We start from the raw sequence: 455,241 nt of genomic DNA on the forward strand, positions 1-455,241 counted from the left end.
TGCCGGAGATTGCCGAGATCACCCGGGAATCGGCCTGCGAGACCGAAGTCTTCGTGTTCGGCGGCCTCTGCGTGATGGCCGAGGGGCGCTGTTCGCTGTCGTCCTATGCGACCGGCAAGTCACCGAACATGCAGGGCGTCTGCTCGCCGCCGAGCCATGTGACCTACGAACAGACTGCGGATGGGACGAAGTCCAGTCTGGGCGGCTTCACCATCAACCGGTTCGGGTCGAGCGAGCCTGCGGGCTATCCGACGCTGTGCAAGGGGCGCTTCTCGACCGCGCAGGGCGCCGGCTATATTTTCGAGGACCCCGTCAGCCTGGATGCCACGACGCTGCTCAAAGGCTTGCGCGATGCCGGCGTGACCGCGCTCAAGATCGAGGGCCGCCAGCGCGGCCGTGCCTATGTCGAGAGCGTGGTGCGCCATTTCCGCCATGCGCTCGCGGCGCTCGCGAGCGGCAGTGAGGCAGACATCGCAAGCCTGAAGCCGTTCACCGAAGGGCAGGCCTCCACGGTCGGCGCCTATCGCAAGACCTGGCGCTAATCTTTTCGAATAGGTGAGGTCCGGAAGATGCAACTCAGCCTCGGTCCCGTTCTGTACAATTGGGCGCCGGAACGCTGGCGCGACTTCTATTTCCGGATCGCCGACGAAGCGCCGGTCGACGTCGTATCCATCGGCGAGGTCGTCTGCTCGAAGCGCTCGCCGTTCTTCGCAGACTTCATTCCGGGCGTGGTCGAACGGCTGCAGAGCGCGGGCAAGCAGGTGTTGCTGGGTTCGCTGATCCTGGTTTCGCTGCGGCGTGAGCGCCGTCAGACCGAGGAGCTTGCGGCGGCCGAAGGCGGGCTGGTCGAGGTCAATGACCTGACCTGTCTCAGGGCGCTCGCAGGCCGGCCGCACGCGATCGGGCCGTTCGTCAACATCTACAACGAGGCGAGCGCGGCCTTTCACGCCGCGCGCGGGGCGAGGCGCATCTGCCTGCCGCCGGAGCTGCCGCTGGCCTCGGTGGCGACCATCGCAAGGGCTGTTCCCGATGCCACGATCGAAGTGTTCGCGTTCGGCAGGGTGCCGCTGGCCATCTCGGCCCGTTGCTATCATGCGCGCCTGCACAAGCTCGCCAAGGACAATTGCCGCTTCGTCTGTGAGAAGGACCCGGATGGTCTCCTTCTGAACACGCTGGAGCAGCAGGACTTCCTGACCATCAACGGGGTGCAGACCCTGTCGCACACCTGCGCCAATCTGCTGGGCGAGGCCGGCATCTTGCGTGAGAGCAACGTCGGCTCACTTCGCCTGTCGCCGCAGGATTGCGACATGGTCGTCGTCGCCAGGACCTTTCGCGACGTGCTGAACGGCCGTGACGATGTCGAGGGCGGCAACCGCCGGCTTGCGGCGGCCTATCCTGGTGTGCCGTTCTCGAATGGGTTTCTGTGGGCAGAGCCAGGGCACGTCTATCGTCAGGCCCGATCAGGCGACGCGCAAGGCTCGGCGCAAATCGGGCCTCTCTGAACGGGTTCGGCGTTGGCGGGCGCTCAGAAATTCGTGGCCATTGCGGCCAGACGTCGATGGGCCCTTTCCCGCGCAGCCTCAATCGGCTGCTGCGGTCCCGTGGTTGGCCCGATCGGCACGAAACGGACATTGTCGATACCGATGAAGCGCAGGATGTCTCGCAGGTAAGGCGTTGCCATGTCGATGCGGCCGCGGTTCATGCCGGTGGCAAAGTCGCTGCCGCTGGCGAGAATCACCAGCGTCGGCCGGTCCTTGAGCAGTGGCAGATAGCCCTGTGACGGGTCGAACCGGAACGTCAGCCCGGGCTGAACGATGATGTCGAACCACTGCTTGAGCTTGTAGGGAATGCTGAAGTTCCACATCGGCGTCGAGATCAGCACCCGATCGGCCAACGAAAACCGCAGCGCCATGCGCTCGGCCTCGGCAAAGCTGTCGCGTTGCGTGTCGTTGAAGGCTTGCCCGTTCATCCGTGCATATTTGGCCTCGGCGATGGGGCCCGAGAATTCCGGCATCCGCTCCCGCCAGAGGTCCACGACATCGAGGTCCCAGTCCGGCCGGACTTGGCGAAAGCCGTCAAGAAAGACGCGCGCGCCGGCACTTGACTCGGAGTCAGGACGTGGCGAGCAGGAGAGGTGCAAAATCTTTGCCACCGCTCATCCCAACGCCCTGATGACGGCATCTGCCCTCGTGACGATCGCGACGTTCTGCATGGCGAAATTGATCGACGCGTGGTGCCAGTCGGCGTTCATGGTCGAGCAGCAATCTTCGGGGACGATCATGAAGTAGCCCTTGTCCGCCCCGGTGCGGGCGGTGTGCTCGACCGACATGTTGGTCCAGGCGCCGGTGTTGATGATCATGTCGCGCCCGGTCGCCTTGAGGATCGTCTCCAGCCGAGTGCCCTCCCACGCGCTCATCCGCATCTTCTCGACGACGAAATCGCCGGGCCGGGGTTCGAGGCCGGAGACGGGCGCCGCGCCCCAGCTTCCGCGCACCATCGCCTTGCTGTCGACGAGGCCTTCGAACAGCGGTGCGTTCAGCGTGACGCCGGGCGCGCCCGGCTCGACGACGAACCAGACATGAATGATCGCAACGCCCCGTGCCCGCGCGGTCTCCGCGAGACGGCGGACATTCTCGACGACATGCTGCTGCTTCGCATGTCCCGGCGCACCGGAGTCGGCGAACGCGCCGCCGTCCATGACGACGTCGTTCTGGAGGTCCTGGATGATCATGGCACAGCGCTGCGGATCGAGCCGCATGTCGCCGTCAGCAAGGATAGGCGCCGCCGGCGAGGCGCTTGGCGCCGCGCCGCCGCTACTTCGCCGGCCGCTCATATAAGGCTCATGCCGCGGACCGACCTTGGTCGGGATCGCGTAGACCGAATGCGTCGAGGTCAGATAAAGCGTACGGAAATCCGGCCCGCCCCAGGCGAGGTTGGCGACCATCTCGGGCACCCGGACCTTGCCGAGCAGCTCGCCGCGCGGCGAATAGACCCAGACGCCGCCGGGCGCGGTGACCCAGACATTGCCGTGCTGGTCGCACTTCATGCCGTCGGGCAGGCCGGCCTCGAGCTCGGAGCGGATGCCGCTTGCGAACACCCGCGCATTCGACAGCGAGCCGTCGGCGTTGACGTCGAAGACGCGGATCAGCGCCTGCACGGTGTCGTTGACATAGAGCAGCTTCTCGTCCGGCGAGAAGCACAGCCCATTCGGCTGGTCGAACAGATTGCGCTCGACCACGAGCTTCGGTTCGCCGCCGGGCACGAGGCGATAGACGCCCTGGAAGCCGAGCTGACGCGGCCGCTCGACGCCATAGACCGGCATGCGGCCGTACCAGGGGTCGGAGAAATAGATCGCGCCGGAGGAGTGCACGCAGACGTCGTTCGGGCTGTTCAGCTCCTGGCCCTGGAAGTGCGAAGCCAGCACCTCGCGCCGCCCGTCCGGCCGCTCGCGGATCAGCGACGATGTCGCGTGCTCGCAGACGATCAGATTGAGCTCGGCATCATAGGTCATGCCGTTGCACTTGTTCGAGGGACGCTTGACCTCGACCACGCCGCGCCGCGCATCCCAGCGCCGGCGCACGTCACCCGGCATGTCCGAGAACAGCAGATAGTGATCGACCGGATGCCAGATCGGCCCCTCCGTGAAGTCAAAGCCGGTGCCGACCTGCGCGACCGGCGCATAGGGGTCGATCAGGGTTTCGAATTCGCTTCGCAAGGTGACGTGCGTCATCGGTCGATCCCCAAGATCATCTCAAGCCGGGAACCAGTTGCGTGCGGGCAGGGACTGCACGATCGGTCCGGGGACCTGATCGTGCAGGCGCCCGACGACGTTGCCGCCTTCGATCTTGGCGGGACGGTCGTGCACCGGCAGCAGATAGCGCGAATTGCTCAGCAGCTTCTTGATCGAGGCCTTCTCGGCGCGCTTGCTGGTGCCGTGGTTGCCCGTCGTGCGCGGCTCCCAATCGTGGATCTCGTTGAAGGGCGTCACGATCTGGTCGTTGAAATCGTAGATCACGTCGCCGCAGATGGTCGCAATCCCGTCGGCCGTCTCGACGATGACGTTCATCGAGCCCTCGGTATGCGCATTGGCGGCGTCGCAATAGACGCCGGGCATCAGCTCGATCGGGCCGGTGATCTCGAGGTCGAGGAAGCGCAGCGCGCTCTTGGTGTGAAGCCGGTCGATCAGGTGCTTGATGTCGGGCGCCGGATACTGCGGATGCATCAGGCCGGAGACGGAATATTCGAGCTCCTTGCGGTTGAGCACGACGGTCGTGTTCATCGGGAACAGATCGTCCTTGCCGGCGTGGTCGATGTGCAGATGGGTGTGGCAGACGAAGCGGACGTCGCCCATGCGCACGCCGTGGCGCGCGAGCTGGTTCTCGATCATGTTCTCGTGGTACTGCAGGCCGCGCATGCCCAGCGTCTCCATGATCTGGTTGGAGCGGTAGCCGGTGTCGACCACGACCGGATATTTCCCCCCGAGGATCAGGAAGCCGAGGGTGAGGACGCGGCGGATCCGACCGCAGTCGCGGCCGAGAACCAGAAAGCTCGATTCCAGTTCGATATCGCCATAGTCCAGGATCTTGATCTCCAGCGCCATTCGTTGCCCTCCCTCATCTGTCTCTTGTCTGTCAAAGCCGGTAGACGCGCGTCGCCGTCGTCCTGAAGATGGCGTCCTGCTGCTCCGCGCTGAACGGCGCCGCGGCCGTGCGAAAGGCGCCGACGAGCTCGCGATAGCTGGTCCACAATTTCTCGATCGGGAAATTGGAGCCGAACAGGCAGCGCTCGGCGCCGAAGATCGCGACGGTATCCGCGAGTACGGCAGCGATGTGTGCGGGATCGTTGCGATGGATGAAAGTGCCGAGCCCGGAGAGCTTTGAGACCACGTTCGGGCAGGCCGCGAGCCGGGCCATGCCGCCGCGCCAGGCGGCGCGGCCTGCCGGCGAGAGATCCTCCAGCATGCCGGCATGCTGAAGGATGAAGGTCACGTCGGGGCAGGCCTCGGCCAGCGCTGCGGCGTCCGGCATCTGCGGGGTGAACACCTGCAGGTCGAAGCTCCAGCCATAGCCGGCAAGACGCGCGACGTTGCGGCGGATCATCGGATCGGCGCAGAGGTCCGGGCGGGCCGCAAAGCGGTACAGCGGGTTCTCGTGCCAGTGCAGCTGCATGCGCACGCCGCGCACCAGCCTGTAGCGCTTCAGGCGATCGAGCTGCGGCCGGACGTCGTCGACGGCGAAATTGGCATAGGCGACGATCGCGTGCGGCCAGCCGTGTTCGTCCGCAGTCTGCTGCACCCACGCGGCCTCGTCCTCGAAGCGGTCGTTGGCCCAGTTGGTCTGCACATAGACCGAGCGCGTGACGCCGGTGCCCTTGAGGTCGTCGAGATATTCCTGGATCGGGTAGTCGCGCCGGATCGGCTCATACGGGCCGAAGATGCGCGGCTGCATGGGGCCGGTCAGCCAGGGCAGGTCGGCCTGCCGCCAGATGTGATGATGGCCGTCGACAATATCGGTCACGCCGCTCTCCTTCGTCCCAGCGCCAGAATATGCGCGACGATCGACGCGCTCGAACCGCCATCCACGAGGTCATCGACGAAGCGCTCGATGGCGACGAGCGCTTCGGTCTGCGGGCGGAAGGCGGGGCTTGTCGCCAGCGGCGTCAGCCAGCTCAAGCGCCAGGCCCGCCGCGACAATTTCGCGACGGCGTCGCGAAGTGCATCGGTCTCGCCGCGCTCGAGTCCATCGGAGACGATCACCACCGCGGCGCCGCGCGCATAGCCGCCGAAGCGGGGCACGGCGAGGAAGGCCTGGAGCGCGTCGCCGATGCGGGTGCCACCGTCCCAGTCGCTGACCAGGTGCGCGGCGGCGTTCATGGCCTGCTCGCGGCGCTTCAGCCGCAGCGGGCGGGTGATGCGGGTCAGCCGCGTGCCGAAGGTGAAGACCTCGACACCAGGCGCGGCCTGCAGCAGCGCATGCGCGAGCTTCATGTTCTCCTCGGTGCGGCTCTTCATCGAGCCGGAGACGTCGATCAGCAGCAGCATCTTGCGCGGACGCTGGCGCCGCTTCATGTGACGGAGCCGCAGGATCTCGCCGTCGCTGCGGACAGAGTCGCGTAGAGTGCGGCGGAGATCGGCAAACGATCCGCGACGTGCGCGCATGCGGCGATGGCCGCGCCGTCGCGGCAGGCGGCGCGGTGCCTCGCGCGCCAGGCGGCGTAGGGCGTCGGCGGTTGAGGTCATCCGAAAGTGGCGCTCGACCAGCGCCTCGCTTCGGCTCGCGGCGAGGCCTGACTCGTTGGCCTCGTCGGAGAGCAGGGGCGCCTCGTCGCCGCGGCCCTCCTCCTGGAGGCGGACTGTCTCGTCATCCTCGCCCTCGTCGTCTCGTGCGATGGCCTCGCTGCCGCGGAAGTGGAGATCGAACAGCCGGTCGAAGGTCGCGCGGCGTTCGGGCGGCGGAGCCAGCGTCGCCAGGGCGGCCTGCTTGACCTGCTCGATGTCGCGCGGGCCGAGCAGCTCGATCGCGGCGAGGAATGTCGTGGTCTGCTCCGGCGCCACCGCAAAGCCGTTCGCGCGCAGCAGCGGGACGAACGCGACGAAGATGCGCGCGGCGCGCGGAAGCTGCGGCTCGGGGTTCATGCGGTCGCCTCCGCGAGCATGGCATCGAGCCGCGGCGAGATGAAATGCAGGTCCTCTTCGTCCTTCAGCGCCACGCCGATCGAGCGCTTGAACGCGTCCGGCCAGCGCGCGCCGCCCTTGTGCAGGAGCGTTGCGGCCTCGGCCCAGTCGACGGCCTCGGCAATGCCGGGCGCCTTGCTCAGGGGCTCGCGCCGCAACTTCTCGACGGCTGCGACGACGGCACGTGCCGTGGCTTCGGCGACACTGGAGGCGCGCATCATGATAATCCGCGCCTCGCGCTCGGCGGTCGGATAGTCGATCCAGTGATAGACGCAGCGCCGGCGGAGGGCCTCATGCAGATCGCGCGTCCGGTTCGAGGTCAGCACGACCACAGGGCGTTCGGCCGCGCGCACCGTGCCGCGCTCGGGGATCGAGATCTGGAAGTCGGACAGGAACTCGAGCAGGAAGGCCTCGAACTCCTGGTCGGCGCGGTCGATTTCGTCGATCAGCAGCACGGTGGAATCGGGCGCGCGGAGCGCGGCCAGCATTGGCCGCTCGATCAGGAAGGTCTCGCCATAGATGTCGATGCTCTCGTCGCCGGCCTGGCGGATCGCCAGCATCTGGCGCGGATAATTCCACTCATAGAGTGCGGCGGAGGCATCGATGCCCTCGTAGCATTGCAGGCGGATCAGTCGCCGGCCGAGCACGGCCGCGATCGCCTTGGCGGCTTCCGTCTTGCCGACGCCCGGCGCGCCTTCGAGCAGCAGGGGCTTGCCGAGCGCGAGGCCGAGATAGGCTGATGTCGCAAGGCCTTCGTCGGCAAGGTAATAGGCCGCCCGAAGCGCTCTCTCCAGCGCCTCCGGACTGTCGATGCCGACGATTTTGCTGCGAACCGCCACGACCGATCCTCTAGCGCCGCGCCTGCGGCCGCGCGCCGCCCTGGGCCTTGATTGCGCGCAACACCTTTTCAGGCGTGATCGGCAGGTCGTCGATGCGTACGCCGACGGCGTTGAAGATCGCATTCGCGACGGCCGGCAGCACCGGATTGGCGCACATCTCGCCGGGGCCTTTGGCGCCGAACGGACCGTCGGGAGCGGGCCGTTCCAGCACGGCGATATCGTGCGGGCAGATGTCGCCGGGGCCCGGCATCAGATATTCGACGAAGTCGCGCGGGCCGTGAACGGGATCGGGATAATAGGGCTCCGGGGTTTCGTAGAGCGCGTGGCTGACGCCCATCCAGGCGCCGCCGACCAGCTGCTGCTCGACCAGACGGGGGTTCAGCGCCCGACCGAGCTCATAGGCGGAGTCCATGCGCACCATCGCGACATCGCCGGTCTCGTCGTCGACCTCGACTTCCGCGACGAGACAGGCATGGGCGTAGCATGTGGCCGGCGACATCTCGCCGGTCTCCGGATCGACGTTGGAGAGCGGGACGAGAAAGATGCCGCGGCCCGAAATGGTCTTGCCCTGCTTGAACTGCGCGGCGATCGCGACATCCTTGGTCGAGATCGAGCGATGCGGCGCGCCCTTGACGTGGATATTGCCGCGGCCGTCGGTTTCGAGATCGGCGGCATTGACCTCGAGCTCCTCGGCTGCCGCCTCCATCATCACCCCGCGGGCCTCTCGCGCCGCGGCCATCACGGCGTTGCCGACCCGGTGGGTGCCGCGCGAGGCGAACGAGCCCATGCAATGCGGGCCGGTGTCGGAATCCGCCGTGTCGACATAGACGTCCTCGACCGGCACGCCCAGCGTCTCGGCGCAGATCTGCCGCGTCACCGACTTCATGCCCTGGCCGAGGTCGATCGACGACAGTGCCACCGTGAACTTGCCGCTGGGATTGGAGTGAACCAGGGCCTGGCTTGGATCGCCGCCGAGATTCATGCCGATGGGATAGTTGATCGACGCCATGCCGCGTCCGCGATGCCTGGTCATGTCAGCGTCTCCTGGTGCCGAACACCGACGAGAACCGTGTTGCCCCATGCGATGGCGCGGCCGGGCGCGGTGGGGGAGGCGGCGGTGCCGGCGGGGGCGGATCGCGCGGCGGCTCCCGTGTCGCGGTCACCGGCGCGCGGTCATAGCTCGTGCGCTGCTGTGCAGGCGCAGCCGGACGCACACGCGACTCCGTTGGCGTCGGCGGGATCGCGGCGCGGCTGCCGCCGCCGTCCTTGCGCGAGGAGGCACGCCTGAAATCGTCGCGGATCGGCCATTTGGCCTTTTCGGCAGCGACCTGAACGCATTCGATCAGCGCGGTGTTCTTGGCCTCGCGCCGGTGCGCCTTCATGTCGCCGTCGCGATAGGCATTGAGAATGCGAAACTCCATCGGGTCCATGCCGACGAGGTTTGCGAGCTTGTCCATCTGGCATTCGATCGCAAAGTCCATCGCGGTGACGCCGAAGCCGCGCATCGCGGTCGCGGGCGTGCGATTGGTGAAGACGCAATAGACGTCGCCATAGACGTTCGGAATGGTGTAGGGGCCCGGCAGATGCGCGGCGCATTTCACGGCGGCATAGCTCGACAGCCGCGTATAGGCGCCGCTGTCGAAAAACGCGCGGATCTTGCGCGCGACGATGCGGCCGTCGCGCATGACGCCGTCCTTGATGTAAATGCGTTCAGCCCCGCGCGGCGGGCCGTACTGCATCTCCTCCTCACGGCCGAACACGTAGCGGACCGGCCGTCCCGTCAGCATGGCGCCGAGGATGGCGAGCGGCTCGGTCAAGGTATCGACCTTGCCGCCGAAGCCTCCGCCGACCGTGCCGCCGATGAAGTGGAACGTGTTGGAGGGCACGTCCAGAATCTTGGCGCAGGTGTCGACCGAGAAGAACAGCGCCTGGGTCGAGGTGTAGACGACGTAACGGCCATTGGTGTCGGGTGCCGCAATGGCGCCGTTGGTCTCGGTGGGCGCGTGCTCGATCGGAGACATCTGGTAGCGCTGCTCCAGCACGTGGTCGGCGCTCGCGAGCGCCGCGTCGGCATCGCCGAAGCGCAGGCGCTGGTGGTCGTAGACGTCGTGATAGATGAAGGCATTCTTCGGATAGGTCTCGTTGACCACGGGTGCGCCGGGCTTCAGCGCATCCTCGACGTCGAACACAGCCGGGAGTGGCTCGTAGTCGACCTTGACCTTTGCGATGGCCTCGAACGCCTCGCGCTCGCTGTCGGCGACGATGGCGAGGATCGGCTCGCCCTTGTAGCGGACCTTGTCGACCGCCAGCGACGGCTCGTCATCCTTGCCGAAGTTGATCAGGCTGAGAAGCGTGTTGAGATTGACCGGCACGTCGGTGCCGCGAATGATCCGGCGAACGCCGGCCGAACGTTCGGCCTCGGTGGTATCGATGCGACGAATCCTTGCATGGGCCTGCGTCGAGCGTACGACCTTCAGGTGCAGCATGCCCTGCAGCTTGTGATCGTTGAAGTAGCTCGACGTGCCCGTGACATGGCCGAGCATGTCCTGACGCTGGGTGCCCTTGCCGATTTCTTTTAAGTTATCGTCGCGCTCGTCAGCGAAGATATCTTTGCGCAGTTCCAGCATGGTCGCGTTCCCTTACGCGCTGACCCGGCCGCCGGCGGCGGCGAGGATGGCATTGATGATCGGCTCATAGCCGGTGCAGCGGCAGATGTTGCCGGAGATCGCCTCAATGACCTCGTCGCGGCTCGGCGAGGGATTGCGGTCGAGCAGCGCCTTGGCGGCCATCAGCATGCCTGGGGTGCAATAGCCGCACTGGGCCGCGAAATGGTCCGCGAAGGCGCGCTGCAGCGGGTGCAGGTTCGGGCCCTGCTTCATGCCGTCGAGCGTCTCGATCGAGCGGCCGGCCACCGTCTCCGCCAGCGTCAGGCAGGAGAGATGAAGCTCGCCGTCGATCAACACACTGCAGGTACCACAGCCGCCCTGGCCGCAGCCGAATTTCGGCGTCATGTCGCCGATCTGCTCGCGCAGCGCGACCAGAAGATTGGTGCCGCCGTCGACGAAGATCGCGACGTCGCGACCGTTGTGACGAAATTGCAGGGGGATCTTGGACATGGCTCTATTCCTGTCCCGACAGCAGACGGCGCAGATGGACGCCGACGATCTCGCGGCGATACCAGGCGCTGCCGAGCGCGTTGTCGAATGGCGATGTTCCCTCGGTCGCCGCGGATGCGGCGGCCGCGATGGTTGCGGCGTCCAGCGAGCGGCCCTCCAGCGCGCGCTCGGCGGCGCGGGCGCGGATCTGGGTCGGCGCCATCGATCCCAGCGCGATCCGGGCGCCCGCAATCCGTCCGCCGCTGATCGGCAGATGCGCCGCGAGTGTGACGACCGAGCCGCCCTTCGGCTTGATGCGCGCGATCTTGCGGTAGCGGAACGCGTCGCTGCTCGCCGGCCGGGTGCAGGAGACCGACAGCACCAGGGTTCCGGCCTGCCGTTCGCGCGCCTGCAGGAACTCTTCGATCGGGATATCGCGCGCGCCAAAGCCGCCCGCGACGGCGACGGTCGCGTCGAGCGCCAGCAGCGCCACGGTGAAATCGCCGTAAGGACTCGGCGCGAAAAGATTGCCGCCGACCGTGCCCATGTTGCGCACGGCGGGACCGCCGATCGAACGGGCGGGCGCGTGCAGGGAGGCAAGGCCCCGTTCGGCAAGGATGCGCGCGAAGGTGACGCCGGCGCCGAGCGTGATGCGCGGCCCCGAGGCGTCGATCCGGGTCAGCGCCTGGTCCTGGGCGCGGACCACGGTCGAGATCGCGACATCGCCTTCGTTCAGCGCGCGCATCACCAGCGTGCCGCCGCCGAGATACCGCGCGGTGCGGTCCGAGGACAGCGCCCCCGCCGCCTCGCTAGCGCTTGCAAACGTCTTCACTGTCACGGCCATGACTATGCGGCCTCCCTCAGATGCCGGCGGATTGCCTCGAACCCGGCCTGGTAAATGTCTTCCGCGACCATGTGGGTGATGCGGTCGCGATCTTCCGGCTTGGTGGTGAAGCGGGACTCCCAGTGCCAGAAGGTGCGGTCGCCGTCGGTGACCGGCAGCAGCCGGACATGGGCGACGTAGTTGAACATCGGCACCGGCGTATCGAGCAGGCAATAGCTGAAGGACTGTTCCAGGTCCGACAGCGCCAGCAATTGCTCGCGCAGCTCGGAACCGTCGTTGAGCTTGAACCGCCTGATGCAACCGATCTTGTCGGAAGACTGCGCGCGCTCGATCGAGGACGTCGCGACAACCGGATGCCAGCGATCATGGCCGTTGAAATCGCGCAGCACGGTCCACACCGCATCGGTCGGTGCGTCCAGGATCGTGCTCTTGACGATATGCGGCACGGTCAGCCTCCGAACACGCGCTTGAGCGCATCAAATCCGCCCTGGAACACGCCGCCGCCGATATTGCTGACGAGCTCGGTCTCGCGCTCCGGCGCGCAATCGAATTCGGCGGTCCATTCCATGAAGGTCTGGTCGCCGTCGGTGACGGGGGTCAGCCGCAGGGTTGCGACATAGTTCTCGACGCCCATCGGAGATTCCAGGATCGAATAGGTGCAGAACATGTCGTAGTCGGAGAGGCCGAGCAGCTTCTCGCGGATGCGGTCGCCGTTGCGCAGGCGGAAATCCCTGACGCAGCCGATCTTGTCGGCGGGCTCGCCGCCCTCGATGCGGCTTTCGGCGATGGCCGGATGCCAGTTCGGCAGGCCGTTGAAATCGCGCACCCGCGCCCAGACGCGGTCGTTGCGGGCATTGACGACAGTGGAGACGTAGACGCGGGCCATGGCGCGACCTCAGCTCTTCTTCCGCGGCCCGCGCTCGGCCGGCGGCTCGCCGCCCTCGGCCGAGGGGGCCGGCGACGCCGCCGGCTTGTCGCCGCCACCTCCGCCACCACCGCTCTTGCGGGCGGAGTCCTTGATGCCCTGCATGTCGCGGGCTTCGCGGATCAGGCCCGGCATCTTGGCGAGGCTGCCGCCTTCGACGCCGATGTCGGAAAGGATGGAATCGATCAGCGGTGCCTGGACGCGGTAGCGCAGCGCGGAATCGATCACCTCGTCGGTGGCGCTGCGGCCGCCATTGCCACCATGGCCGTTGCCGTTGAGGCCGTCGACCTGGAGGATGCGGATGCCCTCGATCTTCTCCATCGGCTTGACGCTCTCGCGGACGATGCCCTCGATCCGGTCGAGCAGCTTGCGGCGGAACAGCGAGTAGCGCGCCTGATCGGTCAGCACGTTCTCGGCCTCGTTCAGCATCCGCTGCGCTTCCGCCTCGACGGCCGCGCGCACGCGCTCGGCTTCCGCGGCGATCCGGGTCTCCTCGGCCTGTTTCTCGGCGAGCAGCACCTCGACCGTCTTGCGCCGTTTGGCGATCTCGCTCTCGCGCGCGGTGATGACGCGCTCGGTGGCTTCGGTCGCGCGCATCCGCGCTTCCTCGGCGGCAGCGCGGGCCGCGGACTCTTCCAGCGATTTCTGATGGATGGCGATGGCCTTTTCCATCAGCACAGTCTCGACGTCCTTTTCGCGGTTGACCTCGAGCTTGCGCAGCTCGCGCTCACGGCCGACGCGGGCCTCGTCGAGGCCGCGATCGGACGCGATGCGGGCGCGCTCGACTTCCTCGCGGGAGGCGATCTCGGCTTCCTGCAGCGACTGCACGCGGGCGACCTCGAGCTGCTCGATGGCGCGGCGGCGCTCGATGCGGGCGGCCTCCAGCGCCTGCTCGCGCGAGACGTCGGTGGTCTCGACCTCCTTGCGCGCGACGATCTCGGCCTGCCGGACCTGGCGGTCGGCGTCGATCCGCTCGGACTTCTTGGTCGACAGCGCGATAACGCGGTCCTCGTCGGCGATCTCGATCGCCTTCTTCTGCTCGATGTTGAGCACTTCGCGCTTCTTGGAGGAGTTGATGCGCTCGGCCTCGAGCGCCAGGTCGACCGTGATGCGCTGGCGCTCGATGGCGTCGCGCCGCTTGAGCTCGGCCGCCTCCAGCACGCCGGCGCGCTCGATTTCGAGCGAACGGGTGTCGCGCTCGGCCTGGATCCGCTCGGCCGCGACCGCCTTCTCCTGGGCGATGCGGGCCGCCTCGATCGCCTCGCGCGAGGCGATGTCGGCCTCCTCGACGGCGCGGTTGCGGGCGATCTCCAGCGAGCGCACGCGCTCCTCCTGGGCGATCCGGCTGGCCTCCGTGGTCTCGCGCGCCGCAATGCCGGCGACGTCGAGCGCCTGGTTGCGCTCGATCTCCAGCTGCCGCGTGTTCTGCTCGGCGGCGATGCGTTCGGCGGCGAGCGTCCGCTCCCGGGCGATGCGGGCGGCCTCGACCGCGCGCTGGGCCTCGATCTCGGCCTCCTGGATGGTGCGCACCTGCTGGATCTCCAGCGCGCGGGTGCGTTCGTCCGAGGAGATGCGCTCGACATTGACGATCAGCGTCTGGGCGATGCGGGCCTTCTCGGTCGCCTCGCGGGCAGCGATCTCGGCCTCGTCGACGGCACGCGTGCGCTCGATCTCGCGGCGCCTGGTTTCCTCCTCGTTGGCGATGCGGGCGTCGGTGACGACGCGGTCCTGCTGGATCCGCGCCTTCTCGATGGCTTCGCGGGCAGCGATCTCGGCTTCCTCGACGGTCCGCATCCGCTCGATCTCGCGCTGACGCACGTCGCGCTCGGATGCGATGCGGGTGGTGTCGATCGAGCGCTGGTTGGCGATCCTGGTCTTCTCGATCTCCTCGCGCGCCAGCAGCTCCTTTTCCTCGATGGTTCGGGTCCGTTCGATCTCCTTCTGGCGGGTCTCGCGCTCGGAGGCGATGCGGGCCTCCGCGATCGCTTGGTCGTTGGCGATGCGGGCGCGCTCGATGGCTTCGCGCGCGGAGATCTGCGCCTGCTCGGCCTCGGTCTCGCGCAGCGCCCGTTCGCGGGCCACTTCCGTGCGCTGAAGCGCACGGCGCATCTCGATGTCGCGTTCCTGCTCCAGGCGTGCTGTCTCGCTCTCGCGCTCGATCTCCAGCGCCTGCCGCTCGGCCTCCAGATTGCGCGCGCGGATCTTGATCATCGAATCCTGCTCGATGTCGTTGCGCAGCTTCCGCTTGGCCTCGATGTCCTGCATCAGCTGGGTCAGGCCTTCGGCGTCGAACCGGTTCGAGGGGTTGAAGAATTCGAGATCGGTCTGGTCGAGATCGGTGATGGCGACCGATTCCAGCTCGAGGCCGTTCTGGGCGAGGGCTTCGGCCGCGTTGGTCTTGACTCGCACGACATAGTCGCCGCGCCGCTCGTGCATCTCCTCCATGGTCATCTCGGAGGCGACCGAACGGATCGCGGAGATGAACTTGCCGGCCAGCAGCGCATGGAGCTGCCCGGGCTCCATGGTGCGGCGGCCGAGCGTGGCAGCCGCGATCGAGACGGCCTCGCGGGTCGGCTGCACCCGGACATAGAAATCGGCTTCGATGTCGACGCGCATGCGGTCGCGGGTGATCACGGCGTCCTGCCTGGAGCGGACGATGCCCATCGGCAGCACGTTCATGTTGACGGGCGTGTAATCGTGGATGAACGGCAGCACGAACGCGCCGCCATTGATCACCACGCGCTCGCCGAGGAAGCCGGTCCGGACGAACGAGGTCTCCTTGGAGGAGCGATGGTAGAGCCAGTTCACGATATAGACGCCGACCACGATCACGACGACCGCGACGATCAGCCAGAGGATCAATTCACCGACCAACATCCCCGACATCTTTTCCTCCCTCGAACCTTCAGGCGTTACCGCGCGCCGATCGCCTTGAATTGACGTACCTGCTCCGTCAGCGCCCGCTCCACGGGAAGCCGCTCCATCGAGGAGGCCCCGTAGAAGCCGTGGCAATGGCGGGTGTTCTTCATGATGAAATCGGCATCGGCGGGATCAGCGATCGGGCCGCCATGCGCCAGCACCAGGATATCCGGGTTGACGCTGAGCGCGGCGGAGGCCCAGGTGTCGATCTGCGCCGGACAATCCTTCAGCCTCAACGCGGTCTGCGCGCCGATCGACCCGCCGGTCGTCAGCCCCATGTGGCAGACAACGATGTCGGCGCCGGCGATCGCCATCGCGGCCGCTTCCTTCTCGCTGAACACATAGGGCGTCGTCAGCATGTCCTTGTCGTGCGCCTTGGCGATCATGTCGATCTCGAGCGCGTAGGACATCCCGGTCTCTTCGAGATTGGCGCGGAAGGTGCCGTCGATCAGGCCGACGGTCGGAAAGTTCTGCACGCCTGCGAAACCAAGCGCCTTCAGCTGGTCGAGAAACGCGTCCATGTCGCGGAACGGATCGGTGCCGTTGACGCCCGCGAGCACCGGCGTCCGGGTGACCACGGGCAGCACTTCGCCGGCCATCTCCAGCACGATGGCGTTGGCGTCGCCGTAAGCCATCAGGCCCGCGAGCGAGCCGCGCCCGGCCATGCGGTAGCGTCCGGAATTGTAGATCACGATGAGATCGACGCCGCCGGCCTCCTCGCATTTGGCTGACAGCCCGGTGCCGGCGCCGCCGCCGACGATCGGCTCGCCGCGCTTCGCCATCTCGCGGAACCGCCTCAGGAGTGCTGCGCGTTCAAACCTTGGCATCGCTCACCTCGCTAGTCTCCGCCGCGCGCCGGCGCGGCCGAACAGGGTTCGGAACGCACCGACGATGGCGGCGGCGAAGTCGGGATCGTTGATGTTCTTGGGCGTGCGGATGAGCTGCCGATTGCCGGTCTGCCGCACGGTGCGCTCCAGCGTGCGGAACAGCGCGGCATCGGCGTCCGGATCCCAGAACGGCTGGCCCCGCGCATCGAGTGCGGAGACGCCGCCCTCGGGCAGGAAGAAGCGCACCGGGCCGTCCATCTGGTTGAGGCGCTCGCCGATCCACCGGCCGATGCGCTCGTTCTCTTCCACGCTCGTCCGCATCAGCGTCACCTGCGGATTGTGGACGTGGAATTTGCGGCCGCGATAGCGCTCGGGAATGGTGTCGGGCGCACCGAAATTGACCATGTCGAGTGCGCCGACCGAGCCGACATAGGGGACGCGCGTGCGGATGATCGCACCGAAGCGATCCTCGGTTGCGGGAAACACGCCGCCCATCAGGAGATCGCAGACCTCCGTCGTGGTGAGGTCGATGACGCCGGCGAGCTGGCCGGACTCGACGAGTTTCTCCATGGAACGGCCGCCGACGCCGGTGGCATGGAAGACCAGGCACTCGAAATCGTCGCGCAGCTCGGCAGCGATCTTCTGCACCGCCGGCGTCGTCACGCCGAACATGGTGATGCCGACCGCAGGCAGGCCGCCGGCCTCCCGCGCCGTCGCGGCCCGCACATCCAGCCGCGCCTTGACCATGCCGGCGAGCGCATTGGCACCGTTGGCGAGCACCGCGCGCGAGATCGAGTTCAGTCCCTGCACGTCGGTGACCGAGTGCATCATCGTGATGTCGGCCGGACCGACATAGGGCCCGACATCGCCGGAGGCGACGGAGGAGATGATCAGCTTCGGCACGCCGACGGGAAGCGCGCGCATGCCCGGGGCAACCAGCGACGCCGCGCCCGAGCCGCCGGCCGAGATCACGCCGGCGACATTGCCCTGGCGCCGCAGCCAGTTGGCGAACGCGTCGGCCATCGCGGTCACAGCAGCGCCGCGGTCGGGGCCGAACACCGCGGCACCGCCGCGGCCGTGGTTGAGCGCGATCTCCTGCGCGGAGACATCGCAGCTGGAATGCTTGCCACTGGTCGAGACGTCGACCAGCCGCGTGCGCAGGCCGGTTTCGGCGATGATGTCGCGGATGAAGCGCAGCTCGAGGCCCTTGGTGTCGAGCGTGCCGACGACCAGCACGACGGGCGGGCCGGCGGTCTGCGCCGCCAGCGGCTCGCGCTTGCGCCGCGCGGTCTCGTCGAGCCGCGCGACCTGGGTCGAGAGTGTGCGCGCCGCCGCCTCGATGCGGGCGATCGGCACCGGCTGCGACCATCGCGTCGGCAGCGTTGGGTTGGAGACGTAGATGCGGATCGGCCCGTCGCGGCGCGGCGCCGGCACCGGTTTTGTGTCCGGGCCGGACACTGAGATCTCGAGATCCGGCTCGAGCTCGGCGTGGAGCCCGACGCCGAGCAGGCGTTGCTGGAGCTCGCGGTCGGCGGCGAGCCGCGCGGAATCGATGATGCGATTGATGCGGCCATTGACCATGATCGCGACGTTGCGCGAGACCGCGGTGGCCACGCCGATGTTCTGCTCGATCACCAGCACGGACATGTCGCCGTCTTCGCCGAGCCGCAGCAGCATCTCCTCGACCTGCGCCACGATGACGGGCGCAAGCCCCTCGGTCGGCTCGTCCATGATCAACAGATGCGGATTGGTGAGCAGCGCGCGCGAGATCGCCAGCATCTGCTGCTCGCCGCCGGAGAGCTGGCCACCGCCGTGATCTTTGCGCTCGGCGAGGCGCGGGAAGGTGTCGTAGATGCGCTCGACCGTCCATGCGCCGGAGCGCATGCCGCCGGCCAGCCGCAGATGCTCGTCGACGCTGAGCGAGCGCCACAGGCGGCGGCCCTGCGGCACGTAGCCGACGCCGAGCCGCGCAATCTGGGCGGAAGGCCGCCGCGTGATGTCCTCGCCGCGAACACGGATCGATCCGCCGCTGACGCCGACCAGTCCCATGATCGCCTTGCACAGCGTGGTCTTGCCCATGCCGTTGCGGCCGACGACGGAGAACACGCCGCTCTCCAGCGTCAGGTCGACGCCCTGCAGGGCGTGCGAGTGACCGTAATAGACGTCGAGCCCGCGGACCTCGAGCGCGGCGGCGGAGCGGCGGGCCTCATTCATGGCCGCCTCCGAGATAAAGCTCCTGCACCTCGGGGTCGGACTGGATCTCTTCCGGCAGGCCCTCCTTGAAGATGCGGCCGTTGTGCATCATCGTGACGCTCTCGACGACGCGCAAGGCGACGTCCATGTCGTGCTCGATGATGATGTAGCCGATATGCGCCGGCAGCGAGGTCAGGATCTCGATCAGCTCGGCCCGCTCGGTCGGGGACAGGCCCGCGGCCGGCTCGTCGAACAGCACGAAGCGCGGGGCGCCGGCGAGCGCGAGCGCGATCTCGAGCTGGCGCTGCTGGCCGTGCGCGAGCTCGGCCACGCGCTGGTCCTTTACGGCGGCCAGATGCACGGCCTGGACGAGGTTGTCGGCCGCATGCATCAGGGCATCGTTCTGTCCCGGCCGCAGAAACGAGAACCGTCCGCGCGAGACGCCGCGGCAGGCGAGATAGACATTGTCCTGCACGGTGAGGCCGGGGAACAACGCTGAGATCTGGTAGGTCCGGCGCAGCCCGCGGCGGATGCGTTCATAGGGCGGGAAGTGGGTGACGTCCTCGCCGAAGAAGCGGATGGTGCCGGAGGAGGGCGCAAAGTCGCCGGTGATGCAGTTGAACAGCGTGGTCTTGCCGGCGCCGTTGGAGCCGAGCACGGCGCGGCGTTCGCCGGGGCGCACGGTGATGGTGACGTCGGTCAGCGCCGCGAGCGCGCCAAACAGCCTTGTCACGCCGCGCAGCTCCAGCGCGGCACCGGCGCCGACGGCCGAGAGGCGCTGCGCGACGCTATCCATGACCGCGTCCTCCGCTTTGGCGGTTGGTGCGGGGGCGTTGGCTCTGGCGCCAGCGCTGCCATAGGCCGATGACGCCGTCCGAGGACCAGAACACGATGGCGAGGAACCCGAGCCCGATCAGTAGCCGGAAGCGGTTGCCGTCGAGGCCGAGCCTGACCAGGAAGTCGAGCGCGAAGGTGCGCAGCAGCACGAAGATCAGCGCGCCGATGAAGGGGCCGATCGGACGCGTGATGCCGCCGACGACGGCGATGATCAGCACGTCGATGCAGGCCCCGACGCTGACCGAGCCCGGCGAGATCTGGCGGTAGTTCCAGACCTGGAGCACGCCGGCAAGTGCGGCCACGAAGGAGGCGAAGGCATAGGCGGCGACACGGTGCGCATTGACGTTGAAGCCGAGCGCCGCCATGCGGCGCGGATTGTCGCGTACGCCCTGCAGCGCAAGGCCGAAGGGGGCACGCGAGATATATTCGACGGCGAAGTAGCAGAGCGCGGCAACCGCGAGCACGACATAATAGAAGGGAATGTCGGCGCGCCAGTTCACGCCCCAGAAGTGCGGCGTGGCCACGGTGTTGATGCCGGTATGGCCGTTGAAGATCGCCCAGTTCTGGTTGGTGAAATAGTAGAAGGCAGCTCCGATCGCGAGCGTGATCATGATGGTGTAGATGCCTTCGGTGCGCACCGCGAGCGCACCGCCGAGCGTGCCGAAGGCGGTCGCCAGCGCCAGCGCCATGGGCACCGCGAGCCACCACGGCCAGCCCAGGCTGATATTGGCGTTGCCGCTGACGCCGAACACGGCGACCATGTAGGCCGAGAAACCCGCGATCGTGAGCTGCATCAGGCTGACCATGCCGCCATAGCCGGCGAGGAACATCAGGCTGAGCGCCATGATGCCGAGGATCAGCGTGGTCGCGAAGATCTCGATCAGGAAAAAGCCGCTCGCGATCAGCGGCATGATCAGGAGAATGATCGCGACGATCCAGGCGGCGGGATTGTTGATCTCCGGCCATGTCCGCGCCGGGCGCTGCGCGACATCGGCGGGGCGAACGGCAATGCGGGCATCGTGGGTGAGCGACATGTCAGCGCCTCGCCAACAGGCCTTGCGGCCGGATCGCCAGCACCAGCACCATGATCAGGAAGGTCACGACGATGGCATAGGTCGGGATGTAGACCGAGCCGAGCTGCTCGGCGAGGCCGATGATCAGCGCGCCCAGCGCCGCGCCGGGGATCGAGCCCATGCCGCCCACGATCACGACGACGAGGGAGGCGAGCAGGAAGCGGATGTCCTCGCCCGGGGATAATGACTGGAAGGTGCCGCCGACGACGCCGGCAATGCCCGCAAGTCCCGCACCGAACGCGAACACCGCGACGAAGACGAGCTGGATGCGCACCCCGGTCGCGGCGAGGATATCGCGGTCGTCGACGCCGGCGCGGATGATCATGCCGGCGCGGGTGCGATTGAGCGCGAGCCACATCGCCACGCCGATCACGACGGAGGCGGCGAAGATCACCAGCCGCACCAGGGGGTACCGGAGATAGACCGGCTCGCCCGATGATTTGATCGCCGTGACCAGCGGCAGCTCGATGGGGCCGATCAGCCAGTTCGGCGTCTGGATCTGGTAGAAGTCGCCGCCACAGGCCCACAGCATGAGATCGGCGAACACGATCGAAAGCCCGATCGTCACCATGGTCTGCCTGAGGTCCTGGCCTTCCATCCGGCGGAACACGATCAGCTGGAGCAGGACGCCGACCAGGGCGGTGAGGATGAAGGCGACGATGAAGCTGAGCAGCCAGGAGCCGGTCGCCGTGCTGATGGCGTAGCCGACATAGCCGCCGAACAGATAGAGCGAGCCGTGCGCGAGGTTGACGTTGCGCATCAGGCCGAAGATCAGCGTGAATCCGCTGGCGACGAGGAAGTAGAGTCCCCCGAGCGTGATGCCGTTGAAGACCGCGTTGAGGAAGACGCGCTTGCGGCCGATGGCCTCTTCGAGGCCGGGCGGCCAGACCGCGAAGACCAGCCAGAGCGCGACGGCAATGGCAATGATCGAGATCAGCGCCCAGGCCGGGTGGCGTTCGACAAAACGGCTCATGTGCGCCACCCGCTTGGCCAGGGCGCATCCCGAAGGTCCATCAAATACAGGTCAGGCAGCCTTGCGCCGGCCGCTAGCCTCGCCATGAACGTGCGCTCCCGTCGGTCGCGACCCTCTTTCGGGATCGCGTTGCCCGCATCCTAGCGGGGCTGCGAGGACGACGTTTGATTGTGAGTATCTTTTCGTGGCCCACTCAGGCGCGCAGAATCTTGGCCGCGCGACGATAATCGGTCGGGGCCATTCCCACATTGGCGGCGAAGAAGCGGGTGAAGCCGCTCTGCGACGAGAAGCCGAGATCGAAGCCGATATCGGCGATTGGCGTCTCGCTGGCCACGAGCGCTTCGAGCGCATGTTCCATGATCAGCGTGTTGAGATAGAGGTTCGGCGTCACGCCGGTCTGGACGCGGAACAGCCGGTAGAAGTGCGGTCGCGACAGTCCTGATTCCCGCGCGATCGTATCGAGCTCGATCTCGGCGCCGGGGCTCTCCGACATCATCTTGATGCATTTGCGGACGCGGAAATCGGTGACGGAGCCGTTTGCGCGTGGATCGCGCGCGATCTCCGCCTGCTGCCAGCTTTCGTCGTAACAGATGTCGATCAGCCGCCGCAGCTCGGAATCCAGGCTGGAGAGTGATGGTGCGCCGCACACGAGCGCGGCCGTCCGCCTGATGTGCTTGTCCAGCGCCGGCGTGCGCCGGAACTGGGTGCGGCCGAAACGCATCCGGTGGGTGCCGGAGGCATCAGGCGCAAACCATTCGGCGTTGACATAGAGCACGAAGAAGATCGCGCCGCCGTCGAGATCGGCGGGCAGGAAATTGTGCGGCTCCCAGGGATTGACCGCGACGACGGACGTCTCGTTGAGATCGTGGTGTCCCTCGGAGACGTCGATGCATGCGGGCATGCCGCCAACATGGAAGATCAGGTGACCTTCACGATGGGCGTGAATATTGAAAGGGCGGTTCAACTGATAAACCGTCGCCCGGCCGAACCGGCCGTGGAAGACGGCGAGCGCACGGCTCATGCCTTCCCCTCCCGAATGTTCTTGTCTTTTCGCTCAGCGTTCAACAACGCCGACGAGATTGCAAGAGCGGAGAGCGACCGCGTCAGCAAGTCGCTCCCCGCGTTGCGCATCGCAGGGGTGATGCGTCAGTATTTCTTACATTCCGGCACGGTGCGGCTCGGCAGCCCGATCTTGGAGAATACGGCCGGGTCGTAGCCGAGGGTCTGGTTCACGTTCGGGATCACCTTCACGACCTTGCTGAACAGCGCGCCCTTGCCGTCATCGACAACCTCGGTGACGAAGTTGGTGCCGATCGCCTGGCGGTTGGAGTCGAGCTTGATCTTGCCGTTCGGCGCGTCGATCTCGATCTTGGCGAGGGCTTCCTTGTACTTGGCCTGGTTGTTGGAGAGATCGCCATTGACCTGACGCAGCGCCAGGATCAGCGCCATGGTCGAGTCATAATAGTTGGTGGCGAGCAGCGACGGGCTCGGGAAGCGTTTGTTGGGCGGGAAAGCGTCCTGATAGGCCTTCACGAATTTCTGCCAGCCCGGATCCTCCCAGGTATCGGCCTGGCCGCTCGCCGCGATGGTGCCGACCAGGGCGTTCTTGGCGTTGCCCTTCGACGACAGGATGGTCTGGTCGATCATGATTGAACCGCCCATCAGATGCGCCTTGCCGCCGGCCTGCTGGTACTGGTTGAGGAAGTTGACGGCATCGGCGCCGCCAAGCCCGAGATAGATCGCGTCGACATCGTCGGGCAGTGCGGCGATCACCGAGGCGAAATCCTTGGTGCCGAGCGGCACCCATTGCCGGTTGGTGACCTGTCCGCCGGCGCCGCAGAACTCGAGCACGAGGCCGAACACCTGCGTGTAGATGAACGAATAGTCCTCGCCCACGGTTGCGATCTTGCGATACTTCTTTTCCTCATAGGCATATTTGCCGAGGCCGACCTGCCACTGCGCGCCGTCCATGTTGTAGCGGAAGAAGTTCGGGGCGGGATCGACATAGGTCGTTTCCTGCGCGCCGGAGGCCGCGTTGATGAAGGTCAGCTCGGGATGGGTTTTTGCGAAGTTCTTCACCGCGATGCCCTCGTCGCCGGAGAGCGGCGAGAGCAGGATCTGCACCTTGTCCTGCTCGATCAGCTTGCGCACGGCGCGTACCGCGCTGTCCGGCGTTGCGTCGGTCGAGGCGACGATGAATTCGAGTTCCTTGTCGCCGACCTTCTTGCCCAGGACGTTGAGGGCCGTCTGGTGGCCGCGCATGCCGTCCTCGCCGAGCACCGTGTACGTGCCTTCGAGGGTTGCGGTTACGCCCACCTTGATCTTTTCCTGGGCGATCGCTGCGCTTGAAAGAAACAAGCTGCTCAGCGCGAGCAGTCCCACACTGCATTTCGACATTGTGCTCCTCCCTGTGTGTCGTCTTTTGTCGCCGCGTGGCTCTCGGCCCGCGGCTTTGATGGGAAAGCTAACCGAAGTCGGATGCGGTGCATGCGTTGGCGCCCCCTTTGGTTTGACGGGCAGTCTCATTTTTGAATGGTGCGGCGCAAATGGTTTCGCGGTGCAACAGACGGTCACAGGAACGCTTCCGGCGGGGCTCCGTTAGCGGAGCAAATTGCTGGAGTTGTCCATGATCGAATACCCCAAGCCGCCTTATCCTTCGCAACAGCAGCCGATGCCCGGTTCGACGCGTGCGATGAATCCACGTCCCGATCATGGCGAGGAGAGTTACAAGGGCGCCGGACGCCTGGCCGGGAAAAAGGCGCTGATCACCGGAGGCGACAGCGGAATCGGCCGCGCGGTTGCGATCGCCTATGCCCGAGAGGGCGCCGACATCGTCATCTCCTATTTGAACGAGGACGAGGATGCAGCCGAGGTCAAGGCGCTGGTGGAGCAGGCCGGACGCAAGGTCGTCCTGATTCCCGGCGACATCAGCAATCCCGAGCACTGCCGCGGCATCGTGCGTCGCACCGTCGACGAGCTCGGCGGCATCGATATCCTCGTCAACAATGCGGCCCATCAGGCCACGTTCAAGGACATCGCCGACATCAGCGACGAGGAGTGGCAGCGTACGTTCGAGACCAACATCCACGCCATGTTCTATCTGACCAAGGCTGCGGTCCCTCATATGAAGCCGGGAGCTGCGATCATCAACACGGCGTCGGTGAACTCGGACATGCCCAACCCGACCTTGCTGGCCTATGCCACGACCAAGGGCGCCATTCAGAATTTCACGGGTGGGCTGGCCCAGATGCTCGCCGAGAAGGGCATTCGGGTCAACGCCGTCGCTCCAGGTCCGATCTGGACGCCGCTGATCCCGTCGACGATGTCGGAGGAAAGGGTCAAGAATTTCGGCAAGCAGGTCCCGATGCAGCGCGCCGGCCAGCCGGCCGAGCTCGCAACCGCCTACGTCATGCTGGCCGATCCGCTCTCGAGCTACACGTCGGGGGCCACGTTGGCCGTCACCGGCGGGAAGCCGTTCATCTGATTGGATGCGCCTCGTCAGCGTCTGCGACGTTGAGAGCAGCGCAAGAACCGTGGCGGCGCCGGAGGCCGGGCCGCCGCCACGTCCTGGCCAGCAGATCGATCAGGCGGCGTTGGACGCCTTGGCGTTGACTCCCTTGCGGAGCGCCACCGTGTTCAGCTTGGTGTTGGCCGCCTTCTCTTCGTTCAAATTGGTCGTAAGGAAGCGCACGATGTCGTCGTGGCCGAGCTCTTCCGCCCAGGCGATCAACGTGCCGTAGCGGCAAATCTCGTAGTGCTCCACGGCCTGCGCGTTGGCCACGATCGCGGCATCGAGCACGGCCTTGTCCTCGATCTCGCCGGCGGTCGCGTCGGCTTCCTCGATCAGGCCGTCGATGGCCGGACACTGCGTGCCGCTGGGCTCCTTGCCGAGCTTGGCGAACACCTTGTCGAGCCGTTCGACCTGCTTGTTGGTCTCGTCCAGATGAGCCTTCAGGCCGGCGGCGAGATCCCTGTTGGTCGCCTTGTCGATCATCTTCGGCAGCGCCTTCAGGATCTGCTGCTCCGCGTAATAGATGTCCTGCAGCCCGTGCAGCAGCAGGTCTTCCATCGATTTGATGTCCTTGGTGAAGAATCCCATAAAAGACGCCTCCTTTTCACAATGATGACACTGGAACGCTGCGCGGCCGCAGCTGTTCCATTCCGGTGTGCAGATCGGGAGAGCCGAATGAGCGATGGAATTGATCATCTTGCAGGCCTGCTCGGACGCGCGGCGATGGACGTGTGGGGCGACATGCCTCGCGACATCCAGGAAGCGCTGTTCGAGTCCGCCATGAAGGGACGCGAGAGCGAGCGCGAGGAGCTCGCACGGCTGCTGCACGAGCGCCATCCGCGCACGCTTCATCCGGCCCGGCCGGGATGATGCAGCGGGTGGAACGATCGTACGCGCCGCTGATTGGTAAACTGAGTGACGCGTCGCCGAATGGTTCGCATGGGGCCGCGGGAGGCGCATCGCTCGACCGTTGGAAAATTTGTGAGTCGATCGCCGTGACTGAGGTAAACATCGGAAAATGGTACGACCCGATCTCGGAACGGTGGATCGTGCCGCGTGAAGCGCGCGCCACCGCCGGCTATGGTCAGTCCGGCGCCGAGAAGGTGCCGGAGAGCCACGAGAGACGCGAGGCGCAGCGGATCTGGGAGCTGTTGGTGGATTGCTGCGCAGGTGAGTGATGCCGAGCCTCAGGCGGATTTGGGCCGAAGCCAAACTGTCGTGGTCCCCCCTTTAAGCGCCCGTCGAATAGTTGTGGTCAGATAGATCCCGGGCGCTCCGCGGCACCTTTGAAACCGCTTTCGTTCCTCGCGGTGCGGCCGACAGCTCCGGGCTTGGGCGAACGCCTCCTGCAACGACTTCTGGCATTGCGGGGCAGCCCAGCGTTTCCGTCAACGCTGATCTCGACGACCGCACGATCGGATCGGTATATTACCACCCCGATTAGCAGGCCGGACGCCGGAACAAGGATCACGCGATGGACGATACGATTGGCTTCCCCGATCCCGGTCTAGACCTGTCGGATGGCTTCAAGCCGCACACCTCGCATTGGGGCGTGTTTTCCGCGCGTCAGGGCGCGGCCGGGCTTGAGGTCAGGGCCTATGCGGGCGACCCCGATCCGAACGGCATCATCGACAATTTCCCTGGTGCGCTCCGCCATCAGGCGCGCATATCCCAGCCGGCGATCCGCCGCGGCTGGCTCGAGCGCGGGCCGGGTCCCGACGATCGCCGCGGCCGCGACGAATTCGTCTCCGTGAGCTGGGAGAAGGCGCTTGACCTGCTCGGCGACGAGCTGTCGCGCATCCGCGATACAAGCGGGCCTGGCGCTGTGTTCGGCGGTTCCTATGGCTGGTCGAGCGCCGGCCGCTTTCATCACGCCCAGAGCCAGGTGCATCGCTTCCTCAACATCGCGATGGGCGGCTATGTGCGCTCGGTGAACTCCTATTCCTCCGGCGCGTCCTCGGTGCTGCTGCCGCAGATCCTCGCCGGCTACGAGGACATTACCAAGCGCAACGTCACCTGGGAGCAGATCGCCGATCACACCGACATCGTGCTGGCCTTCGGCGGCATGGCGCTGAAGAACTCCATGGTGGCCGGCGGCTCGATCAGCAAGCATGTCGAGCGCGGCGCCATGGCGGCGGCCCGCAGGCGCGGTTGCGAGTTCATCCTGGTCAGCCCGCTTCGCGAAGACCTGCCCGTCGAGGCCGGTGCGGAGTGGATGACCTGCATGCCGAGCACCGACACCGCCTTGATGCTCGGCCTCGTCCACACGCTGGTCAGCGAAGGCCTGCACGACCAGGCCTTCCTCGATCGCTACACCGAGGGATGGCCGGCCTTCCTGCGCTATCTCACCGGCGAGAGCGACGGGCAGGCAAAGCATGCCGAATGGGCCGCCGCGATCTCAGGCGTCGAGGCGGAGACGATCCGCAAAGTCGCGCGCCGGCTCGCCGGAAAGCGCGCACTGATCACCGTCTCTCATTCGCTGCAGCGCGCCGAGCATGGCGAGCAGCCGGTATGGATGGGCATGGTGCTGGCGGCGGCGCTCGGCCAGATCGGCCTTCCCGGCGGCGGCTACGCCTATTCGCTCGGAGCGATCGGCTATTACGGCCGCCGCGTCAACGACGTGCCGGGGCCGACGCTGGGGCAGGGCCGCAACGGCGTCGCCGATTTCATTCCGGTGGCGCGCATCGCCGACATGCTGCTCAAGCCGGGCAGCACCTATCGCTACAATGGCGAGACGCGGACCTATCCGGACATCCGCATGGTCTACTGGGCTGGCGGCAATCCCTTCCATCATCACCAGGACATCAATCGCCTGCGCAAGGCGTTTGCGAAACTCGATACGTTCGTCGTGCATGAGCTTGCCTGGACCGCCACCGCCCGTCATGCCGACATCGTGCTGCCGTCGACGATGACGCTCGAGCGCGAGGACATCGGCTATTCCAGCAACGACCCCCTCATGGTGGCCATGCACCGGATCGCCGAGCCGTTCGGGCTTTCACGCGACGACTACGACATCTTTGCCGATCTCGCCGATCGTTTGGGGGCCCGCGAACCCTTCACCGAGGGACGCACGTCGCGGCAATGGCTCGAGCATCTCTACGAGCCGACCCGCGCCTCGCTCGCCAAGCGTGGCCTGGAAGCCCCTCACTTCGACGAGTTCTGGGCGCGCGGCAGCCTGGTCGTGCCGCAGCAGCCCGATGACGGCGGCCGGCTGCGCCGCTTCCGCGAAGATCCGGTCAATCACGCGCTGCCGACGCCGAGCGGGCGCATCGAGATTTTCTCGCAGAAGATCGCCGGCCATGGTGATGCGGATTGTCCGGGGCATCCGGTCTGGCTCGACAAGACCGACATGCCCAGGCCCGGGGCGCCGTGCTTCCTCGTCGCCAACCAGCCGGTGACGCGGCTGCACAGCCAGCTCGACTTCGGCGGGCATTCGCTTGGCTCGAAACATCGCGGCCGCGAGGTCGCGCGGATGAACCCGCGCGATGCGGACGCGCGCGGCATCAAGGACGGCGACATCATCCGCCTGTTCAACGATCGCGGTGCGTGCCTTGCCGCGGTCCACGTCACCGACGGCATCGCGCCCGGCGTGGTGCAGCTTCCGACCGGCGCCTGGTACGATCCGATGGATCCGGAAGACGAGGCGCCGCTCTGCGTTCACGGCAATCCGAACGTGCTCACCCGCGACATCGGGACCTCGTCGTTCGCGCAAGGCTGCACCGGGCAGCTGACGGTGGTCGAGGTGGAGAAGTTCACCGGTAATCTGCCGCCGATCCGCGCGTTCGATCCGGTGTAGGGTGTCGTAGCTCCGATGGAGCGCAGCGTTGCGCCAAGAAAATGGGGCCGTCCTGTGTGGGAGCAGGGACGGCCCCGAGAGGCTCGCCGGCCCCGGGAGGAAGAGGGCGCGAGCCGCCGGATGCCTAGGCCGCGGCGCTGGCGGTCCAACCAATCTGCGGGGAAGGACGACGCCGTAGCGGCGCTTCGACCTCGAGCCGCTCACCCCTGCTGGCGAGGCGCCAGCGTGCCGGTGATTGACCGCTGATGCGTTTGAACACGGTCGAGAAATGCGCCTGCGTGCTGAAGCCCACGGCAAGCGCGATCTCCGCCAATGGCCGCTCGGTGGTTGCAAGCAGCGTCTTCGCCTGCTCGGTGCGGTGATTGAGCAGATATTCGCGGGGACGGTAACCGGTCGCGGCGCGGAATTGTGCCGCGAAGTGCATCCGGGACAGGCCGGCGACATTGGCAAGCTCGGACAGGCTGATGCCGCGGTGGAAATGATCGGCGATATATTGCTCGACACGCCGCAGCCGCCATTTCGGCAAGGCATTGACCCTGGCGCGCGGCAACTCGATCCGGGTGAGATGCATCGCCAGGGTCTGGCCGATGCACTGTGTGAAATGCCGGTCTGCGGCATCACTTTGCTCGATCAGCGCCTTGGCAAGCTCGGCGGCGAGCGGATCGCGCAGCAGCACGAGGTCATTGAGCCCGTCGGCCGCCACGACATGGGCCGGAAGATGATCCGTGGAGATGTGGACGTGCAGGAAGGCGCATGGCGACTGGAATTGCACGCCGAGAGATTTCGATGGAGCCGTGACATAGAGCGTCCCCGCCGGCATGGTGCCGTCGAAAATGATCTGGCGGTCCCGTGTCAGCTTCGCGCGCGTGGTCTTCAGGGCGATGCCGATGAAATAGCGATCGTCCGGCGTCGTCGTTTCGTGCGACGAGCTGCTCCGCGAGTCCTCCCATCGCGAGATCGTGATGTCCTGGATCGCGCCGTCCACAGTGCGATCGATCTGACGCCAGTGGCTCTCCCGGGCGATCACCTGCGTCGGGCGAAGAACCTCGTGATCCCGCGAGCCGGCCGGAAAATCGATCCAGGCATGGGCCGCGTGCAAATTGTTCGACATCGCTCGTCCTCTCCTGGCTCTGCCGCGGTTTGCAACGACCGGCAAACGCGCAAAGCCAATGCTGTCCATGCTCGGAGGATAGGCGTGAGCTGGCCAGGACGCCCGTTAGTGGTGATTAGGATCTGTTAGATTTTGTGCGCGTGCACCAGGTGCGACAGCCCGCCGCAGACGTTTGATTAAGTCCAATTTGTCAGAGATTTGCCCGGCTGCCCCTGTTTGAGGGGACGTCAACGAGCATCGCGTGGCGCGCAGGCCCTTCGCTGGACCTCGCATCGGTGCCGGGTATAGTCCCTGCGCGTTTCGAGGAAGCAGTCGTCAAGATGAGCAAGATGTGACCGACCTCTCGGCAGGACATGGCTCCCGCAGCGGCGGCGCCGGAACAATCCTTGATCTCGATGCCGTCTCGTTCGGGCCGTTCTCGCTGCGGTCGCGGCTGCTGGAGAAGGACGGCGTGCCAGTCAAGCTCGGCAGCCGTGCGATGGATATTTTGCGCCTGCTCGTCAGCCGTGCCGGCGAGGTGGTGCCAAAGAACGAGATCCTCAGCTACGCGTGGTCCGGCCTCTCCGTCGAGGAGATCAGCCTGCGGGTTCATGTCGCGGAGCTGCGCAAGGTGCTCGGCGACGGCAAGGACGGCGTCCGCTACATCGCCAACATTCCGAGCCGGGGTTATTGCTTCGTCGCGCCGGTGCAGCGTGGTCCACGCGCGGAGCCGCCGTCGCTCACGTCGCGGCCAGCCGAAAAGGCGACGTCGTCACCGTCTCTGCCGCATCGTCTGGACCGGATGGTCGGGCGGGACGAAATCGTGGCCGAGCTGGCGCCGCGCTTGCTCCGCGATCGTTTCGTCACGCTGCGAGGGCCTGGCGGCATCGGCAAGACCACCATTGCCGTCGCGCTCGCGCATGACCTGTGCGACAGGTTCGAGGGCAACGTCCATTTCCTCGAATTCGGACCGCTCAAGGACGCCGCGCTGGTGGCGAGCACGGTTGCCGCCGCGCTGGGTCTCGTCGTGCATCACAATGATCCGAGTGGCAGCATCGTCAGTTTCCTGCGCGGGCGGCGGCTGCTCCTCGTTCTCGACAGCTGTGAGCACGTCATCGACACGGTCGCGCGTCTCGCGGAAGACATCTATCGCGAGGCGCCCGGCGTTGCCATCCTCGCCACCAGCCGCGAGTCGCTGCTGGTGGCCGGCGAGCAGATTTTCGAGCTTGCTCCGCTGCCCGGCCCGCCGCAAGGCACGCGCCTCAGCGCCGGCGAGGTGCTGAATTATCCGGCGGCGCGCCTGTTCGTCGACCGCGCCAGTGCGGCGGGGCACCGCGACGATCTCACCGACGAGGATGCGGAAGTCCTGGTGCAGATCTGCGGCAAGCTCGACGGCATCGCGCTCGCGATCGAACTTGCCGCCGCGCGCGTCGGGCTCTACGGGCTGCGCGAGATGGCGGCGCTGCTCGACAGCCGCCTGCAGCTCGAATGGCGCGGGCGGCGAACGGCGCCGCCGCGGCAGCAGACGCTCGGTGCCACGCTCGACTGGAGTTTCGGCTTGATCGGCGAGAACGAGCGCAACGTGTTCCAGCGGCTCGCGGTCTTCGCAGGTCACTTCACCCTGAAAGGCGCAATAGCGGTGGCGGCCGAGCAGGAAACGCCGGAGGAACGCGTCATCGACGCGCTGGAGCAGCTCGTGGCCAAGTCGCTGGTGTCCTCGCAGCCGGACGGCGCATCGCGGCGCTATCGCCTGCTGGACGCAACGCGTGCCTATGCCATGCAGAAGCTGGCGGATGGCGTTGAGGCAAGCGTCATCGCGCGCCGTCACGCTTGCTATGTTCAACGCACGCTCGAAGCCGGCCTGACGGCGCAGGGTGGAAGCGGCCAGATGTCCCGCTCGCAGGAGCGCGCGGGCCTGCTCGCCGATGCCCGCGCGGCGCTGGCATGGAGCTACGCCAACGATGACGGCGCCGACTTGCGCGTGCCGCTTGCCGGCAGTTGCACGAGCCTGTTCGTCGAGCTGAATTTGCTGAACGAGGCGCGCATCTGGTCCGATCGCGCGCTCGCGATGCTCGACGACGCCGATCGTGGCGGCCGATGGGAGCTCGAGCTTCAGTCAACGCTCGGTCACGCCTTCATGTTCACCGAGCGCAACAGCGAGCAGGCGGAAGCGGCGCTCAGGCGCGGGCTGGAGATCGCGCAAGCGCTCGGCGACCACGCCAACACATTCAGGCTGCTATCGCGACTGAACATGTTCTATCGCCGGACCGGCGGCTACCGGCATCTGGTGCCGACTGCGCGTCACGCCGAGCGGATTGCGCGCCTGATCGGCGATACCGCGGGCATTGCCGGCAGCAAAGCGCTTCTCGGCGTGTCCTATCACCTCGCCGGCGACCAGGCCGAGGCGCAAGCTCATCTCGACGAGGGCATGCGCGACGACGCGGCGCTGCGGGGCACGCAACCCGGACATTTCGCCTATTCGCGCACGCCGCAGATTCCGCTGGCACGCGTGTTGTGGCTGCGCGGCTATCCCGATCGCGCGCTCGAATGCGTCCTCCCGCTCGTCGGCGCTTCAGCGCCGCGCGACGTGGTCATGCATTGTATCGCGCTGTGCTGGTCCGCCTCGGTGTTCGGTTGGGTCGGCGACTGGTCCGCCGTCGAGACCATGAGCGCTCGCCTGGCGACGCATGCGAGTATGCACGGGCTCGTCCCCTATGAGGCCGTTGCGACCGGCTTTCGGGCGCAGACCATGATCGCCCATGGCGAGGCCATTGGCGGCATCGACTTGTTGCGGAGCGTGCTTCCGCGTCTGCACGCGGATCGCTACGAGCTCTATATGTCGGCATTCGCCGCGGATCTGTCTTCCGGGCTGGTCTCATTGGGGCGCTTGGCGGAAGGCGCTCAGGTCCTGCACGAAACCATCGGCCGCGTCGAGCAGGAAGGCGGCGCCTTCGACATGCCGGAGCTGCTGCGTCTGCGCGGAGAGCTCGAGGTACAGAGCGGAAACCTCGACGCGGCCGAGGCAAGCCTTGTCGCATCGGCGGAGCTCGCCGAGCAGCAGGACGCACTATCCTGGCGGCTGCGCACCGAGATGTCGCTGGCGCGGCTGCGCGAGCGACAGGGTGTGCGAGATCCGCGCCAACAGCTCGCCAAGACCTATGCGCGGTTCACCGAGGGGTTCGACACCGCCAATCTCAGGGCCGCACGGCTCATGCTGAATCCGCCTTCCGCCTGATCAAGCCGAACAGCGGCGGCGCCTCCGCAGCGATCCGCCACCCGGTTGCTGTCAGCCCTTGTGTCCCTACAGTCGCGCAAGGAAGCCGCGAACGAGCGCAGCGATTTCGTCGGTGGCTTCATCCAGCGCGAAGTGCCCCGCTTCCAGGATGTGAACCTCCGCATCCGGAACGTCGTCGCGATAGGCCGAAGCGCCGGCGACCGCGAACGACGGATCGTATTTGCCCCAGACCACCAGCGTCGGCGGCCGGGTCTTGCGCAACCATTCCTGCCATTTCGGATAGGAGGCGACGTTGGTCCGGTAGTCCAGGAATAGCGTGGTCTGGATCTCGGCCTGTCCCGGACGCGTCAGGAAGGCGTATTCGTCGGTCCAGGTATCGGGGTCGTAACGTTCGGGGTGCGGGCTGGAGCCGAGATGCCGCTGGCGCGTCGCCGCCAGCGAGGTGAAATTGGCCTTGAGCGCCTCGAGCTCGTGGGCCGGATCGGCCCAATATCTGCGACGCGCCTCCCAGAGCGAGCTCAAGCCCTGCTCGTGCGACACGGCATTCTGGATGATGATCCCGCGGACACGTTCAGGATGCGCCAGCGCCATGCGGAAGCCGACCGGGCCGCCATAGTCCTGCATGAACAGGACGTAGTTGCTGAGACCGAGCTTCACCGTAAGCTCGCCGATCACGCCGGCGATGTTGTCGAACGTATAGTTGAAATCGGACGGCGGCGGCGCGCTGCTGTTGCCGAAGCCGGGATAGTCCGGCGCGATCACGTGATATTTGTCGGCGAGCAGCGGCAGCAAGGGCTCCCACATCCGCGACGAGGCCGGAAAGCCGTGCAGCAGCAGCACGGTCGGGGCGTCGGCGGAGCCGGCCTCGCGATAGAAGGTCTTGAGACCGCCGATATCGATGGTGTGATAGCTGATCGAGCGCCGGCTCGATCGCAATTCCTGTGCCGATGCCTGTACGACGGCGCAGGCCATTGCGGCGGAGAGGGCGAGTGCGGCTGGAATGCTCATGTCGTTGCTCTTGCATGTAGCGTGAGGATTTGTAGGAAGTGCTGCCGCGGCGTCGGGAGCCGCCAACTCAGGCATCTCCCGAGACATGGCCGCAGCCAGGATTTACGAAGCCTTCGCCATCGGCTTGCCCGCGAGAGCAGCCAGCAGGGCCTGCGCGGCCGGACCCGACGAGTGCGGGTTCTGGCCCGTGATCAGCAGGCCGTCGCTGACGACATGAGGCGCCCAATTGGCCTTCTTCGAGAAGGTGGCGCCGAGGCGGAGCATCTCGTCCTCGACCAGGAACGGCACCACCTTGGTGAGGCCGACTGCTTCCTCCTCACCATTGGTGAAGCCGGTCACCTCCTTGCCCTGCACCAGCGGCTTGCCGTCCGGCGTCTTGACGTGGCGCAGCGCGGCGGGGGAATGACAGACGATCCCAACATGCTTGCCGGCGGCAAAGAAGGACTCGATGAGCTTGATGGAGTTCGGGTCTTCGGCGAGATCCCACATCGGGCCGTGGCCCCCGGGATAGAACAGCGTGTCGAAGTCCTGCTGCCTGACGCTGTCGAGGCGAAGGGTCCTGTCGAGCTGCGCCTCCGCGGCAGCGTCCTGCTCGAAACGCACCGTCAGGTCGGTGCGGAATTCGGGCTCGTTGCTCTTGGGATCGAGCGGCGGGCGGCCGCCCTTGGGCGAGACCAGCGTGACCTCCGCACCGGAATCCCTGAAGATGTAGTAGGGGGCTGCAAGCTCTTCGAGCCAGAAGCCCGTCTTGCGTCCGGTGTTGCCGAGCTGATCGTGGGACGTGAGAACCATCAGTACCTTCATGACTGTCTCCCTGAGGGCGTTCGTATGTTGACGCATTCCACGCGCGTGGTTGCGTCGCCTGGGTTTCGTTCGAGCACGTCATTCGTTGCTCGCAAACCCAATCTGCGCTCAAGGCGGGCTGTTGGCTCGTTATGTATTGTTAGGCGTTGAGAGCGGCCATGTCAGCCGTACCGCCGCTATTCGAAGACGGCGTCGAAGATCTCGACGTCCATCAGCACCGGCTTGGCAATCACGGTCCCATCGGGCCGCAATGTCTGCGCGCGCCGAAGGGTCGGCACCACGATGCCGCCGAAGCTGTCATGTGCCCAGGAGGAGTGTGCGACCTTCATCCCGAAGAGATCGTGATCTGTCCGCCGCTGCAGGGCGCTCTCGTCGAAATAGAAGATCTGCTCGGGCGCGAGCGTCATCAGGTGAGCCGGGAAGCGTGCCCGCAGCCGTCGCCAGGTTTCGGCATTCTCCTGCCAGGGCGACAGCTCCTCGATCACGACATCGGGGTGGGCAAGCAGGAATGGAATCGTCAGATAACTCCAGATCGCGACGCCGCAGAAGAAGACGAGATGCAGTTCATCGGCCAGCGCGGGTGGATCGACCTCGGAAAATGCAAGGCCGGGATTAGCCCAGGACCGCAGGACCTCACCATCCAGGCTCTCGATCGTGATCGCATCCGGTTGAAAGGAGCCGGAGTGCTCACCCCCGGTGATGCCGGTGAAGCGCACCGATTGCGTCCGGGTCGAGCCTTCCGCGGTCACATCCTTGAATTCCCGGGCGTGGCCGGCACTGGAGAACAGCGTCCCGCCAACGGAAAGGTGGAGCGTGAACCGGTTCAAGCTGTTCCAGCGGGCCATTCCGCCGCTGGCATCGATTACATCGTCAAGAAGCGCCATGTCCCGCCACATCCACCGTGCAGTATCTCCACCATGGCGGGGCGCATGCGGCTTGGCGTGTTAGAAGTTGTTAGGAGTTGCGAGCGAGTAGCATGGCAGTATCTCGTTGAAGATACTCTCAATTCGGGGTGTCCAGCAGCTCCCTGGCAGCGATCAGATCGCGGGTCTGCAGGCCCTCCTGGTAGCGCGCAACGAGGGGGGTGAGCAAAGCGCTAGCGTCAGCGGCCTTGCCGGCCCGCTCCCAGATGCGGCCGAGGCTGATCGCCCCGCGAAGCTCCCAGCCGACCGCGGATTGACGCCGGGACAGATCGAGCGATTTGCGCAAGGTGCTCTCCGCCTCTACAGCGTTGCCAGACCCGGCGAGGATGTCACCCTTGATCCTGAGCATCTCCGGCATGTCGAAGGATTCGCCGTGATCGGGAATCTGGGCGATCGCCTCGTTGATCGTCTGCAAGGCCTCGTCGGGCTGGTTCTGGGAAGCGAGCCCCTCCGCGAGCGCCGTCGCAAACACCGTCGTCATGATGCGGTGCCGTGTCGCGTACAACGTGGCCTGACTGCGCCGGAGGTGCTCGATCCCGGCCGCGACGTCGCCGCGGCGCAGCAGCAACTCGCCCTTCTGGCCGATGCCGACCGCGTGATAGGGGCCGAGGAAGTGCCGCGCGGAATGATCGATCAGCCGCTCGATCAGGATTTCGGCACTGGCCCAGTCGCCGACCCAGAGGAACACGTAGATCGTCCAGATCAGGGAGATGCCGAGGGTGAGCGGCTGCTCGAGCAGCTCGGCCTCGCGCACCGTGTATCTGGCTACCTCGACCGCTCGCTCGGGCCGGCCCGTGAGCCAGAGCCCGCGCGCCAGCGCAACCAGCGCGACGATGCGGTCGTCATAGCCGAGATGCCCGATATTCAGCCGTTGCGAGCCGGGATTGTGCACCATCGCGCTTTCGCAGAACCGAACCGCCTTGTCCTGGTTGCCGATCAGATGATGCGCGACGCCGCGCATCCAATCCACGTTCAGCGTGGCGGCGGAATCATTCAGTTTGCGCGCAACGCCCTCGCCCTGTTCGCTGGTCTCGAGTGCGCCGTGAAAATCTCCGACCCTAGTGAGGTAGATGTGCAATCCGCGCAGCAGCCAGAGCTGCCAATGCAGGTCCTCGAGCTGGCGGGCAAGCTCGAGACTGCGCGTGAAGGCCGACCGGACCGCATCCGTATTACCTTGCGTGAACATCACGGAGACGCCGAGCGCGGCCTGCAGGGTCATCTCCTGCCGGCTGTCCACGGCGCCCGTGTCGAGGGACGCCAGCGCCTGCTGGGTCCATCGGTAGCATTCCGTCAGCAATGTCAGTTCGAGGAAGAACTGCGCGGCCGAGGCCGCCAGATCCACGCCGATCGTCCGGTCGCCGCCGTCCGAAAAGCTGTAGGTCAGCGCAGCCCTGACATTGGGCAAATGGTCGGCATAGGGAAGGAAGCCGCCCGCGCTCTGCATGCCCGTGGATTTCAGCGCAATGTCGCGCAGGAAATCACGGAAATATTCGGCGTGGGCGTGCGCGACGCGGTCCGCTTCGCCGTTCTCGACGAGCTTGTCCGCCATGAAGGCGCGGGTGGTGTCGAGCAGGCGATAGCGCAGCCGCCGCTCCGCCGGCGAGGTCGCGATCAGGGATTTGGAGAGCAGGTTCGAAATGGCTTCCACACCTTCGCCCTCGCTGAGGCCCTGGCAGGATGCGATCGCAAGCGCGGCTTCCAGCGTGAACGGCCCGACGAACACCGACAATCCGCGCAGGGTCGCGCTCTCGGTCGGCGGCAGCAAATCGTAGCTCCAGGCGAGCGCCGCGCTCAGGGTCTGGTGCCGCGGAATCGCGGTGCGCCGTCCCCGCCACAGCAGCGAGAAGCGGCTGTCCAGCAGTGATGCGGTCCCGGCAATGCCATAAGCGTTGACACGTCCGGCCGCGAGCTCGATCGCCAGGGCGATGCCGTCCAGCCGTCGGCAGATCTCGGCGACGAGCGGCGCATCCTCCTCGGTGAGCTCGAATTCGCTCAGGCTCTCGGCAATGCGTTCCACGAAGAGCTGGCTTGCGGGATAGGCAAGGATGTCGGCAATGCCGAGGCCTTCGCGCTGCGGCGGGCAATCCAGCGGAAACAGCCGGTGGACGCGCTCACCTTCGGTGCGAAAGGATTCGCGGCTGGTGGCCAGAATATGCAGCTTCGGCGCCTCGCGGACCATGCGTTCGGCCAGAGGGGCGAGTTCGTCGAGGATATGCTCGCAACTGTCGAACACCAGCAGCATGCGCCGGCTGCGCAAGACCGTCAGCAGGCTCGGCACGGGATCGTCGGCATTGACGGTCAGGCCCAGCGCGGCCGCAATGGTGCCGGGAACGAGCCGGACATCCGTCAGCGCGCCGAAATCGACGAAACATACCTGGTCATCGAAGCCGGCGAGCTCGCGATGCGCGACGGCAAGCGCGACCGACGTCTTGCCGATCCCGCCCGGGCCGACGATTGTGACGAAGCGATGCTGGGCAAGCTCGGCCGAGATCTTCTCGACCGCATCGTTCCGCCCGATCATCTTGGCGAGCGGCGCGGGCAGCGAGCGGGGCGAAGCGTCGGGCAGGCTGGTCCGGCTCTCCGAAGCCGCAGCCCGGAGCAGCGGGGCCGCGAAGCAATAGCCGCGTCCGGGGACGTTGATCACGTAGCGGGAGCCTTCGCCGGCATCGCTCAAGGCCCTATCGTTCAAAGCCTTATCGTTCAAAGCCTTGCGCAACGTCGTGATGTGGAAACGCAGGCTGCCTTCGTCGACATTCACGTCGGCCCAGATGCTCTTGATCAGCTCCCGCTTGTCAACGACCTCACCCGCACGCTCGGCGAGAAAAATGAGGATGTCGAGCGCACGGCCGCCGAGGTGAAGCGGGACGCCGTCCTTCTCGAGCAGCCGCGACTTCGTGAACAAGCGAAATGGCCCGAAGGCAATGACCGAATCTTGCTCGTTAGTGTCCGGCACGGGCCAACAATTCCAGTGAAAAGGCTGAAGTCTGCAGTTTTGGTCTAACAGAACGAGACGTCCAGTAAACTGGCCGAAAGTGGCGAAATCGCGTGGCGATCATCGCAATCGCCTGATCACGCGAGGAGCGTCGCAAATCTAACTTAAACGCGAGTGGTCCAGCGAGCGATCGGGACAATCCGGCAATGCGCTGGACCGCGATGGCGGATCCGGATCTCGGTCGTCGCGACGGTGATCATAACAGAATCTTGCAACGTCTAACGAGCAAAGCACGCGAACAGCATCCAGTATGGCATTCGCGTTAGATGCAATTTTCAACGGGAGGCTATGATGTCCGCGATCGGCGCTCGGCCGAACGACCATGTCGTTCGATCTCAATTTGTACCCGGCCTCGATGATCAGTCGCGTGACTGGGAGCTCGTGCTGCGGGAATCCCACCATCGCATGAAGAACACGCTGACGCTGCTGGGTGCGTCAGTCCGTCGCGATTTCACGCGCGCGGGCACGGGCGATGTGTCGCTGGCGGTGGACCGGTTCGAGCGGCGCATCGTCGCCTTCGGCAGGCTCTATCAACTTCTGTCCGATCATGACGATCTGCCGTTGGTCTCCGCAGCGGCCTTCTTCGAAAGCCTGTGCGAAGCGATCTCCGAGGCTGTGCTGGAGCCGGCAGGCATCCGCTGCGAGGCTGCAATCGAAAACGGCTCGTTGCCGGCGGCGCAGTGTCATCGGCTCGCGCTGATGCTGACGGAGCTGGTCACGAACGCGGCAAAGCATGCCTTCCCGAGCAAGAAGGGTGCGCTGATCCGCATCGGCCTGGCCCGGCGCGGCGGCGCCTGGCTCTGCACGGTGGCCGACAACGGCATCGGTGCGACCGGTCCGCTCCAGGGCACCGGCAGCCGGATTCTCGAAGGGCTCGCACGCAGCATCCAGGCGCGGCTGCGGGGCGAGGCGGGCATTGGCGGCACCCGGGTCACCATCGTGATGCCGATCGCTGCGGCGTGAGCCCTCCCTCACAACGGCTAGCGGACTCTAACACCCCATAACGGGTAAAAATCTCTCGTTTGCGCGACAGTCCTGACGTTCGGAGCGGGTGTCGATCCCGGACCCGCGGCTTGAAACAAGGAGTTGGACATGGCTGTGATCGAGCTGAATCGCCAAGCTGAAACCAAGCCCTCGAAATCTCATGGAGTTGATTTGAAGCTCGAGGTCCTCGTGATCCCGGTGTCCGATGTCGACCGCGCCAAGGCGTTCTACACGCGCCTCGGCTGGCGACTGGATGCCGATTTCACGTCAGGCGACGACTGGCGCGTGATCCAGTTCACGCCGCCGGGCTCGGCCTGTTCGGTGATCTTCGGCACGAACGTCACGGCGGCAGCGCCCGGCTCGGCGCGAGGCCTGTATCTGGTCGTCTCCGATATCGAGGCGGCACGTCAGGATCTGCTCGCCCGCGGCGTCGAGGTCAGCGAGCCGTTCCACGGTGCCGGCGACGTTCATGCCGGGCCTGACGAGCCATATCTGTTCGGCAGCGTCCGAGCCAGTGGTGCTGACCCGAAGCGCGGCAGCTATGCTTCATTCGCCGCGTTCAGCGATCCCGACGGTAATGGCTGGCTGTTCCAGGAAGTCACGACACGATTGCCCGGACGCATCGCAGGCGACGGCACGGCATTCGCCTCAGCGACCGATCTGGCCGCAACGCTGCGTCGCGCGGCGCTGGCGCATGGCGAGCATGAGGCGCGGACTGGCGGACACGACGAGAACTGGCCGGCCTGGTACGCCGACTACATCGTCCGCGAGCAGGCCGGCCAGCCGCTGCCGACTTGAGCTGCAGCGAAAGGCATCTTCCGATCCTGGCCGACACGGCGCGCGATGACCTGGTCGTCGCGCGCCGTGTCGTATTGCGCGGATGTCATCGCACTCTTGCGCCGACTCGCAACGGCTAACGCAGGCTAACAATGCATAACGAGCAAACTGCCGGGGCCTGCGCCAATCTCTCTGCACGCCAACCGACGCGTCGATTTCGAACTCGGTCAGCGTCACCGACCAAAGCAAGGGAGATCCAACATGACCGCGCAAGCCCGAACCGAGAGCCTCAATCCCGACCGCCGTCAATTGCTGAGCCAGGCCGCGATGACCGCGGTTGCCGCCAGCGTGTCGAGCCTGTTGCCGCTGCATCCTGCCAAGGCTACCGCAGGCGGCGCCATCCGGCCCTTCCAGGTCAGCGTGCCCGAGCAGGATCTGCTCGACCTGCGCCGGCGCCTGGCTGCCACACGCTGGCCGGATCGCGAGATCGTCACCGATCAGTCGCAGGGCGTGCAGCTGACGACGGTGCAACAGCTCGTGCGTTACTGGCAGAGCGATTACGACTGGCGCAAGTTGGAGGGCCGGTTGAACGCCTTGCCGCAATTCGTCACCGAAATCGACGGCGTCGACATTCACTTCATCCACGTCCGCTCGCGGCACGAGAACGCACTGCCGATGATCGTCACGCATGGCTGGCCCGGCTCGATCATCGAGCAGATGAAGATCGTCGGTCCCCTCACCGATCCGACCGCGCACGGCGCCAGGGCCGCGGACGCGTTCGACCTTGTGATTCCCTCGCTTCCCGGCCACGGCTTCTCGGGCAAGCCGACGGTGCTCGGCTGGGACCCCCAGCGCATCGCGCGGGCCTGGATCGTGCTGATGAAGCGGCTCGGCTACAGCCGCTATGTCGCGCAAGGCGGCGATTGGGGCAATGCCGTGACGGAGCAGATGGCGCTGATCGCGCCGCCGGAATTGCTCGGCATCCACACCAACATGCCCGCGACCGTCCCCGACGACATCGCCAGGGCGCTTCAACCCGGCGGAACGCGCCCGGCGAACCTCTCGACTGAGGAGCGCCTTGCCTACGACCAGCTCGATGATTTCTACAAGCATGGCCTCGGCTACGCGATCGAGATGTCGAACCGGCCGCAGACGCTCAATGGCCTCGTGGATTCGCCCGCGGGCCTCGCGTCCTGGATGCTCGATCACGATGCGCGCAGCGCCGCGATGATCGCGCGCGTGTTCGATGGCCGGACGGAAGGGCTGTCGCGCGACGATGTGATCGACAACATCACGCTCTATTGGCTCACCAACACCGCGGTCTCCTCGGCGCGGCTGTACTGGGAGAACAAGCTGGTGTTCTTCGCGCCCAAGCACGTCAAGATCCCGGTCGCCGTCAGCGTCTTTCCGGACGAGATCTACGCCGCGCCGCGGAGCTGGGCCGAGAAGGCCTACCCCAAGCTGATCCACTACAACCGCCTCGACAAGGGCGGACACTTCGCGGCCTGGGAGCAGCCGGCGCTGTTCTCTGAGGAAGTGCGGACCGCGTTCCGTCCGCTGCGGCAATCGATCTGAGATGCGAACCCATACATCAGGAGTGCAAGCAATGAACCGTCCCGAACGCACCTTCACGACCCAAGACATCCACCTCGATCGCCGCCTGCCGTCCTACTGGCGTGTCACCTTCGACATGCCGCCGGTGAATATTTTCGGTCCGAAGCAGCTGCCGCTGCTGGGCGACATCGTCACCAGGATCGAGACCGATCCGGACGTGAAGGTCGTGGTGTTCGACAGTGCCGTCGAAGGCTTCTTCATCACCCATTACGATTTCCTGGCGCCGTTGGAGGATTCGCTTCGTATCCCGCCCGGGCCGACCGGCCTCGAAGCATTGCCCGACATGCTGGTGCGCCTCAGCCGCGCGCCGGTCGTCTCCATCGCCGCGATCCGGGGCCGCGCGACCGGTGTCGGCAGCGAGCTCGCGCTCGCGAGCGACATGCGTTTTGCCAGCCGCGAGAAGGCGATCCTGTCGCAATGGGAGGTCGGCGCGGGCCTCGTGCCCGGTGGCGGGCCGATGGCGCGGCTGCCGCGCCTGATGGGCCGCGGCCGTGCGCTCGAAGTCCTGCTCGGCGCCGACGACATCCATGGCGATCTCGCCGAACGCTACGGCTACGTCAACCGGTCGTTGCCGGATGCCGAGCTCGACGGTTTCGTCGAGGCACTCGCAATGCGCATCGCCTCGTTCGACAAGGAGGCGATCGCCGAGACCAAGCGTCTTGTCGATGTCGCAAGCCTGCCGCCGGACGCCGAAATCAAGCCGGAGTGGGACGCGTTCCTGGCCTCGCTCGGCCGCCCCGCGAGCCAGACCAGGATCAAGGCGCTGATGGCGCGGGGCTTCCACCGCGCCGGGGACGTCGAGAACCGGCTCGGCTTCCACGTTGGTCAAATCGGCAGCTAACGGAACCGTTGCGACACGCGGCCGGTTGGAGCGGCGGCAGGCGGTCACGCCGATGCCGCCTTCCACCGGTACAGAGCGCCGGTGCGCAAAACAAACGAGGAGAGTTGAGATGATCCGCAAAGCGAAAGCAGTATGGAAGGGCACCGGCCGCGACGGCACCGGCCATCTGACGAGCGAGTCCGGCGTGCTGGCCGAGACGCCCTATTCGTTCAAGACCCGCTTCGAGAACGAGAAGGGCACCAATCCCGAGGAATTGATCGCTGCGGCCCATGCCGGCTGTTTTACGATGGCGCTGGCCTTCGGTCTTCAGATGGCAGGTTTCACGCCGGACGAGCTCTCGACCGAAGCCGCGGTGACCCTGGAGCCCGAAGGCAAGGGCTTCAAGATCAGCAAGTCCGCGCTGACCTTGCGTGCCAAGGTGCCGAACCTCGACGAGGCAGGTTTTGCCAAGTTCGCCGGCGAGGCCGAGAAGAACTGCCCGGTGTCGAAGGTGCTCAACGCGGCGATCACGCTCGACGCCAAGCTGGGCTAGCGGCGAGGGACAGTTCGTGCCATCCGGGTCGACGACCCGGATGGTCGTACAGGGTATGCCCGGCTTTCGGCAGGGCTGCGGAAGGCATCGGATGTGGCAGATGCAGGACCGACAGAGCGGTCAATTGGGAGCGGACAAATGACGACGGAACGCGCAGTTTTGGCCGGAGGCTGCTTCTGGGGCATGCAGGATCTGATCCGCAAGCAACCAGGCGTGATTTCCACACGCGTCGGCTACACCGGCGGCAAGGTGAAGAACGCGACCTACCGCAACCACGAAGGCCACGCCGAGGCGATCGAGATCATGTTCGATCCCGCCAGGACCAGCTACCGGACCATGCTGGAGTTCTTCTTCCAGATCCACGATCCCACCACGCTCGATCGCCAGGGCAATGACCGAGGCACCAGCTATCGCTCCGCAATCTTCTATGCGAGCGATGAGCAGAAGAAGATCGCCGAAGACACCATTGCAGACGTCGAGGCGTCCGGCCTGTGGCCCGGCAAGGTGGTGACCGAGGTCGCGCCCGCAGGCGAATTCTGGGAAGCCGAGCCCGAGCATCAGGACTATCTCGAACGCTATCCTGACGGCTACACCTGCCACTTCATCCGGCCCGGCTGGAAGCTGCCGCGCCGCGCTGCTGCGGTGGGAGGCTAGATCAAGACGACACGCGCCATCAGGCCCGCGATCGCGCGATCAGGTCGCGGGCCATGCGCATGTCGGCGATGCCGGAGCCTTCGGCAAACGTCCCGCAGACATTGTCGAGAGCCACCCGGGCTTCCGCGCCCCGGCCGGCTCCGATCATGGCCCGCGCGAGGCTGGTCGCGCAGCGGAGCTCCCAAAAGCGCGCGCCCTGCTCAACGGCAATGTCGATGGCCTCGCGAAAGTGCGCCTCGGCGTCTGCTGAATGCCGCGCGCTCCTGAGCATCAATTCCCCCTTGATGCGGAGCAGCTCCGGCAGATACCAGCGCTCCTGCCGGTCGTTGCAGCGGGTCAGGACGTCCTCGATCGTGTCGAGGCCACGGTCGACCTGGTCGGCTTCGAGGAAGCACGCGGCGAGCTCGCCGAGCAGCGGCAGAAAGCGCGGCAGGAAGCGCGCATCGCCGGCGCGGTTGAGCTCTTCGCGCAAAAGCGGCAGGCCGGTGGCGATGTCGCCGCGCCTGGCCACGACCGCGGCGTTGAAGGCGCGTGCCCATAGGCCCCACAGCCGGATTCCGTGGCGTTCGGTGTGTTCGAGCAGCTCGGCGCCGTGGCGCTCGGCGGCCTCGAAATCGCCGGACCAGAACGCGATCGGGCAGGCGGCCTGTCCCAGCACGCTGCAGAAGGTCAGCGCATGGCCGTTGGCGCGGCCTTCCTCGATGTTCTCAGCGGCGAGCGCCTGGGCCTGATCGGCGAGGCCCTGAAGCCAAAGGATGCGGGCCCGGAAATATTGCGTCGATATCCTGAGATCGAGCGGGAAGATTTTCGGCTTCGCCACCAGCACATGCAGCGAGGCGTTCACCCGGTCGATGCGCTGCCGCGCGTCGTTCTGGTCCCCGAGATAATGCAGCGCGACGGCCATCAGGCGGTCGCCCAGCATGAGATCGGTGCTGTCGGGCGAATTCGCTGCCACCTTCGCAAAGCGCTCGGCGAGCCCGCGGGCCTTGCCGAACTGCCCGTTGTTGAACTGGTCGATGCACAGGCCCCAGAGTGCGCGCAGCCGGAAGTCCTTGTCGTCGAGGCTCTCAGCCAGCTCGAGCGTCGTCTCGAGGATCGGGCGCGCCTCGCGCGCGCGACCCTCGCCGTACATCAGCGACCAGCCGAGTGCCGACAGGAGCTGCATGCGGATGCGGTCGTTGTCGCCGTCGTCTCCGAGCGCCGCCAGTGCCGTTCTGCTGCGCTCGCGGCATTCGGCGAACAGCGACAGACGCACCCACAGGGTGACGGCGGCGGCCGTCAGCGCAATGCCGAGCCTGGTGTCGCCGTCGGGCGCGAAGGCCCAATCCAGCGCCGCGCGCACATTGTCGAGCTCGCCGCCATAGGTGCTGAGCCATTCGGGCAGCGGCGTCGACGTGTCGGCCCCCGCGCGCTCGAAGAAATCGCGAAAATGCTCCGCATGACGCCGCGCGAACTGCCTGGTTTCACCGAGCTCGTTCAGTTTCCCGAGTGCGTAAGTGCGCGTGGTGTCGAGCAGGCGATAGCGCAGCGCCCGCGAGCCGGATGGCGAGATCAACGATTTGGTGACCAGGCTGTCGATCGCCTCCAGCGTCTCCGAGGTGCTGAGGCCGTCGCCCGACGCGACCGCGGCGGCCGCCTCCGGCGCGAACGGCCCTGCGAACACCGACAATCGTCGCAAGGTGGCGCTTTCCGCCGGAGACAGGAGGTCGTAGCTCCAGTCGAGGGCGGCGGCGAGCGTCTGGTGCCGCGGGACGGCCGTGCGCCGTCCGCGCCATTGCAGCGAGAAGCGGCTGTCGAGCAGGGAGGCGGTGCCGGCGATGCCATACGCATTGACACGGCCCGCCGCGAGCTCGATCGCCAGCGCAATGCCGTCGAGCCGCCGGCAGATGCTGGCGACAAGCGGCGCCTCTTCCGCGCTGAGCTGGAACGGCCCGGAGCTCTGCGCGATGCGCTCGACGAAGAGCTGGGCGGCGGGATAGGCAAGAACTTCCGCGACGTCGAGGCCCTCGCGCTCGGGCGGACAATCCAGCGGAAACAGCCGGAATATCCGCTCGCCTTCGCTCCGGAACGACTCGCGGCTGGTGGCGAGAACACGAAGCTGAGGCGCTTCGCGAACGATGCGCTCAACGAGAGGCGCCAGCGTATCAAGCACATGCTCGCAGCTGTCGAAGATCAGCAGGGCCGGCCCGGTCTTCAAAAATGTCAGCACGGCCGGCGTCGGATCCTCCGCGCTGACGGTCAGTCCGAGAACGGAGGCGATGGTGGTCGGGACATGGCTCGCATCCCGCAGCGGACCGAAATCGACGAAGAAGACGCGGCCGTCGAAATCCGCCGAGCGCCGATGCCCGACCGTGACGGCGACCGCCGTTTTGCCGATGCCGCCCGGGCCGACCAGGGTCATGAAGCGATAGAGCGTCAGGCCGTTTGAAATCTTCTCGATGACCTCCTCGCGTCCGACCATCTTCGCAAGCTGAGTGGGCAGCGAGCGAGGAGGAATGATCTCGGCGGCGGCTGGCGCGACCTGCGAGGCGATTTGGGCGAACGGGGCGACAAAACAATAGCCGCGGCCGGGCACATTGAGGACATAACGGGCCGATTTACCGGTATCGCCGAGCACCTTGCGCAACGCTGCGACATGGAAGCGCAGGCTGCCCTCGTCGACATTCACGTCGGCCCAGATGCGCTTGACCAGCTCTCTCTTGTCGATGACTTCTCCGGGGCGCTCGGCAAGCAGGATGAGAATATCGAGCGCGCGGCCGCCGACATGAAGCGGCTCCCCTTCCTTCTCCAGGAGCCGGGACTTGGGAAACAGCCGAAATGGCCCGAATGAAATGGCCGAGTCTTGGTTGTTATTGTGAGCTGGCACGTGCCATTGCCCCCCGCAACGGGAGTCAAAAGGTATTGTTGTGGTCTAGCAGAACGAGGCGTCCAGTAAACTGGCCGAAAGCAGCATGGCTGGCAGACCTGCGCAGATGGCGTGGGTCGGCTTCGGCCCCGCCTGAATCATGCCGGAAATGGAAGGGGTTAGGTCGCCGTGGTCTTACCCGGGTCCTTCGTGACGATGTACGCCGACAGCGTGACCAGACCCATCAGCGCAGCCAGCAGCCAGAACGCCAGGGGCAATCCGCCAAAACGTGCGACGAAGCCGACGCCGGCGGGCCCGATGAGAATCCCTGCGTAGCCCGCGGTCGTGATCGCCGCGACCGCAAGGCCGGTGGGCATCACCGTTTGCCGCGCCGCCCGGCGGAACAGCACCGGCACCAGATTCGACGCGCCGAGCCCGATCAGCAGGAATCCGCCGATGGCGACCGCCGCAATGGGCGCCGTCAACAGGACCACGAAACCGGCGATCGCGATGAGGCTGCCCCAGAGCAATGTCGCGCGATCGCCGATGCGCGCAACGACGGCGTCGCCGCCGAGCCGGCCCGCAGTCATCGCGATCGAGAACACGATGTAGCCGGCGCCGCCTTGCGCCTCGGTGACCAGACCTGCGCCGATGACGAGCAGCGCGCCCCAATCCAGCATCGCACCTTCGACCAGGAAGGTGATGGCGCCGAGCAGCGCGAGCAGCAGCACCGATCCGTGCGGCAGCACGAACAGCGGGCCCTCCTGCGCCTGCACGGAGCGAAGCAGGCGCGGCGAGGTCGCGACCATCGCGATCAGCATCAGGACGGAGCAGATCAGCGTGCAGGCGAGCGTTCCGAATTGCAGCGAGAGCAACGCCGTCATCAGCGCGGATCCGGCAAAGCCCCCGATGCTGAACAGGGCGTGGAAGCCAGACATCAGCGGGCGGTGCGCGGCGCGCTCCACCTCCACGGCGTGGATGTTCATGGCGACGTCGATCGAGCCGAGCGCGGCGCCGAATGCGAAAAGCGCCAGCGCCAGCGTTGCGGGCGTAGCCGCAATCGCGAGCAGGGGCAGAACCAGTGCCAGACCGAACCCGCCCGCGATGATGATCGGCCTGCTGCCGTAGCGCGCGCTCACGATCCCAGTCACCAGCATCGCGATGACCGAGCCGATGCCGAGGCTGAGCAGGAGCAGTCCGAGGACGCCATCATCGACGCCGAGCCGCGTCTTCGCGAACGGCACCAGCGGCGCCCAGCACGAGATGCCGAAACCCGCGACGAGGAAGGCAAGCCGGGTCGCAAGGCGGGTCGAAGGCCGGTCGGCGGAAGACATGGAAACTCCGGGAAAGCGGGGGCAGGGCGATCGACAAGCCCGACGATTGTCGCGACTTTATGTCTGTGGCGCGCATGAGGTGCCGCGCTTCGATCGTTGCGTTCGATCGTTGGAACCGGTGCAGACTGTCTGCGTGTAGCCCGGATGGAGCGAAGCGCAATCCGGGGCCGCTCGCCCGGCACTTCGCACCGTCCCGGATTACGCTGGCGCTCCATCCGGGCTACGGGACGGTACCTGTGTCGCCCTCTGTCAATCCACGTCGCTAAAAATATTCCACTTTACCGAAATTCGGTTTCGGCGTATGTGTCGCGCATCCCGGCTCACCCAAGAGGGGCGACTATGTGGTCGTCACTGTCGCGAGCCGGGTCTGCGGTGGACGCGGCAGCGTCGGCACGAGAGGTGCGGGCAGGGCGGGTAGTCCCTGTGAGCCCGAAACCGCGTGCGGATGAGCGGCGCTGTTCAGTTCGTCTCGCCACATTCTTTCGGCAACGTCGACAAGGCCGGGAGATAATGTGGTGACCAGCGAACGCGCGTACGGCAAAACCGTGTGGTCCTGGCCGTCGTTGCTACGGTCAAGCCTTGCGAAGGTGCGAGCGAGCCCAACCGGGCAGACTGCATCATCCAATTCGCGGGGCGAGGGAGGCCAGAAGGAATGGTCGGCTCCCGGGAGATCACGGCATAAGCCGTCCAGCCACTGCGCAGGGAAGGCCGAGTGATCGGCACCACCTGTATGCTGCTGTGCGGTTCTTCTGCGTGTGCCTAATGCGCAGCAGACCGCGGGTGCGAGCCAGCACCCGGCCTTCCCTGCGCCCTCTTGGATGAGAGGGTCGCGAGACCAAGCAAAGCTCGGGCAAATTGCGCCGCGAGATCGGGAAGGCGTGTCTGCGATTTGAGATGCATGCCACAAACCAGATCTCGTAGGGTGGGCAAAGCGCAGCGTGCCCACGCCTTGTCGCTCATGGACGGAGATCGTGGGCACGGCGCTATGCGCCTTTGCCCACCCTACGGCACTGCACGTTGGGATGTGCATTGGAGCCTCGCAATGTACCCCGACGCAGCGCTTCCCTGGTTCGTTCTAACCCGCAAGAATCCGCCGACAGGCGTTCACGTACACCTGCGCGCCGGTGACGATATCGGCATCGGCGGTGTTCTCGGTCCAGTGATGGCTGATGCCGCCGATCGACGGAACGAACAGCATGGCGGCGGGCATGACGGTTGCCAGCATCTGCGCGTCGTGGCCGGCGCCACTGGGCATGCGAATGGATCGTCCGCCGGCCAGCGCCTTGCTCGCGGCTTCGATTGCGTCCTGAAAGCCGGAATTCATCACGGCGGGCGCGCCGGTGCGGATTTTCTCTACGGTGACGGTGCAGGGGCCGTTCGCGCTGGCTTCGTCAGCCATGGTCCGCAGCAGCTGCTCCAGCCGGGCAATGACGGCCGGATCGTCGTCGCGGATCTGGAACAGCATCTCCGCTCCACCCGGAATGATGCTCGGCGCGCCGGGATCGAGCGTGATGCGGCCGGTGGTCCAGACCGTTCGCGGGCCGCAGGAATCAGGAAAACGCTGGTCGATCGCGACGCAGAATTTGGCCAGCGCCAGCCCCGCATCCTTGCGCACGGCCATGCGCGTGGTGCCGGCGTGATTCTGCTCACCGGCGAAATTGATACGGTACTGCCAGATGCCGACGATGGAGGTGACGACGCCAATCGCAAGCTTGCCGCTTTCGAGCGTGTCGCCCTGTTCGATATGCGCCTCGAGATATCCGACGTGCCGGCCCGGCTCGACGCCGACGCGCGGGCGTCCTGCGAGCCCCATCTCGGCGAGCGCATCGCGCATGGTGCGGCCGCCAGTGCGGTCGCGCGCGGCGTCGATCTCGGCTTCAGTCACCTGACCGACATAAGAGCGCGAGCCGAGGAAGCTGCCGAAATGACCTTCCTCATCGCACCAGGCGGCCACTTCGACCGCGCCTTTCACGGACGGGTCGGCATTGAGCACGCGCGCCGCCTCGAGCGCATAGACGACGCCGAGCGGGCCATCGAGCCAGCCGGCGTAGTTCTGGCTCTCCAGATGCGAGCCGGCCAGCAGTTTCGGCCCGGACTTGGCGCTGGTCCCAAACACGTTACCGATGCCGTCGATCGAAGCAGAGAGACCTGCATCGGGCAGCTTGCGCACCAGCCAGTCCAGCGAGAGCTTGTGCGGCTCGGAGAAGGTCGGCTTGTGCACGCCGGTCTTGTAGGCGCCGATGGCGCGGAGTGCGTTGAGGTCGGCGAGGACGCGCTGGCCATCGGCGCGCGGCTTGGTGTCAGGCATGCTCAGTAACCTTCAGCGCCTCGGTGCGGATCTCCTCGACCAGCCGTTCCTTGAGCTGGACGAATTCCGGCGTGGTCTTGATCTTGTAGGAGCGCGGATGCGGCAGGTCCACTGTGATCTCGGCCTTGATACGGCCGGGACGCGCGCTCATGACGATGACGCGGCTGCCAAGGAAGATCGCTTCCTCGATGTCGTGGGTCACGAACAGCACGGTCTTCTGGTCGCGCTCCCAGATCCCGAGCAGCATCTCCTGCATCAGGGCGCGGGTCTGGTTGTCCAGCGCGCCGAACGGCTCGTCCAGCAGCAGGATCTTCGGGTCGTTGGCGAGCGCGCGCGCGATCGCCGTGCGCTGCTGCATGCCGCCCGAGAGCTGCTTCGGCCAATGATTCTCGAAGCCGGACAACCCGACCTGGCGGATGAAGGCGTCGGCGATCTTGTGCCGCTCCGCCTCGGACACGCCGCGCTCGCGCAGGCCGAAGGCGATGTTCTCGCGCACGGTGAGCCAGGGAAACAGCGTGTAGGACTGGAACACCATGCCGCGATCGGCGCCGGGACCAGCCACCTCGCGCCCGTCGAGCGTGACGCGCCCGCTGGTCGGACGGTCGAGGCCCGCAACGATGCGCAGCAGGGTGGACTTGCCGCAGCCCGAGGGGCCGAGGATGGTGACGAAGTCGTTGTTGCCGATGACGAGATCGGTCGGCTCCAGCGCCTTGGTCGGCGCGTTGCCGTGGCGTGCGGGGAAGGTGCGCGAGACCTGTTCGACCTTGAGGATCGTCATGCGAGCCTCCACGGAAACAGCCAGGCGTTGAATGCCTTGAACATGAAGTCGGAGAGGAGGCCGATCAGCCCGATTACGATGATGCCGAAGATGATCTGGCCGGTGTTGAGCAGCGCCTGGCTGTCGGTGATCATGTGACCGATGCCCGAGGACGAGCCGATCAGCTCGGCGACGATGACATAGGTCCAGGCCCAGCCCAGCACCAGCCGCAGGATTTCCGCGATCTCGGGTGCGGAGGAGGGCAGCAGCACGCGGCGGATGATGCCGCGGTCCTTGGCGCCGAGTGTATAGGCCGCCTCGACCAGATCGCGTCGCGTGGCGCCGACGGTCACGGCGACCATCAGGATGACCTGGAACACCGAGCCGATGAAGATGACGAGGAGCTTCTGCAGCTCGCCGATGCCGGCCCACAGAATCAACAGCGGAATGAAGGCGGAGGCGGGCAGATAGCGCGCGAAGGAGACGAACGGCTCGAGGAACGCCTCGACCGGCTTGTAGGCGCCCATGAGAACGCCGAGCGGCACTGCGATGATCGCTGCGAGCGCAAAGCCGCCGACGACGCGCCAGATCGTCATGCCGATGTCGAACACAAAACCCTGCTTGGCCAGCAGGTCATAACCTTCCTGCACCATGGTGAGAGGGTTGGCGAGAAAGGTCTTCGACACATAGCCGCCAAAGGTCGCCCACGACCAGAGGGCAACGAACACTACGAAGAACGCAAGGCCGTAGGCCACGCGTTGCTTCGATGTAACAGGGTCCAGGGGACGCATCGACGATATATCCGGGCGGTGAACAGACTTGCCGGCCCCGCCGCGAGACGGGGCCAGCAGCGCGTGAGTGACTTACTTGATGAAGCTGGCGTCGAAGAGATCCTCGACCTTCGGCGCAGCCTTGATGATGCCGATCTCGAGCAGCAGCTCGGCGGCCTCCTTGTTGAAGGTCAGGAAGTCGCCGGCGAAGAACTTCTGGTTCGCGGCCTTGTCCTGCCAGCGCAGATACTTCGCCGAGTTGCCGAACTGCTCGCCGCTCTGCTTCACGTCCGCACCCATGATCTCGTAGGCCTTGGCCTGGTCCTTGGCGATCATGTCGAGCGCCTCGAAATAGCTGTCGGCAAGCGCCTTGGCGGCCTTGGGATTGTCGGTCAGGAATTTCGGCGTGCAGCCGAAGGTGTCCATGACCATCGGATAGTCCAGCGTGGTCGCGATGATCTTGCCCTTGTCGGGCGCAGCGCGCACCGTCGACAGATACGGCTCATAGGTCATCGCCGCATCGTTCTGGCCGGAGACGAAGGCCTGCGCGGCCGCGGCCGGCTCGAGGTTGACGACGGTGACGTCCTTCACCGTGAGGCCGTTTTTCTTGAGCATCCAGGCCAGCGCGAAATAAGGCGAGGTGCCGGGCGCGGAGGCGGCGACGGTCTTGCCCTTCAGGTCCTTGATCGCGGCGACATCGTTGCGCACAGCCATGCCGTCGGCGCCAAAGCTCTTGTCGAGCTGGAAGATCTGCTTGGTCGCAACGCCGTTCGCGTTCCAGGAGATCCAGGTCTCGACCGTGGTCGCCGCGCACTGGATGTCGCCGGACGCGATCGCAAGGTGCCGGTCCTTCTGCGGAATCTTCTTGATCGTGACGTCGAGGCCGTTCTTCTTGAAGATGCCAGCCTCCTTCGCCAGTGTCAGCGGCGCGAAGCCGGTCCAGCCGGAGATGCCCACGCCGACCTTGACGTCGTCGGCGAGCACGGGAGTGGCGGCCGAAAGAGCAATGATTGTCGCAAATATCGTCGAACTACGCATGGTTGTCGTCCTCTTGCCGATCGATGGATAGACGTCCTGTTGATCATTGTCGGTCCAGATGGACCGTTGCCCGAAGCGTTGCACGATTTGTGCCGACATGTCCTCTCAGCCTCCCTTGAATCGCGCGACAAGGCGGTGAGAGTCACCGGGATAGAGCAGGCGCACGGCGGTGATGGTGCGTGCGCTGCGCCAGGTGTAGCGGTCAATCACGAGACAGGGCGCGCCGACGGCGATCGCGAGCGCGTCCGCCGTGCGATCGTCTGCAACGATGGCGCTGATCGTGTGCTCGGCCTCGGTCCATGGGACATGGTGCAGCAGCCACGAGCCGGGCGGCTCGCGCGAGAAATCGGCGGTCGCAGCGTCAGGCACGGATGCAAGGTCGATCAGCCGGTCCTCGATGGCGAACGGCACCTTGTCGGCGCTGTGGCGGCAGGTGATCGCGACCACCTTGCCGACCTTCCTCACGCCGAGACGGTCACGGTCGGCAGTGGTCGCGGTGCGCAGCTTGCGGCCGATCAACTCATAGCCGTAGGCGCGCCCCAGTGCGGTGATCTCGGCGCGGATGTCGGCGATCTTGAGCACCGCCGACATGTGCTGCGGCCGCCGGACGAAGGAACCGGCGCGCCGCCGCCGCTCGATCAAATCGGCCTGCGCCAGCTCCGACAACGCCTTGTTCACCGTCATGCGCGAGCAGCCGTAGCGCGCCACCAGTTCATGCTCGAACGGGATGCGATGCCCCGGCGGCCATTCGCCGGTCAGGATGCGCTTCTCGATGTCGGCGCGAATCCGCTTGTACAGCGTCGGCTTGTCGGCCGCGTCGGTGGCAAGGCTCATGCGACAAGCCTCCGAACCGCCGCGTTGAAGCGCTCGCGTGCAGCTTGTCGCAACGCATGACGTCCGCCTTCGACCACCTTGTGACCGCCGGCCCAGACGCAGTCGATCGCGCCGCTGCCCGCGGCAAAGATCCAGCCGTCGATCGTGGCATCGCCGTGACGCCCTGCCAGCGAGGGATGTGCGCCGTCGAGCGTGACGATATCGGCGCGCGCGCCGGGCGCGAGGCCGACGGTCGGTTGCGCCAGCGCCTGTGCGCCGCCTGCGAGCGCATGATCGAACAGCGTCCGTCCGGTCGAGCGGCCTGCGCCGGCGGTGAGCACGTTGCGCTCGCGGTGCTTGAGGCGCTGCCCGTATTCGAGCTGGCGCAATTCGTCGGCGACGCCGACCAGCACGTTGGAATCCGTGCCGACGCCAAAGGCGCCACCGGCAGCGACAAATTCACGGGCGGGAAAGATGCCGTCGCCAAGGCTTGCTTCGGTGATGGGGCAGAGGCCAGCGACCGCGCCAGCTCTCGCGAATGCCGTGATTTCCGCATCCGTCATGTGCGTCGCGTGAATGAGGCACCAGCGCCGGTCGACGGGCGCGTGCTCCAGCAACCATTGCACCGGGCGCCGGCGGGACCATGCCAGGCAATCGTCGACTTCCTTCACCTGCTCGGCGGCGTGGATATGCACCGGGCCGCCCTCGGCGAGGGGAATGATCGCTGCAAGCTCGTCCGGCGTCACCGCGCGCAGGCTGTGCGGCGCGATGCCGATGTTGGCGCCGGGCAATGCGCCGATGGCCCTGCGCGAGGCGGCCATCAATGCCGCGAACTGATCGACCGAGCAGATGAAGCGGCGTTGGCCGTCATGAGGCGCTGCGCCACCGAAGGAACCGTGCGCATAGAAACTCGGCAGCAAGGTCAGGGCAATGCCGGAGGCTTCGGCAGCCTGCGCGATGCGCGCGGCCATCTCGGCGGGATCGGCATAGGGCGAACCGTCGCGATCATGATGCAGATATTGGAATTCGCCGACGCGGGTAAATCCCTGCTCGAGCATCTCGACATAGAGAAGTGTTGCGACGGCGGCGACGTCGTCCGGCGTCATTGCCAGGGCGAAGCGATACATCGTCTCGCGCCAGGTCCAGAACGTGTCGGTGGAATTGCCGCGCAGCTCGGCGAGGCCCGCCATGCCGCGCTGGAAGGCGTGGCTGTGCAGGCTCGCCAATCCCGGAAGCGCAATTCCGTGGCGCTCGTCGCCGGCGGCCGGCGTCACGCCCGCGGTCACCGCTGCGATCGCGCCGGCGGCGATCACCACCTGCACGTCATTGGCCCAGCCCGAGGGCAGGAGCGCGGAGGCGAAATGCAGTCGGGTCATGATTACACGCCGGCTGGACAGAACGGTCCCACGATTATATGTCTAGACATATAAGTCAAGCATCCCACGCGAAGGGACCGTTGCATGGCAGAGCGCTTCGACCGGATCTGGCACAATGCCCGGCTTGCCACGATGCGGGCCGACCGGCCCGATCTCAGCGAGATCGAGCCTGGCCTGATCGCCGCGCGCGGCGGCCGTATCGTCTATGCCGGTGCGCAGTCCGATCTTCCGGCGGATGCCGACGCGGCCGAACGGATCGACTGCGAAGGTCGCTGGATCACGCCCGGCCTCGTCGACTGCCACACCCATCTCGTCTATGGCGGCAACCGCGCGCACGAGTTCGAGCTCCGCCTGAAGGGCGCGAGCTACGAGGAGATCGCGCGCGCCGGCGGCGGCATCGTCTCGACGGTGGCGGCGACGCGCAAGGCGAGCGAAGCTGATCTCGTCGCGAGCGCGCTGCCGCGGCTCGATGCGCTGATCGGTGAGGGCGCGACCACGGTCGAGATCAAGTCGGGCTACGGCCTCGACACCGAAACCGAGATGCGCCAGCTCGCGGCCGCGCGCAGCATCAGCCGCCAGCGGCCGGTTGCCATCCGCACCTCCTTCCTCGGGGCGCACGCTCTGCCGGTGGAAGCGGACGGGGACAAGGATCGCTATATCGATCTGGTCTGCAACGAGATGCTGCCCGCTGTTGCAAAGGCGGGCCTCGCCGACGCTGTCGACGCCTTCATGGAAGGCATCGCCTTTTCGGCGGAGCAGACCGCGCAGGTGTTCGAGACGGCGAGAGGGCTTGGACTGCCGGTCAAGCTCCATGCCGATCAGTTGTCGAACCTCGGCGGTGCGGCGCTCGCTGCAAGATTCTCGGCGCTGTCGGCCGATCATCTCGAGCATACCGACGAAGCCGGCGTCGCCGCGATGGCGAAGGCCGGTACGGTGGCCGTGCTGCTGCCTGGCGCATTCTACTTCATTCGCGAGACGCAGAAGCCGCCGGTCGAGGCGTTCCGCGCCCACGGCGTTTCCATGGCGCTCGCGACCGATTGCAATCCCGGCAGTTCGCCGCTGACCTCGCTTCTGCTCACGATGAACATGGGCGCGACCCTGTTCCGGATGACGGTCGCCGAATGCCTCGCCGGTGTCACCCGCGAGGGCGCGCGGGCGCTGGGGGTGCTCAGCGAGACCGGCACGCTGGAAGCCGGGAGATGGTGCGACCTCGCGATCTGGGACATCGAGCGGCCCGCCGAGCTTGTTTATCGCATCGGCTTCAATCCGCTGCATCGCCGGGTGTGGAGGGGACAGTGACGGAGCAGGGCACAGCGATCGTCGTCAAGCCGGGAGCGGTCAGTCTCGACGATCTCGCGCGCGTGCTTGAAGGTGTCCCTGTCGTCCTCGATCCGTCGTTCTGGCCACGCGTGGAGGCGGCTGCGGAAATCGTCGCGAAGGCCGCGCACGCCGACGCGCCCGTCTATGGCATCAACACCGGCTTCGGAAAGCTGGCCTCGAAGCGCATTCCGTCCGACCAGACCGCGTTGCTCCAGCGCAACCTCATCGTCTCGCATTGCTGCGGCGTCGGCCCAGCCACGCCCGAGCCGATCGTTCGGCTGATGATGGCGCTGAAGATCGTCTCGCTCGGGCGCGGCGCTTCCGGCGTGCGCCGCGCGGTGATCGAGCAGTTGCAGGCCATGCTGGCACGGAGTGTCACTCCGCTGGTGCCGCAGCAGGGCTCGGTCGGCGCCTCCGGCGATCTTGCGCCGCTCGCGCATATGACGGCGGTGATGATCGGTGAGGGGCAGGCGATCGTCGACGGGAAAACGGTGTCCGGCGGTGAAGCGCTCGCCGCGGCCGGCCTCGCGCCATTGACGCTCGGCCCCAAGGAGGGGCTCGCGCTGATCAACGGCACGCAGTTCTCGACCGCTTACGCTGTTGCCGGCGTGCTGCGCGCGTTTCGCCTGGCTCGTGCGGCGCTCGTGACCGGTGCGCTGTCGGTCGACGCCGCGATGGCCTCGACGGCGCCGTTCCGTCCCGAAATCCAGGCACTGCGCGGTCACGCCGGGCAGATCGCCGCAGCCGCGACGCTTATCGCGCTGCTGGATGGCAGCGACATCCGCCTGTCCCATCTCGAAGGCGATGAGCGCGTGCAGGATCCCTATTGCCTGCGCTGCCAGCCGCAGGTCGCGGGCGCAGCGCTCGACCTGATCACGCAGGCCGCGCGCACATTGATCGTCGAAGCCAACGCGGTCACCGACAATCCACTGGTGCTGGTCGAGACCGGCGAGATCGTCTCCGGCGGCAATTTCCACGCCGAGCCGGTGGCATTTGCCGCCGACGCGCTCGCGCTGGCCCTGTCGGAGATCGGCGCGATCAGCGAGCGGCGCATTGCGACGCTGGTCGATCCGGCGCTGAATTTCGGCCTGCCGCCGTTCCTGACCCCCGATCCCGGCCTCAACTCCGGCTTCATGATCGCCGAGGTGACGGCGGCCGCGCTCTATGCCGAGAACAAGCAGCGCGCGGCGGCCTGCTCGATCGACTCGACGCCGACCAGCGCGAATCAGGAAGACCACGTCTCGATGGCCGCGCATGCCGCGCGGCGACTGTCCGACATGGCCGACAATCTCGCCGCCATCCTCGGCATCGAGCTGCTGGTCGCCGCCCAGGGCATCACGCTGCGCGCGCCGCATGCGACCAGTGCTCCGCTCGTTGCGGTCATCGCCGCGTTGCGCGAGCAGGTGCCGGCGCTCAGTGCGGACCGCTACATGGCCGGCGATCTGGCCAAGGCCGCTGCACTGATCGATGCGGATGCGTTGCCGGCCATCGCGATCACTGCGCTTCCATCCGATCCGTTTCCGAGACTTGATTAAGAGGTCCGCATGAACCGCCGACTGGACAACGACCGCACCATCCGCGCCCCCCGCGGCAGCGACATCAGCGCCAAGAGCTGGCTGACCGAAGCGCCGCTGCGCATGCTGATGAACAACCTCGATCCTGATGTCGCGGAGCGCCCGAGCGAGCTCGTGGTCTATGGCGGTATCGGCCGCGCCGCGCGCGACTGGGACAGCTTTGACCGGATCGTTGCGGCCTTGCGCAAGCTCGAAGGCGACCAGACGCTGCTGGTCCAGTCCGGCAAGCCGGTCGGCGTGTTCCGCACCCATGCGGATGCACCGCGCGTGCTGATCGCGAACTCCAACATCGTGCCGCACTGGGCGACGCTCGATCATTTCAACGAGCTCGATCGCCAGGGCCTGATGATGTACGGCCAGATGACGGCCGGCTCCTGGATCTACATCGGTAGCCAGGGCATCGTGCAGGGCACCTACGAGACCTTCGTCGAGGTCGGTCGTCGCCATTATGGCGGCAGCCTTGCCGGCAAATGGATTCTCACCGCCGGCTTGGGGGGCATGGGCGGTGCGCAGCCGCTGGCCGCGACCATGGCCGGCGCTTCCATGCTCGCGGTCGAATGCCAGCCGAGCCGCATCGAGATGCGCTTGCGTACCGGCTATCTCGATCGCCAGGCGGCAACGCTCGACGAAGCGCTGGCGATCATGGAAGATGCCGCCAAGACGAAGAAGGCGGTCTCGGTCGGCCTACTCGGCAATGCCGCCGAGATTTTCCCGGAGCTCGTGCGCCGTGGCGTCAAGCCGGATGTCGTCACCGACCAGACCAGCGCGCACGATCCGGTCAATGGCTATTTGCCGAAGGGCTGGACGCTAGCCGACTGGGAAGCCAAGCGCGCCTCAGATCCGAAGGGGGTGGAGCGCGCGTCGAAGACGTCGATGGTCGAGCACGTCCAGGCCATGCTGGATTTCCATGCGCAGGGCATTCCGACGCTCGACTACGGCAACAACATTCGCCAGATGGCGCAGGACATGGGCCTGAAGAACGCCTTCGATTTCCCGGGCTTCGTCCCCGCCTATATCCGTCCCCTGTTCTGCCGCGGCGTGGGACCGTTCCGTTGGGCCGCGCTGTCGGGCGATCCCGAGGACATCTTCAAGACCGACGCCAAGGTCAAGGAGCTGATGCCTGATGACAAGCATCTGCACAACTGGCTCGACATGGCCAAGGAGCGCATCAAATTCCAGGGCCTGCCGGCGCGGATCTGCTGGGTTGGCCTCGGCGATCGCCACCGACTCGGCCTCGCCTTCAACGAGATGGTGGCGCGCGGCGAGCTCAAGGCGCCGATCGTGATCGGCCGCGATCATCTCGACAGCGGCTCGGTGGCGAGCCCGAACCGCGAGACTGAAGCGATGAAGGACGGCTCGGACGCGGTGTCCGACTGGCCACTGCTGAACGCGCTGCTCAATTGCGCCAGCGGCGCAACCTGGGTGTCGCTGCATCATGGCGGCGGTGTCGGCATCGGCTATTCCCAGCACGCCGGCATGGTGATCGTCGCCGACGGTACGCCGGAAGCGGCCAAGCGGATCGAGCGCGTGCTCTGGAACGATCCCGCCAGCGGCGTCATGCGCCATGCCGATGCCGGCTATGAGACCGCGATCGACTGCGCCCGCGACAAGGGCCTCGATCTGCCCAGCCTTTCGAAGTAGCTAGCCGCGGGCTCGATCAACCTCTCCCCGCTTGCGGGGGAGGTCGGCGCGGAGCGCCGGGTGGGGCTCTCTCCAATCAGGAAGTCTCTCTGCGGAGGCACCCCCACCCCAGCCCTCCCCCGCAAGCGGGAGAGGGAGCGCACCTGCTTCGGGGCAGCGTCGCCGATTCAGCCGCTGACCAAGAGCCTCGGCATCGTCGTCTTCGCACCGTCCATGAAGGTCTGGACGGCGTCGCGGACGATGGCGTCGAGATCGGGCGGGATCGGCGTCTCGTAGATGAACTTGCGGATGGCGAGATAGAAGATGCGGCCGTGCAGGCCCCAGAACAGCTCGGTCTCGCGCTCGCTCAATGAGTGAGCTTTTGCGTCGGGCAGTTTGAGCTCGTGGCGCAGCTCGGCCGCGGCCGGCTCGATGATCTCGCGGCGGACGATGTCGAGATAGCGGCTGGTGATGCCGAACGACTTCATGCCGGAGAACACGAAGATCCGCACCCAATTATATTCGAACACCCGTTCGACATAGTCGAGATAGAAGCGCGTGAGCCTCGCTTCCAGCGACAGCGAACGATCGCGGATCATCGGACCCCAGTCGGGCGACCAGCGGCTGAGATAGACCTCCTGGTAGACCCGCTCGATCAGCGCTTCCTTGCTCGGGAAGTGGCGATAGATTGCCGAATGCGTGATGCCCATGCGCTTGGCGAGCTCGCGGGTCTGGCCCTCGAAGCCGCGCTCGGCGAAGAAACGGATGGCCTCGTCCACGATTGCGCGCTCGCGGTCGGCCGCACGCATGTTGCGACGCTTTGGCGCGGACTTGCCGCCTGTCTCGGTCCTTTTGCGGACCGGTCGCCTCAAAGTTTTCTGCGCTTTTCGGGCCATCTCGTCGCTGAATCAACGTGCCGCTACCTTCATAGCCGAAGGCGCTTTTGTGACCAAATGGTCATTTCCTGTTGACCGGCCTTGGGAGGCGTGTCAGGATTTTGAGACCAGATGGTTACAAATCTGGCATCCCGGCTGATGGGCCGATGGATCTCGAGGAAACGGCAGTGAAGGCGAGGGCTTTCAGCTATTTTCGGGCTGCGACGATCGACCAGGCGCTGAATGCTCACGCACGCGCCGGGGACGATGCGCGTTTCATTGCCGGCGGTCAGAGCCTCGTGCCGGCGCTGTCGCTGCGGCTGCAGGCGCCACGGCTCTTGATCGACATCACGCACATTGACGAGCTGCGCGGCGTCAGGCGCGAAGGCGATAGCTTGCGCATCGGTGCGCTGACGCGCCATTGCGAAATGCTGAGCGAGCCGTTGATTGCCGAGTTCGCGCCGCTGCTGCATGCGGCGGCGCCATTCGTCGCCCATCCCGCGATCCGCAACCGCGGCACTTTTGGCGGCAGCGTCGCACTGGCCGACCCCGCATCCGAATTTCCGGCGATGACCTTGGCGCTCGATGCCGAGATCGAGATCGCCGGCCCTTCCGGCCCGCGGCGCGTCAAGGCCGACGACTTCTTCATCGACTTGTTCGAGACGGCCTTGCAGCCCGGCGAGCTGATCACGGCAATCTACGTTCCGCTGTTTAGGGCGGATCAGCGCTTTGCGTTCGACGAATTGGCGCGGCGGCGCGGAGATTATGCGCTGGTCGGCTGCGGCATGCTCGCGACCTGCACCGGGGAGCGCATTGATGACATCCGCATCTCCTTCTTCTCCGTCGGCAACACGCCGACACGGGTGAAGGGAGTCGAGGCCATTTTGATCGGTGCGAGGCTGGATGCGGCACGCATCGCTGCCGCGCAAGGGGCGCTCGAAGGCGATCTCGCGCCGCCCGAGAGCGACGAAGTGCCGCCCGCGATGCGACTGCACCTCGCCCGCGTATTGCTTGGCCGTCTGCTCGGGCGTCTTGGTGAGGGCACATGAGCGGCTTGGACGATAACCTGCTGGACGAGGCCGACGAGACCGTGCGGGTCCGCTTCGTCGTCAACGGCCGCAAGGTCGCTTGCGAGGTCGCGCCGCGCGACACGTTGGTCGATTGTCTGCGCAACGCCCTGGAGCTGACGGGCACGCATGCCGGCTGCGAGATGGGCGCCTGCGGAGCCTGCCTGGTGCAGCTCGACGGCCGCGCGGTGCATTCCTGTCTGATGTTTGCGGTGCAGGCCGACGGCGCGACCATCAACACCATCGAAGGCCTCACCGAGAGCGGGCTGATTGCGGACCTCCAGGCCGAATTCCATCGCCGCAATGCATTGCAGTGCGGCTTTTGCACGCCGGGCATGTTGATCAACGCCCACGAGCTGCTCTCGCAAACGGCGCAGCCGAGCCGCGAGGATATCCGCGACGCGCTGTCGGGCAATTACTGCCGCTGCACCGGCTACGAGGCGATCGTCGACGCCATCGACGCCGTGGCCAAAGCGCACAGTGAGAATGGAGGCGCGACATGAGCGCGCCGCTGACCTCGCTCGATCGCCCGAACTCCTATATCGGCCGTGCGCTGCCGCGGCCCAACGCCAAGCGGCTGCTTGCCGGGCGGGGACGTTATGTCGGCGATCTCAAGCTGCCGCGCATGCTCTATGCCGCGTTCCTGCGCAGCCCGCATGCGCATGCGAAGATCGTCGCAATCAATGCCGACGAGGCCCGCGCGCTCGAAGGTGTGCATCTCGTCGCGATGGGCGCGGATCTCGCAGAGATCTGCACGCCCTGGACCGGTACGCTCAATCATTTCAAGGGCATGACCTCAGCGCCGCAATTGCCGCTGCCGCTCGATCGCGTGGTCTGGGCCGGACAGGCGGTGGTCGCCGTCGTTGCCGAGAGCCGGGCGATTGCTGAAGATGCGCTGGAGCTGATCGAGGTGGACTACGAGGACCTTCCCGTCGTCGTTGACATCGACTGCGCACGTAAGGCGGACGGTCCGCTGGTCAATCCGGGCAGTGCCAACAACACCTGCTTCCGCAGCCAGCTCGACAGCGGCGTCGTTGATGACGCCTTTGCGCATGCGGCCCATGTGGTGGAGGAGGAGTTCTCCTTCGGCCGCCACACGGCGGTGACGCTGGAGCCGCGCGCCATCGTCGCCGACTACGATCCATCCGCGGGCATGCTCACCGTGCATCACGGCACGCAGACCCCGTATCAGTTTCAGGACCTCTATTCGCGGCACTACAACATTCCGGAAGCCCGCGTCCGCGTCATCGCGACCGACATCGGCGGCTCCTTCGGCATGAAGCTGCATGTCTATCACGAGGACATGGCGGTGGTCGGTCTCTCGATCCTGCTTGGCCGGCCGGTGAAATACGTCGCCGACCGGATGGAGTCCTTCGTCTCCGACATCCACGCCCGCGACCATCGCGTCCGCGCCCGGATGGCGCTGGATGCCAAGGGCGAGATCGTGGCGATGGATGTTCTGGACCTGACCGCGATCGGGGCGTTCTCGACCTATCCGCGCACCAGCGTCGTCGAGGGCAACCAAGTCATCCGCCTGATCGGCGCGCCCTATCGCTTCAAAAATTACCGAGCCACGCTGGAGGTGATCTTCCAGAACAAGGTGCAGACCAGCCAGTACCGCGCCGTTGGCCATCCCATCGCCTGCGCGGTGACCGAGCGTCTCGTCGACATGGCAGCAAGCAAGCTCGGTCTCGATCCCTTCGCCATCCGGGCGCAGAACGTCATCCCCGACGATGCCTATCCGCAGACCTCGCCGACCGGCTACCGCTTCGAGGCGCTGTCGCATCAGGCCTGCCTGAAGCGCCTGCACGAAATGATGGGCTATGACGCACTTCGTGCCGAGCAGGCCGACTTGCGCAAGCGCGGCATCTATCGCGGCATCGGCATCGCGGCCTTCGTCGAGATCACCAATCCCAGCCCGGCGTTCTACGGCGTCGGCGGTGCGCGCATTTCCTCGCAGGACGGCGCGATCCTCAGCCTGACGCCCTCGGGGGAGGTGCGCTGCCTGATCTCGGTCACCGAGCAGGGGCAGGGCACCGAGGCGATCATCAGCCAGATCGTGGCCGACCAGCTCGGCCTGGCGCAGGAGCGCGTCAAGGTCATCACCGGGGATACCGAGGTGACGCCGCATGGCGGTGCGACCTGGGCTTGCCGCGGCGCCGGCATCGGCGGCGAGACCGCGCTGCAGGCCACGCGCGCGCTCAAGCGCAACATCCTGGAGATTGCCGCGCTCATTCTGCAGGAGCAACCGTCGGCCCTCGACATCGTCGATGGCGAAATCGTAGACGCCGTGACGCGCAAGCCGCGCCTGCCGATTGCCGAGATCGCACGCATCGCCTATTTCCGCTCCGACACGCTGCCGCCGGGCACGCAGGCGCAGCTCACCGTGAGCCATCACTTCGCGCCGCAGGGCTATCCCTTCGCCTTCACCAACGGCATCCAGGGCTCCTCGCTGGAGGTCGATGTGGAGACCGGTTTCATCAGGCTCCTGAAGCATTTCATCGTCGAGGATTGCGGCCGCGTCATCAATCCGATGCTGGTGGACGAACAGCTTCGCGGCGGTATCGTGCAGGGGCTGGGCGCGGCGCTGTTCGAGGAATGCCGTTACAGCGAGACCGGCCAGCTCATGAACGGCTCGCTGGCCGATTACCTCGTCCCGATGCCGATGGAGATGCCCGACATCGTCATCGGCCATGTCGAGACGCCGACCGCGGACACAGAGCTCGGCGCCAAGGGCGTCGGCGAAGCCGGCACGGCGGCCGCATCCGCCTGCGTGCTCAACGCCGTGAACGACGCGCTCGCGCCGTTCGGCGCCACGATCAATTCGATCCCGATCACGCCGACAAAAGTCCTGAAAGCCCTGAAGCGTTTCTAGAAAAAAGACGATTGGAGGAAATCATGCCCAAATCCGGTTCGACCCCGAAAATATCCCGCCGCACCGCGCTCGCCGGCCTTTCGGCAAGCGCGGCGCTGCTCGCCATGCCCCGGATCGGCCGCGCGGCCGATGAGACGATCCGCATCGGCTTTCCGACGCCGCTGACCGGCCCCTTCGCGGCGGAAGCGCGCGATCAGGTCAAATGCGCCGAGCTTGCGGTCAAGCTCGTCAACGACAAGGGCGGCATTGGCGGCCGCAAGGTCGAGCTGCTGGTGCGCGACGACAAGCTCAATGCCGGCGAGGCTGCGACGCGTACGCTCGAGCTGATCGAGAAGGACAAGGTTCATGCCGTGGTCGGCGCCCTCTCCAGCGCCGTGCAGCTCGCGGTCAACGAGGTCACGCGTGCCCGCGGCGTGATCTACGTCTCGATCAGCCAGTCCGACACGATCAACGAAGCCAAGGATTTCAGCAAATACACCTTCCACGAAGCGCTCAATCCGCACATGACGACCGCAGCGGTGGCGCGGCAGACCCTGAAGAAGGGCATGAAGGTCGCCCATCTCGTCGCCGACTATGCCTACGGCCACGAGATGCTGCGCGGCTTCAAGCGCGCGCAGGCCGCGATCGGCGCGGACAATGTCGGGGAGATCCTGCATCCGTTCGGTGCCGCCGACTATTCCACCTTCATGCCGCGCCTGATGTCGATGCGGCCGGACGTGCTCTGCATCTCCAATTTCGGGCGCGACCAGGCCAATGCGATCAAGCAGGCGGTGGATTTCGGCGTGAAGCAGCAGATGAAGATCGTCGTCCCCGTCATCCTGCACAACCAGCGCCTCGCGGTCGGCCCCGACGTGTTCGAGGGCGTGGTCGGCGGCGCCAATTATTATTGGGGCCTGGAAGCGCAGAGCAAATCGGCAGCCGCGTTCAACACGGCGTTCAAGGCCGCCAATGGCGGTGCGATCCCGACCGATTACGGCGCCTACGGCTATTCCGGCGTCGGATCCTTGCTGGCCGCCATGCAGGCCGCCGGCGGCACCGACACCGACAAGGTGGTCGATGCGCTGGAGAAGCTGCAATATGATCTGACCAAGGGACCGCAGCACTACCGCAAATGCGACCATCAGTCGGTGCAGTCGGTGCTGGTGCTGGAGTCCAAGAAGAAGTCCGCCATGGCGGGCGACAACGATCTGTTCGCCATTCTCGCCAACGACACCGGCTCGGACGACATGCTGCGCAGCTGCAGCGAGCTCGGCCACGCGACCTAAGACTTGTGACGATGGACCTGTCGCTGATCATCATGCAGCTTCTCTCCGGGATCGCCCTTGGGGCGGTCCTGGTGATTACTGCACTTGGACTGACGATCGTGTTCGGCATGCTCGGGGTGGTCAATTTCGCCCATGGTGCGCTGTTCATGATCGGGGCCTATGCGGGGCTGTATCTGGCCTCGCTCACCGGAAGCTTCTGGTGGGGGCTGCTGCTTGCGCCCATCTTGATCGGCGCGTTCGGCATGCTGATCGAGTTCGTGCTGATCCGCAGGCTGTATGGGCGCTCGATCGACGATCCGCTGCTGCTCACCTTCGGCCTAAGCTATGTCCTGGTCGAGGGGGTGCGCATCGTGTTCGGCAGCGACGGCATTCCATTCCCGACCCCGCCGCAGCTGATCGGCGTGCTCGATCTCGGCATCGGCTTCTTCCCGCGCTACCGCCTGTTCGTCATCGTGCTGGTGGCCGTGGTGCTGCTGGCACTCTGGCTGACGCTGGAGATGACACGAGTCGGCCTGATCGTCCGTGCCGGCGCGCGCGATCCCACCATCATGCAGGTGCTCGGCGTCGACATCGGCAGGGTGTGGCTCGCGATCTTCGGGCTCGGCGTCGGGCTTGCCGCCCTCGGCGGCGTGCTCGCCGGGCCCATGCGCAGCGTCAATCCGGAGATGGGCTCGCTGGTGCTCGCGGAAGCGTTCGTCGTCACCGTGATCGGCGGCCTCGGCTCGATCGTCGGCGCGGTCGTGGCCGGCCTCATGGTCGGCATTTCCATCAGCTTGGTGGCGCTGTTCGCGCCTGAAATGGCGACCATCGTGATGTTCGCGCTGATGGCGGTGGTGCTGCTGATCCGCCCGCAAGGCCTGTTCGGTGTGAGAGGGAGGACGGCGTGACGCACCCTTCGAGCGGCGAGGCTCTCGCCAAGCCTGCGCCGGGCGGGCTCGGCCGGCTTCTCGACCACCGCGTGCTGCTCTCTATCGCCGTGCTGGCCATATTGCCCTGGCTGCTGCCGTCCAAGGCGCTGGCCGTCAACGTTCTGATCTACGGCGTCGTGGTGATGGGTTACAACCTGCTGTTCGGCTACACCGGGCTGCTGTCATTCGGCCAGGCCGCGTTCTTCGGCGCGGGGGCTTACTTCACCGGCATCGCGATCGGACGCTACGGCGTGCCGTGGTTTGCCGCGGTCGCGCTCGCCGTGTGTCTCAGCACCTGCCTGGCGGCCCTGATCGGCATCGTCTCGACGCGCACCCGCGGCATCTATTTCTCCATGGTGACGCTCGCGCTGGCGCAGCTCGTCTACTACGTCGCGCTCCAGGCCTCATCCTTCACCGGCGGCGAGAATGGCCTGCGCGGCTTTACCGTCGACCGCATCAGCCTGTTCGGCCTCCAGGTCAATTTTCTCGACCCCGTCAACAAATACTACGTGCTGATGGCGTTCGCGGCGCTGGCGATGTGGTTCCAGTCGCGCATCCTGAACTCGCCGTTCGGGGCCGTCATCGAGGCGATCCGCGAGAACGAGCAGCGGGCACGGGCTTGCGGCTATGATGTCGAGCGCAGCAAGCTGGTCGTGTTCATGCTGTCGGGCGCGATCTCCTCGCTCGGCGGCTGCATGCTGGCGCTGCATTTGTCGATCGTGCCGCTCGACATCCTGCACTACCAGACCTCGGGCATGATCGTGATGATGGTGCTGCTCGGCGGCGCCCGCAGCTTCTTCGGACCCTTCGTCGGCGCGGCGAGCTTCCTGATCCTGGAGGATGTCATCTCGCTGTGGACGCCGCACTGGCAGATCTTCGTCGGCGCGATCTTCGTGCTGTTCGTCCTGTTCCTGCCCAAGGGCATCTGGGGAACGCTACTGGACGTCCTCGGCCTCGGAAAGGCGCGGCGATGAGCGGCGAACTGCTTCGCGCCGAGGGAATCGGCAGGCGCTTCGGGGGCTTCGTCGCGCTCGAGGATATTACCTTGTCCTTTGCGGCGGGGCAGCTGACCTCAATTATCGGGCCGAACGGGGCCGGCAAGAGCACGTTCTTCAACATCCTCTCCGGTGTATTGACGCCGACGTCCGGCAAGCTGCACTTCCGCGGACGCGAGCTGAACGGCTTGCCGCAGCACCGCTTCGTGCACCAGGGCATTTCGCGCTCCTACCAGATCACCAACATCTTTCCGGACCTGTCAGTGCATGAGAACGTCCGCGTCGCGGCCCAGGCGCTGGCCGTGAGCTACGACATCTGGCGCAACCGCGCCCGGCTGACCGAATTGCATGCGCGTGCTGATGCGGCACTCGACGCGGTGGGGCTGCTCGGCAAGCGAAGCGAATTTGCAAAATTCCTCTCGCATGGCCAGCAGCGCGCGCTGGAGATCGCGATCGCGCTGGTCTCCGAGCCCGAGCTGCTGTTGCTCGACGAGCCGACCGCCGGCATGGGGCCGGAAGAGACCAAGGATATGGTCGCGCTGCTGGAGCGCCTTGCCGACAAGCGCACCGTTCTCCTGGTGGAGCACAAGATGAAGATGGTGCTGGGCCTGTCCAAGCGCGTCGTGGTGCTGCATCATGGCCGCCTGCTCGCCGACGGCGCGCCCGACGAGATCAGGAGCAATCCGGAGGTCCGCCGGGTCTATCTCGGACAGAGTGAAGGTTATGGCTGAAACCGCGCTGCTCGAAATCGAAGATCTCCACGCCTGGTATGGGGCGAGCCACATCCTCCACGGCATCTCCCTGCACGTGAAGGAGGGCGAGGTGGTTGCCCTCGTCGGCCGCAACGGCGCCGGCAAGACCACGACCTTGCGAACCATGATGGGCCTGATGCCGAAGGCGACCGGCCGCGTGCGCTTTGCGGGCAGGGAGCTCCTGCCGTTGCGCGCCCATCAGCGCTTCCACCTTGGCCTGGCCTACGTGCCCGAGGAGCGGCGCATCGTTCCCGGGCTGTCGGTTCGCGAGAATCTCCGGCTCGGCCTGGTCGCGGCCGGCAGCGACATCGAGGAGCGGACGGCGATCGACGAGATCGCCGAAACCTTTCCGCGCCTGAAGGAGCGCCTCGACCAGGAGGGCGTGACGCTCTCCGGCGGCGAGCAGCAGATGCTGGCGATCGCGCGCGCGCTGATCGGCAAGCCCAAGATGATCCTGCTGGATGAACCCTCGGAGGGCATCATGCCCGTCCTCGTCGAGGAGATGGGCGTGCTGTTCCGCCGCCTGCGCGACGAGGGCAAGACACTGCTGCTGGTCGAGCAGAACGTCGAATGGGCTCTTCGATTGGCCGACCGCGCCGTGATCATCGACCAGGGCGAGGTCGTGCATCAAAGCAGCGCGGCGGCGCTGCTCGCGGACAAGGACATCCAGGAACGCTACTGCGCGGTGTGAGCGGTCTCAGGCCACGACCTTGGCGCCGTCGAGGCGCTGGCGTTCGTTCGCCAGATAGTCGCGGATCGCATCGCCCGACATGGGTTTTGCGAAATAATAGCCCTGGATGAAGTCGCAGCCGAGCCGGCGCAAGGTATCGAGCTGGGCGCGGGTCTCGACACCTTCGACGACGCAGGCGATCTCCATGTCGTCGCAGAGGCCCGTCAGCGACTTGATGATCTTGTGACTGACCGGATTTTCGTTGATGTCGGCGACGAAGCTGCGGTCGACCTTGATCTTGTCGAGCGGCAGCCGGTGCACGTGGCTCAGCGACGAATAGCCCGTGCCGAAATCGTCCAGCGAAATGCCGCAGCCCATCGCCTTCAGCGTCGCGATCGACTGCTGCGCGCGCACGAAATCGAAGGTGACGGCGGTCTCGGTGATCTCGAAATCGATCCGTCGTGGCGACAGGCCGCTTTTCTCGATGATGGAGATCAGCGGCAGGATGCCTTCGGCGGCACAGACGTCGTGAGCCGACAGGTTGAACGACAGGCGGATGTCGTCGGGCCAGGTCTTGGCGGTCGCGAGCGCGCGGGCCAGCAGCGTCTGCGTCAGTGGCCGGATCAGGCCGATGCGCTCGGCGGCAGGAATGAAGTCGGCGGGGGACACCCAGCCGAGACGGGGGCTGTGCCAGCGCGCCAGCGTCTCGAAACCGGCAGTGTGCTCGCTCATGGCGTCGACGATCGGCTGGAACACCAGCTCCATCTCGGCGCCAAAATCGGAGGTGCGCAACAAATTCTCGATCACGCCGCGGCTGCGGATCTCGGCCTCGAGCTCGCCCGAGAAGATCACGGTGCGTCCGCGCAGATGGCGCTTGGCGTGATAGAGCGAATAGTCGGCACATTCATAGAGAGCTTCCGACGTCGTCGCGGAGTCCGGAAACAGCGCAAACCCGATCGAGCAGGACAGGCCGGTGTGGGCGGTGTCGAGCTGGTAAGGCAGCTTGACCTGCCCGCCGATGCGTTCGCCGAGCCGTGCCAGATCGGCATCGTCGGGGTCACCACGGACGACGAGGCCAAACTCGTCGCCGCCGAGCCGGGCGAATTCCACGCGTTGCGGGCCGAAGCCCTCGCAGACCTCGCGGATGCGGCGGCCCGCCTCGATCAGCACGCGGTCGCCGACGCTGTGGCCGTAATTGTCGTTGATCGGCTTGAAGCCGTCGAGGTCGATGATGCCGACCGCGACGCGAACGTTCCTGCGCTCGGCGTCGGCAAAGGCGCTCGACAGCTCGGCGAAGAAGCGGCGGCGGTTCGGCAGCTCGGTGAGGGAATCGAGATTGGCGAGGCGGAAGTTCTCGTCCGAGAGCGCCTGGGTCGCCGCCTGCTGTGCCAGCAGTGACTTGCGGCTGGCGACGAGATCGGCGAAGTCCCGGTAGTAGATGGTCAGCACCGTCACCATCGCGCCGGTGACCAGCAGATTGTTGACGGCCATCGCCTCCAGCGTCGGCTCGCCGGTGGCGAAGTAGAACACGACGTAGGGCACGTCGACGACGAGAGTCACGATCAGTGCGGCCGAACGCAGATGCATCAGCGAGAAGATGCAGCCGATCACGGTCACCGCCATGTAGAAAGCGACCTGGCTCTTGGCAAAGGGATCGCCGTAGGGATAGAGGGCGAACGACCAGATGGTGAAGCCCGCCGCGATCGGGGCCGCGATCCAGTTGGTGAGACGCAGATTGCGCAGGATGTCGGCGTCGCTGCGGACGAGGTGGCGCTGCCGCAGCCACCAGAAGGTCCGATAGCCCGCCACCGCGACCAACGCGCCCGGCACGATCATGCTGAGCGAGGCCGGCGCCAGCGGCACATAGGTATATGCGACCGCGATCGTGTTGGTGATCAGGATGAAGTAGAGCAGCGGGATCTGCTTGGAGAAGGCGTCGAACTGCGCGCGCGTCAGCTCGGGATTGTCGGCGGGCACGCGAAACAGCCGCATTGCAGCGGCGAAGTGAGACTTCAAATCGGCAACAGGCATTGAAATACGAGCCCCGGATCCCTGAAATTGCCGGCGATCTTGCATAGCGTGGGTAAAGGGCGCGTTAGATCGGGTCCTGCGCGAAAGACCAGCACAGGGTTGCACGCTACCGCAGAATTTCCGGACGCGTGCAATGGTGAGGCCGTGTTAACGATACGGGGCCGCGTCGGCAGGCATATCGGCGGCGAAGTCCTGCAAAAGCCGCCGCTACGTTCTGCTAACCATGCGCTTCGGCGCAACGATGCTTTGCATCGCCCGGAACTCGCCGACCTCTCCCGCAAGCGGGAGCGGTGAACGAGCCGCCGCGGGAAACGATTCAGCCTAATGCCATTCCGCTCTAGCGTCCGACCGTGACGCCGGCGGTCGAGCGCATGGCATCGCGGAGGCTCCTCGCGTTCATGTCGTCGAGGATTTCTCGCGTCAGCACGGTGGTCTGGCCGGGCGTGTTGAGGATGGTCTCGCCGCGCGAGGAGGAGAGCCGGTCCGCCTTGGAGGGCGCGGCTGGATCGGTGGCGGGCGTGTGGTGAGGCCGCTTGCTGGACGCCGCGAAGGCTCCTTGCGAGACGCAGACGGCGGCGATCACGATCAGTCGCAACAGCTTTGCAGGCATGCGATCCCCCATGTTCGGGAAACCTCAGCGTAGCACAAACGTGACGGCGCTTGCAGTGGAAAGGATCAGGCCAGAGCGGCCTGGCGTTCCCGCACCGGTTCGCGAACCCGATCGAGCTTCGCTGGCTCGGCGAGCCGGGTGAAGCTGCGATGGCTCGCCAGTGCGGGGGCTTCGACGATGACGCCCTCGCAGACGATCTGTCCGCCGAGCATCTTGAACTCCAGCTTGTCGTAGCGCGGCATCGTCTCGCCGGGCGCAGGCGGCAGCAGCCCGACGCTGCCCTGGATGTTCAGCGTGGCTTCGCCGGTGCCGTGAAGCCGGGGATTCCACATCCTGATTCCGCTTTCCGCCCAGCGCTGCCGGATCAGCGCGGTGCGATCGGCAGGTTCCGTTGCTTTCGCGCGGAGTTTCGGCGCACTGCGAATCTCCTCAGCAAGAGCTGCGAGAGCCGGAGCCGGCTCATCATGCGTGACCACGATGGCGTCGGTGGAAGAGTCCTCCGCGGCGACGGGCGCAGGGTCGCTTGCAGCGATCGGTTCGATCGCCCCCGCGCTGTCGCAGGTGGGATCGCTGTCGATGCTGTCTTCAGCGACAGGCTCCGCCGAGACGTCGGGATCGGCAAGCGTGACCTGGGTGTCGTCTACAACAGGCTCGACATCCACGGCGGCAACAATGGAGGGTTCGTCGGCAACGACAAGAGCGGGAGCGTCAACCGAAGCGACCTCGACCGAAGCGACCTCAACTGAAACGACCTCGAGATTGGACGAGGTCTTCTCCACGACATCGGGCTCAACGTCGGCCGCGCGCTCGGGAGACGGATCGCTGCTGATGACGGGCTCAGCGGCTTTGGTCGGCTCGTCCTCGATGTCGATGGCCGCGACCGCTTCCGTGGCGACGGGCTCGAGCTTCGTCGAGACCTCTACAGGCGGATCATTGTCGATGACGGGTTCAGGAACATCGACTGGTTTGGAACCATCGACCGTTTCGCTGATGACCTCGTCCGAGGCCAAGACCTCTGCCACGACGACCAGCTCGACCTCTGTCGGCGACTGCTGCAGGGACTCGTCGCTGCCGGCGATATCGGCTGCTGCTTCCGCGATGACAGGGTGGGCGGTGCCGCCCTCGGCAAACGTAGCGTCCCTGCGCAGCGGATCAGTGCTGATGCCGGTGTCGAGAGCTGGAAGAGCGTCAGCACTGTCAGTAACGATGACGGGCTGTTCCGCGACGACCGCCGCACCGTCGATGCTGCCGCCCTGCGGCAAGGGCCGAAGCCGGGTGAACGCCCATTTCACCGCGGGAATGCGGCGCAGCAACGATATCAGTCTCGAAAGCACTGGGAGTTGTCCAAGAGGTACTCGGCGTGAGGCAATCGCTGATTCGCCAGCAATGTGAAAAACTGCCCCGGCCGTCACACCCCTGTCAATGTAGGCGGGACCAATTGCAGAACATCCAAGCATCGGGCGCGCCGGCCGCTGCATGATGTGTCAGGCATCATCGAGAAACTGCGGTTGTCACCAGGCCGCCGCGCACCGACTGCCAATGTGACCGCTCCCACAGAGCTGCGGCACCGATCATGGATACGCTTCCTTCGAAAGCGAAGGAGAAAAGACGTGATCCGCAAGATATATCCGGCTGCGGTCCTCGCCGCATTGATCTGCGCACCTGCCTCGGCAGATGATCTCACTCCAAAGATCGCCGCTCATTTGATCCCGCCGAATGCGGAAATCCACATTTCCTGGACCAGTCCCGCATCCGACCCGCAGGGCCGTTCGATCGAGGTGGCCTGCGGCGAGGTCACTGTCCGCAATCCGAGAGGCTTCGACACCATGACGTTCGCCTATGTCATCGGCGACGACAAGCTTTGGCTGGCCAGGGACATCGGATGGATGAAGGAGCCAGAGCCGCAGGGGATCCGCAGCGTGATGAGATATTGCCCCGGCCGTTGATCGACCGCCTATCGGCCTGAGGGAGGGGACGATGATCCCCTCCGGGATTTTCGCTCTTCCGACTACTTGCCGGCGCCGCCGCTGCCGCCGCCTGCGCCGCCGCCGCCGGCCTGGCTGCCCATGTTATTCGTGTTGGTGCCGCCGGCCGACGGCGATTGCGCGCCCTTGCTGTCACTCGCCTCGTTCTGCATGTTCGACGACTTGCCGGTCGTCATTCCCTTGGTCGCGGGGCCGCGCGAGGAGGGGCCGACGTCGCCTTGACCGGAGGCGCCGGGAGCCGGTTGTGTCTGCGCGAGGGCGCTACCGGTCGCCAGCGCCATGATGCATGCGGATGCCAGAATGATCTTTTTCATGGGATTCTCCTTGACATGACATCTCCGGACAATCCGCCTGCGGCATCGGCGTTCCTGCCGATTTGACGCCATCGCTTCAACTCTCTGCGGCCGAATGTCGGGGTTCCCGTCGCCATCGCCATCGGCTATTCAGGACCGTCATTGTTTGTGGGGGACGACGCATGAGGAAGATTGTCGCCATCGGAGCGGTGCTGCTCTGGTCCACCATCGCGTTCGCGCAGGATCGCACCATCACGGTGGCCTCGACCACGTCGACGGAACAGTCGGGCCTGTTCGGCCATCTGCTGCCGCTGTTCTCGAAGGACGAGGGCATCAGCGTGAAGGTCGTTGCCGTCGGTACCGGACAGGCACTGGATATCGGGCGGCGCGGCGATGCCGACGTGGTGTTCGTCCACGACCGGGCCGCCGAAGACAAGTTCATGTCCGAAGGGCAAGGCGTGAAGCGCTTCGACGTCATGTACAACGACTTCGTCGTCGTCGGGCCCAAGAGCGATCCGGCGAAGATCGCCGGCGGCAAGGACGTCACGGATGCGCTGCGCAAGATAGCCGCGGCGAAGGCACCGTTCATCTCGCGCGGCGACAAATCCGGCACGCACGCGGCCGAGCTCCGGCTGTGGAAGGAGGCGGGCGTCGACATCAGTGCCGGCAAGGACAGCTGGTATCGTGAGATCGGCCAGGGCATGGGCCCGGCGCTGAACATGGCGTCGTCGTCGAACGCTTATGTTCTGTCGGACCGCGGCACCTGGCTGTCGTTCAAGAATCGCGGCGAGCTCGCCATCCTGACGGAGGGCGACAAGCGGCTGTTCAACCAGTACGGCGTCATGCTGGTGAGTCCCGAGAAGCACCCGAATGTGAAGGCGAAGGATGGGCAGGCCTTCATCGACTGGCTCGTGTCATCGAAGGGGCAGGAGGCGATCGCCGGATACAAGGTTGGCGGCGAGCAGCTATTTTTCCCCAACGCGTCCCACTAGCAGGAAGGCGATGGTCGATACCGCGACGCTGAGCGCGAGCAGGATCAGGCCGAGCCCGAGTGCCAGCGGCAGATCGCCCTTGCTGGTCTCCAGCGCGATCGCGGTCGTCATCGTGCGCGTGAAGCCGCGGATGTTGCCGCCGACGATGATGATGGCACCGACCTCGGCGATGGCGCGCCCGAAGGCAGCGAGAAAGGCCGTCAGCAGCGAGGTCCGGCCCAGCGCGTACAGCAGCGCCATGCAGCGGAAGAACGACAGCCCGTCGATCCGTGCCAGATCGCCATATTCCGCCCACAGCAGGCTCGCCGGCCGGTGCACCAGCGCGACCACGATCGGCGTGGCCAGCAGCGTCTGCGCGATCACCATGGCGGCCGGCGTGAACAACAATCCGGCCGCGCCAAGCGGGCCGGACCGCGACAGCAGAAGATAGAGCGCGAGCCCGACCACGACCGGCGGAAGGCCGAGCAGCGCGTTGGTCAGCACGATGATCACCTGCCGCCCGCGGAAACGCGTGATCGCCAGCAAGGCCCCGATCGGTGCACCGATCAGCAGGGCAAGGACGCTCGCGGTCAGGCTGACGCGCACCGACAATGCGACGATGCCGAGCAGCTCGGCGTCGGCTTCGCCGATCAGCGAGAGCGCCGCGCCAACGGATCGTGCGAAGTCGTTCATGCGGCCTGACGCTTCGGTGCCGGGCGGAATGCCTCCTGATCGTCGATATCGGGTGTTCGTAGCGGCTTCACGGACCGGTTCCTGCGAGTCTTGCTGACATCCACAGAATACCCGGGAGGAACGGTTTGGAAACGCGATTCAATTCAAAAAATGCGGCTGGCGCCGCGTTATGCAGGCTCTTCTGACACGATCTGACGGGAGCTTTGCCTTTCGGGGGCCCAAAGCCAGCGCGCGAGCAGAACGGCGAGAACTGCGCCGATGAACTGCGCGGCAATGAAAGCCGGCATGCCTTGCGGGGCAATACCCGCGAACGTATCGGACAGCGAGCGGGCGATGGTGACCGCGGGGTTGGCGAACGAGGTGGACGAGGTGAACCAATACGCCGACGTGACATAGAGGCCGATAGCGTAAGGCACGGCGGTGTTGGTCCGGTGCCCGACGCCAAAGATCGTCGAGAGCAGACCGAAGGTGGCTACAGCCTCGGCCAGCCATTGTCCGGCTCCGGTGCGGGCCGTGAGGGAAAGCTGGAGGACAGGAAGCTCGAACATCAGGTGCGCGATCCCGACACCCGCGACCGCGCCGGCGATCTGGGCGATGGCGTAGGTCGCCGCGTCCGTCCACGTCGTTTCGCCGCGCAAGGCGAATGCGAGCGTGACCGCCGGATTGAAATGAGCCCCCGATATCGGAGCGAAGATCAGGATCAGCACCACCAGGATTGCGCCCGTGGCGATCGTATTGCACAGCAGCGCCAGCGCGACGTTTCCGCCCGAGAGCTTCTGCGCCATGATCCCGGAGCCGACCACCGCAGCAAGCAGGAACGCCGTCCCGAGCCACTCGGCGAAGGCGCGCTGTGCAAGGCTCGGCATCAGGCGTCGCGATCCAGCCTGACGCGCTCGCCGTCTTCCTTGACGAATTCGCCCCGCTGCGGCGGCAGCAGATCCAGCACGAGCTCGGAGGGGCGGCAGAGCCTGACGCCTTTCGGCGTCACCACGATCGGCCGGTTGATCAGGATCGGATGCGCCATCATCGCGTCGAGCAGCTGATCGTCCGTCAGCGCCGGATTGGCGAGCCCGAGCTCCGCATAGGGCGCCGCTTTTTCGCGAACCGCCTCACGCACCGAAATCCCCATGCGCGCGACGAGCTGCTGCAGCAGGGTGCGCGACGGCGGCGTCTTCAGATATTCGATCACGTGCGGCTCGATACCGGCATGCCGGATCATGGCAAGCGTGTTGCGCGACGTGCCGCAATCGGGATTGTGGTAGATGATCGCGTCCATTGCAGGTGCCCTCGTGCTCAGCAGCAGGCCTTTGAGGCCGCCGGCGCCGCCTGCGGCGCGCAGCAGGCCGATTGCTGCTCCGGTTTCTCATGCGCGACCCGCGCCTGGTTCTCGCCGCTGCCGTCGCCGTAATCGGTGCTCTCGCCCGTGGTGTGGAAGGTTTCCCAGGCGATGCCGGCGGGATCGTCGATCCAGGACTTTTCCGACTTGGCATAGCAGCAGGTGGTCTGCCCCTGCTCGACGACGTTGCCGCCGGCCTTGCGCAGCCGGGCATAGACCTCCTGGAGTTCCTCGCCGGTCTCGACTTGGATGCCGAGATGATCGAGCCCAGCCGCGCGTCCGCGCGTCGAGATCGCAAAATTCACGCGGGGGTCGTCCAGCATCCATTTGGCATAGTCGGACTTCACGACCGAGGGCTCGCTGGCAAACAGGGCGGAGTAGAATCCGATGGAATGGGAGAGATCCTCGACGGACACGTGAACGTGCAGGCGCTTCATGGTCTGTCCTTTCAGGCTGGCACTTTGCTGCGCTTCCGCGCCGGTTTCGAAGGCTTTGCCGGAGCGCATGACACCCCGCCGCAGCAGTTTTCGGTCAGGAATCCGACCAGCGAATTCATGGTCTCGAACCGCGCCGCATAGATCATCGAACGCCCCTCGCGACGGACGGTCGCGAGCCCAGCCATCCGTAGCCGGTCGAAATGGAAGGTCAGCGTGTTGGGGGCGAGATCCAGCGCCTCGGCCACCGCGCCGGCGGTCAGGCCTTCGGGGCCGGCTTGCACCAGCAGGCGGAAAACATCGAGGCGATTGTCCTGAGCAAGCGCGGCAAGCGCCGCGACGGCGTCCGTCTTTTCCATATTTCAACGATTATTGAAATAACGGCGGCCTGTCAATCGAGATTGGCATGCGGAGAGCCAATCTCGATTGACAGGCCGCAGTCGCTGTTCAGCGCTTCACGCTGGCCGATGCCGAGACCGTGGGGGCTGCCCCGATGCTCTGCTGCCAATAGCGTTCGATCTGGTCGATCAAGGCAGGCGGGAGCGGGACGTAGTTGAGCGTCTGGGCCTCGGATTTTCCGTTTTCCAGCGACCAGCGGACGAAGTCGATGGCGGCTGTCGATCGTTCCGGTGATTTCGGCGCCTTCGGCATCAGCACGAAGGTCGTCGCCGTGATCGGGTAGGCGTCTTCGCCGGGCGCGTCGGTGAGCACGAGATGGAAATCCTTCTCCGCCTTCCAGTCCGCGCTTGATGCCGCCGCCTGGAACGATGCGGCGTCGGGCACGACGTAATTGCCGGCGCTGTTCTGCACGATTCCAAAGGAAATCCGGTCGAGCCGTTGCAGCGCATAAGTATATTCGAGATAGCCGATCGCGCCGGGTATGAGACCGACGAGCGAGGCGACACCATCATTGCCGCGGCCGCCGAGGCCAAGCGGCCACTCGACGGAGGTGCCTTCGCCCACGCTGGCTTTCCACTGCGGGCTGACCTTCGACAGGTAGTTCGACCAGTTGAATGTCGTGCCGGAGCCGTCGATGCGATGGACCACCGTGATCGCAGCGTTCGGCAATCTGACGTCGGGGTTGATCGCGGCGATCGCCGGATCGCTCCAGGATCTGAGCTTGCCGAGATAGATATCGGCGAGCACCTGCCCGGTGAAGCGGATCTGGCCGGGCTTGACGCCGTCGATATTGACCACTGGCACGACGCCTCCGATGACGATCGGGAATTGCATCAGGCCGAGCCTGTCCAACTCCCTGGGGTCGAGCGGCATATCGCTGGCACCGAAATCGACGGCTTCCTTTTTGATCAGGCCGAGGCCGATGCCGGAGCCGACCGCTTGATAGCGGACGACGTTGCCGGTCTTGGCCTTATATGCGTCGGTCCATTTCGCCATCACGGGCGAAACGAAGGTTGAGCCGGCTCCTCTGGTCTCGGCTGCCAAGCCTGGCGTTGCGACGAGCAGAGCGGCGAGGATGATGGGAAGTGCAATATGTGTCTTCATTTGCGCGAGGCTAACAGGTGGGGCACGAAGCCGATGTGGTCGATCTCACAATTGCGTCGCGAGGCATTCGCGCTGGCCATTGCGCGCCGACTACACCACGCCGTCAGCTCCGCCGCGTCGTCCGATTGAGGGAGGCCGCTGTCCCGGCCGGGCAGGGACGCAATTTTGGGACAAATTACGCGCCATGCGGCCAAATGGGGCCGTTTCGCGCCCGTCGGCGGCTTTATTCCCGCCGTGGATGCTTTAAGGAGAGGCAGGATCAGGTCGCAGGCGCCCCTCGGCGGTGCTAGAGCCTGATGCAGGGAATAATGGGCCGTGCCGTGTCGGCGGGGCCGCAAGGATGAAGGATATGGAGCAATGATCCAGACCGTTGGCATCATCGGGGCAGGGACCATGGGGAATGGTATCGCGCAGGTCTGCGCGGCGGCCGGGCTCTCGGTCGTGATGGTCGACATTTCCGATGCGGCGGTGAACCGCGGGCTGTCGACCGTCGGCGGCAGTCTCGAGCGTCTGGTCAAGAAGGAGAAGATGTCGGCGGCCGATCGCGAGGCGGCGCTCAAGCGCATCACCGGCACCACCGACCGGGCGAAGCTTGCCGATTGCGATCTCGTCATCGAGGCCGCAACCGAGAACGAGGAGCTCAAGGTCAAGATCCTGAAGGATCTCTGTGCGACCTTGTCGCCGCGAACGCTGCTTGCGACCAACACCTCGTCGATCTCGATCACGAAGCTCGCTGCGGCGACCGATCGTCCTGACCGCTTCATCGGCATGCACTTCTTCAACCCGGTGCCGGTGATGGCGCTGCTGGAGTTGATCCGCGGCCTGCAGACCTCCGACGACACCCACGCCAAGGCCCTCGATTTCGCCAAGCGCGTCGGCAAGGTGGCGATCACCGCCAAGAACAGCCCGGGCTTTGCCGTCAACCGCATCCTGTGCCCGATGATCAACGAGGCGATCTTCGCGCTCCAGGAGGGGATTGCGACCGCGGAAGAGATCGATGCTGGCATGAAGCTTGGTTGCAACCATCCGATCGGGCCGCTGGCTCTGGCCGATCTCGTCGGGCTCGACACCATGCTTTCGGTGATGGAGGTCTTTTACAAGGGCTTCAACGATCCTAAATACAGGCCAGCGCCGCTGCTCAAGGAGATGGTCGATGCAGGCCATCTCGGCCGCAAGACCGGGCAGGGCTTCTACAGCTACGGTACGTGATCTGTCATCGCGACAAAGACGGTTCCGTAGGGTGGGCAAAGCGAAGCGTGCCCACGTTCCGTGGCCGTATCGGACTGATGGTGGGCACGGCGCAAGTGCGCCTTTGCCCACTCTACGATACTGATCAAGGAGCAGGTGCCGGGCTCGAAACGCCGCGGCCCAATCCCGCAATTTGTGCCAGGACAAAGATGTCGGGCGCATTTGGCCTGACAATGTCGAACGGGCGGCTCGCAGGAACGCGGGAACAACGAACGGAAAACGAAGGATATGTCGGATCGACTGAAGGCCGAGCGCGAGGCGGCGGCCGCGCGGCGGAACCTGTTGACCCAGGATGCGATCGAGCGCACCGGGATTACCGAAGAGATGATCGGGGAACTCGTCACCCGCTTCTATGGCCGCGTGCGCGAAGATGCACGGCTGGGCCCGGTGTTCGGGATCGTGCAGAACTGGGGCGAGCATCTCGCCAAGCTCAGAGATTTCTGGTCCTCGGTCGTGCTGATGAGCGGCCGCTATCACGGCTCGCCAATGCGGGCGCATTTACCGCTGAGCCTGGTCGGCGATCATTTCGACCGCTGGCTCGATCTGTTCGAGCAGACCGCGCGCGAGGTCTGCCCGCCGCCAGCAGCTAGCCTGTTCATCGACAAAGCGCGCCGCATCGCCGACAGTTTTGAGATGGCATCGGCCACCGTCTCCGGTTCTATCGCCGCGCCGCGCCACGTGCTCAGGTCCTGACGACGACCGGCTGCCTCCAAAACATGCAGGGTCGTCGCGCTGCGTTTGCGCAGCGCGACGAATAGCGCGTTGCACCAATTCCAACATCATCGGTCTGATCTGCAAAATCATCATGCCGCTCGCGCGGCGCGACGTTGAATTGTGAAAAGGCGCTTGAACACGTTCATCGTTGTTCAATCAACGCGAGCAAAGCCACATTGATGCACTGCGGTGCCAACTCTTCGCCTTGTTTTCGGCAGAGTTCCAGTGCCTGCTTGTGAACATGTCCCGCGCATCGTTCACAACCAATTCATCACCGTCCGAGAGTCCTGGGAAACCCGAAGCCGACGCCTGTGCCGAGCAGACGCGGCGAACAATCCTGCTTGGCGCGCTCGCCACCACCGCCTGCCTCGGTTGCTCCGCGTCTGCGCACGCGGGCGAGGATCCGCCCGGGTCCGACGAACGGCCGCAGAAAGGCGATGTGCTCGTCTTTTCCGAAGGCGACAAGGAGGGAAAGCTCATCACCGCAGCTGACCTGCCGGCCGGCGGACCGCCGGTGCATGCCTGGCCGAAGGATCCCAAGACATCGGTGGTGCGCAGCGCCTCCCGGCTCAACGAGATCCTGATCATCAAGCTCGATCCCGCCGAGCTTGACGAGAAGACGGCCGCGCGCGCCGTCGACGGCATCATCGCCTATTCGGCGATCTGCTCGCATGCCGGCTGTCCCGTCACCGCCTGGGTGAAGAGCGATGTCGGCGACAAGGAGGTGTTCAAGTGCATGTGTCACAACTCCGAATACGATCCTCGTGCGGGCGCACAGGTCGTGTTCGGCCCGGCGCCGCGACGGCTCGCGGCGCTGCCGGTGGCGCTCGCTGACGGCTCGCTCAGCGTCGCCGGCAATTTCATCGGAAAGGTAGGTGGCGCGCAGCCAGGATGACGGACGGTGCGGGCCCACGCCCGCGTCACGAGAGGTCGTATCCGCCGTTGGGCGGACGACGGGACGAACGACAAGAATTCAACACAAGAATTCAAACGGATGAAAAGGGGAACGTCCATGACCAGGAAGCAATGGTACCTGTCCGGCTTCGTCGCCTTCACCTGCCTCGCCTCGACCGCCGCCGTGTCAGGTCCGATCGAGAATTACGCACCGGTCACCGCGCAGCGGCTGGAGAATCCGGAGCCAAACAACTGGATGCTCTATCGGCGCACCTATGACGGGCACGGCTACAGCCCGCTCGATCAGATCAACACCTCCAACGTGAAGAATCTCACGCCGGTCTGGACCTTTGCCACCGGCGTCGTCGAAGGCCACGAGGCGCCGCCGATCGTCAACAACGGCGTGATGTTCGTGGCGACCCCGATGGGACAGGTGATCGCGCTCAACGCCAAGACCGGCGACGAATACTGGCGCTACAAGCGGCAGCTCCCCGACGATCTGTTCCAGTTGCACCCGACCAGCCGCGGCGTTGGCCTCTGGGAGGACAAGCTCTACCTTGCCACCACGGACGACCACGTCGTCGCGCTCGATGCCAAGACCGGCAAGGTGGTGTGGGACACCAAGGTGCAGGACTACAAGAAGGGCCAGTACATGACCCTGATGCCGCTGATCGTCGACGGCAAGGTCATTGTCGGCGGCTCCGGCGGCGAGTTCGGCGTGCGCGGCTATATCGCGGCCTATGATGCCAAGGACGGCAAGGAGCTCTGGCGAACCTTCACCATTCCAGGCGAAGGCGAGCCGGGCCATGACACTTGGCAGGGCGACGATTGGAAGAACGGCGGCGGCTCGGCCTGGATGACCGGCAATTACGACAAGGAGACCAAGACGATCTATTGGGGCGTCGGCAATGCCGCGCCATGGCCCGGCGAGACCCATCCCGGCGACAATCTTTACACCTCCTCGGTGCTTGCGCTCGATCCGAGCACCGGCAAGATCAAGACCTATCACCAGTACCACCAGAACGATTCCTGGGACTGGGACGAGGTCGATGCGCCGATGCTGATCGACCTGCAACGCGATGGCCGCAACATCAAGAGCCTGGTCCATCCGGGCCGCGACGCGATCTTCTGGGTGCTCGAGCGCACGCCGACCAAGATCAACTACGTCGCCGGCTGGCCGTTCGTCTCGACCGACGTCTGGAAGGGCATCGAGCCCGAGAGCGGCAAGCCGATCGTCGACCCCGCGCACAAGCCGGTGATCGGCAAGCGTGTCGAGTTCTGTCCGTCGCTGTGGGGCGGCAAGGACTGGCCGTCGGCGGCCTACAGCCAGAAGACCGGCCTCGTCTACGTGCCCGCCAACGAGAATTTCTGCGGCGGGTTCACCGGCGAGAAAGTCGCCCTCAAGCCGGGTGAGCTCTGGCTCGGCACCAAGCCGGAAGACATCGGCCTGAAGACGAAGCCGGGCGCGGATCATTTCGGCGAGCTGCAGGCCTGGGATCCCACTACGGGCAAGAAGGTGTGGCAACACAACTTCCCGAAGTCGCAGCTGTTCGGTTCGGTGACGGCGACCGCGGGCGATCTCATCTTCGTCGGCGGCACCAATGACCGCAACTTCCGCGCCTTCAACGCCAAGACCGGCGAGCTCCTGTGGGAGCAGAAGACCAACTCCGGCATCATGGGCATGCCGGTGTCCTATGAGATCGACGGCACCCAATACATCGCGATCCAGTCGGGATGGGGCGTCGACGCGCAACGCATCCAGGACGCGCTGGTGACCAACAACATCGGCATCGAAGCCAATGTGCCGCAAGGCGGCGTCATCTGGGTGTTTGCGCTGAAGAAGTAGCTCCGCGGCGGATCGAAAGAAGCGGAGCAGCAGGGGGGTGGCGAATGCGGCGGACGGCAACGTCCGCCGCATTTTTGCGATGGAAGGCGTCGAACGCGCTTACTTCCCTTCTCCCCTAGCGGGAGAAGGTGGCGCGAAGCGCCGGATGAGGGATTCTATCCGCGCTCTCATCGCGAGGCCGAGACAACCCCTCACCCAAGTGAGCTCGTGTCAGCCAGCGTCGCTGCCCTCTCCCGCAGGGGGAGAGGGCGCATCAATGCGCAGACGCGAAGGCTATTTCCCCTGACGCTCCACCTTGTCCTTTTCCTTCTGATTCATCTCGCGAACCTTGGGATCCGGATTGTGCTGTCCGGTGGTCTGGGTGGTGGAGGCAGGCGGGGCGGCGTTGGGCAGCGAGTTCTGGTCCGGCGCGGTGGGGCGTGTCGCGGTGGCCGGCGGCGTCGTGTTGCTCTGGGCGAATGCGCCGGAGGCCGTCACAAGAAAGGCGCCCGACAGCAACGAGACTGCGAGCGCCTTTGAGATATTTGTCATCGATCTGCTCCTGTCAGATCGATGGAAACGGCGCGAGACCGCTTGTGTTCCGTCTCGCGCCTCTGTTCCGTCTCAGGCTTCCAATTGTTTGCCGATCGGAAGCGAGCGGATGCGTTTTCCGGTCGCCGCGAAGATCGCATTGATCAGCGCCGGTGCGAATGGCGGAACACCGGGCTCGCCGACGCCGCTCGGCGGCGTGTCGGGTCCGGGCGGCACGATGTAGACGTTGGTCACCACAGGAGATTCATCCATCCTGACGACCTGGAAGTCGTCAAAGTTCTTCTGCTGCACCTTGCCGTCCTTGAAGGTGATCTCGCCGTATTTGGCGAGGCTCAGCCCCATGATCGCCGCGCCTTCGATCTGCGAGGCGATGCGCTCGGGGTTGACATAGGTGCCGCAATCGATCGCCGTGTCGACCCGTGGCACCGTCAGCTTGCCCTTGTCGTCGACGGCGACCTCGACGATGGTCGCGATGTAGCTGACGAAGCTGCGGTGCACCGCGATGCCAAGGCCGTGGCCCTTCGGTACCTTGCGTCCCCACTCACCCTTCTCGGCGACCAGTTCGACCACCTTGCGCAGGCGCGCGGTGTCGATCGGGTAGCTCTCCTGGGGCTCGCCGTAGTTCCAGAGGTCTTTCACCTCCGGTTTGACGATGCGCGGGCTTCCGATCAGCGCGAGCAGCGTCTCCTTCTGGTCGCGGCCGGTCGCTTGCGCGATCTCGCCGACCATTGATTGCACCGCGAAGGCGCGCGGGATGTTCGAGACCGAGCGGAACCAACCGATGCGGGTGAACGCCGCGGCTTCCGGATTCTCGCACGAGATGTTGGCGATCTCGAACGGCATGTCGACGAGGCCCATGCCGATCTCGAACGGGGCCTGGTGCACGGTCCCGGCAGCGAACGTCGAGGCGATGCTGGGGGCCACGCTGCGATGGCGCCAGGCGACCACCTTGCCGCTCTTGTCGAGGCCGGCCTCGATCCGCTCGACCGAGACGGTATGCAGGAAGCCGTTGTGGATGTCGTCCTCGCGCGTCCACTGCACCTTCACCGGTGCGCCGAGCTCTTTCGAGAGCAGCGCGGCCTCGAGCGCAAAGTCGCATTTCGACTTGCGTCCGAAACCGCCGCCGAGAAGCGTGACGTTGACGGTGACGTTGCCCTCGGGAATGCCGAGCGTCTTGGCGACGTCCTCGCGGGTGCCGCCGGGGCTCTGCACCGGCGCCCAGATCTCCGCCTTGTCGCCCTTGACGTCGGCGACCGCCACCGGCGTCTCCATGCTGACATGAGCAAGATGCGGGACGTAGTACTCGCCGACGATCACCTTGTCGGCGCCCTTCAGGGCAGCGTCCGCGTCGCCCTCCTTGCGCAAGACGAGGCCCGGCTTGCGCGAGGCTTCCTCGAGCTCCTTACGGTAGGCGACGGAGTCGTATTTGCCGTTGGGACCATCGTCCCAGACCAGCTTCAACGCATCCCGGCCCTTGATCGCCGCGCCGGTGTTGCGCGCGATCACGGCGACGCCGCCGAGCGGCTGGAACTTTGATGGCCACGGCCAGCCTTGAACCTTCAGCACCTTCTCGACGCCGGGGATCTTCAGCGCCGCATCGGGATCGAACGAGACCAGCTTGCCGCCGGTTACCGGCGGGCGCGCGATCACGGCATATTTCATGCCCGGCAGCCGCACATCGGCGCCGTAATGCGCCTTGCCGGTGGTGATGTCGTGGAGATCGACGATGCCGACCTGGCCCTTGCCGAGATACCGGAAATTCTTGGGGTCCTTCAGCTTGAGGCCTTCGATGCTGGGCACCGATTCCTTGGCGGCGTCGGCAGCGAGCTCGCCGAAGCCGAGCTTGCGGCCACTGGCGCTGTGGACGACCTCATGATTGACCGCCTTGACCTCGGTCGCCGGCACGCCCCAGCGCTTCGCCGCGGCCTGCTCCAGCATGGTGCGGGCCGAGGCGCCAATCTGGCGCATCGGGATCAGATAATGCCGCGTGCTGCGCGAGCCGTCGGTGTCCTGGTTGCCGAACTTGACCTCGTCGCCATGGGCTTGCTGCACCTTGACCCTGGACCAGTCGGCTTCCATCTCCTCGGCCACGATCAGCGGCAGGCTGGTGCGGACGCCGGTGCCCATTTCCGAACGGTGACCCACGATGGTCACGATGCCGTCGGGCCCGACCGAAACGAACACGCGCGGATCCACCACGACACCGTGCGGCATCTTGCCGGCGCCGGTCTCGTAGGCCAATGCCTGGCGCGACATCACGGGTGCGGCGAGCACGAAGCCGCCGGTGATGCCGAGCCCCTTCAGGATGCTACGGCGCGAGACCTTCTCGACCTTGATGTTCTTTTCGAAGCCACGTTTTTCGAAGCTATGGAGCTTGCCGGGATTGTCGATGAAATTCATGTCACACCCCCGTCGATGCGAGATGGACCGCGTTCTCGATGCGCTGGTAGCAGCCGCAGCGGCAGATGTTGCCTGACATCGACTCGCGGATCTGGTCGTGCGAGGGTTTCGGGTTGTCCATCAGCAGGGCCGCAGCCTGCATGATCTGACCGGCCTGGCAGAAGCCGCATTGCGGCACGTTGACCTGGCGCCACGCCTTCTGCACCGGATGATCGCCAGTCGGATGCAGCCCTTCGATCGTAGTGACCTCGCGTCCGGCGACGTCGTTGACCGACGTGATGCAGGCGCGCACGGCCTGCTTGTCGACGATGACGGTGCAGGCGCCGCACAGGGCCTGGCCGCAGCCGTACTTGGTGCCGGTCAGTCCGGCCTCGTCACGCAGGAACCAGAGTAGTGGGAGATCCGGGTCGCCGTCCCAGCTCTGTTCCTGGCCGTTGATCTTCACCTTGATCATGATCGTCCTCGCTCTTCATAAGCATGCCAAATTCAAAACTTGCCGACGCCGGTCGGCGACGGTTCGTGCCTGGTCGCGCCACATTCCGCCCTCGTCCCGCGCGGGCAGATCCCGGAGGGAGGCAGGAACGCCGATGGCGATGTCTGGATGTGCTCGATACCTCCCCCGTTTTTGTTCTTAATTGATTGAACGTCGTGCGGCATCGTGACGGCGCGATCGTAGCAGAGATCGCCACCGCCCGGCGTTCACAGCCGGGTGTTCTCACCGGGAAAAGATTGCATCGATGGTTTGTCAAAAGCAGGGCGCATCAGCGCGCCGCGTGGGTCGCGTGTTCGCAAACAGGGGGTGCGATGAAAAAAGCTTCGTCCGCCAGAAAGACTGCACGGACGAAGCAAGGTGCCTCAGTCGAGGGAGGGAGAAACGCAGGGGCCGGGAACTTCAAGACGGAAGTTGGCGGCGCTGCGCAGTCATTCAGAGACCAGGACTGAGGGAGCCAATCACGCTCGCATACGCGTAGCTTGCAGGGGCGGCGGCATCGCCGCGACTGTCTCGGGGCCGGGCCCGGGCTCGCTGGCACTGATCGAGGCCAGCGAGCGGATAGGGCATGGCGAACGTCCAACCGCCTTGCTCAGGCGGCCTTGTTAGGCGGCCTTGTTAGGCAGCCTTGGCTTTGGCGACGTGGGTCGCGATCGCGTCCATCAGCGCCGGTGACAGGCAATCATAGGGCTCGAGCCCGATTTCCTTCAGCCGCGAACGGATGCCCGCCATCTGCTCCGGCTTCACGCCCGCTTCGATCACCGAGGAGACGAAGGCGGCGAATTGCGGCGCCTGCGAGCCCTGCTCCTGGAACAGCTCGGGATGAATGAAGTCGAGACCGTAGAACGGGTGGCCCTTGTTCTCGATGCGGCCGTACATGTGGGTGCCGCACGCCTTGCAGGCGTAGCGCTGGATCACCGCGGACGGATCGACGATCTGGAGCTTGTCGCCGTTCTCGAGCACGGTGACGTTCTGGCGCGGCACCACGGCGACGACGGAGAACGTCGCGCCCTGCGGCTTCCAGCACTTGGTGCAGCCGCAGGCGTGATTGTGGGCGACGTCGCCCTTGATGCCGACCTTGACCTGGTGGTCCTTGCATTTGCAGGCCAGCGTGCCGCCGGCGAAGCTGCCGCTGCCCTGTTTGAGGCCGTTGTCGATCGATGGATGGAGTGCAACAGTCATGGGTCGATCCTCCTTGGGGTGACGCTTTCGAGCTAGTAGACGACGACTGAACGGATGGATTTGCCCTCGTGCATGAGGTCAAAGCCCTTGTTGATCTCTTCGAGCTTGAGCACGTGGGTGATCATCGGATCGATCTGGATCTTTCCGTTCATGTACCAGTCGACGATCTTCGGCACGTCGGTGCGGCCGCGGGCGCCGCCGAAGGCCGTGCCGCGCCAGTTGCGCCCGGTGACGAGCTGGAACGGGCGGGTGGCGATCTCCTTGCCGGATTCGGCAACGCCAATGATGATCGAGGTGCCCCAGCCGCGATGGCAGGCTTCCAGCGCCTGGCGCATCACCGTGGTGTTGCCGGTGCAATCGAAAGTGTAGTCGGCGCCGCCATCGGTGAGGCCGACGAGGTGCTGGACGATGTCGCCGGTGATCTTCTTGGGGTTGACGAACTCGGTCATGCCGAACCTGCGGCCCCAATCCTCCTTGGAGTCGTTGATGTCGACGCCGATGATCTTGTCGGCGCCGGCCATCTTGGCGCCCTGGATCACGTTGAGGCCGATCCCGCCGAGGCCGAACACGACCACGTTGGAGCCGGGCGTGACCTTCGCGGTGTTGACGACGGCGCCGACGCCGGTAGTGACGCCGCAGCCGATGTAGCAGCTCTTGTCGAAGGGGGCGTCTTCGCGGATCTTGGCGACCGCGATCTCCGGCAGCACGGTGAAGTTCGAGAAGGTCGAGCAGCCCATGTAGTGATAGACCGGCTTGCCCTTGTAGGAAAAGCGGCTGGTGCCGTCGGGCATCACGCCCTTGCCTTGCGTCGCGCGGATCGCGGTGCAGAGATTGGTCTTCTGGCTGAGGCAGCTTTTGCACTGCCGGCATTCCGGCGTGTAGAGCGGGATGACGTGGTCACCCGGTTTCACCGAGGTCACGCCAGGGCCGATCTCGCGGATGATGCCCGCACCCTCATGTCCCAGGACCGACGGGAAAATTCCCTCGCTGTCGAAGCCGTCGAGCGTATAGGCGTCGGTATGGCAGATGCCCGTCGCCTTGATCTCGACCAGGACTTCGCCGGCCTTCGGTCCTTCCAGATCGAGCTCGACGATCTCGAGCGGCTTCTTGGCTTCGAAAGCGACGGCGGCACGTGTCTTCATTGGTAGCTCCTCAAATTCTCGCAAGGTGCCAAGAGGTAGTCTCGGCAGCCTCAGCAACGTTCATTTATGGCCCATGCAGGCGTCTTCCGCCTTGGTGTAGGCCTCCGTTTTCTCCTCCTTCTTGGAGGGACGCTGCCGACCCCATGCTTCGGTGGAGCGGGCGCGCAGATAGACGTACAGATCGTCCATGTAGCAGGCGACGTTCGGATTATCGCCGAAGGCGGGCATGACGTTCTCCTGCGCGGTCGAGATGTTCTTGCGACCGGAGGCGACAACGCCGAGGAAGTCGCCATAGCTCATGGACTTGACGGAATCCTTGAGCGCCGGCGCGTAGGTCGAGCCCATGCCGTCGGGTCCATGGCAGACGTGGCAGTCGGAGTGATAGCGGCGGTATCCGGAATAGGTGAACCAGTCCACGGTGCCGTCGGAAATCTTGTAGGTCGGAGTGCCTTCCTTATCGAGCCACTTTCCGTCGTCTTCCTTCTTCACGGCGGTCGGATCGCCCGGACCGTCCGCGACCGCAATTCCTCCGGACGCAACCAAGATCATCGCAGCAATGACAGAGCAGATTTTACGCAAGAGATTCATCCTCGAAGGAGCCCGGGGGAGACGAGCCGGCGCGTGGAGTTTATTCCACGCGCCGGAGCGATGCTGATGGGCCTAGTTCGGCAGCGCGAACACGGTCAGCGTACCGCCGAGTGCCGTGTAGTTGCTGAGAGCCGCGTAGCCACCGACCGCGCCGAGACCTGCGGTCGGATCGGTCAGGCCTGCCGCCAGACCGATGCCGGCCCAGCCGCCGACGCCGGAGAGCACTGCGACATACTGCTTGCCGCCGTTCTCATAGGTGGTGACGTTGCCGATGATGCCGGAGGGAGTCTTGAACTTGTAGAGCTCCTTGCCGGACTTGGCGTCGACCGCCTTCAGGTAGCCTTCGAGCGTGCCGTAGAACACCACGCCGCCGGCGGTTGCGAGCGCACCCGACCAGACCGAGAACTGCTCCTTGTTCGACCAGACGATCTTGCCGGTCTTGCCGTCCCAGGCGATGAAGTTGCCCATGTGGGTTTCACCCGCCGGCGGATACATCGAGAGCGTCGCACCCACATAGGGCTGGCCCGCGGTGTAGCTCACCTTGAACGGCTCGTAGTCCATGCAGACGTGGTTGGTCGGAACGTAGAACAGCTGCGTGTCCGGCGAGTAGGCTGCCGGCTGCTCGTCCTTGGTGCCGAGCGCGGCCGGGCAGATGCCCTTCACGTTGACGTCCTCGCCCGCCTTGTCGGTCGAAGCTGCGTCCAGCACCTTCGGACGGCCGTAGGTCGGCGAGTTCTTGTCCATGTCGACGCCGGAGGTCCAGTTCACCTTCGGATCGTACTTTTCGGCGACCAGGAGTTCGCCGTTGGTGCGGTCCATGGTGTAGGCTAGGCCGTTACGGTCGAAATGCGTCAGCAGCTTGCGCGGCTGACCGTTGATCGACTGGTCCGAGAGGATCATCTCGTTGACGCCGTCATAGTCCCATTCGTCATGGGGCGTCATTTGATAGACCCACTTGGCGACGCCGGTATCCGGGTTGCGCGCCCAGATCGTCATCGACCATTTGTTGTCGCCGGGACGCTGCTTCGGATTCCAGGTCGAGGGGTTGCCCGATCCGTAGTAGACGAGGTTCAGCTCGGGATCGTAGGAGATCCAGCCCCAGGTGGCACCGCCGCCGATCTTCCACTGATCGCCTTGCCAGGTCTTCAGACTGGAATCCTTGCCGATCGGCTTGCCGAGCGCGGTGGTCTTGTCGTCGACCAGGAGCTGGTTGTCCGGTCCTTCCGAATATCCGCGCCATGCCAGCTTGCCGGTCTTGATATCGTAAGCCGACATATGGGCCTGGACGCCGAACTCGCCGCCGGAGATGCCGATCAGCACCTTGTCCTTGACGACCATGGGGGCCGACGTGCCGGTCTCGCCCTTGCTCGGATCGCCATTCTTGGCGGTCCACGCAACTTGACCGGTCTTGACATCGAGCGCGACGAGGGTGGTGTCGGCTTGATGCAGGAAGATCTTGCCGTCGCCGTAGGCCAGGCCGCGGTTGACGGTGTCGCAGCACATCACCGGGATGACGTTCGGATCCTGCTTCGGCTCGTACTTCCAGACGATCTTGTTCTCCTGCGAAAGGTCAATGGCATAGACCTTGTTCGGGAACGGCGTGTGGACGTACATCATGTTGCCGATGATCAGCGGGCCGCCTTCATGGCCGCGCAGCACGCCGGTCGAGAAGGTCCAGGCCACCTGGAGCTTGCCTACGTTCTGTGCGTTGATCTGGTTGAGCTTGGAATAGCGGGTATTGGCGTAGTCGCCGGTCGGCATCACCCAGTCTTTCGGGTTCTGCGACATCTTGACCAGCTCGTCATTGGCTGAGGCGCCCCCGACGGCGAGCGCCGCCGCGGAGCCAAGAAAGGTCGCCAGTAGCACCTTGCGCATAGTTATTCCTCCGTTGGTCTCGTTTATTGTTTCCGAAGCAATACTGATTCACCGGGCTTCTCGTCCGGCGTCTGCTCGTGCAGGGCGGTCACGATTGGGACCAGAAACGATGCTGTGCTGTTTCCTCCTCCTGATGAGAGCCACGGGTCCACGTGCAGGAGCGGCCCGTTCTTGTTGTTCCTGCCGCAATCCCTAACGACTTCGTCATCGGGAAACTTGCCCAAGAGAGAAGGCGGTTTGCTTGATAGCGCACGGACGCGAAGATTTTGATTTTGCAGTAGCGAATTCAGCGGCTTCCGCATCGCTTTGACAGTGCCTTCAACGCTCAGGTTCCCCTTGACGGCGCTGCAACTAAGGCGGAGGATTAAGTTTCAAGGGTGGCAATGGAACGATGGCGCTCGTGCCAAAAGACCGCTCAAATTCGAGGTAAACGTCACGCAATCACGGCTGAGGGCTCCGGCAGCGCTGGTTGCGATTCGCGTCTCTCCGGATCAAACCAGTGGCTGGATTAATGTCCGACACCATTCACACGCTCTCGACGACCGGCATGACGCCGAAGCGCCAGATCCAAAGCTGGATCGACGGGCTGACGAGTCTGTGTGGGCATTTCGACGTCGATCCGCTGGAGGCGTCCTCGCTCGAGGGCCGCATCGACTACACCAGCGTCTCGCGCCTGAAGCTCTGCCAGATCGAAGTGAGTCAGCATCGCATCGCCCATACGCTGGCGCGCGCCAAGGCCAACGAGCATCCGTACATCAAGATTCACTTCCAGACTTACGGCGTGTCTTATTTCGAACAAGAAGGCCGCCACATCGAAATCAACCCGGGCGACATCATCGCCTATGACGTCTCCTGCCCGCATTCGATCATCAGCCCGGCCTTCACCCGTCACGACGTCGTGATCGTGCCGAAGGCGCTGCTGCGCGATCGCGGATTCCCGTCGCAGCGGATGCCCGCCTGCAAGCTGTCGTCGAAGACAGGGACGGGGCGGATCGCGCACGATTTCGTTCATGCGACCTTCGACGAGGCGGCAAAGCTGTCGGCAAACAGCGCGGTCGGCGTCGCCGATTCGCTGATCGACCTGTTGCTGCTGCCGCTGCGCGAAGCCGACACGATGTTCGACCGTGTCGGGCCCGAAGCGATGTATGTGCGCGCGCAGTTCTTTATCCGCGAGCACCTGCGCGATCCGGATCTGTGCATCGACCAGATCTCGACCGAGCTCGGCTGCTCCAAGCGCTATCTACACATGCTGTTCTCGGAGCGCGGCACCACGGTGAGCGACTACATCTGGCAGGCGCGCCTGCAGAACTGCCGCCAGGAGCTCGAGGCCCACGCCGGCAAGACCATCACCGACGTCGCGTTCTCCTGGGGCTTCTCCAGCTCATCGCATTTCAGCCGGGTGTTCCGGAAATATTTCGGCGTGGTGCCGTCCTCGATCCACAAGGCGCAGCAGGCCACCGCGAGTTCGGGCGAGCACTAGGCCGGACGCAAGAGGCTGCCAGCGATTGCTATCCCGCTTACGCCGACGTCGCAATATAGGGAATGCTGCCCACGAGAGCGACGAGCAGCGCCGCGTTGCCCAGCATTCCGCTCCAATGTAGCCTGCGCAACCGACGCGGGGCTTCGGCATCGCCGGCGTCCCTTGCGCTGAGCTGGTCGTCCATCCGCCGCATGAACCAGCTGCGTCCCCAGATTGCCAGGGCAGCGATCATGCCGACTCCCATCGCAGCCGCCAGGCGGCCGTCGAGGAGGAGGGCCACCGTTCCAATCACGGCGGCGATGCGCATCACCAGAAAATGGGCGTTGAACATTCCGCGCAGCAGCTGGGCGACGGGCTGGATATCGAGCTTCACCAGCAGGAAGGCGGGCGATGCCAGCGTGAAATAGCCCATCGGAAAGAGCAGGATGACCATGACGGCGACAGCGACTCCATCCGGTGTCATGCAATCGGCCTTTCCCGTTCCGCCCCGATGAAGGCTCTCGGCGGTGGCGCACAATCATAGCGTGAAATTGCGCTTCCGACACTAGGCTTTGGTCGGAAGCCGGCCCGGGAAGGACGGCGGGCGCGTTGCGTCGCCCCTGGATACTCAAGCCGGCTCGAGGCCGAGAGACTTCGCGCTCTCGATCCAGATCGGCAGTTCGCGCTGATACAGGGCGTTGCTCTCCTTGAAGCCGATTGCGGGTTCGAGCACGAAGGTCGTGAGAACTTCCTTCACTTTCGGATCGTTGTTGGCGGCAACGCACAGCTCAGCCAGGCGGTCGACGACCGCTTGCGGCGTCGCCTTCGGCACGGCCCAGCCCGAGAAGCCGCTCACGGTGAAGAATTTCGAGGTCGCGCCCTGCTCCGGCAGGGTCTTGATAGCAGGGATCGCATCGACCTTCTTCGAATGCACCGCGAACACGGTGCCGCGGTCGCTTTGCAGGACCGATTGGGCCGCCGTGTAGCTGCCCATCGCGGCATCCAGTGTGCCTTCGAGCATCCCCGTCCACATCGGGGCCTCGCCGCGGTAATGGACCGGCTCGATGGAAAGGCGATACTGCTTGTTGAGCTCGTTGATCGTCATGTGCGGGGCCGAGCCGGCGCTATAGGTGCCGAAGTTCACCTTGCCGCTCTTGCGTGCGAACGCGACGAAATCCTCCAGCGTCTTGACCCCGGTCTTGGGGTTCGCGACCAGCAACAGGCCGGCACCCGGAATGACGCTGACGAGCGCCAAATCCTTGTCCATGTCGTAGCCGGGATTCTTCATCACCACCCGGTTCATGATGTAGGTGGTCGAGATCGAGCACAGCATGGTGTGGCCGTCGGGCTCGGCGCGGGCGACTTCGGCGGTGCCGATCGCGCCGGAGGCGCCGGGCTTGTTCTCGACGACGACAGTCTTGCCGACCTGCTTGGAGATGAACTCACCATAGGCGCGCGCGAGCAGGTCGGTCTGCCCGCCGGCGGGATAGCTGCAAATCATGCGAATCTGCCGCGACGGCCACGCGGCTTGCGCCGAGGCGTTGCGCATGAGGAAGGGCATCGCAAGTGCGGTGGTACCGGCGGCGACGAAGTGGCGGCGATCGAATTTGGCGGACATGATTCCCTCCTGATTTTGGCCGAACCTACTGCATCAGGCTGGCGCCGCCATGGCCGGCGAGCGAGACAGATTGGCGCATTCGACACAGCGGCGAGGTGCCCATTCGCGCCTCACCCGGGGGGCGACCGCGCCTTACGCATGATGCGCAGCCACACGATCTCGGTCAGGGCCACGGCAATCAGGCCAAAGCTGCCGCCGATCAGCACGTTGACGATGCGCTCCTCCGCGATGCCGCTGGCGCCGCCGGCAAAGGAGGCCGCCAGCGCGATGAAGAAGCAGCGCAGGCCGAAGCCGAGGATGTAGCGGGAAAACGAGATCAGCGTGAGGGTCGCCGCCAGCACCGCGAGCGCGTAGCCGACTCGGCTCTGCGGCAATACGATGCCGGCGAGGAAGCCCAGCGGCACGCCGACGAAGGCGCCGATCGTACGCTGCTTCAGCTTGTCGGTGGACGTCGAGAGATCGCCGACCACGACGCTCGCGGCCGACCACATCACCCATTGCCCCTGCGCAAGGTTCAGGATCTCGACCAGCGCCGCCGCCGCGAACACCGCCATGGCGGTTGCCAGCGCGGGCAGGAACCACTCGGCCGCGGGCGGCCCGAACGAGGTTGCGGCATCGCCTTGCCGCCGCTGGTCGTAAATCCGGATGGCGCAGACCAGTGCCCGCGCGATCGGCGAGGAGGCGACGATCACGCCGGCATGGCGCAGCGCTTCGGCGGTGCTCACGCCCTCCCGCACCTCGCAGGCGAGATAGACGGCGGGGATGAATACCCAGTTGCCCAGCGTGCGGAAATGCGCGCCATAGCGGGTCCCTGCCACCGCCAGAAAACCGGCAAGCGCCGTCAGCACCGCGAATAGCGGCTTGATCGGGGCTGCCAGGAAGAGTGCGGCAAAGGTCACGAGGATGGCGAGGTAGTGCCAGACGATGACTTTCGGCGGAAAGTGCTGCCTGAGCGCGGGAATGAGCAACGAGACCGCGACCAGCCCGAGATTGAGCAGCGCCATTTCGCGCGCGATGAAATAGGCGGCCACCATCGGTCCGACGACAATCAGCGCGCGCAGCAGCTCGGCGGTTTTGATTTCGCGGGAGAGCAGGTCGCGCAGGTTGGTGGCGGACGGGCTGATGGGCGAATTCACGGAGCACCAAAGGGGCGAATGAAAAGCCAAGCATAGCACGGAATGATGCAGAACTTTGCGTAGGGCCCGACGGCCTCGCCACACCCTCGTTGTCATGCCCGCCTTGTGCGCAATTGCGCACTGGGGCGGGCGATCCAGTACTCCGTGACGGTTGTGATTGACCCGTTGGGCCGCGGCGTACTGGATGCCCGCCTTCGCGGGCATGACAGCGGAGCGCGCGGAGGTGCTGCCGCTCGCCGCGACCAGCTCTACCGCTGAATGATCTTCATCCAGACATCGCCCAGAATCGCAGGCTCGCGCGGTGGCAGATAGGTGAGCCCTGCCTGCTTGCCGAGTTCTGCGATCTTGCCTTCGGCCGCGAGCCCCGTCAGCGCCTTGTTGACGGCGTCGATCAGCGCGCCATCGCTGCCCAGTCCGACATAGCCGCGATTGGCGCCGATCGGATAATAGTAGCCCGACGCGGTGATCGTCGTGTCCGGATGCGCGGCGCGATGGGCGTCGAAGCGGCCGAGGTCGATCAGCGTCGCGTCATGGTCGCCGCGCTGGAGTGCGCCCAGCAGATCGTCGCGGCCGGGGACGAGATGGGTGATGTTGTCGATCAGCCGTCCCTTGTCGAAGGTCATCAGGATGGCGTCGCCGAGCGAGCCGCTTTCGATGACGAGACGAAGGCCTGCGAGATCGCCGATGTCGCCGATCTTGCGGCCGCTTGCCTTCGGCCCGAGCACGACCGTCATCGGCGAATAGACGTAAGGCTGGCTCGGCGCGAGCACGCCGAGTGCGACGCGGCGCCGCCGATCGTCGCGCGTGGCCCCGGCGAAGTCAGGCAAGCGCGCCGTCTTCATCCCGGGGGCGACGAGCGAATCCTTCGTCAGCGCGTAGCCGCCGACGAGCGAGCAGCGGCCATCCGAGAGCAACGCATTGGCCTCGAGCTGGGGACTCGAATCCTCGTCCAGCTTGCTCTCGAACCACTGGATCGTCAGCTTCCGTCCGAGCCGCTCCGCCATTGCCTGCGCCAGCAGCACGTCGAAGCCGGCATCCGGCTTGCCGCGTTGGTGCATCGAGAACGGCGGCCGGTCCTCGTCGAGACAGATCTTCAGGGGATCGTCGGCCGCAAGGGCGACCGACGCCATCGTCGAAAGGAGGGCCGCAATGCTCCATGCAGCACGCCGGCCCCTCATGGCTTCCTCCGGCTGGAGATGAAGGCCCAGAGGGAGCCGATCTCCTCGTCGTTGAGGATATCGCCCCACGGCGGCATCTTGTTGTTCTTGCCGTTCTTCACTGTGGTGACGAAGCGCGTCTTGTCGTCGGGGATGGCACGCAGGTCCGGCGTGATCGTGCCGGAGTTCATCAGATTGGGGCCGTGGCAGTGCGAGCATTTCGAAGCATAAGTCGACTTGCCGTGGTCGATCTGTGCCTGCATGGGATTGCCGGTTGCGTCGTCCGCGGCGCGAGCGGTCGCCGCAAGCGCGACCGTCAGCCCCGCGACGGCGGCGAGGACCGCCGCCGTCTTGTGAGATGGTTTTCTCAGCATCATGCCGTGGATTACTGCTTGACCGCAAAGACCCACAGCGAGCCGCCGGGCGGCACGTTGGCAAGCCGCTCGTCGCCCGAGAACAGCGAGTAGACGCCGCCATAGCCGCTGGTCACCGCGACATACTGCACGCCATCCTGCTGCCAGGTTACCGGCTGGCCCTCGATGCCGGACCCGGTCTGGAACTGCCAGAGCTTCTTGCCGGTGTCGGCATCGAAGGCCTCGAACTCGCCGGTCAGGGCACCCGAGAACACGACGCCGCCCGCGGTCGACAGCACGCCCGAGAAGCGTGGAATGTCGCTCGGCGCTTCCCATTTCGACTTGCCGGTCATGGGATCGATCGCCTTGAGATGACCGCGCGGCCCGTCGCCGTACTCCCAGAGATCGGTCAGGTCCATCCCGAGATACCATTCACCCTGCTTGAAGGTGACGGGCTCAGTCTTGTACCTGCCGCCGAAGGCGAGTGTGTTGGCATAGGCAAGGCCGGTCTGCGGGTTGAAGGACATCGGCTCCCAGTTCTTGCCGCCAAGGATCGACGGATAGACCGTGACCTTCTTGCCCTCGCGCGCGTCCTTCGACACGTCGGTCTCGATCGGACGTCCCGTCTTCATGTCGATGCCGGTTGCCCAGTTGACCTTCACGTAAGGGTTGGCCGCGAGCAGCTTGCCGTTGGTGCGGTCGAGCACGTAGAAGAAGCCGTTGCGGTTGGCGTCCATCAGCACCTTGGTCGGCTTGCCCTCGACATTCATGTCGGCGAGGACCATCTCGGCCACGCTGTCATAGTCGAACGGATTGTTCGGCGAGAACTGGTAGTGCCACTTGATCTTGCCGGTCTTGGGATCCATCGCCAGCACCGAGCAGGTGTAGAGATTATCGCCGGGACGCACCGCCGAGTTGAACGGTCCGGGATTGCCGATGCCCCAATAGATCGTGTTCAGCTCGGGGTCATAAGACCCGGTGATCCAGGTCGAGCCGCCGCCGAGCTTCCAGGTATCGCCCTTCCAGGTATCGCCGCCGGGCTCTTCCGGCGAGGGGATCGAATGGGTGCGCCACAGATGCTTGCCCGTCGCAGGATCCCAGCCGTCGATGAATCCCCTGGTGCCGAACTCGGCGCCGGAAATGCCGGTGATGACGACGCCGTCGGCGACCAGCGGGGCCACCGTCATGGAGTAGCCTTCCTTGATGTCGGCCGCCTTCTGCCGCCACAGCTCCTTGCCGTTCTTGGCGTCGAGCGCGATCACGTTGGCGTCGAGCGTGGTGCGAAACACCTTACCGTCATAGAGCGCCGCACCGCGGTTGATGATGCCGCAACAGACGATGCGCGGCGTCTCGGCGGGATATTCGACCTTGGTCTTCCAGATCTGCTTGCCGGTCTTGGCGTCGACCGCCATGGTCGCGTTGTGCGAGGTTACGTAGATCACGCCCTGGTACACCAGCGGCTGCGATTCCTCGCTGCGATCGTCGTTGAACGAGTAATTCCAGACCGGGACGAGGTTCTTGACGCTGTCCTTGTTGATCTGGTTCAGCGTCGAGAAGCGCTGCAGATTGTAGCCCATCCCGTAATTGAGAACGTTCGATGTATCGGTCGCGCCCTTGACCAGTTGCTCGGTGGTCTGTGCGCTTGCACAAGTCGATGCAAGCATGACGAGGCTCGCGGCCATCGCAAAGCGTTTCATCCGTTCCTCCCAATATGCGCGCCTTTTGACGCTGCGGGAGCAACACTCCGTCGGAAACCAAAACGCGTCAATACGAAAGTCATAAGTGTCGCGTCGATATCGTTGAACAGGCGCCGGTCACCTTACGGAAACCTGACGGCAACCGAGTCCCACTTGTGCGGAGACGCTGAAAAATCCCGCGACGCGACGCAGCTCCGGGCGTCGGTCGTTCGGGGGGCGTAAGCCGGGTTCCCCGGGGTTGTCGCGCGCGCAAGTTGCAGTTACGGACTTGAACCTGGGACTGCTTGTGGATTTATTTCGTTGTGTCCCGCCCGAACCGGGGCTCTTCATCTGGGAGGTCTTGATGATTTCGCGTCGCTCAGTTGCGCTTGCACTCACCATTGCATTGTTGTCCGGTCCGGCGTGGTCGGCCTCCGGCAGCGCGGTCAAGTTGTTCGACACCGACAATGACGGCACGCTCGATCTTGCCGAGGTGAAGAAGGCGGCCGCCGCAACGTTCGCAAAGCTCGATCCCGATCATGACGGCACGCTCGACGCGCGCGAATTGCGCGGGCGATTGACGGCGAAAGAGCTTGCCGCGGCCGATCCCGATCGCGACGGGACCCTGACGCTCGACGAATATCTCGCCGTGGTCGAGCAGCGCTTCAACGCGGCCAATCCCGACAAGGACGGAACGCTCGATGCGAAGGAGCTGAATTCGCGCGCTGGCCGGTCGCTGCTGCGATTGTTGCGGTGAACGGTGAATCGGAACAGACGAGGGGGCGTTTGCGGGCATTTCCGCTCCGACACTCGGAACATCAGGCTGTTCGGCCTGTTCTCTTCGCGAGTCCTGCTCGGCGCCGGGGCAGCGCGGCGGGAGAAGAGGAGATGCAGATGAACACGAAACGTTCCATTCTTGCTGCCTGCGCGATCCTGGCGTTGAGCGCCGGCGTCGCCGTCGCCGGCCCGTGCAACACGGGCAGCGCCAGCACTGACAAGGATGCCGGTTCTGGTCCAGTGACGGTGGGCGCAGCGCAGTCGCACTCGTCCAGTTCAGCGGGCGACACCAGCCAGCATCCGCCGACCAGCACGATGAATCGTGCAAGTGGCGAAACGCCGGCTTCATCCGAAGATGCGCAGCGGCAGATGCAGAGCCAGCCGACGGCGGCTCAGCGCGCCGAAGGTGCCAAGCCGGACGCCGCAATGGCCGATAAGGGCTGCTGACGGCGACGGTGCCATTCGTGTCGATTCGACGTGCGGTGCGTCGCACAAGACGCTGTCTCGCAGGTCGTGTTTGACCAAGAGGGAACTGGCTTTGTCCGAGAGAGAAATGCAGCCGCGAAGAATCGACACGGACGCGCTCGGCAGGCGAATCGAGGCTTGAACTGCACCTGACGCAGCCCTAGGTTTTGCGCCGCGCGATGTCGCGCTCAATACCTTGGGGAGACCCCGAATGGCTTGGAAAGCTCCGAAGATCGTGGAAGTGCCGGTCGGCATGGAAATCAACATGTACGCCTGCGCTGCGCGCAAGTAAGACTGACGACCTGCCGCGGCTTCGACGGTGAACGCCGTCGAAGCCGTGGCAGTGTCGGATCTCAGGCCTGGCATCGTTGTGCTCTGCGTCTTGCCATCGACGCGATGACACGCCTGCGCAGGCTTCAATCATCTTCCATCAAAATCTCGACCACGCTCTTGCTGCAGTGTGTTACGCTGATGGCCGGTCAGCGCTGCTGCCGCATCAAAGCGGCGCGCGCCTTCGGGGCATGGGGATGCGCGGCGGAGCTCGCAGATTTCTGATGGTGCTTGCCTGCGCGGTCGCGCTGACACCGACGCATGGGCACGCCGAGGAGGGCTTCGATACCGAGCACATCTTCGGCTTCATGATCGGCACCGATGTCGGCAATCCCGGCGAGCGCGAATTCCAGAGCCAGACGACGGGGCGCTTCGGCAAGGGCGGCGGGACCTATCGCGCTCTTGAGAAAGAGGTCGAGATCGAGATCGTGCCGCTGCCGAACTTCCGCATCGAGGTCGGCGCCGCCGCCAGCTTGCACGACATCACCGGCGTCCCCGATATCGACGACCGCCGCCAGATCAACTTCCAGGGCGCCTCGCTCGACCTGCGTTATCGCCTGCTCAACCGCGAGCACGCCCCGTTCGGCCTCACCATCGCCGCGGAGCTGCATGGCGACCGCATCGACGAGACCAGCGGCGCGAAGGGGCGGATGTACGGCACCGAATTCACCCTCGCTTTCGACCGCGAGCTCATCCCCAACTTCGCCATCGGTGCCCTCAATCTGATCTATCAACCGGAATGGGCGCGCTTCGAGGTGGCAGGGCAGTCGGAGAAGAGTTCGACGATCGGTGCGGCGTTCGCCGGCCTGGTGCGTGTGCGGCCCAACATGCTGCTCGGCGGCGAGCTGCGCTACTTCCGGCAATACGAAGGCATCGGCCTCGGCGAGTTTTCAGGCCAGGCCCTGTTCGTCGGCCCGACCGCTTATTTCCAGCTCTCCGAGCGCTCGCGGCTGACCTTGAGCTGGAGCATGCAGGCCTGGGGGCGCCCGGCCGGATCGGGCAGCAATCTCGACCTCGTCAATTTCGAACGCCACCAGGCCCGGATGGTGTTCGGGGTTAATTTTTAGCAGAGAGCGTCGTCATGCCCAGGCTTTGCTTTGCCCGGGAGCACGGGAAGAGCCCAGTTCCGGCCCCATTTCTCGCCCGGATCTGAAACTTCCGCTTCCGTGGAACGTAACCTTTCGTGCTAATCTTGACCGCCCCTTGCGAGAGGATCCCGGCATGAACCCGATTGACCTGGTGGTGACTGTGTGTGCGGTGCTCTCGCCTGCGACCTGCGAGGAACAGCATCTGATGTTCAACTATGGCGGGTCGCCGCGGCAATGCGCGATGGCCGCGCCCCCCTATATCGCGCAATGGGTCGGCGACCATCCGAAGTGGCAGGCGGTGCGGTGGCGCTGCGAATATCCGCACCCGAACGACAAGGCGTGAGGCGTCTCGCTACTTGCTGCAGTCTTTCAGATCCTTGTCGGCGATCGAGAACACCGCGTCTGCCCTGATCTCGATGTCGCGAACGACGCATTGCCGCGCATTGGGATAGCTGACCTTGGCGTCGTAGCGGCCCGGCTCGACGCCGGTGATGCGCAGCCGCTCGTCGTGGTCGACCTCCTTGTCCTTGTCGTTCAAGCACTGGTTCGGTCCCCAATCGGTCTTGCCGGCGGGTGAGAGCTGGAATCCGGAGATCGTCTCCGTCGTCAGGTTCCAGAGCCTTATGCCCTTGCCCTTGGCCTGCGCGGCGGCTTCGCCGGCAAGCGTCAACGACGCGATCAAAGCTAGAACCCAACGCATCAGCCAGTCCTCCCAAAGGCGGGCCATCATTCCCTGATCAGGCGCTCGCGGTTCTTTGCCTTGTCGAAATTTTTGGCGCGGTCAAGGCCGTTCAGTGCGATCAGCTTCGCCGAGACGAGATCGGCGCCGTCGAAATCGGCGTCGATGACGATGGCGCCCGTCAGATCGGCTCCGCCGAGTTGGGCGTTTTTCAGTGATGCGCCGCTCAGATCGGCGCCCCTGAGGACTGCGAATTCGAGGTCGACGCGCGACAAATCGGCGTTGCGCGCGTTCAGCCGTTCCAGATTGGCGGATCTCAGCACCGCGCGCATCAGCCCCATCGACTGGTTGCGCATATCGGCGCCCAGATGCGCGTCCGCGATCGAAGCGCCGATCAGGCTTGCGCCGGTGAGATCGGCAGTGATGCGCGCTCCTGACAGGTTCGCGCCGTCGAGACGCGCGCGGGCCATTTGCGAGGCGAACAGATTGGCGCCCTTCAGGCTTGCGCCGGTAAGATCCGCATCCAGCAGCCACGCCTGATCGAGGATTGCACGGTCAAGCCTGGCGTCTCGGAGTATTGTCTTGTTGAGCCGCGCGGCGCGGAAGACCGCGTTGGACAGGTCCAGCCCCGAGAGATCGAGGCCCGACAGGCGTTTGCCGGTGAAATCGGCAGGCTGCGCGGCGCTCGCTTTGGCCAGCACGGCCTCGACCTCTGGCCTGGTCATTTCGGACGAGACCATCGCGGGGGAGGTGAGGTCGACGTCGCGCATCATGTCCTGCGCGCCCGCCGTCATCGTGACGAGTGCAAGACCAAGCGTTGCCAGCGTTGAGAGGGCGACCGTCCGCGTCATCATCGACTCCGCCGCCGGCCCAGTCTAGCACGTCCGCCAGGCGACCGGCTATGAGACATCTCGCTCAGTGCGGTCGCCTTGAGTTCGTTGGGCGAGGCCGGCCTTGATCGCCGCAATCTCGGCTTCGCCGCGTCTGTCGCGCGGGATGCCGATAGGCACCTCGGCCACGATCCGCGCTGGCCGCGGCGACAGGAAGAACAGCCGGTCGCCGAGGCGCACTGCATCGTCCAGGCTGTGTGTCACCAAAAGCGTCATCACCGGACGGCTGGCCACCAGCGTCGCGATCTCGTCGCGCAGGCGGCCGGCGAGCGCATCGTCGAGCGAGGCGAGGGGCTCGTCGAGCACCAACAGATCGGGCTCGACTGCGAAAGCGCGCGCGAGCGCGACGCGCCGGGCAAGACCGAGCGACAACTCGCCGGGAAAGTGGCTTCGATGCGCTTCCAGCTCCAGAATCCTGAACAGCTCCGACAGCTTCGCCTCGGTCACGTCGGGCGCCGCCAGCCGCACATTCTGCTCGACCGAACGCCACGGCAACAGCCGCGGCTCCTGGAACACCATCCCGATCCGCGCCTGCGGCGGACGCGCAACGTGGCCCCTGAAATCGCTATCGAGCCCGAGGATGATGCGCAGCATCGTGCTCTTGCCGCAGCCGGACGGGCCGATCAGCACGCCGACCTCGCCGGGGCAAAGCGCGAATTTGAGCGGCGCCAGTACCTCGTGCGTTCCGCCCGCGGCACTCCTGAACGTCTTGCCTGTGATCTCGACCTCAAGCCGCACGGGGCCGCCACCTGTTTGCACGAGCTTCGAACGGCTGCACCAGCAAGGTTTCGATCACGAGCACGACCGCGGCGAATGTCAGCGAATAGGCCAGCAGCCGCGGCGTGTCGAACAGCTGGAAGGCGACGCCGATCTCGAAGCCGACGCCGTTCGGACGGCCCAAGAGTTCGGCGACCAGCACGATCTTCCACACCAGCGACAGTCCGGAGCGGGCAGCCGCGGCGATATAGGGCGCAAGCTGCGGCAGCACGACATGGCGGAACGCGCGCCAGCGCGGCATCGCGAACACGCTCGCCATCTCGTCGAGCGAGCGGTCGAGCGCGCGGGTGCCCTCGCGCAAGGTGACCACCGCGGTCGGCAGCTTGTTGATGGCGATCGCCGCGATCGCGGCAGCTTCGGTGAGACCGGCCCAGATATAAGCCAGCACGATCACGACCAGCGCCGGCAAATTGAGCAGCAGGATCAGCCAGGGATCGCCGAGCTTATCCGCAAGCCTGACCCGTCCCATCAGGTAGCCGATGGCGCTGCCGAGCGACATCGCCAGCACGAAGGCGAGGGTGACGCGCGCCAGCGTGGCGCCGAGATGCAGGAACAGCGCGCCGGATGAGGCTTCCGCGATCATCACCTCGAGCACGGCCGGCGGGGAGGGCAGCTTCGCGCCGCCGACGAACAGCGCGGCAATCCACCAGATCGCGAGAAACAGGGCGAACGACAGAAGACGCAGCACCTCAATCTCCGGGGACCGCGTGATAGAACGTGCCCGGATCGAGCTCGGCCGCCGGGCCGACGAGGTCGCGGCCGCCGATCTCGGCGAGCACGCGGTAGAGCACGCGCGCGTCTTTCTCCTCGTCGTCGATGCTCCGGCGCGGAATACCGTCGCGATAGCGGTCGCGATAGGTCTTGAGCATGGCTGCGTCGGACGTGCCGGTCAGCGGCGCGATCTTGTCCCAGGCCGCATCCGATGTCACCAGCAGCTCCTTGGCCTTGCGCGTCATCGTGATGAAGCGCGCCACGGCGTCGCGATGGCTCGCCGCCCAATTCTCGTCGAAGACATAGCCGACCGCGGAGACCGCGCCTTTGGCACCGAGCTTCGGCAGAATGTCCTCGATGCCGGCGAGGCGGCGAAATCCCTTGGCCTCGAGCTGGGCACAGAAATTCCAGAAATTGAGGCTCGCCTCCATCTCGCCGTCGAGCGCCTTGGCGGCGATCAGGGGCGGGGCGCCGTAGGCGATGGTCGCCTCCGACTTCAGGTCGATGCCGTCCTGCTTCATGCTCGCCTGGAGCAGCAGCCAGCTCTTGTCGATCGCCCCGCCGGCGACCGCGAGCTTGCGCCCCTTCAGGTCGGCGAGCGTCTTGATCGGAGAGGATGCGGGTACCATCACCGCGCCGAGCGCGCTGGAATAGGGATAGAAGGTGAGCTTGGCACCGAGCGCGCGCTCGCGCGACACCCACAGCCAGTCCGACAGGATGATGTCGGCGCTGCCTGCGCGCATCGCGATCTTGCCGGCCTCGGTGCTCGCGAGCTCGGTGACCTCGAGCGAAAGGCCCGCCTCCTTGTCGAGGCCGCTCGCGCGGATCGCGGCCAGCTCCCAGGAGAATGTTCCGGTTTTCTGCACCGCAAGGCGGATCGAATCCGCGGCGCGGCCGGGCGCGGCCAAGGTCAGCGTCAGCGTCGTCGCCAGCGCCAATGTGCGACCAAGTGCCCTTATCACGCCAAATGCTCTCATCACCTTGTGAGCCGTTTCCTCTGACAGAGTGCTTTTCAGGACAATACGCATAGCATAGCTTTGCTCGCAACCCGCGGGAGGATGCGCATGAAACTGGCCGGACAGCTACGACCGATTGTCGCCGCATTGACGGTGTTGGCGGCGACCGCGTGCGTGGCGCGGGCCGAGGAGGCCAATGATTATCCGACGTCGGCGCGCGCGGAGTACGTCTATGGCTGCATGAAGGCCAATGGCGAGAGTCGGCAATCGATCGAGCAATGTTCCTGCTCGATCGATGTGGTCGCCTCGATCGTCACCTATGAGCGCTACGTGACTGCCGAGACCGCGCTCAGCATGTCCCAGGTCCGCGGCAATCTCGGCGTCCAGTTCCGCACCTCCGAGCAGGCGAACACGGCAGTGAACGATTTGCGGCGCGCGCAGGCGGAAGCCGAGGTGAGGTGTTTTTGATGATAGCGGCGATGTCTTACCCTCCCCTGGAGGGGAAGGGTCGATCGCGCGCAGCGCGAGCGGGGTGGGGTGATCTCTCCACTCGGCAGTGTCGGATGTGGAGAGACCGTCACCCCACCCCGTCTCACATTTCGCTGCGCTCCATGTGAGCCGACCCTCCCCCTCCAGGGGCGGGTGATCCGCCTCTCACGTCCCCGGCTTCTCTACATCCCACTCATTCCGGAACACGTGCCCATCCGTGTCCTTTGCTTCCGCGCGGAAACGCTTGGCGCCGTTGGAGACGTAGGTGAAGCGCAGATTGGGATCTTCCGAGATCGAGATGCCGCCTTCCATCGATAGCACCGGGCTGTCGTCCTGCGTCAGCTTCAGCTGGTTGACGAAGAAGGCGGGAATGTAGAGCTGCGTGACCTGGTCCATCTGCAGGCCGGAATTGTTGGGATGGCCGATCATGATCTGTGCTTCGCGGATGCGGCTCGCGGGCGCTTCCTCGCGCGCGAACTGCCGGTAGCGCATCTGGCCGAGCCGGTTTTGCGCCTCCTCGGCGTTCTTTCCTGCCGGCGCCGAGCAGCCGCCCGAGGCCTTCACATAGACTTTCGAGACATAGAGCTGGCCGTCGCTGAGCTCGGCCACCGCGTGCACATCGGTGTAATTGTTGACACGCACGCGCGTCGAGATCTCCGTGACATTGGCATCGGAGCCGAGCTCGAACTTCGCTGCCATCGGCGCCGGGTTACGGTCGATCACGAGCGTGATCGAACGGATACGGCGACTGTCTGCGGGTGACAGCTTGCTGCGCAGGGTCACCGGCACGATCGCCGCGTCCTCTGCGCGATACGGCATCTCGATGCCGATGACGGCGCTGCCGTCATTCATCGCACGGCTGTTGAAGATGTCCTGCACCAGGCCCGGCCAGGGATCGTCGGCTTCTTCAGCCTGCACTGGTGCGGCGAAGGCGATGCCGAACAGGGCGGCGATCAAGGGCAGGTGGCGTATCCATCGGGTCATGGTCATGGTCCCCGGAGTCAGCGAGGCTGATCTCCTGCACCTATCGTAGCGCGCCTGCTACTCCCATTCAATTTCCGAAAATGCTGCAGTTGCGTTTCGGGCATTGTAATCGCCGAACAACTCCCAGCGCGGCCGCTCCTGTGCAGCCGCCTTGTCGGCGGCGGCTCGGATCGGCTCGCCATTCTTGTTCAGCGTGCGCACGTCGGACAACAGCGTTGACAGGTAACGCCGCTCATCGGCCAGCGCGGCAGGCCAGTCGCTCACGGGGCCGTGACCGGGAACGACGCGTTGCGCCGGGATTGTCTCCAATTCCTTCAACGTGTCGAGCCAGCCGCGGATACTGCCGTCCATGACCGGAATGTGGCGAAGAAAGACGAGGTCGCCTGCGAACAGGGTTTTCGTCGTCTCGTCGTACACGGTCAAATCGCTGTCGCTGTGCCCGGTCCGCCAGGCGCGCAAGGTCAGGCGACGCGACCCGAGATCGAGCGTCATCGTGTCCGAAACCAAGAGGGTCGGGGCAACGATCTTCACGGGATCGATCAATTCGCTGCCCATGATGCGGCGAAAATTGTCGAGATAGTAGGGTCCGCGCGTCGCGAGCGCCTGCGGCAGCTTACTGTGACCGACGAAGCTGGTGTCTCCGGCGGCGAAGGCCGCGTTGCCGAAGACGTGGTCGGGATGGCCGTGGGTGTTGATGACATAGCGAATCGGCTTGGGCGTGCGGGCCCGCACCGCGGCCAGCAGGGCCTTGCCTTCGCGGAGGCTGCCGCCGGTGTCGATGACGGCTACGGCATCATCGCCCACGATGAAGCCGACATTGGCAATGTCGCCCTCGTTCTCGCGGGTCATCAGGGCAATGGCCCCGGAGTGTACGAAGATTCCCGGTGCGACTTCGCTCACAGGCAATTCGGCCGCCCCGGCCCGTGCTAGCGTTACGATCCCCAGCAGGGACAAGGCTGCGATCACTCGAGCGATGCGAGACACTTTTCCGCCTCAGTTCAAAGGGTTGCTGCATTGCACTGCAACAAAGCAAAGCCAGCGAAGTCTGGCAAAACATGGCGCGTCATGCGTTGCATGGATAGCATTCAAACAAAACGAGGAGGAAGCGCGATGACGGAGGCCGGACGACATCGTCGCTGGTTGTTTTCACTGGGGGTCCTGGTTGCGTCCTGTGCGTTCGGCGATGTCGCCATCGCACAGACCAGCGACAGCGGCGACCTCTCGTTCGAGCTGGTCGACCCGAACGTGCTGCGCGTCTGCGCCGATCCGCGCAATCTGCCGTTCTCGAACGAGAAGGGCGAGGGGTTCGAGAACAAGCTGGCCGAGCTGTTTGCCGACAAGCTCAAGAAGAAGCTCGACTACGTCTTCTTCCCGCAGGCCACCGGCTTCGTTCGGATGACGCTGGGCGCGCATCGCTGCGACGTCATCATGGGCTTTCCGCAAGGTGATGACGTCGTGCAGGGCACCAATCCCTATTACCGCACGTCGTACGCCCTGGTCGCCAAGGCCGGCAGCGGGCTCGAGGACGTCGATACGCTCGAGGATCCGAAGCTGAAGGGCAAGCACGTCGGCATCGTCGCCGGAACGCCGCCGGCGACCAACATGGCCATTGCCGGCCTGATGAGCGATGCAAAACCCTATCCGCTGATGATCGACACGCGCTACGACAATTCGGCGCAAGCGATGGTCGACGACCTCGCCGCCGGCAAGATCGACGCCGGGGTGCTGTGGGGACCCATGGCCGGCTACTACGCGAAGAAGGTCGGCTCGCTTCACGTCACGCCGCTGGTGAAGGAAACCACGGGGCCGAAGCTGGTCTATCGCATCGGCATGGGCGTGCGTCCCGCCGACCAGAACTGGAAGCGACAGCTCAACAAGCTGATCCAGGAGAACCAGGGCGAGATCAACAAGATCCTGGTCGACTTCGGTATACCGCTGCTCGACGAGAGCGATCGGCCGCTCAGCGCGGAGGCGGCCAAGAAGTCGCCATGAGGCGGCGTCTTGCCGCTGCGCTCGTCGTTGCCGCGTTGGCGGTGCCGGCATCCGCGCAGCAGCAGGAGCCGTTCGAGCCCGAGGGTTATCGCGCCGACAATTATCGCGCACCGGTGCCGGCGACGCTCGTCGGCGCGCGCGTGCTTAACACGGTGCAAGCCGAAGCGATCTGGCGCGCCAGGAGCGGTGCGTTCGTCGACGTGCTGCCGCGCCCGCCGAAGCCGAAGAACCTTCCAGCAAGCACGGTGTGGCGCGATGCGCCGCGCAAGAACATTCCAGGCAGCATCTGGCTGCCGGATACCGGCTACGGCAGTTTGCCGCCGGCGATGGACGATTATCTCCAGCGCGGCCTCGCACAGGCCTCGCGTGGCGACAAGGCCGCGCTGCTGGTGATCTATTGCCTCGCCGACTGCTGGATGTCCTGGAACGCCGCCAAGCGCGCGCAGGCGTATGGCTACACCAACATCGCCTGGTACCCTGACGGCACCGACGGCTGGGAGCGCGCCAAGCTGCCGACGGAAGATGCGCAGCCGGAGCCGCGGCCGGAGCAGTAGACGAGTGAACGCAGGTCTGCTCCCGCGCCCCGCTTGCGGGGAGAGAGTTGGGGTGAGGGGGACTCTCCTCGGGGACGGTGAGAGTTGGACTCGCGGAGACTCCCCCTCCGCAAGCGGGGAGAGGCGAAGCGCCTACTGCTTCTGCAGCTTCGTCAGCGTGCCCGTGCCGTTGTTCTCGGTCGCAGAATAGTTCACCCTGTCGCCGGCATGAACGGCCTCCAGCATCGCGGCGTCCTTGGTTTTGTACTCCTGGAGCGCGCCGGCGCCGCCAGCGCTGCCACCGACGGTGCCCTTCTGCGTCTGCTGGATCGAGATCGTGCCGTTGAGCCGGTCGATCCGCATGACCATTCCGGTCATGTCGTCAGCAAGAGCGCTGGTTGCGAGCATGCTGAGGGCCGCAGCGCCCGCACAGATGAATCTTGTGGTTCCCATCGAGGCCTCCCGACGTCTTGGAGTTCACTTCGACAAGCCATCCTAGATCGATTTGGTTCCGGCAGATAGCAGGGCAAAGGTTAACCGGGCCGATCCGGGAACCCGTGGTGGGCGCCAGCGAGGCGGGCGCTATTCCATTTCCTGCTGGATCACGCGGCCAAGTGCGAACAGGCGCTGGTCGATCGTGGTGGGAACCTCGCAGACGAATCGCACGACCTTGTGACGGTCCTCGAAAATGCGGGTCTTCCAGATCAGTTCGTTGCCGAGCGCCTCGACCTTGGCCTCGTCGCGCGGCGTCGCGCCCTGCAGCGCATGAAGGGCGATCGTCTCCTCGCGAATCTTGTCGGCGGCTTCGCGCTGCTTGCGGCTGACGCGTTCGAGCCCGGCCATCACCTGGGAGCGCTGGGCATTGAGCGTGTCGAACAGGCCGGCGAACAGGAGCTTTGCCTTCGCGGTCTTGTCGGTGGCGGAGGCGGCCAGAAATTCCTTCACGGACTTTTCGGCCTCATCGAGCGGCGTTTTGCGCGCCGATAGTTTTGCGACCAGCGCGCTGACCTTGGCGTCGTCTTTCCATGTGTTCTGGACGTCGTCGAGCGCCGGGCCGGCCCAGACGGCGGCAAGTGAAATCTCCGGCACCTTGGCTTGCGTGCAGGGCCAGTCGGGATAGCGCGGATCGGCCGCGCGCGCGGCCGTGCCCGACAGCGCCAGCGCCACAACAGCCATTGCCAGAACCTTCATCCTTCGCCTCCTGCGGGCCCCCGTCGCGCCAGCCCACGCGAGGGATCATAGGCCAGAATTGCGCCGATCATGAAGACGATTGTGCAAGCCGCGACCACTGCCAGCGAGGCCCAGTTGATTTGCCCGTAGAGTGCAAAGCGTATCAGCTCCACCGCATGGGTGAACGGATTGGCCTCGCACAGATAGTACAGATAAGGGCTGCCCTCCTGCACCCGCCACAGCGGATAGAGCGCGGACGAGGCGAAGAACATCGGGAAAATGACAAAATTCATCACCCCGGCGAAGTTCTCGAGTTGCTTGATGCCGGAGGAGATCAGCATGCCGAGCGAGCCCAGCATCAACCCGGACAGGATCAGCGCCGGCAGCACGGTGAGATAGCCTGACGACGGCGGAGTGATGTCCCAGAACCAGGCGATCAGAAGGAACGCATAGACCTGCAGCAGCGACACCGCGGTGCCCGCCAACAGCTTGCAGAACAGCAGGAACCCGCGCGGCAGCGGGCTCACCAGCAGCGTGCGCATGTTGCCCATCTCGCGGTCGTAGACCATCGAGAGCGAGGACTGCATGCCGTTGAAGAGCTGGATCATCGCCATCAGCCCGGGCGCGATATAGACCTCGTAGAGGATGTAGGTCTCGTAGGGCGGGATGATGGAGATGCCGAGCACCTGACGGAAGCCGGCGGCGAAGATGAACAGCCACACCAGCGGCCGGACCAGCGCCGAGACGAAGCGTTCGCGCTGATGCAGGAAGCGCAACCCCTCGCGCCAGACGATTCCGGTGAGGCAGGTCAGGTACTGCTGGACCGAGAAGCCGCGCGGCACCTCGCGCGTGGTGATGCTGCTCATGCGCCGCCTCCCGGCATGGTTTGCGCGCCGGTCAGGCGCATGAAGGCGGTATTGACGTCCTGCGCGCCTGCCTCGGTGACGACGCGGTTCATCGGCCCCTGCGCCAGCACCTTGCCCTGGTGCAGCACCACGAGGTCGTCACTCGGCATGATCTCGTCGAACAGATGCGTGGCCCAGAGCACGCCGATGCCTTGCTCCGTCACGAGCTGGCGGACCTGGCTGATGATGTCGGCGCGCGCCTTGACGTCGAGGCCGACGGTCGGCTCGTCCAGCAACAGCAGCCGCGGCCGGTGCAGCAGCGCCCTGGCGATTTCCAGCCGCCGCATCTGTCCGCCGGAGAGATCGCGCACCTTGCTGCCGGCGCGGTCAGCGAGCCCGATGCGGCCGAGCAGCTCGGTGCTGCGTGCGGCGGCTTCGCTCCGGCTGATGCCGTGGAGCGCGGCGTGATAGAGCAGGTTCTGCGTCAGCGACAGGTCGAGATCGAGCGTGCGTGGCTGGAACACGACGCCGAGTAGCCGCAGCGCTTCGCCGGGGCTTTTGCTGATGTCGTGGCCGAAAATGCCGACCCGGCCGCTCTGGATGCCGAACAGGCGCGTGATCAGCGAGAACAGCGTGCTCTTTCCGGCGCCGTTGAGGCCGAGCAGGGCGGTGAAGCTCGCCGGCTGCACGTTGAAGGAGACGTCGATCAACGCACGCCGCTGCCCGTAGGCATGACTGACGCCGTCGATCGACAGCGCCGGCACCGCCGCCGCTTCCAGCTTCGGCGCCTCCTGTGGCTCGGGAATCGGAGCTGGGCTGGTCATGGCGCGATCGTGATGCCCCAGGGCAGTTCGCCCACCTGAATCGTCTTGATCACCTTTTGCGCGGCGACGTCGATAACGGAGACGTCGTTCGACACGCCGTTGGTGGTGAGCAGGTATTTTTCATCGGGCGTGAACGCCATATGCCAGACCCGCTGACCGACCAGCAGATATTTCGTCACCTTGCGCGAGGCGACGTCGACGACGGCGATGCGATTGGCGGGGCCGAGCGCGACGAAGGCGGTCTTGTCGTCCTTGGTCATGCCGATGCCGACCGGCTGGATCGCCTCTTTCCGCAGGCCCGGGATCTCGAAATTGACCTTGCCGATCACCTCGTGCTTTTTCGGGTCGATCACCGAGACGGTGCCGCCGATCTCGGAGGAGACCCACACTTCGGAAGCGTCGTGCTTGAACTCGGCAAAGCGCGGCCGCGCATCGACCAGCACGTTGGCGACGATCTGGCGCGACGCCGTGTCGATGAAGTGCGCCATGTTGGTCGTTTCCGACGTGTTGATCAGCGTCTTGCCGTCGGGGCTGATGGTCATGCCCTCGGGCTCGACGCCGACCTGGATGTCGCCGAGCCGGGCGCGCTTCTCGAGGTCGATCACGGTCACCGTGTTGTCGTTCTCGTTGGCGACATAGAGGATCTTGCCGGCCGCATCCTGGGCGAACAATTCCGGGTCGGGGCCGGAGGGTAGGCTGTCTACCACGGCTTGCGTCTTGGCGTCGATCACCTGGATGGTGTCGTCGTCGCCGACGGCGACCATCACGAACTTGCCGTCGCGCGTGAAGTCGATGCCGCGCGGGCGCTGGCCGACCTTGATGGTCTTGGTCACGGTCCAGCTCTCGGTGTCGATCACCGTGACCGTATTGCTCTTCTCGTTCGAGACATAGGCGATGAATGCATGGGCGGGCGCTGCCGCGAGCGCCAATCCGGACAGGAGCCCCACACGCCACATGCGCAACATCTGCGTTCTCACTTCAGCTTGCATTTGCTCTCCGGACGATCGTAGCCGAGCGTGTCGAGCTCGGAGACCTGGTGCAGGAAACCCTCCTGCGGCGAGACCGACACCACCATGCGGCCATCGACCAGCAGGATCGGCTGGCGCAATTGCCAATTCCAGTCGCGCAGGGTCAGCCGCGTGCCCTTGAAGGCAGCGACCGAAAAATCCGGGCCCTTGATGAAGTCGGTGACTTTCTTGACGTCGCCGGAATTGGTGCGCGAGGTCGCTTCGCCGATCATGCGGGCTGCGGTCCAGGCCTGCATGTCCAGCGCGGTCATGCGCCGCGAGTTAAGCTTGACGAAGCGGTTCTGCATCTGGATCGCGCCCCACTGGTCTTGCGCGGCGTCCCAGCTTCGCGGCACCAGGCCGGCCGAGCCTGCAACAGGGCGGGGATCCCAGGTGCGATAGGGCAGATAGGCGCCGAACACCTCGCTCTCGTCGGCGGCGACCAGCACGTCATAGGCAGGCGCGCCTTGCGTGAACACGGGCATCTGGCGCTGGATCAGCGTCACGCCGCTATCGGTGCGGCGCGCGCCGCCTTTGTCCTCGAAGGTTTTTTCCTGGACGATCTTGGCGCCGAACCGCGCGGCGGTGCGCCGGAGCGCATCGGCAAACAGCTTGTCCTCGTCATGCGAGCCGACCACGAGCAGCCAGCGCGACCACTTTTTCCAGACCAGATATTGTCCGAGCGCATCCGCCAGCATCGCCCGTGTCGGCGCGGTGTGGATGACGTTGGCACGGCAATCGGCCTCGCGCAGCCGCTCGTCGATCGCGCCTGCGTTGAACAGAAGTGTGCCGCGGTCGCGCAAGGCGTCCGAGACTTTCAGCAGCGCGTCGGCCGGCAGGTCGGTGATGATGAAGCTGTTCTTCTCGGCAAGGGCAGCCGCAGCCTGGACGACGTCCTCGCCTTCCTTGATGCGGCGCTCCTCCAGCGCGAACCGCTGGCCCAGGAATTTACCGGTGGTGTTGTTGTCCTCGATGGCGAGGCGCGCGCCGGCGACGCCGTCATTCTCCGCGGGCTGCTCGACCAGCGACAGTGTGGATCTGGTGCCGGCGAGGCCGAGATAGCCGACGCCGATCAGGGCAGGCTCCGCCGCGAGCGCGCTCGTCGCGGCAAGACCTAAGCCAATCAGGCCGACCAACCATCGGATCATGTTTCCTCCGAACGATCTCCCCGGCTTGACCGCAGGTGGAGAATTGTCTCTGCTTCGAGCATGACCGATTTGGCAGGGCATGCAACCCCGCATTTCGTCCCTGCGCGCGCGAGGCCTGGAATCACGATCATGCGAGCATTGATGATGATCGCCGCTTTGCTGTTGACGCCTTCGCTCGCGCGCGCCGATCCACCGAAACTGGCCGTGTTCGATTTCGAGCTGATCGACACCAGCCTGCCAGGGGAGTTCTACGGCTCCAGGCCCGAAGAGGCACGGCTCGTGCTCATCAGCGAGCAGCTGCGCAAGGAATTGACGGAGTCCGGCAGGTTCCAGGTGCTCGACATCGCGCCGGTCAGGGATGCCGCCCGTCACGCCAACTTACAGGCCTGCGGCGGCTGCGATCTCAAGCTCGCCGGCGAATTGGGCGCTGACCTCGAGATCACCGGCATGGTGCAGAAGGTCTCGAACCTGATCATCAATCTCAACATCTATTTGCGCGACGTTAAGACCGGCAACATGATCGCCGCCGCCAGCGCCGACATGCGCGGCAACACGGATGAAGCCTGGACCCGCACGATGAGCTATTTGATCCGCAACCGGCTATTGGCGCCGAATTACGGCAAGCGGGAGTAGGATATTCTCTCAGCGAATTGGGAATCGTAGGGTGGGCAAAGGCGCACTTGCGCCGTGCCCACGATCAATCAATGATTCGAGAGAAATCGTGGGCACGCTTCGCTTTGCCCACCCTACGATACTGCGCGCGCGGAGAGATACCCCTCATCACGAGGGGAGAAGAAAGCCGATCACCCCTTCAGCTTCTCCGCATGCCAGTGCAGATGGTCGCCCATGAAGGTCGAGATGAAATAATAGCTGTGGTCATAGCCTGCCTGACGGCGCAGCGTCAGCGGGATGCCCGCCTTGGTGCAGGCGGCTTCGAGCAGCTCCGGCTTGAGCTGTTCTTTCAGGAAATTGTCGGCCTCGCCGACATCGACCAGGAAGCCGGGAAACTTCGCGCCGTCCTCGATCAGCGCCACCGTGTCGTGGCCACGCCAGGCGTCCTTGTTCGGTCCGAGATAGCCGGTCAGCGCCTTGGTGCCCCAGGGCACCAGCGAGGGCGCCACGATCGGCGCGAACGCGCTCGCGGCGCGATAACGGTGCGGGTTGCGCAGCGCCACCGTCAGCGCGCCATGGCCGCCCATCGAATGGCCCATGATCGATTGCCGCTTGGCGTCGACGGGAAAATTTCCCGCTATGAGCTTCGGCAACTCGTCGGTGACATAGCTCCACATCCGATAGTTGCGCGCGAAGGGCTCCTGCGTCGCGTCGACATAGAAGCCGGCCCCTAAGCCGAAATCATAGGCGTTGTTGGCGTCGCCCGGCACGTCGGCGCCGCGCGGTGAGGTGTCCGGCGCGACGAAGATCAGGCCGAGCTCGGCGCAGGCTTTGCGGAATTCGCCCTTCTCGGTGACGTTGGCATGGGTGCAGGTGAGCCCGGACAGATACCAGACCACCGGCAGCTTGGCGCCGTCGGCATGCGGGGGAACATAGACCGAGAACACCATGTCGGTTCCGGTCGCCTGGCTCGCATGGCGATACACGCCCTGCACGCCGCCGTAGGATTTGTTGGTCGAGACAGTCTGAATCGTCATGCCTTCACTCCGTGGCATCTCACCACATCAATATTGCAACGCTTGTGTGACCGAATTTGTGGCAGCTGCCTGCGTCAGGCAACACCGCTGTCGATCGCCAGCCGCACCAGCTCGACCGAGGTCTTCACCCCGAGCTTCTGGCGCATGATGGACGAGGTGTTGGCGACCGTCTTATAGGACGATTGCACCAGCCAGGCGATCTCGGACAGACTTTTGCCGGCGCTGAGCAGCCGCAGGATCTCCATCTCGCGCGCATTCAGCTTCGACAGCGGGCTTTGCGCCAGCGTCGGTCCTGCGAAGGCGATGCTGCGCGCGATCGCGCTCGGCAAATACGTGCCGCCGCCGCCGACGGCGCGGATCGCCTCGACGAGGTCGTCGGGGTCGCCGGTCTTGGAGACGTAGCCCTTGGCACCGCACTCGATCGCGCGTGCGGCAAAGGCCGGGTCGTCGTTCATGCTGAACATGATGATGCGGGCCTCCGGCGCGCGCTCGAGGATGCGGCGCGCGAGCTCGAAGCCGGAGACGGTCGGCAAATTGATGTCGATGATGCAGAGGTCGGGGCGTTCGACGATGAAGACGCACTCGCCGTCTTCGGCGTCGGCGGCCTCCAGAATCTCGATCTCGCCCTCGTCGGCCAGCACGGCACGGCAGCCGGAGGCGACAATGGGATGATCGTCGACGATCAGAATGCGCATAGGCGTTTCCTTGTGACAGCGTCGGCCTGTTTCGCGCCCGGCCGGGATTGCTGTACGCTTCCGATTAGATATCGGGCGCTTCGCCGCTGTCAACGTCATCGGACAGCGGCAGGCGAGGCTTCGCGAGGCACGGGCGACACCAATGTGGCAGAATCTATCCTTGCGCGGGCGCATCAACCTCTTGCTGGCGCTGCTGCTGGCGCTGGGGCTCGCCGTCAATATCGGCCGCCAGGTCGCGGAAGCAGGTCCCCGCGTGCAGGCCGAGGATCAGAGCGTGATCCGGCTCGCCCGCGAATTCATCGAGATGATCGTTGCCGATCTCAACGAGGCGCCAGATCCGGATGCCAGGCTGAACCAGATCGCGCGCGATCTCAGCCGCCTGCGCCATGTCAGCATCACGCTTCGGGACACCGGAGGCAATGCGCAGACGCCGCCCCGGCTTGACACTGACGCCGACACGCGCGGGCCGCCGGCCTGGTTCGTCAGCCTGGTCCATCCCGAGCAGACCGCGGTGAGCGTGCCGGTCTCGATCCGTGGTAAGCCCGGCTCGCTCCTGATCACCTCGCATCCCGATGACGAGATCGCGGAAATCTGGGACGGCATCGTGACCCAGCTCGAGGTCGGCACGGCGATCGCGCTGGCGCTGTTTTTCCTGATGATGAAAGTGGTCGGCCGGGCGCTGGCCCCGCTGCAGTCTCTGGCCGAGGCAATGGGGAAGCTCGAAGGCGGACATTACGAGGCCCGCGTCGCACCGGGCGGCGCGCCGGAGCTCGCTGCAATCTGCACCAAGCTCAACCACCTTGCCGCAACCCTCGGTGAGGCGGTCGAGGACAAGCGGCGCCTCGCCGAGCGGGCGGTGTCGCTCCAGGACATCGAGCGCAAGGAAATCGCGCGCGAGCTCCACGACGAGTTTGGGCCGTATCTGTTCTCGCTGCGGGCGCATGCCGGCGCGCTGGCGAAGCAGGCGGATGGACGCGTCCCGAGTGCGGAGGCGGTGCGAAAACACGGCAGCGCCATGCTGGAGCAGATCAACGCGCTGCAGCAGTTCAACCGCCGCGTGCTGGAACGGCTCCGGCCGGTCGGCCTTGCCGAGTTCGGGCTGCGCCAGGCGCTCGAATCGCTGTCGCGGCTGTGGCGGGAATCGCATCCCGATGTCACCATCGAGACCACGATCTCGCCGTCGCTGGGGGTCACCGGCGAGACCGCCGACCTCACCATCTATCGCATCGTGCAGGAGGCGCTCACCAACGTGTTCCGCCACGCCGGCGCGACCTCGGTCAATGTCGTCATCGAGCCGGCGCAGCAGACGGCGCAGGACGGCCGCTTTTGCGCGCGGGTGCGGGTCAGCGACAATGGCCGCGGCATGGAGCCGGGCCAGAAGCTCGGCTTCGGCCTCGTCGGCATGCGTGAGCGGATTCTGGCGCTGGGCGGCACGCTCAGCGTCGTCTCCGGCGACGGCGGATTGACCGTGGAAGCGCTGGTTCCGACCGCGGCCGCCTGACCGCTCCCGAAGCGATCGGGAATAATTCCCGATTTCGTCGGGAAAACGGGAGCCGATATTGCCCGACCTTTTGTGGCTGGCGCGCGATCGGCCGCCGAATACACTCGTTCCGACCAATCGGCGAAAATCAAAACAGCCGGTGGTCACGGATGGGAAGGCGGGGATGGGCAAGGTTCTTTCGTTCAGGCGTCGTTTGTTGATGGCCTCAGTGTCGACCGGTCTGGTGTCCGGGGTGGTCTTGGCGGGCCCCGCCGGCGCCGCGCAGGACGAGGAGACCAACGTCCAGAATCTGCCGCCGGTCGAAGTGGCGGCGCCGCCGCCGTCGGTGGCGAGGCGTACTGCGCCGGTGCGGCCGGTCGCGCATATCGGAGCGGCCTCGTCTGCCAGTCCCCGGACCCGCATCTACGTCTATCCGACCGCGCCGGGCACCGGCAGGGGTCTCGATGTCGACAAGGTCCCGTCGGCGATCAACGCCGTCGATGCCAGCCAGATCAAGCGCACCGGCTCGCTGAACGTCACCGACGCGCTGCGCGACAACATCGCCGGCGTCAACATCACCGAGGTCACCGGCAATCCGTTCCAGCCGGATGTCGAATTCCGCGGCTTCGTGGCTTCGCCCGTGACGGGCACGCCGCAGGGCCTCGCGGTGTACCAGAACGGCGTCCGCATCAACGAAGCCTTCTCGGACGCGGTCAATTGGGACCTGATCCCGACCGCCGCCATCAGGTCGGTGACGCTGGTGACCAACAATCCCGCCTTCGGCCTCAACGCGCTGGGCGGCGCCATCAATTTGCAGATGAAGGACGGCTTCACCTATCAGGGCGCCGAGATCGACGTGATGGGCGGCTCGTTCGGCCGCGTCCAGGGCTCGGCGCAATGGGGCAAGCAGGTCGACAAGAACTACGGCGTCTATGCCGCGCTCGAAGGCCTGCGCGACAACGGCTTCCGCAATTTCTCGCAATCAACCGTGCGGCGCTTCTACGGCGACGTCGGCTACAAGGCCGGCGACAGCGAATTCCACGCCAATATGGGCGTGGCCAAGAACGATTTCGGCGCCAGCGCCACCGTTCCAGCCGAGCTGCTCGACAAATATTGGGGCGCGACCTACACCACGCCGCAGACCACCTCCAACCGTGTCGGCTATCTCAACCTGACCGGAAAGGTCGATCCGACGCCGGCCTGGACGCTCGAAGGCACCGCGCATGTGCGCAGGTACGAGCAGAAGCTCGTCGACGGCAATCCGACCGACGTGCAGGAATGCGCCGCCTTGGGGCTGTTGTGCTTCGGCGATGATACGACGCCGGCGAATGGCACCAACGGCGCGCAGCTCGTCAATCCGTATCCGTTGGGGACCATCCTTGGCGAGATCGACCGGAGCACGATCCGTTCGACCAGTTTCGGCGTGTCAGGGCAGGCCACCAACACCGATCAACTGTTCGGGCATGACAATCGCTTCGTGATGGGCGCGACTTACGATGCCAGCGTGACGCGCTACAACGCCACCGCCGAGATCGGCTCGATCGGTGAAAACTACGTCGTCAGCGGCAGCGGCCTCTTCCTGGGGCCGACCGGTCAGCCGGAAACAGTTGCCGGTCCGGTCTCGCTGCGGACCGTCAACCAATATAACGGCCTGTATGCGATGGACACGTTCAACGTCACGGACGCCTTCGCCATCACCGGCGGCGGCCGTTTCAATGTCGCGCGCATCAAGCTGGAGGATCAGCTCGGAACCGATCTCAACGGCGATCACACCTTCACCCGCTTCAATCCGGTGATCGGGGGCACGTACAGGATCACGCCGGGGCTGACCGCCTATGCCGGCTATTCCGAGGCCAACCGCGTGCCGACGCCACTCGAGCTCGGTTGCTCCGATCCAGCTCGGCCCTGCCTCATTGCGGCGTTTCTGGTCTCCGATCCGCCATTGAAGCAGGTCATATCCAGGACCGTCGAAGCCGGCCTGCGCGGCACCAAGGAGCTGAACATCGGCACGCTCGGCTGGAAGATCGGCGGCTTCCGCGCCACCAATAACGACGACATCGTCGCGATACCCGCGGTCGGACGCACCGGCTTCGGCTATTTCTCCAATGTCGGCCGTACCAGGCGGCAGGGCCTCGAGGCCGAGGTCAACATCAAGTCGCCCACGCTCCAGTTCCAGGCGAGCTATGCGTTTGTCGACGCGCGCTTCCTCGATCCGCTCGAGCTGGGCTCCGAAAGCCCGTTTGCCGATCCGGCCACCGAGACCATCCGGGTCTCACCCGGCAACCAGATTCCCGCGATCCCGCGCCACCGCATCAAGGTCGGCATCGACTATGCCGTGACCGACGTCTGGAAGGTCGGCGGCAACGCGCTGTTCGTCTCCAGCCAATACCTGGTCGGCGACGAATCGAACCAGTTCGCGAAGCTGCCGTCCTATACCGTGTTCAATCTCCACACCTCCTACCAGGTGACGAAGAACATCCAGCTCTATGGCAAGATCGACAACATCTTCGACAAGCGCTACGCGACCTACGGACAGTTCTTCGACCGCGAGGCCCTGCCCAACTTCACCAACGGCGGCGCCGAGTTCACCGACCCGCGCTCGCTGAGCCCGGCGAGGCCCCGTGCGTTCTACGCGGGGATGCGGGTGACCTTCTAGGCGCGGGTGCCGTATCCAAGGCCAGCGGCGAAGCATCGGCTCCGAGTGCCGCGGCCGGAGCCAGCGCCTCTTGTTCCGCTCGCTGAGCTTGCAGAATATCCCGCCTCCGGCATGATGGGCTCGGAGGCTCGCTTTGCTGTGGCGTTGAAGAATCCGGATGCCGTCGCTGCTATCGTTTCAGCACTTCGGCACGTCTACGGTGACGAGGTCGCGCGACTTATGCTCGTCGAGGGCATGAGCCTCGCCGACCTGATCGATGCGATGTTTTCTGCGCCTTTGACGCATCGCGAGGCCGTTCGCGATATCACCGACGGATTGGACGATTTTGTCATTTCACCGGACCTGGGTCCCATGTGGCACCTCAGGTACATCTATGGAGACGAGCCCGGCTCTCTGCACGTCGTGGACATGGAGATCGCCACGCCGAATGGCACGCTGGCAAGCAGAGACGTCTGGCTTCGTCTGGTCTCCTAGAGAGGTCGCCCTTGGACGGTTTGGCCCGGCGGCTGCGTCGTCTTTACCAACCGGAAACCATGTCAAATGATCTGAAAATTTTAATGCAACTGCCTGGCTGTCTCCGCGTCAGTTCGTCGGAGGGCCCGTGTGATGACAGAGCGCCAATTGAGAGAGCAGGAGTGCCAGATCGCGCGTTATCGGCGCTTGGAGCGGGAGGTGACGGATCCGCTTGCCGCGTGTCTGCTTCACGGCATCGTCGAGGAGCTCGAAGCCGAGCTGCGCAAGGACAGGCCGGATTGGCACGGGCCGCGCGATTAACGGTTCCTTAGCGCTAATCATGCGGATTATCGTGCGGGAATGGCCAAGGGAGACTGCTCCCATGCTGAAGGACGGCACATATGCGGCGTGGTACAAGACGCCGATCGACCAGGGCACCGGGATCGTCCATGTCGCAGACGGGCAGATCTGGGGCCGTGACAGCCTGATGACGTATCACGGCTCGTGCCGGGTCGATGGAGATCGCTTCACCGCCACCGTATCAACGAAGCGTCATACCGACGGGCGTGCGACGGTCTTCGGCGGGGAAGACGAGCTCACCCTGGACATCGAGGGAAACTGCCCCGGCAAGATCGCGACTTACACCGCGACGGCCCAACAGGTGCCCGGAATGATCCTCCAGGGCACGCTCATTCTGACCGAACAGCAGCCGCCGGCAGATGAACGAACCGAGCAGTTCCCGGCATTCAATCCCGACAAGCTGCCAAAGCTGCCGAAGCGCTCGCGCTGAAAATTCTCTATCGCGACGCGTGACGTCACGAGCCAGCTGGCAGGCCGCTCCAGCGAGGTGAGGGATCATTTTTCCTCCGGCCAGCCCCGGGCGAGTATCGCGGCTTGTTGCAAGGTGATGCTTCGGACCAGCGGATCGGCATGACGGTGCACGAGTTGCCAATCCGTGCCATCCTTGCGGTAGACCTCGGTCACGCGCAGCGACCAGTCTTGAGCCGGCAATCCGCCCACTTCGGCCCGCTGGTGTTCGATCATGACGAGAACGACGATCGCGTCCGATGCATAGGTTTGCAAGACATCGAGCTCGGTTTCGCCTTCCCTGAAGTATCGCGACAGGTCGGCCAGGCGTCTGGGGCTTGCGTCGAATCCGCGACTGGCAGGCCCGCCGAAGGGCTGCATCAACGTGAAATCCGGCGCGATGCGGACGAGCTGGAGCCAGCGATCCATGTCGCCGCGCATGAAGGCGGCATTTTTCGCGCGGGCACGTTCGATGAGGCTCGCTATCGCGTCTTTTGCGACGGCCTCATCGGCTGAAAGCTGAACGGACAGCGGAATTGCAGCCGTGGCGGCCATCATCGAGCGCCGCGACATCTTCTCCAGCCGGTCCGGCCAATTGTTCACGCCGGGCGGTCTCTGGGTCATTTCACGTCTCCTGGTCGAACGACGAACGACCCATCCATGAGACCTTGAACTTGATGAATCCAGCGATATGATTTCAGCATCATGCTGAACCAAATTGATCTATCCAGGATCGATCTGAATCTCCTCGTGCTCTTCCGCGTTGTTCTGGAAGAACGTCATGTCGCGCGTGCTGCAGGCCGGCTGAACCTGACGCCGTCGGCTGTCAGCCATGCTCTTGGCCGGCTCCGTCTCCTGCTGAACGACCCGCTGTTTCTGCGGACACCAAAGGGCGTCGTTCCAACGGCGCGGGCCTTGGAGCTCGAGGAGCCCGTGACCGAGATCATCGCGCGGATCGAACAGCTGATCGGCTCGGCTGCACCGTTCGACCCCGCGAAGAGCCGCCGCCGGTTCACGATTGGCGCCCCCGATGCCGTACTGGTCTCGACATCCGTTCAGCTCCTGCGATCGATCGCGACTGCGGCCCCCCATATCGACCTCGCCCTGATCCACCTGATGCCTGCGCCACGCGGCGGCGCGATCGGGGAGCCCTGGCACCAAAGCCTCGATATGCTCGAAAGACGCGAGCTCGATGTCGCATTGCTGCCGCTGCCGACGGTATCGCCGCGATTCGAGGCGCGCAGGCTCTACGACGAGGATTTTGTCCTGGCCATGCGCAAGGGGCATCCTCTCGCAAAAGCGCCAACCCGTGGTGCATTCTCGCAATCACAGCATCTGCTGGTGTCTCTCAGTGGTGAAGCGCGCGGTTTCGTCGATCAGATGTTGGCCAAGCGCGGCCTCGAGCGCCGCATCGCCTTGACTGTCCCGAATTTCATGATGGCGCTCGTCCAGCTTTCAGGATCTGATCTGATCGCAGCATTGCCGCGAAGATTGGTGGAGCACCACGCGGGCCGTTTCGGCTTGGTGTTCGTCGAGCTGCCTTTTGCGCGTAAACCGGATGCGATCCGCGCGATCGCAACCAAGGCAGCAATGAGAGATGCCGGCATCGCGTGGCTCATGCGGGTCGTGGTCGGCGCAATCGGAGCAGGTCGGCCCTAAAGCCGCCCCTCTGACGCCGAAAGGTCTTCATTCGACGCCGAAAAGTGACGTTATTGCGTCTGCCGATCCGCGCCTTACCGAAGAGCAGGGTTGGAGGTTTACCTAACGAAGAGAGCAACCAGCAATATGGCGACCGGCAAGAGCCCGAAACAGGTCACAATAATCGCAAAGACCGTCTCGTTCGCGAAAGTCTGTCCGAGATGCCGACGCATGAGCGATGTGCTCCAGCTTAACACAGCTTCATTTGCGGCCGAAGCATGCGCCAGCTAAACACAATCGCGAGCGAAGACAATGGTGGCGAAAATGGCCGGAGAAATCTCAAACAATTCAGATGCAGCAGTGACGAAGCGCGAGAAGCAATCGGCTATTGTCGGCAGGTTGTTGGTGACGTGCTTCGTGGCGATGCGCAGCGGCTATCCTCGCAAGCACCTCGGCGCGGTGTTTGAAGAACTTCTGGTTGCGATGATGATTCGCGTGAGCGACGAGCTCGGCGCTCCGCCGCGTACGGCCTCCGACGTTTCCAAATATCTCGGGCTCCCGCGCTCGAACGTCCGGCGCTGCCTCAACGCGCTGATCAGCGAAGGCGTGGTCCGCAAGGTGAATGAGCACGGCCATACGGGCGAGCTGGACTGGCTCGCGTCGCGGATCGATGCGGAATATTTCGTCAAGATTCGGAGCGCGATCATCGCTGCGGCTGACGAGTTGAAGGCGCTGGACGCTGCATGACGCGGAACGCGCCGGCCTGTAGATCGGGGTGGGCCTTTCCGTGCTTCTTCAATCATATCGATACTGGATGTGGCCACGCGCTTTTGGCTGCGAAGCCCAATTGCAGGTGTCCGGTCGTTCGACGGGTTTGACACCGCAATTCCGCATTCTGCTACTGAAACCTCGCTTCTCAAACCGCTCGCCGCCCGTCATTGTGCGGCCGCAGCAATCATCTCGGGAGCAGCATCAATGTCGGACAAGCTCTCGCGTCTGCGACAAATCGCGCGACCTAATTCGTGCCAATAAAGAAGAATTACGCTCCAGTGATTGATAGCTCCGTATATTCGTACCGGCTGAGCACTGGCCAGAACCGATGATCCTGCTTCGATCCGAATGTCCTCCGATCCTGGTTCCCAGGGTCGGATCAATCGTTCTCTGCGCCCACGACACGTTGTTGGGTTGCTGCCGCCGGAAGGTCAGCGCTCGCTCGGCGCCTTCGCTGAGCTGCCGACCGATCGATCATCAGGGCGCTGAGGGCTGGGCAGGCGATGGCGGGTCCGGAAATCACGTTTGGACCGTTTCGTTTCAGCTTGGCCAGACGCTTGCTGTTGCACGGTGAGACTCACGTCAGGCTCGGCTCGCGCGCGGCCGCGATTCTGGGCGCCTTGCTGGAAGCTCCGGGTGAGCTCGTTTCAAGGGCCGTGCTCTACGATCGCGCATGGCCCGGGCGAACCGTGACCGAGGACAACCTGAAGGTTCAGATCTCCGGCCTGAGAAAGGCTCTGCTTGAATACGGAGACCTGATCCGCGCAGAGGCGTCCTTCGGCTACCGCTTCGTCGGAGACGTCGGCGTCTATCACCCATCGAAGCGCCGATCGCGCGCGCCCGGCGCGATGCATGCGCCGATCGGCCGCGCCGCGGTGATCGGCGACATCAGCGAGCTTCTGCAGAACGACCGGCTCGTCACCATCCTTGGGCCCGGCGGCATCGGCAAGACGACCGTCGCGCTTGCCGTGGCGAGCGAGCTTGAGAAATCCTATTGCGACGGAGTCTGCCTTGTCGAGCTCGACCGTATCACTGACGGAAGTCAGATCTATGCGGCCGTCACCGGCGCGCTTGATCTGCCGGTTCAGATGGCTGCAAGTCTCGATCAGGTCCTGCTTGCCCTTCATGGCCGGCGTCTGTTGCTTGTCCTGGATTCCTGCGAGCATGTCACCGAGAGCGTCGCGCTCCTCGTTGAAAGCGTGCTCAGCGGCACCCGCGACGTCCATATTCTGGTGACGACCCGCGAAACCCTGCGGATCGAAGGCGAACTTGTCTGGCGTCTCGATCCGCTCGAAACCCCGCCGTCGTCTGTTCCGGTGACAGCCGGAAACGTTCAGGATTATTCATCGGCAGAATTGTTCACGCGAACCGTCTGCCGGAGAACGCCAAACTTCGCGATCGATGATACCGTCGCGGCCGCGATCGCGGATGTTTGCCGGCGCCTCGACGGGATGCCCCTGGCGATCGAACTCGCGGCGTCGATGGTCGACGTCCTCGGCATCGAAGAGGTTCGTCGCCGGCTCGACGAACGATTCTCCCTGCTCTGGGTGGATCGTCGGACCGCAATTCCGCGTCATCGCTCGCTCGCCGCAACGATCGACTGGAGCTACAATCTTCTTCCCAAAAGGGAGCGGGTGGTGCTCGGGCGCCTCTCCATTTTTGCCGGGCCTTTCACCCTCGGTGCTGCAATTGCGGTTGCAGGCGATGACGATCTGGACATGGGAGGTGTCCGCGAAGCGGTTGCCGCATTAGCGAGCAAGTCGTTTCTGAGCCTCGATCATCGGGCCGCGCCGCTGGAATATCGCTTGCTGGAGACCACCCGGGCCTACGCCACTCGGGCATCGGACGCGGCAGACGATCGGGAACGGGTGCACGAGCGCCATGCGCGCTATTTCCTCGACATGCTGGAGCGGAGGGATTGGGATGCCTGCGATTCCGTCGCGGACAGTGCACAGCTGCGTGGTTACATCGACGAGGTTCGCGTCGCTCTCGATTGGGCGTTTTCCGTCAAGCCCGGCCTCGGAATAGCGCTGGTTCTTGCAGCCGAACGTCTATGGCTCGAGTTCACCTCACTCGCGCAAGGCGTTCCTCATCTGGAGCTGGCGTTGCGCTTTGCCGACAGCAGTCCCGATGTCGGACCCGCCGTGAGATCTCGCGTGCTGGTCGCGCTCGCGGCGGCGCAGGTCTATGTACCGGGTCTTGAGGGTGCGAGCCTCTACGAGCACGCCTGGCGCGCAGCACAAATCGCGCGCGACGATCTCCTGGAGATGCGGGCGCTCTACGGCATCATCCAGAACATGCTCCTGACCAGGCGTCCCGCCTCGCCCTACATCGATGCGTTCGCGGCGGTATGCAGGAGATCGAACGATGCCGTGATGTCGAGGCTTCTCCTGCGCTGGTCCGCCTTCCAGGCCTTTGAGGCCTCCGATATGACGCTGGCGCACCAGAAATTCGAGGCGTTCTTGAATGACCGATCGGCGATCCCCCGGAGAGTTTCGCTCTATTTCGGCGGCATCGACTCGATCATCTCCTGCAAGGTCGGGCTCGGGCTTACGAAGTTCTATTTGGGTTATCCCGATCAGGCGCGGTCTCTGCTGGCATCTACCGTCAGCCAAGCGGAAAGCCAGGGCCACGTGACGACCCTGTACTTCGTGCTCGCGCAGGGAGCTATCTGGGCTCATCTTGCATCTGGCGATTTTCAACGTGTCAGACTCTATCTGCGGAAGCTCGAAGCTGTGTCCAGCCTCTATCGTCCATGGCGCGTTCTGGTCGATGTCTTTCAGGCTCTTCTGATCCGCGAGGAAGCCCGTGACCTGGAAGCGGCAGAACGCAGCCTGACCCACAATCTGCAGGACAGATTCATCCTGAAGACAGGGACGCTTCATCCGACCCTTTGGGTTGAGCTCGCGGATACGCGACGCAGGCTGGGCGATCTGGATGGGGCGGAGGCTGCGGCAAAGCAGGCAATGACACAATGTCTCGGTGATCGGGACGGCCGACTCATTGGACGGCATCACCCCGTCCTCGCAAGGATCCTGATGGCGCGGAATCGGCCGGGCGATCTGAGCGCCGCAAGGAGCCTGTTCAGGGGCGCGATCGAGTTGACGCGCGCTCAAGGTATCTATTTCCATGAATGCGATGCCAGTGTCGGTCTCGCCGAACTGGAGTTGATGGCCGGACGGGCGGAAGTCGCGCACGCCGTGCTCAAGGAGCTGTTGGGGCGTCTCGGCGATCGAGAGTGTGTGCCCGGACTTGACCGGGCACGCGAGATTCTTGACGAGCCCACAGCGGGGTCGATCGCCCGGCGGCAGATTGCCCGCTTGTCCTGAAGGTAAATTCAGCAATCAGGTTCAAGCGCTCGCCGCGGGCTCGCTGCGACGGCGAGGCGCGACTTCAACCTCCGTTGTGGCCGAGTATCTCCAGCCGCCTGACCACGACGCCCCCCTCGGCGAGCTCGGGGAGCCGGCCGAACCACTGCTGGACGTAGGGCATGGCATTGTGGGCCTCGAAGTCGTCGCGGCTTGCGAAGATCTCATAGAAGATGAAGCGTCCTGGCGTCTCGCGGTCCTCCTGGAAGAAGTAGACCAGGTTCTTGGGATCGCTTCGGACAAGCGCGACAAGCGGCAGCGTTGCCTCTCGAAGCGCGCGTTCCTTGCCCGGTTTGGCGCGGACTTCGGCGACGACCGAATAGGCGCCATCGGGAATGGTACGATAGCGAACGCCGTCGCGTTCCTGAGCGGTGGCTGATGCTGCGCCGGCCAGTGAAGCTGTGGCGACGAGGGCCAGAATCATTCGTTTCCGTGACATCATGGAGATCGTCCTTCTCTGCGATAATTGCTCTAGCCCCGCTGCTGGCGGGCGGCGAGCGCGTCGCTGAAGCGCTTCTTCACTGGACCCAGAGCCTTGACGAACTCGAGCTGCTCTCCCTCTGGGCCCTTGCAATAAATCAGCTCCCAGCCTTCCGAGAGGCCCTGCGTGATGCGATTGGTGTTCGACTCCATCGGGGCGGCGCGGCGCTGCTGCTCTGATGTCACGGTGATCACACGATTGGCCCGCACCTGGGTCATGCCGCGGCGCGCCGATTCTGCCTCCAGGTCGTGGATGAACTTGTTGAAGTCGACGTCATCCCTCACATAGAAGCAGATGTGCATGGAGCGCGGAAACGCCGGGCTCATGTGGTCGCGCGCTTCTGCGAAGCTGTCGCCGCTGCCCGATGGCTGGCCAGCGTCGCGATACTGCAGAAGCTCGATCACGACGTTGTCGAACTGGACGAAGCGTACGTCCAAGCGTTGTGTGCCTCCCCTGAGATCGGGAACCCCGATCGTGCGCGGGTTGACATGGCGTTCGCGCGCTTCGATTTCCTGATCGGTCAAAAGCGTGTTGTGGATCGGTTCACCCTGGAAATCTCCGTCGCGGAAAATCTCGGTGCCGCCGAGCACTTCGGTGTAGAACTCGAAGGCGCGATTCATGTTTTGCACGGTCACGCCGAAATGCTGAACGCCTTGCAGCCGCGCGCCGAGTGGCGCGGAATCGCGAGCAACCGAAGCGGGGCGCGGAGCGCCTTGGGCATTTGCAGCCGCCGGGTTGGTTGCCGCCATTCCTGCCAGCATGGCCCCTGCCGTAAGGAGGACATCCCGGCGTCCAATGCCGGTCGTCTCAAAGTCTGTCTCTTCGCTCATCTTCCGTCTCCATCGCTTGACCGACATGGCGCGACGTAGAACTTGCTGGAGAACGGAGGGTTTTGCAGGTTAATTGAAGTAAATTCTGTCGTGGGTCGGTGTGCCACAATTCTGCATCCGCAAATCCCGACCCCACGGCTTCTCAAACCGCCTGCGACGCGCCATTGTGCCGCAGCATCAGCATCACCCTTGGAGCAGCATTACCATGTCGGACAAGGTCTCGCGTCGCCAGTTTGCCAAGCTGGCGGGATTGTCCGCGGCCGGAATGGCAAATCCTCTGGAGGCAGCCGACGCCAGGCCGGCATCGCCGCCGCGCAGCGGCAGCGGTTTCCCGGCGGGCTTCGTCTGGGGCACGGCGACCTCGTCCTATCAGGTCGAGGGCGCGGTCGACGAGGACGGGCGAGGGGCCTCGATCTGGGACAAGTTCGTGCGCATCCCCGGCAAGATCGAGGACGGCACCAATGGTGACCGCGCCAATGAGCACTATCACCGCTACAAGGAGGATATCGCGCTCATCAAGGCGCTCGGCTGCAAGGCCTACCGCTTCTCGGTGGCCTGGCCGCGGCTGTTTCCGGACGGCGACGGCAAGCCCAACCCGAAGGGGCTCGACTTCTACAATCGGCTCATTGACGAGCTCCTGAAGAACGGCATCGAGCCGTGGCTGACGCTCTATCATTGGGACCTGCCGCAATCACTGCAGGATCGCTTCGGCGGCTGGCGCTCGACGGAAACCTGCAAGATCTTCGGCGACTACGCCGCCTATGTTGCCGAGCATCTGACCGACCGCGTCAAAAACGTGTTCACGCTGAACGAGAGCGGCCGCTTCGTCTATTTCGGTTACGGCATCGGCATCGACGCGCCGGGCGTGACGCTGCCGCAAGCCGAGGTCAACCAGATCAGGCACAACAGCGCGCTCGCGCACGGGATCGCGGTGCAGGCGGTGCGCGCCCATGGCCGCCGCGGCACCAGAGTGGGGCCGGCCGAGAACATCGATGCCTGCGCGCCCGCGATCGACACGCCGGAGAACGTCCGTGCCGCGGAGATCGCGCTGCGCGAGATGAATGCCGGCTATCTCAACGTCATCATGACGGGCCGCTACACCGACGCCTTCCTGCAATTCGCCGGCCCCAATGCGCCGAAATACACCGATGCGGAGCTGAAGATCATCTCCTCGCCGGTCGATTTCCTCGGCCTCAACATCTACGCGCCGCAGAACTATGTGGTGGCCTCCGACCAGGGCGCGGGCTTCATGCCGCTGCCGATCCCGAAATCGTTCCCGCACATGAACTCGGACTGGCTGCGCGTCGGGCCGGAGACGCTCTATTGGGTGCCGAAGCTGGCGGCAAAGATCTGGAAGACGGATGCGATCTACATCAGCGAGAACGGCGCCTCCGGCGACGACGTCGTCACGCCGGACGGCAAGATCTACGACACCGACCGCATCATGTATCTGCGCAACTATCTCGCCCAGCTCCAGCGCGCCACCGCCGAGGGCGTGCCCGTGCGCGGCTATTTCCTCTGGAGCCTGATGGACAATTTCGAGTGGGTGTACGGCCTCAACAAGCGTTTCGGGCTGTACCACGTCAATTTCGACACCCAGGTCCGCACGCCGAAACTCAGCGCCAGCTTCTATCGCAACGTGATCGCGAAGAACGCGGCGGGGGCGTGATGTCTTCGCCTCTCCCCGCGCGCGGGGAGAGGCTGGAATTTGCGACAGCAAATTCGGGGTGAGGGGAACTCTCCGCGAGTCCATCTGCCTCCGTCCCTGCCCCTCACCCGGATTTTCCGCTGCGCGTAAAATCCGACCTCTCCCCCGCAAGCGGGGAGAGGTGAAGTGGGCGCCGCGCATTGACTCTCTTCTCCCCCTTATTCAGAACCGTCCTCAACAACCCACAACAAGAGGACAACGCCAATGGCTGACGCGCTGATCATCGATGCCTGCCGGACCCCGCGCGGCGTCGGCAAGGCCGGCAAGGGAGCACTTTCGGGAATTCATCCGCAGCAGCTCGGCGCCACCGTGCTGCGCGCGCTCGCAGACCGGACCGGCATCAACACCGCGGATGTCGACGACATCGTCTGGGGCTGCAGCGCGCAGGTCGCAACGCAAAGCGGCGATCTCGGCCGTATGTCGGCGCTCGATGCCGGCTATGACGTGCGCGCCAGCGCCGTGACACTCGATCGCTTCTGCGGAAGCGGCATCACCAGCGTCAACATGGCCGCATCCTCGATCATGGCGGGCGCGGAAGACCTCGTCATCGCCGGCGGCTGCGAGATGATGTCGATGGAAGGACGCCGCGGCGGCGGCCCGATGATGATGGACTCCGGCAATCTGCGCTTGCGCGCGCGGCATCCGCAGTCGCATCAGGGCGTCTGTGCGGACGCGATCGCGACCATGGAAGGCATCACGCGACAGGACGTCGACGCGCTCGGGCTCGAAAGCCAGAAGCGCGCCGCGCATGCGATGGCGAACGGCCACTTCAAGAAGAGCCTCGTGCCGGTCCATCGCGAAGACGGCAGCCTCGCGCTCGACCACGAGGAATATCCGCGGCCGCAGACCACGATGGAGGGCCTCAGCAGCCTGAAGCCGGCATTCCCGGCGATCGCCGACTACGCGCTCGATGACAAGGGCACGACCTATCGCGGCCTGATCCTGCAGCAATATCCGGACCTGAAGATCGACTTCGTGCACCACGCCGGCAACTCGTCCGGTGTCGTCGACGGCGCCGCCGCGATCCTGTTGGCCTCGCCCGCTTACGCCAAAGCGCATGGCCTTAAAGCCCGCGCCCGTGTCGTCGCGATGGCCAATATGGGGGACTCGCCGACCCTGATGCTGAATGCGCCGGTGCCGGCCACGCGCAAGGTGCTGGCGAAGGCGGGGTTGACCGTCGACGACATCGACCTGTTCGAGATCAACGAGGCGTTTGCGGTGGTTGCGGAAAAATATATCCGCGACCTCAAGCTCGATCGCGCCAGGGTCAACGTCAATGGCGGCTCGATCGCGCTCGGCCATCCCATCGGCGCCACCGGCTCGATCCTGATCGGCACCGTGCTCGACGAGCTCGAACGGCGCGACCTCAAGCGTGGTCTCGTCACCATGTGCGCCGCTGGCGGCATGGCGCCGGCCATCATCATCGAGCGCATCTAGCGCGAGCGAAGCTCGCCGCGCCCCTGTGGGAATAGGGTGAGGGAGCGGGTGAGACGTCCCAACGCGACGATCTAGCCTTATTTTCTAGGGCGAAACGCGCTCCTCCGCGCACAAAGAGGCACCTCGTCGCTTGTCGAAAGCGGCGAATCAGCTTTAGCAAGGTTGCGTGCGGGCCTTTGAAACAAGGTAAAATCCGCTGCCCGAGGCTTCTCCCGCTCCGGAAGTAGCTTAAAAGCAGGGTTTTTTGCCGCTGAGGGCCAAAAAAGCCCGTAAAACCGCGACAAAACTGTGCAGAAGGCTATAGGCCTTCGCCGGTTGGTCTAATATGCAACCGGCAACGAATCAGAGGAGACACGATGCCAACCCAAATGTCCAAATCGCAGTTGATCGAAAAGATTGCGACCGCCACCGAGCTTTCCAAGCGCGACGTCAAGAACGTCATGGAGACGCTGACCGACGTCGGTCACAAGGAGCTCAAGAAGAACGGCCTGTTCCTGGTGCCGGGCTTCGCCAAGTTCGTGGTCATCAAGAAGCCCGCGACCAAGGCGCGCAAGGGCACCAACCCGTTCACGGGTGAAGAGATGATGTTCAAGGCCAAGCCGGCCCGCAAGATCGTCCGCGCCCGCCCGGTCAAGGCGGCCAAGGACGCCGTGGGCTAACAACGCAAAGGCCCCCTCGGGTCGGAGGGGGCCTTTTGATTGGGGCAGCCGCGAGGGCCTGAGACGGAGGGCTCAACCCTTGCGGCGCTTCACCCGGACCGGAATGGGTTGAAGCTGCCGCCCGGCCGGCGCCAGCCCATCGCGAACCCGGTCGATCGCGCGATCGAGCAACTGGCGCAGCCGCTGTGTCGTCCGCGATCTCTTCGCTTTCTCCAGCAGTTTCTTCATCGCAGTCACTCCGCCGCTTCGACCTTGACCTCGGCCGGCTCGAGCGCCGCGGCGATGGCTTCGTCGACGCGCTCCAGCCAGATGAATTCGAGGTTGTCCCGCGCGCTCTTCGGGATGTCGTCATAGTCCCGCTTGTTGCGCGCCGGCAGCATCACCCGCTTCAGGCCCGCCGCCGCGGCCGCCACCACCTTCTCCTTGATCCCGCCGACCGGCAGCACCAGGCCGCGTAGCGAGATCTCGCCGGTCATCGCGGTGTCGCTGCGCACCGTGCGGTTGGTGAGCAGGGAGGTCAGCGCCGTGAACATCGCAACGCCCGCACTCGGTCCGTCCTTCGGGGTTGCGCCCGCCGGAACGTGAACGTGGATGTCGCTCTTCTCGAACACCGACTGATCGATGCCGAGCTGCGTGGCCTTGCTCTTCACCAGCGTCAGCGCAGCCTGCACGCTCTCGCGCATGACCTCACCGAGCTGGCCGGTCAGGATCATGCCGCCCCGGCCGGGCACTCGCGAAGCCTCGATGAACAGGATGTCGCCGCCAACAGGCGTCCAGGCAAGGCCGGTGGCCACGCCCGGAATGCTGGTGCGCTGCGCGATCTCGCCTTCGAAGCGCGGCTGGCCGAGCACGGTGGCGATGTCCTTCGCTCCCACCACGACCTTCACGGCGGTGCCCTCGGCGACCTGCACCGCGGCATGCCGGAACAGCTTGCCGATCTCGCGCTCGAGGTTACGCACGCCGGCCTCGCGGGTGTAGCCCTTGACCACCAGCTTCAGCGCCTCCGGCTCGATCTCGGCCTGCTCGGCGGTCAAGCCGTTGGCCTCGAGCTGACGCCGTACCAGATAGCGCTTCGCGATCTCCAGCTTCTCCTCTTCGGTGTAGCCGGCGAGGCTGATCAGCTCCATGCGATCCAGCAGCGGACCCGGGATCTGGTCCAGCATGTTGGCGGTCGCGATGAACACCACGCGCGACAGGTCGAAGGGCACGCTCAGGTAATTGTCCCGGAACGTCCCGTTCTGCTCGGGGTCGAGCACCTCCAGCATGGCGGCTGACGGATCGCCCTGCACGCCACGGCCCATCTTGTCGATCTCGTCCAGCATCATGACGCAGTTGCGGCTGCCAGCCTTCTTGATGCCCTGGATGATGTTGCCGGGCAGCGCGCCGATATAGGTGCGCCGGTGACCGCGGATCTCGGCCTCGTCATGCACGCCGCCTAGGCTGACGCGCACGAAGGGGCGATCCATCGCACGCGCGATGGACTGGCCGAGCGAGGTCTTGCCGACGCCGGGCGGACCGACGAAGCACAGGATCGGCGCCTTGCCCTGCGGGGCGAGCTTGCGCACCGCCAGATATTCGATGATCCGGCCTTTGATCTTCTCCAGGCCGAAGTGATCAGCGTCGAGGATGGCTCGCGCCTCCTTGATGTCGATCGGCTTCTCCGCGGGCAGCGCCCAGGGCAGCTCGATCAGCCAGTCGAGATAGGTGCGGACCATGCCGGCTTCGCCGGCGGCCTCCGGCATGCGCTCGTAGCGGCGCAGCTCCTTCCTGGCGTGCGCGTCCGCCTCCGGCGGCATGTTGGCCTTGGCGATGGCAGACGTCAGCTCGGCGACCTCGGCCGCCTTGCCATCGCCTTCGCCGAGCTGGCGCTGGATGGTCGCCATCTGCTCGCGCAGGATCGCCTCGCGCTGCCGCTCGTCGAAGCTGGCGCGGGTCTTCTGGCCGATTTCGTTCGAGATGCGCAGCACCTCCAGCCGCTCGGCCAGATGCTTGGACACCTTCTCGACGCGCAAGGCGAGGTCGATGGTCTCCAGCACCTCCTGCTTGTCCTGCGGCTTGATGTCCATGAACGAGGTCGCCAGATCCGCCAGCGCGCCGGGCGCGGTGGTACCCTGGAACATCGCGGCGAGCTCGGGCGGCGCCTGCGGCAGCAGCTCGATCGCCTCGATCGCCTGGCGCTGCAGGTTCAGCGCGCGCGCCTCGATCTCCGGCGAAGTCGTGGTCGGCTCCGGAATCTGCTGGATGCGCGCGGCCGGGAACGGCGTCCCCGGCAGGAAGTCGAGGATGCGCGCACGCTGCACGCCCTGGCAGACGATGTGATGGGTGCCGTCGGGCGCGGTGATGTAGCGCACGATGTTGGCGATGGTCGCGACCCGGTAGAGGTCGTCCGGCGTCGGATCGTCGACTTCGGGATTGCGCTGCAGGACGATGCCGATCGGCCGCTGCTCGCGCAGCGCTTGTTGCGCCGCCGCGATCGATTTCGGTCGCGCGATCGCGATCGGCCCGATCGCGCCGGGAAACAGCACCATGTCGCGTACGGCGACGATGATCAGCGCGTCTTCGGGGATCTTCACGTCGTTATTGGTCTGTTCGTTGTTCATCTGTTCGGTGGCCATGATCGACCTCAGGATTTGGCGAGGCGTAGCGCGACGCAGCCGTCCATCACGAAGCGGCTGATGGCGTAGCGGCCGAGGGGCAATGCAATGCGGCGCTCAAAACGCCCCTGCGGCAGCTCGAGCCGGTGGATGCGGGCGTTGCGAAGCTCCGGCGGAAGCGTGCGCTGGCCGGAGACGACGAGCACGCCGTCGTGAATCACCGTCTCGACATTGTCCGGATTGACGCCGGGAAGCGCGACCAGGATCAGCAGCTCATGCTCGGTTTCGAGCACGTCGATCGGCGGCTCCCAGCAGGCTTCCTGGCGGCCGAACTGCTGGCGCAGCCGGTCGGCGCGCGTCAGCTGGTCCAGGGCTTCGGACAGCATCCAGTCGAGGGGATTTTTGGGTTGCATGATGCGGGCTCAGGGGTGGGAAAGCCTGCATATGGGGCTGGTTCCCGGGAAATCCAGTGCAGTGGCGCTGACGTGCCATGCGCCGTCGTGCGATCGCAAAAGCAAACGCTGCGGCTTTGGCCCAAATGCAAACGCCGCGGCTTTGGCCGCGGCGTTCCGTCATCGGCAGGGGCGCGGGTCAGGCCGCGGCGCGGTAATCTTCTTCCGCCTCGAGGTTGATCACGGACGTCGCCAGCTCGGTCAGCGTATGGTCGGTCGCCTCTTCTTCCTCCAGCGTCGCCTGAAGCAGCCTTGCTGCGTCCTGCATGCCGAGCTCCTCGGCCCAGGTGCGCAACGTGCCATAGCGGGAGATCTCGTAGTGCTCGACCGACTGGGCGGCCGCGAGCAGCCCCGCATCGAGCGCAGGTGCGCCCTTGAACTCCTTCATGATCTCGGCGCCCTCGTCGGTAATGCCGTTGATGGCCTCGCAGGGCTTGCCGCGTGCCGGCTTGCCCAGCATCTTGAAGATCTGGTCCAGACGCTTGACCTGGCCCTGGGTCTCACGCAGGTGCTTGTTGAAAGCGGCCGCCAGATCCTTCGATTGCGCGGCCTTGGCCATCTTCGGCAGCGTCTTGATGATCTTGTTCTCGGCGAAATAGATGTCCTTCAGCGTTTCCAGAAACAGGTCGCTGAGCATTTTCGGCGCCTGACGCGGTCGGCGCGCGGCGGTCTTCTTGGGTGCGCGTTTCTTCGCTCGTTTAGCCATATGTCCTCCTCTTGAGGTGACACGGGAAGGCATCTCCTTCCCCAATCCTCAGGCGTTCAAAGCCGGTTGGAGAACGAAAGTTCCAAACTGCAACCGGCGCGCGCGGCAACCGTTCAGGTCGGGCGCTTGTAGGGATCTTCCTGGCGCTGCCGTGCCTCGGTATTGCGATCGAGCTGCGCCCGCTCGCTGCGCCTGAGGTGGCCGGCCTTCATCACGCCATAGACGAGGACCCCGCCGAGCACGAAGGCTCCGATGAACCAGAGCCAGAGCAGGTTGGCCGAGAGCTGGCCGAGAAGCATTCCGATTCCACTGTCGCTCATTGTCGCCTCCAGTGATTTCCAAAGCGGCTTTGCTGGGCTAAGTCAGCCCGGCAGCCATCGTTCCAGCGTCCAAGGATCCCACCTACACATGCTCGACTTCGCCCTGTCCGCCTTCGTGACGCTGCTGCTGGTGGTCGACCCGGTCGGCCTTGCGCCGGCCTTCCTGGCCGCGACGGGTGGCATGCCCGACAAGGTCAAACGAACCATCGCGCTGCGCGCGCCGCTGATCGCGGCCTCGATCCTGGTGGTGATCGCGCTGGTCGGAAACTGGCTGCTGCGCCAGCTCGGGATCGGGATCCCCGCCTTCCAGATCGCCGGCGGGCTGCTGCTGTTCGGCGTGTCCTACCAGATGATCTTCGGCGATCGTCCGCATCGCGAGGCCCGCGAGGCCGACAAGGCGACGTCCGAGCACGCCTCCGATGTCGCGGTGTTTCCCCTGGCCATCCCCATGATGGCCGGCCCCGGCGCGATTGCGACCACGCTGCTGCTTTCGGGCGATGCCGGCTATGGGGCGAGACTCGCGGTGATCATCGCGGTCGTCCTCTCGGTCTGCCTGCTCTGCATGCTGTGCTTCGTCTCGGCACATTTGATCGCGACGACCCTCGGACGCACCGGAAATGCGGTGCTGTCGCGCGTCCTCGGCATGCTGCTCGCCGCCTATTCCGTGCAGTTCGTGATCAACGGGATTGCGGCCGTCCGGATCAGCCTGTCATAGGGCTGCGACAATCTGTGAATTCGTTGATTTTGCCGTCGATTTCGTGGTCTGGCAGGAGGGGCGACATGGTGGCACCGGATCCGGGCCGCTTTCGCTTGCACTGCCATGTTGCTTTGACGTACTCCCGGTCTAACAAGCCCATCGTCAGGAAATCGGGATGTCGACGACAGAGGAAGAGCTCGCCAAGAGACAGGCCATCATCGACGCCTGCCGGCGCATGAACGCGCTCGGCATCAACCAGGGCACCTCGGGCAACATCTCTGTCCGGCATGTGGACGGTCTCCTGGTCACGCCGACCAGCGTGCCCTATGAGGCGATGACGCCGGACCAGATCGTCTTCATGGCCATGGACGGCACACATGCGCCCGATCAGAAGCCGTCGAGCGAATGGCGCTTTCATCGCGACATCCTGAAGTCACGGGGGGACGTCAACGCCGTCGTGCACGCCCATCCGACCTATTGCACCATCCTGGCGATCATGGGCATGGAGATTCCGCCGGTGCACTACATGATCGCGGCGGCCGGCGGCGACAGCATCCGCTGCGCGCCCTATGCGACGTTCGGAACCGTGGAGCTGTCCGAACATGCGGTGCAGGCGCTGGAGGGGCGGCTTGCCTGCCTGCTGGACCATCACGGCATGATCGCGATCGGCAAGACGCTGGACAAGGCGATGTGGCTCGCCGTCGAGGTGGAAACGCTGGCGCGGCAATATCACGGTTGCCTCCAGATCGGACAGCCGCCGCTGCTCCCCAGCGCCGAGATCGAGCGGGTCCGCCAGCGCATGGCCGGCTACGGCCTGTCGGAAGGGTAGGGCAGGCAGAAGGTGTTCGTGCGGATCAAGCATCTCGTGGATCGCAAGGGGACGAACCGCACCATGGTTCGGCTGCGCGCCCTCTTGCGCAGCAACGAGTTCTACCTGATCCCGCTGGCGCTGGTGATCGGCACGCTGGCCGGCGCGGTGGTGACGCTGATGGCGCATATCGCGCAGATCGCGCACGTGGTGATCTATGGAATTCCCGTCGATGTCCACTTGTCGGCCCACGCGAGCGTCAGCCCGTGGGCGGCACTGATCGCGCCGGCGCTGGGTGGGCTTTCGCTTGGCATCATGGAGTGGTCGCGGCGTCGGATGAAGATTTCGAATGCGGTCGATCCGATCGAGGCGAACGCGCTGCGCGGCGGCAATCTGTCGATGCGGGACAGCGTCATCGTGTCGAGCCAGACGCTGATCTCCAACGGCTGCGGCGCCTCGGTCGGCCTCGAGGCGGGCTATACCCAGATCGGCTCGGGGATCGCCTCGCTGTTCGGCAAGTTCTTCAATCTGCGCCGCAACGATCTGCGCCTGATGGTCGGCTGCGGCGCGGCGGCTGCGATCGCGGCGGCGTTCGGCGCGCCGATCACCGGGGCCTTCTATGCCTGTGAGTTGATCGTCGGCGTCTATTCGGTCGGCAGCGCCGCCCCGATCCTGGCAGCTTCGCTCGCCGGCGCGCTGACCGCGCAATGGCTCGGCGGCGCGCCATACTCGCTGGAGATACCCAAGGTCAGCGCCGTCGGCGTCGAGCAATATCTGGCCCTGATCGGGCTTGCGCTCATCACCAGCGGGGTCGGCATCGCCGTGATGCGCTCCTCGCCGATGTTCGAGCGCCTGTTCGCCTGGCTGCCGATCTGGCTCCGGCCGGTGATCGGCGGCCTCATCGTCGGCGGCTTTGCCATCGTGACGCCGCAGGTGCTGGCGGCCGGCCATGGCGCCATGGTGCTCGATCTCTTTCACGACATGACGATCGGCCTGATCGCGCTGATCATCGCCCTGAAGGTGACGGCCTGCCTGGTCTCGCTCGCCTCCGGCTTCCGCGGCGGTCTGTTCTTCGCCTCGCTGTTCGTCGGCAGCCTGATCGGAAAGTTCTTTGCCGCGGTGCTGCTCTTGATCAGCCCGAACTTCGCCATCGATCCGCTGGTAGCGATGCTGACGGGCATGGCGACGCTCGGTGTCGCCATCGTCGGCGGCCCCCTGACCATGTCGTTCCTGGTGCTCGAGATGACCCGCAATGTCGACGTCACCGCCGTGGTGCTCGCCGGCTGCATCGTCACCTCGATCTGCGTCCGCTTCATGTTCGGCCACTCCTTCTCGACCTGGCGCCTGCATCTGCGCGGCGAGACCATCCGCAGCGCCAACGACGTCGGCTGGCTGCGCAATCTCACCGTCGAGCGGCTGATGCGCTCCGACGTCGGCAAGGTGCCCTCGACCACGACGATCGCCGCGGTCCGCCGCGAGTTCGCGCTGGGATCGCGGCCCGGTATCGTCATCGTCAACAATTCCGACGAATATGTAGGCCTGGTCCTGCTGCCGGACCTGTTCTCCAGCGACCTCGACACCATCGCCGACGACATCCAGGTGATCGAGCTCGCCCGCCTGATCGACATCGTGCTGATCCCGGAAATGAACGTGAAGTCGGCGATGGCGGTGTTCGACGAGGCCGAAGCCGAGATGCTGGCGGTGGTGGATTCCACCGACAGCCGCAAGGTGGTCGGCTTCCTCACCGAAAACTTCGCCCGCCGCCGCTATGTCGAGGAGATCGACAAGGCGACGCGCGGCGTGCTTGGGGCGCTGTCGTAGGCGCCTTCTATCGGCCTGGTTGAGGCGGGGCTGCGACGAGGAGCGTCACGATCCGCCGCACCATCGGCAGCACCACCAGCAGCGTCGGAAAGGCGACCAGCCAGGACAGCGCCCAGGCGCCCGGCCAGGTCGCGAGGAACGCCGGTGTCGCCCCTAAGCTCCGGAGCGTCGAAATGACCGACACCACGGCCGTCATGAGGATGGACAGCACGAACGGCATCACGATCGGCGCATAGCGCGCCGGCAGTTTGCGAACCACAATCATCTGATTTCTCTTGGAAAAGGACGCGTCGATCACGTTGAACCCTGCAAATGGCATCGATCCCGACGGCGTCGGTTGATGCGTTGGTTCACGTGAAACGCTTACGGCGACCGAAAAACGGCGCGGCTGTTCATTATCCGCTCAGGTTCGGTGGTTCAAGCTGCGAGTTGTCGTTCGGTTTACAATCGTTCGAAACGTGGCAGATTGCCGCGAACATGCAACCATCTCAACGGTTTGCGCATTGAATCCGGTTTGCACATCCCTACGTTTTGGCAAGAGCATCGGCAAGATTATAGGAAGGTCAAAATGACTGTGAGACCCATGATTTCCGCAGCCGGCCGCAACATGGTGCTGGCCGCGTTCGCAAGCCTGGCATTGGTCGCAACCTCCGCATCGCCCTCGGCTGCGGCGTCCCCCGGGGCGGTGTCAGCAAAGCCCGTCACGGCAGGGCAGGGCTCCTCCGACGTCACCGATTTCAGCGCCCGGCGGCGCCACTATTATCGGCGCGGGTCGAACGCCGCAGGCCTCGCCTTCATGGGCGCCGCGGCGGGGATCATCGGCGGGGTGATCGCCGAGCAGCGCCGCCGCGACTACTACGAGAACCGCTATTATTATGGTTCGCGTCCCTACTACGGCGGTCCGGGCTATTATGGCGGTCAAGGCTATTACGGCGGCGGCAGTCCGTTCTATTACGATCCGGGCTACTGAGCGGCTGTTTTCAACGCGGCCCGGATTGGGTTGCGCGAAAAGGGCGGTACTTTGTGCCGCCCTTTTTTGATGCGTCGGTACCCTCGTAGCCCGGATGAAGCGACTTGTCCGCCATAGCTCGAAGAGCGATGGCGGAAGCGCAATCCGGGTCCGCCCGCCCGGCATCTCGCACCGTCCCGGATTACGCTGGCGCTCCATCCGGGCTACGCGATCGTGCCTGTGCCGCCCTCTGTCAATCCACGTCGTTAAAAATATTCCACTTTACCGAAATTCGGTTTCGGCGTATGTGTCGTCCATCCCGGCTCACCCAAGAGGGGCGATCATGTGTCGTCACGCATCGCGAGCCGGGTCTGCGGTGGACGCGGCAGCGTCGGCACGAGCGGCGCGGGCAGGGCGGGTAGTCCCTGTGAGCCCGAGGCTTCGTGCGGATGAGCGGCGCTGTTCAGTTCGTCTCGCCACATTCTTCCGGCAACGTCGACAAAGCCGGGAGATAATGTGGTGACCAGCGAATGCGCGTACGGCAAAACCGTGTGGCCCTGGCCGTCGTTGCTACGGTCAAGCTGTTCGAAGATGCGCGCGAGCCCAACCGGGTGGACGGCATCATCCAATTCGAACGGCGAGGGAGGCCAGAAGGAATGGTCGGCTCCCGGGAGATCACGGCATAAGCCGTCCAACCACCGCGCAGGGAAGGCCGAGTGATCGGCACCACCTGTATGCTGCTGTGCGGTTCTTCCTGCGTGTGCATTTCGCGCAGCGGACCGCGGGTGCGAGCCGGCACCCGGCCTTCCCTGCGCCCTCTTGGCTTTATGAGGGTGGAGTGACCAAGCAAAGCTCGGGCGAATTGCGCCGCGAGGACGCGAAGGCATGTCCGCGACTTGAGCTGCGTGCCACAATCTGGATCTTGTAGGGTGGGCAAAGCGCAGCGTGCCCACGCCTTGTCGCTCATGGAGAGAGATCGTGGGCACGGCGCAAGTGCGCCTTTGCCCACCCTACGGCACCGCCGCTGGGATGTGCACTGGAGCATCGCAATGACATGTGGAGACAGCGTGCGCCCGCTCCGCTCTCGTGCCCCGGACGCAGCGCAGCGTGCCCACGCCTTGTCGCTCATGGAGAGAGATCGTGGGCACGGCGCAAGTGCGCCTTTGCCCACCCTACGGCACTGCACGCTGGGATGTGCACTGGAGCATCGCAATGACATGTGGAGACAGCGTGCGCCCGCTCCGCTCTCGTGCCCCGGACGCAGCGCGGCGTCCCCGGCGATGCGAAGCATCGTCCGGTGCGGTGCGCTGCAGAGCCGGGGCCCATCCATCCGCGTCGTACCGTGTCGCCATCTGGATCCGAGCTATGCGCAGCAGCGGCAAGACGCGCTGCGGCTTGTCCGGGACACGGCTAAATATTCGGCAATCGCGCCCTCCGGCGCCGATGGACTTGCCCGCCTCAATCCGGTTCAATGGCCAATCGAGCTTTCAGGCGACAATGATGTCGAGATATCTGCTGGTCCTGCTGCTGCTGGCGTCACCGGCGGCCGCGCAAGTCAAGTTGGCGCCGAAGACCGCGGCCGGACATCCCGATCCCTGTGCCCCGATCGGGCGTACCGCGGACGGCAAGCTGGTCTACTCCATGAAATGCGAGACCCTGCCGGCACCGCCTCCGACGCCGCGGGCGGAACTGAAGGAAGCCCCTCCGCCGGCCGCCGAGCCGGAACCGGAGACGCGGCGGAGCGGCATTTTCGGCTGGTCCTACGACCGCAGGTGATGCGTCCGCGCCCCTTGCGCGAAACTGTCGGGAGTGCTCTTTGCTTGAAAATTATCCGTGGGGCCACCGGCCCCGATCCAGAGAGATGAGATGAGCAAACTCGTTATCCGTGCCGGCGACTTCACCTTCGATGCCCGTTTCGAGGAGCAACTGGCACCCAAGACCGTCGCCGCCTTCCGCAAGGCACTGCCGTTCGAAAGCCACATCATCCATGTGCGCTGGAGCGGCGAAGGCGTGTGGATGCCGCTCGGCGATCTCGATTTCGGCGTCGGCTACGAGAACCACACCAGCTACCCCGCGCCGGGCCAGATCATCCTCTATCCCGGCGGCATCAGCGAGACCGAGATCCTGCTGGCCTATGGCGGTGTTCACTTCGCCAGCAAGATGGGCCAGCTCGCCGGCAACCACTTCATCACGCTGACCTCGGGCCTGGAGAATCTGGCGACGCTGGGCAAGAGCGTGCTGTGGAAGGGCGCGCTGCCGATCCGCTTCGAGGAAGTCTGAGTGGCTGACACACGCTACCCGCGCGATCTCCGCGGTTACGGCCGCAACCCGCCGCACCCCGAGTGGCCCGGCAACGCGCGAGTCGCGGTGCAGTTCGTCGTCAATTTCGAGGAAGGCGGCGAGAACAACATCCTGCACGGCGACCGCGCCTCGGAAGCGTTCCTGTCCGACGTGCTCGGCGCGCAGCCCTGGCCGGGCCAGCGCCACGCCAATATCGAATCGATGTTCGAATATGGCTCGCGCGCCGGCTTCTGGCGGCTGTGGCGGATGTTCACCGCACGCAACTGGCCGACCACCGTGTTCGGTGTCGCCACCGCGCTGAAGCGCAACCCCGAAATCGTCGCCGCCATGAAGGAGGCGGGCTGGGATATCGCCAGCCACAGCCTGAAATGGATCGAGCACAAGGACATGACCGAGACGCAGGAGCGCGCCGAGATCGCGGAAGCGATCCGCGTCCACACTGAGGCCACCGGCTCGCGGCCGCTCGGCTGGTACACCGGGCGGTCCTCGATCAACACCAACCGTTTGCTGATGGAGGAGGGCGGCTTCCTCTATCTCTGCGACTCCTATGCCGACGATCTGCCCTATTGGGTCAAGAGCGCGGGCGGCAAGCAGCTCATCATTCCCTATACGCTAGACGCCAACGACATGCGCTTCATCAACCCGCAAGGCTTTGCCGAGGGCGAGCAGTTCTTCACCTATCTGAAGGACGCCTTCGACGTGCTCTATGCGGAGGGCGAAACCGCGCCGAAGATGATGTCGGTAGGTCTGCACTGCCGTCTCGCCGGCCGGCCCGGCCGCGCTGCGGGCCTGATGCGCTTCCTCGATTATATCGGCAAGCACGAACGCGTCTGGGTGCCGACGCGTTTGCAGATCGCCCAGCACTGGCACGACAAGCATGCTCATCTTGCGGCCGACGCATTCGAGATCGGTTGAAGGACGATGTCGCAGATTTCGCTCGCCGATCTCAATGCCGCAAGCAAGGCCGACTTCGTCGCGGCGCTCGCCAATGTCGTCGAATATTCGCCGTGGATCGCCGAGCAGCTCGCCGACAAGCGGCCGTTCGCCGGCGTCAACCAGTTGCACGCAGCGCTGATGGCGGCGATCCAGAGTGCCGAACCCGACGCGCAACTGGCGCTGATCCGGGCGCATCCCGATCTCGCCAGTAAGACCCAGCGCGCGGCGGGGCTGACGGCGGAATCGACCGACGAGCAGAACAGCGCCGGCCTCGACCGGTTGTCGGATGCGGAATACGCGGCGTTCGAGCGCGTCAACAGCGCCTATCGGGACAAGTTCGGTTTCCCCTATATCGTCTGCGTGCGTCGTCACACCCGGGATTCCGTGCTGCGCGACTTCGAGACGCGATTACGCAATATCGCCAAGACCGAGACGCGGCGCGCGATCGAGGAGATCGGCCGCATCTCCGCGCTGCGGCTGGATCAGCTCGTCATGGCCGACGACAGGCTGAAGGTGCACGGCCGGCTCTCGACTCATGTGCTGGACAACCACGTCGGCAAGCCGGCGTCCGGTATCCCGGTCGAGCTCGTCGAGCTCGCGAGTCTCGGCGAGAGCCGTGTAATCGCGCGCGCGGTCACCAATGCGGACGGCCGCACCGATCAGCCGCTGATCGGCGGCCGTCCGCTGCCGATCGGCCGCTATGAGCTCAAATTCAGCATTGCCAGATACTACGCCGAGCGCAACGTGCCGCTGTCGGATCCGCCGTTCCTCGACGAGATCCCGCTGCGCTTTGCCGTCAGCGAGCCAGAGGGGCACTATCACGTGCCGCTGCTGGTCACGCCATGGAGCTATTCGACCTATCGCGGCAGCTAAATGCGAGGCGCGCTCTTCACCTCTCCCCGCAAGCGGGGCGAGGGAGAACAGCGTCGCCGTGGTCGAGCTATCGTGTCCCGGTGGAGTCGCCAAACTTGTCGAGCAGCGCCGGAAACAGCCGGTCCGGCTTGAACGGTGGCGCGGTGAAGCGGATGCCGGTGGCATTCGCGATCGCGTTGCCGAGCGCGGCTGCGACCGGATTGTACGGGCTCTCGCTCATCGACTTCGCACCCAACGGACCGATCGTGTCGGACGTCTCGGCGAAGAACACTTCGGTGCGCGGGACGTCGGCGAACGAAGGCAGGTGGTAGTCGCGGAATTTCGGGTTGGTGACCCGGCCGGTCGCGTCGATCACCATCTCCTCGTAGAGCGCGGCGCCGAGCGCCTGCGCGACGCCGCCTTCGACCTGACCGCGGCACTGCATCGGATTGGCAACGATGCCGGCGTCCGCGGCGTGCACGCTCCGGAGTATCCTGAGCTCGCCGGTGGCCTTGTTCACGGCGATGCGAAAACCCTGGACGTTGAAGCCGACCGAGCGCGGCGTGCCGGTGGAATTGCCGCTGCCTGCGAACGGCTGTCCGTGCTCGCGCGCGAGCTTCGCCAGCTCCGTAAACGGCATGCGCCGGACGCCGCTGACGACGGCATTGTCCTCGAGCACGCAGCTCCCGATGTCACAGAGCCACGCGCCGGCGGCGGCCGCATTCAGCTCGGTCGCGAGCTGAATGGAAGCCGCATGCGTCGCCTTGCCGGCGACGAACATGCCCGCGCTGCCATAGGCGCCGGTGTCGTGGCCGCCATGGGCGGTGTCGGACTGGCGCAAGCGGATACGGTCGACGGTGGTCGCCAGCGTGGTCGCGGCGATCTGCCGGTGCACGGTGCTGGTGCCGTTGCCGAATTCGGCGGTGCCGACGGTGAGATCGAAGCCGCCGTCGTCGTTGAGCGTAATCGTCGCGTCGGCGAGGTGGCCCGCCGGCGGCACGGTGTCGATCATGGTCAGCGCGACGCCGTCGCCGATCAGCCAGTCCGGCGACAGGTCCGGCTGCGGGCCGTCAGTCTGCATCGCGCGCTCGACGAGGTCGAGGCACTGGTCGAGACCGTAGGAGCCGTAAAGCACGTCGTGAAATTCGGACGGCGGCGGCGACAGCATGGGATCGCCCTCCCTCACGATGTTGCGCCGGCGCATCTCGTAGGGGTTGATGTCGAGCTGCTTGCCCAGCTCGTCGATCGCGGCCTCGATCGCGATCAACGTCTGCGGCAGGCCATAGCCGCGAAACGCACCCGCCGGCACCGTGTTGGTGTAGACGGCGTAGCCGTCGACCCGCTTGTTCGGGCAATTGTAGACTGCGATGGACTCCGACAGCGAGTGGAACATCACCGGGCCGGCGTGATTGCCGTAGGCGCCGGTGTTGGAGAGCACGTCGAGCTGGAGCGCGGTGAGCTTGCCGTCGGCATCCGCTCCGGCCTTGATGTGGACCCGCATCGGGTGCCGCGTCGAGGTCGCGATGAACTGCTCCTCACGGGTGAGCTCCAGCTTCACCGGACGTCCCGTCTTGAGCGCAGCGAGCGCCAGAATGTCCTCGACGAACATCTCCTGCTTGCCGCCAAAGCCGCCGCCGACGCGCTCGCAGAACACGCGGACCTTGTCGGGCGGAAGCTTGAAGATGTCCGACAGCGCGCGCCGGGTCAGGAACGGCACCTGCGTCGAGGTGCGGACATTGAGCACGCCGGAAGTATCGAGCCAGGCGAGGCCGCCATGGGTCTCCAGCGCCGCATGCTGGACGCGATGACTGTGGAAGGTGGCCTCGTAGGTGACGGCAGATGTCGCGAGCGCCGCCGCGACGTCGCCGAACTCGCCATGTGTCTCCGCAGCGAGGTTACGCTGGGCGTCGGCGATGCGGTTCGCGGTGGTGCGATCGGGATGAATGATGGGCGCACCGGGCGCCATCGCCTGCTCCGGATCGATCAGCGCAGGCAAAATCTCATAATCGAGCTTCAGCCAGCGGCAGGCCTCCTCGGCGGCGGCCTCGCTCTCGGCGACGATGGCGGCAACCCTCTGGCCGATGAAGCGGACGACGTCGTCGAGAACGCGGGTGTCCTCGGGGTCCATCCAGTCCATCTCGTGCCGCGCGGTCGAGATCAGCATGGAAGGTGCGTCTTCATGCGTGAGCACCGCGTGCACGCCGGGAACCTTCAGCGCTTCCGACTTATCGATCGCGACGATCCTGGCGTGGGCATGCGGCGACCGCACCAGCTTGACGTGAAGCAGTCCGTCGATGGCAGTGTCGAAGGTGTAGCGCGCCTCGCCGCGCACGATGTCGGGGCCTGCGGGCGCCGGCAGGCTGCGGCCAAACGCGGCGCCGGCCTCGACGCTCGCCTCGACATTGGTGTTGCCGAGCAATGCGTCCTCGATCGAACGATAGCCGGTGCAGCGGCAGATATTGCCCTTCAGCGCCGCGCCGAGATCGGTCCGCTGCGCCTGGTTCAGCGAGGCGCAGGTCAGGATCATGCCGGCGGTGCAGAAGCCACATTGAAAGCCCTGCGCGTCGAGGAAGGCCTGCTGCATCGGATGCGTGCCGTGGTCTCCGCCCAGACCTTCGATCGTGGTGATGGCGCGTCCCTCGGCCCGGAACGCCGGGATCAGGCAGCTGTGCACCGGCTCGCCGTCGAGCAGCACGGTGCAAGCGCCGCAGTCACCGGCGTCGCAGCCCTTTTTCACGCCGAAATGGCCGAGCTCGCGCAGGAACGTGCGCAGGCACTGGCCGGCGCGCGGCTCCTGCGCAAATGGCTTGCCGTTGATCTCGAAGCTCATGACGGCATCGCCCCCAGCAGCTCGCGGCGAACCTCTTCGGCGAGCCGCAATGTCATGTGCTTGCGCCAGAGCGGCTGGCCGTGGATGTCGGTGTGGTACAGGTCGTCCGTGATCTGCTGGACGATCGCATCGTGCAGCACGCTCGCCTCCGGGGCCCGGCGAAAGGACAGCTGGATCGGCCGCGCCGTCGATGCGGTGACCGTCAGCGTCAGCGTGCCATCGGCATCGAGGCTGCCGATCAGGAGCGCCGCCGAGCGGCCGACCGGCGCCAGCGAGATCTGGCGATATGCCGTGCGGCGCTTCAGCGCGGCAATCGGAATATCGATCTGGCGAAGCAGGTCGCCCGGCGTCAGGCGATTGCGCTGGTTGCCGGTGACGAAGTCGACAACAGGAATCTTCTGCTCGCCGCCGCCGGCCTTCCAGATGGTGCAGACGCCGCCCAACGCTGCGGTGAGCGAGATCATCGGTCCCGCCGGCAGCGACATGCAGAGATTGCCGCCGACGGTCGCGGTCTTCCAGATCTTGAACGAGGCAAGGAAGGCGCGGCAGCACTGGTTGACCAGCGGCGCGGCGAGCCAATCGGACGGGCAGGCAAGCCCGTCGAGCTGCGCGACCGTGCAAGTGGCGGCGATGGAGAGATGGCTGTCTGTGATCGTCAGCGCCGGCCATTTCAAATCGGTCAGATCGATCAGCCGCTTCAGATGGACCTGCGGCTCCGAGAACAACCACGTGCCGCCCGCGAGCCAGGCGTCGCCTGCGGTCCAGGCCGGCAATTGTGTCCGTGTTTGCGGACGGGCCACTGTCGTGATGGTATTCAAATCCATGGCTGCGCCAAAGCTTCCGCCGGTGAATCGTGTCGATGATTCTTGCAAGACCGGAGCCAAGTCGCAACAAGCAAGTCGTGGCGCGAAGGTGATCGAGCCAGCGTTTACCTGGCTGGCCTGTCAGCGGGTATGAGGAGAATCGGGATCATGAGCGACACAAAGCCGATCTGGATCAGGGATCCCCTGGCCGCCCTCGCCGACGGTGCCGAGCGCGGAATCGTCGTGACGGACGGCCGCATCGTCGAGCTGGTGCCGGCCGGCGCCACGCCTGCGACCGCTGATGTCGCGGTGTTCGATGCGAGCGCACATGTCATGCTGCCGGGCCTGATCAACACCCACCACCATTTTTACCAGACGCTGACCCGGGCACTGCCGGCGGCGATGGATCGGGAGCTGTTCCCTTGGCTCAAGGCGCTCTATCCGGTGTGGGCGAGGCTGACGCCTGAGGCGCTTGAGCTCGGCGTCACCGTGGCGATGTCCGAGCTGTTGCTCTCGGGCTGCACCACCACGACGGATCATCACTACGTCTTCCCCGCGGGTCTCGAGGACGCCGTCGATATCGAGGTCGGCGTCGCAAGTCGTCTCGGCGTGCGGGTGCTGCTGACGCGCGGCTCGATGAACCTGTCGCAGCGGGACGGTGGCCTGCCGCCTGACAGCGTCGTGCAGGACGAGGACACGATCCTCGCCGACAGTGCGCGTGTGGTGGCGAGGCACCACCAGCGCGGCGCCGATGCGATGGTACAGATCGCGCTGGCGCCGTGCTCGCCGTTCTCGGTGACGACGTCGCTGATGCGAGCCACCGCCGATCTCGCTGACAAGCTCGACGTGCGCCTGCACACCCATCTCGCCGAGACCGAGGACGAGAACAAATTCTGCCAGCAGATGTATGGCTGCCGTCCACTCGACTATCTCGAGCAGTGCGGCTGGCTCAATGCGCGGACCTGGCTCGCCCACGGCATATTTTTCAATGCCGACGAGATGAAGCGGCTGGGCAAGGCCAAGACGACCATCAGCCATTGCGCGTGCAGCAACCAGCTGCTGGCGTCCGGCTGCTGCCCGGTCTGCGAGATGGAGGAGGCCGGCGTCGGGATCGGGATCGGTGTCGACGGCTCGGCCTCGAACGACGGATCGAATCTGATGCAGGAGGTGCGGGCCGCGTTCCTGCTGCAACGGGCGCGTTATGGCGTGGCCAAGGTCAGCCACAAGGACGCGCTGCGCTGGGCCACCAAGGGGTCGGCAGCCTGCGTCGGCCGGCCGGAACTCGGCGAGATTGCGGTCGGCAAGGCTGCGGACCTCGCGCTGTTCAGGCTCGACGAATTGCGCTTCTCCGGCCATGGCGACCCCTTGGCCGCATTGGTGCTGTGCGGGGCGCATCGGGCCGACCGGGTGATGGTGGGGGGACGATGGGCCGTGATCGACGGCGCGATCCCCGGCCTCGATGTGGCAGACCTCATCCGCCGTCACAGCTCGGCGGCGCGGCTCATGCGGATGGGATGAAAGAGGGGGCGACCACAAGTGCCGGGTGCTTCTGGCCACCCCCTCCGAACCTCCTCCGGGAGGAGCAGGCGATCTAGCCTAAGCAAGAAGCGTGCTACTTGCCCGGCAGCTTGTCGTCGATGCCTTTGACGTAGAAATTCATGCCGAGGATCTGGCCGTCGTCGAGGTGATCGCCGCCTTTGCACTCGACCGGCTTGCCGTCCTGCCCAACGATCGGGCACTTGAACGGATGCAGCTTGCCTGCAGTGATCGCGGCCTGGGCATCCTCGGCGAGCTTTTTTACCTCGTCGGGCATGTTGGTGTAGGGCGCCATCGCGAACATGTGACTGTCGAGGCCGCCCCAGCTGTCCTGGGACTTCCAGGTGCCGGCAAGCTCGGCCTTGACCCGCTCGATGTAATAGGAGCCCCAGGTGTCGAGGATCGAGGTCAGCTGGGTCTTGGGCCCGAACTTGATCATCTCGGAGTCCTGGCCGAAGGCGAGCTTGCCACGTTCGCTGGCGATCTGCATCGCGGCGGGCGAATCCGTGTGCTGCATGATGACGTCGGCGCCCTGGTCGATCAGCGCCTTGGCGGCGTCGGCCTCCTTGCCAGGGTCGAACCAGGTGTTGGCCCAGATGATCTTGACCTTGATGTCAGGCTTGATGGTCTGCGCGGCCAGGATCGTCGCATTGATGCCGGAGACGACCTCCGGAATCGGGAACGAGCCGATATAGCCGAGCACGCCGGACTTCGACATCTTGGCCGCGATCAGCCCCTGGATGTAGCGGCCCTGATACCATCTGGCCGAGTAGGTCGACATGTTCGGATTGCGCTTGTAGCCGGTGGCGTGCTCGAAATGCACGTTCGGATACTTCTTCGCGACCTTCAGCGTCGGATCCATGTAACCGAACGAGGTCGTGAAAATCAGCTTGTTGCCGGCGCGGACGAGCTGCTCGATGGAGCGCTCGGCGTCCGGACCTTCTGGCACGTTCTCCAGATAGGTGGTCTCGATCTGGTCGCCCAATTCCTTCAACAGCGCCTGCCGCGCCAGATCGTGCTGATAGGTCCAGCCCAAATCTCCGATCGGACCCAGATAGATGAAGCCGACCTTCAGCTTGTCGGCGGCGGAGACTGCACTGACGCTGCCGGCGAGCAGGAGTCCGGCGGCCAGCGCAAGAAGTGATTTCCTCATCATCGATCTCCAAACATCAGGGGAAAGCCACGATCCGCAACGTGCGCGCCCCATCGCGCGCGCCGCGGAAATGAAATTCAGCGGTCGGGCACGAACACGGTGCCGAGCGCGGCCGGTGCGGTCGAGCCGCCGCTGCGCGCGCGGGAGAGCAGGACCAGCACGATGATCGTCGCAAGATAAGGCAGCGCCGACATGAATTGCGAGGGAATGCCGATGCCCCAGCCCTGCGCATGCAATTGCAGGATCGTCACGGCCCCGAAGAGATAGGCGCCGATCACGAGCCGGCCCGGCCGCCAGGATGAGAACACCACCAGCGCCAGTGCGATCCAGCCGCGGCCCGCGGTCATGCCGGGAATGAAGAACGGCGTATAGGCGAGCGGCAGATAAGCGCCGGCAAGGCCGGCGCAGGCGCCGCCGAACATCACCGCGAAGGTGCGGATGCGCAGCACGGGATAGCCGAGCGCGTGCGCGGAGACGTGATTGTCGCCGCAGGCGCGCAGGATCAATCCCGCCCGCGTGCGGTACAGGAACCACCAGACGCCGACGACGAGTGCAATCGAGAAGTAGACGAAGCCATCCTCGCCGAACAGCACGCGCCCGACCAGCGGGATGTCGGTGAGGCCCGGAATGGCGAGATGGACCGCCGGCGTGATGCGCTCGCCGACGAAGCCGGCGCCGATCAGTCCGGACAGCCCGACGCCGAGGATGGTCAGTGCGAGTCCCGTCGCCACCTGGTTGACGGCGAGCCCGAGGGCCATCAATGCGAAGATCAGCGACATCATCGTGCCCGCGATGATGCCGAACAGCGCGCCGACGAAGACCGATCCGGTGAGCCAGGCGCCGGCAAAGCCGCAGGCCGCGCCAACGATCATCATGCCCTCGACGCCGAGATTGAGCACGCCGGACCGCTCGGTCACGAGCTCTCCGGTCGCGGCGATCAGGAGCGGCGTGGACGCGGCGAGCACGGCCAGGATGATGGCTTCAATGAGTTCCACGGGCCACCTGACGGTTCGTGAAGCTCAGCTTGAAGCGGTAGAGGATGAGGGAATCGCAGGCGAGCACGTAGAACAGCAGAATGCCCTGAAAGACCTTGGTGACATCCAATGGAATCTTCATCGCGATCTGCGCCTGCTCGCCGCCGATAAAGGTCAGCGCAAGGAAGAGGCCTGCAATTAATATTCCAAGCGGATTCAGCCGGCCGAGGAAGGCGACGATGATCGCAGTAAAACCGTAGCCCGGGGAGATGCCAGGCTGGAGATGTCCGACTGGACCTGCCACCTCGATGATGCCGGCGAGCCCTGCGAGCGCGCCTGATATCGCGAAGGTCAGGATGATCAGTTGATTGGCGTTGAAGCCGCCGAACCGGGCCGCGCGGGGCGCCGCGCCGACGACACGAATCTCGAACCCCTTGATGGTTCGCCCGAGCAGGATTGCAGCCGCGGCGACGACTAGAAGCGCAATGATCGAGCCGAGATGCAGCCGGCCGCCCTCGATCAGCAACGGCACCGTCGCCACCGGATCGAACTCGGCCGTGGTCGGGAAGTTGAAGCCGTTGGGGTCGCGCCAGGGGCCGCGCACGAGATAATCGAGGAAGAGGTCGGCGACATAGACCAGCATCAGGCTGGTCAGGATCTCGCTGGCGCCGAACTTCACCTTGCAGATCGCAGGGATCAGTGCATAGAGCGCGCCCGCAGCGGCAGCGAGGACGAGCATGACCGGCAGCACCCAGGCGCCGGCGTCGGTGCCTTGTGTCTTCACCGCGATCCAGCTTCCCGCAACCGCGCCGATCAGGAATTGACCTTCGGCGCCGATGTTCCAGGCATTGGCGAGATAGCACAGTGACAGGCCGATGGCGATCATCACCAGCGGCGTTGCCTTCACCACGATCTCCTGCAACGAATAGCCGTCGGTCAGTGGCGCGATGAAGTAGGCGTGCAGGGCGAGCAGGGGATTCTTGCCGAGTATCGCGAACAGGATGACCATGGTCACGACGGTGAGGCCGATCGCGATCAGCGGCGAGACCAGCGCGATCGTGCCCGAGCGCTCGGCGCGCTTCTCAAGCACCAATTGCATGCGCGACCTCCTTTGGCTCGAGGCTGCTGCCGCCCATGAGAAGGCCCAGCTTTTCGCGCGTTGCCTCGCGGGTCGCGAGCGGTGCCGACAGCTTGCCGTGGAACATCACGGCGATGCGGTCGGCGATCTCGGCGAGTTCGTCGAGATCCTGGCTTGTCACGAGCACGGCGGCGCCCGCGGTTGCCAGATCAAGCAGCGCCTGGCGAATGACGGCGGCGGCGCCGGCATCGACACCCCAGGTCGGCTGGCTCACCACCAGCACAGCGGGGTTGCGCAGGATCTCGCGTCCCACAATGAACTTCTGCAGATTGCCGCCGGAGAGGGATGCGGCTTCCGGATCGCGCTTGGCCTTGCGGACGTCGAATGTCTCGGTCGCGCGGTCGACGGTCTTCAGCGTGGCCGCGGTATTGATGAAGCCGCGATGGACCATGCCGCTCGCGGCATGTCCGGTGAGCAGCGCGTTCTCCGAGAGCTTCATGCGCGGCGCGGTGCCATGGCCGAGCCGCTCTTCGGGAACGAAAGCTGCTCCGAGCCTGCGTCGCTGCGTGATGGAGAGATGGCCGGCGGCAATGCCTTCGATCACCACGGTACCGGGGTCCTTCGACAACCGCTCGCCGGACAGCGCGGCGAACAACTCCTCCTGGCCGTTGCCGGCGACGCCGGCGATGCCCAGGATCTCGCCGCCCTTCAGCTCGAACGAGATGTGCTCGAGCCGGACGCCATGCGGCTCGCTCGGCGCGAGCGAAAGATCGTTGACGACGAGCCGCGGCACGGTGGTTGTCCGGCCGGATGCCGCCTTCACTTCCTTGATCTCACCGCCGACCATCATGCGCGCCAGCGAAGCGGCGGTCTCGTGCCGGGGATTGCAGGTCTCGACCTTCCTGCCGCCACGCAGGATCGTGGCGGTGTCGCAGAGCCGCTTCACCTCCTCGAGCTTGTGGCTGATGTAGAGGATGGCGCGGCCTTCGGCCTTGAGCCGCTCCAGCACGACGAACAACTGATCGGCTTCCTGCGGCGTCAGGACGGCGGTGGGCTCGTCCAGGATCAGGAATTTCGGATCCTGCATCAGCGCCCGGACGATCTCGATGCGCTGGCGCTCGCCGACCGACAATTGCCAGACCTCGCGTTTGGGATCGAGCGGAAGGCCGTAAGCCTTCGATACCTGCTCCAGTCGCGCCGACATGTCCTTGAAGGATTCCCGTCCGTCAAGGCCGAGCGCGACGTTCTCGGCGACGGTGAGATTGTCGAACAGCGAGAAGTGTTGGAACACCATGCCGATGCCGAGGCTGCGTGCTTCCGAAGGTCCGGACAGCAGGATTCGTCGGCCCTGCCAGCGAATCTCGCCAGCGCTCGGCTGGATCAGCCCGTAGATCGCCTTGACCAGCGTCGACTTGCCGGCGCCGTTCTCGCCGAGCAGCGCGTGGATTTCGCCTGGCCAAATATCGATGTCGATGGAATCGTTGGCGAGGAAATCGCCATAGCGTTTGGTGAGTCCGATCGTCCGCAGCAGCGGGGACTCGCCGGAATTCAGGCCGTCAGGTGTCGAATCCAACATTCGCTGATGCGCTTGCATGGTGAAATGCCCCGATAGTGGGCCAGTTTGAACCCCGGCGTAAGGTGGGAAAATGCGTCATCCCTTGCTCAACGCTTTGGCAGGCAGCTTGTGGCAGCGCGCCGGCTCTCGCCGGGACGAAGCCCCGTGTTCAGGCGCCCGCACATTGCCTTACGGGCGCGGCTTCCGCGGGCGCCTGTTGCAGATTTGTGACGGTTCAAGGCAAATCGGAACCCGCTATGCAGCCTTGACGTCGCAGTGAGCAAAGTTGCGCCATCGCGCTTATGCATTGCGGATCGACGCAACATTGGCCCCTGACCCTCCGACCCCCAACATGCGCTCGACATGAAAGAAGAGCGAAATCAAACGGGAATGTCCGGCAATAGCCGGCCTTGCGGGCCGCATGCCCGCTGCAAGAAAACCTCCTAAATCCCACGAAGAAACGCCGCCCCTTGCCAAAACAAGCGGCACGCCTTGAAAAAAGTTGAGGCTTCTCCCTCCGGGAGATCGGCGCAAGTCTCGCACCCAAGGGCGTTCATTGACGTGTCCAAACTTGGGGGTATTCAGGATGTCGTTTCGTTTCAGGGCAATTGCAGCAACGGCGCTGTCACTTGCCACGCTGGCCACCGGTGGCCGGGCTTTCGCGGCGGATCTGCCGGTCAAGGCTGCCAAGAAGGCGGCGGATCTCCCGTTCTTCCTGGTGATCGATAACCGCGTCACCTTCTCCTACATCTTCAACGCCTCGCAGCCCGGTGCATGGTCGTTCCGGCCGGATGGATCGATCGACAGCAAGACCACCAAGCAGGTTTACTCGTTCACGCATTTCGATCTCTGGGCATACGGCACGAACTTCTTCACCATCTCGATGTTCAAGTCCGACCACAATGACCCGTCTGCGCCCTGCACCAACGCGGGCACGATCTTCGGCGCGCCGGCAACGTGCGCCGGTGCAACGGAGATCTACGGACTGTTCCGCTCGACGTTCGGCTGGAATGAGCTCTTCGACACCAAGGCCTTCACCGCGGGGCCGCTTCACAACATCTCGTTCGAGGTTGGCATGGATGCCAACACGGAAAACCGGTATTTCGGCGCGGCCAAGCGCGACGTCGTCGGCGGTCTGCAGTTTGCGTTCGATCTGCCCTACAAGGGTTACATCAACGTCGCGCCGCTGGTGTACTGGGAGTTCGCCAATCACAACTCATTCAGTCAATGCGGACTGTTCGGTGCAGGCGTTCCCGGTGTGACCTGTCTTGCAGACGGCAACACCTCGTTCAAGCCAACCTGGGCGGTCGAGATCAATTACTACATGGATCTCGGCTTCCTCCCGCCGAACATGCAATATTTCTCGATCAGCGGCCGCGCCGGCTGGTACGGCAAAAAGGGCACCGACACCGAACCGCTTCCCTACAGCCCCGCGAACGGCGTTTACAACACGGCGGTCGAGTTGAATTCGGAGCCGATCCGGCTGACCTTCGATGCCTCGAAGGCCGCCTGGGGTGACAAATATTCGCACTTCGTGGACGTCTGGGTGGCTTACCGCTATTGGCAGAACAAGTTCGGTCTCGATCACAACCTTGCCGTCGGATGTACCACGGCGGTCGGTGGCCGGACGGTGAGCACGGGGTCGTGCACCGAATCCTCGCTCTACTCCGGTATCACCGTGAAGTTCTGACTGATTGACACGTGGCAGCCGTAGGGTGGGCAAAGCGAAGCGTGCCCACGACTTCTGCTGCCGTAGCAATCCGATGGTGGGCACGGCGCAAGGGCGCCTTTGCCCACCCTACAGATCCGAACTTGTGGTAACGCCTACTTCGTCCACACGCCGTCGTGCAGCGCTGCGGCTTCGTCCTCGAGCAGCGGACCAACGACCTCGGTCGGCCGCTGGCCGCTGGCAAAGACCTCGCGGCACGGCAGGTCGAGGGTCGGGTTGTCAGGATGGTTGCCGGTGACGCCGCGCAGGCGATGCTCGCTGAGCCCATAGACGACGCGGCCGATGCCAGCCCAGTAGATCGCGCCGGCGCACATCGCGCAGGGCTCTGCCGAGGAATAGAGCGTCGCTGTCGCCAGCACCTCGCGGCTGAGTGTGCGGCAGGCCTGGGTGGCCGCGAGACGTTCGGCATGCGCGGTGCCGTCATGATCCGGCATGTAGCCGTTCTCGGTCTCGATCAGCACCCTGCCGTCCGCATCGACGACGATGCAGCCGAACGGATGGTTGCCATGGGTGAGGGAGCGGCGGGCGACCGCGAAGGACAAACGCAGCAACTGCTCGTCACGCTTCGATGTGCCGGCCATCAATCCTCCGCGGTCAGTGCCCCGCCATGCGCCGACCGATCGCGGCGAGACCGGCTTCGCCGGTTCGTCCTTCATACACGAATTCGCCGTGGAACATTCTCCACCAGCCGCCCCCGGCTTATTGACGGTATATTCCGGATAAGCGATTGAAAATATTGATTATGCGGGCGGTTCGGGGCCTGATATTGGGTGAACGGTTGCCGCGCCTGTGCATGACCGGCGCGACGCAGCCTGCCGCGCACGCGCATTCATGCTAACCACGCGGCGGTTGGGACGGGCCGGTGCGTGATTTGCCGCCGACCGTGTACCGATTGTCGCCAGGACAGCCGCTGCCGCCGCGGTCCAGAGAAGAGAAAGCTCGTCGAGATGGGTGCCGCCAACGCCGTTCAAAATGCATCGCTCGGCGAAGAGATCGTGCGTCGGATTAACGATCTGGCTGCGATCTCGGAAGGCGGCGACAACCTCACCCGCATCTATCTCACCAAGGAGTTGCGCAAGGCAGCGGACCTCCTGCTGAGCTGGATGCGCGAGGCCGGTATGAGCGCGCGCCTTGACGCGATCGGCAATGTCTGCGGCCGCTACGAAGGCGAGCGGCCCGGCGCGCCCTGCCTGATGCTCGGGTCGCACTACGACACCGTACGCGATGCCGGCAAATGGGACGGGCCGTTGGGGGTGATCACGGCCATCGCCTGCGTTGCCGATCTCAATCGCCGTGGCAAGCGCCTGCCGTTCGCGATCGAGATCGTCGGCTTTGCGGATGAGGAGGGCGTGCGCTTCGCTTCGACCTTGCTCGGCAGCCGTGCGGTGGCCGGCACCTTCGACGAGAGTGTGTTGAATGTGCGCGACCGCGACGGTGTGTCGATGCGCGATGCACTCGTACAGTTCGGCCTCGATCCCGATCATATCGGAGCAGCCGCGCGGACACGGCGCGAGCTGCTTGCCTATCTCGAATTGCACATCGAGCAGGGGCCGGTGCTGGAAGCGCAGGATCTGCCTGTCGGTGTCGTCACCGCGATTGCCGGTGCGACGCGGCTTGCCGCGCGGCTGACCGGCATGGCGGGGCACGCCGGTACCGTGCCGATGGTGCTTCGGCGTGATGCGCTCACGGGCGCGGCCGAATGCATCGGCGCGATCGAGCAGTTTTGCCGCACCGACGAAAGCGGCCTTGTCGGCACCGTCGGCTACATCCAGGCGAGGCCCGGCGCCACCAATGTCATTCCGGGCGAGGTGTCGTTCACCATCGACATGCGCGCGCCGACCGATATGCACCGCAAGCGCGCGGTCGCCGATATCGTCCGCCAGATCGAGGCGATCGCCAAGCGCCGGCACCTGGCCCTCCAGCTCGACGTCACCCACGAGAACCGCACCGCGCCTTGCGCGCCGTGGCTCAAGGAGCAGATCGCGCAGGCGATCGGAGCGGAGGGGTTCTCCGTGCTCGAGCTGCCGAGCGGAGCGGGGCATGACGGCATGGCCATGATCGACATCGCCGATGTCGGCATGATCTTCGTCCGCTGCCGCGGCGGCATCAGCCACCACCCGGACGAGCATGTGGAACTCGCCGACGCCGACGCCGGTGCGCGGGTGCTGCTGCGGGTGATCGAGAATTTCAGGCCGCGGGAAGGCTAGGCTGAAGAAGCCCCGCCGGAAGCCGACACGTCATCTGGAGGAAATACGAATCAGCCATGCTTTGGGTGGTGGCCGCACCATCGGAGTGACCTCGCCACATATGAATAGTGATATCTCGTTGCCCTCAGATCGCGGAAACCGATTTTACCAAGGCGTGGCCGCGAGCTTTTTCGCCAACGCCCTCCAGGCGGTCAATTTTCTCGGTGATCGATTCCTGAGGAAGTCACACCATTCGTTGTCGGCCATCGAGGACCTTTACCGGCACTCGATGGACAGCGCGTTTTCGGTCACCGAGGCCTTCCTCGTCACCGGCGCGCCGCACGCATCCGCCTATTATCCCCGTGACTTCGCCTGGTTCTATCCTGATGTTCTCGACCCCGAGACCATCATGGATGCGCAGGACGCAGTGCGGCGGGCCCGGCTGCTCGACAAGAGCATCCGTCTGTTGCTGGAGGCGGTTCGCGCCGACGTCGTCACGACGACCATCGTCCCGGCGGGGCGCGGCCGGTACCTCGGCGTAAACTATTTCTCGCAGCCCTCGGATACGCTGCTCGGCATTCTGGCCGGCCTGCAGCAGATGATCTCGGCCGACCAGAGGGCGTCGTCCTATCTGGCGATGTCGCAATGCGCGCATGCCGGCCGGCTGCTGCTGGCAGAATATGGCGGCGACCTGAAGCGTGCGATCCTCCGGCTCGCAAGCGAGCTCAAGCCGTTCGACGATGACGGCACCAGGTATTTGCTGTGTGATGCCCGTGGCCCTCGCTCCGCTGCAACGGATACCCGTGCGGAACGCAGGCGCTTTGTCACCAATGCCTGCGTCTACACGACCTTCGTGTGGAGCGTGCAGCTCGGCATCGTCGACGAGAGCGAGCTGAAGCGGCTGCTCGGACGCGGCCTCGCGCAGTACAAGAAGGACCTGCTCCGTCTGTTCGGCAAAGACGGCTACATCAGGCATTCCCTGGATGGCCCGATGGGATCGCCGGTCTCCTCGGTCGCGCTGGATTTCGTCGGCGTGCATCGCGGCTTTTGGGACATGACCGATGCCGGCGAGCGTGCGCTGTTCGCGGCCACGGCGGATCTGATCATTGCAGAGCCGCGCTTCCGCATACCCTCGACGTTCCACTTCCTGGTGTCCGCGGATAATCCGCGGAACAAGATGATCCACAAGATTGCGGCGCCCGCCTATCAGGGGCGCTCATCCTGGCCGACGTTCAACGTCGAATTCGCGGACCGAATGCTCGACTACGACGGGGTCTCCGGCGGTGATCGCTACCGGGCCTGCGCGCAAGGCATATTGAAGGACATTCGCACCGCGACCGAAGTGCACGGCGGATATCAGGAGCTGATCTCGGAACAGGGGCTGAAGTATCGCACCTGGGCCTACAAGGGCGCCGTGGCCCATTCCTGGTTTCCGCGCTTCCTGTCGGTCTGGAGGAGGGCGTATGGAACGCCGCTCCTCCAATGGAATAACTGACCGCGGGGACGCTATCCCGCCGTCACGTCCACCAGCTCGCCGCCCTCCAGCACCTTGGCCGCCTTGGTGCGATCGAGATCGCCTTCCCAGGCCGCGACCACGACGGTCGCGACGCAATTGCCGACGAGGTTGCCGAGTGCGCGGGCCATGCCGATGAACCAGTCGACCGACAACACCAGCACGAGGCCGATTGCAGGAATGCTCGGCACCGCATTGAGCGTCGCGGCCAGGATCACGATGGCCGAACCCGGCACGCCATGCGCGCCCTTCGAGGTGATCAGGGAGACGCCGAGAACCAGCAGGAGATCGCCGAAGGACAGCGGCGTGTTGGTCGCCTGCGCGATGAAGACGACGGCCAGCGTCAGATAGATCGAGAAGGCGTCGAGGTTGAAGGAATAACCGGTCGGGATCACGAGACCGACCACGGAATCCTTCACGCCCATCCGCTCCAGCTTCTTCATGATCTGCGGCAGCACGGCATCGGAGGAGGCGGTCGCGAGCACGATGGTCAGCTCTTCGCGCAGGTAGGCGAGGAATTTGAGGATGTTGAGTCCGGCGAGGGCCATCACGCCGCCGAGCACGCCCAGCACGAAGATGCCGACCGAGACGTAGAACAGCATCACCAGCGACACGAGCTGCTTCAGCGAGCCGACGCCGTATTTGCCGACGGTGTAGGCGACAGCGCCGAGCACGCCGAGCGGGGCAACGCGGACGATCAGCCCCATGACGCGGAACAGCACGGTGGAAGCCGCATCGATCATGCTGGTGACGAGCTTACCCTTCTCGCCGCCGACGAGCGCGAGGCCGACGCCGAACAGCACCGCGAAGAACAGCACCTGGAGCACGTCGTTGCGCGATAGGGCATCGAAGGAGGTGGTCGGGATCACGTTCATCAGGAAGGCGCCGATACCGCCGCCGGAAAGCTTGTGGGCGTTGTCGGCGTAGGTGTTGAGCGCTTTGGCATCCAGCGTCGAGGGATCGATGTTCATGCCGTGGCCGGGGCCGAAGAGGTAGGCGAGCAACAGGCCGACGACGAGCGCGACGGTCGTCATGATCTCGAAATAGACCAGTGCCTTGACGCCGACCCGGCCGACCTTCTTGAGGTCGCCGGCGCCGGCAATGCCGTGCACGACGACGCAGAACACGATCGGCGCCACGATCATCGAGATCAGCTTCAGGAAGGCGTCGCTGAGGATCTTGAGCCCGATCGCGAAATCCGGGACGGCCATGCCCAGGATGACGCCAAGCACCAGCGCGGCCAGGACCTGAACGAACAGCGAGGTGTAGAGCGGCTTCGGCTCGGCGGCGGGTGCCGCGGTGATGGTCGACATGGTGGATTCCCCCGGTTTGACGCGACGTGGACGTCAAACAGGAGCAACAACCGTGCCAGATTGTCGCGGGGGATCCGGAAAGCGACGCTGGACATCGCTCTGATATTGCGGGAGCGACGCAACGCTTCTTGCGTCGTCTGCTGCGTCGGGAGCGCGGGACCCGCGGTCAGTCGCTATGCCTTCGCCGAAACGAAAGGCATCGTCATGCCGCAAGATCCAGCAGCCGGCATGATCCGCGCACGAGCGCCTTGCGTCCGGTGGGCGTCATCACGGGTACGCCGTCATTGACGACAACGAGGCCGAACTTGACCAGACTTTCGATAAGATAGGCCTTGGAGAGGCGACCGCCCGACACGGGGTTGCGAAGTGTGCGCAGAGCTTCCCACTGGTCCGGCGAAAGATCGAAGTCGACGTCGTTGCTCATGTTGCCTCAAGCGATAGTACCATTCGCGCGCCTCTGTTAGCGGCGCTGCATGAAGACCATGCGACGACAATGAGTCGGGAATTCGGTGCGCTGTTTAGAACCTCTCTTCACGAATTGCCGCACTTCATTGCACCACAAGAGTAAAGATCGTTCGACCGCGAATATCGTCCCGAGCTTCGATCACATATTGATGATTTCGGTTTGATGTTGCACTGCAAGTTGCCGCGATGCACGGGAAACGCTGCTGTCCCATTCTGCGTCGCAATATGCACAGAAATCGTGAGACGAAAGGTTGAGGACTCTGTTACGGTGATTCCCGGGGAATGACTTCACGCTGCAGGAGTGGAGTGCATGAACAGGCTTGTCGAAATTCGCAGTCAGGAATCCCTGTGCCGGGAGCGTGCCGCGCTCGATTTCAATCGCCGGGTTTTTTGGCTCGCGCAAGCCGAGGAATGGGAGCAGCGCGCGCTCGACGAAATTGCCTATCACTTCCGGGAGTGTAACGTCGGCCAAGTGGAGCTTGCGCGGAGCTGACGTTGGCCGCGGGCAAAACCTACTGATAAGTGGCCACGATATCTGACACCGCGCGCTCGAGCTGCTGCGCGGTGGCGCATTGGCGCACGACCGTACAGAAGGTCGCGTAGCGCGGCATCTCGGAATCACCAAAGCCCCAGGCGAGCCGCCCTTCGGGATTGAGCCAGACCAGCCGCTTCGAGCGTTCGGAGATGCGGCGCAGGATGTCGGCACGCGGATCGAGATTATTGCTGCGGGCATCGCCGAGCACGATCACCGTGGTCTGCGGCGTCAGCGTGCTCATGAAGTCCTTTTCGAAATCGACCAGCGAAGAGCCGTAATCGGACGAGCCGAAGCCGACCTTGGACATGATCTCGGCCATCGCCTCTTCCGGCGATTTCTTTTCCAGGATCTCGCTGACCTCGATCATGTGCGAGGAGAAGGCGAAGGAGCGGACGTCGTCGACTACCTCGTGCAGCGAGTGGATCAGCAGCAGGAAGAAATCGGAGACTTGCGCGACCGAGCCGGAGACGTCGCATAGTGCCACGATCTTCGGCCGGTCGCGATGCTTGCGCTTCCATGCGGTGAGGAACGGCACGCCGCCCCATGCCGCATTGCGGCGCAGTGTGCGGCGGACGTCGAGATGACCGCGGCGCTGGCGCTTGCGCGGTTTCGAATAGCGCTCGCGCAGGCGGCGCGCGATCTGGCGGATGAGGGCGCGCATCTCCGCGATCTGGCGCCGCTCGATGCGGGCGAGCGGCGCGTTGCGCAGGATCTCGTTGCGGAGATTCTCGGCCTCCTCGCGGGCATAGAGCGCAAGTCCCTGCGAGACGGTGTCGCGCACGGCTTCGCGCAAGGCGTCGAGCGCGGCGCGCAGACGTTCGGCCAGTGCCGGGTTGCTCGCAGTCAGCGCGTCGAGATCATCGCGCAGGCGCTGGAGGCCCATGGCGTCGAGGATGCGGCTGGAAAAGATCCCGCGCTGGGTGGAATAGCGGATGTCCGACAGGGAGGCGGCGCCGGACGCGCTGGCGATGGCGGCTGCGATCGCATTGCGGTCCTGCGACAGCAGCATTTGCGCCAGCGGACCCAGACTCTCAGGAGGCTGACCTTCACCCGCCTCGCTGGCCGAGCTGGAGGAGGGCGACTGATCTACGTCCTGCGAGGCGCTCTCCTCGCTGTTGGCTTCGGTCTGATCCTGTCGCGGCTCCGGCTGGCTGAAGAACAGATCAAAGCAGTCGCCGAGCGCGAGCTTCTCTTCCTGCGACTTGGCGAGCGTCAGCAGCAGCGCATCGCGCAGGACGGCGCGGTCGGAGATGCCGACCTGTGCGACCGCGCGCATCGCATCGATGCTTTCGGCAGGCGAGACGTGAACGCCGACGCCGCGTGCTGCCCGAAAGAAACGATGGAGGTTCTCGCGCATCGGCGTCAACCGAAGACGTTGGACCGGGCCGCCTTGGCAATGAAGGTCGTCACCTGCGGCGATGCGGCCTCGATGTCGGCTTCGTATTTCAGGAGCACGTTGAGCGTGTCCTTGACGATCTCGGTGTCGAGTTCCGTGGCCTGGAGCAGCACCAGCACGCGCGCCCAGTCGATGGTCTCGCTGACCGAGGGCAGCTTCTTCAGATCGAGCGAGCGGATTTCGTGGATAAAGCCGACCATTTGCCGGCGCAGCGCCTGCGCGATGCCGGGCACCCGGCTTTCGACGATACGCTCCTCGAGCCGCTGCTCGGGGAAGCCGATATGCAGATGCAGGCAGCGCCGCTTGAGGGCATCGCCGAGGTCACGCTCGCTGTTGGAGGTGAGGATCACCGTCGGCGGTGTGATCGCCGAGACGGTGCCGAGCTCGGGGATCGTGACCTGGAAATCGGAGAGGATCTCCAGCAGCAGCGATTCGAATTCCGCGTCCGACTTGTCGATCTCGTCGATCAGGAGCACGCAGCCGCCCGGCTGCTCCAGCGCCTGCAGCAGGGGGCGCGGCTCGACGAATTCCTTGGAGAAGAACACGTCGCCGAAATCGTGCAGCTGGTCGAGCGCGGCATGCAGCGTCTGGGCGCCGCCGAGGACTTCGCCGAGCTTGTCCTTGAGGATCTGCGTGTAGAGAAGCTGTTTGGCGTATTTCCACTCGTAGAGCGCCTTGGCCTCGTCGAGACCCTCGTAGCATTGCAGGCGGATCATCTTCATGCCGCGCCAGGCGGCGATCGCCTTGGCAAGCTCGGTCTTGCCGACGCCCGCAGGGCCCTCGACCAGGATCGGCTTCTCGATCTGCTGCGACAAATAGACGGCGGTCGCGATCTGCCGGCTCGCGATGTAGCCCTGCGCGGCGAGGCCGCTCTCCACTGCCTCGATCGAGGTCGAGGCCTTCTGATCAGCCACGAAAGGGCGCTCCCAAAGGTCTTGCTTGAGGCTTGTTCTGCCTGCGTTCCCGGCAAAGAACAAGTCTCGTTTGGGAGGCATCAGACCCGCACGGACGGCGCTTTTTCCGCTCGACGCAAATACGTGTCGGCGCGGATATTTGCGCGGCTCGCCGTTCGCGCGATCAGTGCCGCAGCAGCTCCGGCTTGCGGATCGTTTGTCTGACCTCGGCGCCGCAATCGGCGCATTCATAGACAAAGTCGATCTTGGCAAGGCTCCAATGCGGTTCGACCTCGCGCACATACATCGGCAGGAACCCCATGCACGTCGGGCAATTCACAGGCGCGATCTCGATGTCCTGATGATGCTGTACATAAGCTGGCATCTCGGCTCTCCTTCGCAGGCGACAACCAAACCCCGCGCAGAAGCTACTGCCGGCCGCTCCAGGCGCATCATCAACTCTTTCGAACGGAGATGGAACGGCGGACGTTTCTCGCGCGCTGTGACATTCTTGTTACGTGTCTGTACTGTAACGGGCGGACCGAATGCCTATTTCTGCGGCCAATCCGGTTTTTTCGGCCCTCAACCAACGATAAGGGAGCAACGCCCATGACGCATGCCATTCGTTTTCACAAGACCGGCGGTCCGGAAGTCCTGGTCTGGGAGGAGGTCAGCGTCGGAAAGCCCGGGCCGGGGGAAGCGCGCATCCGCCACACCGCCGTCGGCCTCAATTTCGTCGACATCTACAACCGCTCCGGCTTGTATCCGGCGCAACTGCCGAGCGGGCTTGGCAGCGAGGCGGCCGGAATCGTCGAGGAGGTCGGGCCCGGTGTCACCGATCTGAAGCCGGGCGATCGTGTCGCTTATGGCGCCTCGCCGCTCGGCGCCTATTCCGAGGCGCGGCTGATCCCCGCGGACCGCTTGCTGAAGCTGCCCGACGGGGTCGACGACAAGACCGCGGCGGCGATGATGCTGAAGGGCCTCACCACGCAATATCTGATCCGGCAGACCTATCGGGTGAAGGCCGGCGATACCATCCTGCTGCATGCCGCGGCCGGCGGCGTCGGTCTGATCCTGGGCCAGTGGGCCAAGCACCTCGGCGCGACCGTGATCGGCACCGTCAGCAACGACGAGAAGGCCAAGCTTGCCAAGGCGCATGGTTGCGACCACGTCATCATCTACACCCGCGAGGATTTCGTGAAGCGCTTGGACGAGATCACGGGCGGCAAGAAGGTCCCCGTGGTTTATGACTCCGTCGGCAAGGACACGTTCCTGAAATCGCTGGATTGCCTCGCCCCGCTTGGCGTCGCCGCGCTGTTCGGCCAATCCTCCGGTGCGGTCGAGCCGCTCAATCTCGGCCTCCTGGCCCAGAAAGGCTCGCTCTACGTCACCCGGCCGACTCTGTTCACCTACGCCGCCAAGCGCGAGAACCTCGTGGCGATGGCCGGCGAGTTGTTCGACGTCGTCAAGTCCGGTGCGGTCAAGATCGAGGTGCACCAGACCTATCCGTTGAAGGACGCCGCCAAGGCGCATGCCGATCTCGCCGCACGCAAGACCACGGGATCGACCGTTCTTCTGGTGTAAGGTCCGGGCCCGCGTCACGTCCGTTCATGCTTGCGCAGATCGTGGGCGTGATCGAGGCGAATTGCCTGGAGGTCGACGTCTTCGGGCGGGATCCGGGGCAGGGTGGCCTCGGTCAGGATCGCCTCGGTGACGTCTTCGACCGAACTCCCGGCGATCTCGTGGATGAACGAGACATTCCGGTATTCGCCCGAGGCGATGCGGGAGATGACCTCGCGCCTTGTGATTTCGGGGTCGACGACCGCCTCGCGGCCCCGCCGTCCGTAGTCGATCATCACGACGAAATATTGCATCAAATACGACTCTGCCGCGCCCCATTGCGGGCGCGCGGCAGATTATTTCCGAAAAACAGAATCAAGTCAAGGGCGATTTCGAAAAAGCGAAATCGTCGGCCGTGCAGGCCTTACTTGCCCTTCTTGCGGGGGCGCGCCGACTTGGCGCGCAGCCGCTCGAGCTGGCCCTTGGGCATGGAAAGGCAGATCTCACCCACCCAATCGAGCTTCACGCCGACGATCGGCTTGGCGTTGAAGCTGGTGAGATTGACGAGGGACGGGCTTTTCCCCCGCTCGATCGTTTTCAGATAGCGTTCGCCGGTCTTGAGCCGGACGACGGCCTCTTCGCCGTAGAAGCTCGACAGCGGATGCCGCTGGTCCTTGTAGACCACGATCACGTCGCCGCTCTCGTATTTGGGCAGCATCGAATCACCCACGATCTCGAAGGCGACAGTCTCTTCCATGATCGGGAAGGGCAGCGCGATGTCGCCGAGACCCTCCGGGGGGACCTGCTCGTAATCCGGCTCGATCACGGCGCCGGCACCGACGCGGCCCATGATCGGCGCGAGATTGAGCTCGAGATATTCCATGATCGGAATGATCTCCGAGGCCTTCACCAGGCGTTCGCCGCCGAGGATCTCCGAGACCGCGCCGGGTCGCACGCCCATGGCCGCCGCGAGGCCGCCCTTGCTCTTGCCCGTCTTCTCCAGGCCCCGCTCGATCATTGCAACGTCCAACATGGTGATTCCCTCGATTACCCATCGTCTCGCTCTTGTAATCCGAAATTCGGAATTATTGCAATTATGAATATCAGAATTATCGCTTGACTTTGGCTTCGGAATACCGGAATGTCCGTTTCGCCCCCGGTCGTGCGATCGGAGGAGGCGCATCACAGGATAGCAGCATGGAACCGGGCCATTGGCCGTCGGAGCACTCCGACGCGCTTCGCGACTATTTTCTCAAAGGCATGTCTTATGCGGAGATCGGAAGACAGATTAACGCAAGGTTTGGAACGGCTTACACGCGCAATGCGGTGATCGGCCGCGCCAAGCGGCTCGGGCTCGTCATACCGGAATGGATCGTGAGCCCATCGGTCGCGCCATATTTGCCCGGTGAAGCTCCGGTTTCGCCGCGCCGCGCGGTGCTACCGAATCTGAGCGTGCCGCCGAAGTCCGCAGTGAAGCCTGCGGTGCAGGTGAAGCTGCGCTGCGTCGGCGTTCAGCCGCGCCTGATCCAACTGGTGGACCTCGATCCGGCCGACTGCCGCTATCCCTATGGCGGCGACAAGGACGGGGAGGAGATCGGCTTCTGCGGCCATCCGCGCCAGCCGGGCTCCAGCTATTGCGCGCCGCATGCGGGCCTGACGCGTCGCTCCAGGGCGGCGTCCGCCCGTGTCCCCGGTCCCGTCGTGCTGAAGCTGGTCTTCGCGGCCTGAACTCTCACCCGTTCCATCGTCAATTTCGCAAGGAGTATCCAAGTGGCTCGTGCACGACGCAACAAGTCCTACAAATTGGCGCAGATCTACGACCGGCGGTCCCGCGACGTGCCGTTCAATGCCGAAGTGGCGGAGGTCGAGGTCGACAATCCGCTGGCGCTCGATGCCGGTGAGAAGATCGTGGCGATCCGGTCGATCCGCGGCGATCCGCTGGGACGGCTGCACGCACACCACCAGATCGACGAGGCGCAATATCTCGGCGGGCGCGCCTTCCAGAACGATTGGGAGAAAGCGGAGCGGGGCCCTCAGGCGATGGACCCGACCCGCGAATATGTCGATGGCGCGCGCACGCGCGAGCCGGTGACCGAGAGCCAGCGCCAGGCGGTGCTGCGGCTGAACCAGGTCGAGCGCGAACTCGGGACCGACGGCGCTGCGCTGGTGCACGACGTGCTGGTGCTGGGCCTGACCATGGACCAGATCGGGCAGCGTCGCGCCGTCCGTACGCAGCGCTGGAACGACTATTTCGCGCGACGCTTTCGCGAGTGCCTGGACCGGCTGGCACTGATTTACGGCTTTGCGACGGAAACGGGGACACGGCAGGCAGGGCGGCGCAGATAACCACGGTACGCCCGCGGTTTGGGCCGCGGGCGTGCCGGTCTGCCGCTCACGGATGCGGTACGATCTGGTAGGGCGTCGTATAGGGCTCGACGCGGAGCGAGGCGTTGGCCAAAAGCCCGATCCTGGCGGTCGGTGCCTGCTGCAATTCGCCGTTCGGGCCGCGATGCACGTTATATTGCCAGACCGTGAGATCGCCCTTCTGCGCCAGCGCGTGCGCAACCGCGCTCGCATCATTGCCGCCGAGCGCCTGAAGCTCCTCCGCCGACAACCCGACCACGATTTCGTCCTTGACGGTGACGATCTTGAACAGGTTCATCTTGGTCTCCTGCGCCCATGCGCCTTGTATCGAGAGGGTGAAAAGCGCGACCGCGGCGCCCTTGATGAGATCGCAGCGAGAAAGCATGCCGTCGTCCTTTGGTGCTGAGGCGCGCCCGAATCGAAGAGTTTTCAGCCATGGCGCCCGTTGTCTGCGTGGCCGTGTCGCAACGGCTTGGTCGTTCGTTCATGGACAACGGTTCACGCGGAGACATATCCGGCTTGCGAGATCGATCGTTATTTCGCCGTTAATGCAACCGCCGAGGCCGCACTCAACAATTACGTGTGTAGGCGCTGAGAAGCTCATTCGCAGCCGAATGTCGGTCATGTCGGAAACAAGCGGAAACGTTGTGCCGATTGATGGCGATCAAGGCTGTGTGTGTGATTAATGACGCTTCTTGACGCAGGTGGGTGACTGCGGTCGATATACCTGTTATCCCGAATTGCCGTGGTGCGATGCAGACGAAGCATCGCTATAGCTACTGTTGGGCTTGCCGGATGGGTTGTTCCTTGACATAATTGCAACCAAACGGTTGAGCTGGTCGTTTGGACATGTCGTTCGGCGTGCCAACCTGCCGGGGCCACCCGGCCGAGAGTTCGTCGCCATAGGTCCTGTTATGGCGTCTTGTTATGGCGTTCGGTTCTTGAGCGGGTCACGAAGCCGATGCTTGTCATAGGTGCGAGATGAAAAACTTCAATTTCGCGGCTGAACTGCACCTCAAGCTCGGCGCGCCCGCGAGCGGTACGGTCGAAAGCCTGCGCCTGCTCCGCGCGTTCCTGAAGCTCGCGCCACGACAGCGTTTCGAGGTCATCAAGCTGGTCGAAGACCTCGCCACCGAAGAGGTTCTGCCCGAGCACCCCTTGTCCTGAGCCCGGCCGCGCGCCGGCTTTACGCCGTCTCTTTCATTTTCCCGTTCGTTTTCCCGCCGGAGCCGGACTGCCGGCGACGTTTCCACGCGGCTGGCCGCTGGAAGGCGATCCGGCAAGTGTGGTATTCAATTGGGAAAACGGGAGGAGTGCGACCATGATCGAACCGAAGCTCGAAGTTCCGGCCGAACTGCGCGACCTGGCCGAGAAGACAATTGATCAGGCGGAGAAAGCATTCGGCATGTTTTTCGACGCCGCCACCAAATCGATGTCGTCCGTTCCAGGACCGGGGACGGAGGTGTCGAAGCAGGCGCTGGTTTTCACTGAGCAGAACATGAAGTCGGCCTTCGAGCATGCGCGCAAGCTGGTTCATGCCACCGACCTTCAGGAAGCGATGCGAATCCAGTCCGATTTCCTGCGCAGCCAGTTCACCAGCGCCGGAGATCACATGCGCCAGATGACCGGCAGTCTCATGCAATCGGGCAAGGGGAAGTCCTGATTCTCTGAGTGCGCACCATAGGTCGATGACAGGCCACCGAACGACCACATTCGTCGTCCGTCATCCCTTCTGCTGATCCCTGCCGGTCCTCCGGCAGGGATTTGCATTTGCGGCAGCGTCGTGCCCGGCGCGCGACCAAAGCGCGATGCGATCAGCATGTATCGCCATCGCGCTGTTCAAGCATGATCTTTTCGGAAAACCGCTGCGCACTTTTCCGGATGACGCTTTAGCGCAGCGATGCGATGTAGGCCGCGATGTCGCCGGCTTCGGTCCGGCTCAGGGGAAAATTCGGCATCTTCGGGTGCGGATCAAGCAGGAAGAAGGCGAGCCTCTCCGGACTGAAGTCCGGCCTGCGCGCGACGGAGATAAAGGAGGGGACGTCGGCGCTCGCCTGGGTCTGGCCGTTCGCGACGACATGGCAGCTTGCGCACCAGCGATTGGCGAGGTCGGCACCATGACCGGCGTCGGCCGCGAAAGCGGACGACGCGCTGAAGCTCGAGGTCACGGCAAGCAGCAGGCAAATTCGTCTTAAATGCTGGTGCATAGGGCAACCTTCATACATTGATTAGCGGCCACCATGCTTATCCGCAGCACGATCCCGGAAATTGCGAGAGATCAATGCGGGCGATGATCGACCGCAGCAGCTTGCGGACCGAACGATAGAAATGCCGTACGAAAGCCGGCACCCTCGCCGCGGGCAGGCCAAGATCTTTCGTAACGAGACTTCTCGTATCGAGACCTTTCGTATCAAGACTTTCGATATAGTGCGACACGTGTCTCTCCGAGGCCATATCGCCCTTTTATCCCGGCGCCTCGGAGCCGCCTTGATCTGTCGCAAAGCGTTCCCGGCTAATAGTCGCCCGGGTTCATGATCATCGGGGTTTTCGTATCAGCCGGCGCGAGCGCGCTGCTGGCGCTGTCACGCAGGAAGCGGTCGAGCGTTTCCTGGATCTTCTCCTTGACCGCGTTGGGACCGCGATCGCTCATTTCCGTGTGCTGCGCGCCGGTGTGAACGATGTCGATACCGCGCGCCTTGGCTTCTTCCGGCGTCGGCAGCACGCCTGGATCGGTCACGAAATGCGGGTCCTTCGACCGGAACGACAGGATCTTCATGCCGTCGCTGAGCACGAAAGGCACCCGCAGATTGTCGAGCGTGATCACCTTCGACACCAGCTCCGGATGCTGATGGGCCACATACATGGAGACATCGCCGCCGTTGGAATGGCCGACGAGGGTGACGTGGTCGTAATCGACGTTCTCCTGCTGCTTTTTCAGCTTGTCCAGCACGAAAAGAATGTTGGCTTCGCAGCGGATATAGACCTCGCGCCGGCCGACATATTGCTCACCGACATGGGTCATCAACGGCGGATCGCTCGGCAGATCCTGCTGGATGCTGGCAACCAGATAGCCGCGCGCGGCGAGCACGTTGGCGAGGAAGGAAGATTCGGTGGCCTTGACGGTGTTGCCGTTGCTGATGATGGCGGGCGGGAGTTTCCAGAGGCCGAGATTGGCCTTGGTCTCGTAATCGCGCCGCACCGCCAACTCGACCGAGATCGGCCGCTGCCGCGGGGCGTCGTACAGGGTCAAAGTCTCATGGCGGATCGCGAACCGGCTGACGACAAAATATTCCCCGACGCCGAGGACACAGAGAAACGCCAGGATTGCAAACACCCTCGTCATGGTCTCGTCTCAAATCACGTTTGGCTGAACATGGTCATTGGGAACTCCCGGATCGAGCGACCGTGAGCAGGTTACGGGATTAAATTTAGGCAAGTCTGTGAACAAGGCCGCAAAAAGGGCTGCACGCCGGCTTACCGCGCGAACGACCGGGCGGCTAGAGACAGCCGGACTTGCCGCGTTCGGGGCAGAGCCGGAACGCGCTCGATAGGGTCAACAGGAAGCGCGGGCTGCGGCGCTCGTTGTCCGGCGCCCGGTAGCTCAGGGGCACGGCCACGCCGAGATCGGCTTGCAGATCATCCGGCAGGAAGAAGCGCACACCGGCGCCGGCCGAGGTGAGCGACAGGCCGTCGCTCAGGCGGTAACCGTCGTTCCAGACTGCGCCAGCGTCGCCAAAGGCATAGAGCTGATAGCCGGTCCAGTAGCGGAAGTTGAGCTTCTGGTCGAAGCGCAGTTCGAGTGAGCCGGCAAGGCCGTTGTCGCCGCTGATCTCGGCTGCGCCATAGCCCCGGCCGAAGGCCGCGCCGCCGAGATAGAATTGCTGCGAGGTGAACAGCGGCCGCGATGCCGTCTGGCTCGCTGCCGAGAGCTTGAGCGACCAGGCATCATTGAGCGTCTGGTAGCGCGTGAACCAGAGGTTCAGCACCGAAAAGTTCGAGGATGCGCCGTCGCGCGACAACAGGTCGTCGTCGAAATGCGAGGCGCCGAAGATGTCGAGGCCCTGGCGGTAGGTCAGCGTCGCAAGATTGGTGCCGCCGAAGCGATCCTGCAGCCGGTAGTCGGCGGTCAGGCTCGCGGTCCTGATATGGTCATTGTACCAGGGGCCGTAGAGGTCGTGCTCGGACACGTTGCTGAACGTCGTCGCCGCGGTCAGCGTGAGCGTGGAGGATTGCGACTGGAGCGGGACGATGCTGGCCCGCACCTCGAACGCCTCGGTCGTGGTGATGTCGCTGTCGAGGCGGCGGGCATCGCCCGGCCGAACCGCGCTGTACAGGACGGAAGCGCCGAGGCGCACGCCGTCGACGCCGACGGGCGCGTCATAGGACAGCCGCGCAAAGCCGAGCTGGCGTGGGTCGTTGGCAATGGTCGACAGGTTGACCGCCAGCGTGTCGCCGGGCGTGAGGTAGGAGTTGAACGCGCCGGTCGCGTAGGTCTGCCACGGGCCGACCGAGGATGATCCGAGATTGTCCAGGCCGAACGAGGAGAAGACGTGCCAGGTCTTCAAATAGACTGTGAGACGGAAGTGGCCGGTCGCGCCACCGATCTCCTCCAGCGCAGTATCGGTGATCCGGACGCCCGGCCTGCCGTTGATCAGGAAGAGCTGGCGTTCGAGCGTTGCAAGGCGCGACGGCCGCTCGGCCAGAACCGGTCCGAGCATCGGCCTTACGCCGAATTGCTCGGCGCCGTCGCCTTTCAGCTCCGCCTGCACGATGGCGCCTTCGATCACCTGGATCCGGACGCGGCCGCCGGCAATGTCCTGCGGCGGGACGATGGCCCGGCTCAGATGGAAGCCGTCGGCGCGGTAGAGATCGCTGATCGCGCCGGCGATCGCGGCGAGATCCGCCTGCGAAACCTGCTTGCCGAGATAAGGCTGATAGACCGCGGCGATGCGATCTTGGGAGACGGCCTGGGCGCCGCTGACATTGACGCCGCGCAGCATGAATTGCGGCTTCGTATCCCCGCCGGTGTTCGGCTGTCCGACGGTCGGAAGCTGGACCGGAGGCCGGCTCAGCGATTCCCGCTCGCTTTGGTTATCGAAATATTTCTCGGGCTGGCGCGGATCGAAGCCGGGCTGGTTCGCCTGTTGTGCGAACCCCTGGGAAATTCCCGCAAAGATCGGTACCAGCACTGCCAATGCGGTAATGAGATGCCGCAGCTCGACGCACGTCGCGAATCTGCCTCCGTAGTTTGACGGAGACTTTGCGATGGGGCGGTAAGGGTTCGTTATCCGCATGATTTTTCATAGTTTTTTATGGTCAATGATTGGTTAATGCTGCCACTGCACTGGCCGCTTCCCGCTAAGCCTCTCTTGAGTGATTTCGGATTACCCCTCAGGGCCCGCGCGTAATGCGGACTGAGGATCGTCATGCTTGGCAGAATTGGAATGCGGTGTGCCTTCGTGGCGGCGCTGACCCTTGGAACGGCTTCCGGTGCGTTCGCCGCGGAGGATGGCGTCTGGTCGGTCAGCAAGGCCACCGGTGAGGTGTGGATCGCGACCGAGGGCGCGCAACCGGTGTCGCTGAACCGGGAAGAGACGCTCAAGCCTGGCAATACCATCCGCACCGGACGCAACGGCCGGGTGCTGCTCGTCCGCGGCGAGGAAACCATTCTGATCTCTCCCAACTCCGTGGTCGGCTTGCCGTCGGAGAAGAAGGAAGGGCTCACGACCACCATCATCCAGCGGGCGGGATCGATCCTGCTCGAGGTCGAGAAGCGCAACGTCAAGCATTTCGAGGTCGAGACGCCCTATCTCGCCGCCGTGGTCAAGGGAACGCAGTTCAGCGTCACCGTGGGAGCTGATAGCACCAAGGTCGGCGTGCTTCGCGGCCAGGTCGAAGTCTCCGACTTCAAGACGGGACAGATTGCCCAGGTCATGCCGGGACAAGCGGCCACCGTGTTTGAGCACGGCAAGCCCGGTCTCAGCTTGAGCGGCGCGGGGACGTTCAATCCTATCGAGCATGGCAAGCCGCGCGCCTCGACGATCGAGCGTGTCCCCGTCCCGAAATCGGGCCTGTCGGCGCCGCGCAATGCCGCGAGCGGCCATGCGATCCATGCGCTCGGTCCGATCGACAAGGGGACCAAGGCGGCTGGCGCGCCAAAGGCATCGCATCAGGCGGCTGGAGGTCATGTCTCCAAGGCCGGTGTCGTGCGCATCTCGAGCTCGCTCGGCGAGGTCAAGCTCAATGTCCACAAGGTCACGAATGGGCTCGCCCACGGCGCAATGGCACCCGGACAGGTGCGCAACGCCAACGCCAGCACGGGTGCCGAGACGGTCTGGAGCGACAGCAAGACCAGCACGGCAGCGTCCAACAGCGCCGTCCAGACTGCGGCGACGACAAGCGGTGCCGCAACGGCTGGCAGCAGCTCGTCGAACCCAGGCGCCGCGATAGCGGCAGCTGCCGCCAACAACGGAAACGCCGACAGCAACGGCAATTCCGGCAATGGCAACAACGGCAATGGCGCCGGCAACGGCAACAGCGGCGCCACCGGCAATGGCTGGGGCAACAACGGTAACGGCAATGGGAATGGCGGCTTCAACGGCAGCAATGGCCGTGGCCACAACAGACATTAAAGCGATTTCCTAGGGGATGAGGGGCGTACCTGCAGAAGCGGGTGCGCGGGAGGGTGGAGTGAAACGCTATCGGCCGCATATTCTCGTCGTGATCGCGCTTGCGATCGTGCTGTCCACGGGATGGTATGGTGCGCTTCGCAACGCGCTCACCGATCTGCGGTTCAGCTGGCAATCGCGTGCGGCCAGCGGCAATGTCGTCGTGGTGGCCATCGACGCGCCGTCCATCGATCAGATCGGGGTGTGGCCCTGGCCGCGCCGGCTCCACGCCGAGCTGTTGCGCAGGCTCGAGGCGGCGGGCGCGGGGGACATCGCGTTCGACGTCGATTTCAGCGCACCCTCGGATCCGGCTTCCGACGAGGCCTTCGTCCACGCCCTTCGCGAGGCCGGCGGCTCGACGATCCTGCCATCCTTCAAGCAGCCGACGCCGAATGGTGGCGCGGCCCACGTCAATCGTCCCCTGAAGCCGTTCAGCAACCAGTCGTGGCCGGCCGTCGTCAACGTCGCTGTCGAATCCGACGGACTCGTTCGCCGCTATCCGTTCGGCGAGAAGCTCGGCGATGCCTTGATGCCGTCGATGGCCGTGGTGCTGGCCGGGCAGGACGCCAACCGGCGGCCGCCCTTCCTGATCGACTTCAGCATTCGTGCGGCCTCGATTCCGAGCATCTCCTATGCCGACGTGCTGCGCGGCGATACTGCGGCTCTCGACAAGGTGAGAGGCAAGAAGATCATCGTCGGCGCCACCGCGCTCGAGCTCGGCGACCGGTTCAGCGTTCCCAACGGCAAGCTCGTCTCGGGGCCGGTCCTGCAGGCGCTTGCGGCAGAATCGATCCTCCAGAGCCGGATGCTGCACTGGACATCCGATATCGGCATGATCCTGGGCCTGGGTCTGATCTGCCTGCTGATGATGTATTCGTGGCGCCGCTTCTCACCAGGAATTCGCGTCGCAGTCCTGATCGCCTCCGGGGCTGCTATCGAGCTGGTCGCGGCCCTCGTGCAGGCAAGATGGCCCTTCGTCATCGACACATCGCTATTTCACATCGCGATCGTCGCCTATCTGGCTGCGATTGCGTTGGACGAAATCGATTTCCGTAGTCTCTTGGGGCGCATCGCCGAGAGCCGCTTTCACCGCATCGCGATGTCGCTCGGTGACGGTCTCGTCTGCACCGACGAGGATCACCGGATCACCGTCTGGAATCCCGGCGCCAGCGCGATCTTCGGCTACGCGCCGGCGGAGATGATCGGCCGTCCGTTCGAAACGCTGTGCGCCGTGCCGGCGGACGGTCACGCGAGGCCGTCCATGCACGACGCTGCGCGCCAGGCGCTGCTGGTTCCGGGCGGGGCGGTCGTCGTCGAGTTCGAGGGCCGGCGCAAGAATGGTGAAACCTTCGCTGTCGAGGCGAGCTTCTCGGGCTGGCAGGGAACGGAGGGTTTTCAGTACGGCGCGATCCTGCGCGACATCTCGGTCCGCAAGCGCGAAGCCGAACGCGTCAAATATCTCGCCGAACATGATGCACTGACCGGCCTTGCCAATCGCAACACGCTGCATGCCGGCCTGGCCGGCATGGTAGCGGATGCGGAGCGACGGCCTCGCGAAGTCGCGTTGCTCGTCATCGGGCTCGACGGCTTCCAGGGCATCAACGACACGCTGGGGCATTCGGCGGGAGATCTGGTGCTGCAGGCGGTCGCCATTCGTCTGGAGGGCCGGGCCGGAGATGGGGCGATCGTCGCCCGGCTCGGCGGAGATGAATTCGCCATTGCGCGCGAAGCCGCGGATGGCGGTGAGCCGGTCGCGAAGTTCGCCGAGCGGATCGCGCGTGCATTCGAAACGCCGCTCGCGACGGGTACGCGCCAGCATCGTGTCAGGATCAGCATCGGCGTCGCCGTCTATGGCGAAGGCGGACAGGGTGCCGACGAACTTCTCAGCAATGCTCATCTGGCGTTGAGCAAGGCAAAGATGACGCGGCGCGGCAGCCATGTGATCTTTGAGGCTGCGATCAGGCAGGAGCTGGAGAACCGGCTGACGCTGGAGAGCGCGTTGGCGCTTGCGGCGGATCGCGGCGAGTTCGAGCTGTTCTACCAGCCCCAGGTCCGTCTGATCGACGGCAGCCTTGTCGGGGCCGAAGCGCTTATCCGTTGGCGGCATCCCGTGCGCGGCTACGTCTCGCCCGGAGAGTTCATGCCGGTGGTCAACACTTCCGCACTGTCAGAGCGGATCGCGAACTGGGTGATGGAGACCGCCTGCCGTCAGGCGCGCGCCTGGGAGCTGTCCGGCAACGGCGTGCGCGTCGCCATCAACCTGTCGCCCTCGCAGCTTCACTCCGGCGATCTCGCGCATTCGGTCGCGGCGTTGCTCGAAGTGACGGGGCTTACCCCGTCACTGCTCGAAATCGAGGTGACCGAAGACATCCTGATCCATGACGAACGCCGCGTGCTCGACATGTTCAAGCGAATTCAGGAGCTCGGGGTGCGCGTCCTGTTCGACGATTTCGGCACCGGTTATGCGAGCCTCAGCTATCTGAAGAAGTTTCCGCTCGACGGACTCAAGATCGACCGGTCGTTCGTGCTCGATCTGCTCGCCGATTCCGACGATGCCGCGATCGTCGGCTCGACCATCGGCCTAAGCAAACAGCTCGGCCTCACGGTCGTGGCTGAAGGCATCGAGAACCGCGCGACGGCCGACTTCCTGGTCAGCATGGGATGCGCGGAAGGGCAGGGCTATTTCTTCGGCCGCCCGATGCCGGCCGAGGCGTTTGAAAAGCAATTCCTGGCGGCCGAGCTCGACGCGGTCAGCGCTGCCTGAGCAGGGCGGCTTCGTTCTATCGCCGCCGCGCGACCGCGACCCCGAAGAGGAAAGCGACGAACAGGCTCGCAAGCGGCGCCTCGCGCGTGATCGCTGCGACCGTCGCGAGCGCCCCGCCGGGCTTTCGTGCTTGCTCGATTGCAGAGGTGAGACGATCGACCGCTGCGTGCAGGCCTCCGGCGACTTCACCCACCGTGCGGGATACGTCCGCCGCGGTATCGATGGCACGTTCGGCCATGCCGGGTTGCGAGGTGGATTGCGGTATCTCCGTGCTCAAGTGCGCGACCTCCAGACCTGACGATGGGCCGGCACCTTTGGCTATCCGCGCGAGCGCTCGTTCTGAACAGCGGGTCTTGATGACCTTTGGCTATCCGCGACAGGCGCCGTGGTTTACGGCGGGTGCCGGCCTTGGATGGGCAATTCAGCGCGCGGGATTTTGTTCCGGACGATAGGACGACCACGGCGGATCTTCCCCGGGAAACGACGGGTGCGAATCTCTGTTAGGCTGGCGGTGGCTTGCTGATGTCAGGAGACAGCCGTGACCGATCGGACCATGACGGATCGAGGCCGGCACATCGCCTTGCTCGGCGCTCCCATCGACATGGGGGCTTCGCAGCGCGGCACCTTGATGGGCCCCGCGGCGCTGCGCACCGCAGGCCTTGCGACAGTGCTCGAAAGCCTGGATTTCGAGGTCGTCGACTACGGAGATCTTTCCGTGGCCGAAGTCGGGGATCTCACCGACAGGCCGCCGGAAAGCGCCAATCACTACCGCGAGATCCAGCGCTGGACGCGCGTTCTGAGCCGCAAAGGCTATGAGATTGCGAAGACCGGCGCGCTGCCGATCTTTCTCGGCGGCGATCACACGCTGTCCATGGGATCGGTCAATGCCATGGCGCGTCATTGGCAGGAGCGGGGACGCGAGCTGTTCGTGCTCTGGCTCGATGCCCATGCCGACTACAACACGCCGCAGACGACGATCACTGCGAACATGCACGGCATGTCGGCCGCGTTCCTGTGTGGTGAGCCCGGCCTTGACGGCCTGCTCGGCGACGATCCGCGCGCTTCGATTACCCCCGACAGGCTCGATTTGTTCGGTGCGCGCTCGATCGACAAGCTCGAGAACGAATTGATGCGCGCGCGCCGGATCAGGGTCGTCGACATGCGTCAGATCGACGAGTTCGGCGTCGCCGTCTTGATCCGGCGCGTCATCGAGCGGGTCAAGGCGAACAACGGCGTGCTGCATGTCAGCTTCGATGTCGATTTCCTCGATCCGTGCGTGGCGCCGGGCGTCGGCACCACTGTGCCGGGTGGAGCGACCTATCGCGAGGCACACCTGATCATGGAGCTGTTGCACGATTCCGGCGTGGTCGGATCGGCCGACATCGTCGAGCTCAATCCGTTCCTGGATGAACGTGGCCGGACGGCGCGCACGGCCGTCGAGCTGATCGGCAGCCTGTTCGGCCAGCAGATCACCGACCGGCCGACGCCGAGCAACGCGATCGCTCCAGGCGAGTGATCGAGCTTCTTGCCGCGGACCTCGCGCCTTCAAAATTGGGCCGGAACATTCCCTCGATTGCCAAGTTTTCCCGGTGCCCTTCCCCAAGGGCGACCCCGTATGGCCTCAGCTCGAACGCCCCCGATATCCCCGCGAGCTGAGGCCTTTTTCTGCTCCGGCAGATTGGATATCGATGGTGCACGCAGTTCTCTCTCCTTCGGGGCGCATCGGTATGTTTTGTCAGAGAGATCGGCTGGTGACCCGGCCGGAACTTTGCCGACATAACACCGTTCCCGATGCGCGGGCGCGAACGTAGGCGGACACCATGAAATGGATGCTTGTGGTCCTCGTGGGTGGCGTCGCCCCCGTCAATACCGATCTCGTATTCGACAAGTTCAGTGACTGCCTGTCCGCCGAGGCGCAAATGCGACAGCACTACGCCGATGCGTTCGATGCCTGGGACCGTGTGGCCGCAGCAAGAATCGACCGGCGTAGCGACTACAGGAAAGCCCGCGATCTTGAGGCGAAAAGACTGCTGAGCAACGTAGGCACCTGTGTGCCACACGGCGGAGGAGATTCTGTTGCGCCGGCGGAGCAGCCCAAGCCGCCCGCCGCACCTTCGCAGCAACCCGCTGCGCCGCCGCCGCCGGCGGTGCGACCTTAGCGAACGCGGCGCGAGCCCGATTGCGTTCGGCCAAATTCGGTCCTGCGAGGTCGCATCGGGAAAAAGTGGCAAAATCTTGGAACCTTGTCACCAATTCGCGGGTTTTCGCAGCGCCGCATCCTGCGGTGAGGAGATACCCATGAAGAAGCTGATGTTGACGTGCGCGGCTGCTGCGCTGATCTCGACCGGCGCGCTGGCGCAGTCGACGGTCGTCACCACCACCGGCACCGGCCATGCGGCCGCTGTGCAGATCGAGCCGGAATACCGGACGAAGATCCGTACCTATGTCACCGAACACAAGGTACGTCCGGTGCAGACCCGAGAGAAAATCGTGGTCGGCCAGCCGGTGCCGCGCGAGGTCGAGCTCGAGGCCGTGCCCGCCGATTGGGGGCCCTCGCTCACCAGGTACCGTTACGTCTACTCGGGCGAACGCGTGATGCTGGTCGATCCGTCGACGCGCACGGTCGTCCAAGAGATCGACTAAGTCCCGGGTGGCGGGTCGCTGAGCCGGCGGCCCGCCCCCTTCCTGTCCGGCCCCCCCGAATACCTCACCCTTGTTTGCGAGCGGCCGTCATGCCGATCATTCGATACTTCGTCTTCGTCGGCGGGCTCCTGGTGACCTTGCTGTTCGCTGCCGACCGGTATTTGCCGGCTCCCGGCGAGCCTGCAGCGACGGCAGATCCTGACAGAACCATTATCCGAATCACGTCGGCAAGAAGACTACCGGAGAAGATCGTATTCGATACGCGTCTGCGCGCCGATGTGCCTGAGATCGCGCAGGCCGATCCGATTCCTGAAGAACCGCGGCAGCACGTGCGTGAAGCCATGGCCGCCATGCCTGCAGCACCGTCCGGCCAGATCAAGAAAGAACCGGCCCTCCGCGTCTCCGCAGAGGCCCGTACGCATCCGAAGCGCTCGGCCAAATCATCGAAAAGGGCACCCGAGCGACGGCTTGCCTTCGAGCGGCACGACCCGTTTTCCGGCGAATGGTGGTGAGCGGAAAAGATCGCAAGTGTTATAAAGGAAAAGGCCGCGCTCGTTCGGAGCGCGGTCTTTTTTTGCAGATGGACGAGCGCGAAAGCGATGCCGAAGAACTCCAGCTTCGGGATAGCCTACCTGCACCGGCTTCCCAAGGAACGAATGTTGACGGACATGAAGATGCTCGTTGCCCGCGTGGCCCGCGGAAGCACAAGGCCGAGTTGGACGCTGCTGGCGATTTCCTTTCTCGTCTCGGCAGTCATCGTGATCGCCTTGCGCATCATATTCGGGAGCTAGATCGGATCGCCGGGCTTGCGGCTCCGCTCCCTGAGTGCCCAACCGGGAACAAGTGGAATATCCAGGCGTTGGCGGCCAGGCATCCATCTGGATGCTGACTCACTGGAGGAGACGATGATGAAAATTACTTTCGCCGCAGCTCTGATCAGCAGCGCTCTGATCGGCGGCGCTGCGTTCGCGCAATCCACTCCGCCGGCTGATCGAGCGGCTCCGGCTGCTACCGCACAGCCGGCCGATAAGATGATGCTCAAGGACAATTGGCGCGCCTCGAAGCTCATGGGCCTGAACGTCTATAACGAAGCCAACGAGAAGCTCGGCGACATCAACGAATTGCTCGTCGACAAGAGCGGCAAGATCAACGCAGTGGTGATCGGCATCGGCGGCTTCCTGGGAATGGGCGAGCACGATATCGCCGTTTCGATGGACAAACTGAAGTTCGTGGAAGAGCCGGTCCGGACCAGCTCGACCAGCACTTCGACCACCCCGCGCGAGACGACGACCGGCGCGGCTTCGACCAGCGCCACGACCCGCAACACCAATGATTGGGTCCCCGATCACGCCGTCATGAGCGGAAACAAGGAGCAGCTGAAGGCACTCCCGCAGTTCAAATATTCGGACTACAACTGACAGGACAAAACGTTATCGAGATCGAGGGCCTCCATTTGGAGGCCCTTTTCATGCCGACCCACATCGGAGCCGCTTGCAGCCGCGCTTCACACTCAGCCGCGTGAAGCTATTCACTCGGTTCGGCAATGCGGTGCCGGGCCGGGTCGATTTCCCGACCGCAGGATCGTGGCCTCTGCAGGGTGGAACCGCCCGTCCCCAAGGAGGCGGGGGAACCGGGAGGGGCGCCATTGAATTAACCCTGCATGAGGACAACAGCGGATCTTTCGATGACAAATACTCGTTTCGCGAGCTCCATCTCTGCCGCCCTCCGCCATCCCGGTGTGATCGCGATGATCGTGGCTGGCGTGACGATTGCGGCAATGCTGATTGTCGATCACGGCCCCTGGAGCCGCGCCAAGACCCAGCCGGCCCATATTGCGATGTATGCGACCACGGGAGAAGCGGCCCGGGCGGCTGGTGCTGCGGTACTCCCGACCAAACCGAAATCGCCGATCGAGCCGTCGCGGCCGGGGCCCAAGACCTCGCCGACCGTCAACCCCGTGACGCCGTAATTTCGCTCACGATGAGTGGAGCCGCCTCGCAGATCTCGGTGGCGTTGTCGCCGCTCTAGCCTCGACCGATCACCGACGAGCCGAGCAGAGCGAGCACGGCCAGCGCCATCAGCGCGGTGCCGAGCCAGCCCAGCGCGATCAGCCATGACCGGGCCCTGAAGCGGCCCATGATCGCGCGGCTCGAGACGATCAGCATCATCATCGCCATGATTGGCACGGCGACGATGCCGTTGAGCACCGCGCTCCACACCAGCATGTGGATGGAGTCGATGCCGGTGAAGCCGAGGCCGAAGCCGATGAGCGTTGCCGCGGCGATGATGGTGTAGAAGCCGACCGCCTCATCGGGCTTGGCCTCCAGCGTGGCGCGCCAGCCGAAGATCTCTGCGACGCCGTAAGCGGCCGAGCCCGCCAGCACGGGGATGGCGAGCAGGCCGGTGCCGATGATGCCGAGCGCGAACAGCGCGAAGGTGAAGTCGCCGGCGAGCGGCCGCAGCGCTTCGGCCGCCTCCGTCGCCGAACCGATGCTGGTAACGCCGTTGGCGTGCAGGACCGATGCGGTGGTGAGGATGATGAAGAAGGCGATGCCGTTGGACAGCAGCATGCCGGAGATGGTGTCGGCCCTGATGCGCGCGAGCTCCGGGCCGGCGCCACGCTTGACGTCGCGAAGCGGCTTGTCGCGCTTGCCCTGGTTCATCTCCTCGACCTCCTGCGAGGCCTGCCAGAAGAACAGATAGGGGCTGATGGTGGTGCCGAGCACGGCGACGACCATCAGAAAATAGTCGGCGCTGACATTGGCCTTCGGCCACACCGCGGCGAGCAGCGCCGTGCTCCACGGGATCTCGACGGTGAAGGCGGTGGCGACATAAGCGAACAGCGCCAAGGTGAGGAATTTCAGCACCGGGGAATAGCGGCGATAAGGCAGGAAGACCTGGAGCAGGGTCGAGCCCGCCGCGAAGATCAGCGCGTGCTCGTGGTTGAGGCCGCCGATGACCAGCGAAAGCGCCTCGGCCATCGCGGCGATGTCGGCGGCGATGTTGAACGTGTTGGCGGCGACGAGCATGGCGACCAGCGCCAGCACCGCCCAGCGCGGCGCGATCTGCATGACGTTGGCGGCGAGCCCCTTGCCGGTGACGCGGCCGATCTGCGCGCTGACGAGCTGGATGGCGATCATGAACGGCGTGGTCAGAAACACCGTCCACAGCAGCCCGTAGCCGAATTGCGCGCCGGCTTGCGAATAAGTGGCGATGCCTGAAGGATCGTCGTCGGCAGCTCCGGTGATGAGGCCCGGCCCCAGCCTTTGCAGCAGCGACGGCGCGGATTTCGTCGGCGTGAGAGCGCTGTCGCTCATGAACGGGACCTCGTCGGGCGGGTGCTTTTATGCAAATGCTAATCGGGAAACGAAAGTTCCTCGCCGCGCCGGCGTCCTATCGATTTCTGATAATGCTAAGTCGACTTGACTGTCGGGCAAAACAGGTGTAGATTGCCATCATCGCAAAAATTCCCGCAGCCCAGATTCTCGCAAGTAGTCCGCGAGGCTACTGGTGTCGGCGGCGGGACTTTGGGGATGAAGGACGTCGGCCGCGCTACTTGACGCTGACGAACATGCCCCAGGCGGCGGCCAGCGCCGCGCCGGAAAAGACGATCAGCGGGTTATCGCAGAACGCGCCGCCATAGCTGCACATGGTGACGCCGAACGAGCCGATCTCGTGATGGCTCGCGGAGTAGAACAGTCCCGACAGCACCAGCAATGCAGCGGCGACGTAGTACATGGCAATCTCTCCGACGCTTTCCCGATTGCATTCGCGCAAGTACATGTCCCAGCATGGCGCGAAGAGATTGCATCCTGCCGAATTCGGTAGGTTGCATTTGAGTCAAATGTCGGAAAACGCACGGATCGCCTTGTTCCGGAGCAGGAACAGGCATTCGTTAGTGCGGTGCACCTTGCTGAATGTAAGTGCGGGCCCCCGCCGGAATTGCCAGAATTTCCCGGTCCAGCGCTGGGCCAAATCTTGAAATACCGAAAACGTGGGGACCGACAATGCATCCCTTTGTCTGCGCACACGATGTCGCACTTCTTCATGAACGAGTTGAAGTGCTCATTCTACAACTCGCTGAGCTGGAAGAATTGCGCATGCGAGTGCTTATAGCCGAGCGGGTGATGAAGAGAACTGGGGCGGGCCCACACGGTGAAGCGCCTGAACAACCGCCGACTGAAGCGGTTGAATGGCAGGAAATGTCTCGCGATTGCTACTGCCCGACTTGATGCGTAGCATCGATATGAGGATCGGCTCTCGACAGGAAAAAAGGCCCCGCACCGCGGGGCCTTTGTCGTGCCGGGTCTGGGCTGCTCTATCGCCGCGTGCCCACGCCGTAGAGCTCGCGCTCGCGGCCGATGTCCTCGGGAGACAGGGGCGGGCTTGCGGCATCGAAGTCGGTCCAGCCGGCTTTCTGCCAGGCCGCGCTGCGGTCCTGAAGGTTCACGGACTTATCGTGGAGAAGCGCATCGAGGCGTGAGCGGTCCTGGTCGGGCACCCTTGCGGACACCAGCGTGCCGCCGCGGCGAATGCCCTCGGCATAGCGCGAGGCATCTTCCCTGGAGACGCCGGCCTGCGTCAGGGCGCCGACGATGCCGCCCGTGGCCGCGCCGGCAGCCGCGCCGACAGCGGTCGAGGCGAGCCAGCCTGCCGCGACGACCGGCCCGAGGCCGGGGATTGCCAGCAGGCCGAGCCCGGCGAGCAGGCCGGCTGCGCCGCCGAGGCCGGCGCCGATGCCGGCTCCGGTCCCGGCGCCTTCAGCGCGATCGTCGACGCCGTCGCGATCGCGGTCGACCTTGCCGGACCGCGAACCGTACCAATTGTCCGAATTGTTGGCGACGATGCTGATATCGGAATGCGGCACGCCGGCGCCTTCGAGCCGGGTCACGGCACGTTCGGCATCGGAGTAATTGTCGTAAAGACGTGAGATGGTGACTGTCATTGTTCGGTCTCCTCGTGATTGCTTGTTACTTGGTGGGGTTCACGTTGCCCTGGAAGTCGACGCTGACGTCGCTCTTGCTGCCGGCCTTGTCGGCCTTGCCGCGCCAGACGCCTTCGTTGTCCTTGTGCAGGCCGGAGACGTTGGAATAACCGGCATCCTCGATCCGCGATTTGGCCTGCCCCTCGGTGAAGCTGTTGCGGCCGGCGACCGGCTTGTTCGAGTTGTTCTGGTCCGAGCTGTTGACGGCGTTGTTGCCCGGCCCACTCTGGGCAGGCTGCGATTGCGCGCTGGCGGGCACCGCTCCGAGCAGCAGCATGGTCGTGGCAAGTAGAGTAAGACGTCGCATTTTTTTGTCCTCCAGCAGGTGAAAGTGCCCGCGACAACAAGTGAGATTCGAATTGGTTGCTTCCGTTTGCAGATGCCGAGTGCCGCAGCCTGTCTCGCGCGAAATGTGCGTGTGCATCGAACCAGATTAGGAACGTCTGCCAGTTTGCCCCGTTTATGCGCGCCGTGCGGATGCCGTTGGCAGATTTATTTCAGCCGCCGCATCAATTGATACGGCACGAAGGCGTGAGGGGCGGATGATGGCCGGAGCGCGCGCGTTGAGTTGGCGCGCTGGCGGCCCCGGCATTTTCGCTCCCCACGTCCAACCCCGAGGTGCCTGGGGTCGCTCCCATGCCGCTTAACTGGTTTTTCGCCTTCGGAACTTCAACTGCTCCGGCCCATTGTCGCCGGGAAATCGAGACGGCTCCCATCATGCAATCTGGCTACCCGCTGCTGAAGAAATGGACGGCGCAAGACCACGAGCGATTGAAGGCATTGGCCGAAGCAGGCCGGCGGCCGGACGAGATTGCAAGCGAGCTCAATCGAAGCGAAGCGGCGGTGAGAGTGCGTGCCTGGCAGCACGGCATCGCCTTGCGGCTTGTGATTCAGAGGCGCAAGCCCGTGAAAACGGCTGGTTCGAAGGCCCGCATGTGATTGAACGGCGGCCGCCTCACTTCGACGATTGTGCGTCGGCTTGCGTCCTGGCGGGCTCCCAAGGTGCGGGAAGGATGACGCGGATCGGACGAGCCTCGGCGGAGCCTTGACCAGCTGGCCGGGCTTGATCCCTGGCAGGTTCGGCCAGAGCCACGGACAAGAGTGCAATCAGCATCGCCAGCGAGGTCGTGACAAGTCTCATATCCAGCATCGAGGCCTCCAGTTTTCGCACCAACGCTGGCGGCGGCTGTCGGTTCAGGCTCGATCGGGAACAAGTGGTAATTTTGTATGTTTGAAGAAGACAGGTCCGGATGACCGGACTGCTGGAGGAGGACACGATGAACATCAAGACCATCATTGCCGCTGCCGTGTTGACGTCATTTGCGGCTCCCGCATTCGCGCAGTCGTTCTACGTGGTGCAGGACGTCAAGACCAAGAAGTGCACGATCACGGAGGCGAAGCCGACGACCACGGAAACGACCGTCGTCAGCGGTGACACCGTGTACAAGACCAGGACTGAAGCCGAGGCCGGCATGAAGACCGTCAAGGTCTGCACGTCGAACTGAGAAGGACAGATGCCTGTACTTTTGCTTTGGCCGTCCCGGCCGTGATCGTGCTCGGTGGCGGCGTTTATCTGATTGGCCACATGCACTGAGAATGGATGCCGAGGGTGCCTGGCGCGTCCACGGCCCCCTTGCGAGTGAGGTTGCGCAAGCGTCAAGCAAAAGCCCGCGTGGAGCGATCCGCGCGGGCTTGTTGTATGTGACGCTTCGTCCGCTTGCCGCGCAGACGACCTCGCGGTGACCAGGTTCAATTCTGTACACAAGCAGGCAGCACCCCGAGCCCCCCGTCCGACGAAACACGGCTGAAACATTGCTGAAACCAGATCGTCCTGAACTCCGCGCCCGCTCGTCCCGACCAACGGAGCGAAGAGGAGAGACAATCATGATCCAGATCGGTTCGAAGGAAGAAGTCGCGTTCCTGCTGGCGCTGTTCGGCACCCACACCCAGCCGGTGCAGCGGCCGAAGCCGAAATCGCAGCAAAGGTGAGAGGCTGAACCCATGCCAGGTTTGGCCGAATGCCAGAGCCTGCTCAGGCTCCTGATCGCCAGGGGCGATCCCAAGGCCATCCCGCTCGCCAAAGGTGCCATCGATCAGTATCTGAACACGGCGCCGCTCAGCGCCCGCGGGCGCGGCCTGCGCGTGCTCCAGCGCGACGCACTGGACCAGCACGATGTGGCGGTCGGCGTGCAGCGCTCGTTCGCCGAGACGGTGGATGCCTATATCGAGCACAAGCTTGCGGAGGAATAGGGGGCCGCGCAGCCAGGCAAAGTCCCCGTCCTGCCGGATCGACCTCGGCGGCGTTCCCGGAACCCGTTGATCCCTAGCGAATTTTTCGTCGCATTTGGAAACCTTTGCCCGTCCCGGGCCTATTAGGGCAAAGGATGCAACGATGCCGCGTTATTACTTCGACCTTCGCGATCAGCAGGGAATTGCGCTCGACGAGGAAGGGCTGGAATTGGCCAGCCCGCGCGCCGTTCGGGCCGAGGCCGCCAAGTCGCTTGCCGACATGGCACGCGATGCCGTTCTTTCCGCGCCGCCCACGGGCGGCCGGCAGACGATGGCGATCGACGTTCGCGACGCCAGCGGTCCCGTCATGCAGCTGACATTCTGGTTCGAGATCGAGACTCCGACCTCGCGATCGCCATCACGCGATCATTGACGCGTCAACGCGTCCGGCGGCGACGGCTCGGGATCCAGCACGGCGATCTTCCGGCCGAGCTGCCACACCTCGACCTTGCCATGACGGGTGTACTGTCGTGCGAAGCTGAGAGCGGAGGAATCCGACGGAGCCTCGAACGCTTCGGCGGAGCGGAAGACCCCGTTCTCGCCGACGAGATAAGCGCGATATTGCTGCATCATGTCGGTGCCCTCAGGCCGGGGGAGCGCAGCCAGGCCTCGATCTGCATGGCCGTTTCGTCCTGCCGCGCCCGGCGCAGCAGCATCTCCCGGCGGCGCCCCGGCGCGAGCGCGCGCGCTTCCTCGCGACAGCGCGTGGCTTCGTCGGCGAGTCTTTCGCTGAGAGTCCTGGTCTGTTTGAAACGACGCCGCGTCAGCATGGCGCATCTCCCTGTTCGCGGAGGCGGGAGCGCAAACTGGCGTTCTCATCACCGATAAATGCCACGAGCCTTGCGGTGATGTATTAACGCTACGCCGCCGGCGGCGCCGAGTCTGTATCATTTGGTATGTCCGCAAATTAAATTTTCGGGTGCAAGTTCAGTCATTTGAGCCACTTACTCATCTTGAGTGCGACACGAGAGCTAAGTTCACTTTTGAACCAAAGCGACCTCTGGTCGTTTGCAAGACATCACCGGCCAAGGATTTGTCCGTAGGCGTCGGTGGCTGAGAGACCCAGCGTGCTCCCGCCTGCAAAGCGAAGGAGCATACCGATGCGGGTTTATCGGCCGTTGCCTGCCGATCATGAGCAGGCAGAATACATGCGACAGCTTTTGCGCGAGGCCCGCGAGCTGCTGAACCAGTCGCCGCCCGATACGTTTCTGGGACGCAAGACAACAGAGGCGCCTCCGAAAAAGCAGGAGCCGGACGCGGATACCGGCTGACGCGTGGGTGCTTGTCGAATCCAGCCACTGATGCCCGCTCTGAATTTACTTCCGCTTCCGGCGGCACAATGGACATCGCCGGACTTGCTGTCGGTCTGGTCCCGTCGCCAATGACCCGACTGAGACATTGGCGCTGAGCTTCTGTCCCGCGTTTTGCGTTCAGGACCACGGCGGCTCTTCGCTCGCCCCGGCTGCCTCGTGGCGGATCGTGACATCCGCCGAACGCAACCCGGTCAGCAATACGGTTCTGACAGAGGCAGCATCAAATCCAATATCCTTGGCATTTGGTGGATGTGCCTCGCTGTTCTTCAATCGGAGCGCAAGGTGCAATTGCTCGCAAAGGTGCTGAACGACGAGATTGACCTGATCGTCAGTCATGATCGGCTTCTCCTGCGGCCATTCTGCTACAAAACCAGGTAGCGCACTTGATCGGACGGTATGCGGTTGGACCGCCCATGGGATCACCCTGTGCGATGACCATGTGCGGATGAATGAGACGCATTCCGTTCGCTACAACGCACGAGTCCGAAATTCGACGACATCAGAAAGAGGGCGGCGCTCCCACGCAACTGGCGGCGCTTGCGGCTACTTTATGCCCGAGGACCCATTGGGCTCCATGTGCACCAAAACCTCGCCGGTCGTGATTTCGGGCACTCCAAGATCGAGGTCAGGCAGACTTGCCTGAACAAACGCGAGTATCTTGGCATTCGCTGCATTGGCGCTTTCGCAGTCGTCAAATATCATCACAGCGATACCAACACCGTCGCCCGCATCAAGCACATAGTAAGATTTGAATCCGTGCGATTGCCTTAGGATCTCGCCGACGCCGCTCCTGGCGCGGCGAGCAGCGTCCGCGACCGAACGAACCTTGGCGTACTTGCGAATGACCATGTACATGGGGCCACCACGCGCTACACGCCCCCACGCATCAAAGCACATCGGCCCTGGTTGGACTAGGGCCTCCTCTGGATGGGTCACACCGACCGTTGGGCCCGCGCAACGCGCCTTTCCAATCAGCCATCCTCGCCCCGCAAGTGGGGGCCGAGGTGCCGAGGCTAGGAGCCCTCGAACTTGAACGACACGTTGAGCTTGGCGCGATAGGCCTCAACTTTTCCGTTTTCATCCAGTTGCATGTCGAGCTTGATGACCTCTGCAACGCGAAGATCCCGGAGAGATTTCGCTGCTTGCTCGACCGCATTGGCGGCCGCCTTCTCCCACGAGTCGCTGCTGGTACCGACCAGTTCTATGACCTTGTAGACGCTATCAGCCATGTCGTCCTCCTGTTCGGTATGACCCAGGAAATCTAGCATCAGGATCTCGACGCTGATACCGTTTCGGACGGAGCCGAGAAGGGACAAACTGCTGGCGGAGGGGCGGCTCTTGGCTCCGAATGAACTGCCGGACCGACGCCATCGTGTCCGCTCATGGCGGATCGACGGAAATGCGTCTGATTGGCTGTCTCTTTTCAGTCTGCCCCGGACCGGAAGGCAGCACGATCCCGTTGGCGCGCAAGCTCACGCCCAAACAAAACGGCTATGGCTCGTGCCGAGCGCGAGAAAGATGGCCCCAAGGAAGCTCTGGAAGGAAGCTCTGGCTCGCACGCGAACCATCTCGGTCACCTGCCTCGCCGAAAAAGGGGTAAAGTGCCCAGGGCTCACATCCGAGGAGCAACAACATGACCCTACGCCCCGAACTGGTTCCTGCCAGGATCGACTGGCATGTCTTCGCGGTTATGAGCAACACGATCCCGCCTCGAGATCCTGACGACGAAGAAGATGACGACGAAGAAGAGGATGAGGACGAAGAGCAAGACGAGGAGGAGAACCAAACCGACGAATCGCCGGTCGTGCGCGAGCCGGACGAAGACTAAGCGGGATGCTTGGAGATAGCCTTGAGCTTCGGTGAGTGCGATCCCCAGCCTGCGCGCGGCGCGCTGGTGCGTCCGGCGGCTTTCAAGGTCGGTCTGATTCCGAGAGCCACCGATAGACGCTGAATGGACCAGGTTTCCGGCGCAGCACTATCGGCGTTCACGGGTAGAGGAGGTGAGCATGACCCTCATATGGCTTGGTGTGCTGCTTGTTTTCGGCGGCATACTCCAGATGGCGTTTCAGCCCATCTGGCGAGGCCGATTCAGCGGTGGAAGGTGGCTTCGCTCCGGGCGTGACACGCTGGAGCCTGAAAGGCCGGGTGGCGGCTTCGGCATCAAATCGAACTGGCCTGGACTTGTGATGGTCGCACTTGGCGGCACTTTCTTGCTGGCCGGAGCTGCCATCTGAGTTGAAATGTCTCGGGCGTCGCCCGCTATCTGGCCGCGCCAATCTGCTGGAGCCGAGTCTCGTCGTGGCGTCCGCGCGCCGGATCAGGCGCGAAGCGCAAGGTGCAGGAATTGGTTGAAGGCGCTCGCCTGGTAATCGGCGAACGCCTCGCCGTTGACGAAGCCGCGCTTGTGGTACAGCGCCAGCGCCGGCTCGAACGCCGGGCCGCTTCCGGTCTCCAGGCTCAGCCGGGTCAGCCCGCGCGCCTTCGCCTCGCGCACGATGTGGTCCAGCAGCAGCGCCGCGACGCCGCGACGCAGATGATCCGGGTGGGTCCGCATCGACTTCACCTCGGCGCCGCCGTCACCCAGCTCCTTCAGCGCGCCGATGCCGACGACGTCGTCGCCCTCGCGCACCGACCACACGGTGACCCCGGGCACCTGCAGCCCCGACAGGTCGAGCGCGAAAACGTGGCCCGGCGGCGAGCTCGCATGCATGCCGGCGAGATGCAGCGCGAGCAAGCGGCGGGTCGGTTCGGAGGTGAGATCGTCGGGGTGGATTGAGAACATGGGGGGACCGTTTGGGAGCTGTGCCGACACTCGGATTGCGCCCGCGCAATATGACGCAAACAAAGGCTGGTTGACAATGTTCCCGTTTTGTTCTAGGTAGTCGAAATACTTCAACTGTTGGGCGAGCGGCGCAGCGGATCGCGTCTCGTCCCCAAATTTCCGCGGGTCGTCGATGAGTAGCTCCCTTCTCGCTTTGGTCTTATTGGATAATCCGGTGACGCCGGACATGTCAGCGGTTGCAGAGGTCCTTCACGCCCGGCATCCGGAGTTGGCAACGGAGACGATGGACGACGGGCGTGCACCGCAGGCTCGAGCAAACTCGCCGCTCATTCGTTGCGGCAACGAGCTTGTCGCCGTGATGTCGATGCCGGCACCCATCCCGGACGATCAGGGACTGTGGGCACGCGCTGCGACGACGTGGCCGGAGAGCAAGGCGGTGGCCGCCCGGCATCGAGGTCATATGATCGTATCGATGCTCGGTAAGAGCGAACAGCCGCTGGTCGCCGCGCGCATCACGACCGCAGTCATCGGTGCGTTGATTGCGACGATGCCTGAGTGCTGCGGCGTGGTCTGGGCGGGCCGGGTCGCGCGGCCTGCCGATCTCTGGCGCGAGATGTCCCGCGATTCGTTCGCACCGTATCCTGATTACCCCTTTAGGCTATGGGTCGACATTCTTCCGTTCCGGACAGGCGCGAAGATCGCCGCGGTCACGATGGGACTGTCCGCCTTCGTCGGTCGTGAGATCGAGTTCGTGACCGGCAAGCTCACGCTTTCGGCGTTGTTCGACAAGGTGGTTGGGCTTGCCGTGTATCTGATCGAGCATGGCAGCGTGGTGAAGGACGGTGACACGATCGGGGCAAGCGCGAGCGAGCGTATCCAGGTTCGTCACAAGAACTCCGATGCGTTTGGCGGACTGCCGGTGTTTTACTGTGTGGATGATTCTGTTTAGATGGGCGGCATCGGAACACTGCCACGGAATACGAAACAACCTTCGTAAATGAGTGAAGATTGATGGTCGATTCCCTACCAAAGAGGCGCCGGGCCAAGGCAAAGAATCGAAAGTTTTATGTCGTCGGCCTCGGCGGGTTTCACACGGCGCCGGGATGGGAGATGGACAATCTCGCAACTCTCACAGGCGGACGCCTGGTTCTCATTCCGCCGCGGGAGCGGGGCTTCGTGTCTTTCCCTGAAACGCCGCGACTTGTCATCGACAAGTCTCTCGGTCGCGCTCCCGCGGACTGGGAGCTCTTTCATGACTACCGGCTCGTTTCCGACCGGATGAAGAGCCTTCTCGAAACATTGGATCTGGAGGGAGTTCGTTTTGTCAGATGCGAGACCCAATACCGGGATGGCCGTGCGGCGCCAGCTTATTGGCTTTGTGATATTGTCAGGGTTCTCGATGCTGTCGACGAAGCAAAATCGGTTCTTGAGATCGAGTATCGCACGCCCGATCGTAAGGTTTACAATCTGAGTAGAAGAAGCAGTCTTGTCTTCAAAGAGGATAGCGTCGGGGCGGCTCATATTTTCAGGCTCGCCTTTTATCCCATGGTCGTCTGCGACCAAGTCCTGAAGGATGCGTGCAAGGAAGCGGGGATCAGGGGCATTGGATTCACCGATGCGACGAAGTATTGACCTGATGTGCCGCGGCTGCCGATATTGAAGTCCTACTTGGAGAAGATCGCCGACCAAAAAGGCGAGAGACTCGGTTTCGTCTGCGGCTCATCGTCCGATTGGTGCAGGATAATTTGCGGTGTCTGTTGTCGTGGCCTGTTCGTTGACACGTCGGGCAAAACACCGGCAGAGTAGTATGGTCTAGAGAAGTCGGCTCGCGGTATTTCGCGAGCCTTTTTTATTGGCTCGTTTCCGTAGCAGCTAGGCATTGTTAGCCCACGTCGTTGCAGAGGCCTACTTCAGGCAATTGCATTGAGCGGACCGTCGTCATTCACGGCGTCGCCATTGGCCGCTAGCTGCCGCTTCGCCCGTCAGAACACACAGGCACGCGGGCAAACCTCGCGATTCAATTTTTCTCCTCGCATGCGGGCACCGAAGGTTTCGGCGCGCCGCTGATGATTGCATTGGCGCAATGCCAGAGGGTAGCATGTTACAAACCCATCACATCTTGCTACAGGAGCTTGCCGGCCACGTCACACTCAAGGTCTTGGGTGATCGTTTCAGGCTCGATGGCATCAAGAATTTGATGAGCCTGCCATCAAATCAAAAAGCAGCTCAAGGGCTGGGATCAAGCCCTCATACGGGCGGCCATCTCGGCAGTTACAGGAAAGTATTTTGCAAGTTTCTTGGTGAACTCCAGGAGCACCCATCCTTTGTTGCCGCTCAGGAAGGCGACACTGCTGCTCTTGATCAGCTGGACGCCGAGATGAGTGGCTTTCTCGCGGCGGCCAAGCACGCGCTTGCAAGGGGGCATCTACTTGCCAATACACCTTCGGGAAGGACACAGGAGGAAGCGAACAAGAATAATGAAGACTGGTACGCAAACCGGAGGACATATGCCAAAGACAATCAGGACAGCATTCAGCAGATGCAGGACACTGTCGACCAACTCCATGCGGCTGGCCAATGGGACGGCGCCCTGCGTGCGCCCATCCTCTTGCCGGACGGCGGCCTCAGTCTCGCCGACAAGATCGAGCTCTTGAAGAGATATGGCTCCAGTTCAGGGATTTCGCAGCATTTCTCCCCTGTTGGGCCTGTCCCTGATCTGCCTGGCTTTGCCGCCCCCGCGGCCGACGTACGACTGCCCGGCTTTATCCCGCCTTCAACAGAAGGTCTGAATCGACCGGAAGGATTTACGCCAAGTAATCCGCTTCCCACGTTGGGAGTATCAGGATTTCCGGTGATCAATCCTCAAGGTTTTGAACAACTACCTCCCACCACGGCGGTCCCTCAGGATCCCTTCATCTTTAAATACGATCTGGCTAGCGGAACGCCGCATCCCTTCTACGAGAACCCATTGGCCGGCGGCACATCCGTGGCGCACAATGCGCTTCCTTGGTTGGCTGGAGCGGCGGCTGTCGGCATAGCGGCTCCCTCCATTCCCGCTTGGCTGCTTGCCATAGGGGGCGCCTTGGCGCTAACGCGCGCTGCCACTGCGGGGGAAAGCAGTTCCGGCACGATGACAGGCGCCGCCGCTCCCAGCAGAGGAGTGTTCTCGACAGGAGCGCCGCCGCTCAACATCATCGGCAATGGACTCAACGTCGACAGCGCGGCCAGTGGCCGCGGCTCTTCGGCTTCATCGACATTTGGGCGGCAGGTGGGCGGAGCTTCCTCGATCGATCCAGAGACTCGCGCTACCACTTTTGCAGATCGCTTTGGCAGCTGGGCCGGCACGCCAGGCGGCACTGTACCTGCCAAGCCGGCAAACGTGGATAGATTACCAGACGCTCCTGCAGGCGGATCGGTCGCGCCCGAAAACGTTCGGCGCCTCGCCCGCGTCAATGAGTCCAACGCGGGCAGCGTGTTCACGTCCGGCAGTGCGCCGGTCCCGTATCTGCTGCCTTCCACGGAATTCAACGAGCGGTTCGGCAACTGGACCGTGGCGACCACTGGCAGCGCGCAACCGCAACCCAGCAAGCCGATCGGTCTCTTCGCCGACGAGCCGAGCTACGTCATTCCACCCCCGATCTTCGGAGTGGACGGTCCAGGCAATCCGCATAGTGACGCTGAGGAGTGGTTTTCGCGGTGGATTCGGCCGTTGCTTCGACCAGAGTAGAGGTTGAGGTTGCGGAGCGGTGAGTATGCCGTCGGATCGTTCGTTTGACACGTCGGGCAAAAACACCCGCAGAATAGCATCATCGGAAGAGTTCGGATCGAGCCTGCGGGGTGCCGCGGACTTTCTTATCGCTGAGACGTTCCGTGCCGTAGGCCGTGTATTCATAAAAAGAATGTCTGTTTATGAGGGCCAAGCGGAAATCTTCTAGTCGGCTAGAGCATTACTGCTTCTGACCCAAAGCGGACCCTCGTTTCATACTTTGGTGTTTGCAGCCTGCACAATCTTACGCTGCCGTTCGAATACCTCAGCTAACTCATGTATCGGCGTGTCAACGTCGCCGATCATAAACCTGCTTTGACGAAGATACATCAAACGCATGAGACGAGGCATTTCGAGATGTTCAATGATGCCAGGCTTCAGGACGATCACTAAAGTCTTCGCGGACGACGTTGGTCCCATAGCTGTCACAGAGCAAGATATCACGTCTGCCCACCGCACCAGCGTTGGCGAGACCGGATGATAGATAAAGCCCTCTGAGGTCAACGTTAGTTCTGGAAGCCCTTTTGCGTAGAAGCGAATTGCGAGGGAGCTTGACAGGAGCAAGAACACCCCTGCAGAAGCGCCGAGGATGCAAATAGCGCGCAGACCACCACTATGTGAGTTTGCAACAGCGGCGAGGCCAAGGACGCAGGTGAGACCGAGAAGGACAACAAATCTAAAGGCAAATGCAAAGAAGCCCTGCGATCTAATCGAAACAGGGCCTTTCGCCAGATCAATCATGAGATCTAAAGTCACGTCTTTCACGAAGCAACTTTCACAGGCTTGGCAGTACGCCATATCAGACGCCGACCCGAAGATAACACCTCTAACAAATCCGGCTGACATACAGCTGACGTCGGCATCTGGCCCATCGGCGAGCTTCAATGATGTCCGCTGTTTGTGCTCTCTGAGAGACGATCGGACATCTGGGGCCGCCTAGGCGCCCAATTCAGGAGCGGGCGCTACGCCGCCGCAGCCGGTCCGAACCACCGCATCAATGCCTTGTCGAGCCCGGATCGGTTCTCGTCTCCCACCCAGGCGACGTGCCCGTCGGGCCGCACCAGCACTGCGAGCGGCGCGGTGAAGGGCGAGACCGGCGATAGATGGTGGGTGTAGGCAATGTACATCACAAGCGCTAACAGAACGAATGTCAGCGCGTTGGACAAAGGGGCGAGCGTACAACCCGGTTGGCGCGAGTTCTTTCGCCCGTTCGGTCCCGCGCCTGGTAAGCAACGAAGGCGAGGTTCGGGCGGCGTCCTCCGTTGTCGGCTCGTTGGGTTAGATCGGAAGCAACCGGCCGACCTTCCAAGCGGCGCTAATGACCCATATCGGACTTACCGCCATTCTCAATTTGTATATCCGATGGACTAGGCTTACCCGGTATGGGAACCGGCCTTACCTTTTCCAGTTTTGGAGTTGTCGGTAACTTTTCGAGGGGCTGCGCCATGGGAGATCGCCGCAAAAGAGTGAAGCAAACCCGCTCCCTTGAAGAACGAATGGCCGAACAGGCCATTAAGCTCAAAGAGCGGGCCAGCCACTTGCCCGCTGGCAAGGAACGTGAGGGCTTGCTTAAGCGAGCCAGGATTGCTGAGACCGGCACGCATCTAAGCGATTGGTTGACCTCGCCGGGCTTGCACCCACCCAAGTAAGGGTTTCGGGAAAACCGTCCAGTTTGATGCTTACCGACATTGACAGAGCACGCGGAGATTCGATGCTCCCGAGATCTTCTAGTCGGCCATAGCATTACTGCTTCTGACTCGTAGCGGACTTAAAAATGCTATGTTTGCCAAGGGAGGAGGATCATCCCTCCGGTCCGGGAATGAAGCAGCGCCACAAAGGAGTCATTCTTCCATCGGCGTAGGTTGGCCACCACCAAACCATCGCCCTGCCGCTGAGGTTCTGCCGGTTGAGCACGACAGAGTTTGGCACGTCAAACCATTGCCCGCGTTCGCTTGGCCGCTGCGGATTTTTCAGAAGGACTCTATAGCCATTCTTTGCTGTATCCCACTCGGCCTCCGCATATTGGCCGTCCCCTCCATCACAGCACGGCTCACCTGCCTTGTTCTTGAGACTTTTGAACCAAGCGTTCAGTTCTGGTCGCATCAGGTCGTGTGAATAGGCTGTGTTGATGCTGAAAGCTGTGACCGCACACAATCCCACCGTGCGTGCTACCATCAACCGATTAAACTGCACTTGGCGTCCATTGGAACTGGTCATGGAAACCTCCGTTTCCCTGCCCACGTGCGTGGGTCATCGGAACCGCACGAAGGTTCAAGGCGCCGCACCGGGACAAGTAGCCCTTGGTGTCCGGTGAGGCTGCCGCCTCACCGGACCGATGAAGCTTCGACCGCTTTAGTTGAATGTTTGCAGCCTCAATTTGAGCGAGCCGTCGGCCTGGCGTTCGAATACGTGCATCGCCAAACCGCCCAACGGAGATGGCTTGCCCTCCTTGTCCTTCCCCGTGGCACTCCACTTTGCTGTGCCGAATACAACCTTGTCGTCTCCGCCGACGTCGATCATCTCCAACTTGTGACCCGTCACACCGTTCGCGAAGAGACCGGCAAAGAAACTCTCGATCTCAGCCGGACCTGACGCCACCTGATGTGTGGGCGGCATCAATTTTGCCGTCGCGACATAGGAAGCGCCGATGGCTTTCGCGTCGTGCTTGTTGAATGCGGCATCCCAAGCGGCGTAAGCCTGCTGCACGTCCCCCTTGGCGTCCGCGGCCAACGAAATTCCCGGCGCGCCGAGCAGACAAATGACTAGCGCTGATATTTGAGCCAACTTCATAGGATACTCCTCTGTTGGATAATTCCTTTTCCGATTGATCAGATCATCAGTCCAATCGTCTGCCGCGGCTGCGCGCCCGCCAGCATGACGACACCGTCGCCGGTCGCGCGCGGCCGGCCATTGGTTCATAGGGAAGAGGTGCAGGCGATGGTAACTTCAACGGCGCCGTTCACCTCGAAGTCCATATCGCGCGCCATGACACCGCTAATGCAGCCGGTCACACATGCGCCGAACTTCACCACCACGACCAGTTTTACGAAGACACGTTCATCATGGCTGGTGCCGGAAGACTCCATCCAATAGTTCGCGCAACAGCAATTCCGGGCGATTACCGTCAGCCACGTTGACAAATGGGAGAGAGCGACGGCGCACATACTGCCTGGGCCGGAAATCCCCGCGCTTATCACCGGAGTAATTCGCCTTCTGGACCGAAGGCGAGGTTCGGGCGGCGTCCCCAGTTGTCGACTCGTTGGGGTAGACCGGAAGCAACCGGCCGACCTTCCAAGCCGCGCTAACGATCCGTAGCAGACTTTTGGCATATTGAGCGGATGCAACCACATTGCTATGCTTCATTCACATCGTGCCTTAGTTCTGATGGGCAGGCTTGATCAGGCTTACGGACTGCAGCCTGCAATTTGGAAATTGGAATTCTTGAAGCCATAGGCCCCGCCTCCGGACGCATTTCAAAAGCGGCCGGGGAATGTTCATGGACGTCATTTCCCTCCGTTCTTCCCCTTGACTCGGAGGCGGGCTTTTTCTGTCAGCTTGATCGAAAAAGTGATTTCGCCATGTCTATTCCAAAAAGCATAACCCAATGCACTTCAGTCAATCGTCACAACAGAAGCACGGCGTGCCACTACTTAGTTGTTTTAATCCTTTCAGTTTGCATCCTTCAGCTCGCAAGCAGTACGGCGCAGGCCCAGTGCGCAGCTCGCGATGTTTTGGAGAGACAGCTGAAATTCAAGACACGCGCGTCCGAAGCGCCTCAACGGCTTATTAAATCCGAGCGCGACATTGCGATATGGAAGACAATTGCAATAGGCACGTTCGCCGACTCACTTAAGCTGCGCGATGCAATGGACAGCATGCGATGCAGTGTGGGCAGCCAAGCGGGCGAAATCCTTGCCCGACCGTCCTTTATTACTGCTTCTCAGAAGACAGACATGGAGCTTGCACTCGTCTCCCCGACGCAACTTGGGTTCACGAGCGATCGTGTGACGTTAGCTGACCTCTACTCACGGGCTCGAAAACTCGGCTTTGAACTCGCACCGGCAGAGGTCGGACCACAATTGCGCATCCAATATTTCGACCAGCCCGTGGGCGAGTTCCTCATCATCGGAATGGAGCCGATCATGACCTGGAGCGGGGACCCGATTATTCTGAATGTAGCAAATGGCGGCGCCGGATTGATCCTCATCGGCCAAGACGGTAGAGCCGAAGCCGAGATACCTGCCACGTCTCGGATCGTTTTTGCGCGTTCGCATAAACTTGCGGCCAATACCAATCTCGTCGATCAAGCTGCTGCAGTTCCGCGCGAGTAAGGAGGGTGATCGCAACTGGCCCATCGGCGACCTTCGATGATGTCCGCTGTTTGTGCTCGTCTGGAGAGACGAGCGGACATCAGGGGCCGCCGAACTAGCGCCCAATTCAGGAGTACGGGCGCTACGCCGCCGCAGCCGGTCCGAACCACCGCAGCAATGTCTCCTCAAGCCCGCGCTGGCTCTCGTCTCCCACCCACGCGACGTGCCCGTCGGGCCGCACCAGCACTGCGTCCGGTGCAGTGACCTGGCCGATGACCGGAAGCTCCCATACGCAATCGGTGCGGGCATCGACGACATCGATCCGGTTCTTCCAGGGGCCGATGTCGATGCCGCCTCGCTTGCCGAAATTGAGCAGCACGCCGCGCGCCCCGTGCAGCAGCGTGAACAGCTTTAGCTTCTGCCCTTCGGCTGTCAGATCGAGATCCGGCATGCGTCGCCCCAGCAGCGCGTGGCCTTCGCCGAGATCGTAAGCGATGTCGAGCCCGCTCATCATGGCGCCAAAACGTTTGCGCGGCTCGTCCATGCCGAGCAATTCGGAGACGGTGTCGCGCGCGGCCTTGAGGCCGTCGTCGCCGCGGCGGAGCAGGGCGATCTGCGCCATGGTGTTGCGCAGCACGCGCGCGCCGACGGGATGGCGCTCGGCATGGTAGCTGTCGAGCAGGCTGTCCGGCGAGACGCCCTTCACCACCTGCGCCAGCTTCCAGCCGAGATTGACGGCGTCCTGCACACCCAGGTTGAGGCCTTGCCCGCCGACGGAGTGATGGATATGCGCGGCATCGCCGGCGAGCAGCACGCGTCCCTTGCGATAAGTCACGGCCTGCCGTGCCGCATCGGTGAAACGGGAGATCCAGGCGGGATTGTGCAGACCGAAATCGGTGCCGTAGACCGCGACGAGCGCGTCGCTGAGATCGCGCAAGGAGGGCTCGCCGGTGCGCGCGAGTGTTGCTTCCGTCACGACGACCAGCACGCGGCCGCTCTCGGTCTTGCTGAGGCCGTGAAAGCCGAGCGCATCATGACGCAGGCCGAATTCCGGCGCCTCGCGCATCTCGATCTCGGCCATGAGGTTGCTGAGCGTCGGTGAGGTGCCGGCAAAATCGATGCCGGCGGCCTTGCGCACCAGGCTGCGACCGCCGTCGCAGCCGACGAGATAATCTGCGCGCAACGTCTCGCCGCCGGCGAGCGTCACGTCGATGCCGGTTTCGTCCTGTGCGAAGCCCGTGAGCTCGACATTGCGATAGATCGGCACGCCGAGCTCTTCGACCCAGTCCGCCAGGATGCGCTCGATGTGGTTCTGCCGCAGCGCTAGCCCGTAAGCGTGCCTTGTGGGGAGGTCGCTGATGTCGAGCCGCGTCCAGGCAAAGCCCGCGAGCTGGACGATCTGTCCCTCGCGCAGGAAGCGATCCGCAACGCCGCGCTGATCGAGGATCTCGATCGTGCGTGCGTGCAGTCCGCCGGCGCGCGTCTCGACCAGTGCCTGGTCGGCACGGCGCTCGACGACGGCAACGTCGACATCGGCGAGCGCGAGCTCCGCGGCCAGCATCAGCCCGGTCGGGCCGCCGCCTGCGATCACCACGGCGTGGTCGGGCGGCATCTGGTTCCGCGCGTCGGCTCCCTGTGGCCGGCGGCGTGAACGGGACGTCGGAAGCAGTACAGGCATGTCGTGACCCCTCGGCTGGTTGCTCTGGATGTTTCCCGGGTCGGGGGTTCTACGGCAGAGGCGGGGACTTGAAGCAAGCCCGTTGCGCACCACATGTCGAGTTGGGAGGAGGGACTTCCTCCTCCGCGTTCGCCGCGTTGACACGTCGGGCAAAACACCGGCATAAAGGCATCATCGAAAGAGTTCGGTTCAGCCCGCGCGGAGCAATCTGCGGCGGGTTTTCTTTTGGGGCATCGGATGGTCAGCTGATCCCGGCGGTCCGCTGCATGATGTCGGCGAGCTCCTCGAACGAAAACGGCTTCCTGATCATCGGAAGGCCGCCGCGCCGGGGCTCGCGACCCGACAATTGCAGCATCTTCAGCTCCGGGCGGACGCGCTTGGCCAGCTCGGCCAGTTCATGACCATCCATGCCCGGCATGTTGATGTCAGTGATGAGGATGGAGATGTCCTGGTTCTGCTCGAGCCGTTCGAGTGCATCCAGGCCGCTTTGGGCGCTGATCACCTCGCAGCCGAGATCTTCCAGCATGCCAACGATCACGTCGAGGACGGCGGGATCGTCGTCAACAACCAGGACAGTGCGGCTCACAGGAACGTTCCTTCTGACGAAGCATTCAACGCGCCTCTCGTCGGATAAGTTCCCGCCCGGGCGCCGGTCCGCCTAATCGTCCTTCGACAAATCACCGGGTTTGGCGGGAATGTCGATGGTGCCGCCATCGCCGTGAACGAGATCGCGGTCGCTCTCCTTTGTCTCGCCGGCGTCTTCGATGATCGCCTCCTGCGTCTCGCGCTCCTTGTCGATGCGCGGCTTGGCTCCGGGCAATTGTCGCGATGCCTCTGGTGACGTCTTCTCAGATGTCATCTCACCGATCCTCCTGATCGGCTAACTTTCGCCGGGCCGGTAAGTTCGTTTGACGCGTCGGGCAAAACACTGGCATATTGGCATCATCGAAAGAAGTTTGGTTCAGCCCGCGCGGAGAATGTCTGCAGCGGGCTGTTTCATTTCAACGGGGCTTTGACACGTCGGGCAAAACACCGGCATAGTGACATCATCGAGACGAGTTTGGTTCACCCGCGCGGAGCACATCCGCTGCGGGTTTTTTCGTCTCGGTTTCCGAGATCGGACGGCGGCGGCGCATTACGGCCACGCACTCGTCAAACCTGGAGCGCCGATCGGCGCGCCGCCGTCCGAACCATTGCCGGCCGTGCACGCGCGAACGTGCCGGCCCGCGGCGCTGGGGCCAGTTGCCCGCGCCGCTGCGGTCTCCGGAAGACACGGAGATAGGGTTCGCGCCCGAAACGATCGCGCCTCGCCTGGCGCGATCTGCCGCGCATTTTCTTTCTTATGGAGGGATGATGACTGCCTATCTGATGTCGCTCGCGCTCACGAGCCCGACAAGCTGATGGGCTATTGCGTGGCGCTCTACTTCGCAAAGCTGCTGGTCTGGGACAAGGTCCTTGGATTTGGCTCGACTGACGCTTTGGCGGGATTTGCGGCAATCACGGCCAATTTGGTCGTCTCTTTCTATTTCGCCAAGCGCGGCTTCGAGAATGTTGCGAGGATCATCAAGCGGTGAAGATTCAAGACGAGGAGATCCGGGCGATTGTCGCGGAGACACTGGCCGAGCAGCACCGAGTTCAGCAGGAGAGCGTCGATGCCATCGTATTGAAGGCGGTGGCCTCAGTCCTGGCCTCGTTCGGGATCGAAGACGATGACCGGAAAGAGCTCAGAGCTGACTTCCAGCACCTGCGGCGCTGGCGGAAGAGCGTGGAACAAGCGCAGAGCTACACCTTCAAGGCGGTGATCACAGTCATTGCGACCGGTCTGATGGGTGCGGTCTGGCTCGGTGTCAAGGTCGTGCTGGGCAAGTGAGCCTCGACCGCTACGGAGTCGCAGGTCGCGCGCTCCCGATTACCCCGCCAATAGGTATCCCATGTACAGAATTCGTATCGTCGATGCCGACGATGATGAGACTGCCGAGATTCTCGGCGATCTGCACCGGCTGACATTCTTCGGTGGGGCGGCCCTGCCGCAGTTCGAATCGGGTACGTGGTGGCTCGCCTATCATGATGATGACGCGGTGGCCTTCGCCGGCGTTGTGCCGTCGACACATGCGCGAAACAGCGGATATTTTTGCCGGGTCGGGGTCTTGCAGCAGCATTGGGGGCGGGGACTTCAACTCAGGCTGATGCGAGCGATCGAGGCACGAGGGCGGCGTCTCGGGTGGGACAGCATCGTCTCCGATACGACGGACAATCCGGTATCTGCCAACAATTTCATCCATGCGGGTTATCGGCTGTATGAGCCCGAATCGCCCTGGGCCTGGTCGCATACGCTTTATTGGCGAAAGTGGCTGCGCTGAGCAATTGGAGTGGTTTTCCCGTGATGCGGAACGTGACCTTCTCAGACTAGAATTGCTGCGCAAGATGCGCGCAGCCTCCATACGCTCAAATATCTAACGGCCCGGCAGCTTGACGCTGCCGGGCCGTTTTTGCGTTTCAGGTGAAGCGAGCGAGGCCCTTGCGAAGTTGGCGGCGCCGGGCTTTAAGCTTGCTCCTGCAGGAAATTCGGCGACCACAAGCCGATGTAAGGGAGCGCTATCGATGCCGACCAAGCCTCAATTGCCGGAACGTTCGTCGCGAGCGACGGAAGGGCCGAGTGCGCTCGACGGTCTGCTAGTCATCGATTTCACGCGTGTCGTCGCCGGCCCAGCCTGCACGCAGACGCTCGCCGATTTTGGCGCGCACGTCATCAAGATCGAAAATCCCGACGGCGGCGACGACACGCGCGCCTACGAGCACGCCGAAATTGGCGGGGAAAGCGCCGCCTATCTCAGCCTGAACCGCAACAAGCGCGGCATTGCGCTCGACCTTGCCGTGCCGGAGGCCCGTGAGATCGCGCTGGATCTGATCCGCAAGGCGGATGTGGTCGTGGAGAATTTCTCGAGCGGGGTCATGAAGAAGTTCGCGCTCGACTATGAGGCGGTCGCCCCGCTCAATCCACGGCTGGTCTATTGCTCGATCTCCGCCTACGGACGTTCCGGACCGTTCGCCTCGCGCCCCGGCTTCGATCCCATCACGCAGGCGGAAAGCGGCTTCATGTCGCTCAACGGATTTGCCGACGGCCCAGCGGTTCGTACCGGGCCGCCCATCGTGGATATGGCAACGGGGATGTCTGCCTGTAACGCCATCCTGATGGCGCTGTTGGCGCGGGACCGGCTCGGTCGCGGGCAGCATGTCGAAGTCGCCTTGTTCGACGTTGCGATAGGGATGACCGGCTTTTACGGCATGGCGTATCTCATCAATGGCGAAAACCCCGGCCGGTTCGGCAATTCGCCGAGCGGGTCTCCCACCGTCGGCGTCTATGAGGCCTCCGATGGGCCGCTCTACATGGCCTGCGCCAACGATCGGCTGTATCGCCGGCTCGTGGTCGAGGTGCTGAACCGGCCTGATCTCATCACCGATCCGCAGTTTGCCACGCGCAAGGCCCGCTCCGAGAACAAGGAGCTTTTGCGGGCAGCCATTGCAGAGGTCTTTGCCAGCGATACGCTCGAGAACTGGATGGCGAAAATGAAGCTGGCCAATATTCCGGTTGGCTATCTCCGGACGGTCGAGGAGGGGTTCAATGCGCCAGAGGCTCGCGAGCGCCATCGCTTGAGTCGCATTCCGCACCGTACAGCGGAATGGGTACCCAACATCGAGCCGCCGATTACCATGAGCCTGACCGGCGCGATCGATCCCGTTGCGGCCCCTCTGTTAGGCGAGCATACCGAGGACGTCTTGCGCAGCATGCTCGGTTATGACGAGCATCGGATCGCGGAGTTTACCCGGAGGGGCGTCTTTGGCTCGGGCAAGCCTTCGACTCCGGTTTAAGCCGGAGCCGTTAGTCCGCTGGCAAGAGGCATCATGAAGGCATCGGAATCGATGCCTTCATGATGCCTGCCGCATTGACTTGATTTGGTAAGGGGCCGGCCGCATAAATACGCCAAAGTGAGGGACACGAATGGCGCCTGGTCGAAAGCCGAGCATGGGTCAGCCCACCGGGCCGGAAGCCGGCGAAAGCGCCTATGCGGCGATGATCGCGAAGGCCCGGGCCCTCGTGCCGAGACTACGAGAGCGGGCGGCGCGGACGGAGGAGCTGCGGCATCTCCCGTCGGAAACCGAGATGGACCTCCATGAAGCCGGCCTGTTCCGGATGCTTCAACCGGCACGGATCGGCGGTGCCGAGCTCGACTATGTCGCTCTTGTCGACTGCGCTGAGCTGCTCGGACAGGCGGATGCGTCGGTAGCGTGGAATCTCGCCAATCTGGCGAGCCACCACTGGATGCTCGGCATGTTCGAGCAAAAGGCGCAGGATCTGGTCTGGGGCCGTGATCCGGATGCGCTGATCGCATCCTCGTTCATTTTTCCCGCCGGACGCGCCACGCGAGTCGAGGGCGGTTATCAGCTGCGCGGCAGCTGGCCATTCTCCTCCGGCGTTGCCTCCTGCGAATGGAACATGCTTGCAAGCGTGGTCTATTCCGACGACGAGGCGGACGGCATCGAGTATCGCATCTTTCTGCTGCCGAAAGGCGATTACAGCGTGCTGGACACCTGGAACGTCGCGGGACTGCGCGGGACGGGGTCCTGCGACGTGGAGGTCAGGGATGTCTTCGTGGCTGACCATATGACAGTCGCCGTCGGCGACCTCTCAGGCGGCCCGACGCCGGGAAGCACGGTCAATCCAAATCCGCTTTATACGCTGCCCGTGTTCTCGCTGTTTCCATACGTCCTCTCCGGTGTCGCGCTGGGGAATGCGCAAGCCTGCCTCGACGATTATACGGAGGTCGCACGTCATCGTATTTCAACCTACAACCGGGCCAAATTGAGCGATTTTCAAAGCACCCAGATCAAGATCGCGGAGGCCTCGGCGAAGATCGACGCCGCGCGCCTGATCATGCGGTCGGCGTGCCTCGATGCCATGGAGGATGCGCGGCTTGGTCACATCCCTGGCATGGCGACCAAGACCCGTTATCGGCGCGACGGATCTTTTTCGGTGAACCTGTGCACGGACGCGGTCTCGATGCTGTTTGCCGCGAGCGGCGCGCGCGGTCTGTTCACGACCGGCGTGTTGCAGCGGCAGTTCCGCGATGCGCACGCGATCAACTCGCATCTCGCGTTCAACTTCGATGCGGCCGGGACCAACTATGGACGGGTGGCGCTGGGCCTGCCGTCCGAAAATCTCACGCTCTGAGGCCGGCCGATGAATGATCTGCCGCAGCAGCCCGGCGCTCCCGATCCCGCCAACGAGTTCGCGAGCGACAGCTCGTCGATCGATCCTCGCGACTTTCGCAACGCGCTCGGAACCTATGCAACGGGCGTGGCGATCATCACGGCCGCAGCGCCTGACGGCAAGCCCTACGGACTGACTTGTAATTCGTTCGCCTCCGTCTCGCTGAACCCTCCACTGGTCCTGTGGAGCCTGGTCGTCTATTCCTCTAGTCTGACCATCTTCCAGAACGCCAGCCATTTCACCGTCAACGTGCTTGGCGCTTCGCAGCAGGCGCTTGCGGCAAAATTCGCCAAATCGTCGGACGACAAGTTCACAGGTGTGGATTGGGCGCCGGGCCTCGGCGGAGCGCCGGTGCTTGCGGAGAGCGTCGCCAACTTTCAATGCCGCTCCGTGAATCGCTATTATGGCGGCGACCACGTGATCTTTCTCGGCGCGGTCGAGGCCTATACCTACGGTGCGAAGGAGCCGCTGCTCTTCGCGCAGGGGACGTTCGGCCGGTTCCTCGCAGATGACGAGCGCAAGACGTCGCCTTGACGTGCTTCAGATCGCGCTCGACAGCTTAGCGCTCTGCCGCTGAAAGCTTGTAAATCTCCAGCGCGTCCGCTTCCGCGCCGCGTGCGGCCTTCGCGAGCCGGAAAAGTTGGCCCGCAAGCGTGGCCATCGGCACCGGCGTCGACGTTGCCTGCGCGACGTCGGCGACCGTATCGAGATCCTTGAGCATCGTGGCCATATGACCGAGCGGGGGCGAGTGAATGCCCTGGACCATTCTGGGCACGAAAAGCTGAAGCGGGATCGAGTCCGCGAAGCCGCCGGCGAGCGCTTCGGGCAGGCGATTGGCGTCAATACCGGCGTTGACGGCCAGGCGCGCGGCTTCTGCCAGCACGGCCATCGCGCATCCCACGATCACCTGATTGCAGAGTTTCGTGGTCTGGCCGGCGCCGGTCGGGCCCATGTGGGTGAACCTGCGCGCCATGGCCTGCACGTAGGGGCGCACCCTCTCGATCTCGTCTGCTTCCCCGCCGGCCATGATTGCAAGGGTGCCTTCCTCGGCGCCCTTCGTTCCGCCGGAAACCGGTGCATCGATCCAGCCGGCGCCATTGGCGGCTTTCAATCGCTTTGCCAGATCGCGGGCGGCGTCGGGATGTATCGATGAGAAGTCGACGACAAGCTTGCCTGCGCCGGGCGCTGCCGCGAGCCCCTCAGGCCCGAAGATCACCTCCTCGACAGCCGCGGCATCCGTCACGCACATGAAGGCGATATCGGCGTTCGTCAGGAGATCACGAGGCGTGGCTGCGCGCCGGGCTCCGGCCTCGGCGAGCGGAGCCACCTTGCCCTCCGAACGGTTCCAGACAGTGACCTGATAGCCGGCCTTGAGCAGGCGTCGGGTCATCGGCGTTCCCATCAGGCCAAGGCCGAGATAGCCGAGCCTCTCGACGCCTTGCGGGTTTGCCTTGCTCGCATCAGCCATAGGTTGCCTCCTTCTGCCGCAGCGCGACGTGGCTTTACCATACATTGCGTATCGGACGGCAAAACCGCCGGGCTCGCATGGCTTGCCTGATTGTTTGAACCATGAAAGATTTGAGTCCGGTCGGGGTTGGGTGGCGCCGGTCGGCGCCGGAGCAGCGGAGTGGGCACGATGCGAACCGTTTCGAGATGGATCCTGGCTTTGGGGGCGACAGCGGCCGTGAGCGCGGGGGCAAGCCCGTCATGGGCGCAGCAGACGATCCGCGTCGGCTGGACGATCCCGGCCGAGGAATCGAAGTACTGGATGATGCGCCGCCCGGCTGAGTTTCCCAGTATCGGCAAGACGTACAATATCGAATGGACCCAATTCCAGGGCACCGCGCCTATGACGCAGGCCCTGGCAGCCGGTGCGCTGGACTGCGCGACGCAGGCGCCGCTCTCCCTCGCCAATGGCGTGGTCGGCGGCAATCTCAAAGCCTACATCGTGGCGCAGCACGTGTTCGAGAAGCCCGGCGGCTTCTCGGTCTACTGGGCAGTGATGGATGACTCGCCGATCAAGACGATTGCCGACCTCAAGGGCAAGACGGTTGGCATTTCCGTGATTGGCGGCGGCACGCAAGGCCCGTTCAACCTGCTCCTGAAGCAGAATGGCGTCGATCCGGCCAAGGATATCAAGCTGGTCGAGGTCGGCTTTGCCGTCTCCGAGGATGCGCTGCGCCAAGGCCGCGTCGATGCGGTGAATATGAACCAGCCGTTCGCCGCGCGGGCGGAGGCAAAGGGCGGTACAAGGAAGCTCTTCTCGCTGTCCCAGGCCATGCCGAACATCGTGCATATCCTGGAAGCCTGCCGTGCCGATTTCGTCGACAAGAACCCGGAACTGGTCAAGACCTATGTCCGTGACATCACCTCGGGCATGAAAAAGGCGCTGGCCAACCGCGAGGAGACTCTCAAGGTCGTCAATGAAGTGCTGAAGGCGCCGCTCCCGGTGCTCGAGACCTACCTGCTCAAGGATAACGATTTCGGCCGTGATCCAGGCGCGGCGCCGAACTTCCCGGCAATCCAGAAGATGCTGGACATCTACGCCGAGACCGGAATGCTGCCGAAGCTGGATGTCGCGCAGTTCAAGCATCCGACGATCGTCGCGCCGCTGCAGTAAGGCCACCAGGCGGGTGATCCGAGCCACGTGCTCGCGGGCGTCCCGGGTCATCCGGGACGAGGCACGAAGAAGATGCACGTATGAAGAAGCTGCGATCACGAGTCACGACTGACGGTCTCGACCGGGCCCCGCACCGCGCATTCATGCGCGCAATGGGGCTCGACGACGCTGCGATTGCCAAGCCGATGGTGGGCGTTGTCAGCATGAAGGGCGAGCAGACGCCCTGCAACATGACCCACGATTTTCAGGTGGCCGCGGCCAAAACGGGCATCGAGGAGGCCGGCGGCACGCCGCGTGAATTCTCGACCGTGTCGGTTTCTGACGGCATCAGCATGAACCACGAGGGAATGAAGTTCTCGTTGTTTTCGCGTGAACTGATCGCCGACTCGATCGAGGCCGTCGTCCATGGTCTGGCCTACGATGCGCTGATCGGATACGGCGGATGCGACAAGACGCTTCCCGGTGTGATGATGGGCATGGTTCGCTGCAACGTGCCCTCCATCTTCATCTATGGCGGCAGCGCGCTGCCGGGCCGCGTGGACGGGCGCACGTTGACGGTGCTCGACTCCTATGAGGCCGTTGGCAGCTTCATGACGGGTGAGATCGACGGCGCCACGCTGGAGCGGATCGAGCGTGCCTGCTTGCCGACGATCGGCGCGTGCGCCGGCCAGTTCACCGCCAACACCATGGGAATGGTCTCGGAGGCGATGGGCCTGACCATCCCCAACGTCTCGATGGTGCCCGGTATCTATGCCGAGCGTGCGCAGATATCTCGGCGCGCCGGACGCCTGATCATGGAGATGCTGGAACGCGGCGGGCCGTTGCCTCGCGACATCGTGACGCGGAAGTCCCTCGAGAACGGCGCGGCGATCGTTGCGGCGACGGGTGGTTCGACCAATGCCGCGCTGCATCTGCCGGCGATCGCGAACGAGGCCGGCATTGCATTCACAATCGATGATGTGGGCGAGGTCTTCGCCAGGACGCCGTTGATCGGAAATCTGCGCCCCGGGGGCAAATACACCGCAAAGGATGTCTACGACATCGGTGGCGCGGCGGTCGTGATCCGTGAGCTGATCCAGAGCGGGCACATCGATGGCGGCTGCCTGTCCATCACCGGCCGGACGCTTGCCGAAGAGTATGGCGCCGCCAACGCGCCCGATGGAGAAGTCGTATACGCGGCGGGCGCGCCGATCATGCCTGACGGCGGCGTGGCGGTGCTGAAGGGAAATCTTTGTCCCGACGGTGCGGTGATCAAGGTCGCCGGTTTGAAGAGTCAATTCTTCGAAGGCGTGGCGCGCGTTTTCGAGGACGAGGAAGCCTGCGTCGCATCGATTCGTGACCGCAGCTATAGGGCGGGCGAGGTTCTCGTGATCCGCAATGAGGGGCCGGTCGGCGGCCCCGGCATGCGCGAGATGCTCGGCGTCACCGCGTTGATCTACGGGCAGGGCATGGGCGAAAAGGTCGCCCTGATCACCGATGGCCGGTTCTCCGGCGCGACCCGCGGCATGTGCATCGGCTACGTGGCCCCCGAAGCATTTGTTGGTGGTCCGCTGGCGCTCGTTCGCGACGGTGACAGGATCCGGATCGATGCCGCAAACCGGCGGATGGATGTGCTGCTCGATGAGCAGGAACTCACCGCGCGGCGACGAGATTGGAAGCAACGTCCGCCGCGTCACCGTGCGGGCGCGCTCGCAAAGTATGCGCGACTGGTTGGGCAAGCGCCGGGCGGAGCCGTGACGCATGAAGGCCCGGCAGAATGGCCGTGGTTCGAATGACGCACCGCACGGGTGCGAAATCGACCGCCTGTCTGGCAGGTTTCTTGCTAAGCTCGTGCCGCTGGCGGAGAACGTTCAGCAGGTTCGTCGGGAAATGTTCGCGCGAGTGAGATGGGATGACGGTAGTGCCTGCGAGATCGAGCGAATGGGTGAGACCGGTGAGATCACAAGAGCCGGCTTCTGCAATCATCGAGATAGACCGCGTCTCGCAGGTCTTTCAGACTTCGGCGCGCAAGGATCATGTGGCGCTTTCCGAGATCTCGCTGACGATCGAGGAGGGCGCCTTCGTCTCCATCCTTGGGCCGTCCGGCTGCGGCAAGTCGACACTGCTTTATATCGTCGGCGGTTTTGTCAGTCCGACCAGCGGCTCGGCGAAGATCAAGGGACATGCGATCACGGGTCCCGGTCCGGATCGCGGACCGGTGTTCCAGGAATTTGCGCTGTTTCCCTGGAAGACCGTGCTGGGCAACGTGATGTATGGCCCGCGTCAGCAAGGAGTGCGCGCCACCGAGGCGGAAGCGCAAAGCCGGGCCTTGATCGAGATGGTTGGCCTCAAGGGCTATGAGAGCTTCTATCCCAAGGAATTGTCGGGCGGCATGAAGCAGCGCGTGGCGTTGGCGCGGACGCTCGCTTACCATCCGGAAGTGCTGTTGATGGACGAGCCGTTCGGTGCGCTCGACGCGCACACTAGGACGCGGCTGCAGAACGACCTTCTCAACATCTGGGAGCGCGACCGCAAGACGGTGCTGTTCGTCACCCATTCGGTCGACGAAGCCGTCTTTCTCTCGGACAAAGTCGTGATGATGTCGAAATCGCCCGGCCGCATCCGCGAGGTGATCGACATCGATCTGCCGCGACCGCGCCGCCGCAACGAACTGTTGCTCGACCCCCGCTATCAGAAGTACGTCGTCGATATCGAGCGCATGTTCGATGAAAGCGACGAAGCCGGGCCGGCATCATGATGTCGTCGGCCACCTTGATCAGACGGGCCGCTCCGGTGCTGGCCTGCATCGGGTTGCTGGCCGTGTGGCAGGTTGCATCGCTTGCGCTCAAGAACGACAGCTTCCCGACGGCGATCGATGCGATCCGGGCAATTCCGGATATTCTTGGCGACAAGGAATCCCTGATCAACATTCTGGCCTCGCTTCGCCGCATGGCGATAGGGTTCGGTGTGGCGGTGCTGGTTTCGATTCCGCTGGGCCTGTTGATGGGACGCAGCCGCGGTGTCGCGGCCTTTTTCAATCCGCTCCTGATGGTCATTTATCCGGTGCCGAAGGCGGCATTGATGCCGATCATCATGCTTTGGCTGGGCGTCGGCGACGTCACCAAGACATTGGTGATCTTCCTGGGCGTCAGCCTTCCCGTGATCTATCACAGCTTCGAGGGGGCCAAGGCCGTCGAAGAGAAGATGCTGTGGTCAGGTGCCGCGATGGGGCTTTCGCCGGCACAACGCCTGGTGCGGATCGTGTTGCCCGCGGCGCTGCCGGAGATCCTGACCGGCTGCCGCACGGGACTGGTGCTGGCGCTGATCACGATGATCACCAGTGAGATGATCGCCCGCCAGTCCGGCGCCGGCAATATCCTGTTCAATGCGCTCGACATGGGCCAATACGACACCGTCTTTGCGATGATCATCATCGTGGGCGCGATGGGTATCTGTCTCGACGCGATTTTTGAAAGGGTTCGGGCCAGACTCGTGCGTTGGTCCGAGCCTCAGTTCGACATGCCGCTGAGTTTTTCGTGATGTCGCGCTTTCTCTCCGCAAACGTCCTTCTCGGCATTGCCCCGATCGTGCTGGTCATCGCCTTGTGGCAAGGCCTGGTGTCATTCGGCTTCGCGCCCGCGGTCTTGCTGCCGCCGCCGGGCTTCGTCTTCAGCCGGCTGCTCCAGCAACTCGTGACGTGGACGTTTCAGCAGGAGATCGCCGCAACCCTGATCCGGCTGTTTGCCGGCTTCGCGATTGCGGTCGTGCTGGGTGTCAGTATCGGCATTGCCGCCGCCGCCAATCCGGCGATCAATGCCGTGGTTCGGCCGATCGTCCGCGTATTGGCGCCGCTGCCCAAGGTCGCGCTCTATCCGGCACTCCTGCTCTTGCTCGGATTCGGCCACGGGTCGAAGATCACATTGGTAGCCGCGGACGCGCTCTTTCCCATTCTGCTCTCGACCTATTACGGCGCGTCGACCGTCGAACAGAAGCTGATCTGGTCGGCGATGGCGGCGGGAACGCCGCGCTACGAAATCCTCTTCAAGGTGGTGCTGCCGGCGGCGATGCCGTCGATCCTGACCGGATGCCGGATCGGGCTTGTCATTTCCTGCATCGTGGTGTTTCTGGCAGAGATGATCACGTCGACGGACGGATTGGGGCACGCGCTCGTGACCGCGGCGCGAACCTTCCAGGCCGTCGACATGTTCGTGCCGCTGATCACGATCTCGCTGCTGGGCCTGATCTTGAATGGCCTCCTCGGCGCGTTGCGCTCGTACCTGCTGCGGGGCTTTCCCGAGGCGTGAACCGACCAAGAAGAAACCAGGGGACCGGGAGTGAACCGTGCTGGCTGATCGCATCGAGGCAAAATGGATCGACGCATTTTGCGAGATCTTTGAACGTTGCGCCGTCAAGGCCGGCGATACCGCGGCGATCCTGTCGGAAACCCAGTCGCGTGCGTTGAATGTGCATCTCGCGGAGCTCGCGCTGCTGCGCATGGGCGCACGGCCGTTTCACGTGGTGATGCCCACACCGCGCAACCGCAATATCGTTCCGGTTCGCTCAACGGGGGCGAGCGAGGCGATCCAGAAGCTTGGGCCGGTCATCACCGCGCTTCAGCAGGCCGGCTTCGTGGTGGATTGCACCATCGAGGGCCTGATGCACGCGGTGGAGACGCCGGAGATCCTCAAGGCCGGCGCGCGGATCCTGGTGATCTCGAACGAGCATCCCGAAGCGCTGGAGCGGATGGTGCCGGATCCTGCGCTCGAGAAGCGCGTTCGTGCGGCGGCCAAGATGTTGCGCGGGACCAAGCGGATGCGGGTGACCTCGAAGGCCGGCACCGCGCTCGATGTCGACATGGTCGGAGCGTCCACGGTCGGTGTCTGGGGCTGGACCGACAAGCCCGGCACGCTGGCGCATTGGCCAGGCGGAATCGTCGTCAGCTTCCCCAAGAGCGGGACCATCAACGGCACGCTGGTGATGGCGCCGGGCGACATCAATCTCACCTTCAAGCGCTACCTGACGTCACCTGTGAAGATGACGTTGAAGGACGACTATGTCGTCGAGCTGGAAGGCGAAGGCACGGATGCCGCCATGATGCGCGCCTATCTCGCCGCCTGGGGCGATCGCGAGGCATATGCCGTGTCGCATGTCGGCTTCGGCATGAACCCCGGTGCGCGCTATGAAGCGCTTTCGATGTACGACCAGCGCGACACCAACGGCACCGAGATTCGGGCCGTCTCCGGCAATTTCCTGTTCTCGACCGGCGCGAACGAGTTCGCCGGCCGCTACACGGCGGGGCATTTCGACCTGCCGATGATGGGAACGACCATCGAGCTCGATGGCGTCGCGGTCGTTCGCGAAGGCGTGTTGCAGGACGTCTTCGGCTAATTGCGGTCGAGCACGGGTGGACGCGCAAGGTCGAAATGGCGCAGCAGATCCACCATGGCCTGAAGCCGCTTTACGCGATAGGCGTCAACGTCCATGCCCGAATAGTCGAGAAAGCCGGCACCCGTGCGTAACCCGATCCGACCTTCATGCATGTTGCGTGAGATGACGTCCGGCGCGCGGTAACGGTCGCTGCCAAGCGCGCCTTCGAGATAGCGACTGGCGTAGTACAAGATATCGCCGCCACCCCAGTCGATGAATTCGAGCAGTCCGAGTACGGCGTAGCGGAAGCCAAAACCGTAGCGGATCGCCTTGTCGATCTCCTCGGCACTGGCGACGCCTTCCTCGACCATGCGTGCGGCCTCGTTCATCGCCAGCGCCTGGATGCGCGGAACGATGAAGCCGGGCGTCGCCGCGCAGACGACCGGGACCTTGCCGATGCCTTCGAGCAGTCCCTTGACCTCGGCGACGATTGCCGGATCGGTGGCCTTGCCGGGCGAAACCTCGACCAGCGGAATCAGATAGGCTGGGTTGAGCCAATGCACGTTGAGGAAGCGGCGAGGATTCACGATCGCGCCGGAGAGATCATCGACGAGGATGGTCGACGTCGTCGATGCAATGATCGTGTCGGGTCGGACCTGCCGTGAGGCTGACCCAAGCACCTCGCGCTTGAGCTCGACGACCTCCGGAACCCCTTCGAAAACCATACCGGCCTCGGAGAGTGCTGCCCCGCTCTGGCTGGCGGGCACCACCGAGACGCGCGCGACGAGCGGATCGACATCGGCCTCCGTCAGCAGCCCCAGCTTGGACAGGCTGGCAAAGGTCTTCGCGACCTCGCCGAGCGCGTCCGCCTCCAGCTTGGCAAACTCCTCCGCGGAGCGCGCCTTGACGTCGATCATCGTGACCTGATGCCCAGCGTAGGCGAAAGCGACGGCAATGCCGCGCCCCATGCGGCCAGCCCCCAGACAGACGATATCGGCGCGATTGGTCATCGGTCAAAATCCATTGCGAAGCAACGTCTGCAATTCAGCCTTGCTGAGCTTGCCAAGCCCCAGCATCTCGAGCGTGCGGCCACCTCGCGCAAAGTTCTCGCCGCAAATCGCGCCACCGATCGCCAGAAAAGCTTTCGCCAGCGGCGTGGCCACGCCGGCCAGGCCGGCAGCGGAGACCAGCAGCGACAGCCCAAGCCGCAGGTCCTCACGCATATAGCGGTGCTCCGTCAGCACGATCCGCTCGCGCCAGTCGCCGGAATCCGTCAGCCGGTCGTGCGAGCCGCGGCCATACATCCAGATCTCGCCTTCTTTCGCATAGTGATGAGCGAGCGGGAAATGCGGTGCGCCGTAGCCGAGCGCCTCGCGTACGGCAATCCGCTCGGCATCAAGCGCGTCGGTCACCCGGCGGATGGCGGCCTGCGTGCCTTCCTTGTGAATGTCCCAGCGCTCGAAATGTTCGATTGGACCTGCATTCATCACGATCAGCGGCGGATGGATGATCGGCCCTGCATTCATCAGCGCACCGGACAGCGCGTCTCCGCACGGCTCGATCGTATCGGGGAAAGCGCGTCCGATGACCTCGAGCGCATGCGGTGCCCGGTCGAGCGGGAACACGCCGACTGGAAGCCGTTTGGCGCGGATGGTGATCGCGACCTCGAACGGTCCGTGCTTGCGGGTGAGCCACGGCAATGTGCCGGTTTCGGCAAAGCTTGCCTTGGCCTGGTTCCCAGCTTCCCGCGCGGCCTCTGCGAAGATCATCGAGCCGAATGTCGCTGGCGGCAGAAATACGACCTGACCGTCCCGCAGATGCGGGGCGAGCAGGCGAGCGATATCGGTCTGCGCGAAGGCAGGCGCGGGGCACAGGATCAGCTCGGTGCCGTTGACAGCTTCGGCGATGTCGGTCGTGACCAGCGCGAGCTTGACGTCGTGGCGGCCGTTGTGATCCTTGACCAGGATGCGCGAGCCGGCGGCGCGATGTGCCGCGACTTGACCGGCATCGCGGCGCCAGAGCCGCACTTCATGCCCCGACAGCACAAAATCGCCCGCGGCCGCGAAGGAGCCGTTTCCCCCACCCAGAACTGCAATCTTCAAGATGCTTCTCCTTGCGCGAGCGACTGCGCATCGAGCTGCTTCAGCAGGAAATGCTGGACCTTGCCCAGCGCGGTGCGCGGCAGGTCGGTGACGAAGACGATATCGCGTGGCACCTTGTAGCGGGCCAGTTGCGTCTGGATGTGTGTCTTGAGTTCATCCGCTTCGAGCCGGGAGCCGGATCTCCGTATCACATAAGCGATCGGCACCTCGTCCCAGCGCGGATCCGGCCGGCCGATCACGGCGCATTCGCTGACGTCAGGATGTTCGAGCAGGACGCGCTCGATCTCGGCCGGATAGACGTTTTCTCCACCTGAAATGATCAAGTTCTTCTTGCGGTCGCGGACCCAGAAATAGCCGTCGGCGTCGCACAGGCCGATGTCGCCGGTGCGATACCAGCCGTCGTGCAACGCATCGCGCGTGGCGTCCGCATTGCCCCAATATTCGAAGAACACATTGGGACCGCGCACCGCGATTTCGCCCGGCGTGCCCGCCGGCAGTTCGTTGCCAGCCTGATCGATGATCTTTGCCTCGCAGCACAGGCCGGCGAGTCCGGTCGATCCCACCCGCGAGAGGTCGCCGCCGAGGCGCGTATAGATCGCGATGGGGCAGGTTTCCGTCGAGCCGTAGACCTGAAGCACCGGGACATCGCGCGCGACGAAACGTTCGATCAGATGCGGCGGCACGATGGTCGAGCCGGTGGCGACGGCCTTGAGTGACGAAAGATCAGTGGCGGCCCAGGCAGGATGTTCGCTCACCGCTTGGATGATTGCAGGCACCATGACCGTGAGTGTCGGCCGCTCCTGTTCGATGGTCGCGAGCGCGGTATCCGGCGTGAAGCGCGCGTGGACCGTGACGCTCGCGCCAAGCTGCAGTGCCGGCGTGGTCTGGATGTTGAGGCCGCCGACGTGGAAGAACGGCAGCACGGTCAGCACGTGATCGTCGGACGACATGTTGTGCATGTGCTGGCTCATGACACCGTTCCAGAACAGCGCCTCCTGGCGCAGCACTGCGCCCTTCGGCCGCCCGGTTGTCCCCGACGTGTAGACGATCAGCAGCGGGCAGGAGAGATCGGTGTGCGGATTTCGGCTGCTGCCGTCGCTGCGCGCCAGCAGGCTTTCGAATGTCGTGCCGCGGGGCGGTGCGAAGTCGAGGCCGACGACGGCAGCCCCCGGCGCGGTCCGGGCGAGCCCGGAAAGAACGCCCTCAAATGCCTGCTCGAGCACCAGCACATTGGCGCCCGCATCGGTGAGGATGAAGAGCTGCTCGGCGACCGCGAGCCGCCAGTTCAGCGGCACAAGTATCGCGCCAAGTCGCGCGCAGGCGTAGAGCAGAACCAGATAGTCCGGCCGGTTCAGACTCAGAATGGCGACGCGGTCGCCGCGGCCGACGCCGAGCTCCTGCTTCAATGCCGTCGCGGTGTGTTCGATGCGTGCGGCGAACGCCGCATAGCTCAGCCGTTCCCCTTCGAAGGCAATGGCTGTCTTGTCTGGCGCGAACGCCGCGTTGCGATCGATCAGACTGCAGAGGTCCACCGTCAGTCGTCCGTCTCGCCGGTCTCATACAGCGCCTCGCGTCCGATCCGGTCGAGGCAGAGTTCGGCAGTCCAGGGCAGCATCAGCGAGCCGCAGCGGCTGTCGCGATAGATCCGCTCCAGCGGCAGCGAGCGAAGCATGGCCTGGCCGCCGCAGGTGCGGATCGCGAGCGCGGCGAGCTCGTTGGCACCCTCCATCACCGAATATTGCGCGGCGTAGGCCCGCAGCACCTGCTCCTTGCTAGGATTGGCGCAGGCTTCGGTGACGGCCTGGAACCAGATCGCCTTGATCTGCTCGAGCTTGATCTGCATCTGCGCGACCGCGATCTGCTTGGTCGGATACATCCGCCGCTTGACCGGCGGCATGCCCGGCACTTCGCCGCGCAGATAGCGCACGGTGAAGTCATAGGCGGCTTGAGCCAGGCCCATATAGGTCGGCGACAACGTCAGGAACATGTGCGGCCAGCGCATCGCGGCCTGGAAATAGACGCCGCGCGGCATCAGTGCAGAGTCGGTCGGCACGAACACGTCCTTGAACAGAAGCGTCCGTGAAACCGTTCCGCGCATGCCGAGCGGGTCCCAGTCACCGACGACCGAGACGCCTTCGGACTTGGCTGATATCGCGAGGTAAAGCGTGTTGCGGCGAGACGCCTTCTCGCCTTCCTCGATCTCGGTGCAGAGCACGCCGTAATAGTCGGCGTGGCCGGAGAGCGATGCAAAAATCTTCTTGCCGTTGACGATCCAGCCGCCCTCGACGGGCCTTGCTTCCGTGCCGAAGGCGACACCGCCTGCGGCGGCCGCTCCGCCCTCGGAGAAGGGTTGCGAATAGATCGCACCGTCCTCGACGATGCGCTTGTAGTGAACCGCGCGCCGCCGCTCGTGCTCGGCGCGGGTGTCCGCGTCCATGTCGAGATCGTCGGCGAGCGGCCCCGACCACAGGGTCGAGCACACGTGCATGTTCCAGGTCAGCGCGGTCGCGCCGCAATAGCGGCCGATCTCGGCAGCCGCCAAAGCATAGGTCTGGTAGTTCGCGCCGAGCCCGCCATGTTTCTTGGGCACGGCAATGCCGAGCAGACCGACGCGGTGCAGGTCGCGATAATTCTCGATCGGGAAGGTCGCCTCGCGATCGTAGGTCGCAGCGCGAGCGGCGAACACGCTTTGGCCGATCTCCCTTGCGCGGGTGATGATGCCGGCCTGCTCGTCGCCGAGGCGGAATGCAACGGGATCGAAGATCGGCGCATCCAGTGCAACCTTGTCGGTCGTGCCGATCGTCTTGCTGACTTGCATGGTCATTGCGCAGTCACCTTACGCTTTGGTCGCGAGAGAGTTCAGGAACCGGCCGAGGGCCTCGTCGAAGGCCTCGGGGCGCTCGAGGTTGGCGAGATGGCCGACGCCGGCGAGCTCGACATATTCGGCACCAGGGATGTAGCTCGCCGTCTTTGCCATCATCGGCGCGGGCGCATTGTTGTCCTTGGAACCCGACAGCAACAGCGTGGGGACGGAAATATTCGCAAGCGTGCTGCGCTGATCGAAGCCGATCAGAGCCAGCATCATGGCACGATAGCTTGCTTCGGGCACGCTCCCCATGCATTCGCATGCAAGCTCCATCCCGTTCGGATCGGGATCGTCGCCGACAAGCTCCTTCACCAGCGAGGGCGCCAGTGACTTCATCGTCTCCCCGCGATCGAGCGGCCCGAGCCGTGCCGCGATGAACGATTTCTGCCACTCGCCGTCGGCCTTGCCGAAGGCGGGGCTGGTCTGCGCCAGCACGACCGCGCGTGCCGGTTTCGGTGATTGCACCAGCCATTTCTGCACGATCATGCCGCCGATCGAGTGACCGACCAGGATGGGTCTGGCCGCGCCGAGTTGTTCGATGAATTGCTGGAGCGCCTCCGCCAGGGCAGCAATGCTGACGCTGGCGAGCGGCGCCGATCTGCCGTAACCCGGCATATCCCATGCAATTGCGCGGAAGCCGCCGCCGAACGTGGCAAGTTGCCGCCGCCAGGCCCGCGCTGCACCGCCGATGCCGTGCAGGAAGATGAGAGGTGTCGCATTCGGATCGCCCGCGGCTTCATAGGCGAAGCGTCCGTCCTTTGTTATCATTGGCGCAGGCTGCGACACGCGACATCCTTTTGCTTGGCCCTTGATGCTAACAGGCCTGTGGGGGATGGGAAGCGATAATTTTATACTTAAAGCAATTTTCGGGCCGCCCTCTCGTGCCGTGACGTTTGCCGTGGCGAGCGCCGCTTTCGTTGCAAAAATTTGAAGGTTAAAATATATCGGAGGAACGATCGTTGGATCCGAGGGAGCCTGCGCATGTCCGGATTGCCGCACTCGCCGCACGCACTGGTGACCGGTGGTGGCCGCGGCATCGGCCGCGCGATCGCGGCGTCTCTTGTCGGTGCCGGGGCCATCGTGACGGTGCTTGGCCGGAATGCCGCGGCTCTTGCGGAGGCGGTCGACGCCGGCGCCGCGCATTTTGCGGCCGTTGCCGATGTTTCGGACGAAACGTCGTTGAAGGCCGCTATTAGCGAGGCCAGCGCGCGGCAGCCGATTGATATCCTGATTGCCAACGCAGGCAGCGCCGAATCGGCGCCATTCGCGAAGTCTGACGCCGCTCTTTTTGCGCGCATGATGGATGTCAATTTCATGGGCGTGGTCCACGCCGCCCGTGCTGTGCTGCCGGGCATGAAAGATCGTCCCTATGGCCGAATTGTCGCGGTCGCGTCGACGGCGGGGCTGAAGGGCTACGCCTATGTCAGCGCATACAGCGCGGCCAAGCATGCCGTGATCGGTCTGGTGCGCTCCCTTGCCATCGAGATGGCCGGAAGCAATGTCACCGTGAACGCGGTGTGTCCCGGCTTTACCGACACCGATCTCGTCGCGGGCAGCATCGAGAACATCATGAACAAGACGGGGCGTAGTCGCGAGCAGGCGATCGCAGAGCTTGCGAAACACAATCCGCAAGGACGCCTGATCGCGCCTCGGGAAGTGGCAGACGCGGTGCTCTGGTTGTGCGGCGAGGGCGCCGGCGCGATCACCGGGCAGGCGATTGCCGTGGCCGGGGGCGAGGTCTAGCGTGAATGGCGCAGGCGCGGAACAACGAAGCCAAGGAGATCGCATGAGCAGACCAGCAAATCCCGTCACCATTCCGCTCGCGGACTATTCGCCGCAGCACTTCGTGCTGGCGGTGGTCGACGGCGTCGCGACGGTCACGCTCAACCGACCCGAACGAAAGAATCCGCTGACGTTTGAAAGCTACCGGGAACTGACCGATTTCTTCCGCGCTTGCGCCTTCGACGACGAGGTCAAATCCATCGTCGTCACCGGCGCTGGCGGCAATTTCTCGTCCGGTGGTGACGTGTTCGAGATCATCGGCCCGCTGGTAAAGATGGACACCAAGGGGCTGACGGCCTTCACGCGGATGACCGGCGACCTCGTCAAGGCGATGCGCGCCTGCCCGCAGCCAATCATAGCCGCGGTCGAGGGCATCTGTGCCGGGGCTGGTGCGATCGTCGCCATGGCCTCGGACATGCGTCTCGCGGCAAGCGGGACCAAGGTCGCGTTCCTGTTCAACAAGGTGGGCCTCGCCGGTTGCGACATGGGCGCCTGCGCGATCCTGCCGCGGATCATCGGACAGTCCCGCGCCTCCGAGTTGCTCTATACCGGCCGGTTCATGACCGCGGAGGAGGGTGAGCGCTGGGGCTTCTTCAGCCGCATCGTGACGTCGGAGCAGGTGCTGTCCCAGGCGCAGGTCCTGGCCAAGCAGATCGCGGAAGGGCCTACCTTCGCCAACACCATGACCAAGCGGATGCTGGCGATGGAATGGGCCATGTCGGTGGAGGAGGCGATTGAGGCGGAAGCCGTTGCCCAGGCCCTGTGCATGACCACGGCCGATTTCGAGCGCGCCTTCGAGGCCTTCGCCAACAAGGTCAAGCCGGTCTTCAGGGGCGACTAACGGCGTCTTTGTCCGAGCCGGCCAGCAACGGGGGACTTGCGCGAAATTATTTTAGGCTTAAAATAGTTTCATGGCCGGGTGAATTGGCGAGGCTCCCATGAAAGTCGCGATCATCGGTGGCGGACCTGCGGGTCTTTACGCTGCGATCCTGCTCAAGAAGCAGCGCCCGGGCGCCGACATCACGGTGTATGAGCGCAATCGGGCCGACGACACCTTCGGCTTCGGCGTGGTGTTCTCGGATGCCACGCTGGACAATTTTGAAAAACACGATCTGCCGAGCTATCGCCGCATCACCCAGGAGTTCGCCTACTGGGACGACATCGCCGTGCATTTCCGCGGCACGGTGCACCGGGTCGGCGGTAACGGCTTTTGCGGCTGCTCGCGGCGCAAGCTGCTCCTGATCCTTCAGGAGCGGGCCCGCGAGCTTGGCGTCGTCCTGCATTTCGAGGTGGACGTCGACGACGAATCCCGCTTCGCCGATGCCGATCTCGTCCTGATCGCCGACGGCATCAACAGCCGCTTCCGCGAGAAATACATCGATCATTTCCAGCCAGAGGTCGACCTCCGCTCCAACAAGTTCGCCTGGATGGGCTCGACCAAGCCGCTCGATGCCTTCACCTTCATCTTCCAGGAGACCGAGTGGGGGCCGTTCATCGCCCACGCCTATCAGTATGAGGCCGGACACTCGACCTGGATCTTCGAGACCGATCCCGAGACGTTCGAGCGGGCTGGCCTCACGGGGCTGGACGAGACCCAGTCCGCCGCGCGGATGGCCGAGATTTTTGGCTGGTTCCTCGATGGGCACAAGCTGCTCATCAACCGTTCGATGTGGCGCAATTTCCCGATGATCCGCAGCAAGCGCTGGGTCAAGGACAACATGGTGCTGCTCGGCGATGCCAAGGCGAGCGCGCATTTTTCGATCGGCTCCGGCACCAAGCTCGCGATGGAAGACGCGATTGCGCTGGCCGATGCGATGGAGAAAGCTCCCAGCATCAAGGCGGCGCTTGATGTCTACGAGCAGGGCCGCCGTGAGGAGGTCGAGAAGACGCAGCACGCCGCCGACGTCTCGCTGGTCTGGTTCGAGCATGTCGACCGCTTCTGGAATTTTGATCCCGTGCAGTTTGCCTTCGGCGTGATGACGCGCTCGAAGGCGATCACCTATGACAATCTCAAGCTACGCGCGCCCGATTTCGTGGCTGAGGTCGAGACGTCATTTGCCAAACAGGTTCGCGACAGCGGCTTTGACGTCGACATCAAAAAGCCGGCGGTGCCGTTGTTCCAGCCGTTCCGCCTGCGCGAGATGGAGGTCGCCAACCGCGCCGTGATGTCGCCGATGTGCATGTATTCGGCGAAAGAGGGCGTGCCGACCGACTTCCACCTCGTGCACTATGGATCGCGCGCGATCGGCGGCGCCGGACTCATCTTCACGGAGATGACCTGCGTCAGCCGCGATGCCCGGATCACGCCGGGCTGTGCCGGTCTGTGGAACGACGAGCAGGAGGCGGCGTGGCGGCGCATCGTGGACTTTGTCCACGGCAATTCGGCCGCGAAAATCTGCCTGCAACTCGGCCACGCCGGCCGCAAGGGTGCGACCAAGCTGATGTGGGACGGCATGGATCGCCCGCTGGACGAAGGCGGCTGGGACGTGTTCTCCGCATCGCCACTACCCTATTTCCCCGACAGCCAGGTGCCGCGCGAGCTCGATCGCGCCGGCATGAATGCGGTGCGAGACTCTTTCGTCGCGGCGGCCGAGCGCGGCGAGCGCTGCGGCTTCGACATGCTGGAGCTGCACTGCGCCCACGGCTATCTGCTCGCCAGCTTCATCTCGCCGCTGACGAACACCAGGACGGACGAATACGGCGGCTCGCTCGACAACCGTCTGCGCTTCCCGCGCGAGATCTTCGAGGCGCTCCGCGCGGTCTGGCCGTCGCACAAGCCGATGTCCGTACGTATCTCCGCGACCGATTGGGCTGACGGCGGCATCACCGGCGACGATGCGGTGGCGGTTGCGCGCGCTTTCGCCGAGGCTGGTGTCGATCTCGTGGACGTCTCGACGGGACAGACCGTCCGCGACGCGCAGCCGATCTACGGCCGCATGTTCCAGACGCCGTTCTCGGATCAGGTCCGCAATGAGGCGCGCGTCGCCACGATGTGCGTCGGCAACATCACGACGGCGGACCAGGCCAATACCATCCTGGCGGCTGGCCGGGCGGATCTCGTCGCCCTTGGGCGGCCGCATCTGGTCGATCCGTTCTTCACCATGAGGGCGGCGGCCTGGTACGGGGCAGAAAGCGCATTCTGCCCGCCCCAATATCTGCCCGGGAAGGATCAAATTTTCCGCAACAGCATCCGCGACCGCCAGGATCTGGAGGAGCTGCGCATTAAGGCTAAGCCCAAGACCCGGGCCGAGCTCAAGGCGGAGGCGACAAAGCCGCTTGCGGCGGAGTAACCGCCCGTGCGACGTTAACCTCATTGCCTGGCATATTTCGAGTGGAGTAAGGGCGATGAAGGCGATTATCGTCGGTGGCGGTATCGGTGGTCTCACCACGGCGCTGATGCTGCGTTCGCGTGGCATCGGATGCGAGATCTTCGAGCAGGCTGACACCATTCGTGAGCTCGGCGTCGGCATCAATACGTTGCCGCATGCCATGCGCGAGCTTGCCGGACTCGGCCTGCTCCAGAAGCTCGACGATGTCGCGATCCGCACCGATCAGCTTTACTATCTCAACCGCCACGGCCAGGAGGTCTGGCGCGAAGCCCGCGGCATCGACGCCGGTCACGACGTGCCCCAATTCTCGATTCATCGCGGCCGGCTTCAGGCCGTCATCCATCGCGCGGTCGAGGAGCGGCTCGGAGTGGATGCAATCCACACCGGCTGCCGCCTCGGCGCCTTCACGCAGGACGAGGGCGGCGTCACCGCTTACTTCTTCGATCGTGCCGGCGCGCATGTCCACACCGCGCGCGGCGACATCCTGATCGGTGCCGATGGCATTCATTCACGCGTCCGCGAGACGTTGTTCCCAAATGAAGGTCCGCCGTGCTGGAACGGCCTGATGCTGTGGCGCGGTGCGCGCGACTGGCCGCTGTTCCTCACCGGCAAATCGATGATCGTGGCCGGCGGCCTCAATGCCAAGGTGGTGATTTATCCGATCGCGGAGGGATCGAGCTCGGCGAGCCGCCTGACCAACTGGGCCGTGCTGGTGAAGGTGGGCGAGGGCAATGCGCCACCGCCGCGGAAGGAAGACTGGTCGCGGCCGGGTCGCCGCGAGGAGGTGATGCCGCACGTCGCCCGCTTCTCGGTGCCTTATGTCGACGTCAAAAGCCTGATCTCGGCGACGCCCGAATTCTACGAATATCCGACCTGCGACCGCGATCCGTTGCCCTACTGGTCGTCAGGACGTGTCACGCTGCTCGGCGATGCCGCGCACCCCATGTATCCGGTCGGCTCCAACGGGGCGTCGCAGGCGATCCTCGATGCGCGCTGCCTTGCGGACGCGCTGGTGCGCGCTGAGCATCCGCGCCAGGCACTGCTCGAATACGAGAAGAAGCGCCTGCCGATGACGGCGGATATCGTCCGCTCCAACCGGCGCGGTGGCCCCGAGGGCGTCATCGACGCCGTCGAGCAGCTCGCCCCTGATGGATTCGACAATGTCGACAACGTGCTGAGCTACTCCCAGCGCGAGGCCATCGTGCGCGGTTACGCCACCAAGGCGGGCTTCGCCGCCGTGCCGGGGCTTGCGGCGGTGCGCGCTTGAGACTTGCCGCTAGCCAGCGCCGGGAGGCGGCGGCAGGAAGTGGATGTTGAACTCGGCGGCCATCGCCACCACGTCCTCCGGCTTCTGTTCCTTCATGTTGTGAAGGCCCCAGAACAGGTCGAACAGCTTCTTGGTCGGTGACACCCAGAACAGCACCTTTGCGGTCTGCTCCGACTTGTTGAAGATGCCGTGCGGCACGCCCATGCCGAGGCGGATCAGGTCGCCGGCGGTCGCCTGCGACTCGGAATTGCCCAGCATGAAGTCGAGCTTGCCCTCCAGCATGTAGAGATATTCGTCTTGGTCGGGATGAATGTGCGGCGGCACGAACGTGCCCGGCGGCAATGTCGCGTGCCAGGAGAAGCTGTGCTCGGTCTTGCTCTTCGGCACGTAGGTTTGACCGAGGATGTTCCAGGAAATGCCCTGGATCCCCTCGTTGGCCCGGGTAATGCCGGTGATCTCGCTGCTCATTGAAGTCCTCCCTTAACGCGACGCGCGGCTTTAGTTCGCCGCCTTGCAGTCCTTGGCGTAGCGGTCGCCGTAATTCTCGAAGACCTTCTGCACGATCTCGGTCTGGAACTTACCGTCCGGACGCTTGGCGACCTTGGTCAGGTAGAAGTCCTGGATCGGATAGCCGTTGGCGTTGAACTTGAAGCCGCCGCGCAGCGAGGTGAAGTCGGCCTTCTTCAGCGCGGCCCCGACCGCGTCCTTGTTCGACAGGTCGCCCTTGACGGCCTTGACCGCGCTGTCGATCAGCATCGCGGCGTCATACGCCTGGAAGGCGTAGGTGCCGGGCACGACGTTATAGGCGGCTTCATAGGACGCGACGAACTTCTTGTTCTGGGCATTGTCGAGATTGGGCGCCCAGTTGGCGCCGCCGAACATGCCGACGGCCGCATCCTGCTGCGCCGGCAGCGTCGATTCATCCACCGTAAACGCCGAGAGCACCGGAATGCTGTCGGCGAGGCCGGCCTGCCGGTACTGCTTGACGAGATTGACGCCGAGACCGCCGGGCATGAACGTAAAGAGTGCGTCGGGCTTTTGCGAGGAGATCTTGGAAAGCTCCGGCTGGAAGTCCAGGGTGTTCAGCGGCATGTAGGATTCCTCGACGATCTCGCCCTTGTAGTCGAGCTTGAAGCCCGCCACCGAATCCTTGCCGGCCTGATAGTTCGGCACCATCAGGTACATGCGCTTGTAGCCGCGATCCTGCGCGACCTTGCCGAGGATCTCGTGCACCTGATCGTTCTGATACGAGGTCACATAGAAGAACGGGTTGCAGTCCTTGCCGGCAAAGGTCGACGGGCCGGCGTTGGGGCTGATCAGAAAGGTCTTCGATTCCGTCACGGGCCGGTGGATCGCCTGCAGGATGTTGGAGAAGATCGGGCCGATCACGAAGTCGACCTTGTCGCGTTCGAGCAGACCCTTGACCTTGGTCACCGCCGCGTCCGGCTTCAGTTCGTCATCGACCACGACGACCTCGACGTCACGGCCGCCCATCTTGCTGCCGAGGTCCTTTACTGCGAGCGCAAAGCCGTCGCGAACCTGCTGGCCAAGCGCTGCGGCGGGTCCCGACAGGGTCACGATCACCCCGAGCTTGATCTTCTCCTGGGCGAGGGCGGGGGGCATGGCGGTGCCGAGCAGCAGGGCTGTTGCGGCCAAGGTCAATTGCGTCTTCATGATCTGTCCCCCGTGACATCAGGGCTTGCGTTGCAAGCCGCGTACTCTGATCCAAGCTTATGCTGATGATGGCGGCCGCGGCAAGCAGCGCTCAAAGTGTCGTCATCCCGCGGGCAGCGGCGCATGCAAGCGGCGCGCCAATTATTTGAAGCCTAAAGAAATTGGCGTGCGGTCGATTGTTGCAGCTTTGGACTTGCGGCCGGCGTCGATTTATTTGAAGCTCAAAATGTTGGGGAATCCGTGCCGGCGCCAATGCCCGCCGAGAGTGAACGCACCGAGATGCTCGATTCCGAGACCAAGGCCGTCGAAACGCCGGAAGACCATGCCGACGAGCTTCGGCTGTGGCTGCGCCTTCTGACCTGCACCACCCTGATCGAGGGCGAGGTTCGCGGCCGGCTGCGGCAGCGGTTCGACGTCACGCTGCCCCGCTTCGATTTGATGGCGCAGCTCGACAAGGCGCCTGACGGCATGACGCTGTCCGATGTCTCCAAGCGCATGATGGTGTCGAACGGCAATGTCACCGGTCTCGTCGAGCGCCTCGTGGAATCCGGCCATCTCGACCGTCGTACCTCGGAGACGGATCGCCGGGTCCAGGTGATCCGCCTCACGAAACTCGGTCGCGCCGAGTTCCGCAAGATGGCCGCGGAGCACGAGACCTGGATCGCCGATCTCTTCGCCGACCTTTCGCCGAAGGATGTGCGCGAATTGATGCGGCTGCTCGCCAAGACCAAGGCGTCGGCGCAGAAATCGGCCGCGCGCCGCCGGCCGTAAGCACCGCCGCCCAATCCCTTTTGCCGCAGGAAAAAGCACGGAATGCCCAAAATCCGCTATTGCGCCAAATTGTTTTAAGCCTAAAATGTTTCCCAGATCGTGCTGCCGGGTGCAATCCATGCTGAAAGGAGCGTGCGATGGCCAACGCCGCCAAGATTCAAGTGTCGGGCTCGCATGACGGCAACGCTGCGACGGCCCATGTCGATACGTTTGCGCGGCAGCATCTGCCGCCACGCGAGCTCTGGCCCGAGTTCATCTTCACGCGGCCGGAGCTGCACTATCCGCCGCGACTGAACTGCGTCAGTTATTTCCTCGACCGCTGGGTCGAGCAGGGCCATGGCGATGCGCCCTGCGTCATCAGTCCCGCCGTCAGCTACACCTATCGCGAGCTGCAAGCGCTGGTGAACCGCATCGCCAACGTGCTGGTCGGCAAGCTCGGTCTCATCCCCGGCGGGCGTGTGCTGTTGCGCTCGGCCAACAACCCGATGATGGTCGCGACCTATCTCGCAGTCATCAAGGCCGGTGGCATTGTCGTGGCCACGATGCCGCTCTTGCGCGCCAAGGAGCTGTCCTACCCGATCCAGAAGGCGGAGATTGCGCTCGCGCTGTGCGACGGAAAGCTCGCCGAGGAGATGGAGAGGGCAAAGGCTGCGGCGCCAATTCTCAAGCGAGTTGTTTATTGGGGCAATGGCGCGGCGGACTCGCTCGAAGCGCTCAGCGCTGACGCGAGCCCGGAGTTCAAGGCCGTCGATACCGCCTCAGATGACGTCTGCCTGATCGCCTTTACGTCCGGCACGACAGGCGATCCCAAGGGCACCATGCATTTCCACCGCGACATGCTCGCGGTCTGCGACGGCTATGCGCGCAACATCCTGCGAGCCGAACAGAAGGATCGCTTCGTCGGCTCGGCGCCGCTCGCGTTCACCTTCGGCTTCGGCGGTGTGCTGTTTCCGATGCATATCGGCGCCTCTTTCGTGGTGCTGGAGAAGACGACGCCCGACGACGTGCTGACGGCAATCGAGCAATACAAGACCACGGTCTGCTTCACGGCGCCGACCGCTTACCGGGCGATGATCGGCAAGCTGCCGGGCCGCGACATCTCCTCGCTTCGCAAATGTGTTTCCGCGGGCGAGACGCTGCCCAAGCCGACTTTCGACGCCTGGCTCAAGGCGACCGGGATCAAGCTGATGGACGGCATCGGCTCGACTGAATTGCTGCACATCTTCATCAGCGCGACCGAGGACGAGATCCGCCCCGGCGCGACGGGCAAGCCCGTGCCGGGCTATGAGGCCAAGATCGTCGACGATGACGGCCACGATTTGCCGCCGGGCACGATGGGGAACCTCGCGGTGCGCGGGCCGACCGGATGCCGCTATCTCGCCGACGAGCGGCAGCGCAAATACGTCAAGAACGGCTGGAATATCACCGGCGACACCTACCTGATGGATAGCGACGGCTATTTCTGGTACCAGTCTCGCTCCGACGACATGATCGTGTCGGCCGGCTACAATATCGCGGGCACCGACGTCGAGGCGGCGCTGCTCACGCATCCGGCGGTCGCCGAGTGCGGCGTGGTCGGTGCCCCCGACGAGGCGCGCGGCATGATCGTGAAGGCCTATGTCGTCGCGACGCCCGGCGTGACACCGGACGCAGAGCTCGTGACCGAGTTGCAGGAACATGTCAAACGCGAGATCGCGCCGTATAAATATCCGCGTGCCATCGAATTCGTGACGCAACTACCCAAGACCGAGACCGGAAAACTGAAGCGCTTTGCCCTGCGGCAACTGGCGCAGGCCGCCGCAACGTCCTCAGGCGTCGCGGCGGAATGAGAGAGGGATGAAGAATTGTCCGTGACGACGCCGAAAGGCCCGCAACTCGCGGTGCTGCCGACAGCAGCCGAGGATGACACCCGCTCGCGGGTGCAGGTGCTCCAGCCGTCGGGGTGGCCGATGCCGAAGGGCTACGCCAATGGCATGGCCGCTGAGGGGCGCATCGTCGTCACGGGCGGGGTGATCGGCTGGGATGCCGAAGAGCGTCTTGCCGACGGCTTTGTCGCGCAGGTGGCGCAGACCTTGAGCAACATCGCCGCGATCTTGGCTGAGGCAGGCGCGAGGCCCGAGCACCTCGTGCGGTTGACCTGGTATGTCGTCGACATGGACGAGTACCTGTCCAACCTGAAGGAGCTCGGCAAGGTCTACCGTGCCGTCTTCGGCGCAAATTACCCGGCGATGGCGCTGGTGCAGGTGGTGCGCCTCGTGGAGAAGGCGGCGCGCGTCGAGATCGAGGCCACCGCCGTCATTCCACGCTGAATCGCGTCCGGTTCAGCTCGCCTTGTCAGCTTGCCTTGTCAGCTGGCCTTGGCGAGCTCGTCGTCCTCGGGCGAGTTCAGATAGACGCCCGACATGGTGTCGACCCAGCACAGATGGTCGTGCACCTTCTTCACGCCGTCGACGTTCTCGGCTGCGACGATCGCGGCCTGCCGCGTGCGCTCTTCGGTGATGACGCCGCTGAGATGAACGATGCCGTCGCGGACGATGACGTTCAGCCCGAACGGGCACCAGTCGTTCTTCTCCATGGTGTCGATGATGCGGCTGCGAATGTGGTCGTCATCCGCCGTCGGATCACGCACTTCGCGGGCGAGCCCCGCCACCGCCTGCAGCAGATTGGCGCGGGATACGATCCCGACGACCTTGTCGCCGCGCACCACCGGTAGCCGCTTCACGTTGTTCCGCTCCATGAGGTCGACGATCTCGGCGAGCGCCGTATCCTCCGTGATGGTGACGACCGTGTCGGTCATCACCTCCGCGACCTTGCGGCCGTGCTCGTGGACGAAATCGCTGGCCGACTTGCCCGGACCAAGGATGAACCGCAGCCAGCGTCCGCGCTTGCGCCCGGTGCCGATTTCGCTGCGGCGGATGAAATCTCCTTCCGACACGACGCCGACCAGCTTGCCGGTATCGTCGACCACCGTGAGACCGCTGACATGCCGCTTCAGCATGATATTTGCCGCCTCGACGATGCTTGTGTCGGGGGTAACCGAGATGACCGACCGGGTCATGATCTGGTGGGCGCGCATGGACAACTCCGCTGGCTCTATCGAAATTCAATGCGCGAAAACTAGCGCGGACATCAGGGTGCGGCTTGACTCAGGTCAATCGGACGAGGCCGTCCGTCCTGATTAAGCAATCGTGATCCGCGCCCCGGATTTGATGCAGCTCAACGCCTCTGCGAAGCCTCGTCATATCCTGCTGCCGACCTAGACCAGAAGCCCCTCGGGAACATTGAGCCATGAGCGTCGTGCAGATCTTTCCACGGGCCGAAGTGCCGGCGGCGCAGGCTCTTCCCGTCAATCCCGTCGCTGCTCCCGAAGCCTCGACGGTGAGCCCCGAAACACCCGCCGGAATGCCTGCCGCCGCCGATCCTCCGCCTGCATCGGAGCCATATCCTCTCGACCGCGCATTTCACGCGATGCTGGCGCGATTCACAGGCGGGATTTCGCCGCTGGCCTTGTCGCGGGCCTGGCTCGACTGGAGTTCGCATCTGGCTGCGGCGCCGCAGCGCCAGATGGAGATTGTCCGCAGCATCCTGCGCGACACCGGCCGGCTGGCGGAAGCCGCCGCGCACGCGGCGTCACCGGAGCAAAAGCCGTGGTCTGTGATCCAGCCGCAGGGACGCGATCGCCGCTTCAGCGGACCGCAATGGGAGACCGCGCCGTTCAATCTGCTGGCGCAGGCATTTCTGCTCACAGAGCGCTGGTGGCGGGATGCGGCGACCGGCGTGCGCGGCGTGTCGCACGCCAATGAGGCCATTGTCGAGTTCTCGATGCGCCAGATGCTCGACATGCTGGCGCCGTCGAATTTCGCGGCGACCAATCCGAAAGTCCTGGAGAAGGCGTTCCAGAGCGGCGGCGAGAACTTTGTCTTCGGTTGGCAGAACTGGTGCAGCGACTTGATGCGCCTGCTGTCCGCCTCGAAACTGGCGGACGGCGAGCAGTTTGTGGTCGGCAGGTCGGTGGCGGCGTCGCCCGGCAAGGTCGTCTACCGTAACGCGCTGATCGAGCTGATCCAATACCGTCCGACCACGGCGCAGGTGCGACCAGAGCCGATCCTGATCGTGCCGGCCTGGATCATGAAGTACTACATCCTCGATCTCTCGCCTCAGAACTCGCTGGTCAGATATCTGACGGGTCAGGGTTTCACCGTGTTCGCGATCTCCTGGCGCAACCCGGATGCGACGGATCGGGATCTCGCCTTCGACGACTATCGCAGGCTGGGGGTCATGGCGGCGCTGGACATGATCGGCCGCGTTATGCCGGGTCGGAAGACCCATGCGCTCGGCTATTGTCTGGGAGGTACATTGCTGTCGATCGCTGCCGCCGCGATGGAGCGCGACGGTGATAAGCGCCTCGGCACCGTTACTCTCCTTGCCGCCCAGACAGACTTCACCGAGGCCGGAGAGCTGACGCTCTTCATCAATGAGAGCCAGGTCGCCTTTCTCGAAGATATGATGTGGCAGCGCGGTTACCTCGACACGACCCAGATGGCCGGCGCCTTTCAGCTGCTGCGCTCCAACGAGTTGATCTGGTCGCGGCTGTCGCAGGACTATCTGATGGGTGAGGGCGCGCCACCGAGCGATCTGATGGCGTGGAACGCGGACGCAACGCGGCTGCCTTACCGCATGCATTCGGAATATCTGCGAAAGCTGTTCCTCGACAACGATCTGGCCGGCGGGCGCTATCACGTCGGCGGCAGGAACGTTTCGCTGTCCGATCTTCACGCCCCGATGTTCGTGGTCGGCACGCTGGCCGATCACGTCGCGCCGTGGCGATCCGTCTACAAGATTCACTATCAGGTCGATGCCGACGTGACGTTCCTGTTGACCAGCGGCGGTCACAATGCCGGCGTCGTCGCGCCTCCCGACGAGCCCGGCCACAGCTATCAAGTGCTGAGCAAGGCCGAGGACGCGCCCTATGTCGGTGCGGACGAATGGCTGAAGCTGGCTCCGCGCGTTGAAGGGTCGTGGTGGCCGGAATGGACCAAATGGCTGGCGGCGCGCTCCGGTGCGCCCTGCGATCCGCCGCCGATCGGGCTTGGAGACGCTCCCGGCCTGCCCGATGCGCCAGGGGACTACGTCCACACTTAAACCTCCGGCTCGGAATTCGGTGCGAGGTCCGAGGAGCGGAAGGGTTTGGTTTTGTCCAGTTTGCGGTAGGCCGTTGACGCCGTCCGCAACAGCTTCTTTTCCCGTTTGCGGTTGCGGAATCGATTGCCGGCTTCGAGGCCGGCGCCGTTCAACGACGCCGCCAGCGCCTGTCCCCGCGCATCGTCGTTCAATCGTCCGAGCGACCGTTGCGCCTTGCGCAATTTCTTGAGGATGGATTTCTGTTTCGTCAGCGATTCATCGGCGAACAGGTCCTGGAGCGACTCGATCGAATAGGTCAGCCGCTTGTTGAGAATCCGCAGCTTGTGGCGCTTCTCGACGTCGAGCTTGCGGAGTTTTCGCGCCTTCTTGAGCAGCGCCGTCTCCCACTCGGTCAGCCGCTCCGTCGCGTGATAGGCGAGCGTGCAGCGGCGCAATCGTATGGCTTCCTTGCTGCGCCGGGTCGACCAGGGGCCGCTCTCGATCCAGGTCGAGGTCTGCTCGACAAGGCGGCGATACCGCGCGGATTGCAGCGCGCGCGCCAGCAGGCGGTGGCTCTCGGCGCGCTTTTCGTCCCAACGCTGAAGCTCGGCGACCACCGCGAGATTGTCGCCACTCTCGGCGACGATCCGCTCGATCGCCACGTCGAGATCCCGTACCATGCCGAGCTGACCGTTCAGCCATTTTAGCTCGGCCCAGACCTTCGGGCGCAGGGCGTCGTCGACTATCGGCGAGAAGAAGCGGATGGCAGTTCGCAGATGCGTCAATGCGATCCGGATCTGGTGCAGCGCGTCGGGATCGCCGCGGCAGGTGCCGTCATGCTGGGCGAGCACGGCATCGAGGTGACGGCGCGCGATGATGCGGAACGCCGTATCGCAGGCCATGCCGGGGCTGAGGCGGCCGGGCAGGGCATTGCGCCGCGCCGCCGGCGTGGCGCGAACGGCCGTCGAGGTCGTGGTGGGTCGCGCCATCTTTGTCCGCGCCAATCAGATTGCCTTATTTGCTTTCAGCGATCGCGTCCCGGCAGTTCTGGAGCGTCTGCGCTTGTGTCCCGGATGCATCGATGGTCGCCCAGCCGACGTGACCGATATTATAGTGCTCTTGCCGCGCAGCAACCTCTTGCGTGGCGTCGGATGCGTCTCCCCGGCGACTTCCGATCCGCATCTGCCGGGTCGCGAGGTCCGCAACCAGAAACAGGCCGTTCAGGGGCACATTGCGCTCCCGCGCCAGTGTGGCGATCGCGTCCCGTTCGTCCTCGCGGGCGAAGACGCCGTCGATGATCGCCGAATGGCCCTGCGCCAGCACCCGCCGGGCGTGCTGAACCAGCGTGTCGTAGACGCGGGCCGCGTGCTCCGGCGTGTAGGCGGACGGCGGCAGGCGGTGCGTGTCCTCGACCCCGAACATCTGCTTGCGGACGAGGTCGCTGCGCAGCACGATTGCTCCCGGGGGCGGTGCGACGACGGGCGCGAGCGCGAGCGCCAGGACCGTCTTGCCGGTGCCTGACAGGCCGCCGACCGCAATCAGGCGCGGAGCAGGAGGATGGATCAGCTTCCTGGCGAGGTCAAAATAACGCTGTGCCTGGTCAAGGATGCCGGGGTCATCGGAATGCGGCGGCTTCAGCCGTGCCAGGGCCACCTGGGCGCGGATCGCCGCCCGGATGGACATCAACAGCGGCAGGACCGAGAGCGCGTCGAGATTGTCGGCCGGCGTCACGGCGAGATAGCGATTCAGGACGATGTTGGCCGCATCTGGCTGATCGTGGTGCAACAGGTCCATCAGCGTGAATGCGAGATCGTAAAGCACGTCGACGGTTGCCATCTGCGCATCGAACTCGATGGCGTCGAACAGCACCGGCCGGTCGTCGATCAGAACGATGTTTGCGAGATGCAGATCGCCATGGCAGCGGCGCACGAAGCCTTGACCGCCGCGCTCTGCGAGCAGCGGACGAACACGCAAAAATGCCTCGTGGGAGGCTTTGCCTAGCTTGTCGACGTCTGCCGCGTTGAAATGGCCGCCGGTCCGCAGGCCGTGACTGTTGCCGTGGATCAGGGCGGGGATGGAGGCGACCCATGCGTCGCCGTCGGCGCGTGTCGCCGCGCCGTGGGAAGCGACGATCGCGTCGGCGGCAGCCGAGGCAAGGGCTGCATCCAGCGGGCCGGCCTTTGCCAGATGATCGAGCGTCCGGTTTTCGTCGAAGCGCGCCATCTCCACCGCATACTCGATCGGCCGGCCGGGACCGTCGACCTGCACCGAGCCGTCCGCCTCCTCGGTGATCGCCACGACCCGGTGGTAGATCTGCGGCGCCAGCGGCCGGTTGATCCGGATTTCCTCCTCGCAGGCCGCCTTGCGCTTCTCGAGCGTCGAATAATCGAGGAAGGGAAACTGCACGGCGCGCTTGATCTTCAACGCGCGCTTGCCGTCGAGGAACACGGAAGCTGCGTGCGTATCGATCCGCCTCACGTCAGGATGCACGGCAGAATCGGTTAGAGCCGCAAAGATCCGGTCCTGGGTCGCAGAATCGTTTGTCATTCCCGCTGGCACATCCAGATGCGTCGGAAGGCGGCCCGTCCGCCGACCAAGGTAATCCTTAGAAGCAGATCGCGGCCAGTCCTTGACGTCGGTTAACGCCAGTTACTGGTGGACTGGACGAGGTTTTCTTGGCTTGACGAGGATCAAGCCTCTCGACCAAAGCCGGCCTATTGTGGCGGCCAAGGAGAATCCCGATGCCCATCAAGGATGTCTTTCTGCCGCTTGTCGGCCAGCCGCGCGGATCGGCCCTGGTTGCGATCGAGAAATGTGTGGCCGTCGCCGCCGACCTCGGCGCCAGGATCACGGCGCTCGCGCTCGAGGAAGACGTTTTCGAGCGGCCGAAAGTGATGCTGCCCCATGACCGCGATTCCGCGGAGGCCGGCAGTTCGCGTGAGGCGAACGACACGCAGCAGCTCCTCAATGCCTTCACCAATGCGGCGTCCCGCGCCAACATTCGCGCCCAGAGCCGAACGGGCAAGGTGCCGGCGGACGAGATCGCGGCGATCCTGGCCGAGCATGCCCGTTTCAGCGATCTCACGCTGTTTCCCGTGAAGCCGCACGACAGCCGAACGGAGCACATCATCGAAACTTTCCTGTTCGAATCCGGGCGGCCGCTGCTGCTCTGCCCGGAGCAGCATGCGGAGCAGTTGCGGCCGGAATTCGAGAACGTCATGATCGCCTGGGATCATTCTGCCCGCGCTGCGCGTGCGGTCGGCGACGCCTTGCCGATTCTTCAGGCTGCCAGCGTGGTCCGTGTGGTGACGGTAACGCAGGACAGGGATGACGCAGTCGTGCAATCCGGCGCGGCTCTCGTCGATCATCTCAGGGAACACGGGGTCTATGCCTCCTTCGAAACGGTGACCGGCAACGGCAGCTCGATCGGCAAGGTGCTGGGAAGCTGGGCGAATTCCCACGGCATGGATGCGATCGTGATGGGCGCCTACCATCACTCACGCCTGAACGAGATCGTGTGGGGCGGTGTGACAAAGACCGTCATTGGCCAGCCACCGTGCTGGGTTATGATCTCGCACTAGGCTCGCCATCTTTCCAGCCTGATCGTCAACCATCGGAACCGCCGCTGACCCGGCGCATTTGCTTTCATGTCAACCTATCGTCTCAACAATCTGCTGGCGCCGCGTTCGGTTGCGCTCGTCGGCGCGAGCGCCCGTCCGGTCTCCGTTGGACGCGCCGTTCTGGAAAACATCCACAAGACCGAATTCAAGGGGCGGTTCGGCCTCGTCAATCCACGCCATGCCGAAATCGGCGGCGTCGCCGCGGTGAAAAACCTGGACGGCTTGGACTTCGTGCCCGAGCTCGTGGTCATCACCGCGCCGGCGCGCGAGATTCCCGGTATCATCGACCAGGCCGGGCGTCGCGGCTCGGCGGGCGCGCTGATCGTCTCGGCCGGGCTCGGCCACGGACCGGGATCTCTGCATGAGGCTGCAATCGCGGCGGCCCGCAAATACGGCATGCGGCTGATCGGACCGAACTGCCTCGGCATCATGATGCCCGGAGTCAGCCTGAATGCCAGCTTTGCCGCACACATGCCGGGGGCGGGCAGCCTCGCGTTGATCTCGCAATCGGGCGCGATCGCTGCCGGCATGGTCGACTGGGCTGCGCAGCGCGGCGTCGGCTTTTCCGGCATCGTCTCGATCGGCGATCAGATCGACGTCGATATCGCCGATCTGCTCGACTATTTCGCGATGGATCACAAGACGCGCGCGATCCTGCTCTACATCGAATCCATCAAGGATGCGCGCAAGTTCATGTCGGCGGCGCGTGCCGCCGCTCGCGTCAAGCCCGTCGTCGTGGTGAAATCCGGCCGCATGGCGCAGGGCGCAAAGGCGGCCGCCACGCATACCGGCGCGCTCGCCGGCGCGGACGCGGTCTATGACGCGGCGTTCCGCCGCGCGGGTGTCCTGCGCGTCTCAGATCTGCGTGAGCTGTTCGATTGCGCCGAGACGCTCGGCCGCGTCGAATCTCCGACGGGAAAGCGTCTCGCCATCCTGACCAACGGTGGCGGCATCGGCGTCCTCGCCGTCGATCGATTGGTCGAGCTCGGCGGAATTCCGGCGACTATCTCGCCGGAGGTGCGCAAGACGCTCGATGCGGCTCTGCCGCCGACCTGGTCCGGTGCAAATCCCGTCGACATCGTGGGCGATGCCGACGCCTCGCGCTACGCGGCGGCGCTGGAGGTGCTGCTGGCCGATCGCGACAATGATGCGGTCCTGGTCCTCAACGTGCAAACGGCGATCGCCTCGGCCGCCGAGATCGCCACGACCGTGACCGAGATCGTCGGCAAATATCGCGAGCAGCACCGCCGATGGGCCAAGCCCGTATTGGCGGCCTGGGTCGGCGCCGATCAGCACATCATTCAGGCCCTTTCCGGTGCCGGTATGCCGAACTATCCGACCGAGGACGACGCGGTGCGCGGCTTCATGCATCTGGTCCGGCACCGCGAAGTGGTGGAGGAGCTGAGCCAGGTTCCTCCCGCGATGCCCGATACGTTCGTGCCGGATGCAAGGGGGGCGAGGCAGATCGTCACGGCCGCGATTGCTGATGGCCGCGAGTGGCTCGAGCCTGTCGAGATCAAGCACCTGCTCGAGGCCTACGACATCGCTATGGTGCCGACCTATGCGGCGGCCGATGTCGAGCAGGCGGTGGCCTATGCGAGGGAAATCTTCGCGCAGGGCGGCACCGTGGTGCTGAAGATCATGTCGCGGGACATCATCCACAAATCCGATGTCGGCGGCGTCGTGCTCAATCTGACGACGCCGGAGGCCGTGCGGGCCGCCACTTCAGACATCCTCGCCCGGGCGAGAAAGCTGCGGCCCCAGGCCCGCATCGGCGGCGTCATCGTCCAGGCGATGGTCGTCAAGGCGAAGGCGCGCGAGTTGATCCTGGGCCTCGCCGACGATCCCACCTTCGGCACCGTCGTGGTGTTCGGCCGCGGTGGCACGGCAGTGGAGATCATCAACGACAAGGCGCTGGCGCTGCCGCCGCTGGATTTGCAGCTCGCCCGCGATTTGATCGACCGCACGCGCGTGTCGCGGCTGCTAAAGGCCTATCGTGATGTGCCGGCCGTCAAGCAGGACGCCGTCGCCATGGTGCTGGTCAAGCTGGCGCAGATGGCGGCCGACATTCCCGAGATCCGCGAATTCGACATCAATCCGCTGCTGGCGGACGAAACCGGTGTGACCGCGGTAGACGCTCGCGTCGCGGTCGGCCCGCCGCAGCGGAAGTTTGTCGGCTCCGGCCCGGCCAATTTCGCCGTTCGCGCCTATCCTTCGCAATGGGAGCGCCGCCTCAAGCTCAAGGATGACTGGCGCATCTTCGTGCGTCCCATGCGCCCCGAGGACGAGCCGACCATCCACGAGTTCCTGCGTCACGTCACGCCGCACGACCTTCGCCTGCGCTTCTTCGCACCGATGAAGGAGTTTACCCACGAGTTCATCGCGCGCCTGACCCAGCTCGACTATGCGCGCGCGATGGCCTTCATCGCCTTTGATGAGGCCACCGGCGAAATGGTCGGCGTGGTCCGGCTCCATTCGGATTCGATCTACGAGAGCGGCGAATACGCGATCCTGCTGCGGTCCGACCTCAAGGGCAGGGGGCTCGGCTGGGCGCTCATGCAGCTCATCATCAACTACGCCAGGTCGGAGGGGCTGAAAGTCATCTCGGGCGACGTGCTCAAGGAGAACACCGTGATGCTCGAAATGTGCCGGCAGCTCGGCTTCGAGGTCAAGCCCGATCCGGCCGAGCCCGATATCTGCGACGTCAAATTGAAGCTCTGAGCGCGCCTGCTTCAGGAGCGCGCTTCAGCCGAATTCGCCGCGGCGGACGTCTTGGAGGCCGTCCGCAGGTTCCTGATAATGATCGCGATCAAGGGCACCAGCACCGGCACGATCGTGCTGAGCGGATGATGCACCGCGCCCGACACCTGGGCCTGAAGCGCACGCGCCTCGAGCTGAAGAGCTTCGATGGAGGTGTCGTGAATCTCGTTGGCGAGCTCGATGTCGCGGCCTGACGGAGCCCGGCCGGCGATCGCGAAGAGAGCGGCCGCGATGGCGAAATTGACGGCGCCGAGGATGGCCGCTGCGGCAATCGCACTCCAGATCTGCACCAGCGCGAAATAGGCAGACAGCTCCAGCATCAGCAGCCCGAACGCCGCGATCAGCGCCGCAAAGGCACGCAAGCCGAGGCCAACAAGCAGATGGCGCAGCCTGATGTCCGCGATGATCCTGTCGGTGCGCCACAGCGCACGCAGATGTTTGACCACATTCTCGGTATTCACCTAATGTCTCCTCAGCATGAATCCGACAACGACGCCGAGCGCGAAGGCGGAGGCGAGCGACGTGATTGGACGCTCTGCTATGAGACCCTGGAGCTGCGCCTGCTCTTCATCCACGGTCTCGCCGAGCTCGGTCAGCGCGGCACGGATCTGATCGGCGAGCGCCTCGGCGCGGTCCTTCGAGCTCTCGAACATCTCCTCGCCGGCGGTGCCCAGCAAGCGTGTGACATCAACCTTCAGCGCCCGCAATTCTTCGCTCATCCTGTCGCTGTCGAACATGGACTCTTATCCCCATTGAATGAAAGCGAGCCTAAGGCGCACCTGTGCGTTCGCGCTTGATTTGCCTCAAGCGGTGGCCGCAGTCCGGGTCTTGAGACAGGTCAAGCCGGCCGCCATATGCTGGCCTAGAAATGCCGTCTGAATGGGGACCGATTGTCCCGATGAGGTGGAAGCGTGAACCACGAACCGCTGTTGCTCGCGACGCCGTCCGGCGACGCGCTGAACCTGCGCCCCGAAGGGCCCTGGACCGCCGCGAATGTGGTCACGCTCGAGACATTGTCCCGGTCGGTCGGTGCCGACGTCGATCGCTCGCGCGTGGTCACCCTGGACATGTCGGGCGTCAGTGCGCTCGACACGCTCGGTGCCTGGGTCCTGGAAAAATTGTCGCGCAGGGCCGCAACATCGGGCAGATCGGCCGAATTCGTCGGCGTCGCCGATCAATTCAGCGGGCTGCTGGATGAGGTGCGCCAGGTCAACCGCCACACGCCGGCCCCGACGGCTGCGCCCAATCCGGTGCTGGCGAGGCTGGGCAATCTCGGCAAGTCCACGGCCGATGCGCGGGAAGACGTCACGATCTTCCTCCAGATGCTCGGCGCATTGTTCATGGCCGTGATCGGCGTGCTGCGCCGGCCGCGTTCGCTGCGGCTGACCTCGCTGGTGTATCAGCTCTACCGCATCGGGTGGCAGGCGATCCCCATCGTCGCGCTGATCACCTTCCTGATCGGCGCCATCATCGCGCAGCAGGGCTTCTTCCACTTCCGCAGGTTCGGCGCGGAGTCCTACACCGTCGACATGGTCGGCATCCTGGTGCTGCGTGAGCTCGGCGTGCTGATCGTCGCCATCATGGTCGCGGGACGGTCGGGAAGCGCCTACACTGCCGAGCTCGGCTCGATGAAGATGCGCGAGGAGATCGACGCGCTCTCGACCATGGGGCTCGATCCCGTCGACGTCCTGATCCTGCCGCGCGTTGCGGCCCTGGTCATTGCGCTGCCGATCCTCACCTTCATCGGATCGATCGCCGCGCTCTATGGCGGCGGTCTCGTCGCGCAGTTCTATGGCGACATGGGGCCGGCGATCTACATCGCCCGGCTGCACGAGGCGATCTCAGTCACCCATTTCGAGGTCGGCATCCTGAAGGCGCCGTTCATGGCGCTGGTGATCGGGATCGTGGCCTGCAGTGAGGGATTGCGGGTCAAGGGCAGCGCGGAGTCGCTCGGGCGGCAGACGACGACATCGGTGGTGAAGTCGATCTTCCTGGTGATCGTCCTCGACGGCCTGTTCGCGATCTTCTTTGCCTCGATCGGAATGTGACGATGGACGCATCGCAGGACCAGTTCGCGATCCGCGTCCGTGACCTCGTGGTCGGATTCGGCCGCCAGACCGTGCTCGACCATTTGTCCCTCGACGTCCGCCGCGGCGAGATTCTCGGGCTGGTGGGGGCGTCCGGCGGCGGCAAGTCGGTGCTGATGCGCACCATCATCGGCCTCATCCCGCGCCAAGGTGGGACCATCGAGGTCATGGGGCAGCCCACCGGCGGCCACGGCCGCGGCGCCGCCACGACATGGGGCATCCTGTTCCAGCAAGGCGCGTTGTTCTCCTCGCTGACGGTCCGCCAGAACGTCCAGTTTCCCTTGCGCGAAAATCTCGTCCTGTCGCAGGAGCTGATGGACGAGATCGCGATCGCCAAGCTCGAGATGGTCGGCTTGCGCGCCCAGGACGCCGACAAATATCCGGCGGAGCTGTCGGGCGGCATGACCAAGCGCGTGGCGCTGGCGCGCGCCGTCGCGCTCGATCCGCCGATCCTGTTCCTGGACGAGCCGACCTCCGGCCTCGATCCGATCGCCGCCGGTGATTTCGACGCGCTGATCACGACGCTGCAAAAGACGCTGGGGCTGACCGTGTTCATGGTGACCCACGACCTCGCGAGCCTGACCACGGTCTGCGATCGCGTCGCCGCCCTCGCCGACGGCAAGATCGTGGCGATCGGCCCGATGCGCGAATTGCTGCAATCCGAGCATCCCTGGGTGCGCGCCTATTTCCACGGCAAGCGCTCGCAGATGCTGCAACACGAGATGAGATGAGACATGGAAACCCGCGCTCCCTACGTGCTGATCGGCAGTTTCGTGCTGGCCGCGATCCTCGCGGTGTTCGGCTTCGTCTACTGGCTGAACAACACCGGCGGCATCGGGCCGCGCACGAACTATCATGTGCAATTCCAGGGGCCGGTCCCAGGCCTCCTGGTCGGCGCCGGCGTGCTGTTCAACGGCATCCGCGTCGGTGAGGTGACCCAGCTCGGGCTCGCGCCGGATAACCCGCGCTTCGTCAATGCGACGATCTCGGTTGCGACCGCCACCCCGGTGCGTTCCGACACCAGGGTCGGCCTCGAATTCCAGGGCCTGACCGGCGTGCCGGTGGTGACGTTGGAGGGCGGCGCGATCGTCGCCAAAGCAGGGGAGCCCGTGACCTTGATCGCCGAAGCCGGCGCCGGCCAGAGCATGACGCAGGCGGCGCGCGATGCGCTGCGCCGGGTCGACACGGTGCTCCAGGACAATTCGGGCCCACTGAAGGACACCATCGCGAATTTCAAGACGTTCTCCGACGGGCTCGCGCGCAACACCGGCAAGCTCGACGGCATTATTGCGGGCCTGGAGAAGATGACCGGCGGTGGGACGCCCGCGCAGAAAATCACCTACGACCTGCGTACGCCGAAGAATCTCGAGCCGGCCGGCAAGACGCTCTCCGCCTCCCTGGCCATTCCCGAGCCGACCGCGGTCGCAATGCTGCAGACCCAGCGCATGCTATTCGCGCCCGTCGGGGACCGGCCGGGTTTTGCGGATTTTCTCTGGGCCGACAGCATTCCGAAACTGGTGCAGGCGCGCCTGATCGACAGCTTCGAGAATTACGACATCGCCCACGCCCCGCTACGCACGAGCGATCTCGGTCAGGCGGATTACCAGCTCCTGATCGACATCCGGCGCTTTCGGATCGCCACGGAGGGCGAGGCACGGGTGGAGATCGAACTGTCGGCGCGGATCGTCGACAAGAACGGCAAGGTGGTGGCATCCCGACTGGTCGAGACCAGCGAAAAGCTCGACAAGGTCGAGCCGGCCGCTGCAGTCGCCGCCTTCGATGCGGCCTTTGCCCGCATCGCCAAGGAGCTGATCGGGTGGAGCGTGCAGGCGGTGTGACGCCTTCTATTCCAGCGTCTTCAGGTAGGACAGGAGATCGTGGATCTGGTCCGGACTGAGCTCGAAGGCCGGCATGTCGTCGTGACCGGTGTAGATCCCTTCGGCCAGCGCCTCACCAAGGGTCTCGATCGGATAACGCTGGTGCAGCGTGCGCAGCGGAGGCGCGCGCTCGAGCGGACTGCGGGAGACGCGGTCGATCGCGTGACAGCGTGCGCAATTGGCCCGTGCGAAGGCCTTGCCGCGCTGTTCGGCGGTCGGGGCCGCCAGCGCCGGCATCATCAGAAGTAGCCCGATCAGGCCGTGACGCAGGGCGGCTTGCAGCATGGAAAATGGCTCCCGTCGAACTCTGGACGCAGAATATGACGGGGACGCCGCTCAAATTTGATCTCTGTCAATTGGCTTTGGCGCAGTGCAGTAAAATGCACCCGCGCGGTGGACTCGGCCTGGTGTCGGGAGCAGCCGGCGCGGGGAGCGGTGGATGAAGCCTTCCGTGGTCACGATCGAGCCGAACGGCCATTTCTGCAGCGATTGCGCCGTACGTGGAGCGGCGGTCTGTTCGTCGCTGGATGCGGCCGAGCTCAGGGAATTCGAGCATCTCGGACGCCGCGTTCATTTTGACTCCGGCGAGACCGTGTTCTCCGAGGAGGACATCACGACCTCGTTCTACAACGTCCTCGAAGGCGTCATGCGGCTGTACAAGCTGCTGCCCGACGGCCGGCGGCAGATCGTCGGTTTTGCCTTGCCCGGCGATTTCCTCGGGATGAACATATCGGGCCGGCACAATTTTTCGGCCGATGCGATCGGCGCGGTGACCGTCTGCCAGTTCGCCAAGGCGCCGTTCGGCCGTTTCATCGAAGACCGGCCGCTTCTACTCAGGCGGATCAACGAGCTGGCTATCCGCGAATTGAGCCAGGCGCGCGACCATATGGTCCTGCTCGGCCGCCGCTCGGCCGACGAGAAGGTCGCGACCTTTCTGCTCGGCTGGCGGGAACGGCAGGTCGCGCTCAAGGGGCTGTCCGACACCGTTCCGCTTCCGATGAGCCGTCAGGACATCGCCGACTATCTCGGTCTGACCATCGAAACCGTCAGTCGCACCTTCACCAAGCTGGAGCGTCACGGTGTGATCGAGATCATTCACGGCGGCATCAGCCTGCTCGATCCTGCCCGTGCCGAGGCGCTGGCCGCAGCCTGATAGTCCGTCCGCAACGCCCCGAAATTTTTGATCTCGATCAATGACACCGGGCGGCTGCAGCAAATAATGCTCCAACAATCCGGGAGGTACATGATGCCCGCTGATGCGTTGCTGGTGACCATCGTCGTCGTCGCGATCTTCGTCGCATTCGCCGCAGCTCTGGCCTGGGCAGACCGGCAAACCAGTGCAGGCCGGCTCGATCCGGATGCCAAGCGCTGACCTCCTGAGATCCTAAGTCCGCTCAGACGCGCCAACAGCCGACGCTCGGCCGGCTTGGCCTTCGCCAGCGCCTCAACGCAAGCGCGGCTTGCGCAGCCTGCAACTCTGCATCGACCGGGCCGCATCGGCGCAGCCTTCGGATGCAGGCTTTCGGCTTGAACGCGGCCTTTTCGCGGCATTTGCCACAAAACGCGCGGGTGCTTTCCGGTTGAAAAGCCTGATAACGTTGACTACGCAGGAACCTCAGTGCCTCGCAGTCTTAGGAGCCCCGCGGCGTGCCTCAGGACAAGACCGGCGACCCCCGACAGTCGGCGGGCAACAAACTATCGGTCCTGCGCAAGCACCCGATCTTCGCGGATCTGGAGCCGGAAGCGCTCGATCAGCTTTGCCGCTACGCCAAGCACACCACCGTGAAGCGCGGCGCGACGATCGCTGCCAAGGGCGATCCCGGCAACAATCTGTTCGCGGTGATCACGGGGACAGTGAAGATTTCCTCCTCGTCGCCCGATGGACGGAACGCCATTCTCAATCTGATCGGTCCAGGAGAAATCTTCGGCGAGATCGCGGTGCTCGACGGCGCTCCCCGGTCGGCCGATGCGACCGCCAACACCAATTGCGAGCTCTACATCATCGATCGCCGGGACTTTCTGCCGTTCGTGAAGAGTCAGCCGGCGCTGGCGATGAAATTCATCGAGCTGCTCTGCGCCCGTCTGCGCTGGACCAGCCAGCAGGTCGAGCAGGTCATCCTCCAGAATCTGCCGGGCCGGCTGGCGAGCGCACTTCTCGGTCTCACCGAGGAGCGCAAGCTCGACTCCGGCAGCGGCACGCTCGCCATCACGCAGCAGGAGATCAGCGAGATGGTGGGGATGACGCGCGAGAGCATCAACAAGCAATTGCGCGCCTGGGCCGGCCGCAACTGGGTTCGCCTCGAGCACGGCGCCATCGTCGTGCTCGATACGGATGCGCTGCGCGAACTCGCCGAGAGCGGTCTCGACGGCGAGTAGTCGCTCCGTCTTAATCCTCGATGATCGCGACCGCGCGGGTCCAGCCCGCGGAGGCGCGTTCGATCTTCACCGGAAAGCATGAGACCGTGAAGCCGGTCGAAGGCAGCTGGTCGAGATTGTGCAGCTTCTCGAGATGGCAATAGCCGATGTGCCGTCCCGCCTTGTGGCCTTCCCAGATCAGGCCGGCATCCTTTGTTTCTGCATATTTCTTCGCGGTGTAGAGGAACGGCGCGTCCCAGCTCCAGCCGTCGGTGCCGGTCAGCCGCACCCCGCGTTCGAGCAGATACATGGTGGCTTCATAGCCCATGCCGCAGCCGGAATTGACGTAGTCGGCCTTGCCGAATTTGGCGCCGGCGCTGGTGTTGACGACCACGATCTCCAGCGGCGACAGCGTGTGCCCGATGCGCTTCAGCTCCTTCTCGACGTCGTCGGCACCAGCCACGTAGCCGTCGGGCAGATGCCGGAAGTCGAGCTTCACGCCGGGCTGAAAGCACCATTCCAGCGGCACCTCGTCGATCGTCCATGACCGCTCGCCGCGGTTCATGGTCGGATGGAAGTGCCAGGGCGCATCGAGATGGGTGCCGTTGTGGGTCGACAGCGAGACCTGCTCGACGGCCCAGCCCTGGCCATCGGGCAAATCCTGCGCCTCGAGGCCCTCAAAAAACTGCAGCATGCGGGGCAGGCCCTGCTGGTGATCGATATACTGGATGGTCGGATGGTTGCCCGGCGGATCGGCCGTCACGTCGTTTCTGAGCGGCACCGAGATATCGATCAGCTTCCGCGGCATGGGCATTCCTTCGAGATAGTCCGGTGTTTCGGACATCTTGAGGGGCCTGTCTTGGTCGCGTCAAGTCATGTGCCGGCGACGCAAGCCGTCCCGCCGGCTTCCACAACGACGCGAATTGCGCCAGATTGATCGATGCAACTGCTGCATCGATCAATGCCGGATTTGGCTTGGACATGGAATGCCGCGCGCCCTAGGGACGACATTGGCGCTTGACTTCACACCTGAAGGGGAGCGACCCAAGGCGGCGTGCAGCCTGCCGACAACGACATAATCAACCCAGGAGGAAGCCCAGATGAAGACACTCACCGGTATCGTCGCAGCCGTTGCATTGGTGCTCTCAGCGCCGCTGGCGACCGCACGCGACTTCCGCTCCGCCGACGTCCATCCCGCAGATTACCCGACCGTCGAGGCCGTCAAGTTCATGGGCAAGCAGCTCGCGGCGGCGAGCGGCGGCAAGCTCGGCGTAAAGGTGTTTCCCAACGGAGCCCTGGGCTCTGAGAAGGACACCATCGAGCAACTCAAGATCGGCGCGCTCGACATGATGCGGATCAACGCATCGCCGCTCAACAATTTCGTGCCGGAAACCATCGCGCTGTGCCTGCCGTTCGTCTTCCGCGACACCCAGCACATGCGCACCGTCCTCGACGGGCCGATCGGCGATGAGATCCTGGCGGCCATGGAGCCGGCGGGCCTGGTCGGCCTTGCCTATTACGACAGCGGCGCCCGGTCCATTTACACCGTGAAGGCGCCGGTCAAGTCGCTCGCGGACCTGAAGGGTCTGAAGATCCGCGTTCAGCAGTCCGATTTGTGGGTCGGCATGATCCAGAGCCTCGGCGCCAACCCGACGCCGATGCCGTATGGCGAGGTCTATACCGCGCTCAAGACCGGCCTCGTGGACGCTGCCGAGAACAACTGGCCTTCCTACGAGTCGTCGCGCCATTTCGAGGCCGCCAAGTTCTACAACATCACCGAGCACTCCCTGGCGCCCGAAGTCCTGGTGATGTCCAAGAAGGTCTGGGACACGCTGAGCAAGGAGGACCAGGCCATGGTCCGCAAGGCGGCCAAGGAATCGGTTCCCGTCATGCGCAAGCTCTGGGACGAGCGTGAGCAGGCGTCCCGAAAGACGGTCGAGGCCGCCGGCGTTCAGGTCGTGACGATCGCCAACAAGGCGGAATTCGTCGATGCGATGAAGCCGGTGTACCAGAAGTTCGCGGGCGACGAGAAGCTGCAGGGCCTCGTCAAGCGTATCCAGGACACGAAGTAACACCACAGCGTCGGGTCCGGCGTCGCCGCGAGGGCGACACCGGACCCTCGCAAGGAGACGCGGGAATGACAGACCCACACGTCGCAGACCACGAGCAGGGGGCAGTCGTGGCACGCCCGGCGACCGGCTTGCTGTCGCGCGTCAATGCCGTCGTCGCGCGCCTGGGCATGTATCTGTCCGTGAGCGGACTGCTCCTCATCGTCACCGTCGTGTTCTACCAGGTGTTCGGTCGTTACGTGCTCAATTCGAGCCCGACCTGGACGGAGAACCTTGCGCTGGTTCTCATCCTGTACGTCACGCTGATCGGCGCCGCCGTTGGCGTGCGCGATGCCGGACACATCGGGATGGACAGCCTTCTGGTGATGCTGCCGGATCACGCGCGCGAGAAGATCGAGCTCGTCATCCACGTCCTGGTGGCCGGGTTTGGCGTCGCGATGGCCTATAACGGCTGGATTCTCGGCGCATCCGTCGGGACCGTGAAGATCCCCAATCTCGGCCTGCCCGAGGTCATCCGCTATGTCCCGTTGATCGCCTCCGGCGTCCTGATCGTCTCCTTTTCAATCGAGCACATCATTGCTCTCCTGCGCGGCGAAGAGGTCGTCCCCTCATGGAACTGATCATCCTCGGCGCCACCTTCTTCGGCTTCCTGATCCTCGGCGTCCCCGTCGCCTTCGCGATCGGTCTCTCGGCGATCTGCACCATCCTCTACGAGGGTCTGCCGGTCGCCGTCATCTTCCAGCAGATGATGTCGGGGATGAACATCTTCTCGTTCCTTGCCATCCCGTTCTTCGTCTTCAGCGGTGAGCTGATGCTGCATGGCGGCGTCGCCGACAAGATCGTGCAGCTCGCCAAGAATCTCGTCGGTCACATCCGCGGCGGGCTCGGCATGTCGAACGTGGTCGCCTGCACCCTGTTCGGCGGCGTCTCCGGCTCGCCGGTGGCCGACGTATCGGCGATGGGCGCGGTGATGATCCCGATGATGAAAAAAGAGGGGTTCGACACCGACTACGCGGTCAATGTCACGACCCACGCCTCGCTGGTGGGCGCCTTGATGCCGACCAGCCACAACATGATCATTTATGCCCTGGCAGCCGGCGGCAAGGTCTCGATCGGCGCGCTGATCGCCGCAGGCCTCCTGCCGGCAATCGTGCTGATGGTGTGCATGCTGGTCGCCGCCTACGCTGTCGCGGTAAAGCGCGGCTATCCGGCCGGCAAGTTTCCGGGCTGGGCTGAGGTTTTTCGCTCGCTCGCGGCCGCGCTGCCGGGTCTTCTGATCGTCGGCATCATCCTGGCGGGCATCCTGTCCGGCGTCTTCACGGCAACCGAGTCTGCGGCCGTCGCGGTCACCTACACGATGCTGCTGACGTTCTTCATCTACCGCACCATGACCTGGAACAATTTCCTGCGCGCCGCCGCCAAGGCGGTGAAGACGACGGGCGTGGTGCTGCTGCTGATCGGCGTCTCCACCATGTTCCAGTACCTGATGGGGCTCTACGAGGTGGCGGACCTCGCCGGCGACCTGATGAGCAAGGTCTCCACGCAGCCCTGGGTCATCTTCCTGCTCATCAACGTCATCCTGTTCGTGCTCGGCACGTTCATGGACATGGCTGCGACCATTCTGATCTGCACCCCGATTTTCCTGCCGATCGCGATGAAGGCGGGCATGGATCCGGTGCAGTTCGGCATGCTGATGCTGATCAATTGCGCCCTCGGGCTGAACACCCCGCCGGTCGGAACCACGCAGTTCGTGGGCTGCGCCATCGGCGGCATTTCGGTGGGCGCGGTGATGCGCACCATCCTGCCGTTCTACGCCGCGCTGATCGCAGCACTGATGTTCGTGACCTACGTCCCTGCATTCTCGCTGTGGCTGCCCCGCCTGCTGATGGGTTACAAGGGCTAGCAGCTACAGGAGAAGCTATCAGTGACTGACTATCGCAAGCTCTTTGATCTCACCGGCAAGACGGCCGTGGTGCTCGGCGCCGCATCGGGCATCGGCAAATCGTCGGCCGAGGCGCTGGCTGGGCTCGGGGCCCGCGTTGTTTGCGCCGATCGCGCGCTTGACGCCGCGGAGGCGACCGCCGCCGGCATTCGCGACAAGGGCGGCTGGGCTGAAGCAGCCAGCTGTGACGCCGCAAGCGCTGCGGACGTCAATGCGCTGGCCAAAACGGTGATGCAGAAATTTCCGCGGCTCGACATCGCGGTGACGACGCCCGGGCTCAACATCCGCAAGACCATCCTCGACTACACCGACGAGGATCTCGACCGTGTCCTCAACCTCAACGTCAAGGGCACGGTGTGGTTCTTCCAGGCCTTCGGCCGCATCATGGTCGCGCAAAAGGGCGGCAGCATCATCGCCTGCTCGTCGGTGCGCGCGGTGACCATCGAGCCGGGCCTCGGCGTCTACGGCTCGACCAAGGCGGCGATCGGCCTGCTGGTGAAGGGCTTTGCCTCCGAGGTCGGCCATGCCGGCGTGCGCGTCAACGCGATCGCGCCGAGCATCGCGGAGACCGCGCTGACCGGCCCGTTCAAGCAGCGGCCTGACATCTATAATCTCTACGCCGGCCATACCGTGTTCAACCGCTGGAGCAGCGCCGACGAGGTCGCGACCGCCGTGGCCTATCTCGCTTCGGACGCCGCGAGCTATGTCAGCGGCAGCACGATGTTCGTCGATGGCGGCTGGACCGCCGTCGACGGCCCACCGACCGGTCTCACCCAGCTGCACAAATAGGGCGTCATCGGCATCTAGCCGGTAAAGCCGGCGCGCTGGCCCAGGTCCTTCCGATCTGCGCCAGTCAGCAACGCTATCAGCGCCGCCGCCTCTTTCGGATGCGCCGCCCGCGCGGTCACGCCGGCCGTGTACATCGTCACGAGTTCGCAGCCGGGAGGCAGCGCCCCTGACAGGGCAATGCCGTCTGTCGCGATGATCTCGGTCGCCTGCGTGCATCCGATCGGCCGCGTCGCTGTGGACGCCGCGAGCTCCCGCATCGCGGTTGCACCGTTCGGAAAGATCTTGAGGCGCGATGCCACCTCATAGGCGATGCCGAGCTGGTCCAGCACTTTTGCGAAATGCTGGCCCGCGGTCGAGGCCTTGGTGTCGGGGACGTAGATCGCGTCGGCGCTGCGCAGCACCTCGCGCAGATCGGCCTCGGTCTTCACCGTCACCTTGGCATCGCGGCTGCGGACCGCCAGCGCGGTCTCGACCCGGCCGACATCCGTGATCGAGGAGGGGACGACGAGCTTCTCCTCGGCAAGCCTTGCAAGCAGCGCCTGCGTCAGGATCACGAGATCGGCCGGCGCGCCCGCGCGCAGCTTGTCCGCCATCTCGCCGACCGCACCAAATTCGCCGTCGATACCGAGGCCGGTTTGCGCCTTGAAGGCCTCGGTGACGCCGCGCACCAGGCCTTGTGCCGCGCCTCCGCTCAAAACGTTCATTGTCGTCAAGACGCACGCTCCATCGCTGCAAGGATCTTGTCGCGCGTGATCGGCAGGTCGCGCACGCGGACGCCGAGGCAATCGTGAACCGCATTCGCGATCGCCGCCGTCACCGGCCCGTGCGCAGCCTCGCCGGCGCCGACCGGCTCGATCTCCGGGCGCTGGATGATCTCGACATCCACCGCCGGCACCTCGCTGAAGGTCAGGATCGGATAGTCGGTCCAGGAGGTCGAGGTGATGCGCGTCCGGTCGAAGCGGACGCGCTCCTTCAGCACCCAGCTCGTGGCCTGGATTGCGCCGCCCTCGATCTGGTTGATCACGCCGTCCGGATTGATGGCCTCGCCGACATCGACGGCGAGCGTCAACCGCCTCACGCTGATATCGTCGGCGCCCTCGATCTCGGCGATGGCAGCGCAATAGGCGCCCGTATTCTTGTAGCGGGCAAAGCCGACGCCGTGGCCGATGCCCGATCGCTTCTGCGGCTTCCACGCGGCGCGCTTCGTTGCGGCGCGGATGACGTCTCTGGCCCGTTCGTCCCGCAGATGCCGCAGACGGAACGCGATCGGATCTTCGCCGCGCAGGGCGGCGATCTCGTCGAGCAGGGACTCGATGGCGAACACGTTGCCTTGGCCGCCCAGCGTCCGCAACGCCGAGGTCCGCACCGGCATGGTCAGCAGCCGGTGGCTCGTGATCGTCCAGCCCGGGAAGTCATAGAGCGGAACGGAGTTGCGGTCGCCGCCGCCGCCATTGGCAGCCGGCGGGTTGGTCGAGATCATGCGGGGATGGGGATTGGCGATCTCGGTTGCCGCGAGCAGCGCCGGCTGCGCCGCGCGTCCCGGCCGCGCCGCATGGCCGTTGCTCCAGATCGCATGGCGCCAGCCGGTGATCTCGTTGCCTGCGTCGAGATCGGCCTCGATCTCGATGGCCATCGCCGCCCCAAAGGGCGCGTGGGACATCTCGTCGTGGCGTGACCACTGCACCCGCACCGGACGGCCGCCAGCGGCCTTGGCCAGGAGCACGGCGTCGAGCGCGACGTCGTCGGCCGCGTTGTGCCCATAGCATCCGGCGCCCTCGATGTGCTCGACGACGATGTTCTCGGCCGGCAGCATGAGGACGATTGCGAGATCGGCGCGCAGCAGGTAGACGCCCTGGCTATGCGTCCAGACATGGACACGATCGCCGTCCCATTGTGCGACGGCGCAGGACGGCGCGATCGAGGCGTGGGCGATGTAGGGGCGGGTGTATTGCCGGCGGAGGGTTTGGGCGGGTTTGTGCGCTGGCCCCGCCGCCTTGGCGTCGATGACGGTGGTCTCGAGCGGTTGGCTCTTCAAAAAGCCCGCCAGATCGTCTTCATCCGGCAACGGCTCACCGGCCGACCACGTCGCGCCCTTGCGCAGAGCCTTGAGGGCCGCGTCCACCGCCGCCTCGTTGTCGGCGACGACGCCGGCAAAGCCGCCGTCGCGGACGATCGCAACGACGCCGGGGACGGCGCGTGCAGCCTCCTCATTCAGTGCGATCAATTTGGCGCCCGAGATATCCGGCCGCAGCACGCGCCCATGCACCAGTCCCGGCAGCGCAAGGTCGTGAATGAAGCGCGGCCGCGCGAACACCTTGTCGGGAATGTCGACACGCTGGACCGAGCGTCCGGCGACGGTGCGCCCGGCGGCACTCTTCGCTGTCGGGCCTGGGGTGGCGTCCTGGTCGAGCGAGACCTCGTCCATCAACTCCCAATAGCTGGTCCTGACATTGCCGGGACCCGAGATGGTGCCGTCATCGATATCGAGCCGCGATGCATCGACGCCGAGACGTTCCGATGCCGCGCGAAGGAAGCGCTGGCGCACCTCGGCACAGACCTGGCGCAGCGCGCGGCCGGACTGCTGGATCGAGAGACTGCCCGAGGTGACGCCTTCATTCGGGCTGGTCGCCGTCGAAGCGCGGATCATCTGGATCCTGACGATCTCGACGTCGAGCTCGTCCGCCGCGATCTGCGCCAGCGCCGTGACGATGCCCTGGCCGATCTCGACCTTGCCGGGCGAGATCACCACACGGCCGTCATCGGTGAATCGCACCCATGACGACAGCTTGGGATTGGCCGCGAGGCTGACCGGCAGCTTCGGGGCAGGAGAGGGCGCGCTCATGACGTCGCCACCTCTGCTGCCGCACGCAACACGGCGCGGACCATGCGGTTGTGCGACCCGCAGCGGCACAGATTGCGATCCAGCGCGGCCCTGACCTCGGCCTCCGTCGGGGACGGATTGCGCTTCAGCAGCGCCGCCGCGCTGATCAGGATCCCCGCGACACAATAGCCGCACTGCATCGCCTGTTCGGTGATGAAGGCGCGCTGCAGCGGATGCGGCTGCTCCACTGTCCCGAGGCCTTCCACCGTGACGACGTCCTTGTCCGTGACCGACCACATCGGCATGTCGCAGGAGGCCATCGCGCGGCCGTCGACCATGACATGGCAGGCGCCGCACTCCCCGGCGCCACAGCCGAAATGCGGCCCAGTGATGCCGAGTTGGCTGCGTAGCACATCAAGCAGCATCTGGTCGGGATCTACATCCACGGCGATCGCCGCGCCGTTGAGCCGGAATTGAACGGAGGGCATGAGCAGTACGGCCTCAGGACTTGTCGAATTTCTTGACGACGTCGGCCCATTTCTCGATGTCGCCGCGCAGGAATTTGTCGAACTGGTCCGGCGTCATCGACATGGGCACGGCGCCCTGTTCCGTCCAGAGCTTGACGATGTCGGGTCGCTTCACCATTGCGTTTACGGCCGCATTGAGCTTGTCGATCACGGGCTTGGGTGTTCCCGCGGGCGCCATCAGGCCAAGCCAGATCGTGGCCTCGTAGCCTGCGACACCGGCTTCACCTGATGTCGGCACGTTCGGCAGCACGGTCGAACGCTGCTTGCCTGTCGTGGCGAGCGCGCGCACCTGATTCTCGGCGATGTTCGGCGCCATCGCCGGCACCGCGTCGATCATCATCTGCACCTGTCCGCCGATCACGCCGCTGCGCGCCTCGCCGCTGTTGCGATAGGGCACGTGCACGACATCGATGCCGGCCATGGCTTTGAACAGCTCGCCGGCCATGTGGTAGGGCGTGCCTTGGCCCGAGGAAGCGTAATTCAGCTTGCCCGGCTGCGCCTTGGCGAGCGCGATGAACTCGGCCAGCGTCTTCGCCGGGACCTGCGGGTTCACCACGATGACGAGATCGGAATAATTCACCGGCGCGATCGGTGCGAGGTCGCGCATCAGCTCGTATTTGCGCTTGTCCGCCGTCAGCAGCGATTCATTCGCGGTCTGGGTGTTGGACATCATCAGCAGCGTGTAGCCGTCGGCCGGTGATTTCGCGGCCTCAATGGTGCCGATGACGCCGCCGGCGCCGGTGCGGTTCTCGACCACGAAGGGCTGACCAAAACTCTCCTGGAGCACGTTGCCGATCAGCCGGGCCGCGACGTCGGCCGGCCCGCCCGCGCCGAACGGCACGACGATACGGACCGAATGGCTGGGATAATCCTGCGCGAATGAGGGGGCTGCGGAGAATGCGGCAAGCAGGCCGGCCGCCAATGCCAGCACGGATCTTCGGGCGATCATGCCCACCTCCCTGATATCGTTCTTGTTGGCCGGCACTGTAGCGGCAGGGAATGCGGACTGTCGACGGCTCACAAAGCCGATTGTATCAGGGACTATCGCCCGGTGTTCGGTGTGACTGCGCCGCCTTCGCGCTTGCAGCAGGAACCCGCGGCGCGCGCGCTTTGAGCAAATCGCATGGGCCGTGCCGGATAAATGCGCTCGGCTGGCTGGTATTTTGGTGTTACGAACTGGGACATGAACCAGCACGCCAAAATCGAAATCCGCCATTCGACCTGTCCGCATGATTGCCCCTCGGCCTGCGCCCTCGATGTCGAGGTGGTCGAAGGCCGCAGCATCGGCCGTGTCCGCGGTTCGAAAAAGCAGACCTACACGGCCGGTGTCGTCTGCGCCAAGGTTGCCCGCTACGCCGAGCGCATACATCACCCCGAGCGGGTCACGTTTCCGATGCGCCGCATTGGGCCGAAGGGCTCGGGGCAATTCGCGCGCATCTCCTGGGACGAGGCGCTGGACGAGATCGGGCATCGCTTCAATCAAGCCGAACGCGAGTTCGGCGCGGAATCGATCTGGCCCTATTATTACGCCGGCACGATGGGCCTGGTGATGCGCGACGGTCTCAACCGTCTCACGCATGTGAAGAAATATTCGCGCTTCTATCAGACCATCTGCGCCAATGTCGCGCGCATCGGATTCGCGATCGGCACCGGCAAGATCGCCGGCGTCGATCCGCGCGAGATGGCGCTGTCCGACCTCGTCGTGATCTGGGGCACCAACCCCGTCAACACGCAGGTCAATGTGATGACGCACGCCTCCCGCGCCCGCAAGGAGCGCGGCGCGAAGATTGCGGCGGTCGACATCTACGACAACGAGACTATGAAGCAGGCTGACATCAAGATCATCCTGCGCCCCGGCACCGACGGCGCCTTCGCCTGCGGCGTCATGCATGTCCTGTTCCGCGACGGTTACGCCGACCGCGCCTACATGGACACATACACCGATTGCCCGGCCGAGCTCGAGGCGCATCTGAAGACGCGCACGCCGGAATGGGCGTCCGCGATTTGCGGCGTTCCGGTGGCCGAAATCGAAGCCTTCGCGAAAGCGGTTGGCGAGACCAAGCGTACCTTCTTCCGCTTTGGCTACGGCTTTACGCGCAGCCGCAACGGTGCCACGCAGATGCACGCGGCAAATAGCATTCCCGCGGTGACCGGCGCCTGGCAGTATGAGGGCGGCGGCGCCTTCTTCAACAATTACGCGCTGTGGCATTTCAACGAATCCATCATCGAGGGCCACGACGCCATCGACCAGAGCATCCGTGCGCTCGACCAGTCCAAGATCGGCCGTATCCTCACCGGCGATGCCGAGGCCCTGCGCGGCAAGGGGCCAGTCAAGGCGTTGCTGATCCAGAACACCAATCCGATGACGGTGGCGCCGGAGCAGGCGCTGGTGCGGCAAGGCTTTGCGCGCGAGGATCTGTTCGTCGCGGTGCACGAGCAGTTCATGACCGAGACCGCGCAAATGGCCGACATCGTGCTGCCGGCCACCATGTTCATGGAGCATGACGATCTCTATTACGGCGGCGGCCACCAGCACATCTCGGTCGGGCCGAAGCTGATCGACCCGCCCGGCGAATGCCGCTCCAACCACGAGGTCCTGCAGGCCCTGGCGCCGCGGCTCGGCGCCAGACATCAGGGTTTCGAGATGACGCCGCGCGAACTGATCGACGCGACCTTGAGGCTGAGCAACCACGGCGACATCGGCGGCCTCGAGGCCGACATCTGGCGCGACCTGCAACCGGACTTCCGCACCTCGCATTATCTCGACGGGTTTGCCCATGCCGACGGGAAATTCCACTTCAGGGCCGATTGGGCGCATCCGCCGTTCGGCGTGACCATGGGCGATGTCGACAAGATGCCGGCGTTGCCGGACCATTGGGCGGTGATCGAGCACACCGACCAGGCCCATCCGTTCCGGCTCGCGACCAGCCCCTCGCGCAGCTTCCTCAACACCACCTTCAACGAGACGCCGTCCTCGCAGGCGCGCGAGGGCAAGGCGAGCGTGATGATCCATCCGCTGGATGCCGCCGCGCTCGACATCGCCGACGGCGATGCGGTGACGCTCGGCAATGCCCGCGGCGAGACCACGCTAGTGGCGACGCTGTTCGACGGCGTGCGGCGCGGCGTGCTGATCGCGGAGTCCGTTCATCCCAACAAGAACCATATCGGCGGGCGCGGCATCAACATGCTGACCGGAGCCGAAGCCGTGGCGCCGATCGGCGGGGCCGCGTTCCACGACAACAAGGTCTGGATCAGGAAAGCGGCCACCCCTTAGGGGCTGCACTCGGTGACGCCGTAGCCCGCGAACTCCTTCGCAATGTTCGGGTTCATGGACTTTGCCTGCGCGATGTCGGTGGCGCCGTCGCCGCCGTTCTTGCGGGTGGCGATGCCGCGGCCGAACAGCGACGATGAGGAGCGCGGGTTGCGCTGGATCGCGTCGGTGTAATCCTTGATCGCCTCAGTGGTCCGGCCGAGCTTGAGGTTGACGAGCCCGCGGCTGTCGAGCGCATCGCTCAATCCGGGATCGACCTGGAGCGCCAGATTGCAGTCGGCGAGCGCGCCCTGCAGATCGCCGCTCGCCGCGCGCGTCCAGCAGCGATTGTTGAGCGCCTCGCCATCCCCAGGATTGCGACGGATCACGACGTCGAAATCCTGCATGGCGTGCGCGTAGGCGCGCTTGATCGCGTAGACTTGGCCGCGCTTGTAACGCGAGGCAACGTCATTGGCGTTCGCCGCGATCTTGCGGCTGAGATCGGCGATGACCGGATCCCTGGCGAGATCGTCGGCGCTCGGGGCGGGCTCTGCCTGCGGCACCTCGCAGACTGGCTTCTGCGGCTCGGGTTTCTGAGGCTCCGGCTTGGTCGGATCGCCCGCCTTGGTGTCGGGCGGCCGCGTCACCGAATCTGCGAACGAGAATTCCGTGGTGAGCGAGGACGACAGCCACGGCACCTGCTCGCGCCTGGTGGCGGCGACGACGCCGTTCTTGGTGTTGGTCAGGGCCTGCTCGGCGCTGATGTTCGGCGCACGCATCTCGCGCAGCAGCTCGGCGACGAACAGGCCGTGCTCGGTCTTGCCGCTGGCCGCGACCGCGCCGAGCGCGGCGGAGTAGAGCACGAGCGAATTGCTCGGCGCGATCGCCGGGGCAAGGCCTGCCGAATAGCGGCGGAAGCGCCGCTCGAACGGGTTGCGACGCGAGGCGTCGATCAGCGCGATATTGATCGCCGCGCCGCGCGTGTTCATTTCGGCGAGGATGGTGTCGAGGCTGAAGCCGTCGCGCGCCACATCCGGCTCCGTCCAGATCTGCGCGTCGACCGGAAGCAAATAGGTCTGCCGGTTCGACTGGATGGCAAATCCGTCGAAGAAGATCAGCGCCACCGCGCCACGTTCGATCCGGGCGTAGAAGCGATCCAGCACCTGCCGCATGGCGTCGGCCGTGAGATTGCTCTGCCGGTCGACGACGAAGCCGTCGCGCTTCAATTCTTCAGTGACGTCCTGGGTGTCGTTGGCGACCTCGTTCAGCACGAACTCGTTGTCGGGATATCTCGCATTGCCGATGACCAGCGCCAGTTTCGCGGCATCGGCCGCGTGGCTTGCGGGCGCTGCGCCCAGCACGAGCAAGCCTGTCAGCAACAAAATCGTCGCGGCGCGCATGAAATGGCTCATCGGTGATCAAAATCTCCAGTCAGGATAACGGCCGTCACCCGCAATTCAATCACCAAGCGAATTTGCGCCCACACGCTATGGTAACACGGTGTTGCAGATTGCCCTTGCGCGCGACGCCCGTCCTGCCGCAAATGGCTGCAAAATGGATGGCAAGGAAGCGAGCGTACCATGACCGACACCACAGCAATCATCACAGAGAAGCGCGGGCAGGCGTTCTGGATCACCATCAACCGGCCGGAGAAACGCAACGCGCTGAACGGCGAGGTCATCGCCGGCATCACCAAAGGCTATCGCGACGCGCACGACGACAAGGACGTCCGCGTCATCGTGCTGACGGGCGCGGGCGACAAGGCGTTCTGCGCGGGCGCCGATCTTCACAATTCCGGCGCGGCTTTCGCGATGGATCATTCCAAACCAAATGTCGACTATGCCGATCTGTTACGTTTGTCACAGAACGCCACCAAGCCCGCGATTGCGCGGGTCGGCGGCGTCTGCATGGCCGGCGGGATGGGCCTGCTCTGCATGACCGACATGGCGGTCGCGGCCGATCACGTCGTCTTCGGCCTGCCGGAGGTGAAGGTCGGCGTGTTTCCGTTGCAGGTGCTGAGCCTGCTGCAGTCCATTGCGCCGCCGCGGCTCGTCAACGAATGGGCGCTCACCGGCGAGCCGTTCGATGCGAAGACGGCGCAAGCCGCGGGTCTGCTCAACTACGTCGTGCCCACCGCCGAGCTCGATGCCAAGGTCGACTGGCTGATCGGCCGCATCGTCGACAAGTCGCCGACCGCGATCCGTCGCGGCAAATACGCCATGCGTGCCATCGCCTCGATGTCGTTCGACGAGAGCATCGCCTACACCGAAAGCCAGATCGCGCTGCTCGCGATGACCGAGGACGCCAAGGAAGGGTTGAAGGCGTTCAGCGAAAAGCGGAAGCCGGTCTGGACGGGAAGGTGAGGGGCGCTACCGCGCACGCAACTCGTAGGGTGGGTTAGCGTAGCGTACCCACCGCTTCTGCTGCCGCAGAGAAAGAAGAGGTGGGTTACGCCCTGCGGGTCGCGCTTTGCGCGCCCACAGTGCTAGCCCATCCTACGGCATGTCAGCCCGCGTTCGGCTTCAGCCCCGCGGCTTGAATGCCCGCGACCGCGCAGGCCTCGTCATTGTCGGAGGTATCGCCGGAGACACCCACCGCGCCGAGCAGCGTCGCGCCGTCCATGATCAGGACGCCGCCGGGGACCGGCACCAGCGCGCCCTTGGCGATGGTGTTCACGGCGTCGATGAAAAAGGCTTGCTCCTGGGCGCGCTGGAACAGCGCCCGCGAGCCCATGCCCATGGCGAGCGCGCCATAGGCCTTTCCGTGGGCGATCTCGCCGCGCATCAGGCTGGTGCCGTCCTGCGCCGCGGCGAGCTTGAGCACGCCGCGCGCGTCGAGGATGGTGACGACCAGCGGCTTGAGCTTGAGTTCGCCGGCCTTCGCGAAGGCGGCGTCGAGGATCTTGCGGGCGGTGTCGAGGGTGAGGTCAGCCATGGCTGGTTTCCTTTACGATTGAGTTGGTTGAGGAATTGGATTCGGCATGATCAAGGCTCATCGCCAGCACGCGCGCGACGTGAAGCGCCTCGCGCTGGGTGCCGTCATGGATCTGGTGGCGGCAGGAGGTGCCGTCGGCAACGACGAGAGTCGTTAGGTCCGCGCGCCGCACGGCGGGCAGCAGCGACAGCTCGGCCATCTCGATCGAGGCATCATAAGTGTCCGCGCCATAGCCGAACGCGCCGGCCATGCCGCAGCAACTCGATTCGATGGTCTCGACCGCAAGGCCCGGGACGAGCCGCAGCACCTGCTCGACCGGCTTGAAGGCGCCGAAGGATTTTTGATGGCAATGGCCGTGCACGACGGCCTTCTCAGCGACGGTGCCGAGCGGCAGTTGCAGCCGGCCGGCCTCGGCCTCGCGCACCAGAAATTCCTCGAAGGTCAGCGCATGGGCGCCGACCGCCTTGGCGTCGTTGTCCTTGCGCAGCGAGGCGAGCTCGTCGCGCAGCGTCAACAGGCAGCTCGGCTCGAGGCCGACGATCGGTACGCCGCGCGCGGCAAAGGGCGCAAAGGCGGCGACCAGCCGATCGAGCTCGACCCTGGCTTCATCGACGAGGCCGGCGGACAGGAAGGTGCGGCCGCAGCAGAGCGGGCGGCTGCCGCTCAGCGCCTTCGGCAGATGCACGCGATAACCGCCGGCCGTGAGCACGCGCAGGGCGGCATCGAGGTTCTCGCGCTCATAGATGCGGTTGAAGGTGTCGGCGAACAGCACGACCTCACGGCCATCGACGGGCCCGACCACGTCAGCCGCCGGCGCAAACACGTCGCTGCGGAAGGCGGGCAGGGCGCGGTGCGCGCTGATGCCGGCAAAGCGTTCGAATAGCTTTCGGAGCAGCGGGCTGCGGTTGCGCAAATTGGCCAGCGGCGCCAGCCGCGATGCGAGGCCGGCATAGCGCGGGAGATAACCGACCAGGCGGTCGCGCAATGTCAGGCCGTGCGAGGCGGCGCGCGCGGCCAGCACCTCGATCTTCATCTTGGCCATGTCGACGCCGGTCGGGCATTCGTGGCGGCAGGCCTTGCAGGAGACGCAGAGTTTTAGCGTTTCCATCATCTCGTCGGACGACAGCGCGCCGGGGCCGAGCTGGCCCGAGATCGCAAGGCGCAGCGTGTTGGCGCGGCCGCGGGTGACGTCCTTCTCGTTGCGCGTGGCGCGATAGGACGGGCACATCACGCCGCCCTCGAGCTTGCGGCAGGCGCCGTTGTTGTTGCACATCTCGACCGCGCCCTGGAAGCCGCCGCCGGCGCCGGGATAAGCCGACCAGTCGAGCTTCGTCTTCAGCTCGCCGACGCGATAATCGGGCTTGAAGCGGAACAGCGAGCGGTCGTCCATCTTCGGTGCGTCGACGATCTTTCCGGGATTGAGCACGCCATCGGGATCGAAGCGCTGCTTCACCTCCCTGAAGTCGGCGACCAGACGCTCGCCGAACATCGTCTCGTGGAATTCGGAGCGCAGCAGGCCGTCGCCATGCTCGCCGGAATGCGAGCCCTTGTACTCGCGCACCAGCGCGAAGGCCTCTTCGGCGATCGCGCGCATCGCCTTGACGTCCTTTTCCAACTTCAAATTCAGCACCGGGCGCACATGCAGGCAGCCTTCGGAGGCGTGCGCATACATCGTGCCGCTGGTGCCATGTTTGGCAAACACCTCGTTCAGCCGTGCGGTGTAGTCGGCGAGGTGCGGCAGCGGCACCGCGCAATCCTCGACGAAGGAGACCGGCTTGCCCTCCTGCTTCATCGACATCATGACGTTGAGGCCGGCGGCGCGGAAATCGGCGATGCCGCTCTGCAATGCAGGGTCGGTGATCTCGACCACGCCGCCCCATTTGCGTTTGTCGTTGGTCCAGCCGAAACCGAGATCGCCCATGAGCTCACCGAGCTGTTTGAGACGGAGGACGTTGTCCGCCTGGTCTTCTTCGGCGAATTCGACCACCAGCACGGCGTCCGGATCGCCCTTGATCGCGGCGGAGATAATGGGACGGAACATCGCGATGTCGCGGCCGAGCGCGAGCATGGTGCGGTCGACCAGCTCGACCGCGATTGGCTTCAGCTTGACGAGATGCTGGGCCGCATCCATCGCCTCGTAGAAGCTGCCGAAATGGCAGACGCCGAGCGCCTTGTTGCGGATCACCGGCCACAGCTTCAGCTCGACCTTGGTGGTGAAGGCGAGGGTGCCTTCCGAGCCGACCAGCAGATGCGCCATGTTGTTGCGCGCATTGCGCGGCACCAGCGCATCGAGATTGTAGCCGCCGACGCGGCGCTGCACTTTGGGAAACCGCGCGGCGATCTCGTCGGCCTCGCGCGTGCCGAGATCGAGCATGTCGCGGAACAGGGCGCGTGCGCTGTTGCCGGCGTCGAGATCGGAGAGATCGCGCGAGACCTCGCCGTAACGGCTCAGTGTGCCGTCGGCGAGGGCGGCCTCCATCGACAGCGTGTTGTCGCGCATGGTGCCGTAGCGGAGTGAGCGCCCACCGCAGGAATTGTTGCCGGCCATGCCGCCGATGGTGGCGCGCGAGGCCGTGGAGACGTCGACCGGGAACCACAGGCCATGCTTCCTGAGCTGGCGGTTGAGATCGTCGAGCACGATGCCGGGCTCGACCACGCAGGTGCGGCCCTCAACCTCGAGCGAGAGGATGCGATTCAGGTGTTTCGACAGATCGACCACGATCCCGTCATTGACGGTCTGGCCGCATTGCGAGGTGCCGCCGCCCCGCGGGGTGACCTTGCGCCCCTCGTCGCGGGCGATCGCCAGCGCCAGCAAGGCCTCGTCCATGGTCTTGGGCACGACCACGCCGGCCGGCACGATCTGGTAGAACGAGGCGTCGGTGGCGTAGCGGCCACGGCTGAAGCGGTCGAACAGGACATCGCCGGTGATTTCCCGGGCCAGGCGTGCCGCCAGGCTGCCCTTTTGAGCCGATTCCGGTGATTTTCCAGCCACTTCCGCCGCCATGGTCCGCTTTCGCCTGTTCGCCGGCACCGTCTTGCCTCCCGTCACGGCCCTTGGCAAGCGAGCCCTGCTTCTTGTGCATTGACGGACCTCGCCGGGCGAGGGACAAGCCCGGCGAATAGTGATATGCGAGCGGCTCGCGGGAGCCCCGAATTCGGGCCCCCGACGCTCACGTCGAGACAAGCCTCAAAGACCGGGAAGGACGCCGATGACCGTGCACACTGGAAGGCATTTCTTACAGATTCCAGGACCGACCAACGTGCCCGACCGGGTGCTGCGGGCGATGGACATGCCGACGCTGGACCATCGCGGTCCGGAGTTCGCCGAGCTCGGTTTTGCGGTTCTCGCCTCGATGCAGCGGGTGTTCCGCACCAAGCAGCCCGTGATCATCTTCCCCTCGTCCGGCACCGGCGCCTGGGAAGCGGCGATGGTCAATGTGTTCGCGCCCGGCGACAAGCTCCTGATGTGCGAGACCGGCCAGTTCGCCGTGCTGTGGCGCGGCATCGCCGACAAGTTCAAGCTCGACGTCGACTTCATCCCGAGCGACTGGCGCCACGGCGCCGACCTCGCCGAGATCGAGAAGCGCCTCGTCGCCGACAAGCAGCACGCGATCAAGGCGGTCTGCGTCGTGCACAACGAGACCTCGACCGGTTGCGTGACGCCGCCCTTGGAGGTGCGCAAGCTGCTCGACCGCGTCAAGCATCCGGCGCTGCTGATGGTCGATACCATCTCCGGTCTCGGCTCGATGGAATATGAGCACGACGCCTGGGGCATCGACGTCTCGGTCGCCGGCTCCCAGAAAGGCCTGATGCTGCCGCCCGGACTCGGCTTCAACGCCGTCTCGGAGAAGGCGCTGGCCGTGGCCAAGGCCAACCCCGGCATGCGCTCCTACTGGGACTGGCAGGAAGTCATCAACTTCAACAAGCTCGGCACCTTCCCCTATACCCCCGCCACCAACCTGCTCTACGGTCTGCGCGAAGCGGTCAAGATGCTGGAGGAGGAGGGGCTGGAGAACGTCTGGACCCGCCACAAGCGCCACAGCGCGGCGACGCGTGCGGCGATCAAGGTCTGGGGCCTGGAGACGCAGTGCGCCGACCCGGCTGCGCACTCGCCGGCGCTGACCGGCGTGCGCGTGCCTGATGGCCACGACACCGACGCCTTCCGCAAGGTTGTGCTGGAGAACTTCGACATGTCACTCGGCACCGGCCTGAACAAGGTCAAGGGCAAGGTGTTCCGCATCGGCCATATTGGCCACTTCAACGATCTGATGCTGATGGGCACGCTCGCCGGCGTCGAGATGGGCCTGGATCTCGCCAAGATTCCGCACCGGAGCGGCGGCGTCCTGGCGGCCATGGACGTCCTGAAGGGACGCGACGTGGTGCCGATGACCAAGGCTCAGGTGGCTTAAAGGCTCGGGTGGCCTGGCGACTCAACTGGCCTGAACCGACCTAGAGAAGAAGAGAGCGCGCGATGAACGCACCGACGACTGCCAACGAGGACCTGCTCTACTCCGTCCAGGACGGCATCGCGCGGATCACCTTCAACCGCCCGCAGGCGCGCAACGCAATGACCTTCGCCATGTATGATCGCATGGCGGAGATCTGCCAGGAGATCAACGCCGACCGTTCGATCAAGGCGCTGATCCTGACCGGCGCCGGCGACAAGGCGTTTGCCTCCGGCACCGACATTTCCCAATTCCGTGCGTTCAAGACCGCGCAGGACGCGCTCGACTACGAGGCCCGCATCGACCGCGTGCTCGGCACGCTCGAGCAGTGCCGCGTGCCCGTGATCGCGGCCATCGCCGGCGCCTGCACCGGCGGCGGCGCCGGCATCGCGGCCTGCTGCGACCTGCGCATCGGCACCGAGACGACGCGCATGGGCTTTCCGATCGCGCGCACGCTCGGCAACTGCCTGTCGATGTCGAACATCAGCCGCGTCGTCGCGCTGGTCGGACCGGCCCGCACCAAGGATCTGATCTTCAAGGCGCGGCTCGTCGAGGCGCCGGAGGCGCTGGCGCTTGGCCTCCTCAACGAGGTCGTGCCCGACGTCGAGACGCTGCAGCGCCGCGCCGATGAGACCGCAAAGCTGGTCGCCAGCCACGCACCGCTCACGCTGGAAGCGACCAAGGAAGCGGTGCGCCGCATCCGCCGCACGCTGTCGCGCGAAGAGGGCGAGGACCTGATCCTGAAAGCCTATATGAGCGAAGATTTTCGCGAGGGCATGGACGCCTTCCTCAACAAGCGCACGCCGAACTGGAAGGGCAAGTAGCCCGCGTCCTTGGCCGGCTGCGCCATATTAGGGCGTGTACTCATAAAGGCGCAGACGTCGGCTTTGAGATCTAAGCAGAAATTTTCTGCTCAATCAGAGCGTCGCCGGTTTTGACCCATTGCGGAAATTCCGTCGTTCGGTGTATGCGGTGTCCCTGAGGGACTGGATTGTTCTCACTAACTTTGAGTAATCGGCCCAAAACGCTCAGCCAGAGCGCCCGATCTTGGCGTCAGGAACGCCCCCTCGATCTTGGCATGTTGACTTTCAAATACTGAAGGGATGTTAGGACAATCTGTCGGTTCTGCTTCGTGGCGGCGCAGCTACGACCTCGATCGTTGCTGACACGGTCCGTATCAGCTCAGATTGCCTTTGAACTCGGCAGAGATGCTCGGCGGAATGGTGCGCATATAGACGACGATCCCTTTTCATCCTACTCAGCTCCTCATGACCTAAGGCGGCGGGGCTGGGAAGAGAATAGCGCGCTCGCAGTCCCGAGAGGAGTGAGGGCGACTGAACGTCGTCTATTGGCCCGGAGACGATCCAAGCTCCGGCCGCTCTTAGGTCTGCTGTCGGTAGTGGACCGGTCACGAGGCCGCCCTCGCCGAGCGGCAGGTCGTTCGCAATCTGTTACTACGACAACGTAGTTATGTAGTCGCAATGTAGGACTGTTGGTCTTGCAGCGTCATCAAAGAGCACTGTAACGCCGCCGGTGCGTTGGCTGAATTCGACAACCGTGCCAGTTTTGTGAGCCAAATCCGGGCATCGAAGCGCTCCAAGCTCACTTATTTTGAAATGGGTGCCGACGGCAAACCTGCGTGCCTCATGAACAATCATTTTACCATCCGAATTAAAGAAAAGGACGATTTAAAGGAATCATTATAGCGCAAGCTGGAAATTTCGCAACCTAAGGTATGTATCAGTTGGTGGGCGTTGCAGCTTGGTCCAGCGACGGAGTGATGGGGGTCATGCCGATAAACAAGATGCCGGATTTTCCCTCGTATTTTGGCTATTGGCTTCTTTGGCTGGTTGCGGGTTTCGTCGTTTGGCTCTTTAGCATAGCGCTGTTCTGGTCCGGACACTGGATCATTGGCGTTATGGCCATTCTCGCGACCATCGCTGTCTATTTCCGTCACGGGATGGCAATCGCAAAGCAGCGGGAACGATGGCTGCGCTTTTCGTACGGCCCCCGCTATCGCCGGTATTCTCTCCGAGAGCGTTTCGGCACGGGTTCTCCGTTTCGACCTCACAACGAGAGCTAATTCGGCGCAACTCAACCTTCCGCCTCTGGCCGACAGGAGACCTCTCACGCGTGCCGGGCGTAAGACCCCGGGACATCAACGGAATGCTGATGGGACACTTCGGCGTAGGCCAGTGAAAGCTCAATCAACGGACACCATCTACGTGATCCTGCTGATCACGACCCTTGTTCTGGGATTCGTCGCAACCGTCTTATGGGGGCCAGATTTCGAGTGGCTTGGGCGCGATGTTGAGGCGGCTTACATCTTCAAGCTGGTCGGCATCGGGCTGGTCGTGTTCTTCTTAATCGCGATCACCTTCAGCCTCATCTGAGATCGATCTTACAAACCCGGACGGCGCGGCGCCTTAGAGAGCGACGACACTCAGCGTAGCTATCTCGTCCGTGTTCGACGTCGCGCTGCGGTTTAGCTACGAAAAAGCGGATTGCTCACCTCCGGGCCGAGCGTAGCCAGTGCATGCGAAACGTCGGTTTATGGCCCGAAGGCGAGCTTCGAACGGCGTCCTCAGTTGTCGGCTCGTTGGGGTAGAGCGGAACCACCCGGCCGATCCTCCAAACGGCGCTAATGACCCGAAGCAGACTATCCCCGAGCCTCATCGATCTTTTGCCGAAGCTTACGCGCCCACCTTGGAGGCTCGGTACCAAAGAGGCTCGCATTTACTATTCCGCAAAGCGCGCCTAAGCCGAAACCGCCGAGACCAAGCCCTACCAGTAGCCCGAGCGCAAGGAACACGTACAAATCGCCGGACGACAAAGAAAGGAGCATCACTAATGTCGGCATATTGGAGCCTATAGCGAGCCACCAAGCCAATGTCGGTTTTTTGCGAGCAAGCAATAAAGTCAGCGGCCATCCCGCGACGAAGCCAATGACGGTGCAGATCAAGACGTACTTCATAGCCCGACCCTCGCTCAGGCGAGTTTAACAAAGATGAATATCATTGGTTGTAGTATGCCCAAATGTGCCTTGTGGCCCATCGCTTCCGTACGGGGCATTTCGGGGACCGGGGTCGGAGCTATAGCGGAATCGCCACGCCGCTGGTCAGAACGGCGCCGTTGACCCAAAGCCGACTTGAGGCGCCCGGTTTTTATTGGCCCGTCGTCACTGCGGTAACGAGCCCAATCAAAGTCAGGAGAATGGTGAGGGGATCACCGCAAGCACGCCGTCGATGAAGGCTCGGCATTCTGCATGAGTCTTAAAGGTCCCCTTGTACTTCCCAAATAAGAAAACGGTTCGACCCTGTCCCTTTCCGAAAAAGTATTGGCCGACGGGCCGTCCGAGCTCGTCTTGGAGCTCAACGCTGCCAAGGGTTTGCACGGTCTTAAGGTCTATCTCGGGAAGGTTAATCTTCACGTCAGTCTCTGGCTCGCTAACGTGGTTCAGCTTCTTTGCGAGATGGGGGAGGCGACATTGGCAGTCACTAAGTCGCAACATTCATGGAAACGGTCGAACAGGGAAAGTCCAATTCGCTCTACAAACCGTGTGCGACCCCGCGTCCGCATGCCGCAGTTTCCGCCTCTGCCCTTAGCCGGACCACGCTTACCACGGCGCAGCCGCGCTCTCTCCGGCTGCGCTTGTGAAGAATAGAGCACTTGTCCGACTTCATTCCAAAGCTGACTCAAGCCCTTGAGTTTTTTCTCAAAATTCTGAACTTCGGACCGCGACTAAACCCGGCTTCCCGGTGGGAAATATGGTCGATTGATGCGAGCGGGAGGCGGGTTGCGCGACCCGAAAGTTCGCCTTTAGGAACCGCTTAAATGATCTCTGCTGTGGCGTACAGGTGACATGCTTAGTGCGACTCCTCGGCTATGTTGCATCATCAAATTGCTCGCATTCCATGTCTAAAAATTGGGGAAGATAATGAAAAAGCTCGCCATCGCCGCCGCCGCTCTTGTCCTCGGTACCGCCGGCGCGTCAGCGGCCGATCTGGCCGCCCGGCCTTACACGAAGGCGCCGGCGCCTGTCGCCGCCGTTTACAACTGGACCGGCTTCTACATCGGTGCGCAGGCCGGTTACGCCTGGGGTGATAACAGCACCCGTGAGTTCGTCACCGCAACGGGCGCCCCCACTGGCTTCGTCCAAGGCTTCAACGCTGATGGCTTCGTTGGCGGTGGTCACATTGGCTACAACTGGCAGTTTGGCCAATTCGTCTTCGGTCTCGAGGGCGACATAGAGGGCGCCGACGTCAAGGGCGGTTATCGCCTGGCAAACACCAACGGCACGGACTTCCGGATCGACGCTCAGGCCTCTATCCGTGGTCGCCTCGGTGTAGCTTTCAACAATTCGCTGCTTTACGTGACCGGTGGTGCGGCCTGGGCAGATATGGACCACACCTACGTGCTCGCGAACGCGCTGTTCGAGACCGTCTCCACCACCCGCACCGGCTGGACAGTCGGCGCAGGCTGGGAATACGGCTTCACGCCCAACTGGTCGGCCCGTGTTGAGTACCGCTATACCGATTTCGGCACCTTCCGGAACAACTCCACCGTCTCTTTCCCCGGCTTCTCCTACGAGCACGATCCGGTGTTCCACACCGTGCGTGCGGGTGTCAGCTATCGCTTCGGCGGCCCGGTGGTCGCGAAGTACTGATCTGCCCAACCCGATCAAAATCAGCAGCTCAAAGCCCCGGCGTCGTCCGGGGCTTTTTGTTGTCGGATAGTGAGCAGCTCCTGCGAGCGCTAGCATTCCGCTTCAGGGTCTTCAGCGACAAGCCTTCAGATATTCTCGGTGGATCATCAGCGACGAGTGGCGGCTTCAATGAGCGGCGCGATAGGATTGGAGCGAGCGGAGCAGCGGCGAGGTCAGCCTGAGGATGTCCGATCACCCGAGTAGACGGGAAGTGAACGGCGGCGTGCCATAGCGACGCTTCTGACCCATATGCGGCGCCGCCGAACCCGTTTTAGATCGCACTATGTAGGGCTTCCGCAGTCGCAGAAGCGGTTTCTCGAAGAACTCGCATGACAGCCCCGCCAGGGGTGCGACGGCCGCGAAAAGCACGGTCCCAGCTGGGAGCGCCCACCAAAAGTTGGCGTCTTGGCCACCACGGTCTTCGATGAGGGAGGCCGCCAGAGCTCTTATGTGATCGAGGCGAGAAAAGTATAAGCCACTGCAGAATTTTATGAAATCACGAACTATGCTCGGTCTAAATCGACCAGATAAGCTAACTAACTACTCAAAATTTCCGCAACGCCAGGCGTTCCTGCTTCTTGACCGCTGGTGGTCGCCTGTTGCGAGTCTTTGAGGAGCCGCAGCGCCGCAGCCGTGACGAGACCCGTGGCGAGCAGGTACACGGGAGATATGTCCCAGCCGGGTCCTTCGAAGACCAGATAGGAGAACAATCCCGCGGCCGACACGATGAAGCCGACCCAGGCTAGCTTCGGTAGGCGAAATCGACGTTCGCTCCGCCAAAGATCAAGCACGAGGTAGTACGCGAGAAGGCTGTTGCAGAGTGCCGCCGGCAGCACCCCCAGGACGATTCCGGTTTCAAACGCGAGATAGGATAACACGCCGTCGAGCTGAGCAATCACCGCGAAGGGCAAATAGCGCGGATTGAGGCAGGCCAGCGCGATCGACGCAAGCTCGAACGCGTAGAAGTACCGCTCGTGCATCTTCGGGAGCAAATACGGCATGAGCATAAGCGATACACATGCGGCCAGTAGAATAAACTCCGGACCCGCCCGTTGAGAGCGCGCGATGAAGATCGATAAGGCGAGCCCGCTCGCCGCCGCGAGCACCATGCCGACGGCGACCCCGATCGCGTACGGCATTCCTCCAGCCAACACCCAGATGTTCGCTGCGTTCATGGTGAGGCGATTGAATGTGTGAGCTTGGTCCAAATAGACCGCAAACACGGAGACTAACGATCTGCCGGCGACGAGAACCGGTATCGCGAGAACCACGTAGATCCCGGGAACGGTAGCTAGCCACGCCAGGTGGATCCGGCGGCGCAACATCATGCCGAGCACGAAGGGTCCCAGGAACACGCCCTGAGCCTTCACAGAAAACGCCATCGCAAATGGCGCAACGCCATTTCGGTCCCGCATGAAAAGCGCCACGGAAACCAGGGTGAAGAAGGTCCAGATCGAATCGGCCTGCCCCCACAATGCGCCATTGAAGATCACCGTAGGTGCAAGCCAAACCGCGCAGAAGGCCACGCACGCGCGCAACGGTACCTTTGTCGCTCGCCAGACCATCTGGGCGACGACGAGCGCGCAGCCCAGCTCGAATACTCCCGAGATCGCTTTCACGAGGGACAGTGGCTGTCCCAGCCAATCAAAATGGGCGGCGATCAGCAGGAGATAGCTATAAACCGGGGTGTAGTTGGTGAAAGGTTCGGCCAGTGCAGCATTACCGTGATCTCGAGCAAAGGCATACCACGGGATCAGGAACTGAATGGCGTCGTCGGTGGCGTGCTCCCGGGCGAAGTAACGGAGCCCAAGGCCTGCAAACCCGGCCCCCATCACTAGGCCGATCGCAAGCGGCGAGTACGTTTGCAACGTCTCGTTAGGCCTGATGCAGAGGCCGGGATCGGCCGACGTGCCAATAGTCTCTTTTTTCACGCGATCGCTTTTGCTTTTGAAGTCTTTGGAGGGCGTTGCGACTTCGTTTTGCTTTCAACCTAAAGGAGTAATCATTTCCAGTTTCATAAGGAGCGGTTCTGCCATGGGCAATTTCTCTCAGAAGGATTGTTTGGTTAGCAAAGCTTTGGTGGAAACTGATGATCGTTTAAGTTGGCCGGAAGCAGGGACGCGGTTCGCATTGGGCCGCCTTCATGGTTCTCACGCCCCCGCGTACGGCCGTGGAAGATGCGTTGATGCAAGTCGCCGGTGAGCATCAGTTGCGCGTCCTCGTGTGGATTGAAGGCCGCGCCGGTCGCAAGGGCCTTCGCCTGATCTCAGGGGCTACCGGTGAGCCGCCGCGTATGTCTGCTTATCCCCAGCCAAGCCAGATATTTGACAAGGACATGGAAGCACGACGGCCGCAATAAATCAGTTTTCGCATTCTATGTTCAACAGTGGCCAGATACGCCAGCCTGCAAATAGCCCCCACGCTCCGTGGCGGCCCCAGCATCGGGCCGGGGGGGGCATGATGCTGGGGCCCCCGGACAGGCATTGCCTCATGGGACTGAGGCCTTCACCGAATCCAAAGCACGACGCCAACCGTGCCGTTGTTGCCGAATATTCCCGAATGTGTGTCAAAATTCACATAGGTCTGCTGACAAGCAGAAAGGCCGCAAAGGTCGGACATGAACGGCCCCTGCGGCCGATACCGCGTCGTTCCGCACGATCGGCGGGGCGGCTGAACCTAAGCATATCGCGCGCCAGCCTCGCCACGATCTTAGTCCGTCATTAGCGAGAACCTGTCAGTGTTGCTCTTGGGACGGGGCCGTGGGGGACAAACCTGCTGACGCTACTCGAAGATCGCCAGCAACTGCCAATAGTCCGGCCCGCTCAATATCATCGGAAGCCTCGGCCGTAAGCTCTAAGCAAAATCGTTCGAGACGATGAAACTCCTTGAGATCTCGGTTCATCGCCAATCCGCACCCCCGCTGCCAACTTAAATGGACGTTGAGGTCTCATGGTGAAAAAGTCTCTAACTTGTTATGCCGGTGCCATAAAGAACCCCGCCAGCATGATCGTCTGCGCTAGTCCTGGACTGCCTCAATGATCCTCTTTCGATGACCTGGCAGGCGTGAGATGAACCGTGAGATTCGAAACTCGAACACTAAAATTGCGATCGCAGTGCCGATTGCAATGCAGGTGGCGATCACGATGGCTGTAGTCCTCTTAGTCGGAACACGGGGATGGGACGACGGCGCGATCACACTCGCTTACTCGAAGACCTTCGCTGCGACCGGCCGCATCGCACTGACGCCGCTTTCGGAACAGGTGGAGGGGTTTTCCACTATCGCGTGGTTCCTAATTAATTCGTTCGTCGCCCTGTTCCAGCCGAGCTTTGCTACTGCCATCGCCGTTGCTCAGGGCATGACGGGGCTCTTCTTCTGCCTTACGATCCTTCAGATCTGGTTGCTAACCAAGGATCTTAAACTCGATAAGTTCGCCTCAGCCCTGTTGCTCTCGACTTACGCTGCTCTCGGAATGTCTTTGAGCGAAATCGCGAACGGAATGGAAATGCCGCTCTTGTGTTTCACGGGAGTTGGAGTCGTACGGAATTTATATTTTCGCTCAAATCTGTTGCGGGCCGCAGCCTTCGGGAGTGTGTTCCTCCTTACTCGTTTTGAGGCAATGGTCTACTACGCATTCATCCTTGCACCGCTTTTATACGAGCGCCGGACCAAAGACTTCGTGATCCTGGCGCTTACGGGCACGGCAGTGCTGGGTGGGACCGAGGCCCTGCGGCTCTGGCTTTTCTCGGATTGGGTTCCTAACACCATCTACGCCAAAATGCAGCCTCCCTACCACGAAGACAACCTAAGGGAGTTAGTCAAAAAGGCCTCTGCGGCATTCGAAGTCGTAAGGGCGATGCCACTGTTGTTCTCGTCTATGGCTATCATAGTGTATCTGCACTTTGCTTGCTTTTTAGACGCGTTTAATCAGCGAACGGAGCTATTCACCAAGTCGTTATATCTCTTTGCCCCCATGTTCGGAGTAATTGCATTCAACTCTGCAATAGGGACTAATTGGGGTTACGTGGGGCGAATGCAAACGCTCGCTTTCCCGTTTGCACTTCTTCTATTCGGGTTTTGGTCTAAGAAACTCGAGTTGTTTCGCAGTGAACTGCAGCGCTCATATGTTTTGATTGCCGCAATAGTAACGGTTGTAGTCAGCTGGTGGTCGAGCGCCAAGCCGCCGCTCTCGCAAGCTTATCTGACTATCAGATCACAGGCACTGTCTGCTCCATTCGGTGTAACGCCCGCATCCTACCGGCTCACCGGACTTGCCGTGGATCGGATCCGGGAATTGACAGGCAGGGCGAGTATTAGCTTTCTGACGCCAGACGTAGGTGGTGTCGGCCTTTGTTGCTCACGCGTGAGGATCGTGGATTTAGGCCTTCTCGCGAACCGAATCCTTGCCCATCAAGGGTACGGCGCACTAGACGACGTCATATCTACCGAGCGCCCCGAGCTAATCGAGGCCCATGAGCAGTGGGCAGAGATTCCAATGCTCTACAAGCTAGCGTCGTTTACTCGGTCATATGAACCCCTCATCATTGACAACACACGAATGTATATTCGTCGCGACGTAGCTAACGAACTGTTGGTGAGCGGCTTTGCTGTAACTTGCAGCCTAGAGGATAAGGACTGCCGGTCGCGGGCGCTAATTGAGCACCGGTATGCGCTTTATTCAGCTAAGGATGACGACTTCGAGTTCCTGAAGAGTGGTTATTTTGTCGATGTCACTTCGCGTTGAAGGAGGCATTTTCGGCAGAGCCGATTGCGCGGCGGCGTCGGATTCAGCATTGGTCCCCCCGCCGCTGCTGTATTGGAAACCAAAAGTGGCACTACCGTTTGATCAAGCCGCTTTTGCCAAACAAGGCGCGGGCGTTAGGGTAATCCTCGATGCCTCCGGCTGGTGGCAGGCGGGAGAGTAGTGCGGCGCAATCAAGCCACTTTCTGCTGATCGTCGATAGGCTCGGCCACCAATTTAACGCCGAGCGCGTTCATTGCCTTGGAGGCGGTTGGCTATCTTGCCGTCCCAACAAAGTGTCCGTCCGCCTCGCCGTCCTTAGTAAATCTTGGACAGACGCAAAAGCCTCCCGGTGAGCTGCGGGTTGGACACATGACCTTTGGCGCTCCCGACGGCAGTTCGGAAGCATTCACGAGGCATTGCGATTTAGGTTTTGGATCCTGCGACGCACCCTTAGCGAACACGGCTGTACCAGCGCCGGCCAGCATTAAAACAATAAGGACGCCTTGAAGGAAGCTCATGCGTGGTCCTTATAGCGGTGGCAAGCAATTGAGCGGTTCTTCAACAGGATCGAGCAACATCATCGGATAGCGACGCGCTACGGCAAATTTACCGCCAACTGCCTCGCTCTTCCAGTTCGCTAATCAGGCTATGGCTCGGCGCTAAACTAAATAAGTCCTATCTAGATTGATGCCGCGGAACCTGTGGGGGAGCTTTAGCTTCATTCCTCGCGCCGATAAGTATTCCGCCGCGTCTGTGTCTCGCGAATTTCTTGGTAACTCGTCGCTTCATCTATGAGACGCATCGTGCATGAGCGTGCGAGCTGCTTAGCGATAATTTGGGCGCGGTTGGCGATGTCGTGCTGAGTGGCTTTCAGGACTCCGGCATGTTGTGCGCGCACAAAGACATCGCAGACCTTTGGGAGGAAGTTCGGCGCGTACCCGAACGCCTTAACGCCCTGCTTGGTGCGGAATTCGATCTGGTCGGCTATCGCGAAAAGGTCTTCGCCGATAAAAGGCTTGAGACTCTGCACTGTCAAAAAAGCAGGGAGATTGGGGCCGCTCCTGTAATAATGACGTCCTTTCGGCGGGCGAAGGCGGCCTAGGCCCACCATGAAGCCACTCTGAGTGATCACGCGCTGCCCGTTGTCGAGGACCGCAACCTCGATCTCGATGGTTCCGAATTGAAGGACGCCTTCATGCGTCGCTTGCGGCAAGTGTCTCGCCCAGCGGGCTTTAGCGGCCTTCCGAGCTATTTCCCTGCGCTCGTCACGTGATAGGGCGGCTGCCCTTGCAGCGCCGCCAGCGGCTCGGGCGGGAACTCCCCACTGGACTTTCCACCGCGTTCTCCGCCGCGCGTGGTCGAGGTCTAAACTTACTTTTCTACGCGTATTCATACTTCAGCAATATGGTCAGATCAGAAAATTGCAAGCGCAGCGTGGCAGCAAAATGGGCTCGTGAAGCGTAGCAATTACGCGGCGAGCAACTCCGGATCATTTAGTATGGCCTTGACACGTTCTGGTGACGAGCACTGCCAGACTGCTGTACAAAATGCCCTCAGGATCATGTCCCTGCACCGAATTTGTGGAACCGGCGGAAACGTTGACGCGAGAGCTTGGGCGACACTTAGTGCCTGGTAGATATTTCGTTCCTGGTAGAGCTTCGGGCCAAAGACGCCTCCCAGCAATCCGCCCCAAAAGTTATGCTTGTGCGAACGCACCAAGACGCCCTTCTTGCCCACCGAGATCCAGCAGGCGTCTCCGCTCTCCAGTATGATGGTCGCATCGTGGCCAAATTTTTCGTTGATGTAGAGCAGGCGCGGCATCACACGTCACTCTTAGCTTTCTTACTTTTAGCTTTTTTGCATTTTCGGAAATTACACTTAATCGAAGGGGCCCATTCGTTATAACTTTAGGCCCTGATCAGAGCCACTGATTGCTTGCTCCGAGTCTATGAGCCCCGCGGATCGCTTGTAGCTCAGGAGGGCGAGGCTTGTCTCATTTCAGATCTCATTCCAAAGTCATAACGGGGATGGCGTCGGATGGCTTGAATTCGGGCGAATTCGCCAGCACAATGCTCCTGAATTCATCTCTGAATTTCCAATCCGAACAAGAACATAGGGAAGACGCCCGTGGGACATGGAATGAAGGCCGCGATTGCGCTGACAGTCGCGCTGTGCGGCACTCCGGCTGTTGCCGGCTGGGAGCCGGCAAAGCCGGTCGAGATCGTGGTGGCGGCGGGTGCGGGCGGCGCCTCCGACCAGATGGCGCGGATGATGCAGGCCGCGATCCAGAAGAACAATCTGATGAAGCAGCCGATCGTCGTCTCGCTCAAGGGCGGCGCCTCGGGTGCCGAAGCGCTGATGTACATGAAGTCCAGCGAGGGCGATCCGAACAAGGTGCTGATCGCCTATTCGCTGATCTACATGCTGCCGCTGTCGGCCAAGATCCCCTTCAATTGGCGTGAGCTGACCCCGGTTTCGGTGGTCGCGCTCGACCAGTTCGTGCTCTGGGACAACAGCGCGGGCCCCAAGACGGTGAAGGAGTTCGTCGCGGCCGCGAAGGCGGCGAGCGCGCCGTTCAAGATGGGCGGCACCGGCTCCAAGCGCGAGGACCATGTGCTGACCGTCTTCCTCGAGCAGAAGACCGGCGCAAAATTCTCCTATCTGCCCTACAAGTCCGGCGGCGAGGCCGCGACCCAGCTGGTCGGCAACCACACCGAGGCCAACGTCAACAATCCATCGGAAAATCTCGAAGTCTGGCGCGCTGGCCAGGTGCGTCCGCTCTGCGTGTTCGACAAGGAGCGCATCTCCTACACCAGCAAGGTGACGGACACCCAGTCCTGGGCCGACATCCCCACCTGCAAGGAGGAGGGCGTCGACGTCCAGTACCTGATGCTGCGCGCGATGTTCCTGCCCGGCAAGGTGACGGCCGAGCAGCAGGCGTTCTATGTCGAGCTGTTCCACAAGGTGACGCAGACCGCCGAGTACAAGGACTACATGGAGAAGCAGGCGCTGAAGCCGATCTTCCTCACCGGCAAGGATATGGTGCAGTTCCTCGAGGAGGACGATGCCATCAACAAGTCGCTGATGACCGAAGCCGGATTCGTCGCGAAGTAGCTGTCTTCTTCACCTCGCCCCGCTTGCAGGCAGAGGTCGGATTACATCGAAGATGCAATCCGGGTGAGGGGGACTCTCCGCGAGTCCATCTTTCACCGTCCTCGTGGAGACTCCCCCTCACCCCGACCCTCTCCCCGCAAGCGGGGCGAGGGGATTGGCCACAGCGTTTGTTGTTCGCTCATGTCCCAAACCGATCTTGAAATCGTCGTCGACGATCCGACCGCGCCTGAAGGTGACTCGCCCTCCGTCGTCTCGTCCGGCACGATCGAGATATTCGTCTGCCTCCTGCTGCTCGCGCTGGCCGTCACGCTCGGCTACGACAATTGGCGCACCGGCGCGTCCTGGGATTCGACCGGGCCCGAACCCGGCTATTTTCCGTTCTATCTCTCGGTCATCCTCGGCGGCGGCAGCCTCTACGGCCTGATCGTGGCGCTGCTGGCGCGGCGTGCGGCGTCCGGAACCTTCGTCACGCGCGCACAGGCCCGCCGCGTCATGGCGGTGTTCGTGCCGACGCTGCTGTTCTGCCTCGTGATGCAGTTCCTCGGCCTCTATGTCGCGAGCTTCCTGCTGATCTCCGGCTTCATGCGCCTCGTCGGCAAGATCGCGCTGTGGAAGTCGCTGCTCACCGCTCTTGTGTTCACGGCGATCATGTTCGTCACATTCGATGTCGCCTTCGACGTCATCATGCCGAAAGGGCCGCTCGAAGCGGCCTTCGGCCGCTAGGCGGTCCCAAGATGGAAGCTTTTGGTCTCCTGCTTCACGGCTTTGCCGTCCTGCTGACGTGGAAGACGCTCGTGCTGATGATGGTCGGGCTGGTGCTCGGCATCTTCGTCGGCGTGCTGCCGGGCCTCGGCGGCCCCAACGGCGTTGCGATCCTGCTGCCGCTCACCTTCACCATGGATCCGACCTCGGCGATCGTGATGCTGTCCTGCATCTATTGGGGCGCGCTGTTCGGCGGCGCGATCACCTCGATCCTGTTCAACATCCCCGGCGAAGCCTGGTCGGTCGCGACCACCTTCGACGGCTATCCGATGGCCCAGCAGGGCAGGGCGGCGGAGGCACTGACCGCGGCGTTCACCTCCTCCTTCATCGGCTCGCTGGTCGCGGTGCTGCTGATCACGTTCCTCGCGCCGATGATCTCGTCCTTTGCGCTGAAGTTCGGGCCGCCCGAGTTCTTCGCGGTGTATCTGCTGACCTTCTGCTCGTTCGTCGGATTGGGGCGCGAGGCCAAGCACAAGACGGTCATCTCGATGTCGCTGGGACTGCTGCTCGCCGGCATCGGCATGGATACCGTGTCGGGCAATCTCCGCATGACGTTCGGCTCGCCGGAGCTGCTCCGCGGCATCAACTTCCTGGTCGCGGTGATCGGACTGTTCGGGATCAGCGAGATCCTGCTGACGATGGAGGAGCGGCTGGCGCTGCGCGGCCACGCCGCAAGCATCTCGCTCCGCGTCGTGCTTGGCGTCTGGAAGGACCTGCCGAAATACTGGACCACGCTGCTGCGCTCCTCCTTCATCGGCTGCTGGCTCGGCATCACCCCGGGCGGCGCGATCGCGGCGTCCTTCATGGGCTACAACCTTGCCAAGCGCTTCGCCAAGGATCCCGAAAGTTTCGGCAAGGGCCGCATCGAGGGCGTGTTCGCGCCGGAGACGGCGGCACATGCGTCAGGCACCTCGGCGCTGCTGCCGATGCTGGCGCTCGGCATTCCCGGCTCGGGCACCGCGGCGATCCTGCTCGGCGGCCTGATGGTGTGGGGGCTCAATCCGGGCCCGCTGCTGTTCGTCGAGCACAAGGACTTCGTCTGGGGCCTGATCGCCTCGATGTATCTCGGCAATGTCGTCGGCCTGGTGCTGGTGCTGACGACCGTGCCGATCTTCGCCTCGATCCTGCGCGTGCCGTTTGCCGCGGTGGCGCCGATGATCGTGGTGTCCTGCGCGATCGGCGCCTACGCGATCCAGAACGCGATGTTCGACATCTGGCTGATGCTCGGCTTCGGCATCGTCGGCTACGTCTTCAAGAAGATCGGCATTCCGCTGGCGCCGTTCACCCTCGCGCTCGTGCTCGGCAATCGCGCCGAGGACGCCTTTCGTCTGTCGATGATTGGCTCCGGCGGCGACCTCAAGGTGTTCTGGTCGAACGGCCTGGTCGGCTCGATCACGACGCTGGCGATCGTCCTGCTGTTCTGGCCGGTGATCGACGGCATGCTTTCCCGCGTCGGATGGACGCAACGGACCAGGGCGACATCGCGACAGGCATAAATCGATTGGATTCAACTACATAAAGGGAGGCCATGTCGTTGTGGTCCGGAGCGCCACATCCTGCGATTGTTTCTGGATGTTGCCGGCATGGCACAGCCTTTGGGCAGGCGGTGACGTATGTTTTGATCACAAAATTGTGCGGAGGGGGTTCTCCATGAAGCGGATCGTGATTGGAATGGCAGCGGCGATGTCGCTGTTCGCGACGGGCGCGTTGGCTGCCGATATCGCAGCAAGACCCTATGTGAAGGCGCCTATCGTCGATCCGGTGTGGAGCTGGACCGGCTGGTACGTCGGCGCCAATGGCGGCTACAGCTGGGGCCGTTCGCGCACCGACGTATCCTATTTTAACACGCCGACTGGCACACCGATCGCGCCTCCGGCCGGCTCCATCACCAGTGGGGCGTTCGACATGAACGGCGGTATCGCGGGCGGCCAAGCGGGCTACAATTGGCAAAATGCCAACTGGGTCTATGGCATCGAGGGCGACCTCCAGTGGTCGGGCGAGAAGGGCAGCGCCGGCTTCAGCTGCGTCGGTACTGCCGTCGCGCCGGTCGCCGGCCCCTGTCTTCCCGGCCTGACGTTCTTGCCGCCCGGCGGTCTGGCTGGCACGACCTTGACGGTCGACCAGAAGCTCCAGTGGTTCGGCACGGTCCGGGGCCGCGTTGGTATCCTGGCGACCCCGAAGGTGCTGTTCTACGGCACTGGCGGTCTGGCCTTCGGCGAAATCAAGACCACAGGCACGATGACGAGCTTCAGCGGCATTGCGCCCTTTGGCGCGCCGATTACATCGGTCGGTTCCAACTCAACCACGCGCGTCGGCTGGACCGCCGGCGTTGGCGTCGAGGGCAAGATCACCCGGAACTGGAGTGCCAAGCTCGAATATCTCTACATGGATCTCGGGCGCTTCTCGTCCGGTCCGTTCACGCTGTCGCCCGCCTTGCCGATCAGCGCCAATGTCTCGTCGCACTTCACCGACCACATCCTGCGCGCCGGCATCAACTACCAGTTCGACAGCCCGGTCGTCGCCAGGTACTAAGATCAACAGAGGCGTCCAACAAGAAGCAAAGCCCGGCTCGCGCCGGGCTTTGTCGTTTGGCGACGGCAGGCGAGGGGCTCACACCACCTTGGCGTCCCTAAGTTTGCTGATCTCGTCCGCGCCGAGAATTCCTTCGAGACCTCGTCGGTCTGCTCGGCGAATTCCGGCGCCTCGCTGTAAGGCCAGGGGCCTTAGTCGGGACAATTTCCGGTACCGCCGACGCGTGACAACCTCGACCGGGCTTTCACCGCATGGCACAGATTCTGTCGAGAGGAAACTCAGTGTCCATGACTGGCCACGAGTGCCGCCGAGCTTTTGCAGACAAGCCGCTTCTCGGTTGGCATATCTCGCCAGCTATCGCATGGGCAAACGCGAGCTTTGTGTTACGAGGAGGCTGAAGGAACTTCGTCGAAAGCAAAGCTTCCTGATCGCTTTTGGTGTAAACTGGCACGTACGGCGTGTGCCACCGCGCGATGATCTCGCCGCAATTGTTACATCGAAAGAGCCCCGTCTCCGACGTGGCAGAGGCTCTTATGGAGCGTAGGTAAACGGACTGACACACCGGGCAGACCGTATGCGAAATATTTCGACTAGGTGCCCCCATCACTTTCTCTCCGGAGCTCGCGCTTGGTCTCGCCACTGGCAGTCTACAAAACCGAGGTGCAACCGCAAGTCCGTCATTGCATTCGGACTTCATGCGAAAGTTGTCATCGGTTGCTATCCCGCTAATGGGACCGGAACCAAAGCAGAAAACTCACGAGCATCGATTCGCGCCCGGCGGATCAGGCCGCGTACGAATGGAGCCCATTTCATCCGCGGTCGGCTTCGGGTGAGTCGACGCCGAAGATGGCTAATACATTCATGGGTTGGTGCGGTCCGCGGCTGCGTCTACATTTCGGGAGGCCACAACATTACAAACAAGTCAATTTCTGATGTATTGGTTATGTTCATTCCTCCGTTACCAGCCAAAGGGAAATCAAATGGCCTCTAGATTGTTGCAGCGTTGGCGAGCCCGACGCTTACCTTTGTTTTGTCCGCGATGTCTCGAGATAGCCTCCAAGAGTTCATTCACGCGAGGGCGATGGTTACTCCAAGGCGAAGAATTATCTTGTGAACGCTGCGGGAAGTGCGCCGACATCGCAGGCTGGCGGCTCGCGGCCGATTACGTGCTGCGGCCTTCAGAAAGATTCTCAAATCCGTTCCCGGACGTATTTCGATGATTGAGAGGCAGTTTGGCAAACCAACACTGACTGTTCTGGACGACTGCTGACGGAATTCTGCAATCGCCTTGCCAATGTCGTTCAACAAAATCGCGACAGATCGTTCTCTGTGAAGAGGCTGGCTAATCTACACCACTCTGTAACGTCTAAGTTCCACGATCTCGTCCGCACTGAGGCCGAACTCCTTCAGCACCTCGTCAGTCTGCTCGCCGAATTCCGGCGGGCGCGCCACCATCTTGCTCGGCGTGCATGACAGCGTCACGGGCTCGCCGATCAGGCGAATGTGGCGGTCCTCGTCGTTCGGCACGTCCTGGGCGTTGCCGAGATGCTTGACCTGCGCGTCCTCGAACATCTGGTCGATCGCGTAGATCGGGCCGCAGGGCACGCCGGCCTGGTTGAGCCCGCGGACCCAGGTCTCGGTCGACTTCGCTTCTCGATCGCGGCGTTGAGCGCGTCGCGGTTCTTGGAGCGGGCAGGGGCCGTCGCGTAGTCGGGATTGGCACAGAGCTTCGGTGCGCCGATCGCCTGGGCGCAGCGCTCCCAGATCCGCCCGTCCGTCTTGGCGATGTTGATGTAGCCGTCCGAGGTCCTGAACACGCAGGTCGGAATGCTGGTCGGATGGTTGTTGCCGGCCTGCTTGGCGACCTCCTTCTCCATCAGCCAGCGCGCGGCCTGGAAGTCGAGCATGAAGATCTGGGCCTGGAGCAGCGAGGTCTGCACCCACTGGCCCTTGCCCCAGGACCTCGCGCTCCAGCAGCGCGTTAGGATGCCGATGGCGCAGAACGGTCCAGCCGTCCGGTCGGCGACGGGAATGCCGAGCCGCAAATTGTTTGGCTACGATGTTGGGCGGGATCTTACCGGGCTTGTCACGAACCTGATTGGAATGATGCTCTTACATCGCTAAGGAACCGTGCGGGACGACATGGCTCGTTCGGCTATCGCCACGTTTGGTTCGCGCTCGTGAATTGTTCGTTCGTCGATGACAACTTCGCTCCTGGGTATATCTCTGCGCGGCGGAGCTTGATTCGTCATGCTTGAAACCATTCTCTTGTTGCTGACACTCTGGGCTATCGCTCTCGTGCTGATCGCATTTTGGAGATTACACAGGCATATTTGATTGCGTGCTAATCGAGCCGCCACACGCACGCACATAAAGCTCAGCCTCAGACAGATCCACTCTCGTATCGGCAAACCCGAATTCTTTTACCACCTAGTCTGCTCCCGAGTTCAACAGCCGAGCCACCATTCTGCTCGGGGCTGCCGGATGACGCAACGGCGGGTCCGGCCATGGGATGTCGAGGCTGGAAGCAGCTTCCATCGGGTTGATGCGGTTCTCCTACTAGGTTCTGGTCGCTCGACGCCCTGTGCACGGTCATGCTAGTTTAAATCGATCAAGTCCTGGTGCTTGGGATGCAGGAAGCTCCATTCCGATCTAGCCGTTTGCTGCTGACCTCTGTGAGGATAGTGGGGGGCGCCGCTGCGGTTACGGCAGGTTTTCTTATTTCGTCCTGTGTGAGCTCTGGCGAAATCTCATCGAAATCAAGACTTACAACTGGTGCTCCTTGGGCCCGGGATTTGAACGAGCCGCCGCCTAGCCGACCGCCAGCACGGAGACCTGAGTAGACCTTGCAGGCAACAGCCAGGGCTTCACGTGTTGCCCGCTTATGCGGTAAGTTGGGGCGCCATCCAGGTGAGACCTATCAGAGGTGGGTCCCTCGGTCGCGCGGAGCCTGCCTCCCAGAGCACGCAGCATTGTGTTTGGCCTCAGATACCATGGGAAAGCCAGGCGTCTGCCGCTTGTGTGTCCAAGCTGTCTCGATCCGGCCTCAGAAGCGACTTTAGCACTGGGACAACGGCTACTAGGTGAAAAAAAGCTGCGTTGCGAAGTGTACGTTGCGGGATGGTGACTGGCGGCGGACTATCAGAGGCGACAGCTTCCCGTTGCTGGCTAGTAATTGAAGCCGTGGTACTCTGGTTGAACTCAATGAGGCAGCTTTTCGTCGGCATCATCCAACGGCGCCATGCCGTCAGCCCACCTCAAAGCTGTGCCTCAAAAGAGCGCTTCTAAAATCTCCTCCTGCCACCGGACGAATAAGCTGCGCGCGTTGCGCTGCGAACAGCGTCTCGCGTTTCGATACGCTTTTTTGGACCTGTAACTCAAAATCCAGCACTCTTAGATCACTCGGGCTTCTCTCAGGCTTGCGATCTCGTTGGCGTCAAATCCGAACTCGTTCAGGACCTCGTCGGTCTGCTCGCCGAATTCCGGCGGCCGCGCCATCATCCTGCTCGGGGTACGCGACAGCGTCACGGGCTGGCCGACCAGGCGGATGTGGCGGTCCTCGTCGTTCGGCACATCCTGGGCGATGCCGAGATGCTTGACCTGCGCGTCCTCGAACATCTGGTCGATCGCGTAGATCGGCCCGCAGGGCACGCCGGCCTCGTTGAGCTCGCTGACCCAGGTCTCGGTCGACTTCGTCACCGTGCGCTTCTCGATCTCGGCGTTGAGCGCGTTGCGATTCTTGGAGCGGGCAGGGGCCGTCGCATACTCGGGATGGGCATAGAGTTCCGTTGCGCCGATCGCCTGGGCGCAGCGCTCCCAGATCCGCCCGCCCGTGGTGGCGATGTTGATGTAGCCGTCCGAGGTCTTGAACACGCCCGTCGGAATGCTGGTCGGGTGGTTGTTGCCGGCCTGCTTGGCGACCTCCTTCTCCACCAGCCAGCGTGCGGCCTGGAAGTCGAGCATGAAGATCTGGGCCTGCAGCAGCGAGGTCTGCACCCACTGGCCCTTGCCCGAGACCTCGCGCTCGAGCAGCGCGGTGAGGATGCCCATGGCGCAGAACAGCCCGGCCGTCAGGTCGGCGACGGGGATGCCGACCCGCATCGGGCCTTGGCCCGGCGCCCCGGTGATCGACATCAGCCCGCCCATGCCTTGCGCGATCTGATCGAAGCCGGGCCGCTTGTGATAGGGGCCGTCCTGGCCGAAGCCGGAGATGCTGCCATAGACGATGCGCGGGTTGATCGAGGCGAGGCTTTCATAGTCGATGCCGAGCTTCTTCTTCACGTCGGGCCGGAAATTCTCGACCACGACGTCGGCCTTGGCGGCGAGGCGCCTGAACACGGCGAGCCCGCGCTCGTCCTTCAGGTTCAGCGTCATGGCCCGCTTGTCGCGGTGCAAATTCTGGAAGTCGGAACCGCGCCGCGGCCCGCCCGGCTGCTCGCCGCCGGCATCCTCGGTCAGCGCGTCGATCTTGACGACATTGGCGCCCCAGTCCGCCAGCTGCCGCACGCAGGTGGGCCCGGAGCGGACGCGGGTCAGATCGAGCACGGTGAAGCGCGACAGGGCTTCCGAGGCATGCGGAAAGGGCATCTTGAGAGGCTCCGGGACAGATTGCGGACCTACCATAGAGCCCAGAGATCACGCGAAAAGCCGGGCCGGCGCCGATGCCGCCTGCCGAAATGCGATGCCTGTCGCGGTGCCCGGAGATATCAACGCGACAGGCGCTGCAAGTCCGCGCGCGCCCGCTCGGCCAAGGGATCGTCACCATGGCGCGCAATGAAGAGCTCGAAGGCCTCCCGCGTTCCCTTCCGGCGTGCGACTTCGTATTCCTCTGCCACGGCCGCGGCAGGATCGCGCGCCATCGGCATGGAGGGCGCACGCCGTGCCCGGCCGCTATCGTCTGCTTTGGCCTTCTCCACCATCACAGGCACTCCTCCGAGATGTTGATGGGACAGTCCAGCAAGCGCGATGAAGGCGGCAAACAGGCTGGCCGGCAGTGTGCGTTGTTTCATTTGAACCCTGCAAGCATGGGCGTTCCCGTTCCGGGAACGAAACTCAAAAAGCCACCGAAAGACTACGGTACTTAATGCCTAACGGAGGAGCGCAAACGCTGCTGCCCAATTTAAACCAAACGTTTAACTCTCTATCTACAATCATCTGTTAACTCCTCGATAAGCTCGCTGGTTCGGAGTTCCCCTTTGGCTACTGCCGTCACGGTCACGAAGACGAACAACGCCGACATTGATGGCCTCTTGTCGGGCTATAAATGGTCTGGCGCAATCACCTACAGCTTTCCTGATTTAGCCAGCGACTACGCTAGCCCATACTCAGGCGGCAGCAGTGAGCCGAATACTTCGGGCTTCGCCTCGGCACCAACCCAGATGCAGGCTGCGATCAACTACGCGATCGGTTTGATCAACGGCTACACCAACGCCAACATTCAGTACGCAGGCACGAACGGCGCCGACATCATGATTGCGCAGTCGCCGGCGGCCAACCCGACGTCCTACGCCTACTATCCCGGCAATTATGCGTCCGGCGGCGATATCTGGTTCGGGACTCAGTACAGTTATTCGCAGGCCAAGCTCGGCAATTATTACTTCGCGACAGCGCTGCACGAGCTCGGCCACGCTGTCGGCCTCAAGCACAGCCAGGAAACCGGTGGTCCGGCCAACGTCGCCGTGCCGACTGCGCACGATGACAGCGAATACACTGTCATGAGCTACCGCAGCTATGTCGGCGCCTCGACGACGAGCGGCTATACCAACGAAACATACGGATATCCACAGACCTACATGGCCAACGATATCCTCGCGCTCCAGACCATGTACGGTGCGGACTACACAACCCAGAGCAGCAACACTGTCTACACCTGGAATCCGATCACGGGACAGGAGTTCATCAACGGCGTCGGCCAACTCGCACCGGGCGGCGGCGCCGGCGGGTCGGCCAACCGCATCTACGAGACGGTCTGGGACGGCGGCGGCGTCGATACCTACGATCTGTCGAACTACACGACGAACCTGAGCATCAACCTCAATCCCGGCGCCTCGTCGGTGTTCTCCTCCGTGCAGCTCGCCAATCTCGGCAACGGCCATTACGCCTCGGGCAACGTCTACAACGCCTATCTCTATAACGGCGACGCGCGCTCCTACATCGATAATGCCACCGGCGGCTCCGGCAACGACACGATCGTGGGCAACGCCATCGCCAATGCGCTGAACGGCGGCTTCGGCAACGACACGATCACCGGCGGTGGCGGCAACGACACCATCATCGGCGGCTCAGGCACGGACACCGCGGTGTATTCCGGCAGCCGGGCGAGCTACGTGATCTCGTACAACACGACGACACAGACGTTCACGCTGACCGATCTGCGCAACGGCTCGCCAGACGGCATCGATACGGTCACCGGCGTCGAGTATTTCCAGTTTGGTGACGGCACGATCGCTAGCTTGACGTTCGTATCGCCAACGGTGGTCGAGGGGCTCGGAACGACCAGTTTGGTGCAGGTCGGGAATAGTTACTCTCTTAACCCTGTTGCCGGCGGAGCGGGACCGCAGCTGAAATATAACGGCTCACCGGTTGCAGTTGACATGTGGGCGGGTTGGGCCCCGATCGGGGCGGAGCAAACGGGTAGTGGGTACGATGTGGCCTGGAAGAATGCGAGCACGGGCCAGTACAACATCTGGAGCACCGACTCGAATGCCAACTACGTCACGAATCTATTGAGTTTTGCCTCGGGTACCAGCTCCGCGCTGGAAGCGTATGAACCACTCTTCCACCAGGACCTGAATGGCGACGGCGCGATTGGTGTGCCAACGATAGCAATCGAGACAGCCGGCTCAACGACCTTGGCCGAAATTGGGAATAACTATTTCCTCAATCCCGTGGCAGGCGGAATCGGGCCCGAGCTCATGTTTTCGGGCGCGCCGGTCACGGTCGACATGTGGACTGGCTGGGCGCCGATCGGGGCAGAGCAGAGCGGTACTGGCTATGATGTGGCCTGGAAGAATGCGAGCACGGGCCAATACAACATCTGGAGCACCAACTCGAATGGCAATTACGCAACGAACCTCCTTAGTTTTGTGTCTGGGACGAACTCGGCGTTGGAATCATATGAGACTACGTTCCACCAGGATCTTAATGGCGACGGTTTGATTGGCGTGCCCACAATCCCGATCGAGACAGCGGGCTCGACGAGCCTTGTTCAAGTTGGGAACGAGTACTTGCTCAATCCCGTGGCGGGCGGAGTAGGGCCCAGGCTCACGTTTTCGGGCGCGCCGGTCGCGGTCGATATGTGGACAGGCTGGGCGCCGATCGGGGCAGAGCAGAGCGGTACTGGCTATGATGTGGCCTGGAAGAATGCGAGCACGGGCCAATACAACATCTGGAGCACGGACTCGAATGGCAATTACGCAACGAACCTCCTTAGTTTTGTGTCTGGGACGAACTCGGCGTTGGAATCATATGAAACCACGTTCCACCAGGATCTCAATGGCGATGGTTTGATTGGTGTACCCACGATCACGATCGAGGCAGCGGGCTCGACGAGCCTTGTTCAAGTTGGGAACGAGTACCTCCTCAATCCCGTGGCGGGCGGAGTAGGGCCCAAGCTCACGTTTTCGGGCGCGCCGGTCGCGGTCGATATGTGGACAGGCTGGGCGCCGATCGGGGCAGAGCAGAGCGGTACTGGCTATGATGTGGCCTGGAAGAATGCGAGCACGGGCCAGTACAACATCTGGAGCACCGACTCGAATGGCAATTACGCAACGAACCTCCTTAGTTTTGTGTCTGGGACGAACTCGGCGTTGGAATCATATGAAACCACGTTCCACCAGGATCTCAATGGCGATGGTTTGATTGGTGTACCCACGATCACGATCGAGGCAGCGGGCTCGACGAGCCTTGTTCAAGTTGGGAACGAGTACCTCCTCAATCCCGTGGCGGGCGGAGTAGGGCCAAGGCTCACGTTTTCGGGCGCGCCGGTCACGGTTGACATGTGGGCGGGATGGGCGCCGGTCGGGGCGGAGCAGGCTGGTGGTGGTTATGACGTGGCCTGGAAGAATGCGAGCACGGGCCAGTACAATGTTTGGAGCGTCGACTCGAATGGCAATTATGTCGCTAACCTTCTCAGTTTCGTTTCCGGGAGGAGCGCGGCGCTACAATCGTATGAGACCACGTTCCATCAGGATTTGAACAGCGATGGTGTTGTTGCGATAGCTGCTGGCAGTTCATCAATTGCAATGGCCGCAGACGACACCTTTGTGTTCCATTCTATCTTCGCCGAATCCAACAACTTTGAGTACGTTCCTACGGCGCTTCTAGGTCTGAATGCAGACAGCAATGGTGCAAGGGCCTCGCTCGGCCCATCCAATCCCGTGCTAGAAGCCGTGACGCAGATCGACGCAAATGTCACCGATCTGCTTTCGGGCCACTTCAATCATCTGGCAGGTTTCGCGGCGCACGATCTGCTCGCCTGACGTATGCGAGCGAGGATAAAACGCAGGCATCGAGCCTGGCAGACGAGAGTGTCGAGAAGCTGCGTCGCGTGGCGAGGGATGCAGGCGTGGTCCAGATTTTGATATCTGAAGGTCTCTCGCGAGATGCTGATCGATGTGTCTCTTTACCCGGTGCACTTCCGGAGCTTAATTGCGGCGCAAAACAAGACCGCGCTCGCATTATTCGGACAAGCTTCTGCGGGAGCTTGAGGCGCAGAAGGTAGAGAAGCGGCAGCCAACTCCGCTACAAATCAAAATTGAGGAATTCCGAAAAAAGCAAGGACGACGGTAACTGACGCGTCGTAACTGAATGTTGCGAACGGGATTCCGAGCCCATCTTGGTCTCGCGCCAGTTGGCGTGGAAGAAGGCGCCGGTTGCGTCGGGCATGGACGCCCCATCCGCCTGGCCAAGCCGCTACCGTTGAAGGGAATAAATCGCCCGCCCCCATGCTGCTTCGCCGGCCTGGGGCAGTTGCTGATATCGCTTTCAGACGCGTGGAAGATGGCGCCCCGGCAACTTGCCCGTCACTTGGCTAAGTTCACCCCTTCTTTGAAATAAGCGATCGTCTTCTGCAGCCCTTCGTCCAGCGCGACTTTCGGCTGCCAGTCCAGCAGCGCTTTGCCGTCGAAAGATCCGGCCGGCGGTGTCGCGGATCGGCTCGCGGCAGCGGCTTGAAGATGAGTTTGGAGCAGGAATTGGTGAACTTGATCACCTTCTCGGCCGAATTCCGAGTTGTGGCCGAGATTGACGGCCCCCGTGCACCCGTCAGGAGACAACATACCCGAATGGTCGCCTCGACGAGATCGTCGACATAACAAAACGACTGGTTTGGCCACGGTCGGCGAAGATGGTGATGGGATCGACCTTGAGCGCCTGCACGATGAACGATGAAACGATGCGGCCGTCGCTCGGCTGCATTCGCGGACCGTATGTGTTGAAGATGCGGGTAACAACCTTGATCGGCAACCGATGCTGGCGCCAATAGTCGAAGAACAGGGTTTCGGCGCAGCGCTTGCCTTCATTGTAGCAGGAACGTAGATCGGATTGACGTTGCCCCAATATTTTTCAGTCTGCGGATGGATCAGCGGCTCTCCATAAACTTCGCTCCTAAAAGCCTGGAAGATCCGCGCCTTGAGACGCTTGGCTAGATCCCAGCATGTTGATGGCGCCGCGGACGCTGGTCTTAGTCGTTTGTACGGGATCGCGCTGGTAATGGATCGGCGAGGCCGGGCAGGCGAGATTGAAGTCGCGTCGACCTCGACATAGTGCGGAAAGGTCACGTCGCGCCTGACCGCTCGAACCGCGGGTTCTGCAAGAGGTGAGCGATGTTGCGCCGGCTGCCGGTGAAGTAATTGTCGACCGAGAGGACCTCCGCCCCTTCGGCAAGCAGCCGTTCGCACGAGTGGGAACCGATTAAGCCGACCCGCCGGTCACCAGGATTCGGCCGTTGTGGTAACGCTCAAAGGGCATCGGCTTCCCAGTCGCTTGGGTTCGGCTGACTAGGGCTCGAGCGCGACTTCTATTGGCGGCGCAGCTGGTAGCCAAGTTATAGGTATTTTTATACCGTAGTCGCAATTTGCGCAAAGACCGGTCGCTGCATTGTCCGGTGTCCCGAAGGTGTTGGCGCTTCCCGTCATTTTTTCTCGATAGAAAAGCGATGCTGCGCACGGTAAGACCCCCTACGCGGGTTCGCGGCAGCGCCAAGGCAGGACTTCCACTGTGACGCCAATTTCCAGTCTCACCTATCGCAATTATCTGATTGCGCTGCATGACGCTATTGCGACAGCTCTGGCTGTCCTTGTCAGCTTCTATCTACGTTTCGAAGGCGATCTTCTATTCGAGCGATTACCTCTGCTACTTCGCCTGCTGCCGTTCTTTGTCGGGTTCAGCGTCGTCGTTTGCTACGTTTTCAATCTAACTACCACGAAATGGCGGTTCATATCTCTGCCTGACGCGCTCAACATTCTGCGCGTCGCGTCTGTTCTCACGGCCGCATTGGTTGTGGCCGACTACATTTTTGTATCCCCGAACGTCTTTGGTGCATTTTTCTTAGGAAAGATTACTATCGTTCTGTACTGGTTCTTTGAAGTATTCTTCCTTAGCGCATCGCGGTTTGCCTATCGGTATTTCAGATATAGCCGTACTCTTCGTCATGTTCGCGAGCAGAATGCGCCTCCAACGCTCATTGTCGGTAGGGCTGCCGACATGGAGGTCCTTTTGCGGGCGATCGAGAACGGCTCGGTCAAGGGAATTTTCCCGATAGGGCTCATTTCGCCGTCGCGAGCGGACCGAGGGCAGCTGGTTCGCAATATTCCCGTGCTTGGCGGCTTGGACGATTTCGAAAACGTCATTCGCGATTTTGCCAATCGCAAGCGACCGATAGCGCGGCTTGTGATGGGGCCGTCGAGCTTTGATCCCGATGCGCATCCTGAGTCAATCCTTGTGCGGGCCAGAAATCTGGGCATGGTCGTAAGCCAACTACCCTCGCTGGAGAGCGGGGAGACGCCGAAGCTGAAGCCGGTCGCCGTAGAAGATCTCCTGTTGCGGCCGATCCATACCATCGACCATCGGCGGCTCGAAGATCTGGTCGAGGGAAAGGCGGTGGTGGTCACCGGAGGAGCGGGATCGATCGGCTCCGAAATCTGTGATCGTGTACTTCGTCACGGCGCGGCCAGACTACTCGTGATCGATAACTCTGAGCCCGCGTTGTACCGTTTGATGGAGACGATCTCCGTCACTAATCCGGCTGCGAAGCTGGAAGCCAGGATCGCGGACGTGCGAGACCGAAACCGGATCTTTCGGTTGTTGGCGGAATTCAAACCTCAAATCGTGTTTCACGCTGCGGCGCTTAAACACGTTCCCATTCTTGAGCAGGACTGGGGCGAGGGCGTGAAGACGAACGTGTTCGGCTCGATCAACGTTGCCGATGCGGCCGTCTTGTGCGGCGCTGATGCGATGGTGATGATCTCAACCGATAAGGCTATCGAGCCGGTCTCGATGCTTGGCCTCACTAAGCGGTTCGCAGAGATGTATTGCCAAGCCCTCGATTCCGAGATTGGAACGGGCCTCACGGCGGACCGGACGCGACTGATTTCCGTCCGCTTCGGTAACGTCCTTGCCTCTAATGGTTCCGTCGTTCCAAAATTCAAGGCGCAGATCGAGGCAGGCGGCCCGGTCACGGTTACGCATCCTGATATGGTTCGCTATTTCATGACGATCAGAGAAGCTTGCGAACTGGTCATGACCGCGGCGTCTCATGCGTTGTGGGCAGATCAAAGAGACGTGTCCGTTTATGTTCTCGACATGGGCCGCCCGGTGAAGATTGTGGATCTAGCAGAGCGCATGATCAAACTTTCCGGACTCGAGCCGGGCCGCGACATCGATATTACTTTCATCGGCATTCGGCCGGGCGAAAGGCTGAACGAAATCCTGTTCGCGAGCGAAGAGCCAAAGGTCGATATCGGAGTTGCCGGCGTAATGGCCGCGAAGCCCAACCAAGCTTCGATGTGGAAGATGAGGAGCTGGGTAAAAGCACTGAAAGAGGCCAGCGAGAAAGTGGACAGAGAGGCAATTCAAGCGATTCTGCAGGAGGCCGTGCCGGAGTTCCGGAACGATGCGGCTTAGGCAGACGATCTTCTTTTTCTTCTTTTTTTGTGAGCGAGGCAAAAAGCCCGCTCAGCGCTATGCGGCCGCGCAAGCACCACCACCATGATTTCGATCGCGACGGACCTCTGTTCGCCGCGGTCGATTTTTGAGCAAAGGAAGACGCGCTGCTGCAGCGAGCGCTTGCGGCCCCCAGCGGCAGCGTACCCAGCTTTAATCTCGTAAATCCGATCTGTGGTGCAACGAACCGGTCGCGTCATCGTTCTCGATAGATGGGCCTGGCCAAGGGCAAGAACGCGTGGGCGACGGGGCAAGTCTAATCTTGTTGCACGGCTCACTTCATGCTTTTCTCAAGCGGTCGTTAGCTGGGGAGTCGAATGAGCCCTTTGGTTCGAGCAACTGCCTTGGCAGGCTGTCTGGGCTCACTTTTTGGTTGCGCCACTCCAAACCAAACGCCCTCGCAGTCCTCCAATCTATCAGGAGCGCGGTGGGCACGCGATCTTATGAACCACCGCCGCATCGGGAGCAGCCCTCTCACCTGCCGCTGAGTATTCCTCCAGACGGAGTTAGAGTCCGGCCCGAAGAAGGACGGACAGATGAAGCGAGCTCGGTTCACGGAAGAGCAGATTAGTGCGGTGCTGAAGGAGCATGAGGCCGGGGCGAAGACGGCCGATTTGGCTCGCAAGCACGGGGTCTCCGAGGCGACGATCTACAATTGGAAGGCCAAATTCGGCGGCATGGACGTTTCCGAGGCGAAGCGGTTGCGGGCCCTGGAGGAGGAGAACGGGAAGCTGAAGAAGCTTCTGGCCGAGCAGATGCTCGATGCAGCCGCACTTCGCGAGCTCCTTTCAAAAAAATGGTAGGGCCCGCCGCCAACCGCGCTGCTGTCGCGCATCTGCAGGCCGTCATGAGCCTGTCGGAACGGCGGGCCTGCTCGATCGTGGGTGCGGATCGGAAGATGATCCGCTATCGCTCCAGCCGCCCGCCGGACGCAGTTCTGCGTGGGCGATTGCGCGATCTCGCCAACGAGCGGCGGCTTTTCGGCTATCGCCGCCTGTTCGTCCTGCTGCGGCGGGAGGGCGAGCCATCGGGGATCAATCGGATCTACCGGCTTTATCGCGAGGAAGGGCTCACCGTCCGCAAGCGGCGGGCTCGCCGCAAGGCGGTTGGGACCCGGGCGCCGATCCTGGTCGAGGCCAAGCCCAATGCCCGCTGGTCGCTGGACTTCGTCCACGACCAGTTCGCCAATGGTCGACGCCTCCGCATCCTCAACATCGTCGACGACGTCACCAATGAATGTCTGGGCGCCATTCCGGACACGTCGATCTCGGGGCGGCGCGTGGCCCGCCAACTCGCGGCAATCGTCGAGCGACGCCGCAAGCCAGGAATGATCGTGTCCGACCATGGCACCGAGTTCACCTGCAACGCCATGCTGGCTTGGTGCAAGGACGCAGCCATCGATTGGCACTTCATCGCACCGGGAAAGCCCATGCAGAACGGCTTCGTCGAGAGCTTCAACGGCTGGATGCGCGATGAGCTACTCAACGAGACCCTGTTCTTCGATCTCGACGACGCCCGCGCCAAGATCACCAATTGGGTCGCCGACTACAATCTCCAGCGTCCCCACTCGTCGCTGAAATACCTGACCCCCGCGGCCTGAGCACGTCGCGGTTTCTGGAGCGGGCAGGGGCCGTCGCATAATCGGGATGGCTGTAAAGCTCCGGTGCGCCGATCGCCTGTGCGAAGCGCTCCCAGATCCGTCCTGTCGTTGCGATGTTGATCTAGCCGTCGGAGGTCTTGAACACGCCGGTCGGGATGCTGGTTGGATGATTCGTTTGCGAATGCGCCTTGATCTGTTCGAATCTAACAATCTGTCTTCCGCTTGCCTCTAAATCGACCCTGGCTGAGTTCCGGCGATTGTCTATCTAGGAGCGATTCCGTGAGGCACGTTCTGGGAATAGAAAGCGCGCACTCCATTCTGGTCTTCTAATATTCTCGATAGGGATCGTCCGGAAGATTCGTCGTTCTGCTGGATGATCCTCCCCGCTGCAAGACCAACGCCAATCACATAGATCCAGCCTGGCACAAAATCGAAAAGGTGCGAGTTGAATAGCGAGCTGACTGTATTCTGCACCACGACAATGAAGCCCAGCCATGGATAAAAGCCGGAACCCCGAAAAAGGCTAAGGTGACCGATCCACATTGAGTACAAGGCGACACACCCGATTAGTCCCCACTGCACGGCTACGCTGAGAGTTTGATTGTGGGGATTGCTTATCGTTTCCGCGCCCAGCCCGGTTTGCCCCACTGCGACGCGATCGAATAACATTTGGGTAGATCCTGTGCCGTGCCCAACGATAGGAGCTTCTCGAACGAAGCCCACTGACTTGCGCCAATACTCGAGTCGCAATCCAGCAGAGGTTATCTCATTACCGGCACCGGACTTTGAATATTCGAGCAGGATACTATTCGCTCGATTTTGTAGATTGGGTGAGGCAAACCATGCAGACCCCGCAAGGAATATGCAAAATGCAATCGCTCCATAAAAAAGTGAGCGCGGCAGATAAAACGCTCCAAAAACAAACAGCATGATCGGCACATATATTAGAGCTGTCCGCGCGAGGACCACGAAAGTCAGATTGGCAAGAAATACAATTGATAGCGCGAGTAGAGGCAATGCCAAACGAATTCTTCCCTCTTTGATCAACTCATAAATTGGCCAAGCTAATACCACAGCGCACAACGCAAACGATTGGCTTTGATCGATGTAATTCTTTACAGGGACTCCCGGCTGCAAACTTGCAGTTGGGGTGAGATTCGGCACAAACGCTGTGACCCACGACAACGTAAGGAGAACAGTGCAAGATCCAAGAAATGCAAAGGGTATCCAAAATGAGCGGGATGACTCTCGAAAGTAGTAGATTAAGAACGGCATCATAAGAAACTTTAGCGTGGGATTTACGCCTCGTAGTCGAGTGGTCCAAGAGACGTCAGTCGCCCACAGAGTGCCTATCACGGCTATCGCAAACAGCGCCACGGCAAAACCGGCTCTGGAACGGCCGACCAAATAAACAAGTTCTTCGCGTCGGATCCTCGGGAACACGCTAAGTACCCAGAGAGCGCTGAAGATAGAGGTGATGGTTGTAGACCACGGTAGCGATGCGACCGTGATCATGGCGAGAACATCGCTCGTTGTTGTTGAGCTCATGAGGGTCGGAAAGCCCCGAAAATCTCGGACCCAACTGTACCACTTCTTGTCTACCGTAAATGAGCTAAGCTCGCTGTCCATAGTCCCTCGATTGGTTTGCATGGCAACGCGATTCCAAGCGATCAAGATGGCAGATCAAGCAAGAGAGTCCCTCAAACGGTAAAAGCTTTTCTTAAGCTCGCGATCTCTTCGGCCCCGAAGCCGAACTCCTTCAGCACCTCGTCGGTCTGCTCACCGAACTCCGGCGGCCGCGCCACCATCCTGCTCGGTGTGCGCGACAGCGTCACGGGCTGGCCGACCAGACGGATATGAAGGCCTTCCTCGTTCGGCACGTCCTGGGCAATTCCGAGATGCTTGACCTGCGCGTCCTCGAACATCTGGTCAATGGCGTAGATCGGCCCGCAGGGCACGCCGGCCTCGTTGAGCTCGCGGACCCAGGTCTCGGTCGACTTCGTCACCGTGCGCTTCTCGATCTCGGCGTTGAGCGCATCGCGGTTCCTGGAGCGGGCAGGGGCGGTCGCGTAGTCGGGATGGGCATAAAGCTCCGGTGCGCCGATCGCCTGCGCGCAGCGCTCCCAGATCCGCCCGCCCGTGGTGGCGATGTTGATGTAGCCGTCCGAGGTCTTGAAGACGCCGGTCGGGATGCTGGTCGGATGGTTGTTGCCGGCCTGCTTGGCGACCTCCTTCTCCATCAGCCAGCGCGCGGCTTGGAAGTCGAGCATGAAGATCTGGGCCTGCAGCAGCGAGGTCTGCACCCACTGGCCCTTGCCCGAGACCTCGCGCTCGAGCAGCGCGGTGAGGATGCCCATGGCGCAGAACAGCCCGGCCGTGAGGTCGGCGACGGGAATGCCGACCCGCATCGGCCCCTGGCCCGGCGCGCCGGTGATCGACATCAGTCCGCCCATGCCTTGCGCGATCTGATCGAAGCCCGGCCGCTTGTGGTAGGGGCCGTCCTGGCCGAAGCCGGAGATGCTGCCATAGACGATGCGGGGGTTGATCGCGGCGAGGCTGTCGTAGTCGATGCCGAGCTTCTTCTTCACGTCCGGCCTGAAATTCTCGACCACGACGTCGGCCTTGGCGGCGAGGCGCTTGAACAATGCGAGCCCGCGCTCGTCCTTCAAGTTCAGCGCCATCGCCCGCTTGTTGCGGTGCAAGTTCTGGAAGTCAGACCCGCGCCGCGGCCCGCCCGGCTGCTCGCCGCCGGCATCCTCGGTCAGGGCGTCGATTTTGACGACGTTGGCGCCCCAGTCGGCGAGCTGCCGCACGCAGGTCGGCCCGGAGCGGACACGGGTCAGATCGAGCACGGTGAAGCGCGACAGGGCTTCCGAGGCATGCGGGACGGGCATCTGGAAACGCTCCAAGAGAATGATTTCGGATGGACAATAGAGCTGGAGAGTATTCCAGCAAGCCTGCTCAATGCAGACCACGGCTCTCGAATTCAATGAGCTGGCCAGCTGATGTCTTTGGAAGCCTCGCTTTCATGCTGGCGCCACAGATTCTGTTGTGGAGCCGGAATAGCTTAGTGACAGAAGGCCGATCGTGGAATTGAGCGGGAAAGTAGGCGCGTTCACTACACCGTCTGCGGAGCGACGCGCTCCGGAACGGGCATTATCGCAAGGTACGCGGTTCCCCCTGTTCTCGTCGCGATTTCGATTCGACGTGGGTTGATGCCGAGCCGCATTGTAACTAGTTCGCGGACTTCGCCGCGCCGCGTGGCGGTCAGTCGCAGGGGAGCCTTGGGTGCAGGGGCGACGATGGCGGCGACCTCGTCCCGACAGCGCGTTCATGGCTGGTTGCTGCGCGGCACCTCAACGTGCGGGTGGAGAGAAGGCCGCGGACAGCGCGGCTCGCTTTTCGTTACTGAGCTTGTTGTAGAGCTCGACGATGGATCGGCCGATGATGCGCGCCGAGAGCTTGTCCTCGACCAGTTTCCGCGCGGCAGCGCCAAAGCGTGCGCGCAACTCCCGCGACTGCGCAAGCGTCAGGATAGCGCTGGCGAGCGCCGGCGGATCTTCGATTGGGACCAATAGCCCGGTCTGATTGGCGATGCAGATCTCGCGGCAGCCGGCCGCATCGGTGGCAACCAGCGGCCGGCCACAAGCCGCCGCTTCCATCAGTGCCACCGGCAGGCCCTCGCGATGCGAGGGCAGCACTGCGATATGCGCCGTGCGCCACAGCGTGGCGATATTGTCGACATAGCCGAGCCGGGCAACGCCGGGACGCCTGATCCAGGATTCGACCTCGTCGGGCGACACGGACGCCGGATTCGCCGGATCCGGATCGCCCCTGATAATCAGATTGATATTGTGCCCCTGAGTCCGCAAGAGATCATGGGCCGCGACCAGCGCGCGGATGCCCTTGTCGACCAGGAGTCGTCCGACAAAGCCGATGGTGATCGGGCCATCAGGCTCGGGCAGCGGCTGCAGCCTGTCAGCATCGACGCCGGAGCCCGGGATCAGCGTGATCCGCTCGGGCCTCGCGCCAAGTGCCAGCAGTGCGTCGCGGTCATCAGGATTTTCCACCAGAATGTTGCTGTGCCTGCGGTTGAGTAGCCACGGCAAAAGCAAGACCATGCCCTGTTTCAACAGGCGCGCTAGAAGACTCGGCGAGGTGAAGATGTAGCCGAGCCCGGTGATGGCATTCACGATCGGAAAATCGCGGTCGAGTGCGGCAAGCGAGCCCAACACGCAGCATTGCAGAGCGGAGTGATGCACGACCGCAGGATCAATCGCGTTCTCGATCTTGCGGATCGCAAGCACCGCACGCATGGCCGCAAGCGGCGACAGGCCGCCGCGCTTGAAGGGAATCGGGTGGAGCACAAAGCCTTCCGCCTCGATCGCGGCCCGGCCTTCGTTCACATTGCTCGCGACATGGACCTCGAAACCAGCGTCGCGGGCGGCGCGCGCCATCGGTAGGCGGCTGAGCAGGAAGGCCCAATCCTCGATCACGACATAGAGGAGGCGCGACGGTCGATTGATCGCGCCTGAGGTCATCGGATGAGGGCCGTCGGTCACTCCGTCGCCTGCTTGTTCTCGCTGAGATAGGCGCGGTAGGCCAGCGCAATGCCGTCCTCCAGCGAAGTACGGGCGCGCCAGCCGAGTGCGGCGAGGCGGCTGACGTCGAGCAGCTTGCGGGGCGTGCCGTCGGGACGCGAGGTGTCGTAGCTGATCGCGCCCGTATAGCAGACGGTGCGCGCCACGACATTCGCGAATTCGGCAATCGAGATGTCCTCGCCGGTGCCAATATTGACCATGTCGCTCGACGAATGCACTTTCATCAGGTGCACGCAGGCATCTGCCATATCGTCGACATATAGGAACTCCCGCCGCGGCGTACCGGTGCCCCAGACCACCACGTTTGCAGCTCCGGACAGCTTCGCCTCATGGAACCGACGAATCAGCGCGCCCACCACGTGACTGTATTCGGGATGGTAATTGTCGCCGGGGCCATAGAGGTTGGTTGGCATCACGCTGATGAAATCACAGCCATACTGGCTGCGATAGGCTTCCGCCATCTTGATGCCGGCGATCTTGGCGATCGCATAAGGCTCGTTGGTCGGCTCCAGCGGACCGGTCAGCACGGTATCTTCGCGCAAGGGCTGCGGTGCGAGCTTTGGATAGATGCAGGACGAGCCGAGGAACATCAGCTTCTCGGCGCTGTTCATCTGGGCAGCCTGGATCACGTTCGCCGCGATCGCGATATTGTCGTAGATGAACTCGGCGCGCAGCGTGTTGTTGGCAACGATGCCACCAACCTTGGCTGCGGCGAGGAAGATCACCTGCGGCCGCGCGCGCGCGAACCAGTCGAACACTTGGGCTTGGTTGCAGAGATCGACCTCGCGCCGGTCCACGGTGACGAGCTTGACCTCTTCCCGTACCAGCCGGCGTACAATCGCACTGCCGACCATGCCGCGATGGCCGGCCACGAAGACCGTCTTGCCCTTCAGCTCAAACGGCGTGCTTGCCATTGGCGACCTCCAGCCGGGCCTCGCTAAGATCGCCCGCCACCATTTCCTTCACCAGCTGAGCAAAACTCGTCTTCGGCTTCCAGCCCAGCTTGGCCCGCGCCTTGCTGGAGTCGCCGATCAGGAGATCGACCTCGGTGGGGCGGAAATAGATGGGATCGATCCGCACCACGGTCTTGCCGGTCTTCCTGTCGACGCCGGTCTCGTCGACGCCTTCGCCGCGCCATTCAACGCTGCGGCCGACCTCGGCAAAAGCAAGCTCCACGAACTCTCGCACCGAGCGCGTCTCGCCGGTCGACAGCACGAAGTCGTCAGGGCTATCCGCCTGCAAGATCGCGTGCATGCCCTCGACATAGTCCCGCGCATGGCCCCAGTCGCGCTTGGCCTCGAGATTGCCGAGATAGAGCGTCTCCTCCAGCCCCATCTCGATGCGGGCGACCCCGCGCGTGATCTTGCGGGTCACAAAGGTCTCGCCGCGGATCGGGCTCTCATGGTTGAACAGGATGCCGTTGCTGGCAAACATCCCATAGGCCTCGCGGTAGTTCACCGTGATCCAGTAGCCATAGAGCTTTGCCACGCCGTAGGGCGAGCGCGGATAGAACGGCGTGGTCTCCTTCTGCGGGATCTCCTGCACCAGGCCATAAAGCTCGGAGGTCGAGGCCTGGTAGAAGCGGGTCTCTTTCTCCATGCCGAGGATGCGGATGGCTTCCAACAGGCGCAGCACGCCGATCGCGTCCGCATTGGCGGTGTATTCGGGGCTCTCGAAGCTGACGCCGACGTGGCTTTGCGCAGCGAGATTGTAGATCTCGGTCGGGCGGATCTGCTGCACCAGGCGGATCAGGTTGGTCGAATCCGTCATGTCACCATAATGCATCAAAAACGGCACGTTTCCGACATGAGGGTCCTGGTAGAGATGATCGACGCGGGCGGTGTTGAAGGAGGACGAGCGTCGCTTGATGCCATGCACGGCGTAGCCGAGGCCGAGCAGATATTCAGCGAGGTACGCGCCGTCCTGACCGGTCACGCCGGTAATTAGCGCCACGCCCCGCTTGTTGTCCTGTGCCTGCATCTCTTCTCCACCAAACGCGGTCGCCACTCGTCTCCGGCGTCAGCCAAGATCACGTCGGCCGTGCCCCCGCTCATAGTCCGGCACTGGCCCGAAAACCCCTGTTCATTGACACGGGAAGCGAGGAGCGCAATGAGCCGCCTCAACGGCGCATGGCCTTAGCATCTCGGCTTTTCAAAGTCTAATGGCAAGACGGGCCGAAAACGGAACGAAAAGTCCCGGGAGTCGGCCCGGCCGGGCCGCCAGGAGCAGGGGGCAGCTGACGTTGATTTGGCCACACCACTAGAAAAGCCCCTGCGCAAGCGAAGCAAAGCGCACCGCGCATTCGTAGCATCACAACCGTGTTTAATCTGCAAGGGCATGCCATGCCATGCGATGCGCACCATCTCAAGATAGCCCGGCCGCAATCTTTAGGACGAAAGGTCAGCGATGAATATACGGTCCCTCTTTGCCGCAACCACCATCAGGAACTGCATCGACATGGAAATGAAGCCAACTGGTGGGCGAACATGAATATAAGTCCACGCGGTATCGCGGCAGAGCTCTGGGCAACGGGTCCGATGCGAAAACAAGGAATGGCTCAAGGCGAACCCGCTCAATTGGTCCTCTCTTGAGTATCTGCTCTAGACGAAATGAAAGTCGCTTTGGTGAACGAGCAGCTGCACGGTCGTGACATGCTGTAGCGTGATGGTGTCGTGTGTGGATCGGTAATGACGGCGTTACCGCCGCCGTCATCGTGAGTGGCCGCCAACAGCGCGGTCACGTCGGTGAATACGCTCTTGCTGAATTGCAGCGTATCGGTCGCCGGCGCAATCTCAGTAGGGTGATATTGCCGAAATTTGGCACGAACACGTAGCTGTCATGCGCAGCAAAATTCGAGACCTCACTCGCAACAGTCGCCTGTGCGGTCGGCGTGGCAGCGACGACAACGTTCCGCCATGGCCGTCGTCGGCGAAGTGGAAGCTGTCCTGCAAAGACTGTCCCAGGAATTGCAGCGACGCCGCATTCGCGCCGTTGCTCAGCGAAAGGGTGCCGGAAGCGCCGTCGAAGCTCGAATGCAGTGTATTGAAGTCGAAGCCACGCAGATCAACCTGGTCGGAGCCGGCAAGTGTGGTGTCGCCGCCAAAGCCCAGGAGCTGCCCGCTAAAAGTGGAGGGTGCGTCGAGCGTCAGCGCTTCTCCATCGAACGTGGTCTGCATTGCAGAAGCTGCGGGCGCGGTTGCGACGGGCATGCCGATCGTGCCGTCGCCGTTGAAGTCCCGCTGGAAGGTGGTTTCGTACGACTCGGCCGCGGTGCTTGTCGCTGCCGCGAAGCTGAGCAGGTTGGTGATGTAGTGTCCAGTGCTGTCGGTGCTCCAGATGTTGAACTGGCCGGTGCCGGCGTTCTTCCAGGCCACATCGTAACCGCCAGACGTCTGCACTGCGCCGATCGGCGCCCAGCCGGCCCACATTCCGGCAGTGACGGGCGCTCCGCTGAAATAAAGCTCTGGGTCGGTGCCGCCGACTGGATTGAGAAAATAGTTCGGTCCGGCTTGAACCAAGCTGGTTGGTCCGTCGGTCTGGATGACCACGGTCGGGATGCCGATCGTTCCGTCGCCATTGAAGTCCTGCTAGAACGTGGTTTCGTACGATTCGAGCGCGGTGCTCGTTGCGCTGGCGAAACTGAGCAGGTTGGTGATGTAGTGCCCGCTGCTATCGGTGCTCCAGATGTTGAACTGGCCGGTACCGGTGTTTTTCCAGGCCACATCATACCCGCCTGACGCCTGCACCGCGCCGATCGGCGCCCAGCCAGCCCACATTCCGGCCGTGACCGGCGCGCCTGCAAAGTAGAGCTCCGGCCCGCTGCCGCCGCCGACTGGGTTGAGAAAGTAGGTTATGCCGCTCTGCACGAGGCTGGTCGAGCCGTCGGTCTGGATCACCACCGTAGAAGGGCCGATCGTGCCGTCGCCATTGAGGTCTTGCTGAAAGACGCTCTCATAGGCCGAGAGCACGGGACTCGTTGCCGATGCAAGACTGACTAGGTTGGTGATGTAATTTACATTGCTGTCGGTGCTCCAGATGTTGAACTGACCGGCGTAGGCATTTTTCCATGCCACATCATACCCGCCGGATGTCTGCACCGCGCCGATCGGTGTCCAGCCCGGCCACATTCCGACGGTTATCGACGCGCCGCCGATGGAGAGCTCGGGACCGGTCCAGCTGCCGGCGGCCTCGAGAAAATAGTTCCCTCCGGATTGGACCAAGCTCGTGGTGAGGTCCGTTTCAAGGATGACAGCTTGGATCCCGATCGCGCCATCGCCATTCAGATCCTGATGGAATGTGCTCTCGCAGGATTCCAGCGCGGGATTGCTCCCGGGAACGAAGCTCAAGAGATTTGTGCTGTAGTGGGCGCAGGCGTCGGTGCTCCAGATGTTGAACTGGCCGCTGCTGGCGTTCTTCCATGCAATGTCGTAGCCGCTGACCGTCTGTATGGCCCCAATGGGAGCCCATCCCGCCCACATCCTGGCGGTGACGGGCGCACCGCCATAATAGAGTTGAAAAAAGGTATTTTGATTTCAATACATTATATGTGTTCACGTCTTGAACGTTCCGCTTGACGTTCACGGCTTGAACGCAGTAATAGCCTTCGCTGCGGCTGGAGGCTTGATGGGTGAGCGCTTGCTAAACGCAGACCATGAGAACGAGCGAATCGTTCTTGGCCTGTTGAGTTCGGTGGAAAGCGATGGTGCGCGCTCGCAGCGCCACATCGCCGCCGAGCTCGGCATCGCGCTCGGCTTGGTCAACGCCTACCTCAAACGCTGCATCAAGAAGGGGCTGGTCAAGGTGAGTGATGCGCCCGCGCGCCGCTACGCTTATTACCTGACGCCGCAGGGCTTCGCCGAGAAATCCCGCCTCACGGTTCAATATCTGTTCAACTCATTTTCCTTCTTCCGGCTGGCCAAGAGCGATTGCGCGCGCGTGCTCGACGAGGCCAAGGCGAGAGGCTTTTCCCGCGTGGTGCTTGCGGGCCAATCGGACCTGGCCGAAGTTGCGATCCTCTGTACGGTCGAGGCGGGCGTTGCGGTCGTGGCGGTCGTCGATCCCGCAACCGAGGTTGCACGCTTTGTCGGCGTCAATGTTTTCAGGTCCTATGACGAGGTGAAGGAGGCGTTCGACGCCGTCATCGTCACCGACGTCGCGCACGCCGGCGCATTCTATGACGCGGCCGCCGCGGTGTGCGGCGCGGAGCGGGTGCTCGCGCCGGGTCTGCTGGGCTTGCGCGAGCGAAACGGAAAAGCGGAGGGTGCACCATGAGCGAGGCGGTCGAGGCGCGCTGGTATGTGGTGCAGACGCAGGTGAACGGCGAGGCCAAGGCCGCGCAGAACCTTTCGCGCCAGGGCTACGAGATCTATCTGCCGCGCTATCTGAAGCGCCGGCGCCATGCGCGCAAAGTCGATTTCGTCGCAAGAGCGCTGTTTCCGCGTTACATGTTCGTGGCCATCGACATGGCGACGCAGCGTTGGCGCGCGATCCAGTCGACCCAGGGCGTGTCGCATCTCGTCTGCAACGGCGAAGAGCCGGCCGCGGTGCCGAGGGGCGTGCTCGGTGCGTTGAGGGCGCGCGAGGACGAGCGCGGCTTTGTGAGCATGGAAGCCAAGCCGGCGTTCGCGCTTGGTGACAAGGTGCGGGTGCGTGCAGGCGCCTTCATGGACAATGCCGGGCTATTCGACGGAATGGGGGACCATGACCGGGTCGCCATTCTGCTCGATATGCTCGGCCGCAAGGTCCGCGTTCACCTCGACGTGGATCTGGTCGCCACCGCCTAAGTGCGGGTACTCGCGCGGCGCGGTCTTGAGGGCGCCGTGCTTCGTGTCTGCTCCTTTCGGGAGCCTCCGGGTGGAGAGCGTTTCACCCGGAGTGCGGTAGCATGGAAATTTTCGGCGAATGACGATTCTGGTAACGGGCGGCGCAGGCTACATCGGCAGCCACATCGTGCTTGGATTGGTTGATCGAAACGAGCGCATGACCGTGCTCGACAATCTGTCGTCGGGCTTCCGGGACGAGGCGTGCCGGCGATCCGGCCGCCATCGTCGCTGACAGTCGGCGGCTGCAGCGAGTGTTGTCGTGGGCGCCCGCCTATGACGACCGTGAGTCCATCGTAAAGCACGCGCTCGCTTGGGAGCGGAAGCTAAACCTCCAATGAAAGCCATGACAGCCAAAATCATCATCTCGCACGGTCGCGTGATCGACCGCACATCGTCTTGTGTGTCGCGGAATCGACTGCTTTTGTTTGGCCGGCGAGAGAGACCAACATTCGGCCTCACAACCTGACGGCGCGACGCGGAGCCGAGTATGACGATTGTTCTGACGCCTGTTGAAGATGAGATCGGCGGTATCAAAGATACCGACGTCAGCCTGCGCTCGCTGGAGATCAGTGCAGCCGAAGATTTGTGGCTCGGGCTCTTCAAGCGCGAGCTGTGGGGCCGGCTCGGCTGGCTCGATGTGAAAAGGCGTTATCGACGGACGACGATTGGTCCGTTTTGGACATCGATTACGCTTGCAATCTATACGTTCAGCGTCGGCTTCGTCGGCGCGGCGCTCTGGCACCAGGACATCTTTGAGTACTTGCCGTTTCTGGTCAGCGGCATGGTCGTTTGGATGCTGGTTTCATCCATTGCGATGGAATCGTGCAACATGTTCATTGCCGGACAGGCGCTGTTCCGCAACATCAGGTTCGAGTACTCGATCCTCGCCTATGCGCTGGTCTGGCGAAATTTTCTTGTGCTCTTGCACAACTTCGTTGTCTATTTCCTGGTCGTCGTGGCGCTGAAGCCGTCACTTCTCAGTTTCACACTCCTGCTGGTATTCCCGGGACTTGCGCTCGTCATCTTGAACGGCGTTTGGATATCGCTGTTTCTTGGGCTGGTCTGCCTGCGATTTCGCGACGTGCCACAATTGGTCTCCAGTGCCATACAGATTTCGATGCTGGTCACGCCATTGTTCTGGCCGGCCGACACGTTGACGGGAATGCGACGTATCCTGTTTGTGGAATCGAATCCTCTCTATCACGTGATCGATGTGGTCCGCGGGCCGCTGGTCGGCAGGGTGCCGGGCGCGATCAGCTATGTGGTCATGATCGTCATGTGCATCGGCGGATGGTGGCTGACATATGCCATGTTCAAGCGCTTCCGCAGGCGCATCGCCTATTGGAGTTGAGCAAAGTGGCGACCGTCATTCTTGAAAATGTGAATGCGCATTTCCCGATTTATGGGGCTCAGCAGCAGAGCCTGCGCAAGGCGCTGTTCCAGCGTGCCACCGGCGGTTCGATCGAGCGCGAGGGCAAGAACAATGATCGCATCACCGTCAAGGCCCTGAGCGACATCTCGCTCGCGCTGCGCGACGGTGATCGTGTCGGCTTGGTCGGCCACAACGGAGCCGGCAAGTCGACGCTCCTCAAGCTGATGGCCGGCATCTATCCGCCGGTCTCCGGCACCGTCAGGGTCGAGGGACGCGTGACGCCGCTGTTTGACGCTATGCCCGGGCTCGACGGCGAGGACTCCGGCTATGAGAATATCATTACGTCCGGAATGCTAATCGGGATGACGCGGCGGGAAATTGAGGCGAAAATTCCCGAGATCGAGGAATTCTGCGAACTCGGCGAGTATCTCAGCCTCCCGGTGCGCACCTACTCGACGGGCATGACAATGCGCCTGGGCTTTGCGCTAGTGACGTCGCTCGACCCCGGCGTGATCCTGATGGACGAAGGTTTCGGCACCGGCGACCTCCGCTTCGCCGAGCGCGCGGAGGCGCGAATGAAGGAGTTCATCGGACGAAGCCCCATCATGGTCCTGGCAAGTCACTCGGACAAGATCATCAGGACGATGTGCAACAAGGCTGTCCTGATGGAGTCCGGCCGGATCGTTGCGTTCGGTCCTGCGGACGAGATCTGTGACCAGTATTACGAGAGCGTCCACGCGGCAGCCGCGGCGGCCGAGCGCGCGAGGCAGATGGAACGGGCGGCGGCCGTCGCCGAGGCAGCCGCGGCAAATGATGGTGCAGCCGCCCAGGATTCCGAGGGCGGGTCCGCCGGCGAGCGTCGCGGGATGTTTCCCAGGTCTTCGTTGAATTTCCCCCTGGAAGCGCTGAGACCGGGCGATGATGTCGCGAAACTTCATGGCGCGCGATTGCTGGTGGGTGATCTCGACGGACTCGAAACCATCGACAGGAACGAACTGATCAGCATCGAAATGAAATTCGAAGTGCTGAAGCCTGGCCACACGATGATGCCGAACTTCCACGTGTTCCTGGGTGATCAGTATGTGTTCGTGAGTTCTCCGTCGCAGAATTCCGAGCTGGAGCCCGGTATCTACACCACCCGGATGTCAATCCCGCGAGGATTTCTCAATGTGGGGTTCTTCGTCGTCGGCGTAGCGCTCACCTCGGTCAATCCGCAGCGGATCCATTTCTATCTCCAGCAAGCACTGCGCTTCAGCATTACGGAGCGGGTGTTCGATGGAATCCCTGGGCCTGTCAGGCCATCGATGACTTGGGACGTCACCCGTGCGTGAGCTGCGGAGCGGAGCAGTCCGGTGATTTTCCACGCGCTCAAGTTTGCCGGTGCGTATCGTATCGAGCCGCAGTGGATCACCGATCAGCGTGGCAGCTTCGCGCGGCGGTTCTGCGCTGAGACCTTTGGTGCGCGCGGACTTGAAACCGACTTCATCCAGAGATCGATCTCCTCAAACAGACGTGCAGGAACCCTGCGCGGCATGCACTTCCAGGCCGCTCCGCATCTTGAGACCAAGCTCGTGCGATGCACGCGCGGGGCGATATTCGACGTGATGGTCGATTTGCGGCGGGAGTCGGCGACTTTCGGTCAATGGTACGGTGAAACCCTGACCCCCGACAACGGCATCATTCTCTATATTCCGAAGGGCTTCGCGCACGGCTTCCAGGTCTTGGTCGACGCCAGCGATGTCGACTACGAGATCACGCCGGCTTACGTTCCTGGTGCCGAAAGGGGCTTCCGCTTCGATGATCCCGCGTTGGCCATCGACTGGCCGCTCGCGGACTTTATCATCTCGGAACGGGACCGCGCGCTGCCGCCATCGTTTCTCGAAGCATCACTTGGATGAATTGCATGCCAGATCGAACTCCCACGGCTTCGTCGACACCGTCTCGCATACTCTATACCAAGCCGTCCATTACGGAGCTCGAGACGCGCTATGCGGCGGATGCCGCGGCCAACGGCTGGGGCGCGCGCTGCTACGACTATATCAATCGCTTCGAGGCCGCCTTCAGGGATCATCTCGGCGTGTCCCACGCAATAGCCACGTCAAGCTGCACCGGCGCGCTGCACATGGGAATGGCGGCGCTCGGTATTGGTCCGGGTGACGAGGTCATCATGGCCGATACCAACTGGATCGCCTCGGCGGCGCCAATCACCCACCTCGGGGCGACCCCCGTCTTTGTCGATATTCGTTCCGACAGTTGGTGCATCGACCCCGATCTGGTGGAGGCCACGGTCACACCGCGGACTAAGGCTATCCTTGCGGTTCACCTGTACGGCAATCTGTGCGACATGGACCGCTTGTTGGCGATCGGCGAACGGCATGGCATTCCGGTGATCGAGGATGCCGCGGAGGCGATCGGTTCCGAGTATTTCGGCAGACGTGCCGGAAGCATGGGGCGCTTCGGGGCCTTCTCGTTTCATGGAACCAAGACCGTCACCACGGGCGAGGGCGGGATGTTCGTGACCAACGATCCATCCCTTTACGAGCGCGTGCTGACGCTCTCGAACCACGGCCGATCGCGAACGCAGCACAAGCAGTTCTGGCCGGACGAGGTGGGCTTCAAATACAAGATGTCCAACCTCCAGGCGGCTCTCGGCTGTGCGCAAATGGATCGAGTTGCCGATCTGATCGGCCGCAAGCGGCAGATCTTCCACTACTACCGCGACCGCTTGCGTGATCTGCCGGGGGTGCGAATGAACCCGGAACCAAGCAACATCGTCAACGGTGCCTGGATGCCCACGGTTGTCTTCGACGAAGCAACCGGCGTGTCGCGCGAAAAGCTCGCGGCCGCGTTCGCAGCCGACAATATCGATGCCCGGGTATTTTTCTATCCGCTATCGGGATTGTCTATGTTCGAGGCCGTGCCGGGCAACCGGCTGGCGTGGTCGATTCCCGAACGCGCGATCAATCTGCCCAGCTATCACGATATGACGCAGGAAGAGCAGGATCGCGTGATCGCCGTCGTGCGCCGATTTCTGTCGGACAATTGACACTGCAATGAAGCTTCTCCTGTTTGCGGACGGTCACATCGGCTTCGAAGTCGCTCGCTGGCTGCTTGGAAATTATCCGGACGATCTCGGCCTGGTGGTGAGTACGGCCGACAATGAGATCGCCGCGATGGCGGGTTGCGCGGGTGCGCCGTCGCTCGTCTTTCAGTCGTCCAGCCAGATCTCGGATTTCGCCGCGAGCGAGCGCCTTTCTTTCGACCTCGGCATTCTGGCGTGGTGGCCGAAGATCATCCGGCCGCCTCTGCTCGGCCTTCCTCGCCGCGGGTTCGTCAACACCCATCCGAGTCTGCTGCCCTACGGCCGCGGCAAACACTACAATTTCTGGTCGATTGTCGATCGGGTGCCCTTCGGGGTGACCCTGCATATGGTCGACGAAGGGGTCGATACCGGCGATATCGTCGCCCAGGCCGAGCTTCCCTATGACTGGGAGGATACCGGCGAATCGCTCTACCAACGGGCGAGGGAGGCCATGCTGAAGCTGTTTCAAGAGACGTATCCGAGACTTCGGAGCCTCGACTTCGAGACCCGGCCGCAGCATCCCGGAGCCGGGACCTTTCACCGCGCCTCCGAACTCGAGCCGGCCAGTGCGATCGACATCGAGAGGACGTATTTGGCGCGCGATCTGCTGAATTTGCTGCGTGCACGCACCTTTTCAGGCTATCCCGCCTGTTCGTTCTCGGATGGCGATGACGTGTATGAGGTTCGCGTTGAGATCAAGAGGAAGCCGCGATGAGTGAGTATGAAAAATTCAAGCGCGAATGCGCGACCGAGATCGCGCAGATGGGCGATGATGGCGAACTCGCTCTTGCCACGCGCGCCTGGATGGATCGCGCCAATCGCGCGAAATACTCCTACCATTTCGAGTGGATGGGCCGTCCAATAATCCAATATCCTCAGGATATACTCGCTGTTCAGGAGATCATCTGGTCCGTGAAGCCTGACCTCATCATCGAGACCGGCATCGCGCACGGAGGATCGCTGATCTTCTCCGCTTCGATGCTGGAATTGAACGCGATTTCCGGCGGCGCGAAGGATGCCGAAGTGCTGGGAATCGATATCGACATCCGCGCCCACAACCGCGCCGCGGTCGAAGCGCATCCGATGGCCCGGCGGATCTCCATGATCGAGGGGTCCAGTGTCGCTCCGGAGGTGGTTGCCGCGGTCAGGGCCAAGGCTGCCGGCAAGCGCAGCGTTCTCGTCATGCTGGACAGCAACCATACCCACGATCACGTCCTCGCGGAGCTGGACGCCTTCGCCCATCTGGCGACCGTCGGGAGCTATTGCATCGTGTTCGACACCGTGATCGAGGATATGCCCGCTGACGCTTTCACGGATCGACCCTGGAGCCGGGGCAACAATGCCAAGACTGCCGTATGCGAGTTCCTCGAGCGGCACCCGGAATTCGAGATCGACAAGAGCATCCAGCACAAGCTGTTGGTCACGGTGGCCCCGGACGGTTACCTCAAGCGTCTCAAGTAAGGGTTCGGGTAGCCGAATGACTGAGCCGCTCGTCACCATCGGAATACCGACGTTCAACCGACCGGAGGGGTTGCGGCGGACGCTTGGCAACCTTTGCGCGCAGACCTATCGTCACATCGAAATCGTCGTTTCTGACAACGCGTCTCCAGGCTCGGCTGTTCGAGACGTCGTCGACGAGTTCGCCGCGAACGATGCGCGGGTCAGCTACCAACGGCATCCGGAAAATATCGGAGCCATGCGCAATTTTTCGTCCCTGGTGCTCAGGGCGCGCGGCGAGTTCTTCATGTGGGCCGCGGATGATGATCGCTGGGAGCCGTTCTTTGTCGAGCGCTGCGTCCAACGGCTCGTAGCAGATCCCGGGCTCGCCGTGTGCCAGATGGAAGCTCAATACGAAGTCGACGGGAAGATCTTGTTTCCGTTCTTTTTCGAGGGCTCGCCGTTCAACAGCTATTCCTCACGCTCGCCAGTCGACCGGGTGAAACATCTGCTCCGTCACGTCTACGGCAATCTGGTCTACGGCGTATTCAGGCGGGAAGCTCTGTTCCACGATGGGAAGCCGGTTACGGAGTGGATTGGCCGGACGCTCAACGAGATCCCGATGCAGATCCTGCTGGCATCGTGGGGAAATATCCGGGTTATTCCGGAAATTGGCCTCTACAAGTCGGCGCCGCGAACCGTTTGCGAGCAGGCGCAATGGGAGCAGGTCGGCGGTCGGCTGCCCTATTGGCGGGGCTGGCGGAATTATCTTACGGATTGTCGGTCGCTGCACCAGTATCACAAGATGGTCATGCATGAGAATTTCGCGGCGATCGACGCCCTCGGGCTCGATTCCCGGACGACCGGACGGCTACGCACCTTCGCCGCATATTGTCTTTTGAAGCATGAATGTCTCCTCGCATTGCGGTGGAAGCCTGTCGGCCCGGAAGCACCGCGGCCCACCGCAGCGAAGCCAGTGGCACAGAATTGATCCCTAGATGAGCGACCGCGTACCCCGTGTTTCGGTTGGTCTGCCGACCTACAATCGCCCCGAACTTCTCGCGCTGGTGCTCGATACCTTTCAGCGGCAGACATTCGCCGATTTCGAACTCATCATTTCCGACAACGCCTCCACCAACCGCGAGGTGAGGCAAGTATGCGAGCGCTACGCCAGCAAGGATCCGCGCTTCCGGTACGTACGTCAGCCGGTCAACCGGGGCGCCGAGAGTAATTTCTGGTTCGTCTATGATCAGGCGCGAGCGCCTTTGTTTCTCTGGGCGGCCGATGACGATTTGTGGCCGACCGACTTCCTGGAAAGAGGTGTCGCCGCGCTTGATGTGAATCCGCGTGCCTCGGCCTGGTTTTGCCAGGTCGTCAACATCAACATGAAAGGCGACGTCGTCCGGGCCTATCCGAGCTTCAAACGTTTCCAGTCGAGCGCGTTCAAATTCCTCGATCTGGCGCGATTTCTCTGGGAGCCCGAAATCATGGGCAAGGCCAACCTGATCTATTCTATCTTCCGGCGGCAGGAACTGGCGCGGGTGATCGATCTGTTTCGTGATCGTCCGTCGACTTGGGGGAACGACATGAACCTGGTCTATGCCTATTTGTGTCGCTCCAACCTGGTCGTCGACGATGAACTTGTGCTGCAGAAGCGCGTCCCTACGGACATCGTCGATTCAGTAGTCAGCCCGCGCTCGCAGATCTATCCACGCGATGAGCGATCGACCTATTTCGAGAACTATCGCCGGGCAGCGGAGGGCAGCTACTATTGGCCGCTGACGGTGGCCGTACTGGCCGTGAGATCCCCGTACGACTATGTCGCATCGGGCAGAGCCGCATGGGACTACGAACATTCGGAGTTCAAGCGCGACCTCGATGAACGGATGAACGATTTCGAGAAGTGGAAGACGACAAAATCGCAAGAGATCCAGACGTGGAAGGCGCACGCTTCCGGTTTTATCGCGCGGAATGCCGCCAGAACCACCGCGCTGTTCGCGCGAAATCTTGCGCGAGCCTCCCGACTTCTCACGCGGAATCTCGCACGAATTAGAGCACGAATCCCTGGATTAGGGGGCGGCAGGTAGGGAGTCATGAAATGAAAGCAGTCATACTCGCAGGCGGCATGGGTACGCGCATATCCGAGGAATCATTGGTGCGGCCGAAGCCCATGATCGAAATCGGCGGCCGCCCGATCCTCTGGCACATCATGAAGCTCTATGCGCATCATGGGATCACGGATTTTGTGATCTGCCTCGGCTATAAGGGGTACATGATCAAGGAATACTTCATGAATTTCGTGCTGCATCATTCCGATGTCACCATCGATGCCACGAAGAACAGTGTCACCTACCATCAGAGCAGCGTCGAGCCTTGGCGGATCACCCTGGTGGATACGGGCGAGACCACGCTGACGGGCGGCCGGCTCAAGCGGGTGCGCAATTATCTCGATCCGCAGGAGCCGTTCTGCTTTACTTACGGCGATGGCCTGTCCGATATCGATATTGCCGCCAGCATCAAGTTTCACCGCAGCCACGGCAAACAGGCAACCGTGACGGCGGTGCGACCGCCGGGCCGCTATGGCGCGCTGGAAATCGATGACACGTCGGTGAAATCCTTCGTCGAGAAGCCGCCCGGCGACAACGCCTATATCAATGGAGGCTTTTTCGTGCTCAACCCGGCGGTGATCGACCGGATCGAGGGTGACAAGACCTCCTGGGAATCGACGCCGCTGGAGGCGTTGGCCCGCGATGCGCAACTCGCCGCCTATCGGCACTACGGTTTCTGGCAGCCGATGGACACGCTGCGCGACAAGATGATGCTCGAGGAACTCTGGCAGTCCGGTCGCGCACCCTGGCGGCATTGGGGCTAGGCGCCATGGCCATTGGCTCTCCGATGTGCCGGTCCTGCGGCGCGCCGCTCACGGCCGTGCTGGTCGATCTCGGCATGACGCCGATTTCGAATGCGTTTGTCCGTGCCGAACATGCCTCGCTCAGCGAGCGGTTCTATCCGCTCAAGAGCTTTGTCTGCGACCATTGCTGGCTGGTGCAGCTGGAGGATTTCGAGACGCCGGAGACGCACTTCCATGCGGACTACGTCTATTTCTCGTCCTTCTCGGATAGCTGGCTCGCCCATGCGAGGACGTTTGCGGAAAAGGCCGCGGCGCGGCTTGGTCTCGGTACCCGCTCGCGGGTCGTGGAGGTCGGCAGCAACGACGGCTATTTGCTGCAATATTTCGTTCAGCGCGGCATCCCCTGCCTCGGGGTCGACCCGGCGGCCAATTGCGCCAAGGCGGCCTGGGAGCTGCGGCGTGTACCGACCGAGGTCGCCTTCTTCGGGTCAAAGGCGGCAACGCGGCTGCGCGAGCAGGGCGGCACCGCCGATCTGATCATTGCCAACAATGTGCTCGCGCATGTGCCCGACATCAATGATTTCGTTGCCGGCTTCAAGATACTGCTCGGCGAGCGGGGCGTTGCGACCTTCGAATTTCCGCATGTTTTGGAAATGATCCGCAATGTCGAATTCGATACCATCTATCACGAGCATTATTCCTATTTGTCGTTGCTGGCACTGGAGCCGCTGTTCGCTCGCCACGGTTTGCGGGTAATCGATGTCGAACGCCTTTCGACTCATGGCGGCTCGCTCCGACTGCATGTTGCGCATGACGACCGCACCGACGTTCTTGATAGCGTCAAGCAGCTCAGGCGCGAGGAGGCCCAAGCCGGCCTGGACCGGCTCGCGACCTACGAGACTTTCGGGCATCGGGTCCGGCAATTGAAACGATCGCTGCTGCGCCTTCTGATCGAGCTCATAGAGGCCGGGAAATCGGTCGCCGCCTACGGCGCGCCCGCGAAAGGCAATACGCTGCTCAATTACTGCGGAATCGGCCGCGACTTCATCTCGTTCACGGCGGATCGCAACGTGCACAAGCAGGGCTTGCTGCTGCCGGGCACCAGGATTCCAGTCCTCGCCCCGGATGAGATCGCGCGCAGGCGACCCGACTATGTTCTCATCCTGCCCTGGAACTTGCGGCAGGAGATCGTGCAGCAGATCAGCCAGATTCCCGATTGGACAGGCCAGTTCATCATTCCGGTGCCTGAGCCCGTCATTCTGGACAGCCGTGGGAATTTAGACAATGACTGAACAGGATCGCGCCCCCACCGTCAGCGTCGTGCTGTCGGTGCGCAACGGCGGCGTTGATTTGCCCAAGGCGCTTGAAACGATCCTCACGCAGTCGTTTACCGATTTCGAACTGATCGCGATCAACAACGGCTCGACCGACGGCTCGCGCGAGGTCCTCGATCAGATCGCTGATCCCAGGGTTCGCGTGTATCATCAGGAGGACCAGGGCCTCGCTGCGGCGCTCAATCGCGGCATTTCGCTCGCACGGGGACGCTACATCGCGCGGCAGGATCACGACGACTGGGCGCTGCCGACCCGCATTGCGCAGCAGGTGGCGTTCCTCGATGCCAATCCCGATCACGCGCTGGTCGGAACCAGGGCCGAGGTCTGGGTCGGCAACAGCCCGACCGGCCGGTTTCACGACCACCCCACCGAAGACGGGGACCTGCGCTTTGCGCTGCTGTTCAACAATTACTTCGTCCATTCCTCGGTGATGATGCGCAAGACGGCGCTCGACCAGGTTGGCGCCTACACCACCGACCGCTCGCGCCAGCCGCCCGAGGATTACGAGCTCTGGTCGCGCATCGCCCGACGGTTTCGTGTCGCCAACCTTCCGGAGCGCTTGACGATCTATCGCGAGGTGCCGACCAGCATGTCGCGCGACGGCGTCAACCCTTTCATGGAGAAGCTGATCCTGATATCGGCTGAAAACCTTGCGGCTGCGTCGACCGGCGTGCCGGAACCTCAGCCCGTTCATCGCGACATTGCGTGTCTGGCTCATGGCCAGCCAGACAAGATGTCACGAGACGCCGATATCGAAGCCATGTGTGCTGCAATTGTCATGGCTGGAAAATCAATCTTCGGCGATCGCAGCTTTGATCCGAACAGCGATCCCGTCGCGTTCTGGTGCCGGAACCTGCGACATCACTTCGCCATTCGTCGCTATAAGCTCAAGGGTGCGCAGACCGTCGCGCGCAGCGTGAGAACGGCGTTGCGTCGGTTTGGTCTTTCGATTTAAGGTTGCTTGCGTTTGGGCGACAAATCGTCGTTGCGCATAATGAAGGAACATTGATTGCGCCTCCTGCTTTGCTGTGAATCCTATCCGCCACACCGAGGCGGCGTGCAGGAGGTCATGCGGCAGATCGCCGAACGCATGGCCGCGCGGGGCCATGACGTTACGGTGGCCACAAGTTTCCATCCGGACAGGCGATCGAAGGTCGTCAACGGCGTCAGGATTCGCGCGTTCGTCGCCGGCGGAAAGTCCGTCTATGGCCTAAGCGGCGAGATCGAGGCGTATCGCGAGTTCGTTAGGACGTTCCCCATGGACGCGATCCTGATCATGGCCGCGCAGCAATGGAGCTTTGATGCGCTGTGGCCCGTGTTGGACAACATTAAGGCGCGCAAGGTGTTCATTCCTTGCGGCTTTTCGGGTCTCTACGAGCCCGATTTCGCGGACTATTTCAGAGCGCTTCCGGACATCCTCAGGAAGTTCGATCATCTCGTCTTCCACGCCGAAAAATATCGCGACATCGATTTCGTCCGAAGCATCGGCCTGACCAATTTCACGGTGCTGCCCAACGGTATCAGCGAGGCCGATTTCGAGCGGGAAGCAGATCCCGAGTTTCGGCAGCGGATGGCGATACCGGAAGATGCGTTCCTCTTCATGACCGTCGGCAATCCGATCGAAGCCAAGGGCCATCGCGACGTCGTCGAGGCGTTCCTGCACCTGGATACAGGCGGACGATCGGCGGTTTTGATGTCGATCGCGGGATGGCCCGCCATCGATTCCGGATATCTTCGGCACGTGAAGGCCGCCGTTCGCTTTGCCATGACCCTTGCTGCGCGTGCGGTCGCCGTGATCAGGCGCGAAGGCTGGCGCGGCTTGCAACGACTTGTGCGGCGGGGGCTGAAAAAGTCGCACCAGGTTATCGTTATCCGTCTGGTCAACTCGCGGCTGGGTCACGTCGCCCGCTTTATCGACGCTGCCCTCAGGCGCGTTATTCATATCGCGCGGGTCGAAGGATGGCTTGGCATCAAGCGACTGGTTCTGCGGAAGCTTGGCAGGAAGCCGCCCGCGCCCGTCGGAGCGGCCCCTTGTTCCGATATCCAGTCCGAAGGCGAGCACATCGCTACTGCAGCCGCGCCGCCACCTGCACCGGTCGCGAGCATCGAGAGCATAGCAGCGAAGGCCTCCGCGCAGCCGCACAAGCGGGTGATCCTGACCGACCTGACGCGGCCGGAGCTGATCCAGGCTTACATGGCGGCCGACCTCTTCGTCTTCGCCTCGCGGATCGAATATTCGCCGCTGGTATTGTACGAGGCAGCCGCCGCCGGAACGGCATTCGTGACGGTTCCGGTCGGCAATGCCGACGAGATCGTGCGTTGGACCGGGGGCGGGCTACTTTGTGAAGCCACCAAGGATACTCTCGGTTATACCCGCGTCGATCCGCGAAACCTGGCCAAGGTGATGGGAAATTGCATGCGCGAACCGGACATACTTGCCCGGTTAGGGACGACCGGACGGCAGCGTTGGCGCAAACACTTCACCTGGCAGGTCGTTGCCGGGTACTATGAAGACATTCTTTCGGGCAAAACGCCCGATATCCGAATCACTGACCTGCAGTCCCCGGAACAGCCAGCGCTGGATCCGCTCGGGCAGCCAATTTCGAGTGTAGCATGAAACACGCAGTTATCCTGGCCGGCGGTCGCGGGACGCGCCTGCGGCCGTACACGTTGACGCTTCCGAAGCCGCTGGTCCCGCTGGTCGATACGCCGATCGTCGAGATCGTGATCCGCAAGCTTGCGAACGCGGGGTACGACGGGGCCACTTTGGCGATCAATCACATGGGTGAGTTGATTCAGGCCTATTTCGGCAGCGGCGAGCGCTGGGGATTGGAGCTCAAATACTCGCTGGAAAACGAGCCGTTGGGGACGATCGCTCCGCTTCGACTGATTGACGATCTGCCGGACAACTTCCTGGTCATCAACGCGGACGTGTTGAGCGACCTCGACCTGTCGTGGTTTCTTGCGGACCATGTTGCGTCGGGCGCGATCTTCACGATCGGCGCCACCAGTCGCGATCAGGTCCTGGACTATGGTGTTCTTGGGGTCGAAGGCGAGCGCCTGGTGAATTTTCGCGAGAAGCCGAAGCTGCCTCAGCTTGTCAGCATGGGCATCTATGCCGTCAATCGTCGTGTGCTTGACTATATTCCACCGACCGGCCCGTTTGGGTTCGATCAGCTGATGCTCAAGCTCATTGAGAAAGGCGAGCCCGTTAATGTCAAAAGGCATGACGGCTATTGGCTCGATATCGGCCGACCAGACGACTACGAACGAGCTACCATCGAATTCGAGAAGGACCGAGAGCGCTTCTTATGACAGACCGCGTGCTCGTCACGGGCGGCAGCGGCTTCGTCGGCCGCAGGCTCGTTCGGTTCCTGAAAGACGCGGACGTTGACGTATTGGCGCCGGGACGCGACATCCTTAATGTGGCGGCCGGATCTTTTCCCGACGTCTCGGTTGACTGGGTCATTCACCTCGCGGGCCGAACCTATGTGCCGGCGTCATGGAGCGAGCCGGCGGATTTTTACCGTGTCAACGCGCTCGGGACGGTCAACGTTCTGGAATATTGCCGTCGAACTCACGCCAAGCTGATCCATGTTAGCGGCTATTGCTACGGCATTCCGGAAAGCCTGCCGTTATCGGAAACCGCGCCGCTGAAGCCGAACAATCCATATGCATTATCGAAGTGCGCTGCCGAAGAAGCCTGCCGTTTCTTCTTCGAATGCCTGCAGATGCCCGTGATGATCGTGCGTCCTTTCAATATTTACGGCCCGGGACAATCGGCGAGTTTTCTCATTCCGCGCATTGTGGAGCAGGCGATCGATCCGGACGTCGCCGCCATCGTGGTGGAGGACGAAACGCCGAGGCGAGACTATGTTCATCTCGACGACGTCATCGGCGCGATCGAAAGCCTACGCAGGAGCCCCAAACTCGGGGGCACCTTCAATATCGGCTCCGGAGAATCCTATTCGGTTGCGGAAGTGGCGGAGATGGTGCGCAGCGCCGCCAATGTCAGCAAGCCCTTTGTCAGTCGCGGCAACCGGCGGGTCAACGACATACCGGACGTGATCGCCGATATCACCGCGATTCGGGATGCAGCCGGTTGGTCGCCGTCGATCACACTCCGGGACGGGCTCCGTGACGTGGTTACCCACGCGAAAGCTCGTGGCGGTTCAGGTGCGGTCGTCTAGGCTGCGACCGGTCTCGATGTGTTTGAAGCCGGGTACGACCGACGCGACGTGGCGCGCGATGTCCGATTTCTCCAGCTTCATGCTGGCGTCCGCTGCGATCTCGTCGAGAAACGTCAGGGCCGGCTCAAGGGGAACCGGGGCGGGCACATATCGCAACGCGCTCAGCGCCGCGAATATGGTCGGTGCCGGCGTCTCGTCGACCGCCACGAACTCTTCATACGGCTTCTCACCGCTGGTATCGAGCGGCGTCAGCAGGACGGGATAGGAGCCGCGTTTCAGCTGGGCCTCCGTTGCCGCGCAGGCTTCCCCTTCGTGCTCGTAGAACGCAGGCTGCAAACCGAGTTCCTGGAGTAACGACACGGCGATGTCGACCAGCGGCCGCAAATGCTCGTTCGGATCGAGGCGGGGAAAGGTGATGTGTCCAGGTTCGGCGGCGCCGGCGGTCAACAGACAAATCTCTGCCGCTTCCCTAGGGCTAACAAAATAGCGGCGTACCTCGCGAGGCACGGCCAACGGTTGGCGGCGAGCCAGTCGGTAGAGAAAGCCCTGCAGCAAGCTGCCGTTGGAAAAGGCGACATTGGCAAACCGCGTCGAGGTGACCGAGGAGCCATTGCCGCCGATCGAAAACAGCACGTGCTCCATGAGACGCTTGCTGGCGCCCATCAGGCTTGTCGGATTCGCTGCCTTGTCGGTGGACACCGCAAAATAGCGCTTTCCGTGGCCGTACTTCTGCAGCCATTTGGTGAAACGATGCATCTTAATCACGTTCGTATCCAGCATCTGAATGACGGATGGAACGTCCTTCTCGGAGCGAACATGCTTGTGGGCGGCAAAGTGCAAAACGAGATCGTAAGCCGGCTCCGACTGCAGCAGCCGCTCGGTCGCGGCGCTGCCATAGTCGATCGGCAGCAGGCGGAATTCGCCGCTGACCAGCGACTGCGGGCGCGAGCGGAAGTCGCGGACCAGTTCGACGAGGCCGTTTTCGGCAAGGTCGATGACGTGAACGGCGGCAGGGCCGTAAGGGAACAGCAGCTCGAGCGTGGCACTGCCGATGCTTCCGGCGCCGCCGGTGACCAGGATGCGTCGGTCGGCGATCGCCGCCCTCAGCTCGGCATGGCGCGCTTTGATGTCCTCGGCAAAAAGCGAGGTCGTCCGACCTGTCGTCAGGCGGCTCAAGGCGGGATCAAAGAACAGGGATCCCGTGTCCATCAATCCGTTGCCTGAGAAGGCTTTCATAGCATGTCCCATTCTTGCTAAAGGGGGGCAGGTCGGAATCCCGGCTCGGGCGATCCTCGAGCAGGCTCCCATTCGCCACTTTTTCGTCAGCCCGTGCTCTCTTTAAGGTGATCGGTGTCCATTCTGCAAGGTCGTAAATGAGTGCCATTAGCCCTGAATCTCCTCTGCTCGACTTCGAGCTCGTATTGCGGGGAGCGCGTGTATTCGTGACCGGGCACACCGGCTTCACGGGCGGCTGGCTCGTCAGCTGGCTGAAGCGCATTGGCTGCGATGTCGCGGGGCTTGCGCTTGAACCTGCGACCGAGCCCAGCCTGTTCGTGGCGGCAAACATCGCAGACGGTATCTCTTCGACCATCGGCGATATCCGCGATTTCGCCACGGTCCGCGACGCGATTGCACGGCATCGGCCGCAGGTCGTCATTCACCTCGCGGCGCAGCCGCTGGTCTCGAAATCCTTTGCGGACCCGATCGAGGCTTTCGCCACCAATGCGCTCGGCACCGCGCATGTGCTAGAGGCGGCGCGACTCACGCCGGACGTCAAGTGCGTCGTTTGCATCACCACGGACAAGGTCTATCGCGACCAGGACTGGGTGTGGGGCTATCGTGAGCAGGATCCGCTCGGCGGCAAGGATCCCTACAGCGCCTCCAAGGCCTGCGCCGAGCTGGTTGCAGCCTCCTACCGCGCGACGCTGGCCGAGCGCGGGAATGGCGTGCTCATCGCTAACGCCCGCGGCGGCAATATCATCGGCGGCGGCGATTGGTCGGCCGACCGGATCGTCCCGGACTTCGTTCGCGCCGTGACAAAGCGCCAGCCGATCTCGCTGCGCAACCCGGGGGCGGTGCGTCCGTGGCAGCATGTGATGGCGCTGGTCCATGGCTATCTGGTGCTCGCGGCTCGGCTGTTGGGCGGCGACCGCTTGGCCGCGGACAACTGGAACTTCGGTCCGAGCGATGAGGCCGCCCGGACAGTTCGGGATTTGGTCGAACAGCTCAGTGCTAGCTGGACAACGCCGGAAATTGCCTATGCGCCCGGCAGTTTCCCCGAAACACGCTTCCTCCATCTCGACAGCACCAAGGCTCGAAGCCTGCTGGGTTGGGCGCCCCCTTTATCCTTCAAGGATACGATCGAACTGAGCGCTGGCTGGTATCGCGATTTTACAGCCAATCCAGCAGACGCTGCGCAAATCACCGATCGGCAAATCGACCACTATCGTAACGCCTTGAGGAATCATGCCGACCGTTAACGTTCTCGTCACTGGCGCCTCGGGCTTTATTGGGGCTCATCTCGTCGCTCGCCTGCTGTCGGAAGGCAGCCGCGTCACGGTTTTGGCGAGATCATCCAGCGCGCTGCCGCCGGAATGGCACGACCGGATCAGCGTTATTGCCTGCCACGATTTCACCGAGACGGGCTTGCGGCGGTTGCTTCATGCCCCCTTCGACACGGTCTTCCATCTGGCGGCTTATGGTGTCCGACCGAACCACCGCGACATCGATGAGATGATTCGTATCAATGTGGAGCTACCGGCGACCCTAGTACGGCTTTGTACCGAATGGCGTGCGCGGATGATCATGGCGGGCACCTTTTCGGAGTATCGAAGTCCATCGACCCAGGAACCGCTTACGGAAGATTCGCCCCTAGAGCAGGGCAAGCTCTATGGTTCATCGAAGGCGGCCGGCGGACTCATGGCAAGCGCGATCGCCAAAAGCAACGGCACCGATTTCCGGCTGTTACGTCTCTTCAAGGTCTATGGTGCGGGTGAAGCACCTCATAGGCTTCTGCCGGCGCTCGTCAGCGGCCTGACGAAACGCGAGCGGGTTGCCATATCGGCCGGCACGCAGATCCTCGACTTCGTCTACATTGACGACGTTATCGAGGCCATGCTTCGGGCCGATTCACATTGTCGCGACAAAGGTGGCATCGCTACCTGGAACGTTTCTACTGGTCGCGCCCATTCGGTGCGAGATTTCGCCGAGCGCGTCGCGGCGGCGATGGGCGCGGATGCGTCCCTGCTCGGTTTCGGTGCAATCAACATGCGCAGGGACGACGAGCCTTGGCTCGTCGGTTCGCCAGATTTGCTTCGTTCGGAACTCGGCTGGCAGCCTTCGGTCGAGCTTGATGAAGGCGTACGTGCTGCGGTCGCCGTGCTTTGCCGCGCCCAGTCAGCGGAATAGGTGCCAAGTGATTACGGTGTCTCTCATCGGCGGGCTGGGTAACCAGATGTTCCAATATGCGGCCGGCAAGGCGCTTGCGGAGCATCACGGCGTCCCACTTGCCCTCGACCTCAGCGGATTCCGCAATTATGCGCTCCGCTCGTTTCTGCTGGACCGCCTGCTTGTGCCGGAGGCCGACGCCTCGTCGGCGCAAGCCGAAATTGTGCCGCAGCCCGATAAAAATTTTACGCGCGTCAAATGGAAGGGGCGGATCGATTGGCTGCTCGGGCGGGCCGGCCTGCCGAAGCTTGCGCCGTCGCCGCATGAATATCGCGAGCCGCATTTCCACTACGACGCTGCGTTCGAGGCGCTCGGGCCGCAGACCTCGCTGTTCGGCTATTTCCAGAGCGAGCGCTATTTTGGCTCGATCACGGAGAGCTTGCGTGGCTGGTTTTCTCCCCGCGAGCCGTTCGGCGGCGCCGCCGCCGACGTGCTTTCGCGCATCGAAGCCAGCCGGCTGCCGATATCGGTGCATGTCCGGCGCGGCGATTATCTCAATCCTGGAACGGCCGAATTCCACGGCATTCTGGGCGAGCCCTACTACAGCGAGGCGCTCGGCCGCCTCGAAGGAGAGATCGGCGAGGGGACGGAGCTTTTCGTATTCTCCGATGATCCTGCCGCGGCGGAACAGATCCTGAGTTTCGTTCCGAAATCGCGCCTCGTTCACGTCCGTGGCGATCCGGAGCGGCCCTGGGAAGACATTGCGCTGATGGCACGTTGCCGGCATCATATCATAGCAAACAGCTCCTTCAGTTGGTGGGGCGCCTGGCTCAACGGCGCGCAGGACAAGGTGGTCATTGCGCCGCGGGCGTGGTTCGCGCCAAATGAATTGAGGAAAGTCAATACGGCCGATCTTTACCCGGTCGGCTGGATATTGGTCTGATCATTCGCGAGGGAAGCCAGCAAACTTTACCAGGAGATTAACGTGCAACTGACAGCTCGCTCGATCATCCGCAGGCTGGGTCGGAAAGACAAGAAAGCCAATGCAACAGCGGAGCTGGAGCCCGCGTTGCGGGCTTCTGTTCCGGGTCGGATCGCAACAACTGAAATCGCGCCCTCCTGGCCCGATCCGGTCCGCAATTCCACGGCGTCCGAATTCGAGGTCGATCTCTGGACGCTCTCGAGCTTCCTTTTGGAGAAGATCGTACCAGTGGTTGGCACGCACCCGTACCCGCTAAATGAATTGCTGCTCATGACGGCCGCGGCATGCCGCCTCAAACCGTCGGTGGTGTTCGACTGGGGAACACACATCGGCGTCTCCGCCCGGATCTTCTATGAATGCGATCAGGCTTTCGAGCTGGGCTATGAAATTCATTCCATCGATCTGCCGCCTGATGTCGCGCATGTCGAGCATCCCGGTCAGGAACACGGCCGCCTGGTCCGAGGCATCGACAAGGTTCATCTGCATCGCGGCAACGGCGTAAAGGTGGCGCTCGATCAATGGGAGAAGCTCGGCCGGCCGCGGCGACCCCTGTTCTTCGTCGACGGCGATCATGCCTATGAATCCGTTCGTGATGAGCTCAACGAGATATTTTCGGCCGTACCTGATGCGAGCGCGCTGGCGCATGACACATTCTTTCAATCCGCCGAATCGAACTACAATGTCGGGCCAGCACGCGCCGTCGAGGAGATCATGGAAAGATTCCCCTCGCGCTTCCGCGTCATCAAATCAGGCCTCGGGCTGCCGGGCATGACGCTGTTGGCCACGATGTGATGCCAGCGCAAAAACTGCTGCGATCGCCCGCCTAATATGAGCAGCCTGGATCGGCCGCCTCTCGTGTCCGTCATCATGTCGATGCGCAACAGCGCCGCGACCGTGGGGGCGGCCGTGCGCTCGGTGCTGCAGCAGACGCTTGCGGATTTCGAGCTGATCGTGATCGACAACGGTTCCTCCGATCAGAGCGGCGCAATCGTCGCCGGCTTCAACGATCCGCGCATTCGATTGGTCCGCGAGGCGAGCACGTCGTGTCTTGCGGTCCGACTGAATCAGGCGGTCACGCTCAGCCGCGGCGAGTTCATTGCGCGGATGGACGCTGACGATATCTGCTTCCCGGATCGTCTGTCCCGGCAGGCCGCGAGGTTGCGCGAGGATCCCAGGCTCGATCTTATCGGCTGCGGGGCCGTGGTCTTCACCAGCGCGGGTGAGCTCGTCGGCGAGTTGCCGGTCGGTCATGTCCATCAGGACATCGTGGCGCGGCCTTTTGTCGGCTTTCCGTTTCCGCACCCTACCTGGTGCGGGCGCGCGACCTGGTTCAGAGACAACCCATACGATTCCAGCATCGGCTATGCGGAAGACCAGGATCTCCTGCTACGCAGCTTCCGACACTCCAGGCTAGGCGCCGTCGATGCCGTGCTGCTCGCCTATCGCCAGGATCAGCTCATCCTGAGGAAACTGATTACCGGCCGCCTGACCTTCATGGGATCGCTCTGGCGCCATGGGCTTGCGACCCGCGAAATCCTGCCGGTGCTCGCAGGAATGACAAACCACATCGTCAAGGCGGCGGTCGATATTGCGACCGTAAGCACTGGGCTGAACCGATCCATGCAACTTCGTCGGTTGAGGCCGATTTCGCCGGCGATTGCGCCTCAGTGGCGGGAGCTTCGACAGATGCTGCTGGCGCCCACGAACCTCGCCGGAAATCCCGGTCCATGCGCGGCATAGCGGGCCGACCTAACGTCGGCGCGCGATCAGTCCTCTACGGCGTGAGCTACCTCGATATGGCCTGACGCTTTCTCCGCTGAGATCCAGACCAGCCCGCCGGGCGCGCCACGATGAAGTAGACTGCGCCGAACAGGATCGACACCACGGTGCCGTCGGTCTGGGCGAGCCCGGCATAGCCGAATGCCACCATCATGGTCGCCTCGCGCTCCTCCCAACCGGCGATCAAGATCGGCATCATGGTGATGAACGGCGGGGTCAGCATGAACAGCTGCTCGCAATCGCCGGCCGCTGCGATCGAGCGCACGCAGCACCAGACGATCACCACCGCGAGCACGTGAATGGTGAGCCCTGCGGCTGGTCCGATGTCGGCTCCTGGCACGCGGTGTGGGAGCTGTCGGACAAGGACGGCGAGGGTAGCAGCGCAGGGTGCGGCGGTGTTCGAGGATTCCCGCAATTGCAAGGATGCGACCGACGGGGCGCTGGTGGCACTCGAGGGCGTCGACGACCTCGTCATGGTGGCGATCCACGACGCCGTGCTGGTGTCGCGGCAGAGGGACGCCAACGGCCTGAAGCGGCTTGTGGCAAACTCAAGAGCGTGGCGCCGCAGGTCACCGTCGATCATCTCAAGGTGCACCGGCCCTGGGGCAACTACCAGTCGGTCGACAATGCGAACGCCATCAGGTCAAGCGCATCATCAAGCCGGGCCAGCGGCTGTCGCTGCAGAAGCACTATCATCGCTCCGAGCACTGGATCGTCGTGCGGGCGCTGCGCGCGTCACCGTCAACGAGCAAGACCGTGCACGAGAACGAATCGATCTATATCCCGATGGGCGCCGCGCATCGGCTTGAAAATCCCGGCAAGATCATGCTGGAACTGATCGAGGTGCAGACCGGCAGCTATCTCGGCGAGGACGACATCATCCGCATCGAGGACGACTACGCCGCTCGTGAAGCGGAATTCGCGGGGCGTTATCTTGGAATACCGTTCGCAGGCCGGCAAAGCCGACGACACCGAATCAAAAGACGCAAAGAAAGTGTTTTGAACCGCCATCGCGCTTTGGTCTTTGATTCGGCTTGCTCCTTTTGGAAACCCGCAGCATACTTTTCCGGATGTTGCTGTTATGCTGCGCTTGGTTTCCAAAGAGGCTGCATGTCCGATAGATTGCCGCAACCCGCGGTTCGCGATGGATTTCTCGACTGCCTGAAGGGTTTTGCGATCCTCACCGTAGTGGCCGGTCATACGTTCCAAGGCGCTACGCCGGATTTTGACGACTACTGGCCGTTCAAATTCATCTACGCATTCCACATGCCGATGTTCATGTTCGTGTCGGGCATGACGGCAGCGTTTTTCTTCAAGCGGCAAGTCCTGGAACGGCACGTCACCGCGCAAATCGATGTTTCCGTCTTCGGCCTTGACCTCTGGAAGAAGGCGCAGCGTCTTCTCATTCCGTTCTTCACCTGGGCTGTTGTCAGCTACGCGCTGAATCCTTCGGGTGACTTTGTCTCCTACATGGTCAAGGTCATCCAATATCCGGACAATGGGCTGTGGTTTCTGCCCGTTCTTTTCGAATGCAGCATTGGCTTGACGGCGGCAGGCCTGCTCGTGGTTGCGTTCCGTCGCTTGGGTCCGGAAAACTGGTTCATCTCCTGGGACGATCGTAGGACCCAGGCTCTTGCCTTCATCGTTGCAACTGTCCTTGTGAACTACGCCAGTCGTTGTCTTCCCAGCGGGCTTGGTCTTTATCTTGCACGGCTGCACTTTCCCTACGTTGCCGCCGGCCTCGTTTACCAGATCGGGCTTTCGCGCGGTTTGCCGGCTATTCTTCGTCCGCTTCCCTACGTGATTTTCCTGGCGCTTGTTCCCTTCTGGCACCGCACCGACGTGTCGTCGCTCGTCGCTTATTTCCCGCCTTCCTGGGGGCATCCGCGGTCGATCAATGGCATCTACCTCATGATCGTCGCCATGGCCGGTACGCTGGCATTCGTCGATGTTGCAGGAATTATCTATCCCCGCTTGCCAGCCTTCCTGGAGCGCTTGCTGGTGTTTCTTGGCCAGCGATCCCTGGATATCTATGCCATCCATTTTCATTTTCTCGGAACGTGGCCTCCGATCATCGCTCCGACATTGTACAGCCTGGCGGTCTCGACGGTGCTGAGACTGAATTCATGGACCGCCTGGATCTTCTTTGGCCAGCGGCAAAGCCTATTGTCGCAAGGTTCGCGTCTTGCCGATCATGCTCCCGTCGCGGTTGATGCGAGGCCGATTGGGCGTGCTGCGCCGTGAAGTGTGTGGCAGGGACGCGGCGCCGGCACCACAACTGGTCCAGGCCTCCCAAAAGAGCCGCGTCCGTGCTAGGCTGGATTGCGCCATGGCGAAGGGCCGAGGAGGGGACGCGCGATGCTGATCAATCCGTTTCGCCGTTCGCGGTCCGAAAGCCCGTTTCAGACCCGCGTCATGTGCGCAAACTCGGCTGTCCAGCCCCCCGCAAAGTAGCCATCTCGCGTAGCGAAGTGAGGCAACGATGGAATGGTTGAATGACGTGCTGGGTGATGGACTTGCAGGCTATCTTGGGGGCGATGCTAATTTGGGACGAAGCGCCCCTGGTTGGCGACGTCTTTGGAGGATTATCTAAGCGAGCGTCTGTTCACTCTCGCCGCCCTGGGAGCATGAGAAGGTCGGGTGCGACGCACGTCGATGCGGCTGAGCGTAGCCGGTGGTATCTCGAGCTCGGTAAGAAATTCACCACTCCACTCGATTGTTTCGCGGTCGATCGATTGACATTGCTCGATCCGGCGACAGGCTGGTAAATGACAAGGGGCTGAGAAGTGGCGTGCCCCGTTTGCGGGATCGAAGTTGACCTGCCGAAGGTCGGTCATAGCGCTTCCCGACACTCGGTGCAGACTTGATGACGTTCCCCGATGAGAGTAACAGAATCTAGTCGGACGACGAGCTATGCCAAGTGCAAGATGGTTTCCGAAAGAAAGAGGGCATCGAATTGACCCGGCATTTGTCGGAACAGATCGGTGCGATCGCTGGGCTTGAGACATCAGATCTCATGAGGCCAGCAGTATTTTTTGATCGTGACGGTGTTCTCAATGAGGACGACGGCTACGTGTTCGAACCAAATGCGTTACGCTGGGTGTCCGGAGCGTCGCCGCTACGCACTGCCGAAACGAGGCCCAAAGTCGAAACGAATGCCGAGCCGATATAGACCACAAGGCAGAGCAGGAGGACCGCAACGATGCCGATTAGCCACTTCATGCAGCAACAATTTTGAGGTGGCTTGCTTTGTTCCAAGAGATGCCAGAACGCCCCGAGGAAGGGATCGTGGCTTCCTTCAACGGTCGTCGAGCATCTGGTCCAGCGCGCCGCGGGAGGGCGGAATTGCGCTCAATGCGCGCGAGTTGGGAGCAATACCGGCACCACCAGTTCAGCTTCGGCAATACGCCTGGTAATCCGACACTGCGGTTTCGGGGAGCGCAAGCGGCGAAACTCAGAAGAGCGATCGTCTGCTCCGCTAGCCGGGCGCATCGGTGCGCTGACGAAGCGCTGATGCCTGATTTCGCGCAGCAGCAATGTGCGCTTGGTTTGGGCGGCGTTGAGCAAGCCTTCGAACAGCACCAGGATCTCGCGCGCCTGGACGTAGACTTCGGTGGTGACGGCGTCTTGATCGAAGCCATAGGCCGAGGCGCGCTTCGATCTCGGTCGCAGCGATCGGGTCAGTGCGCCAGCTCAGGGCATTTTGCTGCGTGTAGTCCTGGGGTTCGAAGTCGGGATCGATCCCGGCCATGTCGATGTGCCGTAGCGCCGCTGCGATCGCCTTTTGGCGAGAGGTCTCGAGCAATTTGTGCCGCAACATGCGGTTGCGCTGGATCACCCAGGACAGTTCGGCGATGTCGATGGCGAGCAGCCACTCGATGGCGGACTGGCGCGCAAGGTCGGCGAAGATGGCCTGTCGCAGCGCGTGGTAATGGTCGAGATGTTCGCCGGGCAGCAGCAGGGGCGGCGGCGCCAAGGCCGCAAACTCCGCCGGCAGCGCCGTGGTGGTCAGCTCGCGGGCGGTTTGGAACGGGCCGTTCATCGGGATGCGGGCTCCGCGCCGAGGTTGGCGAGGACGGCTGTGGCGCCGGCCGCGCCCTCGGCCCCACCATGGACCGGGCTCGCCGCCCACAGCTCCTGTGCGAGCAGCAGTGGGGCAATCTGCAGGTTGGCCCACCACGCCCGCTCGTTGCCGTGCCGATGCAGCTCCTCGTGATGCGCGTGGCACAGCGGCACCGTGAACTCATCGCTGACCTTGCGCCCCAGCGCCGGCGGCTGGGCGGGGTGTTGGCGCCCGGTCGAACCAGTAACGTCCAATCGCCGAGGAATGCCAACCGTTCTGCAGCAACATTGGTAATGGTTTTGGCGGCAGGATTGAATCTTGTTCTCACGCGGTTAGGGCAAGGACGAGAGAAGGCTGACCAGCATCAAAGCAACAAAACGAAGCCAATCTCCGCACCAAAGCAATTCTACCTAGCGGCCGTGTTGAAATGAACCGGTGATTGTCGGAAGATCGGCGAGTACCTCCAACTTGGGCCAGTGAGCTTTGAATCGTCCGGCAGTTTTCTTTGATCGTGATGGGGTCCTCAACGAGGACGACGGCTACGCTTTCGATCCAGACAAGATCCGGTGGGTAGAGGGAGCCCAACAGGCCGTCAAAGCGGTCAATGACGCCGGATATCTTGCGTTTGTCGTGACGAACCAATCAGGAATTGCGCGGGGGTTGTACGAGGAGCGGCATGTTCGCAGCTTGCACGAGTGGATGTCGCGTGAGCTTGCTATAGCTGGTGCGCATATCGATGCGTTCGAATTTTGCCCACACCACCCCGAGGGCTTGGTTGAGCGTTACCGTGTCCTCTGCAACTGCCGTAAGCCGCAACCGGGGATGATTAGAGTTCTGCTTGAGCGGTACGTAGTGGACATCGATGCTAGCTTTTTGATCGGCGACAAGCAGAGCGATCTCGCTGCAGCGCAAGAGGCCGGAATAGCAGCCTATCTGTTTGATGGATCAAACCTCCATACGTTCATTGTCCCGTTGTTGACGGATCGGTCCTATGCTCCGGATCAATCACGGTCGCATCGGGGAGGCGCAGGAACGGAGGATTGAGGCCCTGAACTTCGCGACCAACCGAGCCATCGATTGCTAAGTAGATCAAGGAGGCAAGTTGGTGTCAGAGCGACAAATGGAAGCCAATCGCGCAATCGATACCGGCCCGCAAACAAGCGCTGGCAAAGCGACATCGAGCCGTAAAGCCTATCGGCATGGTTTCTCGCGTTGGGATGAAGCCGCTGGTTCTGGTTGCGCCGGCTTCGATGTAATCCTTGCGGGGGAGTTCAAAGGGGCGGATATGGAAGCCGCGCTTCAAGATCTGGCTCAAGCTAGAGTCGACAGGATCGCCTGCGAGCTCTTAGGTTAAGTTTGATCTTGGCAGTGCTTGAGGGCGCTGAACCAAAGCCATTGAGATACCTTGCAGCCGTATGAGAAGGCTGCCCTGTCGCGGCAAAGGCGGGCGCTCAAGCGCGCGAAGCGAAATAAGGATGAGGACCACGGGGCTGGACCATCGAAGCGGGAAGATTCAATAGTGGGGTTTCAGGCCGCGGAGCATCGCGCCGATTGGACGGTCTAATTAGCGCTGTAGTATTCAAGGTCTTGGAGGCTGCATGAACTACATTTTCCCGCTGCTGGCTGTCGCCATCACCATCGGTCTTTTTGTGCTCTATGCGATGGTGCGGCAGAACTTGCGTCGATCCCGCCCCACCGATGAAGTTCCTCACTGGCCGGATTCGAGCCTGCGATAGGCGCCTAAGCGACTTGAGCGGCATTTCGGTACGCAAATCGCCGCAGAAGGGTCCATCGGTCAGCATACGCAGCCTTGTCGAAAAACCGAAATTTCGCTTGCTCCGTCGGGCAAAACAGTGGTTATGAGGTGCTGATCCAGCCGCTAATGGAGCCCAGCCGATGGCCGACGAATGCAAGGCTTTGTCCGATCTGCCGGAACTAGCCAAGCTTAACGGAGAATTCCGAAGGAATTACGGGAAGCTTCTTGGAGCTTTCTTATATCTGCGTTCTATCAGTGCCGCCCGCGGACGGTCCTGGTTTTGGACCGCTTTGCTTTCAGCCGTTTGCTCCGCCGCGCTGGCGTGGCTGGGTAAGCGGGGTGTCTCGCTATGAGCCGCAGGTGATAGGCTGGAACGATTTCTCCAAGCGCTGCGGCGAGATCGCTGCAAGGTGCAGACGTGCTCGCGAGGGGCCCGTTAAACCACTCCGCCGAAGTCGATGCCTTCCTTGGCGAGCTTCTCGGCTTCCTCGGCGGAAGCGGTGGGCTTCGTATCAAGGTAGGGATGTTCAGCAGCCGGCAGGATGGTGCGGATGTTCTGGCCATCCGCCCGCGTGATGCGGGCGACCCAGCCTCGCGGACTGTGCTCAAATCGCTCGATGTGGTACTGTTTGTACGTAATCATGACTCTCAAACGCAACTGATGCTGAAGGCCTTGTCTATATGAGACGGCGCCGCTGCACAACGGGTGTTAAAGCTAAGTTAATGTCCGACAGTCTGGACCGGCGTCTCTCATCGGTCCTGTTCATAGAAAAACCCGCCGACTTGGGAGCCGGCGGGAGTTAACTGAGATTGCGACCGCGCTAGTGGTCGCCAACTGACCCTAGCACGGTGGCTCGCCAGCGTTAACGGGAGGGCTTGTTTGTTTTTTGCTCATGCGGCCGGCGGCGACGGCGTTGTGATTTACAGCAGCCGATAGCTGAGATTGCTGACCCGGCAGCAGCCCGGTCGGTACCCCCTTTCGAGCCTGACGTGTTCCGCCCTCTGCAACTTGCCGACGGAAGTCGGGCCGGCTCGGAGGCGCCCCAATACTTGCATGGCTGCTCGTCGAAGCAACACAACGAGAAAGAGGCTAGTCGCGATCCGGGCTTACGGAAGCGAAATCACGAGCGGCAAGCTCCAATTCGAGCTCAGTGATCCGCTCGAAGATGCGAGCAGCGATCCTCTCCGACTCCTGGACAGTCAGCGACCGGATACCCAAAGAGGTGAGTTCGTCCCTTAGGATTTTCGCGACAATCGACTTAACACTCATACTGGACACTCGTTGTAGGCATATCCTAAATGCGAGCATCAAAGCTGACCCTGAGCGTCGGCACAAGTTCTTAAAAGCGGTTTGGCGGACGTCGACGTCGTCGGTGGATGTTGCTGGTTTTGAGATGAGGTGCTTTCGGCCGCTTGCTCCTTGGCTTCTGCGTGGCGCGGGAGGCTGGATCCGGCTTTGTTAGTCGTCGGGTGATGGCGTGAACGAGGCCATTGATCGTCTTGAAGCTCGCAATTCCCCGCCGCGCTCGCGATGATTCGGAAAAGCGGATCGTGCGCCTTACTTTGCCGTCGGTCGGCAACAATACGTAATCGAGTACGGTTGTGTTGTGCTCGGCTAGCCGGATAGCGGCAATCCAGCCGTCAGGGAGGCACGTCTCGCGCTGAATGCTCCAGTGGGGGGCATGGCTTGGCTTTCGACCAGGGGTCCAGCGGGCCGCCCTAACGGAGAGACAGGCGGTTCCGTCCACCCGCAGGCAATCGCTCCAGCCGCCCGAACCAATGCGCCCGCCTGCCGCCCTAATCGCGGCGGCGACCTGTTGGACAAGCTTTGACCTCAACTCGGACCAGAGAGGACGAGCGTCGAGATATTCGTAATTCCGCTTCGGTGTGTAACCGAGCAATCGATAGAGGTTTCGAAAATTGCCAAAGTGTATTTGACAGGTCGCCGAGCAGGGCAATCCCGGTGTTCGATCGATGATGGCCGGGGTCAAACGGCCTTCTTTGAGTAGGGTTCGGCGCAGCCGGACAAGCATCTCCTGCTCGGAGAGATCAACGCGGCGTTCCTCGATGATCTTCTTGACTCTGAAGAAGACCTCGCGATCGATGATGGGTTCGATACAGCCCTCGGTTCTGATCCATTGTTCAGGCGGATTCCTCACTGCCGCCTGCCGTAGCTTTTGAGACTTTCGGTTGAAGACGAGGTTTCCGATATAGCTCTCATTTCTAAGAACAATGCCGACCGCAGCGCGGGTCCATGGCACGCCAGTGCTCGAGGCGAGCGCTTTCCGGTTGAGCTCCCAAGCGATGACCGTCTCGGATCTGACCTCCAAGAATCTTTCGAATATCCACTTCACGACCGCGATTTCCTTCGGGGCACCGGGTCTTATGCGAATGTGGTCAGTGAGGATGTACTTTCGCTCCCCCTTCCTCATCACACGTCTGGTTTGCATCTTTTCATCGACGAGCTCTCGCACCAGAGCGTAGCCGGCGCGACCGCATGGCTTGTAGCCGAGCCGCGCAAACCGACATTGACCGGCGTAGACTTTCGCCGAAAGCTCGCGGCTGTACTCGGCCGCCATCACCCGCTTGATGTTCTTGACGATGCTCGCAAGCATGCTGCCGTCGTTTTCGAATTGCTCAGCACAATAGGCAACCTTGATGCCAGCGCGTCTGCAAACGAACTCGTAATGCGCGCTTTCGTCAACGTCCTGGAAGCGTCCCCATCGGCTGACGTCGTAGACCAGGAGATGGCCAAAACCGGCTTGGTTGCTCTCGACATCCTCCAGCAATTGAAGCAGCCCGGTCCGGTTCTTGATCAGTAACCCGCTCTCGCCCTCGTCCTTGTAAGTGCGGACAAGCGTGAAGTTATGGGCGTGCGCGTACGCCGCGATGACGGCGGCCTGATTTTGAATCGAGTATTGTTGCCGGTCGGTCGACATGCGGAGATATTGAGCTGCCCGTACTCCGAGGAGCGACTTGGGCAGATGGGCTTTGTGGACGATGAGCGCATTACTCATTTTCACCTTCGTCCGACGCAGGTTACCGCGGCATAGAACTCCTCAGGACTCAGCTCTTCAAGAAGGATCTCTTGGAAAAGTGTCGCCTTCGTATTGCGCCTGCGAAGGGTTGGTTCGATTCTAGCGCTCGGTCGCGACCATTCGGCCGAGCAACGCAAGCCGCATCATGCCGGCCCGGTTGATAGAGATGCAATGCGCCGCTTGCCAGGGCCGCCGGCTTCTGCACGGGTCTCAGTCGCGCTGGCGCTCTGGCTCGGTCTCCCCTCAGACGCGCGGTTGGCGCAGCGGTCCATTGAGGAAGCGCTGATTCCTGATCTCGCGAAGGAGCAGCATGCGCTTGGTTTGTGCGGCGTTGAGCAGCCCCTCGAACAAGACCAGGACCTCGCGCGCCTGAACGTAGACTTCGGTGGTGATGGCGTGTTGGTCGAAGCCATAGGTCGCGAGGCGCGCGTCGATCTCGGAGGCAGCGACCGGATCACACCGCCAGCTCAGGGCATTCTGTAGCGTGTAGGTTTCGGCCTCCGCTTCGAACTCGGGATCAATTCCGAGCATGTCGATGCGCCGCAGCGCCGCCTCAACCGCGTTTTGGCGATAGGTCTCGAGCAATTTGTGCCGCAACATGCGGTAGCGCTGGATGTCCCAGGACAGCTCGGCGACGTCAATGGCGAGCAGCCACTCGATGGCGGACCGCGGCGCGAGGTCGGCAAAGATCGCCTGCTGGAGCGCCTGGTGGTGTTCGAGTTGTTCGCCCGGCAGCAGCAGGGGCGGGGGCGCCAAGGACGCAAACTCGACCGGGAGCGCCGTGGCGGTGAGCTCGCGCGCGGTTTGGAATAGACCGTTCATCCGGCGGCCTCCGAATCCAGGTTTGCCGCGAGCGACGCGGCGCTGACGGCGACGTTGGCGGGATCGTGGACGGGGCTCGCCGCCCACAGCTCCTGCGCCACCGGCAGCGGCGCGATCTGCAGGTTCGCCCACCACGCCCGTTCATTGCCGTGCTGATGCAGCTCCTGGTGATGCGCGCGGCACAGCGGGACAGTGAACTCATCGCTGACCTTGCGGCCGAGCGCCCGGGCTTGAGCGAATTTCAGATGATGGGCATCGCACGGGGTTTGCTGGCACACCAGGCAGGGCTGCTCCCTAACAAACAACAGGTGCGCCTTGCTGCGTTTGCGGGACGGCTCCTTGGGATAGGCGAGCCCGGCCTCGGGTAGCGTTGGCTGCAGCGCGGCCTCGGCGTCAGCAGCAGGCGCCGCTGGCAGGCTTGCCGCGTCACCTAAGTCGGCGGTCTGCTCGGCCTGAGCACGGCCAGCGTCCTCAAGCTTGGCCTGATAAGCTGCCTCGACGTGCCGGGCATCCGGCTCCTGCAGGCTGTTCTTGAGCGGGAGGCTCGCCATGGCCCAGCTGAGCAGATCGGTGCTGGCGGGCAGCGCTTCGAGCTGGCGCAACAGCTGCTCCCGGAGTGCGGCGGACTCTCCCGGCCGCAACACCGGGGCCCGGTTGAGAGCGCCCTTGCCGGGCGAGGCCTTGAGGTTAGGTGGTGCGGGGGAACCGGCGGCCGTATCCGGGGCGTCCAGATCATCCTCGCCGGCAATCCCGACCAGCGCGAACAGGGCGTAGCGTCGGGCGTAGGTGAGTGCCGCGCCCATCCGGTGCGGCGCCTCGATGTCCCGTGCGGCGCAGACCGGCCAGTCCGAGGAGATCCATTCGCCGGAGGAATGGGCGAGCAGGGTGGTGAGGTGGATGTGGCCGGTGACCTGTTCGACCCGGGTGGTCTGGATGGTGGCGATCTCCTGCTGGCTCAGGGTCTTGCGCACGATGTCGAGGCCGCTCGCCAGCGAGGCGTAGCGAAAGGTGCGGTCGTCATCGCGCAGGAACGGCGAGCGGATCTGAGCGGTCAGGGTCTTTTCCGGGTTGGTTAGGTCGGCTTGCGCCCGGGCCAGCGCCGCCGCGATCGCGCCGATATGCTCACTGGCCTGGTGCATGGACGGCCTCCATCTCAACCGGATCAAAGCTGACGGCGCCGGCCTTGGAGCGCTTGGCGCGAACGCCGTGGCCAAACGCCTCCTTGGCATCCTCCGGCAGCAGCTTCTTGAGCTCGGTCTTGGCCAGCTCATGCTCGCCATGGGCCTCGCGGGTGCGCAGATAGGTCGCCGCGCATTCGGCCCACAGATTGGACGCGGTCATGTCGACGACCTTGACGGCGGCAAGCCGCGGCCGTGGAGTTTCGATCCCAAACAGCAGCGGTGGCTCGCCGCTCTGCACGCAGCGCCAGAACTTCTTTTCCGCGGTCAGCAGCAGGTGTTGGTAGAGCGGGTCGGCATGCACGGTGATCTCGACCCATTTGCCGCCGCCGGTGATGATTGAGAGCACGGCCGCGCGCGCCGCCACCACCCACATGTTGTGCTGCAGCTGCGCCATGTGCTTCTCGGCCGCCGCCTCTTCAGTAAAGGCCCAGGGCAGCATGAACTTGGCCTCGAACACCGCCCCGGTCGGCGCGACAATGCCGTCCAGCGTGGCCGCCATCCAGGCATGGACGGGGTGCCGCACCCGCTTCTGGATGTCGGTGATCGCATACCCGGTGGCGTTCTGGTACCAGCTGCGGTTGAGCTCTTCGGTGGCACTGCCAAGCTGGACGATCAGGTTGCGCGACAAATCTTGCGGCGCGATCTCGCCGCGTTTCTCCCGCCACAGACGCAGGAGCTCGTCCTGGTCCTGGCCCATGATGATGCGGGCGTCCGAGCCGCCGATGAAGGCGCGGCGGTCGTGGCGGTTGAAGGTGATGACGGAGTGGGGCGCCGCGGCGCCGTCGGATGCAATCGTGCTCACCGGTCTCTCCTGGGTTGACGCGGCTTGCCGCCGCACCACCAAAAGCCCCGCCACTGCGAGGGGAGAGACCGGGGCCAAGGGCCCGCCGGCCGGTTTAATGATTAACGCTCCTTTTGCGTGGGAATGCCAGTCCTTTCTGCAGCAAAATTGCTGCTCTTTGGGCTTGAAAACCCTTGATCTCTCAATGCGTTGGAGCGAGCTTCCGGCCGCCACGATCAGCATCGGCCGAGGGCCTCGGACATGGTGTCCATTCGACAGATCGAAGCCAATCGCAGCAACGCCAAGCGCAGCACGGGGCCGAAAACGGCGGTTGGAAAGACGAGGTCCAGCCGCAACGCGCTGCGCCATGGGCTGGCGCGAAGCATTATCAGCGATCCTCCCGAGGCGGAGAATCTTGCCGTCGCGATTGCTACGGGGATCGGGCATCCGGTCACGCCCGATGCGGCGATGGCGCTGGCGCGCTCCAAGCTCGCGCTGCTGCGGATCCGCAGCATGCGGCAGGCGATGTTAGGCGCACTTTTGACCTGCCCGCTGGCGGCAGATCTGAAAGGCCTTCAAGGCCTGGAGCGCTACGACCGGGCTGCTTTGGTGCAACAGAAGCGGACGCTTCGCTTGCTCAGCTTCGAGCGCGAGTGAGGCAAGGTCAGTTGGCTTCGTTCTGGAAATCACCGCCTCAATGGCTACCAGCAACGCTCCTCGACTGCGCTCGCAGATGATGGGCTTAGCGCCTGGGCTGCTTCGGCGCCGAACCACGAGCCGACAGAAAGTCCCGGAACAACTTTAACGGATCAACGCCCAGGGCCTGGGCGATGGCGACAAATTCCACGACGTCGATCCGCCGTTCGCCGCCTTCGTATTTGGCGATGAACGATTGCGGCCGGCCGAGCATCTTGGCCAAAGCATGCTGGCGAATGCCGGCCTGCTGTCGCGCTGCGACAAGAAGTTCGATCAGGCGGGCATGTTGCGCGGTTCTCAGGGACTTTTGCATGACCGCCGGGCCAGAGAATCGGCGGCGGACAACTTGATCCCGAACTTGGATTATCCCAAAACTGGATAAATTCGGTGGCCCGCGCTATCAGTGATGGCAGCTACGGGGCACCTGATGAAGGTTTCAGCGACGGCGGTTCGGTACATCAAGCTCGGCGCTGGCGGCCGGTGGGAGAGCAGCCGGGACCGTGCTGAGCTGCACTTCGGCTATGGTTCGGTCAGCCATGAACTTGCCGTTGACGGCAACCGGGCGAAGATCATCGCGCATCTGATTGCGCTGGGCCGATCGCCACAAGCGGCGGGGCGCGACGCGCAGGAAGTCGCCGACTTCTACGAATTGGACGAAAGGTGTCTTTGGATCACAATCGCGCGCGATCATTTGTGGTGGACGTTTGCGGAGCGAGAGGTCACCTGGGTCAAACCTGATCCAACGCGTCCAGGCGAACGGTTCAGGACGGCCATCGCCGGGTGGCGCAACACCGACATCAATGGGACACCGCTCAAAATATGCTCGCTCAGCACCAAGCTAACCAAGGTCGCCAGCTATCGTCGGACGATCTGTGCCGTCAAAGCGCAGGACTACCTGCTACGGCGGATCAATGGCATCGAGGAGCCGATCGTCGCAAAGGCAAGCCAAGCCCGAACCGCGCTGCTCGAGGTGACGCAGCTGCTGCACTGGGCCGATTTCGAAACCCTTGTTGACATCATCTTTGCGCGCAGTGGCTGGAATCGAGTCTCCGTGCTCGGCGGCACCAAAAAGCTGGTTGACCTTGAGCTGGAGCATGCGGTGATCAACGAGCGGGCAGCAGTTCAGGTCAAGTCTGCCGCCAGCCAAAAGACCTTGGACGCCTATATCCGCCGGATGGACGCCACCGAGCAGTTCGACCGGTTCTTCTTCATTTGTCATTCGCCGAAGGGGGCGCTCAGCGTCCCCGACGACCGCTCCGACATTCACGTCTGGACCGGTCGCGAGTTAGGTTCGACTATCATGCGGCTCGGGCTGCACGATTGGGTGATGGAGAGGCTCGCCTAGCCAACCGATCAGAGACTACCCAGCGCGAGGCTGCGCGCTGGCCCGCACTACCATGCAACTGGATCTTGTCCCGGCTACGGGAAAGAATCGTCAATCCCCTTGGCGCGGGTGAGGTCGGCCAGCGTGATGGCCCGCATCCGATTGAAGTCGGCCCTTATCTCCTCTATCGACCTCGCGTCATAATCGCGTTCGATCCTTGCACTTTCGATTTCGCGAATTTGCTCGATCAGTTTCATTGTCATCCTCAAGACTTTCTCGTTGCCCTTGACCGCGAGATCGACTACTCGCTTCACCAATACTTCGTCTGTCTGGATGCGCAATCGCTGTCCATCTTCGACAATGGTTCGCTCCCGCTTCAACTCCCGCGCAAAAAGTTCAACCAAAGAGAGACATTTTTTCGGCCTGCCGCGTGGATTGCCGGACTGGCCCGGCTTGAAGCGTCGCTCTTTCGGAGGTTTTCCGTAGCCAACTGAATAGTTTTCGGATTTCCGCTTGGTCATTCCGCGCACTCCCGTTGCTTGTCTGCGGCGATCTCGTCGAACAGGCGCCCGGTTGGGACATGGACAGCGCTTTGCCCGGTGTGGCGTTGCCAGCGCCTTATCGCGACGTCAACGTAACGCGGCTCTAGCTCCGTCGCATAGAGGCGGCGGCCGACCCTTTCGGCAGCCAGCAACGTCGAACCGCTGCCCAGGAAGTTGTCCAAAACAATGTCATTGCGTTCCGTGCAGTCGAGAATTGCATCGGCAAGCAACTGAACCGGCTTTACGGTCGGGTGCAAGGCAAGCAAGTTACCTTCCTCGCCGTTGCGTTCGAAGCTATTGCATCCAGGATATTGCCATACGTTGGTTCTGAACCGACCATGCCGGCCAAGCTCGACGTTGTTGCGGTGGGGCATTTTGCCGTGCTTGAAGACGAAGACGAACTCGTGCTGGCTGCGATAAAGCGATCCCATGCCGGCGTTCGATTTGACCCAGGCGCATATGTTCTTGAGTTCGAGCCCGACTACCGTCGCGGCGGCAAGAATCTGGGCGGAGTGACGCCAGTCCATGAAGATGTAGAGGAGGGATCCCTGGGAGAGGTGCTCGGTCGAGCGGCGAAGATAGCCGTTGAGGAATGCGGTAAACTCCTCGTTGGACATTTCGCCGGCCGCCATCGCAAACTCGTGGTGGCGAATGCGTCCTTTGCCGGAGACGTGCCCTTGTATGGGGACATTGAACGGTGGATCCGTGATCACGGCGCGCGCGCGCTGGCCCGCCATGAGGACCAACAAAGAACTAGCCTCGAGCGCGCTTGCGCATAGGATCCGATGGCGACCAAGTTGCCAAAGATCGTTGGCGGCCGAAACCTTGGCCGAAAGAACGGCTGGAACGATGTCCGCCGGGTCCGGTGCTGGCTGAGCCTGAAGGGACTCCAGATTCTCGATCCGAAAGTCAATCTCCCCTTGGGAGAAGCCTGTGACCTCAAGACTGAATCCAAGGTCGAGCTGATATAGATCCTTGAAGGTTTCCGCGAGAGCGCGGTCATCCCAAGGCGCTAGTTCGCTGAGCCGCTGCTCAGCAATTCGGTAGAGTTCGAGTTTTTCGGGCGTGAGATGCGTTACCCGGATTATAGGGAGTTCGCGTAAGCCAAGTTTTAGAGCGCCAAAGTACCAGATCATCCCCGCGACGATCACACCCGACCCATCGATAATAATGGGGCCGATCACGCCGCCCAGTGCCTCGATACATTTCGCGTATTGTTTCTTATGGCGATCGGTATGTTTACGGAGCAATCGCTCAGGTAGCGAAATTGCGTCGATTGCAACAAGCTCGACCGGTCCCCGCTGTGTGAAGATCTCGTTGTGATTCGATGATGCCGTCATGGTTGACTCCTTGGCTCGACTGCGTCGTCACCAGAGTCTACCGGTCAGTGCCTGTTAGCCGGGCTATTGGGCCTTGTGTCGCCGTATTTCAGCAATTGCGTTTCGAAACGTCTTGAAGGTCATCTTTCGCCGTCCAGTGCCGAATTCGTAAGAAAGGCTCGATCTGTCGACGCTTTCTGACGGATCGCATCCCTGATCCCGCAACTCCGAGAAGAAATGAGGCCAGATCTCTCTCGCGCTAAGCTCCCGAAGCTCCGGCTTAAAAACCAAACGTTCTATGATTTGGCGGAGCGGCACCGCTTGGTCGCCCACCCTCGTTCTGCGGCGAGCCGCACGTTTCCGCTGAGCCTCGAGCAAGCTACCGAGATCGAATTCGGATCGATAGACGCCGTAAACGCGCCTAGCTTCAATCATGCCGTCGGGACGAATGACAATATGAGATCTCAACAATGGGTGGTGCAGGGCAGCGATATAGTCGTCGTCTAGTTGTGTTGCGGGCTCGATGACTTCGTTGGGATTATCGATCGAAACGAGCCGCAGCCGAGAAACGGGCATCCATCGCTCCTCATATCATTTGACCCAAGAAAAGTGGGAACCCTTTCGTCGATATTCAAGTCTACAAGAATTGGTCGCAATTTTTTTTGTGCATTTGAATGTCGTCGGTGCAGCCTTCGCATCGTCACATCGGATTCTGAAATCGAAAGTTAAGAGCGTGGTGGTCCGATTAAACATGCGCTCGAGTACATCCTCAGCGAAAGGCTTAACGTCGTTGAGCTTGTCGGTTGCTGATGCATAGAACTCGACGATGCGTCGCAAGGCACCTCGGTGGCCACGATCAGCGGCAGTGCACGCTCCGACGTTTGACGGCAGTCTTATCATGGTGTCCGTCAGAAAGCTTCGCTCTAACCGCTCCGAACTCGGTTCTCGTCCAGCATCTCGCTCTCCTTGTCTGGAAAGCGAGAGGCGGGAACCGATTCGCGTTATGGACCGCAGCACTGCGTCGAGAAACGATGTTTGGTGGACGCTTACAGATTCCCTGTTTGGGGCGCGCCCGTTCCTTGATCGCCTCTGAAAATTTCCCTGTGCAGTTTCGTCGCTTCAGGCCCAAAATGCCTTATTTTCAAGGCACTTGTTGGCAGTATTTTGGGCTGATCGTCGGCTCGAGGGCCGCGTTTCCCTGTAGAATTCCCTGTTACCAGGGAAGGGGGATTTTGGGGGCAAGCTTACCGCTCATCGGCGATCACCTTGCCGTCGTTCGGCAGCGCGCCGGGACTGACGAACTCGACGCTTCCGCCGAGTTTCGTCACGGCGCGCAAGCTGGTCGCAATCTCCTCGCGCAGGGCGTCACTCGTGGCCGCCGTTTCCGCTTTCAGCGTCATCGCGTCGGTCTCGCCCTGCCGTGTGACGACGAGGCGCAGTCTTCCGAGCGCAGAATGACGCTTGCCGATCTCGGCGATCTGCTCGGGGCGAATGAACATGCCCTTGACCTTGGTGGTTTGGTCGGCGCGGCCCATCCAGCCCTTGATGCGCATGTTGGTGCGGCCGCACTTGCTTGGGCCCGGCAGCGCTGCGGTGAGGTCGCCGAGGGCGAGCCGGATCCAGGGATGGTGCGGATCGAGCGACGTCACCACGATCTCGCCGACGTCGCCCGGCGTCACGGGATCGCCCGTGCCGGGCTTGACGATCTCCAGGATCAGGTCTTCGTTCACGACCATGCCCTCGCGCGCCTCGGTCTCGAACGCAATGAGGCCGAGATCAGCGGTGCCGAAGGCCTGGTAGGCATCGATGCCACGCGCCTTGATCTCCGACTGCAGTGAGGGCGGGAACGCCGCCCCCGAGACCAGTGCGCGCTTGATCGAGGAGACGTCGCGTCCCGCGCTCGCTGCGGCATCGAGCAATATCTTCAGGAAGTCCGGCGTGCCGCTGTAGCCGACCGGGCGGTAGGCCTCGATCAGTTCGAATTGCTGCTCGGTGTTGCCAGGCCCTGCCGGGATCACGGCGCAGCCGAGCGCCCGCGCCGAGGCATCGAAAATGAAGCCGCCGGGGGTGAGATGGTAGCTGAAGGTGTTGAGGACGATGTCATCGGGGCGGAACCCGGCCGCGAACAACGCCCTTGCGCCGCGCCAGGGATCGGCCTGCCGTCCCTCCGGTTCGAAAATGGGCCCTGGGGAGGTGAAGAGGCGGGCAAACGACCCCGGCGCCGCCGCCACGAAGCCTCCGAAGGGCGCGGAGGCCTTGTGCAGGGCGGGTAGTTCCGACTTGCGCAACACCGGCAGGCCCGCCAGCGCCTCCCGGGAGGTCACTGTGGCGGGATCGAGGCCTCTCAGCCGCTCGGCATAGGCCGGGGCGGCCATTGCGGCTCGTAGCACCTCTGGCAGGCGGGAGAACAGATCGGCCTCGCGAGCGGCTTGTTCACGCGTCTCGCGGGCATCGTAGTGGGCGGTCATGGCTGTTCTTTCCGTGTTGGCATCCGTTGCGCGCCGCCGCTGGCGTGGGTATCAGACGGCGATTGGCGAGGCCGAGAGAGGACGCGATGGCGGACGAAGGAATCATTGCGGCGGAGGAGGCGACGGACGTCGTCGCGCGCCTGAAGCGCCGCATGATCGAGGAGGCGCTGCCGCTGTGGTCGACCGTCGGCTGGGATCCTGCTGCAGGCGGCTTCATCGACCGGCTGCATCGCGACGGAACTGCGGATGCGGCCGCGCCGCGGCGCGTGTTCGTGCAGGCCCGCCAGATCTATTGCTACGCCAAGGCCGCGCAAATGGGCTGGTACCCTGAGGGCCGCGCCATCGCGCTGAAGGGGCTGGAGCATCTGCTCGGCAACGCCAAAGCGCCTGACGGCCGGCCGGGCTATGTGCACCGGCTGACGCCGGAAGGTGCGGTGCTGGACGGCCGGCGCGATGCCTACGATCACGCTTTCATCCTGTTTGCCCTCGCGACCGTCTACGCGCTCGACCAGGACGCGCAGGTTCGTGCCGAGATCGACGCGCTGCTCGCTTTCCTCGACGGCCATCTGCGCTCGCCGCATGGAGGCGTGCACGAGGGCCTTCCGGTCTCGCTGCCGCGCCGGCAGAACCCGCACATGCACCTGTTCGAGGCGATGATCGCGTGTTTCGACGCGACCCACGACCTGGCGTTCCAGAACCGTGCAGGCGGGTTCTTTGCGCTGTTCCTGGCCAATCTCTACGACAAGCAGAAGCGCATCCTGACCGAGTATTTCGAGGAAGACTGGTCGAAGATCGAGCCGGTCAGCGTCGAGCCGGGCCACCAGGCGGAATGGGTATGGCTGCTGAAGGGGTTCGAGCGCATCACGGGATGCCCGACCGGTCAGCGCCGTGCCGAGTTGCTTGCGACCTCGATGCGCTATCGCGACGAGGCCACGGGCTGCCTGGTCGACGAAGGCGACGACATCGGCAATATCCGCCGCAGCACGCGCCGGCTGTGGCCGCAGACCGAGATCGCGAAGGCGTGGATCGCGCAGGCCGAATCCGGCGAGGCGGGTGCGGCGGAGGAGGCGCGCGCGGCGCTGGTGCGGCTCGAACGGCATTATCTCAGCCATCCCGTGAGGGGCGGCTGGTACGACCAGTTCGATCGCGACGGCAAATCGCTGATCGACACCATTCCTGCGTCGTCGTTCTATCATGTTCTCTGCGCGGTCACGGAAGCGGAGCAGGTGCTCGAACCCTAAGAGTTCAGAGCCAGCGCTTGCGCCGCTTGAAGCTCTTGAGGTTCTTGAAGCTCTTGCGCTGGTCGCCGGCCCCGCCGAGGTAGAATTCCTTGACGTCCTCGTTGTCGCGCAATTCGTCCGCGGTGCCGTCGAGCACGACCTTGCCCTGCTCCATGATGTAGCCGTGGCTCGCCACCGACAGCGCGGCGCGTGCGTTCTGCTCGACCAGGAGGATGGTGACGCCGAGATCGCGGTTGATCTTCTGGATGATGGAGAACACCTCTTTCACCAGCAGCGGCGACAGGCCCATCGACGGCTCGTCCATCAGGATCATCTTCGGGCGCGCCATCAGCGCGCGGCCGATCGCGAGCATCTGCTGCTCGCCGCCGGAGAGATAGCCGGCAAGGCCGGTGCGTTCCTTCAGGCGCGGGAAATAGTTGAACACCATGTCGAGATCGGCATCGACCTCGCGGTCCCTGCGGGTGAAGGCGCCGAGCTTGAGGTTCTCCAGCGAGGTCATGTCGGCGACGATGCGCCGGCCCTCCATCACCTGGAAGATGCCGCGGCGGACGATCTTGTCGGGGTCGATGCCGTTGATCCGCTCGTTCTCGAACACGATTTCGCCGCGTGTGACCTCGCCGTCCTCGGTCTTGAGCAGTCCCGAGATCGCCTTCAGCGTCGTCGATTTGCCGGCGCCGTTGGCGCCCAGCAGCGCCACGATCGCGCCCTTGGGTACGTCGAGGCTGAGGCCGCGCAACACCAGGATGACGTCGTCATAGACGACCTCGATGTTGCGCACGGCGAGGAGGGCGGCGGCGGGCACTGCTGTGGGAGTGGTGCGAGTGGCTTCTGCAATCTGACTCATGCTTCAAAACTCCGCTGTCGTCGCCCGGCTTGACCGGGCGACCCAGTATTCCAGAGACGCCTGACGTTCCCCGAGAGGCCGCGGCGTACTGGATCCCCGCCTTCGCGGGGGATGACAGTTGTGTGCAGGGAAACAGCGTGCCTCACCAGCCCAGCAATTCCGGCTTGCGCGGCAGCTCGACGGTCTTGACCTTCTCGAGCTTGATCGTGCCCTTGGCCATGAGGTCGTTGAGGTCGCCGTCGGTCGCGCCCGAGACCTTGGTGCGATAGAGATCGACCTTCAGCGTGCCGCGATGGTCCTTGTCGGTCCAGGTCGAGGGATTGCAGACGCCTTCCATGCCGGCCGGCACCCAATCCTTCTTCTGGTAGAAGCCCTTGGCGACGTTGTCTCCGGTGGCGCCGCCGTTCTTGGCAGCCCAGTCGATCGCTTCCTTCATGTACAGCGCCGAGCAGACCGCCGCGACGTAGTGCACGGGACGGTAGACCTTGCCGCTGGCGTCGGACATCTTCGAGATCTCCATCAGCGTCTTCATGCCGGGCGCATCGCCGCCCCAGCTCACCGCGGTGCGCAAGGGGAAGATCACGCCGTTGGCGGCGTCTCCGGCCGTCTTGGCGGCGTTCTCGTCCATGCCCCAGACATTGCCCATGAACTGGATCTCGACGCCGGCAGTCTTGCAGGCCTTCATCACCGAGATGTTGGAGGCGGCGGTGTTGCCGAGATACGCGTAGTTGGCGCCCGAGGATTTCAGGCTCAGGCACTGGGCGCTGTAGTCGCCCGGCGCGAGCGCGAACACCAGCGGCGGCAGCACCTCGAAGCCGAGCTCCTGCGCCATCGCTTCACCGGCGGCCTTCGGCGCGTTCGGATAGGGATGGTTGGCGCCCATGTGCACGAATTTCGGCTTGCCGGACTTGCCCTTGGCCTTCCAGTCCTCGGCCGCCCACATCAGCATCGCGCGCAGCGAGTCCGAATAGCTAGGGCCATAGAAGAAATTGTAGGGCGCGGGCTTGGCCTTGCCGCTGACGCCCTCGGGGTCGGTGAGGGCGGCGGCATAGGAGCCTGACATGTCGGGAATCTTGTCCTGGGCGAGGAAGCCGGTCAGCGCCTCGGTGTCGGCGGTGCCCCAACCCATGATCGCGGCGACCTTGCTGTCCGGCGCCGACCACTTCTTGTAGAGCGCGATCGCGCGCGGCACCTGGTAGCCGTAGTCGTTGGTGTCGACGTTGATCTGCTTGCCGCCGACGCCGCCGTTCTTGTTGACCCAGGCGAAGGTGTCGGCGACGGCCTGGCCATAGGGCGTGCCGACGTCGGAGGTGCCGCCGGAATAGTCGGCAAGGTGCCCGATCGCGATCTGCGCCTGTGCGCCGGCCGAGAATGCGGCGATCGCGACGGCGAGCGATGCGGTGCTCAAAAAGGATTTCATCGTCATGGGTCGGTTCCTCCTGTTTATTGTTTAAGTGAAGTTGCCCGCGCTCAATGCGAGAACGGGTAGAGTTTCCAATACGCCTTGATCTGCCGCCAGCGATGCGCGAGGCCGTCGGGTTCGAACATCAGGAAGGCGATGATGATCACCCCGATCGCGATCTCGCGCAGGAAGGTGATGTTGGTGTTGAGCGATAGCGCCTTGTCGATCGCGCCGCCCTTCAAATAATGGCTGATGAACTCCATCCCTTCGGGCAGCAGCACCACGAAGGCGGTGCCCATCAGCGTGCCCATGATCGAGCCGGTACCGCCGATGATGATCATGGCCAGGAACAGGATCGAGCGCTCGATACCGAAACCTTCCTGCGACACCACGAGCTGGTAGTGCGCATAGAGCGCGCCGGCGATGCCGGCGAAGAAGGCGGCGAGCCCGAACGACAGCGTACGGTATTTGGTGAGGTTGATGCCCATGATCTCGGCCGAGAGATAATGGTCGCGGATTGCCACCAGCGCACGGCCGTCGCGGGTGCGCATCAGGTTGGTGACGAGGATGTAGCTGAGCAGCACATAGGCCAGCACGACGTAGAAATACTGTTTGTCGCCGCGCAGTGTGTAGCCGAAGATCGAGAACGGGTTGGCGCTCGCCGGCACCGAGCCGCCGGTGAACCATTCGGCGCGGGAGAAGAAGTCGAGCAGGATATACTGCGCGGCCAGCGTCGCGATGACGAGATAGAGCCCCTTCAGCCGCGCCGCAGGGATGCCGAAGATCAAGCCGACCAGCGCGGTGACGACGCCGGCGAGCGGGATCGCGAAGAACACCGGGATCGGCGCGTTGTTGGAGATGTAAGCCGAGGTGAAAGCGCCGAGCAGGAAGAAGGCAGCATGCCCGATCGAGATCTGGCCGGTGAAGCCGACCAGGATGTTCAGCCCGAGCGCCGCGATCGAGAAGATGCCGATCTGGATCAGGATGCTGAGCCAGTATCCGCTGAAGAATTGCGGCGCGAGGCACAGCAACAGCACGCCTGCGATGGCGAAGTTGCGGCTGGTCGTGGTCGGGAAGATCGTGGTGTCGGCCGCATAAGAGGTGCGGAAATCACCAGCAGGAATGAGGGCAGGGCCGGCCATGGGTCAGATCCGCTCGATGTCGTGGGTGCCGAACAGCCCGTAGGGCTTGATCATCAGCACGATGATGAGGACGTAGAACGGCGCGATCTCGTAGAGATTGCCCCAGTGCAGGTACTCGCTGTCGACATATTGTGCGACGTTCTCGAGCAGGCCGATGATGATGCCGCCGAGTACGGCGCCGCCGACGGAGTCGAGCCCGCCGAGGATCGCCGCCGGAAACACCTTGATGCCGTAGGCGGCAAGGCCCGAGGACACGCCGTTCACGACCGCAACGACGACGCCCGCGACCGCCGACACCGTCGCCGAGATCGCCCAGGCCATCGCGAACACGCTTTTCACGGAAATGCCGAGCGATTGCGCGACCTGCTGGTTGAACGCGGTGGCGCGCATCGCAAGGCCGTATTTGGAGGCGCGGAAGAACCAGGCCATGCCGATCATCATGGCGACGGAGACCACCAGGCTCATGACATAGACAGTCTGGATCTGTAAGCCCAGCAAGCTGACCGACTGGCTCTCGAACACGCGCGGGAACGGCTGCGGATTGACGCCGAACATCCATTTCAGCGTTGCCTGGAGCACGGTGGAGAGGCCGATCGTCACCATGATCACGGAAATGATGGGCTCGCCGATCATCGGCCGCAGGATCAGCACCTGGACCGCGATGCCGAACACGAACATGAACACCAGCGTCATCGGCATGCCGATCCAGAACGGCACCTGATATTTGGCAAGCAGCGCCCAGCACACCCAGGCGCCGACCAGCAGCAATTCACCTTGCGCGAAGTTGACGACCTGCGTCGCCTTGTAGATCAGCACGAACGACATCGCGACCACGCCATAGAGCGTGCCGACCACGAGACCGTTGACCAGGAGCTGGATGAGGAAGGCGGTGTTCATGTCGGTTGACCCAGCTCGTCATTGCCGGGCTTGACCCGGCAATCCATCGATGCGGAAGGAAGATTGTTCGGAAGAGGATGGATGCGCGGGTCAAGCCCGCGCATGACGACCATTTGTTTCACTCCGCAGCCTCCGCCATGTGCCCGTGCCCGCCGAGGTCCACCACGCGCAGTGTCGTCCGCACGCGCTGGGTGGTGCCGTCCTGGAAGCGGATCACGGTGTCGACGGGGATGTCGGCATCGCCGCGGTAGATGGCATCGATGATGCCCTCGTATTTCTCGTTGATGACGCTGCGGCGCACCTTTCTTGTGCGGGTGAGCTCGCCGTCGTCGGCGTCGAGCTCCTTGTAGAGCAGCAGGAAGCGCGAGATGCGCTGCGCCGGCGGCAGCGTGGCGTTGACGGTCTCAACCTCCTTCTGCAGCAGCGTATAGACCTCCGGCCGCGAGGCGAGATCGCTGTAGGTCGTGAAGGAGAGGCGGTTCTTCTCCGCCCATTTCGAGATGATGGAGTAGCGGATGCAGATCATCGCCGCGAGCGCATCGCGGCCGGCTCCAAGCACCACGGCTTCGGCGATGTAGGGCGAGAACTTCAGCTTGTTCTCGATGAACTGCGGCGAGAAGCGCTCGCCGCGCGAGGTCTCGGCGAGATCCTTGATGCGGTCGATGACGACGAGCTGCTGGTTCGCGTTGAAATAGCCGGCGTCGCCCGACAACATCCAGCCGTCCTTGATGTCGGCGACGCTTGCCTCCGGATTCTTGTAGTAGCCGAGAAACATGTTGGGATGCCGCACCACGATCTCGCCGACGCCGTGGACGTCGGCATTGTCGATGCGGATCTCGACCTGGTCGGACATAGGAACGCCCGTGGTGTCGGGATCGACCTTGCCCTCGGGATGCAGCGTATAGGCCCCCAGCAGCTCGGTCTGGCCGTACAGCGTGCGCAGCGGCACGCCCATGGCCTGAAAGAACTTGAAGGTCTCGGGCCCGAGCGCCGCGCCGCCGGTGGCAGCTGAGCGCAGCCGGGTGAAACCGAGGCGGTCGCGCAGCGCCCGGAACAGGATCGCGTCGGCAAGGCCCGAGCGCTTGCCGTGTTCGAGCGCGGCGAGGCCACTCTTCATGCCGACGTCGAACAGGCGCTGCTTGAGAGGCGTCGCGTCCATCACCTTGGCGCGGACGTCGGCGGCGATCGATTCCCAGACCCTGGGGGCAAAGAGCACGAATGTCGGCGCGATCTCGCGCAGATCGTTCATCATCGTGTCGGGCTCTTCGACGAAGTTGATCTTCATCCGGCAGAGCAGGCCTTTGCCGAGCACGTAGACCTGCTCCATGATCCACGGCAGCGGCAGCACCGAGACGTATTCGTCGTCCGGGCCCTTGGGATCGAAGGCAAGATAGGTCGCGCAGTGGCCGAGCACGCGGCCGGCGGCGAGCATCGCGAGCTTGGGATGGGACGTGGTGCCCGACGTCGTGCAGAGGATCGCGACGTCCTCGCCCTTGGTGGCATCGACCAGTCTGTCGTAGAGCTCCGGCTCACGCGCGGCACGTGCCCGGCCGAGCTCGGCAAACCTCTCCGCCGACATCAGCCTGGGGTCGTCATATTTCCGCATCCCGCGCGGATCGGAATAGATGATGTGCTTCAGCTTCGGCGCGCGGTCGGCGAGGGTAAGCAGCTTGTCGACCTGCTCCTCATCCTCGGCGAAGACAAGCTGCGCCTCGCCATAGTTGAGCAGATAGGAGGCTTCCTCGTCCAGCACGTCGCGATAAAGTCCGAGGCTGAGGCCGCCGATGGCGTGCGTCGCCACTTCCGCCGCCACCCAATCCGGCCGGTTATCGCCGATGATGCCGATGACGTCGCCGCGGCCAAGGCCCATTTCGAGAAGGCCGAGCGCAAAATCGCGGACGCGGGTCTGGTAGTCGCTCCAGGTGAACAGCCGCCAGAGCCCGAGATCCTTCTCGCGGAGCGCGATTTCGTTGCCATGCTCCTTCGCGTTGAGCCGGAGCATCTTCGGATAGGTGTCGGCCTGTGCGACGCGGCCTGCGTAATCCATCATGCCGCGCTCTCCTGCGCGGGTGCAGCGTCATCCGGATCGACCAGCACCTCGTCTTCTTCACCAAGATAGGCGCGTCTGACGTGGGGATCGGCGAGCACCGTCGCCGGATCGCCTTCGGCGATCTTCTTGCCGAAATCCAGCACCATGACGCGGTGGGAGATGTCCATCACCACGCCCATGTCGTGCTCGATCATCACCACCGTCATCCCGAATTCCTCGTTGAGATCGACGATGTAGCGGGCCATGTCCTCCTTCTCCTCGAAGTTCATGCCGGCCATCGGCTCGTCGAGGAGAATGAGACGCGGCTCCAGCGCCATGGCGCGGGCGAGCTCCACGCGCTTGCGCAGGCCGTAGGAGAGGGTGCCGGCGGTGGCCTTCCGCACCGACTGGAGGTCAAGGAAGTCGATGATCTCCTCGACCTTGCGGCGGTGCTCGAGCTCCTCCTTGCGCGCGCCGGTGAGCCAGTACAGCGAACCCGTGAGGAAATTGTTCTTCAGCAGGTGATGGCGCCCGACCATGATGTTGTCGAGCACGCTCATGTGGTGGAACAGCGCCAGATTCTGGAAGGTGCGGCCGATGCCGAGCGAGGCGCGGGCGTTCGGCGTCAGGGCGGTGATGTCGCGGCCCTGGTAGAACAGCTGGCCTTCGGTTGGCTTGTAGCGGCCGGAAATACAGTTCACGATCGAGGTCTTGCCGGCGCCGTTAGGGCCGATGATCGAGAACAGCTCGCCCTCCCTGATGGAGAAGCCGACGTCGGTCAGCGCCCGGACGCCGCCGAATCGCAGGGACACGTCGCGCACTTCAAGACTTGTAGCCACCAAACGAAACCCTCCCGGTGATGGCGCTTTTTAGTGGCGCTCTTCGTCCGTTCCTGCCCAGCGATCCTAGTACGGCGGTGCCGGTGAGGCCATGCAGCAGATGGTCTCGACCGGAGCCGCGCCACTCTCGTTCCCGTCAGGGATCAAAAGCCGCATCGTCCGAGGTGGTCCTCAATAGGGGAAAGCGCTATTTTGAAATGTCTCGCGGCTGACAATTCTGCGACAAAGTTTGCCGGGCGGCGGCGGCCTTCATCTTTCGTCGGATGGCGGTTGGAATCATCATGCTGCAATGCAGCAGAAGACGGAGTGACGAAACGGTGCGGCTGGCCGCGAGATCATGATTTCAGAAGATCAACTGAAGCGCGTCGCCGCTTGGTCGCGCGAGCTCACGCAGGCGGAGATCGAGGTCGCGCGCGCCGGAATCACGGAGCGGTCCTACGGCACCGGCGAGACCGTGTTCATGCGCGGTGATATTTTTGCCTATTGGGCCGGCATGGTGGGCGGCCTTGCCCGCATGGGCGGGGTCTCCAGGGACGGCAAGGAGACCAGCCTCGCCGGGCTGACGGCGGGGGCCTGGTTCGGCGAGGGCAGTGTGCTCAAGAACGAGCCGCGCCGCTATGACGTGGTCGCGCTGCGCGACAGCCGCGTCGCGCTGATGGAACGCAGCGCCTTCATGTGGCTGTTCGAGAACAGCGTCGGCTTCAACCGCTTTCTGGTGCGCCAGCTCAACGAACGGCTCGGCCAGTTCATCGGCATGCTCGAGGTCAACCGCACCCTGGATGCCACCGCGCGCCTCGCCCGCAGCATCGCCTCACTGTTCAATCCGATCCTCTATCCGGAATCGACCGCTCATCTGGAGATCACCCAGGAGGAGATCGGTGCGCTCTCCGGCATGTCCCGCCAGAACGCCAACCGCGCGCTGAACCGGCTGGAGAAGGAGGGACTGCTGCGGCTCGAATATGGCGGCGTCACCATCCTCGATATCGAGCGGCTGCGCGGGTATGGCGATTAGGCGCGGTCATCGCGCATTCGCGGGCGCATGCACCGGCCAGAGGTCGGCGCGCCAGCGGATCGCGATCGCCAGCATCGCGATGAAGCCGGCGGCGGCATAGAGCGAACCCGTCGCGGAATAACCGATGACGTCGATCAGGCTGCCGGCCGCGAGCAATCCGATCGGCAGGCCGTAGATCACCATCATGCGCACGCCCATCACGCGGCCGCGAAGGTGTGCGCTTGCGGTGCGCATCAGGATCACGGCCGCCGAGATCATGGACATGCTCTGGGCGATGCCGGCGAGCACGAGGCAGGCCATCGCCACCGGCATGGTCCTGATTTCGACGAATACCAGCAGCATGGCGTACCAGGCCAGCGTCGCGCCGATCAGAAGCCGGGCAATGCGCAGTCCGCCGACCAGGCTGAGCGTGATGGAGCCGATCAGCGAGCCGACGGCGAAGCTCGCCGAGAGGTAGCCGAGGCCGGTCTGGTCGGTATGAAAGATCTCTCGGGCGATGTAGGGCAGCAATCCGCCGGTGAACGGAAATGCGGTGAGATTGGCCAGGAAGGCGACGCACAGCGCCGCACGCATTCCCGGGCCACTCCAGGCGTAGACGATCCCTTCCTTCAGATCGCCGAGCAGCCGCGAAACGGCATGGCTATTCGCCGGAAGATCGCTGGTGATGACGGTCCTCTTGGGCCGGGTCAGACACAGCATGAGAAGCGCTGCCACGAAGTAAAGACAGGCGATCGCCACGTAGACGAGGCCAATGCCGAGGACGGCGAACAGCCCAGCGCCCGTCAACGCTCCGGCGATGCGCGCGCTGTCCTGGGTCGTGCGCGCAACGCTGATCGCGCCCACCAGCTGCTCGGCCGGCATGATCTCGGCGAGCAGCGCGCCGCGGACGCCCAGATCCGAGGGACGAATCAGGCCCATGACCGCGACGATGATCATGACGCTCAGCGGCGACAGATGACCGGTCAGCGCCAGAACCATGATGGTCGACGAGAGCACCGTATAGGCAAGACGCATCGCGACCAGCAGATCGCGATGGCCCATGCGGTCGCCGATCATGCCGAACACCGGCGCGACCAAGGTCCCGACGAACTGGAGCGAGGCAAGCACGGTCAGCAGCAGCACCGAGCCGGTCTCGACCAGGATGTACCAGCCCAGCACCAGCGTCTCGACCTCGAAAGCCCAGGAGGTGAGCAGGTCGGACGGCCATTGGAAGCGATAGTTGCGGATGCGGAATGGCGCGAGCGCCGACGCCCGCGTGGCTGCGCTCAAGACGCGATGACGCCTGTCACGGCGAATCCCTTGCCTTGTTGTTTCTTCTTTCGGATCAGCAACGTAACGTTGGCGACGCGCGTGTCAATCGGACCCGCCGCATGCTGCCATGCATGGCTGCATCAGCACGGCCCGCGGGCGCGTGACCGTCCGTACGAATGTCGTCCCCTGGTTTCGGCGATCGGTTCGTGCTGGGACGCAGGAGGCGGTCATAGTGTCTTCATCTTGCTGTGGCCCAACAGGTCGCGGGCGCGGGGGGATCGGAGCGATCGCAGCATGTGGATAGGGTGGCCGAGGTTTGCCGCGCAGTCTTTTTGTTTTGTACTTCTCGTAAGCGTCATGGTCTCGCCGGTGCAGGCGGGGTCGCAAGACATGTTGGCGCTGATGCAGCGCATTACGGCGCTGGCGAAGGAGGGCCGCTATGGCGAGGCGGTCGGCTTTGCCAGGAAGCTCGTCGTTGAGGCCGAGAAAAGCACGGGGCGACAATCGCCCCTGACCGCGACCACGCTCGTCGTGCTGGGTCAGGCCCTCCAGACGAAAGGCGAGACCGCTGAGGCCGAAAGCGTGCTGAGGCGGGCCCTCGTCATTCGCGAGAAGAGCCTTGGTCCCAATCATCCCGATGTCGCAGCCGTGCTCGCTACGCTGGGCCAGATCGAGCTCGGCCAGAACCGGCTCGGCGATGCCGAACGCGACATGTCGCGCGCGATCGCCATCGACGAGAACGTGCTGGGCCCTGACCATCTCACCACGGCGCTGGCGCGGATGCAGCTCGGCAATCTCCGTCACCGCCAGTTGAAGGAGACCGAGGCGCTCGATCTGTTCAACCGTGCGCTCGTGGTGTTCAGGAAATCTCCGGGACAGGCTGACATCATGATCCCGGTGACCTTGAACAACATCGCGGAGGTCAATCGGGCGCAAGGGCGGTTGCAGCAGGCCGAAGCGAGTTTTGCCGAAGCGCTTGTGCTTCAGGAGAAGCAGCATGGCCCGGACAGCATCTATCTGACGGCGACGCTCAACAATCTCGGCGAGCTCCGGCGGGCCCAGGGACGGCTCCCGGAGGCAGAGCAATTGGCCCGGCGGACTTTGGCCATCAGGGAGAAGGCGCTCGGACCTGATCATCCCGATGTCGCCGCGAGCCTCAACAATCTGGCCCTGGTGTTCTCGCGCGAGGGCCGGGACGCCGAGGCCGAGGGGCTGCTGACCCGCGCGCTCGCGATTCAGGAGAAGGCCGTCGGGATAGCGCATCCGAATGTGGCGACGGCATTGAACAACCTTGCGGAGGCCTGGGCCCATCTCAATCGCAAACAGGAGGCGGAGCAGCTGTTCCGCAAGTCGCTGGCGATCCGCGAGAAGGCGCTCGGTCCGGCGCATCTGGATGTCGCGATCGCGCTCGACAATCTGGTGACGCTGATGAGCGAGGCCGATCGTTACGCCGAGGCCGAACCGTTCGCGCGCCGGTCGCTTGCGATACGCGAGGCTGCGGTCGGGCATTCTCACCCGCTGGTCGCCAACAGTCTCAACAATCTGGCCGTCATTCTGGACAGCACCGGCCGGCCGCAGGAGGCCGAGCCGCTGCTGAAGCGCGCGCTGGATATCCGCCTTCGCGCTCTCGGCGAGCAGCATCCGGATGTTGCCAACAGCTTCGCCAATCTCGGCGCCCATCATATCGATTCGAAGGATTGGCAGCAGGCCCGCGACGCCTTCGCGCGCGCGGTCGCGATCCAGAACGGCCGCCGCGCCGCCGAGCAGGAGAGCCGCGGCGATGTGAAGGTCCATGACGAGACCAATCCCTATCCCGGACTGATCGTAGCCGCCTATAATCTCGCGAGCGCCAATGCGGGGCAGGCCGGCGCGTTGCGATCGCAGGCGTTCGAGGCGGCGCAATGGATCGGTGACGAGCAGGCTGCGCGGGCAATCGCCGGCATGTCGGCCCGCATCGCCGATGGCAGCGGGGATCTCGCCGCGCGCGTCCGCGAGCGGCAGGATCTCGCCGCGCAAGCTGTTGCGACCGACAAGATGCTCGTGGCGGCGATCTCGCAGGCGGATGCTGCGCGCAACCCGGCGGCGGAGCAGGCGCTTCGTGCCAGAGCCTCAACCATCGCAGGTCAAATCCGGGAATTGGATCGCACGATCGCTGGGCAGTTTCCGGACTACGCAGCGCTCGTCACCAAGGCGCCGATTGCAATCGAGGATGCCCAGAAGCAGCTTCGTCCCAACGAGGCGATGTTGCTGTTCACGACGACGTCGCGCGCCACCTTCGTCTGGACCGTGACGCGCTCGGACGTGCGCTGGCATTCGGCGGATCTCGGCGAAAAGCACCTCGATGAGGCCGTCGGCGCCTTGCGCTGCGGTCTGGATACGGATGCATGGCTGGACAAGGCATCCACATGTCCGCAGAAGCTCGGCCGCAAGACCCCGCTTGGGGCAGACGAGCCATTGCCGTTCGACCAGGAGCGCGCCTTTGCGCTCTACCAGGCGCTGCTCGGGCCTGTCGCGCGCGACATCGACGGCAGGGAGCTGATCCTGGTGCCGTCAGGCCCGCTTGCGACGCTGCCCTTTCAGGTCTTGCTGACAGAGAAACCGGCTGCCGGCCAGGACCTCGCGAAGGCGCCCTGGCTGGTCAAGCGATTTGCCACCACAGTGCTGCCATCAGTCTCCAGCCTCAAGGCATTGCGGCAGGTCGCACGCAAGAGCGCGGCGCCGAAACCATTTCTCGGCGTCGGCAATCCCGTGCTCGACGGCGATGGCCGCAGCGATGTCGCGATGGCGCGTGCCAAGCTGGCGCGCCAGATCCAGACCTGCGCCGCCCTCCCGACGCAGGCGACCCAGGTCGCACAACGGAGCTTGCGCGCCGTGGACGCGCTGTCGGGCGGCACGGCAGACATCGTCCAGCTCAGGCGGCAGATGCCGCTGCCGGAAACTGCGCTCGAACTTTGCGCGGTGGCCAGCACCTTTGTGCCCGTCAAAGGCGACGTCGTCCTCGCTGGCGACGCCTCCGAGACCAGGATGAAGGCGCTCGGCCAAAGCGGCGATCTCGCGAAATACCGCATCCTGCATTTTGCGACCCATGGCGCGCTTGCGGGGCAGGTGCGTGGATCGATCGAGCCCGGACTGATCCTCAGCCCGCCAGCGGCGCCGACGCCCACCGATGACGGCTATCTCTCGTCGTCGGAGATATCCGGCCTCAAGCTCGATGCCGATTGGGTGATCCTGTCGGCCTGCAACACCGCCGGAGGGCAGGCCGCCAATTCGGAGGCCTTCTCCGGTCTTGCGCGGGCGTTCTTCTATGCGGGCACGCGCGCGCTGCTGGTGTCGCACTGGGCGGTGAACTCCGACGCCGCGGTCGCCATCACCACCGGTACGATCGACGCGATGAAGACGCATCCCGACATTGGCCGCGCCGAGGCGCTGCGTCGTTCGCTCTCGGCACTGATCACCAAGGGCGGCGACAGCGCGCAGCCCGCAACTTGGGCGCCCTTCGTGCTGGTGGGGGCGGGCGCCATGTAGCCGACCAGCGCGCCGGCGCGCGCTGAACCGGGATGAGCGAAGCCGCGCGCGCGGCCGTTAACCAACCACCGCTTGCTCTTCCTGCACGACGAGCCCATGCTTGCCAGGTTGCTGGGCCCATCGGACAGGCCCAGTAGACCGCGTCATCGCGGCTTCCGCGGGGTCTTGACCATGAACTGCTCTTGCTGCGGTTCCGAGGTTCAGAGCGGCTTTGCTTTCTGCCCGAAGTGCGGCACGAAGCAGCCGAACGCGTGCCCCGGCTGCGGCTATGCTTGCGCTCCGGATTTCGCGTATTGCCCGAAATGCGGTGCCCTCGTCAGTGAGGCTCCCAAAGCCGGGGGACAGGCGCAGCCGAGCCGGCCGACAGCGCCGGTCAGAGCGTCGTCACCGCCGCTGGCGCCGGCGGTCGACGCTCACCAGGCTTTTCGACCGCAGCCGGGCAGGTTGGACAACGAAGCCAACCGCCGCACCATTACCGTGCTGTTTGCCGATCTCAGCGGCTTCACCGCGATGAGCGAGCGCCTCGACCCCGAGGTCATGCAGATGCTTCAGAACGAATTGTTCGAGGAGCTGACGGAAGCGGTGCAAGGCTTTGGCGGCTTCGTGGACAAATTCATCGGCGATGCGCTGCTGGCGCTGTTCGGCGCGCCAGCAGCGCACGAGGACGATCCGGAGCGGGCGGTCCGCGCTGCACTCGACATGATCAAGCGGACGGAGCAGCTCAGCGAGCGTGCGAAGGTCTATGCCGGCGCCCCGCTGCAGCTCCACATCGGCATCAATACCGGGCACGTGGTTGCGGGCGGACTGGGTGTCGGCGCTGCCAAGTCCTATTCGGTAACCGGCGACACGGTGAATACCGCGCAGCGATTGCAGTCGATGGCGCCGCCGGACGAAGTGCTGGTCGGGCCGTTGACGCACCGCCTGACGCGGCATGCGTTCTCGTATGAATCGCTCGGAGAGGTCTCGCTCAAGGGCAAGATGGGCAGTGTCCTGGTCCATCGTCTCAAGGGACCGCTCGACATGCCGCGTGCGGCGCGAGGCCTCGACACGCTGGGCCTCAGTGCGCCGCTGATCGGCCGCGACGCCGAGCTTGCCCGCATGATCGGCAGCCTCGATCGCGCGTGTGGCGGTGCGGCGCAACTGGTGCGGCTGGTCGGCGAAGCGGGTATCGGCAAAACGCGCCTGGTGAACGAATTCGTCGCCCGCATCCGCGATGAGGAGCGCTTCGCAGGTGTGGCGATCCGGCAGGCCGCCTGCTCGCCACTCGGCGAACAATCCTACGGCACGCTCGCCGCGGTCCTGCGCAGCGCCTATGGCATCGCGCAGAAGGCCAGCGCCGCGGCGGCTGAGGCCAGGCTGGCTGAGGCGCTGTCGGAGCTTGGCCTTGCGGCCGAAGAGGCAGAGCGGCTGATGCCGCTCTATGTGCATGTTCTTGGCCTCGGCGGCCCCGACGCCGCATTGCAGCACGTCGAGCCGGAACAGCTTCGGCGGCAGATCTTTTTTGCGATCCGGACCGTTTTCGAACGGCGCCTGGCCTTGTCACCGCTTCTGATCATCGTCGAGGATCTGCATTGGGCCGACGCCGTCTCCCTTGAGGCGCTCCGGTTCCTGATGGATCGGCTGGAGCGCACGCGGTTGATGCTAATGTTTACGCATCGGCCAATGCTGGAGCTGGATCAGTTCGGTTCGGGTCGGATCAGCCACACGACCCTTCGATTGCTTCCGCTCGGTGACGCCGACGGACAGAACTTGCTGGCGGCTTATTTCAGTCACGGTTGGCGTGAGCCGCCGGGAAATCTGTTCAGTCGAATCCTGGAGCGCGCGAGCGGCAATCCGCTTTTCCTCGAGGAAATCATCCGCGGTCTCATCGAGGCCGGCGCCTTGGAGCGTGACGGCTCGCAGTGGCGGATAAAGTCGGATGAGGCCGCCGCCGACATCCCGGCAAGCATTCAGGCGCTGTTGCTGGCGCGGCTGGACCGGCTGCCGCATGAGGTGCGCCGGCTGGCCCAGGAGGCCGCGGTGATCGGCCCGCGCTTCGATGCTGCTCTGCTCGGTGCGACGGCAACCGCGCCGGCAAAGGTCGAAGTGGGCCTCGAACTTCTGTGCGACGCCGAGATTGTCGAGGAGGTTGCGGGCGCAAACTCGATCTCGCTGCGATCCTACCGTTTCACGCAGACCATGCTGCAGGACGTGATCTATCAAAACCTGCTGTTGCAGCGGCGGATCGAGCTCCATGGACGGATTGGTGCCGCGCTGGAGCGGCTCTATGGCAGCGAGCCCGAACGGCTCGAGGACCTCATCCTGCTCGGCCATCATTTCAGCCTGAGCGCGCACAAGTCGAAAGGCGCGTGCTATCTGCGCGCGGCCGGCGACCGCGCACGCGCGACCTATGCCAATGCCGATGCCATCCGTCTCTACCAGCAGGCCCTCGCCATGTTGTTGACCGGCGGCGAACGCGTGCCGGAGCGCCTGCTTCTGTACGAGCGGATCGCGGACCTCTGCGCCGCGGCGGGCCGCCGCAACACGGCCGAGGAGCACTACCAGAGCGCACTGGAGGGGCACCGCGCCGCGGAGGACCGCATTGGCGAAGCGCGAATCCTTCGCAAGCTTGGCAGGTTGTTGTGGGACGCCGGCAAGCGGATCAACGCAGAGAGGCATTACGCCGAGGCGGCTGACCTGCTTGGAGGGACCGATGCGCCGATCGAACGGGCGCACCTCTTGCAGGAGCGCGGCCGTCTCGCGTTTCGCATGGGCGATCACGTGGCCGCCGCGACATGGGCGGACGAGGCGCTTGGCTACGCCCGATCCGTCCCGGCGGACGCGGACGAGCAAGCCGGACTCGAGGCGGCGCGCGCCATTGCCGAGGCTCTCAATACCAAGGCGGTTGCACTGGCACGGCTTGGACGACACCAGGATGCGGTGCGCGAAGTGGAGCAAAGTGTCGCGGCAGCCGAAGCCGCTGGCCTTCTCAATGTGGCCTGCCGCGGCTACACCAATCTCAGCGTGCTCTACACGATCGTTGACCCGGCGCAGGCCATGGAGGTTTGCCGGCGCGGACTGGACGTCGCGCATCGTATTGGCGATCTCGGGTTCCAGGCGCGTCTTCTCGCCAATTTTGCCGTTGCCTGTTGCACCTTCACGGACAAATGCACCGACGAAGGTGTGCCGGCTGCCGAAAAGGCAATCGAGATCGACCGTGCGCTCGATCAGCGCGAGCATCTCCCCGTGCCCCTGATCGTGCTCGGGCAAATCCATCAATGCCATTTCCGGCCCGATCAGGCCGCCCGCTGCTACAATGAGGCCATCAAGGTCGCGAGCGAAACCGGCGAGCCGCAGCAGCTTTTTCCGTGCTATGATGGTCTTGCGACGCTGAACCTTGATCGCGGCGACATGCCCGAGGCCGAGCGGTATTTCGCGCTGGCCGATGACGTCTGCACCAAGCACGGGCTTGATCCCGCCGGACTGATTGTACTGCCATTTCTTGACTAGGTCATGTGAAGGAGTTCAACCATGTCAGAACGTCATGTCGATGGACCGCTGCAACCGGGTGATCGCGCACCGAACATCGTGCTGGACGCCATCACCCGCGAAGGGAAGATCGCGCTCGAGGATTTTCGCGGGCAAAGTCCGATATTGGTCGGCCTGTTTCGAGGCCTGCACTGCCCGTTCTGCCGCCGCCATATCGCGGCCCAGGCGCAGCTTGACGCGGCACTGCGCGACAAGGGCGTCGAAAGTCTGACGGTCGTCAATACGCCGATCGAGCGTGCTCGGCTCTACTTCCGTTATCACCCGTTGCCCAATCTGCTTGCCGCGTCCGATCCCGAGCGGATCTCGCACCGCGCGTTCGGCCTGCCCAATCTGGAATTCACCGAGAAGGAAACCGAGTGGCCGCGCAAGGTGGGCATGGATGTGGTCATGAGCATGCAAGTGGACATTCCCGGAGAATTGCCCGGGCCGATGAATCGTTTGGCGGCCGCCGAGCAGCTCAACAACAAGGATGGCTACGAGATGATGGAGGCCGATCAGCGCATGGCGGCAACCGGCCAGGGTCAGCTATTCGGCCAGTTCCTGCTCGATCGGGAAGGGGTCGTGCGCTGGGCCTTTACAGAAGTTCCGGAAGGCGGCCAGCGCATGTTCGGGATGCCGAGCCCGGGTGAGTTGATGTCGGCAGCCTCGCAGGTGGCGGGCTAGGCATCGTCGCGCGGTTGGCGTGGTGCCCCTGACCGCAGCAGGCACGAGCCGGTGCGCGCGAGGTGCTGCCGCCATTTTCCCGACCACGCCTGCGCATGACGAACGATTGATCCGAGCGCACTTAATCCGAGCGCACAATGACCGACATTCAGGAAAGGCTCCTCGAAAGCAAGATGACCGAGATCGAGCGGGCCCGATCCTGGAGTCCCCGCGTGATCTCCAAGTTCGAAACGCTCATCAGGAGCGGTGACGATCTATCGCTCTACCGCGTCAATCCGCTGGCATTCGCGCGCGACCGCGCCATTGCAGAGCCGGAAAGTACTGACCTGTTTCTCTATGCGACGAGAAGCGGGCTATTCGAGATGAGCTGGGACGTTGTTTGTCCCCAATCCGGCATGGTGCTCGATAGCTTCGGCGCTTTGCGCACGCTCAAGACGCACTATGTTTGTGGTTTGTGCGACGTCACTGGTGAAACCGATCTCGACGACTTCATAGAGGTCACGTTTACGGTATCGCCCCAGCTTCGGCGGCTTCCGTTTCATGATCCTGCCTCCCTCTCGGTCGAGGATTTCCATTGGAAGCTTCGATTTCTGAATGACGCGCGGATACCTGGCCAACAAATCCGATTTCTCGACTATTTGCATGCGTTCGTTCGCGGCCTTTCGTTCTTGCCGCCAGGCTCCGCCACGACCATTCGTTGCGAACTCGGTCTCGGCGCGCTGGCGGGGGTCAATATCCAAACCCAGGCTGCGTTCGCCGTCGCGGTGGCCGGCGAGCCGACAACCTCGCCGACAATCCTGCGAGTTGGATACGATGGGCAGCGCTTTTCCCCCTCGCTGGCCGCCGTGCCGCCCGGCCCCGTCATTGTCGAGGCGGAGAACCGCGGATCTACGCGAGGCTCCCTGCTCCTGATCAACTGGCCGCCTGAGGTTCTAGCTCAAGCGATCAAGCCGCCGCTTGATTTCGATCCCTACATGTCCGGCGGGATGTTGCTCGCGAGACAGACGTTTCGCCGCCTGTTCCGGTCAGAACGCGTGGACGAAAAGGAGGGCCTGGGTATTCGGCAGGTGACCCTGCTGTTCACGGATCTCAAAGGTTCGACCGCCATGTACGAACGGCTCGGCGATCTCAATGCCTATGCGCTGGTCCGCGAACATTTTGCTTTGCTCGGTGCGACCGTTCAGGAACATTCCGGGGCCATCGTCAAGACGATCGGCGATGCGGTCATGGCGGTCTTCTCCCGCCCGACGGACGCGATTTCGGCGGCGCTCCACATACTGGGGGAAATCGAGCGCTACAATTCAGACCACGGCGATCCGAGCATCATCCTGAAGATTGGAGCCCATTGCGGCCCCTCCATCGCCGTGACCCTGAACGACAATCTGGATTATTTCGGCCAGACCGTAAATGTTGCCGCGCGTGTCCAGTCGCTGGCGGACGCGGGCGAGATTTGTATCTCGGAGGCGCTGTATTCGGCGCCGGGAGTGAGCGATCTCCTTTCCGGGCATGCAATCGCAGTGTTTGAAGCTCCTCTTCGCGGCGTTGAAGGAAATGCCAGCGTGTATCGTGTCGTGCCCGGGTAGGACCCTTACGTCCCTTGCCGGGGCAGTTTCTCCGCGAGCGCGACTGCCATCGCCGAGATCAGCGGCCGCATGAAATAGGCGTCTTCCGCGGGCGAGACGTCCGTCCGCAGTCCATGCGCAGCAAGCTCGCCCGAAACCGCCGGGCCCACCGACGCAATCAGCGTCCGGTCGAAGCCGGCGCGCAGCTTCGCCTCGCTGCCATGCGCCTTCGCGGCCTCGATCAGGCGGCGGACCTGGCCGAGATTGGTGAGCGCGACGGCATCGATCCGCCCCGCGGCCATGTCGTCGATGGCGGTGACGATGTTGGCATCCGCTGCCTTGGAATCGTAGGCATAGGGCAGCACGGCATCGACCTCGGCGCCTTGCGCGGCAAGGGCGCCGATCAGCGCGCCATGGTCCTTGTCGGGATAGAGCTGAAGGCCAAGGCGCCGGCCCTTCAGGTCGAGCTTGCCCAGCATCTCGATCACGCCCTCGGTGGTCGGCTTCTCCGTGGTCTGCTGCGGTTCGAGACCGACCTCGCGCAACGCCTTGCCGGGCTTCGGGCCGCGAGTGAATTTTCGCGATCCGGCGAGGGCCGCGACAAACGCGCGGTCGAGCCCACGCGCCCGCGCCAGCTTCATGATCCGCCGAAGGCCTTCGCCGGTCATCAGCACAAGGTCGTCAAGGGGCCTGTCGATGGCGCGGCGGATCCAGGCCTCGACCGGAGCAGGGTCCGGTGCATCCTGGATGGTAAACATCGGGCATTGCACGACCTCGGCGCCTTGCTCGGCCAGAAGCTTCGAGAACTGGGCCTCCTCGCGCGTTTCCAGGATCAGGATGCGGTAGCCGTTCAAGCGCTCGGCCATGGGCGTACTCCGGTTAGTCAAAGCAATCGTCCGTTCATCCTGACTCCGCGCTTCAGGTCGAAGCAAGTCTTGGGATTGGCGCAGGGGGACGTCGGTGATAGAGCAGGGCGCAAATCGCGGGTCGTTCCGCATCATTTGCCCAAACCTTCATCAAGAGCCAAGCCTGTTCATCAACATGCCCGATCATCAATATGTCCTGACCCTGTCCTGTCCGGATCGTCCCGGCATCGTCTCGGCCGTGTCGACGTTCCTCGCCCACAACGGACAGAACATTCTCGATGCTCAGCAGTTCGACGACATCGAGACCAAGAAGTTCTTCATGCGCGTGGTGTTCACCGCGGCCGATCTCGCCGTGGAACTGTCGGCGCTGCAGACCGGCTTTGCCGCGATCGCCGAGCGTTTCGGCATGGACTGGCAGATGCGCGACCGGGCTGCGCATCGCAAGGTGATGCTGCTGGTGTCGAAGTCGGACCACTGCCTGGTCGACATCCTCTATCGCTGGCGCACCGGCGAACTGCCGATGACGCTTGCTGCCATCGTCTCCAACCACCCACGCGAGGTCTATGGTGGGCTCGATTTCGGCGGCATCCCGTTCCACCATCTGCCCGTGACCAAGGAGACCAAGCGCGAGCAGGAGGCACAGATCCTCGACCTCGTCGCCAAGACCAAGACCGATCTCGTCGTGCTCGCCCGGTACATGCAGATCCTGTCGGATGATCTGTCGGCGCACCTTTCGGGGCGCTGCATCAACATCCACCACTCGTTCCTGCCGGGCTTCAAGGGCGCCAAGCCCTATCACCAGGCCCATGAGCGCGGCGTCAAGCTGATCGGGGCTACCGCGCATTACGTCACGCGCGACCTCGACGAGGGCCCGATCATCGACCAGGACGTCGAGCGCATCAGCCATCGCGACACGCCGGAGGATCTGGTCCGCAAGGGCCGTGACATCGAGCGCCGCGTGCTGGCCCGCGCGATCCGCTACCATCTCGACGACCGCGTCATCCTCAACGGCCGCAAGACCGTGGTGTTCGTGGATTAGCGAATAGGGAGTGGCGAATAGCGAGTGGAAGCGGGAGAGCGCCTTATTCGCGATTCCTTATTCGCCATTGCTTCCTTAACGCACCGCGCTGCCCGACGTCGCCCCCGTCGCGCCCTTCTGCGCCTGCTCTTCCTTCTCGCGATCCGCCGCCGGCAACAGCCGCTTGCGTTCGCGCTCCTTCATGTAGGCATCGTATTGCGGCGTGCCCGCTCGCGGCGGGGCGTCGGCCGGCAGCCCGCCGGCCCATTGCGGGACGTAGTCGCCCATGCCGGCGGAGAGTCTTTCGTTGACGGTGCCGCAGCCTGCAAGGTTGGCAGCCAGCAAGGCAACGACGGCAGCGATTGAAGGCAAACGGAAACGCATGAGCATCTTCTGGGTCGAGCTGGACCGGGCGCGGATGGCGGGACGCCCGATGGCGCCAGCGGCGCACTCTAGTCCTCAACAAGTAAAATTGGCTTATTCGGCGGCGAATTTGTTTGTATACATTAAGGTAAGATAATACGCTGTTTTTGGCATTGATCGCCTTTGCCAAGGTGATACGGTATACAATCCGTATTCACGTTTAAGGGGGAGGGACTGGGAATTCGATCCGGTGATGCCCGGCAAATGTTCGAATTCTGCAAAGCAGAGGCGGATTTCTCCAACCACGTCGCCGCCGGGCGTTCTTAGAGTGCAGCATCGGCCCCGGAGGGGCCGGCCAGCGCAGCGAAAGGCTTTCTTGTTGACATCGCCATTTTATTTGTACAATCGTACAAATGTCTCCCCGCCGTCGATCCGATCGCGCGGCTTGCGCCGAATGGTCGCCCAACGTCCGATTGACAACGGGGTTGCAGAGGACGCCATGTGGCCGTGCGGCATGGCTTGTCCGTAGGTTAGAGCGCGGCAAGGACCGGGTACTCGGTCTGGCGCACAACAGGTCAGGAATGAAGGGGAGGGACATCGGATGTTCGTACGCAGAATTTTTTCACGCACCGTCGCAGCAGCCGCTATCGCGGGCGTTGCAGGCCTTACGCCTGCCAAGGCCGAGGACAGCGTCAAGGTCGGCCTGATCCTGCCGATGACCGGCGGCCAGGCCTCGACCGGCAAGCAGATCGAGAACGCGATCAAGCTCTACATGCAGCAGAAGGGTGACACCGTCGCTGGCAAGAAGATCGAGATCATCCTCAAGGACGACGCGGCGATCCCGGACAAGACCAAGACTGCCGCGCAGGAGCTGATCGTCAACGACAAGGTCAATTTCATCGCCGGCTTCGGCGTGACCCCGGCTGCGCTCGCGGCCGCGCCGCTAGCGACGCAGGCCAAGATCCCGGAAGTCGTGATGGCGGCCGGCACCTCCATCATCACCGAGCGCTCGCCCTATATCGTGCGTACCAGCTTCACGCTGGCGCAGTCCTCGACCATCATCGGCGACTGGGCGGTGAAGAACGGCATCAAGAAGGTGGCGACGCTGACCTCGGACTACGCGCCGGGCAATGACGCGCTGAACTTCTTCAAGCAGAACTTTACAGCCGGCGGCGGCGAGGTGGTCGAAGAGGTCAAGACGCCGCTGCAAAACCCCGACTTCGCGCCGTTCCTGCAGCGCATGAAGGACGCCAAGCCCGACGCGATCTTCGTGTTCGTGCCGGCCGGCCAGGGCGGCAACTTCATGAAGCAATATGCCGAGCGCGGCCTCGACAAGGCCGGCATCAAGGTGATCGGGCCGGGCGACGTCACCGACGACGACCTGCTCAACAACATGGGCGATGCGGTGCTCGGCACGGTTACCGCGCATCTCTACTCCGCGGCGCACCCCTCGCAGATGAACAAGGATTTCGTCGCAGCCTACAAGAAGGCGTTCGGCAATCGTCCGGGCTTCATGGCGGTGAGCGGCTATGACGGCATCCACCTGATTTACGAGGCGCTCAAGAAGACGAATGGCGACACCGACGGCACCAAGCTGGTCGAGGCCATGAAGGGCCAGAAGTGGGAGAGCCCGCGCGGTCCGATCTCGATCGACCCCGAGACCCGCGACATCGTGCAGAACATCTACATCCGCAAGGTCGAGAAGGTCGACGGCGAGCTCTACAATGTCGAGTTCGCGACCTTCGAAGCCGTCAAGGATCTCGGCAAGACCAAGAAGTGACCCGCGAAAGCGGGGCATCTCGGGGCGCGCATTAGCGCGAACCCGGGATCTCACACCCCTTGCTCCGCGTCATGCCCGGGTTTGTTCCGGGCATCCACGCGAAGCCAGGAAAACAAAGTCCGGACAAGAACGTGGATGGCCGGGACAAGCCCGGCCATGACGATAACTCTAAGCTGAGACGATGACCTCTATCCTCACCAACCTGTTCGATGGCGTCGCCTACGGCATGCTGCTGTTCGTGCTCGCGTGCGGGCTCGCAGTCACGCTTGGATTGATGAACTTCGTCAATCTCGCCCATGGCGCCTTCGCCATGGCCGGCGGCTATATCTGCATGGTGCTGGTCAACCGGATGGGCTGGCCGTTCTTCGCAGCGCTCCCGCTCGCTTTCGTCTCCTCTGCCGCGATCGGCATCGCGCTCGAACGGACGCTGTACCGCCACCTCTATGCGCGCAGCCATCTCGATCAGGTGCTGTTCACCATCGGCCTGACCTTCATGTCGGTCGCCGCCGTCGATTACATCCAGGGGTCCTCGCGCGTCTTCATCAACCTGCCGGCGGCGCTTCAGGGGCAGTTCGACCTGTTCGGCGTCGGCATCGGCCGCTACCGGCTGATGATCATCGTGATCTGCGGCCTGCTCACCATCGCGCTCCAGATGGTGCTGGCAAAGACCCGCTTCGGCAGCCGCTTGCGCGCCGCCGTCGACGACCCCCGCGCCGCGAGCGGCCTCGGCATCAACGTGCCGCAGGTGTTCGCCTTCACCTTTGCCTTCGGTTGCGGGCTCGCCGGTCTCGGCGGCGCGCTGAGTGCCGAAATCCTCGGCCTCGATCCGTATTTCCCGTTGAAGTTCATGATCTACTTCCTGATCGTGGTCACCGTCGGCGGCTCGTCCTCGATCACCGGCCCGTTCCTGGCCTCGCTCCTGCTCGGCATCGGCGACGTCGCCGGCAAATATTACGTGCCGAAGATGGGCCCGTTCGTGATCTACACCATGATGATCGTAATCCTGATCTGGCGTCCGAACGGCCTGTTCGGACGCACGGCCGCGCGTTGAGTTCGCCGATGAGCGCTTCCTCCGACGTCGGTTTTCACGCCCAGCGCCATGCGCGCTGGCACTACGGCGAAGTCGCCTTCTGGCTGATCGTGCTGGCCTGCGGCTTTGCATTTCCCACGCGCTATCTGATCATGACCGACATCCTGCGGCTGGCGCTGTTTGCGATGTCGCTCGATCTCATCCTCGGCTATGCCGGCATCGTCTCGCTCGGGCATGCTGCCTTCTTCGGCGTCGGCGCCTATGCCGCGGGGCTTCTCGCGCTCCATGGTATCGTGAGCGAGCCCGTGCTGGCGCTGATCGTCGCTGGCCTCGCCGCGATGGTGCTCGGCTTTGCCACCAGCTTCCTGGTGATCCGCGGCGTTGACCTGACGCGCTTGATGGTGACGCTCGGCATCGCGCTGCTGCTGGAAGCGCTTGCCGAACGCTTCTCCAACATCACCGGCGGCACCGACGGCCTGCAGGGCATCGAGATGCAGCCGATCTTCGGCGCGATTCCGTTCGACATGTTCGGCAAGGCCGGCTTTTTCTATTCGCTCGCCGTCCTGTTCCTGCTCTTCCTGTTCGCCCGCCGCGTCGTGCATTCGCCGTTCGGCCTGTCGCTGCGCGCGATCAAGAACAATCCGCTGCGCGCCGCCGCGATCGGCATTCCCGTCAACCGCCGCCTGATCGCGATCTACACGCTCGCGGCGTTCTATGCCGGCGTCGCGGGCGCGCTGTTCACCCAGACCACGGCGATCGCCTCGCTCGACGTGTTTGCCTTCGAACGCTCCGCCGATCTGATGCTCGTGCTCGTCATCGGTGGCACCGGTTACCTCTACGGCGGACTGGTTGGCGCGGTGATCTTCCGCATGCTCCAGGAGGTGTTCTCCACCATCACCCCGCAATACTGGCAGTTCTGGATCGGCCTGGTGCTGGTCGTGATCGTGCTGGTCGGCCGTCAGCGCCTGCACCGCTGGGTGCTGTACCTGCCCAATCTGGTCATCAGGCAGATTGCGGGACGCAAGGCCGTCGTCGCCGTGCCGGAAAGCGACGCATGACCATCGTGCTCGAAACCCAAAATCTCGAAAAGCAGTTCGGCGGGCTGCGCGTCACCCGCGATCTGTCCTTGAAGATCGAGCAGGGCGCCCGCCACGCGCTGATCGGCCCGAACGGCGCCGGCAAGACCACGGTCATCAACCAGCTCACCGGCGTGCTCAAGCCGAATTCGGGCCGGATCCTGCTCGAGGGCCAGGACATCACCGATCTGCCCGTGCACAAGCGCGTGCTGCGTGGCCTCTCGCGCACCTTCCAGATCAACCAGCTTTATCCCGACCTGACTCCGCTCGAGACCATTGGCCTGGCCGTCTCCGAGCGCCTCGGCCATGGCGGCGACTGGTGGCGGCGGATGGGCACGCGCAGCGACGTCAACGGCGAGATCGCCGATCTGCTGGCGGGCTTCCATCTGCTCGACGTCATGAATGAGCAGACCGTGACGCTGCCCTACGGCAAGCAGCGCCTGCTCGAGATCGCGGTCGCGATCGCCGCCAAGCCGCGCGTGCTGCTGCTCGATGAGCCCGCCGCCGGCGTGCCGGAGAGCGAGCGCCACGACATTCTCGCCGTGGTCGGTGCGCTGCCGCGCGACGTCACGGTGCTGCTGATCGAGCACGACATGGATCTCGTATTCTCCTTCGCCGACCGCATCTCCGTGCTGGTTTCGGGCGCGCTGCTCACCGAGGGCCCGCCCGAGCAGGTCGCGCGCGATCCGCAGGTCAAGGCCGTCTATCTCGGCGAGGAGGCGGTCAATGTCTGACCTGCTCGCGATCGAGGCGTTGCGCGCCGGCTATGGCGAGGCGGTGGTGCTGCCCAACATGTCCTTGCGCCTCGCCGAGGGCCAGGTGCTGGCGCTGCTGGGCCGCAACGGCACCGGCAAGACCACGCTGATCAATTCGATCGTCGGCGTCACCCGCCGCTTCTCAGGCAGCGTGGCACTCGCTGGCACCGATGTCACTTCGCTCCGGCCCGACCAGCGCGCGCGCGCCGGCATCGGCTGGGTGCCGCAGGAGCGCAACATCTTTCGCTCGCTCACTGTGGAAGAGAACATGACCGCGGTGGCGCAGCCCGGTCCCTGGACGGTCGAGAAAGTCTACGAGATGTTCCCGCGGCTGAAGGAGCGACGGACAAACTTCGGCAACCAGCTCTCCGGCGGCGAGCAGCAGATGCTGGCGATCGGCCGGGCGCTCACCCTCAACCCGAAAGTGCTGCTGCTGGACGAGCCGACCGAGGGCCTTGCCCCCATCATCGTCGAGGAGCTCTTGAAGGCGATCGGCAGCATCACGCGGGCAGGCGGCATCTGCTCGATCATCGTCGAGCAGAATGCCCAAAAGATTCTGGGGCTGGCCGACCGCGTTGTGATATTGGAGCGCGGAACGATCGTCCACGACGCTCCGAGCGCCGCGCTGAAAACCGACCCCTCGGTCCTGGAACGCCATCTCGGCGTCGCCGGGGCGGCGGCTCACTAAACTAAAATGTCCAGGGAGTAAGACATGCAGCGAACCAAAGCCCCCTTCCGCGCCGACGAGGTCGGCAGCCTCCTGCGTCCGGCCAAGATCAAGGAAGCCCGTAGCCGGCTCGAGAAGGGCGAGATCTCGGCCGACGATCTGCGCAAGATCGAGGACATGGAGATCGAGAAGGTCGTGCACAAGCAGGCCTCGATCGGGCTCAAGCTCGCGACCGACGGCGAGTTCCGGCGCTCCTGGTGGCATTTCGACTTCCTCGCCAAGCTCACCGGCTGCGAGCTGTTTCATCCCGACACCGGCATCCAGTTCGCAGGCGTGCAGACCCGGCACGACGCGGTGCGGGTGATCGACAAGCTCGACTTTCCCGACGACCACCCGATGCTGGACCACTTCCGCTTCCTGAAGAAGGTCGCCGACCAGGCCCACGTGGCCGCCAAGATGACGATACCTTCGCCGGCGGTGCTGCACTTCCGCGGCGGCCGCAAGTCGATTTCCAAGGACGTCTATCCCGATCTCGAGGCCTTCTACGAAGACCTCGGCAAGACCTATCGGAAAGCCGTCAAGGCGTTCTACGACGCCGGCTGCCGCTATCTCCAGTTCGACGACACCGTGTGGGCCTATCTCTGCTCGCAGGATGAACTGCAGAAGGCGCGCGAGCGCGGCGACAATCCGGACGGTCTCCAGCAGATCTATGCCCGCATCATCAACTACGCGCTGGCCGAGAAGCCCGCGGACATGGTGGTGACGACGCATGTCTGCCGCGGCAATTTCCGTTCGACCTGGATTTCTTCGGGCGGCTATGAGCCGGTTGCCGAGACCATGCTCGCCGGCACCAATTACGACGGCTATTTCCTCGAATATGACAGCGACCGCGCCGGCGGCTTCGAGCCGCTGCGCTTCCTGCCCAAGGGCAACAAGGTCGTCGTGGTCGGCGTCATCACCTCGAAGTTCGGCGAGCTCGAGAAGAAGGACGATATCAAGCGCCGTCTGGAAGAAGCCGCCAAGTTCGCCCCGCTGGAGCAGCTCGCGCTGTCGCCGCAATGTGGCTTTGCCTCGACGGAAGAGGGCAACGTCCTCTCTGAGGAAGAGCAGTGGGCGAAGCTGAGCCTTGCGGTCGAGATCGCGAAGGAAGTGTGGGGTAATTGAGCCCTTTGTTGGTGTCCCGGACGCGCTGCAACGCCCTTGCGTTGCTGCGCAGAGCCGGGACCCATGCTGCTTGACTTGCTCTCAGGAGATATGGGCCCCGGCTCTGCAGCGCATCGCTGAACTGGACGATGCTACGCATCGCCAGGAAAGCGCTGCGCCGCGTCCGGGGCACGATAGCGTCTCACCTCTCCGCCAAGTAAACCTCACCCAGCAGCGAAGAATTCGACCACGGCACCTGTTTGCTCTTCGTGCTCGACACCACCTCCGCCCGCACCCGTGTCAGCATCTGCTGCACTTCCAGTCCCGGCGTGCCGAGATGGCGGGAGAGGGCGGCGGAGAACGGCGAGTTGGCGCCTTCGCCGTCGAGTGCGACCTGGCCCGGCGCGGTCGCGAATGCGATCAACGTGCCGGCCCCCAATGTAGCACCGGTGCCGAGACTCGTTGGTGCTGCGAGGCCCGAGGCGCCCTCGATGCCGCGATTGGCGCCGGCGGATGCGACCTGTTGCGCTATCGGATTATTGCGGCAGGCATCGAAGATCAAAATGTTGGTGCGAACCTGGTCGTTGAGGCCGGCCATGATCGTGTCCATGTCGATCATCGCCTCGGTCATGCCCGCGCCGGGCTTGAGCTCGGCGTCGACGGGAATGAGGTAGTTGCGACCGTCGACCTGCACGCCATGGCCGGCGTAATAGACCACCGCGACCTGCGCCCGCGCGGCCTCCCGCAAAAAGTCGCGCGTCATCTTCTGCATCGCGGCGCGGTCGAGATCGATACCTTCCGATACGGTGAAGCCGATCTCGCGCAGGCTCTTTGCGACCGCACGGGCATCGCTGGACGGGTTGGGTAGTGCCTTGACGTGTTGATAGGCGCCGTTGCCGATAATCAGCGCCATGCGCTTGCCGCGGCCGCTCGCGAGCGGAGGCGGCGAGGGCGCCGACGTTGCGGTCGCCTGCTGCTGTGACGGCGTGCTGGGCTGCTGCGCGATCGATGTCGGCGCGTCGCGCGGGACCGATGTGGGCGCTTCGGTGACGAGCGAGAGCCGCACCTTTGCGGTGGCCTGATTGGCCTTGCTGCCGGCGTCGGATGCAGTGATACCGAGCGTTGCCTTGTAGTCCTCGCGCGCGTGCGCGTAGTCGCCCTTGGCCTCATAGGCCAGCGCGCGATGGATGTAGCCCGAGATCAGGACGCTGTTCGGCGGCGTCATGATATTGACCGGCGGCTTTTCCTTGGCGAGCCGGATCGCCTCGCTGCCGTCGGCAATCGCGCGATCGAGGTCGCCCCTCGCGCGCCAGATCGCGGTGCGGTTGATCAGGGGCTGCGGCAGCGTCGGATCAAGCCGGATCGCCTGGTTGATATCGGCGAGCGCGCCGTCGTAATCGCCGAGCGCCTCCTTTGAGATGCCGCGGTTCTGGAACGAGAACGCGGATTTCGGATCGGACTTGATCACGGCGTCATAGTCGGCGATCGCCCTGGCGTAGTCGCCCTTGCCGCGCCAGGCGTTGCCGCGGTTGTGAAAGATGATGCCGCTGGGCGGGCCGAGCTTCAGCGCGTCGTCGAAGTCCGCGATCGCGATGTCGTACTCGCCCTTGTCGTAATAGGCCGATCCCCTGAGATTAAAGGCCGCCTGGCTCGGCTGCAGCCGGATCGCCTCGGTGACGTCGGCGATGACCTTGCTGTAATCCCCCTTCTTGTTCCAGCCGACCGCGCGCCAGAAATAGATCGTCGCGACCTGCTCGCCCCGAAACACCTTCAACCCGATGATCTTGGTGCAGGCGTCGATCATCTTGTCCGCCGGCGTCGTGTCGGTGGTGCAGAGCGGCCCGAGCTGATTGCGCGCCTGTGCGAAGGCGGGCGCAGACCAGAGCAGGGCGGCAAGCAGAGCGGGGATCAGCAGCAGGCGGCGCAAGCAGACCTCGGCGACAGGCGGATTTCGACGGTGGTTTCAGCCGTTTGGTCGCGCCGGCCTATGTCCCGGTTCACGCCCGGGCTTACCCAGGCAGCCGCGAAGTCACTTCCTTGGCTGCCGGGTCCGGATCTCCATCGATCCACGCGCCATCTGCACCTCAAACCGCGACAGGAAGCTCATGCCGAGGAGGCCGTCGATGCCTGGCCCATAACTCTTGTCGTCGCTGCTCTGAACCGCGATCGGCACGTTGGTCGCCTCGAGCTTGCCCAGCGCGACCTTGTCGGCTTTGGTGAGCTTAGCCTTGATCTGCCCGTTGGCGGTGTTCAGCGTGATCTCGCTCGCGCCTCCGCAATCTTGGCCTTGCTTGCGAAGGCCGACTTCACCGACACATAGCTTGCACCTGTGTCGAGCACGAACAGCCCGCGGACGCCGTTGATCTCCGCCTTGGCGGTGACGACGCCTCTCTGTCCCTGCAATGGGAAGCTCTCCTTGCGAAGCTCGTTCGACGAGACGCAATTACCCTGTCGCTCATAGTCGGCGATGATCTTCTGGGTCTTGCTGGTGTCGCGCGTGGCGGGATCGAACGCAACCCAACGGTTGATCGGCGCTGTCGCCTCGCAGAACTGCTTCAAGGCGGCGTAGGCGTTGGCCATGCGCAGGAACACGCTGCTGGACACCATCTTCTTGTCGCCGGCGAGAAGCTCGATCGTGTCGGAGTAGTCGGTCAGCGCGCGGCGATAGTCGCCGGCACCATCCAGCGCCATGCCGCGCAGGTAGCGCGCGGTTTGGTCGGATGGGGCGCGCCTGACGTACTCGTCCGCCGCTTCGACGGCTTTCGGGTAGTCGGTCAGTCTTATGTAGATGCTGACTGCCTTGTTCAGTGCGGTCAGCGGCGCTCCGCAGTTCTTGACGAAATTGAAGAGTCCGTCAGCGGCCTGTCGCCGATAGCCGAGCTTGTCGAGCCACTGCGCAAGATCATCGATGCTCTTCTGGTCGCAGGGCTCGCGCTTGAGCTCTTCCAGCTTCAGCCAGACGGATGGGTCGCGCGCGGCGGCGACCGGGAGTGGCCCGATGCGCGCATAGACGGACTGGAAGACTTCGTCGGGATTGTCGGTCAGGTAGCCCGCGTGACCAATACCTGTGAGCGCAGTGAGCAATATCGCTGCAAGCCAAAACGACCTGAACATATCCAGCCCCGAACATCCTTGTCCGCCATGTATACCGATAAGTGTAGGCACGGCCAGACGCACGATCGGAGTGTCCCCATTCGGCGCAGCGCCGCCAATCAACAGCACGTGGAGCAATTCCAGGGTATTCCCTGAGTGGGCAGAATTTGTTAGAGGACAGTGCCCAACAGCTCTGCCCACCAAGTTCCCACCCATGAAAAACGACGAAATCCTGAGCCAGATCACGGAGTTCTGCCGCAAGGCGGACATGGCGGAATCGACGTTCGGCCGGCGCGCGGTGAACGATGGGAAGCTGGTGCATCGCCTGCGCGAGGGCAAGCGCATCACCATCGATACGCTGGACCGGATCCAGGCCTATATGGCGGCGTCCATGGCCGGCGGCGTGCCGCCGCCGCGCGGGCTTCAGGTGCCGCCCGAAAAGCGTGATCCACGCGGCAATTTCCGTTTCTTCGAGAACCGCCAGAAATACCTGCTGTTCGTTCACACCTGCAGCGAAAAGCGGGTGATCGCCGACAGGGTCGCGCTGGAGCTTTCCTCCATCCATCCGCGCCCGCCGGCCCTGCGCGTGTTCGACGCCGGCGTCGGCGACGGCACGGTGCTGGCGCGGGTGCTGCGCGCGACGCACCAGCGCTACCCGCACATGCCGTTCTATGTCGCCGGCAAGGAGCTCAGCCTGGAGGACCTGCGCCTGACGCTGGAGAAGGTGCCGGATCGCATTTTCGAGCATCCGGCGTCGGTGTTCGTCTTCACCAACATGTTCTATTCGGAGGCGCCCTGGCTGACGCCGGCATCGCCTGCGGCGGCGGCGGCGACCGTCTGGCACGAGGTCCCGCTGCGGGGCGCCTCATCGGGCGAGTTCGAGCAGCAGATCGCGGAGCTGAGGCCGTTCCTGGAGCAGAACTGGCGTGCCGCGATCAGCCCACGCACCGCCATGCCGCTGTACGAGCGGCCGGTCGTCCTGGTGCTCTATCGCGAGGACCACAGGTTCTTGCTGGATTCGACCATTCCGCGGCCGGGCCAGACCGAAGCCAATTTCGACCTCGTCATCGCATCCCAGCCCTACCGCGCCCTGTCCTCGGTCAACTTCCGGGCCAAGCGGATCATCGCGCCCCTGGCGCGGGCGCTTCGGCCGGGAGGCCGTCTGATCGGAATCCACTCCCATGGCCAGGATCCGGGCATGGAAATGATCCAGGCGATCTGGCCCGGAGAAAATCCTTTCGCTGTGAGCCGTCATGAGCTATTGCGCGCCGTTAAGTACGAACTTGGTTCGTTGGGCCGCGACTTAAATTTTAATGCATATGCGGATAACCGCTCGATCTTCAGGTATGATATGGAAGCGCTGCCCAACGAGGTAACGGGGACCATCGGAACCTCGACGGCCTTTGCAGCGTGGAATGCGGCGGTGTATGTCGCTCAGATTGAGGACGACCGGTTGACAGAAATGACTCAAAACGGCCGCACTCTGGATGCCGCCAGGGACGTGCTGCGGAAGTACAATGGGCTCTGGTTTCTCGACGAATCCTACGTCATCTCGCGCCGGCGTGATTGACATCATCCACAGGTAAACATCGCAAACGCCCGCCGGTCTAGCGGCGGAACAAGGGGTTACTGATGCGCGCGTCCTATCTCTTCACCAGCGAGTCCGTGTCCGAGGGCCATCCGGACAAGGTGTGCGACCGGATCTCCGACGAGATCGTCGATCTGTTCTACCGCGAAGGGCCGAAGGCCGGCATCGACCCCTGGCAGATCCGCGCCGCCTGCGAAACGCTCGCGACCACCAACAAGGTGGTGATCGCCGGTGAGACCCGCGGTCCGAAGTCGGTGACCAACGAGCAGATCGAGGGCGTCGTCCGCGGCGCGATCAAGGACATCGGCTACGAGCAGGAAGGCTTCCACTGGAAGACCTGCGATATCGAGATCCTCTTGCATCCGCAGTCGGCCGACATCGCCCAGGGCGTCGATGCGCTGCAGCCGGGCGAGGTCAAGGAAGAGGGCGCGGGCGACCAAGGCATCATGTTCGGTTACGCCACCAACGAGACGCCCGATCTGATGCCGGCGCCGATCTTCTACGCCCACAAGATCCTGCGCCTGATCTCCGAAGCCCGTCACTCCGGCAAGGAGAAGGTGCTCGGTCCGGACTCCAAGAGCCAGGTCACCGTGCAGTACGAGAACGGCAAGCCGGTCGGCGTGCGCGAGATCGTGGTCTCGCATCAGCACCTGGTCGAGGACATCTCGTCCAAGCAGATCCGCGACATCGTCGAGCCCTATGTGCGCGAGGCGCTGCCGAAGGACTGGATCACGCCGAAGACGATCTGGCACATCAACCCGACCGGCAAGTTCTACATCGGCGGTCCGGACGGTGACTCCGGCCTGACCGGCCGCAAGATCATCGTCGACACCTATGGTGGCGCGGCCCCGCATGGCGGCGGCGCGTTCTCCGGCAAGGATCCGACCAAGGTCGACCGCTCGGCGGCTTATGCTGCGCGCTACGTCGCCAAGAACATCGTTGCCGCCGGCCTTGCCGACCGCTGCACGCTGCAGCTCGCCTACGCGATCGGCGTGGCCCGTCCGCTGTCGATCTACATCGACACCCACGGCACCGGTAAGGTGCCGGAGGAGCAGCTCGAGAAGGCGGCGGCGCAGGCGATGGATCTGACGCCCCGCGGCATCCGCAGCCATCTCGACCTCAACCGCCCGATCTACGCGCGCACCTCGGCCTACGGCCATTTCGGCCGCACGCCTGACAACGAGGGCGGTTTCTCCTGGGAGAAGACCGATCTCGTCGAGCAGCTCAAGCGCGCGCTCTGATCCACTTGCGTCATTCCGGGGCGCCGCAACAGCGGCGAGCCCGGAATCTCGAAATGCTTGATTCCGGGTTCGCTCGTTTCGCGAGCGGTCCGGAATGACGAGCCAAACAAACAGGAACCTCCAATGAACGCGAAGCCCGGCTTCACCGATTACATCGTCAAGGACATTTCGCTCGCCGATTTCGGCCGCAAGGAGCTCTCGCTCGCCGAGACCGAGATGCCCGGCCTGATGGCCACCCGCGAAGAGTACGGCCCGAAGCAGCCGCTGAAGGGCGCCCGCATCGCCGGCTCCTTGCACATGACGATCCAGACCGGCGTGCTGATCGAGACGCTGGCAGCCCTCGGCGCCGACATTCGCTGGGTCTCCTGCAACATCTATTCGACGCAGGACCACGCTGCCGCCGCGATCGCGGCCGCCGGCATCCCCGTCTTCGCCGTCAAGGGCGAGACGCTGACCGAGTACTGGGACTACACCGCAAAACTGTTCGACTGGCACGGCGGCGGTCACCCGAACATGATCCTCGATGACGGCGGCGACGCCACCATGTACGTCCATCTCGGTCTGCGCGCCGAGAACGGCGACGCTGCGTTCCTGGACAAGCCGGGTTCGGAAGAAGAGGAAGTCTTCTTCGCGCTGCTGAAGAAGCAGCTCAAGGAAAAGCCCAAGGGCTACTTCGCCGAGATCGCCAAGAGCATCAAGGGCGTGTCCGAAGAGACCACCACGGGCGTGCATCGTCTCTACGACATGCAGAAGGCCGGCACGCTGCTGTGGCCCGCCATCAACGTCAACGACAGCGTCACCAAGTCGAAGTTCGACAATCTCTATGGCTGCCGTGAATCGCTGGTCGACGGCATCCGCCGCGGCACCGACGTGATGATGTCGGGCAAGGTCGCGATGGTCGCCGGCTTCGGCGACGTCGGCAAGGGTTCGGCGGCCTCGCTGCGTCAGGCCGGTTGCCGCGTCATGGTGTCGGAAATCGATCCGATCTGCGCGCTGCAGGCCGCGATGGAAGGCTACGAAGTCGTGACCATGGAAGACGCCGCGCCCCGCGCCGACATCTTCGTCACCGCGACCGGCAACAAGGACATCATCACCATCGAGCACATGCGCGCGATGAAGGATCGCGCCATCGTCTGCAACATCGGTCACTTCGACAACGAGATCCAGATCGCGGGTCTGCGTAACCTGAAGTGGACCAACATCAAGCCGCAGGTCGACGAGATCGAATTCCCCGACAAGCATCGCATCATCATGCTGTCGGAAGGCCGCCTCGTGAACCTCGGCAACGCGATGGGCCATCCGTCGTTCGTGATGTCGGCCTCCTTCACCAACCAGACGCTGGCGCAGATCGAGCTGTTCGCCAACAACAAGGACGGCAAGTACAAGAAGGAAGTCTACGTGCTGCCGAAGTCGCTCGACGAGAAGGTCGCGCGCCTGCACCTCGCCAAGATCGGCGTCAAGCTCACCGAGCTGCGCAAGGACCAGGCCGACTACATCGGCGTCAAGCAGGAAGGTCCGTACAAGTCGGACCACTACCGCTACTGATCCGCACGCAGTTGCGACACAAAGGCCCCGGCGTGATCCGGGGCCTTTTTTTGTTGGGCCTTCCTGTGGTACGCTTTCAGGTAGAGCCGAAACAAGCCTGCCACTTCCGGAGCGGGCGGCCGCTTTTTCCTACGTTCATTGTCAAAATGCATATGGAGGGAATGCGATGTCCAGCGAAGCCAACGTTCAGCTTCTGAAGGAAGCCTATCGCGAGTGGAGCGAGAGTAAGGGCAAGACGTCGACTATTGGTTCGACCATGTCATTGGCCCGCAAATCAAATTCGATTCGATTCCGCAGGGAGCTGCGGCGGTGCCTTTTGCCAAGCGTTATGACGATCGCAATGCGCTGCGCAGCTATTTCGACGGCCTGCTGGCCGACTGGAGCATGCAGTACTATACGATGAACGAATTCGTCGCGCAGGGCGACACCGTCTTCGCGCGCGGCGAATGCGCGTGGACGAACAAGAAGACCAACAAGGTCGCGAAGACACCGAAGGTCGACTACTGGCGCTTCAAGGACGGCAAGGTGGTCGAATTCCACGAGTATTTCGACACCGCCACAGTCTACGGCGCCACCGTCCCATGATGTTGCAATTCGGCGCGGCGCTGCCCATGCTGTGACGAGGGAGAACGCCATGACCGAAGCCAAAGAACATTTCGACGTCCTCATCGTCGGTGCCGGGCTGTCCGGCATCGGCGCGGGTTATCACTTGCAGACCAAGTGCCCCACCAAGAGCTACGTCATCCTGGAGGGGCGCGACTGCATCGGCGGCACCTGGGATCTGTTCCGCTACCCCGGCATCCGCTCCGACAGCGACATGTTCACGCTCGGCTATTCGTTCAAGCCGTGGACCGATCCGAAGGCGATCGCCGACGGGGCGCAGATCCTGAACTATGTGCGCGAGACCGCGGCCGAGAACGGCATCGAGAAGCACATCCGCTTCCGCCATCGCGTCAAGCGGGCTTCGTGGTCGACGCCGGACGCGCGCTGGACCATCGAGGCCGAGCGCATCACGGGCGAGGGCGCGACGGAGCTGGCGCGCTTCACCTGCAATTTTCTCTTCATGTGCTCGGGCTATTACAAATACGAGGCGGGCTACACGCCGGAGTTCAAGGGCGCCGCTGATTTCGCCGGCCGCATCGTGCATCCGCAGAAATGGACCGAGGACATCGACTACGCGGGCAAGCGCGTCGTGGTGATCGGCTCGGGCGCGACCGCGGTGACGCTGGTGCCGGAGCTCGCCAAGAAGGCGGCACTGGTCACCATGCTGCAGCGCTCGCCGACCTATGTGGTGTCGCGCCCGGCGCAGGATCCCGTCGCCAACAAGATCCGCCGAAATCTGCCGACGCGGCTTGCCTATCATGTCATCCGCTGGCGCAACGTGATGTGGGGGATGTTCTTCTTCCAGCTCAGCCGGCGCCGTCCTGCGAAGGTCAAGGAGCTCGTCCTCAAGGGCGTGCAGATGGCGCTTGGCCCCGACTACGACGTCGCCACCCATTTCACGCCGCGCTACAATCCCTGGGACCAGCGGCTCTGCCTGGTGCCTGATGGCGACCTGTTCAAGGCGATCCGCGAGCAGCGCGTCGCCGTCGTGACGAGCGAGATCGACACGTTCACGCGCGAGGGCATTCGCCTGAAGGATGGCAGCGAACTTGCGGCCGACATCATCGTGACGGCGACCGGGCTGGTGCTTCAGGTCGTCGGCGGTCTCGACGTCAGTGTCGACGGCCGTGCCGTCGATTTCGCGAGTACGCTGACCTACAAGGGCATGATGTATGCCGACGTGCCCAACATGGCCTCGGCCTTCGGCTACACCAATGCGTCCTGGACGCTGAAATGCGACCTCACCTGCGAATATGTCTGCCGTCTGATCAACTACATGGACCGGCACAATTTCCGGCAAGCCATGCCGCACAACGACGACCCGGAGATCACCGCGCAGCCGTCGCTGGACTTCACCTCGGGCTATGTGCAGCGCTCGGTGGCCAAGATGCCGAAGCAGGGCTCCAAGCAGCCGTGGCGGCTGTACCAGAACTACGCGCTCGACATCGTCTCCTTGCGCTTCGGCCGGATCGACGACGGCGTGATGCGATATTCCTGATCGCGCCGCCTCCGGTCGTTACGCCTTGCGCCTGGCAAGTGCCATTGCAAGGTCGGCCGCGAGCGCCAGCACCACCGCGCCGCCGCCGAGTGCGAACAGCACCTGATAATCGCCGCCGGTCTGCGCGTAGATCCAGGAGAAGCCGTAAGCGGCCGCGGCCTGGAACAGTGCAAAGCTGGTAGTGGCATGGCTCCAGGTCGCGCGCTGCTGCTCGGCAGAGTGCGGAACGAGTTCATGGATGCGTCCGAGCACCAGCGGCACGATGCCGGGCGTGAAGCCGCCGATCACGATGCTCGATACGATCAGCGAAAGAGGCGCGGTGCTGACGGTCGGCAGCAGCACGGCGGCCGCCTCGATCAGAAAGGCCGCCCGCAGCGCCGGACCGAACCCGGCGCGGTCACCGAGATGGCCGGTGACGAGCGGACCGACGATGGCGCCGAGGCCGTACAGCACCCAATAGCGCGATCCAGCGGCAATGCCCTGGCCGAGGCCGCGCGCCACGAAATCGACGATGAAGACCATGTGCGGCACCAATGCCACCGCGTTGAGGCCGTACTGGATCATCAGCGCGCGGGCGATGGGCGAGGTTTGGTGCTTGGTTTGAGAAGGCGCAGTGTCGCTGTTCGCTTCGGCAGGCCAGTTCCACCAGCTTGCGAGCGTGAGCACGGCGGCGAACACGCCGAGCCCATACCAGCTCTGCTGCAGTCCCTGTTGCAGCAGCAGCGGCACCAGCGTGCCCGATGCGGCGACGCCGAGGCCGACGCCGGCGAAGATCACGCCGCCGACGATGCCGCGCCTTGCGGCCGAGGTGTGCGGCAGAATGACGGAGGCCGCCAGCACCATGATGATTCCGCCGGTGAGGCCGGAGAGGAAGCGCCAGGCGAAGAACCAGGTGAACGACACCGGCGATGAGCTGGCGAAGAAGGAGAGGGTCGCAAGCAGCATCATCGCCCGCAGCGCGCGAACCGCGCCGATCCGACTGGCGGCACGCCGTGCGGTGAGCGCGCCGGCGAGATAACCGGCGAGGTTCGCAGCACCGAGATAGACGACATCCGATGCGCTGAACCAGTTTGCAGCGATCAGGGCGGGGATCAGCGGCGTGTAGGAAAAGCGGGCGAGGCCAAGTCCGACGAGTGAGGCGGACAATCCCGCCACCGCATATCGCCAGGTCTGTTGCGAAGAACGTTGCTTTGACGAAGCCTCTCGTGAAGCCGATGCCGCCCTCGGATGCGGCCGAGCCTCGGCGTGTGGTTTCAGATCTGCGCTGGTCATGTCATCCTCCTGCGCGCACGATCGCGCGCGGATCATCCTGTCTGGGCGGCGCGACGGCGCCGGAACTCCGGCACGGGCAGGCCGCCCCAGCCCCAATTGTCGGTGTCGACTTCCTCGATCACGACGAATGTCGAATCGAGCGGCTTGCCGAGCACGTCGAGCAGCAGCTGGCTCGATCCCTTGATCAGCGCGGCCTTCTCCTCCGCGGTGAGCGACGCCGCCCCCGGCGTCGTTCCTTCGCGGGTCACTTGGATGGTGACGATGGGCATCGTGGCTCTCCTCTCACGCTCAGTGGCCGGCGCTCTGGCCGCCGTCGACATGCAGGATCTCGCCGGTGACGAAGGAGGCGCCCTCGAGATAAAGGACGGCTTCGACGATGTCGGACATCTCGCCCATGTGACCGACCGGGTGCAGCGCGTTGAGCTGGGCATGCGTCGCGACCGGATGCATCGGCGACTTGATGATCCCCGGCGAGACCGCGTTTACGCGAATGCCGCGCTTGGCGTATTCGATCGCAAGCGACTTGGTCGCGGCGTTCAGGCCGCCCTTGCTCAGCGAGGCCAGCACCGAGGGGACGTTCGAATTGGCCTGATCGGTCAGCGTGGTCGTGATCTGAACGACATGGCCCGAACCCTGCTTCTCCATCTCGGCGATGGCGAGCTGCGTGATGTGGAAGAAGCCCGCGACGTTGGTGCCCATCACCGCCGCGTAATCCTCGGCCGTGTACTGCGTGAACGGCTTTGCGACGAAGATGCCGGCATTGTTGACCAGCGTGTCGACGCGTCCGAAGCGGGCGACGGCCTGCGAAACCACACGCTCGGCGGTGCTCCGCTCGGCGATGTCGCCCGCCACGGCGAGGACGTCGTCGTCACCCGACGGCTTGATGGAGCGTGCCGTTGCGACGACGCGGTAGTTGCGATCGCGAAAACCCTGGACCAGGGCGGCGCCGATGCCCTGCGAAGCACCGGTGATGATGGCGACTTTCTGCTCGATACCCATGACGGGCTCCTGTTGTTGGCCTTGAGAACCTGCGTCAGCACTCGGCTGGCTTGGGTCCTGAGGTACGCTGTGGCGGCCCGGCTGCGAATGCCCGCCGTCCGTCAGACACTCTTTCGCGGCGCGTACGAATGCCGGGTCGGCGCCTGGCGACGGTTGTCGCCGCGGAGGGGAACGCCTAGCCTGCGGCCGGAATCCAAGGGGGCGACGGGAAGGCATGGATCGTCTGGATGCGATGAAAGTGTTCGTCCTTGCGGTGGACGAGGGCAGCCTGGCTGCCGTCGGCCGCAAGCTCGGTCGCTCGCCGGCGGCGGTGAGCCGCGCCATCGCCTTTCTCGAGGAACGGGTCGGCGCGGAGCTGCTGCACCGGACGACGCGCTCGATCAAGCTCAGCGAGGAGGGCGAGCGCTATGTCGCGATCTGCCGTCGCGTGCTCACCGAGTTGGAGGAGGCCGACGACATCGCGGCCGGACCGCGGTCGGCGCCGCGCGGCCTGCTCACGATCACCGCTCCCGTGGTGTCGGGCGAGATAGTGTTGCGGCCGATTCTGGATGCATTTCTCGATGCCTGTCCGACGGTGTCGGCCAAGCTGTTGCTGTTCGATCGCGCGGTCAATCTGATCGAGGAGGGCATCGACATCGCGCTTCGCATCGGCCCTCTCGCGGACTCGGCAATGGTGGCGATGCGGGTCGGCGAGATCAGCCGCGTGGTCGTCGCGGCCCCGCGCTATCTGAAGCAGCATCCCCGCATCACCGAGCCCGGCGATCTTGCCAAGCATCAGATCGTGGCGATGGCCCATCTGCCCAATTCCTGGACCTTCGCGCCGCAGGCCGGTGGGTCGGTGCCGCGTACGGTGCAGTTCACGCCGCGTCTTATCGTCAACAGCACCTACGCGGCCGTAGCCTCCGCCGTTGCCGGCCGCGGCGTCGCGCGGATGTATTCGTACCAGGTGGCCGAGCAGGTTGCGCGCGGCGAGCTCGAGATCGTGCTGGCCGGCGAGAAGGATCCGGAGATGCCGGCGCACCTGATCTGCCCGCAGGGTCGGCTCTCCGTGCCGAAGGTGCGGGCCTTTACTGATTTTGCCGTGCCGCGGCTGAAAAAGCACTTTGTGCAGCTGAGGAAGAGCGTGAGTGCGCACTGAGCTACCGCGCGCCCGGCAATGCGTCGTTTTACGTATTCGGCCGCGAGGAGGAATCGGCGACGCTGCCCCGAACGGTTAACGCCGGATTAACCGCGGACTCCTAGCCTGTCCCGGCCGGGGTTACTCGCAAGGCCGAGGTGAGCCTAATGGAAGCCCAGAAGATCGCGGTCGACGCCGTCGTCGCGCTGACCGATTGCGACCGCAGCGCTGTCGTAGCCTTTATCCGCCAGCTCTATCTCGCCGGGGTGACCGACCCCAAACGCCTGACCTTCAAGGGTCTGCAGGCACTGTCGCGGGCGTAGCCGGCTGGTTTCGGCGGGCCATCCCTGCGCTCTCGCCAGTGTGACCGCAGCGCAGCGGTGAATATATTGCCGCTCGGCCCGGCTCAAGGTAGATGACGTCCTCAGCTAAGTCTCTGGGGAACGGGGATATGCTGAAACAGCTTTTTGCACCGCAACTTGTCATCCTTTATGTGCTTGCGGCCTCGACGATTTACGTTCACTACCGCGGCAAGCAGCGATTGCGCTTTGCGCGCCAGCTCGGCGATCACTCGACCTATCTCGCGCCCTACAATGTGCTGATGTATGCGGGCTCGGCGGTGCCGAACAAGCCGGTGATCCCGGTCGAGCAATTTCCCGAGTTGAAGCCGCTCAGCGAGAATTGGGAGATGATCCGCGACGAGGCGGTTCGCCTGTTCGACGAAGGATTCATCCGTGCCGCCGCGAAGAACAACGACTGGGGCTTCTACTCGTTCTTCAAGAGCGGCTGGAAGCGGTTTTACCTGAAATGGTATGACGACTTCCTGCCTTCGGCGCGCACGCTGTGTCCGAAGACGGTGGAGCTGCTCAACGCGATCCCGAGCGTGCACGGCGCGATGTTCGCGATGCTGCCGCCGGGCGGCAAGTTAGGGGCGCATCGCGATCCGTTCGCGGGCTCGCTGCGCTACCACCTCGGGCTCGTCACGCCGAACTCGAACAAGTGCCGCATCCTGGTCGACGGCGTCGAATGCGTCTGGCGTGACGGCGAGGCCTTCATGTTCGACGAGACCTTCATCCACAGCGCCGAGAATGCGACTGACGTCAACCGCATCATCCTGTTCTGCGACGTCGAGCGCCCGATGAAATTCGGCTTCATGACCGCGATCAACCGCTGGGTCAGCCATCACATCGTCAAGGCGTCGGCGACCCAGAACGTCGACGGCGAGAATGTCGGCGTGCTCAACAAGGTGTTCGGCAAGCTCTACGAGATCCACCTCGCCAGCCGCAAGGTCAAGGCGTGGAATCGCAACGTCTATTATGCGCTGAAATACTCGCTGACCGCGCTGATCCTCGGCCTGATCGTGTTGTCGGCGCTGCGCTAAGTGCGAATGCGTAGGGTGGATCAGCGAAGCGTAATCCACCCTTCGGCGTATCGGCTATTGACGCTTCCCGTGGCGCGATGTGTCGGCGGATTACGCTGCGCTGATCCGCCCTGCGATTTCTGCGGTGATCCCGCGCGTGTCTAGTGATGGTGTTTGTGCCCTGCGGAGCTGTCAGGGCGCTGGTAGCCTCGCAGTTCTGCGTATCTTTGCATTTGGCTCTGATTGAGCAAGGCCGCGGTCGACAGGTAAGTCCATATCTTGCTGGAAGGTCTGTCCCATGGCAACAAGGCTTGCCGTGATCACGTAGCCAAAGTGGAGCAGGTGATGGCCCTCTTGCCGACCGCCGACAGCGAGACGAAGCAATTCTTCCTGGCCTGGCTGGAAACCTTCGCGGGCTACGTCCGCGAGGTCGACTACGCCTCGGCGCGGCCGCTCTTCCATCCGGACGTGCTTGCCTTCGGCACGCATAACGACGTCATCCCCGGCCTCGATCAGTGGGTCTCGACGCAATGGGACAATGTCTGGCCGAAGACGACGGACTTCCGTTTTGTGCTCGATCAGACCTCGGTCCTGGCATCCCGCGACGGCACGATGGCCACGGTGATCGCGCCGTGGACGAGCACGGGCTATCATTCCGACGGCGGCGCCTTTCCGCGCCCGGGCCGTGCGACCATGATCTTTGCGAAGAATGCCGATGGCTGGCTGTGCGTGCATTCGCACATGTCGCTCAATCGCGGTGTGCCGCACTTGAGCCACGCCAATCGGCCGGTGAAGGCCTGGTAGATCCACCCCGTCCGCCGAAATGCAAAAGGCCCCGGACACGTCCGGGGCCTTTCGATTTCCGGATGTCGTGCGGCCTATTCAGGCTGGCCGATGCTCACCTTCAGCGTGCCGACGCCGTCGACGCCGCATTCGAGCTTGTCGCCGGGTTGGAGCTGGGAGACGCCGGCGGGGGTGCCCGTCATGATGATGTCGCCGGCGGCGAGCTTCACCTGCTGGGAGAGCTGCCAGATGATCTCGGGCACGTTCCAGATCAGCTCGGTCAGGTCGCCCTTCTGGGCTTCCTTGCCGTTGACCGTGAGCCAGATCTTGCCCTTGGCGGGATGGCCGATCTTGGAGGCCGGCTGAATCGCGGAGGACGGCGCGGAGCCGTCGAACGACTTGCCGATCTCCCAGGGACGCTCCTTCTTGCGCGAGGCGATCTGGAGGTCGCGGCGGGTGAGATCGATGCCGACGGCATAGCCATAGACGTGATCCAGCGCCTTGTCGGCGGGAATGTTCAGGCCGCCGCTCTTCATCGCGACGATCAGCTCGACTTCGTGATGCAAATCCTTGGTCAGCGGCGGATAGGGAATGGTGGCGCCATCAGGCACCAGCATGTCGGCGTGCTTGGCGAAGAAGAACGGCGGGGCGCGCTCGTCATTGCCCATCTCGCGGATGTGCTCGAGATAGTTGCGGCCGACGCACCAGATGCGGCGCACCGGATAGCGGCCGCTTTCGCCGACGACGGGAAGTGAAGCCTGGGGCGGAAGCGGGATGACGTAGGAGGCGGCGTTCATGCGGGTCTCGCTGCTCTTGAGGTGAAGTGGAACTCTATGCGGTTGCGCTGATCGGCGCCAGAGCGCCGGCATCGTAGTGTTGCAGGCGGAAGAACGAGGCATAGCGGCCGCCGCGGCGGAGCAGCTCGTCATGCCGGCCCTGCTCGACGATCTCGCCGCCCTCGATCACCAGGATCGCGTCGGCATGCATGATGGTGTGCAGGCGATGCGCGATCACGATGGTGGTGCGGTTCTGGCAGAGATGCTCGATCGCCTCCTGCACCTGCCGCTCGGATTCGGAATCGAGCGCAGCGGTGGCTTCGTCCAACAGAATGATCGGTGCATTCTTGATCAGCGCGCGCGCCACGGCGATGCGCTGGCGCTGGCCGCCTGAAAGCTGCGTGCCGTGCTCGCCGACCGGCGTGTCGTAGCCGAGCGGGAAGCCCATGATGAAATCATGCGCGCAAGCCGCTTTCGCCGCCTCGGTGATCTCGTCCTCGCTCGCGCCTGGCCGGCCGAAAGCGATGTTGTTGCGGATGGTGTCGCGGAACAGATAGACGTCCTGCCCGACATAGGCGGTCTGCGCCCGCAGCGACTTGCGAGAGACTGCGCCGATCGACTGGCCGTCGATCACGATGTCGCCTTGCGTCACTTCATAGAAGCGGAGCAGCAGCGCCAGCACGGTCGACTTGCCGCCGCCGGAGGGGCCGACCAGCGCGGTGACCTTGCCGGGCTCGGCGGTAAAGCTCATCCGGTTGAGCACAGTCTCATTGGCGCGATAGGAGAAGCTGACGTCGCGCAGCTCGATCCGGGCGTCGGAGAGCTTCAGCGCCGGCTTGTCGTCGTCGGAGTGCTCGCTCGCCGGGCTGTCGACCACTTCGAGCAGCATGCGCGCGCCGACGAGCTGGCTGTTCAAATCGATGTTGAGCCGCGCCAGCCGCTTGGCCGGCTCGGTCGCCATCAGGAACGCGGTCATGAAGGAGAAGAACGCGCCCGGCGTGGCATTGAGCGCGACCACGCTGTAGCCGCCATAGAGCAGGCAGCCGGCGACCGCGAAGCCGCCGAGCATTTCCATCAGCGGGTTGGAGCGGTTGGCGACGCGCGCCATCTTGTTGGCGTTGCGCTCGACGATGGCGATGTTCTCGTCGATGCGGCTCTGCATGGTATCTTCAAGCGTGAAAGCCTTCACCGTGCGGATGCCTTGCAGCGATTCCTGCATGGTCTCCATGATGTCGGCGGTGCCGGTGAATTGGTTGTAGGCGAGGCCCTTGATCCGCTTGACCAGCTTGCGCAGCACCAGCATCGCCGGCGGCACCACGACGAGGCCGATGAACGACATCACCGGATCCTGCCACACCATCACGCCGATCATGGCGAGCAACATCAACAGATCGCGCCCGACAGCGTTGACCAGCATGTTGAGGACGTCGGTGATCGACTTGGCGCCGGCCGTCAGCCGCGCCAAAAACTCGGACGAATGCCGCTCGGAGAAGAAGCCGACGCTTTCGCGCATCAGTTTTGCGAACAGCTGGCGCTGGTTGGTGGCGAGGATGGCGTTGCTGATCTTGGTCAGGATCACCATGTGGCCGTAGGTCGCCACGCCCTTGATGAAGAGCAGGATCACCGTGATGCCCGAGAACATCGCGATGCCCGGGATGTTCTTGTCGACATAGGCCTGGTTGATGACCTGGCCGAGCACATAGGTCGCGCCTGCCGTTGCGCCCGCGGCGACCGCCATCAGCGCGAAGGCTACGAGGTAGCGCCGCCAATAGACGACCCCCTGTTCCGTGACCAGGCGGCGAATCAGGACCGCTGCCGCATAGGGATCGTCGGTGATTTTCTTTGGAAACTGGGCCATCCGGTGTCCATTGACGGCGCAGGACAAAGCCTGCCCGCACGTCAGGGATCGAAGGGCCTCTGTGCCCGCTCAAGCGGGGTTTTTCAAGCCCAATTAAGGGCTTGCGCTCAGATGGAATCTAGGCCGAGGCGGCGTGGCGGAGCTCGCCATGGCGCTCATGGAACAGCTTGTCCTCCCAAGCCAAAGCGTGGGCCGCGATGGTCTCGAGGTCCTCGTATTGCGGCTTCCAGTCCAGCAGGGCGCGGATCCGGCTGGTGTCGGCGACCATGGTCATGATGTCGCCGGGCCGGCGCGGGGCGTATTGCACGGCGAAGCTGCGGCCCGACACGCGGCGCACGGCGTCGATGGTCTCCAGCACCGAATAGCCGCGGCCATAGCCGCAATTGAGCGTCGTCGAGGCGCCGCCGTTGCGCAAATAGGCCAGCGCCGAACGATGCGCCTGCGAGAGGTCCGTGACGTGGATGAAATCGCGGATGCAGCTGCCGTCGGGGGTCGGATAGTCGGTGCCGAACACGTCGATCTTGGCGCGCTGGCCGGTCGCGGCCTCGACCGCGATCTTGAGCAGATGCGTGGCGCCGACGGTGGCAAGCCCGATGCGCGCCTGCGGATCGGCGCCGGCGACGTTGAAATAGCGCAGGGTCACGTACTGCATGCCATAGGCGGCGGCGACGTCGTGCAGCATGATCTCGGTCATCAGCTTCGACGAGCCATAGGGCGACAACGGCCGCGTCGGCGCGAGCTCGGGCACCGGCACCTGGTCCGGATTGCCGTAGACGGCGGCGGTCGAGGAGAAGATGAAGCGGCCGATGCCGCGCTTGACGGCGACATTGAGCAGGTTGCGCGCGGTCGTGAAATTGTTGCGGTAGTAGCCGAGCGGATCGCGCATCGAATCCGGCACGACGACGGAGCCCGCGAAATGGATGATGCTCTCGATGTTGTGCTGCGCGATCACGCCTTCGAGCAGGTTCTCGTCGCCGGCATCGCCGATGAACAGCGGCACGCCCTCGGGCAGATAGGCGGAGAAACCGGTCGAGAGATCGTCGATCACGACGACATCCTCGCCGGCTTCCGCCAGCGCGAGGACCGTGTGACTTCCGATATAGCCGGCGCCGCCGGTGACTAGCACAGTCATGATCTCACCCGTCTTCGATCAACGCGCAAAGTTAGCGCTTGCGTGGTGAAGAGGGGGTATCGGCGCGGCTGAACTGGTCACTATGCTTAATGTTGCGTATAGGGACTTTGCGAAACGGAGCATGACGTGGCCAATTCCCCCGGCGATCTCGAAGTGATCGTGCCAAATCTGCACAGGCGCTATTCCGGGGTCACCGCGACCAACCGGATGGTGGCGCCGCGGCTGGCGAAACTGTACCGCGCCGCCTGGTTCGGCTCGCACGCGCCGGCTGGGATTGCGCGGCTGAGCGTTGCCGATTTCCTCAAGCTATGGCGCCGCAAGGCGCCGCTGATCTGGCATGCGCGGCGCAACAACGAGATGATCGCGGGTGTCGCGCTACGCGCGCTCGGCTGGCCGTTGAAACTCGTGTTCACCTCGGCGGCGCAGCGGCACCACAGCTGGATCACGCGCTGGCTGATCCGGCGCATGGACGCGATCATCGCGACGTCGGATCTCTCGGCCTCGTTCCTGAAAGTGCAGGCGACCGTGATCCCGCATGGCGTCGATACCGACATCTATGCGCCGCCGACCGACCGCGCTGTTGCGTTCACGGAGGCCGCGCTGCCCGGCCGTTACGCCATCGGCTGCTTTGGACGCGTGCGCGCGCAGAAGGGCACCGACGTGTTCGTCGACGCGATGTGCCGGCTGCTGCCGCGCTATCCCGATTTCACCGCCGTGATCGTTGGTCAGGTCACGGCCGAGCAGATGGCCTTTGCGAACGAGCTGAAAAAGCAGATCGAAGCGGCCGGCCTGCAATCGCGCATCGTCATCACCGGCGAGCTGCCGATCGAAGCGGTGCAGCGCTGGTACCAGCGGCTGACGATCTACGCCTTCACCTCGCGCAACGAGGGTTTTGGACTGACGCTGATCGAGGCGATGGCGGCCGGCAGCGCGCTCGTCGCCGCACGCGCCGGCGCGGCCGAGCTGGTGGTCGAGGATGGCGTGAGCGGCGTGCTGGTCCCGACCGGCGATGCCGATGCGCTGGCTGCGGCAGTGGAGCCGCTGATGCGCGACGTGGATGCCGCGACGGCGATGGGCGAGAGGGGCCGAGCGCGGGTGCTCGCAAAGTTCAGCCTCGATGCGGAAGCGGCCCGGATCGGCGAGGTCTATCGGCCGCTGCTCTGAGCCACGCCGCGAGGGCCGAAAGCAAAAAACGCGAAAACAACCCCATGCACAGTAGCCGGGATGAGCGGAATCAATGGCTTGGCGATGGGTTCGTCCGGCTGCCGATTTAGCGGAAGTCGACTTTGTTCCCGTAATGGGAATTTTCGATTGATCCCATTTCGGGAACGTGCTATGGCAATGAACGTTATCGCAAGAAGGGCACTGAAGGTCTTCTGCGAGCGATACCCCAAGGCGCGGACCCCTTTGGGGACTTGGTATGAGATTGTGTCCAAAGGCGATTGGAGCGGTCCGGCCGACTTGAAGAAGGCGTTCGGAAACAACGTGGACTTCGTTGGCGATAACAGAGCGATCTTCGACATCGGCGGCAACAAGTATCGCCTTGTGGTTCATTTCTCCTACACATTCAAAACTGCTCTCATCAAGTTCGTCGGCACGCACAAAGAATATGACGGAATAGACGCGGAGACCGTGTGATGATGGACGTAAGGCCTCTTCGCAATGAACAGGATTACGATTGGGCTATCGGCGAAGTATCTCGTTATTTCCAGGCCGAGCCGGCGCCTGGCACGCCCGATGGTGATCGCTTCGAAGTTTTGTCTTCACTCATCAAGGAATACGAAGACAATCACTTCGCGACCTCGCGCGGCGATCCAGTCGACGTTCTCCATTTCGCGATCGAGTCCATGGGACGGTCGCAGTCAGAGTTGGCGGGTCTGATTGGTCGCAACAGAGCGTCCGAGATCTTGAATCGTGTCCGTCCGCTGACGCTGGACATGATCCGCATCATCAGCAAGGAATGGAGCATTCCAATTGATGCTCTCACCGCTCCCTACGAACTGACGCGCGCGCATGCTTGATCTCATGCCCGGCTTCCGCGGGCGCCACGCTCAATTCTAAGCCGGCTTTCCAGCCTCCCCCAGCACCCGCTGCGCGATCGCCACCACCTCGCTCGCTGCGATATCGCGCATGCAGCGGTGGTCGTTCATCTTGCATACCGTGCTTTGGCAGGGCTGGCAGGGCAGCACTTCCTTGTCCTGGACCACGGTCGCGGCGAGGCCGTTGAGGGGGGCCCAGAGATAGGGGCTGGTCGGGCCGAAGATGCCCATGGTGGGCGTGCCCAGGGCAGCTGCGATGTGCATCAGGCCGGAATCGTTGGAGATGGCGACGCCGGCCGCCGCCATGGCCAGCATGCCGTTGCGCAGATCGTTGCCGGTGAGGTCCCGCACGCCTGAGCCGCCGGCCGCGACGATCTCCTGGGCCAGCCCCTTTTCCGCGGGGCCGCCGACCACCCAGACCTCGAGGCCGCGCTCGACCAGCAGCCGGGCGGCCTCCGGATAGTAGGTCCAGCGCTTCGAGACGCCGACCGAGCCAGGGGCGAGCGCCACTGCCGCGCCGGCGCCGATTCCGTTGGCCTGCCGCCAGCGGACGATATCGTCGGCCGGAACCCGCAATTGCGGTACCGGCCATTCCGCCGGCAGCGGGGCGCCGTCGGGCTGGGCCAAGGCGGCATTCTTGTCGATAAAGCGGGGCAGCTTCTTCTCGCCCCAGCGCCAGCGGTTGAGCAGGCCGAACCGGAATTCGCCGACGAAGCCGACCCGTTCAGGGATACCGGCGAGGGCGGGGGCGATGGCCGCCTTCCAGGTCCGGGGCAGCACCAGGGCCGTGCCGTAGTTCCGCTCGCGCAGGAGTTTCCCCAGGGCGAGCTGGCGGGCGATGGCGAGGCGTCCGCGCGGCAGGTCCCAGACGATCCCCTCGCGCACGCCGGGCATGTAATCGACCAGCGGGGCGCACAGGGAGGTGGTCAGAAGATCGACCGGCCGGTTCGGCCAGCGCTCCTTCAGGACCCGGACCACGGTGTGATTCCGGACGAAATCGCCGATCCACATGTAGGGAATGATCAGAATCGGGCGGGTGTCGCTCCGATCTGCATCTCCGCTAAGTGTCGAATCTTGGTTCATTCGTTAATGGGGCCGAGGCGATCTGATTGTGGCGGTTCGGTAGCCGCTCCAGGCCGGCAGGTAAAGGCGGCAGACCACTCAATCCCAAAACCGCTTACACTTTGGCGGCTCATGCGCTACGGCAGGACCGGGACGCAAAGATCGGGCAGGGATTTCGGAATGTTGCTGGTGACCGGCGGGGCCGGTTTTATCGGATCGAATGTCGTGGCCGCGCTCAATGACGCGGGCCGCAGCGACGTCGTGGTCTGCGATTTCCTGGGCAACGAGGGCAAGTGGCGGAACCTCGCCAAGCGCCAGCTTGTGGATATTGTCCCGCCGGCCGAGCTGATGGACTGGCTGAAGGGCCGCAAGCTCGAGGCTGTGATCCATCTCGGGGCGATTTCCGCGACCACCGCGACCGACGGCGACCTCGTGTTCGAAACCAATTTCCGCCTGTCGATGCGCCTGCTCGATTGGTGCACGGCGGGCGCGGTGCCGTTCATCTACGCCTCCTCGGCGGCAACCTATGGCGACGGTGAGACGGGATTTGACGACGACGCCTCGCTGCCGGCACTGAAGAAACTGCGGCCGATGAATCTCTACGGCTGGAGCAAGCACATGTTCGATCTCGCGGTCGCCGGGCGCGTAGCGAACGGCGATCCGCTCCCGCCGCAATGGGCGGGCCTGAAATTCTTCAACGTATTCGGCCCCAACGAGTATCACAAGGGCTCGATGATGAGCGTGCTGGCGCGCCGCTTCGACGACGTCAAGGCAGGCCGCGTGGTGCAGCTGTTCAAGTCGCATCGCGAGGGCATCGCCGACGGCGATCAGCGCCGCGATTTCATCTATGTCGACGACGTCGTGCGCGTCGTGATGTGGCTGCTGGCGACGCCGTCGGTATCCGGCATCTTTAATGTCGGAACCGGCAAGGCGCGCAGCTTCAGGGATCTGATGTTGGCGGCCTATGCGGCGCTCGGCACGAGGCCCAACATCGAATATATCGACATGCCCGAGCAGATCCGCGGGGCCTACCAGTATTTCACCCAGAGCGAGGTCGATCGCCTGCACCGCGCCGGCTATAACGGCGGCTTCACGACGCTCGAGGATGCGGTGAAGGCCTATGTCGGGGATTACCTCGACCGGCCCGACCGCTTCCGCTGAGGCCTTTTGACCATGCCGACGCCCATTCTCGATTTCGACGCCCTCGCGCAGGCCATCTCAGGCCGCACGGTGCTGTGCATCGGCGACATCATGCTGGACGAGTTCGTCTATGGCGAGGTGTCGCGGATCTCGCCGGAAGCGCCGGCGCCCGTCATCGCGGCCCAGCGCAGCGAGATCCATATCGGCGGCGCCGGCAATGTCGCGCGCAATGTCGCCTCGTTGGGCGCGCGCTGCATCTTCGTCGGCCTCGTCGGCGAGGACGATGCCGGTGCACGGCTCAAGGCGGCGCTGGACGGGCACGCCGGCATCGAAAGCGTGCTGGTGTGCGATCCCACGCGCCCGACCACGCGAAAAGTCCGCTTCGTCTCCGAGCATTTTTCCACGCACATGCTGCGCGCGGACTGGGAGCAGGCGGCGCCTGCTTCCGATGACATCGAGACGAAGCTGATCGAGGCGATCCTGCCGCAGATCGCGCGCGCCGACATCGTGCTGCTGTCGGACTACGCCAAGGGCGTGCTGACGGCGCGCGTCATCCGCCACGCCATCGATGCCGCGCGAAAGCTCGGCAAGCCCGTGATCGTCGATCCCAAGAGCCTGAACTGGGCGATCTATCGCGGCGCCACGCTGCTGACGCCCAATCGCAAGGAGTTCTCCGAAGCGACCCGCAGCCGCGCCGAGACGGTGCAGAGCATCGTCGAGGCCAGCGAGGACGTGATGCGGCTCGCCGATTGCGAGGCGATCCTGGTCACCCAGGGCGAGCACGGCATGACGCTGGTGCCGCGCAATGGCGCGGCGGTTCACGTTCCGGCCTTCCCGGTGAAAGTGCGCGACGTCTCCGGCGCCGGTGACACCGTCGCCGCCGCGCTCGCGGTGTCGCTTGCTACAGGCGCGGACTGGGACACGGCGCTGCGCATGGCCAATGCCGCTGCCGCCGTCGCCGTCGGCAAGCAAGGCACCGCCAGTGTGAGCGCGGCCGAGCTGCGCCGAAAGATCCTGCCGCATGCCACTCTGGCGGCCGAGGAGAAGATCGTGCTCGAGCCGGCCGCACTCGATGCGCAACTCGCCGAATGGAAAACACAAGGCCAGCGCGTCGGCTTCACCAATGGCTGCTTCGACATCCTGCATCCCGGCCACGTCAAGGTGCTGACCGCGGCGCGCGCCGCCTGCGACCGCCTGATCGTGGGGCTCAACAGCGACGACTCGGTGCGGCGGCTCAAGGGCGCCGAGCGGCCGGTCCAGGACGAGCGCGCGCGTGCCGAGGTGCTCGCCGCGCTCGAGGCCGTCGATCTCGTCGTCATCTTCGAGGAGGACACGCCGATCGACCTGATCACCCGGATCAAGCCTGGCGTGCTGGTGAAGGGCGGCGACTACACCCGTGAGCAGGTGGTCGGCCACGAGGTCGTCGAGGCCGCGGGCGGCACCGTCGTGCTGGTCGACATCCTGCAGGGCTTCAGCACGACGGCGCTGGTCCATCGCGCCCGGGGAGGAGGCAAGTGACGGCACTGGCACGCGAGACGACCGGCGGGATGTTGCTTCGCCGCCTGCGCAGCCCGGCGGCCTGGCGCGAGACCGTCGATATATTTGCGGTCCTGACCGCGGCCTCGCTGCCGTGGTCGACCTCGCTGGCGGGGATATTCAACGCGCTGATGCTGATTTGCATGGTGCCGTTTCTCGACGTCCGCGCGTTCCTGCAATCCTTGACGCGTCCGATCTGCGCGGCCCCGATCGCGCTGGTCCTGCTCGCGCTGGTGGGGACGCTGTGGTCGGACGCGAGCTGGGGCGCCCGCTTCTATGCGGTCAATCCGACCATCAAGCTGCTGGTGCTGCCGGTGCTGTTCTATCATTTCGAGCGCTCGCCGCGCGGGCGCTGGATCTTCATCGCCTTCCTGGCGTCCTGCGCCCTGCTGTCGGTGATGTCCTGGCTGGTCGCCTTCTACCCGAATCTCGCGCTCAAGACCGATCCGGCCGAGCGCGGCATCTTCGTCAAGAATTACATCAACCAGAGCCAGGAATTCGCGCTTTGCGCGGTCGCGCTCGCCTATCCGATCGTGATGCTGCTGCGTGAGAAGCGATACTGGTTCGCCGGGCTGCTGACGGCGCTGGCACTGAGCTTCTTCGTCAACATGACGTTCGTGGTGGTGTCACGCACAGCGCTCGTCACCGTTCCGATCATGTTCGGCGTGTTCGCGCTGCTTCATCTCAAATGGCGCAGCATCGCGCTCATCTCCGCCACATTGCTTGTCGCCGCTGTTCTCGCCTGGCAGGCCTCGCCATATTTGCGCCATACCGCCGAGAGGTTTTCCGACGACTACACGCGTTACATGGAAAAGGGCGAGCCGACCTCGGCGGGGCTGCGGCTCGAATTCTGGCGGAAGTCGCTCGGCTTCTTCGCCGAGGCGCCGATCATGGGACACGGCACCGGCTCGACGCGCGGATTGTTCGAACGCGTTGCGACGCCCGCCGGTCAGTACCAGGCGTCCGCCGAGGTGATCGGCAACCCGCATAACCAGACGCTGAACGTTGCCGTGCAATGGGGCGTGATCGGCATCGTCGTTCTCTATGCGATCTGGATATTGCATCTACGCTTGTTTCGCGGCGACGGGCTGGCCAACTGGATCGGGCTCCTGGTGGTGGTGCAGAACGTCTTCACCTCGCTGTTCAACTCCCATCTGTTCGACTTCCACGAGGGCTGGATGTACGTCATCGGCGTCGGCGTTGCCGGCGGCATGGTGATCCGGGCGCAACAGGCCGAGGCGAAGACGGGGGAAGCCGGTTCCTGAAAGGCCGCGCGGCTGGCAAGTCCTGTCCAGATGGGCTATCAGCGCGGTCAGGTTGCATCTAACTGGGTTTTCATCGGTCGGCGGATGACGCGTCTTTCGCATCTCACCTTGCGCAATTTCCTAATCGCGCTCCACGACCTGCTGGCGACCGCGGCGGCGCTTTTTGCCGCCTTCTATCTGCGATTCGAGGGTGGCGACGGCTTCTTCGAGCGCCTGCCGCTGCTGTTCCAGATCCTGCCCTACTTCCTCGCCTTCAGCGTGGTCGTGTTCTTCATCTTCAACCTGACCACGACGAAATGGCGCTTCATCTCGCTGCCTGATGCGCTGAACATTATTCGCGTCTCGTCCGTGCTGACGGTCGCCCTGCTGGTGCTCGACTACATCTTCGTCGCCCCCAACGTCCGCGGTGCCTTCTTCCTCGGCAAGGTGACGATCGTCCTCTACTGGTTCCTCGAGATCTCGTTCCTCAGCGCGCTGCGCATGACCTATCGTTACTTCCGCTATACGCGGGTGCGGCGTCACGCCAGGGGCGAGGAGGCCGCGCCGACGCTGCTAATCGGCCGCGCCGCGGATGCGGAGGTACTCCTGCGCGGCATCGAGAGCGGGGCGATCAAGCGCATCTGGCCGGTCGGCGTGCTGTCGCCGTCGAGCTCGGATCGGGGCCAGTTCATCCGCAACGTGCCGGTGCTGGGCGGCATCGATGACGTCGAGGACGTCGTCGCCGACTTCGCCAAGCGCAATAAGCCGATCGCGCGCCTCGTCATGACGCCCTCGGCATTCGAGCCGGAAGCGCGTCCGGAATCGATCCTGATGCGGGCGCGCAAGCTGGGTGTGATCGTCAACCGGATGCCCTCGCTCGAGAGCGGCGATACGCCGCGGCTCACCGCCGTCGCGGTCGAGGACCTCCTGCTGCGGCCGAGCGAGACGATCGACTATGCGCGCCTGGAAGCGCTGATCAACGGCAAGGCGGTGATCGTCACCGGCGGCGGCGGCTCGATCGGGTCGGAGATCTGCGAGCGTGTCGTCGCCTTCGGTGCCGCGCGGCTCCTGATCGTGGAAAACTCCGAGCCCGCGCTCTACGCCATCACCGAAGCGCTCGCCGCGCGAGGGGCGGCTGCCGAAGTCGAAGGGCGGATCGCCGACATCCGCGACCGCGAGCGCATCATGCGCCTGATGGCCGGGTTCAAGCCGGACATCGTGTTCCACGCCGCCGCGCTCAAGCACGTGCCGATCCTCGAACGCGACTGGAGCGAGGGCGTCAAGACCAACATCTTCGGCTCGATCAACGTTGCGGATGCCGCCGTTGCCGCCGGCGCCGAAGCCATGGTGATGATTTCGACCGACAAGGCGATCGAGCCGGTGTCGATGCTCGGCCTGACCAAGCGCTTTGCGGAGATGTACTGCCAGGCGCTGGATCACGACCTCGCAGCCGGCGCGCACGGCGCCAAGCTGCCGATGCGGCTGATCTCGGTCCGGTTCGGCAACGTGCTGGCTTCGAACGGCTCGGTGGTTCCGAAATTCAAGGCCCAGATCGAGGCCGGCGGCCCGGTGACGGTGACGCATCCCGACATGGTCCGCTACTTCATGACCATCCGCGAGGCCTGCGATCTCGTCATCACCGCGGCCACGCATGCGCTCGGAACGCACCGTCCTGACGTCTCCGTCTACGTGCTCAACATGGGCCAGCCGGTGAAGATCGTCGATCTCGCCGAGCGCATGATCCGCCTTTCCGGGCTGCAGCCCGGCTACGATATCGAGATCGTGTTCACGGGCATGCGGCCGGGCGAGCGCCTGCACGAGATCCTGTTCGCCACCGAGGAGCCGACCCGCGAGATCGGCGTTGCCGGCATCATGGCCGCGCAGCCGAACGAGCCGCCGATGCAGACGTTGCGCAAATGGATCGCGGCGCTGGAGCAGGCGATCGCACGCGACGATCGCGCCACCATCAGGACCATCCTGAAGGATGCGGTGCCCGAATTCGGGTCGACCGCGGCCTGACCATGCAGCCTCGGGGCAAGATCGTCGTCGCGAGCCAGCATTATCCGCCGGATACGAGCACGACGGCGGCGATCATGGCCGAGATCGCCTGCCGTCTCGCCGCCGAGCGCGAGGTCGTCGTGCTCTCGGGCTGGCCGGGCGCATTGCCGGCCTTGCAGACCGGCCCGGGCAAGCCGCGTGTCATCGCAATCAAGAACCGCATGGCGGGCAAGGCGGCGCTGGTGCGGCGCGGGGTGTCCGAGTTGCTGTTCGCGGCGCGCACGTTCTTTGCCTTGCTGCGCGAGCTTAAGGCAGGCGACGTTGTGCTCACGGTCACCGCCCCGTTCATGCTGCCTTACGCGGTGGCGGCGGCAGCCAGGTTCAAGGGCGCGCGCTCGGCGCTGATCATGCACGACCTCTTTCCCGACGTGCTGGTGATGGCGGGCCTGCTGAAACCGGGCTCGTTCGTGACGCGGACGATGCGCGCCGCCAACAGCCTGATGTTCCGCGCCCTCAATGCCGTCATCACCATTGGCCGCGACGCTGAGCGGCCGCTGCTGAGCTATGCTGGGATGACGCGGAACAAGATCCGCTTCATCCCGAACTGGGCGACGCTCGTGCCCGCGTCGCGGCCGGTCAATTCGGGCAACCCGTTCCGCAAGGCGCTTTCGGCGCGCTTCATTGTCGGCCTGTCGGGCAATCTCGGGTTCACCCATGATCCGGAGATCGTGTTCGAGGCGGCGCGGCTTCTGAAGGACGAGACCGACATTCACTTCCTGCTGTCCGGCTGGGGCATCGGCTTCGAACGGCTGAAGCAGTTGCAGGCGGCGGCGAACCTGCCCAATGTCTCCTTTGTCGGGCGGGTCGAGGATGCCGAGCTCGAGGCGTTCCTGGCGTCCGCCGATCTCTGGATCATTCCGTACCGGAAGGACGTGGCGGGGGTGTCGGTGCCGAGCCGGTTCTACAATCTGCTGGCGGTCGGCCGTCCCGTGGTGCTGGTGTCCGAGCCGGAGGCCGAGGCCGCCTTGACGGTGGTGGAGAACGGGCTCGGCTGGGTCGTGACGCCGGGCCGCCCGGACCAGCTCGCCGCTGCGATCCGCGCGGCGTCCCGTTCCACCGACGATGCGATGACGGAGCGCGCGGTGAGGACGGCATTGCGATTCGACCGGACGACGGCGATGAACGCCTATGCCGGTGTGATCGACGAATTGTTGCACACCCCGAACCTTTCGGAGCAACGATGAGCGAGAAGAAACCGGTGGTGCTGGTGACGGGAGCGAGCGGCTTCGTCGGCCGTCATGTCGTGCCGGCGCTCCAGCGCGAGGGATGGTCGGTCCGCCGCGCGGTTCGCCGCGCGGAAGGTGCCGACGACGAGGTCGTGATCGAAACGATCGGTCCCGAGACCGATTGGCAGGCCGCGCTGGAAGGCGTCAACGCCGTCGTTCATCTCGCCGCGCGCGTGCACCACAAGCACGAGGAGCATGCGGTCCAGCTCTACCGCAACGTCAACATCGCCGGCACGCTGCATCTGGCGCGCTGTGCGGCGACGGCCGGCGTGCGCCAGTTCGTCTTCATCAGCACCGTGCTCGTGCACGGCCGCAGCAACGAGGGCCGCGCCCCGTTCAGCGAGAGCGACATCCTGACGCCGCGCGGCCTCTACGGCATGTCCAAGGCTGCGGCCGAAGCGGGCTTGAGGACGCTGGCGCGCGACAACGACATGAAGATCTCGGTGATCCGGCCGCCGCTGGTCTATGGCGCCGGCGCCAAGGGCAATTTTGCGCTGCTGACGCGCGCGGTCCAGCTTGGGCTGCCGCTGCCCGTTGCCGCGATCCGCAATCACCGCGCCTTCCTTGCCGTGCAGAACCTGTCCTCGTTTATCCTGCGCCGGCTCGGCCATCCCGATCCCACCAGCAATTTCGAGATCTTCCTCGTCGCCGACAGGGAGCAGGTCTCGACGCCCGAATTCATCACCCGTCTGGCCGAAGCGGCCGGCAAGAACCTGCGGCTGTTCGGCGTGCCGCCGGGCCTGCTCAGCACGCTGCTCAATGTCATGGGCCGGCAGGATACGCATGACAGCCTGATCGGCTCGCTCGAGCTCAACATCTCGAAGGCGCTCGCGACCGGTTGGCAGCCGCAGGTCTCCCTCGACGAGGGGTTGCGGCTGGCGCTGTCGGCTCAGGATGCCTGAGGGCGGGAAAAGCGCCGCAGCACGAAGGCGACCCCGAGCGCGCCTGCGATCACGGAGACGATCGTGACGGTCGTCGAGCCGGCGCGAACGCTGACGATGGCAAGCAATGCCAGCACGAGATTGAGTGCGAACACCTCGCCGATCACCTGCTTGACCGTGAAGCCATTGTCGGTGGCGCGCTGATAGAAGTGCGTGCGGTGTGCCGACCAGAATGGTTCGCGCCGCGCGATGCGCCGAAACAGCGTGATGGTGGAATCCGCAAGATAATAGGCCGGCAGCAGCAGCGCCGCGGCGGGCTGTCCGTGCCAGGCGAGCTCCAGCAGGCACCAGCCGAGCAAGAGGCCGATCGGCAGGCTGCCGACATCGCCCAGGAAGACCTTTGCGGCGGGACGGTTGAACGGCGCAAAGCCGAGCATGGCTCCGCACAGCGCGGTGGCGAGCAGCGCCGCGGACGGCGAGAGGTCGCCATACCATCCGAGCAATCCGAGCGCGGCCGTGACAGGCACCACCTCCGCCACGGTCATCAGGTCGAGCCCGTCCATGAAATTGACGAGGTTCACGAACCAGATTCCGGCGAGCAGGATGAGGCCGCGCTCGAGCGCGAGCGGCAGCGCCGGCACGATGCGCGCGGTCTCCGGTGTCGTGAAGACGACGGCGGCCACGGCTCCCGCCTGCAGCACGAGGCGGAGCAGCACGGGCAGGGGCCTGATATCGTCGACGAGCCCGACCACCGCGATCACGACGGCGGAGCCGATCAGGGGCAAGGGAATCGCGCCGTGCGTCCAGGCCGCCCAGAACGCAGCCACCAGCAGCGTGGCCGCGACAACCGCGATGCCCGCACCTTGCGGGGTCGGAATCTTGTGTGACGAGCGTGCGTTCGGACGCGCCAGTGCATAACGCTGCAGCAGCGGCATGCTCTGCCAGGTGACGCAGGCCGAGATCAGTGCAGCCAGCACGGCCGGCGCAAGCGCGAACAGCACCAGCCCGGCCGCAAGGTCCGGACCCGCGACGAGGGTCGTCACTCCGGTACTCCGATCGGCTTCGACCCCTGCGCGGCTTTCTCCGCGCTGAGGATCCAGACCAGGCCGCCGAACGCACCGACGATGAAGGACACGGCGCCGAACAGCAGCGAGACGTTGACGCCCTCGTTGGCGGCCAAGCCGGCGAAGCCGAACGCCAGGCCCATCGTGGCTTCACGCACGCCCCAGCCGGCAATCGAGATCGGCATCATCGTGATCAGCATCACGGGCGGCACCAGCAGGAAGACGTCGCTGAAGCGAACCGGGGCCGCAATCGACTGCACGACGCACCAGGCGATGACGACGGCGAGCACGTGAACGAGCACCGACAGGATTGCGATGATCGGTCCGCGGCTGCGGCTGAAGATCACGCGGTTCGCGATCACGGCACAGGCGTGAATGTGATGCGTGGCCCACCAGGTCTTCAGCCAGCGCCATTTCAGCGCGCCGAAAACCAGGAAGCCGAGGCCGCCGGCGAGCGCCAGGAAATCGATGAGCAGCAGCGCCGAGCGCCCGTGCGGATCGGTGATGAGGGTGTAGCTCCAGGGCAGGCTCGCGACGATGAGAATCGCGAGCGCGATCAAGCCGATCGCGCGGTCGACGAAGATCGAATAGGTTGCCGCACGCCAGCCGGCGCCGGCGCGCGCCACCAGCCAGAGCCGGACCGCGTCGCCGCCGATCGCCGACGGCAGGGTCTGGTTGAAGAAGGAGCCGATCACGTTGTAGCGCATGGCGCGGCCGAGCTCGAGCGGCGCGCCGCAGACGGCGCTAATCTCGCGCCAGCGCAGCACGCCGACGAAGATCTGCAGGAAGGTGACCGCGATCGCGGCGCCGATCCAGAACAGGCTGGTCACGGTGAAGCGCGAAAACAATTCGGACAGATCGACCTTTCGCAGCGCCAGATAGAGCAGCGCCGCGGAAATCACGATTTTGGCCGTCGACAGCAGGATTCGGCGCATCTCGCCCGCATGAACAGGGTTTGCGAAGATTTGAGGCAACCCGACGCGAGCGCCGAATTCGGCCGCTTTGGTATGGTTTTGGCGCCGATCTTGCAATAGCCCTCGTGAGGCTCTCGTGAGCCCTCGTGGGGGGCATTATGGAGCGCATACAGCGGGCCTATTGCGATCACCTTGAGGTGACGGCTAAACAGGATCGGGCTAGGGATCCCCAGGGAACAGGATGACGGATCAGGCGATTTTGGTCACCGGGGCCGCCGGCTTCATCGGCTTTCACGTCGCCCGGCAGCTCCTGGGCGAAGGCCGCACCGTCGTCGGGCTCGACAATCTCAACAGCTATTACGATCCGGCATTGAAGCGGGCGCGCCTCACGCTATTGCAGAACGAGCCCCGCTTCTCCTTCGTCGAGGCCGATCTTGCCGACCGCGAGACGATGGCGGCGCTGTTTGCGCAACATCGTTTTACGGAGGTCGTGCATATGGCGGCGCAGGCCGGCGTGCGCTACTCGATCGAGCAGCCGCACGCTTATGCCGATTCCAATCTGGTGGGCTTTCTCAACGTGCTCGAAGGCTGCCGCAACAGCGGCTGTCGTCATCTCGTTTACGCCTCGTCATCCTCCGTTTATGGCGCCAACACAAAATTGCCATTTGCGGTTGCGGACCGGACCGACCATCCCGTGAGCTTCTACGCCGCGACCAAGAAGGCGAACGAGGTGATGGCGCAGTCCTACAGCCATCTCTATCGCCTGCCGGTCACGGGCCTGCGCTTCTTTACCATTTACGGGCCATGGGGACGGCCCGACATGGCCATGTTTCTGTTCGTAAACGCCATCATGGCGGGCAAGCCGATCCGGCTGTTTAACCATGGCCGAATGCGTCGCGACTTCACCTATGTTGATGATGTCACACGTGTAGTATCCAAGCTGATCGATCTTGTGCCTGCGGACGATCCGGCTGCCGCAAATGCGCCGTTTAAGCTCTACAATGTCGGCAATCACCATCCGGAGGAACTGATGCACGTCGTCGGTCTTCTGGAGCGGGAGCTGGGCCGGATGGCGATCAAAGAATTGCTGCCGATGCAGCCGGGAGATGTGCTGGAAACGTTCGCGGATGTCGAGGATCTGATGCGCGACACCGGCTTTGCACCGTCAACGCCGATCGAGCATGGGGTCCATAATTTTGTCACCTGGTATCGGGACTACTTCAAGGTTTGAGATGACGATGGACAAACGCATTATCCCCCTGATCATGTGCGGCGGTGCCGGCACGCGGCTGTGGCCGGCTTCGCGCGAGGTGCGGCCAAAACAGTTCCTGCCGCTGTTCGGCACGCGCTCGACTTTCCAGGACACGCTGCTGCGCGTCTCCGATCCCTCCCTGTTCGACCGGCCGATCGTCATCACCAATGCGTCCTATCGCTTCATGGTGCTGGAGCAGCTCGCCGAGATCGGCATCGAGGCCGACGTGATCCTCGAGCCGATGCGGCGCGATTCCGGACCTGCGATCGCGGCCGGCGCGGTGTTCGCGCAGAACCGCGCCAGTGAAGCCATCGTGCTCGCGCTCGCCGCCGATCACGTCGTGCAGGACAATGCCGCTTTCGTTGCCGCCTGCCGCGAGGGCCGTAACGCCGCGAGCACCGGGCGCATCGTCACCTTCGGCGTCAAGCCGGAGCGGCCGGCGACCGAATACGGCTATATCAACCCGGGCGAGGTGATCTCCGGCGAGGTGCATGCGGTCGCGCGCTTCGTCGAGAAGCCGGACGCGGTGAAGGCCTCCGACTACGTCAATTCGGGCTATCTCTGGAACAGCGGCAACTTCATGTTCCCGGCCAGCGTGCTGCTCGATGAATATCGCAGGGTCGATGCAGGAAGCGTCGAGGCCGTCACCAACGCGGTCAACAATGCCGGCCGCGATCTCGGCTTCGTCACGTTGGAGCCCGAGGCGTTCGGCGCGGCCAAGGCGATCTCGATCGACTATGCCGTGATGGAGAAGACCTCGCGCGCAGCCGTGGTGCCGGTGTCATGCGGCTGGTCCGATGTCGGCTCCTGGCACGCGGTGTGGGAGCTCTCCGACAAGGACGCGCAGGGCAATGCCTCGCACGGCGCGGCGGTGTTCGAAGACTCCCGCAACTGCAACGTCACCACCGACCAGGCGCTGGTCGCGCTCGAGGGCGTCGACGATCTCGTCGTGGTCGCGACCGCGGATGCGGTGCTGGTCTCGCGCCAGAAGGATGCCAACGGCCTGAAGCGTCTCGTCACGAAGTTGAAGGCGGTCGCGCCGAAGGTCACCGAGGAGCATCTCAAGGTGCATCGGCCCTGGGGCAGCTATCAGTCCGTCGACAATGGCGAGCGCCACCAGGTCAAGCGCATCGTGGTGAAGCCGGGCGGGCGGCTGTCGCTGCAGAAGCACCATCATCGCGCCGAGCACTGGATCGTGGTCCGCGGCGCCGCCCGCGTCACCGTCAACGAGGCCGTGAAGACCGTGCACGAGAACGAGTCGATCTACATCCCGATGGGCGCCGTGCACCGGATGGAGAACCCCGGTAAAATCATGCTGGAACTGATCGAGGTCCAGACAGGAAGCTATCTCGGGGAAGACGACATCATCCGGATTGAAGACGACTATCAAAGGTCGTAACCAGCAAACTCCGAATCACGTGACCCGGGCCAAAGACGCGATATTTTTCGGCTTAAGGCCCGGGGAACGTGTAACTTTTTGAATCAAATCGTGTCCGGGCCGCCAAGGCGGCATTCGCCACAAATGTGGCGTCCGTGCTAGAAGCGCGCCGGGGATTTGCGTTGAATCGGGGTTTACTCAGATGAGTTCCAAAGGGTCTGCACCGGCAAAGGCCGGCTTGCGCGTCGGCGTCATTGGCGCCGGCGTGATGGGGAGCAACCACGCGCGCGTGCTTGCGGGTCTTCCCGGCGTCAGCCTCGTCGGCGTCGTCGATCCTTCGCCGGCACATCGCACACGCGCGACGGAACTTGCCAATTGCGCAAGCTTCGAGACGCTCGACCAGCTCTTCGCCGAAGGCGTCGACGCCGTCACCATCGCAGCTCCCACCCATCTGCATCACGAGGTCGCGCTCGCCTGCATCGCCAGGAACATTCATGTTCTGGTCGAGAAGCCGATCGCATCCACGGTGGAGGAGGGCCGCGAGATCGTCGCTGCCGCGCAAAAGGCCGGCGTCACGCTGATGGTCGGCCATGTTGAGCGCTTCAATCCGGCGGTTGCCGCCGTCAAGCAGGCGATCGCTGGCGAAGACATTCTTTCCATCGCGATCACGCGCGTCGGCCCGTTCCCGCCGCGCATGTCCAATGTCGGCGTCGTCATCGACCTCGCCGTGCACGACATCGACCTGATCCGCTGGTTCACCGAATCCGACATCGTCGAGGTGCAGCCGCAATTGTCGAGCGCGGTCGCCGAGCGCGAGGACATCGCGCTGCTGCAGTTCCGCACCGAGAGCGGCGTGCTCGCCCACATCAACACCAACTGGCTGACGCCGTTCAAGGCGCGCAGCGTCACGGTCGCGACGCGCGGCAAATACGTGATGGGCGATCTGCTCACGCGCCAGGTCACCGAGTGCTTCGGCTTCAAGCCGGACGGCAGCTATTCGATGCGGCATCTGCCGGTCGGACATGACGAGCCGCTCCGCGCCGAGCTGATCGCGTTCCTCAAGGCGGTGCGCAACGGCGAGACGCCGGCGGTCACAGGCGACGAAGGCGTCGCCAGCCTCGAGATCGCGACGCAGTGCCTGGAGACGCCGTCGCGGCCCGCGGCCAAATCGCCCGCCCTCAAGGGCCCGCGCCGCGTCGCCGGCTGAACCCTTCATCCATGTCGACCATTCAAGAAGGCGCCAAGAGCCAGGTCATGAACCAGCATCTGCGTTCCGAACCCATTCCCTTCATCGACGTCGCCTCGCAGCGCCGCCGGCTCGGCGCTTCGCTGGATGCCGCGGTCAAGCGCGTTCTCGACCACTGCCAGTTCGTCAATGGCCCTGAAGTCGCCGAGCTCGAGAAGCAGCTCGCGACTTATAGCGGTGCCAAGCACGTGATCGGCTGCGCCAGCGGCACCGACGCGCTTCTCATGGTGCTGATGGCAAAGAACGTCGGCCCCGGCGATGCCGTGCTGTGTCCGTCCTTCACCTTCATCGCGACCGCGTCGCCGGCGGCACGGATGGGCGCGACCCCTGTCTACGTCGATGTCGACGAGACGACCTTCAACATGAGCCCGGAGTCGCTCAAGCGCGGCATCGCAATCGCCCGCAAGGCCTGCCTGAAGCCGGTTGCGGTCATTCCGGTCGATCTGTTCGGCCAGCCCGCCGACCACGATGCCATCGCCGAGATCGCCAGGGCCGAAGGCCTGTTCGTGATCGACGACGCCGCGCAAGGGTTCGGCGCGAGCTACAGGGGCCGCAAGCTCGGCACCTTCGGGCTCGCCACCACGACCAGCTTCTTCCCCGCAAAGCCGCTCGGCTGCTTCGGCGACGGCGGCGCGATCTTCACCGATGACGACGATCTCGCGGCCACCTTGCGCAGCATCCGCGTGCACGGGCAGGGCGTCGACAAATACGACAACGTCCGCCTCGGCCTGACCGGCCGGCTCGACACCATGCAGGCCGCGATCCTGATCGAGAAGCTGAAGATCTTCGACGACGAGATCGCCGCCCGCAACAAGGTCGCCGAGCGCTACGCGCGGGGCCTGAGCAACGTCGTGACCGTGCCGCGCCTGGCACCCGGCAACACCTCGGTCTGGGCGCAGTACACGATCCGCCTCCCTGAGGGCACCGATCGCGACGGCTTCGCGGCCGCGCTGAAAGCCCAGGGCGTGCCGACCGCGATCTATTACGGCAAGTCGATGCATCAGCAGACCGCCTACAAGCAATATCCGGTCGCCGAGGGCGGCCTGCCCGGTTGCGAGAGCCTGTCGCAGGATGTCATCAGCCTGCCGATGCACGCCTATCTGACCGAAGCCGATCAGGAGCGAATCATCGCCGCCGTCCGCGGCGCGATTGCGGGCTGATCGCTTACCCTCTCCCCCTGTGGGAGAGGGTGGCTCGCCGCATAGCGGCGAGACGGGTGAGGGGTCTCTCTCCACACGGTATGCGCTGAGAGATACCCCTCACCCGATTGAGTTTGCATCTACCAGCCTCGCTGCCCTCTCCCACAAGGGGAGAGGGCACGGCAATGCGCATCGCAGGCCGAGCGCCCGTCTTTTTTGATCACGTCAAACTTCAAAGCCTTATCGTTAGGCTGATTAGTCTCTAAAACAGACGCATGCTCGGACGCATCTTCACAGTCGGCGGATACACGCTGCTCTCGCGGCTGACGGGGTTTGCCCGCGACATCATGCTCGCGGCGATCCTCGGCGCCGGTCCCGTGGCCGACGCCTTTTTCGTCGCGCTGCGGCTGCCCAATCATTTTCGCGCGATCTTCGCCGAGGGCGCCTTCAACGCCGCCTGGGTGCCGGCCTATGCGCATGTCCATGGCGAAAAGGGCGCGGCGGCGGCGCGCCTGTTCGCCGACCGCATCTTCACGCTGCTGCTGGCCTCGCAGGTGGTGCTGTTGATCGTCGCCTGGCTGTTCATGCCGCAGGCCATGAGTATCCTCGCGCCGGGCTTCGGTGAGGATGCCGAGCAGCGCAAGCTCGCGATCGAGCTGACCCGGATCACCTTTCCCTATCTCCTGCTGATCACGCTGGTGACGCTCTATGGCGGCATGCTCAACGTGATGCAGCGCTTTGCCAGCGCCGCGGCCGCCTCGATCTTCCTGAACGTTTCGATGATGATGACGCTGGCGGTCGCCGTCTGGTTTCCGAGCGCGGGCCACGCCGCGGCCTGGGGCGTCCTGATCTCCGGTTTCCTGCAATATTTCCTGCTCGCCGGCGATCTCGCCCGCCATGGCGGTCTGCCGCGGTTTGCGCCGCTCAAGCTCGACGAAGACGTCCGCGGCTTCTTCAAGGCACTCGGCCCCGCGACGCTGGGCTCGATGGGCACGCAGGTGGCGCTGTTCGCCGACACCATCATCGCGACCTTCCTGCCGGCCGGCGCGCTGTCGGCGCTCTATTACGCCGATCGGCTCAACCAGCTTCCGATTGGCGTGATCGGCATCGCCATCGGCACCGTGCTGCTGCCGGAGATGTCGCGGCGGATCACCGCCAACGACCATGACGGCGCGATGAAGGCGCAACGCCGCGCTTTCGATTTCACGCTGCTGTTCTCGGTCCCGTTCGTGGCCGCGTTCCTCACCGTGCCCGACGAGATCATGCGCGCGCTGTTCGCGCGCGGCGCGTTCTCCAAGGCCGATGCGGTCGCCGCCGGCGGCACGCTCGCGGCCTACGCCATCGGCCTGATCCCGTTCGTGCTGATCCGCAGCGCGGTTGCGACCTTCTATGCGCGCAAGGATACGGCGACGCCGGTGCGGGCGTCGCTGACCGGCATCGCCGTCAACGTCGCGCTGAAGTTCGCCTTGATGGGGACGCTCGCGCAGATCGGACTTGCGCTCGCCACCGCCATCGGCGTCTGGACCAATCTGCTGCTGGTGCTGTTCTTCGCCGTGCGGCGCGGCTTTCTCGTGCTCGACCGCGCCTGGCTGATGTCGCTGGCCAAATTCCTGCTGACAGGGGTCATTCTCGCCGCCGCCTTCTGGCTGATCGCGCACTTCAGCGCTTCAGCTCTCGCCTCGATGCGCTTCCACGACGAGTTGACACTGGTCCTACTGGCCGTCGGTGGCACGATCGTCTACGCGCTTGCGATCCTCATCCTGTTCGGCCGCAGCTGGCTGGTCTCGCTGGTGCGCGGCTAGGCGTGTGCCGAAAGCCAACACGCCTAGCCCGCCGTCACCGCGCCGAAGAATCGCTTTGAACGCGGCCAACGCCGTGAGCGGATGGACCGTTTGTTGGGCCTCGGATGCACCAGGGGTCTACAGTGCGTCATGCCCCGCGGGGCGGCCTTCATGCGGTTCGCCAATCGTGATACGATATTCAGGTGCCGTCCTCAGGTAGCACGCGATGAGGCAGTGACCATGTCATTTCGCTCTCCCTGGTCCACATCTCGGATCGACCAGTTCGCCACCAGCAATGCCGACCTGCTGATCCTGATCGGCCGCATCCTGCTTGCATGGGTGTTTGTTGGAAGCGTGTATGGAGCACTTTCCAACTTCAGTGGCTCAGTGGGTTATTTTCGATCGCTCAACCTTCCAGTGCCGCAGCTGTTCACGACGACCACCGTCATCCTGGAAATACTGATATCGGTTGGTTTGATACTCGGCATTGGTACGCGCTACTGCGCAATTTTGATCTTTCTGTTTGTATTGTCGGCGACTGCGATCGCACATCGTTACTGGGAGTATCCCGCCGGTCCGCAACAGATCGGGCAGTACAATAATTTCCTGAAGAACATCTCGATATCAGGAGGCGCTCTGTTGATCCTGGTCACCGGAGGAGGCCGGTTCGCCCTCGATCGGAGGCTGGAAGGCTAAGCAGCGTTGTTCGTTTCAGCCGTTTCCTCAGCCTGATAGCCAATAACTTGCTTCGAGTGAGCATCGTCGGCCCCAGTAGGGTTGCGAGAGGTTGCAGCCGCACGATGTGCCGCGCTTGGTCCGTTCGTCTTGACGCCATCAACGCGAGGCGCAGCTCTGCCAGCTCGGCAGCTGCCAAGCCGTGCCTTTGCGGCCGTTACTACGTCACTTCGCCTTGTGCCTGAAAGCAACTTCGAGCAGATGGCTGACGAGATCTGAGAGCGGCTTCAGGCGCTCGCTTATTATCCTGAAGGAAAGCATCAGCCACGTCGCGAGCGCGGCACACCACAACAGGATTTCCAATGTTTCGGGCATGAGGACACCCATCAAAGCAATTACTGGAAATCCAAGCAGTGTTGCCGATCTGAACCCACCCGACAAGTCCTCCTAAAAGTGGCAACATGCTGAAACACTCGGAAGAACCGTTAGCTCGCCATGACATCGCCCAAGCACGGCGTCTGAGTGTACGCCGGGAAGCTGGACCATTCTGCTGCTGGTGCTCTTCTTTGCCGCGCGGCGCGGCTTTCTCGTGCTTGACCGCGCCTGGCGCATGTCGCTCGCCAAATTCCTGCTGACCGGGATCATCCTCGCCGCAGCGTTCAGGCGGATCGCGCGCCTCAGCGGTTCAGCTTTCGCCTCGATGCATTTCCATGACGAGTTGACGCTCGTCCTGCTCGCCGTTGGCGGCACGATTGTCCATGCTCTCGCGATCTCATCCTGTTGGCCGCAGCTGGCTTGTCTCGCTCGCGCGCGGCTAGGCAAGCAGGTGCTCGCCCCCAGGGTGCAACGGACATCGGCACATCTCTTGATTTTGCGCGATTGGCGTGCTATACGCGCTGCATGATTAAATGCTCGCGCACCGTCAACCGCAACCACATGACCCGCTTCGGCTGGGCCGTGGAAGGAGTCGTGCGCTAGCAATTCGACGACGACATCTTTTCCACCAGGCCCCGCCGGCATCGGACGGGGCCTTTTGTTTGGCCACGCTCCCTGCCGGCTCAACAGCAGGAGCATCCGATGCCACCACAACAGACCAACATCACAGCCGCGACGGAGGTCGACGCCGCAAGGCGTGGCCTCGACCTCTCCATCGTCCAGAGCCTACTCAGGCGATACTGGCGGGCGTTTCAGGATTGGCGGCCGCGCGCAGGGGTCGCCTTGCAGGACCTCAGCGACAGGGAGCTGATGGATATCGGCTTGACGCGCGGCGAGATCGACCGCATCGCGCCTGAACGCGCCATTGACAGACTGAGAGATAGCACGAGGACTCTGTGGGGCCGCGGCGGGATGTAAATGATCAACCACGCGACGTGGACACGCGCTTTGCGAACAAGCGGCGGTAAGCACCACTGCTTGTTTTCGGGCGCGCGTTTGTGGTGCAAGTTCGGTAACGATCCTGCCGTCGTGCCGCCTGGCCGGGACCATGTGCGCCGAGGCCGCCCGAGGGACCATCAATCTTCATACGGAAATGACCGGACTGCGGCCTGCCGGCCCCGCCCCGCTCTGACCGACGAGGTGGTTCTTCGCGGCTCGTGCCCGCCTAAAGCCGTTTGCCTTGCCAGTTTTTCCACGGCAATATGCCGGCAAAACAACCATGAGAACGGGAAGATAAAATGGCGGCTCCCATCAAGTTCGGCGTTGGCCAAAGCGTGCTGCGCAAGGAGGATGACGCGCTCATCCGCGGCAAGGGCCGCTATACCGACGATTATGCGCCGCAGGCTGCGCTCCGCTGCCTGATGCTGCGCTCGCCGCACGCGCATGCCAAATACACCATCGATGTGAGCCGCGCCCGCGGCTTGCCCGGGGTCGCGCTGATCCTGACCGCCGATGACGTCAAGGATCTCGGCAATCTGCCCTGCCTGTTCAACCTCGAGACCGATCCGTTCACCGGCCCGCCATACCCGATCCTGGCCAAGGACGAGGTGCGCCATGTCGGCGATGCCGTCGCCTTCGTCGTCGCCGAGACCATCGACCAGGCGCGCGATGCGATCGAGGCGATCGACGTCAAATGGAGCCCGCTCCCGGCGGTGACCGGCGTCGTCAACGCCGTCAAGAAGGGCGCGCCGCAAGTCTGGCCGGACAAGGCCGGCAACGTGCTGTTCGACGTCTCGATCGGCGACAAGGCGGCGACGGAAGCTGCTTTCGCCAAGGCGCATGCGGTCGCCGAGATTGCCATCGTCAATCCGCGCGTGGTTGCCAGCTTCCTGGAAACGCGCGCAGCGGTCTGCGAATATGACGCCAAGCGCGACCATCTGACACTGACGATCGGCAGCCAGGGCAGCCATCGCCTGCGCGACATCCTGTGCCAGAACGTGCTCAACATCCCCACCGACAAGATGCGGGTGATCTGCCCCGACGTCGGCGGCGGCTTCGGCACAAAGCTGTTTCCGTACCGGGAATACGCCCTGATGGCGGTCGCCGCGCGAAAACTGAAGAAGGCGGTGAAGTGGGCGGCAGATCGCTCCGAGCATTTCCTGGGCGATGCGCAGGGCCGCGACAACGTCACCACTGCGAAGATGGCGCTGGCCGAGGACGGCAAGTTCCTCGCGATGGACTGCGACCTGATGGGCGACATGGGCGCGTATCTGTCGACCTTCGGCCCCTACATCCCGCATGGCGGCGCGGGCATGCTGCCGGGCCTCTACGACATCCAGGCCTTCCACTGCCGGGTGCGCACCATCTTCACGCACAGCGTGCCGGTCGATGCCTATCGCGGCGCCGGGCGGCCGGAGGCGGCCTACGTCATCGAACGTCTCGTCGACGCCTGCGCGCGAAAGCTCGACATGACGCCCGATGCCATCCGTCGCAAGAATTTCATTCCGCCGAAGGCGCTGCCTTACAAGACCGCGACGGGCAAGGTCTATGATTCCGGCGATTTCGCCGCGCATCTCAAGCGCGCGATGGAGATCGCCGAGTGGAAGGAATTTGGCAAGCGCGCCAAGGCGGCCAAGAAGAACGGGCTGATCCGCGGCATCGGTCTTGCGAGCTACGTCGAGATCTGCGGCGTGATGGGTGAGGAGACGGCCAACGTCCGTCTCGATCCCAGTGGCGACGTCACCGTGCTGATCGGCACGCAATCGAGCGGGCAGGGCCACCAGACCGCCTATGCGCAGATCGTCGCAGAGCAGTTCGGCCTGCCGCCGGAGCGCGTGCATATCCGCCAGGGCGACACCGACGAGATCGCGACCGGCCTCGGCACTGGCGGCTCGGCATCGATTCCCACCGGCGGCGTCTGCGTGGAGCGTGCTGCGGGCGATCTCGGCAAGAAGCTGAAGGAGATCGCCGCGCAAGCGCTGGAAGCAAGTGCGGGCGACCTCGAGATCACCGATGGCGTGATCCGGATCGCCGGCACTGACCGCTCGATCTCCTTCGCCGACATTGCCAAGCGGCCCGGCGCCGATCCGTCGAAGCTGAACGGCAGCGCGACCTTCGCCAGTGCCGACGGCACTTACCCGAATGGGACGCATCTGGCGGAGGTAGAGATCGATCCGGCCACCGGCATCATCAGAATCGTCAACTACGTGATCGTCGACGATTTCGGCAAGACGCTCAACCCGCTGCTGCTGGCCGGCCAGGTGCATGGCGGCGCCATGCAGGGCATCGGCCAGGCGCTGATGGAGCAGGTGGTCTATGGGCCCAATGACGGCCAGCTCATCACCGCGACCTTCATGGACTACGCGCTGCCGCGCGCGGCGGACGGGCCGGCTTTCGTGTTCGAGACCGCCAACGTGCCCTGCAAGACCAATCCGCTGGGCGTGAAGGGGGCGGGCGAGGCCGGCGCGATCGGCTCCTGTCCGGCCGTCGTCAACGCCATCGTCGACGCCCTCTGGCGCGAGTACAAGATCGACCACATCGACATGCCCGCGACCCCCGAGCGAGTGTGGATCGCCATCAGCGAGCACCATCGCCGCCACAGCCTCTAGGCGGGATTCTTCCGCGGCGGGAATAAATGCCCGCTGCGGGGTTCTATCCATGGATGGGCCCATCCTCACCTCTGCGAGCCGGAGACGTTAGCCAATGAAAAGAACGATGATTGTCGTGGGCACCCTTTTGCTGGGGGCCGGCGCCGTGATGGCGCAACAGGAGATTGCCGTCCAGCAGGACAATCTGATGCGCTCGATCGCCAAGAACCAGTATGGCGTCATCCAGAAGATGACGAAGGGCGATATCCCCTTCGACCGGAAGGCTGCCGATCAGGCCATTGCCAGCATCGAGGCCGACGTCGCCAAGATCGCCAAGACCTTCGAGGTCAATCCCAAGCAGGACGTGGTGAACGCGACGTACGGTGCCTCGCAAAAGGTCTGGCAGAACAAGGCCGATTTCGACTCCAAGATTCCGCCAGTGCAGAAGGCGATCGCCGACGTCAAAGGCAAGATTACCGACGTCGCGAGCCTGAAAGCGGCCTATACCGCGATCAATGATCGCTGCAACGATTGCCACGAGACCTATCGGGTGAAGTTGAAATAGCGGGTTACAGAGTCCCTTGCCCGGATGAGCGAAGCGATATCCGGGGAGTCCAGCCGAGTTGATAGTCTGTCCCGGATGTCGCTTCGCTCGTCCGGGCTACATACTGCATTGGAATTATGAAGGGTGGTTGCGAAAGCGACCGCCCTTTTTCTGTGCGCAAGGTCTGACAGATCGCTGCCGGAGCAGCTATCTTCGAGCCAACGGCCGTGGCGTTGATGCGACGAGGCGCACCTCTTTCCCGACTGCCTCATTACATCAGGAGTTCCAACGCGCGGCGAAGACCCCAATCAACAGCGAGACAGGCCATGGCAAAACCGTTTCCGTCGAAGACCCACATCGGCAATCACATGCTGCACCCTGAAACGCTGATGCTGACCTATGGCTATGATCCGCAACTGTCGGAAGGCGCCATCAAGCCGCCGGTGTTCCTGACCTCTACCTTCGTGTTTAGGACGGCCGATGACGGGCAGGACTTTTTCGATTTCGTCGCCGGTCGGCGCGAGCCGCCGGAAGGCATGGGTGCGGGTCTGGTCTATTCGCGCTTCAACCATCCCAACAGCGAGATCGTCGAGGACAGGCTCTCGATCTACGAGCGCACCGAGAGCTGCGCGCTGTTCTCGTCCGGCATGGCGGCCATCGCCACCACGATCCTGGCTTTCGCTCGCCCGGGCGACGTCATCCTGCACTCACAGCCGCTCTATGGCGGGACGGAAACGCTGCTGACGAACACGCTGGCCCGCCTGTCGATCGGCGCCGTCGGCTTTGCCGACGGGATCGACGAAGCCGCCGTCAAGCAGGCCTCGGAGGAGGCCATGGCCAAGGGCCGCGTTTCGATGATCCTGATCGAGACCCCGGCCAACCCGACCAACGGCCTGGTCGATGTCGCCATGATCCGCCGCATCGCCGACGCTATCGGCAAGGCCCAGGGACACACGCCGATCATCGCCTGCGACAACACGCTGCTCGGACCGGTGTTTCAGCGGCCGATCGAGCACGGCGCCGACATTTCCCTCTACTCGCTCACGAAGTACGTCGGTGGTCATTCCGATCTGATCGCGGGCGCCGCGCTCGGCTCGAAGGCGCTGATGAAAGGCATCAAGGCGCTCCGGGGCGCCATCGGGACTCAGCTCGATCCGCATTCCTGCTGGATGATCAACCGCTCGCTCGAGACTCTGAGCCTGCGCATGGAAAAAGCCGATGCGAATGCGCGCCTCGTGGCGGATTATTTGCGCGATCACCCCAAGGTGGCCAAGGTCCACTATCTCGGTCATCACGAGGAGGCCTCGCCGGCCGGGCGTGTGTTCGCGCGGCAATGCCTGGGGGCGGGATCCACCTTCTCGTTCGACATCGTCGGCGGCAAGGACGCTGCGGTCAAATTCCTCAACGCGCTGCAGATCCTCAAGCTGGCGGTCAGCCTCGGCGGCACGGAATCGCTCGCCAGCCTGCCTGCGACCATGACCCATTCCGGCGTCCCCGCCGACATCCGCCGGAAAATCGGCGTGCTCGATTCCACGATCCGGCTGTCGATCGGCATCGAGAATCCCTCCGACTTGATTGCCGACCTCACGCAGGCGCTGAACGCGGCTTAAGGCGCGGCCGGAATCGAAAAGGCCGGACGCCCCTCCTGCGCCCGGCCTTCACGCAACGAAGCAGCGTCGCGGCTTACTTCGTCACCTGGCCGCGGATCTCGCCGCCCGGGTTCGCCGCGGTGTGGATGTTAATGTAGAGCTTGCCGCCGAGCAGATCGGCGGCCTGCGCGTCGGTGAGCGTCGCTTCGCCCTTGACCGGGCTCGCGGCCGCATTCGGGATCGCAACGGCCACGCCTGCGTTCTTGCCGGCCTCGGCCGGGCCGTGGAAATGCGCGGCGGTGGCGGGGCCGGAGAGCCCGGAATAAGTGACGGTCCACGACAGCTTCTTGCTGGCGGCATCATAGTCCAGATCGGCGGTTCCGGTGCCGCTGGTGGTCGTTGCCGGCACCTCGGACTTGCCGTCGAGCGTTGCTTTCAGCTTTTCGGCGCTGGCCGGGCCGGCAAAAGCAACGGCACCGAGCGCTAAGGCGGCAATGACGGTCTTGTTCATGACATTCTCCCTGCTGAGCCCGTTCGGGCTGCCAAACTTTCAACAGCCGGCGTTTCAGTTTATTCCCGTTTCCGGCCGGGGCTGGCTAAATTCTTCGTGGTTGGAGTCGCGACGGCATCAGTCTTAGATTCTCCGCGACGAGTGAATGGATCCGCATGTTGCAACGAACAATTCTCGTGGGGCTGCTCGCCGCGGTCACTGCTGCCGTGGTCTATTGGTGGCTCAGCGCGCCAGTGGTGGCGGCCGCGGGCAATGCGCCGGCCCACGTGGCAAACCTTGCCAACGGCGAGGCCATGTTCAACGCCGGGGGCTGCGCGTCCTGCCATGCCACTCCGGACCAGCCCGACCGTGTCAAGCTCGGTGGCGGCCTCGCGATCAAGTCGCCGTTCGGAACGTTCTACGCGCCGAACATCTCTCCCGATCCGAACGACGGCATCGGCAAATGGACCGACGCCGACTTCATCAACGCGGTGATGCACGGGGTTTCGCCAAACGGGCAGCATTATTTTCCTGCCTTTCCCTATACGTCCTATCAGCACGCAAGGCGCGAGGACGTGCTCGATCTCTTCGCCTATCTGAAGACGCTGCCGTCTGTTGCCGGCAAGGTGCGTGACCACGATATCCCGTTTCCCTTCGATATCCGGCGCAATGTCGGCATCTGGAAATTGCTGTTCATGGACGGCAAGCGCTTCGTCGCTGACGGCACCAAGTCGCCGCAATTCAATCGCGGCGCCTATCTCGTCAACAGCTTTGGCCATTGCGCCGAATGCCACAGCCCGCGCAACGCGCTTGGCGGCATCATCTCGGGCGAGCGCTTTGCCGGCGGGCCCAATCCGGAAGGCGAGGGGTGGGTCCCCAACATCACCCAGAAGCGCCTCGGCGAGTGGAGCGCCAAGGATATCGCCGATTTGCTCAAGACCGGCGACTTGCCCGACGGCGACAGCGTCGGCGGCGCGATGAGGCGGGTGATCAAGAACACCTCGCAATTGTCCGACGCGGATATTGCGGCGATGGCGGACTATCTCAAATCGCTGCCGCCGGTCGACGGTCCGCCGCGGCCCAAGCGCAAGGAAGCTGGTTAGCTCAGCTGGCGCCGAACGCCTTGAAGGTGATGATGGTGAGGGTGTCCTGGATGCCCGGCAGCACCTGCACCTTCTCGTTGACGAAATGTCCGATGTCGGTGTCCTTGTCGACGTAGAATTTCACCAGGAGGTCATATTGGCCGGCCGTGGAGTAGATCTCGGACGCGATCTCGGCTTCGGCAAGCGCATTGGCGACCGTATAGGACTGACCGAGCTTGCATTTGATCTGGACGAAGAAAGGAACCATCGCGGGCACTCCGAAAGCGTATCTGACGGCTAATAGGCCAAACCCGGCCCGATTTAGCAAGCGGACTTGCCGGCCGCCAGATGCCGGTCCCTCGTTTAGGACGTCACCACGGCCGCGGCGAATGCGTCTCTGAGCCGCTGGGCGAGCTCGACCTTGCGATAGGGCTTGGTCAGCACGATCGCCTGCGCATGCGCGTGGCCCTGCTCGACCAGGGTCTCCAGCGCGTAGCCCGAGGTAAACAGGACCGGCAGACCGGGACGAATCCGCCGCGCTTGGTCGGCGAGCTCCCAGCCGCTCATGCCGCCGGGCATCACGATGTCGGTGAACAGCATGTCGATACCGGGCTCGGTACGCAGCTGCTGCAAGGCCTCCTTGCCGTTGACCGCGGCAACGACGCGATATCCGAGAGCTTCCACCCTGCGAATGGCGGAGGAGCGAACGAACGGATCGTCCTCGGCGATCAGGATCGTCTCGTATCCTCGGGGCGCCGCGTCCTCGCCATCGGAAAGCTCGGCGTGCGATGATCCAATGTCCGCGCGCGGCAAATAGATCCGGACCGTCGTCCCAAGGCCCGGCTCGCTGTAGATCGTGACATGGCCATTGGATTGCTTGGCGAAACCATAGACCATGCTGAGGCCGAGGCCCGAGCCCTTGCCGACCTCCTTGGTGGTGAAGAACGGCTCGAACACGCGCCGGGTGACGTCCGGCGTCATGCCTTCGCCGTCGTCGGTGATCGAGATCAACACATAGCTGCCGGATGCGACTTCGGGGTGAAGGGCGCGATAGTCGTCGTCGAGTGTCGTCAACTCCGTGCTCAGGGTCAGATGACCACCGGCCGGCATGGCATCCTGCGCATTGAGCGCAAGGTTGAGCACGGCGGATTCGAGCTGGGCCCGATCCGCGAAGGCCACGATCGTGCCGGGCCTGGAAGCCGTCCTGATCTCGATGTCCTCGCGCAAGGTGCGCTTGAGCAGCTTGAACATGGACTCGAGCAGGCCGCGGCAATCGATCGTCTGGGGCTGCAGCAACTGGCGGCGACTGAACGCGAGCAGGCGCTGCGTCAGCTCGGCGCCCCGCTCACCCGACTGGCAGATGTCCTCGGAAAAGCGGCGCAGGTCGGGCCTCGCCTTGAGCTGCTCGCTCAGATGCTCGGCGTTGCCGATGATGACGGTGAGCAGGTTGTTGAAGTCGTGGGCGATGCCGCCGGAGAGCTGGCCGACCGTCTCCATCTTCTGCGCCTGCTGGAGCTGCTGCTCGGTCAGCTTGCGCGCGGTCAGGTCGTGGACGATGCCGACGAAGATCAATTCGCCGTCCTGCCGGGTCCGGCCGACCGACACGTCCATCGGAAAGGTCGAACCGTCCTTGCGCAGGCCGATGGCCTCGCCGGCGGTCGCGAAATGCCTTGCGTGGCTGTCGGGCGCGGTGCCCGCCTCGGGCATCAGCATCCTGACGTTCCGGCCCATGACCTCGTCGGCAGAGTAGCCGAACAAGCGCTCGCAGGCCGGATTGAACAGCAGAATATGGTCCTGCGCGTCGAGCAGGATGACCCCGTCGACCGCGGTCTCGACGATCGCGGTGAGGCGCGCCACGCTCTCGCGCATCGCGCGCTGGGCGTCGCTGACCTGCTTGAGCAGCAGCGTCGCGTCCCGGCTCTTGATCTCCTCCTCCTCGAGCGCGGCCTGGACCTGCCGCAGCTCGAACGGCGAGGGGATCGTCAGGATCTTCGGCAGCAGCGGCCAGAGCGCGCCCGCCGTGACCACGGATGCCACCGCGGTCGCCGCCTTGACCATGCCCTCGATGCCATAGACCGGGACCCAGAGCGTGTAGATCGACAGCACATGGGTGAGGCCGCACGCCATGATGAAAATCGCGAAGGCCCAATAGACCCAGCCGAACTTTAGGTCGCGCCGCTTGGTGACCAGGATCGCAAGGGCAAACGGAATCGAAAAATAGGCGGCGGCGATGCAGGCGTCGGACACGACGTGAAGCCAGATCAGCTCAGGCTCCCACAACAGGCAGATGCCGTGCGGCGACAGCATGGACGAGTCGAGGAGACGTTCAAAAAAGGCCCACATCATTCCCACCCCAAGATTCCGTTCCAGGCGGCTTGCGGGCCGTGAGCCCGCAACATGGGTGTCGCTGGACAGTTCCACTCTCACCTCGCGCTCTTCGGCGAAGCAGGTGAGGTTCGAGACTATACCAAGGGTCCGGCGCGGTTGCATTTTCAAGTCCGCACGATTGCGGGGCGAGGCGGCCCGCTGTTTGCCTGATTCGCAGGGAATGCACGGCGTCGCGAATCACTATCGGACACGGCTCGGTGCGCTTGCCGGTGTTCCACGGCCGCGCTAGGACAGGCCATGGCGGTGTCTGTATCCAGCAAAGGTGTCCGGCGATGACGACCCCGGTCGCACTCACCATCGCCGGCTCCGATTCGAGCGGCGGCGCCGGCATCCAGGCCGACCTGAAGACGTTTGCCGCGCTCGGCGTCTACGGCGCGTCCGTCATTACGGCCTTGACCGCGCAGAACACGCGCGGCGTCACCGGCATTCATGCGGTGCCGGCCGAGTTCGTCACCGCGCAGATCGATGCGGTGTTTTCCGATCTCGACATTGGCGCGGTGAAGATCGGCATGGTGGCCCAGGTCGCCAGTATCGATGCGATCGCGGCCGCGCTGTCGCGCTGGGCGCCCGGCCATGTCGTGCTCGATCCCGTGATGGTGGCGACCTCCGGCGACCGGCTGCTGGCATCCGAGGCCGTCGACGCGCTCCGCACAAAACTGATACCGCTGGCGTCGGTGATCACGCCCAATCTGCCGGAGGCCGCGGCTCTGCTCGACGAGCCGGTCGCTGCAAGCGAGGCCGAGATCGAAACCCAGGGGCATCGCCTGCTGGCGCTCGGCTGCGGTGCGGTCCTGATCAAGGGCGGACACGGCGAGGGCGCCGAGAGTACCGACTATCTCGTCACGTCCGAAAGCACGATCGCGCTTGCGGCGCCGCGCGTTGCCACACGCAACACCCATGGCACCGGCTGCTCGCTGTCCTCGGCGGTCGCGGCGGGGCTCGCCAAGGGCGAAGGTCTGGAGCTTGTCGTGCGCAACGCCAAGACCTGGATCAGCGCGGCCATCGCAGCCGCTGACCGCTTCAGCGTCGGGCACGGCCACGGCCCGGTCCATCATTTCCACAAGTTCTACTGAGGCGAGCGGCCAGCGGGAGCGCAGGCGTTCGTCTGTTCAGCGCTGCTCGTGTGGGTAGTTCACCCTCCCCTGGAGGGGGAGGGTAGGATTGCTGCGGCGCCCCCTGCGGCGCCATGTCGCCTGATTGTCGCATGCGACTGATATTCGCGGAGAGGGCGAGGCAAGGCGTGATTCGTATCTGAAGGTGCCTCAAAAGTTCAATCGGTCATCCCCCTGTCACGGGACATTGTTACAGGCTGGCGCATGGGAAGTTACGATGTGAGTGACGAGAGCCCGGAGCGGCGCTTTCGCACGTTGTTCATCTCCGACGTTCATCTCGGAGCCCGCGGTTCTCAAGCCGATCTTCTGCTCGACTTCCTGCGCTACCATGATGCCGACACGATCTATCTGGTCGGCGACATCGTCGACGGCTGGGCGCTGAAATCGAGCTGGAACTGGCCGCAATCCCACAATGACCTCGTGCAGAAGCTGCTGCGCAAGGCGCGCAAGGGCGCCAAGGTCGTCTACATCCCCGGCAATCACGACGAGTTCCTGCGCAACTATTACGGCACGCATTTCGGCGGCATCGACGTCGTCGAGAACACCGTCCACACCGGCGTGGACGGCAAGCGTTATCTCGTCATCCACGGCGACATCTTCGACCTCGTGGTGCAGAACGCGCGCTGGCTCGCCCATCTCGGCGACAAGGCCTACGACTTCGCGATCCAGATGAATCGCTTCGTCAACTTCTTCCGCCGCCTGTTTGGCGTGCCCTATTGGTCGCTGTCGCAATGGGCCAAGCAGAAGGTCAAGAACGCCGTCAACTATATCGGCGCGTTCGAGCAGGCGCTCGCCGCCGAGGCGCGGCGCCACGACGCCGACGGCGTGATCTGCGGCCACATCCACTACGCCGTGATCCGCGACGAGGGCGGCATCCGCTACATGAATTGCGGCGACTGGGTCGAGAGCTGCACGGCCCTGGTCGAGCACGACGACGGCCATTTCGAGATCATCACCTGGGCGGATCATTTGCAGAAGCCGGCACAAGTCCCGCAGGTTGCAGCCAGAGCTGCATAACAGAGGCCGCCTGATGCGCATCCTGGTCGCGACCGACGCCTGGCACCCGCAAGTCAACGGTGTGGTTCGGACGCTGACCAAGCTCGCCGACGCCGGCAAAAGCCTCGGCGTCGAATTCACATTCCTGACGCCGCAATCGTTCCGCACCTTTGCGATGCCGAGCTATCGCGACGTGCGTCTGGCGATGCCGCGTCCGGCGCGCATTGCGAAGCTGATCGCGGAGGCGCGCCCCGACAGCATCCACATCGCGACCGAAGGGCCGATCGGCCTGATGGTCCGCCGCTACTGCCGCCAGCGCAGGCTGCCGTTCACGACCAGCTTCCACACCCGCTTTCCCGAATATGTCCGCGCCCGCGTGCCGGTGCCGGGCTCGCTGATCTGGCGGGCGCTGCGCCGCTTCCACAGCGCCAGCCGCGCCGTGATGGCTGCAACGCCTGCGCTCGCCCGCGAGCTGACCGAGCGCGGCTTCGACAATGTCGTGCTGTGGCCGCGCGGCGTCGACACCCAGCTGTTCCACCCCCGCGCCATCGATCTCTGCCTGCCGGCGCCGGTGTTCCTGTCGGTCGGCCGCGTCGCCGTGGAGAAGAATCTCGAGGGCTTCCTCGACCTCGATCTGCCCGGCACCAAGGTCATCGTCGGCGACGGCCCCGCGCGCGCCTCGCTCGAAGAGGCCTATCCCGATGCGATCTTCCTCGGCGAGAAGCACGGCGAGGAACTGGCGGATATCTATGCGGCCGCCGACGTCTTCGTGTTTCCGAGCAAGACCGACACGTTCGGCCTGGTGCTGCTCGAAGCGCTCGCAAGCGGCCTGCCGGTGGCCGCTTTCCCGGTGAAGGGCCCCCGCGACGTCATCGGTGATGCCCCGGTCGGCGCGCTCGATCACGACTTGCGCAGCGCCTGCTTCGCGGCATTGGATATCTCCCGGCAGGACTGCGTCGCGTTCGCGGCCAATTACACCTGGGAAGCCTCGGCGAGGGCCTTTGTGGCCAGCATTGAGGCGGTAGGCGCGGTGCTGCCTGGCCGGAACGGCGCGGAACAGCCGCGCTTCGTGGCCTAGAGCTATCTCGATCCGATGGATCGAAATAGCTCTAGATTCTTGTTTTGACGCGTTTTCTTCACGCGAACCGGTTTCCACTTCGCTCGAAAACGCTATGGGGAAAATCCTCGCGCGGAGGTGTCTTGCCCGGGCCTCATCGGCCGCGATAACATTCGGCCATGACCGAACAGCTCCTCCCGATCGGCCCCGCCGATATCGACGCCGCAGCGCGCGTGATCGCGCCCTACGCCATCCGCACTCCGCTGTTGTCCTTTCCCGTGCTCAACGAGCGCGTCGGCGCGAAGGTGTTCTTGAAACCGGAGATGCTCCAGCGCACCGGCTCGTTCAAGTTCCGCGGCGCCTTCAACAAGGTGTTCTCGATCCCGCAGGACAAGCGCGCCGGCGGCGTCGTGGCGTTCTCCTCTGGCAACCACGCCCAGGGCGTGGCGGCCGCGGCAAAAATCCTCGACATGCAGGCGACCATCGTGATGCCTGCGGATGCGCCGCTGTCGAAGCGCGAGCGCACCAAATCCTATGGCGCCGAGGTCGTGCTCTATGATCGCGACAAGGACGACCGCGAGGCGATCTCGCGCGGCATCGCCGAAAAGCGCGGCGCGACGCTGGTGAGGCCCTATGACGATCCCTTCGTGATCGCGGGGCAGGGCACCGCCGGCCGCGAGATCGCGGAAGACTTGGCGGGCCTCGGCCTTAGCCCCGACATCGTGGTCGCACCGGCCTCCGGCGGCGGCCTGATCGCGGGCGTAGCGACCGCCGTGAAGGCACGCTATCCGCGCGCCGAGATCGTGGTGGCCGAGCCCGAGGCGTTCGACGATCACGGCATCTCGCTGAGCGCAGGACATCGCGAGCCGCATCCACCCGCGGGCCGCACCATCTGCGATGCGCTGATGGCCCTGATCCCCGGCGAGATGACCTTCGCGATCAACAGCAAGCTGCTCGCGCGCGGCGTCACCGCGTCGGACAAGGAAGTCGGCGCCGCCGTCGCCTTCGCCTATCGCGAGCTGAAGCTCGTGGTGGAGCCCGGCGGCGCTGTCGGCCTCGCCGCGCTGCTGGCGGGCCGGCTCGACGTCGCCGGCAAGAACGTCGTCATCGTGCTCTCCGGCGGCAATGTCGACGCGGATCTGTTCGCCGAGCTGGTGGCCTAGCCGTCATTCCGGGCCTGCGCCTTTCGGCGCATCCCGGAATGACCACGTCTAAGGGTTTATGAAGAAGGGGCAGAGCGTTGCCGCTCTGCCCCTTCTTTGTGTTTGTCGATCTTGTGGATCGAACTAACCGCTTGCTCGGTGAAACCTCTCCCGCTTGCGGGGGAGGTCGGCGCGAAGCGCCGGGTGGGGCTCTTTCCTCTTGGGGATTGTCCCGTTGCGGAGAGACCCTCTCCCCAACCCTCCCCCGCAAGCGGGGGAGGGAGCGCACCTTCTTCTTCGCCCAATCAGTGCATGAAGCCGCCGCGACGGTTGCCGCCGCCATTCATGCTCGGCGCCTGGTTCATCGACTGCCGGAAGTTGTTGTTGCTGTTGACCATGCGGCTCGGCATCGTGTTGAGCTGCGGGCGGTTGTTCTGGACGTTGTTCTGCACCTGCACCTTGTTCACCGGATTGTTGTTGAGCTTCACGATGCCGGTGTTGCCGTTGTTGACGCGGATCGGGTGGTTCTGCGTCTGAACGGGCTTCACGTCGACAGTCGAGCCGCCCTTGCCGACATTCACCGGCATGCTCACGATCTTGCCCGGCTTGCCATTGGCGTTGCCAGCGTCCGGCTTGTTGTTGGTCGCGGGCAGGGTGACGATCTTGCCGATGCCGCCATTGCTGGTGGTCGTGTTGGTCGGTGCAGGCAGGGTGACGATCTTGCCCGGGGTCTGTGACGGCGTGCCGTTCGGCTGGTTGTTGCCCGAGGGCAGGTTGCCGATCTGGCCACCATTGCCGAGCTTGCCGATGACATTGCCGTCGACCGGCTTCTGCACGACCGGCAGATTACCGTTGATCTGGCCGCCATTACCCTGCTGCAGCGGCATGTACTTCGGCTGGCCGAGATTGCCGATCTTGAAGGTCGGAGCAATGTTCTGCGGAGCCAGGAACTTGGTCGCCTGCATCAAGGGGATCTGCTTCGGCTGCATCTGCAGCTTCAGGGCCATTTGCGCATAGGGGCTGGTGCCGTAGCTGTCATAGAAGGTCTTGTAGGCAACCGGCGAATTCACGAGCACCGCCTTGTGCCAGGCCTGCGAGAGCAGGATGTTGTTGAGCAGCCAGCGGACGTGGTCGCACAGCGGGTCGTGCGGGTACATCCGGATGAACTCCTGATAATATTCCGGCCGGCCCTCCGACACGACATAGTCATAGGCCTGACGAGTCGAGCGGCTCGGCAGGTTGGAGGCCATCTGCACCACCGGTGCCCTGACCGGCGCGCGGTTCGCGGCAACCGCGGTGTCGCCGAAGAAGGTGAAGTCCGAGGTCAGCGAGGAGCTCTCCCACGGGATCTGCGCACCGCTGGTGGACTGGTTCACTTGCAGGCGAACGCGCTTGAACAGCTGCTCGATCGGCACGTTGGGTTCACGTGCGACGTTCAGGAACGCCTGCGTGTAGGGGCTGTGACCGCCGGTGCCGTCGAGCGCTTCAGCGCCCGGTGCGGTCGAGTAACCGACGATCGAGCCGTTCGGCGCATCGACGATGGCAAGGCCGCGGCCGGCGTCATTGACATCAGGGAACGGGTTGTTGCGGCAGGCATCGAGGATGACGATGCGCATGCGGCTCGGGATCGTCTCCAGCGTCGACATCACGTCGACCAGGCGCACCGAATTGTTGACGAGCTCGGTCTGGTTCGACACCTTGGCGTCGACGGGAACGAGATAGTTCTCGCCGGCGAGCTGCACGCCGTGACCGGCGTAATAGACCATCGCCACGGTGTTCGGACCGCGCGCGGACACCTTGGCGGAGAAGTCCTGCACCACGCGGAGCATGTCGTTCTGGGTCAGGTCGGTCGCGGCAACCACCTCGAAGCCGGCCGAGTTCAGGAACTTCGCCATCGACTCGGCGTCATTGTCGGGATTGGCGAGCTGCGGCGCGTTCTTGTAGTTCGAATTGCCGATCACCAGCGCCACCCGCTGCTCCGGGCCCTGGAGCGCGGTGGGGGCCGGCTCGAACGGGGCAACTTGCGCGGAAACAGGGCCGCAAGCGAAGCCGAACAGGCTCCCCACGAGGCTTGCTGTCATCAGGAAAGGCTTTAGGCGGAACATGGCGTGCTCCTTTGGCACTGATCTCGATGCGAGATTGGTTGCGAGGGAGCCTCGCCGCGTTCGAGCTTGAGGTCCGTGATCCCCCTCACCATGGTGGCCTTGCGTGATCTGAATCACGCTCGGAACCTGCTATGGTGAACGATCGATAAGGGGAACTGCGGTCACATGCTGAAATCGATCGATCCGATCCTGACGCCCGACCTGCTCTGGCTGCTGGCCTCCATGGGCCACGGCGACGATCTCGTGGTCGTCGACGCCAACCACCCGGCCACGCACATCGCCCGCTCGACATCGTCGCAGCGCCTGATCCAGCTGCCGGGCATGACGATGGAGACGGCCGTTCGCGCCATCATGACGCTCTACCCGCTCGACGATTTCGATCCCGACCCGGTGCGGGTGATGGCGCCGGTCGACGATCCCGACCGCGTGCCCGACGTGCAGGGCGCCGTGCTGGCTGAGATCGAGCGCGCGGTCGGACGCGCCGTTATTCCCGGCAACCTCTCGCGGGCGGATTTTTATCGCGCGGCCGCGGCGGGGTTTGGTGTCGTGCAGGTCGGCGACAGCAGGGGGTACGGCTGCTTCCTGATCAGGAAGGGCGTGATCAGCTAGCCGGATTGGCGCATCAGCGCCGAGGGCCAGCCAATCCGGACGAGAAGGCCATCGGGGCCGTTGATGCCGACTTCATACATGCCCCATTCGCGGTGGCGCAGCACGCCGCCGGGCCGGATGATGAGATCGTCCACGCGCGCGGCAATGGCCTCGACCTCGGGCGTGCGAATGAAAATGCCAAAGGGATTGTGCTCCGGCACGCGCCACGGGCCATCGCCGGCTTGCGTGAGATGCACCTCGCATCCCCAGCCGCTCATGATGACATAGCCGGCATCGCCGCCGATGCGCGCAAAGCCGAGCCGTTCCCAGAATGGAATTGCGGCGGGAAGATCGTTGCTGGGAACGATCGCAAAGGCGCCGACGCGCGGGCTCTCAGGCATTCGGTCACTCCGGCACATGCAAGCGGTCCGCGCCGCGTTCACGCTACGCGTTGCGAGCTGAGCTTATCGAGAGTGGCCGCTCGGCAGAAGCGGCGAAACGTCCCGCACTCGAATTTGAATGGCGCGGCGGGAACTGACTGTCTATGGTTTCACCATGTCCCGCTTTATGTGTCTGTCTGTTGCCATCATCCTCTCGCTGCTGCCGACTGTGGCGTCCGCTGAGCCCCTTCAAAAGCGTCCCAAGCCCGTCTGGAAGGGCTACGGCTTCCTGCCGGGCTATCGTCAGCCGCTGAGCAACAGCATTCCGCTCTACAAGCAGAAGGACGCGATGCGTCGGCTCGCGCGCAACGACCGCCGCCACTGGTACATCGATCCGGTTCCGCAATATTATCGCTGGGACGGCGAGTGGCACTATTTCGGCCGCCCCGGCTTCAACGGCGGCCGCTACAACGGCGGCAGTTTCGGTCCGTGCTGGACGCGCACGCCGATCGGCGCGGTGTGGAATTGCGGATGATCGGGCGCGCGACGGCTAGGGAAAGCTGCGGACGACCTCGATCGGTCCGACGATCGCTGCATTGAAGGCATCGAGGTTTTCGGCCGGAATCCAGTATTCCAGATGCGACCGTCCGCCAGCTTCCTGCACGTCATACTTCGCGATGAAGTCGCGCTTGACCGCAAAGCGCGTCACGAAGCCGGAGCCGCTCGCCGGGACATTCCAGTCGCGCGCGATCTTGATGGCGTAGTCTTCCGTCAGCACCGGATAGAAGATCGGCTGGTCCGGCAGGCGCGGCGGAAACGCGCGCATGCCGGATTGCCGGATCAGTTCCAGTTCTTTCGGGCCGACGGGGCGCCAGAGGGTGAGGGTGTCTTCGGCCACGGACATCTGTTGAGAGGACTAGGTTCAAGCTCGTACATACACCTACGGCCAGACGGGGCAACAGCACTTGGCAGCCCGGCCACGAGATTGAGCCGCGAGCACCCGTCCATCACCGTCACCCTGAGGTGCTCGCCTCTTCGGCGAGCCTCGAAGGGCGACGCCCGGCTGCATCGGGGCCGCGCATCCTTCGAGGCTCCCCGCACGATGCTGAGCATCGTGCGTCTCGCGCCTCAGGATGACGGAGTTGGCAGTCTCGCTGTCGCTTCGTTGCTCGCAATGACGCGGAGAGAGCGCTCCCCCTTTACGAGAAGAACGCGATCTTCTCGGCCTGGGTCATGCGGCGGATTGGCGCGAGCGGGTCGTTGGCGGGCGCGCGGGGTTTTTGCAGGATGCCACTGGCGAGGATGGTGGCGCCGAGCGAGGGCTCGGGGAGCGGCGTGGGCATCGGAAGCGTTGCGGCCGGTGCTGCGGCGAGCGATGCGGTGGCTGCCATCGCCGGGGCCTGCTGCTCCATCACTTCGGCGGCGGCCTCCGCGATGGCTTCGGTGAGGCGCGCGAGCGAGTCCATTGCGATCGGCGCGTCGGCGGCGGGCTCTTCCACCATGGGAGCGACGACAGGCTGAGGCGCGATCGGTTCCGGAAGCTCCGCAGCAATGGGCGCTGCAGCCTCCGCCACCATCGGCTCCGGAACGGCCGCTTCCATCTCGACCGGCGCGATGATCTCGTCGAACTCCGGATCGGGCGCGGCCATCTCCAGCGCGATGGCCTCGAGCACGGCGTCGTCCTCGGCTTGCGCGGCCGCGTCGAGCGCGAACGCGTCAGCGGCTTCCGCGAAGGCGGCGGTGTCCGTGGCCGGCTCTTCCAACGGGACGGCTTCGGGCGCGACGTCTTCTGGCGCGACTTGGTCGAGCGCTGTGCTCTCGACGGCGATCTGGCTCTCGGCCGCAATCTCCGGCGCGACGGCCGCGTCCATTGCCTGTTGCGCCTCGGCGAACGCTTCGACGGCGACGGTCGCTTCGGGCTCGGCAGCCGCGGCGACGTCCCGCTGTGACTCCGTAAAAGCCACGGATGCTTCGCTCGCCATCGCCGCGGGCGCGGCCGCGGCGGGCGGAGCGTCGGCGGCGGATGATGGCGCCTGCTGCATCGGAGCCGACGTGGACGGCGCCGCCTGCGGCGATGCGCCGCCGTCGGTCTGGTCGACCCGATCCCTCAAGAGATCGAATGCGGCTTTGAGCTCGACGCGGGGGTCGATGGTCGAAATCTGTCCGCAGGCGGCCTCGATCGAGGCGAGCTGCGAATCAATGAGGTCGCAGATTCGTCCGTCGGCGCCGATCTCGCGCCAGCGCCAGGAGATCTCCTTGATGATGCGCACGCCGCGCGGGATCGCGGCGAGGCTCGTCTCGATCGCGGCGGGGTCGACGGCGGCGATGGCGATCGTCTCGGCCTCGCGGATCGCGCGGCGAATCTCGACCAGCGCTTCGGGCAGGCGGTCTTCGACGACGAGTTGTCGCTGCGCCGCAAGGGTTTCTTCGATTTTCGCGACCGCGTCGAGCACCATGCGCGTGTCGGCATTGCGGTTGCGCTTGGCGTATTCGCCGAGGAACCAGCGGCCGCGCGCCGTCTCCATGAAGGCTTCGCGGATCGCGTCGTAATCCTGCTCGTTCGGCTCGGCCGCGCGGGCAGACATGGGCGAAAGGGCGAATGCTTCGTTGGCCATTGCGATCTCGTCGCGCAAATCACCGCGCGTTACAGTAACGATCACCACGATATCGTCCGAATCGCAATTGGTTTGATGGCACCCGAATCACAAATCCCCACGCCAGCATCCGCGAAACGGCGATTCGCCGTCAGCCTCGCCCTGTTCTATTCGGCCGTCTTCGCTGTCTCGGGCACGCATCTGCCGTTCTTCCCGGTATGGCTGAAGGCGATCGGCGTCGACGCGGCCTGGATCGGGCTCATCAACGCGCTGCCGGCGATCACACGCTTCACCACGCTGCCGCAAGTGACCGCCTTCGCCGAGAAGCGACATGCCATTCGCGCCGGCATGATGGTGTCGGTGCTGGCGACCGCGATTGGCTTCACCGCGGTCGGCTTGCAGCAGCAGCCGCTGGCGCTGTTCCTGATCTACGCGCTGACCTGCATGATGTGGACGCCGACGATGCCGCTGACCGATGCCTATGCGCTACGCGGCGTCGCCCGTTACGGGCTCGACTACGGACCCTTGCGGCTGTGGGGCTCGGCGGCCTTCGCCGCCGGCTCGCTCGCCTGCGGCTATCTCGTCGACCACATCGCCGCGCGCGACCTGATCTGGGTCATCGTCGCATGGGCCGTCGTTGCGGTCGCAGCCGGCCTGCTGCTTCAGCCGCTCGACGATGTCAGGCGCAAGACGACCGAGAGACATGCCGGCAAGGCGCTGCTGCGCGATGCCGGCTTCTGGGCCGTCATCGTCTCGGCTGCGCTGATTCAGGGCAGCCACGTCGCCTACTACACCTTCTCGGCCATCAACTGGCAGCTCCATGGGATCAGTGGGCTGACGATCGCGGGTCTGTGGACGCTGGGCGTGATCGCGGAGATCGTGGTGTTCGCGCTGTCGCCGCGCTTCTCGCTGCATCCGTCCACCATGATCGCGATCGGAGGGCTCAGCGCCGTGCTGCGCTGGATCGTCACGGCGAGCGAGCCGGCGCTCGCGCTGCTGGCGATCGTCCAGCTCGGCCACGGTCTCAGCTTCGGCATGACCATCGTCGGCACGATGAATCTGCTGGTGCAGCGCGTGCCCTCGCATCAGATCGCGCGAGGGCAGGGCTATTACGCCGCGTGCAACGGGCTTCTGGGCGCTGCGACCTCGATCGCCTCAGGCGCGATCTACGCCCGTATCGGCGATGGTCTGTATTACGTGATGGCCGCGATGGCGGCGGCCGGCGCGCTTCTGATCTGGTCGGCGCGGCACCGGCTCAAGCCTCAGCCCCAGAGCGAGGCGTCCGGCGGATAGACCAGGCTGTCGTCGTAACGCAGGCCGTGATCGCGGTCGCGCGCCAGCAGCAAGGGGCCATCGAGATCGACGAAGCGCGCCTGCGGCGTCACCAGCATCGCGGGGGCCATCGACAGCGAGGTTGCGACCATGCAGCCGATCATGATTTCGAAGCCGAGCGCCTGCGCGGCGTCCGCCATCGCAAGGGCCTCGGTGAGGCCGCCGGTCTTGTCAAGCTTGATGTTCACGGCGTCGTAGCGGTCGCGCAACGGGGCAAGCGAGGAGCGGTCATGCACGCTCTCGTCGGCGCAGACCGCGAGCGGGCGCTTGATCCGCGCCAGCGCCTCGTCTTTGCCCGCGGGCAGTGGCTGCTCAACCAGGATGACGCCGGCGGCATCGCAGGCGGCGAGATTGTGCGCCAGATTGGCCTCGGTCCAGGCCTCGTTGGCATCGACGATCAGCTCGGATTCGGGAGCGGCCTTGCGCACCGCCGCGATCCGCTCCGGATCGCCGTCGCCGCCGAGCTTGATCTTGAGCAGCGGCCGGTGCGCCGCCTTGGCGGTGGCGGCCGCCATGGCCACGGGGGTCCCTAACGAGATCGTGTACGCCGTAGTGCGCTCGCCCGGCACCGGGCGACCCATCAGGTTCCAGGCCCGCTGGCCCGCCGCCTTGGCCTCCAGGTCGATCAGGGCGCAGTCCAGGGCATTGCGGGCCGCACCGGGCGCCATGGCGGTCTGGAGGGCTTGCCGCGTCAGCCCGTCCGCCAAGGCCTGCTGCATGGCCTGGATCGCCGCCAGCGTCGCCTCGGGCGTCTCGCCATAGCGGGGATAGGGCACGCACTCGCCGCGGCCGGTCAGCCCGTCCCGGCCGACCTCCGCCACGACCGTCACGGCCTCGGTCTTGGCCCCCCGGCTGATGGTAAAGCTGCCCGCGATCGGGAAGCGCTCGATTCGCGCCGCCAGGGAAGCAAATTTCATGGAAGTCATTTTGAACTCTGGCGAAATCTGAACCTGCTAGTTACCTCTAGCAACTAACATTAACCACTTGGGGATACCTTCTCTGGGTAAGGGCGCGTGCGCAACTATCTGATTTTCTCCGCCCCGGCACGGGAGCGGACATCTTGAGCAGCGATCCGAAGCTGGAGCGGATTGCCAAGGGCAACGCGCTGGCCCTCTGCGCCACCGGGACATGGACTGCGAGCTTCGCGCCGGTCCTGGAGCGCATAGTGGCCGACGCCGAGAAGCTCGCCGGCGGCCCGCAAAGCATCTTCATCGACGTCTCCGAGGTCGCCAAGCTCGACACGTTCGGCGCCTGGCTGATCGAGCGGCTGCGCCGCAGCCTGACGAAAGGGACCGTCGAGGCGCAGATCGCGGGTCTCTCCGCCAATTATTCCAGCCTCGTGGACGAGGTGCGGCGGGTCAGGGCGACGGCCGTGGTCGACGGCGGCACGGTGACCATCACAGGCATGCTGGAGCAGATCGGCCGGACCGTGGCCGGCATCGGCGGCACGGTCGCAGGCCTCGTCGACATGCTCGGCGCCGTGCTCGCGGCATGGCTTCGCGTCCTGATCCATCCGCGCTCGTTCCGCCTGACCTCGACCGTGCATCACATGGAGCAGGTCTGCTGGCGCGCGGTGCCGATCATCGTGCTGATCACCTTCCTGATCGGCTGCATCATCGCCCAACAAGGCATCTTCCATTTCCGAAGGTTCGGCGCCGACATCTTCGTGGTCGACATGCTGGGCGTGCTGGTGCTGCGCGAGATCGGCGTGCTCCTGGTCGCGATCATGGTCGCGGGCCGCTCGGGCAGCGCCTACACCGCCGAGCTCGGCTCGATGAAGATGCGCGAGGAGATCGACGCGCTGCGCACCATGGGCTTCGATCCGATCGAGGTGCTGGTGCTGCCGCGCATGATGGCGCTGGTGCTGGCGCTGCCGATCCTGGCTTTTCTCGGCGCGATGGCGGCGCTCTATGGCGGCGGTCTCGTTGCCTGGCTCTATGGCGGGGTCGAGCCCGAAGCCTTCCTGCTGCGCTTGCGCGACGCCATCTCGATCGACCATTTCATCGTCGGCATCGTCAAGGCGCCGGTCATGGCCGCCGTGATCGGCATCGTCGCCTGCGTCGAGGGCCTTGCCGTGCAGGGCAGCGCGGAATCGCTGGGCCAGCACACCACGGCCTCGGTGGTGAAGGGCATCTTCTTCGTCATCGTCATGGACGGCGTGTTCGCCATCTTCTTCGCCTCGATCGGGATGTGACGATGGCTGGCGAGATCCAAAATCCGATCATCCGCGTGCGCGACATCACCGTGCAGTTCGGCTCAACACGCGTGCTCGACGGCCTCAACCTCGACGTCAAGCGCGGCGAGATCTTGGGTTTCGTCGGTCCTTCCGGTGCCGGCAAGTCGGTGCTGACGCGCACCATCATCGGTCTCGTGCCGAAGGTTGCGGGCTCCATCGAGGTGTTCGGCGTCGATCTGGACTCCTCGAGCACCTCGCAGCGCCGCAACGTGGAGCGGCGCTGGGGCGTGTTGTTTCAGCAGGGCGCGCTGTTCTCCTCGCTGACCGTGCGGCAGAACATCCAGTTTCCGATGCGCGAATATCTTCGGGTCTCGCAGCGGCTGATGGACGAGATCACGATGGCCAAGCTCACCATGGTCGGCCTCAAGCCCGAGGTTGCCGAGCGCTTCCCGTCCGAGCTCTCCGGCGGCATGATCAAGCGCGTGGCGCTGGCGCGCGCGCTGTCGCTCGATCCGGATCTCGTCTTCCTCGACGAGCCGACCTCGGGCCTCGATCCGATCGGCGCCGGCGATTTCGACGAGCTGGTCAGGACGCTCCAGCGCACTTTGGGGCTGACCGTTTTCATGGTAACCCACGACCTCGACAGCCTTTACACAGCGTGTGACCGCATCGCCGTTTTAGGGAACGGTAAGATCATAGCGGCAGGGTCGATCGCCGACATGCAGGCCTCGCAGCATCCCTGGCTGAGGCAATATTTCCATGGCAAGCGCGCCCGCGCGGTCATGGGTTGAGTGGCTGGGTTGAATAGCTGTGATGAGTAGCCGGAGCACCTGATGGAAACGCGGGCAAACTACGTCTTGATCGGGTCGTTCACGCTGGCGGTGATCGCCGCGGCGATCGGCTTCGTGCTCTGGTTCCAGTCGTTGCACACCACCAAGCAGCGCAGTCCCCTGCGCGTTGTGTTCGAGGGCCCGGCGGCGGGCCTGCGCAACGGCGGCAGTGTCAATTTCAACGGTATCCGGGTGGGCGAGGTGGTCTCGGTGAAGCTCGACAACCCGCGGCGGGTTGTCGCACTCGCCATGATCGAGAACAACGCCCCGATCCGCAAGGACACCCTGGTCGGCCTCGAATTCCAGGGCCTCACGGGCGTCGCCGCCATCTCGCTCAAGGGCGGGGACGAGGCCGCCGCCCCGCCGCCGCTCGATCAGGACGGCATTCCGACGCTGACGGCAGATCCCAACAAGCTCCAGGACGTCACCGAGGCGATCCGCGGCACGCTGCAGAACATCAACAAGATCGTCGCCGACAATCAGGAATCGGTGAAGAACTCGCTGAAGAACCTGGAGACCTTCACCAACTCGCTCGCGCGCAATTCCGAGAAGATCGACGGCGTGATGGCCAAGGTCGACGGCGTCATGCTCAAGGCCGACAACCTCATGCTCGGACTCAACACGCTCGCCGGCGGCAAGGACGGCGGCGAGCTGTTCCAGGCGGTGAAGTCGATCCGCGAGCTCGCCGACGATTTCGACAAGCGCTCCGGCGCGTTGATGAGCGACGGCCGTCGTACCCTCGGTGACATCAGCCGCGCCGTGAACAATTTCGACCGCAACCCGACCCGCGTGCTGTTCGGCGCCAGCAACTCATCGCAGCCCGCTCCGCCGCCCGAGCCGCCGAGGCCGGCCCCCACCGCGAGCGGCAGGCGCTAGGCGAGCGCAAGTTCGCGCACTTCGTCATCGTAGGTCTCGTGTCCCGGACGCGCTGCAGCGTGCGCTTCGTTCCTCGCAATGACGGCTTGCGGAGACCATCGCGGCGTTCTTCACCCCGCGCGATACGAAAGTATGGGGGTCCAGCCGAGCCAAGGTAGGGGGAGGGGTAGGCCGGTATTGTCCGCTATATCGCGCTCAAGGCGTGCCCACGACAAGGCGCGTCGACTTCACTCACAGGGGAGGAGAGAGCGCGTGGTACGTCTGCTGCTGTTGTTGCCGTTCATCGGCCTGATGATCGTGCCGTTCTACAATATCGGGGAGCCGCATCTGTTCGGCTTCCCGTTCTTCTACTGGTATCAGCTCGCCTGGGTGCCGCTGACCTCGCTGCTCACCTACATCGTCTACAGGAGCGTGCGCCGTGCTGACTAATGTCGATAGCGCGGCGTTCGCCGTATTCCTCGCACTGTTCATTCTCGTCACCGGCATGGGCTTCGTCGCCTCGCGCTGGCGCAAGCCGGAGACGCTCGCCCATCTCGACGAGTGGGGCCTTGGCGGCCGCAAGTTCGGGACCTGGATCACCTGGTTCCTGGTCGGCGGCGACTTCTACACCGCCTACACAGTGATCGCCGTTCCTGCGCTGGTCTACGCGGTCGGCGCCTACGGCTTCTTCGCGCTGCCCTACACCATCATCGTCTATCCGTTCGTGTTCGCGGTGATGCCGGTCCTGTGGAAGGTCGCCAAGGAGCGGGGCTACGTCACCGCGGGCGACGTGGTGCGCGGCGCCTACGGATCGCGCGGGCTCGAGCTTGCGGTCGCGGCCACCGGCGTGCTGGCGACGATGCCTTACATCGCGCTCCAGCTGATCGGCATGGAGGTGGCGATCAAGGCGCTCGGCCTGCACGGCGAGGTGCCACTCGTTCTCGCCTTCCTGGTGCTGGCGCTCTACACATATTCGTCGGGCCTGCGCGCGCCGGCGCTGATCGCCTTCGTCAAGGACATCATGATCTACATCGTGGTGATCGCCGCGATTGCGATCGTGCCCTCGAAGCTTGGCGGCTACGGAGCGATCTTCATCGCGGCGGATGCGGCATTCGCAGCGAAAGGCGCAGGCGGCATCCTGCTGTCCCCGGCGCAGATCGTGCCCTATGCCTCGCTGGCGCTGGGCTCGGCGCTCGCCGCCTTCATGTATCCGCACACGCTGACCGGCATCTTCGCGTCCTCGGGCGGCAACACCATCCGCAAGAATGCGATGATGCTGCCGGCCTACACGCTGCTGCTCGGCCTGCTTGCGCTGCTCGGTTACATGGGCCATGCGGCGGGCCTCAAGCTCGCCAGCAACAACGACGTCGTGCCCGAGCTGTTCAAGACGCTGTTCCCGAGCTGGTTCGCAGGCTTTGCCTTCGCCGCGATTGCGATCGGAGCGCTGGTGCCGGCCGCCGTCATGAGCATCGGCGCCGCCAATCTGTTCACCCGCAACTTCTGGAAGGTGTGGGTCGATCCGAAGGTGACGCCGGCAGGTGAGGCGAAGGTCGCCAAGATCACCTCAATGCTGGTGAAGGTCGGCGCGCTGCTCGCCATCCTCCTGATGCCGACGCAGTTCGCGCTCGACCTGCAACTGCTCGGGGGCCTCTGGATCCTGCAGACGCTGCCGGCGCTCGTGTTCGGTCTCTATCTGAACTGGTTCTCGAGCCCGGCGCTGCTGGCTGGCTGGGCCGTCGGCCTGGCAGGCGGATCGTGGCTCGCCTGGTCGGACGGATTGAAGCCGCTGCACAGCATCGACTTCGGCGCCGGGAAGGTCGCGATCTACACCGGTCTGTTGGCGCTCGCGCTCAACATCGTGGTGGCCGTCGTGGTCAACCTGGCGCTCAAGCGCATGCCGCAGCAACGGCTGTCCCGCGAGGCGGCCTGAGCGATTGCGGGCGGCGGCCGGGGAAATCCCTTCGGCCGCCGCTTGTCTGCGGACTGAAACGGCCTTCCATGCGATTGAAAACGCTCTAGTATCCGCCCGCGCCCGGCCGCTCGTCGCGAGCGCATCAGACTGTTTCGGGTGAGGATGTCTTGCAGGCGTGGTTCGTTCTTGCGGTCGCTGCCGGCTATGTGACCACGCTGTTCCTGGTGGCCTGGTGGGGCGACCGGCGAAGCGCCGGCGGGCCGCTGGTGTCGCCAAGCTCCTGGGCGGCCGCGATCAGCTATTGCCTGACGCTTGCGGTCTACAACACCTCGTGGAGCTTCTACGGCTCGGTCGGACGGGCCGCCACCAGCGGGCTCGACTTCGCCACGATCTATATCGGCCCGACCCTGGTGCTGCTGTTCGGCCAGCGGCTCCTGTCCAAGGTGATTGCGATCGCCAAGGCACAGAACGTCACCTCGATCGCGGACTTCATCGCCGCGCGCTACGGCAAGAGCCAGGTGCTTGCGGCCTTCGTGACGCTCGCATCGCTGCTCGGCGTGCTTCCCTATATCGCGCTCCAGCTCAAGGCCGTCGGCAAGAGTTTTGATTATCTGATCCTCCAGCCCGAGCGGGCCGGCGGCGAGGCGCTGCGGTTCTGGCAAGACTCGGCGTTCGGCGTCGCTGCATCGATGGCGCTGTTCGCGATCGTGTTCGGTGTCCGGCACGTCCATGCCAGCGAGCATCATCGCGGCCTGATGCTCGCGATCGCCTTCGAGAGCGTCGTCAAGCTGCTCGCATTCCTGATCGTCGCGCTGTTCGTGCTGTTCGGACCCTCCGGCGGGCCGGCCGCTCTGCTGTCGCAGTTTCAATCGGATCCGCAATTGGGCGGCATCCTGAGCTTCGACCCGGCGCAGCCGGTGTGGCCTGCAACCATCATCATCTCGGCAATTGCTTTCCTCTGCCTGCCGCAGGCCTTCCATGTCGCCGTCGTCGAGAATGAGAGCCCAAGCCATACGCGCACCGCGGCTTGGCTCTATCCGGCTTATCTTGCGCTGTTCAGCCTCTTGATCCTCCCGATCGCTGCGGCCGGGCTCACCCGCTTCGGCGGGATGATGGACCCCGACACCTACGTCATCTCGCTGCCGATCGCAGCCGATGCGGGCACCATCAGCCTGATCGCGTTTCTGGGCGGGCTGTCGGCCGCCACCGGCATGGTTATCATGACATCCGTTGCGCTCAGCACCATGCTCTGCAACGACGTCATCATGCCGCTGCTGCTGCGCTCGCGCGTCTTCGGCCTGCACGCACAGAGCCGGCCGATGACGTCGGTGCTGGTGACGGTGCGCCGGCTCTCGATCCTCAGCATCCTGCTGCTCGCCTATCTGATGCACCGCCTCGTCAACCAGTCCTATCCGCTCACCGTGATCGGCCTGTTGTCGTTCGTCGCGGTCGCACAATTCGGTCCGGCGTTCGTCGGCGGGCTGTTCTGGCCGCGGGCCAACAAGGCCGGCGCCTCGCTCGGGATCGCGGTCGGCTTCTTCGTCTGGGCCTACACGCTGCTGCTGCCCTCGGCCGCGCCGCTCTGGCCGGGGATCGAGGAAATCGTTCGCCAAGGTCCCTGGCAACTCGCCTGGCTCAAGCCGAATGCGCTGCTGGGCCTCGAAGGGATCGATCCGATCTCGCACGCCACGCTGTGGAGCCTTGGCGCCAATCTCGTCTGCTTCCTGATGGTCTCGGCGCTTGGCCGGCAATCGACAGTCGAGCGTAATCAGGCGGCCGCGTTCGCCGACGGCGTCGTCCGCGAATCCATCCCCAAGCTGTCGTCGCGCGTGGTGGTGCGGCTCGATGATCTCCGCGCGCTGGCGCTGCGTTTCGTCGGCGCCGAGCGCGGCGCGGCGGCCTTCGACGCTTATCTGGCGGCCCGCATCGCAGGGACGGGGCCGCGTCTCGATCCGTCGGGACTGGTCGATCTCGACTCGATTCGGTTTACCGAGAATTTGCTGGCCGGCGCGATCGGCGCGGCATCGGCGCGCGTCGTGATCGCGGCGTCGCTGGAAGGCCACTCGCTGTCGCGGCGGGAGGCGATGGCGATGCTCGACGAGGCCTCGGAAGCGCTGCGCTTCAACCGCAGCCTGTTGCAGTCTACGCTCGAAAGCGTACCGCAGGGCATTTGCGCCTTCGACGCCGATTTCAACATCACAGCCTGGAACGGTCGGTTCATCGCGCTGCTCGATCTGCCGCCGGACTTCGTGCGCGTGGGGCTTCCGCTGGCGGATCTCATCGCCTTCAATGTCGAGCGCGGCGAATATGCCGCATCCGAATTCGCCGCGCTTCTGGTCAACCGTGACGTCGCCACGCAGCGCTGGCCTTATCTCTACGAGCGCAAGCGGCCGGACGGCACGGTGCTGGAGATCGTCTACGACCGCGTCGCCGAGGGTGGCTACGTCTCGACCTATACCGACGTCACCGAGCGTCACCGTGCCGCCGAGGCCTTGCGACGCGCCAATGAGGGGCTCGAGCTGCGCGTCCGCGAGCGCACCGAGGCGCTCGAGCAGGCGAAGGCCGAAGCCGAGCAGGCCAATCTCGGCAAGACGCGCTTTTTGGCCGCGGCCAGCCACGATTTGCTGCAGCCGCTGAATGCGGCCCGTCTGTTTCTGTCCGCGCTCGACGAGAGCCTGAGCGCTCCGTCGCGCGATGGCGACGCCGACAAGGAGCGGACCCTCGTGAGCAGCGCGGTTACGGCGCTACGATCGACCGAGCACGTGCTCGACCGGCTGCTCGACATCTCCTCCTATGATGCCGGCGCCGTGCGCGCCGAGATATCCGACTTTCCGATCGCCGATCTCTTCGTGCAGTTGAACGTCGAATTCTCGGCGATGGCGCGCGAGCGCGGGATCGCCTTCCGCGTCGTCGATTGCGGCCTTGCGGTGCGCAGCGATCCGCATCTGCTGCGCCGGATCCTGCAGAACCTGCTGTCGAATGCGCTTCGCTACACGCCCAAGGGACGCATCCTGCTCGGCTGCCGGCGGCGCGGAGAGGCGCTGCGCATCGAGGTCTGGGACACCGGCGTCGGAATCGCGGCGGCAGACCAGAAGCGCATCTTCGAGGAGTTCCAGCGCCTCGCGCCGGGGGCGGAGAAGGGATTGGGCCTCGGGCTCGCCATCGTCGAGCGCGTGTCCCGGCTGCTGGACCATGCCGTCGACCTGCGTTCGCGCCCCGGACAAGGTTCGTGCTTTGCCGTCACGGTGCCGCTCGCGCGCGGACCAGGCCGGCCGCTTCGGCGCACCCCTGCGGTGGCCGTGCCGGCACCGGCGGAGCGCGCGCTGACCATCCTGTGCCTGGACAATGACGCGACCATCCTCGATGGGCTCTCTGCGCTGCTCGGCGGCTGGGGCCATCGCGTGCTGGTCGCAGCCGACGCCGCCGCGGCGATGCAAGCGGCAGCCGCCGTCCTGCCGGACGTCGTGCTGCTCGATTACCACCTCGACGGCGGCTGCAACGGCTTGGACTTTCTCGACAATCTCAGGCAGAAGTCGGGACGCGAGGTCGGTGCGCTGGTCGTCACCGGCGATCGCAGCGAGGCGGTGCGCCAGGCGGCGAGGGCGCGCGGCTGCGAGGTCCTGTCGAAGCCGGTCAAGCCGGCGGCCCTGCGGCGCTTTCTCGGCGGCGAAGCCCTGAGCCGGCAGTTCGGCACGAAACCGGAGACTTCCTGACGATGCGCATCCTGATCGGCGACGACCACCCGCTGGTGCAGGCCGCGCTCCGTAGCGCGTTGTCGACCGTGCTGCCCGATCTCGACATCGTCGCCTGCCAGTCGCTGGACGAGGCGCTGAATGCGCTCGCGGCCCAGTCCGACGAGATCGACCTGATCCTCTGGGATCTGACGATGCCGGGCATCCAGGGCTTTGCCGCGCTATTCATCCTGTCGGCGCAGTTCCCGACGGTGCCGGTCGCGATCATCTCGGCCCGGCAGGACGCCGCCACCATCCGTCGCGCCATCGCCTATGGCGCATCCGGTTACATCCCGAAATCGCTCAGCCTGCCCGAGATGGCTGATGCGATCACAAGGATCCTCGCCGGCGAGATCTGGATGCCGCCCAATGTCGGCGGCCGCGGCTCGATCCAGAGCGCCGACATCGAGCTCGCCGCGCGCATGGCCACCCTCTCGGCGCAGCAGCTGCGAATTCTCGCGATGATCGTGGAAGGCAAGCTCAACAAGCAGATCGCGGGCGAGCTCGATATCGCCGAGCAGACGGTGAAGGGCCACGTCTCGACGATCTTGCGCAAGCTGGGCGTCGGCTCGCGCACGCAGGCGGCCGTCCTCGCGGAACGGCTGTCGTTCGGCCAGCCCGGCAGCAATTGAGCTTCAGAACATCCAAACAAAAACGGAGGCCGTGAGGCCTCCGTTTTCATTTGCTGCTCGTTGTCGCTGCGAGCCGCTTACCCCAGCCGTCCCGCTGCATGCGCCAGCAGCGTGTACACCAGGCCCGTCTCCGAGGTCAGGTGGCTGCGCAGCTCCTGCGGGCCGCGGCCGTCGCGGGCGACCTCGTCGAGCAGGCGCTCGAACTCGGCGACATAACGGTCGACCGTGCCCTTGAAGTTGCGGTCGGCGCGGTACTTGCGGGCGACCTCGTCGAAGGCCTTCTGGCCGGCGGGCGTGTAGAGGCGCTTGGTGAAGGCCTTGTTCTCGCCGCGCTGGTAGCGGTCCCACATCTCGGCAGCGAGGTTGCGGTCCATCAGCCGGCCGATGTCGAGCGACAGCGATTCCAGCGGATTGCTGCTTGCCTGCGGCACCTGCGGCTGCGGCGCGGGTGCGGCGCGGCCACGCGGAGCCTCACGGCCGGTCGGGGCGCCCTGATTGGCGTCCGTGCGGTTGAGGAGGTCCGACAGCCAGCCGTCACGGCCCTGGTCGTTACCGGCGGGCGCGACCGGCGGTGCGTCGGTGCGGCGCGCGGCCGGCATGCCGAGGTCCGGCGGCGGCAGCGTGGAAGCGCTGCCGGTGTCGCGCATGCGGGTCTCGGCGCTACGTCCGCCCGCAGCCGCCATGATCGGCTCCTCCTGGCGCTGGACGGCGACGGAGGCGCGGCCCGTCGTGGTGACGTCGAGGCCGCGGCCATGCTGGGCCACGATGCGGTTGAGCTCGGCGAGGGCCTCGATCTGGTCGACGATCACCTTGCGCATCTGCGCAGTGCTCTCGGCGGCCTCCTGCGGCATCTCGAGCACGCCGCGGCGCAGCTCGTTGCGGGTGGCTTCGAGCTCGTTGTGCATCTCGAAGGCCATCTGCTTCATGCTGGAGACGAGGTTGGTGAACTTCTCGGTCGACTGCTTGAACATCGTATCCGCCTCGTCCGTGGTCTGGCGGTAGATGTCGTGCATGGCCTCGATGGTCTGGCGGTGCTCTTCTTCGGAGGCCGCACGCACCGCCTCGAACTGGCGGGTGATCGCGGCCGAGCCTGCGCCGGCGGTCTCGGCGACGACGCGGGCGATGTCGCGGGCACGCTCTTCGGCGGCTGCCAGCGATTCATCGAGCAGGCCGGTGAAGCGCGACAGGCGCTGGTCGAGATCGGCGGTGCGCAGGTCGATCGTGGTGACGAGCGATTCCAGCGCCTGCTTGCGCTCGGCGAGCGAGGCGGTGGTGTTCTTGTTGCTCTGCTCGACGACCTGCGCGGCGTCGACCAAAGCCTTGCCGTGCGCGTCGAACTGGGTCGACAGCTCGCCGAGATCCTGGAGCGCCTTCGTGGTCTTGCTGTTGAAGACGTTGAGCTGCTCTTCCAGGTTCTGCGTCGCCGCGCCGTTGCGCGAGGTGACGTCGTTCATCGCCGAGACGAAGTCGGCGACGCGCGTCACCAGCGCCCGCTCGAGCGAGTTGAGGTTGTCGTGCGCACCGGTCAGCACCTCCTGAAGCAGGATGTTGCCTTCGCGCAGGCGCTCGAACAGCGCCACCGTGTCGGTACGCAGGATCTTGCTGGTCTCCTGCATCTCGGTGACGGCCGCGATCGAGACCTGGCGCGACTGGTCGATCGCCGCGCGCGAGGCCTGCTCGAGGTCCTTCAGCGACTTGCCAACCGCGCCGGTGGCGATCTCGCTCGCCGCGTTGATGGTGCGGGCGACTTCCGAGCCGTTGCCCATCATGGTCTGCGAGAAGGCCTGGCCGCGCGTCTCGATCGACTTCAGGGCGTCCGAGGTGACGCGGTCGATGTCGAGCGTTAGCTGGCTGGTCTTGGAGCCGATCGCGTCGACCAGGGCGCCGCGCTTGGCGTCGATCATGTTCGACAGGCGGTCGGCCTGCTGCTGCACGTAGGTGACGATCTCGTCGGTCTTGCCGGTCATGGCCTGGCCGAAGCTCGAGCTGGCGGCGAGCACCGAACGCTCGACGTCGGACGAGCTCGACTTGACCCGCGAGCTCGCCTCGTTGGAGGCCGATATCAGCGCGTTCTGGGCGTTGAGCGCGCTGGTCTGGATGTCGTTGGTCGCGTTCGCGGTGGCCGCGCTCAGCGTCCGCTCGATCTCGGTCGAGATCGTGCGGATCTGGCTCGCGGCGTCCGCCGAGGTCGAGGTCAGCGAGGTCTGGGCCTCACGCGCGCTGTTGAGGATGGTCGAGGCGGTGTCGGCGCCGACTGCGGTCAGCGTGCGCTCGATGTCCGTGGTCAGCGACTTGATCTGGCTGGCCGCGTCGGTCGAGGCGGAGATCAGCGAGCCCTGGGCCTCGCGCACGCCGCTGGTGAGCGCCTCGATGGTGGCGCCGCCGGCGGTCGCCAGCGCGCGCTGCATCTCGGCCGCGAGCGAACGGACCTGGCTGGTCTGCTCGGCCGAGACGGAGAGCAGGGTGCTCTGGGCGTCGCGGGCGCTGGTGGTGATCGTCTCGGCGGTCGACTGGCCGACCTGCGAGAGCGAACGATGCACTTCGGCCGCGAGCGACTTGACCTGGCTCGCCGCATCCGAGGAGGCCGTAACCAGCGTGCTCTGGGCTTCGCGGGCGCCGCTCATGATGGTCTCGGCGGTCGAGGTGCCGGCCATCGTCAGCGAGCGCTGCACGTCCGAGGACAGCGCCTTGATCTGGTTGGCGGTCTCGGCCGAGGCCGCGATCAGCGCGCTCTGCGCATCGCGGGCGCCGGCGGTGATCGATTCCGCCGTGGTGGAGCCGGCCAGCGACAGCGAACGCTGCACGTCGGCGGTGAGCGTCTTGACGTGGTTGGCCGCGTCCGAGGACGCCGTGACGAGGGTGGTCTGCACCTCGCGGGCGCCGGCCAGGATCGAGGCTGCGGTGGCGGAGCCTGCCGCCGACAGCGTACGCTCGACGTCGGCCGCGAGCCCCTTGATCTGGTTGGAGGCTTCGCCCGAGGCTGCGACCAGCGTCGACTGCGCCTCGCGGGCGCTGCTGAGGATCGAGTTCGCCGAACCGGTGCCGACCGCGGTCAGCGCGCGCTCGACCTCGGCAGAGGTCATCTTGAGCTGGGCGTTGACGTCGGAGGAGACCGTCATCAGCGATTGCTGGGCGGTGCGCGCTCCGGTCTGGATCGTCTCGCTGGTGTTGACGACGAGGTTGGTGAGCGAGCGCTCGGCGTCCTCGACATGCGAGCGGATCGCGGTCGAGATCATCTCGGCGCGGGACATCATGTCCTCGCTGGCCTGGCGGCCGCTGCTTTCGATGCGGCCTGCGACGGCCTCGACACGCGAGCCGAGCAGGTCCTCGAACTGTGCCACGCGCACGTCGATGTCGCTGGCGACCGAGCCGACCCGGGTCTCGATGACCTGGTGGATTTCCTGGAAGCGCGCCGTGACCGTGTCGGTCAGGTGCGTGCTGCGGCCGTCGATGATCTCGGTGACGCCGGTGATGCGGCGGTCGACCGCCTCGATCGCCTGCGCGGTGCCGTCCGTGAGGGTCGAGGTCAGCAGGGTCAGGCGCGTGTCGATCGACTGCACGGCCTGCGAGGCGCCGTTCGTGACCGCGGTGGTCAGGTAGGTGAGGCGGGAGTCGATCGACTCGAGCGCCTGCGTCGCATTGCCGGTCAGCGTCGTCGTGAGGTGCGTCAGGCGGGTATCGATCGACTGGATGGTCTGCGAAGCGCCATCGGTCAGCGTGGTGGTGAGATTGTTGAGGCGCGCATCGATGGTCTCGATGGCCTGCGAGGCGCCGCCGGTCAGCGAGCTCGTGAGATGGTTGAGGCGCGCATCGATGGTTTCGATGGCCTGCGAAGCACCGCCGGTCAGCGACGTCGTGAGGTGGGTGAGCCGGGAGTCGATCGACTGGATCGCCTGCGCGGCGCCGTCGGTCAGCGAGGTCGCCAGCGTGTTGATGCGCCCGTCGATGGTCTCGGTCATGGATTGCGCGCGGGTGTCGAACGACTGTTCGAGCGCGGCGACGCGGCCGACGAGCTGCTCGTCGAAGGTCTTGAGGTGACCATCGATCGTGCCGTCGAGGCTGGCGATCTTGCTGTTCAGCGAGGCGTCGAGGTGGTTGACGCGTTCGCCGACCGTGGTCTCGAACTGCACCAGGCGCTGGTCGAGCACGGCCGTGATCTCGCCGCCATTGGCGGTGAAGCGGGTGTCGAAATTCTCGACATAGGTCTTCAGCGACTCGTGGATGTCCTGCGTGCGCTGGCCCATGCGCTCGACGATCTCGCCGCCGAAGGTCTTCACGGTGCGGTCGAACTCGGAGATATGGCGCGTGATCAGCGCGCCCAGCGTCCCGCTGTCGCGGGCGAATTTCTCGACCAGCTCGGTGCCCTGGTTCCTGACCAGCTCGTCGAACGCGCTCATCTGCAGCGACAGCGAGTCGTGCGCGGTCTCGGTCTGGCTGACGACCTTGGCGACGAGGGTGTTGACGGTGGCGTCGAGCGCCTCGCTCGCCTTGTCGCCGCTCGTCAGGATCTGGCCGGCGAGGCGGTTGCCGGCGTCGTCGATCTTGGCGGAGAGGTCGTTAGAGCGCAGCTCGAGCTCGAGCAGCAGCGAATCCGAGGAATTCTTCAGGCTGTCGTGCACCTGCTCGGTGCGCTCGGAGATGCCGTCGACGATCGCGGCGGAGCGTTGCTCGAATTCGCCGGTGATGCGGTCGATGCGCTCGTTGAGCATCTCGTGGACGCGGTCGGCGAGGTCGACGAACTCGTCGTGGACGTGGCCGGTCTTGAAGTTGAGGCTGGTGGTCAGCCGCTCGCTGGCATCGAGCACGGCGCGCGTGGTCTCGTTGCTGGCTTCCTCGAGGCGGTCGAGCAGGTCGCCGCCGCGCTCGCCGAGCGCCAGGATCATGTTGTCGCCGGCATTGCTCAGCGCGCTGGTGATGTGGGCGCCGCGCTCTTCCAGCGCGCCGGTGATGGACTTGGCGACCTCGTCGACGCGCGAGGCGATCGCATCAGAGATCAGCGCGATGTCGTGGCGCAAATCGATCTGCACGCCGGAGATGGCGCTGCGGACCTGCTCGGCCTGGCCGACCAGATTGTCGCGCTGATGCGCGATGTCCTGCAGCAGGGCGCGGATGCGCACTTCGTTGTCGGAATAGGCGCGTTCGAGCGCGGCAACCTCGTTGGCAACCAGCGTCTCGAGCTCGCCGGCGCGCGCGATGGCGCGCTCGATGCCGTCGCCCATCGCCGCGACCTCGCGGCGGATGGCCTGGCCGACGGTGACCATGGAATCGGAGGCCGAGCCCTCGGGCTCGGAGAAGCGGATCGCAACCTGCGCCATCGCCTGCGCGATCATGCGCATTTCCTGGCCGCGCCAGACCAGGCTCGCAAGGAAGTAGAACAGCATGATCGGCGCGAAGAACATCGCAACCAGGCCGGCGATCACGAGCACGCCGCCGCTCTGGCCCATGGCGGCCTGGATCGAGGGCAGGAAGCCGAAGGTCAGCGCGGCGCAGGCCGCGAGCCAGACGCCGGCGAAGATGGTGGCGAAGGTGTAGACGTTGCGGGCAGGGCGGCCCTTCTGCAGGGCCTGGAGCAGCTGGCCAATGGTCTCGCGGTCGTCATTGGCGGCGCGGCGCGAAGAGCGCGGCTCCTCGACCGGGTCGAACACGGTCGAACGTTCGTTGGCGGCGGGGCGCGGCTCGAAGCTCGGCTCGTCGAAGATCGGGGGCGGCGGCGCCACCGAAGGCGCGGTTTCGTTGCGCATCGCGGCGTTGCGGCTGGTGTCGGCAGCCGTGTCGCTGATGTTCAGGGCTTCCTGGATCGCAGAAAGCGCAACTTCTGTGGGGTCTTTGACCTTTTTCGGAGTGTTCGCCATGTTCAGTCCGAGCCCTCGTTACTTGTACGCGTCCCCCCGCGAGCCCTGCGCGCTGCGTGCGCAAGCCCACAGACCGGATCATGCCGCTTGCGCGGATCTCCGAGCCGTCCCCACCCGGACGGCTTGTCCGCCAATTTCCGCAACATCCTATTGGCAGAGCGTGGCGAATGAAATGCCCGCGATTAAGACATTCTTAATCATCGTTAACAGGATCGGGCCGTAACGCCTTAGCAATAAATGCAATTCTCCACTGGACTCGGCCGATTGCGGCAACTTTTCGTCAATAAACCGGCGGAACTGCGTCTCTGACCCCGAACATTTCGTTAACCATTTCCATGCTTGGGTGAGGTCAATTCACCGCCGGACCGGCGGAACCGCCGCGCGATGCCGGGGCCTGCGCCATGACGCCTGAACTGCAACGGATGGACTGGATGCCCTCGCCCCCGCTTGCACCCATCGACAGCCCGCTCGACCTCGATCACCTCTCCCGGATGACGCTCGGCGACGCCGAGCTGGAACGGGAAGTGTTGGCCATGTTCGCCGAGCAGGCGGTCCGCCTGATCGCGGCGATGGCGACGCTGCCGGCCGAGGCGGGCGTGCTGGCCCACAAGCTCAAGGGTTCGGCGCGCGGGATCGGCGCTTTTGCGGTGGCGGATGCGGCCGCAAGCCTGGAGATCGCGGTCCAGACCGGCCATGACCAGCGCCACGCTTTCGCCGCGCTGAAAGAGGCGGTGACCGAGGCCCGCGCCGCCATCGAGGCGATGCTGAAGCCTTGAGGCCACGCGGCCGAGCCGGACTCTAGTCTCTTGTTTTGACGCGTTTTCTTCCCGCAAAGCGGGATTCACTTCGGCTGAAAACCCTATGGCGCCCGGCTTATCGACCCGTTATAGGACAGCCCGGACCCTCCTTCATTCCCAGCACCGCGGCAGCACGAGCACACATGGCCAAGATTCACTTTGTCGACCACAAGGGCGAAACCCGCACGGTGGAAATCGAGAACGGCGCAACCGTGATGGAAGCCGCGATCCGCAACAGCATTCCCGGCGTCGAGGCCGAATGCGGCGGCGCCTGCGCCTGCGCGACCTGCCATGTCTATGTCGACGAAGCCTGGCGCGAGAAGGTCGGCAGCCCGACGCCGATGGAAGAGGACATGCTCGACTTCGGTTTCGACGTGCGCCCGAATTCGCGCCTGTCCTGCCAGATCAAGGTCTCCGACGATCTCGACGGTCTCGTCGTGACGACGCCGGAACGCCAGGCCTGATCCTGACAAGCCTGATCCTTACAAGCCTGCCCCTTCTGAACTGAACTATATGTTCGGCGTCGCGACCTCGATGCCGCGCTTGTGCCAGGGTCTGAGCTTCTCGACGATCTCCGCGCTGAGCGGCGCTGGCCGCCGCGTCGCCTCGTCGAGCATGACCCCGACCGACATCGCCGAGGCGATGCACTTTCCTTGCGAGAACACGACCTGCTCGAAGGTCACTGACGTCCGTCCGAGCTTCACTACGCCTAGGCCGAGCTCGATCGTGTTCGGCCAGTGCAGCTCGGCGCGGAAGTGGATGTCGAGCCGCACCATGATCCAGGCGAGCCCTGGCGGCGTCAGTCCGTACTCCGGCAGCTTCATCAGCGTGACGCGGCCGGTCTCGAAATAGGTGGCGTAGACCGCGTTGTTGACGTGCTGGTTGGGATCGAGATCGCCGAAGCGGACGTTGTCGCTGAGGCGGTAGGGATAGTCCTCCAGGCGCGGCGTCGTATCGAGGCGGCTTGGTGCGTTCACCGATTGATCTCCGTCATATCTTTCCTCGTTACAGCCCAGTTATTTTGCCCCGGCAAGTGGGCGCGGCTGCGGGGCGCTCCCGCTTTTATGCCTTCCCTGATCCATCCCCGTTGGCTAGACAGGCAGGGTCACCTCTGCCCGCCGGGCGCGTCCAACCGATAACGACCGATAAAGAGACGACATGAGCGATGTGATCAAAACCGATGTGCTGATTATTGGCGCCGGCCCCTGCGGTCTGTTCGCCGCTTTCGAGCTTGGCCTTCTCGACATGAAGGCGCATTTCGTCGACATCCTCGACAAGGTCGGCGGCCAGTGCGCCGAGCTCTATCCGGAAAAGCCGATCTACGACATTCCCGGCATTCCGCAGGTTTCGGGGCAGGGCCTCACCGACGCGTTGATGGAGCAGATCAAGCCGTTCCATCCGACCTTCCATCTCGGCGAGATGGTCGAGACGGTGGAGAAGATCGGCGATCCCGCCTTCCGCTGCACCACCGACGCCGGCAAGGTGTTCGAATGCAAGGTGCTGGTGATCGCGGCCGGCGGCGGCTCGTTCCAGCCCAAGCGCCCGCCGGTGCCGGGCATCGAGGCCTATGAAGGCACTTCAGTCCATTACGCCGTGCGCAAGATGGAGACGTTCCGCGACAAGAACGTGCTGGTCGTCGGCGGCGGCGATTCCGCGCTCGACTGGACCCTCAATCTGCATCCGATTGCCAAGCGCATCACGCTACTGCACCGGCGCGACGAGTTTCGCGCCGCGCCCCACAGCGTCGAGCAGATGCGCGCGCTGGTTGCCGGCGGCAAGATGGATCTCCGACTCGGCCAGGTCACGGCGCTCTCCGGCGCAGAGGGCCTGCTCACCGGCGCCACCATCAAGGGCAACGACAACAGCGTCACGGACATTGCCTGCGACACCATGCTGCCGTTCTTCGGGCTGACCATGAAGCTCGGCCCGGTCGCAAACTGGGGCATCGCGCTGGAGAACAATCTGGTGCCGGTCGAGACGTCCGCGTTCGAGACCAATGTTCCCGGCATCTTCGCGATCGGCGACATCAATACGTATCCCGGCAAGATCAAGCTGATCCTGTGCGGCTTCCACGAGGGCGCGCTGATGTCGCAAAAAGCCCATCGCTACGTCTATCCGGAGAAGCGGCTCGTGTTCCAGTACACGACCTCGTCCTCCAGCCTGCAAAAGAAGCTCGGTGTCAACTGACGGCGGCAGGGAGGGGATGCCCCATGTTTCTGGCGCTGGAACCGTTCGCGAAATCGCCGTAGTCTGCGGCCATTCCGGTCGTGGAATAACAAGGTGATCTAATGCGGATTTTTACCAGCTCTCGGCTGCTCCCCTTCCTCGCGCTCGCATTGTCGCTCGCGACGGTGACGCCGTCTGCGGCACAAATCGCCGAGCCCACGGCGGCGGGCCTCTGGCAGAAGGTCGAGGACGGCAAGACGGTCGGATGGTTTCTCTTCATCGACCACAACGGCATCTTCGAAGGCGTGATCGCAAAGACCTTCCCGCGGCCCGGCGACGATCCGAACGAGATCTGCAGCAAGTGCACCGACGATCGCAAGAATGCGCCGGTGCTCGGCATCTCCTTCGTCCGCAACATGAAGCGCGACGGATTGAAGTACGAAGGCGGCAACGTGCTCAATCCGCGCGACGGCCAGATCTGGAAGGCCAACATGAAGGTCAGTCCCGACGGTCAGACCCTGACCCTGCGCGGCTATCTCGGCATCGCGCTGCTCGGCAAGGACGAGGCCTGGACGCGCCTGCCTGACACCAACATCGCCCAGGTCGATCCTGCCATCGTCGCGAAGTATCTGCCTGCGCAAGCCGCGGCCACCAAGCCGCCGGCACCGACGAAGAAGAGCGGCGGCACGATGATGGCGCCGGCGCCCAAGCAGTAGGCTCGAGCTCTGAGCTGGCTGATCGGCGGTAGCTTCCGGTCGCGGTCATTCCCCGCACCAGCAGACGGTCTTCGCGGCGACGTTCGCCGAAAGGCGAATGCGTGCCCCGCCTGCTCCAGTAGTTCCCCGGAATGCGCGCTGGCGCCGGATTTGCATAGCTGTCCGCAAAGCTGCTGGGGAGCGAGTCGCCGTCTCCATGCCTGCCGTGCGCGGTGCTGCGGGCAGACGGCAGCGTTTGCCTCGCGGCGATCACTTCGACCGCGGAGACGACATGAGACCTGCAAGACAGTGTGCCGCCGTGCTGCTGGGGCTGACGGTTCTGCTCACCAATTCGGCGCTGGCGCGCGACGACGGGCGCTACGCCAACTCGCCGCTAAAACCCTGGTTCGAAAGCCTGCACAGCGAATTCGGCCAGTGCTGCACCGACGCCGACGGCTACATCATTGCCGACGTCGATTGGGAGTCCGATCGCGGCCGCTTCCGCGTCCGCATCGACGACGAATGGGTCGTGGTGCCTGACGGTGCCGTGATCACCGTGCCGAACAAGATCGGCCGCACCATGGTGTGGAAGCACTATATCGACGGCCATCCGCGCGTGCGCTGCTTCATGCCGGGCAGCATGACCTGAAAACGCTGACGGCGCCCGCATCGGATGCAGGCGCCGCAAGCGACGCGAAAGGCTCAGCGCGCTTCGCTGCCCGAACCTGCGCTCGCGAGCTGCTTGACGCGCGGCGACAGCACCGACACCTGCGCCGGCGAGGCGGGCATGCCGGCGACGATCATGGTAGGCGCGGCCGACTGCTCCTCGACGCCGGCGCCGCCGAGCACCTGCACCTGCATCGCCGAGATCGGCAACGATTTCACTTCGTAAGTCGGAAGTTCGCTGGCGAAAGCAACGGTCGAGCTCGCAATCA

419 protein-coding genes and 11 pseudogenes (2 of these 430 cut by a window edge) are annotated in these 455,241 nt (G+C 63.9%); 223 read left to right on the plus strand and 207 right to left on the minus strand.

The genetic code is table 11. From position 1 onward, the window contains the following. Both GGD65_RS10640 and GGD65_RS10645 read left to right on the plus strand, forming a co-directional pair. Positions 1-542: the 3' portion of a peptidase U32 family protein gene (locus tag GGD65_RS10640; protein WP_183235496.1), read on the plus strand. It extends 436 nt beyond the left edge of the window; only the last 542 of its 978 coding nucleotides appear in the window; its start codon lies off the left edge, out of view; its stop codon occupies positions 540-542. Positions 543-569: 27 nt separating this feature from the next. Next, on the plus strand, positions 570-1,502 hold the full coding sequence (locus tag GGD65_RS10645) for a U32 family peptidase (protein ID WP_179735912.1): 933 nt from the start codon (positions 570-572) through the stop codon (positions 1,500-1,502). A 23-nt stretch (positions 1,503-1,525) separates the two neighbouring features. Here the strand turns inward: GGD65_RS10645 and GGD65_RS10650 are convergent, their stop codons facing one another. The 20 genes from GGD65_RS10650 to GGD65_RS10745 all read right to left on the minus strand — a co-directional run bounded on the left by GGD65_RS10650 (position 1,526) and on the right by GGD65_RS10745 (position 23,595). Next, entirely contained in the window at positions 1,526-2,152 is a 627-nt protein-coding gene (locus GGD65_RS10650; protein WP_179735910.1) for an FMN-dependent NADH-azoreductase, read from the minus strand. A 3-nt stretch (positions 2,153-2,155) separates the two neighbouring features. Next, positions 2,156-3,730: an isochorismatase family protein gene (locus tag GGD65_RS10655; protein ID WP_183235243.1), complete on the minus strand. Its 1,575-nt coding sequence runs from the start codon at positions 3,728-3,730 to the stop codon at positions 2,156-2,158. Between the two features lie 21 nt (positions 3,731-3,751). Further along, the gene (locus GGD65_RS10660) at positions 3,752-4,600 is read right to left on the minus strand and encodes an MBL fold metallo-hydrolase (protein WP_183235244.1); all 849 of its coding nucleotides are present in this window, start codon (positions 4,598-4,600) and stop codon (positions 3,752-3,754) included. Between the two features lie 31 nt (positions 4,601-4,631). Then, complete coding sequence (locus GGD65_RS10665; protein WP_183235245.1) at positions 4,632-5,516, minus strand: amidohydrolase; 885 nt, start codon at positions 5,514-5,516, stop codon at positions 4,632-4,634. After that, the gene (locus GGD65_RS10670) at positions 5,513-6,634 is read right to left on the minus strand and encodes a VWA domain-containing protein (protein ID WP_183235246.1); all 1,122 of its coding nucleotides are present in this window, start codon (positions 6,632-6,634) and stop codon (positions 5,513-5,515) included. Before GGD65_RS10670 ends, GGD65_RS10665 begins: the two co-directional genes overlap by 4 nt. Next, a complete protein-coding gene (locus GGD65_RS10675; protein ID WP_183235247.1) occupies positions 6,631-7,512 on the minus strand; it encodes a MoxR family ATPase in 882 nt (293 codons plus the stop codon). The genes GGD65_RS10670 and GGD65_RS10675 overlap by 4 nt, the downstream gene beginning before the upstream one ends. A 10-nt stretch (positions 7,513-7,522) precedes the next feature. Beyond that, positions 7,523-8,545 (minus strand): xanthine dehydrogenase family protein molybdopterin-binding subunit, encoded by a 1,023-nt coding sequence (locus GGD65_RS10680; RefSeq protein ID WP_018318072.1) that lies wholly within the window; start codon positions 8,543-8,545, stop codon positions 7,523-7,525. A gap of 1 nt (position 8,546) precedes the next feature. Then, complete coding sequence (locus GGD65_RS10685; RefSeq protein ID WP_183235248.1) at positions 8,547-10,139, minus strand: xanthine dehydrogenase family protein molybdopterin-binding subunit; 1,593 nt, start codon at positions 10,137-10,139, stop codon at positions 8,547-8,549. Positions 10,140-10,151: 12 nt separating this feature from the next. Continuing rightward, entirely contained in the window at positions 10,152-10,628 is a 477-nt protein-coding gene (locus GGD65_RS10690) for a (2Fe-2S)-binding protein (RefSeq protein ID WP_183235249.1), read from the minus strand. Between the two features lie 4 nt (positions 10,629-10,632). Further along, entirely contained in the window at positions 10,633-11,451 is an 819-nt protein-coding gene (locus GGD65_RS10695; protein WP_183235250.1) for a xanthine dehydrogenase family protein subunit M, read from the minus strand. Between the two features lie 2 nt (positions 11,452-11,453). Further along, positions 11,454-11,897: an SRPBCC family protein gene (locus GGD65_RS10700; RefSeq protein WP_018318068.1), complete on the minus strand. Its 444-nt coding sequence runs from the start codon at positions 11,895-11,897 to the stop codon at positions 11,454-11,456. Between the two features lie 2 nt (positions 11,898-11,899). Continuing rightward, the gene (locus tag GGD65_RS10705; protein ID WP_018318067.1) at positions 11,900-12,337 is read right to left on the minus strand and encodes an SRPBCC family protein; all 438 of its coding nucleotides are present in this window, start codon (positions 12,335-12,337) and stop codon (positions 11,900-11,902) included. Between the two features lie 9 nt (positions 12,338-12,346). Further along, on the minus strand, positions 12,347-15,262 hold the full coding sequence (locus GGD65_RS10710; RefSeq protein WP_183235251.1) for a flotillin family protein: 2,916 nt from the start codon (positions 15,260-15,262) through the stop codon (positions 12,347-12,349). Between the two features lie 26 nt (positions 15,263-15,288). Next, positions 15,289-16,122, minus strand: coding sequence for a phosphoenolpyruvate hydrolase family protein (locus tag GGD65_RS10715; protein WP_104463699.1), 834 nt, complete (start codon positions 16,120-16,122; stop codon positions 15,289-15,291). 3 nt (positions 16,123-16,125) lie between these two features. Continuing rightward, positions 16,126-18,336 (minus strand): ABC transporter permease, encoded by a 2,211-nt coding sequence (locus tag GGD65_RS10720; protein WP_183235252.1) that lies wholly within the window; start codon positions 18,334-18,336, stop codon positions 16,126-16,128. Continuing rightward, the gene (locus GGD65_RS10725; protein ID WP_018318063.1) at positions 18,329-19,111 is read right to left on the minus strand and encodes an ABC transporter ATP-binding protein; all 783 of its coding nucleotides are present in this window, start codon (positions 19,109-19,111) and stop codon (positions 18,329-18,331) included. The genes GGD65_RS10720 and GGD65_RS10725 overlap by 8 nt, the downstream gene beginning before the upstream one ends. After that, positions 19,104-20,186, minus strand: coding sequence for a branched-chain amino acid ABC transporter permease (locus GGD65_RS10730; protein WP_183235253.1), 1,083 nt, complete (start codon positions 20,184-20,186; stop codon positions 19,104-19,106). The genes GGD65_RS10725 and GGD65_RS10730 overlap by 8 nt, the downstream gene beginning before the upstream one ends. Before the next feature lies 1 nt (position 20,187). After that, on the minus strand, positions 20,188-21,198 hold the full coding sequence (locus GGD65_RS10735; protein WP_183235254.1) for a branched-chain amino acid ABC transporter permease: 1,011 nt from the start codon (positions 21,196-21,198) through the stop codon (positions 20,188-20,190). A gap of 193 nt (positions 21,199-21,391) precedes the next feature. Further along, positions 21,392-22,219: an AraC family transcriptional regulator gene (locus tag GGD65_RS10740; RefSeq protein WP_028143759.1), complete on the minus strand. Its 828-nt coding sequence runs from the start codon at positions 22,217-22,219 to the stop codon at positions 21,392-21,394. A gap of 125 nt (positions 22,220-22,344) precedes the next feature. Next, positions 22,345-23,595, minus strand: a complete 1,251-nt coding sequence (locus GGD65_RS10745) for an ABC transporter substrate-binding protein (RefSeq protein WP_018318059.1) — start codon at positions 23,593-23,595, stop codon at positions 22,345-22,347. Positions 23,596-23,824: 229 nt separating this feature from the next. Here GGD65_RS10745 and GGD65_RS10750 point away from each other — a divergent pair, with 229 nt between their 5' ends. Then, positions 23,825-24,682, plus strand: coding sequence for an SDR family oxidoreductase (locus GGD65_RS10750; RefSeq protein WP_183235255.1), 858 nt, complete (start codon positions 23,825-23,827; stop codon positions 24,680-24,682). 99 nt (positions 24,683-24,781) lie between these two features. Here the strand turns inward: GGD65_RS10750 and GGD65_RS10755 are convergent, their stop codons facing one another. Continuing rightward, positions 24,782-25,297 carry a ferritin-like domain-containing protein gene (locus tag GGD65_RS10755; protein ID WP_018318057.1) on the minus strand — a complete coding sequence of 172 codons (516 nt, stop codon included), beginning with the start codon at positions 25,295-25,297 and terminating at the stop codon, positions 24,782-24,784. An 87-nt stretch (positions 25,298-25,384) separates the two neighbouring features. Between GGD65_RS10755 and GGD65_RS10760 the strand changes: the two genes are divergently transcribed. From GGD65_RS10760 to GGD65_RS10770, 3 genes are all read left to right on the plus strand, one after another. After that, complete coding sequence (locus GGD65_RS10760) at positions 25,385-25,579, plus strand: hypothetical protein (RefSeq protein WP_018318056.1); 195 nt, start codon at positions 25,385-25,387, stop codon at positions 25,577-25,579. Positions 25,580-25,704: 125 nt separating this feature from the next. Next, entirely contained in the window at positions 25,705-25,887 is a 183-nt protein-coding gene (locus GGD65_RS10765; RefSeq protein WP_183235256.1) for a hypothetical protein, read from the plus strand. Positions 25,888-26,183: 296 nt separating this feature from the next. After that, positions 26,184-28,505 carry a molybdopterin guanine dinucleotide-containing S/N-oxide reductase gene (locus GGD65_RS10770; RefSeq protein WP_183235257.1) on the plus strand — a complete coding sequence of 774 codons (2,322 nt, stop codon included), beginning with the start codon at positions 26,184-26,186 and terminating at the stop codon, positions 28,503-28,505. A 124-nt stretch (positions 28,506-28,629) separates the two neighbouring features. Here the strand turns inward: GGD65_RS10770 and GGD65_RS10775 are convergent, their stop codons facing one another. After that, complete coding sequence (locus GGD65_RS10775; RefSeq protein ID WP_183235258.1) at positions 28,630-29,616, minus strand: helix-turn-helix domain-containing protein; 987 nt, start codon at positions 29,614-29,616, stop codon at positions 28,630-28,632. A 331-nt stretch (positions 29,617-29,947) separates the two neighbouring features. On the opposite strand from GGD65_RS10775, the gene GGD65_RS10780 reads away from it, so the two are divergent. Then, positions 29,948-32,830 carry a winged helix-turn-helix domain-containing protein gene (locus GGD65_RS10780; RefSeq protein WP_183235259.1) on the plus strand — a complete coding sequence of 961 codons (2,883 nt, stop codon included), beginning with the start codon at positions 29,948-29,950 and terminating at the stop codon, positions 32,828-32,830. Between the two features lie 66 nt (positions 32,831-32,896). Here GGD65_RS10780 and GGD65_RS10785 read toward each other — a convergent pair whose 3' ends face one another. The 4 genes from GGD65_RS10785 to GGD65_RS10800 all read right to left on the minus strand — a co-directional run bounded on the left by GGD65_RS10785 (position 32,897) and on the right by GGD65_RS10800 (position 38,518). After that, positions 32,897-33,838 carry an alpha/beta fold hydrolase gene (locus GGD65_RS10785; protein WP_183235260.1) on the minus strand — a complete coding sequence of 314 codons (942 nt, stop codon included), beginning with the start codon at positions 33,836-33,838 and terminating at the stop codon, positions 32,897-32,899. Positions 33,839-33,940: 102 nt separating this feature from the next. Beyond that, positions 33,941-34,642, minus strand: coding sequence for a type 1 glutamine amidotransferase domain-containing protein (locus tag GGD65_RS10790; RefSeq protein ID WP_183235261.1), 702 nt, complete (start codon positions 34,640-34,642; stop codon positions 33,941-33,943). Between the two features lie 176 nt (positions 34,643-34,818). After that, positions 34,819-35,526 (minus strand): hypothetical protein, encoded by a 708-nt coding sequence (locus GGD65_RS10795; protein ID WP_179735882.1) that lies wholly within the window; start codon positions 35,524-35,526, stop codon positions 34,819-34,821. Between the two features lie 118 nt (positions 35,527-35,644). Beyond that, a complete protein-coding gene (locus GGD65_RS10800) occupies positions 35,645-38,518 on the minus strand; it encodes a winged helix-turn-helix domain-containing protein (protein WP_183235262.1) in 2,874 nt (957 codons plus the stop codon). Positions 38,519-38,848: 330 nt separating this feature from the next. Between GGD65_RS10800 and GGD65_RS10805 the strand changes: the two genes are divergently transcribed. The 6 genes from GGD65_RS10805 (at position 38,849) to msrA (ending at position 43,959) form a co-directional block, all read left to right on the plus strand. Continuing rightward, positions 38,849-39,520 (plus strand): sensor histidine kinase, encoded by a 672-nt coding sequence (locus tag GGD65_RS10805; RefSeq protein ID WP_183235263.1) that lies wholly within the window; start codon positions 38,849-38,851, stop codon positions 39,518-39,520. Between the two features lie 129 nt (positions 39,521-39,649). Next, positions 39,650-40,339, plus strand: a complete 690-nt coding sequence (locus GGD65_RS10810) for a VOC family protein (RefSeq protein WP_183235264.1) — start codon at positions 39,650-39,652, stop codon at positions 40,337-40,339. A 240-nt stretch (positions 40,340-40,579) separates the two neighbouring features. Beyond that, positions 40,580-41,893 (plus strand): epoxide hydrolase family protein, encoded by a 1,314-nt coding sequence (locus tag GGD65_RS10815; RefSeq protein ID WP_183235265.1) that lies wholly within the window; start codon positions 40,580-40,582, stop codon positions 41,891-41,893. A 31-nt stretch (positions 41,894-41,924) separates the two neighbouring features. Continuing rightward, positions 41,925-42,773 (plus strand): enoyl-CoA hydratase/isomerase family protein, encoded by an 849-nt coding sequence (locus GGD65_RS10820; RefSeq protein WP_183235266.1) that lies wholly within the window; start codon positions 41,925-41,927, stop codon positions 42,771-42,773. A 109-nt stretch (positions 42,774-42,882) separates the two neighbouring features. Next, complete coding sequence (locus GGD65_RS10825) at positions 42,883-43,305, plus strand: OsmC family protein (RefSeq protein WP_092253109.1); 423 nt, start codon at positions 42,883-42,885, stop codon at positions 43,303-43,305. Positions 43,306-43,443: 138 nt separating this feature from the next. Further along, positions 43,444-43,959, plus strand: coding sequence for a peptide-methionine (S)-S-oxide reductase MsrA (msrA, locus tag GGD65_RS10830; protein WP_179735870.1), 516 nt, complete (start codon positions 43,444-43,446; stop codon positions 43,957-43,959). Between the two features lie 19 nt (positions 43,960-43,978). On the opposite strand, the gene GGD65_RS10835 is transcribed toward msrA, so the two are convergent. From GGD65_RS10835 to GGD65_RS10870, 8 genes are all read right to left on the minus strand, one after another. Next, positions 43,979-46,825 carry a winged helix-turn-helix domain-containing protein gene (locus GGD65_RS10835; RefSeq protein WP_183235267.1) on the minus strand — a complete coding sequence of 949 codons (2,847 nt, stop codon included), beginning with the start codon at positions 46,823-46,825 and terminating at the stop codon, positions 43,979-43,981. 158 nt (positions 46,826-46,983) lie between these two features. After that, a complete protein-coding gene (locus tag GGD65_RS10840; RefSeq protein ID WP_183235268.1) occupies positions 46,984-48,138 on the minus strand; it encodes an MFS transporter in 1,155 nt (384 codons plus the stop codon). A 1,075-nt stretch (positions 48,139-49,213) separates the two neighbouring features. After that, complete coding sequence (locus GGD65_RS10845; RefSeq protein WP_183235269.1) at positions 49,214-50,446, minus strand: Zn-dependent hydrolase; 1,233 nt, start codon at positions 50,444-50,446, stop codon at positions 49,214-49,216. Next, entirely contained in the window at positions 50,439-51,224 is a 786-nt protein-coding gene (locus GGD65_RS10850) for an ABC transporter ATP-binding protein (protein WP_020508750.1), read from the minus strand. Before GGD65_RS10850 ends, GGD65_RS10845 begins: the two co-directional genes overlap by 8 nt. Further along, positions 51,221-51,994 carry an ABC transporter permease gene (locus GGD65_RS10855; protein ID WP_183235270.1) on the minus strand — a complete coding sequence of 258 codons (774 nt, stop codon included), beginning with the start codon at positions 51,992-51,994 and terminating at the stop codon, positions 51,221-51,223. The genes GGD65_RS10850 and GGD65_RS10855 overlap by 4 nt, the downstream gene beginning before the upstream one ends. A 72-nt stretch (positions 51,995-52,066) precedes the next feature. After that, positions 52,067-53,011, minus strand: a complete 945-nt coding sequence (locus GGD65_RS10860; protein ID WP_026202420.1) for an ABC transporter substrate-binding protein — start codon at positions 53,009-53,011, stop codon at positions 52,067-52,069. A 105-nt stretch (positions 53,012-53,116) separates the two neighbouring features. Next, complete coding sequence (gene hutC / locus GGD65_RS10865) at positions 53,117-53,845, minus strand: histidine utilization repressor (RefSeq protein ID WP_018320770.1); 729 nt, start codon at positions 53,843-53,845, stop codon at positions 53,117-53,119. Beyond that, a complete protein-coding gene (locus GGD65_RS10870; protein ID WP_183235271.1) occupies positions 53,842-55,200 on the minus strand; it encodes a formimidoylglutamate deiminase in 1,359 nt (452 codons plus the stop codon). The genes hutC and GGD65_RS10870 overlap by 4 nt, the downstream gene beginning before the upstream one ends. 84 nt (positions 55,201-55,284) lie before the next feature. On the opposite strand from GGD65_RS10870, the gene hutI reads away from it, so the two are divergent. From hutI to hutU, 3 genes are read left to right on the plus strand one after another with little or no spacing between them, the layout of a single operon-like run. Then, positions 55,285-56,499 carry an imidazolonepropionase gene (gene hutI / locus GGD65_RS10875; RefSeq protein WP_183235272.1) on the plus strand — a complete coding sequence of 405 codons (1,215 nt, stop codon included), beginning with the start codon at positions 55,285-55,287 and terminating at the stop codon, positions 56,497-56,499. Further along, positions 56,496-58,055, plus strand: a complete 1,560-nt coding sequence (gene hutH, locus GGD65_RS10880) for a histidine ammonia-lyase (RefSeq protein WP_183235273.1) — start codon at positions 56,496-56,498, stop codon at positions 58,053-58,055. Before hutI ends, hutH begins: the two co-directional genes overlap by 4 nt. 9 nt (positions 58,056-58,064) lie before the next feature. Continuing rightward, positions 58,065-59,735: a urocanate hydratase gene (gene hutU, locus GGD65_RS10885; protein WP_183235274.1), complete on the plus strand. Its 1,671-nt coding sequence runs from the start codon at positions 58,065-58,067 to the stop codon at positions 59,733-59,735. Between the two features lie 167 nt (positions 59,736-59,902). Here hutU and GGD65_RS10890 read toward each other — a convergent pair whose 3' ends face one another. Further along, a complete protein-coding gene (locus GGD65_RS10890; protein WP_183235275.1) occupies positions 59,903-60,523 on the minus strand; it encodes a TetR/AcrR family transcriptional regulator in 621 nt (206 codons plus the stop codon). A 254-nt stretch (positions 60,524-60,777) separates the two neighbouring features. Between GGD65_RS10890 and GGD65_RS10895 the strand changes: the two genes are divergently transcribed. From GGD65_RS10895 to GGD65_RS10930, 8 genes are read left to right on the plus strand one after another with little or no spacing between them, the layout of a single operon-like run. Next, a complete protein-coding gene (locus tag GGD65_RS10895; RefSeq protein WP_183235497.1) occupies positions 60,778-61,638 on the plus strand; it encodes a xanthine dehydrogenase family protein subunit M in 861 nt (286 codons plus the stop codon). Next, positions 61,635-62,159, plus strand: a complete 525-nt coding sequence (locus GGD65_RS10900; protein WP_183235276.1) for a (2Fe-2S)-binding protein — start codon at positions 61,635-61,637, stop codon at positions 62,157-62,159. Before GGD65_RS10895 ends, GGD65_RS10900 begins: the two co-directional genes overlap by 4 nt. After that, entirely contained in the window at positions 62,156-64,531 is a 2,376-nt protein-coding gene (locus GGD65_RS10905) for a xanthine dehydrogenase family protein molybdopterin-binding subunit (RefSeq protein ID WP_183235277.1), read from the plus strand. Before GGD65_RS10900 ends, GGD65_RS10905 begins: the two co-directional genes overlap by 4 nt. A gap of 23 nt (positions 64,532-64,554) precedes the next feature. Continuing rightward, positions 64,555-65,796, plus strand: coding sequence for an ABC transporter substrate-binding protein (locus tag GGD65_RS10910; protein WP_183235278.1), 1,242 nt, complete (start codon positions 64,555-64,557; stop codon positions 65,794-65,796). An 11-nt stretch (positions 65,797-65,807) separates the two neighbouring features. Further along, positions 65,808-66,683, plus strand: coding sequence for a branched-chain amino acid ABC transporter permease (locus GGD65_RS10915; RefSeq protein ID WP_183235279.1), 876 nt, complete (start codon positions 65,808-65,810; stop codon positions 66,681-66,683). Beyond that, a complete protein-coding gene (locus GGD65_RS10920; protein WP_183235280.1) occupies positions 66,680-67,678 on the plus strand; it encodes a branched-chain amino acid ABC transporter permease in 999 nt (332 codons plus the stop codon). The genes GGD65_RS10915 and GGD65_RS10920 overlap by 4 nt, the downstream gene beginning before the upstream one ends. Next, positions 67,675-68,430 carry an ABC transporter ATP-binding protein gene (locus GGD65_RS10925; protein ID WP_183235281.1) on the plus strand — a complete coding sequence of 252 codons (756 nt, stop codon included), beginning with the start codon at positions 67,675-67,677 and terminating at the stop codon, positions 68,428-68,430. Before GGD65_RS10920 ends, GGD65_RS10925 begins: the two co-directional genes overlap by 4 nt. Further along, entirely contained in the window at positions 68,423-69,142 is a 720-nt protein-coding gene (locus GGD65_RS10930; RefSeq protein ID WP_183235282.1) for an ABC transporter ATP-binding protein, read from the plus strand. The genes GGD65_RS10925 and GGD65_RS10930 overlap by 8 nt, the downstream gene beginning before the upstream one ends. A 6-nt stretch (positions 69,143-69,148) precedes the next feature. Here the strand turns inward: GGD65_RS10930 and GGD65_RS10935 are convergent, their stop codons facing one another. The 3 genes from GGD65_RS10935 to GGD65_RS10945 form a co-directional block, all read right to left on the minus strand. Further along, the gene (locus tag GGD65_RS10935) at positions 69,149-71,152 is read right to left on the minus strand and encodes a bifunctional diguanylate cyclase/phosphodiesterase (protein ID WP_183235283.1); all 2,004 of its coding nucleotides are present in this window, start codon (positions 71,150-71,152) and stop codon (positions 69,149-69,151) included. A gap of 337 nt (positions 71,153-71,489) precedes the next feature. After that, a complete protein-coding gene (locus tag GGD65_RS10940) occupies positions 71,490-71,762 on the minus strand; it encodes a Plug domain-containing protein (RefSeq protein ID WP_183235284.1) in 273 nt (90 codons plus the stop codon). 65 nt (positions 71,763-71,827) lie between these two features. Then, on the minus strand, positions 71,828-73,075 hold the full coding sequence (locus GGD65_RS10945; RefSeq protein ID WP_183235498.1) for a hypothetical protein: 1,248 nt from the start codon (positions 73,073-73,075) through the stop codon (positions 71,828-71,830). 297 nt (positions 73,076-73,372) lie between these two features. On the opposite strand from GGD65_RS10945, the gene GGD65_RS10950 reads away from it, so the two are divergent. Continuing rightward, a complete protein-coding gene (locus GGD65_RS10950; RefSeq protein WP_018320753.1) occupies positions 73,373-73,708 on the plus strand; it encodes a hypothetical protein in 336 nt (111 codons plus the stop codon). A gap of 62 nt (positions 73,709-73,770) precedes the next feature. Here GGD65_RS10950 and GGD65_RS10955 read toward each other — a convergent pair whose 3' ends face one another. Continuing rightward, positions 73,771-74,061 (minus strand): hypothetical protein, encoded by a 291-nt coding sequence (locus tag GGD65_RS10955; protein WP_183235285.1) that lies wholly within the window; start codon positions 74,059-74,061, stop codon positions 73,771-73,773. A gap of 161 nt (positions 74,062-74,222) precedes the next feature. Here GGD65_RS10955 and GGD65_RS10960 point away from each other — a divergent pair, with 161 nt between their 5' ends. Next, the gene (locus tag GGD65_RS10960) at positions 74,223-75,032 is read left to right on the plus strand and encodes a substrate-binding domain-containing protein (RefSeq protein ID WP_183235286.1); all 810 of its coding nucleotides are present in this window, start codon (positions 74,223-74,225) and stop codon (positions 75,030-75,032) included. Here GGD65_RS10960 and GGD65_RS10965 read toward each other — a convergent pair. The 6 genes from GGD65_RS10965 to pstS form a co-directional block, all read right to left on the minus strand. Continuing rightward, positions 75,006-75,704 carry an ABC transporter permease gene (locus tag GGD65_RS10965; RefSeq protein WP_183235287.1) on the minus strand — a complete coding sequence of 233 codons (699 nt, stop codon included), beginning with the start codon at positions 75,702-75,704 and terminating at the stop codon, positions 75,006-75,008. The two genes, GGD65_RS10960 and GGD65_RS10965, sit on opposite strands and share 27 nt — an antisense overlap. A 167-nt stretch (positions 75,705-75,871) precedes the next feature. Continuing rightward, the gene (locus GGD65_RS10970) at positions 75,872-76,570 is read right to left on the minus strand and encodes an MIP/aquaporin family protein (RefSeq protein ID WP_183235288.1); all 699 of its coding nucleotides are present in this window, start codon (positions 76,568-76,570) and stop codon (positions 75,872-75,874) included. Beyond that, positions 76,570-76,980, minus strand: a complete 411-nt coding sequence (arsC, locus tag GGD65_RS10975) for an arsenate reductase (glutaredoxin) (protein WP_183235289.1) — start codon at positions 76,978-76,980, stop codon at positions 76,570-76,572. Before arsC ends, GGD65_RS10970 begins: the two co-directional genes overlap by 1 nt. A 17-nt stretch (positions 76,981-76,997) precedes the next feature. Continuing rightward, entirely contained in the window at positions 76,998-77,477 is a 480-nt protein-coding gene (locus GGD65_RS10980) for an ArsI/CadI family heavy metal resistance metalloenzyme (protein WP_183235290.1), read from the minus strand. An 11-nt stretch (positions 77,478-77,488) separates the two neighbouring features. Then, the gene (locus GGD65_RS10985) at positions 77,489-77,833 is read right to left on the minus strand and encodes a helix-turn-helix transcriptional regulator (protein WP_018320746.1); all 345 of its coding nucleotides are present in this window, start codon (positions 77,831-77,833) and stop codon (positions 77,489-77,491) included. An 88-nt stretch (positions 77,834-77,921) separates the two neighbouring features. Further along, positions 77,922-78,977 carry a phosphate ABC transporter substrate-binding protein PstS gene (gene pstS / locus GGD65_RS10990; protein WP_183235291.1) on the minus strand — a complete coding sequence of 352 codons (1,056 nt, stop codon included), beginning with the start codon at positions 78,975-78,977 and terminating at the stop codon, positions 77,922-77,924. Between the two features lie 357 nt (positions 78,978-79,334). Between pstS and GGD65_RS10995 the strand changes: the two genes are divergently transcribed. The 4 genes from GGD65_RS10995 to GGD65_RS11010 all read left to right on the plus strand — a co-directional run bounded on the left by GGD65_RS10995 (position 79,335) and on the right by GGD65_RS11010 (position 83,679). Further along, positions 79,335-80,186 carry a 3-hydroxybutyryl-CoA dehydrogenase gene (locus tag GGD65_RS10995; RefSeq protein ID WP_026202414.1) on the plus strand — a complete coding sequence of 284 codons (852 nt, stop codon included), beginning with the start codon at positions 79,335-79,337 and terminating at the stop codon, positions 80,184-80,186. 267 nt (positions 80,187-80,453) lie between these two features. Further along, on the plus strand, positions 80,454-80,918 hold the full coding sequence (locus GGD65_RS11000; RefSeq protein ID WP_183235292.1) for a group III truncated hemoglobin: 465 nt from the start codon (positions 80,454-80,456) through the stop codon (positions 80,916-80,918). 262 nt (positions 80,919-81,180) lie between these two features. Continuing rightward, a complete protein-coding gene (locus tag GGD65_RS11005) occupies positions 81,181-81,834 on the plus strand; it encodes a ubiquinol-cytochrome c reductase iron-sulfur subunit (protein WP_183235293.1) in 654 nt (217 codons plus the stop codon). Positions 81,835-81,951: 117 nt separating this feature from the next. Continuing rightward, a complete protein-coding gene (locus GGD65_RS11010; RefSeq protein ID WP_091962589.1) occupies positions 81,952-83,679 on the plus strand; it encodes a methanol/ethanol family PQQ-dependent dehydrogenase in 1,728 nt (575 codons plus the stop codon). 273 nt (positions 83,680-83,952) lie between these two features. Here the strand turns inward: GGD65_RS11010 and GGD65_RS11015 are convergent, their stop codons facing one another. The 7 genes from GGD65_RS11015 to xoxF5 all read right to left on the minus strand — a co-directional run bounded on the left by GGD65_RS11015 (position 83,953) and on the right by xoxF5 (position 91,887). After that, positions 83,953-84,210, minus strand: coding sequence for a hypothetical protein (locus GGD65_RS11015; protein WP_018320740.1), 258 nt, complete (start codon positions 84,208-84,210; stop codon positions 83,953-83,955). 72 nt (positions 84,211-84,282) lie between these two features. Then, positions 84,283-86,610: a molybdopterin cofactor-binding domain-containing protein gene (locus GGD65_RS11020; RefSeq protein ID WP_179735823.1), complete on the minus strand. Its 2,328-nt coding sequence runs from the start codon at positions 86,608-86,610 to the stop codon at positions 84,283-84,285. A 1-nt stretch (position 86,611) separates the two neighbouring features. Further along, entirely contained in the window at positions 86,612-87,064 is a 453-nt protein-coding gene (locus GGD65_RS11025; protein WP_018320738.1) for a (2Fe-2S)-binding protein, read from the minus strand. Between the two features lie 654 nt (positions 87,065-87,718). Next, entirely contained in the window at positions 87,719-88,282 is a 564-nt protein-coding gene (gene gfa, locus GGD65_RS11030) for an S-(hydroxymethyl)glutathione synthase (protein WP_018320737.1), read from the minus strand. 32 nt (positions 88,283-88,314) lie between these two features. Next, a complete protein-coding gene (locus tag GGD65_RS11035) occupies positions 88,315-89,424 on the minus strand; it encodes an S-(hydroxymethyl)glutathione dehydrogenase/class III alcohol dehydrogenase (protein WP_018320736.1) in 1,110 nt (369 codons plus the stop codon). 60 nt (positions 89,425-89,484) lie between these two features. Next, complete coding sequence (locus tag GGD65_RS11040) at positions 89,485-89,973, minus strand: c-type cytochrome, methanol metabolism-related (RefSeq protein WP_018320735.1); 489 nt, start codon at positions 89,971-89,973, stop codon at positions 89,485-89,487. Between the two features lie 111 nt (positions 89,974-90,084). Further along, positions 90,085-91,887, minus strand: coding sequence for a lanthanide-dependent methanol dehydrogenase XoxF5 (gene xoxF5 / locus GGD65_RS11045; RefSeq protein WP_018320734.1), 1,803 nt, complete (start codon positions 91,885-91,887; stop codon positions 90,085-90,087). A 511-nt stretch (positions 91,888-92,398) separates the two neighbouring features. On the opposite strand from xoxF5, the gene GGD65_RS11050 reads away from it, so the two are divergent. Next, the gene (locus tag GGD65_RS11050; RefSeq protein WP_018320733.1) at positions 92,399-93,367 is read left to right on the plus strand and encodes a helix-turn-helix domain-containing protein; all 969 of its coding nucleotides are present in this window, start codon (positions 92,399-92,401) and stop codon (positions 93,365-93,367) included. Positions 93,368-93,404: 37 nt separating this feature from the next. Here GGD65_RS11050 and GGD65_RS11055 read toward each other — a convergent pair whose 3' ends face one another. The 6 genes from GGD65_RS11055 to GGD65_RS11080 form a co-directional block, all read right to left on the minus strand. Continuing rightward, positions 93,405-93,830, minus strand: a complete 426-nt coding sequence (locus tag GGD65_RS11055) for a hypothetical protein (protein WP_092261825.1) — start codon at positions 93,828-93,830, stop codon at positions 93,405-93,407. A gap of 144 nt (positions 93,831-93,974) precedes the next feature. Next, on the minus strand, positions 93,975-94,964 hold the full coding sequence (locus tag GGD65_RS11060) for a tripartite tricarboxylate transporter substrate binding protein (RefSeq protein WP_183235294.1): 990 nt from the start codon (positions 94,962-94,964) through the stop codon (positions 93,975-93,977). A 110-nt stretch (positions 94,965-95,074) separates the two neighbouring features. Then, positions 95,075-96,100: an FUSC family protein gene (locus GGD65_RS11065; protein ID WP_183235295.1), complete on the minus strand. Its 1,026-nt coding sequence runs from the start codon at positions 96,098-96,100 to the stop codon at positions 95,075-95,077. Positions 96,101-96,348: 248 nt separating this feature from the next. Then, on the minus strand, positions 96,349-97,278 hold the full coding sequence (locus tag GGD65_RS11070; protein ID WP_183235296.1) for a transporter substrate-binding domain-containing protein: 930 nt from the start codon (positions 97,276-97,278) through the stop codon (positions 96,349-96,351). Then, a complete protein-coding gene (locus GGD65_RS11075) occupies positions 97,275-97,631 on the minus strand; it encodes a cytochrome c (protein ID WP_183235499.1) in 357 nt (118 codons plus the stop codon). The genes GGD65_RS11070 and GGD65_RS11075 overlap by 4 nt, the downstream gene beginning before the upstream one ends. A gap of 11 nt (positions 97,632-97,642) precedes the next feature. Then, on the minus strand, positions 97,643-99,307 hold the full coding sequence (locus GGD65_RS11080) for a methanol/ethanol family PQQ-dependent dehydrogenase (RefSeq protein ID WP_018320727.1): 1,665 nt from the start codon (positions 99,305-99,307) through the stop codon (positions 97,643-97,645). Positions 99,308-99,650: 343 nt separating this feature from the next. On the opposite strand from GGD65_RS11080, the gene GGD65_RS11085 reads away from it, so the two are divergent. The 5 genes from GGD65_RS11085 to GGD65_RS11105 all read left to right on the plus strand — a co-directional run bounded on the left by GGD65_RS11085 (position 99,651) and on the right by GGD65_RS11105 (position 102,289). Further along, complete coding sequence (locus GGD65_RS11085) at positions 99,651-100,043, plus strand: EF-hand domain-containing protein (RefSeq protein WP_179735811.1); 393 nt, start codon at positions 99,651-99,653, stop codon at positions 100,041-100,043. A gap of 131 nt (positions 100,044-100,174) precedes the next feature. After that, positions 100,175-100,510 (plus strand): hypothetical protein, encoded by a 336-nt coding sequence (locus GGD65_RS11090; RefSeq protein ID WP_018320725.1) that lies wholly within the window; start codon positions 100,175-100,177, stop codon positions 100,508-100,510. Between the two features lie 229 nt (positions 100,511-100,739). Further along, complete coding sequence (gene pqqA / locus GGD65_RS11095; RefSeq protein WP_012029362.1) at positions 100,740-100,820, plus strand: pyrroloquinoline quinone precursor peptide PqqA; 81 nt, start codon at positions 100,740-100,742, stop codon at positions 100,818-100,820. Between the two features lie 262 nt (positions 100,821-101,082). Further along, positions 101,083-101,925 (plus strand): hypothetical protein, encoded by an 843-nt coding sequence (locus GGD65_RS11100; protein WP_183235297.1) that lies wholly within the window; start codon positions 101,083-101,085, stop codon positions 101,923-101,925. Positions 101,926-102,079: 154 nt separating this feature from the next. Further along, complete coding sequence (locus GGD65_RS11105; protein ID WP_018320724.1) at positions 102,080-102,289, plus strand: hypothetical protein; 210 nt, start codon at positions 102,080-102,082, stop codon at positions 102,287-102,289. 9 nt (positions 102,290-102,298) lie between these two features. On the opposite strand, the gene GGD65_RS11110 is transcribed toward GGD65_RS11105, so the two are convergent. The 5 genes from GGD65_RS11110 to GGD65_RS11130 are packed head-to-tail and all read right to left on the minus strand — an operon-like array spanning position 102,299 to position 105,980. Beyond that, complete coding sequence (locus GGD65_RS11110; protein ID WP_026202409.1) at positions 102,299-102,646, minus strand: hypothetical protein; 348 nt, start codon at positions 102,644-102,646, stop codon at positions 102,299-102,301. 26 nt (positions 102,647-102,672) lie between these two features. After that, a complete protein-coding gene (locus tag GGD65_RS11115; protein WP_183235500.1) occupies positions 102,673-103,476 on the minus strand; it encodes a pentapeptide repeat-containing protein in 804 nt (267 codons plus the stop codon). A 48-nt stretch (positions 103,477-103,524) separates the two neighbouring features. Continuing rightward, entirely contained in the window at positions 103,525-104,253 is a 729-nt protein-coding gene (locus tag GGD65_RS11120) for an ABC transporter ATP-binding protein (RefSeq protein WP_183235298.1), read from the minus strand. Further along, positions 104,243-104,980, minus strand: a complete 738-nt coding sequence (locus GGD65_RS11125; protein WP_179735803.1) for an ABC transporter permease subunit — start codon at positions 104,978-104,980, stop codon at positions 104,243-104,245. Before GGD65_RS11125 ends, GGD65_RS11120 begins: the two co-directional genes overlap by 11 nt. Before the next feature lies 1 nt (position 104,981). Next, positions 104,982-105,980, minus strand: a complete 999-nt coding sequence (locus GGD65_RS11130; RefSeq protein WP_183235501.1) for an ABC transporter substrate-binding protein — start codon at positions 105,978-105,980, stop codon at positions 104,982-104,984. Positions 105,981-106,067: 87 nt separating this feature from the next. Here GGD65_RS11130 and GGD65_RS11135 point away from each other — a divergent pair, with 87 nt between their 5' ends. Next, on the plus strand, positions 106,068-106,427 hold the full coding sequence (locus tag GGD65_RS11135) for a hypothetical protein (RefSeq protein ID WP_026202407.1): 360 nt from the start codon (positions 106,068-106,070) through the stop codon (positions 106,425-106,427). Between the two features lie 186 nt (positions 106,428-106,613). Here GGD65_RS11135 and GGD65_RS11140 read toward each other — a convergent pair whose 3' ends face one another. Next, positions 106,614-107,432, minus strand: coding sequence for a quinoprotein dehydrogenase-associated SoxYZ-like carrier (locus tag GGD65_RS11140; RefSeq protein WP_183235299.1), 819 nt, complete (start codon positions 107,430-107,432; stop codon positions 106,614-106,616). Between the two features lie 57 nt (positions 107,433-107,489). Then, positions 107,490-108,416, minus strand: a complete 927-nt coding sequence (locus tag GGD65_RS11145) for a quinoprotein relay system zinc metallohydrolase 2 (RefSeq protein ID WP_183235300.1) — start codon at positions 108,414-108,416, stop codon at positions 107,490-107,492. Positions 108,417-108,542: 126 nt separating this feature from the next. Here GGD65_RS11145 and GGD65_RS11150 point away from each other — a divergent pair, with 126 nt between their 5' ends. Both GGD65_RS11150 and GGD65_RS11155 read left to right on the plus strand, forming a co-directional pair. Next, the gene (locus tag GGD65_RS11150) at positions 108,543-109,424 is read left to right on the plus strand and encodes a substrate-binding domain-containing protein (protein WP_183235301.1); all 882 of its coding nucleotides are present in this window, start codon (positions 108,543-108,545) and stop codon (positions 109,422-109,424) included. Then, positions 109,421-109,978, plus strand: a complete 558-nt coding sequence (locus tag GGD65_RS11155) for a PQQ-dependent catabolism-associated CXXCW motif protein (protein ID WP_183235302.1) — start codon at positions 109,421-109,423, stop codon at positions 109,976-109,978. The genes GGD65_RS11150 and GGD65_RS11155 overlap by 4 nt, the downstream gene beginning before the upstream one ends. A gap of 132 nt (positions 109,979-110,110) precedes the next feature. On the opposite strand, the gene GGD65_RS11160 is transcribed toward GGD65_RS11155, so the two are convergent. From GGD65_RS11160 to GGD65_RS11185, 6 genes are all read right to left on the minus strand, one after another. Further along, positions 110,111-110,410, minus strand: a complete 300-nt coding sequence (locus GGD65_RS11160; RefSeq protein ID WP_018320714.1) for a copper-binding protein — start codon at positions 110,408-110,410, stop codon at positions 110,111-110,113. Between the two features lie 129 nt (positions 110,411-110,539). Next, positions 110,540-111,148, minus strand: coding sequence for a hypothetical protein (locus GGD65_RS11165; RefSeq protein ID WP_018320713.1), 609 nt, complete (start codon positions 111,146-111,148; stop codon positions 110,540-110,542). Next, on the minus strand, positions 111,145-111,993 hold the full coding sequence (locus GGD65_RS11170) for an ABC transporter permease (protein ID WP_018320712.1): 849 nt from the start codon (positions 111,991-111,993) through the stop codon (positions 111,145-111,147). The genes GGD65_RS11165 and GGD65_RS11170 overlap by 4 nt, the downstream gene beginning before the upstream one ends. Continuing rightward, positions 111,990-112,796: an ABC transporter ATP-binding protein gene (locus GGD65_RS11175; protein WP_183235303.1), complete on the minus strand. Its 807-nt coding sequence runs from the start codon at positions 112,794-112,796 to the stop codon at positions 111,990-111,992. Before GGD65_RS11175 ends, GGD65_RS11170 begins: the two co-directional genes overlap by 4 nt. Beyond that, positions 112,793-113,761: a YVTN family beta-propeller repeat protein gene (locus tag GGD65_RS11180; RefSeq protein WP_161966386.1), complete on the minus strand. Its 969-nt coding sequence runs from the start codon at positions 113,759-113,761 to the stop codon at positions 112,793-112,795. The genes GGD65_RS11175 and GGD65_RS11180 overlap by 4 nt, the downstream gene beginning before the upstream one ends. Before the next feature lie 8 nt (positions 113,762-113,769). Next, positions 113,770-114,951, minus strand: coding sequence for an ABC transporter substrate-binding protein (locus tag GGD65_RS11185; protein ID WP_183232123.1), 1,182 nt, complete (start codon positions 114,949-114,951; stop codon positions 113,770-113,772). Positions 114,952-115,011: 60 nt separating this feature from the next. On the opposite strand from GGD65_RS11185, the gene GGD65_RS11190 reads away from it, so the two are divergent. Continuing rightward, the gene (locus GGD65_RS11190; RefSeq protein WP_091966648.1) at positions 115,012-115,584 is read left to right on the plus strand and encodes a DUF3280 domain-containing protein; all 573 of its coding nucleotides are present in this window, start codon (positions 115,012-115,014) and stop codon (positions 115,582-115,584) included. 170 nt (positions 115,585-115,754) lie between these two features. Here GGD65_RS11190 and fghA read toward each other — a convergent pair whose 3' ends face one another. Beyond that, complete coding sequence (fghA, locus tag GGD65_RS11195) at positions 115,755-116,600, minus strand: S-formylglutathione hydrolase (protein ID WP_183235304.1); 846 nt, start codon at positions 116,598-116,600, stop codon at positions 115,755-115,757. Between the two features lie 74 nt (positions 116,601-116,674). After that, the gene (locus GGD65_RS11200; protein WP_018320706.1) at positions 116,675-117,295 is read right to left on the minus strand and encodes a response regulator transcription factor; all 621 of its coding nucleotides are present in this window, start codon (positions 117,293-117,295) and stop codon (positions 116,675-116,677) included. A 142-nt stretch (positions 117,296-117,437) separates the two neighbouring features. Between GGD65_RS11200 and GGD65_RS11205 the strand changes: the two genes are divergently transcribed. The 4 genes from GGD65_RS11205 (at position 117,438) to GGD65_RS11220 (ending at position 122,674) form a co-directional block, all read left to right on the plus strand. After that, the gene (locus GGD65_RS11205; protein WP_183235305.1) at positions 117,438-118,796 is read left to right on the plus strand and encodes a histidine kinase; all 1,359 of its coding nucleotides are present in this window, start codon (positions 117,438-117,440) and stop codon (positions 118,794-118,796) included. Between the two features lie 163 nt (positions 118,797-118,959). After that, a complete protein-coding gene (locus GGD65_RS11210; protein ID WP_183235306.1) occupies positions 118,960-121,431 on the plus strand; it encodes a TonB-dependent receptor in 2,472 nt (823 codons plus the stop codon). Positions 121,432-121,542: 111 nt separating this feature from the next. Continuing rightward, positions 121,543-121,905 carry a hypothetical protein gene (locus GGD65_RS11215; RefSeq protein WP_092261803.1) on the plus strand — a complete coding sequence of 121 codons (363 nt, stop codon included), beginning with the start codon at positions 121,543-121,545 and terminating at the stop codon, positions 121,903-121,905. A 361-nt stretch (positions 121,906-122,266) separates the two neighbouring features. Beyond that, positions 122,267-122,674, plus strand: a complete 408-nt coding sequence (locus GGD65_RS11220) for a hypothetical protein (protein ID WP_183235307.1) — start codon at positions 122,267-122,269, stop codon at positions 122,672-122,674. A 65-nt stretch (positions 122,675-122,739) separates the two neighbouring features. On the opposite strand, the gene GGD65_RS11225 is transcribed toward GGD65_RS11220, so the two are convergent. Next, positions 122,740-123,315: a nuclear transport factor 2 family protein gene (locus tag GGD65_RS11225; protein ID WP_183235308.1), complete on the minus strand. Its 576-nt coding sequence runs from the start codon at positions 123,313-123,315 to the stop codon at positions 122,740-122,742. 81 nt (positions 123,316-123,396) lie between these two features. Here GGD65_RS11225 and GGD65_RS11230 point away from each other — a divergent pair, with 81 nt between their 5' ends. From GGD65_RS11230 to GGD65_RS11240, 3 genes are all read left to right on the plus strand, one after another. Continuing rightward, positions 123,397-124,350, plus strand: a complete 954-nt coding sequence (locus GGD65_RS11230; RefSeq protein WP_183235309.1) for a LysR family transcriptional regulator — start codon at positions 123,397-123,399, stop codon at positions 124,348-124,350. A gap of 339 nt (positions 124,351-124,689) precedes the next feature. Further along, positions 124,690-125,076, plus strand: coding sequence for a helix-turn-helix domain-containing protein (locus GGD65_RS11235; RefSeq protein ID WP_312017695.1), 387 nt, complete (start codon positions 124,690-124,692; stop codon positions 125,074-125,076). Between the two features lie 527 nt (positions 125,077-125,603). After that, on the plus strand, positions 125,604-128,429 hold the full coding sequence (locus GGD65_RS11240; RefSeq protein ID WP_183235311.1) for a winged helix-turn-helix domain-containing protein: 2,826 nt from the start codon (positions 125,604-125,606) through the stop codon (positions 128,427-128,429). A 64-nt stretch (positions 128,430-128,493) separates the two neighbouring features. Here GGD65_RS11240 and GGD65_RS11245 read toward each other — a convergent pair whose 3' ends face one another. Next, the gene (locus GGD65_RS11245; RefSeq protein WP_245283294.1) at positions 128,494-128,910 is read right to left on the minus strand and encodes a putative quinol monooxygenase; all 417 of its coding nucleotides are present in this window, start codon (positions 128,908-128,910) and stop codon (positions 128,494-128,496) included. Positions 128,911-128,939: 29 nt separating this feature from the next. Next, positions 128,940-129,779: a VOC family protein gene (locus GGD65_RS11250; RefSeq protein ID WP_177237444.1), complete on the minus strand. Its 840-nt coding sequence runs from the start codon at positions 129,777-129,779 to the stop codon at positions 128,940-128,942. A 205-nt stretch (positions 129,780-129,984) separates the two neighbouring features. Here GGD65_RS11250 and GGD65_RS11255 point away from each other — a divergent pair, with 205 nt between their 5' ends. The 3 genes from GGD65_RS11255 to GGD65_RS11265 all read left to right on the plus strand — a co-directional run bounded on the left by GGD65_RS11255 (position 129,985) and on the right by GGD65_RS11265 (position 133,583). After that, positions 129,985-131,448, plus strand: a complete 1,464-nt coding sequence (locus GGD65_RS11255) for a GH1 family beta-glucosidase (protein ID WP_183235312.1) — start codon at positions 129,985-129,987, stop codon at positions 131,446-131,448. Between the two features lie 243 nt (positions 131,449-131,691). Then, on the plus strand, positions 131,692-132,924 hold the full coding sequence (locus GGD65_RS11260; protein WP_183235313.1) for an acetyl-CoA C-acetyltransferase: 1,233 nt from the start codon (positions 131,692-131,694) through the stop codon (positions 132,922-132,924). Positions 132,925-133,280: 356 nt separating this feature from the next. Next, the gene (locus tag GGD65_RS11265) at positions 133,281-133,583 is read left to right on the plus strand and encodes an HU family DNA-binding protein (protein WP_018320691.1); all 303 of its coding nucleotides are present in this window, start codon (positions 133,281-133,283) and stop codon (positions 133,581-133,583) included. Between the two features lie 72 nt (positions 133,584-133,655). On the opposite strand, the gene GGD65_RS11270 is transcribed toward GGD65_RS11265, so the two are convergent. From GGD65_RS11270 to GGD65_RS11290, 5 genes are all read right to left on the minus strand, one after another. Next, on the minus strand, positions 133,656-133,811 hold the full coding sequence (locus tag GGD65_RS11270; RefSeq protein WP_177237443.1) for a hypothetical protein: 156 nt from the start codon (positions 133,809-133,811) through the stop codon (positions 133,656-133,658). A gap of 5 nt (positions 133,812-133,816) precedes the next feature. Then, a complete protein-coding gene (gene lon / locus GGD65_RS11275; RefSeq protein ID WP_183235314.1) occupies positions 133,817-136,198 on the minus strand; it encodes an endopeptidase La in 2,382 nt (793 codons plus the stop codon). Positions 136,199-136,206: 8 nt separating this feature from the next. Continuing rightward, a complete protein-coding gene (locus GGD65_RS11280; protein ID WP_018320688.1) occupies positions 136,207-136,590 on the minus strand; it encodes an Hsp20/alpha crystallin family protein in 384 nt (127 codons plus the stop codon). 178 nt (positions 136,591-136,768) lie between these two features. Continuing rightward, positions 136,769-137,335, minus strand: a complete 567-nt coding sequence (locus GGD65_RS11285) for a ferritin-like domain-containing protein (protein WP_092261794.1) — start codon at positions 137,333-137,335, stop codon at positions 136,769-136,771. Between the two features lie 113 nt (positions 137,336-137,448). Beyond that, on the minus strand, positions 137,449-137,655 hold the full coding sequence (locus GGD65_RS11290; RefSeq protein ID WP_018320686.1) for a hypothetical protein: 207 nt from the start codon (positions 137,653-137,655) through the stop codon (positions 137,449-137,451). Between the two features lie 88 nt (positions 137,656-137,743). Between GGD65_RS11290 and GGD65_RS11295 the strand changes: the two genes are divergently transcribed. The 3 genes from GGD65_RS11295 to GGD65_RS11305 all read left to right on the plus strand — a co-directional run bounded on the left by GGD65_RS11295 (position 137,744) and on the right by GGD65_RS11305 (position 140,981). Then, the gene (locus GGD65_RS11295; RefSeq protein ID WP_183235315.1) at positions 137,744-138,370 is read left to right on the plus strand and encodes a MarC family protein; all 627 of its coding nucleotides are present in this window, start codon (positions 137,744-137,746) and stop codon (positions 138,368-138,370) included. A 157-nt stretch (positions 138,371-138,527) separates the two neighbouring features. Then, on the plus strand, positions 138,528-139,181 hold the full coding sequence (locus GGD65_RS11300) for a class II aldolase/adducin family protein (protein WP_179735767.1): 654 nt from the start codon (positions 138,528-138,530) through the stop codon (positions 139,179-139,181). Positions 139,182-139,193: 12 nt separating this feature from the next. Then, positions 139,194-140,981 carry a chloride channel protein gene (locus GGD65_RS11305; protein WP_183235316.1) on the plus strand — a complete coding sequence of 596 codons (1,788 nt, stop codon included), beginning with the start codon at positions 139,194-139,196 and terminating at the stop codon, positions 140,979-140,981. Between the two features lie 7 nt (positions 140,982-140,988). Here GGD65_RS11305 and GGD65_RS11310 read toward each other — a convergent pair whose 3' ends face one another. Continuing rightward, complete coding sequence (locus GGD65_RS11310) at positions 140,989-141,246, minus strand: DUF2798 domain-containing protein (RefSeq protein ID WP_026202400.1); 258 nt, start codon at positions 141,244-141,246, stop codon at positions 140,989-140,991. Positions 141,247-141,549: 303 nt separating this feature from the next. Between GGD65_RS11310 and GGD65_RS11315 the strand changes: the two genes are divergently transcribed. Next, entirely contained in the window at positions 141,550-141,951 is a 402-nt protein-coding gene (locus tag GGD65_RS11315) for a hypothetical protein (protein WP_183235317.1), read from the plus strand. A gap of 320 nt (positions 141,952-142,271) precedes the next feature. Here GGD65_RS11315 and GGD65_RS11320 read toward each other — a convergent pair whose 3' ends face one another. Continuing rightward, positions 142,272-142,559 (minus strand): hypothetical protein, encoded by a 288-nt coding sequence (locus GGD65_RS11320; protein WP_183235318.1) that lies wholly within the window; start codon positions 142,557-142,559, stop codon positions 142,272-142,274. Between the two features lie 871 nt (positions 142,560-143,430). Between GGD65_RS11320 and GGD65_RS11325 the strand changes: the two genes are divergently transcribed. From GGD65_RS11325 to uraD, 4 genes are all read left to right on the plus strand, one after another. Next, on the plus strand, positions 143,431-143,706 hold the full coding sequence (locus tag GGD65_RS11325) for a hypothetical protein (protein WP_179735764.1): 276 nt from the start codon (positions 143,431-143,433) through the stop codon (positions 143,704-143,706). Between the two features lie 90 nt (positions 143,707-143,796). Beyond that, positions 143,797-144,210 carry a DUF3830 family protein gene (locus GGD65_RS11330; protein WP_014493672.1) on the plus strand — a complete coding sequence of 138 codons (414 nt, stop codon included), beginning with the start codon at positions 143,797-143,799 and terminating at the stop codon, positions 144,208-144,210. After that, the gene (gene puuE / locus GGD65_RS11335; protein WP_179735762.1) at positions 144,211-145,146 is read left to right on the plus strand and encodes an allantoinase PuuE; all 936 of its coding nucleotides are present in this window, start codon (positions 144,211-144,213) and stop codon (positions 145,144-145,146) included. 6 nt (positions 145,147-145,152) lie between these two features. Further along, positions 145,153-146,040 (plus strand): 2-oxo-4-hydroxy-4-carboxy-5-ureidoimidazoline decarboxylase, encoded by an 888-nt coding sequence (gene uraD / locus GGD65_RS11340; RefSeq protein WP_183235319.1) that lies wholly within the window; start codon positions 145,153-145,155, stop codon positions 146,038-146,040. Between the two features lie 67 nt (positions 146,041-146,107). On the opposite strand, the gene GGD65_RS11345 is transcribed toward uraD, so the two are convergent. Next, on the minus strand, positions 146,108-148,849 hold the full coding sequence (locus GGD65_RS11345; protein ID WP_183235320.1) for a molybdopterin cofactor-binding domain-containing protein: 2,742 nt from the start codon (positions 148,847-148,849) through the stop codon (positions 146,108-146,110). Then, complete coding sequence (locus tag GGD65_RS11350) at positions 148,846-149,673, minus strand: FAD binding domain-containing protein (RefSeq protein ID WP_183235321.1); 828 nt, start codon at positions 149,671-149,673, stop codon at positions 148,846-148,848. Before GGD65_RS11350 ends, GGD65_RS11345 begins: the two co-directional genes overlap by 4 nt. Before the next feature lie 147 nt (positions 149,674-149,820). On the opposite strand from GGD65_RS11350, the gene GGD65_RS11355 reads away from it, so the two are divergent. Then, the gene (locus GGD65_RS11355; RefSeq protein WP_183235322.1) at positions 149,821-151,170 is read left to right on the plus strand and encodes an 8-oxoguanine deaminase; all 1,350 of its coding nucleotides are present in this window, start codon (positions 149,821-149,823) and stop codon (positions 151,168-151,170) included. 94 nt (positions 151,171-151,264) lie between these two features. Here the strand turns inward: GGD65_RS11355 and GGD65_RS11360 are convergent, their stop codons facing one another. From GGD65_RS11360 to GGD65_RS11375, 4 genes are all read right to left on the minus strand, one after another. Next, positions 151,265-152,341, minus strand: coding sequence for a BMP family ABC transporter substrate-binding protein (locus GGD65_RS11360; RefSeq protein WP_183235323.1), 1,077 nt, complete (start codon positions 152,339-152,341; stop codon positions 151,265-151,267). Positions 152,342-152,418: 77 nt separating this feature from the next. Beyond that, positions 152,419-153,336 carry an ABC transporter permease gene (locus GGD65_RS11365; RefSeq protein WP_018319150.1) on the minus strand — a complete coding sequence of 306 codons (918 nt, stop codon included), beginning with the start codon at positions 153,334-153,336 and terminating at the stop codon, positions 152,419-152,421. After that, positions 153,323-154,414: an ABC transporter permease gene (locus GGD65_RS11370; protein ID WP_183235324.1), complete on the minus strand. Its 1,092-nt coding sequence runs from the start codon at positions 154,412-154,414 to the stop codon at positions 153,323-153,325. Before GGD65_RS11370 ends, GGD65_RS11365 begins: the two co-directional genes overlap by 14 nt. Further along, positions 154,398-155,987, minus strand: coding sequence for an ABC transporter ATP-binding protein (locus GGD65_RS11375; RefSeq protein WP_409362736.1), 1,590 nt, complete (start codon positions 155,985-155,987; stop codon positions 154,398-154,400). The genes GGD65_RS11370 and GGD65_RS11375 overlap by 17 nt, the downstream gene beginning before the upstream one ends. A gap of 547 nt (positions 155,988-156,534) precedes the next feature. On the opposite strand from GGD65_RS11375, the gene GGD65_RS11380 reads away from it, so the two are divergent. Next, positions 156,535-157,638: a hypothetical protein gene (locus tag GGD65_RS11380; RefSeq protein WP_183235326.1), complete on the plus strand. Its 1,104-nt coding sequence runs from the start codon at positions 156,535-156,537 to the stop codon at positions 157,636-157,638. Between the two features lie 134 nt (positions 157,639-157,772). Here GGD65_RS11380 and GGD65_RS11385 read toward each other — a convergent pair whose 3' ends face one another. Next, positions 157,773-158,258, minus strand: coding sequence for a nucleoside deaminase (locus tag GGD65_RS11385; RefSeq protein ID WP_179735744.1), 486 nt, complete (start codon positions 158,256-158,258; stop codon positions 157,773-157,775). Between the two features lie 366 nt (positions 158,259-158,624). Here GGD65_RS11385 and GGD65_RS11390 point away from each other — a divergent pair, with 366 nt between their 5' ends. Both GGD65_RS11390 and GGD65_RS11395 read left to right on the plus strand, forming a co-directional pair. Next, positions 158,625-159,884: an allantoate amidohydrolase gene (locus tag GGD65_RS11390; protein ID WP_183235327.1), complete on the plus strand. Its 1,260-nt coding sequence runs from the start codon at positions 158,625-158,627 to the stop codon at positions 159,882-159,884. 100 nt (positions 159,885-159,984) lie between these two features. Further along, on the plus strand, positions 159,985-161,358 hold the full coding sequence (locus GGD65_RS11395; protein WP_183235328.1) for a hypothetical protein: 1,374 nt from the start codon (positions 159,985-159,987) through the stop codon (positions 161,356-161,358). A gap of 11 nt (positions 161,359-161,369) precedes the next feature. Here GGD65_RS11395 and GGD65_RS11400 read toward each other — a convergent pair whose 3' ends face one another. Both GGD65_RS11400 and GGD65_RS11405 read right to left on the minus strand, forming a co-directional pair. After that, positions 161,370-162,689: a dicarboxylate/amino acid:cation symporter gene (locus GGD65_RS11400; protein ID WP_018319157.1), complete on the minus strand. Its 1,320-nt coding sequence runs from the start codon at positions 162,687-162,689 to the stop codon at positions 161,370-161,372. A gap of 202 nt (positions 162,690-162,891) precedes the next feature. After that, positions 162,892-163,113 (minus strand): hypothetical protein, encoded by a 222-nt coding sequence (locus tag GGD65_RS11405; RefSeq protein WP_018319158.1) that lies wholly within the window; start codon positions 163,111-163,113, stop codon positions 162,892-162,894. A 351-nt stretch (positions 163,114-163,464) separates the two neighbouring features. On the opposite strand from GGD65_RS11405, the gene GGD65_RS11410 reads away from it, so the two are divergent. Then, the gene (locus GGD65_RS11410) at positions 163,465-163,647 is read left to right on the plus strand and encodes a hypothetical protein (RefSeq protein WP_179735736.1); all 183 of its coding nucleotides are present in this window, start codon (positions 163,465-163,467) and stop codon (positions 163,645-163,647) included. Between the two features lie 19 nt (positions 163,648-163,666). Here GGD65_RS11410 and GGD65_RS11415 read toward each other — a convergent pair whose 3' ends face one another. The 3 genes from GGD65_RS11415 to GGD65_RS11425 form a co-directional block, all read right to left on the minus strand. Further along, positions 163,667-165,046 (minus strand): VWA domain-containing protein, encoded by a 1,380-nt coding sequence (locus GGD65_RS11415; protein ID WP_183235329.1) that lies wholly within the window; start codon positions 165,044-165,046, stop codon positions 163,667-163,669. 5 nt (positions 165,047-165,051) lie between these two features. Next, on the minus strand, positions 165,052-165,999 hold the full coding sequence (locus GGD65_RS11420) for a MoxR family ATPase (protein ID WP_026202136.1): 948 nt from the start codon (positions 165,997-165,999) through the stop codon (positions 165,052-165,054). Positions 166,000-166,162: 163 nt separating this feature from the next. Continuing rightward, positions 166,163-166,363, minus strand: a complete 201-nt coding sequence (locus GGD65_RS11425) for a hypothetical protein (protein ID WP_018319162.1) — start codon at positions 166,361-166,363, stop codon at positions 166,163-166,165. Positions 166,364-166,587: 224 nt separating this feature from the next. Here GGD65_RS11425 and GGD65_RS11430 point away from each other — a divergent pair, with 224 nt between their 5' ends. Continuing rightward, a complete protein-coding gene (locus tag GGD65_RS11430; RefSeq protein WP_183235330.1) occupies positions 166,588-167,562 on the plus strand; it encodes a quinone oxidoreductase in 975 nt (324 codons plus the stop codon). 14 nt (positions 167,563-167,576) lie between these two features. On the opposite strand, the gene GGD65_RS11435 is transcribed toward GGD65_RS11430, so the two are convergent. Both GGD65_RS11435 and GGD65_RS11440 read right to left on the minus strand, forming a co-directional pair. Continuing rightward, positions 167,577-167,852: a hypothetical protein gene (locus tag GGD65_RS11435; RefSeq protein ID WP_018319164.1), complete on the minus strand. Its 276-nt coding sequence runs from the start codon at positions 167,850-167,852 to the stop codon at positions 167,577-167,579. Between the two features lie 110 nt (positions 167,853-167,962). Then, positions 167,963-168,571 carry a S24 family peptidase gene (locus GGD65_RS11440; RefSeq protein ID WP_018319165.1) on the minus strand — a complete coding sequence of 203 codons (609 nt, stop codon included), beginning with the start codon at positions 168,569-168,571 and terminating at the stop codon, positions 167,963-167,965. 164 nt (positions 168,572-168,735) lie between these two features. Between GGD65_RS11440 and GGD65_RS11445 the strand changes: the two genes are divergently transcribed. Together GGD65_RS11445 and GGD65_RS11450 are read left to right on the plus strand one after the other, a co-directional pair. Next, positions 168,736-169,266: a GcrA family cell cycle regulator gene (locus GGD65_RS11445; protein ID WP_092261776.1), complete on the plus strand. Its 531-nt coding sequence runs from the start codon at positions 168,736-168,738 to the stop codon at positions 169,264-169,266. Positions 169,267-169,308: 42 nt separating this feature from the next. Next, the gene (locus tag GGD65_RS11450; RefSeq protein ID WP_183235331.1) at positions 169,309-169,884 is read left to right on the plus strand and encodes a hypothetical protein; all 576 of its coding nucleotides are present in this window, start codon (positions 169,309-169,311) and stop codon (positions 169,882-169,884) included. A 46-nt stretch (positions 169,885-169,930) separates the two neighbouring features. On the opposite strand, the gene GGD65_RS11455 is transcribed toward GGD65_RS11450, so the two are convergent. Further along, positions 169,931-170,287 carry a hypothetical protein gene (locus tag GGD65_RS11455; protein ID WP_018319168.1) on the minus strand — a complete coding sequence of 119 codons (357 nt, stop codon included), beginning with the start codon at positions 170,285-170,287 and terminating at the stop codon, positions 169,931-169,933. A 596-nt stretch (positions 170,288-170,883) separates the two neighbouring features. Here GGD65_RS11455 and GGD65_RS11460 point away from each other — a divergent pair. Both GGD65_RS11460 and GGD65_RS11465 read left to right on the plus strand, forming a co-directional pair. Further along, a complete protein-coding gene (locus GGD65_RS11460; RefSeq protein WP_018319169.1) occupies positions 170,884-171,069 on the plus strand; it encodes a hypothetical protein in 186 nt (61 codons plus the stop codon). A gap of 154 nt (positions 171,070-171,223) precedes the next feature. Continuing rightward, positions 171,224-171,565: a phasin gene (locus GGD65_RS11465; protein WP_018319170.1), complete on the plus strand. Its 342-nt coding sequence runs from the start codon at positions 171,224-171,226 to the stop codon at positions 171,563-171,565. 226 nt (positions 171,566-171,791) lie between these two features. Here GGD65_RS11465 and GGD65_RS11470 read toward each other — a convergent pair whose 3' ends face one another. The 3 genes from GGD65_RS11470 to GGD65_RS11485 form a co-directional block, all read right to left on the minus strand. Continuing rightward, positions 171,792-172,109, minus strand: coding sequence for a cytochrome c (locus GGD65_RS11470; RefSeq protein ID WP_183235332.1), 318 nt, complete (start codon positions 172,107-172,109; stop codon positions 171,792-171,794). 305 nt (positions 172,110-172,414) lie between these two features. Next, a complete protein-coding gene (locus tag GGD65_RS11480) occupies positions 172,415-173,245 on the minus strand; it encodes an alpha/beta hydrolase (protein ID WP_183235333.1) in 831 nt (276 codons plus the stop codon). A gap of 154 nt (positions 173,246-173,399) precedes the next feature. Beyond that, positions 173,400-175,196: a ShlB/FhaC/HecB family hemolysin secretion/activation protein gene (locus GGD65_RS11485; RefSeq protein ID WP_183235334.1), complete on the minus strand. Its 1,797-nt coding sequence runs from the start codon at positions 175,194-175,196 to the stop codon at positions 173,400-173,402. Positions 175,197-175,328: 132 nt separating this feature from the next. Here GGD65_RS11485 and GGD65_RS11490 point away from each other — a divergent pair, with 132 nt between their 5' ends. Beyond that, the gene (locus GGD65_RS11490; RefSeq protein WP_183235335.1) at positions 175,329-176,534 is read left to right on the plus strand and encodes a FecR domain-containing protein; all 1,206 of its coding nucleotides are present in this window, start codon (positions 175,329-175,331) and stop codon (positions 176,532-176,534) included. 58 nt (positions 176,535-176,592) lie between these two features. After that, the gene (locus GGD65_RS11495) at positions 176,593-179,334 is read left to right on the plus strand and encodes an EAL domain-containing protein (protein WP_183235336.1); all 2,742 of its coding nucleotides are present in this window, start codon (positions 176,593-176,595) and stop codon (positions 179,332-179,334) included. Positions 179,335-179,350: 16 nt separating this feature from the next. Here GGD65_RS11495 and GGD65_RS11500 read toward each other — a convergent pair whose 3' ends face one another. Further along, the gene (locus tag GGD65_RS11500; RefSeq protein WP_018319177.1) at positions 179,351-179,611 is read right to left on the minus strand and encodes a hypothetical protein; all 261 of its coding nucleotides are present in this window, start codon (positions 179,609-179,611) and stop codon (positions 179,351-179,353) included. A 261-nt stretch (positions 179,612-179,872) separates the two neighbouring features. Between GGD65_RS11500 and rocF the strand changes: the two genes are divergently transcribed. The 7 genes from rocF to GGD65_RS11535 all read left to right on the plus strand — a co-directional run bounded on the left by rocF (position 179,873) and on the right by GGD65_RS11535 (position 183,946). Beyond that, the gene (gene rocF / locus GGD65_RS11505; protein WP_179735714.1) at positions 179,873-180,850 is read left to right on the plus strand and encodes an arginase; all 978 of its coding nucleotides are present in this window, start codon (positions 179,873-179,875) and stop codon (positions 180,848-180,850) included. 304 nt (positions 180,851-181,154) lie between these two features. Continuing rightward, positions 181,155-181,493 (plus strand): hypothetical protein, encoded by a 339-nt coding sequence (locus tag GGD65_RS11510; RefSeq protein WP_018319179.1) that lies wholly within the window; start codon positions 181,155-181,157, stop codon positions 181,491-181,493. Positions 181,494-181,632: 139 nt separating this feature from the next. Continuing rightward, positions 181,633-181,977: a DUF1236 domain-containing protein gene (locus GGD65_RS11515; RefSeq protein ID WP_018319180.1), complete on the plus strand. Its 345-nt coding sequence runs from the start codon at positions 181,633-181,635 to the stop codon at positions 181,975-181,977. 89 nt (positions 181,978-182,066) lie between these two features. Next, a complete protein-coding gene (locus tag GGD65_RS11520) occupies positions 182,067-182,489 on the plus strand; it encodes a hypothetical protein (RefSeq protein ID WP_183235337.1) in 423 nt (140 codons plus the stop codon). An 87-nt stretch (positions 182,490-182,576) separates the two neighbouring features. Next, complete coding sequence (locus GGD65_RS11525) at positions 182,577-182,768, plus strand: hypothetical protein (RefSeq protein ID WP_183235517.1); 192 nt, start codon at positions 182,577-182,579, stop codon at positions 182,766-182,768. Between the two features lie 114 nt (positions 182,769-182,882). Continuing rightward, positions 182,883-183,395 (plus strand): PRC-barrel domain-containing protein, encoded by a 513-nt coding sequence (locus tag GGD65_RS11530; RefSeq protein ID WP_183235338.1) that lies wholly within the window; start codon positions 182,883-182,885, stop codon positions 183,393-183,395. Between the two features lie 266 nt (positions 183,396-183,661). After that, the gene (locus tag GGD65_RS11535; protein WP_183235339.1) at positions 183,662-183,946 is read left to right on the plus strand and encodes a hypothetical protein; all 285 of its coding nucleotides are present in this window, start codon (positions 183,662-183,664) and stop codon (positions 183,944-183,946) included. A 55-nt stretch (positions 183,947-184,001) separates the two neighbouring features. Here GGD65_RS11535 and GGD65_RS11540 read toward each other — a convergent pair whose 3' ends face one another. From GGD65_RS11540 to GGD65_RS11555, 4 genes are all read right to left on the minus strand, one after another. Continuing rightward, positions 184,002-185,294, minus strand: a complete 1,293-nt coding sequence (locus tag GGD65_RS11540) for an NRAMP family divalent metal transporter (RefSeq protein WP_018319185.1) — start codon at positions 185,292-185,294, stop codon at positions 184,002-184,004. A 235-nt stretch (positions 185,295-185,529) separates the two neighbouring features. Further along, a complete protein-coding gene (locus tag GGD65_RS11545; protein WP_020508701.1) occupies positions 185,530-185,715 on the minus strand; it encodes a hypothetical protein in 186 nt (61 codons plus the stop codon). A gap of 580 nt (positions 185,716-186,295) precedes the next feature. Beyond that, positions 186,296-186,922, minus strand: coding sequence for a hypothetical protein (locus GGD65_RS11550; RefSeq protein ID WP_018319187.1), 627 nt, complete (start codon positions 186,920-186,922; stop codon positions 186,296-186,298). Positions 186,923-186,947: 25 nt separating this feature from the next. After that, the gene (locus tag GGD65_RS11555) at positions 186,948-187,268 is read right to left on the minus strand and encodes a hypothetical protein (protein ID WP_018319188.1); all 321 of its coding nucleotides are present in this window, start codon (positions 187,266-187,268) and stop codon (positions 186,948-186,950) included. A 329-nt stretch (positions 187,269-187,597) separates the two neighbouring features. On the opposite strand from GGD65_RS11555, the gene GGD65_RS11560 reads away from it, so the two are divergent. The 4 genes from GGD65_RS11560 (at position 187,598) to GGD65_RS11575 (ending at position 189,623) form a co-directional block, all read left to right on the plus strand. Next, positions 187,598-187,900: a hypothetical protein gene (locus GGD65_RS11560; RefSeq protein WP_246783248.1), complete on the plus strand. Its 303-nt coding sequence runs from the start codon at positions 187,598-187,600 to the stop codon at positions 187,898-187,900. Between the two features lie 338 nt (positions 187,901-188,238). Further along, positions 188,239-188,466 (plus strand): hypothetical protein, encoded by a 228-nt coding sequence (locus tag GGD65_RS11565; protein ID WP_091965624.1) that lies wholly within the window; start codon positions 188,239-188,241, stop codon positions 188,464-188,466. Between the two features lie 496 nt (positions 188,467-188,962). After that, positions 188,963-189,211: a hypothetical protein gene (locus GGD65_RS11570; RefSeq protein ID WP_018319193.1), complete on the plus strand. Its 249-nt coding sequence runs from the start codon at positions 188,963-188,965 to the stop codon at positions 189,209-189,211. Positions 189,212-189,353: 142 nt separating this feature from the next. Then, complete coding sequence (locus GGD65_RS11575) at positions 189,354-189,623, plus strand: DUF6894 family protein (protein ID WP_179735701.1); 270 nt, start codon at positions 189,354-189,356, stop codon at positions 189,621-189,623. On the opposite strand, the gene GGD65_RS11580 is transcribed toward GGD65_RS11575, so the two are convergent. Both GGD65_RS11580 and GGD65_RS11585 read right to left on the minus strand, forming a co-directional pair. Then, positions 189,617-189,823 (minus strand): hypothetical protein, encoded by a 207-nt coding sequence (locus GGD65_RS11580; protein ID WP_018319195.1) that lies wholly within the window; start codon positions 189,821-189,823, stop codon positions 189,617-189,619. The genes GGD65_RS11575 and GGD65_RS11580 overlap by 7 nt on opposite strands. Continuing rightward, complete coding sequence (locus tag GGD65_RS11585) at positions 189,820-190,020, minus strand: hypothetical protein (RefSeq protein WP_018319196.1); 201 nt, start codon at positions 190,018-190,020, stop codon at positions 189,820-189,822. Before GGD65_RS11585 ends, GGD65_RS11580 begins: the two co-directional genes overlap by 4 nt. 330 nt (positions 190,021-190,350) lie before the next feature. Here GGD65_RS11585 and GGD65_RS11590 point away from each other — a divergent pair, with 330 nt between their 5' ends. Then, the gene (locus GGD65_RS11590) at positions 190,351-190,521 is read left to right on the plus strand and encodes a hypothetical protein (RefSeq protein ID WP_018319197.1); all 171 of its coding nucleotides are present in this window, start codon (positions 190,351-190,353) and stop codon (positions 190,519-190,521) included. A gap of 159 nt (positions 190,522-190,680) precedes the next feature. Here the strand turns inward: GGD65_RS11590 and GGD65_RS11595 are convergent, their stop codons facing one another. The 3 genes from GGD65_RS11595 to GGD65_RS11605 form a co-directional block, all read right to left on the minus strand. After that, on the minus strand, positions 190,681-190,899 hold the full coding sequence (locus GGD65_RS11595) for a hypothetical protein (protein WP_143109132.1): 219 nt from the start codon (positions 190,897-190,899) through the stop codon (positions 190,681-190,683). Between the two features lie 207 nt (positions 190,900-191,106). Then, the gene (locus tag GGD65_RS11600) at positions 191,107-191,418 is read right to left on the minus strand and encodes a hypothetical protein (protein WP_092261766.1); all 312 of its coding nucleotides are present in this window, start codon (positions 191,416-191,418) and stop codon (positions 191,107-191,109) included. A 158-nt stretch (positions 191,419-191,576) separates the two neighbouring features. Next, a complete protein-coding gene (locus GGD65_RS11605) occupies positions 191,577-191,792 on the minus strand; it encodes a dodecin family protein (protein WP_026202140.1) in 216 nt (71 codons plus the stop codon). Between the two features lie 404 nt (positions 191,793-192,196). On the opposite strand from GGD65_RS11605, the gene GGD65_RS11610 reads away from it, so the two are divergent. Next, complete coding sequence (locus GGD65_RS11610) at positions 192,197-192,391, plus strand: hypothetical protein (RefSeq protein WP_049814922.1); 195 nt, start codon at positions 192,197-192,199, stop codon at positions 192,389-192,391. 178 nt (positions 192,392-192,569) lie between these two features. Then, a complete protein-coding gene (locus GGD65_RS11615; protein ID WP_026202141.1) occupies positions 192,570-192,797 on the plus strand; it encodes a hypothetical protein in 228 nt (75 codons plus the stop codon). A gap of 83 nt (positions 192,798-192,880) precedes the next feature. Here GGD65_RS11615 and GGD65_RS11620 read toward each other — a convergent pair whose 3' ends face one another. Continuing rightward, complete coding sequence (locus GGD65_RS11620) at positions 192,881-193,345, minus strand: GNAT family N-acetyltransferase (protein WP_179735697.1); 465 nt, start codon at positions 193,343-193,345, stop codon at positions 192,881-192,883. 214 nt (positions 193,346-193,559) lie between these two features. Here GGD65_RS11620 and GGD65_RS11625 point away from each other — a divergent pair, with 214 nt between their 5' ends. From GGD65_RS11625 to GGD65_RS11635, 3 genes are all read left to right on the plus strand, one after another. Then, positions 193,560-194,294, plus strand: coding sequence for a DUF4261 domain-containing protein (locus GGD65_RS11625; protein ID WP_312017696.1), 735 nt, complete (start codon positions 193,560-193,562; stop codon positions 194,292-194,294). Positions 194,295-194,356: 62 nt separating this feature from the next. Beyond that, the gene (locus GGD65_RS11630) at positions 194,357-194,977 is read left to right on the plus strand and encodes an imm11 family protein (protein WP_018319205.1); all 621 of its coding nucleotides are present in this window, start codon (positions 194,357-194,359) and stop codon (positions 194,975-194,977) included. Positions 194,978-195,443: 466 nt separating this feature from the next. Beyond that, the gene (locus GGD65_RS11635; protein ID WP_183235341.1) at positions 195,444-197,072 is read left to right on the plus strand and encodes a hypothetical protein; all 1,629 of its coding nucleotides are present in this window, start codon (positions 195,444-195,446) and stop codon (positions 197,070-197,072) included. A 252-nt stretch (positions 197,073-197,324) separates the two neighbouring features. Here the strand turns inward: GGD65_RS11635 and GGD65_RS11640 are convergent, their stop codons facing one another. From GGD65_RS11640 to GGD65_RS11660, 5 genes and pseudogenes are all read right to left on the minus strand, one after another. After that, positions 197,325-197,876, minus strand: a complete 552-nt coding sequence (locus tag GGD65_RS11640; protein ID WP_183235342.1) for a hypothetical protein — start codon at positions 197,874-197,876, stop codon at positions 197,325-197,327. 197 nt (positions 197,877-198,073) lie between these two features. After that, positions 198,074-198,190, minus strand: a pseudogene (locus GGD65_RS11645) (hypothetical protein); the annotation flags it as partial. 721 nt (positions 198,191-198,911) lie between these two features. Then, complete coding sequence (locus GGD65_RS11650; protein WP_183235344.1) at positions 198,912-199,328, minus strand: hypothetical protein; 417 nt, start codon at positions 199,326-199,328, stop codon at positions 198,912-198,914. A 135-nt stretch (positions 199,329-199,463) separates the two neighbouring features. Then, on the minus strand, positions 199,464-199,901 hold the full coding sequence (locus tag GGD65_RS11655; protein WP_092260841.1) for a nuclear transport factor 2 family protein: 438 nt from the start codon (positions 199,899-199,901) through the stop codon (positions 199,464-199,466). Between the two features lie 125 nt (positions 199,902-200,026). After that, positions 200,027-200,197 (minus strand): hypothetical protein, encoded by a 171-nt coding sequence (locus GGD65_RS11660; protein WP_177237327.1) that lies wholly within the window; start codon positions 200,195-200,197, stop codon positions 200,027-200,029. A 492-nt stretch (positions 200,198-200,689) separates the two neighbouring features. Between GGD65_RS11660 and GGD65_RS11665 the strand changes: the two genes are divergently transcribed. Beyond that, positions 200,690-201,442, plus strand: coding sequence for a hypothetical protein (locus GGD65_RS11665; RefSeq protein ID WP_183235503.1), 753 nt, complete (start codon positions 200,690-200,692; stop codon positions 201,440-201,442). A 121-nt stretch (positions 201,443-201,563) separates the two neighbouring features. Here GGD65_RS11665 and GGD65_RS11670 read toward each other — a convergent pair whose 3' ends face one another. The 3 genes from GGD65_RS11670 to GGD65_RS11680 all read right to left on the minus strand — a co-directional run bounded on the left by GGD65_RS11670 (position 201,564) and on the right by GGD65_RS11680 (position 203,958). After that, complete coding sequence (locus tag GGD65_RS11670; protein WP_183235345.1) at positions 201,564-203,099, minus strand: FAD-dependent monooxygenase; 1,536 nt, start codon at positions 203,097-203,099, stop codon at positions 201,564-201,566. A gap of 241 nt (positions 203,100-203,340) precedes the next feature. Next, complete coding sequence (locus GGD65_RS11675; protein WP_183235346.1) at positions 203,341-203,685, minus strand: response regulator; 345 nt, start codon at positions 203,683-203,685, stop codon at positions 203,341-203,343. 72 nt (positions 203,686-203,757) lie between these two features. Beyond that, positions 203,758-203,958, minus strand: a complete 201-nt coding sequence (locus GGD65_RS11680) for a hypothetical protein (RefSeq protein WP_179735684.1) — start codon at positions 203,956-203,958, stop codon at positions 203,758-203,760. A 523-nt stretch (positions 203,959-204,481) separates the two neighbouring features. Here GGD65_RS11680 and GGD65_RS11685 point away from each other — a divergent pair. The 6 genes and pseudogenes from GGD65_RS11685 to GGD65_RS11710 all read left to right on the plus strand — a co-directional run. Then, positions 204,482-204,673 (plus strand): annotated as a pseudogene (locus GGD65_RS11685) (hypothetical protein); the annotation flags it as partial. Next, positions 204,670-204,969: a hypothetical protein gene (locus tag GGD65_RS11690; RefSeq protein ID WP_092260851.1), complete on the plus strand. Its 300-nt coding sequence runs from the start codon at positions 204,670-204,672 to the stop codon at positions 204,967-204,969. The pseudogene GGD65_RS11685 and the gene GGD65_RS11690, both read left to right, overlap by 4 nt. Positions 204,970-205,030: 61 nt before the next feature. After that, positions 205,031-205,459: a GNAT family N-acetyltransferase gene (locus GGD65_RS11695; protein ID WP_183235347.1), complete on the plus strand. Its 429-nt coding sequence runs from the start codon at positions 205,031-205,033 to the stop codon at positions 205,457-205,459. A 241-nt stretch (positions 205,460-205,700) separates the two neighbouring features. Beyond that, positions 205,701-206,969: a CaiB/BaiF CoA-transferase family protein gene (locus GGD65_RS11700; protein ID WP_183235504.1), complete on the plus strand. Its 1,269-nt coding sequence runs from the start codon at positions 205,701-205,703 to the stop codon at positions 206,967-206,969. Between the two features lie 154 nt (positions 206,970-207,123). Then, positions 207,124-208,329: an acyl-CoA dehydrogenase family protein gene (locus GGD65_RS11705; RefSeq protein ID WP_018319226.1), complete on the plus strand. Its 1,206-nt coding sequence runs from the start codon at positions 207,124-207,126 to the stop codon at positions 208,327-208,329. Positions 208,330-208,338: 9 nt separating this feature from the next. Beyond that, entirely contained in the window at positions 208,339-208,902 is a 564-nt protein-coding gene (locus GGD65_RS11710) for a flavin reductase family protein (RefSeq protein ID WP_183235348.1), read from the plus strand. Positions 208,903-208,927: 25 nt separating this feature from the next. On the opposite strand, the gene GGD65_RS11715 is transcribed toward GGD65_RS11710, so the two are convergent. Further along, positions 208,928-209,836 (minus strand): NAD(P)-dependent oxidoreductase, encoded by a 909-nt coding sequence (locus GGD65_RS11715; protein WP_183235349.1) that lies wholly within the window; start codon positions 209,834-209,836, stop codon positions 208,928-208,930. Positions 209,837-210,004: 168 nt separating this feature from the next. Here GGD65_RS11715 and GGD65_RS11720 point away from each other — a divergent pair, with 168 nt between their 5' ends. The 6 genes from GGD65_RS11720 to GGD65_RS11745 all read left to right on the plus strand — a co-directional run bounded on the left by GGD65_RS11720 (position 210,005) and on the right by GGD65_RS11745 (position 216,355). Then, positions 210,005-210,988, plus strand: coding sequence for an ABC transporter substrate-binding protein (locus tag GGD65_RS11720; protein ID WP_026202149.1), 984 nt, complete (start codon positions 210,005-210,007; stop codon positions 210,986-210,988). Between the two features lie 80 nt (positions 210,989-211,068). Beyond that, a complete protein-coding gene (gene ilvD / locus GGD65_RS11725) occupies positions 211,069-212,763 on the plus strand; it encodes a dihydroxy-acid dehydratase (protein WP_183235350.1) in 1,695 nt (564 codons plus the stop codon). A gap of 116 nt (positions 212,764-212,879) precedes the next feature. Then, a complete protein-coding gene (locus GGD65_RS11730) occupies positions 212,880-213,725 on the plus strand; it encodes an ABC transporter ATP-binding protein (RefSeq protein WP_179735670.1) in 846 nt (281 codons plus the stop codon). Beyond that, a complete protein-coding gene (locus GGD65_RS11735; protein WP_018319232.1) occupies positions 213,722-214,507 on the plus strand; it encodes an ABC transporter permease in 786 nt (261 codons plus the stop codon). Before GGD65_RS11730 ends, GGD65_RS11735 begins: the two co-directional genes overlap by 4 nt. Next, the gene (locus GGD65_RS11740; protein ID WP_183235351.1) at positions 214,507-215,271 is read left to right on the plus strand and encodes an ABC transporter permease; all 765 of its coding nucleotides are present in this window, start codon (positions 214,507-214,509) and stop codon (positions 215,269-215,271) included. The genes GGD65_RS11735 and GGD65_RS11740 overlap by 1 nt, the downstream gene beginning before the upstream one ends. A gap of 37 nt (positions 215,272-215,308) precedes the next feature. Further along, positions 215,309-216,355, plus strand: a complete 1,047-nt coding sequence (locus GGD65_RS11745) for a peptidase M29 (RefSeq protein WP_028142594.1) — start codon at positions 215,309-215,311, stop codon at positions 216,353-216,355. On the opposite strand, the gene GGD65_RS11750 is transcribed toward GGD65_RS11745, so the two are convergent. From GGD65_RS11750 to GGD65_RS11770, 5 genes are read right to left on the minus strand one after another with little or no spacing between them, the layout of a single operon-like run. Continuing rightward, entirely contained in the window at positions 216,352-217,344 is a 993-nt protein-coding gene (locus GGD65_RS11750) for a 3-hydroxybutyryl-CoA dehydrogenase (RefSeq protein ID WP_183235352.1), read from the minus strand. The genes GGD65_RS11745 and GGD65_RS11750 overlap by 4 nt on opposite strands. Positions 217,345-217,347: 3 nt before the next feature. Continuing rightward, positions 217,348-218,436, minus strand: coding sequence for an NAD/NADP-dependent octopine/nopaline dehydrogenase family protein (locus tag GGD65_RS11755; RefSeq protein WP_183235353.1), 1,089 nt, complete (start codon positions 218,434-218,436; stop codon positions 217,348-217,350). Beyond that, positions 218,433-219,968: a class I adenylate-forming enzyme family protein gene (locus GGD65_RS11760; protein ID WP_183235354.1), complete on the minus strand. Its 1,536-nt coding sequence runs from the start codon at positions 219,966-219,968 to the stop codon at positions 218,433-218,435. Before GGD65_RS11760 ends, GGD65_RS11755 begins: the two co-directional genes overlap by 4 nt. A gap of 2 nt (positions 219,969-219,970) precedes the next feature. Beyond that, entirely contained in the window at positions 219,971-221,260 is a 1,290-nt protein-coding gene (locus tag GGD65_RS11765) for an acyl-CoA dehydrogenase family protein (RefSeq protein WP_018319238.1), read from the minus strand. Between the two features lie 12 nt (positions 221,261-221,272). Next, complete coding sequence (locus GGD65_RS11770) at positions 221,273-222,088, minus strand: alpha/beta fold hydrolase (RefSeq protein WP_183235505.1); 816 nt, start codon at positions 222,086-222,088, stop codon at positions 221,273-221,275. Positions 222,089-222,283: 195 nt separating this feature from the next. Between GGD65_RS11770 and GGD65_RS11775 the strand changes: the two genes are divergently transcribed. From GGD65_RS11775 to GGD65_RS11790, 4 genes are all read left to right on the plus strand, one after another. Next, positions 222,284-223,045, plus strand: a complete 762-nt coding sequence (locus GGD65_RS11775; protein WP_183235355.1) for an SDR family NAD(P)-dependent oxidoreductase — start codon at positions 222,284-222,286, stop codon at positions 223,043-223,045. A gap of 43 nt (positions 223,046-223,088) precedes the next feature. Next, complete coding sequence (locus GGD65_RS11780; protein WP_183235356.1) at positions 223,089-223,925, plus strand: enoyl-CoA hydratase family protein; 837 nt, start codon at positions 223,089-223,091, stop codon at positions 223,923-223,925. A gap of 97 nt (positions 223,926-224,022) precedes the next feature. Next, the gene (locus GGD65_RS11785; protein ID WP_183235357.1) at positions 224,023-226,374 is read left to right on the plus strand and encodes a bifunctional salicylyl-CoA 5-hydroxylase/oxidoreductase; all 2,352 of its coding nucleotides are present in this window, start codon (positions 224,023-224,025) and stop codon (positions 226,372-226,374) included. A gap of 55 nt (positions 226,375-226,429) precedes the next feature. Continuing rightward, positions 226,430-227,680 carry a flavin-dependent oxidoreductase gene (locus GGD65_RS11790; RefSeq protein WP_183235358.1) on the plus strand — a complete coding sequence of 417 codons (1,251 nt, stop codon included), beginning with the start codon at positions 226,430-226,432 and terminating at the stop codon, positions 227,678-227,680. 9 nt (positions 227,681-227,689) lie between these two features. Here the strand turns inward: GGD65_RS11790 and GGD65_RS11795 are convergent, their stop codons facing one another. Further along, positions 227,690-228,148 carry a cupin domain-containing protein gene (locus GGD65_RS11795; RefSeq protein WP_018319243.1) on the minus strand — a complete coding sequence of 153 codons (459 nt, stop codon included), beginning with the start codon at positions 228,146-228,148 and terminating at the stop codon, positions 227,690-227,692. Positions 228,149-228,178: 30 nt separating this feature from the next. Continuing rightward, on the minus strand, positions 228,179-229,354 hold the full coding sequence (locus GGD65_RS11800; RefSeq protein ID WP_183235359.1) for an ABC transporter substrate-binding protein: 1,176 nt from the start codon (positions 229,352-229,354) through the stop codon (positions 228,179-228,181). 252 nt (positions 229,355-229,606) lie between these two features. Here GGD65_RS11800 and GGD65_RS11805 point away from each other — a divergent pair, with 252 nt between their 5' ends. From GGD65_RS11805 to GGD65_RS11815, 3 genes are all read left to right on the plus strand, one after another. Further along, on the plus strand, positions 229,607-230,125 hold the full coding sequence (locus GGD65_RS11805) for a MarR family winged helix-turn-helix transcriptional regulator (protein WP_018319244.1): 519 nt from the start codon (positions 229,607-229,609) through the stop codon (positions 230,123-230,125). A gap of 137 nt (positions 230,126-230,262) precedes the next feature. Continuing rightward, the gene (locus GGD65_RS11810; RefSeq protein WP_183235360.1) at positions 230,263-231,954 is read left to right on the plus strand and encodes a benzoate-CoA ligase family protein; all 1,692 of its coding nucleotides are present in this window, start codon (positions 230,263-230,265) and stop codon (positions 231,952-231,954) included. Between the two features lie 21 nt (positions 231,955-231,975). Continuing rightward, the gene (locus GGD65_RS11815; RefSeq protein ID WP_409362737.1) at positions 231,976-232,434 is read left to right on the plus strand and encodes a RidA family protein; all 459 of its coding nucleotides are present in this window, start codon (positions 231,976-231,978) and stop codon (positions 232,432-232,434) included. 38 nt (positions 232,435-232,472) lie between these two features. On the opposite strand, the gene GGD65_RS11820 is transcribed toward GGD65_RS11815, so the two are convergent. Continuing rightward, entirely contained in the window at positions 232,473-233,201 is a 729-nt protein-coding gene (locus GGD65_RS11820; RefSeq protein WP_092260888.1) for a CBS domain-containing protein, read from the minus strand. A 212-nt stretch (positions 233,202-233,413) separates the two neighbouring features. On the opposite strand from GGD65_RS11820, the gene GGD65_RS11825 reads away from it, so the two are divergent. Further along, positions 233,414-235,267, plus strand: a complete 1,854-nt coding sequence (locus GGD65_RS11825; RefSeq protein WP_183235362.1) for an alpha/beta hydrolase — start codon at positions 233,414-233,416, stop codon at positions 235,265-235,267. On the opposite strand, the gene GGD65_RS11830 is transcribed toward GGD65_RS11825, so the two are convergent. Both GGD65_RS11830 and GGD65_RS11835 read right to left on the minus strand, forming a co-directional pair. Continuing rightward, positions 235,264-236,235: a CHAD domain-containing protein gene (locus GGD65_RS11830; protein WP_183235363.1), complete on the minus strand. Its 972-nt coding sequence runs from the start codon at positions 236,233-236,235 to the stop codon at positions 235,264-235,266. The genes GGD65_RS11825 and GGD65_RS11830 overlap by 4 nt on opposite strands. 25 nt (positions 236,236-236,260) lie before the next feature. Then, positions 236,261-237,793 (minus strand): bifunctional aminoglycoside phosphotransferase/ATP-binding protein, encoded by a 1,533-nt coding sequence (locus GGD65_RS11835; protein WP_183235364.1) that lies wholly within the window; start codon positions 237,791-237,793, stop codon positions 236,261-236,263. A 194-nt stretch (positions 237,794-237,987) separates the two neighbouring features. On the opposite strand from GGD65_RS11835, the gene GGD65_RS11840 reads away from it, so the two are divergent. After that, on the plus strand, positions 237,988-238,827 hold the full coding sequence (locus GGD65_RS11840) for a universal stress protein (RefSeq protein WP_179735634.1): 840 nt from the start codon (positions 237,988-237,990) through the stop codon (positions 238,825-238,827). Positions 238,828-238,893: 66 nt separating this feature from the next. Next, positions 238,894-241,587, plus strand: coding sequence for a bifunctional acetate--CoA ligase family protein/GNAT family N-acetyltransferase (locus tag GGD65_RS11845; protein ID WP_183235365.1), 2,694 nt, complete (start codon positions 238,894-238,896; stop codon positions 241,585-241,587). 11 nt (positions 241,588-241,598) lie between these two features. Here the strand turns inward: GGD65_RS11845 and GGD65_RS11850 are convergent, their stop codons facing one another. Both GGD65_RS11850 and GGD65_RS11855 read right to left on the minus strand, forming a co-directional pair. Beyond that, positions 241,599-242,087 carry a phage holin family protein gene (locus tag GGD65_RS11850; RefSeq protein WP_183235366.1) on the minus strand — a complete coding sequence of 163 codons (489 nt, stop codon included), beginning with the start codon at positions 242,085-242,087 and terminating at the stop codon, positions 241,599-241,601. After that, positions 242,088-242,363: a hypothetical protein gene (locus GGD65_RS11855; RefSeq protein WP_018319254.1), complete on the minus strand. Its 276-nt coding sequence runs from the start codon at positions 242,361-242,363 to the stop codon at positions 242,088-242,090. Between the two features lie 174 nt (positions 242,364-242,537). Between GGD65_RS11855 and GGD65_RS11860 the strand changes: the two genes are divergently transcribed. From GGD65_RS11860 to GGD65_RS11870, 3 genes are read left to right on the plus strand one after another with little or no spacing between them, the layout of a single operon-like run. Beyond that, complete coding sequence (locus GGD65_RS11860; protein ID WP_183235367.1) at positions 242,538-243,674, plus strand: ABC transporter permease; 1,137 nt, start codon at positions 242,538-242,540, stop codon at positions 243,672-243,674. 2 nt (positions 243,675-243,676) lie between these two features. Beyond that, on the plus strand, positions 243,677-244,444 hold the full coding sequence (locus GGD65_RS11865; RefSeq protein ID WP_183235368.1) for an ABC transporter ATP-binding protein: 768 nt from the start codon (positions 243,677-243,679) through the stop codon (positions 244,442-244,444). Between the two features lie 3 nt (positions 244,445-244,447). Continuing rightward, on the plus strand, positions 244,448-245,551 hold the full coding sequence (locus tag GGD65_RS11870) for an ABC-type transport auxiliary lipoprotein family protein (RefSeq protein ID WP_183235369.1): 1,104 nt from the start codon (positions 244,448-244,450) through the stop codon (positions 245,549-245,551). Positions 245,552-245,557: 6 nt separating this feature from the next. Here GGD65_RS11870 and GGD65_RS11875 read toward each other — a convergent pair whose 3' ends face one another. Then, positions 245,558-245,875, minus strand: a complete 318-nt coding sequence (locus GGD65_RS11875) for a cytochrome c (RefSeq protein WP_092260908.1) — start codon at positions 245,873-245,875, stop codon at positions 245,558-245,560. Positions 245,876-246,029: 154 nt separating this feature from the next. Between GGD65_RS11875 and GGD65_RS11880 the strand changes: the two genes are divergently transcribed. The 3 genes from GGD65_RS11880 to GGD65_RS11885 all read left to right on the plus strand — a co-directional run bounded on the left by GGD65_RS11880 (position 246,030) and on the right by GGD65_RS11885 (position 247,966). Beyond that, positions 246,030-246,743: a helix-turn-helix domain-containing protein gene (locus GGD65_RS11880; RefSeq protein ID WP_018319258.1), complete on the plus strand. Its 714-nt coding sequence runs from the start codon at positions 246,030-246,032 to the stop codon at positions 246,741-246,743. Positions 246,744-246,833: 90 nt separating this feature from the next. Then, on the plus strand, positions 246,834-246,962 hold the full coding sequence (locus GGD65_RS40745) for a hypothetical protein (protein ID WP_283813663.1): 129 nt from the start codon (positions 246,834-246,836) through the stop codon (positions 246,960-246,962). A gap of 275 nt (positions 246,963-247,237) precedes the next feature. After that, the gene (locus GGD65_RS11885; RefSeq protein WP_092260910.1) at positions 247,238-247,966 is read left to right on the plus strand and encodes a Crp/Fnr family transcriptional regulator; all 729 of its coding nucleotides are present in this window, start codon (positions 247,238-247,240) and stop codon (positions 247,964-247,966) included. A gap of 10 nt (positions 247,967-247,976) precedes the next feature. On the opposite strand, the gene GGD65_RS11890 is transcribed toward GGD65_RS11885, so the two are convergent. Next, positions 247,977-248,753, minus strand: a complete 777-nt coding sequence (locus tag GGD65_RS11890) for a cyclase family protein (protein WP_183235506.1) — start codon at positions 248,751-248,753, stop codon at positions 247,977-247,979. A gap of 292 nt (positions 248,754-249,045) precedes the next feature. Between GGD65_RS11890 and GGD65_RS11895 the strand changes: the two genes are divergently transcribed. From GGD65_RS11895 to GGD65_RS11910, 4 genes are all read left to right on the plus strand, one after another. Next, positions 249,046-250,017: a TRAP transporter substrate-binding protein gene (locus GGD65_RS11895; protein ID WP_091959369.1), complete on the plus strand. Its 972-nt coding sequence runs from the start codon at positions 249,046-249,048 to the stop codon at positions 250,015-250,017. A 65-nt stretch (positions 250,018-250,082) separates the two neighbouring features. Continuing rightward, positions 250,083-250,634, plus strand: coding sequence for a TRAP transporter small permease (locus GGD65_RS11900; protein WP_092260914.1), 552 nt, complete (start codon positions 250,083-250,085; stop codon positions 250,632-250,634). Next, positions 250,625-251,917 carry a TRAP transporter large permease gene (locus GGD65_RS11905; RefSeq protein WP_092260916.1) on the plus strand — a complete coding sequence of 431 codons (1,293 nt, stop codon included), beginning with the start codon at positions 250,625-250,627 and terminating at the stop codon, positions 251,915-251,917. The genes GGD65_RS11900 and GGD65_RS11905 overlap by 10 nt, the downstream gene beginning before the upstream one ends. 21 nt (positions 251,918-251,938) lie before the next feature. After that, positions 251,939-252,745 carry an SDR family NAD(P)-dependent oxidoreductase gene (locus GGD65_RS11910; protein ID WP_183235370.1) on the plus strand — a complete coding sequence of 269 codons (807 nt, stop codon included), beginning with the start codon at positions 251,939-251,941 and terminating at the stop codon, positions 252,743-252,745. A 14-nt stretch (positions 252,746-252,759) separates the two neighbouring features. Here GGD65_RS11910 and GGD65_RS11915 read toward each other — a convergent pair whose 3' ends face one another. From GGD65_RS11915 to GGD65_RS11930, 4 genes are read right to left on the minus strand one after another with little or no spacing between them, the layout of a single operon-like run. Next, a complete protein-coding gene (locus GGD65_RS11915) occupies positions 252,760-253,458 on the minus strand; it encodes a substrate-binding domain-containing protein (RefSeq protein WP_183235371.1) in 699 nt (232 codons plus the stop codon). Further along, positions 253,455-255,587 (minus strand): molybdopterin cofactor-binding domain-containing protein, encoded by a 2,133-nt coding sequence (locus GGD65_RS11920; protein WP_183235372.1) that lies wholly within the window; start codon positions 255,585-255,587, stop codon positions 253,455-253,457. Before GGD65_RS11920 ends, GGD65_RS11915 begins: the two co-directional genes overlap by 4 nt. Next, positions 255,584-256,054 carry a (2Fe-2S)-binding protein gene (locus GGD65_RS11925; protein ID WP_179735610.1) on the minus strand — a complete coding sequence of 157 codons (471 nt, stop codon included), beginning with the start codon at positions 256,052-256,054 and terminating at the stop codon, positions 255,584-255,586. Before GGD65_RS11925 ends, GGD65_RS11920 begins: the two co-directional genes overlap by 4 nt. A 13-nt stretch (positions 256,055-256,067) precedes the next feature. Beyond that, complete coding sequence (locus GGD65_RS11930; protein ID WP_179735608.1) at positions 256,068-257,042, minus strand: tripartite tricarboxylate transporter substrate binding protein; 975 nt, start codon at positions 257,040-257,042, stop codon at positions 256,068-256,070. Positions 257,043-257,276: 234 nt separating this feature from the next. Between GGD65_RS11930 and GGD65_RS11935 the strand changes: the two genes are divergently transcribed. Beyond that, complete coding sequence (locus GGD65_RS11935) at positions 257,277-259,367, plus strand: molybdopterin oxidoreductase family protein (protein ID WP_183235373.1); 2,091 nt, start codon at positions 257,277-257,279, stop codon at positions 259,365-259,367. Here GGD65_RS11935 and GGD65_RS11940 read toward each other — a convergent pair. Beyond that, positions 259,364-260,755: a caspase family protein gene (locus tag GGD65_RS11940; RefSeq protein WP_183235374.1), complete on the minus strand. Its 1,392-nt coding sequence runs from the start codon at positions 260,753-260,755 to the stop codon at positions 259,364-259,366. The two genes, GGD65_RS11935 and GGD65_RS11940, sit on opposite strands and share 4 nt — an antisense overlap. A 168-nt stretch (positions 260,756-260,923) precedes the next feature. Between GGD65_RS11940 and GGD65_RS11945 the strand changes: the two genes are divergently transcribed. Further along, positions 260,924-261,706: an enoyl-CoA hydratase/isomerase family protein gene (locus tag GGD65_RS11945; protein WP_183235375.1), complete on the plus strand. Its 783-nt coding sequence runs from the start codon at positions 260,924-260,926 to the stop codon at positions 261,704-261,706. Positions 261,707-261,848: 142 nt separating this feature from the next. On the opposite strand, the gene GGD65_RS11950 is transcribed toward GGD65_RS11945, so the two are convergent. Then, complete coding sequence (locus GGD65_RS11950) at positions 261,849-262,277, minus strand: heme-binding protein (protein ID WP_018319272.1); 429 nt, start codon at positions 262,275-262,277, stop codon at positions 261,849-261,851. Further along, positions 262,270-265,281, minus strand: coding sequence for an FAD-binding and (Fe-S)-binding domain-containing protein (locus tag GGD65_RS11955; protein WP_183235507.1), 3,012 nt, complete (start codon positions 265,279-265,281; stop codon positions 262,270-262,272). The genes GGD65_RS11950 and GGD65_RS11955 overlap by 8 nt, the downstream gene beginning before the upstream one ends. A 205-nt stretch (positions 265,282-265,486) precedes the next feature. Here GGD65_RS11955 and GGD65_RS11960 point away from each other — a divergent pair, with 205 nt between their 5' ends. The 3 genes from GGD65_RS11960 to GGD65_RS11970 all read left to right on the plus strand — a co-directional run bounded on the left by GGD65_RS11960 (position 265,487) and on the right by GGD65_RS11970 (position 269,115). Further along, positions 265,487-266,686, plus strand: coding sequence for an alanine--glyoxylate aminotransferase family protein (locus tag GGD65_RS11960; protein WP_183235376.1), 1,200 nt, complete (start codon positions 265,487-265,489; stop codon positions 266,684-266,686). Positions 266,687-266,748: 62 nt separating this feature from the next. Next, the gene (locus tag GGD65_RS11965; RefSeq protein WP_018319275.1) at positions 266,749-267,546 is read left to right on the plus strand and encodes an enoyl-CoA hydratase/isomerase family protein; all 798 of its coding nucleotides are present in this window, start codon (positions 266,749-266,751) and stop codon (positions 267,544-267,546) included. A 1,401-nt stretch (positions 267,547-268,947) separates the two neighbouring features. Then, positions 268,948-269,115, plus strand: coding sequence for a hypothetical protein (locus GGD65_RS11970; protein ID WP_157644308.1), 168 nt, complete (start codon positions 268,948-268,950; stop codon positions 269,113-269,115). Between the two features lie 266 nt (positions 269,116-269,381). On the opposite strand, the gene GGD65_RS11975 is transcribed toward GGD65_RS11970, so the two are convergent. Then, positions 269,382-269,696, minus strand: coding sequence for a hypothetical protein (locus GGD65_RS11975; protein WP_183235377.1), 315 nt, complete (start codon positions 269,694-269,696; stop codon positions 269,382-269,384). 963 nt (positions 269,697-270,659) lie between these two features. Here GGD65_RS11975 and GGD65_RS11980 point away from each other — a divergent pair. Further along, the gene (locus GGD65_RS11980) at positions 270,660-271,388 is read left to right on the plus strand and encodes an outer membrane protein (RefSeq protein ID WP_179735593.1); all 729 of its coding nucleotides are present in this window, start codon (positions 270,660-270,662) and stop codon (positions 271,386-271,388) included. Positions 271,389-271,963: 575 nt separating this feature from the next. Here the strand turns inward: GGD65_RS11980 and GGD65_RS11985 are convergent. Next, complete coding sequence (locus GGD65_RS11985; RefSeq protein ID WP_183235378.1) at positions 271,964-273,358, minus strand: hypothetical protein; 1,395 nt, start codon at positions 273,356-273,358, stop codon at positions 271,964-271,966. Positions 273,359-274,495: 1,137 nt separating this feature from the next. On the opposite strand from GGD65_RS11985, the gene GGD65_RS11990 reads away from it, so the two are divergent. Then, positions 274,496-276,169: a hypothetical protein gene (locus GGD65_RS11990; RefSeq protein ID WP_183235379.1), complete on the plus strand. Its 1,674-nt coding sequence runs from the start codon at positions 274,496-274,498 to the stop codon at positions 276,167-276,169. 718 nt (positions 276,170-276,887) lie between these two features. Here GGD65_RS11990 and GGD65_RS11995 read toward each other — a convergent pair. Further along, positions 276,888-277,382: a hypothetical protein gene (locus GGD65_RS11995; protein WP_183235380.1), complete on the minus strand. Its 495-nt coding sequence runs from the start codon at positions 277,380-277,382 to the stop codon at positions 276,888-276,890. A 254-nt stretch (positions 277,383-277,636) separates the two neighbouring features. Further along, positions 277,637-277,990, minus strand: a complete 354-nt coding sequence (locus GGD65_RS12000; protein ID WP_183235381.1) for a hypothetical protein — start codon at positions 277,988-277,990, stop codon at positions 277,637-277,639. Between the two features lie 318 nt (positions 277,991-278,308). Here GGD65_RS12000 and GGD65_RS12005 point away from each other — a divergent pair, with 318 nt between their 5' ends. The 4 genes from GGD65_RS12005 to GGD65_RS12020 all read left to right on the plus strand — a co-directional run bounded on the left by GGD65_RS12005 (position 278,309) and on the right by GGD65_RS12020 (position 282,577). Then, entirely contained in the window at positions 278,309-279,283 is a 975-nt protein-coding gene (locus tag GGD65_RS12005) for a tripartite tricarboxylate transporter substrate binding protein (protein ID WP_165637466.1), read from the plus strand. Positions 279,284-279,463: 180 nt separating this feature from the next. Beyond that, positions 279,464-280,006 carry a tripartite tricarboxylate transporter TctB family protein gene (locus tag GGD65_RS12010; RefSeq protein ID WP_183235382.1) on the plus strand — a complete coding sequence of 181 codons (543 nt, stop codon included), beginning with the start codon at positions 279,464-279,466 and terminating at the stop codon, positions 280,004-280,006. 11 nt (positions 280,007-280,017) lie between these two features. After that, complete coding sequence (locus GGD65_RS12015; protein WP_183235383.1) at positions 280,018-281,541, plus strand: tripartite tricarboxylate transporter permease; 1,524 nt, start codon at positions 280,018-280,020, stop codon at positions 281,539-281,541. A 154-nt stretch (positions 281,542-281,695) separates the two neighbouring features. Beyond that, complete coding sequence (locus GGD65_RS12020; RefSeq protein ID WP_104461356.1) at positions 281,696-282,577, plus strand: outer membrane protein; 882 nt, start codon at positions 281,696-281,698, stop codon at positions 282,575-282,577. A 1,347-nt stretch (positions 282,578-283,924) separates the two neighbouring features. Here GGD65_RS12020 and GGD65_RS12025 read toward each other — a convergent pair. The 3 genes and pseudogenes from GGD65_RS12025 to GGD65_RS12035 all read right to left on the minus strand — a co-directional run. Continuing rightward, a pseudogene (locus GGD65_RS12025) lies at positions 283,925-284,622 on the minus strand (CoA transferase); the annotation flags it as partial. A gap of 1,348 nt (positions 284,623-285,970) precedes the next feature. Beyond that, entirely contained in the window at positions 285,971-287,164 is a 1,194-nt protein-coding gene (locus GGD65_RS12030) for a CaiB/BaiF CoA-transferase family protein (protein WP_183235384.1), read from the minus strand. Positions 287,165-287,283: 119 nt separating this feature from the next. Further along, positions 287,284-287,586 (minus strand): hypothetical protein, encoded by a 303-nt coding sequence (locus tag GGD65_RS12035; RefSeq protein ID WP_183235385.1) that lies wholly within the window; start codon positions 287,584-287,586, stop codon positions 287,284-287,286. Between the two features lie 186 nt (positions 287,587-287,772). Between GGD65_RS12035 and GGD65_RS12040 the strand changes: the two genes are divergently transcribed. Beyond that, positions 287,773-291,057, plus strand: a complete 3,285-nt coding sequence (locus tag GGD65_RS12040; protein ID WP_183235386.1) for a M10 family metallopeptidase C-terminal domain-containing protein — start codon at positions 287,773-287,775, stop codon at positions 291,055-291,057. 543 nt (positions 291,058-291,600) lie between these two features. Here the strand turns inward: GGD65_RS12040 and GGD65_RS12045 are convergent. Continuing rightward, a pseudogene (locus GGD65_RS12045) lies at positions 291,601-292,546 on the minus strand (UDP-glucuronic acid decarboxylase family protein). Between the two features lie 249 nt (positions 292,547-292,795). Here GGD65_RS12045 and GGD65_RS12050 point away from each other — a divergent pair. Together GGD65_RS12050 and GGD65_RS12055 are read left to right on the plus strand one after the other, a co-directional pair. Further along, the gene (locus GGD65_RS12050) at positions 292,796-294,700 is read left to right on the plus strand and encodes a nucleoside-diphosphate sugar epimerase/dehydratase (RefSeq protein ID WP_183235387.1); all 1,905 of its coding nucleotides are present in this window, start codon (positions 292,796-292,798) and stop codon (positions 294,698-294,700) included. Positions 294,701-295,275: 575 nt separating this feature from the next. Beyond that, positions 295,276-296,339, plus strand: a pseudogene (locus tag GGD65_RS12055) (IS3 family transposase). On the opposite strand, the pseudogene GGD65_RS40150 reads toward GGD65_RS12055, so the two are convergent. From GGD65_RS40150 to GGD65_RS40960, 9 genes and pseudogenes are all read right to left on the minus strand, one after another. Further along, positions 296,338-296,514: pseudogene (locus GGD65_RS40150) on the minus strand (CoA transferase); the annotation flags it as partial. The pseudogenes GGD65_RS12055 and GGD65_RS40150 sit on opposite strands and share 2 nt — an antisense overlap. 86 nt (positions 296,515-296,600) lie before the next feature. Next, a complete protein-coding gene (locus GGD65_RS12060) occupies positions 296,601-297,503 on the minus strand; it encodes an O-antigen ligase (protein ID WP_183235389.1) in 903 nt (300 codons plus the stop codon). Positions 297,504-298,039: 536 nt separating this feature from the next. Then, entirely contained in the window at positions 298,040-299,233 is a 1,194-nt protein-coding gene (locus tag GGD65_RS12065; RefSeq protein WP_183235390.1) for a CaiB/BaiF CoA-transferase family protein, read from the minus strand. Positions 299,234-299,695: 462 nt separating this feature from the next. Further along, the gene (locus tag GGD65_RS12070) at positions 299,696-300,880 is read right to left on the minus strand and encodes a glycosyltransferase family 4 protein (RefSeq protein WP_183235508.1); all 1,185 of its coding nucleotides are present in this window, start codon (positions 300,878-300,880) and stop codon (positions 299,696-299,698) included. Between the two features lie 17 nt (positions 300,881-300,897). Then, positions 300,898-301,854: a GDP-L-fucose synthase gene (locus GGD65_RS12075; RefSeq protein WP_283813656.1), complete on the minus strand. Its 957-nt coding sequence runs from the start codon at positions 301,852-301,854 to the stop codon at positions 300,898-300,900. Beyond that, positions 301,835-302,920, minus strand: coding sequence for a GDP-mannose 4,6-dehydratase (gmd, locus tag GGD65_RS12080; protein ID WP_183235391.1), 1,086 nt, complete (start codon positions 302,918-302,920; stop codon positions 301,835-301,837). The genes GGD65_RS12075 and gmd overlap by 20 nt, the downstream gene beginning before the upstream one ends. An 812-nt stretch (positions 302,921-303,732) precedes the next feature. Continuing rightward, positions 303,733-304,488, minus strand: a complete 756-nt coding sequence (locus tag GGD65_RS12090; RefSeq protein WP_183235392.1) for a hypothetical protein — start codon at positions 304,486-304,488, stop codon at positions 303,733-303,735. 39 nt (positions 304,489-304,527) lie between these two features. Next, positions 304,528-304,839, minus strand: coding sequence for a hypothetical protein (locus GGD65_RS40955; RefSeq protein WP_312017700.1), 312 nt, complete (start codon positions 304,837-304,839; stop codon positions 304,528-304,530). 21 nt (positions 304,840-304,860) lie between these two features. Continuing rightward, positions 304,861-305,454, minus strand: a pseudogene (locus GGD65_RS40960) (protease); the annotation flags it as partial. Positions 305,455-305,497: 43 nt separating this feature from the next. Between GGD65_RS40960 and GGD65_RS12100 the strand changes: the two are divergent. From GGD65_RS12100 to GGD65_RS12180, 17 genes and pseudogenes are all read left to right on the plus strand, one after another. Beyond that, a complete protein-coding gene (locus GGD65_RS12100; protein ID WP_246783250.1) occupies positions 305,498-306,211 on the plus strand; it encodes a winged helix-turn-helix transcriptional regulator in 714 nt (237 codons plus the stop codon). After that, entirely contained in the window at positions 306,208-306,723 is a 516-nt protein-coding gene (locus tag GGD65_RS12105) for a transcription termination/antitermination protein NusG (RefSeq protein WP_109143053.1), read from the plus strand. The genes GGD65_RS12100 and GGD65_RS12105 overlap by 4 nt, the downstream gene beginning before the upstream one ends. 118 nt (positions 306,724-306,841) lie before the next feature. Continuing rightward, positions 306,842-306,955: pseudogene (locus GGD65_RS12110) on the plus strand (NAD-dependent epimerase/dehydratase family protein); the annotation flags it as partial. 294 nt (positions 306,956-307,249) lie between these two features. Then, positions 307,250-308,113, plus strand: coding sequence for an ABC transporter permease (locus tag GGD65_RS12115; protein WP_183235395.1), 864 nt, complete (start codon positions 307,250-307,252; stop codon positions 308,111-308,113). A 5-nt stretch (positions 308,114-308,118) separates the two neighbouring features. Further along, positions 308,119-309,465, plus strand: coding sequence for an ABC transporter ATP-binding protein (locus tag GGD65_RS12120; RefSeq protein WP_183235396.1), 1,347 nt, complete (start codon positions 308,119-308,121; stop codon positions 309,463-309,465). Positions 309,466-309,486: 21 nt separating this feature from the next. Continuing rightward, entirely contained in the window at positions 309,487-310,032 is a 546-nt protein-coding gene (gene rfbC / locus GGD65_RS12125) for a dTDP-4-dehydrorhamnose 3,5-epimerase (protein WP_183235397.1), read from the plus strand. A gap of 5 nt (positions 310,033-310,037) precedes the next feature. Beyond that, positions 310,038-311,180: a DegT/DnrJ/EryC1/StrS aminotransferase family protein gene (locus GGD65_RS12130; RefSeq protein ID WP_183235398.1), complete on the plus strand. Its 1,143-nt coding sequence runs from the start codon at positions 310,038-310,040 to the stop codon at positions 311,178-311,180. A gap of 7 nt (positions 311,181-311,187) precedes the next feature. Beyond that, positions 311,188-311,931 carry a formyltransferase family protein gene (locus GGD65_RS12135; protein WP_183235399.1) on the plus strand — a complete coding sequence of 248 codons (744 nt, stop codon included), beginning with the start codon at positions 311,188-311,190 and terminating at the stop codon, positions 311,929-311,931. After that, positions 311,928-312,677: a cephalosporin hydroxylase family protein gene (locus GGD65_RS12140; RefSeq protein ID WP_109143060.1), complete on the plus strand. Its 750-nt coding sequence runs from the start codon at positions 311,928-311,930 to the stop codon at positions 312,675-312,677. Before GGD65_RS12135 ends, GGD65_RS12140 begins: the two co-directional genes overlap by 4 nt. 16 nt (positions 312,678-312,693) lie before the next feature. Continuing rightward, entirely contained in the window at positions 312,694-313,644 is a 951-nt protein-coding gene (locus tag GGD65_RS12145; RefSeq protein ID WP_183235400.1) for a glycosyltransferase family 2 protein, read from the plus strand. A 7-nt stretch (positions 313,645-313,651) separates the two neighbouring features. Next, complete coding sequence (locus GGD65_RS12150; protein WP_183235401.1) at positions 313,652-314,740, plus strand: glycosyltransferase family A protein; 1,089 nt, start codon at positions 313,652-313,654, stop codon at positions 314,738-314,740. Between the two features lie 11 nt (positions 314,741-314,751). Beyond that, positions 314,752-315,525, plus strand: a complete 774-nt coding sequence (gene rfbF / locus GGD65_RS12155; RefSeq protein ID WP_183235402.1) for a glucose-1-phosphate cytidylyltransferase — start codon at positions 314,752-314,754, stop codon at positions 315,523-315,525. A 5-nt stretch (positions 315,526-315,530) separates the two neighbouring features. After that, on the plus strand, positions 315,531-316,796 hold the full coding sequence (locus GGD65_RS12160; protein WP_210316937.1) for a class I SAM-dependent methyltransferase: 1,266 nt from the start codon (positions 315,531-315,533) through the stop codon (positions 316,794-316,796). Next, on the plus strand, positions 316,789-317,793 hold the full coding sequence (locus GGD65_RS12165; RefSeq protein WP_183235403.1) for a glycosyltransferase: 1,005 nt from the start codon (positions 316,789-316,791) through the stop codon (positions 317,791-317,793). The genes GGD65_RS12160 and GGD65_RS12165 overlap by 8 nt, the downstream gene beginning before the upstream one ends. Before the next feature lie 102 nt (positions 317,794-317,895). Beyond that, on the plus strand, positions 317,896-319,455 hold the full coding sequence (locus GGD65_RS12170; protein ID WP_312017698.1) for a glycosyltransferase family 4 protein: 1,560 nt from the start codon (positions 317,896-317,898) through the stop codon (positions 319,453-319,455). Next, positions 319,452-320,153, plus strand: coding sequence for a nucleotidyltransferase family protein (locus tag GGD65_RS12175; protein WP_183235405.1), 702 nt, complete (start codon positions 319,452-319,454; stop codon positions 320,151-320,153). The genes GGD65_RS12170 and GGD65_RS12175 overlap by 4 nt, the downstream gene beginning before the upstream one ends. Beyond that, positions 320,150-321,028, plus strand: coding sequence for an NAD(P)-dependent oxidoreductase (locus tag GGD65_RS12180; RefSeq protein WP_183235406.1), 879 nt, complete (start codon positions 320,150-320,152; stop codon positions 321,026-321,028). The genes GGD65_RS12175 and GGD65_RS12180 overlap by 4 nt, the downstream gene beginning before the upstream one ends. Here the strand turns inward: GGD65_RS12180 and GGD65_RS12185 are convergent. Further along, the gene (locus GGD65_RS12185) at positions 321,011-322,204 is read right to left on the minus strand and encodes a polysaccharide biosynthesis protein (protein ID WP_246783251.1); all 1,194 of its coding nucleotides are present in this window, start codon (positions 322,202-322,204) and stop codon (positions 321,011-321,013) included. The genes GGD65_RS12180 and GGD65_RS12185 overlap by 18 nt on opposite strands. A 197-nt stretch (positions 322,205-322,401) precedes the next feature. On the opposite strand from GGD65_RS12185, the gene rfbG reads away from it, so the two are divergent. The 5 genes from rfbG to GGD65_RS12210 all read left to right on the plus strand — a co-directional run bounded on the left by rfbG (position 322,402) and on the right by GGD65_RS12210 (position 327,137). Beyond that, on the plus strand, positions 322,402-323,508 hold the full coding sequence (gene rfbG, locus GGD65_RS12190; protein WP_183235407.1) for a CDP-glucose 4,6-dehydratase: 1,107 nt from the start codon (positions 322,402-322,404) through the stop codon (positions 323,506-323,508). Beyond that, on the plus strand, positions 323,495-324,436 hold the full coding sequence (locus tag GGD65_RS12195; RefSeq protein WP_183235408.1) for an NAD(P)-dependent oxidoreductase: 942 nt from the start codon (positions 323,495-323,497) through the stop codon (positions 324,434-324,436). The genes rfbG and GGD65_RS12195 overlap by 14 nt, the downstream gene beginning before the upstream one ends. A 16-nt stretch (positions 324,437-324,452) precedes the next feature. Then, entirely contained in the window at positions 324,453-325,358 is a 906-nt protein-coding gene (locus tag GGD65_RS12200; RefSeq protein WP_183235409.1) for an alpha-1,2-fucosyltransferase, read from the plus strand. 42 nt (positions 325,359-325,400) lie between these two features. Next, on the plus strand, positions 325,401-326,189 hold the full coding sequence (locus GGD65_RS12205; RefSeq protein WP_183235410.1) for a class I SAM-dependent methyltransferase: 789 nt from the start codon (positions 325,401-325,403) through the stop codon (positions 326,187-326,189). A 63-nt stretch (positions 326,190-326,252) separates the two neighbouring features. After that, on the plus strand, positions 326,253-327,137 hold the full coding sequence (locus GGD65_RS12210; RefSeq protein ID WP_183235411.1) for a glycosyltransferase family A protein: 885 nt from the start codon (positions 326,253-326,255) through the stop codon (positions 327,135-327,137). A 26-nt stretch (positions 327,138-327,163) separates the two neighbouring features. Here GGD65_RS12210 and GGD65_RS12215 read toward each other — a convergent pair. Then, positions 327,164-327,492: pseudogene (locus tag GGD65_RS12215) on the minus strand (UPF0104 family protein); the annotation flags it as partial. Between GGD65_RS12215 and cpsB the strand changes: the two are divergent. Both cpsB and GGD65_RS40155 read left to right on the plus strand, forming a co-directional pair. After that, positions 327,487-328,076: pseudogene (gene cpsB, locus GGD65_RS12220) on the plus strand (mannose-1-phosphate guanylyltransferase/mannose-6-phosphate isomerase); the annotation flags it as partial. The pseudogenes GGD65_RS12215 and cpsB sit on opposite strands and share 6 nt — an antisense overlap. Positions 328,077-328,286: 210 nt before the next feature. Further along, the gene (locus GGD65_RS40155) at positions 328,287-329,420 is read left to right on the plus strand and encodes an acyltransferase family protein (protein ID WP_246783272.1); all 1,134 of its coding nucleotides are present in this window, start codon (positions 328,287-328,289) and stop codon (positions 329,418-329,420) included. A 1,234-nt stretch (positions 329,421-330,654) separates the two neighbouring features. On the opposite strand, the gene GGD65_RS12225 is transcribed toward GGD65_RS40155, so the two are convergent. Both GGD65_RS12225 and GGD65_RS12230 read right to left on the minus strand, forming a co-directional pair. Beyond that, positions 330,655-331,218 (minus strand): hypothetical protein, encoded by a 564-nt coding sequence (locus tag GGD65_RS12225; RefSeq protein WP_246783252.1) that lies wholly within the window; start codon positions 331,216-331,218, stop codon positions 330,655-330,657. Continuing rightward, positions 331,215-331,457, minus strand: a pseudogene (locus GGD65_RS12230) (single-stranded DNA-binding protein); the annotation flags it as partial. The gene GGD65_RS12225 and the pseudogene GGD65_RS12230, both read right to left, overlap by 4 nt. A gap of 265 nt (positions 331,458-331,722) precedes the next feature. Here GGD65_RS12230 and GGD65_RS12235 point away from each other — a divergent pair. After that, positions 331,723-332,283 carry an HAD-IIIA family hydrolase gene (locus GGD65_RS12235; protein ID WP_183235412.1) on the plus strand — a complete coding sequence of 187 codons (561 nt, stop codon included), beginning with the start codon at positions 331,723-331,725 and terminating at the stop codon, positions 332,281-332,283. 64 nt (positions 332,284-332,347) lie between these two features. On the opposite strand, the gene GGD65_RS12240 is transcribed toward GGD65_RS12235, so the two are convergent. Then, entirely contained in the window at positions 332,348-332,554 is a 207-nt protein-coding gene (locus tag GGD65_RS12240; protein ID WP_183235413.1) for a hypothetical protein, read from the minus strand. A gap of 283 nt (positions 332,555-332,837) precedes the next feature. Between GGD65_RS12240 and GGD65_RS12245 the strand changes: the two genes are divergently transcribed. After that, entirely contained in the window at positions 332,838-332,975 is a 138-nt protein-coding gene (locus tag GGD65_RS12245; RefSeq protein ID WP_183235414.1) for a hypothetical protein, read from the plus strand. Between the two features lie 456 nt (positions 332,976-333,431). Here the strand turns inward: GGD65_RS12245 and GGD65_RS12250 are convergent, their stop codons facing one another. From GGD65_RS12250 to GGD65_RS12270, 5 genes are all read right to left on the minus strand, one after another. After that, on the minus strand, positions 333,432-333,638 hold the full coding sequence (locus GGD65_RS12250) for a hypothetical protein (RefSeq protein ID WP_183235415.1): 207 nt from the start codon (positions 333,636-333,638) through the stop codon (positions 333,432-333,434). Positions 333,639-334,335: 697 nt separating this feature from the next. Beyond that, a complete protein-coding gene (locus GGD65_RS12255) occupies positions 334,336-336,012 on the minus strand; it encodes a recombinase family protein (RefSeq protein WP_183235416.1) in 1,677 nt (558 codons plus the stop codon). 264 nt (positions 336,013-336,276) lie between these two features. Then, positions 336,277-336,855 (minus strand): hypothetical protein, encoded by a 579-nt coding sequence (locus GGD65_RS12260; protein ID WP_183235417.1) that lies wholly within the window; start codon positions 336,853-336,855, stop codon positions 336,277-336,279. Continuing rightward, positions 336,852-337,994 (minus strand): ERF family protein, encoded by a 1,143-nt coding sequence (locus GGD65_RS12265; RefSeq protein ID WP_183235418.1) that lies wholly within the window; start codon positions 337,992-337,994, stop codon positions 336,852-336,854. Before GGD65_RS12265 ends, GGD65_RS12260 begins: the two co-directional genes overlap by 4 nt. Then, positions 337,978-338,829, minus strand: coding sequence for a YqaJ viral recombinase family protein (locus GGD65_RS12270; protein ID WP_409362740.1), 852 nt, complete (start codon positions 338,827-338,829; stop codon positions 337,978-337,980). Before GGD65_RS12270 ends, GGD65_RS12265 begins: the two co-directional genes overlap by 17 nt. A gap of 249 nt (positions 338,830-339,078) precedes the next feature. On the opposite strand from GGD65_RS12270, the gene GGD65_RS12275 reads away from it, so the two are divergent. After that, positions 339,079-339,474, plus strand: coding sequence for a hypothetical protein (locus GGD65_RS12275; RefSeq protein ID WP_183235420.1), 396 nt, complete (start codon positions 339,079-339,081; stop codon positions 339,472-339,474). Positions 339,475-339,559: 85 nt separating this feature from the next. Here the strand turns inward: GGD65_RS12275 and GGD65_RS12280 are convergent, their stop codons facing one another. Further along, positions 339,560-339,826 (minus strand): helix-turn-helix domain-containing protein, encoded by a 267-nt coding sequence (locus tag GGD65_RS12280; protein WP_183235421.1) that lies wholly within the window; start codon positions 339,824-339,826, stop codon positions 339,560-339,562. 114 nt (positions 339,827-339,940) lie between these two features. Between GGD65_RS12280 and GGD65_RS12285 the strand changes: the two genes are divergently transcribed. After that, on the plus strand, positions 339,941-340,858 hold the full coding sequence (locus GGD65_RS12285) for a hypothetical protein (RefSeq protein WP_183235422.1): 918 nt from the start codon (positions 339,941-339,943) through the stop codon (positions 340,856-340,858). A 74-nt stretch (positions 340,859-340,932) separates the two neighbouring features. On the opposite strand, the gene GGD65_RS12290 is transcribed toward GGD65_RS12285, so the two are convergent. The 4 genes from GGD65_RS12290 to GGD65_RS12305 all read right to left on the minus strand — a co-directional run bounded on the left by GGD65_RS12290 (position 340,933) and on the right by GGD65_RS12305 (position 345,166). After that, complete coding sequence (locus GGD65_RS12290; protein ID WP_183235423.1) at positions 340,933-341,358, minus strand: DUF5681 domain-containing protein; 426 nt, start codon at positions 341,356-341,358, stop codon at positions 340,933-340,935. Further along, the gene (locus GGD65_RS12295) at positions 341,355-342,719 is read right to left on the minus strand and encodes a DNA methyltransferase (protein WP_183235424.1); all 1,365 of its coding nucleotides are present in this window, start codon (positions 342,717-342,719) and stop codon (positions 341,355-341,357) included. Before GGD65_RS12295 ends, GGD65_RS12290 begins: the two co-directional genes overlap by 4 nt. A gap of 63 nt (positions 342,720-342,782) precedes the next feature. Next, positions 342,783-343,274: a hypothetical protein gene (locus tag GGD65_RS12300; RefSeq protein WP_183232980.1), complete on the minus strand. Its 492-nt coding sequence runs from the start codon at positions 343,272-343,274 to the stop codon at positions 342,783-342,785. A 668-nt stretch (positions 343,275-343,942) separates the two neighbouring features. Then, the gene (locus GGD65_RS12305) at positions 343,943-345,166 is read right to left on the minus strand and encodes a phenylacetate--CoA ligase family protein (RefSeq protein ID WP_179737674.1); all 1,224 of its coding nucleotides are present in this window, start codon (positions 345,164-345,166) and stop codon (positions 343,943-343,945) included. Between the two features lie 86 nt (positions 345,167-345,252). Here GGD65_RS12305 and GGD65_RS12310 point away from each other — a divergent pair, with 86 nt between their 5' ends. Beyond that, positions 345,253-346,407 (plus strand): AGE family epimerase/isomerase, encoded by a 1,155-nt coding sequence (locus GGD65_RS12310; RefSeq protein ID WP_183235425.1) that lies wholly within the window; start codon positions 345,253-345,255, stop codon positions 346,405-346,407. Positions 346,408-346,411: 4 nt separating this feature from the next. Here the strand turns inward: GGD65_RS12310 and GGD65_RS12315 are convergent, their stop codons facing one another. From GGD65_RS12315 to GGD65_RS12340, 6 genes are all read right to left on the minus strand, one after another. Next, the gene (locus GGD65_RS12315) at positions 346,412-347,251 is read right to left on the minus strand and encodes an ABC transporter ATP-binding protein (protein ID WP_018317431.1); all 840 of its coding nucleotides are present in this window, start codon (positions 347,249-347,251) and stop codon (positions 346,412-346,414) included. Positions 347,252-347,393: 142 nt separating this feature from the next. Beyond that, the gene (locus GGD65_RS12320; RefSeq protein ID WP_018317430.1) at positions 347,394-348,677 is read right to left on the minus strand and encodes an ABC transporter substrate-binding protein; all 1,284 of its coding nucleotides are present in this window, start codon (positions 348,675-348,677) and stop codon (positions 347,394-347,396) included. 44 nt (positions 348,678-348,721) lie between these two features. Then, positions 348,722-349,795, minus strand: a complete 1,074-nt coding sequence (locus tag GGD65_RS12325) for a branched-chain amino acid ABC transporter permease (protein ID WP_018317429.1) — start codon at positions 349,793-349,795, stop codon at positions 348,722-348,724. A gap of 3 nt (positions 349,796-349,798) precedes the next feature. Then, positions 349,799-350,692, minus strand: coding sequence for a branched-chain amino acid ABC transporter permease (locus GGD65_RS12330; protein WP_018317428.1), 894 nt, complete (start codon positions 350,690-350,692; stop codon positions 349,799-349,801). A gap of 118 nt (positions 350,693-350,810) precedes the next feature. After that, positions 350,811-352,742, minus strand: a complete 1,932-nt coding sequence (locus GGD65_RS12335; RefSeq protein WP_018317427.1) for a long-chain fatty acid--CoA ligase — start codon at positions 352,740-352,742, stop codon at positions 350,811-350,813. Then, positions 352,739-353,560: an ABC transporter ATP-binding protein gene (locus GGD65_RS12340; RefSeq protein ID WP_104463664.1), complete on the minus strand. Its 822-nt coding sequence runs from the start codon at positions 353,558-353,560 to the stop codon at positions 352,739-352,741. Before GGD65_RS12340 ends, GGD65_RS12335 begins: the two co-directional genes overlap by 4 nt. A 337-nt stretch (positions 353,561-353,897) precedes the next feature. On the opposite strand from GGD65_RS12340, the gene GGD65_RS12345 reads away from it, so the two are divergent. Next, the gene (locus GGD65_RS12345) at positions 353,898-354,572 is read left to right on the plus strand and encodes a Crp/Fnr family transcriptional regulator (RefSeq protein WP_038949013.1); all 675 of its coding nucleotides are present in this window, start codon (positions 353,898-353,900) and stop codon (positions 354,570-354,572) included. A 6-nt stretch (positions 354,573-354,578) separates the two neighbouring features. Here GGD65_RS12345 and GGD65_RS12350 read toward each other — a convergent pair whose 3' ends face one another. Then, complete coding sequence (locus GGD65_RS12350) at positions 354,579-355,841, minus strand: MFS transporter (protein ID WP_183235426.1); 1,263 nt, start codon at positions 355,839-355,841, stop codon at positions 354,579-354,581. 372 nt (positions 355,842-356,213) lie between these two features. Here GGD65_RS12350 and GGD65_RS12355 point away from each other — a divergent pair, with 372 nt between their 5' ends. The 4 genes from GGD65_RS12355 (at position 356,214) to GGD65_RS12370 (ending at position 365,122) form a co-directional block, all read left to right on the plus strand. Further along, positions 356,214-359,348 (plus strand): CHAT domain-containing tetratricopeptide repeat protein, encoded by a 3,135-nt coding sequence (locus GGD65_RS12355; RefSeq protein ID WP_183235427.1) that lies wholly within the window; start codon positions 356,214-356,216, stop codon positions 359,346-359,348. A 171-nt stretch (positions 359,349-359,519) separates the two neighbouring features. Beyond that, complete coding sequence (locus GGD65_RS12360; RefSeq protein WP_183235428.1) at positions 359,520-362,837, plus strand: adenylate/guanylate cyclase domain-containing protein; 3,318 nt, start codon at positions 359,520-359,522, stop codon at positions 362,835-362,837. A gap of 21 nt (positions 362,838-362,858) precedes the next feature. Continuing rightward, a complete protein-coding gene (locus tag GGD65_RS12365) occupies positions 362,859-363,539 on the plus strand; it encodes a redoxin domain-containing protein (protein ID WP_018317421.1) in 681 nt (226 codons plus the stop codon). A 137-nt stretch (positions 363,540-363,676) separates the two neighbouring features. Beyond that, positions 363,677-365,122 carry an adenylate/guanylate cyclase domain-containing protein gene (locus tag GGD65_RS12370; RefSeq protein ID WP_183235429.1) on the plus strand — a complete coding sequence of 482 codons (1,446 nt, stop codon included), beginning with the start codon at positions 363,677-363,679 and terminating at the stop codon, positions 365,120-365,122. Positions 365,123-365,127: 5 nt separating this feature from the next. On the opposite strand, the gene GGD65_RS12375 is transcribed toward GGD65_RS12370, so the two are convergent. Continuing rightward, on the minus strand, positions 365,128-365,967 hold the full coding sequence (locus tag GGD65_RS12375) for a uroporphyrinogen-III synthase (RefSeq protein WP_183235430.1): 840 nt from the start codon (positions 365,965-365,967) through the stop codon (positions 365,128-365,130). Between the two features lie 175 nt (positions 365,968-366,142). On the opposite strand from GGD65_RS12375, the gene purU reads away from it, so the two are divergent. Then, entirely contained in the window at positions 366,143-367,006 is an 864-nt protein-coding gene (purU, locus tag GGD65_RS12380) for a formyltetrahydrofolate deformylase (protein ID WP_183235431.1), read from the plus strand. Positions 367,007-367,081: 75 nt separating this feature from the next. Here the strand turns inward: purU and GGD65_RS12385 are convergent, their stop codons facing one another. After that, positions 367,082-367,375: a hypothetical protein gene (locus GGD65_RS12385; RefSeq protein WP_183235432.1), complete on the minus strand. Its 294-nt coding sequence runs from the start codon at positions 367,373-367,375 to the stop codon at positions 367,082-367,084. A 574-nt stretch (positions 367,376-367,949) separates the two neighbouring features. Here GGD65_RS12385 and GGD65_RS12390 point away from each other — a divergent pair. The 6 genes from GGD65_RS12390 (at position 367,950) to GGD65_RS12415 (ending at position 373,820) form a co-directional block, all read left to right on the plus strand. Then, the gene (locus GGD65_RS12390) at positions 367,950-369,128 is read left to right on the plus strand and encodes an ABC transporter substrate-binding protein (protein ID WP_018317416.1); all 1,179 of its coding nucleotides are present in this window, start codon (positions 367,950-367,952) and stop codon (positions 369,126-369,128) included. A 181-nt stretch (positions 369,129-369,309) separates the two neighbouring features. Further along, positions 369,310-370,179 carry a branched-chain amino acid ABC transporter permease gene (locus tag GGD65_RS12395; protein ID WP_018317415.1) on the plus strand — a complete coding sequence of 290 codons (870 nt, stop codon included), beginning with the start codon at positions 369,310-369,312 and terminating at the stop codon, positions 370,177-370,179. A gap of 8 nt (positions 370,180-370,187) precedes the next feature. Beyond that, the gene (locus GGD65_RS12400) at positions 370,188-371,216 is read left to right on the plus strand and encodes a branched-chain amino acid ABC transporter permease (protein WP_183235433.1); all 1,029 of its coding nucleotides are present in this window, start codon (positions 370,188-370,190) and stop codon (positions 371,214-371,216) included. Further along, positions 371,213-371,968 (plus strand): ABC transporter ATP-binding protein, encoded by a 756-nt coding sequence (locus GGD65_RS12405; RefSeq protein WP_018317413.1) that lies wholly within the window; start codon positions 371,213-371,215, stop codon positions 371,966-371,968. Before GGD65_RS12400 ends, GGD65_RS12405 begins: the two co-directional genes overlap by 4 nt. Next, positions 371,961-372,677: an ABC transporter ATP-binding protein gene (locus GGD65_RS12410; protein ID WP_018317412.1), complete on the plus strand. Its 717-nt coding sequence runs from the start codon at positions 371,961-371,963 to the stop codon at positions 372,675-372,677. Before GGD65_RS12405 ends, GGD65_RS12410 begins: the two co-directional genes overlap by 8 nt. A 24-nt stretch (positions 372,678-372,701) precedes the next feature. Next, the gene (locus tag GGD65_RS12415) at positions 372,702-373,820 is read left to right on the plus strand and encodes a cobalamin-independent methionine synthase II family protein (protein ID WP_018317411.1); all 1,119 of its coding nucleotides are present in this window, start codon (positions 372,702-372,704) and stop codon (positions 373,818-373,820) included. A gap of 181 nt (positions 373,821-374,001) precedes the next feature. On the opposite strand, the gene GGD65_RS12420 is transcribed toward GGD65_RS12415, so the two are convergent. The 3 genes from GGD65_RS12420 to GGD65_RS12425 form a co-directional block, all read right to left on the minus strand. Then, complete coding sequence (locus tag GGD65_RS12420) at positions 374,002-375,726, minus strand: caspase family protein (RefSeq protein WP_183235434.1); 1,725 nt, start codon at positions 375,724-375,726, stop codon at positions 374,002-374,004. A gap of 102 nt (positions 375,727-375,828) precedes the next feature. Then, positions 375,829-376,059 carry a retropepsin-like aspartic protease gene (locus tag GGD65_RS40160; RefSeq protein WP_312017701.1) on the minus strand — a complete coding sequence of 77 codons (231 nt, stop codon included), beginning with the start codon at positions 376,057-376,059 and terminating at the stop codon, positions 375,829-375,831. Next, positions 376,050-376,913 (minus strand): TIGR02281 family clan AA aspartic protease, encoded by an 864-nt coding sequence (locus tag GGD65_RS12425; protein WP_246783253.1) that lies wholly within the window; start codon positions 376,911-376,913, stop codon positions 376,050-376,052. The genes GGD65_RS40160 and GGD65_RS12425 overlap by 10 nt, the downstream gene beginning before the upstream one ends. A 193-nt stretch (positions 376,914-377,106) precedes the next feature. Here GGD65_RS12425 and GGD65_RS12430 point away from each other — a divergent pair, with 193 nt between their 5' ends. The 5 genes from GGD65_RS12430 (at position 377,107) to GGD65_RS12450 (ending at position 383,367) form a co-directional block, all read left to right on the plus strand. After that, the gene (locus tag GGD65_RS12430; protein WP_018317408.1) at positions 377,107-378,462 is read left to right on the plus strand and encodes a hypothetical protein; all 1,356 of its coding nucleotides are present in this window, start codon (positions 377,107-377,109) and stop codon (positions 378,460-378,462) included. Between the two features lie 62 nt (positions 378,463-378,524). Continuing rightward, positions 378,525-379,721, plus strand: a complete 1,197-nt coding sequence (gene metK, locus GGD65_RS12435; RefSeq protein ID WP_018317407.1) for a methionine adenosyltransferase — start codon at positions 378,525-378,527, stop codon at positions 379,719-379,721. A 123-nt stretch (positions 379,722-379,844) separates the two neighbouring features. Beyond that, a complete protein-coding gene (gene ahcY / locus GGD65_RS12440) occupies positions 379,845-381,266 on the plus strand; it encodes an adenosylhomocysteinase (RefSeq protein WP_092261070.1) in 1,422 nt (473 codons plus the stop codon). Positions 381,267-381,575: 309 nt separating this feature from the next. After that, positions 381,576-381,851 (plus strand): nuclear transport factor 2 family protein, encoded by a 276-nt coding sequence (locus tag GGD65_RS40165; RefSeq protein WP_312017699.1) that lies wholly within the window; start codon positions 381,576-381,578, stop codon positions 381,849-381,851. 49 nt (positions 381,852-381,900) lie between these two features. Continuing rightward, positions 381,901-383,367 (plus strand): NAD(P)/FAD-dependent oxidoreductase, encoded by a 1,467-nt coding sequence (locus GGD65_RS12450; RefSeq protein WP_183235435.1) that lies wholly within the window; start codon positions 381,901-381,903, stop codon positions 383,365-383,367. Between the two features lie 18 nt (positions 383,368-383,385). Here the strand turns inward: GGD65_RS12450 and GGD65_RS12455 are convergent, their stop codons facing one another. Genes GGD65_RS12455 through GGD65_RS12465 form a run of 3 tightly spaced genes read right to left on the minus strand, consistent with a single transcriptional unit; the run spans position 383,386 to position 385,638 of the window. Continuing rightward, positions 383,386-384,639 (minus strand): YbfB/YjiJ family MFS transporter, encoded by a 1,254-nt coding sequence (locus GGD65_RS12455; RefSeq protein WP_183235436.1) that lies wholly within the window; start codon positions 384,637-384,639, stop codon positions 383,386-383,388. 32 nt (positions 384,640-384,671) lie between these two features. Beyond that, positions 384,672-384,908 carry a 4-oxalocrotonate tautomerase family protein gene (locus GGD65_RS12460; RefSeq protein ID WP_028173203.1) on the minus strand — a complete coding sequence of 79 codons (237 nt, stop codon included), beginning with the start codon at positions 384,906-384,908 and terminating at the stop codon, positions 384,672-384,674. A 19-nt stretch (positions 384,909-384,927) separates the two neighbouring features. Next, positions 384,928-385,638 (minus strand): SDR family NAD(P)-dependent oxidoreductase, encoded by a 711-nt coding sequence (locus tag GGD65_RS12465; RefSeq protein ID WP_018317401.1) that lies wholly within the window; start codon positions 385,636-385,638, stop codon positions 384,928-384,930. Between the two features lie 214 nt (positions 385,639-385,852). Between GGD65_RS12465 and GGD65_RS12470 the strand changes: the two genes are divergently transcribed. From GGD65_RS12470 to GGD65_RS12485, 4 genes are all read left to right on the plus strand, one after another. Beyond that, positions 385,853-386,776 (plus strand): LysR family transcriptional regulator, encoded by a 924-nt coding sequence (locus GGD65_RS12470; RefSeq protein ID WP_183235437.1) that lies wholly within the window; start codon positions 385,853-385,855, stop codon positions 386,774-386,776. A 146-nt stretch (positions 386,777-386,922) separates the two neighbouring features. Beyond that, positions 386,923-387,078, plus strand: coding sequence for a hypothetical protein (locus tag GGD65_RS12475; RefSeq protein ID WP_018317399.1), 156 nt, complete (start codon positions 386,923-386,925; stop codon positions 387,076-387,078). Positions 387,079-387,206: 128 nt separating this feature from the next. Then, positions 387,207-388,136 carry an aspartyl/asparaginyl beta-hydroxylase domain-containing protein gene (locus GGD65_RS12480; protein ID WP_183235438.1) on the plus strand — a complete coding sequence of 310 codons (930 nt, stop codon included), beginning with the start codon at positions 387,207-387,209 and terminating at the stop codon, positions 388,134-388,136. A 324-nt stretch (positions 388,137-388,460) separates the two neighbouring features. Continuing rightward, positions 388,461-388,919: a nuclear transport factor 2 family protein gene (locus GGD65_RS12485; RefSeq protein ID WP_183235439.1), complete on the plus strand. Its 459-nt coding sequence runs from the start codon at positions 388,461-388,463 to the stop codon at positions 388,917-388,919. A gap of 74 nt (positions 388,920-388,993) precedes the next feature. Here the strand turns inward: GGD65_RS12485 and GGD65_RS12490 are convergent, their stop codons facing one another. The 3 genes from GGD65_RS12490 to galE all read right to left on the minus strand — a co-directional run bounded on the left by GGD65_RS12490 (position 388,994) and on the right by galE (position 392,664). Further along, the gene (locus GGD65_RS12490; protein ID WP_018317396.1) at positions 388,994-389,695 is read right to left on the minus strand and encodes a fumarylacetoacetate hydrolase family protein; all 702 of its coding nucleotides are present in this window, start codon (positions 389,693-389,695) and stop codon (positions 388,994-388,996) included. A gap of 34 nt (positions 389,696-389,729) precedes the next feature. Continuing rightward, positions 389,730-391,532 (minus strand): ABC transporter ATP-binding protein, encoded by a 1,803-nt coding sequence (locus GGD65_RS12495; RefSeq protein WP_018317395.1) that lies wholly within the window; start codon positions 391,530-391,532, stop codon positions 389,730-389,732. Between the two features lie 118 nt (positions 391,533-391,650). Continuing rightward, positions 391,651-392,664, minus strand: a complete 1,014-nt coding sequence (gene galE, locus GGD65_RS12500; RefSeq protein WP_183235440.1) for a UDP-glucose 4-epimerase GalE — start codon at positions 392,662-392,664, stop codon at positions 391,651-391,653. Positions 392,665-392,790: 126 nt separating this feature from the next. Between galE and GGD65_RS12505 the strand changes: the two genes are divergently transcribed. The 3 genes from GGD65_RS12505 to GGD65_RS12515 all read left to right on the plus strand — a co-directional run bounded on the left by GGD65_RS12505 (position 392,791) and on the right by GGD65_RS12515 (position 394,685). Continuing rightward, a complete protein-coding gene (locus GGD65_RS12505) occupies positions 392,791-393,828 on the plus strand; it encodes a glycosyltransferase family 4 protein (RefSeq protein WP_179737711.1) in 1,038 nt (345 codons plus the stop codon). Positions 393,829-394,005: 177 nt separating this feature from the next. Continuing rightward, a complete protein-coding gene (locus GGD65_RS12510) occupies positions 394,006-394,302 on the plus strand; it encodes a type II toxin-antitoxin system HigB family toxin (protein WP_026201842.1) in 297 nt (98 codons plus the stop codon). Beyond that, entirely contained in the window at positions 394,302-394,685 is a 384-nt protein-coding gene (locus GGD65_RS12515) for a type II toxin-antitoxin system HigA family antitoxin (protein ID WP_026201841.1), read from the plus strand. Before GGD65_RS12510 ends, GGD65_RS12515 begins: the two co-directional genes overlap by 1 nt. 36 nt (positions 394,686-394,721) lie before the next feature. On the opposite strand, the gene waaF is transcribed toward GGD65_RS12515, so the two are convergent. Then, the gene (gene waaF, locus GGD65_RS12520) at positions 394,722-395,786 is read right to left on the minus strand and encodes a lipopolysaccharide heptosyltransferase II (RefSeq protein ID WP_183235441.1); all 1,065 of its coding nucleotides are present in this window, start codon (positions 395,784-395,786) and stop codon (positions 394,722-394,724) included. A 159-nt stretch (positions 395,787-395,945) separates the two neighbouring features. Here waaF and rfaD point away from each other — a divergent pair, with 159 nt between their 5' ends. From rfaD to GGD65_RS12550, 6 genes are all read left to right on the plus strand, one after another. After that, positions 395,946-396,926 (plus strand): ADP-glyceromanno-heptose 6-epimerase, encoded by a 981-nt coding sequence (gene rfaD / locus GGD65_RS12525; RefSeq protein WP_092261087.1) that lies wholly within the window; start codon positions 395,946-395,948, stop codon positions 396,924-396,926. Positions 396,927-396,938: 12 nt separating this feature from the next. Beyond that, entirely contained in the window at positions 396,939-398,423 is a 1,485-nt protein-coding gene (gene rfaE1, locus GGD65_RS12530; protein ID WP_179737715.1) for a D-glycero-beta-D-manno-heptose-7-phosphate kinase, read from the plus strand. Beyond that, a complete protein-coding gene (locus tag GGD65_RS12535) occupies positions 398,420-399,706 on the plus strand; it encodes an O-antigen ligase (RefSeq protein ID WP_183235442.1) in 1,287 nt (428 codons plus the stop codon). The genes rfaE1 and GGD65_RS12535 overlap by 4 nt, the downstream gene beginning before the upstream one ends. Positions 399,707-399,790: 84 nt before the next feature. Continuing rightward, a complete protein-coding gene (locus tag GGD65_RS12540) occupies positions 399,791-401,704 on the plus strand; it encodes an SDR family NAD(P)-dependent oxidoreductase (RefSeq protein ID WP_183235443.1) in 1,914 nt (637 codons plus the stop codon). A 2-nt stretch (positions 401,705-401,706) separates the two neighbouring features. Further along, positions 401,707-402,927: a glycosyltransferase family 4 protein gene (locus GGD65_RS12545; protein WP_183235444.1), complete on the plus strand. Its 1,221-nt coding sequence runs from the start codon at positions 401,707-401,709 to the stop codon at positions 402,925-402,927. Beyond that, entirely contained in the window at positions 402,924-403,871 is a 948-nt protein-coding gene (locus tag GGD65_RS12550; protein ID WP_183235445.1) for an NAD-dependent epimerase/dehydratase family protein, read from the plus strand. The genes GGD65_RS12545 and GGD65_RS12550 overlap by 4 nt, the downstream gene beginning before the upstream one ends. On the opposite strand, the gene GGD65_RS12555 is transcribed toward GGD65_RS12550, so the two are convergent. Both GGD65_RS12555 and GGD65_RS12560 read right to left on the minus strand, forming a co-directional pair. Then, positions 403,859-404,893, minus strand: a complete 1,035-nt coding sequence (locus GGD65_RS12555) for an MraY family glycosyltransferase (protein ID WP_409362738.1) — start codon at positions 404,891-404,893, stop codon at positions 403,859-403,861. The two genes, GGD65_RS12550 and GGD65_RS12555, sit on opposite strands and share 13 nt — an antisense overlap. Next, the gene (locus GGD65_RS12560) at positions 404,890-405,849 is read right to left on the minus strand and encodes a lysylphosphatidylglycerol synthase transmembrane domain-containing protein (RefSeq protein WP_018317383.1); all 960 of its coding nucleotides are present in this window, start codon (positions 405,847-405,849) and stop codon (positions 404,890-404,892) included. The genes GGD65_RS12555 and GGD65_RS12560 overlap by 4 nt, the downstream gene beginning before the upstream one ends. A gap of 220 nt (positions 405,850-406,069) precedes the next feature. On the opposite strand from GGD65_RS12560, the gene GGD65_RS12565 reads away from it, so the two are divergent. From GGD65_RS12565 to GGD65_RS12590, 6 genes are all read left to right on the plus strand, one after another. Then, on the plus strand, positions 406,070-407,059 hold the full coding sequence (locus GGD65_RS12565) for an SDR family NAD(P)-dependent oxidoreductase (RefSeq protein WP_183235446.1): 990 nt from the start codon (positions 406,070-406,072) through the stop codon (positions 407,057-407,059). A gap of 7 nt (positions 407,060-407,066) precedes the next feature. Continuing rightward, positions 407,067-408,479 carry a mannose-1-phosphate guanylyltransferase/mannose-6-phosphate isomerase gene (locus tag GGD65_RS12570; protein WP_179737726.1) on the plus strand — a complete coding sequence of 471 codons (1,413 nt, stop codon included), beginning with the start codon at positions 407,067-407,069 and terminating at the stop codon, positions 408,477-408,479. A gap of 181 nt (positions 408,480-408,660) precedes the next feature. Continuing rightward, positions 408,661-409,665 (plus strand): Gfo/Idh/MocA family protein, encoded by a 1,005-nt coding sequence (locus tag GGD65_RS12575; protein WP_018317380.1) that lies wholly within the window; start codon positions 408,661-408,663, stop codon positions 409,663-409,665. 11 nt (positions 409,666-409,676) lie between these two features. After that, on the plus strand, positions 409,677-410,864 hold the full coding sequence (locus GGD65_RS12580) for a DegT/DnrJ/EryC1/StrS aminotransferase family protein (protein WP_283813659.1): 1,188 nt from the start codon (positions 409,677-409,679) through the stop codon (positions 410,862-410,864). Between the two features lie 254 nt (positions 410,865-411,118). Then, positions 411,119-412,645: a murein biosynthesis integral membrane protein MurJ gene (gene murJ / locus GGD65_RS12585; protein ID WP_179737727.1), complete on the plus strand. Its 1,527-nt coding sequence runs from the start codon at positions 411,119-411,121 to the stop codon at positions 412,643-412,645. Positions 412,646-412,864: 219 nt separating this feature from the next. Next, positions 412,865-413,320: a DoxX family protein gene (locus tag GGD65_RS12590; protein ID WP_183235515.1), complete on the plus strand. Its 456-nt coding sequence runs from the start codon at positions 412,865-412,867 to the stop codon at positions 413,318-413,320. A 204-nt stretch (positions 413,321-413,524) separates the two neighbouring features. Here the strand turns inward: GGD65_RS12590 and GGD65_RS12595 are convergent, their stop codons facing one another. Further along, a complete protein-coding gene (locus GGD65_RS12595) occupies positions 413,525-413,674 on the minus strand; it encodes a hypothetical protein (protein WP_183235447.1) in 150 nt (49 codons plus the stop codon). A gap of 702 nt (positions 413,675-414,376) precedes the next feature. Here GGD65_RS12595 and GGD65_RS12600 point away from each other — a divergent pair. The 4 genes from GGD65_RS12600 to GGD65_RS12615 all read left to right on the plus strand — a co-directional run bounded on the left by GGD65_RS12600 (position 414,377) and on the right by GGD65_RS12615 (position 419,415). Beyond that, positions 414,377-414,652, plus strand: a complete 276-nt coding sequence (locus tag GGD65_RS12600) for a DUF1127 domain-containing protein (protein ID WP_183235448.1) — start codon at positions 414,377-414,379, stop codon at positions 414,650-414,652. A gap of 320 nt (positions 414,653-414,972) precedes the next feature. Continuing rightward, positions 414,973-417,282, plus strand: coding sequence for a xanthine dehydrogenase family protein molybdopterin-binding subunit (locus GGD65_RS12605; protein ID WP_183235449.1), 2,310 nt, complete (start codon positions 414,973-414,975; stop codon positions 417,280-417,282). A gap of 94 nt (positions 417,283-417,376) precedes the next feature. After that, complete coding sequence (locus GGD65_RS12610; protein ID WP_018317373.1) at positions 417,377-417,826, plus strand: cytochrome c; 450 nt, start codon at positions 417,377-417,379, stop codon at positions 417,824-417,826. 305 nt (positions 417,827-418,131) lie between these two features. Continuing rightward, on the plus strand, positions 418,132-419,415 hold the full coding sequence (locus tag GGD65_RS12615; RefSeq protein WP_183235450.1) for a cystathionine gamma-synthase family protein: 1,284 nt from the start codon (positions 418,132-418,134) through the stop codon (positions 419,413-419,415). A 73-nt stretch (positions 419,416-419,488) separates the two neighbouring features. Here GGD65_RS12615 and GGD65_RS12620 read toward each other — a convergent pair whose 3' ends face one another. Beyond that, positions 419,489-419,905, minus strand: a complete 417-nt coding sequence (locus GGD65_RS12620) for a CHRD domain-containing protein (protein ID WP_018317371.1) — start codon at positions 419,903-419,905, stop codon at positions 419,489-419,491. Positions 419,906-420,060: 155 nt separating this feature from the next. Between GGD65_RS12620 and GGD65_RS12625 the strand changes: the two genes are divergently transcribed. Then, complete coding sequence (locus GGD65_RS12625) at positions 420,061-420,987, plus strand: cytochrome c (RefSeq protein ID WP_183235451.1); 927 nt, start codon at positions 420,061-420,063, stop codon at positions 420,985-420,987. A 1-nt stretch (position 420,988) separates the two neighbouring features. On the opposite strand, the gene GGD65_RS12630 is transcribed toward GGD65_RS12625, so the two are convergent. Both GGD65_RS12630 and GGD65_RS12635 read right to left on the minus strand, forming a co-directional pair. Continuing rightward, positions 420,989-421,234 (minus strand): Lrp/AsnC family transcriptional regulator, encoded by a 246-nt coding sequence (locus GGD65_RS12630; protein ID WP_018317369.1) that lies wholly within the window; start codon positions 421,232-421,234, stop codon positions 420,989-420,991. A 95-nt stretch (positions 421,235-421,329) separates the two neighbouring features. Then, the gene (locus GGD65_RS12635; RefSeq protein ID WP_246783254.1) at positions 421,330-423,273 is read right to left on the minus strand and encodes a PAS domain S-box protein; all 1,944 of its coding nucleotides are present in this window, start codon (positions 423,271-423,273) and stop codon (positions 421,330-421,332) included. 353 nt (positions 423,274-423,626) lie between these two features. Between GGD65_RS12635 and thiD the strand changes: the two genes are divergently transcribed. From thiD to GGD65_RS12655, 4 genes are all read left to right on the plus strand, one after another. Beyond that, entirely contained in the window at positions 423,627-424,427 is an 801-nt protein-coding gene (thiD, locus tag GGD65_RS12640; protein WP_183235453.1) for a bifunctional hydroxymethylpyrimidine kinase/phosphomethylpyrimidine kinase, read from the plus strand. Between the two features lie 243 nt (positions 424,428-424,670). Next, positions 424,671-425,483, plus strand: coding sequence for a UDP-2,3-diacylglucosamine diphosphatase (locus GGD65_RS12645; protein ID WP_018317366.1), 813 nt, complete (start codon positions 424,671-424,673; stop codon positions 425,481-425,483). Between the two features lie 13 nt (positions 425,484-425,496). Beyond that, the gene (locus GGD65_RS12650) at positions 425,497-426,540 is read left to right on the plus strand and encodes a glycosyltransferase family 1 protein (protein WP_018317365.1); all 1,044 of its coding nucleotides are present in this window, start codon (positions 425,497-425,499) and stop codon (positions 426,538-426,540) included. 158 nt (positions 426,541-426,698) lie between these two features. Continuing rightward, entirely contained in the window at positions 426,699-427,682 is a 984-nt protein-coding gene (locus GGD65_RS12655; protein ID WP_018317364.1) for a threonine/serine dehydratase, read from the plus strand. Between the two features lie 284 nt (positions 427,683-427,966). Here the strand turns inward: GGD65_RS12655 and GGD65_RS12660 are convergent, their stop codons facing one another. Next, complete coding sequence (locus GGD65_RS12660; RefSeq protein ID WP_183235454.1) at positions 427,967-429,766, minus strand: caspase family protein; 1,800 nt, start codon at positions 429,764-429,766, stop codon at positions 427,967-427,969. Between the two features lie 165 nt (positions 429,767-429,931). On the opposite strand from GGD65_RS12660, the gene GGD65_RS12665 reads away from it, so the two are divergent. Continuing rightward, positions 429,932-430,375 (plus strand): RbsD/FucU family protein, encoded by a 444-nt coding sequence (locus tag GGD65_RS12665; protein WP_183235455.1) that lies wholly within the window; start codon positions 429,932-429,934, stop codon positions 430,373-430,375. Here the strand turns inward: GGD65_RS12665 and GGD65_RS12670 are convergent. After that, positions 430,372-430,755 carry a glyoxalase gene (locus GGD65_RS12670; RefSeq protein WP_018317361.1) on the minus strand — a complete coding sequence of 128 codons (384 nt, stop codon included), beginning with the start codon at positions 430,753-430,755 and terminating at the stop codon, positions 430,372-430,374. The genes GGD65_RS12665 and GGD65_RS12670 overlap by 4 nt on opposite strands. A 154-nt stretch (positions 430,756-430,909) precedes the next feature. Between GGD65_RS12670 and GGD65_RS12675 the strand changes: the two genes are divergently transcribed. Next, a complete protein-coding gene (locus tag GGD65_RS12675; RefSeq protein ID WP_179737876.1) occupies positions 430,910-431,269 on the plus strand; it encodes a hypothetical protein in 360 nt (119 codons plus the stop codon). A gap of 15 nt (positions 431,270-431,284) precedes the next feature. Here the strand turns inward: GGD65_RS12675 and GGD65_RS12680 are convergent, their stop codons facing one another. Together GGD65_RS12680 and GGD65_RS12685 are read right to left on the minus strand one after the other, a co-directional pair. Then, a complete protein-coding gene (locus GGD65_RS12680; protein WP_183235456.1) occupies positions 431,285-431,638 on the minus strand; it encodes an ADP-ribosylation/crystallin J1 in 354 nt (117 codons plus the stop codon). A gap of 295 nt (positions 431,639-431,933) precedes the next feature. Further along, a complete protein-coding gene (locus GGD65_RS12685) occupies positions 431,934-433,349 on the minus strand; it encodes a hypothetical protein (protein ID WP_183235457.1) in 1,416 nt (471 codons plus the stop codon). A gap of 75 nt (positions 433,350-433,424) precedes the next feature. Between GGD65_RS12685 and GGD65_RS12690 the strand changes: the two genes are divergently transcribed. Further along, entirely contained in the window at positions 433,425-434,621 is a 1,197-nt protein-coding gene (locus GGD65_RS12690; protein ID WP_183235458.1) for a major facilitator superfamily domain-containing protein 6, read from the plus strand. Here the strand turns inward: GGD65_RS12690 and dgcA are convergent. Further along, positions 434,591-435,586, minus strand: coding sequence for an N-acetyl-D-Glu racemase DgcA (dgcA, locus tag GGD65_RS12695; protein WP_183235459.1), 996 nt, complete (start codon positions 435,584-435,586; stop codon positions 434,591-434,593). The genes GGD65_RS12690 and dgcA overlap by 31 nt on opposite strands. A gap of 134 nt (positions 435,587-435,720) precedes the next feature. Between dgcA and GGD65_RS12700 the strand changes: the two genes are divergently transcribed. From GGD65_RS12700 to GGD65_RS12730, 7 genes are all read left to right on the plus strand, one after another. After that, positions 435,721-436,854, plus strand: coding sequence for an ABC transporter permease (locus tag GGD65_RS12700; RefSeq protein WP_183235460.1), 1,134 nt, complete (start codon positions 435,721-435,723; stop codon positions 436,852-436,854). A 2-nt stretch (positions 436,855-436,856) separates the two neighbouring features. Then, positions 436,857-437,627 carry an ABC transporter ATP-binding protein gene (locus tag GGD65_RS12705; RefSeq protein WP_018317355.1) on the plus strand — a complete coding sequence of 257 codons (771 nt, stop codon included), beginning with the start codon at positions 436,857-436,859 and terminating at the stop codon, positions 437,625-437,627. Between the two features lie 42 nt (positions 437,628-437,669). After that, the gene (locus GGD65_RS12710; RefSeq protein ID WP_018317354.1) at positions 437,670-438,542 is read left to right on the plus strand and encodes an MlaD family protein; all 873 of its coding nucleotides are present in this window, start codon (positions 437,670-437,672) and stop codon (positions 438,540-438,542) included. A gap of 252 nt (positions 438,543-438,794) precedes the next feature. Then, positions 438,795-438,971 carry a DUF3311 domain-containing protein gene (locus GGD65_RS12715; protein ID WP_183235461.1) on the plus strand — a complete coding sequence of 59 codons (177 nt, stop codon included), beginning with the start codon at positions 438,795-438,797 and terminating at the stop codon, positions 438,969-438,971. Beyond that, complete coding sequence (gene mctP, locus GGD65_RS12720; protein ID WP_183235462.1) at positions 438,961-440,451, plus strand: monocarboxylate uptake permease MctP; 1,491 nt, start codon at positions 438,961-438,963, stop codon at positions 440,449-440,451. The genes GGD65_RS12715 and mctP overlap by 11 nt, the downstream gene beginning before the upstream one ends. A gap of 149 nt (positions 440,452-440,600) precedes the next feature. Next, positions 440,601-444,146, plus strand: a complete 3,546-nt coding sequence (locus GGD65_RS12725) for a NahK/ErcS family hybrid sensor histidine kinase/response regulator (protein ID WP_183235463.1) — start codon at positions 440,601-440,603, stop codon at positions 444,144-444,146. Beyond that, complete coding sequence (locus GGD65_RS12730; protein ID WP_183235516.1) at positions 444,143-444,796, plus strand: response regulator transcription factor; 654 nt, start codon at positions 444,143-444,145, stop codon at positions 444,794-444,796. Before GGD65_RS12725 ends, GGD65_RS12730 begins: the two co-directional genes overlap by 4 nt. 77 nt (positions 444,797-444,873) lie before the next feature. Here GGD65_RS12730 and GGD65_RS12735 read toward each other — a convergent pair whose 3' ends face one another. Further along, on the minus strand, positions 444,874-450,648 hold the full coding sequence (locus GGD65_RS12735) for a negative regulator of septation ring formation (protein ID WP_183235464.1): 5,775 nt from the start codon (positions 450,646-450,648) through the stop codon (positions 444,874-444,876). A 401-nt stretch (positions 450,649-451,049) separates the two neighbouring features. On the opposite strand from GGD65_RS12735, the gene GGD65_RS12740 reads away from it, so the two are divergent. Together GGD65_RS12740 and GGD65_RS12745 are read left to right on the plus strand one after the other, a co-directional pair. Beyond that, entirely contained in the window at positions 451,050-451,424 is a 375-nt protein-coding gene (locus GGD65_RS12740) for an Hpt domain-containing protein (protein WP_018317348.1), read from the plus strand. Positions 451,425-451,588: 164 nt separating this feature from the next. Beyond that, positions 451,589-451,909 (plus strand): 2Fe-2S iron-sulfur cluster-binding protein, encoded by a 321-nt coding sequence (locus GGD65_RS12745; RefSeq protein WP_018317347.1) that lies wholly within the window; start codon positions 451,589-451,591, stop codon positions 451,907-451,909. Positions 451,910-451,954: 45 nt separating this feature from the next. On the opposite strand, the gene GGD65_RS12750 is transcribed toward GGD65_RS12745, so the two are convergent. Continuing rightward, the gene (locus tag GGD65_RS12750; RefSeq protein WP_018317346.1) at positions 451,955-452,422 is read right to left on the minus strand and encodes a thioesterase family protein; all 468 of its coding nucleotides are present in this window, start codon (positions 452,420-452,422) and stop codon (positions 451,955-451,957) included. 181 nt (positions 452,423-452,603) lie between these two features. Here GGD65_RS12750 and GGD65_RS12755 point away from each other — a divergent pair, with 181 nt between their 5' ends. The 3 genes from GGD65_RS12755 to GGD65_RS12765 all read left to right on the plus strand — a co-directional run bounded on the left by GGD65_RS12755 (position 452,604) and on the right by GGD65_RS12765 (position 454,955). Then, complete coding sequence (locus GGD65_RS12755; RefSeq protein WP_179737757.1) at positions 452,604-453,632, plus strand: NAD(P)/FAD-dependent oxidoreductase; 1,029 nt, start codon at positions 452,604-452,606, stop codon at positions 453,630-453,632. 101 nt (positions 453,633-453,733) lie between these two features. Then, positions 453,734-454,327, plus strand: coding sequence for a DUF2147 domain-containing protein (locus GGD65_RS12760; RefSeq protein WP_179737758.1), 594 nt, complete (start codon positions 453,734-453,736; stop codon positions 454,325-454,327). 271 nt (positions 454,328-454,598) lie between these two features. After that, positions 454,599-454,955, plus strand: a complete 357-nt coding sequence (locus GGD65_RS12765) for a hypothetical protein (protein ID WP_018317343.1) — start codon at positions 454,599-454,601, stop codon at positions 454,953-454,955. Positions 454,956-455,008: 53 nt separating this feature from the next. On the opposite strand, the gene GGD65_RS12770 is transcribed toward GGD65_RS12765, so the two are convergent. After that, positions 455,009-455,241, minus strand: the 3' portion of a protein-coding gene (locus tag GGD65_RS12770) for a hypothetical protein (RefSeq protein ID WP_183235465.1). Its footprint extends 37 nt past the window's final position; only the last 233 of its 270 coding nucleotides appear in the window; the start codon falls outside the window, past its right edge — the gene reads right to left on this strand; it ends in the stop codon at positions 455,009-455,011.

It is taken from the genome of Bradyrhizobium sp. CIR18, assembly GCF_014198295.1.
Taxonomy (GTDB): Bacteria; Pseudomonadota; Alphaproteobacteria; order Rhizobiales; family Xanthobacteraceae; genus Bradyrhizobium.

Excerpts from the sequence above, each read along its gene's own strand:
- GGD65_RS11705 (WP_018319226.1), top strand. The coding sequence starts at position 207,124 with ATGGGTCAGCCCACCGGGCCGGAAGCCGGCGAAAGCGCCTATGCGGCG.
- GGD65_RS11035 (WP_018320736.1), bottom strand. The coding sequence starts at position 89,424 with ATGAAGACACGTGCCGCCGTCGCTTTCGAAGCCAAGAAGCCGCTCGAG.
- GGD65_RS11800 (WP_183235359.1), bottom strand. The coding sequence starts at position 229,354 with ATGAAGACGCAATTGACCTTGGCCGCAACAGCCCTGCTGCTCGGCACC.
- GGD65_RS10980 (WP_183235290.1), bottom strand. The coding sequence starts at position 77,477 with ATGAAGCGCCTGCACGTTCACGTGTCCGTCGAGGATCTCTCCCATTCC.
- GGD65_RS12225 (WP_246783252.1), bottom strand. The coding sequence starts at position 331,218 with ATGAACGGCCCGTTCCAAACCGCCCGCGAGCTGACCACCACGGCGCTG.
- GGD65_RS12485 (WP_183235439.1), top strand. The coding sequence starts at position 388,461 with ATGGCCCTCTTGCCGACCGCCGACAGCGAGACGAAGCAATTCTTCCTG.
- GGD65_RS11055 (WP_092261825.1), bottom strand. The coding sequence starts at position 93,830 with ATGACACCGGATGGAGTCGCTGTCGCCGTCATGGTCATCCTGCTCTTT.
- GGD65_RS11840 (WP_179735634.1), top strand. The coding sequence starts at position 237,988 with ATGCCCATCAAGGATGTCTTTCTGCCGCTTGTCGGCCAGCCGCGCGGA.
- GGD65_RS11270 (WP_177237443.1), bottom strand. The coding sequence starts at position 133,811 with ATGAAGAAACTGCTGGAGAAAGCGAAGAGATCGCGGACGACACAGCGG.
- GGD65_RS12175 (WP_183235405.1), top strand. The coding sequence starts at position 319,452 with ATGAAACACGCAGTTATCCTGGCCGGCGGTCGCGGGACGCGCCTGCGG.
- GGD65_RS11620 (WP_179735697.1), bottom strand. The coding sequence starts at position 193,345 with ATGTTCTCAATCCACCCCGACGATCTCACCTCCGAACCGACCCGCCGC.
- GGD65_RS10725 (WP_018318063.1), bottom strand. The coding sequence starts at position 19,111 with ATGGATAGCGTCGCGCAGCGCCTCTCGGCCGTCGGCGCCGGTGCCGCG.
- GGD65_RS12665 (WP_183235455.1), top strand. The coding sequence starts at position 429,932 with ATGCTGAAATCGATCGATCCGATCCTGACGCCCGACCTGCTCTGGCTG.
- GGD65_RS11360 (WP_183235323.1), bottom strand. The coding sequence starts at position 152,341 with ATGAGGAAATCACTTCTTGCGCTGGCCGCCGGACTCCTGCTCGCCGGC.
- GGD65_RS11565 (WP_091965624.1), top strand. The coding sequence starts at position 188,239 with ATGAACATCAAGACCATCATTGCCGCTGCCGTGTTGACGTCATTTGCG.
- GGD65_RS11355 (WP_183235322.1), top strand. The coding sequence starts at position 149,821 with ATGAGCGACACAAAGCCGATCTGGATCAGGGATCCCCTGGCCGCCCTC.
- GGD65_RS11070 (WP_183235296.1), bottom strand. The coding sequence starts at position 97,278 with ATGAGGGGCCGGCGTGCTGCATGGAGCATTGCGGCCCTCCTTTCGACG.
- GGD65_RS10760 (WP_018318056.1), top strand. The coding sequence starts at position 25,385 with ATGAGCGATGGAATTGATCATCTTGCAGGCCTGCTCGGACGCGCGGCG.
- GGD65_RS11225 (WP_183235308.1), bottom strand. The coding sequence starts at position 123,315 with ATGACCCAGAGACCGCCCGGCGTGAACAATTGGCCGGACCGGCTGGAG.
- GGD65_RS11390 (WP_183235327.1), top strand. The coding sequence starts at position 158,625 with ATGGGTGCCGCCAACGCCGTTCAAAATGCATCGCTCGGCGAAGAGATC.
- GGD65_RS11810 (WP_183235360.1), top strand. The coding sequence starts at position 230,263 with ATGGCCAACGCCGCCAAGATTCAAGTGTCGGGCTCGCATGACGGCAAC.
- GGD65_RS12105 (WP_109143053.1), top strand. The coding sequence starts at position 306,208 with ATGAGCGAGGCGGTCGAGGCGCGCTGGTATGTGGTGCAGACGCAGGTG.
- purU (WP_183235431.1), top strand. The coding sequence starts at position 366,143 with ATGCCCGATCATCAATATGTCCTGACCCTGTCCTGTCCGGATCGTCCC.
- GGD65_RS11445 (WP_092261776.1), top strand. The coding sequence starts at position 168,736 with ATGGAACCGGGCCATTGGCCGTCGGAGCACTCCGACGCGCTTCGCGAC.
- GGD65_RS12495 (WP_018317395.1), bottom strand. The coding sequence starts at position 391,532 with ATGGCCCAGTTTCCAAAGAAAATCACCGACGATCCCTATGCGGCAGCG.
- GGD65_RS11720 (WP_026202149.1), top strand. The coding sequence starts at position 210,005 with ATGCGAACCGTTTCGAGATGGATCCTGGCTTTGGGGGCGACAGCGGCC.
- GGD65_RS11580 (WP_018319195.1), bottom strand. The coding sequence starts at position 189,823 with ATGATGCAGCAATATCGCGCTTATCTCGTCGGCGAGAACGGGGTCTTC.
- GGD65_RS10890 (WP_183235275.1), bottom strand. The coding sequence starts at position 60,523 with ATGCGTGCGGCCGACCGCGAGCGCGCAATCGTGGACGAGGCCATCCGT.
- hutU (WP_183235274.1), top strand. The coding sequence starts at position 58,065 with ATGAACCGCCGACTGGACAACGACCGCACCATCCGCGCCCCCCGCGGC.
- GGD65_RS11775 (WP_183235355.1), top strand. The coding sequence starts at position 222,284 with ATGTCCGGATTGCCGCACTCGCCGCACGCACTGGTGACCGGTGGTGGC.
- GGD65_RS11795 (WP_018319243.1), bottom strand. The coding sequence starts at position 228,148 with ATGAGCAGCGAGATCACCGGCATTACCCGGGCCAACGAGGGGATCCAG.
- GGD65_RS10740 (WP_028143759.1), bottom strand. The coding sequence starts at position 22,219 with ATGAGCCGTGCGCTCGCCGTCTTCCACGGCCGGTTCGGCCGGGCGACG.
- gfa (WP_018320737.1), bottom strand. The coding sequence starts at position 88,282 with ATGACTGTTGCACTCCATCCATCGATCGACAACGGCCTCAAACAGGGC.
- GGD65_RS11290 (WP_018320686.1), bottom strand. The coding sequence starts at position 137,655 with ATGAGCGACAGTGGAATCGGAATGCTTCTCGGCCAGCTCTCGGCCAAC.
- GGD65_RS12570 (WP_179737726.1), top strand. The coding sequence starts at position 407,067 with ATGGACAAACGCATTATCCCCCTGATCATGTGCGGCGGTGCCGGCACG.
- GGD65_RS11085 (WP_179735811.1), top strand. The coding sequence starts at position 99,651 with ATGATTTCGCGTCGCTCAGTTGCGCTTGCACTCACCATTGCATTGTTG.
- GGD65_RS12355 (WP_183235427.1), top strand. The coding sequence starts at position 356,214 with ATGTTGGCGCTGATGCAGCGCATTACGGCGCTGGCGAAGGAGGGCCGC.
- GGD65_RS12680 (WP_183235456.1), bottom strand. The coding sequence starts at position 431,638 with ATGTCCGTGGCCGAAGACACCCTCACCCTCTGGCGCCCCGTCGGCCCG.
- GGD65_RS11025 (WP_018320738.1), bottom strand. The coding sequence starts at position 87,064 with ATGATCAAGGTGAAGATCAACGGCCAGGAACAGAGCTGGGACGGCGAC.
- GGD65_RS12710 (WP_018317354.1), top strand. The coding sequence starts at position 437,670 with ATGGAAACGCGGGCAAACTACGTCTTGATCGGGTCGTTCACGCTGGCG.
- GGD65_RS10685 (WP_183235248.1), bottom strand. The coding sequence starts at position 10,139 with ATGCTGGAACTGCGCAAAGATATCTTCGCTGACGAGCGCGACGATAAC.
- GGD65_RS11185 (WP_183232123.1), bottom strand. The coding sequence starts at position 114,951 with ATGATCCGATGGTTGGTCGGCCTGATTGGCTTAGGTCTTGCCGCGACG.
- GGD65_RS11670 (WP_183235345.1), bottom strand. The coding sequence starts at position 203,099 with ATGCCTGTACTGCTTCCGACGTCCCGTTCACGCCGCCGGCCACAGGGA.
- fghA (WP_183235304.1), bottom strand. The coding sequence starts at position 116,600 with ATGACGATTCAGACTGTCTCGACCAACAAATCCTACGGCGGCGTGCAG.
- GGD65_RS12405 (WP_018317413.1), top strand. The coding sequence starts at position 371,213 with ATGACCATCGTGCTCGAAACCCAAAATCTCGAAAAGCAGTTCGGCGGG.
- GGD65_RS11435 (WP_018319164.1), bottom strand. The coding sequence starts at position 167,852 with ATGCAATATTTCGTCGTGATGATCGACTACGGACGGCGGGGCCGCGAG.
- GGD65_RS11410 (WP_179735736.1), top strand. The coding sequence starts at position 163,465 with ATGAACAGGCTTGTCGAAATTCGCAGTCAGGAATCCCTGTGCCGGGAG.
- GGD65_RS11200 (WP_018320706.1), bottom strand. The coding sequence starts at position 117,295 with ATGCGCATTCTGATCGTCGACGATCATCCCATTGTCGCCTCCGGCTGC.
- GGD65_RS11160 (WP_018320714.1), bottom strand. The coding sequence starts at position 110,410 with ATGGGAACCACAAGATTCATCTGTGCGGGCGCTGCGGCCCTCAGCATG.
- GGD65_RS11175 (WP_183235303.1), bottom strand. The coding sequence starts at position 112,796 with ATGACCAGCCCAGCTCCGATTCCCGAGCCACAGGAGGCGCCGAAGCTG.
- GGD65_RS11170 (WP_018320712.1), bottom strand. The coding sequence starts at position 111,993 with ATGAGCAGCATCACCACGCGCGAGGTGCCGCGCGGCTTCTCGGTCCAG.
- GGD65_RS10795 (WP_179735882.1), bottom strand. The coding sequence starts at position 35,526 with ATGGCGCTTCTTGACGATGTAATCGATGCCAGCGGCGGAATGGCCCGC.
- GGD65_RS11780 (WP_183235356.1), top strand. The coding sequence starts at position 223,089 with ATGAGCAGACCAGCAAATCCCGTCACCATTCCGCTCGCGGACTATTCG.
- GGD65_RS11975 (WP_183235377.1), bottom strand. The coding sequence starts at position 269,696 with ATGAAGTACGTCTTGATCTGCACCGTCATTGGCTTCGTCGCGGGATGG.
- GGD65_RS12460 (WP_028173203.1), bottom strand. The coding sequence starts at position 384,908 with ATGCCCATCGTCACCATCCAAGTGACCCGCGAAGGAACGACGCCGGGG.
- GGD65_RS12315 (WP_018317431.1), bottom strand. The coding sequence starts at position 347,251 with ATGAGTCAGATTGCAGAAGCCACTCGCACCACTCCCACAGCAGTGCCC.
- GGD65_RS11765 (WP_018319238.1), bottom strand. The coding sequence starts at position 221,260 with ATGACCATGCAAGTCAGCAAGACGATCGGCACGACCGACAAGGTTGCA.
- GGD65_RS11470 (WP_183235332.1), bottom strand. The coding sequence starts at position 172,109 with ATGCACCAGCATTTAAGACGAATTTGCCTGCTGCTTGCCGTGACCTCG.
- GGD65_RS10755 (WP_018318057.1), bottom strand. The coding sequence starts at position 25,297 with ATGGGATTCTTCACCAAGGACATCAAATCGATGGAAGACCTGCTGCTG.
- GGD65_RS11210 (WP_183235306.1), top strand. The coding sequence starts at position 118,960 with ATGGGCAAGGTTCTTTCGTTCAGGCGTCGTTTGTTGATGGCCTCAGTG.
- GGD65_RS10690 (WP_183235249.1), bottom strand. The coding sequence starts at position 10,628 with ATGTCCAAGATCCCCCTGCAATTTCGTCACAACGGTCGCGACGTCGCG.
- GGD65_RS11960 (WP_183235376.1), top strand. The coding sequence starts at position 265,487 with ATGACCGTGCACACTGGAAGGCATTTCTTACAGATTCCAGGACCGACC.
- GGD65_RS12475 (WP_018317399.1), top strand. The coding sequence starts at position 386,923 with ATGGAAGCCCAGAAGATCGCGGTCGACGCCGTCGTCGCGCTGACCGAT.
- GGD65_RS10845 (WP_183235269.1), bottom strand. The coding sequence starts at position 50,446 with ATGCCTGACACCAAGCCGCGCGCCGATGGCCAGCGCGTCCTCGCCGAC.
- GGD65_RS11950 (WP_018319272.1), bottom strand. The coding sequence starts at position 262,277 with ATGGCTGACCTCACCCTCGACACCGCCCGCAAGATCCTCGACGCCGCC.
- thiD (WP_183235453.1), top strand. The coding sequence starts at position 423,627 with ATGACGACCCCGGTCGCACTCACCATCGCCGGCTCCGATTCGAGCGGC.
- murJ (WP_179737727.1), top strand. The coding sequence starts at position 411,119 with ATGCTCGGACGCATCTTCACAGTCGGCGGATACACGCTGCTCTCGCGG.
- GGD65_RS12145 (WP_183235400.1), top strand. The coding sequence starts at position 312,694 with ATGACTGAGCCGCTCGTCACCATCGGAATACCGACGTTCAACCGACCG.
- GGD65_RS12735 (WP_183235464.1), bottom strand. The coding sequence starts at position 450,648 with ATGGCGAACACTCCGAAAAAGGTCAAAGACCCCACAGAAGTTGCGCTT.
- GGD65_RS11190 (WP_091966648.1), top strand. The coding sequence starts at position 115,012 with ATGACCGATTTGGCAGGGCATGCAACCCCGCATTTCGTCCCTGCGCGC.
- GGD65_RS11650 (WP_183235344.1), bottom strand. The coding sequence starts at position 199,328 with ATGACCAGTTCCAATGGACGCCAAGTGCAGTTTAATCGGTTGATGGTA.
- GGD65_RS12255 (WP_183235416.1), bottom strand. The coding sequence starts at position 336,012 with ATGAGTAATGCGCTCATCGTCCACAAAGCCCATCTGCCCAAGTCGCTC.
- dgcA (WP_183235459.1), bottom strand. The coding sequence starts at position 435,586 with ATGACTTCCATGAAATTTGCTTCCCTGGCGGCGCGAATCGAGCGCTTC.
- GGD65_RS12670 (WP_018317361.1), bottom strand. The coding sequence starts at position 430,755 with ATGCCTGAGAGCCCGCGCGTCGGCGCCTTTGCGATCGTTCCCAGCAAC.
- hutC (WP_018320770.1), bottom strand. The coding sequence starts at position 53,845 with ATGAGCCTTGCCACCGACGCGGCCGACAAGCCGACGCTGTACAAGCGG.
- GGD65_RS11375 (WP_409362736.1), bottom strand. The coding sequence starts at position 155,987 with ATGCAAGCGCATCAGCGAATGTTGGATTCGACACCTGACGGCCTGAAT.
- GGD65_RS11785 (WP_183235357.1), top strand. The coding sequence starts at position 224,023 with ATGAAAGTCGCGATCATCGGTGGCGGACCTGCGGGTCTTTACGCTGCG.
- GGD65_RS40155 (WP_246783272.1), top strand. The coding sequence starts at position 328,287 with ATGTCCGATAGATTGCCGCAACCCGCGGTTCGCGATGGATTTCTCGAC.
- GGD65_RS11610 (WP_049814922.1), top strand. The coding sequence starts at position 192,197 with ATGACCCTACGCCCCGAACTGGTTCCTGCCAGGATCGACTGGCATGTC.
- GGD65_RS11550 (WP_018319187.1), bottom strand. The coding sequence starts at position 186,922 with ATGACAGTCACCATCTCACGTCTTTACGACAATTACTCCGATGCCGAA.
- GGD65_RS11000 (WP_183235292.1), top strand. The coding sequence starts at position 80,454 with ATGTCGGATCGACTGAAGGCCGAGCGCGAGGCGGCGGCCGCGCGGCGG.
- GGD65_RS11425 (WP_018319162.1), bottom strand. The coding sequence starts at position 166,363 with ATGCCAGCTTATGTACAGCATCATCAGGACATCGAGATCGCGCCTGTG.
- GGD65_RS12400 (WP_183235433.1), top strand. The coding sequence starts at position 370,188 with ATGAGCGCTTCCTCCGACGTCGGTTTTCACGCCCAGCGCCATGCGCGC.
- GGD65_RS11015 (WP_018320740.1), bottom strand. The coding sequence starts at position 84,210 with ATGACAAATATCTCAAAGGCGCTCGCAGTCTCGTTGCTGTCGGGCGCC.
- GGD65_RS11635 (WP_183235341.1), top strand. The coding sequence starts at position 195,444 with ATGTTACAAACCCATCACATCTTGCTACAGGAGCTTGCCGGCCACGTC.
- GGD65_RS11050 (WP_018320733.1), top strand. The coding sequence starts at position 92,399 with ATGTCCGACACCATTCACACGCTCTCGACGACCGGCATGACGCCGAAG.
- lon (WP_183235314.1), bottom strand. The coding sequence starts at position 136,198 with ATGGCCACCGAACAGATGAACAACGAACAGACCAATAACGACGTGAAG.
- rfbF (WP_183235402.1), top strand. The coding sequence starts at position 314,752 with ATGAAAGCAGTCATACTCGCAGGCGGCATGGGTACGCGCATATCCGAG.
- GGD65_RS11240 (WP_183235311.1), top strand. The coding sequence starts at position 125,604 with ATGGCGGGTCCGGAAATCACGTTTGGACCGTTTCGTTTCAGCTTGGCC.
- GGD65_RS12135 (WP_183235399.1), top strand. The coding sequence starts at position 311,188 with ATGAAGCTTCTCCTGTTTGCGGACGGTCACATCGGCTTCGAAGTCGCT.
- GGD65_RS12070 (WP_183235508.1), bottom strand. The coding sequence starts at position 300,880 with ATGACCTCAGGCGCGATCAATCGACCGTCGCGCCTCCTCTATGTCGTG.
- GGD65_RS11630 (WP_018319205.1), top strand. The coding sequence starts at position 194,357 with ATGGTCGATTCCCTACCAAAGAGGCGCCGGGCCAAGGCAAAGAATCGA.
- GGD65_RS11590 (WP_018319197.1), top strand. The coding sequence starts at position 190,351 with ATGCGGGTTTATCGGCCGTTGCCTGCCGATCATGAGCAGGCAGAATAC.
- GGD65_RS12595 (WP_183235447.1), bottom strand. The coding sequence starts at position 413,674 with ATGCCCGAAACATTGGAAATCCTGTTGTGGTGTGCCGCGCTCGCGACG.
- GGD65_RS12620 (WP_018317371.1), bottom strand. The coding sequence starts at position 419,905 with ATGAACAAGACCGTCATTGCCGCCTTAGCGCTCGGTGCCGTTGCTTTT.
- GGD65_RS11660 (WP_177237327.1), bottom strand. The coding sequence starts at position 200,197 with ATGGAGTCTTCCGGCACCAGCCATGATGAACGTGTCTTCGTAAAACTG.
- GGD65_RS11680 (WP_179735684.1), bottom strand. The coding sequence starts at position 203,958 with ATGACATCTGAGAAGACGTCACCAGAGGCATCGCGACAATTGCCCGGA.
- GGD65_RS12150 (WP_183235401.1), top strand. The coding sequence starts at position 313,652 with ATGAGCGACCGCGTACCCCGTGTTTCGGTTGGTCTGCCGACCTACAAT.
- GGD65_RS11525 (WP_183235517.1), top strand. The coding sequence starts at position 182,577 with ATGCCGAAGAACTCCAGCTTCGGGATAGCCTACCTGCACCGGCTTCCC.
- GGD65_RS11510 (WP_018319179.1), top strand. The coding sequence starts at position 181,155 with ATGAAATGGATGCTTGTGGTCCTCGTGGGTGGCGTCGCCCCCGTCAAT.
- GGD65_RS12765 (WP_018317343.1), top strand. The coding sequence starts at position 454,599 with ATGAGACCTGCAAGACAGTGTGCCGCCGTGCTGCTGGGGCTGACGGTT.
- GGD65_RS12295 (WP_183235424.1), bottom strand. The coding sequence starts at position 342,719 with ATGACGGCATCATCGAATCACAACGAGATCTTCACACAGCGGGGACCG.
- GGD65_RS11585 (WP_018319196.1), bottom strand. The coding sequence starts at position 190,020 with ATGCTGACGCGGCGTCGTTTCAAACAGACCAGGACTCTCAGCGAAAGA.
- ahcY (WP_092261070.1), top strand. The coding sequence starts at position 379,845 with ATGAACGCGAAGCCCGGCTTCACCGATTACATCGTCAAGGACATTTCG.
- GGD65_RS10915 (WP_183235279.1), top strand. The coding sequence starts at position 65,808 with ATGGACCTGTCGCTGATCATCATGCAGCTTCTCTCCGGGATCGCCCTT.
- pstS (WP_183235291.1), bottom strand. The coding sequence starts at position 78,977 with ATGAAGACACATATTGCACTTCCCATCATCCTCGCCGCTCTGCTCGTC.
- GGD65_RS11110 (WP_026202409.1), bottom strand. The coding sequence starts at position 102,646 with ATGCGTTGGGTTCTAGCTTTGATCGCGTCGTTGACGCTTGCCGGCGAA.
- GGD65_RS11695 (WP_183235347.1), top strand. The coding sequence starts at position 205,031 with ATGTACAGAATTCGTATCGTCGATGCCGACGATGATGAGACTGCCGAG.
- GGD65_RS10960 (WP_183235286.1), top strand. The coding sequence starts at position 74,223 with ATGAGGAAGATTGTCGCCATCGGAGCGGTGCTGCTCTGGTCCACCATC.
- GGD65_RS10655 (WP_183235243.1), bottom strand. The coding sequence starts at position 3,730 with ATGACGCACGTCACCTTGCGAAGCGAATTCGAAACCCTGATCGACCCC.
- GGD65_RS11900 (WP_092260914.1), top strand. The coding sequence starts at position 250,083 with ATGACAGACCCACACGTCGCAGACCACGAGCAGGGGGCAGTCGTGGCA.
- GGD65_RS10965 (WP_183235287.1), bottom strand. The coding sequence starts at position 75,704 with ATGAACGACTTCGCACGATCCGTTGGCGCGGCGCTCTCGCTGATCGGC.
- GGD65_RS11875 (WP_092260908.1), bottom strand. The coding sequence starts at position 245,875 with ATGCTGCAAGCCGCCCTGCGTCACGGCCTGATCGGGCTACTTCTGATG.
- GGD65_RS12635 (WP_246783254.1), bottom strand. The coding sequence starts at position 423,273 with ATGCTGTCGCCGCACGGCATCTGCCTGTTGTGGGAGCCTGAGCTGATC.
- GGD65_RS12755 (WP_179737757.1), top strand. The coding sequence starts at position 452,604 with ATGAGCGATGTGATCAAAACCGATGTGCTGATTATTGGCGCCGGCCCC.
- GGD65_RS11090 (WP_018320725.1), top strand. The coding sequence starts at position 100,175 with ATGCAGATGAACACGAAACGTTCCATTCTTGCTGCCTGCGCGATCCTG.
- GGD65_RS12745 (WP_018317347.1), top strand. The coding sequence starts at position 451,589 with ATGGCCAAGATTCACTTTGTCGACCACAAGGGCGAAACCCGCACGGTG.
- GGD65_RS12320 (WP_018317430.1), bottom strand. The coding sequence starts at position 348,677 with ATGACGATGAAATCCTTTTTGAGCACCGCATCGCTCGCCGTCGCGATC.
- GGD65_RS11835 (WP_183235364.1), bottom strand. The coding sequence starts at position 237,793 with ATGACAAACGATTCTGCGACCCAGGACCGGATCTTTGCGGCTCTAACC.
- GGD65_RS10645 (WP_179735912.1), top strand. The coding sequence starts at position 570 with ATGCAACTCAGCCTCGGTCCCGTTCTGTACAATTGGGCGCCGGAACGC.
- GGD65_RS11180 (WP_161966386.1), bottom strand. The coding sequence starts at position 113,761 with ATGTTGCGCATGTGGCGTGTGGGGCTCCTGTCCGGATTGGCGCTCGCG.
- GGD65_RS11825 (WP_183235362.1), top strand. The coding sequence starts at position 233,414 with ATGAGCGTCGTGCAGATCTTTCCACGGGCCGAAGTGCCGGCGGCGCAG.
- GGD65_RS12705 (WP_018317355.1), top strand. The coding sequence starts at position 436,857 with ATGGCTGGCGAGATCCAAAATCCGATCATCCGCGTGCGCGACATCACC.
- GGD65_RS12345 (WP_038949013.1), top strand. The coding sequence starts at position 353,898 with ATGATTTCAGAAGATCAACTGAAGCGCGTCGCCGCTTGGTCGCGCGAG.
- GGD65_RS12005 (WP_165637466.1), top strand. The coding sequence starts at position 278,309 with ATGAAGGCCGCGATTGCGCTGACAGTCGCGCTGTGCGGCACTCCGGCT.
- arsC (WP_183235289.1), bottom strand. The coding sequence starts at position 76,980 with ATGGACGCGATCATCTACCACAATCCCGATTGCGGCACGTCGCGCAAC.
- GGD65_RS10670 (WP_183235246.1), bottom strand. The coding sequence starts at position 6,634 with ATGAACCCCGAGCCGCAGCTTCCGCGCGCCGCGCGCATCTTCGTCGCG.
- GGD65_RS11805 (WP_018319244.1), top strand. The coding sequence starts at position 229,607 with ATGCCCGCCGAGAGTGAACGCACCGAGATGCTCGATTCCGAGACCAAG.
- GGD65_RS11370 (WP_183235324.1), bottom strand. The coding sequence starts at position 154,414 with ATGCAATTGGTGCTTGAGAAGCGCGCCGAGCGCTCGGGCACGATCGCG.
- GGD65_RS11480 (WP_183235333.1), bottom strand. The coding sequence starts at position 173,245 with ATGACGAGGGTGTTTGCAATCCTGGCGTTTCTCTGTGTCCTCGGCGTC.
- GGD65_RS12510 (WP_026201842.1), top strand. The coding sequence starts at position 394,006 with ATGAACGTTATCGCAAGAAGGGCACTGAAGGTCTTCTGCGAGCGATAC.
- GGD65_RS11935 (WP_183235373.1), top strand. The coding sequence starts at position 257,277 with ATGAACCAGCACGCCAAAATCGAAATCCGCCATTCGACCTGTCCGCAT.
- GGD65_RS12565 (WP_183235446.1), top strand. The coding sequence starts at position 406,070 with ATGACGGATCAGGCGATTTTGGTCACCGGGGCCGCCGGCTTCATCGGC.
- GGD65_RS12330 (WP_018317428.1), bottom strand. The coding sequence starts at position 350,692 with ATGAACACCGCCTTCCTCATCCAGCTCCTGGTCAACGGTCTCGTGGTC.
- GGD65_RS10785 (WP_183235260.1), bottom strand. The coding sequence starts at position 33,838 with ATGAGCATTCCAGCCGCACTCGCCCTCTCCGCCGCAATGGCCTGCGCC.
- GGD65_RS11870 (WP_183235369.1), top strand. The coding sequence starts at position 244,448 with ATGGAAACCCGCGCTCCCTACGTGCTGATCGGCAGTTTCGTGCTGGCC.
- GGD65_RS11980 (WP_179735593.1), top strand. The coding sequence starts at position 270,660 with ATGAAAAAGCTCGCCATCGCCGCCGCCGCTCTTGTCCTCGGTACCGCC.
- GGD65_RS10710 (WP_183235251.1), bottom strand. The coding sequence starts at position 15,262 with ATGTCGGGGATGTTGGTCGGTGAATTGATCCTCTGGCTGATCGTCGCG.
- GGD65_RS11295 (WP_183235315.1), top strand. The coding sequence starts at position 137,744 with ATGCTCGACTTCGCCCTGTCCGCCTTCGTGACGCTGCTGCTGGTGGTC.
- GGD65_RS10955 (WP_183235285.1), bottom strand. The coding sequence starts at position 74,061 with ATGAAAAAGATCATTCTGGCATCCGCATGCATCATGGCGCTGGCGACC.
- GGD65_RS12285 (WP_183235422.1), top strand. The coding sequence starts at position 339,941 with ATGAAGGTTTCAGCGACGGCGGTTCGGTACATCAAGCTCGGCGCTGGC.
- hutI (WP_183235272.1), top strand. The coding sequence starts at position 55,285 with ATGGCAGAGCGCTTCGACCGGATCTGGCACAATGCCCGGCTTGCCACG.
- GGD65_RS12685 (WP_183235457.1), bottom strand. The coding sequence starts at position 433,349 with ATGGCCAACGAAGCATTCGCCCTTTCGCCCATGTCTGCCCGCGCGGCC.
- GGD65_RS10775 (WP_183235258.1), bottom strand. The coding sequence starts at position 29,616 with ATGTCGAACAATTTGCACGCGGCCCATGCCTGGATCGATTTTCCGGCC.
- GGD65_RS11865 (WP_183235368.1), top strand. The coding sequence starts at position 243,677 with ATGGACGCATCGCAGGACCAGTTCGCGATCCGCGTCCGTGACCTCGTG.
- GGD65_RS11105 (WP_018320724.1), top strand. The coding sequence starts at position 102,080 with ATGAACCCGATTGACCTGGTGGTGACTGTGTGTGCGGTGCTCTCGCCT.
- GGD65_RS10985 (WP_018320746.1), bottom strand. The coding sequence starts at position 77,833 with ATGGAAAAGACGGACGCCGTCGCGGCGCTTGCCGCGCTTGCTCAGGAC.
- GGD65_RS10840 (WP_183235268.1), bottom strand. The coding sequence starts at position 48,138 with ATGTCTTCCGCCGACCGGCCTTCGACCCGCCTTGCGACCCGGCTTGCC.
- GGD65_RS12610 (WP_018317373.1), top strand. The coding sequence starts at position 417,377 with ATGAAAAGAACGATGATTGTCGTGGGCACCCTTTTGCTGGGGGCCGGC.
- GGD65_RS11880 (WP_018319258.1), top strand. The coding sequence starts at position 246,030 with ATGAAGCCTTCCGTGGTCACGATCGAGCCGAACGGCCATTTCTGCAGC.
- GGD65_RS12130 (WP_183235398.1), top strand. The coding sequence starts at position 310,038 with ATGCCAGATCGAACTCCCACGGCTTCGTCGACACCGTCTCGCATACTC.
- GGD65_RS12450 (WP_183235435.1), top strand. The coding sequence starts at position 381,901 with ATGACCGAAGCCAAAGAACATTTCGACGTCCTCATCGTCGGTGCCGGG.
- GGD65_RS10905 (WP_183235277.1), top strand. The coding sequence starts at position 62,156 with ATGAGCGCGCCGCTGACCTCGCTCGATCGCCCGAACTCCTATATCGGC.
- GGD65_RS11730 (WP_179735670.1), top strand. The coding sequence starts at position 212,880 with ATGACGGTAGTGCCTGCGAGATCGAGCGAATGGGTGAGACCGGTGAGA.
- GGD65_RS10925 (WP_183235281.1), top strand. The coding sequence starts at position 67,675 with ATGAGCGGCGAACTGCTTCGCGCCGAGGGAATCGGCAGGCGCTTCGGG.
- GGD65_RS12480 (WP_183235438.1), top strand. The coding sequence starts at position 387,207 with ATGCTGAAACAGCTTTTTGCACCGCAACTTGTCATCCTTTATGTGCTT.
- GGD65_RS10705 (WP_018318067.1), bottom strand. The coding sequence starts at position 12,337 with ATGGCCCGCGTCTACGTCTCCACTGTCGTCAATGCCCGCAACGACCGC.
- GGD65_RS11535 (WP_183235339.1), top strand. The coding sequence starts at position 183,662 with ATGACAAATACTCGTTTCGCGAGCTCCATCTCTGCCGCCCTCCGCCAT.
- GGD65_RS12630 (WP_018317369.1), bottom strand. The coding sequence starts at position 421,234 with ATGGTTCCTTTCTTCGTCCAGATCAAATGCAAGCTCGGTCAGTCCTAT.
- GGD65_RS11280 (WP_018320688.1), bottom strand. The coding sequence starts at position 136,590 with ATGCAACCCAAAAATCCCCTCGACTGGATGCTGTCCGAAGCCCTGGAC.
- GGD65_RS10680 (WP_018318072.1), bottom strand. The coding sequence starts at position 8,545 with ATGACCAGGCATCGCGGACGCGGCATGGCGTCGATCAACTATCCCATC.
- GGD65_RS10750 (WP_183235255.1), top strand. The coding sequence starts at position 23,825 with ATGATCGAATACCCCAAGCCGCCTTATCCTTCGCAACAGCAGCCGATG.
- GGD65_RS11560 (WP_246783248.1), top strand. The coding sequence starts at position 187,598 with ATGCCGCTTAACTGGTTTTTCGCCTTCGGAACTTCAACTGCTCCGGCC.
- GGD65_RS10855 (WP_183235270.1), bottom strand. The coding sequence starts at position 51,994 with ATGCGTCCCCTGGACCCTGTTACATCGAAGCAACGCGTGGCCTACGGC.
- GGD65_RS12415 (WP_018317411.1), top strand. The coding sequence starts at position 372,702 with ATGCAGCGAACCAAAGCCCCCTTCCGCGCCGACGAGGTCGGCAGCCTC.
- gmd (WP_183235391.1), bottom strand. The coding sequence starts at position 302,920 with ATGCAGGCACAGGACAACAAGCGGGGCGTGGCGCTAATTACCGGCGTG.
- GGD65_RS11310 (WP_026202400.1), bottom strand. The coding sequence starts at position 141,246 with ATGATTGTGGTTCGCAAACTGCCGGCGCGCTATGCGCCGATCGTGATG.
- GGD65_RS11940 (WP_183235374.1), bottom strand. The coding sequence starts at position 260,755 with ATGAGCCATTTCATGCGCGCCGCGACGATTTTGTTGCTGACAGGCTTG.
- GGD65_RS11830 (WP_183235363.1), bottom strand. The coding sequence starts at position 236,235 with ATGGCGCGACCCACCACGACCTCGACGGCCGTTCGCGCCACGCCGGCG.
- GGD65_RS12360 (WP_183235428.1), top strand. The coding sequence starts at position 359,520 with ATGAACTGCTCTTGCTGCGGTTCCGAGGTTCAGAGCGGCTTTGCTTTC.
- GGD65_RS12605 (WP_183235449.1), top strand. The coding sequence starts at position 414,973 with ATGGCGGCTCCCATCAAGTTCGGCGTTGGCCAAAGCGTGCTGCGCAAG.
- metK (WP_018317407.1), top strand. The coding sequence starts at position 378,525 with ATGCGCGCGTCCTATCTCTTCACCAGCGAGTCCGTGTCCGAGGGCCAT.
- GGD65_RS12540 (WP_183235443.1), top strand. The coding sequence starts at position 399,791 with ATGACGCGTCTTTCGCATCTCACCTTGCGCAATTTCCTAATCGCGCTC.
- GGD65_RS12650 (WP_018317365.1), top strand. The coding sequence starts at position 425,497 with ATGCGCATCCTGGTCGCGACCGACGCCTGGCACCCGCAAGTCAACGGT.
- GGD65_RS11260 (WP_183235313.1), top strand. The coding sequence starts at position 131,692 with ATGGCTGACGCGCTGATCATCGATGCCTGCCGGACCCCGCGCGGCGTC.
- GGD65_RS11905 (WP_092260916.1), top strand. The coding sequence starts at position 250,625 with ATGGAACTGATCATCCTCGGCGCCACCTTCTTCGGCTTCCTGATCCTC.
- GGD65_RS11790 (WP_183235358.1), top strand. The coding sequence starts at position 226,430 with ATGAAGGCGATTATCGTCGGTGGCGGTATCGGTGGTCTCACCACGGCG.
- GGD65_RS12560 (WP_018317383.1), bottom strand. The coding sequence starts at position 405,849 with ATGCGCCGAATCCTGCTGTCGACGGCCAAAATCGTGATTTCCGCGGCG.
- GGD65_RS11115 (WP_183235500.1), bottom strand. The coding sequence starts at position 103,476 with ATGACGCGGACGGTCGCCCTCTCAACGCTGGCAACGCTTGGTCTTGCA.
- GGD65_RS12370 (WP_183235429.1), top strand. The coding sequence starts at position 363,677 with ATGACCGACATTCAGGAAAGGCTCCTCGAAAGCAAGATGACCGAGATC.
- GGD65_RS11005 (WP_183235293.1), top strand. The coding sequence starts at position 81,181 with ATGTCCCGCGCATCGTTCACAACCAATTCATCACCGTCCGAGAGTCCT.
- GGD65_RS11605 (WP_026202140.1), bottom strand. The coding sequence starts at position 191,792 with ATGGCTGATAGCGTCTACAAGGTCATAGAACTGGTCGGTACCAGCAGC.
- GGD65_RS11890 (WP_183235506.1), bottom strand. The coding sequence starts at position 248,753 with ATGCCGCGGAAGCTGATCGATATCTCGGTGCCGCTCAGAAACGACGTG.
- GGD65_RS11455 (WP_018319168.1), bottom strand. The coding sequence starts at position 170,287 with ATGCTTTCTCGCTGCGATCTCATCAAGGGCGCCGCGGTCGCGCTTTTC.
- GGD65_RS11300 (WP_179735767.1), top strand. The coding sequence starts at position 138,528 with ATGTCGACGACAGAGGAAGAGCTCGCCAAGAGACAGGCCATCATCGAC.
- GGD65_RS11990 (WP_183235379.1), top strand. The coding sequence starts at position 274,496 with ATGAACCGTGAGATTCGAAACTCGAACACTAAAATTGCGATCGCAGTG.
- GGD65_RS12065 (WP_183235390.1), bottom strand. The coding sequence starts at position 299,233 with ATGCCCGTCCCGCATGCCTCGGAAGCCCTGTCGCGCTTCACCGTGCTC.
- GGD65_RS11555 (WP_018319188.1), bottom strand. The coding sequence starts at position 187,268 with ATGCGACGTCTTACTCTACTTGCCACGACCATGCTGCTGCTCGGAGCG.
- GGD65_RS11545 (WP_020508701.1), bottom strand. The coding sequence starts at position 185,715 with ATGTACTACGTCGCCGCTGCATTGCTGGTGCTGTCGGGACTGTTCTAC.
- GGD65_RS11665 (WP_183235503.1), top strand. The coding sequence starts at position 200,690 with ATGTCTATTCCAAAAAGCATAACCCAATGCACTTCAGTCAATCGTCAC.
- GGD65_RS11135 (WP_026202407.1), top strand. The coding sequence starts at position 106,068 with ATGAAACTGGCCGGACAGCTACGACCGATTGTCGCCGCATTGACGGTG.
- GGD65_RS12035 (WP_183235385.1), bottom strand. The coding sequence starts at position 287,586 with ATGAAACAACGCACACTGCCGGCCAGCCTGTTTGCCGCCTTCATCGCG.
- GGD65_RS12470 (WP_183235437.1), top strand. The coding sequence starts at position 385,853 with ATGGATCGTCTGGATGCGATGAAAGTGTTCGTCCTTGCGGTGGACGAG.
- GGD65_RS12265 (WP_183235418.1), bottom strand. The coding sequence starts at position 337,994 with ATGCACCAGGCCAGTGAGCATATCGGCGCGATCGCGGCGGCGCTGGCC.
- GGD65_RS10720 (WP_183235252.1), bottom strand. The coding sequence starts at position 18,336 with ATGAATGAGGCCCGCCGCTCCGCCGCCGCGCTCGAGGTCCGCGGGCTC.
- GGD65_RS11130 (WP_183235501.1), bottom strand. The coding sequence starts at position 105,980 with ATGAGAGCATTTGGCGTGATAAGGGCACTTGGTCGCACATTGGCGCTG.
- GGD65_RS12020 (WP_104461356.1), top strand. The coding sequence starts at position 281,696 with ATGAAGCGGATCGTGATTGGAATGGCAGCGGCGATGTCGCTGTTCGCG.
- GGD65_RS11155 (WP_183235302.1), top strand. The coding sequence starts at position 109,421 with ATGAGGCGGCGTCTTGCCGCTGCGCTCGTCGTTGCCGCGTTGGCGGTG.
- GGD65_RS12675 (WP_179737876.1), top strand. The coding sequence starts at position 430,910 with ATGTCCCGCTTTATGTGTCTGTCTGTTGCCATCATCCTCTCGCTGCTG.
- GGD65_RS11165 (WP_018320713.1), bottom strand. The coding sequence starts at position 111,148 with ATGAAGGTTCTGGCAATGGCTGTTGTGGCGCTGGCGCTGTCGGGCACG.
- GGD65_RS12425 (WP_246783253.1), bottom strand. The coding sequence starts at position 376,913 with ATGTTCAGGTCGTTTTGGCTTGCAGCGATATTGCTCACTGCGCTCACA.
- GGD65_RS11655 (WP_092260841.1), bottom strand. The coding sequence starts at position 199,901 with ATGAAGTTGGCTCAAATATCAGCGCTAGTCATTTGTCTGCTCGGCGCG.
- GGD65_RS11010 (WP_091962589.1), top strand. The coding sequence starts at position 81,952 with ATGACCAGGAAGCAATGGTACCTGTCCGGCTTCGTCGCCTTCACCTGC.
- GGD65_RS11350 (WP_183235321.1), bottom strand. The coding sequence starts at position 149,673 with ATGGATTTGAATACCATCACGACAGTGGCCCGTCCGCAAACACGGACA.
- GGD65_RS12275 (WP_183235420.1), top strand. The coding sequence starts at position 339,079 with ATGGTGTCCATTCGACAGATCGAAGCCAATCGCAGCAACGCCAAGCGC.
- GGD65_RS10815 (WP_183235265.1), top strand. The coding sequence starts at position 40,580 with ATGACCGCGCAAGCCCGAACCGAGAGCCTCAATCCCGACCGCCGTCAA.
- GGD65_RS12575 (WP_018317380.1), top strand. The coding sequence starts at position 408,661 with ATGAGTTCCAAAGGGTCTGCACCGGCAAAGGCCGGCTTGCGCGTCGGC.
- GGD65_RS11265 (WP_018320691.1), top strand. The coding sequence starts at position 133,281 with ATGCCAACCCAAATGTCCAAATCGCAGTTGATCGAAAAGATTGCGACC.
- GGD65_RS11845 (WP_183235365.1), top strand. The coding sequence starts at position 238,894 with ATGTCAACCTATCGTCTCAACAATCTGCTGGCGCCGCGTTCGGTTGCG.
- GGD65_RS11075 (WP_183235499.1), bottom strand. The coding sequence starts at position 97,631 with ATGCTGAGAAAACCATCTCACAAGACGGCGGCGGTCCTCGCCGCCGTC.
- GGD65_RS12550 (WP_183235445.1), top strand. The coding sequence starts at position 402,924 with ATGAGCGAGAAGAAACCGGTGGTGCTGGTGACGGGAGCGAGCGGCTTC.
- GGD65_RS12305 (WP_179737674.1), bottom strand. The coding sequence starts at position 345,166 with ATGACCGCCCACTACGATGCCCGCGAGACGCGTGAACAAGCCGCTCGC.
- GGD65_RS12180 (WP_183235406.1), top strand. The coding sequence starts at position 320,150 with ATGACAGACCGCGTGCTCGTCACGGGCGGCAGCGGCTTCGTCGGCCGC.
- GGD65_RS11710 (WP_183235348.1), top strand. The coding sequence starts at position 208,339 with ATGAATGATCTGCCGCAGCAGCCCGGCGCTCCCGATCCCGCCAACGAG.
- GGD65_RS11615 (WP_026202141.1), top strand. The coding sequence starts at position 192,570 with ATGACCCTCATATGGCTTGGTGTGCTGCTTGTTTTCGGCGGCATACTC.
- GGD65_RS12075 (WP_283813656.1), bottom strand. The coding sequence starts at position 301,854 with ATGGCAAGCACGCCGTTTGAGCTGAAGGGCAAGACGGTCTTCGTGGCC.
- GGD65_RS11205 (WP_183235305.1), top strand. The coding sequence starts at position 117,438 with ATGTGGCAGAATCTATCCTTGCGCGGGCGCATCAACCTCTTGCTGGCG.
- GGD65_RS10790 (WP_183235261.1), bottom strand. The coding sequence starts at position 34,642 with ATGAAGGTACTGATGGTTCTCACGTCCCACGATCAGCTCGGCAACACC.
- galE (WP_183235440.1), bottom strand. The coding sequence starts at position 392,664 with ATGACTGTGCTAGTCACCGGCGGCGCCGGCTATATCGGAAGTCACACG.
- GGD65_RS10820 (WP_183235266.1), top strand. The coding sequence starts at position 41,925 with ATGAACCGTCCCGAACGCACCTTCACGACCCAAGACATCCACCTCGAT.
- GGD65_RS12490 (WP_018317396.1), bottom strand. The coding sequence starts at position 389,695 with ATGAACGCCGCCTCCTACGTCATCCCGCTTCCGCCCCAGGCTTCACTT.
- GGD65_RS11315 (WP_183235317.1), top strand. The coding sequence starts at position 141,550 with ATGACTGTGAGACCCATGATTTCCGCAGCCGGCCGCAACATGGTGCTG.
- GGD65_RS12390 (WP_018317416.1), top strand. The coding sequence starts at position 367,950 with ATGTTCGTACGCAGAATTTTTTCACGCACCGTCGCAGCAGCCGCTATC.
- GGD65_RS11255 (WP_183235312.1), top strand. The coding sequence starts at position 129,985 with ATGTCGGACAAGGTCTCGCGTCGCCAGTTTGCCAAGCTGGCGGGATTG.
- waaF (WP_183235441.1), bottom strand. The coding sequence starts at position 395,786 with ATGAACCAAGATTCGACACTTAGCGGAGATGCAGATCGGAGCGACACC.
- GGD65_RS11750 (WP_183235352.1), bottom strand. The coding sequence starts at position 217,344 with ATGACCAATCGCGCCGATATCGTCTGTCTGGGGGCTGGCCGCATGGGG.
- GGD65_RS11465 (WP_018319170.1), top strand. The coding sequence starts at position 171,224 with ATGATCGAACCGAAGCTCGAAGTTCCGGCCGAACTGCGCGACCTGGCC.
- GGD65_RS11855 (WP_018319254.1), bottom strand. The coding sequence starts at position 242,363 with ATGTTCGACAGCGACAGGATGAGCGAAGAATTGCGGGCGCTGAAGGTT.
- GGD65_RS12115 (WP_183235395.1), top strand. The coding sequence starts at position 307,250 with ATGACGATTGTTCTGACGCCTGTTGAAGATGAGATCGGCGGTATCAAA.
- GGD65_RS12655 (WP_018317364.1), top strand. The coding sequence starts at position 426,699 with ATGACCGAACAGCTCCTCCCGATCGGCCCCGCCGATATCGACGCCGCA.
- rfaD (WP_092261087.1), top strand. The coding sequence starts at position 395,946 with ATGTTGCTGGTGACCGGCGGGGCCGGTTTTATCGGATCGAATGTCGTG.
- GGD65_RS11925 (WP_179735610.1), bottom strand. The coding sequence starts at position 256,054 with ATGCCCTCCGTTCAATTCCGGCTCAACGGCGCGGCGATCGCCGTGGAT.
- GGD65_RS11330 (WP_014493672.1), top strand. The coding sequence starts at position 143,797 with ATGAGCAAACTCGTTATCCGTGCCGGCGACTTCACCTTCGATGCCCGT.
- GGD65_RS12260 (WP_183235417.1), bottom strand. The coding sequence starts at position 336,855 with ATGAACGGTCTATTCCAAACCGCGCGCGAGCTCACCGCCACGGCGCTC.
- GGD65_RS12140 (WP_109143060.1), top strand. The coding sequence starts at position 311,928 with ATGAGTGAGTATGAAAAATTCAAGCGCGAATGCGCGACCGAGATCGCG.
- GGD65_RS12615 (WP_183235450.1), top strand. The coding sequence starts at position 418,132 with ATGGCAAAACCGTTTCCGTCGAAGACCCACATCGGCAATCACATGCTG.
- GGD65_RS12245 (WP_183235414.1), top strand. The coding sequence starts at position 332,838 with ATGAACTACATTTTCCCGCTGCTGGCTGTCGCCATCACCATCGGTCTT.
- GGD65_RS10930 (WP_183235282.1), top strand. The coding sequence starts at position 68,423 with ATGGCTGAAACCGCGCTGCTCGAAATCGAAGATCTCCACGCCTGGTAT.
- GGD65_RS10850 (WP_020508750.1), bottom strand. The coding sequence starts at position 51,224 with ATGACGATCCTCAAGGTCGAACAGGTCTCGCGCACCTTCCCCGCACGC.
- GGD65_RS11230 (WP_183235309.1), top strand. The coding sequence starts at position 123,397 with ATGCTGAACCAAATTGATCTATCCAGGATCGATCTGAATCTCCTCGTG.
- GGD65_RS11245 (WP_245283294.1), bottom strand. The coding sequence starts at position 128,910 with ATGATGTCACGGAAACGAATGATTCTGGCCCTCGTCGCCACAGCTTCA.
- GGD65_RS11395 (WP_183235328.1), top strand. The coding sequence starts at position 159,985 with ATGAATAGTGATATCTCGTTGCCCTCAGATCGCGGAAACCGATTTTAC.
- uraD (WP_183235319.1), top strand. The coding sequence starts at position 145,153 with ATGTCGCAGATTTCGCTCGCCGATCTCAATGCCGCAAGCAAGGCCGAC.
- GGD65_RS11515 (WP_018319180.1), top strand. The coding sequence starts at position 181,633 with ATGAAGAAGCTGATGTTGACGTGCGCGGCTGCTGCGCTGATCTCGACC.
- GGD65_RS11345 (WP_183235320.1), bottom strand. The coding sequence starts at position 148,849 with ATGAGCTTCGAGATCAACGGCAAGCCATTTGCGCAGGAGCCGCGCGCC.
- GGD65_RS12645 (WP_018317366.1), top strand. The coding sequence starts at position 424,671 with ATGGGAAGTTACGATGTGAGTGACGAGAGCCCGGAGCGGCGCTTTCGC.
- GGD65_RS11570 (WP_018319193.1), top strand. The coding sequence starts at position 188,963 with ATGCCAGGTTTGGCCGAATGCCAGAGCCTGCTCAGGCTCCTGATCGCC.
- GGD65_RS10825 (WP_092253109.1), top strand. The coding sequence starts at position 42,883 with ATGATCCGCAAAGCGAAAGCAGTATGGAAGGGCACCGGCCGCGACGGC.
- GGD65_RS12625 (WP_183235451.1), top strand. The coding sequence starts at position 420,061 with ATGTTGCAACGAACAATTCTCGTGGGGCTGCTCGCCGCGGTCACTGCT.
- GGD65_RS10860 (WP_026202420.1), bottom strand. The coding sequence starts at position 53,011 with ATGCGTAGTTCGACGATATTTGCGACAATCATTGCTCTTTCGGCCGCC.
- GGD65_RS12410 (WP_018317412.1), top strand. The coding sequence starts at position 371,961 with ATGTCTGACCTGCTCGCGATCGAGGCGTTGCGCGCCGGCTATGGCGAG.
- GGD65_RS10935 (WP_183235283.1), bottom strand. The coding sequence starts at position 71,152 with ATGCCTGTTGCCGATTTGAAGTCTCACTTCGCCGCTGCAATGCGGCTG.
- GGD65_RS11600 (WP_092261766.1), bottom strand. The coding sequence starts at position 191,418 with ATGTACATGGTCATTCGCAAGTACGCCAAGGTTCGTTCGGTCGCGGAC.
- GGD65_RS11740 (WP_183235351.1), top strand. The coding sequence starts at position 214,507 with ATGTCGCGCTTTCTCTCCGCAAACGTCCTTCTCGGCATTGCCCCGATC.
- GGD65_RS11250 (WP_177237444.1), bottom strand. The coding sequence starts at position 129,779 with ATGAGCGAAGAGACAGACTTTGAGACGACCGGCATTGGACGCCGGGAT.
- GGD65_RS12335 (WP_018317427.1), bottom strand. The coding sequence starts at position 352,742 with ATGATGGATTACGCAGGCCGCGTCGCACAGGCCGACACCTATCCGAAG.
- GGD65_RS11440 (WP_018319165.1), bottom strand. The coding sequence starts at position 168,571 with ATGTTGGACGTTGCAATGATCGAGCGGGGCCTGGAGAAGACGGGCAAG.
- GGD65_RS11540 (WP_018319185.1), bottom strand. The coding sequence starts at position 185,294 with ATGAGCGACAGCGCTCTCACGCCGACGAAATCCGCGCCGTCGCTGCTG.
- GGD65_RS12580 (WP_283813659.1), top strand. The coding sequence starts at position 409,677 with ATGTCGACCATTCAAGAAGGCGCCAAGAGCCAGGTCATGAACCAGCAT.
- GGD65_RS11700 (WP_183235504.1), top strand. The coding sequence starts at position 205,701 with ATGCCGACCAAGCCTCAATTGCCGGAACGTTCGTCGCGAGCGACGGAA.
- ilvD (WP_183235350.1), top strand. The coding sequence starts at position 211,069 with ATGAAGAAGCTGCGATCACGAGTCACGACTGACGGTCTCGACCGGGCC.
- GGD65_RS11325 (WP_179735764.1), top strand. The coding sequence starts at position 143,431 with ATGTCGAGATATCTGCTGGTCCTGCTGCTGCTGGCGTCACCGGCGGCC.
- GGD65_RS11930 (WP_179735608.1), bottom strand. The coding sequence starts at position 257,042 with ATGATCGCCCGAAGATCCGTGCTGGCATTGGCGGCCGGCCTGCTTGCC.
- GGD65_RS11100 (WP_183235297.1), top strand. The coding sequence starts at position 101,083 with ATGGTGCTTGCCTGCGCGGTCGCGCTGACACCGACGCATGGGCACGCC.
- GGD65_RS11485 (WP_183235334.1), bottom strand. The coding sequence starts at position 175,196 with ATGCGGATAACGAACCCTTACCGCCCCATCGCAAAGTCTCCGTCAAAC.
- GGD65_RS40745 (WP_283813663.1), top strand. The coding sequence starts at position 246,834 with ATGATGCCCGCTGATGCGTTGCTGGTGACCATCGTCGTCGTCGCGATC.
- GGD65_RS10695 (WP_183235250.1), bottom strand. The coding sequence starts at position 11,451 with ATGGCCGTGACAGTGAAGACGTTTGCAAGCGCTAGCGAGGCGGCGGGG.
- GGD65_RS12515 (WP_026201841.1), top strand. The coding sequence starts at position 394,302 with ATGATGGACGTAAGGCCTCTTCGCAATGAACAGGATTACGATTGGGCT.
- rfbG (WP_183235407.1), top strand. The coding sequence starts at position 322,402 with ATGAGTGCCATTAGCCCTGAATCTCCTCTGCTCGACTTCGAGCTCGTA.
- GGD65_RS11895 (WP_091959369.1), top strand. The coding sequence starts at position 249,046 with ATGAAGACACTCACCGGTATCGTCGCAGCCGTTGCATTGGTGCTCTCA.
- GGD65_RS12015 (WP_183235383.1), top strand. The coding sequence starts at position 280,018 with ATGGAAGCTTTTGGTCTCCTGCTTCACGGCTTTGCCGTCCTGCTGACG.
- GGD65_RS12165 (WP_183235403.1), top strand. The coding sequence starts at position 316,789 with ATGACTGAACAGGATCGCGCCCCCACCGTCAGCGTCGTGCTGTCGGTG.
- GGD65_RS11920 (WP_183235372.1), bottom strand. The coding sequence starts at position 255,587 with ATGAGCGCGCCCTCTCCTGCCCCGAAGCTGCCGGTCAGCCTCGCGGCC.
- GGD65_RS12325 (WP_018317429.1), bottom strand. The coding sequence starts at position 349,795 with ATGGCCGGCCCTGCCCTCATTCCTGCTGGTGATTTCCGCACCTCTTAT.
- GGD65_RS12455 (WP_183235436.1), bottom strand. The coding sequence starts at position 384,639 with ATGACCAGCGCAGATCTGAAACCACACGCCGAGGCTCGGCCGCATCCG.
- GGD65_RS10745 (WP_018318059.1), bottom strand. The coding sequence starts at position 23,595 with ATGTCGAAATGCAGTGTGGGACTGCTCGCGCTGAGCAGCTTGTTTCTT.
- GGD65_RS11460 (WP_018319169.1), top strand. The coding sequence starts at position 170,884 with ATGAAAAACTTCAATTTCGCGGCTGAACTGCACCTCAAGCTCGGCGCG.
- GGD65_RS12300 (WP_183232980.1), bottom strand. The coding sequence starts at position 343,274 with ATGCCCGTTTCTCGGCTGCGGCTCGTTTCGATCGATAATCCCAACGAA.
- GGD65_RS12465 (WP_018317401.1), bottom strand. The coding sequence starts at position 385,638 with ATGGGTATCGAGCAGAAAGTCGCCATCATCACCGGTGCTTCGCAGGGC.
- GGD65_RS12280 (WP_183235421.1), bottom strand. The coding sequence starts at position 339,826 with ATGCAAAAGTCCCTGAGAACCGCGCAACATGCCCGCCTGATCGAACTT.
- GGD65_RS12385 (WP_183235432.1), bottom strand. The coding sequence starts at position 367,375 with ATGCTCATGCGTTTCCGTTTGCCTTCAATCGCTGCCGTCGTTGCCTTG.
- GGD65_RS12430 (WP_018317408.1), top strand. The coding sequence starts at position 377,107 with ATGAAAAACGACGAAATCCTGAGCCAGATCACGGAGTTCTGCCGCAAG.
- GGD65_RS11520 (WP_183235337.1), top strand. The coding sequence starts at position 182,067 with ATGCCGATCATTCGATACTTCGTCTTCGTCGGCGGGCTCCTGGTGACC.
- msrA (WP_179735870.1), top strand. The coding sequence starts at position 43,444 with ATGACGACGGAACGCGCAGTTTTGGCCGGAGGCTGCTTCTGGGGCATG.
- GGD65_RS11060 (WP_183235294.1), bottom strand. The coding sequence starts at position 94,964 with ATGTCCGCCAAATTCGATCGCCGCCACTTCGTCGCCGCCGGTACCACC.
- GGD65_RS10870 (WP_183235271.1), bottom strand. The coding sequence starts at position 55,200 with ATGACCCGACTGCATTTCGCCTCCGCGCTCCTGCCCTCGGGCTGGGCC.
- GGD65_RS11530 (WP_183235338.1), top strand. The coding sequence starts at position 182,883 with ATGATGAAAATTACTTTCGCCGCAGCTCTGATCAGCAGCGCTCTGATC.
- GGD65_RS11080 (WP_018320727.1), bottom strand. The coding sequence starts at position 99,307 with ATGAAACGCTTTGCGATGGCCGCGAGCCTCGTCATGCTTGCATCGACT.
- GGD65_RS12600 (WP_183235448.1), top strand. The coding sequence starts at position 414,377 with ATGCCACCACAACAGACCAACATCACAGCCGCGACGGAGGTCGACGCC.
- GGD65_RS11285 (WP_092261794.1), bottom strand. The coding sequence starts at position 137,335 with ATGGCTAAACGAGCGAAGAAACGCGCACCCAAGAAGACCGCCGCGCGC.
- GGD65_RS11040 (WP_018320735.1), bottom strand. The coding sequence starts at position 89,973 with ATGATCTTGGTTGCGTCCGGAGGAATTGCGGTCGCGGACGGTCCGGGC.
- GGD65_RS10730 (WP_183235253.1), bottom strand. The coding sequence starts at position 20,186 with ATGTCGCTCACCCACGATGCCCGCATTGCCGTTCGCCCCGCCGATGTC.
- GGD65_RS11020 (WP_179735823.1), bottom strand. The coding sequence starts at position 86,610 with ATGAATTTCATCGACAATCCCGGCAAGCTCCATAGCTTCGAAAAACGT.
- GGD65_RS10715 (WP_104463699.1), bottom strand. The coding sequence starts at position 16,122 with ATGCCAAGGTTTGAACGCGCAGCACTCCTGAGGCGGTTCCGCGAGATG.
- GGD65_RS12740 (WP_018317348.1), top strand. The coding sequence starts at position 451,050 with ATGACGCCTGAACTGCAACGGATGGACTGGATGCCCTCGCCCCCGCTT.
- GGD65_RS10770 (WP_183235257.1), top strand. The coding sequence starts at position 26,184 with ATGGACGATACGATTGGCTTCCCCGATCCCGGTCTAGACCTGTCGGAT.
- GGD65_RS10735 (WP_183235254.1), bottom strand. The coding sequence starts at position 21,198 with ATGAGCCGTTTTGTCGAACGCCACCCGGCCTGGGCGCTGATCTCGATC.
- GGD65_RS12000 (WP_183235381.1), bottom strand. The coding sequence starts at position 277,990 with ATGCCGCGCCTGCTCTACATCAACGAAAAATTTGGCCACGATGCGACC.
- GGD65_RS12590 (WP_183235515.1), top strand. The coding sequence starts at position 412,865 with ATGTCATTTCGCTCTCCCTGGTCCACATCTCGGATCGACCAGTTCGCC.
- GGD65_RS11405 (WP_018319158.1), bottom strand. The coding sequence starts at position 163,113 with ATGAGCAACGACGTCGACTTCGATCTTTCGCCGGACCAGTGGGAAGCT.
- GGD65_RS11430 (WP_183235330.1), top strand. The coding sequence starts at position 166,588 with ATGACGCATGCCATTCGTTTTCACAAGACCGGCGGTCCGGAAGTCCTG.
- GGD65_RS11965 (WP_018319275.1), top strand. The coding sequence starts at position 266,749 with ATGAACGCACCGACGACTGCCAACGAGGACCTGCTCTACTCCGTCCAG.
- GGD65_RS11400 (WP_018319157.1), bottom strand. The coding sequence starts at position 162,689 with ATGTCGACCATCACCGCGGCACCCGCCGCCGAGCCGAAGCCGCTCTAC.
- GGD65_RS12660 (WP_183235454.1), bottom strand. The coding sequence starts at position 429,766 with ATGTTCCGCCTAAAGCCTTTCCTGATGACAGCAAGCCTCGTGGGGAGC.
- GGD65_RS12545 (WP_183235444.1), top strand. The coding sequence starts at position 401,707 with ATGCAGCCTCGGGGCAAGATCGTCGTCGCGAGCCAGCATTATCCGCCG.
- GGD65_RS11735 (WP_018319232.1), top strand. The coding sequence starts at position 213,722 with ATGATGTCGTCGGCCACCTTGATCAGACGGGCCGCTCCGGTGCTGGCC.
- GGD65_RS11575 (WP_179735701.1), top strand. The coding sequence starts at position 189,354 with ATGCCGCGTTATTACTTCGACCTTCGCGATCAGCAGGGAATTGCGCTC.
- GGD65_RS10970 (WP_183235288.1), bottom strand. The coding sequence starts at position 76,570 with ATGCCGAGCCTTGCACAGCGCGCCTTCGCCGAGTGGCTCGGGACGGCG.
- xoxF5 (WP_018320734.1), bottom strand. The coding sequence starts at position 91,887 with ATGCGCAAGGTGCTACTGGCGACCTTTCTTGGCTCCGCGGCGGCGCTC.
- GGD65_RS11385 (WP_179735744.1), bottom strand. The coding sequence starts at position 158,258 with ATGGCCGGCACATCGAAGCGTGACGAGCAGTTGCTGCGTTTGTCCTTC.
- rfaE1 (WP_179737715.1), top strand. The coding sequence starts at position 396,939 with ATGCCGACGCCCATTCTCGATTTCGACGCCCTCGCGCAGGCCATCTCA.
- GGD65_RS10810 (WP_183235264.1), top strand. The coding sequence starts at position 39,650 with ATGGCTGTGATCGAGCTGAATCGCCAAGCTGAAACCAAGCCCTCGAAA.
- GGD65_RS10900 (WP_183235276.1), top strand. The coding sequence starts at position 61,635 with ATGAGCGGCTTGGACGATAACCTGCTGGACGAGGCCGACGAGACCGTG.
- GGD65_RS10910 (WP_183235278.1), top strand. The coding sequence starts at position 64,555 with ATGCCCAAATCCGGTTCGACCCCGAAAATATCCCGCCGCACCGCGCTC.
- GGD65_RS12030 (WP_183235384.1), bottom strand. The coding sequence starts at position 287,164 with ATGCCCTTTCCGCATGCCTCGGAAGCCCTGTCGCGCTTCACCGTGCTC.
- pqqA (WP_012029362.1), top strand. The coding sequence starts at position 100,740 with ATGGCTTGGAAAGCTCCGAAGATCGTGGAAGTGCCGGTCGGCATGGAA.
- GGD65_RS12690 (WP_183235458.1), top strand. The coding sequence starts at position 433,425 with ATGGCACCCGAATCACAAATCCCCACGCCAGCATCCGCGAAACGGCGA.
- GGD65_RS11945 (WP_183235375.1), top strand. The coding sequence starts at position 260,924 with ATGACCGACACCACAGCAATCATCACAGAGAAGCGCGGGCAGGCGTTC.
- GGD65_RS12195 (WP_183235408.1), top strand. The coding sequence starts at position 323,495 with ATGCCGACCGTTAACGTTCTCGTCACTGGCGCCTCGGGCTTTATTGGG.
- GGD65_RS12250 (WP_183235415.1), bottom strand. The coding sequence starts at position 333,638 with ATGATTACGTACAAACAGTACCACATCGAGCGATTTGAGCACAGTCCG.
- GGD65_RS11595 (WP_143109132.1), bottom strand. The coding sequence starts at position 190,899 with ATGACTGACGATCAGGTCAATCTCGTCGTTCAGCACCTTTGCGAGCAA.
- GGD65_RS12290 (WP_183235423.1), bottom strand. The coding sequence starts at position 341,358 with ATGACCAAGCGGAAATCCGAAAACTATTCAGTTGGCTACGGAAAACCT.
- GGD65_RS12375 (WP_183235430.1), bottom strand. The coding sequence starts at position 365,967 with ATGGCCGAGCGCTTGAACGGCTACCGCATCCTGATCCTGGAAACGCGC.
- GGD65_RS12395 (WP_018317415.1), top strand. The coding sequence starts at position 369,310 with ATGACCTCTATCCTCACCAACCTGTTCGATGGCGTCGCCTACGGCATG.
- GGD65_RS11150 (WP_183235301.1), top strand. The coding sequence starts at position 108,543 with ATGACGGAGGCCGGACGACATCGTCGCTGGTTGTTTTCACTGGGGGTC.
- GGD65_RS11215 (WP_092261803.1), top strand. The coding sequence starts at position 121,543 with ATGATGGGCTCGGAGGCTCGCTTTGCTGTGGCGTTGAAGAATCCGGAT.
- GGD65_RS10995 (WP_026202414.1), top strand. The coding sequence starts at position 79,335 with ATGATCCAGACCGTTGGCATCATCGGGGCAGGGACCATGGGGAATGGT.
- GGD65_RS11715 (WP_183235349.1), bottom strand. The coding sequence starts at position 209,836 with ATGGCTGATGCGAGCAAGGCAAACCCGCAAGGCGTCGAGAGGCTCGGC.
- GGD65_RS10660 (WP_183235244.1), bottom strand. The coding sequence starts at position 4,600 with ATGGCGCTGGAGATCAAGATCCTGGACTATGGCGATATCGAACTGGAA.
- GGD65_RS10940 (WP_183235284.1), bottom strand. The coding sequence starts at position 71,762 with ATGCCTGCAAAGCTGTTGCGACTGATCGTGATCGCCGCCGTCTGCGTC.
- GGD65_RS11140 (WP_183235299.1), bottom strand. The coding sequence starts at position 107,432 with ATGACCCGATGGATACGCCACCTGCCCTTGATCGCCGCCCTGTTCGGC.
- GGD65_RS11415 (WP_183235329.1), bottom strand. The coding sequence starts at position 165,046 with ATGCGCGAGAACCTCCATCGTTTCTTTCGGGCAGCACGCGGCGTCGGC.
- GGD65_RS10805 (WP_183235263.1), top strand. The coding sequence starts at position 38,849 with ATGTCCGCGATCGGCGCTCGGCCGAACGACCATGTCGTTCGATCTCAA.
- GGD65_RS11955 (WP_183235507.1), bottom strand. The coding sequence starts at position 265,281 with ATGGCGGCGGAAGTGGCTGGAAAATCACCGGAATCGGCTCAAAAGGGC.
- GGD65_RS12760 (WP_179737758.1), top strand. The coding sequence starts at position 453,734 with ATGCGGATTTTTACCAGCTCTCGGCTGCTCCCCTTCCTCGCGCTCGCA.
- GGD65_RS12310 (WP_183235425.1), top strand. The coding sequence starts at position 345,253 with ATGGCGGACGAAGGAATCATTGCGGCGGAGGAGGCGACGGACGTCGTC.
- GGD65_RS11220 (WP_183235307.1), top strand. The coding sequence starts at position 122,267 with ATGCTGAAGGACGGCACATATGCGGCGTGGTACAAGACGCCGATCGAC.
- GGD65_RS12010 (WP_183235382.1), top strand. The coding sequence starts at position 279,464 with ATGTCCCAAACCGATCTTGAAATCGTCGTCGACGATCCGACCGCGCCT.
- GGD65_RS12160 (WP_210316937.1), top strand. The coding sequence starts at position 315,531 with ATGGCCATTGGCTCTCCGATGTGCCGGTCCTGCGGCGCGCCGCTCACG.
- GGD65_RS11490 (WP_183235335.1), top strand. The coding sequence starts at position 175,329 with ATGCTTGGCAGAATTGGAATGCGGTGTGCCTTCGTGGCGGCGCTGACC.
- GGD65_RS11820 (WP_092260888.1), bottom strand. The coding sequence starts at position 233,201 with ATGCGCGCCCACCAGATCATGACCCGGTCGGTCATCTCGGTTACCCCC.
- GGD65_RS11380 (WP_183235326.1), top strand. The coding sequence starts at position 156,535 with ATGTCGTTTCGTTTCAGGGCAATTGCAGCAACGGCGCTGTCACTTGCC.
- GGD65_RS12365 (WP_018317421.1), top strand. The coding sequence starts at position 362,859 with ATGTCAGAACGTCATGTCGATGGACCGCTGCAACCGGGTGATCGCGCA.